This window comes from Castellaniella sp. WN (assembly GCF_054457555.1).
Window position 1 is genome coordinate 1,708,479 of record NZ_JBTKZC010000001.1, and the last position, 455,099, is coordinate 2,163,577.

General features: G+C 66.6%; 402 protein-coding genes, 8 tRNA genes, 3 rRNA genes, 3 other RNA genes and 16 pseudogenes (1 of these 432 only partly in view). 190 read left to right on the top strand and 242 right to left on the bottom strand.

Annotated features, from left to right (window positions below; genetic code table 11):
* A pseudogene (locus ACTPOE_RS07950) lies at positions 1-1,417 on the bottom strand (OPT family oligopeptide transporter); it reaches 620 nt to the left of the window's first position.
* 276 nt (positions 1,418-1,693) lie between these two features.
* On the opposite strand from ACTPOE_RS07950, the gene mutS reads away from it, so the two are divergent.
* The 5 genes from mutS (at position 1,694) to cysG (ending at position 10,867) form a co-directional block, all read left to right on the top strand.
* Entirely contained in the window at positions 1,694-4,291 is a 2,598-nt protein-coding gene (mutS, locus tag ACTPOE_RS07955; RefSeq protein ID WP_458871672.1) for a DNA mismatch repair protein MutS, read from the top strand.
* 44 nt (positions 4,292-4,335) lie between these two features.
* Positions 4,336-5,532, top strand: a complete 1,197-nt coding sequence (locus ACTPOE_RS07960; RefSeq protein WP_458871673.1) for a cupin domain-containing protein — start codon at positions 4,336-4,338, stop codon at positions 5,530-5,532.
* Positions 5,533-5,749: 217 nt separating this feature from the next.
* The gene (locus tag ACTPOE_RS07965) at positions 5,750-7,555 is read left to right on the top strand and encodes an assimilatory sulfite reductase (NADPH) flavoprotein subunit (RefSeq protein WP_458871674.1); all 1,806 of its coding nucleotides are present in this window, start codon (positions 5,750-5,752) and stop codon (positions 7,553-7,555) included.
* 151 nt (positions 7,556-7,706) lie between these two features.
* Positions 7,707-9,425 (top strand): assimilatory sulfite reductase (NADPH) hemoprotein subunit, encoded by a 1,719-nt coding sequence (gene cysI, locus ACTPOE_RS07970; protein WP_458871675.1) that lies wholly within the window; start codon positions 7,707-7,709, stop codon positions 9,423-9,425.
* Positions 9,422-10,867 carry a siroheme synthase CysG gene (cysG, locus tag ACTPOE_RS07975; protein ID WP_458871676.1) on the top strand — a complete coding sequence of 482 codons (1,446 nt, stop codon included), beginning with the start codon at positions 9,422-9,424 and terminating at the stop codon, positions 10,865-10,867. The genes cysI and cysG overlap by 4 nt, the downstream gene beginning before the upstream one ends.
* Here the strand turns inward: cysG and ACTPOE_RS07980 are convergent.
* Positions 10,826-12,115, bottom strand: a complete 1,290-nt coding sequence (locus ACTPOE_RS07980; protein ID WP_458871677.1) for a methyl-accepting chemotaxis protein — start codon at positions 12,113-12,115, stop codon at positions 10,826-10,828. The two genes, cysG and ACTPOE_RS07980, sit on opposite strands and share 42 nt — an antisense overlap.
* A 144-nt stretch (positions 12,116-12,259) precedes the next feature.
* On the opposite strand from ACTPOE_RS07980, the gene ACTPOE_RS07985 reads away from it, so the two are divergent.
* Positions 12,260-20,323 (top strand): autotransporter-associated beta strand repeat-containing protein, encoded by an 8,064-nt coding sequence (locus tag ACTPOE_RS07985; RefSeq protein WP_458871678.1) that lies wholly within the window; start codon positions 12,260-12,262, stop codon positions 20,321-20,323.
* A 148-nt stretch (positions 20,324-20,471) separates the two neighbouring features.
* Here ACTPOE_RS07985 and bamC read toward each other — a convergent pair whose 3' ends face one another.
* The 4 genes from bamC to ACTPOE_RS08005 form a co-directional block, all read right to left on the bottom strand.
* The gene (gene bamC, locus ACTPOE_RS07990; RefSeq protein ID WP_458871679.1) at positions 20,472-21,587 is read right to left on the bottom strand and encodes an outer membrane protein assembly factor BamC; all 1,116 of its coding nucleotides are present in this window, start codon (positions 21,585-21,587) and stop codon (positions 20,472-20,474) included.
* An 11-nt stretch (positions 21,588-21,598) separates the two neighbouring features.
* On the bottom strand, positions 21,599-22,501 hold the full coding sequence (gene dapA, locus ACTPOE_RS07995) for a 4-hydroxy-tetrahydrodipicolinate synthase (protein WP_458871680.1): 903 nt from the start codon (positions 22,499-22,501) through the stop codon (positions 21,599-21,601).
* An 82-nt stretch (positions 22,502-22,583) separates the two neighbouring features.
* Positions 22,584-23,237, bottom strand: a complete 654-nt coding sequence (locus tag ACTPOE_RS08000; protein ID WP_458871682.1) for a site-2 protease family protein — start codon at positions 23,235-23,237, stop codon at positions 22,584-22,586.
* 120 nt (positions 23,238-23,357) lie between these two features.
* Positions 23,358-23,984 carry an L-threonylcarbamoyladenylate synthase gene (locus ACTPOE_RS08005; RefSeq protein ID WP_458871683.1) on the bottom strand — a complete coding sequence of 209 codons (627 nt, stop codon included), beginning with the start codon at positions 23,982-23,984 and terminating at the stop codon, positions 23,358-23,360.
* A gap of 115 nt (positions 23,985-24,099) precedes the next feature.
* On the opposite strand from ACTPOE_RS08005, the gene ACTPOE_RS08010 reads away from it, so the two are divergent.
* The 5 genes from ACTPOE_RS08010 to ACTPOE_RS08030 all read left to right on the top strand — a co-directional run bounded on the left by ACTPOE_RS08010 (position 24,100) and on the right by ACTPOE_RS08030 (position 27,931).
* Positions 24,100-24,175: transfer RNA gene (locus ACTPOE_RS08010), tRNA-His, on the top strand.
* Between the two features lie 249 nt (positions 24,176-24,424).
* Complete coding sequence (locus tag ACTPOE_RS08015; protein ID WP_458871684.1) at positions 24,425-24,853, top strand: multidrug/biocide efflux PACE transporter; 429 nt, start codon at positions 24,425-24,427, stop codon at positions 24,851-24,853.
* Between the two features lie 40 nt (positions 24,854-24,893).
* Complete coding sequence (locus ACTPOE_RS08020) at positions 24,894-25,187, top strand: hypothetical protein (RefSeq protein ID WP_458871686.1); 294 nt, start codon at positions 24,894-24,896, stop codon at positions 25,185-25,187.
* Positions 25,184-26,638 (top strand): phospholipase D-like domain-containing protein, encoded by a 1,455-nt coding sequence (locus ACTPOE_RS08025; RefSeq protein ID WP_458871688.1) that lies wholly within the window; start codon positions 25,184-25,186, stop codon positions 26,636-26,638. Before ACTPOE_RS08020 ends, ACTPOE_RS08025 begins: the two co-directional genes overlap by 4 nt.
* Before the next feature lie 84 nt (positions 26,639-26,722).
* On the top strand, positions 26,723-27,931 hold the full coding sequence (locus ACTPOE_RS08030) for a trans-sulfuration enzyme family protein (RefSeq protein WP_458871689.1): 1,209 nt from the start codon (positions 26,723-26,725) through the stop codon (positions 27,929-27,931).
* A 13-nt stretch (positions 27,932-27,944) separates the two neighbouring features.
* Here ACTPOE_RS08030 and ACTPOE_RS08035 read toward each other — a convergent pair whose 3' ends face one another.
* Positions 27,945-28,424 carry a carboxymuconolactone decarboxylase family protein gene (locus ACTPOE_RS08035; RefSeq protein WP_458871691.1) on the bottom strand — a complete coding sequence of 160 codons (480 nt, stop codon included), beginning with the start codon at positions 28,422-28,424 and terminating at the stop codon, positions 27,945-27,947.
* 57 nt (positions 28,425-28,481) lie between these two features.
* Entirely contained in the window at positions 28,482-29,246 is a 765-nt protein-coding gene (locus ACTPOE_RS08040) for an ArsR/SmtB family transcription factor (protein WP_458871693.1), read from the bottom strand.
* Positions 29,247-29,427: 181 nt separating this feature from the next.
* Between ACTPOE_RS08040 and ACTPOE_RS08045 the strand changes: the two genes are divergently transcribed.
* Positions 29,428-30,807 carry an MFS transporter gene (locus tag ACTPOE_RS08045; protein WP_458871694.1) on the top strand — a complete coding sequence of 460 codons (1,380 nt, stop codon included), beginning with the start codon at positions 29,428-29,430 and terminating at the stop codon, positions 30,805-30,807.
* A pseudogene (locus ACTPOE_RS08050) lies at positions 30,780-30,890 on the top strand (LysR family transcriptional regulator); the annotation flags it as partial. The gene ACTPOE_RS08045 and the pseudogene ACTPOE_RS08050, both read left to right, overlap by 28 nt.
* Before the next feature lie 186 nt (positions 30,891-31,076).
* On the opposite strand, the gene ACTPOE_RS08055 reads toward ACTPOE_RS08050, so the two are convergent.
* Both ACTPOE_RS08055 and ACTPOE_RS08060 read right to left on the bottom strand, forming a co-directional pair.
* Positions 31,077-32,786: a cation acetate symporter gene (locus ACTPOE_RS08055; protein WP_458872788.1), complete on the bottom strand. Its 1,710-nt coding sequence runs from the start codon at positions 32,784-32,786 to the stop codon at positions 31,077-31,079.
* A 5-nt stretch (positions 32,787-32,791) separates the two neighbouring features.
* The gene (locus ACTPOE_RS08060) at positions 32,792-33,100 is read right to left on the bottom strand and encodes a DUF485 domain-containing protein (RefSeq protein ID WP_458871695.1); all 309 of its coding nucleotides are present in this window, start codon (positions 33,098-33,100) and stop codon (positions 32,792-32,794) included.
* 158 nt (positions 33,101-33,258) lie between these two features.
* Between ACTPOE_RS08060 and ACTPOE_RS08065 the strand changes: the two genes are divergently transcribed.
* The 12 genes and pseudogenes from ACTPOE_RS08065 to ACTPOE_RS08120 all read left to right on the top strand — a co-directional run bounded on the left by ACTPOE_RS08065 (position 33,259) and on the right by ACTPOE_RS08120 (position 40,679).
* Positions 33,259-33,335 (top strand) — tRNA-Arg (locus tag ACTPOE_RS08065).
* A 107-nt stretch (positions 33,336-33,442) separates the two neighbouring features.
* The gene (locus ACTPOE_RS08070; protein WP_458871697.1) at positions 33,443-33,688 is read left to right on the top strand and encodes an AbrB/MazE/SpoVT family DNA-binding domain-containing protein; all 246 of its coding nucleotides are present in this window, start codon (positions 33,443-33,445) and stop codon (positions 33,686-33,688) included.
* Complete coding sequence (locus ACTPOE_RS08075; RefSeq protein WP_458871698.1) at positions 33,688-34,035, top strand: type II toxin-antitoxin system PemK/MazF family toxin; 348 nt, start codon at positions 33,688-33,690, stop codon at positions 34,033-34,035. Before ACTPOE_RS08070 ends, ACTPOE_RS08075 begins: the two co-directional genes overlap by 1 nt.
* Positions 34,036-34,069: 34 nt before the next feature.
* Complete coding sequence (locus ACTPOE_RS08080; protein ID WP_458871699.1) at positions 34,070-34,231, top strand: hypothetical protein; 162 nt, start codon at positions 34,070-34,072, stop codon at positions 34,229-34,231.
* Between the two features lie 131 nt (positions 34,232-34,362).
* Complete coding sequence (locus ACTPOE_RS08085; protein WP_458871701.1) at positions 34,363-34,707, top strand: type II toxin-antitoxin system RelE/ParE family toxin; 345 nt, start codon at positions 34,363-34,365, stop codon at positions 34,705-34,707.
* Positions 34,704-35,036: a helix-turn-helix domain-containing protein gene (locus ACTPOE_RS08090; RefSeq protein ID WP_146914029.1), complete on the top strand. Its 333-nt coding sequence runs from the start codon at positions 34,704-34,706 to the stop codon at positions 35,034-35,036. Before ACTPOE_RS08085 ends, ACTPOE_RS08090 begins: the two co-directional genes overlap by 4 nt.
* A gap of 100 nt (positions 35,037-35,136) precedes the next feature.
* Positions 35,137-36,000, top strand: a pseudogene (locus tag ACTPOE_RS08095) (IS630 family transposase); the annotation flags it as partial.
* Positions 36,001-36,086: 86 nt separating this feature from the next.
* A complete protein-coding gene (gene tam / locus ACTPOE_RS08100; protein WP_458871702.1) occupies positions 36,087-36,857 on the top strand; it encodes a trans-aconitate 2-methyltransferase in 771 nt (256 codons plus the stop codon).
* A 124-nt stretch (positions 36,858-36,981) separates the two neighbouring features.
* Complete coding sequence (locus ACTPOE_RS08105; RefSeq protein WP_458871703.1) at positions 36,982-38,238, top strand: phospholipase A; 1,257 nt, start codon at positions 36,982-36,984, stop codon at positions 38,236-38,238.
* Between the two features lie 12 nt (positions 38,239-38,250).
* Positions 38,251-40,143, top strand: coding sequence for an LTA synthase family protein (locus ACTPOE_RS08110; RefSeq protein WP_458871704.1), 1,893 nt, complete (start codon positions 38,251-38,253; stop codon positions 40,141-40,143).
* Between the two features lie 28 nt (positions 40,144-40,171).
* A tRNA-Pro gene (locus ACTPOE_RS08115) sits at positions 40,172-40,248 on the top strand.
* 20 nt (positions 40,249-40,268) lie between these two features.
* A complete protein-coding gene (locus tag ACTPOE_RS08120; RefSeq protein WP_458871706.1) occupies positions 40,269-40,679 on the top strand; it encodes a DoxX family protein in 411 nt (136 codons plus the stop codon).
* A 50-nt stretch (positions 40,680-40,729) separates the two neighbouring features.
* Here the strand turns inward: ACTPOE_RS08120 and ACTPOE_RS08125 are convergent, their stop codons facing one another.
* The 3 genes from ACTPOE_RS08125 to ACTPOE_RS08135 are packed head-to-tail and all read right to left on the bottom strand — an operon-like array spanning position 40,730 to position 43,109.
* Positions 40,730-42,094, bottom strand: a complete 1,365-nt coding sequence (locus ACTPOE_RS08125; RefSeq protein ID WP_458871707.1) for an ATP-binding protein — start codon at positions 42,092-42,094, stop codon at positions 40,730-40,732.
* Positions 42,091-42,756: a response regulator transcription factor gene (locus ACTPOE_RS08130; RefSeq protein ID WP_458871708.1), complete on the bottom strand. Its 666-nt coding sequence runs from the start codon at positions 42,754-42,756 to the stop codon at positions 42,091-42,093. The genes ACTPOE_RS08125 and ACTPOE_RS08130 overlap by 4 nt, the downstream gene beginning before the upstream one ends.
* Positions 42,753-43,109: a PepSY domain-containing protein gene (locus ACTPOE_RS08135; protein ID WP_458871709.1), complete on the bottom strand. Its 357-nt coding sequence runs from the start codon at positions 43,107-43,109 to the stop codon at positions 42,753-42,755. Before ACTPOE_RS08135 ends, ACTPOE_RS08130 begins: the two co-directional genes overlap by 4 nt.
* Positions 43,110-43,277: 168 nt before the next feature.
* On the opposite strand from ACTPOE_RS08135, the gene ACTPOE_RS08140 reads away from it, so the two are divergent.
* The gene (locus ACTPOE_RS08140; RefSeq protein WP_458871710.1) at positions 43,278-44,900 is read left to right on the top strand and encodes an acyl-CoA synthetase; all 1,623 of its coding nucleotides are present in this window, start codon (positions 43,278-43,280) and stop codon (positions 44,898-44,900) included.
* A gap of 35 nt (positions 44,901-44,935) precedes the next feature.
* On the opposite strand, the gene pstB is transcribed toward ACTPOE_RS08140, so the two are convergent.
* The 5 genes from pstB to ppk1 form a co-directional block, all read right to left on the bottom strand.
* Entirely contained in the window at positions 44,936-45,724 is a 789-nt protein-coding gene (gene pstB, locus ACTPOE_RS08145; RefSeq protein ID WP_458871711.1) for a phosphate ABC transporter ATP-binding protein PstB, read from the bottom strand.
* A gap of 13 nt (positions 45,725-45,737) precedes the next feature.
* Positions 45,738-46,598, bottom strand: coding sequence for a phosphate ABC transporter permease PstA (gene pstA, locus ACTPOE_RS08150; protein WP_458871712.1), 861 nt, complete (start codon positions 46,596-46,598; stop codon positions 45,738-45,740).
* The gene (pstC, locus tag ACTPOE_RS08155; protein ID WP_458871713.1) at positions 46,598-47,539 is read right to left on the bottom strand and encodes a phosphate ABC transporter permease subunit PstC; all 942 of its coding nucleotides are present in this window, start codon (positions 47,537-47,539) and stop codon (positions 46,598-46,600) included. Before pstC ends, pstA begins: the two co-directional genes overlap by 1 nt.
* A gap of 126 nt (positions 47,540-47,665) precedes the next feature.
* Positions 47,666-48,712, bottom strand: coding sequence for a phosphate ABC transporter substrate-binding protein PstS (pstS, locus tag ACTPOE_RS08160; RefSeq protein WP_458871714.1), 1,047 nt, complete (start codon positions 48,710-48,712; stop codon positions 47,666-47,668).
* Between the two features lie 160 nt (positions 48,713-48,872).
* A complete protein-coding gene (ppk1, locus tag ACTPOE_RS08165; protein WP_458871715.1) occupies positions 48,873-50,942 on the bottom strand; it encodes a polyphosphate kinase 1 in 2,070 nt (689 codons plus the stop codon).
* Positions 50,943-51,022: 80 nt separating this feature from the next.
* On the opposite strand from ppk1, the gene ACTPOE_RS08170 reads away from it, so the two are divergent.
* Positions 51,023-52,513 (top strand): Ppx/GppA phosphatase family protein, encoded by a 1,491-nt coding sequence (locus tag ACTPOE_RS08170; RefSeq protein ID WP_458871717.1) that lies wholly within the window; start codon positions 51,023-51,025, stop codon positions 52,511-52,513.
* Positions 52,514-52,535: 22 nt separating this feature from the next.
* Here ACTPOE_RS08170 and ACTPOE_RS08175 read toward each other — a convergent pair whose 3' ends face one another.
* The 7 genes from ACTPOE_RS08175 to ACTPOE_RS08205 are packed head-to-tail and all read right to left on the bottom strand — an operon-like array spanning position 52,536 to position 60,330.
* Complete coding sequence (locus ACTPOE_RS08175) at positions 52,536-53,948, bottom strand: amidase (protein WP_458871718.1); 1,413 nt, start codon at positions 53,946-53,948, stop codon at positions 52,536-52,538.
* A 21-nt stretch (positions 53,949-53,969) separates the two neighbouring features.
* Positions 53,970-54,689, bottom strand: a complete 720-nt coding sequence (locus ACTPOE_RS08180; protein ID WP_458871719.1) for an ABC transporter ATP-binding protein — start codon at positions 54,687-54,689, stop codon at positions 53,970-53,972.
* The gene (locus ACTPOE_RS08185; protein ID WP_458871720.1) at positions 54,661-55,533 is read right to left on the bottom strand and encodes an ABC transporter ATP-binding protein; all 873 of its coding nucleotides are present in this window, start codon (positions 55,531-55,533) and stop codon (positions 54,661-54,663) included. Before ACTPOE_RS08185 ends, ACTPOE_RS08180 begins: the two co-directional genes overlap by 29 nt.
* Positions 55,534-55,541: 8 nt before the next feature.
* Positions 55,542-56,507, bottom strand: coding sequence for a branched-chain amino acid ABC transporter permease (locus ACTPOE_RS08190; protein WP_458871721.1), 966 nt, complete (start codon positions 56,505-56,507; stop codon positions 55,542-55,544).
* A gap of 7 nt (positions 56,508-56,514) precedes the next feature.
* Entirely contained in the window at positions 56,515-57,372 is an 858-nt protein-coding gene (locus ACTPOE_RS08195; RefSeq protein ID WP_458871722.1) for a branched-chain amino acid ABC transporter permease, read from the bottom strand.
* Between the two features lie 35 nt (positions 57,373-57,407).
* Positions 57,408-58,550, bottom strand: coding sequence for an ABC transporter substrate-binding protein (locus ACTPOE_RS08200; RefSeq protein WP_458871723.1), 1,143 nt, complete (start codon positions 58,548-58,550; stop codon positions 57,408-57,410).
* 49 nt (positions 58,551-58,599) lie between these two features.
* Positions 58,600-60,330 (bottom strand): thiamine pyrophosphate-binding protein, encoded by a 1,731-nt coding sequence (locus ACTPOE_RS08205; RefSeq protein ID WP_458871724.1) that lies wholly within the window; start codon positions 60,328-60,330, stop codon positions 58,600-58,602.
* A 114-nt stretch (positions 60,331-60,444) separates the two neighbouring features.
* On the opposite strand from ACTPOE_RS08205, the gene ACTPOE_RS08210 reads away from it, so the two are divergent.
* From ACTPOE_RS08210 to ACTPOE_RS08220, 3 genes are read left to right on the top strand one after another with little or no spacing between them, the layout of a single operon-like run.
* On the top strand, positions 60,445-61,287 hold the full coding sequence (locus ACTPOE_RS08210; RefSeq protein WP_458871725.1) for an IclR family transcriptional regulator: 843 nt from the start codon (positions 60,445-60,447) through the stop codon (positions 61,285-61,287).
* Positions 61,284-61,985, top strand: coding sequence for an HpcH/HpaI aldolase family protein (locus ACTPOE_RS08215; RefSeq protein ID WP_458871726.1), 702 nt, complete (start codon positions 61,284-61,286; stop codon positions 61,983-61,985). Before ACTPOE_RS08210 ends, ACTPOE_RS08215 begins: the two co-directional genes overlap by 4 nt.
* Before the next feature lie 4 nt (positions 61,986-61,989).
* A complete protein-coding gene (locus ACTPOE_RS08220; RefSeq protein ID WP_458871728.1) occupies positions 61,990-62,805 on the top strand; it encodes a hypothetical protein in 816 nt (271 codons plus the stop codon).
* A gap of 42 nt (positions 62,806-62,847) precedes the next feature.
* Here ACTPOE_RS08220 and ACTPOE_RS08225 read toward each other — a convergent pair whose 3' ends face one another.
* The 5 genes from ACTPOE_RS08225 to ACTPOE_RS08245 form a co-directional block, all read right to left on the bottom strand.
* Complete coding sequence (locus tag ACTPOE_RS08225) at positions 62,848-63,633, bottom strand: GNAT family N-acetyltransferase (RefSeq protein ID WP_458871729.1); 786 nt, start codon at positions 63,631-63,633, stop codon at positions 62,848-62,850.
* A gap of 72 nt (positions 63,634-63,705) precedes the next feature.
* Positions 63,706-65,046: a phosphoglucosamine mutase gene (gene glmM, locus ACTPOE_RS08230; RefSeq protein WP_458871730.1), complete on the bottom strand. Its 1,341-nt coding sequence runs from the start codon at positions 65,044-65,046 to the stop codon at positions 63,706-63,708.
* Complete coding sequence (folP, locus tag ACTPOE_RS08235; RefSeq protein WP_458871731.1) at positions 65,043-65,906, bottom strand: dihydropteroate synthase; 864 nt, start codon at positions 65,904-65,906, stop codon at positions 65,043-65,045. The genes glmM and folP overlap by 4 nt, the downstream gene beginning before the upstream one ends.
* A 119-nt stretch (positions 65,907-66,025) precedes the next feature.
* Positions 66,026-67,930: an ATP-dependent zinc metalloprotease FtsH gene (ftsH, locus tag ACTPOE_RS08240; RefSeq protein WP_458871732.1), complete on the bottom strand. Its 1,905-nt coding sequence runs from the start codon at positions 67,928-67,930 to the stop codon at positions 66,026-66,028.
* A 96-nt stretch (positions 67,931-68,026) separates the two neighbouring features.
* Complete coding sequence (locus ACTPOE_RS08245) at positions 68,027-68,740, bottom strand: RlmE family RNA methyltransferase (RefSeq protein ID WP_458871733.1); 714 nt, start codon at positions 68,738-68,740, stop codon at positions 68,027-68,029.
* 17 nt (positions 68,741-68,757) lie between these two features.
* On the opposite strand from ACTPOE_RS08245, the gene ACTPOE_RS08250 reads away from it, so the two are divergent.
* Positions 68,758-69,357: a YhbY family RNA-binding protein gene (locus ACTPOE_RS08250; protein ID WP_458871734.1), complete on the top strand. Its 600-nt coding sequence runs from the start codon at positions 68,758-68,760 to the stop codon at positions 69,355-69,357.
* Positions 69,358-69,539: 182 nt separating this feature from the next.
* Here ACTPOE_RS08250 and greA read toward each other — a convergent pair whose 3' ends face one another.
* On the bottom strand, positions 69,540-70,016 hold the full coding sequence (gene greA / locus ACTPOE_RS08255; protein ID WP_376815845.1) for a transcription elongation factor GreA: 477 nt from the start codon (positions 70,014-70,016) through the stop codon (positions 69,540-69,542).
* Positions 70,017-70,796: 780 nt separating this feature from the next.
* On the opposite strand from greA, the gene ACTPOE_RS08260 reads away from it, so the two are divergent.
* The 9 genes and pseudogenes from ACTPOE_RS08260 (at position 70,797) to ACTPOE_RS08300 (ending at position 78,122) form a co-directional block, all read left to right on the top strand.
* Positions 70,797-71,777 (top strand): Bug family tripartite tricarboxylate transporter substrate binding protein, encoded by a 981-nt coding sequence (locus tag ACTPOE_RS08260; protein WP_458871735.1) that lies wholly within the window; start codon positions 70,797-70,799, stop codon positions 71,775-71,777.
* A gap of 43 nt (positions 71,778-71,820) precedes the next feature.
* Complete coding sequence (locus ACTPOE_RS08265; protein WP_458871736.1) at positions 71,821-72,528, top strand: fumarylacetoacetate hydrolase family protein; 708 nt, start codon at positions 71,821-71,823, stop codon at positions 72,526-72,528.
* Positions 72,529-72,676: 148 nt separating this feature from the next.
* On the top strand, positions 72,677-73,450 hold the full coding sequence (locus ACTPOE_RS08270) for a sulfite exporter TauE/SafE family protein (protein WP_458871738.1): 774 nt from the start codon (positions 72,677-72,679) through the stop codon (positions 73,448-73,450).
* Between the two features lie 168 nt (positions 73,451-73,618).
* Positions 73,619-74,083, top strand: a complete 465-nt coding sequence (locus tag ACTPOE_RS08275) for a tripartite tricarboxylate transporter TctB family protein (RefSeq protein WP_458872789.1) — start codon at positions 73,619-73,621, stop codon at positions 74,081-74,083.
* 15 nt (positions 74,084-74,098) lie between these two features.
* Positions 74,099-75,424 (top strand): annotated as a pseudogene (locus tag ACTPOE_RS08280) (tripartite tricarboxylate transporter permease); the annotation flags it as partial.
* A gap of 55 nt (positions 75,425-75,479) precedes the next feature.
* Positions 75,480-76,562 (top strand): IS630 family transposase, encoded by a 1,083-nt coding sequence (locus ACTPOE_RS08285; protein WP_458872790.1) that lies wholly within the window; start codon positions 75,480-75,482, stop codon positions 76,560-76,562.
* Positions 76,563-76,573: 11 nt separating this feature from the next.
* Positions 76,574-76,873 carry a hypothetical protein gene (locus ACTPOE_RS08290; RefSeq protein ID WP_458870379.1) on the top strand — a complete coding sequence of 100 codons (300 nt, stop codon included), beginning with the start codon at positions 76,574-76,576 and terminating at the stop codon, positions 76,871-76,873.
* An 18-nt stretch (positions 76,874-76,891) separates the two neighbouring features.
* Positions 76,892-77,077, top strand: a pseudogene (locus ACTPOE_RS08295) (tripartite tricarboxylate transporter permease); the annotation flags it as partial.
* 79 nt (positions 77,078-77,156) lie between these two features.
* Positions 77,157-78,122, top strand: a complete 966-nt coding sequence (locus ACTPOE_RS08300) for a LysR family transcriptional regulator (RefSeq protein WP_458871739.1) — start codon at positions 77,157-77,159, stop codon at positions 78,120-78,122.
* Between the two features lie 33 nt (positions 78,123-78,155).
* Here ACTPOE_RS08300 and ACTPOE_RS08305 read toward each other — a convergent pair.
* The 7 genes and pseudogenes from ACTPOE_RS08305 to ACTPOE_RS08335 form a co-directional block, all read right to left on the bottom strand.
* Positions 78,156-78,510, bottom strand: a pseudogene (locus ACTPOE_RS08305) (carboxymuconolactone decarboxylase family protein); the annotation flags it as partial.
* 68 nt (positions 78,511-78,578) lie between these two features.
* Complete coding sequence (locus tag ACTPOE_RS08310; RefSeq protein WP_458871740.1) at positions 78,579-79,904, bottom strand: solute carrier family 23 protein; 1,326 nt, start codon at positions 79,902-79,904, stop codon at positions 78,579-78,581.
* A 196-nt stretch (positions 79,905-80,100) separates the two neighbouring features.
* Positions 80,101-80,523, bottom strand: coding sequence for an autotransporter domain-containing protein (locus ACTPOE_RS08315; protein ID WP_458872791.1), 423 nt, complete (start codon positions 80,521-80,523; stop codon positions 80,101-80,103).
* A 12-nt stretch (positions 80,524-80,535) separates the two neighbouring features.
* A complete protein-coding gene (locus tag ACTPOE_RS08320) occupies positions 80,536-80,946 on the bottom strand; it encodes a hemerythrin domain-containing protein (RefSeq protein WP_458871741.1) in 411 nt (136 codons plus the stop codon).
* Positions 80,936-81,433 (bottom strand): hypothetical protein, encoded by a 498-nt coding sequence (locus ACTPOE_RS08325; protein WP_458871742.1) that lies wholly within the window; start codon positions 81,431-81,433, stop codon positions 80,936-80,938. Before ACTPOE_RS08325 ends, ACTPOE_RS08320 begins: the two co-directional genes overlap by 11 nt.
* 214 nt (positions 81,434-81,647) lie before the next feature.
* On the bottom strand, positions 81,648-82,811 hold the full coding sequence (locus tag ACTPOE_RS08330; protein ID WP_458871744.1) for a hypothetical protein: 1,164 nt from the start codon (positions 82,809-82,811) through the stop codon (positions 81,648-81,650).
* Positions 82,812-82,933: 122 nt separating this feature from the next.
* Entirely contained in the window at positions 82,934-85,513 is a 2,580-nt protein-coding gene (locus ACTPOE_RS08335) for a hypothetical protein (RefSeq protein WP_458871745.1), read from the bottom strand.
* Between the two features lie 525 nt (positions 85,514-86,038).
* Between ACTPOE_RS08335 and ACTPOE_RS08340 the strand changes: the two genes are divergently transcribed.
* A complete protein-coding gene (locus ACTPOE_RS08340; RefSeq protein ID WP_458871746.1) occupies positions 86,039-87,295 on the top strand; it encodes a hypothetical protein in 1,257 nt (418 codons plus the stop codon).
* Between the two features lie 9 nt (positions 87,296-87,304).
* On the opposite strand, the gene ACTPOE_RS08345 is transcribed toward ACTPOE_RS08340, so the two are convergent.
* The 3 genes from ACTPOE_RS08345 to carA are packed head-to-tail and all read right to left on the bottom strand — an operon-like array spanning position 87,305 to position 92,583.
* On the bottom strand, positions 87,305-88,102 hold the full coding sequence (locus tag ACTPOE_RS08345) for an SDR family oxidoreductase (protein WP_458871748.1): 798 nt from the start codon (positions 88,100-88,102) through the stop codon (positions 87,305-87,307).
* A 55-nt stretch (positions 88,103-88,157) separates the two neighbouring features.
* The gene (carB, locus tag ACTPOE_RS08350; protein ID WP_458871749.1) at positions 88,158-91,397 is read right to left on the bottom strand and encodes a carbamoyl-phosphate synthase large subunit; all 3,240 of its coding nucleotides are present in this window, start codon (positions 91,395-91,397) and stop codon (positions 88,158-88,160) included.
* A 16-nt stretch (positions 91,398-91,413) separates the two neighbouring features.
* Complete coding sequence (carA, locus tag ACTPOE_RS08355; RefSeq protein ID WP_458871750.1) at positions 91,414-92,583, bottom strand: glutamine-hydrolyzing carbamoyl-phosphate synthase small subunit; 1,170 nt, start codon at positions 92,581-92,583, stop codon at positions 91,414-91,416.
* Between the two features lie 283 nt (positions 92,584-92,866).
* Here carA and ACTPOE_RS08360 point away from each other — a divergent pair, with 283 nt between their 5' ends.
* From ACTPOE_RS08360 to ACTPOE_RS08375, 4 genes are all read left to right on the top strand, one after another.
* A complete protein-coding gene (locus ACTPOE_RS08360; RefSeq protein WP_458871752.1) occupies positions 92,867-95,365 on the top strand; it encodes a hypothetical protein in 2,499 nt (832 codons plus the stop codon).
* 64 nt (positions 95,366-95,429) lie between these two features.
* Positions 95,430-97,031: a hypothetical protein gene (locus ACTPOE_RS08365; RefSeq protein WP_458871753.1), complete on the top strand. Its 1,602-nt coding sequence runs from the start codon at positions 95,430-95,432 to the stop codon at positions 97,029-97,031.
* 486 nt (positions 97,032-97,517) lie between these two features.
* Entirely contained in the window at positions 97,518-99,320 is a 1,803-nt protein-coding gene (locus ACTPOE_RS08370; RefSeq protein ID WP_458871754.1) for a hypothetical protein, read from the top strand.
* Positions 99,256-100,101, top strand: coding sequence for a hypothetical protein (locus ACTPOE_RS08375; RefSeq protein ID WP_458872842.1), 846 nt, complete (start codon positions 99,256-99,258; stop codon positions 100,099-100,101). The genes ACTPOE_RS08370 and ACTPOE_RS08375 overlap by 65 nt, the downstream gene beginning before the upstream one ends.
* A 14-nt stretch (positions 100,102-100,115) precedes the next feature.
* Here ACTPOE_RS08375 and ACTPOE_RS08380 read toward each other — a convergent pair.
* Positions 100,116-100,703: pseudogene (locus ACTPOE_RS08380) on the bottom strand (IS630 family transposase); the annotation flags it as partial.
* Here ACTPOE_RS08380 and ACTPOE_RS08385 point away from each other — a divergent pair.
* Positions 100,659-103,265 (top strand): hypothetical protein, encoded by a 2,607-nt coding sequence (locus ACTPOE_RS08385; protein WP_458871755.1) that lies wholly within the window; start codon positions 100,659-100,661, stop codon positions 103,263-103,265. The pseudogene ACTPOE_RS08380 and the gene ACTPOE_RS08385 sit on opposite strands and share 45 nt — an antisense overlap.
* A gap of 38 nt (positions 103,266-103,303) precedes the next feature.
* Complete coding sequence (gene tal / locus ACTPOE_RS08390) at positions 103,304-104,254, top strand: transaldolase (RefSeq protein ID WP_458871756.1); 951 nt, start codon at positions 103,304-103,306, stop codon at positions 104,252-104,254.
* A gap of 33 nt (positions 104,255-104,287) precedes the next feature.
* Here tal and ACTPOE_RS08395 read toward each other — a convergent pair whose 3' ends face one another.
* The 8 genes from ACTPOE_RS08395 to yfcF all read right to left on the bottom strand — a co-directional run bounded on the left by ACTPOE_RS08395 (position 104,288) and on the right by yfcF (position 110,900).
* Positions 104,288-105,076, bottom strand: coding sequence for an ABC transporter permease (locus ACTPOE_RS08395; protein WP_458871757.1), 789 nt, complete (start codon positions 105,074-105,076; stop codon positions 104,288-104,290).
* 72 nt (positions 105,077-105,148) lie between these two features.
* Entirely contained in the window at positions 105,149-105,985 is an 837-nt protein-coding gene (locus ACTPOE_RS08400; protein WP_458871758.1) for an ABC transporter ATP-binding protein, read from the bottom strand.
* Positions 105,978-107,030, bottom strand: coding sequence for an ABC transporter substrate-binding protein (locus ACTPOE_RS08405; protein ID WP_458871759.1), 1,053 nt, complete (start codon positions 107,028-107,030; stop codon positions 105,978-105,980). Before ACTPOE_RS08405 ends, ACTPOE_RS08400 begins: the two co-directional genes overlap by 8 nt.
* A gap of 135 nt (positions 107,031-107,165) precedes the next feature.
* Positions 107,166-107,774: a recombination mediator RecR gene (gene recR / locus ACTPOE_RS08410; RefSeq protein WP_458871761.1), complete on the bottom strand. Its 609-nt coding sequence runs from the start codon at positions 107,772-107,774 to the stop codon at positions 107,166-107,168.
* 15 nt (positions 107,775-107,789) lie between these two features.
* The gene (locus ACTPOE_RS08415; protein WP_458871762.1) at positions 107,790-108,116 is read right to left on the bottom strand and encodes a YbaB/EbfC family nucleoid-associated protein; all 327 of its coding nucleotides are present in this window, start codon (positions 108,114-108,116) and stop codon (positions 107,790-107,792) included.
* Between the two features lie 40 nt (positions 108,117-108,156).
* Positions 108,157-110,070, bottom strand: coding sequence for a DNA polymerase III subunit gamma/tau (gene dnaX, locus ACTPOE_RS08420; protein WP_458871763.1), 1,914 nt, complete (start codon positions 110,068-110,070; stop codon positions 108,157-108,159).
* A 24-nt stretch (positions 110,071-110,094) separates the two neighbouring features.
* An RNA gene (gene ffs, locus ACTPOE_RS08425) (signal recognition particle sRNA small type) lies at positions 110,095-110,192 on the bottom strand.
* A 75-nt stretch (positions 110,193-110,267) separates the two neighbouring features.
* The gene (yfcF, locus tag ACTPOE_RS08430; RefSeq protein WP_458871764.1) at positions 110,268-110,900 is read right to left on the bottom strand and encodes a glutathione transferase; all 633 of its coding nucleotides are present in this window, start codon (positions 110,898-110,900) and stop codon (positions 110,268-110,270) included.
* On the opposite strand from yfcF, the gene ACTPOE_RS08435 reads away from it, so the two are divergent.
* The gene (locus ACTPOE_RS08435) at positions 110,888-111,043 is read left to right on the top strand and encodes a hypothetical protein (protein ID WP_458871765.1); all 156 of its coding nucleotides are present in this window, start codon (positions 110,888-110,890) and stop codon (positions 111,041-111,043) included. The genes yfcF and ACTPOE_RS08435 overlap by 13 nt on opposite strands.
* Positions 111,044-111,247: 204 nt before the next feature.
* Here ACTPOE_RS08435 and ACTPOE_RS08440 read toward each other — a convergent pair whose 3' ends face one another.
* From ACTPOE_RS08440 to ACTPOE_RS08450, 3 genes are all read right to left on the bottom strand, one after another.
* Complete coding sequence (locus tag ACTPOE_RS08440) at positions 111,248-112,210, bottom strand: alpha/beta hydrolase family protein (RefSeq protein WP_458871766.1); 963 nt, start codon at positions 112,208-112,210, stop codon at positions 111,248-111,250.
* A gap of 77 nt (positions 112,211-112,287) precedes the next feature.
* Positions 112,288-113,529 carry an MFS transporter gene (locus tag ACTPOE_RS08445; protein WP_458871767.1) on the bottom strand — a complete coding sequence of 414 codons (1,242 nt, stop codon included), beginning with the start codon at positions 113,527-113,529 and terminating at the stop codon, positions 112,288-112,290.
* Between the two features lie 30 nt (positions 113,530-113,559).
* The gene (locus ACTPOE_RS08450; protein ID WP_458871768.1) at positions 113,560-114,384 is read right to left on the bottom strand and encodes an amidohydrolase family protein; all 825 of its coding nucleotides are present in this window, start codon (positions 114,382-114,384) and stop codon (positions 113,560-113,562) included.
* 97 nt (positions 114,385-114,481) lie between these two features.
* Here ACTPOE_RS08450 and ACTPOE_RS08455 point away from each other — a divergent pair, with 97 nt between their 5' ends.
* Entirely contained in the window at positions 114,482-115,366 is an 885-nt protein-coding gene (locus tag ACTPOE_RS08455; protein ID WP_458871769.1) for a LysR family transcriptional regulator, read from the top strand.
* A gap of 97 nt (positions 115,367-115,463) precedes the next feature.
* Here the strand turns inward: ACTPOE_RS08455 and ACTPOE_RS08460 are convergent.
* The 4 genes and pseudogenes from ACTPOE_RS08460 to ACTPOE_RS08475 form a co-directional block, all read right to left on the bottom strand.
* Positions 115,464-115,721, bottom strand: a pseudogene (locus ACTPOE_RS08460) (IS3 family transposase); the annotation flags it as partial.
* A 133-nt stretch (positions 115,722-115,854) separates the two neighbouring features.
* Positions 115,855-116,349, bottom strand: a complete 495-nt coding sequence (locus ACTPOE_RS08465; protein ID WP_458871770.1) for a GNAT family N-acetyltransferase — start codon at positions 116,347-116,349, stop codon at positions 115,855-115,857.
* A complete protein-coding gene (locus ACTPOE_RS08470) occupies positions 116,349-116,648 on the bottom strand; it encodes a type II toxin-antitoxin system TacA family antitoxin (protein ID WP_458871771.1) in 300 nt (99 codons plus the stop codon). Before ACTPOE_RS08470 ends, ACTPOE_RS08465 begins: the two co-directional genes overlap by 1 nt.
* A gap of 216 nt (positions 116,649-116,864) precedes the next feature.
* Positions 116,865-116,949 (bottom strand) — tRNA-Leu (locus ACTPOE_RS08475).
* Positions 116,950-117,354: 405 nt separating this feature from the next.
* Here ACTPOE_RS08475 and bioB point away from each other — a divergent pair.
* Positions 117,355-118,341: a biotin synthase BioB gene (gene bioB / locus ACTPOE_RS08480; protein ID WP_458871772.1), complete on the top strand. Its 987-nt coding sequence runs from the start codon at positions 117,355-117,357 to the stop codon at positions 118,339-118,341.
* Positions 118,329-119,240 carry an EamA/RhaT family transporter gene (locus ACTPOE_RS08485; RefSeq protein ID WP_458871773.1) on the top strand — a complete coding sequence of 304 codons (912 nt, stop codon included), beginning with the start codon at positions 118,329-118,331 and terminating at the stop codon, positions 119,238-119,240. Before bioB ends, ACTPOE_RS08485 begins: the two co-directional genes overlap by 13 nt.
* Here ACTPOE_RS08485 and ACTPOE_RS08490 read toward each other — a convergent pair.
* Entirely contained in the window at positions 119,187-120,569 is a 1,383-nt protein-coding gene (locus ACTPOE_RS08490) for an MFS transporter (protein ID WP_458871774.1), read from the bottom strand. The genes ACTPOE_RS08485 and ACTPOE_RS08490 overlap by 54 nt on opposite strands.
* Positions 120,570-120,678: 109 nt before the next feature.
* On the opposite strand from ACTPOE_RS08490, the gene moaC reads away from it, so the two are divergent.
* The 5 genes from moaC (at position 120,679) to ACTPOE_RS08515 (ending at position 123,899) form a co-directional block, all read left to right on the top strand.
* Positions 120,679-121,173: a cyclic pyranopterin monophosphate synthase MoaC gene (gene moaC / locus ACTPOE_RS08495; protein WP_458871775.1), complete on the top strand. Its 495-nt coding sequence runs from the start codon at positions 120,679-120,681 to the stop codon at positions 121,171-121,173.
* Positions 121,151-121,405 (top strand): MoaD/ThiS family protein, encoded by a 255-nt coding sequence (locus tag ACTPOE_RS08500; protein WP_458871776.1) that lies wholly within the window; start codon positions 121,151-121,153, stop codon positions 121,403-121,405. Before moaC ends, ACTPOE_RS08500 begins: the two co-directional genes overlap by 23 nt.
* Positions 121,406-121,423: 18 nt before the next feature.
* The gene (locus tag ACTPOE_RS08505; protein WP_458871777.1) at positions 121,424-121,876 is read left to right on the top strand and encodes a molybdenum cofactor biosynthesis protein MoaE; all 453 of its coding nucleotides are present in this window, start codon (positions 121,424-121,426) and stop codon (positions 121,874-121,876) included.
* Between the two features lie 282 nt (positions 121,877-122,158).
* A complete protein-coding gene (gene moaB, locus ACTPOE_RS08510) occupies positions 122,159-122,689 on the top strand; it encodes a molybdenum cofactor biosynthesis protein B (RefSeq protein ID WP_458871778.1) in 531 nt (176 codons plus the stop codon).
* 1 nt (position 122,690) lies between these two features.
* Positions 122,691-123,899 carry a molybdopterin molybdotransferase MoeA gene (locus tag ACTPOE_RS08515; protein ID WP_458871779.1) on the top strand — a complete coding sequence of 403 codons (1,209 nt, stop codon included), beginning with the start codon at positions 122,691-122,693 and terminating at the stop codon, positions 123,897-123,899.
* 3 nt (positions 123,900-123,902) lie between these two features.
* Here the strand turns inward: ACTPOE_RS08515 and mobA are convergent, their stop codons facing one another.
* The 5 genes from mobA to ACTPOE_RS08540 form a co-directional block, all read right to left on the bottom strand.
* On the bottom strand, positions 123,903-124,478 hold the full coding sequence (gene mobA / locus ACTPOE_RS08520) for a molybdenum cofactor guanylyltransferase MobA (protein ID WP_458871780.1): 576 nt from the start codon (positions 124,476-124,478) through the stop codon (positions 123,903-123,905).
* Between the two features lie 154 nt (positions 124,479-124,632).
* On the bottom strand, positions 124,633-125,718 hold the full coding sequence (gene moaA / locus ACTPOE_RS08525) for a GTP 3',8-cyclase MoaA (RefSeq protein WP_458871781.1): 1,086 nt from the start codon (positions 125,716-125,718) through the stop codon (positions 124,633-124,635).
* Positions 125,719-125,722: 4 nt separating this feature from the next.
* Positions 125,723-126,184 (bottom strand): universal stress protein, encoded by a 462-nt coding sequence (locus tag ACTPOE_RS08530; protein ID WP_458871782.1) that lies wholly within the window; start codon positions 126,182-126,184, stop codon positions 125,723-125,725.
* A 70-nt stretch (positions 126,185-126,254) separates the two neighbouring features.
* A complete protein-coding gene (locus tag ACTPOE_RS08535) occupies positions 126,255-126,617 on the bottom strand; it encodes a protein tyrosine phosphatase family protein (protein WP_458871783.1) in 363 nt (120 codons plus the stop codon).
* Positions 126,614-127,369, bottom strand: coding sequence for a ChbG/HpnK family deacetylase (locus ACTPOE_RS08540; protein WP_458871784.1), 756 nt, complete (start codon positions 127,367-127,369; stop codon positions 126,614-126,616). Before ACTPOE_RS08540 ends, ACTPOE_RS08535 begins: the two co-directional genes overlap by 4 nt.
* Positions 127,370-127,436: 67 nt before the next feature.
* Between ACTPOE_RS08540 and ACTPOE_RS08545 the strand changes: the two genes are divergently transcribed.
* A complete protein-coding gene (locus ACTPOE_RS08545) occupies positions 127,437-127,829 on the top strand; it encodes a GtrA family protein (RefSeq protein ID WP_458871785.1) in 393 nt (130 codons plus the stop codon).
* On the opposite strand, the gene ACTPOE_RS08550 is transcribed toward ACTPOE_RS08545, so the two are convergent.
* Together ACTPOE_RS08550 and ACTPOE_RS08555 are read right to left on the bottom strand one after the other, a co-directional pair.
* On the bottom strand, positions 127,789-129,435 hold the full coding sequence (locus ACTPOE_RS08550) for an ArnT family glycosyltransferase (RefSeq protein WP_458871786.1): 1,647 nt from the start codon (positions 129,433-129,435) through the stop codon (positions 127,789-127,791). The genes ACTPOE_RS08545 and ACTPOE_RS08550 overlap by 41 nt on opposite strands.
* Positions 129,432-130,526, bottom strand: coding sequence for a glycosyltransferase family 2 protein (locus tag ACTPOE_RS08555; protein ID WP_458871787.1), 1,095 nt, complete (start codon positions 130,524-130,526; stop codon positions 129,432-129,434). Before ACTPOE_RS08555 ends, ACTPOE_RS08550 begins: the two co-directional genes overlap by 4 nt.
* 169 nt (positions 130,527-130,695) lie before the next feature.
* Here ACTPOE_RS08555 and ACTPOE_RS08560 point away from each other — a divergent pair, with 169 nt between their 5' ends.
* Genes ACTPOE_RS08560 through ACTPOE_RS08570 form a run of 3 tightly spaced genes read left to right on the top strand, consistent with a single transcriptional unit; the run spans position 130,696 to position 132,839 of the window.
* Positions 130,696-131,118 carry a group III truncated hemoglobin gene (locus ACTPOE_RS08560; protein ID WP_458871788.1) on the top strand — a complete coding sequence of 141 codons (423 nt, stop codon included), beginning with the start codon at positions 130,696-130,698 and terminating at the stop codon, positions 131,116-131,118.
* Entirely contained in the window at positions 131,096-132,349 is a 1,254-nt protein-coding gene (locus ACTPOE_RS08565) for an NnrS family protein (RefSeq protein WP_458871789.1), read from the top strand. The genes ACTPOE_RS08560 and ACTPOE_RS08565 overlap by 23 nt, the downstream gene beginning before the upstream one ends.
* 25 nt (positions 132,350-132,374) lie before the next feature.
* Positions 132,375-132,839, top strand: coding sequence for an RrF2 family transcriptional regulator (locus ACTPOE_RS08570; RefSeq protein WP_458871790.1), 465 nt, complete (start codon positions 132,375-132,377; stop codon positions 132,837-132,839).
* Between the two features lie 107 nt (positions 132,840-132,946).
* On the opposite strand, the gene ACTPOE_RS08575 is transcribed toward ACTPOE_RS08570, so the two are convergent.
* The 12 genes from ACTPOE_RS08575 to ACTPOE_RS08630 all read right to left on the bottom strand — a co-directional run bounded on the left by ACTPOE_RS08575 (position 132,947) and on the right by ACTPOE_RS08630 (position 147,800).
* The gene (locus ACTPOE_RS08575) at positions 132,947-133,693 is read right to left on the bottom strand and encodes a peptidylprolyl isomerase (protein WP_458871791.1); all 747 of its coding nucleotides are present in this window, start codon (positions 133,691-133,693) and stop codon (positions 132,947-132,949) included.
* A gap of 18 nt (positions 133,694-133,711) precedes the next feature.
* Complete coding sequence (gene narI, locus ACTPOE_RS08580) at positions 133,712-134,398, bottom strand: respiratory nitrate reductase subunit gamma (RefSeq protein WP_458871792.1); 687 nt, start codon at positions 134,396-134,398, stop codon at positions 133,712-133,714.
* 10 nt (positions 134,399-134,408) lie between these two features.
* On the bottom strand, positions 134,409-135,107 hold the full coding sequence (gene narJ, locus ACTPOE_RS08585; RefSeq protein ID WP_458871793.1) for a nitrate reductase molybdenum cofactor assembly chaperone: 699 nt from the start codon (positions 135,105-135,107) through the stop codon (positions 134,409-134,411).
* Positions 135,108-135,121: 14 nt separating this feature from the next.
* The gene (narH, locus tag ACTPOE_RS08590) at positions 135,122-136,663 is read right to left on the bottom strand and encodes a nitrate reductase subunit beta (protein ID WP_458871794.1); all 1,542 of its coding nucleotides are present in this window, start codon (positions 136,661-136,663) and stop codon (positions 135,122-135,124) included.
* A gap of 12 nt (positions 136,664-136,675) precedes the next feature.
* Positions 136,676-140,431 carry a nitrate reductase subunit alpha gene (locus tag ACTPOE_RS08595; RefSeq protein WP_458871795.1) on the bottom strand — a complete coding sequence of 1,252 codons (3,756 nt, stop codon included), beginning with the start codon at positions 140,429-140,431 and terminating at the stop codon, positions 136,676-136,678.
* 55 nt (positions 140,432-140,486) lie between these two features.
* On the bottom strand, positions 140,487-141,914 hold the full coding sequence (locus ACTPOE_RS08600) for a NarK family nitrate/nitrite MFS transporter (protein WP_458871796.1): 1,428 nt from the start codon (positions 141,912-141,914) through the stop codon (positions 140,487-140,489).
* Positions 141,915-142,123: 209 nt separating this feature from the next.
* Positions 142,124-142,951 carry an ABC transporter permease gene (locus ACTPOE_RS08605; protein WP_458871797.1) on the bottom strand — a complete coding sequence of 276 codons (828 nt, stop codon included), beginning with the start codon at positions 142,949-142,951 and terminating at the stop codon, positions 142,124-142,126.
* Between the two features lie 16 nt (positions 142,952-142,967).
* On the bottom strand, positions 142,968-144,044 hold the full coding sequence (locus tag ACTPOE_RS08610; RefSeq protein WP_458871798.1) for an extracellular solute-binding protein: 1,077 nt from the start codon (positions 144,042-144,044) through the stop codon (positions 142,968-142,970).
* Positions 144,045-144,079: 35 nt separating this feature from the next.
* Positions 144,080-145,117 carry an IS630 family transposase gene (locus tag ACTPOE_RS08615; RefSeq protein WP_458870376.1) on the bottom strand — a complete coding sequence of 346 codons (1,038 nt, stop codon included), beginning with the start codon at positions 145,115-145,117 and terminating at the stop codon, positions 144,080-144,082.
* Between the two features lie 40 nt (positions 145,118-145,157).
* Entirely contained in the window at positions 145,158-146,234 is a 1,077-nt protein-coding gene (locus tag ACTPOE_RS08620) for an ABC transporter ATP-binding protein (RefSeq protein WP_458871799.1), read from the bottom strand.
* Positions 146,235-146,253: 19 nt separating this feature from the next.
* Complete coding sequence (locus ACTPOE_RS08625; protein ID WP_458871800.1) at positions 146,254-147,033, bottom strand: ABC transporter permease; 780 nt, start codon at positions 147,031-147,033, stop codon at positions 146,254-146,256.
* A gap of 107 nt (positions 147,034-147,140) precedes the next feature.
* Entirely contained in the window at positions 147,141-147,800 is a 660-nt protein-coding gene (locus tag ACTPOE_RS08630; RefSeq protein WP_458871801.1) for an SLOG cluster 4 domain-containing protein, read from the bottom strand.
* A gap of 71 nt (positions 147,801-147,871) precedes the next feature.
* On the opposite strand from ACTPOE_RS08630, the gene ACTPOE_RS08635 reads away from it, so the two are divergent.
* The gene (locus ACTPOE_RS08635; RefSeq protein ID WP_458871802.1) at positions 147,872-148,693 is read left to right on the top strand and encodes a DeoR/GlpR family DNA-binding transcription regulator; all 822 of its coding nucleotides are present in this window, start codon (positions 147,872-147,874) and stop codon (positions 148,691-148,693) included.
* 42 nt (positions 148,694-148,735) lie between these two features.
* Here ACTPOE_RS08635 and serA read toward each other — a convergent pair whose 3' ends face one another.
* Positions 148,736-149,935 (bottom strand): phosphoglycerate dehydrogenase, encoded by a 1,200-nt coding sequence (serA, locus tag ACTPOE_RS08640; RefSeq protein ID WP_458871803.1) that lies wholly within the window; start codon positions 149,933-149,935, stop codon positions 148,736-148,738.
* 186 nt (positions 149,936-150,121) lie between these two features.
* Between serA and ACTPOE_RS08645 the strand changes: the two genes are divergently transcribed.
* From ACTPOE_RS08645 to ACTPOE_RS08665, 5 genes are all read left to right on the top strand, one after another.
* The gene (locus ACTPOE_RS08645) at positions 150,122-151,132 is read left to right on the top strand and encodes a helix-turn-helix domain-containing protein (protein ID WP_458871804.1); all 1,011 of its coding nucleotides are present in this window, start codon (positions 150,122-150,124) and stop codon (positions 151,130-151,132) included.
* 206 nt (positions 151,133-151,338) lie between these two features.
* Complete coding sequence (locus tag ACTPOE_RS08650; RefSeq protein ID WP_458871805.1) at positions 151,339-152,721, top strand: glutamine synthetase family protein; 1,383 nt, start codon at positions 151,339-151,341, stop codon at positions 152,719-152,721.
* A gap of 39 nt (positions 152,722-152,760) precedes the next feature.
* Positions 152,761-154,146, top strand: coding sequence for an aldehyde dehydrogenase family protein (locus tag ACTPOE_RS08655; RefSeq protein ID WP_458871806.1), 1,386 nt, complete (start codon positions 152,761-152,763; stop codon positions 154,144-154,146).
* A gap of 12 nt (positions 154,147-154,158) precedes the next feature.
* A complete protein-coding gene (locus ACTPOE_RS08660; protein ID WP_458871807.1) occupies positions 154,159-155,334 on the top strand; it encodes an iron-containing alcohol dehydrogenase in 1,176 nt (391 codons plus the stop codon).
* 12 nt (positions 155,335-155,346) lie between these two features.
* The gene (locus ACTPOE_RS08665; protein WP_458871808.1) at positions 155,347-156,807 is read left to right on the top strand and encodes a M81 family metallopeptidase; all 1,461 of its coding nucleotides are present in this window, start codon (positions 155,347-155,349) and stop codon (positions 156,805-156,807) included.
* A 29-nt stretch (positions 156,808-156,836) separates the two neighbouring features.
* Here the strand turns inward: ACTPOE_RS08665 and hisN are convergent, their stop codons facing one another.
* Complete coding sequence (gene hisN / locus ACTPOE_RS08670) at positions 156,837-157,637, bottom strand: histidinol-phosphatase (RefSeq protein WP_458871809.1); 801 nt, start codon at positions 157,635-157,637, stop codon at positions 156,837-156,839.
* A 208-nt stretch (positions 157,638-157,845) separates the two neighbouring features.
* Here hisN and ACTPOE_RS08675 point away from each other — a divergent pair, with 208 nt between their 5' ends.
* The 4 genes from ACTPOE_RS08675 to ACTPOE_RS08690 all read left to right on the top strand — a co-directional run bounded on the left by ACTPOE_RS08675 (position 157,846) and on the right by ACTPOE_RS08690 (position 162,414).
* On the top strand, positions 157,846-158,865 hold the full coding sequence (locus tag ACTPOE_RS08675) for an ABC transporter substrate-binding protein (RefSeq protein WP_458871810.1): 1,020 nt from the start codon (positions 157,846-157,848) through the stop codon (positions 158,863-158,865).
* 62 nt (positions 158,866-158,927) lie between these two features.
* Positions 158,928-159,938 (top strand): ABC transporter ATP-binding protein, encoded by a 1,011-nt coding sequence (locus ACTPOE_RS08680; protein ID WP_458871811.1) that lies wholly within the window; start codon positions 158,928-158,930, stop codon positions 159,936-159,938.
* Between the two features lie 9 nt (positions 159,939-159,947).
* On the top strand, positions 159,948-161,645 hold the full coding sequence (locus ACTPOE_RS08685) for an ABC transporter permease subunit (RefSeq protein WP_458871812.1): 1,698 nt from the start codon (positions 159,948-159,950) through the stop codon (positions 161,643-161,645).
* Between the two features lies 1 nt (position 161,646).
* Positions 161,647-162,414, top strand: a complete 768-nt coding sequence (locus ACTPOE_RS08690) for a DeoR/GlpR family DNA-binding transcription regulator (protein ID WP_458871813.1) — start codon at positions 161,647-161,649, stop codon at positions 162,412-162,414.
* Positions 162,415-162,436: 22 nt separating this feature from the next.
* Here ACTPOE_RS08690 and ACTPOE_RS08695 read toward each other — a convergent pair whose 3' ends face one another.
* The gene (locus ACTPOE_RS08695) at positions 162,437-164,323 is read right to left on the bottom strand and encodes a sensor domain-containing diguanylate cyclase (RefSeq protein ID WP_458871814.1); all 1,887 of its coding nucleotides are present in this window, start codon (positions 164,321-164,323) and stop codon (positions 162,437-162,439) included.
* A 175-nt stretch (positions 164,324-164,498) separates the two neighbouring features.
* On the opposite strand from ACTPOE_RS08695, the gene ACTPOE_RS08700 reads away from it, so the two are divergent.
* Entirely contained in the window at positions 164,499-165,212 is a 714-nt protein-coding gene (locus ACTPOE_RS08700; protein ID WP_458871815.1) for a ferredoxin--NADP reductase, read from the top strand.
* A gap of 113 nt (positions 165,213-165,325) precedes the next feature.
* Positions 165,326-167,581 (top strand): 5-histidylcysteine sulfoxide synthase, encoded by a 2,256-nt coding sequence (gene ovoA / locus ACTPOE_RS08705; RefSeq protein ID WP_458871816.1) that lies wholly within the window; start codon positions 165,326-165,328, stop codon positions 167,579-167,581.
* A gap of 18 nt (positions 167,582-167,599) precedes the next feature.
* Here the strand turns inward: ovoA and ACTPOE_RS08710 are convergent, their stop codons facing one another.
* Positions 167,600-168,637 carry an IS630 family transposase gene (locus ACTPOE_RS08710; protein ID WP_458870376.1) on the bottom strand — a complete coding sequence of 346 codons (1,038 nt, stop codon included), beginning with the start codon at positions 168,635-168,637 and terminating at the stop codon, positions 167,600-167,602.
* A gap of 118 nt (positions 168,638-168,755) precedes the next feature.
* Between ACTPOE_RS08710 and ACTPOE_RS08715 the strand changes: the two genes are divergently transcribed.
* Positions 168,756-169,004 carry a hypothetical protein gene (locus tag ACTPOE_RS08715; protein WP_458871817.1) on the top strand — a complete coding sequence of 83 codons (249 nt, stop codon included), beginning with the start codon at positions 168,756-168,758 and terminating at the stop codon, positions 169,002-169,004.
* Positions 169,005-169,085: 81 nt separating this feature from the next.
* On the opposite strand, the gene ACTPOE_RS08720 is transcribed toward ACTPOE_RS08715, so the two are convergent.
* The 5 genes from ACTPOE_RS08720 to ACTPOE_RS08740 all read right to left on the bottom strand — a co-directional run bounded on the left by ACTPOE_RS08720 (position 169,086) and on the right by ACTPOE_RS08740 (position 173,022).
* Entirely contained in the window at positions 169,086-169,886 is an 801-nt protein-coding gene (locus ACTPOE_RS08720; RefSeq protein ID WP_458871818.1) for a transporter substrate-binding domain-containing protein, read from the bottom strand.
* A gap of 129 nt (positions 169,887-170,015) precedes the next feature.
* Entirely contained in the window at positions 170,016-170,744 is a 729-nt protein-coding gene (locus tag ACTPOE_RS08725) for an amino acid ABC transporter ATP-binding protein (protein WP_458871819.1), read from the bottom strand.
* Positions 170,728-171,378: an amino acid ABC transporter permease gene (locus ACTPOE_RS08730; RefSeq protein WP_458871820.1), complete on the bottom strand. Its 651-nt coding sequence runs from the start codon at positions 171,376-171,378 to the stop codon at positions 170,728-170,730. The genes ACTPOE_RS08725 and ACTPOE_RS08730 overlap by 17 nt, the downstream gene beginning before the upstream one ends.
* A complete protein-coding gene (locus tag ACTPOE_RS08735) occupies positions 171,371-172,144 on the bottom strand; it encodes an amino acid ABC transporter permease (protein ID WP_458871821.1) in 774 nt (257 codons plus the stop codon). The genes ACTPOE_RS08730 and ACTPOE_RS08735 overlap by 8 nt, the downstream gene beginning before the upstream one ends.
* A 44-nt stretch (positions 172,145-172,188) precedes the next feature.
* Entirely contained in the window at positions 172,189-173,022 is an 834-nt protein-coding gene (locus ACTPOE_RS08740; protein ID WP_458871822.1) for an NAD-dependent epimerase/dehydratase family protein, read from the bottom strand.
* 224 nt (positions 173,023-173,246) lie between these two features.
* On the opposite strand from ACTPOE_RS08740, the gene ACTPOE_RS08745 reads away from it, so the two are divergent.
* Positions 173,247-173,471 (top strand): helix-turn-helix domain-containing protein, encoded by a 225-nt coding sequence (locus ACTPOE_RS08745; protein WP_458871823.1) that lies wholly within the window; start codon positions 173,247-173,249, stop codon positions 173,469-173,471.
* A gap of 48 nt (positions 173,472-173,519) precedes the next feature.
* Here ACTPOE_RS08745 and ilvD read toward each other — a convergent pair whose 3' ends face one another.
* Positions 173,520-175,376 (bottom strand): dihydroxy-acid dehydratase, encoded by a 1,857-nt coding sequence (gene ilvD / locus ACTPOE_RS08750; protein ID WP_458871824.1) that lies wholly within the window; start codon positions 175,374-175,376, stop codon positions 173,520-173,522.
* Positions 175,377-175,449: 73 nt separating this feature from the next.
* On the opposite strand from ilvD, the gene ppc reads away from it, so the two are divergent.
* On the top strand, positions 175,450-178,506 hold the full coding sequence (ppc, locus tag ACTPOE_RS08755; RefSeq protein WP_458871825.1) for a phosphoenolpyruvate carboxylase: 3,057 nt from the start codon (positions 175,450-175,452) through the stop codon (positions 178,504-178,506).
* A gap of 78 nt (positions 178,507-178,584) precedes the next feature.
* On the opposite strand, the gene ACTPOE_RS08760 is transcribed toward ppc, so the two are convergent.
* From ACTPOE_RS08760 to ACTPOE_RS08770, 3 genes are all read right to left on the bottom strand, one after another.
* Positions 178,585-179,487 carry an SMP-30/gluconolactonase/LRE family protein gene (locus ACTPOE_RS08760; protein ID WP_458871826.1) on the bottom strand — a complete coding sequence of 301 codons (903 nt, stop codon included), beginning with the start codon at positions 179,485-179,487 and terminating at the stop codon, positions 178,585-178,587.
* Between the two features lie 13 nt (positions 179,488-179,500).
* Complete coding sequence (gene kdgD / locus ACTPOE_RS08765) at positions 179,501-180,406, bottom strand: 5-dehydro-4-deoxyglucarate dehydratase (RefSeq protein ID WP_458871827.1); 906 nt, start codon at positions 180,404-180,406, stop codon at positions 179,501-179,503.
* Positions 180,407-180,624: 218 nt separating this feature from the next.
* Positions 180,625-181,359 carry a FadR/GntR family transcriptional regulator gene (locus ACTPOE_RS08770; protein WP_458871828.1) on the bottom strand — a complete coding sequence of 245 codons (735 nt, stop codon included), beginning with the start codon at positions 181,357-181,359 and terminating at the stop codon, positions 180,625-180,627.
* A 240-nt stretch (positions 181,360-181,599) separates the two neighbouring features.
* Here ACTPOE_RS08770 and garD point away from each other — a divergent pair.
* From garD to ACTPOE_RS08800, 6 genes and pseudogenes are all read left to right on the top strand, one after another.
* Positions 181,600-181,864 (top strand): annotated as a pseudogene (garD, locus tag ACTPOE_RS08775) (galactarate dehydratase); the annotation flags it as partial.
* A pseudogene (locus ACTPOE_RS08780) lies at positions 181,854-182,291 on the top strand (ABC transporter permease); the annotation flags it as partial. The pseudogenes garD and ACTPOE_RS08780, both read left to right, overlap by 11 nt.
* Positions 182,288-183,247: an aldose epimerase family protein gene (locus ACTPOE_RS08785; RefSeq protein ID WP_458872792.1), complete on the top strand. Its 960-nt coding sequence runs from the start codon at positions 182,288-182,290 to the stop codon at positions 183,245-183,247. The pseudogene ACTPOE_RS08780 and the gene ACTPOE_RS08785, both read left to right, overlap by 4 nt.
* A gap of 16 nt (positions 183,248-183,263) precedes the next feature.
* Positions 183,264-184,832 (top strand): aldehyde dehydrogenase (NADP(+)), encoded by a 1,569-nt coding sequence (locus tag ACTPOE_RS08790; protein ID WP_458871829.1) that lies wholly within the window; start codon positions 183,264-183,266, stop codon positions 184,830-184,832.
* A gap of 151 nt (positions 184,833-184,983) precedes the next feature.
* Positions 184,984-185,940, top strand: a complete 957-nt coding sequence (locus tag ACTPOE_RS08795; protein WP_458871830.1) for a LysR family transcriptional regulator — start codon at positions 184,984-184,986, stop codon at positions 185,938-185,940.
* Positions 185,922-186,560 (top strand): carbonic anhydrase, encoded by a 639-nt coding sequence (locus ACTPOE_RS08800; protein ID WP_458871831.1) that lies wholly within the window; start codon positions 185,922-185,924, stop codon positions 186,558-186,560. Before ACTPOE_RS08795 ends, ACTPOE_RS08800 begins: the two co-directional genes overlap by 19 nt.
* A 160-nt stretch (positions 186,561-186,720) precedes the next feature.
* On the opposite strand, the gene ACTPOE_RS08805 is transcribed toward ACTPOE_RS08800, so the two are convergent.
* The 7 genes from ACTPOE_RS08805 to ACTPOE_RS08835 all read right to left on the bottom strand — a co-directional run bounded on the left by ACTPOE_RS08805 (position 186,721) and on the right by ACTPOE_RS08835 (position 195,219).
* Positions 186,721-187,329 (bottom strand): NUDIX domain-containing protein, encoded by a 609-nt coding sequence (locus ACTPOE_RS08805; protein ID WP_458871832.1) that lies wholly within the window; start codon positions 187,327-187,329, stop codon positions 186,721-186,723.
* Between the two features lie 121 nt (positions 187,330-187,450).
* A complete protein-coding gene (locus ACTPOE_RS08810; protein WP_458871833.1) occupies positions 187,451-188,098 on the bottom strand; it encodes a 3'-5' exonuclease in 648 nt (215 codons plus the stop codon).
* A gap of 58 nt (positions 188,099-188,156) precedes the next feature.
* A complete protein-coding gene (locus ACTPOE_RS08815; RefSeq protein WP_458871834.1) occupies positions 188,157-190,118 on the bottom strand; it encodes a DUF294 nucleotidyltransferase-like domain-containing protein in 1,962 nt (653 codons plus the stop codon).
* 91 nt (positions 190,119-190,209) lie between these two features.
* Positions 190,210-193,341, bottom strand: a complete 3,132-nt coding sequence (locus ACTPOE_RS08820) for a bifunctional diguanylate cyclase/phosphodiesterase (RefSeq protein ID WP_458871836.1) — start codon at positions 193,339-193,341, stop codon at positions 190,210-190,212.
* Between the two features lie 102 nt (positions 193,342-193,443).
* The gene (locus ACTPOE_RS08825; RefSeq protein WP_458871837.1) at positions 193,444-193,869 is read right to left on the bottom strand and encodes a TOBE domain-containing protein; all 426 of its coding nucleotides are present in this window, start codon (positions 193,867-193,869) and stop codon (positions 193,444-193,446) included.
* Positions 193,866-194,678 (bottom strand): class I SAM-dependent methyltransferase, encoded by an 813-nt coding sequence (locus ACTPOE_RS08830; protein WP_458871838.1) that lies wholly within the window; start codon positions 194,676-194,678, stop codon positions 193,866-193,868. Before ACTPOE_RS08830 ends, ACTPOE_RS08825 begins: the two co-directional genes overlap by 4 nt.
* A 7-nt stretch (positions 194,679-194,685) precedes the next feature.
* The gene (locus tag ACTPOE_RS08835) at positions 194,686-195,219 is read right to left on the bottom strand and encodes a DUF2478 domain-containing protein (protein ID WP_458871839.1); all 534 of its coding nucleotides are present in this window, start codon (positions 195,217-195,219) and stop codon (positions 194,686-194,688) included.
* 237 nt (positions 195,220-195,456) lie between these two features.
* Between ACTPOE_RS08835 and ACTPOE_RS08840 the strand changes: the two genes are divergently transcribed.
* On the top strand, positions 195,457-195,945 hold the full coding sequence (locus ACTPOE_RS08840) for a GAF domain-containing protein (protein ID WP_458871840.1): 489 nt from the start codon (positions 195,457-195,459) through the stop codon (positions 195,943-195,945).
* Here ACTPOE_RS08840 and ACTPOE_RS08845 read toward each other — a convergent pair.
* Positions 195,942-197,021 carry a tartrate dehydrogenase gene (locus ACTPOE_RS08845; protein WP_458871841.1) on the bottom strand — a complete coding sequence of 360 codons (1,080 nt, stop codon included), beginning with the start codon at positions 197,019-197,021 and terminating at the stop codon, positions 195,942-195,944. The genes ACTPOE_RS08840 and ACTPOE_RS08845 overlap by 4 nt on opposite strands.
* A 126-nt stretch (positions 197,022-197,147) precedes the next feature.
* Between ACTPOE_RS08845 and ACTPOE_RS08850 the strand changes: the two genes are divergently transcribed.
* Positions 197,148-198,056 carry a LysR substrate-binding domain-containing protein gene (locus ACTPOE_RS08850; protein WP_458871842.1) on the top strand — a complete coding sequence of 303 codons (909 nt, stop codon included), beginning with the start codon at positions 197,148-197,150 and terminating at the stop codon, positions 198,054-198,056.
* 15 nt (positions 198,057-198,071) lie between these two features.
* On the opposite strand, the gene ACTPOE_RS08855 is transcribed toward ACTPOE_RS08850, so the two are convergent.
* Positions 198,072-199,214: a hypothetical protein gene (locus ACTPOE_RS08855; protein WP_458871844.1), complete on the bottom strand. Its 1,143-nt coding sequence runs from the start codon at positions 199,212-199,214 to the stop codon at positions 198,072-198,074.
* A gap of 182 nt (positions 199,215-199,396) precedes the next feature.
* Here ACTPOE_RS08855 and ACTPOE_RS08860 point away from each other — a divergent pair, with 182 nt between their 5' ends.
* From ACTPOE_RS08860 to ACTPOE_RS08870, 3 genes are all read left to right on the top strand, one after another.
* The gene (locus tag ACTPOE_RS08860) at positions 199,397-201,862 is read left to right on the top strand and encodes a ribonucleoside-diphosphate reductase subunit alpha (protein WP_458871845.1); all 2,466 of its coding nucleotides are present in this window, start codon (positions 199,397-199,399) and stop codon (positions 201,860-201,862) included.
* A 94-nt stretch (positions 201,863-201,956) separates the two neighbouring features.
* Positions 201,957-203,075, top strand: a complete 1,119-nt coding sequence (locus tag ACTPOE_RS08865) for a ribonucleotide-diphosphate reductase subunit beta (RefSeq protein ID WP_458871847.1) — start codon at positions 201,957-201,959, stop codon at positions 203,073-203,075.
* Between the two features lie 61 nt (positions 203,076-203,136).
* Positions 203,137-203,367: a glutaredoxin family protein gene (locus tag ACTPOE_RS08870; protein ID WP_458871848.1), complete on the top strand. Its 231-nt coding sequence runs from the start codon at positions 203,137-203,139 to the stop codon at positions 203,365-203,367.
* Between the two features lie 33 nt (positions 203,368-203,400).
* Here the strand turns inward: ACTPOE_RS08870 and ACTPOE_RS08875 are convergent, their stop codons facing one another.
* The 3 genes and pseudogenes from ACTPOE_RS08875 to ACTPOE_RS08885 form a co-directional block, all read right to left on the bottom strand.
* The gene (locus tag ACTPOE_RS08875) at positions 203,401-203,712 is read right to left on the bottom strand and encodes a helix-turn-helix domain-containing protein (RefSeq protein ID WP_458871849.1); all 312 of its coding nucleotides are present in this window, start codon (positions 203,710-203,712) and stop codon (positions 203,401-203,403) included.
* Positions 203,709-203,855, bottom strand: a complete 147-nt coding sequence (locus ACTPOE_RS08880; RefSeq protein ID WP_458871850.1) for a type II toxin-antitoxin system HigB family toxin — start codon at positions 203,853-203,855, stop codon at positions 203,709-203,711. The genes ACTPOE_RS08875 and ACTPOE_RS08880 overlap by 4 nt, the downstream gene beginning before the upstream one ends.
* A gap of 74 nt (positions 203,856-203,929) precedes the next feature.
* A pseudogene (locus ACTPOE_RS08885) lies at positions 203,930-204,118 on the bottom strand (phosphonoacetaldehyde hydrolase); the annotation flags it as partial.
* Positions 204,119-204,197: 79 nt separating this feature from the next.
* On the opposite strand from ACTPOE_RS08885, the gene ACTPOE_RS08890 reads away from it, so the two are divergent.
* Positions 204,198-205,361: a fumarylacetoacetate hydrolase family protein gene (locus tag ACTPOE_RS08890; RefSeq protein WP_458871851.1), complete on the top strand. Its 1,164-nt coding sequence runs from the start codon at positions 204,198-204,200 to the stop codon at positions 205,359-205,361.
* Between the two features lie 87 nt (positions 205,362-205,448).
* Here the strand turns inward: ACTPOE_RS08890 and ACTPOE_RS08895 are convergent, their stop codons facing one another.
* Entirely contained in the window at positions 205,449-206,969 is a 1,521-nt protein-coding gene (locus ACTPOE_RS08895; protein WP_458871852.1) for a UxaA family hydrolase, read from the bottom strand.
* A gap of 144 nt (positions 206,970-207,113) precedes the next feature.
* On the bottom strand, positions 207,114-207,872 hold the full coding sequence (locus tag ACTPOE_RS08900; protein WP_458871853.1) for a FadR/GntR family transcriptional regulator: 759 nt from the start codon (positions 207,870-207,872) through the stop codon (positions 207,114-207,116).
* A gap of 173 nt (positions 207,873-208,045) precedes the next feature.
* On the opposite strand from ACTPOE_RS08900, the gene ACTPOE_RS08905 reads away from it, so the two are divergent.
* Genes ACTPOE_RS08905 through ACTPOE_RS08925 form a run of 5 tightly spaced genes read left to right on the top strand, consistent with a single transcriptional unit; the run spans position 208,046 to position 212,358 of the window.
* Positions 208,046-208,729, top strand: a complete 684-nt coding sequence (locus ACTPOE_RS08905) for an amino acid ABC transporter permease (protein ID WP_458871854.1) — start codon at positions 208,046-208,048, stop codon at positions 208,727-208,729.
* A 9-nt stretch (positions 208,730-208,738) separates the two neighbouring features.
* Positions 208,739-209,386 carry an amino acid ABC transporter permease gene (locus ACTPOE_RS08910; protein WP_458871856.1) on the top strand — a complete coding sequence of 216 codons (648 nt, stop codon included), beginning with the start codon at positions 208,739-208,741 and terminating at the stop codon, positions 209,384-209,386.
* Between the two features lie 27 nt (positions 209,387-209,413).
* The gene (locus tag ACTPOE_RS08915; RefSeq protein WP_458871857.1) at positions 209,414-210,148 is read left to right on the top strand and encodes an amino acid ABC transporter ATP-binding protein; all 735 of its coding nucleotides are present in this window, start codon (positions 209,414-209,416) and stop codon (positions 210,146-210,148) included.
* Between the two features lie 47 nt (positions 210,149-210,195).
* A complete protein-coding gene (locus tag ACTPOE_RS08920) occupies positions 210,196-211,020 on the top strand; it encodes a transporter substrate-binding domain-containing protein (protein ID WP_458871858.1) in 825 nt (274 codons plus the stop codon).
* A gap of 51 nt (positions 211,021-211,071) precedes the next feature.
* Positions 211,072-212,358 (top strand): L-fuconate dehydratase, encoded by a 1,287-nt coding sequence (locus tag ACTPOE_RS08925; RefSeq protein WP_458871859.1) that lies wholly within the window; start codon positions 211,072-211,074, stop codon positions 212,356-212,358.
* Here the strand turns inward: ACTPOE_RS08925 and ACTPOE_RS08930 are convergent.
* The 6 genes from ACTPOE_RS08930 to ACTPOE_RS08955 are packed head-to-tail and all read right to left on the bottom strand — an operon-like array spanning position 212,352 to position 216,971.
* Positions 212,352-213,098, bottom strand: coding sequence for an amino acid ABC transporter ATP-binding protein (locus tag ACTPOE_RS08930; protein ID WP_458871860.1), 747 nt, complete (start codon positions 213,096-213,098; stop codon positions 212,352-212,354). The two genes, ACTPOE_RS08925 and ACTPOE_RS08930, sit on opposite strands and share 7 nt — an antisense overlap.
* Positions 213,099-213,129: 31 nt before the next feature.
* Complete coding sequence (locus tag ACTPOE_RS08935; protein WP_458871861.1) at positions 213,130-213,972, bottom strand: transporter substrate-binding domain-containing protein; 843 nt, start codon at positions 213,970-213,972, stop codon at positions 213,130-213,132.
* A 40-nt stretch (positions 213,973-214,012) separates the two neighbouring features.
* Entirely contained in the window at positions 214,013-214,663 is a 651-nt protein-coding gene (locus ACTPOE_RS08940) for an amino acid ABC transporter permease (protein ID WP_458871862.1), read from the bottom strand.
* 1 nt (position 214,664) lies between these two features.
* Positions 214,665-215,336, bottom strand: coding sequence for an amino acid ABC transporter permease (locus ACTPOE_RS08945; protein WP_458871863.1), 672 nt, complete (start codon positions 215,334-215,336; stop codon positions 214,665-214,667).
* 5 nt (positions 215,337-215,341) lie between these two features.
* On the bottom strand, positions 215,342-216,199 hold the full coding sequence (locus ACTPOE_RS08950; protein WP_458871864.1) for a fumarylacetoacetate hydrolase family protein: 858 nt from the start codon (positions 216,197-216,199) through the stop codon (positions 215,342-215,344).
* Positions 216,200-216,224: 25 nt separating this feature from the next.
* Positions 216,225-216,971, bottom strand: a complete 747-nt coding sequence (locus ACTPOE_RS08955) for an SDR family oxidoreductase (RefSeq protein WP_458871865.1) — start codon at positions 216,969-216,971, stop codon at positions 216,225-216,227.
* Positions 216,972-217,300: 329 nt separating this feature from the next.
* Here ACTPOE_RS08955 and ACTPOE_RS08960 point away from each other — a divergent pair, with 329 nt between their 5' ends.
* Entirely contained in the window at positions 217,301-218,119 is an 819-nt protein-coding gene (locus tag ACTPOE_RS08960) for an IclR family transcriptional regulator (RefSeq protein ID WP_458871866.1), read from the top strand.
* Between the two features lie 22 nt (positions 218,120-218,141).
* Here the strand turns inward: ACTPOE_RS08960 and ACTPOE_RS08965 are convergent, their stop codons facing one another.
* Complete coding sequence (locus ACTPOE_RS08965; protein WP_458871867.1) at positions 218,142-219,590, bottom strand: NAD-dependent succinate-semialdehyde dehydrogenase; 1,449 nt, start codon at positions 219,588-219,590, stop codon at positions 218,142-218,144.
* 166 nt (positions 219,591-219,756) lie between these two features.
* Here ACTPOE_RS08965 and ACTPOE_RS08970 point away from each other — a divergent pair, with 166 nt between their 5' ends.
* Entirely contained in the window at positions 219,757-220,920 is a 1,164-nt protein-coding gene (locus ACTPOE_RS08970; protein ID WP_458871868.1) for a PQQ-dependent sugar dehydrogenase, read from the top strand.
* A 34-nt stretch (positions 220,921-220,954) separates the two neighbouring features.
* On the opposite strand, the gene ACTPOE_RS08975 is transcribed toward ACTPOE_RS08970, so the two are convergent.
* From ACTPOE_RS08975 to ACTPOE_RS08990, 4 genes are all read right to left on the bottom strand, one after another.
* Positions 220,955-221,377 carry a hypothetical protein gene (locus ACTPOE_RS08975; protein ID WP_458871869.1) on the bottom strand — a complete coding sequence of 141 codons (423 nt, stop codon included), beginning with the start codon at positions 221,375-221,377 and terminating at the stop codon, positions 220,955-220,957.
* Positions 221,361-221,975 carry a nucleotidyltransferase domain-containing protein gene (locus tag ACTPOE_RS08980; RefSeq protein ID WP_458871870.1) on the bottom strand — a complete coding sequence of 205 codons (615 nt, stop codon included), beginning with the start codon at positions 221,973-221,975 and terminating at the stop codon, positions 221,361-221,363. The genes ACTPOE_RS08975 and ACTPOE_RS08980 overlap by 17 nt, the downstream gene beginning before the upstream one ends.
* Before the next feature lie 103 nt (positions 221,976-222,078).
* Positions 222,079-222,155: transfer RNA gene (locus ACTPOE_RS08985), tRNA-Pro, on the bottom strand.
* A gap of 67 nt (positions 222,156-222,222) precedes the next feature.
* Positions 222,223-223,149, bottom strand: coding sequence for a polyprenyl synthetase family protein (locus ACTPOE_RS08990; protein ID WP_458872793.1), 927 nt, complete (start codon positions 223,147-223,149; stop codon positions 222,223-222,225).
* A gap of 152 nt (positions 223,150-223,301) precedes the next feature.
* Here ACTPOE_RS08990 and ACTPOE_RS08995 point away from each other — a divergent pair, with 152 nt between their 5' ends.
* Positions 223,302-224,141, top strand: a complete 840-nt coding sequence (locus tag ACTPOE_RS08995; RefSeq protein WP_458872794.1) for an ATP-binding protein — start codon at positions 223,302-223,304, stop codon at positions 224,139-224,141.
* Positions 224,142-224,182: 41 nt separating this feature from the next.
* Positions 224,183-225,178 (top strand): Nudix family hydrolase, encoded by a 996-nt coding sequence (locus tag ACTPOE_RS09000; RefSeq protein ID WP_458871871.1) that lies wholly within the window; start codon positions 224,183-224,185, stop codon positions 225,176-225,178.
* On the opposite strand, the gene ACTPOE_RS09005 is transcribed toward ACTPOE_RS09000, so the two are convergent.
* The 8 genes from ACTPOE_RS09005 to ACTPOE_RS09040 are packed head-to-tail and all read right to left on the bottom strand — an operon-like array spanning position 225,171 to position 236,517.
* Positions 225,171-226,589 (bottom strand): efflux transporter outer membrane subunit, encoded by a 1,419-nt coding sequence (locus tag ACTPOE_RS09005; RefSeq protein ID WP_458871872.1) that lies wholly within the window; start codon positions 226,587-226,589, stop codon positions 225,171-225,173. The genes ACTPOE_RS09000 and ACTPOE_RS09005 overlap by 8 nt on opposite strands.
* On the bottom strand, positions 226,582-229,692 hold the full coding sequence (locus ACTPOE_RS09010) for an efflux RND transporter permease subunit (protein ID WP_458871873.1): 3,111 nt from the start codon (positions 229,690-229,692) through the stop codon (positions 226,582-226,584). Before ACTPOE_RS09010 ends, ACTPOE_RS09005 begins: the two co-directional genes overlap by 8 nt.
* Position 229,693: 1 nt before the next feature.
* Complete coding sequence (locus ACTPOE_RS09015; protein ID WP_458871874.1) at positions 229,694-232,774, bottom strand: multidrug efflux RND transporter permease subunit; 3,081 nt, start codon at positions 232,772-232,774, stop codon at positions 229,694-229,696.
* Entirely contained in the window at positions 232,771-233,013 is a 243-nt protein-coding gene (locus tag ACTPOE_RS09020; protein ID WP_458871876.1) for a hypothetical protein, read from the bottom strand. The genes ACTPOE_RS09015 and ACTPOE_RS09020 overlap by 4 nt, the downstream gene beginning before the upstream one ends.
* A 34-nt stretch (positions 233,014-233,047) precedes the next feature.
* A complete protein-coding gene (locus tag ACTPOE_RS09025) occupies positions 233,048-234,343 on the bottom strand; it encodes an efflux RND transporter periplasmic adaptor subunit (protein WP_458871877.1) in 1,296 nt (431 codons plus the stop codon).
* A 9-nt stretch (positions 234,344-234,352) separates the two neighbouring features.
* The gene (zapD, locus tag ACTPOE_RS09030; protein ID WP_458872795.1) at positions 234,353-235,105 is read right to left on the bottom strand and encodes a cell division protein ZapD; all 753 of its coding nucleotides are present in this window, start codon (positions 235,103-235,105) and stop codon (positions 234,353-234,355) included.
* Positions 235,106-235,117: 12 nt separating this feature from the next.
* Complete coding sequence (gene coaE, locus ACTPOE_RS09035) at positions 235,118-235,750, bottom strand: dephospho-CoA kinase (RefSeq protein ID WP_458872796.1); 633 nt, start codon at positions 235,748-235,750, stop codon at positions 235,118-235,120.
* A gap of 20 nt (positions 235,751-235,770) precedes the next feature.
* Positions 235,771-236,517, bottom strand: a complete 747-nt coding sequence (locus tag ACTPOE_RS09040) for a prepilin peptidase (RefSeq protein ID WP_458871878.1) — start codon at positions 236,515-236,517, stop codon at positions 235,771-235,773.
* 52 nt (positions 236,518-236,569) lie between these two features.
* Between ACTPOE_RS09040 and ACTPOE_RS09045 the strand changes: the two genes are divergently transcribed.
* The gene (locus ACTPOE_RS09045) at positions 236,570-237,253 is read left to right on the top strand and encodes a hypothetical protein (RefSeq protein ID WP_458871879.1); all 684 of its coding nucleotides are present in this window, start codon (positions 236,570-236,572) and stop codon (positions 237,251-237,253) included.
* Between the two features lie 85 nt (positions 237,254-237,338).
* Here the strand turns inward: ACTPOE_RS09045 and ACTPOE_RS09050 are convergent.
* The 4 genes and pseudogenes from ACTPOE_RS09050 to ACTPOE_RS09065 all read right to left on the bottom strand — a co-directional run.
* Positions 237,339-237,581, bottom strand: a pseudogene (locus ACTPOE_RS09050) (LuxR C-terminal-related transcriptional regulator); the annotation flags it as partial.
* Between the two features lie 181 nt (positions 237,582-237,762).
* Positions 237,763-238,605, bottom strand: a complete 843-nt coding sequence (gene panC, locus ACTPOE_RS09055; RefSeq protein ID WP_458871880.1) for a pantoate--beta-alanine ligase — start codon at positions 238,603-238,605, stop codon at positions 237,763-237,765.
* Positions 238,606-238,627: 22 nt separating this feature from the next.
* Positions 238,628-239,500 carry a segregation and condensation protein A gene (locus ACTPOE_RS09060; RefSeq protein ID WP_458871881.1) on the bottom strand — a complete coding sequence of 291 codons (873 nt, stop codon included), beginning with the start codon at positions 239,498-239,500 and terminating at the stop codon, positions 238,628-238,630.
* 16 nt (positions 239,501-239,516) lie between these two features.
* Positions 239,517-239,708, bottom strand: coding sequence for a DUF3460 family protein (locus tag ACTPOE_RS09065; protein WP_458872797.1), 192 nt, complete (start codon positions 239,706-239,708; stop codon positions 239,517-239,519).
* A 73-nt stretch (positions 239,709-239,781) separates the two neighbouring features.
* Between ACTPOE_RS09065 and ACTPOE_RS09070 the strand changes: the two genes are divergently transcribed.
* Positions 239,782-241,209, top strand: a complete 1,428-nt coding sequence (locus ACTPOE_RS09070) for a DHA2 family efflux MFS transporter permease subunit (protein WP_458871882.1) — start codon at positions 239,782-239,784, stop codon at positions 241,207-241,209.
* On the opposite strand, the gene ACTPOE_RS09075 is transcribed toward ACTPOE_RS09070, so the two are convergent.
* The 4 genes and pseudogenes from ACTPOE_RS09075 to ACTPOE_RS09090 all read right to left on the bottom strand — a co-directional run.
* Positions 241,206-241,985 (bottom strand): helix-turn-helix transcriptional regulator, encoded by a 780-nt coding sequence (locus tag ACTPOE_RS09075; RefSeq protein ID WP_458871883.1) that lies wholly within the window; start codon positions 241,983-241,985, stop codon positions 241,206-241,208. The two genes, ACTPOE_RS09070 and ACTPOE_RS09075, sit on opposite strands and share 4 nt — an antisense overlap.
* Before the next feature lie 75 nt (positions 241,986-242,060).
* A complete protein-coding gene (gene metH / locus ACTPOE_RS09080; RefSeq protein WP_458871884.1) occupies positions 242,061-245,834 on the bottom strand; it encodes a methionine synthase in 3,774 nt (1,257 codons plus the stop codon).
* Between the two features lie 95 nt (positions 245,835-245,929).
* Positions 245,930-246,148, bottom strand: coding sequence for a histidine phosphatase family protein (locus ACTPOE_RS09085; RefSeq protein WP_458871885.1), 219 nt, complete (start codon positions 246,146-246,148; stop codon positions 245,930-245,932).
* A gap of 308 nt (positions 246,149-246,456) precedes the next feature.
* Positions 246,457-246,660: pseudogene (locus ACTPOE_RS09090) on the bottom strand (nicotinate-nucleotide--dimethylbenzimidazole phosphoribosyltransferase); the annotation flags it as partial.
* A 352-nt stretch (positions 246,661-247,012) separates the two neighbouring features.
* Here ACTPOE_RS09090 and ACTPOE_RS09095 point away from each other — a divergent pair.
* Positions 247,013-248,923 carry a TonB-dependent receptor plug domain-containing protein gene (locus tag ACTPOE_RS09095; protein WP_458871886.1) on the top strand — a complete coding sequence of 637 codons (1,911 nt, stop codon included), beginning with the start codon at positions 247,013-247,015 and terminating at the stop codon, positions 248,921-248,923.
* Positions 248,924-248,925: 2 nt separating this feature from the next.
* Entirely contained in the window at positions 248,926-249,882 is a 957-nt protein-coding gene (locus ACTPOE_RS09100) for a cobalamin-binding protein (protein WP_458871887.1), read from the top strand.
* A gap of 286 nt (positions 249,883-250,168) precedes the next feature.
* On the opposite strand, the gene ACTPOE_RS09105 is transcribed toward ACTPOE_RS09100, so the two are convergent.
* From ACTPOE_RS09105 to ACTPOE_RS09130, 6 genes are all read right to left on the bottom strand, one after another.
* Entirely contained in the window at positions 250,169-250,420 is a 252-nt protein-coding gene (locus tag ACTPOE_RS09105; protein WP_458871888.1) for an Abi family protein, read from the bottom strand.
* Between the two features lie 37 nt (positions 250,421-250,457).
* Complete coding sequence (locus tag ACTPOE_RS09110; protein WP_458871889.1) at positions 250,458-251,705, bottom strand: hypothetical protein; 1,248 nt, start codon at positions 251,703-251,705, stop codon at positions 250,458-250,460.
* A gap of 337 nt (positions 251,706-252,042) precedes the next feature.
* Positions 252,043-253,476: a DUF6844 domain-containing protein gene (locus ACTPOE_RS09115; protein WP_458871890.1), complete on the bottom strand. Its 1,434-nt coding sequence runs from the start codon at positions 253,474-253,476 to the stop codon at positions 252,043-252,045.
* Positions 253,477-253,487: 11 nt separating this feature from the next.
* Complete coding sequence (locus tag ACTPOE_RS09120; protein WP_458871891.1) at positions 253,488-254,108, bottom strand: penicillin-binding protein activator LpoB; 621 nt, start codon at positions 254,106-254,108, stop codon at positions 253,488-253,490.
* A 16-nt stretch (positions 254,109-254,124) separates the two neighbouring features.
* On the bottom strand, positions 254,125-254,565 hold the full coding sequence (locus ACTPOE_RS09125; RefSeq protein WP_458871892.1) for a putative periplasmic lipoprotein: 441 nt from the start codon (positions 254,563-254,565) through the stop codon (positions 254,125-254,127).
* A 1-nt stretch (position 254,566) separates the two neighbouring features.
* Positions 254,567-256,102, bottom strand: coding sequence for a COG3014 family protein (locus tag ACTPOE_RS09130; protein WP_458871893.1), 1,536 nt, complete (start codon positions 256,100-256,102; stop codon positions 254,567-254,569).
* 183 nt (positions 256,103-256,285) lie between these two features.
* On the opposite strand from ACTPOE_RS09130, the gene ACTPOE_RS09135 reads away from it, so the two are divergent.
* The 3 genes from ACTPOE_RS09135 (at position 256,286) to ACTPOE_RS09145 (ending at position 258,728) form a co-directional block, all read left to right on the top strand.
* Complete coding sequence (locus tag ACTPOE_RS09135; RefSeq protein WP_458871894.1) at positions 256,286-257,089, top strand: thiazole synthase; 804 nt, start codon at positions 256,286-256,288, stop codon at positions 257,087-257,089.
* A gap of 61 nt (positions 257,090-257,150) precedes the next feature.
* Positions 257,151-257,975, top strand: coding sequence for a bifunctional hydroxymethylpyrimidine kinase/phosphomethylpyrimidine kinase (gene thiD, locus ACTPOE_RS09140; protein ID WP_458871895.1), 825 nt, complete (start codon positions 257,151-257,153; stop codon positions 257,973-257,975).
* 72 nt (positions 257,976-258,047) lie between these two features.
* On the top strand, positions 258,048-258,728 hold the full coding sequence (locus ACTPOE_RS09145) for a protein-L-isoaspartate O-methyltransferase family protein (protein WP_458871896.1): 681 nt from the start codon (positions 258,048-258,050) through the stop codon (positions 258,726-258,728).
* Positions 258,729-258,795: 67 nt separating this feature from the next.
* On the opposite strand, the gene rfaE2 is transcribed toward ACTPOE_RS09145, so the two are convergent.
* The 5 genes from rfaE2 to ubiE all read right to left on the bottom strand — a co-directional run bounded on the left by rfaE2 (position 258,796) and on the right by ubiE (position 263,582).
* On the bottom strand, positions 258,796-259,284 hold the full coding sequence (gene rfaE2, locus ACTPOE_RS09150; protein ID WP_458871897.1) for a D-glycero-beta-D-manno-heptose 1-phosphate adenylyltransferase: 489 nt from the start codon (positions 259,282-259,284) through the stop codon (positions 258,796-258,798).
* Positions 259,284-260,852: a ubiquinone biosynthesis regulatory protein kinase UbiB gene (gene ubiB, locus ACTPOE_RS09155; RefSeq protein ID WP_458871898.1), complete on the bottom strand. Its 1,569-nt coding sequence runs from the start codon at positions 260,850-260,852 to the stop codon at positions 259,284-259,286. The genes rfaE2 and ubiB overlap by 1 nt, the downstream gene beginning before the upstream one ends.
* Positions 260,846-261,472, bottom strand: a complete 627-nt coding sequence (locus tag ACTPOE_RS09160; protein WP_458871899.1) for a ubiquinone biosynthesis accessory factor UbiJ — start codon at positions 261,470-261,472, stop codon at positions 260,846-260,848. Before ACTPOE_RS09160 ends, ubiB begins: the two co-directional genes overlap by 7 nt.
* Before the next feature lie 186 nt (positions 261,473-261,658).
* On the bottom strand, positions 261,659-262,627 hold the full coding sequence (locus tag ACTPOE_RS09165) for a Tim44 domain-containing protein (protein WP_458871900.1): 969 nt from the start codon (positions 262,625-262,627) through the stop codon (positions 261,659-261,661).
* Between the two features lie 190 nt (positions 262,628-262,817).
* Entirely contained in the window at positions 262,818-263,582 is a 765-nt protein-coding gene (gene ubiE / locus ACTPOE_RS09170; protein WP_458871901.1) for a bifunctional demethylmenaquinone methyltransferase/2-methoxy-6-polyprenyl-1,4-benzoquinol methylase UbiE, read from the bottom strand.
* A gap of 408 nt (positions 263,583-263,990) precedes the next feature.
* Here ubiE and phoB point away from each other — a divergent pair, with 408 nt between their 5' ends.
* Together phoB and phoR are read left to right on the top strand one after the other, a co-directional pair.
* The gene (gene phoB, locus ACTPOE_RS09175) at positions 263,991-264,686 is read left to right on the top strand and encodes a phosphate regulon transcriptional regulator PhoB (RefSeq protein WP_458871902.1); all 696 of its coding nucleotides are present in this window, start codon (positions 263,991-263,993) and stop codon (positions 264,684-264,686) included.
* Entirely contained in the window at positions 264,683-266,023 is a 1,341-nt protein-coding gene (gene phoR / locus ACTPOE_RS09180) for a phosphate regulon sensor histidine kinase PhoR (protein WP_458871903.1), read from the top strand. The genes phoB and phoR overlap by 4 nt, the downstream gene beginning before the upstream one ends.
* A gap of 19 nt (positions 266,024-266,042) precedes the next feature.
* Here phoR and ilvA read toward each other — a convergent pair whose 3' ends face one another.
* Positions 266,043-267,551 carry a threonine ammonia-lyase, biosynthetic gene (gene ilvA, locus ACTPOE_RS09185; protein ID WP_458871905.1) on the bottom strand — a complete coding sequence of 503 codons (1,509 nt, stop codon included), beginning with the start codon at positions 267,549-267,551 and terminating at the stop codon, positions 266,043-266,045.
* A 275-nt stretch (positions 267,552-267,826) separates the two neighbouring features.
* On the opposite strand from ilvA, the gene ACTPOE_RS09190 reads away from it, so the two are divergent.
* From ACTPOE_RS09190 to cydC, 9 genes are all read left to right on the top strand, one after another.
* Positions 267,827-269,776, top strand: a complete 1,950-nt coding sequence (locus tag ACTPOE_RS09190) for a sensor domain-containing diguanylate cyclase (protein ID WP_458871906.1) — start codon at positions 267,827-267,829, stop codon at positions 269,774-269,776.
* 29 nt (positions 269,777-269,805) lie between these two features.
* A complete protein-coding gene (locus ACTPOE_RS09195) occupies positions 269,806-270,426 on the top strand; it encodes a YqaA family protein (RefSeq protein WP_458871907.1) in 621 nt (206 codons plus the stop codon).
* Positions 270,427-270,548: 122 nt separating this feature from the next.
* Positions 270,549-274,481, top strand: coding sequence for a DUF3683 domain-containing protein (locus ACTPOE_RS09200; protein WP_458871908.1), 3,933 nt, complete (start codon positions 270,549-270,551; stop codon positions 274,479-274,481).
* A gap of 151 nt (positions 274,482-274,632) precedes the next feature.
* A complete protein-coding gene (locus ACTPOE_RS09205) occupies positions 274,633-275,196 on the top strand; it encodes a GbsR/MarR family transcriptional regulator (protein ID WP_458871909.1) in 564 nt (187 codons plus the stop codon).
* Positions 275,193-276,770 (top strand): cytochrome ubiquinol oxidase subunit I, encoded by a 1,578-nt coding sequence (locus ACTPOE_RS09210; RefSeq protein WP_458871910.1) that lies wholly within the window; start codon positions 275,193-275,195, stop codon positions 276,768-276,770. Before ACTPOE_RS09205 ends, ACTPOE_RS09210 begins: the two co-directional genes overlap by 4 nt.
* Before the next feature lie 13 nt (positions 276,771-276,783).
* On the top strand, positions 276,784-277,941 hold the full coding sequence (cydB, locus tag ACTPOE_RS09215) for a cytochrome d ubiquinol oxidase subunit II (RefSeq protein ID WP_458871911.1): 1,158 nt from the start codon (positions 276,784-276,786) through the stop codon (positions 277,939-277,941).
* Positions 277,942-277,951: 10 nt separating this feature from the next.
* Complete coding sequence (gene cydX / locus ACTPOE_RS09220) at positions 277,952-278,080, top strand: cytochrome bd-I oxidase subunit CydX (protein WP_458871912.1); 129 nt, start codon at positions 277,952-277,954, stop codon at positions 278,078-278,080.
* On the top strand, positions 278,077-279,840 hold the full coding sequence (gene cydD, locus ACTPOE_RS09225; protein WP_458871913.1) for a thiol reductant ABC exporter subunit CydD: 1,764 nt from the start codon (positions 278,077-278,079) through the stop codon (positions 279,838-279,840). Before cydX ends, cydD begins: the two co-directional genes overlap by 4 nt.
* A gap of 56 nt (positions 279,841-279,896) precedes the next feature.
* On the top strand, positions 279,897-281,669 hold the full coding sequence (cydC, locus tag ACTPOE_RS09230) for a thiol reductant ABC exporter subunit CydC (RefSeq protein WP_458871914.1): 1,773 nt from the start codon (positions 279,897-279,899) through the stop codon (positions 281,667-281,669).
* On the opposite strand, the gene ACTPOE_RS09235 is transcribed toward cydC, so the two are convergent.
* Positions 281,581-282,126 carry an adenine phosphoribosyltransferase gene (locus ACTPOE_RS09235; protein ID WP_458871915.1) on the bottom strand — a complete coding sequence of 182 codons (546 nt, stop codon included), beginning with the start codon at positions 282,124-282,126 and terminating at the stop codon, positions 281,581-281,583. The genes cydC and ACTPOE_RS09235 overlap by 89 nt on opposite strands.
* Positions 282,127-282,216: 90 nt before the next feature.
* Between ACTPOE_RS09235 and ACTPOE_RS09240 the strand changes: the two genes are divergently transcribed.
* The 10 genes from ACTPOE_RS09240 (at position 282,217) to ACTPOE_RS09285 (ending at position 290,068) form a co-directional block, all read left to right on the top strand.
* Positions 282,217-283,203 (top strand): KpsF/GutQ family sugar-phosphate isomerase, encoded by a 987-nt coding sequence (locus tag ACTPOE_RS09240; protein WP_458871916.1) that lies wholly within the window; start codon positions 282,217-282,219, stop codon positions 283,201-283,203.
* Positions 283,203-283,805: a KdsC family phosphatase gene (locus ACTPOE_RS09245; protein ID WP_458871917.1), complete on the top strand. Its 603-nt coding sequence runs from the start codon at positions 283,203-283,205 to the stop codon at positions 283,803-283,805. The genes ACTPOE_RS09240 and ACTPOE_RS09245 overlap by 1 nt, the downstream gene beginning before the upstream one ends.
* Positions 283,802-284,419, top strand: coding sequence for an LPS export ABC transporter periplasmic protein LptC (gene lptC / locus ACTPOE_RS09250; protein WP_458871918.1), 618 nt, complete (start codon positions 283,802-283,804; stop codon positions 284,417-284,419). The genes ACTPOE_RS09245 and lptC overlap by 4 nt, the downstream gene beginning before the upstream one ends.
* Positions 284,416-285,021 (top strand): lipopolysaccharide transport periplasmic protein LptA, encoded by a 606-nt coding sequence (gene lptA, locus ACTPOE_RS09255; RefSeq protein WP_458871920.1) that lies wholly within the window; start codon positions 284,416-284,418, stop codon positions 285,019-285,021. Before lptC ends, lptA begins: the two co-directional genes overlap by 4 nt.
* 5 nt (positions 285,022-285,026) lie before the next feature.
* On the top strand, positions 285,027-285,812 hold the full coding sequence (gene lptB, locus ACTPOE_RS09260) for an LPS export ABC transporter ATP-binding protein (protein ID WP_458871921.1): 786 nt from the start codon (positions 285,027-285,029) through the stop codon (positions 285,810-285,812).
* Between the two features lie 358 nt (positions 285,813-286,170).
* The gene (gene hpf, locus ACTPOE_RS09265; protein ID WP_323024944.1) at positions 286,171-286,494 is read left to right on the top strand and encodes a ribosome hibernation-promoting factor, HPF/YfiA family; all 324 of its coding nucleotides are present in this window, start codon (positions 286,171-286,173) and stop codon (positions 286,492-286,494) included.
* A 132-nt stretch (positions 286,495-286,626) separates the two neighbouring features.
* Positions 286,627-287,124, top strand: coding sequence for a PTS sugar transporter subunit IIA (locus ACTPOE_RS09270; protein ID WP_458871923.1), 498 nt, complete (start codon positions 286,627-286,629; stop codon positions 287,122-287,124).
* Positions 287,096-288,034: an HPr(Ser) kinase/phosphatase gene (gene hprK, locus ACTPOE_RS09275; RefSeq protein WP_458871924.1), complete on the top strand. Its 939-nt coding sequence runs from the start codon at positions 287,096-287,098 to the stop codon at positions 288,032-288,034. Before ACTPOE_RS09270 ends, hprK begins: the two co-directional genes overlap by 29 nt.
* A gap of 91 nt (positions 288,035-288,125) precedes the next feature.
* Positions 288,126-289,001 (top strand): RNase adapter RapZ, encoded by an 876-nt coding sequence (gene rapZ, locus ACTPOE_RS09280; RefSeq protein WP_458871925.1) that lies wholly within the window; start codon positions 288,126-288,128, stop codon positions 288,999-289,001.
* The gene (locus tag ACTPOE_RS09285) at positions 288,998-290,068 is read left to right on the top strand and encodes a septal ring lytic transglycosylase RlpA family protein (RefSeq protein ID WP_458871927.1); all 1,071 of its coding nucleotides are present in this window, start codon (positions 288,998-289,000) and stop codon (positions 290,066-290,068) included. The genes rapZ and ACTPOE_RS09285 overlap by 4 nt, the downstream gene beginning before the upstream one ends.
* A 126-nt stretch (positions 290,069-290,194) precedes the next feature.
* Here ACTPOE_RS09285 and rsmI read toward each other — a convergent pair whose 3' ends face one another.
* Entirely contained in the window at positions 290,195-291,121 is a 927-nt protein-coding gene (gene rsmI / locus ACTPOE_RS09290) for a 16S rRNA (cytidine(1402)-2'-O)-methyltransferase (RefSeq protein ID WP_458871928.1), read from the bottom strand.
* A 33-nt stretch (positions 291,122-291,154) separates the two neighbouring features.
* Between rsmI and ACTPOE_RS09295 the strand changes: the two genes are divergently transcribed.
* From ACTPOE_RS09295 to ACTPOE_RS09320, 6 genes are all read left to right on the top strand, one after another.
* Positions 291,155-291,649 carry a YraN family protein gene (locus ACTPOE_RS09295; protein WP_458871929.1) on the top strand — a complete coding sequence of 165 codons (495 nt, stop codon included), beginning with the start codon at positions 291,155-291,157 and terminating at the stop codon, positions 291,647-291,649.
* A 62-nt stretch (positions 291,650-291,711) separates the two neighbouring features.
* Positions 291,712-292,305 carry a phosphoheptose isomerase gene (locus tag ACTPOE_RS09300; protein ID WP_458871930.1) on the top strand — a complete coding sequence of 198 codons (594 nt, stop codon included), beginning with the start codon at positions 291,712-291,714 and terminating at the stop codon, positions 292,303-292,305.
* On the top strand, positions 292,305-293,015 hold the full coding sequence (locus ACTPOE_RS09305) for a BON domain-containing protein (RefSeq protein ID WP_458871931.1): 711 nt from the start codon (positions 292,305-292,307) through the stop codon (positions 293,013-293,015). Before ACTPOE_RS09300 ends, ACTPOE_RS09305 begins: the two co-directional genes overlap by 1 nt.
* Positions 293,016-293,091: 76 nt before the next feature.
* On the top strand, positions 293,092-293,586 hold the full coding sequence (locus ACTPOE_RS09310) for a peroxiredoxin family protein (protein ID WP_458871932.1): 495 nt from the start codon (positions 293,092-293,094) through the stop codon (positions 293,584-293,586).
* A 1-nt stretch (position 293,587) separates the two neighbouring features.
* A complete protein-coding gene (argB, locus tag ACTPOE_RS09315; RefSeq protein ID WP_458871933.1) occupies positions 293,588-294,493 on the top strand; it encodes an acetylglutamate kinase in 906 nt (301 codons plus the stop codon).
* A 76-nt stretch (positions 294,494-294,569) separates the two neighbouring features.
* Positions 294,570-295,310, top strand: a complete 741-nt coding sequence (locus ACTPOE_RS09320; protein WP_458871934.1) for a pyrimidine 5'-nucleotidase — start codon at positions 294,570-294,572, stop codon at positions 295,308-295,310.
* Here the strand turns inward: ACTPOE_RS09320 and ACTPOE_RS09325 are convergent.
* The 4 genes from ACTPOE_RS09325 to gpmA form a co-directional block, all read right to left on the bottom strand.
* Positions 295,240-296,019, bottom strand: coding sequence for a HesA/MoeB/ThiF family protein (locus ACTPOE_RS09325; RefSeq protein ID WP_458872798.1), 780 nt, complete (start codon positions 296,017-296,019; stop codon positions 295,240-295,242). The two genes, ACTPOE_RS09320 and ACTPOE_RS09325, sit on opposite strands and share 71 nt — an antisense overlap.
* Before the next feature lie 17 nt (positions 296,020-296,036).
* Positions 296,037-297,563 carry a S41 family peptidase gene (locus ACTPOE_RS09330; protein ID WP_458871936.1) on the bottom strand — a complete coding sequence of 509 codons (1,527 nt, stop codon included), beginning with the start codon at positions 297,561-297,563 and terminating at the stop codon, positions 296,037-296,039.
* A gap of 111 nt (positions 297,564-297,674) precedes the next feature.
* Positions 297,675-299,159, bottom strand: coding sequence for a murein hydrolase activator EnvC family protein (locus ACTPOE_RS09335; protein WP_458871937.1), 1,485 nt, complete (start codon positions 299,157-299,159; stop codon positions 297,675-297,677).
* A gap of 26 nt (positions 299,160-299,185) precedes the next feature.
* Positions 299,186-299,938: a 2,3-diphosphoglycerate-dependent phosphoglycerate mutase gene (gene gpmA / locus ACTPOE_RS09340; protein WP_458871938.1), complete on the bottom strand. Its 753-nt coding sequence runs from the start codon at positions 299,936-299,938 to the stop codon at positions 299,186-299,188.
* 91 nt (positions 299,939-300,029) lie between these two features.
* On the opposite strand from gpmA, the gene ACTPOE_RS09345 reads away from it, so the two are divergent.
* From ACTPOE_RS09345 to ACTPOE_RS09360, 4 genes are read left to right on the top strand one after another with little or no spacing between them, the layout of a single operon-like run.
* The gene (locus ACTPOE_RS09345; RefSeq protein WP_458871939.1) at positions 300,030-300,440 is read left to right on the top strand and encodes a rhodanese-like domain-containing protein; all 411 of its coding nucleotides are present in this window, start codon (positions 300,030-300,032) and stop codon (positions 300,438-300,440) included.
* A 16-nt stretch (positions 300,441-300,456) separates the two neighbouring features.
* Positions 300,457-300,714, top strand: coding sequence for a glutaredoxin 3 (grxC, locus tag ACTPOE_RS09350; RefSeq protein WP_458871940.1), 258 nt, complete (start codon positions 300,457-300,459; stop codon positions 300,712-300,714).
* A gap of 50 nt (positions 300,715-300,764) precedes the next feature.
* Positions 300,765-301,271, top strand: a complete 507-nt coding sequence (gene secB / locus ACTPOE_RS09355; protein ID WP_458871941.1) for a protein-export chaperone SecB — start codon at positions 300,765-300,767, stop codon at positions 301,269-301,271.
* A gap of 19 nt (positions 301,272-301,290) precedes the next feature.
* Positions 301,291-302,331, top strand: a complete 1,041-nt coding sequence (locus ACTPOE_RS09360; RefSeq protein WP_458871942.1) for an NAD(P)H-dependent glycerol-3-phosphate dehydrogenase — start codon at positions 301,291-301,293, stop codon at positions 302,329-302,331.
* 82 nt (positions 302,332-302,413) lie between these two features.
* Here the strand turns inward: ACTPOE_RS09360 and ACTPOE_RS09365 are convergent.
* Positions 302,414-302,488, bottom strand: a pseudogene (locus ACTPOE_RS09365) (IS3 family transposase); the annotation flags it as partial.
* On the opposite strand from ACTPOE_RS09365, the gene ACTPOE_RS09370 reads away from it, so the two are divergent.
* Positions 302,483-302,887, top strand: a complete 405-nt coding sequence (locus ACTPOE_RS09370) for an MFS transporter (protein WP_458871943.1) — start codon at positions 302,483-302,485, stop codon at positions 302,885-302,887. The pseudogene ACTPOE_RS09365 and the gene ACTPOE_RS09370 overlap by 6 nt on opposite strands.
* 71 nt (positions 302,888-302,958) lie before the next feature.
* On the opposite strand, the gene ACTPOE_RS09375 is transcribed toward ACTPOE_RS09370, so the two are convergent.
* Genes ACTPOE_RS09375 through ACTPOE_RS09390 form a run of 4 tightly spaced genes read right to left on the bottom strand, consistent with a single transcriptional unit; the run spans position 302,959 to position 304,843 of the window.
* Positions 302,959-303,429 (bottom strand): tRNA (cytidine(34)-2'-O)-methyltransferase, encoded by a 471-nt coding sequence (locus ACTPOE_RS09375; protein ID WP_458871944.1) that lies wholly within the window; start codon positions 303,427-303,429, stop codon positions 302,959-302,961.
* A 24-nt stretch (positions 303,430-303,453) separates the two neighbouring features.
* Positions 303,454-303,762 carry a HigA family addiction module antitoxin gene (locus ACTPOE_RS09380; protein WP_458871946.1) on the bottom strand — a complete coding sequence of 103 codons (309 nt, stop codon included), beginning with the start codon at positions 303,760-303,762 and terminating at the stop codon, positions 303,454-303,456.
* 12 nt (positions 303,763-303,774) lie between these two features.
* Complete coding sequence (locus ACTPOE_RS09385) at positions 303,775-304,056, bottom strand: type II toxin-antitoxin system RelE/ParE family toxin (RefSeq protein ID WP_458871947.1); 282 nt, start codon at positions 304,054-304,056, stop codon at positions 303,775-303,777.
* Positions 304,057-304,102: 46 nt separating this feature from the next.
* A complete protein-coding gene (locus tag ACTPOE_RS09390) occupies positions 304,103-304,843 on the bottom strand; it encodes a phosphoribosyltransferase family protein (RefSeq protein WP_458871948.1) in 741 nt (246 codons plus the stop codon).
* 74 nt (positions 304,844-304,917) lie between these two features.
* Between ACTPOE_RS09390 and ACTPOE_RS09395 the strand changes: the two genes are divergently transcribed.
* The gene (locus ACTPOE_RS09395; protein WP_458871949.1) at positions 304,918-305,874 is read left to right on the top strand and encodes a methyltransferase domain-containing protein; all 957 of its coding nucleotides are present in this window, start codon (positions 304,918-304,920) and stop codon (positions 305,872-305,874) included.
* A 12-nt stretch (positions 305,875-305,886) separates the two neighbouring features.
* On the opposite strand, the gene ACTPOE_RS09400 is transcribed toward ACTPOE_RS09395, so the two are convergent.
* Entirely contained in the window at positions 305,887-306,306 is a 420-nt protein-coding gene (locus ACTPOE_RS09400; RefSeq protein ID WP_458871950.1) for a type II toxin-antitoxin system RelE/ParE family toxin, read from the bottom strand.
* On the opposite strand from ACTPOE_RS09400, the gene ACTPOE_RS09405 reads away from it, so the two are divergent.
* Positions 306,262-307,403 (top strand): IS3 family transposase gene (locus tag ACTPOE_RS09405; protein WP_458871239.1). Its coding sequence is split into 2 segments (ribosomal slippage): positions 306,262-306,529 and positions 306,529-307,403, totalling 1,143 coding nucleotides; the frame shifts between segments, so codons are not numbered across the junction. The two genes, ACTPOE_RS09400 and ACTPOE_RS09405, sit on opposite strands and share 45 nt — an antisense overlap.
* A 52-nt stretch (positions 307,404-307,455) precedes the next feature.
* On the opposite strand, the gene ACTPOE_RS09410 is transcribed toward ACTPOE_RS09405, so the two are convergent.
* On the bottom strand, positions 307,456-307,734 hold the full coding sequence (locus ACTPOE_RS09410; RefSeq protein ID WP_458871951.1) for a type II toxin-antitoxin system Phd/YefM family antitoxin: 279 nt from the start codon (positions 307,732-307,734) through the stop codon (positions 307,456-307,458).
* A gap of 79 nt (positions 307,735-307,813) precedes the next feature.
* Complete coding sequence (rimO, locus tag ACTPOE_RS09415; RefSeq protein ID WP_458871953.1) at positions 307,814-309,136, bottom strand: 30S ribosomal protein S12 methylthiotransferase RimO; 1,323 nt, start codon at positions 309,134-309,136, stop codon at positions 307,814-307,816.
* Between the two features lie 267 nt (positions 309,137-309,403).
* Here rimO and rsmB point away from each other — a divergent pair, with 267 nt between their 5' ends.
* The 4 genes from rsmB (at position 309,404) to ACTPOE_RS09435 (ending at position 314,605) form a co-directional block, all read left to right on the top strand.
* The gene (gene rsmB / locus ACTPOE_RS09420) at positions 309,404-310,756 is read left to right on the top strand and encodes a 16S rRNA (cytosine(967)-C(5))-methyltransferase RsmB (RefSeq protein WP_458871955.1); all 1,353 of its coding nucleotides are present in this window, start codon (positions 309,404-309,406) and stop codon (positions 310,754-310,756) included.
* 194 nt (positions 310,757-310,950) lie between these two features.
* Complete coding sequence (locus tag ACTPOE_RS09425) at positions 310,951-311,520, top strand: DUF4390 domain-containing protein (protein ID WP_458871956.1); 570 nt, start codon at positions 310,951-310,953, stop codon at positions 311,518-311,520.
* Complete coding sequence (locus ACTPOE_RS09430) at positions 311,520-313,820, top strand: sensor histidine kinase (protein WP_458872799.1); 2,301 nt, start codon at positions 311,520-311,522, stop codon at positions 313,818-313,820. The genes ACTPOE_RS09425 and ACTPOE_RS09430 overlap by 1 nt, the downstream gene beginning before the upstream one ends.
* Positions 313,821-313,894: 74 nt before the next feature.
* Complete coding sequence (locus ACTPOE_RS09435; protein WP_458871957.1) at positions 313,895-314,605, top strand: response regulator; 711 nt, start codon at positions 313,895-313,897, stop codon at positions 314,603-314,605.
* Positions 314,606-314,612: 7 nt separating this feature from the next.
* On the opposite strand, the gene fmt is transcribed toward ACTPOE_RS09435, so the two are convergent.
* Together fmt and def are read right to left on the bottom strand one after the other, a co-directional pair.
* Positions 314,613-315,569 (bottom strand): methionyl-tRNA formyltransferase, encoded by a 957-nt coding sequence (fmt, locus tag ACTPOE_RS09440; protein WP_458871958.1) that lies wholly within the window; start codon positions 315,567-315,569, stop codon positions 314,613-314,615.
* Positions 315,570-315,854: 285 nt separating this feature from the next.
* A complete protein-coding gene (def, locus tag ACTPOE_RS09445) occupies positions 315,855-316,379 on the bottom strand; it encodes a peptide deformylase (protein ID WP_458871959.1) in 525 nt (174 codons plus the stop codon).
* A gap of 145 nt (positions 316,380-316,524) precedes the next feature.
* Here def and dprA point away from each other — a divergent pair, with 145 nt between their 5' ends.
* From dprA to ACTPOE_RS09470, 5 genes are read left to right on the top strand one after another with little or no spacing between them, the layout of a single operon-like run.
* Positions 316,525-317,790: a DNA-processing protein DprA gene (dprA, locus tag ACTPOE_RS09450; protein WP_458871960.1), complete on the top strand. Its 1,266-nt coding sequence runs from the start codon at positions 316,525-316,527 to the stop codon at positions 317,788-317,790.
* A 42-nt stretch (positions 317,791-317,832) separates the two neighbouring features.
* Entirely contained in the window at positions 317,833-318,735 is a 903-nt protein-coding gene (locus ACTPOE_RS09455; protein WP_458871961.1) for a hydroxymethylglutaryl-CoA lyase, read from the top strand.
* Between the two features lie 2 nt (positions 318,736-318,737).
* Positions 318,738-319,211 carry a hypothetical protein gene (locus ACTPOE_RS09460; RefSeq protein ID WP_458871962.1) on the top strand — a complete coding sequence of 158 codons (474 nt, stop codon included), beginning with the start codon at positions 318,738-318,740 and terminating at the stop codon, positions 319,209-319,211.
* Positions 319,212-319,221: 10 nt separating this feature from the next.
* Positions 319,222-319,890 (top strand): hypothetical protein, encoded by a 669-nt coding sequence (locus ACTPOE_RS09465; protein ID WP_458871964.1) that lies wholly within the window; start codon positions 319,222-319,224, stop codon positions 319,888-319,890.
* Complete coding sequence (locus ACTPOE_RS09470) at positions 319,833-320,333, top strand: M48 family metallopeptidase (protein WP_458871966.1); 501 nt, start codon at positions 319,833-319,835, stop codon at positions 320,331-320,333. The genes ACTPOE_RS09465 and ACTPOE_RS09470 overlap by 58 nt, the downstream gene beginning before the upstream one ends.
* 60 nt (positions 320,334-320,393) lie before the next feature.
* Here the strand turns inward: ACTPOE_RS09470 and ACTPOE_RS09475 are convergent, their stop codons facing one another.
* From ACTPOE_RS09475 to ACTPOE_RS09510, 8 genes are all read right to left on the bottom strand, one after another.
* Positions 320,394-321,416: an amino acid ABC transporter substrate-binding protein gene (locus ACTPOE_RS09475; RefSeq protein ID WP_458871967.1), complete on the bottom strand. Its 1,023-nt coding sequence runs from the start codon at positions 321,414-321,416 to the stop codon at positions 320,394-320,396.
* Between the two features lie 230 nt (positions 321,417-321,646).
* Complete coding sequence (locus tag ACTPOE_RS09480; protein ID WP_458871968.1) at positions 321,647-322,918, bottom strand: phenylacetate--CoA ligase family protein; 1,272 nt, start codon at positions 322,916-322,918, stop codon at positions 321,647-321,649.
* Positions 322,919-322,932: 14 nt separating this feature from the next.
* A complete protein-coding gene (locus ACTPOE_RS09485) occupies positions 322,933-323,760 on the bottom strand; it encodes an ABC transporter ATP-binding protein (RefSeq protein WP_458871969.1) in 828 nt (275 codons plus the stop codon).
* A 55-nt stretch (positions 323,761-323,815) separates the two neighbouring features.
* Positions 323,816-325,147 carry an ABC transporter substrate-binding protein gene (locus tag ACTPOE_RS09490; protein WP_458871970.1) on the bottom strand — a complete coding sequence of 444 codons (1,332 nt, stop codon included), beginning with the start codon at positions 325,145-325,147 and terminating at the stop codon, positions 323,816-323,818.
* Between the two features lie 87 nt (positions 325,148-325,234).
* Entirely contained in the window at positions 325,235-326,296 is a 1,062-nt protein-coding gene (locus tag ACTPOE_RS09495; protein WP_458871971.1) for a branched-chain amino acid ABC transporter permease, read from the bottom strand.
* 12 nt (positions 326,297-326,308) lie between these two features.
* Positions 326,309-327,238: a branched-chain amino acid ABC transporter permease gene (locus ACTPOE_RS09500; RefSeq protein ID WP_458871972.1), complete on the bottom strand. Its 930-nt coding sequence runs from the start codon at positions 327,236-327,238 to the stop codon at positions 326,309-326,311.
* A gap of 29 nt (positions 327,239-327,267) precedes the next feature.
* Complete coding sequence (locus tag ACTPOE_RS09505) at positions 327,268-328,107, bottom strand: ABC transporter ATP-binding protein (RefSeq protein WP_458871973.1); 840 nt, start codon at positions 328,105-328,107, stop codon at positions 327,268-327,270.
* A complete protein-coding gene (locus ACTPOE_RS09510) occupies positions 328,108-330,069 on the bottom strand; it encodes an AMP-dependent synthetase/ligase (RefSeq protein WP_458871974.1) in 1,962 nt (653 codons plus the stop codon). It lies immediately after the preceding gene.
* A 146-nt stretch (positions 330,070-330,215) separates the two neighbouring features.
* Here ACTPOE_RS09510 and ACTPOE_RS09515 point away from each other — a divergent pair, with 146 nt between their 5' ends.
* The 3 genes and pseudogenes from ACTPOE_RS09515 to ACTPOE_RS09525 all read left to right on the top strand — a co-directional run bounded on the left by ACTPOE_RS09515 (position 330,216) and on the right by ACTPOE_RS09525 (position 334,114).
* Positions 330,216-330,890, top strand: a complete 675-nt coding sequence (locus tag ACTPOE_RS09515) for a Crp/Fnr family transcriptional regulator (RefSeq protein WP_458871975.1) — start codon at positions 330,216-330,218, stop codon at positions 330,888-330,890.
* A 266-nt stretch (positions 330,891-331,156) separates the two neighbouring features.
* Complete coding sequence (locus ACTPOE_RS09520) at positions 331,157-332,380, top strand: IS110 family RNA-guided transposase (RefSeq protein ID WP_458870713.1); 1,224 nt, start codon at positions 331,157-331,159, stop codon at positions 332,378-332,380.
* 175 nt (positions 332,381-332,555) lie between these two features.
* Positions 332,556-334,114, top strand: a pseudogene (locus ACTPOE_RS09525) (IS3 family transposase).
* A gap of 692 nt (positions 334,115-334,806) precedes the next feature.
* Here ACTPOE_RS09525 and coq7 read toward each other — a convergent pair.
* From coq7 to ACTPOE_RS09555, 6 genes are read right to left on the bottom strand one after another with little or no spacing between them, the layout of a single operon-like run.
* Positions 334,807-335,496 (bottom strand): 2-polyprenyl-3-methyl-6-methoxy-1,4-benzoquinone monooxygenase, encoded by a 690-nt coding sequence (coq7, locus tag ACTPOE_RS09530; RefSeq protein ID WP_458872800.1) that lies wholly within the window; start codon positions 335,494-335,496, stop codon positions 334,807-334,809.
* A gap of 42 nt (positions 335,497-335,538) precedes the next feature.
* Positions 335,539-336,138, bottom strand: a complete 600-nt coding sequence (locus ACTPOE_RS09535) for a hypothetical protein (RefSeq protein WP_458871976.1) — start codon at positions 336,136-336,138, stop codon at positions 335,539-335,541.
* The gene (locus tag ACTPOE_RS09540; protein ID WP_458871977.1) at positions 336,135-336,767 is read right to left on the bottom strand and encodes an SCO family protein; all 633 of its coding nucleotides are present in this window, start codon (positions 336,765-336,767) and stop codon (positions 336,135-336,137) included. The genes ACTPOE_RS09535 and ACTPOE_RS09540 overlap by 4 nt, the downstream gene beginning before the upstream one ends.
* An 18-nt stretch (positions 336,768-336,785) precedes the next feature.
* Positions 336,786-337,370, bottom strand: coding sequence for a c-type cytochrome (locus ACTPOE_RS09545; protein ID WP_458871978.1), 585 nt, complete (start codon positions 337,368-337,370; stop codon positions 336,786-336,788).
* The gene (locus ACTPOE_RS09550; protein WP_458871979.1) at positions 337,367-337,996 is read right to left on the bottom strand and encodes a cbb3-type cytochrome c oxidase subunit II; all 630 of its coding nucleotides are present in this window, start codon (positions 337,994-337,996) and stop codon (positions 337,367-337,369) included. Before ACTPOE_RS09550 ends, ACTPOE_RS09545 begins: the two co-directional genes overlap by 4 nt.
* A gap of 2 nt (positions 337,997-337,998) precedes the next feature.
* Positions 337,999-339,672 carry a cbb3-type cytochrome c oxidase subunit I gene (locus ACTPOE_RS09555; protein ID WP_458871980.1) on the bottom strand — a complete coding sequence of 558 codons (1,674 nt, stop codon included), beginning with the start codon at positions 339,670-339,672 and terminating at the stop codon, positions 337,999-338,001.
* A gap of 218 nt (positions 339,673-339,890) precedes the next feature.
* Here ACTPOE_RS09555 and ACTPOE_RS09560 point away from each other — a divergent pair, with 218 nt between their 5' ends.
* Positions 339,891-340,313, top strand: a complete 423-nt coding sequence (locus tag ACTPOE_RS09560) for an OsmC family protein (protein ID WP_458871982.1) — start codon at positions 339,891-339,893, stop codon at positions 340,311-340,313.
* Positions 340,314-340,332: 19 nt separating this feature from the next.
* On the opposite strand, the gene ACTPOE_RS09565 is transcribed toward ACTPOE_RS09560, so the two are convergent.
* The 5 genes from ACTPOE_RS09565 to ACTPOE_RS09585 are packed head-to-tail and all read right to left on the bottom strand — an operon-like array spanning position 340,333 to position 344,704.
* Entirely contained in the window at positions 340,333-341,304 is a 972-nt protein-coding gene (locus tag ACTPOE_RS09565; RefSeq protein WP_458871983.1) for a thymidylate synthase, read from the bottom strand.
* Positions 341,301-342,119 carry an HpcH/HpaI aldolase/citrate lyase family protein gene (locus ACTPOE_RS09570; RefSeq protein WP_458871984.1) on the bottom strand — a complete coding sequence of 273 codons (819 nt, stop codon included), beginning with the start codon at positions 342,117-342,119 and terminating at the stop codon, positions 341,301-341,303. Before ACTPOE_RS09570 ends, ACTPOE_RS09565 begins: the two co-directional genes overlap by 4 nt.
* Before the next feature lie 26 nt (positions 342,120-342,145).
* On the bottom strand, positions 342,146-343,669 hold the full coding sequence (locus tag ACTPOE_RS09575) for a fumarate hydratase (protein ID WP_458871985.1): 1,524 nt from the start codon (positions 343,667-343,669) through the stop codon (positions 342,146-342,148).
* Complete coding sequence (locus tag ACTPOE_RS09580) at positions 343,666-343,902, bottom strand: hypothetical protein (RefSeq protein ID WP_458871987.1); 237 nt, start codon at positions 343,900-343,902, stop codon at positions 343,666-343,668. Before ACTPOE_RS09580 ends, ACTPOE_RS09575 begins: the two co-directional genes overlap by 4 nt.
* A gap of 34 nt (positions 343,903-343,936) precedes the next feature.
* Positions 343,937-344,704, bottom strand: a complete 768-nt coding sequence (locus ACTPOE_RS09585; RefSeq protein WP_458871988.1) for a crotonase/enoyl-CoA hydratase family protein — start codon at positions 344,702-344,704, stop codon at positions 343,937-343,939.
* 104 nt (positions 344,705-344,808) lie between these two features.
* Here ACTPOE_RS09585 and glyQ point away from each other — a divergent pair, with 104 nt between their 5' ends.
* The 7 genes from glyQ to ACTPOE_RS09620 all read left to right on the top strand — a co-directional run bounded on the left by glyQ (position 344,809) and on the right by ACTPOE_RS09620 (position 351,909).
* Positions 344,809-345,702 (top strand): glycine--tRNA ligase subunit alpha, encoded by an 894-nt coding sequence (gene glyQ, locus ACTPOE_RS09590; RefSeq protein ID WP_458871989.1) that lies wholly within the window; start codon positions 344,809-344,811, stop codon positions 345,700-345,702.
* A gap of 2 nt (positions 345,703-345,704) precedes the next feature.
* On the top strand, positions 345,705-347,849 hold the full coding sequence (glyS, locus tag ACTPOE_RS09595) for a glycine--tRNA ligase subunit beta (RefSeq protein ID WP_458871990.1): 2,145 nt from the start codon (positions 345,705-345,707) through the stop codon (positions 347,847-347,849).
* Complete coding sequence (gene gmhB, locus ACTPOE_RS09600; RefSeq protein ID WP_458871991.1) at positions 347,846-348,400, top strand: D-glycero-beta-D-manno-heptose 1,7-bisphosphate 7-phosphatase; 555 nt, start codon at positions 347,846-347,848, stop codon at positions 348,398-348,400. The genes glyS and gmhB overlap by 4 nt, the downstream gene beginning before the upstream one ends.
* Positions 348,397-349,128, top strand: coding sequence for a lysophospholipid acyltransferase family protein (locus ACTPOE_RS09605; RefSeq protein WP_458871992.1), 732 nt, complete (start codon positions 348,397-348,399; stop codon positions 349,126-349,128). The genes gmhB and ACTPOE_RS09605 overlap by 4 nt, the downstream gene beginning before the upstream one ends.
* A 4-nt stretch (positions 349,129-349,132) precedes the next feature.
* A complete protein-coding gene (locus ACTPOE_RS09610; protein ID WP_458871993.1) occupies positions 349,133-350,185 on the top strand; it encodes a M48 family metallopeptidase in 1,053 nt (350 codons plus the stop codon).
* Positions 350,186-350,328: 143 nt separating this feature from the next.
* Positions 350,329-350,721, top strand: coding sequence for a lactoylglutathione lyase (gloA, locus tag ACTPOE_RS09615; RefSeq protein ID WP_458871994.1), 393 nt, complete (start codon positions 350,329-350,331; stop codon positions 350,719-350,721).
* A gap of 612 nt (positions 350,722-351,333) precedes the next feature.
* Positions 351,334-351,909: a hypothetical protein gene (locus ACTPOE_RS09620; RefSeq protein WP_458871995.1), complete on the top strand. Its 576-nt coding sequence runs from the start codon at positions 351,334-351,336 to the stop codon at positions 351,907-351,909.
* Between the two features lie 204 nt (positions 351,910-352,113).
* Here ACTPOE_RS09620 and rsmA read toward each other — a convergent pair whose 3' ends face one another.
* Genes rsmA through ACTPOE_RS09635 form a run of 3 tightly spaced genes read right to left on the bottom strand, consistent with a single transcriptional unit; the run spans position 352,114 to position 356,922 of the window.
* Positions 352,114-353,028, bottom strand: coding sequence for a 16S rRNA (adenine(1518)-N(6)/adenine(1519)-N(6))-dimethyltransferase RsmA (gene rsmA / locus ACTPOE_RS09625; protein WP_458871996.1), 915 nt, complete (start codon positions 353,026-353,028; stop codon positions 352,114-352,116).
* A gap of 1 nt (position 353,029) precedes the next feature.
* Positions 353,030-354,556, bottom strand: coding sequence for a peptidylprolyl isomerase (locus ACTPOE_RS09630; RefSeq protein ID WP_458872801.1), 1,527 nt, complete (start codon positions 354,554-354,556; stop codon positions 353,030-353,032).
* Positions 354,556-356,922 carry an LPS-assembly protein LptD gene (locus ACTPOE_RS09635; protein ID WP_458871997.1) on the bottom strand — a complete coding sequence of 789 codons (2,367 nt, stop codon included), beginning with the start codon at positions 356,920-356,922 and terminating at the stop codon, positions 354,556-354,558. The genes ACTPOE_RS09630 and ACTPOE_RS09635 overlap by 1 nt, the downstream gene beginning before the upstream one ends.
* Before the next feature lie 154 nt (positions 356,923-357,076).
* Between ACTPOE_RS09635 and ACTPOE_RS09640 the strand changes: the two genes are divergently transcribed.
* The 3 genes from ACTPOE_RS09640 (at position 357,077) to ACTPOE_RS09650 (ending at position 359,770) form a co-directional block, all read left to right on the top strand.
* Positions 357,077-358,126 carry an aminoglycoside phosphotransferase family protein gene (locus ACTPOE_RS09640; protein ID WP_458871998.1) on the top strand — a complete coding sequence of 350 codons (1,050 nt, stop codon included), beginning with the start codon at positions 357,077-357,079 and terminating at the stop codon, positions 358,124-358,126.
* Entirely contained in the window at positions 358,126-358,908 is a 783-nt protein-coding gene (locus ACTPOE_RS09645) for a nucleotidyltransferase family protein (RefSeq protein WP_458871999.1), read from the top strand. The genes ACTPOE_RS09640 and ACTPOE_RS09645 overlap by 1 nt, the downstream gene beginning before the upstream one ends.
* 139 nt (positions 358,909-359,047) lie before the next feature.
* Complete coding sequence (locus ACTPOE_RS09650) at positions 359,048-359,770, top strand: hypothetical protein (RefSeq protein ID WP_458872000.1); 723 nt, start codon at positions 359,048-359,050, stop codon at positions 359,768-359,770.
* A gap of 138 nt (positions 359,771-359,908) precedes the next feature.
* Here the strand turns inward: ACTPOE_RS09650 and glnQ are convergent, their stop codons facing one another.
* From glnQ to ACTPOE_RS09680, 6 genes are all read right to left on the bottom strand, one after another.
* Positions 359,909-360,637 carry a glutamine ABC transporter ATP-binding protein GlnQ gene (glnQ, locus tag ACTPOE_RS09655; RefSeq protein ID WP_458872001.1) on the bottom strand — a complete coding sequence of 243 codons (729 nt, stop codon included), beginning with the start codon at positions 360,635-360,637 and terminating at the stop codon, positions 359,909-359,911.
* Positions 360,634-361,473, bottom strand: coding sequence for an ABC transporter permease subunit (locus ACTPOE_RS09660; protein WP_458872002.1), 840 nt, complete (start codon positions 361,471-361,473; stop codon positions 360,634-360,636). Before ACTPOE_RS09660 ends, glnQ begins: the two co-directional genes overlap by 4 nt.
* Before the next feature lie 106 nt (positions 361,474-361,579).
* Positions 361,580-362,335 carry a glutamine ABC transporter substrate-binding protein GlnH gene (glnH, locus tag ACTPOE_RS09665; protein WP_458872802.1) on the bottom strand — a complete coding sequence of 252 codons (756 nt, stop codon included), beginning with the start codon at positions 362,333-362,335 and terminating at the stop codon, positions 361,580-361,582.
* Between the two features lie 315 nt (positions 362,336-362,650).
* Positions 362,651-363,436, bottom strand: coding sequence for a MetQ/NlpA family ABC transporter substrate-binding protein (locus ACTPOE_RS09670; protein WP_458872003.1), 786 nt, complete (start codon positions 363,434-363,436; stop codon positions 362,651-362,653).
* A gap of 23 nt (positions 363,437-363,459) precedes the next feature.
* The gene (locus ACTPOE_RS09675; protein WP_458872004.1) at positions 363,460-364,116 is read right to left on the bottom strand and encodes a methionine ABC transporter permease; all 657 of its coding nucleotides are present in this window, start codon (positions 364,114-364,116) and stop codon (positions 363,460-363,462) included.
* On the bottom strand, positions 364,113-365,126 hold the full coding sequence (locus tag ACTPOE_RS09680) for a methionine ABC transporter ATP-binding protein (protein WP_458872006.1): 1,014 nt from the start codon (positions 365,124-365,126) through the stop codon (positions 364,113-364,115). The genes ACTPOE_RS09675 and ACTPOE_RS09680 overlap by 4 nt, the downstream gene beginning before the upstream one ends.
* Before the next feature lie 179 nt (positions 365,127-365,305).
* Here ACTPOE_RS09680 and ACTPOE_RS09685 point away from each other — a divergent pair, with 179 nt between their 5' ends.
* On the top strand, positions 365,306-366,847 hold the full coding sequence (locus tag ACTPOE_RS09685) for a bifunctional aminoglycoside phosphotransferase/ATP-binding protein (protein ID WP_458872007.1): 1,542 nt from the start codon (positions 365,306-365,308) through the stop codon (positions 366,845-366,847).
* A gap of 212 nt (positions 366,848-367,059) precedes the next feature.
* Here the strand turns inward: ACTPOE_RS09685 and ACTPOE_RS09690 are convergent.
* Positions 367,060-367,135: transfer RNA gene (locus tag ACTPOE_RS09690), tRNA-Lys, on the bottom strand.
* A gap of 69 nt (positions 367,136-367,204) precedes the next feature.
* Here ACTPOE_RS09690 and ACTPOE_RS09695 point away from each other — a divergent pair.
* A complete protein-coding gene (locus tag ACTPOE_RS09695; protein ID WP_458872008.1) occupies positions 367,205-368,011 on the top strand; it encodes a metallophosphoesterase in 807 nt (268 codons plus the stop codon).
* Here the strand turns inward: ACTPOE_RS09695 and ACTPOE_RS09700 are convergent.
* Together ACTPOE_RS09700 and mnmC are read right to left on the bottom strand one after the other, a co-directional pair.
* The gene (locus ACTPOE_RS09700) at positions 367,968-370,046 is read right to left on the bottom strand and encodes a glycoside hydrolase family 31 protein (RefSeq protein ID WP_458872803.1); all 2,079 of its coding nucleotides are present in this window, start codon (positions 370,044-370,046) and stop codon (positions 367,968-367,970) included. The genes ACTPOE_RS09695 and ACTPOE_RS09700 overlap by 44 nt on opposite strands.
* A gap of 320 nt (positions 370,047-370,366) precedes the next feature.
* Positions 370,367-372,226, bottom strand: coding sequence for an FAD-dependent 5-carboxymethylaminomethyl-2-thiouridine(34) oxidoreductase MnmC (mnmC, locus tag ACTPOE_RS09705; protein WP_458872009.1), 1,860 nt, complete (start codon positions 372,224-372,226; stop codon positions 370,367-370,369).
* A 156-nt stretch (positions 372,227-372,382) separates the two neighbouring features.
* Here mnmC and ACTPOE_RS09710 point away from each other — a divergent pair, with 156 nt between their 5' ends.
* The 4 genes from ACTPOE_RS09710 to mgtE all read left to right on the top strand — a co-directional run bounded on the left by ACTPOE_RS09710 (position 372,383) and on the right by mgtE (position 376,473).
* Entirely contained in the window at positions 372,383-373,222 is an 840-nt protein-coding gene (locus ACTPOE_RS09710) for an inositol monophosphatase family protein (protein WP_458872010.1), read from the top strand.
* Entirely contained in the window at positions 373,219-374,421 is a 1,203-nt protein-coding gene (locus tag ACTPOE_RS09715) for a M20 aminoacylase family protein (RefSeq protein WP_458872011.1), read from the top strand. Before ACTPOE_RS09710 ends, ACTPOE_RS09715 begins: the two co-directional genes overlap by 4 nt.
* Positions 374,422-374,585: 164 nt before the next feature.
* Positions 374,586-374,978 carry an acyl-CoA thioesterase gene (locus tag ACTPOE_RS09720; RefSeq protein ID WP_458872012.1) on the top strand — a complete coding sequence of 131 codons (393 nt, stop codon included), beginning with the start codon at positions 374,586-374,588 and terminating at the stop codon, positions 374,976-374,978.
* Between the two features lie 13 nt (positions 374,979-374,991).
* The gene (gene mgtE / locus ACTPOE_RS09725) at positions 374,992-376,473 is read left to right on the top strand and encodes a magnesium transporter (protein WP_458872013.1); all 1,482 of its coding nucleotides are present in this window, start codon (positions 374,992-374,994) and stop codon (positions 376,471-376,473) included.
* Positions 376,474-376,734: 261 nt separating this feature from the next.
* On the opposite strand, the gene mazF is transcribed toward mgtE, so the two are convergent.
* The 3 genes from mazF to ACTPOE_RS09740 all read right to left on the bottom strand — a co-directional run bounded on the left by mazF (position 376,735) and on the right by ACTPOE_RS09740 (position 377,673).
* Positions 376,735-377,076, bottom strand: coding sequence for an endoribonuclease MazF (gene mazF / locus ACTPOE_RS09730; RefSeq protein WP_458872014.1), 342 nt, complete (start codon positions 377,074-377,076; stop codon positions 376,735-376,737).
* On the bottom strand, positions 377,073-377,315 hold the full coding sequence (locus ACTPOE_RS09735) for an AbrB/MazE/SpoVT family DNA-binding domain-containing protein (protein ID WP_458872015.1): 243 nt from the start codon (positions 377,313-377,315) through the stop codon (positions 377,073-377,075). Before ACTPOE_RS09735 ends, mazF begins: the two co-directional genes overlap by 4 nt.
* A 148-nt stretch (positions 377,316-377,463) precedes the next feature.
* A complete protein-coding gene (locus ACTPOE_RS09740) occupies positions 377,464-377,673 on the bottom strand; it encodes a helix-turn-helix domain-containing protein (protein WP_458872016.1) in 210 nt (69 codons plus the stop codon).
* Between the two features lie 186 nt (positions 377,674-377,859).
* On the opposite strand from ACTPOE_RS09740, the gene ACTPOE_RS09745 reads away from it, so the two are divergent.
* The 4 genes from ACTPOE_RS09745 to ACTPOE_RS09760 all read left to right on the top strand — a co-directional run bounded on the left by ACTPOE_RS09745 (position 377,860) and on the right by ACTPOE_RS09760 (position 381,142).
* A complete protein-coding gene (locus ACTPOE_RS09745; RefSeq protein ID WP_458872017.1) occupies positions 377,860-378,246 on the top strand; it encodes a hypothetical protein in 387 nt (128 codons plus the stop codon).
* Between the two features lie 197 nt (positions 378,247-378,443).
* Positions 378,444-380,147 carry an IS1634 family transposase gene (locus ACTPOE_RS09750; RefSeq protein ID WP_458870344.1) on the top strand — a complete coding sequence of 568 codons (1,704 nt, stop codon included), beginning with the start codon at positions 378,444-378,446 and terminating at the stop codon, positions 380,145-380,147.
* Positions 380,148-380,216: 69 nt separating this feature from the next.
* The gene (locus ACTPOE_RS09755) at positions 380,217-380,750 is read left to right on the top strand and encodes a hypothetical protein (protein ID WP_458872018.1); all 534 of its coding nucleotides are present in this window, start codon (positions 380,217-380,219) and stop codon (positions 380,748-380,750) included.
* Between the two features lie 41 nt (positions 380,751-380,791).
* A complete protein-coding gene (locus tag ACTPOE_RS09760) occupies positions 380,792-381,142 on the top strand; it encodes a hypothetical protein (protein WP_458872019.1) in 351 nt (116 codons plus the stop codon).
* A 387-nt stretch (positions 381,143-381,529) separates the two neighbouring features.
* Here the strand turns inward: ACTPOE_RS09760 and secA are convergent, their stop codons facing one another.
* On the bottom strand, positions 381,530-384,289 hold the full coding sequence (gene secA, locus ACTPOE_RS09765; protein ID WP_458872020.1) for a preprotein translocase subunit SecA: 2,760 nt from the start codon (positions 384,287-384,289) through the stop codon (positions 381,530-381,532).
* A gap of 93 nt (positions 384,290-384,382) precedes the next feature.
* On the bottom strand, positions 384,383-385,420 hold the full coding sequence (locus ACTPOE_RS09770; RefSeq protein WP_458872021.1) for a M23 family metallopeptidase: 1,038 nt from the start codon (positions 385,418-385,420) through the stop codon (positions 384,383-384,385).
* Between the two features lie 12 nt (positions 385,421-385,432).
* Here ACTPOE_RS09770 and ACTPOE_RS09775 point away from each other — a divergent pair, with 12 nt between their 5' ends.
* Positions 385,433-385,903, top strand: a complete 471-nt coding sequence (locus ACTPOE_RS09775) for a DciA family protein (protein ID WP_458872022.1) — start codon at positions 385,433-385,435, stop codon at positions 385,901-385,903.
* A 33-nt stretch (positions 385,904-385,936) separates the two neighbouring features.
* Here the strand turns inward: ACTPOE_RS09775 and lpxC are convergent, their stop codons facing one another.
* From lpxC to mraZ, 15 genes are all read right to left on the bottom strand, one after another.
* On the bottom strand, positions 385,937-386,860 hold the full coding sequence (gene lpxC / locus ACTPOE_RS09780; protein WP_458872023.1) for a UDP-3-O-acyl-N-acetylglucosamine deacetylase: 924 nt from the start codon (positions 386,858-386,860) through the stop codon (positions 385,937-385,939).
* Positions 386,861-387,114: 254 nt separating this feature from the next.
* The gene (gene ftsZ / locus ACTPOE_RS09785) at positions 387,115-388,287 is read right to left on the bottom strand and encodes a cell division protein FtsZ (RefSeq protein WP_458872024.1); all 1,173 of its coding nucleotides are present in this window, start codon (positions 388,285-388,287) and stop codon (positions 387,115-387,117) included.
* Between the two features lie 76 nt (positions 388,288-388,363).
* Positions 388,364-389,590, bottom strand: coding sequence for a cell division protein FtsA (gene ftsA / locus ACTPOE_RS09790; protein ID WP_458872025.1), 1,227 nt, complete (start codon positions 389,588-389,590; stop codon positions 388,364-388,366).
* Positions 389,587-390,390 (bottom strand): cell division protein FtsQ/DivIB, encoded by an 804-nt coding sequence (locus ACTPOE_RS09795; protein WP_458872026.1) that lies wholly within the window; start codon positions 390,388-390,390, stop codon positions 389,587-389,589. Before ACTPOE_RS09795 ends, ftsA begins: the two co-directional genes overlap by 4 nt.
* A 14-nt stretch (positions 390,391-390,404) precedes the next feature.
* Entirely contained in the window at positions 390,405-391,352 is a 948-nt protein-coding gene (locus tag ACTPOE_RS09800) for a D-alanine--D-alanine ligase (protein ID WP_458872027.1), read from the bottom strand.
* Entirely contained in the window at positions 391,349-392,755 is a 1,407-nt protein-coding gene (gene murC / locus ACTPOE_RS09805; RefSeq protein WP_458872028.1) for a UDP-N-acetylmuramate--L-alanine ligase, read from the bottom strand. Before murC ends, ACTPOE_RS09800 begins: the two co-directional genes overlap by 4 nt.
* The gene (gene murG, locus ACTPOE_RS09810) at positions 392,752-393,825 is read right to left on the bottom strand and encodes an undecaprenyldiphospho-muramoylpentapeptide beta-N-acetylglucosaminyltransferase (RefSeq protein ID WP_458872029.1); all 1,074 of its coding nucleotides are present in this window, start codon (positions 393,823-393,825) and stop codon (positions 392,752-392,754) included. The genes murC and murG overlap by 4 nt, the downstream gene beginning before the upstream one ends.
* Complete coding sequence (gene ftsW / locus ACTPOE_RS09815; protein WP_458872030.1) at positions 393,822-395,027, bottom strand: putative lipid II flippase FtsW; 1,206 nt, start codon at positions 395,025-395,027, stop codon at positions 393,822-393,824. The genes murG and ftsW overlap by 4 nt, the downstream gene beginning before the upstream one ends.
* A gap of 148 nt (positions 395,028-395,175) precedes the next feature.
* A complete protein-coding gene (murD, locus tag ACTPOE_RS09820; RefSeq protein ID WP_458872031.1) occupies positions 395,176-396,714 on the bottom strand; it encodes a UDP-N-acetylmuramoyl-L-alanine--D-glutamate ligase in 1,539 nt (512 codons plus the stop codon).
* Positions 396,711-397,883, bottom strand: a complete 1,173-nt coding sequence (gene mraY, locus ACTPOE_RS09825) for a phospho-N-acetylmuramoyl-pentapeptide-transferase (protein ID WP_376816869.1) — start codon at positions 397,881-397,883, stop codon at positions 396,711-396,713. Before mraY ends, murD begins: the two co-directional genes overlap by 4 nt.
* Positions 397,873-400,659 (bottom strand): bifunctional UDP-N-acetylmuramoyl-L-alanyl-D-glutamate--2,6-diaminopimelate ligase MurE/UDP-N-acetylmuramoyl-tripeptide--D-alanyl-D-alanine ligase MurF, encoded by a 2,787-nt coding sequence (gene murF, locus ACTPOE_RS09830; protein WP_458872032.1) that lies wholly within the window; start codon positions 400,657-400,659, stop codon positions 397,873-397,875. Before murF ends, mraY begins: the two co-directional genes overlap by 11 nt.
* Positions 400,656-402,392 carry a peptidoglycan D,D-transpeptidase FtsI family protein gene (locus ACTPOE_RS09835; protein ID WP_458872033.1) on the bottom strand — a complete coding sequence of 579 codons (1,737 nt, stop codon included), beginning with the start codon at positions 402,390-402,392 and terminating at the stop codon, positions 400,656-400,658. The genes murF and ACTPOE_RS09835 overlap by 4 nt, the downstream gene beginning before the upstream one ends.
* Complete coding sequence (ftsL, locus tag ACTPOE_RS09840; RefSeq protein ID WP_458872034.1) at positions 402,389-402,679, bottom strand: cell division protein FtsL; 291 nt, start codon at positions 402,677-402,679, stop codon at positions 402,389-402,391. Before ftsL ends, ACTPOE_RS09835 begins: the two co-directional genes overlap by 4 nt.
* Positions 402,676-403,734: a 16S rRNA (cytosine(1402)-N(4))-methyltransferase RsmH gene (rsmH, locus tag ACTPOE_RS09845; RefSeq protein WP_458872035.1), complete on the bottom strand. Its 1,059-nt coding sequence runs from the start codon at positions 403,732-403,734 to the stop codon at positions 402,676-402,678. Before rsmH ends, ftsL begins: the two co-directional genes overlap by 4 nt.
* Before the next feature lie 8 nt (positions 403,735-403,742).
* Entirely contained in the window at positions 403,743-404,171 is a 429-nt protein-coding gene (gene mraZ / locus ACTPOE_RS09850) for a division/cell wall cluster transcriptional repressor MraZ (RefSeq protein WP_458872036.1), read from the bottom strand.
* A gap of 559 nt (positions 404,172-404,730) precedes the next feature.
* Here mraZ and ACTPOE_RS09855 point away from each other — a divergent pair.
* Positions 404,731-406,080: an ABC transporter substrate-binding protein gene (locus ACTPOE_RS09855; RefSeq protein ID WP_458872037.1), complete on the top strand. Its 1,350-nt coding sequence runs from the start codon at positions 404,731-404,733 to the stop codon at positions 406,078-406,080.
* Between the two features lie 101 nt (positions 406,081-406,181).
* Here ACTPOE_RS09855 and ACTPOE_RS09860 read toward each other — a convergent pair whose 3' ends face one another.
* The 5 genes from ACTPOE_RS09860 to rnpB all read right to left on the bottom strand — a co-directional run bounded on the left by ACTPOE_RS09860 (position 406,182) and on the right by rnpB (position 410,696).
* Positions 406,182-407,387, bottom strand: a complete 1,206-nt coding sequence (locus tag ACTPOE_RS09860; RefSeq protein WP_458872038.1) for a branched-chain amino acid ABC transporter permease — start codon at positions 407,385-407,387, stop codon at positions 406,182-406,184.
* Positions 407,388-407,418: 31 nt separating this feature from the next.
* Positions 407,419-408,477 (bottom strand): branched-chain amino acid ABC transporter permease, encoded by a 1,059-nt coding sequence (locus ACTPOE_RS09865; RefSeq protein WP_458872039.1) that lies wholly within the window; start codon positions 408,475-408,477, stop codon positions 407,419-407,421.
* A gap of 40 nt (positions 408,478-408,517) precedes the next feature.
* On the bottom strand, positions 408,518-409,225 hold the full coding sequence (locus tag ACTPOE_RS09870; RefSeq protein WP_458872040.1) for an ABC transporter ATP-binding protein: 708 nt from the start codon (positions 409,223-409,225) through the stop codon (positions 408,518-408,520).
* On the bottom strand, positions 409,206-410,060 hold the full coding sequence (locus tag ACTPOE_RS09875; protein ID WP_458872041.1) for an ABC transporter ATP-binding protein: 855 nt from the start codon (positions 410,058-410,060) through the stop codon (positions 409,206-409,208). Before ACTPOE_RS09875 ends, ACTPOE_RS09870 begins: the two co-directional genes overlap by 20 nt.
* A gap of 232 nt (positions 410,061-410,292) precedes the next feature.
* Positions 410,293-410,696, bottom strand: an RNA gene (gene rnpB, locus ACTPOE_RS09880) — RNase P RNA component class A.
* Between the two features lie 167 nt (positions 410,697-410,863).
* Here rnpB and ACTPOE_RS09885 point away from each other — a divergent pair.
* Positions 410,864-412,720, top strand: a complete 1,857-nt coding sequence (locus tag ACTPOE_RS09885) for an ATP-binding cassette domain-containing protein (protein WP_458872042.1) — start codon at positions 410,864-410,866, stop codon at positions 412,718-412,720.
* 373 nt (positions 412,721-413,093) lie between these two features.
* Here ACTPOE_RS09885 and pyrC read toward each other — a convergent pair whose 3' ends face one another.
* Complete coding sequence (gene pyrC, locus ACTPOE_RS09890; protein ID WP_458872804.1) at positions 413,094-414,155, bottom strand: dihydroorotase; 1,062 nt, start codon at positions 414,153-414,155, stop codon at positions 413,094-413,096.
* Positions 414,156-414,315: 160 nt separating this feature from the next.
* On the opposite strand from pyrC, the gene ACTPOE_RS09895 reads away from it, so the two are divergent.
* The gene (locus ACTPOE_RS09895; RefSeq protein ID WP_320347135.1) at positions 414,316-414,588 is read left to right on the top strand and encodes an SWIB/MDM2 domain-containing protein; all 273 of its coding nucleotides are present in this window, start codon (positions 414,316-414,318) and stop codon (positions 414,586-414,588) included.
* 165 nt (positions 414,589-414,753) lie between these two features.
* On the opposite strand, the gene ACTPOE_RS09900 is transcribed toward ACTPOE_RS09895, so the two are convergent.
* The 8 genes from ACTPOE_RS09900 to ACTPOE_RS09935 all read right to left on the bottom strand — a co-directional run bounded on the left by ACTPOE_RS09900 (position 414,754) and on the right by ACTPOE_RS09935 (position 423,535).
* Positions 414,754-415,122 (bottom strand): DUF4870 family protein, encoded by a 369-nt coding sequence (locus tag ACTPOE_RS09900; RefSeq protein ID WP_458872043.1) that lies wholly within the window; start codon positions 415,120-415,122, stop codon positions 414,754-414,756.
* Positions 415,123-415,307: 185 nt separating this feature from the next.
* Positions 415,308-415,420: ribosomal RNA gene (gene rrf / locus ACTPOE_RS09905) — 5S ribosomal RNA — on the bottom strand.
* 201 nt (positions 415,421-415,621) lie between these two features.
* Positions 415,622-418,508: ribosomal RNA gene (locus tag ACTPOE_RS09910) — 23S ribosomal RNA — on the bottom strand.
* A 357-nt stretch (positions 418,509-418,865) separates the two neighbouring features.
* Positions 418,866-418,941 (bottom strand) — tRNA-Ala (locus tag ACTPOE_RS09915).
* A gap of 37 nt (positions 418,942-418,978) precedes the next feature.
* Positions 418,979-419,055, bottom strand: a tRNA-Ile gene (locus ACTPOE_RS09920).
* Between the two features lie 97 nt (positions 419,056-419,152).
* Positions 419,153-420,691, bottom strand: a 16S ribosomal RNA gene (locus ACTPOE_RS09925).
* The 16S, 23S and 5S rRNA genes sit together here with 2 tRNA genes alongside, the layout of an rRNA operon.
* A gap of 731 nt (positions 420,692-421,422) precedes the next feature.
* Positions 421,423-422,859: a catalase gene (locus ACTPOE_RS09930; RefSeq protein WP_458872044.1), complete on the bottom strand. Its 1,437-nt coding sequence runs from the start codon at positions 422,857-422,859 to the stop codon at positions 421,423-421,425.
* A gap of 199 nt (positions 422,860-423,058) precedes the next feature.
* A complete protein-coding gene (locus ACTPOE_RS09935; RefSeq protein ID WP_458872805.1) occupies positions 423,059-423,535 on the bottom strand; it encodes an Lrp/AsnC family transcriptional regulator in 477 nt (158 codons plus the stop codon).
* A gap of 144 nt (positions 423,536-423,679) precedes the next feature.
* On the opposite strand from ACTPOE_RS09935, the gene hppD reads away from it, so the two are divergent.
* A complete protein-coding gene (gene hppD / locus ACTPOE_RS09940; RefSeq protein WP_458872045.1) occupies positions 423,680-424,783 on the top strand; it encodes a 4-hydroxyphenylpyruvate dioxygenase in 1,104 nt (367 codons plus the stop codon).
* Positions 424,784-424,891: 108 nt separating this feature from the next.
* Entirely contained in the window at positions 424,892-425,854 is a 963-nt protein-coding gene (locus ACTPOE_RS09945; protein ID WP_458872046.1) for a nucleoside recognition domain-containing protein, read from the top strand.
* Positions 425,855-425,899: 45 nt separating this feature from the next.
* Here ACTPOE_RS09945 and msrA read toward each other — a convergent pair whose 3' ends face one another.
* Complete coding sequence (gene msrA / locus ACTPOE_RS09950) at positions 425,900-426,445, bottom strand: peptide-methionine (S)-S-oxide reductase MsrA (RefSeq protein ID WP_458872047.1); 546 nt, start codon at positions 426,443-426,445, stop codon at positions 425,900-425,902.
* A 35-nt stretch (positions 426,446-426,480) separates the two neighbouring features.
* On the bottom strand, positions 426,481-426,936 hold the full coding sequence (locus ACTPOE_RS09955) for a c-type cytochrome (protein ID WP_458872049.1): 456 nt from the start codon (positions 426,934-426,936) through the stop codon (positions 426,481-426,483).
* A 26-nt stretch (positions 426,937-426,962) separates the two neighbouring features.
* Here ACTPOE_RS09955 and lgt point away from each other — a divergent pair, with 26 nt between their 5' ends.
* Entirely contained in the window at positions 426,963-427,763 is an 801-nt protein-coding gene (gene lgt / locus ACTPOE_RS09960; protein WP_458872050.1) for a prolipoprotein diacylglyceryl transferase, read from the top strand.
* Here the strand turns inward: lgt and ACTPOE_RS09965 are convergent.
* From ACTPOE_RS09965 to ACTPOE_RS09985, 5 genes are all read right to left on the bottom strand, one after another.
* Positions 427,720-428,439, bottom strand: a complete 720-nt coding sequence (locus ACTPOE_RS09965; RefSeq protein ID WP_458872051.1) for an SIMPL domain-containing protein — start codon at positions 428,437-428,439, stop codon at positions 427,720-427,722. The genes lgt and ACTPOE_RS09965 overlap by 44 nt on opposite strands.
* Before the next feature lie 135 nt (positions 428,440-428,574).
* A non-coding RNA gene (gene ssrS / locus ACTPOE_RS09970) (6S RNA) lies at positions 428,575-428,754 on the bottom strand.
* Between the two features lie 39 nt (positions 428,755-428,793).
* Positions 428,794-429,096 carry a cell division protein ZapA gene (locus ACTPOE_RS09975; protein ID WP_458872052.1) on the bottom strand — a complete coding sequence of 101 codons (303 nt, stop codon included), beginning with the start codon at positions 429,094-429,096 and terminating at the stop codon, positions 428,794-428,796.
* A gap of 33 nt (positions 429,097-429,129) precedes the next feature.
* Positions 429,130-429,534: a hypothetical protein gene (locus ACTPOE_RS09980; RefSeq protein ID WP_458872053.1), complete on the bottom strand. Its 405-nt coding sequence runs from the start codon at positions 429,532-429,534 to the stop codon at positions 429,130-429,132.
* Positions 429,535-429,585: 51 nt separating this feature from the next.
* Positions 429,586-430,179 carry an RNA pyrophosphohydrolase gene (locus ACTPOE_RS09985; protein ID WP_458872054.1) on the bottom strand — a complete coding sequence of 198 codons (594 nt, stop codon included), beginning with the start codon at positions 430,177-430,179 and terminating at the stop codon, positions 429,586-429,588.
* A gap of 67 nt (positions 430,180-430,246) precedes the next feature.
* Here ACTPOE_RS09985 and ACTPOE_RS09990 point away from each other — a divergent pair, with 67 nt between their 5' ends.
* The 9 genes from ACTPOE_RS09990 (at position 430,247) to ACTPOE_RS10030 (ending at position 438,274) form a co-directional block, all read left to right on the top strand.
* Positions 430,247-431,980, top strand: a complete 1,734-nt coding sequence (locus ACTPOE_RS09990) for a proline--tRNA ligase (RefSeq protein ID WP_458872055.1) — start codon at positions 430,247-430,249, stop codon at positions 431,978-431,980.
* A 94-nt stretch (positions 431,981-432,074) separates the two neighbouring features.
* Complete coding sequence (ybgC, locus tag ACTPOE_RS09995) at positions 432,075-432,500, top strand: tol-pal system-associated acyl-CoA thioesterase (RefSeq protein ID WP_458872056.1); 426 nt, start codon at positions 432,075-432,077, stop codon at positions 432,498-432,500.
* Positions 432,501-432,502: 2 nt separating this feature from the next.
* Complete coding sequence (tolQ, locus tag ACTPOE_RS10000; RefSeq protein WP_269360113.1) at positions 432,503-433,177, top strand: protein TolQ; 675 nt, start codon at positions 432,503-432,505, stop codon at positions 433,175-433,177.
* A 1-nt stretch (position 433,178) separates the two neighbouring features.
* Complete coding sequence (locus ACTPOE_RS10005; protein WP_458872057.1) at positions 433,179-433,610, top strand: ExbD/TolR family protein; 432 nt, start codon at positions 433,179-433,181, stop codon at positions 433,608-433,610.
* Positions 433,611-433,620: 10 nt separating this feature from the next.
* On the top strand, positions 433,621-434,769 hold the full coding sequence (tolA, locus tag ACTPOE_RS10010; RefSeq protein ID WP_458872058.1) for a cell envelope integrity protein TolA: 1,149 nt from the start codon (positions 433,621-433,623) through the stop codon (positions 434,767-434,769).
* 13 nt (positions 434,770-434,782) lie between these two features.
* Positions 434,783-436,090 (top strand): Tol-Pal system beta propeller repeat protein TolB, encoded by a 1,308-nt coding sequence (gene tolB, locus ACTPOE_RS10015; protein WP_458872059.1) that lies wholly within the window; start codon positions 434,783-434,785, stop codon positions 436,088-436,090.
* A gap of 39 nt (positions 436,091-436,129) precedes the next feature.
* On the top strand, positions 436,130-436,621 hold the full coding sequence (gene pal, locus ACTPOE_RS10020) for a peptidoglycan-associated lipoprotein Pal (protein ID WP_458872060.1): 492 nt from the start codon (positions 436,130-436,132) through the stop codon (positions 436,619-436,621).
* 149 nt (positions 436,622-436,770) lie between these two features.
* Complete coding sequence (ybgF, locus tag ACTPOE_RS10025) at positions 436,771-437,439, top strand: tol-pal system protein YbgF (protein WP_458872061.1); 669 nt, start codon at positions 436,771-436,773, stop codon at positions 437,437-437,439.
* Positions 437,440-437,452: 13 nt separating this feature from the next.
* Positions 437,453-438,274: an alpha/beta fold hydrolase gene (locus ACTPOE_RS10030; protein WP_458872062.1), complete on the top strand. Its 822-nt coding sequence runs from the start codon at positions 437,453-437,455 to the stop codon at positions 438,272-438,274.
* A 78-nt stretch (positions 438,275-438,352) separates the two neighbouring features.
* Here the strand turns inward: ACTPOE_RS10030 and ACTPOE_RS10035 are convergent, their stop codons facing one another.
* On the bottom strand, positions 438,353-438,877 hold the full coding sequence (locus ACTPOE_RS10035; RefSeq protein WP_458872063.1) for a copper chaperone PCu(A)C: 525 nt from the start codon (positions 438,875-438,877) through the stop codon (positions 438,353-438,355).
* 142 nt (positions 438,878-439,019) lie between these two features.
* Here ACTPOE_RS10035 and ACTPOE_RS10040 point away from each other — a divergent pair, with 142 nt between their 5' ends.
* Positions 439,020-439,493 carry a PaaI family thioesterase gene (locus ACTPOE_RS10040; protein WP_458872064.1) on the top strand — a complete coding sequence of 158 codons (474 nt, stop codon included), beginning with the start codon at positions 439,020-439,022 and terminating at the stop codon, positions 439,491-439,493.
* 147 nt (positions 439,494-439,640) lie between these two features.
* Here ACTPOE_RS10040 and ACTPOE_RS10045 read toward each other — a convergent pair whose 3' ends face one another.
* The 6 genes from ACTPOE_RS10045 to ACTPOE_RS10070 form a co-directional block, all read right to left on the bottom strand.
* On the bottom strand, positions 439,641-440,726 hold the full coding sequence (locus ACTPOE_RS10045; protein ID WP_458872065.1) for a BMP family ABC transporter substrate-binding protein: 1,086 nt from the start codon (positions 440,724-440,726) through the stop codon (positions 439,641-439,643).
* Positions 440,727-440,753: 27 nt separating this feature from the next.
* Positions 440,754-441,671: an ABC transporter permease gene (locus ACTPOE_RS10050; protein WP_458872067.1), complete on the bottom strand. Its 918-nt coding sequence runs from the start codon at positions 441,669-441,671 to the stop codon at positions 440,754-440,756.
* A 4-nt stretch (positions 441,672-441,675) separates the two neighbouring features.
* Entirely contained in the window at positions 441,676-442,740 is a 1,065-nt protein-coding gene (locus ACTPOE_RS10055) for an ABC transporter permease (RefSeq protein ID WP_458872068.1), read from the bottom strand.
* Positions 442,733-444,304: an ABC transporter ATP-binding protein gene (locus ACTPOE_RS10060; protein WP_458872069.1), complete on the bottom strand. Its 1,572-nt coding sequence runs from the start codon at positions 444,302-444,304 to the stop codon at positions 442,733-442,735. The genes ACTPOE_RS10055 and ACTPOE_RS10060 overlap by 8 nt, the downstream gene beginning before the upstream one ends.
* Positions 444,305-444,701: 397 nt before the next feature.
* Positions 444,702-445,337: a leucine efflux protein LeuE gene (gene leuE, locus ACTPOE_RS10065; protein WP_458872070.1), complete on the bottom strand. Its 636-nt coding sequence runs from the start codon at positions 445,335-445,337 to the stop codon at positions 444,702-444,704.
* Between the two features lie 91 nt (positions 445,338-445,428).
* Positions 445,429-446,937 (bottom strand): acetyl-CoA hydrolase/transferase family protein, encoded by a 1,509-nt coding sequence (locus ACTPOE_RS10070; protein ID WP_458872071.1) that lies wholly within the window; start codon positions 446,935-446,937, stop codon positions 445,429-445,431.
* Between the two features lie 110 nt (positions 446,938-447,047).
* Here ACTPOE_RS10070 and ACTPOE_RS10075 point away from each other — a divergent pair, with 110 nt between their 5' ends.
* The gene (locus ACTPOE_RS10075; protein ID WP_458872072.1) at positions 447,048-447,965 is read left to right on the top strand and encodes a LysR family transcriptional regulator; all 918 of its coding nucleotides are present in this window, start codon (positions 447,048-447,050) and stop codon (positions 447,963-447,965) included.
* 33 nt (positions 447,966-447,998) lie between these two features.
* Here the strand turns inward: ACTPOE_RS10075 and ahpF are convergent, their stop codons facing one another.
* Complete coding sequence (ahpF, locus tag ACTPOE_RS10080; RefSeq protein WP_458872074.1) at positions 447,999-449,573, bottom strand: alkyl hydroperoxide reductase subunit F; 1,575 nt, start codon at positions 449,571-449,573, stop codon at positions 447,999-448,001.
* Positions 449,574-449,735: 162 nt separating this feature from the next.
* Positions 449,736-450,299 carry an alkyl hydroperoxide reductase subunit C gene (gene ahpC, locus ACTPOE_RS10085; RefSeq protein ID WP_458872075.1) on the bottom strand — a complete coding sequence of 188 codons (564 nt, stop codon included), beginning with the start codon at positions 450,297-450,299 and terminating at the stop codon, positions 449,736-449,738.
* Positions 450,300-450,691: 392 nt separating this feature from the next.
* Here ahpC and ACTPOE_RS10090 point away from each other — a divergent pair, with 392 nt between their 5' ends.
* Together ACTPOE_RS10090 and ACTPOE_RS10095 are read left to right on the top strand one after the other, a co-directional pair.
* Positions 450,692-452,299: a methyl-accepting chemotaxis protein gene (locus ACTPOE_RS10090; protein ID WP_458872076.1), complete on the top strand. Its 1,608-nt coding sequence runs from the start codon at positions 450,692-450,694 to the stop codon at positions 452,297-452,299.
* 74 nt (positions 452,300-452,373) lie between these two features.
* Positions 452,374-453,096: an N-acetylmuramoyl-L-alanine amidase family protein gene (locus ACTPOE_RS10095; protein ID WP_458872077.1), complete on the top strand. Its 723-nt coding sequence runs from the start codon at positions 452,374-452,376 to the stop codon at positions 453,094-453,096.
* Positions 453,097-453,283: 187 nt separating this feature from the next.
* Here ACTPOE_RS10095 and ACTPOE_RS10100 read toward each other — a convergent pair.
* Both ACTPOE_RS10100 and ACTPOE_RS10105 read right to left on the bottom strand, forming a co-directional pair.
* Positions 453,284-453,736: pseudogene (locus ACTPOE_RS10100) on the bottom strand (LA2681 family HEPN domain-containing protein); the annotation flags it as partial.
* Positions 453,737-454,098: 362 nt separating this feature from the next.
* Positions 454,099-455,013, bottom strand: a complete 915-nt coding sequence (locus tag ACTPOE_RS10105; RefSeq protein WP_458872078.1) for an IS3 family transposase — start codon at positions 455,011-455,013, stop codon at positions 454,099-454,101.
* Between the last annotated feature and the right edge of the window lie 86 nt (positions 455,014-455,099).

Genomic DNA, 455,099 nt, shown 5'->3' on the forward strand with positions numbered 1-455,099 from the left:
CCGGCGGGATCGTCACCGCGCCGATCACGCAGCCGATGATCAGCGCCACCTGCTGTCGCCACGGGGTCGCCCGCACCAGCCAGCCCGTCTTCAGGTCCTGCAGATTATCGTTGGAAATCGCCGCCACAGCCACGACGACCGAGGTGCAGAACAGCGCCAGCGCCGTCATGAAACGCACGGATTCGGGCCTGCCCAACAGGTCCTGCGCCTGACCGATGCCAATGAAGATCATGGATGAGGCCAGGATGGCGATCACGGCGATACCGGATATCGGGCTGGCCGACGAGCCCACCAGACCCGCCATGTAGCCGCACGCGGCCGCCACCAGGAAACCGAAGACGAAGGCCAGCACGACGCCAGCCGCCACCAGGGTCCAGGCGGCCAACGCGGGCAAGCCGGAGTCCGCTACAAAGGACTGGAACGTCGCGCCCAGCAGCAGGATCATCAACAGCGTCAGCTTCAGCAGCAGCCCGGGCGGCAGGTCGGCATCGGTGCGGTCCTGTCCCGATTCGCCCGATCCGCGCTTCAGCACCGACAGAGAAATCCGCATGCCCTCGATCATGGGCCTGATCAGCGTCAGCAGGGTCCAGACTGCCGCCACGGCGATCATGCCGGCGCCGATCAGGCGCACTTTGGAAACCCAGATGCCGGTGGCGAAGCTTGCCAGACTGGCGCCGTCGGGCATGGGCACGAGCGACGTCAGCCAGGGAACAGCGACGCCCCAGGACAACACCACGCCCAGCAGCATCGCCACGCCGCCGACAATGCCGACCAGATACCCCGCGCCGACCAGGGCGAAGGACAGGCCCAGGGGCAGCTGGAACACGGCGCGTCCGATGCTGAACCAGTAGCCTACGCTATCGCCGGCCACACGCAGGCCGCTGGTCATCAGGCTGAAGCCGCCCGCCAGCGCCCCGCCCAGCAAGATGTCGCGCAATCCGCCGGCCCGCCGGGTTTCCGCACCATCGCCCTGCCTCTGCCCGACCTTCAGGATCTCGGCGGCGGCCACACCTTCCGGATACGGCAGGTCGCTGTTGACGACCAGCGCGCGCCGCAGCGGGACGGTAAACACCACACCCAGGATCCCGCCGCAGGCGCAGATCATGGCGGTCTGCAGCAGAGGGAATCCCGTCTAGTATCCCATCATCAGCAACGCCGGCAGCACAAAAATGACGGCGGACAAGGTGCCCGCCGCGGACGCCTGGGTCTGGACAATATTGTTTTCCAGCACATTGGAGTCCCTGAACGCTCGCAGGACCGCCATGGAGATCACCGCCGCCGGGATCGAGGATGCGAAGGTCAGACCCACCTTCAAGCCCAGGTAGACGTTGGACGCGGTGAATACCAGGGTGATCAAGGCGCCCAGAACCACACCTCGCAGGGTGAGTTCCTTGAGCGATGCGTGCGACTCGGGCATGGTGGAGGTCGATCCTTGCAATGATTCGAAAAACGGGCGGTACGCGCCGCGCATTGTGATCCATTCGCTGCGATTAGTCACGGCACGGCCTTCCGGGTTCCCCGATGATGCAGGCAATGTGAAGATAGCGCCATGCAAGCCTAAAGACGCCATCATACGGGCCGGGAAGTGCTTGGCCCCACAAGATCGCGGCGACAAGCCGCATGACGTCCTGCATCATCCAGATTGACCGATAATACGTATCTCCCCGTTCCACCCCCTGCCAGCGCCTCGCCCATGTCCACTTCCGACCTCTCCGGCCACACCCCCATGATGCAGCAGTACCTCCAGCTCAAGGCCCAGGCCGGGTCGCATCTGCTGTTCTACCGCATGGGCGACTTCTACGAGATGTTCTACGACGACGCGGAACGCGGGGCGCGGCTGCTGAACCTGACGCTGACCAAGCGCGGCACGTCCAACGGCGCACCGATCCCGATGGCGGGCGTGCCGCACCACGCCATGGAAGGCTATCTGGCGCGGCTGGTGGCGCTGGGCGAATCCATCGCCATCTGCGAGCAGATCGGCGATCCGTCCGCCAGCAAGGGGCCGGTGGAACGCAGGATCGTGCGCGTGGTGACGCCCGGCACGCTGACCGACGACGCGCTGCTGCCGGCCGACGACGACCGCCGGATCGCGGCCTGGGTCGCGGGCCGCGGCCACGGGCGCGAGGCCGTGGGGCTGGCCTGGATGAACCTGGCCAACGGCGACTTCAAGGCCTGCGAATCGACGCCGGAACTGCTGGACGCGGAACTGGGCCGCATCGCGCCCGCCGAGCTGGTCTGCGCGGAACAGGCGGACCTGCAGGCGCTGGAAGCCTCCGGACCGGACGCCGCGATCAGCCGGGTGCCGGACTGGCACTTCGAGGCCGACGGCGCGCGCGACACGCTGCTGCGCCATTTCGGCGTGAACGACGTCGGCGCCTTCGGGCTGGACCATCTGCCGCTGGCGATGCGGGCGGCGGGCGCGCTGCTGCGCTACGTCGGCACGACGCAGGCCCAGGCGCTCAGCCACGTGCACAGCCTGTCGGTGGACGCGGGCGGCGACTACGTGGTGCTGGACCCGGCCACGCGGCGCAATCTGGAAATCACGGACACGCTGAACGGCGGCGACGGCCCGACGCTGTTCAGCACGCTGGACCACGCCCGCACGCCGATGGGCAGCCGCCAGCTGCGCCGCTGGCTGCAGGCGCCGCTGCGCGACAATCCGCAGGCCCGCGCCCGCCAGGACGTGATCACGCAATTGCTGCGGGCGGCGGACGCCGACGGCGCGCTGCGCGCCCTGCGCGACGCGCTGCGGCCGCTGCCCGACCTGGAACGCATGGCGACCCGCCTGGCCCTGGGCACGATCCGCCCGCGCGAACTGGCCAGCCTGCGCGATGCGCTGGGCGGACTGGACGCGCTGGCGCAGACGACCACATCCGCCTTCGGCGCGCAAAACTTGCTGGCCGACTGCCTGCGCGACGTGCCCGTGGACCCGTCGCTGCACGCGCTGCTGGATCATGGCATCGCCGCCGAACCCGCCCTGATGGTGCGCGACGGCGGGGTGATCGCCCCGGGCTACGACGCGGAACTGGACGAGCTGCGCCAGCTGGCGGGCGACAACGGCGCCTTCTTGCTGGAGGTCGAGTCCCGAGAACGGGAACGCACCGGCATCGCCAACCTGCGCGTGGAATACAACCGCGTCCACGGCTTCTTCATCGAGGTCTCTCGCGGCCAGGCCGACAAGGTGCCCGACGACTACCGCCGCCGCCAGACGCTGAAGAACGTGGAACGCTACATCACGCCCGAACTGAAGGCCTGGGAGGACAAGGTCCTGTCGGCCCGGGATCGCGGCCTGGCGCGCGAGAAGCTGCTGTACGAACAGATCCTGGCGCAGGCGGCGGAGCACGCGGCGGCCCTGGCGCGCAGCGCCGCCGCCCTGGCGCAGATCGACGCGCTGGCCGGGCTGGCGCACCACGCGCGCGCCCACGGCTGGGTGGCGCCGGAACTGACCGACGACATCTGCCTGGACATCGAGGCCGGCCGCCACCCGGTGGTGGAGCACAGCATCGAGTCCTTCACCCCGAACGACTGCCGCATGGGCGAGGAACGCCGCATGCTGCTGATCACGGGCCCGAACATGGGCGGCAAATCGACCTACATGCGCCAGGTGGCGCTGATCGCGCTGCTGGCGCGCGCCGGCAGCTACGTGCCCGCCACGCGGGCGCGCATCGGTCCGGTGGACCGCATCTTCACGCGCATCGGCGCGGCCGACGACCTGGCGGGCGGGCGCTCGACCTTCATGATGGAGATGATGGAAGCGGGCGTGATCCTGGGGGCCGCCACGCCGTGCAGCCTGGTGCTGATGGACGAGATCGGCCGGGGCACGTCCACCTACGACGGCCTGGCGCTGGCCTGGGCCATCGCTCACCGGCTGCTGACGCACAACCGCGCGCTGACGCTGTTCGCGACGCACTATTTCGAAATGACGCGCCTGCCGGAAAAGACCCACGGCGTGGCCAACGTCCACCTGGCGGCGGCCGACGCGCCCGACGGCGTGGTCTTCCTGCACGAAGTCCGTCCGGGTCCGGCCAGCCAGAGCTACGGCCTGCACGTGGCCCAGCGCGCGGGCATCCCGCCGGTGGTGATCCGCCACGCGCGCAAGGAACTGGCCGAACTGGAAGCCCGCAACCGGGCGGAATCCCAGCTGGCGCTGTTCGTGCGGCAGACCGAGGAAGAATCCGGCGGCGATCCGGACGCGCCGCTGCGCGCCGCCCTGCAGGCGCTGGAACCCGACAGCCTCAGCCCGCGCGAGGCGCTGGAACTGATCTACCAGCTGCGCCGCGACTTTCTCTGACCGCCGCGCGCAAGGCGCCCGGTCCCACATCACAGGACTCCTCCATGCATCCTCCGACCCCCGACATCGACCAGCCCACGCCCTTGCTGGGCGGGCTGACCCCGCAGGAATTCATGCGCGACTACTGGCAGAAGAAGCCTCTGCTGGTGCGCCAGGCCATCCCCGGTTTCCAGCCGCCGGTCACGATCCGCGACGTGCAGACGCTGGCCCGCCGCGAGGAGGTCGAGTCCCGCCTGATCACCCACGGCGAACGCGGCTGGTCGCTGAAGCATGGCCCGTTTCGCCGGCTGCCGTCCGCCGCGCAGCCGAACTGGACGCTGCTGGTGCAGAGCGTGGACCTGCACGACGACGCCTCGGCCGCGCTGATGCGGCGGTTCCGCTTCATTTCCGACGCCCGGCTGGACGATCTGATGATCAGCATCGCCACCGACGGCGGCGGCGTCGGACCTCACTTCGACAGCTACGACGTGTTCCTGCTGCAGGGCCATGGGCGGCGCCGTTGGCGTACCAGCCGGCAGGCCGACCGCGCCCTGGTGCCGGGGCTGCCGTTGAAGATCCTGGCTGATTTCCAGCCGGATGCGGATGACATCCTGGAGCCGGGCGACCTGCTGTACCTGCCTCCGCACGTCTGCCACGATGGCGTGGCGATCGGCAACGACTGCATGACGCTGTCCATCGGCTTCCGCGTCCCAAGCCAGGCTACCCTGGCCCGGGGCCTGCTGGAAGCGGCCGCCGATCAGGTCTCGGCGCAGCACCTGGGCGACCCGGGGCTGTACGGACATCCCTGCCTGCCCGGCCCGGACCTGGCCACGTTGTACACCGACGCCGGGGAACCCGCCACACGCACCCCGGCGGCCCTGCCCGATTCGCTGGTGCAGGCTACGCTGGACACCCTGTCCAGGGTTCGCCTGGATCACGCGGTGGCGGCCCGGTTCCTGGGCCAATGGCTGACGTCCCTGCCCGACAGCGCCCTGTTCGATCCGGCCGACGAGCCGCTCTCGCTGAGCGCCGGGGTGCCCGCATCGGGCCGTCTGGCGCTGGACCGCTGCACGCGGCTGATGTACTGCGGCCCGCAGGTCTTCATCAACGGCGAGGTCGCGCCCCTGGCGGCCGTGCCCGCCCTGGAAGTGCTCGCCGACCGGCGCGCGCTGGAAGCCGACGCGGTCCGCCGCCTGCCCCTCGAGACCCTGGCCCTGCTCGACGAATGGCTGGCGGAAGGCTGGCTTCACTGGGAAGACTGAGGCCGGTCCACCCACCTCTCCGCTTGCAAGCAATTCGGATTCGTCAGGCCAGGGCCACTCTCAAATTGTGGCATCTCCCCACGTCGCGGCCTGAATGCCGCTTCGATTCGTCAGGCAATTTGCTTATATCCGCATAAAAACATAAGCATCGGTTCGTTCACGACATCAAGGAAGCGTCCCAGAATGGACGCTTCCTTCGTTTCCACAAGACCGTGCCATGCTCGCGCCGAACTACCTGCCCGAAGCCCATCATTCCCTGATCGCCGAACTGGCCGACACCTTGGAATCTTCCAGCCTGCACTGGCTCTCGGGCTATTTCGCGGGCGTCGCCCAGGCGCGCCAGCCCGCGCGGGAAGCCGCGCCCCCGCTGACGGTGGCCGCCGTCGCCGCGCCCGGCGCGGCCCAGCGCCTGACCATCCTCTACGGCAGCCAGACGGGCAATGCCAAACGCATCGCGACCGGCCTGCACGAACAGGCGCGGACTCAGGGACTGGAGACGCGCCTGGTACGCGCCGACCAGTACAAGACCAAGGAACTGAAGGACGAGCAACTGCTCTACGTGGTCATGAGCACCCAGGGCGACGGCGATCCGCCGGACGATTCCATCGCCTGGGTCGAATTCCTGCTGGGCAAGCGCGCGCCGAAACTGCCCCGGCTGAAATACGCCGTACTGGGCCTGGGGGATTCCAGCTATCCCTCATTCTGTGGCATCTCGCAGAAGATCGACGCCCGCCTGGCCGAACTGGGCGCGCAGCGCCTGCAGGATGCGGGCGCCGCCGACCTGGATATCGAGACGGTCGCCGCCCCCTGGCAGGCCCTTGCCCTGGAACAGGCGCGCAACGCCCTGCAGTCCGCCGCACCCATCCCCCCCCAGGCTACCGTGACGCCGCTGCGCCCCCAGGCCGGGAAGTTCACCCGCGACCACCCGTTCCAGGCTGAAGTCCTGCTGAACCAGGCCATCACGGGCCGCGACAGCGACAAGGACATCCGCCACCTGGAGTTGTCCCTGGAAGGCAGCAGGCTGCAGTACGAACCGGGCGACGCCCTGGGCGTCTGGCCCGTACAGGACGACACCCTGGTGGCCCGCATCCTGGAAGCCACCGGCCTGAATGCCGCCGATACCGTCGAACACCAGGATACCCGCCGCCCCCTGGGAGAATGGCTGGGCCGCCACCGCGAATTGACGGTGCTGACCCGCCCCTTCCTGGCGGCCCTGGCGGAACGCGCGCGGCAAGGAGACCTGGCCGCCCTGCTGGCGCCGGACGCCCGCGATCGGCTGGCCGCCTACCTGGGCACGCACCAGCTGATCGACGCGCTGCGCCAGTGGCCGGCGCGCTGGACAGGACCGGAACTGGTGGCGGCCCTGCGTCCGCTGACGCCGCGCCTGTACTCCATCGCCTCCTGCGCGACGGTGGCGGAGGACGAAGTCCACCTGACGCTGGGGCATCTCGCCTTCGAGCTCGAGGGCGAATCCCGCTGGGGCGTGGCCTCGCATTTCCTGGCCGAACGGTCCGAGGGCGACACGGTGCCGGTCTTCATCGAGGAAAACACGCGCTTCCGCCTGCCGGCCGATGCTTCCCGCGACATCATCATGATCGGCGCCGGGACCGGGGTGGCGCCGTTCCGCGCCTTCGTCCAGGCGCGCGCCGAGGCGGACGCCCCGGGCCGCAACTGGCTGTTCTTCGGCAATCCGCACTTCACCAGCGACTTCCTCTACCAGGTCGAATGGCAGCAGGCGCTGAAGGACGGTCACCTGGACCGCATCGACCTGGCATTCTCCCGCGACCAGGAGGAAAAGGTCTACGTCCAGCACAGGCTGCTGGCCCAGGGCGCCGACGTGTACGACTGGGTCCAGGCGGGCGCCCACGTCTACGTCTGCGGGGACGCCGACCGCATGGCCCGCGATGTGCACGCCGCCCTGCTGGAGATCGCCCGCGACCACGGTGGCCTGGACGAGGAAGGCGCCCGCCAGTGGCTGGACGACCTCGCCGCGCAAGGCCGCTACGCGCGCGACGTCTATTGATCCGGCTTCGCATTCAGCCGCATCACGTCGTTGGTTCGCCTCGCCGTGCAAGCGCACCGCCTTCGGCTTCCCGCCTCGTGCCCCGGCCGAATGCAAACCCGGCGCCCGCCCGTTCAAACACCGATTCTCTTTTCGATCCCGATACTCCGACATGAGCGTTTCCCCCCTGTCCCCCCTGGAAGAAATCAAGACCGCAAGCCGGTTCCTGCGCGGCACCATCGCCCGGGAACTGGAAAACCCGGTCACCGGCGCCATCCCCGAAGCCGACACCAAACTGCTGAAATTCCACGGCAGCTACATGCAGGACGACCGCGACATCCGCGACGAGCGGCGCAAGCAGAAGCTGGAGCCGGCCTACGCCTTCATGGTGCGCGCGCGCCTGCCGGGCGGCGTGATCAGCCCCGAGCAATGGCTGGCGCTGGACGAACTGGCACAAAAATACGCCACGCGCGGCCTGCGCATCACCACGCGCCAGACCTTCCAATGGCACGGCATCCTGAAGCGCAACCTGCGCGCCTTCATGCAGGGCATCCACGACGCCCGCGCCACCACGATCGCCGCCTGCGGCGACGTGAACCGCCAGGTGATCAGCTCGGTCAACCCCCACCTGTCCAGCCAGCACGCGCTGACGCAAGCCTGGGTGCAACGCCTGTCCGACCATTTCCTGCCGCGCACCAGCGCCTACGCCGAAATCTGGCTGGGCGGCGAACAGGTCGGCGAGGCGGTCGACGAGGAACCCATCTACGGCAACGACTCCGCCTACCTGCCGCGCAAGTTCAAGATCGGCATCGCCATCCCGCCGACCAACGACTGCGACGTCTTCGCCAATGATCTGGGGCTGGTCGCCATCATCGAGAACGGCGAACTGCAGGGCTTCAACGTAGCCGTGGGCGGCGGCATGGGCGCGACGGCGGGCGATCCGAGCACCTACCCCCGCCTAGGCACGCTGATCGGCTTCACCCGGCCGGAGCACGTGGTCGCCGTGGCCGAGGCCGTGGTCACCCTGCAGCGCGACCATGGCGACCGCAAGGAACGCCAGCACGCGCGTCTGAAATACACCGTGGACCGCCTGGGCGTGGACTGGTTCCGCGAACAGGTCGGCCTGCGCGGCGGCACGCCCCTGGAGCCCCTGCGCCCCTACCGCTTCGAGCGCAACGGCGACCGCTACGGCTGGTCGCGCGGCGAGGACGGCCGTTGGCACCTGGGGCTGTACATCGCCTCCGGCCGCCTGTGGGACCAGGACGGCCCGCGCCTGCAGACCGGCATGCGCGAGATCGCCAGGATCCTGAAGGGCGAGTTCCGCCTGACCTGCAACCAGAACCTGGTGATCGCCAACGTGGACGAGGCCGACCGCGCCGCCATCGACGCCCTGGTCACGGAATACGGGCTGGACGGCCACAAGGAACAGAGCGGCATCCGCCGCCATCACATCGCCTGCGTCGCGCTGCCCACCTGCGGCCTGGCCATGGCCGAGAGCGAGCGCTACGCCCCCGTCCTGCTGCCCAGGCTGGAAGCCCTGCTGGACGCGCACGGCCTGCGCGACGCGCCGATCCTGCTGCGCTTGTCGGGCTGCCCGAACGGCTGTTCGCGCCCCTACCTGGGCGAGATCGCCCTGGTGGGCCGCGCCCTGGGGCGCTACGACCTGCGCCTGGGCGCCGACTTCATCGGCGAGCGCCTGAACGTCGTCTACCGCGAGAACATCACCGAAGCGGAAATCCTGTCCAGCCTGGACGCCCTGTTCGGCCAGTATGCCCGCGAGCGCGTCGCGGACGAAGGCTTCGGCGACTTCCTGGTGCGCGCCGGCGTGATCCAGGCGGACGCGCGCGACCCGCATATCGCCACCCCCGGCCGCAAGGCGAGCGCGGCATGAACCACTTCCCGCTGTTCGCCGACCTGAAAGGCCGCACCGCCGTCGTCGTGGGGGCGGGTCTGGTGGCCGAGCGCAAGATCGCGCTGCTGCGCGCGGCGGGCGCCCGGGTCATCGTCAGCGCCCATGCGGCTCATCCCCGGGTGCTGGCGCGCGCCCGGGCCGGCGAGATCGAACTGCGCCTGGGAGAATTCGACCCCGCCCTGCTGGACGAGGCCTGGCTGGCCGTCGCGGCCACCAGCGACCGCGCGCAGAACCAGCGCGTCGCGGACATCGCCGGGGCCCGCCGCCTGTTCTGCAATGTCGTGGACGATCCGGAACTGTCCAGCGTCCAGGTACCGGCCATCGTGGACCGCGCCCCCCTCACCATCGCCATTTCCTCGGGCGGCGCCGCACCCGTGATCGCCCGGCGCCTGCGCGAGCGCATCGAGTCGCTGTTCGATCCGGCCTTGGGCGCCCTGGCCGCGCTGGCGCAACGCAAACGGCTGCGGATCCGCCAGGCCCGGCCGCTGCTGCGCCAGCGCCGGGATTTCTACGACTGGCTGCTGGACGGCCCCGTCCTGGGCGCCCTGCGGCGCGGCCACGCCAACGAGGCGGAAATCCTGCTGGACCAGACGCTGGCCGCCACCAACCCGCCCCCGGCGGGCAAAGTGCTGCTGGTCGGCGCCGGCCCCGGCGATCCGGGTCTGCTGACCCTGCGCGGCTTGCGCGCCCTGAACGAGGCCGACGTGATCCTGGCCGACCGCCTGGTCAGCCCCGCGATCCTGGCCCTGGCGCGGCGCGACGCGCAGGTGATCGACGTCGGCAAGGCCCCCGGCGGCCCGCACGAATCCACCCAGGCCCGCATCCACGCCCTGATGGTGTCGCACGCCCGCCAGGGGCGTTGCGTGGTGCGCCTGAAGGGCGGCGACCCCATGGTCTTCGGACGCGGCGGCGAAGAACTGCAGCACCTGAAACGCCACGGCATCGCCTACGAAGTCGTGCCCGGCATCACCGCCGCCCTGGCCTGCGGCGCCTATGCCGGTATTCCGCTGACGCACCGCGACCACGCCCAGTCCCTGACCCTGGCCACGGCGCATTTGAAGGCAAATGAGCAGGCGGACGCGGCCGAGCCGCACGGCCCGGCCCAGGGTGACGGCCGGACCCGGGTGTACTACATGGGGGTGGAGCGCCTGCCGGCGCTCAGCGCCCGGCTGCTGGCCGAGGGCCATGCCCCCGGTCTGCCCTGCGCGCTGGTGGAAAACGGTTCACGGCCGGAGCAGCGCGCCTTGCACGCCACCCTGGGCTCGCTCGCGGAGGCCGCGCACCGCCACGCCATCCAGTCCCCCGCCCTGGTCATCGTCGGCGCAGTCGCCGCGCTGGGCATGGACCTGGCATGGTTCGGCGAGACCCTGCGGCCGGCGTCAGCCGGAGACCCCGCCACGCATCGGCAAGCCGCGGCCTGAGCGTTTCGCGCGCCCGTTCCCGACCTCGAGGCCCGTCAGGGCCTGCTTGATTGCGCCATAGGCGGGGCGCCCCTGCGTGCCGATCTTGTCCCGCACCGCCTCGAACCGGCCTTGCCGGGCCAGGTCGAGGATTTCGCCACGGATGGCGCGATAGGCCCGCACGGCGGCGGAGAACCGCTCCTGGGCCGCACGATCCTGCGCGCGGCGCTGGTAGCGGACCCAGGTCTCGTCCATGACCCGGTCGATCTCGCCGATCCGCTCGATCACCGGCCTGATCTCATCATAGTCGTCGGCATTCTTGATCAGGATGTTGCAGGCCCGCATTTCCTCGGCGCAGGCCGACAGCACTTCGAGTTCCGGCCGCCCCGGCAGCAGCTGCGCGGTGCCGCGCTTGAGCAGGCCGATCTGCCCCTGGACCAGGCGCAGGTCGATGTTGCTCTTGCCCACCCATTCGACGGACTGCCTGGCCGACGCCGAGAGGGATTCGATGTCCTGGCCGATCCGATGGCTCAGCCCGCTTTGCGTCCGTGCGGCTTCGGTCATCCGGCCCGAAGCCTCCAGCGTGCGGCTGGAATGCTGGCTGATGTCGTTCAGGGCCTGCCCGGCCTCGCGGGCATGCCCGACCCCCGCCTGGATGTCGGCCAGCACGGTTTCGAGGAAGCCGCCGGCCTCGGCCGTACTGGCCGAGATCGCCGCGATCATCTCGCGGATCCGCACGGTGGCCTCGTCGGTGCGGGCCGCCAGCTTGCGAACCTCGTCGGCCACGACGCCGAAGCCGCGTCCCTGCTCGCCCGCCCGGGCCGCCTCGACAGCCGCGTTCAGCGACAGCAGATTGGTCTGCATGGCGACATGCCGGATCAGCCCCAGGATGCTCTCGATCTCCTGGGTCCGGCGCACGACCTCGCGGAACCGGTCGCTGAGGCCGTCCGCCGACCGGGCCAGCGCCCCGAGCCGCGCCGTAGTCTCGCCCAGCAGCTCGTCCCCCCGACGCGCCAGGGCGTGCATATTGTCGACCCCGTCGCGCGTGACCTCGGCCGATTGCACGACGGTCGCTACGCTGTCCGCCAGGGTATCCATGCTGTCCCTCAGGGCGGCCAGGATGCCCGTCTGCTCGCGCGACAGGGCGATCACGTTGGTGAACGAGGACATCATGCTGGCATTGTTGACAGTGATGTCGAGCGCCTGCCGGTCCAGGCTCTGGATGTCCTGAGCCACCCGCCCGCTCATCCAGCGTATCCGCATGCTCATGATTGTCTCCTGTGGCTTTGCTAACATATTAGTCTGATACACAAAAAGTAACAAGATGACTCGACTTCGCGTTTTCCCGGAGAGGTGGAACCTCGGCCTTGAATCCAGTCACTACTCGGAGCACATGGATGTCCAGGAACCGATATGCGCCTCAAGAAACGTCACCCCACAGGATCCGGAGTTCTCCTCAAGAAGGCTCTTTCTTGTATCCAGGATGACGAGTCGAGGACGCCAGGCCGACCGCTTGGCCCGCGTCAGGCTACGGCCGCGCTGGCCGCGACGACGCTGTCCATGATGCTCCTCGCCGCCACGCCCGCGTTTGCCGACACGATTACCGGTGGAGAGGGTGGCCATGGTGGCGACGGCAATAGCGCTGACGGCAGCGGCGGCGGGGGCGGGGGAGGAGGGGGGGGGGGGGGCAACGGAATCACCGGCAACATACTCGGCAGCGGAGGCGTGGGCGGCACCGGCGGCAAAAGCGATCTGAACTCCCGCAACGGCGGCAGCGGCGGCAGCGGCGGATGGAATATGGGAGGCACCGGAGGCACCGGTGTCACCGGCGGTGGGGGCGGTGGGGGCGGCGGCGCCGGCGGCGGCGCCGGCGCCAAAGGTAGTGACGGGGGCTCTAGTGCCGTCGGTGGCGGTGGTGGCGGTGGCGGTGGCGGTGGCGGCACGCAAATCACTGATGACAGCATCGCCGTCGACAATGGCGACAGCGTTTCCGGCGGAAACGGCGGAAACGGCGGAAACGGCGGCCCTGACGCCAACGGAGGCAACGGAGGCAACGGAGGCAACGGCAGCATAGTCTTCAACCAAACGCTCACCAATAACGGCACAATCCAGGGCGGCAAAGGTGGCGACGGCGGCGACGGCGGCAAAAGTGGCGACGGAGGCTTCGGCGGCTATGGCATCTCAGGCGACCGCTCCACGATCACCAATAACGGCACAATCCAGGGCGGCGCCGGAGGCATCGGCAGCAAGTTCGGCGTTGGCAGCGCCGGCATCTCCGGCCACGACCTCACTATCACCAATAACGGCACAATCCGGGGCGGCGACGGCGGCACTGGCGCCACGTATGACATCGGCGGCTACGGTATCACAGCCTATGACACCGAGATCATCAATAACGGCGTAATCAGCGGCGGCGCCGCCGGCAGCGGCGGCTTCATCAACGCCGGCGGCGGTATCCAAGGCGGTAATCTCACGATAACAATCGGCACCGGCGGCAACGTGGTTGGCAATAATGGCCGCGCGCTGGACTTCTTAAGCGGAGCAAATGTGCTCACGCTAAAAAACGGCGCTCAACTGAGCGGCAGCATCGTTCTCTCCAACGACACCAGTCTGACCTTTGACCAGCCGGAGGACTTCACCCTCACCACCAAGATCGGTTGTTCCCTCTGCAACGGCATCACCAAAAGCGGCGAGGGGATCCTGACACTGACCGCCAACAATGAATTCTTCGACACGACGATCAATGCCGGCACACTGCAAATCGGCAACGGCGGCTCCTCCGGCTCGATCGCTGGCAACGTGACGAACGACAGCATCCTTGCCTTCAACCGCAGCGATACCGTCACCTTTGGCAATGTGATCTCCGGTACCGGCACCGTCGCCCAGAACGGCACGGGCACCCTGACCCTGACCGGTACCAACACCTACGCCGGCGGCACGACGATCAGCGACGGCACGCTGCAAATCGGCAACGGCGGCACCTCCGGCTCGATCGCTGGCAACGTGACGAACAACGGCACCCTCGCTTTCGACCGCGGCGACGCCACGAGCTTTGGTGGCGTAATCTCGGGCTCCGGCACCGTCGCCCAGAACGGCACGGGCACCCTGACCCTGACCGGTACCAACACCTACGCCGGTGGCACGACGATCAGCGACGGCACGCTGCAAATCGGCAATGGCGGCTCCTCCGGCTCGATCACCGGCAACGTGACGAACGACAGCATCCTTGCCTTCAACCGCGGCGACGCCACGAGCTTTGGTGGCGTAATCTCGGGCTCCGGCACCGTCGCCCAGAACGGCGCGGGCACCCTGACCCTGACCGGCACCAACACCTACACCGGCGGCACGACGATCAGCGACGGCACGCTGCAAATCGGCAATGGCGGCGCCTCCGGCTCGATCGCTGGCAACGTGACGAACAACGGCACCCTCGCCTTCAACCGCGGCGATGCCGCGGTCTTCAACGGCGACATCGCCGGCTCCGGCGATGTCATCAAATACGGCGCGGACACCCTGACCCTGACCGGCGCCAACACCTACACCGGCGAGACGACGATCAACGCCGGCACACTGCAAATCGGCAACGGCGGCGCAGCCAGCCTCGACACCAGCAAAATCACCTTCGCCGACGCAAGCGGCGCCCTCGCCTTCAACCACAGCAACACGACCACATTCGGCGGCGAGATCGTCGGCGACGGCTCGCTCACCAAGGCGGGCGCGGGCACCCTGACCCTGACCGGTACCAACACCTACGCCGGCGGCACGACGATCAGCGACGGCACGCTGCAAATCGGCAATGGCGGCGCCTCCGGCTCGATCACCGGCAACGTGACGAACGACAGCATCCTTGCCTTCAACCGCAGCGATACCGTCACCTTTGGCAATGTGATCTCCGGTACCGGCACCGTCGCCCAGAACGGCGCGGGCACTCTGACCCTGACCGGCACCAACACCTACACCGGCGGCACGACGATCAGCGACGGCACGCTGCAAATCGGCAACGGCGGCACCTCCGGCTCGATCACCGGCAACGTGACGAACAACGGCACCCTCGCTTTCGACCGCGGCGATGCCGCGGTCTTCAACGGCGACATCGCCGGCTCCGGCGATGTCATCAAATACGGCGCGGACACCCTGACCCTGACCGGCGCCAACACCTACACCGGCGAGACGACGATCAACGCCGGCACACTGCAAATCGGCAACGGCGGCGCAGCCAGCCTCGACACCAGCAAAATCACCTTCGCCGACGCAAGCGGCGCCCTCGCCTTCAACCACAGCAACACGACCACATTCGGCGGCGAGATCGTCGGCGACGGCTCGCTCACCAAGGCGGGCGCGGGCACCCTGACCCTGACCGGTACCAACACCTACGCCGGCGGCACGACGATCAGCGACGGCACGCTGCAAATCGGCAATGGCGGCGCCTCCGGCTCGATCACCGGCAACGTGACGAACGACAGCATCCTTGCCTTCAACCGCAGCGATGCTGTGACCTTCGGCAATGTGATCTCCGGCACCGGCACCGTCGCCCAGAACGGCGCGGGCACTCTGACCCTGACCGGCGCCAACACCTACGCCGGCGGCACGACGATCAGCGACGGCACGCTGCAAATCGGCAATGGCGGCTCCTCCGGCTCGATCACCGGCAACGTGACGAACGACAGCATCCTTGCCTTCAACCGCAGCGATACCGTCACCTTTGGCAATGTGATCTCCGGTACCGGCACCGTCGCCCAGAACGGCGCGGGCACTCTGACCCTGACCGGCACCAACACCTACGCCGGCGGCACGACGATCAGCGACGGCACGCTGCAAATCGGCAACGGCGGCACGGCCGGCAAGATCACCGGCAATGTGACGAACAACGGCACCCTCGCTTTCGACCGCAGCGATGCCGTGGTCTTCAACGGCGACATCGCCGGCTCCGGCGATGTCATCAAATACGGCGCGGACACCCTGACCCTGACCGGCGCCAACACCTACACCGGCGAGACGACGATCAGCGACGGCACACTGCAAATCGGCAACGGCGGCGCAGCCAGCCTCGACACCAGCAAAGTCACCTTCGCCGACGCAAGCGGCGCCCTCGCCTTCAACCACAGCAACACGACCACATTCGGCGGCGAGATCGTCGGCGAAGGCTCGCTCACCAAGGCGGGCGCGGGCACCCTGACCCTGACCGGTACCAACACCTACGCCGGCGGCACGACGATCAACGACGGCACGCTGCAAATCGGCAATGGCGGCGCCTCCGGCTCGATCGCTGGCAACGTGACGAACAACGGCATCCTTGCCTTCAACCGCAGCGATACCGTCACCTTTGGCAATGTGATCTCCGGTACCGGCACCGTCGCCCAGAACGGCACGGGCACCCTGACCCTGACCGGTACCAACACCTACGCCGGCGGCACGACGATCAGCGACGGCACGCTGCAAATCGGCAACGGCGGCACCTCCGGCTCGATCACCGGCAACGTGACGAACAACGGCACCCTCGCCTTCAACCGCGGCGATGCCGCGGTCTTCAACGGCGACATCGCCGGCTCCGGCGATGTCATCAAATACGGCGCGGACACCCTGACCCTGACCGGCGCCAACACCTACACCGGCGAGACGACGATCAACGCCGGCACACTGCAAATCGGCAACGGCGGCGCAGCCAGCCTCGACACCAGCAAAATCACCTTCGCCGACGCAAGCGGCGCCCTCGCCTTCAACCACAGCAACACGACCACATTCGGCGGCGAGATCGTCGGCGAAGGCTCGCTCACCAAGGCGGGCGCGGGCACCCTGACCCTGACCGGTACCAACACCTACGCCGGCGGCACGACGATCAGCGACGGCACGCTGCAAATCGGCAATGGCGGCACCTCCGGCTCGATCACCGGCAACGTGACGAACAACGGCATCCTCGCCTTCAACCGCGGCGATGCCGTGGTCTTCAACGGCGACATCGCCGGCTCCGGCGATGTCATCAAATACGGCGCGGACACCCTGACCCTGACCGGCGCCAACACCTACACCGGCGAGACGACGATCAACGCCGGCACACTGCAAATCGGCAACGGCGGCGCAGCCAGCCTCGACACCAGCAAAGTCACCTTCGCCGACGCAAGCGGCGCCCTCGCCTTCAACCACAGCAACACGACCACATTCGGCGGCGAGATCGTCGGCGACGGCTCGCTCACCAAGGCGGGCGCGGGCACCCTGACCCTGACCGGTACCAACACCTACGCCGGCGGCACGACGATCAACGACGGCACGCTGCAAATCGGCAATGGCGGCGCCTCCGGCTCGATCGCTGGCAACGTGACGAACAACGGCATCCTTGCCTTCAACCGCAGCGATACCGTCACCTTTGGCAATGTGATCTCCGGTACCGGCACCGTCGCCCAGAACGGCACGGGCACCCTGACCCTGACCGGTACCAACACCTACGCCGGCGGCACGACGATCAGCGACGGCACGCTGCAAATCGGCAACGGCGGCACCTCCGGCTCGATCACCGGCAACGTGACGAACAACGGCACCCTCGCCTTCAACCGCGGCGATGCCGCGGTCTTCAACGGCGACATCGCCGGCTCCGGCGATGTCATCAAATACGGCGCGGACACCCTGACCCTGACCGGCGCCAACACCTACACCGGCGAGACGACGATCAACGCCGGCACACTGCAAATCGGCAACGGCGGCGCAGCCAGCCTCGACACCAGCAAAGTCACCTTCGCCGACGCAAGCGGCGCCCTCGCCTTCAACCACAGCAACACGACCACATTCGGCGGCGAGATCGTCGGCGACGGCTCGCTCACCAAGGCGGGCGCGGGCACCCTGACCCTGACCGGTACCAACACCTACGCCGGCGGCACGACGATCAACGACGGCACGCTGCAAATCGGCAATGGCGGCTCCTCCGGCTCGATCACCGGCAACGTGACGAACAACGGCACCCTCGCTTTCGACCGCGGCGACGCCACGAACTTTGGTGGCGTAATCTCGGGCTCCGGCACCGTCGCCCAGAACGGCACGGGCACTCTGACCCTGACCGGCACCAACACCTACGCCGGCGGCACGACGATCAACGACGGCACGCTGCAAATCGGCAATGGCGGCGCCTCCGGCTCGATCGCTGGCAACGTGACGAACAACGGCACCCTCGCCTTCAACCGCAGCGATGCCGCGGTCTTCAACGGCGACATCGCCGGCTCCGGCGATGTCATCAAATACGGCGCGGACACTCTGACCCTGACCGGCACCAACACCTACACCGGCGGCACGACGATCAGCGACGGCACGCTGCAAATCGGCAATGGCGGCACCGCCGGCTCGATCGCTGGCAACGTGACGAACAACGGCACCCTCGCCTTCAACCGCAGCGATGCTGTGACCTTCGGCAATGTGATCTCCGGCATCGGCACCGTCACTCAGAACGGCGCGGGCACCCTGACCCTGACCGGCACCAACACCTACACCGGCGGCACGACGATCAGCGACGGCACGCTGCAAATCGGCAACGGCGGCACCGCCGGCTCGATCGCTGGCAACGTGACGAACAACGGCACCCTCGCTTTCGACCGCAGCGATGCCGTGGTCTTCAACGGCGACATCGCCGGCTCCGGCGATGTCATCAAATACGGCGCGGGCACCCTGACCCTGACTGGCGCCAACACCTACACCGGCGGCACGACGATCAGCGACGGCACGCTGCAAATCGGCAATGGCGGCACGGCCGGCAAGATCACCGGCAATGTGACGAACAACGGCACCCTCGCCTTCAACCGCAGCGACGCCGTGATCTTCGGCGGCGACATCTCGGGCGCCGGCATAATCGTCCAGAATGGCACGGGCACCCTGTCCCTGACGGGCAACAACACCGCCTACACCGGCATCACCGAAGTCGGGCACGGCATCCTGACGGTCAACAGCCAGCTCGGCGGCACGCTGCTCGTCCAGGCGGCGGGCCGCCTGCAGGGCAGCGGCACCGTGGGCGACACCATCGTCCACGGCACCATCGCGCCCGGCAATTCGATCGGCACGCTGCACGTGGCCGGCGACTTCGCCTTCGAGCCAGGCTCGGTCTACGAAGTGGAAGTGGATGCCGCCGGAAACAGCGACCGGATCATCGCCACCGGCACGGCCACCATCGACCACGGCGCCTCGGTGCGCGTCCTGGCCGGCGCGGGCCACTATGCAGCGCACACTCAATACACCATCCTGAGCGCCGCGGGCGGGCTCAACGGAACGTTCTCCGGCGCAACCTCCAACCTCGCCTTCCTCGACCCCTCGCTCGGCTACGGCGCCAATCAGGTCCTGCTGACGATGACCCGCAACGACGCCTCCTTCGCCAGCGTCGGCCTCACCCGGAACCAGATCGCCACCGGCGGGGGCGTGGAAAGCCTCGGAACGGGCCCGATATTCGACGCGGTACTGAATCTGTCGGCCGATCAGGCGCGCGCCGCCTTCGATCGGCTGTCGGGTGAAATCCATGCGTCGATGCGCACGGCGCTGCTCGAGGACAGCCATTTCATCCGCGATGCGGCCAATCATCGCCTGCGCGCCGCGCAAGCGGCGCCCGGCTCGGCCTCCGGCGGCGTGCTGCTGGCCGCCCAGGGCGACGTCCCGGGCCTCCTGCCGCCCGTGGCCGCCAACCCCGCCGGCCCGGCCTTCTGGACGCAAGGCTTTGGCTCATGGGGGGCGACACACGGCAACGGCAACGCCGCGCGCCTGGAGCGCGACAGCGACGGCCTGATCGCCGGCGTCGACTGGCCGCTCGGCCGCGGACGCGTGGGCGTGATGGCCGGCTACAGCGACTCGAATGCGAAGGCCGCGGAGCGTGCCTCGTCGGGCTCGAGCCACAACTACCACCTGGGCGTCTACGGCGGCGCCGCCTGGGGCGGGCTCGCCCTGCGCACGGGCGCGGCCTACACCCGGCACTATGTGAAAACCCGACGCGATGCGTCCTTTCCCGGCTTGACCGACCACCTCTCGGGCGCCTACCAGGCCGAAGCCTGGCAGGCGTTCGGCGAACTGGGCTACGACATGGCGGTGGGCGGCTCGCGCATCGAGCCCTTCATCAACCTGGCCCACACGCGCCTGCGCTCCGACCGCTACACCGAACAAGGAGACGCGGCGGCATTGATCATCGGCCAGAAAAAATCGAATGTCTCCTTCGCCACGCTCGGCGTGCGCGCCGCCACGGGCATCACGCTCGGCGGCGCCGAGCTCACCGTCAAGGGCCTGCTCGGCTGGCGTCACGCCTTCGGCGATGTCGAACCGCATTCGACGCAGCGATTCGCCGGCGGCGGCGATGCCTTCCTGATCGGCGGCACACCCATCGCGCGCAACGCGGCGCTGATCGAGGCCGGCCTGGACTATGTCGCGAAGTCCAATACCACGCTGAGCCTCTCCTATGGCGGGCAATTCGGCTCCGGCGTCGCCGATCATGCCATCAAGGCCAGTCTCAACGTCAGGTTTTGAGCGAGTCGCGCCCCCTGTCCAGCATCATTCCGCATGCTCCAGGCGCATCAAACGGAAGAGCCCCTCCGATCGCACCGGCGGGGCTCTTCTCCCTGAGGGCTCTGGTGGAAACCGGGCCCTCGTCCCAAAGGCTCGACCCTGACTGACGTTACTGCGTTTCCTTCAGGTTCTTCGCCAGCACCGACAGGATGCGCTGCGCCGTGGCGTCGGTCTTGGGCTGGCCGGTCTCGTCGCGCACGCTGACCTGGGTGCCACCGCCCTGCTGGGCCAGGTGGATACGCAACTTCTGGGGTTCAGCGGTGTTGCGAGTGCCGAACAGGCGGCCGAAGGCGGTCTGCTGCTCGATCTTCTCGCCCGTGTCGGTGTCCAGGTAGCGGATGTAGTAGTCGCCCTGCTCGCGATTGCGATCCTCGACCGTGAAGCGGGCCGAATCGATGGCCACGCCCACATGGCGCCAGGCCCGGTCGAAGGGTTCGCTCAAAGTCAGGGAATCCTGGTCCTGGGAGAGTTGCGCGGCGACGACCGCGCCGGCGCCGGTCTCGGCGGCCTTGACCTTCTGCGCGGCCTGCTGCTGATCGGCGCCCAGGTAGACCATCAGGCGGGCCAGCATGGCGGCGTTCAGGCCCGGGTCTTCCTTGCCGAAGACCCACTTGAACGCGGTACCGTCGCCCGTGGGGGTTTCTTCCATGTGCTGGTGGCTGATGTAGACCTCGGTCTTGCCGTTCACACGCTCCAGGCGCGTAGTGAAGCGGTCGCGCTCGCCGCTGTCGAAGACCTGGTCCAGCACACTGCCCAGGGCGCTGCGCAGCCAGCCTTCGGGGATCTTGGCGCGATTTTCCGCCCAGTCGGTCTCGATCAGGCCGGCCTGCGCGTTCTGGGAATGGATGGTAAAGCCCTGCTCGCCCCAGAATTCGATGATCTTCGGGTACAGATTCTCGGCCGCTTCGCTGACGACCAGCCAGCGCAGCGTGCCATCGCGCATGACCTCGATGCCCGGCGCCTTGGGCAGCACGCGGTCGGCCGGGTTCGTGCTCTGCGTGCCCTGGCTGGCCTGATAGTCGCTCAGGCGGGCGACACCCTCGGGCGCCACGTAGTGCGTGTTCTTGTTGGCCTGGGTCAGATCGGGTGGAATCGAGAGCGGATCACCCGTGACGGTGCTCTTGTATTCGACGGATTCGGTCTGGCCGGTCAGCTGACCGATGGTCGAGCAGGCGGACAAGGACAGCAGACCCGCCAGCACCAGGCTGGTCCGGGCGAGCGGCATGCGTTTAATCATCACAGGGAACCTGCCTCAATCAGGGCTTGGCGCACAACGGTGCGTAACGAATCGGACAAGGGTGTCAGCGGCAGGCGGCAGCCCAGCTGGGTCAGGCCCATTTCGGCCACGGCCCACTTGACAGGGATAGGGTTGGCTTCCAGGAACAGCACGCGGTTCAGGGTCGCCAGCCGATCGTTCAGGCGGCGGGTCTCGGGCACATCGCCCCGCAGCGCGGCGGCGCACAGTTCGTGCATCAGGCGCGGCGCGACGTTGGCGGTGACGGAGATGTTGCCCCGGCCGCCCAGCAGGATCAGCGCCGCGGCGGTGGGATCGTCGCCGCTGAAGATCTGGAAGCCTTCCGGCGCCGCCGCGATCAGTTGGGCGCCCCGGGCGATGTTGCCGGTGGCGTCCTTGACGCCGATGATGCCGGGCACCTGGGCCAGGCGCAGGAGGGTCTCGTTGGACAGGTCCGCCACAGTACGGCCCGGCACGTTATACAGGATGCTGGGCAGGTCGCCGGATTCGGCGATGGCGCGGAAGTGCTGGTAGAGGCCTTCCTGGGTGGGCTTGTTGTAGTAGGGCACGACGGTCAGGCCGGCGGCCGCGCCGGCGGCATAGGCGTGGCGCTGCAGTTCGATGGCCTCGGCCGTGGAATTGCCGCCGGTGCCGGCGATCACGGGGATGCGCCCGTCGGCGTGGCGCACCGCCAGCTCGATGAGTTCGGCCTGTTCCTGGACGGTGACCGTGGGGGATTCGCCGGACGTGCCGACCACCACCAGGGCGTCGGTGCCCTGCTCGACATGCCAGTCGATCAGTTTCCGGAAGGCCTCCAGGTCCAGTTGCCCGTCGGGATGCATGGGCGTGACCAGGGCAACCATGCTGCCCTGAAAGACTGGGGTCGATGAATCCGAGCCGGCCATGATGAGGAATGCCTCCGCAAGACGCCCGGAAAAGTCCCCGGGCGAAACAAAAAGCCAAGTTTACCGGATTCGGACCGCCGATCTACAAAAATCCGCCGACGACCCATTGCCCCAGCTTCAGGAGCGGCAACATCAGGGGCCAGAGCCAGCCGAGCATCATCAGCACGATCAGGATCACCAGCCCGTAGGGCTCGATGCGGCCATAGCGCCAGGCCAGGCGCGGGGGCAGCAGGCTGAAGACGATCCGCCCCCCGTCCAGCGGCGGCAGCGGCAGCAGGTTCAGCGCCATCAGGATCAGGTTGACCTGGACCCCGGCGTTGACCATCAGCGCCCAGAAGTCCCGCGGGCCATCGATCAGGCCCAGCATCAGCAGGGCGCGCAGGAGCAGCACCCAGCCGATGGCCATCAGCAGGTTGGAGGCAGGCCCCGCCAGCGCCACCCACAGCATGTCGCGCTTGGGCCGACGCAGGCGGCTCCAGTCGACCGGCACGGGCTTGGCCCAGCCGAACAGCAGTCCACCCCCCATGAGCTTGGTGGCGAACAGCAGCACCAGCGGCACGACGATGGTGCCCATCGGGTCGATGTGCCGCAAGGGATTGAGGCTGATGCGGCCGGCCTGCTCGGCCGTGGGATCGCCGAAATGGCGCGCCACGTAGCCGTGCGCGGCCTCGTGCAGCGTGACGGCGAACAGGACCGGCAGGGCGTAGACCGCGATGGTCTGGATCAGATTGTCCACGGGAACTCTGGCGAACGAAGCGCCGGCCGGCGGCCGGCAGACTCCGTAAGCATAACCGCTCGGGGATCTCTGAAATAAGTCACGCGGTATTTCAGTGGTTCACTTGCGCCGTGCAACCGGTCACGACAGCCCCAGCGCGGCCGGATCGCCGCGCCCCACCCGCACGACCCTGGGCGCTTCTTCCGTCAGATCGATGACGGTGGTGGGCTCGAAAGGGCAGGATCCTCCGTCGACGATGGCGGCCAGGTCGTGCTGGTAGCGGCCGACGATTTCCTGGGCGTTGTTCAAGGGCAGGGTTTCGTCCTGGGGAATCAGGGTGGTCGACAACAGCGGCGAACCGGCCGCGTCGATCAGGGCAAGCGCCACCCGATGGTCGGGCACGCGGATGCCGATGGTCTTGCGCGAGGGATGCGAAACGCGCCGGGGGACTTCCTTGGTGGCTTCGAGAATGAAGGTCCAGGGGCCCGGTGTGGCCAGCTTCAGCAGCCGGTACTGCGGGTTGTCTACCTTGGCGAAATGGCTGATTTCCGCCAGATCGCGACACAGCAGTGTCAGATGGTGGCGTTCGTCCAGCCCGCGCAGCCGGCGCAGGCGTTCGGCGGCGTCCTTGTCGTCCAGGCGCGCCACGACGGCATAGCTGGAATCCGTGGGGACGGCCACCAGCCCTCCCTGGGCCAGCAGGTCGCCGGCCTGCTGGAGCAGCCTGGATTGCGGGTTTTCGGGATGGACGACGAAGATCTGTGCCATGAGGGGGCTCCTTATCCGTAGCCGATAACATGACCTAAAACGCAGTGGCGATCAAGGGCCGGAACGCCGTCTGCAAAAGGATTCCAGTCATGCTAGAATTTCTGTTCTTTGAGTGGTGACCGTAGCTCAGTTGGTAGAGTCCCGGATTGTGATTCCGGTTGTCGTGGGTTCGAGCCCCATCGGTCACCCCACTTTTACCGCCGGGCCGCCCCAAGGTAAAAAGCGCCCCCTCGGGAGGATGAGCCAGGACACGAAAAAGTCCCTTCGGACTATTTCGCGCCTGACGAATCCGGGCAGCTTGCAAGCTGCGAGGTGGACGCAAACCGAAGGCGCGGCTTGGGGGTGTTTATCTTCCATTCCCGGTTTCCCGGGCGGCGGGGACGGCCCCGTCCGATCGCATTCACGCGGTGACGACACCGCCGCAGCGAACCGTTTTCCTCATGCAGATCCACGACCGCCCGTTGTCCGAACGTGTCTTCCACGCGCTGGCGTTCGAAATCCTCGCCATCGGCGTCTCCGCCCCCCTGGCCGCCTGGATCACCGGGCACGGCATCTTCGACATGGGTGTGCTCACCGCCGTCGTCGCCACGATCGCGGTGCTCTGGAACATGCTCTACAACTGGCTGTTCGACCGCCTGCAGACGCGCATCGGCTTCGACCGCACCTATGGCGTCCGGGTGGCGCACGCCTTCGGCTTCGAGGGAGGCCTGATCGTGATCGCCATTCCCTTCGTCGCCTGGTGGCTGGACATCTCCATCTGGCACGCCCTGCTGCTGGACATCGGCTTCGTGCTGTTCTACCTGCCCTACGGCTTTCTTTTCAATCTGGGGTATGACAAGATTCGGCAGAATCTGATTACAGCCGACTGACGGCCCGGCACCGCGTCCGGGCCAACCCCCGGAACGCAACATGGACACGCCTCCCGACACGCCTCCCGCGCCCCAGCCTCCCGACTGGTCCCTGGCCCCCGAGGGCTGGGACTGGTCCGCGCAGGACGCGGACGGGCGCTGGTACTGGTACCGCGCCGAACCCGTGCCCGGCATCGGCGGCGGCGTCTGGCGCTCGAATTCCCGCAACCAGCAATACGCCGCCACCGGCCGGCCCAACCAGGACTGGCTCGAATCCCTGCGCCGCCGGCCGGGCGCGGCGGATACGCCGGGCGTCCCGCCGCCGGCCGGCTCCGGCGCCCCGTCCCTCCCATGAACGTCCTCTCCGACTTCCTGCGCGAATACTGGCCGCACCTGGCCGCCCTGCTGTCGCTCGCCTTCAGCCTGGTCGTCGCGGCCCAGGCGGCCATGCAGAAGGACGACGTGCGCGCGGCGATCGCCTGGGTCGGCGTCATCCTGATGTCGCCATTCGTGGGCGCGTTCCTTTATCTGATCGCGGGCATCAACCGCATCCGCCACGATCAGATGTCCACCCAGCGCAGCCGCCTGATCAAGGACTACGTCAACAGCGCGCACCCCGCCTTTGGCGACGTCGGCCCGGTGTCCGGCCCGCAATTCTCCTCGCTGCGGGTCCTGTGCGACCAGGTCAGCCGGTTTCCGCTGCAGGACGGCAACCACATCACCCTGCTCGACAGCGGCGACCAGGCCTACCCTGCCATGCTGCAGGCCATCGACGAGGCGCACCACTGCGTCGCGCTGCAAAGCTACATCTTCGACCACGACCGCATCGGCCTGCGATTCGTCGAAGCCCTGCGGCGCGCCCGGGAACGCGGCGTCGAGATCCGCGTCCTGATCGACGCCATCGGCGCGCGCTATTCCCACCCTCCCATCCTGCGCCTGCTGGAGCGCAACGGCATCCGCGCCGACCGCTTCATGACCAACCCGCTGGGCCTGCGCTCGGCCTACGCCAACCTGCGCAGCCACCGCAAGATTCTGTTCGTCGACGGCCACCTGGGCTTCATGGGCGGCATGAACATCCGCGAGAGCTTCATGGCGTCCCTGGCGGGGCGGCGGGCGGATCACGACACGCATTTCCGCATCGAAGGCCCGCTGGCGACCCAGCTGTTCGCCGTCTTCGCCAACGACTGGGAATTCGCCACCAGCGAGCGCCTGCGCACCGAGGACTGGGTCCGGATCACTCCTCTGTCCCCGGCGCCCCGAGTTCCGGCGCGCTGCATCCGGACAAGCCCCGACCGCTTCATGGCGGCCACGCACCGCGTGCTGCTGGGCGCCCTGGCCGTGGCCCGGCGCCACGTGCGCATCCAGTCGCCCTACTTCCTGCCCGACCAGATCCTGATAGCCGCGCTGAACACGGCGGCGCGACGCGGCATCCAGGTGGACATCGTGATCCCCGGACGCAATAACCTGCGCCTGGTGAACTACGCCATGACCGCCCAGTTGGGCCAGGTCCTGGAAGGCGGCTGCCGCGTCTGGCGCTGCCGCGGGAATTTCGACCATTCCAAGCTGCTCACCATCGACGACGCCTGGTCCTACGTGGGCTCGTCGAACCTGGATCCCCGCAGCCTGCGGCTGAACTTCGAGCTGGACATGGAAATCTACGACCGCGACCTGGCCCGCCGGCTCGGACGGCGCATCGACGCGGCCATCGAGCAGTCCGAGCGCGTGACCCTGGAATCCCTGAACGCTCTGCCCTACCTGAAACGGCTGCGCAACCGGATCATCTGGCTGGCCAGCCCGTATCTCTGAAGACCCCGGACCACCGCGCACCGCGCGGGGACGCCCCGGGCGTATGATGGCGCCTGTCCCCATTCTTGCGCAGGAGCCCGCTCCATGACCCCCTCCCGGCCCGATTCCCCCGACGCGTCCTGGCACGAACAGACCCTGGTGCTGCATGGAGACGCCGCCTGCGGCCACGGGGCCGACGTGGTCTCGCCGATCCACTACAGCGCCACCTTCCGCGCCGAGACCGCCGAGCAGTTCTCGGCAATGGCCACCACCGTGCGGCCCGCGACCTTCTACACGCGCCACGGCAACCCGGTGAACAAGCGCGTCGAGGCCATCCTCGCCGGCCTGGAAGGCACCGAAAGCGCCCTGCTGACGGGATCGGGCATGGGCGCCATCTGCACCACCATCCTGGCGCTGCTGAAGGCCGGCGACCACGTCGTGGCCCAACAGCGCCACTACATGAGCACTTCCAAACTGTTCTCGGAAGTCCTCACCCGCTACGGCGTGCGGGTCAGCTTCTTCGATCAGACGGACCTGGACAGCCTGCGCGCCGCGCTGCGTCCGGACACGAAGCTGATCATGGTGGAAACACCGGTGAATCCCAGCCTGTCCATCACGGACCTGGCGGCGGTGGCCGGGATCGCCCGGGCGCGCGGCATCCTGACCGTGGCCGACAATACCTTCGCCTCGCCGCTGAACCAGCGCCCGCACGACCTGGGCATCGACATCGTGGTGCACAGCGCCACCAAGTACCTGGGTGGCCACCACGACCTGATGGCGGGCGCCATCTGCTGCAGCGACGCGCTGGCCGAGACCATCTGGAAGATGCACGTCACCCTGGGCGCGGTGCTCTCGCCCATGGACGCCTGGCTGCTGCTGCGCGGTCTGCGCACGCTGTCGCTGCGCATGGAGCGCATCAACGCCAACGCCCTGGCGCTGGCGCAATGGCTGGAGACCCGTCCGGAAGTCGAGCGGGTCTTCTACCCCGGCCTGGAAAGCCACCCGCAGCACGCCCTGGCGGCCCGCCAGATGCGCGGCTTCGGCGCCGTGGTGGCCTATTCGATCAAGGGTGGCTATGCCGCCACCCAGCGCTTCGTGACCGCGCTGAGGCTGGCCACCCAGGCGGTCAGCCTGGGCGGGGTCGAGACGCTGGCGGTGCACACCGCGTCCATGTGGGCCAGTTCCATGACCGAGGACGACATGCGGATCGCCGGCATCGAGCCGAACTTCGTCCGCATGTCGGTGGGTGTGGAGCACGTCGACGACCTGAAGGCCGACCTGGCCCAGGCGCTGGACAAAGCGGCGCGGGGATGAACCCCCGCACCGCCTAGTTCAGCCCGGCCTTGTCCAGTCCGAACAAGGCGTCGGACGAGCCGGGCACCGACCGGAAGGCCACCCCCAGACGGTTCCAGCCGTTGATGCCCACGACCAGGAAGCTCAGGTCGGCCAGCTCCTTTTCGGACAGCTGCGCGCGCACGCGCTGGAACAGTTCGTCGGACACGCCCTCGGGCGCCAGCCGCGTCAGGGCCTCGGTCCATTCCAGGATGGCCTTTTCCTTGTCCGTGAACAGGGGCGACTCGCGCCACACCGCGACGTGATGCAGGCGCAGCTCGCGCTCGCCGGCGATCTTGGCCTCCTTGACGTGCATGTCCACGCAAAAGGCGCAGCCGTTGATCTGAGAGGCCCGCAGGGTGACCAGGTGGCCGATTCCCGCCAAAAAGGGATTGGCGTGCAGCAACTGGCTGAATTCGCTGTATTTACGGGCGGCTTCTGGCGAAGCCTGGAAGTAATTCAGGCGTTGAGTCATGATGAGCAGAGTCCAGGAAGAAAGCGCAAGGAAAAGTGCCTTCCATTGTGCACCGTTTCAGTCCTGATTGCGTGCCTCCGCCGACGAGGATGCGCTCGCGTCGCAACGACGAGTGCCGGTTCGCATCAGAGTCTCTTCGGTCAAGCCTAAAGTCCGCTTGAATTCACTCCAGCCTTTCGGCGTCACCGCCACGGCTCGCGATCCGGCGGAACGTCGAAGCCATCCGTTCTCGCACAGAACCGCCAGGAGCCGGACGCCCAAGGGGCCCGCGAGATGGTGCATGCGCTCCGTCCAGTCCAGACATTGGCGTGCAATGCCCCGGCGGGTCGGCCTGACGGACCTCATATCCACGCCGATGCTGCCGAACCACTCGGCCCCGGACGCCGTCACGATGAACTGTTTGTCGGTCGAAGCCCGGATGTAATCGCGGTCTTGCAAAGCATGCGCCAATGCCACGCCGACCTGTCCGGCCAAGTGGTCATAGCAGGTCCTGCACCAGCAAAGCCGCCGGAGTTGCGGGCTACGCGCTTTCGGCCGCGTCGCGGTCTCGGGCCGAATGGCGGCCAGATGTTCGAGGGTCTCCGCGACGTGACGATTGGCAAGCCGGTAATAACGATGCCGCCCTTCCGTCTCCACCGAAATCAAGCCTCCTTCGAGAAGTTTGGCGAGATGAGAACTGGCGGTCTGAGCGGTCACCCCCGACGCGCGGGCAAGCTCGCCGGCCGGCAGCGCGCGCCCATCCATCAACGTCATGAGCATGGCGGCACGGGAATGGTCGGCAATCAGGAACGCCGCGACCGAGACACCGGAAAAGTTGGACATTTTTGCTCCCCGACGAGTGCCGGACATCAGTGCATTGTAGTTCCTGACGATTCGATACGCATCGAATCATCAGGAACTGGCTGTCGATAGACTGATGGCTCGAACAGATCGCATGCCGCTCCGGGCGCCAGCGGAGCTTTGGCCCGGAGCGGCATGCGGTCGGGATTGCACGGAAAAGACGATGACCGAACCTCGCTCAACCTCCACCGGCGCAGGCATGACGCCTCGACGCTCATGGCTCACTCTGACGACGCTTTGCCTGGCTGTACTCGTCGCTCAGATCGACACCGCCGTCATCAATCTCGCAATGCGCCCCATCGGCGATGACCTCGGCGTTGGAGTCGGCACATTGCAATGGATCATTGACAGCTACAACCTAGCATACGCCGTACTGCTGCTGACAGGCGGCCTGCTTGCCGATCTCTACGGCCGGCGTTGTATTTTCATGATCGGCGCAGGCATTTTTACCGCCGCCTCCTTTCTGTGCGCAGCGGCTCCATTTGCATCGGTCCTGATCGGTGGGAGAGTGCTGGCGGGACTTGGAGCGGCGTTCCTCATCCCGGCATCGCTGGCAATCATCCGCGTGGCCTGGACCCATCCGACTGAACGCGGCCGGGCGCTGGGCGTCTGGGCGGCATGCAACGGTCTGGCCATGGCCATAGGTCCGACCCTGGGAGGCTTGCTCATTGGTCATTTCGGATGGCGGAGCATCTTTCTCGTCGTGATCCCGATCAGCGTGGCCGCGCTTGTATTGGCCATGCCATCCATCTCGGAATCTTCCGATCCGCAAGGACGGCATTTCGACGGTCCCGCCCAGATCCTCGGAACCATATCCCTGGGCGGCCTGGCGTTCTCCGCCATCCAATTCCACGAATCACCGGCCACGGCGGCCATCTCTTTCACTATTGCGCTTGTCGCGCTCGTCGGATTCATTCGAGTGGAGAGAGGCAAGGGAGCGGCTGCCCTGGTGCCCTTGGACCTGTTCAAGTCCCGCGTATTTTGCGGAGCGGCAATGGCCACGGCGGGGATGACTTTCGGGATGTATGGCGCGCTGTTCCTATTGCCGCTGACGTGGCAAGGCTCAGGCCGGTTCGACGCGGCGGAAGCCGGACTCGCCTTGATGCCGATGGCCCTGGTGTTCGTTGCCGTCTCGCCATTCTCGGGGGCGCTGACAGGTCGATACGGCGTGCGCTCCTTGGCTGCCGGCGGCGTCCTCATCATAGGCACGGGCCTTTTGCTGATTGGCGTCGGCGCCCGCCGCGCTTCCATCGCTCCCGCCGAGATCGGTTTGATTCTGGCCGGGCTTGGCATGGGTTTCGCCACCGGACCGTTGATGGGCGCGGCCATTGGCGCGGTTGCGCCGGAAAGGTCCGGGACCGCCAGTGCGCTGATCAATGTGGCCCGCATGGCGGGGGCTACGACCGGAGTCGCCATTTTAGGTGCCGTTTTTGCAGTGACGCGCGGCGGCGAGGACGGTTTGCGAGCGGCAATGCTGCTTGGTGGAGCCATCCAAGCCGCCTGCGCGGTCATTGCATGGACCGCGATGCGACCCTCGTCGTAAAGCTCCACTTCACCCGGGCCGCGGAACGGCTGCATATCGATCAGTCGCCACTGCCGCGAACCATCGAAGCATTGGAAGAAAAAACATTGGCTCGCGGTTGTCGGCGCAGTCCGGCCAGACTCGATATCGAGGTCATCGTGAAAACACGGAAACACCCCGGCGGCCGGATCACGGCCGTCGGGGTGCGAGAGCCCCTGGAACTGCATCAGGCGGGGCCTGCCCGGGGAAGCGGAGGGAATGGCGGCCCGAACCGGCCGCCATCCACAGGATCAGTGCGCGCTGGCGGCGGCGGCCCCGATCCCGGTTTCGCTGCGCACGGTCTGGGCCTCGAAGCCGGCCCGGTCGATGCGGGCGCGTTCGCTATGGTCCGTCACCGAGAACAGCCAGATCGACACGAAACCGATCGTCATGGAGAACAGTGCCGGGGACGCGTAGGGGAACAGGGCCGAACCCGCCGGATTGCCCAGCGTGGCCTCCCAGACGGACGGCGACACCACCGTCAGGCCCACGGCGCTGACCAGGCCGGCGAAGCCGCCGATCATCGCGCCGCGCGTGGTGCAGCCCTTCCACAGCACCGACATGAACAGCACCGGGAAATTCGCCGAGGCCGCCACCGCGAAGGCCAGCGACACCATGAAGGCGATGTTCTGCTTTTCGAAGGCGATGCCCAGCGCCACGGCGACGATCCCGAGGATCACCGTGGTGATCTTGGCGACCTTCATTTCCTGTTCGCGGGTGGCATGGCCATCCTTGACCAGGGTCGCATAGATGTCGTGCGACACGGCGGAAGTGCCCGACAAGGTCAGTCCGGCCACTACCGCCAGAATCGTGGCGAAGGCCACGGCCGACATGAAGCCCAGGAACACGTTGCCGCCCACGGCGTCGGCCAGGTGCACCGCCGCCATGTTGCCGCCGCCGATCAGGGCGCCGGCCGCGTCCAGGAACTGCGGATTGGTGGACACCAGCACGATGGCGCCGAAGCCGATGATGAAGGTCAGGATATAGAAATAGCCGATCCAGGACGTGGCCCAGAACACGGACTTGCGGGCCTCGCGCGCGTCGGGCACGGTGAAGAAGCGCATCAGGATGTGCGGCAGGCCGGCGGTGCCGAACATCAGCGCCATGCCGAAGGAGATCGCGCTGATCGGATCCTTGATGAAGTTGCCCGGCCCCATGATGGACTGCCCCAGCGCACCGGCCTGGGCGGCGTCCTTGCCGGCGTTCAAGGCGGCCAGCGTCTTGACCTCCACCGCGGCGGCGAACAGGCGTTCCGGCGAAAAGCCGTAGTGTGCCAATACCATCAGGGCCATGAAGGTCGCACCGCCCAGCAGCAGAGCCGCCTTGATGATCTGCACCCAGGTGGTGGCCGTCATGCCGCCGAACAGCACGTAGACCATCATCAGCACGCCGACCACGACCACGGCGATCCAGTATTCCAGACCGAACAGCAGCTTGATCAACTGACCGGCGCCGACCATCTGGGCGATCAGGTAGAACGCCACCACCACCAGAGTGCCCGAGGCCGCGAAGGCGCGGATCGGCCCCTGCTTGAAACGATAGGCCGCCACGTCGGCGAAGGTGAACTTGCCCAGGTTGCGCAGGCGCTCGGCCATCAGGAAGGTCAGGATGGGCCAGCCCACCAGGAAACCGATGGAATAGATCAGGCCGTCGTAGCCGTTGATCATCACCGCGGCGGAAATGCCCAGGAACGAGGCGGCCGACATATAGTCGCCTGCGATCGCCAGGCCGTTCTGGAAGCCGGTAATACCTCCGCCGGCGGTGTAGAAGTCGGCGGTGGAACGTGTCCGGGCCGCGGCCCATTTCGTGATCCACAGGGTCAGGAGCACGAACAGGCCGAACATCGCGATGGCGGTCCAGTTGGTGGGCTGCCGCTGCAGCTCGCCCAGGTCGCCGCCCGCGGCCTGCGCTGTCGAGGCCAGGGCCGCCAGGGCCGGCGCGCCCAGCGCGCGTATGATCATGCGGTTCATTGTTCTGCCTCCTGGACGATCTCGCGGGTCAGGCGGTCGAATTCGCTATTGGCGCGGCGCACATACAGGCCGGTGATCAGCACGCTGAACACGATGACGCCGAAGCCGACCGGGATCCCCCAGGTCATGACGCCTTCGCCCAGTTTCAGCGCGAACAATTCCTTGTCGAACGCGATCACGCCGATGAAGCTGTAATACACCAGCAGCATGATCACGGCCAGAGTCCAGCCGTAGCGCAGCCGCGTGCGCCGCAGCTGCTGATACTTCGGGTTCGACACGATTGCTTGTGTCTGCTTGTCTCCCATGTCGGTCTCCTGCGTGGGATGGGTCGTATGATGCAATGCAAGATAAAAACCCGACCTTACGAGGGCCTTACAGGCGACCCAAACCTTTGAGTCATCAGGGAAAACACCGAGACCCGGAATGCACGTTAGAATCCAGAATTCGCGGACGCGCCACCCGACCGCCCTTAGCTCAGTTGGATAGAGCAACGGCCTTCTAAGCCGTAGGTCACTGGTTCGAATCCAGTAGGGCGGGCCAAAAACCCTCAGACCAGGTGGCCACACGATCACTGCAGCATAAATATCCTACTTGAATAAAATATAAAATCATACTAAAGTAGAACTCAAGACGGATAGGAGGCTGATATGCTTCAAACCTTGCGCAAGGCGGGTGGCTCGCTCGTGATGACGGTGCCCAAGACGTTTACCGACCAGAACGGACTGAGCGAAGGCTCCCAGGTGGAGCTTCATCTCCAGGGGAAGAAAATGACCGTGGAAGCGCCCACCCGCCCACGGTACAAGCTGGCCGATCTGATGGCGGAAATGCCCCAGGGGCTGCCTCGCGTCGAAGGCTGGGATGAAATGCCTTCGGCCGGACTGGAGAACGGCTGATGGCGTACATCCCCAACCGGGGCGACATCGTGCATCTCGACTTCGACCCGTCGTCTGGCCGGGAGATGAAAGGCCCGCACTTTGGTCTTGTGCTGAGTGGCAAGGTATTCAACCAGCAAGGACTGGCGATGATTTGCCCGATTTCGCAGGGAGCCGCTGCCGCCGCCCGCACCTATGGGACGGTAGTTACGCTGACGGGAACAGGCACCGACACCCAAGGCGCGATTCACTGCCATCAACTGAAGTCACTGGACTGGCGAGCACGAAATGCGCACATCAAAGAAGCGGTGCCGCAATACCTCGTCGATGAAGTGCTGGCCCGACTCGAAGCTATTCTGTTCGATTAGGGCCTGTTCACACTAATCAAGGAGTCGCGAAGCCATGAAAAATCTGGCTGAACAAGGCGCCTGGCGCCGCGCGTATGTCCATACGCGCAAGACGGGCAACGCAGGGCAGGCGGATTTTTCATTTCACCATGACTCCAGTACCGCGTTTCGCTGGACTACGCCCAAGCCCGATACAGCAGGTTTATCAATAACTTAGGCGAGTTCAACATATGCCGGTGCTTTCCGAAACCTGGCCCGGCTTCCCCTCTACTGGCCCCTATGAGGCTCCTGGAACAGGAGCTTTCCCATCCGCACCATCTGGTATAAAATTTTATACAGGAGTGGCTCATGGAGCACGAAAAAGAGATTCGCTGGGTCGGCTCCGCTTACGACGACTTGGTGAACTTCCCCGACGAGCCACGCCGGGATGCCGGCTTCCAGTTGAACAAGGTCCAGGCGGGCCTGGAACCGGAGGACTGGAAGCCTTTTGATGGCGTGGGTTCCGGGACGCGGGAAATCCGCATCCGTGACGCCAGCGGCATCTTCCGGGTGATGTACGTCGCCAAGTTCGAGGAAGCTGTCTACGTCCTGCACTGCTTCCAGAAGAAGACACAGGCGACCAGCCAACGGGACAAGGACATTGCCACGGCGCGCTACCGCGCCGTGGTCAACGCGAGAAAGGCCAAGCCATGAAGATCGACACCGAAATCCGTCATGTCACGAAGCCGGGCGCGAACCTGTTCCTGGAGTTGGGTTTCCCGGCTGACGAAGCCAGACGGCTACAGGAGGCGTCGCGCCAGCAGATCAACGACACGCGGTTGCTCAAGGAACAACTGATGTCGGAGCTGGCCGAGTGGATCGCGCAGCATCACCTGAAGCAGGCCGAGGCTGCGGAAATCCTGATGGTTTCGCGTCCACGCGTGTCCGATGTGGTGAACAAGAAGACGGCGAAGTTCACCATCGACACGCTGGTGGAAATGCTCAGTCGGGTCGGCAAGACGGTTCGACTGGCGGTTGGCTGACACAAGTGGGCAATGCGCTGGAAGCAGGCATCCGTAACTTCCAGCCGAACTACGCCCTCAGGACTCCACGATCTGTGCAGCCTTGAGGTTACCCATGCTGTCGCTGGCACCCCGTCGGCGTGGCCGTCGCCGTGGCGAGGATCGCGCACTGACCGCCGAGCAGGAACAGACGGTGTGCCGCATCATCTGCGACAAACGCCCCGAGCAGCTGAAGATGGACTTTGCGCTGTGGAGCCGTGCGGCGGTTATGCAGCTGATCGAGCGCGAGTGTGGTGTGACGCTGCATGTGCGCTCGGTGGGCAAGTATCTGGCCCGCTGGGGCTTCACCCCGCAGAAGCCGATCAAGCGTGCTTACGAGCAATCGCCCGCCGCGGTGCAAACCTGGTTGGAGGACACGTATCCGGCCATCGCCGAACGTGCCAAGGCCGAGGGCGGCGAGGTCCACTGGGGTGACGAGACGGCGCTGGTGAACACCGACGTGCGCGGTCGCAGCTATGCGCCCAAGGGCAAGACTCCGGTGGCGATGGCCATTGGCGGGACGCGGCAGAAGCTGTCGATGATCGCCAGCGTCACCAACCAGGGCAAGGCACGCTGGATGATCATTGATGGCGCGTTCAATCACGAAAAGTTGATCGAGTTCTTCGAGTCGCTGGTCCAGGATGCCGGGCGCAAGGTGTTTCTGATCCTGGACAACCTGGGCGTGCATCACTGCAAGCCGGTGAAGGCGTGGTTGGCCGCACACTCCGATCAGATGGAAGTGTTCTATCTGCCCAGTTACAGCCCCGAACTCAATCCCGAAGAACGCTTGAATGCCGATCTCAAACACGTCATCGGGCGCAAGGTTCCGATACGCACGAAGGCCAAACTACGCGCCGCTGCAGAAGAGCACATGCAAGTCGTCGCCAGCGAGCCGGCACGTGTCAAAGCCTACTTCCAAGACTTCCACGTCAAATACGCTGCGTAAAACTGTTTGAGGGCCGGATCAATAGGTACTCAACACGCAAACGCAGCCGCGTTTACACTGCTTCGGATTCCACGGGAGAACGGCTCATGGCCTGGTCGGCGACTCAATACACGATCTTCGAATCCGAACGCACCCGCCCCGTCCGGGACCTGCTGTCGGCCGTGCCGCCGCGCGAGGTCGCCTGGGCGGCGGACCTGGGCTGCGGCCCGGGAAATTCCACGGAAATCCTGCTCCACCGGCACCCGGACGCCGCCATCACCGGCATCGACACCTCGGCCGACATGCTGGCGGCCGCCCGCGAACGGCTGCCCGGACTGCGATTCCAACAGGTGGACATCGACCTCTGGCGGCCGGACGAGCCCTACGACCTGATTCTGGCCAACGCCTCGCTGCAATGGATCCCGGACCACGCCGCCCTGTTCCCCAGGCTGGCCGACTTTCTCGCACCCGGCGGCAGCCTGGCCGTGCAGATGCCCGACAACCAGGACGACCCCGTCAAGATCCTGATGCGCAAGACGGCCTCGGACCCCCGCTGGTCGGACCGCATCGGCGACGAGCGCAGCACCCGCTTTCCCAGCCACCCCGTCCCCTGGTACTACGATCTGCTCAAGCCGCATTGCGGCCGGGTGGACATCTGGCGCACGCGATACTGGCACGTGCTGCCCGACGGCGTGGACGGCATCGTCGAATGGTTCAAGGGCAGCGCCCTGCGCCCCTTCCTGGCGCCGCTGGACGAGGCCGAACAGGCGTTGTTCCTGACGCAATACCGCGACGAACTGGCCCGGGCCTATCCGACGCAGGTGGACGGATCGGTGCTGCTGCCCGTGCCCCGGCTGTTTATCGTCGCCACGCGGTAGGGCCGCGAACCGGCGCAGGCCGGACAAAGCGCAGCCCGCCCCCGCCACGGACACACCACGAAACGTGCGGTCCGGCCGCAAATGCTAAAGTTCCGGGCACGACCCTGCCTTTGGTTCCAACATCATGCCTTGTCTCCGACACACAGGCTTGCGCCACGCCTTTTCCCTCGCCATCGGCTGCCTCTGTCTGGCGACCGGCACCGCCCACGCAGGCCTGTCGTACCACCTGACCAGTTCTCGGGCCAGCCCAGGCGGTCCGATCGAACTGGAAGGCCTGCTGGCGAACGACACCGGCACGGCACTCTCCAGTCCGGTCGCCCGCGAACTGACCGGACAGTGGATGGACGCCCAGGGGCGCGTCACGCCCGCTCATTTCCAGCTGCGGACCTCGCCCGACGCCACCGATCTGCCCGCCAACACCTTCACCCGCATGGCCTGGAGCGGCCGGGTGCCAGCCGACGCGCACGGCCTGCTGGCCCTGCGCCTGGACGGCGCGCCCGACACCCTGCTGGCGCTGCAGGTAGACGCCGCCGGTCTGTCCGGCACGCGGGTCGCGGCAAACGCGGAAACGGGCACGGCCTTCGTCCCGCCCCCCGCCGCGGCCCTCGAAGCCGCCCCGACGACGGCGGCGCCCTCCGCGCCCGCCAACGGCCTGTCTCCCTTCGACACGTTCCGCAACGCGATTTCCTCCTACGAGCCGATCTACTTCGCGGTGGGCAACCGCGACGGCGCCGACGCCCGCTTCCAGGTCAGCTTCAAGTACCGCCTGTTCAGTCCGGACGATCCCGCCCGGCCGGGCTTCATGGACGGCTGGTATTTCGGCTACACCCAGACCGCCCTGTGGGACCTGCACTCGGATTCCATCCCCTTCGTGGACACCACCTACAATCCCAGCCTGTTCTGGGCGCGCGATTCGATATGGGCCACCGGCGACAAGCGCTGGTCCCTGGGACTGAACACGGGCTTCGAGCACAAATCCAACGGCAAGGACGACGAGGATTCCCGGTCGCTGAACGACCTCTACGTCCAACCGGAAGTCAACTACCGCTTCGACAGCGGCAGCACGCTCAGCTTCCAGCCGCGCTTCAAGTACTACGTCTGGACCGACCGCGACATGGGCTACCGGGATTCCCTGGGCTACGTGGACTGGAAACTGCGCTGGGCGCAGGACGACGGCCTGGTCCTGTCGGGCCTGTACCGCCAGGGCTCGAGCGGGCGCAACGCCACCCAGCTGGAAGCCGCCTGGCCCCTGAAGCGTACCTTCCTGCACATGAACGGCCATCTGTACGTGCAGTACTTCCGGGGCTATGGTGAAACGCTGCTGGGCTACGACCAGAAATACGACCCGCAATTGCGCATCGGCATCGCGCTGGTGCCCTGAGGAACCCATTCCATGCTCACCCAGATCGGGGTTTTCGTCCTCGCGTCCCTGGCGCTGCTGACCCTCAGCCGCGTGCTGCTGACCGCCTGGTTGTGGCCCCGGGTCCGGGCGGCCGGCGGCCCCTGGCCGATCTTCCGCTGGGGCCTGCGCATCGACCTGAACCAGATCGCCATGTGGATCGGAATTCCGCTGCTGCTGGCGCCCTGGCTGGGCGACAGTCCCGCCGCGATCTTCCTGACCGGACTGTGGCTGCAGGCCGTATGGCTGCTGTTCGTGCTGCTGGAGGTTTCCACGCCCCAGTTCATCCAGGAATACGACAGCCGCCCCAACCGCCTGTACGTCGAATACTTGAAATACCCCAAGGAAGTCTTCGGCATGTTGTGGAAAGGCTACAAGCCGGTCCTGCTGGCCGCCGCCCTGGGCCTGGGCCTGGCCGCCTGGCTGGGCCATGCGCTGTTCGCCCGGGCGCAGCCCGATCCCTTGCCCGCCTGGCCCTGGCGCATCCTGGTCACGCTGATCTTCGCCGCCGCCATCGCGCTGGCCATCCGGGGCACGCTGGGCCATCGCCCGATCAATCCGGCCTCGGTGGCCTGGTGCGGCGACAGCCTGCTCAACACCCTGCCCCTGAATTCTCTGTACAGCGTGCTGTTCGCCCTGTACGCCATCAAGAACGAACGCTCTGCGGCCGACGTCTACGGCGACCTTCCCGCCCCCGAATTGCACGCGATCATCCAGAAACAGGCCGGCATCCCGCCCGGCCCGGCCGAGATCCCCTCCCTGCATCCTCAGCTCTCCCGCCGGCGGCATGCGCGGCCACGCAACCTGGTGCTGATCATCGAGGAAAGCCTGGGCGCCCAGTACGTGGGCAACCTGGGCGGCGCGGGCCTGACGCCCTGCCTGGATGCGCTGGCGGCCGAGGGCTGGAATTTCACCCGCGCCTACGCCACCGGCACCCGCTCGGTGCGCGGCCTGGAGGCCGTCACGGCGGGCTTTCCCCCCACCCTGTCCGACGCCGCCCTGCGCCTGGGCGACGCCCAGAGCCGCTTCTTCACCCTGGCCCAGCTGCTGAAACGGCACGACTACCGTTCGCGCTTCATCTACGGCGGCGAGGCCCACTTCGACAACATGAAGAGCTTCTTCCTGGGCAACGGTTTCGACGAGCTGCACGATCTGCCGACCTTCGACTCACCGGCCTTCGTCGGCACCTGGGGCGCCAGCGACGAGGACATGTTCAACAAGCTGCATGCGCTGCTGTCGCAGGATCGTGGACAGCCCGCCCTGCACCTGGCCTTCTCCGTCAGCAATCACACGCCTTGGGAATACCCGGCCGGCCGCATCGCGGTCGACGGCGACCCCGCCACAGTACGGAACACCGTGCGCTACGCGGACTGGGCCATCGGCCGCTTCTTCGATCAGGCCCGCGCCAGCGCCTATTGGGACGACACGGTGTTCCTGATCGTCGCCGATCACGACGCACGCGTCGGCGGCGCCCAGCACATCCCCCTGCGCCATTTCCACATCCCCGCCCTGATCCTGGGCGCGGGCGTCGAGCCGCGTCGCGACGAGCGCATCGTCAGCCAGATCGATCTGCCGCCGACTCTGCTGTCGCTGATCGGCATCGACGACGCCCACCCCATGATCGGCCACGATCTGACGCGCGAGGATGCGGGTGGCCGCGCCATGATGCAGTATGAGGAGCATTACGGCTACCTGCGGGGCGACACCCTGGCGGTGCTGGGACCCCACCAGCCCGCGCGCTTCTACCGCTACGCCGCGCCGGACGGCTACACACCGCTGGACCCGGACCCGGAACTCGGCCGCATCGCCCTGGCCCACGCCCTCTGGCCCACCTGGGCCTACCGCCACCGCGCCCACACGCTGCCCGAGCTGAGGCTGCCGGGATAAACCCGCATGGTAGAATTTGCGGTCCAGTCGGGGCGTAGCGCAGCCTGGTAGCGCATCTGCTTTGGGAGCAGAGGGTCGCATGTTCGAATCATGTCGCCCCGACCAACCACGATCGAGGAAACTTCATGTCTTCTTCCGCGTATGACGATCTGGGCAAGCTGATCCTGCGCCTGGGCCTGGGCATCCTGCTGCTGCTGCACGGCCTGTCCAAGCTGGACGGCGGCGTGGGCTGGATCGTGGACATGCTCGGCCAGCGCGGCCTGCCCGGCTTCGTGGCCTACGGCGTCTACATCGGCGAAGTGGTCGCCCCGGTCCTGATCATCCTGGGCGTGTTCACCCGCCTCGGCGGCCTGATCTCCGTGATCAACATGCTGTTCGTCTTCGGCCTGGTCCACATGCACCAGCTCTTCGAGCTGGGCAAGAGCGGCGGCTGGGCGCTGGAACTGCAAGGCATGTTCCTGGTCGCCGGCATCGCCGTCACTCTGTTCGGCGCGGGCGCCTACAGTCTGGGCGGCCGCAACGGCCGCTGGAACTGATTCCGCCCCATCCACGGGTAATTCACAAAGCCCGGCCGCCGGCGCCTCGGTCAGGCAGCCGGCAGGATGATCACCACCCGGGCGCCGCCCAGGTCCCCGGCTTCGATCCGCGCCCAGCCGCCGTACAGGTCGGCCAGGTCGCGCACGATCCCCAATCCCAACCCCGAGCCGGGGGTGCGCTCGTCCGCCCGCCGCCCGCGCTCGAAGACCATTTCGGCCCGCTCGGGACTCAGGCCAGGGCCGTCGTCCTCCACCCAGACCGACAGCTCGCCGTCCTCGCGGCGGGCGCTGATGCGCACCTGCCGGCGCGCCCACTTTCCGGCATTGTCCAGCACGTTGCCCAGCATTTCCTGGAAATCCTGTGCTTCGCCGCGAAAAGCCAGCTCGCCGGATACGTCGCTCAGGTCGTAGGCCAGCCCGCGCTCGGCATGAACGCGCTCCATGACCCGCACCAGGCCTTGCAGCAGGGGCAGGATCGGACTGCGCAGGCCGGTCACGCGCACCGCCGCCGCGGCCCGGGCGCGGGCCAGGTGATAATCCACCTGCCGGCGGGCCGCCTCGACCTGTTCGGCCACCAGGCGCGGCAGCGCCGGATCCCCCGCCTGGGCGGCGTTGGCCATGACCGCCAGCGGCGTCTTCAGAGCGTGCGCCAGGTTGCCGGCCTGCATGCGCGCCCGCTCCAGGCTTTCCGCGTTGCGTCCCAGGACCAGATTGAAATCCTCGACCAGCGGCTGGACTTCCATGGGAAATTCGCCTTCGATCCGGTCCGCGCGGCCCTCGCGCAGGGCCGCCAGCCGTTCGCGCAGCCGCGCCAGGGGCCGCAGCCCGAAGCCGACCTGCATCCAGGCGGCGGCCGACATGCCCAGCGCCAGGATGCCCAGCGCCACGGCCAGCACGCGGTCGAAGCGGCTGACGGGCTCGGCCCACAGGGCCTCGTCCGCGGCCACCGACAGGACCAGCGTATCGATCGGGCCTTCGGCGGGGTGGACTTCGCGCAGCCGCATCCGCAGCGGCTTGCCGCCCGGCCCGGGTGCCTGCGTCGCCACGTCGCGCCCCGGCTCCAGGTCGCCGGCCATGTCCGGCAGATGGGTGTCCCACAGGGAACGGGAACGCAGCAACTGGGCAAAACGCGTCCCGGCGGACGGCACGGAAATCTGCCAATACAGACCGGAAAACGGATGGCCGAAGCGCGGATCGGTCGGCTGGGCGGCCAGGGACACCCGCCCCTGGTCATCGACCTGCAGCGAGGCGGTCAACTGGTCCAGGTGAATGTTCAGTTCGGACTGCAACTGGGCCTGGATGTGCTGGCGGAACAGGCGCTGGATGCCCCAGCCGGCCAGCGCCACGCTCAATAGCGTCCAGGCCAGGGTGACGGCCAGCAGGCGCAGGCGCAGCGACGGATGTGGCGTCGTCACCGCGGGTCGGCCGACAGGCGGTAGCCCAGGCCGCGCACCGTCTGGATCAGGCCCGGGGGAATCTTGCGCCGCAGGCGGGCGACGAAGACCTCGATGGTATTCGAGTCACGGTCGAAATCCTGGGCATAGATATGCTCCACCAGCTGGCTGCGGGACACGACTTCGTCCTGGTGCATCAACAGGTAGGCCAGCACCCGGTATTCGTGGCTGGTCAGGTCCAGCGGCGCGGCGTCCAGCAGGACGCGGGATTGGCGCGTGTCCAGCAGCAACGGCCCGCAGCGGATATCGGGCGTGGCGTGCCCGCCGGCGCGGCGCAGCAACGCGCGCACGCGCGCCTCGAGTTCTTCCTGGTGAAAGGGCTTGGTCAGGTAGTCATCCGCGCCGGCGTCGATGCCGGCCACCTTGTCGTGCCAGTTGTCGCGCGCCGTCAGGATCAGCACGGGCATCGTCCGCCCCGCCTCGCGCCAAGTCCGCAGCACCGACAGTCCGTCGCGTCCGGGCAGGCCCAGGTCCAGCACCACCAGGTCGTAGGGCTCGCCCAGTCCCTGATGCTCGCCGTCCAGGCCGTCGGCCGCCACGTCGACCACATAGCCCGATTTCTCCAGCGCCGCCTTCAGTTGCGAAGCCAGCAGCGGCTCGTCCTCGACGACCAGTAGTCTCATGGATATCCTCCTTCGCGGCGCAGCGGCCTCGTGCCCACCCATAGCGTCTCGCCCGTGCGGGCGTCGATCTTCAGCTTGGTCAGCCGACCCCGATCCTGCATCAGTTTCAGTTCATAGATCCAGCGGCCACGGCACACGCCGCAGTCGTCATCGTCGTCCGCCTGTTCGAACTCGACCTTCAGGATCTGGCCCGGATAGTCGCGCGCCACTCGCGCCAGGACGTCCTGCAGAGGCAGGACTTCTCCCAGGGCCTGCAGCCGTTCGGCCATGTCCCGGTCATGATTGTGCGCCCCCGCGCCCCCGGCCCAAAGCCCCAGCGCCAGGACGCCCGCCAGCATTCCTCGGCGACGCATGGCAGACTCCTCGTTCGATCAACGGGCACTACGATATCAGGAAGCGCATGAATCGGGAATGAATGAATGGCGCGGCCCGCGCTGGCGGGCGGAATGGCACCGCTGTACCATGATTCTCATGCCCCCGCCGGCGCCGCGGGACGAGCGACGAGAAGACGAGGAGACATCATGCTGCACGCGCAAGGCGACTATCGGCGGACCCGGGACGCATTCACCTGGATCGTGCCGGAGCGCTACAACATCGGAGTGGACGTCTGCGACCGCTGGGCCGACGGCAGCGGCCGCCTGGCCCTGATCGTGGATCGCGGCGACGCTCCGGCGCGGCACTACACCTTCGACCAGCTCAAGCACTGGTCCGACCGGCTGGCGCTGGCCCTGCGCGCCCGGGGCGTGTCCCGGGGGGACCGGGTGGGCATCCTGCTGCCACAATCGCTGGAAACGGCGCTGGCCCACCTGGCGGCATACAAGCTCGGCGCCATCGCCGTGCCCCTGTTCACGCTGTTCGGCACCGACGCCCTGCAATACCGCCTGGGCAATTCGGGCGCCCGCGCGCTGGTCACCCACACGGAGGGTGCGGACAAGATCGCCGCGATCCGCCCCCATCTGCCCGAACTGGGCTGCGTGCTGGACGTGGACACGGACACCGGCGACACCTCGTTCTGGGCGGCGATCGAAGCGCAGGACGGCACGGGCTTCGCGCCCGTGGACACCGCCGCCGACGATCCGGCGATCATCATCTATACGTCCGGCACCACCGGCAAGCCCAAGGGCGCGCTGCACGCCCACCGGGTGCTGCCCGGCCACCTGCCGGGGGTGGAGATGTCCCACAACTTCTTCCCCGACCGCGCCACCCTGATGTGGACCCCGGCGGACTGGGCCTGGATCGGCGGGCTGCTGGACGTCCTGATGCCGTCCTGGCACCACGGCGTGGCCGTGCTGGCCTGCCGCTTCACGAAGTTCGACGCCGCCGTCGCCTGGCGGCTGATGTCCAGGCACCGGGTCAGCCACACCTTCCTGCCCCCCACGGCCCTGAAGATGCTGCGCACGCTGCGGGACCCCGAACGCCACGGCCGCCTGAGCCTGGTCTCGGTGGCCAGCGGCGGCGAATCCCTGGGACCGCGGCTGATCGACTGGGGCCGCGAGACGCTGGGCGTGACCATCAACGAGTTCTATGGCCAGACCGAATGCAACATGATCGTGTCGTCCTGCGCCGCTTTGTTCGAGCCCCGCATCGGCGCCATGGGCCGCCCGGTGCCGGGCCACGAGGTGCGCATCATCGACGAGTCCGGCCAGGTCCAGCCGTCCGGGACCGAGGGCCACATCGCCGTGCGTCGGCCCGATCCGGTGATGTTCCTGCAATACTGGCGAAACCCGGAGGCCACCGCCCGCGCCTTCATCGGCGACTGGCTGGTGACGGGCGATCGCGGCCTGTGCGACGAGGACGGCTATCTCTGGTTCAAGGGCCGGGGCGACGACGTGATCACCAGCGCCGGCTACCGCATCGGCCCGGGACCGATCGAGGATTGCCTGCTGGGCCATCCGGCCGTGCGCCTGGCGGCGGTGATCGGGGTGCCCGACCCGCAGCGCACGGAAATCGTCAAGGCCTGCATCGTGCTGAACGAGGGCTACGCGGGCGACGCCGCGCTGGTCGCGGAAATCCAGGACCACGTGCGCCGCAAGGTCGCCGCGCACGAATATCCCCGGCTGATCGAATTCATGGACAGCCTGCCCATGACGACCACGGGCAAGGTGCAGCGCGGACGGCTACGGGCGCAACATCAGGAAAAATAAGGATCGGCCGGGATTCGGTTGATTCCGGCACGGAATCAACCGAATCTTCCCGTGATGTAGTCCTCGGTTTCCTTGCGGGAGGGCTTGATGAAGACCTGGTCGGTGGGGCCGAATTCCATCAGCTCGCCCAGGTACATGTAGGCGGTGTAGTCGGAGCAGCGCGCCGCCTGCTGCATGTTGTGGGTGACGATGACCACGGTGTAGTCGGACTTCAGCTCCGCGATCAGTTCCTCGATCTTGGCCGTGGAGATCGGGTCCAGGGCGGAACACGGCTCGTCCAGCAGCAGGACCTCGGGCTTGATCGCGACGCCGCGCGCGATGCACAGGCGCTGCTGCTGGCCGCCGGACAGGCCATTGCCGCTCTGTCCGAGTTTGTCTTTGACCTCGTTCCACAGGGCCGCCTTGGTCAGGGCCCATTCCACGCGCTCGTCCATCTCGCCCTTGCTCAGGCGCTCGAACAGCCGCACGCCGAAAGCGATGTTGTCGTAGATGCTCATGGGAAACGGCGTGGGCTTCTGGAACACCATGCCGACCTTGGCGCGGATCAGGGAAATATCCAGCCGCGAGTTGAGCAGGTCCTCGCCATCCAGTTCGATGACGCCCTCGGCCCGCTGGCCGGGATAGAGCTCGAACATGCGGTTGAAGGTGCGCAGCAGCGTGGATTTCCCGCAGCCCGACGGACCGATGAAGGCCGTGACCTTGTTTTCCGCGATATCCATGTTGATGTCGCGCAGGGCGTGAAAGCCGCCGTAGTAGAAGTTCAGGTCGCGCACGGCCAGCTTCGTGCGTTCTCGAGGGGCGGACGGAGACGGATTCAGGATCATGGGTCGGAATCGTTTATTTGCGGAACAGGCTGCGCGCGGCGATATTGATCCCCAGCACCAGCAGGGTGATCAGCGCGGCGCCCGCCCAGGCCAGCCGGTTCCAGTCCTCGAAGGGACTGGCGGCATACTGGAAGATCACCACCGGCAGGTTGGCGATGGGGGCGTTCATGTTCAGCGACATGAACTGGTTGTTCAGCGCGGTGAAGAGCAGCGGCGCGGTTTCCCCGGCGATGCGGGCCACGGCCAGCAGGACGCCGGTGACGATGCCCGAGCGCGCGGCCCGGTAGCAGATGAAGACGACGACGCGCCACTGCGGGCAGCCCAGGGCGGCGGCGGCTTCGCGCAGGCTGTTGGGCACCAGGGACAGCATGTTGTCCGTGGCCCGGACCACCACCGGAATGACCAGGATGGCCAGCGCGAACGCCCCCGCCCAGCCGGAATAATGGCCGACCTGCGCCACGTAGATGGCATAGATGAACAGACCGATGATGATGGACGGCGCCGACAGCAGCACGTCGTTCAGGAAGCGCGTGGCCGGCGCCAGCCAGCCCCGGCGGCCGTATTCGGCCAGGTAGGTGCCCGCCAGCACGCCGATGGGCGTACCGATCAGCGTGCCCACGGCCGACATCAGCACACTGCCGATGATGGCGTTCAGCAGGCCGCCGTCGGCGCCGGGCGGCGGCGTGCTTTCCCAGAACAGTGCCAGGGACAGGGCGGAGCCGCCCTTGAGCAGCAGCGTGAGGATGATCCAGGCGAGCCAGAACAGGCCCGAACCCAGCGTCAGGCCCGAAAGCGCCAGCATCACGCGGTTGAACAGGCGCCGGCGCCTGTAGACCGGATTGCCAAGGGCGATGGAGGAATCGGAGATGGCCATCAGTGTTTCGTGCCTTCTTTGCGCGCCAGTTTCAGCAGCATGAACTTCGACAGGGCCAGCACCACAGTCGTGATCAGGAACAGGATCAGGCCCAGTTCCAGCAGGGCCGACTTCTGCAGGCCGCCGGCCTCGTTGAATTCGTTGGCCAGGGCCGAGGCGATGGAGTTGGACGGCGAGAAGATCGAGGAAGGCAGGTTGAAGGCGTTGCCGATCACGAAGGTGACCGCCATGGTCTCGCCCAGCGCGCGGCCCAGGCCCAGCATGATGCCGCCGATGACACCGTGCCTGGTGTACGGCAGCATGATCTTCCAGACGACTTCCCAGGTAGTGCCGCCCAGGCCGTAGGCGGATTCCTTCAGCATGGGCGGGACCTGCTCGAACACATCGCGCATCACCGCCGCGATGAAGGGGATGATCATGATGGACAGGATCAGGCCCGCCGTGAACAGACCGATGCCCATCGGCGGTCCGCCGAACAGATGCTCCAGCACCGGAATGCCCTCGAAAAAATCCACCAGATGCGGCTGGACGTATTCCTGGAACAGGGGCACGAACACGAACAGGCCCCACATGCCGTAGATGATGGACGGGATCGCGGCCAGCATCTCGATCGCCACGCCCAGCGGGCGGCGCAGCCAGACGGGGGCGAGTTCGGTCAGGAACATGGCGATGCCGAAGGACACCGGCACCGCGATCAGCAACGCGAGAAAGGCGCTGATCACCGTGCCCAGCACCGGCACCAGCGCGCCGTAGCTGTGCCGCACGGGATCCCAGTCGTTGGTCCACAGGAATGGCAGGCCGTATGCGGTCAGGGACTCCCGGCTGCCATAGACCAGGGACGCCAGGATCCCGGCCAGCAGAATGAAGACGAAGAACGCAAACAGGCGGGTCAGGTGCCGGAAGCCGGCATCCACCAGGAGGCTGCGCTGCGTATTGGCCATGAGGGAATCATCCGTGGCGACAGGATCCCCGGCGCGCCGGGGATCCGCATCGTAATTCGAAAAACGTCATTTTCCCACAGGCGGCGCGGGGGGCGCGCCGCCCGGCGGGGAGGATGACCGCCGGGCTTACTTCCAGACCGCCGAGCCGTCCTCGCCGCGCACCTGTCCGGCCCAGACGCCGCGGATCTTGGCGGTCACATCGTCGGGCAGCGGCACATAATCCAGTTCGCTGGCCATCGCGCCGCCTTCGCGCCAGGCCCAGTCGAAGAAGGCCAGGACTTCACGGGCGCGCTTGGGATCGGCCTGCTTGCCATGCACCAGGATGAAGGTCGCCGCCGTGACCGGCCACGAGTCCGCGCCCGGCTCATTGTTCAGGACCAGGCCCATGCCCGGCGCCGAATTCCAGTCGGCGTGCGAAGCCGCCGCGGCGAACGCCTTTTGCGAGGGCTGCACGAACCGGCCTTCGCGGTTCCGCAACTGCGCCCAGGCCAGACCGTTCTGGTGCGCGTAGGCATATTCCACGTAGCCGATGGAGTTCGCCAGTTGGCGCACGTAGGCGGCGACGCCTTCATTGCCCTTGCCGCCCTGGCCGGCGGGCCATTTGACCGCCTTGCCCTGGCCGACCCGCTCTTTCCAGGCGGGGGACACCTGGGACAGGTAGTTGGTCCAGCCGAAGGTCGTGCCCGAGCCGTCCGAGCGGTGCACCACCACGATGCCCTTGGCGGGCAGCTTCAGATCCTTGTTCAGGTCGGCGATCGCCGGGTCGTTCCATTTCTGGATCTTGCCCAGGAAGATGTCCGCCAGCACCGGGCCGGTCAGCTTGAGCTGGCCTTCCTTGATGCCCTCGATGTTGACGACCGGCACGGTGCCGCCGATGACGGCGGGGAACTGGATCAGCCCGTTCTTTTCCAGGTCTTCCGGCTTCATCGGATCGTCCGACGCGCCGAAATCGACCGTTTTGGCGATGATCTGCTGCTGGCCGCCGCCCGAGCCGATGGACTGGTAGTTCACGCGGTTGCCGGTGACTTCCTGGTACTTGGCCGCCCACTTGGCATAGATCGGGTAGGGGAAGGAAGCGCCCGCCCCCGTCAGGTCGGCGGCATGCGCCGCGACGCCCGCGGCGGCCATCATCGCCAGGCCGGCGGCGCACTGCGTCAGAATCCGTTTGAACATGTCTTGAACCCTTTGTGGTTTGCAATGATCGGCGATCTCGGGGATTCCCGGAACCGTCGGAAAGACATGGTAGAGACTGGAGGTGACAGTTTAATGACAGATCACCCCATGTCGCGGCCCGCGGGCCGCTCCGATTCGTCCGGCTTGTGGCAGTCCGATCTCATCCCAACCTTGCCATCAGGTGCTGGTGCAGGTTGAAAGCGGCGCGGCGGTTGCGCACGCGCAGGTAGCGGCCGTCGGGCTGGGCCGCCCAGGCAAGCTGGTTGTCCCGCCAGGCGAAGGTGAAGGCCTCGTCGATGACGCGGCGGCGCAGAGTCTTGTCGAGCACCGGGAAGGCGAGCTCCACCCGCCGCAGGAAATTGCGATCCATCCAGTCGGCGGAGGACAGGTACAGGGGCTCGGCGCCGTCCTGGTAGAAATAGAACACCCGCGAATGCTCCAGGAAGCGGCCGATGACGGAACGCACCCGGATGCGGTCGGACAGCCCGGGCACGCCGGCCTGCAGCGCACAGGCCCCGCGCACGATCAGGTCGATGCGCACCCCCGCCTGGCTGGCCTCGTACAGGGCCTGGATCACGGTGGGTTCCAGCAGGGAATTCATCTTGGCGCGGATCCGCGCCCGCTTGCCCGCGCGGGCGAATTCAGTCTCCGAGCGGATCAGGTCGAGCACGGTCTCGTGCAGGGTGAAGGGCGACTGCAGCAGCAGCTTGAGTTCGCGGCGCGCTCCCAGGCCGGTCAGCAGAGAGAACACCTGGTCCATGTCCTCGCACATCTGCTGGTTGGCCGTCAGCAGGCCGAAATCGGTGTAGAGCCGCGCCGTGCGCGGGTGGTAGTTGCCCGTGCCCAGGTGCCCGTAGCGGCGGATGCGGCCGTCCTCGCGGCGCAGCACCAGGGCCATCTTGGCGTGGGTCTTGTGCCCCACCACCCCATAGCTGACGTGGGCGCCGACCTCTTCCAGGCGCGCGGCCCAGTTGATGTTGGTCTGCTCGTCGAAGCGCGCCATCAGTTCGACCACCACCGTGACTTCCTTGCCCGCGCGGGCCGCCGACAGCAACAGCCCCATCAGCTCGGAATCCTCGCCGGTGCGGTAGATGGTCTGCTTGATGGCCACGACCTGGGGGTCCAGCGCCGCGCTGCGCAGGAACATCAGCACGGGCTGGAAGGACTGGTAAGGATGATGCAGCAGGTGGTCGCGCGCCGCGATGGCCGCGAACAGCTCGTCGGGCCGCTCCAGGCCGCCATCGAACGGCGCCGGCATGCGCGGCCGGAAGGCCGGATATTCCAGGTCGGAGCGGCTGACCCGGTTGCACAGCTGCATCAGCCGGCCCAGGTTGACCGGGCCGTTGACGCGGTAGGTGTCGGCCGCCCCGAGGCCGAATTCGCGCTGCAGGAACAGTTCCAGGTCGGGCGGCATGGCGTGCGCGATCTCCAGGCGCACCGAGGCCCCGAAATTGCGCTGCGAGAGCTCGCCCTGGAGGGCCTGGCGCAGGTTGGTGATTTCCTCCTCGTCCACGAACAGGTCGCTGTTGCGCGTCACCCGCCACTGGTAGCAGCCCTGGACGTTCATCCCCGGGAACAGGTCGCCGACGAAAGCGTTGATCAGAGTGGTGAGCAGCATGAAGCCGTCCGGAATGCCGGCGATCTCGTCGGGCACCTTGATCATGCGCGGCAGCGCGCGCGGTGCCTGGACGATGGCGATGTGCCCCTCTCGGCCGAAGGCGTCCTCGCCGCTGAGCGAGACGATGAAATTCAGGCTCTTGTTGTAGACGCGCGGAAAGGGATGCGCCGGATCCAGGCCGATGGGGGTCAGCAGCGGCATCACGTCGCGGCGGAATATCCCGTAGGCCCATTCCCGCTGCAGGTCGGTCCAGCCCGTCGAATAGATCAGGCCCACCCCGTGCTCCATCAGCTTGGGCATGACCTCGCCGGTCAGCAGGCGGTTCTGGCGATCCACCAGGGCGTGCGCGGCGCGCTGAACCCGGTCGAATGCTTCGTCGGGCGTCATGCCGTCCACGCCCCGGAGTTCCGGCGTCTGGCGCTGCTGTTCCTTGAGGCTGGCCATGCGGATCTCGAAGAACTCGTCCAGGTTCGAGCCGACGATGCACAGATAGCGCAGGCGTTCCAGCACCGGCACGTCCGTGCGCTCGGCCATGGAGAGCACCCGCTCATTGAATTTCAGCACCGACAACTCACGGTTCAAGAGAACCGGCATTTCCTCGACGGCCCGCATGCGCGCCTCACAATCCTGTCATGAATCGGCCACTATAATCGCACAGTGTGACATTCTCTGGTAAGGACAGGTCCCAAGCCATGGACAACCGGCTCGCCTCGATCGACCTGGGTTCGAACACCTTCCGGCTGTCGATCGGGCGCGTCGTGCGCCGTGACGGCGCGGTTCATATCTACGCCGAAGACAAGCTGCGCGAGCTGGTCGCCCTGGCCAACGGCCTGGACGAGCACAAGCGCATCGATGCGGCCACCGTGGACCAGGCCCTGGCGGCGCTGAGGCGCTTCGGCGAGCGGCTGCGCGGATTCTCCCCGGCCAACGTCCGCGCCGTGGCCACCAATACCTTCCGCGTGGCGCGCAACGCGGCCGAGATCCTGCCCGCGGCGGAACGCGCCCTGGGCTTCCCGATCGAAATCATTTCCGGCCAGGAAGAAGCCCGCCTGATCTACCTGGGCGTGATCCAGGACCTGCCGCCATCGGACCAGCGCAGGCTGGTGATCGACATTGGCGGCGGTTCCACCGAATTCATCATCGGCCAGCGCGACCAGCCCCTGGAACTGGCTTCACTGGATCTGGGCTGCACCACCTGGACGCGGCAGTTCTTCCCCCAGGGCCGCGTCACCGAGGCCCGCATGCGCCAGGCTGTCCTGGCGGCGCGCGGCGCCATTGAAACCATCGCCAGCCGCTACCGCGGCACGGGCTGGCAGAAAGCCTACGGTTCGTCGGGCACCGCCAAGGGCCTGCTGGCCATCCTGACCGAAAACGGCCTCAGCCCGCGCGGCATCACCCTGGACGGCATGGAGCGGCTGAGCACCGCCCTGACGCGCGCCGGCGAGGTCCGCCTGCAGGACTGGGCCGGCCTGAAACCGGAACGCGTGCCGGTCCTGCCCGGCGGCCTGGCCATCATGATCGCCGCCTTCCGGGAACTGGGCATCGACGGGATGCGGGCGGGCGACGGCGCGCTGCGCATCGGCGTGCTGCACGACCTGCTGGGCCGCGACTCGCATCAGGATCGGCGCGACGAGACCGTGCGCCAGATGCGCGGTCGCTACCAGCTCGACACGACCCAGGCCGGCTTCGTGCGCAACCTGGCGCTGCGGTTCTTCGATCAGCTCGGCCTGGAGGCCGACCCCGACACGCACGAACTGCGGCGGGCGCTGGCCTGGACGGCCGAGCTGCACGAGATCGGCCTGGCGATCGCCCGCAACGACTACCACAAGCACAGCGCCTACATCCTGGAACACGCCGACATGCCGGGCTTTTCGCACGACGACCAGCGGCTGCTGGCCTTCCTGGCCCTGGGTCATCAGGGGCGCCTCGCCAAGGTCCGCTGCTATGCGCCCGACCGCGCGCGCTGGTTGGCCCTGTGCTGCCTGCGCCTGGCGGTCCTGCTGCTGCGCCGCAGGGAGCCCCTGGGCGCCCTGCCCCTGCGCCTGCGGGCGCAGGACTACGACATCGCCCTGAGCGTGCCGCCGGACTGGCTGGCGGCACGCCCCCTGAGCGGCTTCCAGCTGAAAAAGGAAGCGGCGATCTGGCGCAAGGCCGGCTTCGCGCTGGAAGTCGTCGAGGCCTGAGAACCCGGGCCGCCTTGCCGGCTCAGAGCAGCGGAGACAGGTCCGGCACGCGCCGGTGCCAATCGGTCGCGCGCTGGAATGCGCCGCCCAGCCGCACCAGGCTGGCTTCGTCCAGGGGCTTGGCCATCAGCTGCACGCCGATCGGCAAGCCTTCGGCCGAAAAACCCGCCGGCAGCGACAACGCGCTGCTTCCCAGGTAATTGCCGCCGCGCGTGAAGGCCGACAGCGGCGTGGCATTTTCATCGATCTCGTCGAGCCGGCAGGCGGCCATGGGCAAGGTCGGCGTCAGCAGCGCGTCCGTCTCGGCCATCCAGGCGCGCCAGGCCGCGCAGGCCCGTCGATGATGCGCCAGGGCTTCGATGTAGTCGGCCGCGCCGATCGCGGCGCCGGCGGTCACGCGCGCACGCACGGCCGACCCCATCGGCACGGCGGCGTCCTGCGCCAGCTTGCCGTACAGACTCCAGGCCTCGGCGCAGATGATCTGGCCGTTGCGGCGCATCAGGTCGTCGAAATCGAAGGGAAACGGCCGCTCCGACACGGACGCGCCCAGCTCGCGAAACACCTCGGCCGCGCGCCGCAGGACCCGGAACACGTCTTCCCGCATGAAATCCGGAAAGCGATCCTCGGGCAGCAGCGCGATGCGCAGGCCGGACAAATCCGGCGGCGCCTGCATGGCCATGCGGTAGTCGGCCGGCGGCACGCCCAGCGTCGAAGGATCGTCGCGGTCGGGTCCGGACAGAATTTCGGCCAGCAAGGCGGCATCGCCCACGGTGCGGGTCATGGGGCCGACGGTGTCGAGCGTGTCCGACAAAGGAACGGCGCCATGGCGGCTGATCAGGCCGCGGGAGGTTTTCAGACCGGTGATGCCCGCCAGCGAGGCCGGGATGCGCACCGATCCGCCAGTGTCCGAGCCGATGGCCGCCGGCGCCAGCCCGGCCGCCACCGCCACGCCCGAGCCGCTGGACGAACCGCCCGGCACGCGGTGGACCTGCAGATCCCAGGGATTGCGCGGCGTGCCCAGGCCGGGATTGGTGCCCCAGCCGCCAAAGGCCAGCTCGACCATGTGGGTCTTGCCCAGGATCACCAGGCCGGCCGCGCGCAGCCGCCGCACGACCGTGCTGGTCGTCTTGCCCTTGCGCGTCTTCCAGACGGCCGATCCGCAACTGCCGGGCCGCCCTTCGATGTCGAACAGGTCCTTGACGGCGATCGGCAGACCTTCCAGCGGCCCCAGGGCGTGTCCCGCCGCGCGGCGCAGATCGGAAGCGCGGGCTTGCAGCCGCACGGATTCGGGATCCACATCCACGAACGCGTGCAGCGCGCCGTCGGCGCGCGCGATGCGGTCGAGATACAGTTCGGCCAGGTCCTGCGACGTGCAGGCGCCGTCCGCCAACAGGCGGCCCAGTTCTTCCAGGCTGGCAAAGGGATCGATCGTCATGGAAAACCTCGTGCGGCGGACTCAGGAACCGAGATAGGCCGCCGCCACCGCGTCGTTGGCCTTGATCTCCTGTGCCGTGCCCGAGAGCACGGTGCGGCCGCCGTCCAGCACATAGGCGCGGTCGGCGACTTCCAGCGCCAGGCTGGCGTTCTGCTCGACCATCAGGATAGTCGTTCCCTGCTGGTTCAGCTCGACGATCAGCTCGAAGATCTGCATGACGACGATCGGCGCCAGTCCCATGGAAGGCTCGTCGAGCAGCAGGAGGGCCGGACGCGAGGCCAGCGCGCGCCCGATCGCCAGCATCTGCTGCTCGCCGCCGGACAGCGAGCCGGCCAGTTGGCGCCGCCGGTCCTTCAGGCGCGGGAACAGGGTGTAAATGCGTTCGAAGGTCTCGCGCACCTCCGCCTGCGAGGGGCGCGAGATCGCGCCCAATTCCAGATTTTCCTGGACCGTCGAATGGGCGAACACGCGCCGGCCCTCGGGCACCAGGGCGATGCCGCGGCGCACCAGGTCGTAGGTGGTCACGCCGTCGACGCGCTCGCCGCGATAGCGGATCGAGCCCGATACCGGCCGCATGAGCCCGACCACCGTCTTGAGCGTGGTGGACTTGCCCGCGCCGTTGGTGCCCAGCAGCGCGATCAGCTCACCCTCGCCGACCTGAAAATCGACGTCATGCAGCGCGGGCAGCCGGCCGTAGCCGACCACCAGGTGCTCAACCTCGAGCAGGTTTGGAGATGCCATGATTCTCACCCAGATAGGCGCGGATGACCTCGGGATCCGCGCGGACTTCGTCCGGACGGCCGCTGGCGATCCGGCGGCCGAAGTTCAGCACGGTGATGCGGTCGCAGACCGACATCACCACCCGTATCTTGTGCTCGACCAGCAACATGGTGAGCCCGTCGGCGCGCATGCGCCGCAGCAGGCCGACCACGCGATCGACCTCGACCGGATTCATGCCGACCAGGGGTTCGTCCAGCAGCAGCATGCGCGGCGACAGCGCCAGGGCGCGGGCGATCTCGACCAGGCGCTGCTCGCCATAGGACAGGCTGGTGACGGGCGATCCGGCCTTGGCCGACAGACCCACGAAATCCAGCAGTGCCAATGCGCGCTCGCGCAGCCGCCGCTCGGCCGGGCCGGCGCGCAGAGTGAGCACGTCCAGCAGCCGGTAGCCCAGCGAGCGGCTGAAACCCACCAGCACATTTTCCAGCGCCGTCATGCGGCCGAAAACGCGGATGTTCTGGAAAGTGCGGGCCAGCCCGGCGCCAGCCACCACGTGAGTGGGCGAACGCGCGATCTGCGTGCCCTGGAGCAGCACGCTGCCCGCATCCGGCCGCAGCACGCCTGAAATCAGGTTGATGCAGGTCGTCTTGCCCGAGCCGTTGGGGCCGATCAAGCCGTGGATCTGGCCGGGCGCGACCCGCAGGTCCACGCCGTCGACGGCCACCAGGCCCCCGAAACGGCGGGTCAGACCCGAGACTTCGAGCACGGCGGCGGCCGGTTGCGCGCCGTCGGTCATTGGAATGCTCTCCTGTCGTCGCGCCTCGTCCTTCCCAAGGGAGGGGGCGTGCTCTTCGAATGGTCGCATGGGCGCGCTCATGGCCTGGCCTCCCGTCCCATGCTGGCGCCGCCCGCGACCCGGCTCGCGCCGGGGATCAGGGATATCAGCCCGCCCGGCAGGAAAAGCATGAGGGCGATGATGACCGCGCCAAACACCAGGTAGTAATAGTCGTTCAGGAAGCGCAAGGCCTCAGGCAGCACGTAGACCACCGCCGCGCCGACGATGGAGCCGGGAATGCTGCCGATGCCGCCGACCACGATCATGATCAGGATGCGGATGGAAATGTCGATGGTGAAGCTTTCCGGATTGATGTAGCGCACGTAGTGCGCGTACAGGCAGCCCGCGAGTCCGGCGATGCCCGCCGAAATCACGAAGGCATGGATCTTGGCCGCATTGATGTTGATGCCCATGCAGCCGGCGGCCGTTTCGTCGTCGCGCAGCGCGGCCAGCGCGCGCCCGTAGCCGGAACGGATATAGGCCGCCGACAGCAGCGAAACCACCGCCAGCACGCCGAGCACCAGGAAGTAATAGCTCAGGTCGGTCTTCATGACCCAGCCGTCGAGCGCCGGCCGCGGAATGCCGGAGATGCCGGACACCCCCCGCGTCAATCCTTCCAGGTTGATGGCCAGCAAGTGCAGGATCAGGCCGAAGGCGATCGTGATCACCGCCAGGAAATGGCCCGACAGCTTCATGGCCGGCACCGCCAGCAGCAGGCCGCTGAGCGCGGTCACCACCGTGGCCGCCAGCAGCGATACCGGGAACGGCACGCCGTAACGCGTGGACAGGATTGCCGAAGTGTAGGAACCGATCAGGAAGAAGCCGGCATGCCCAAGGGAGATCATGCCGGCATAGCCGCTGAGCAGGTTCAGGCTCAGCGCGAGCAGCGCGAAGATGCCGACCATCACCCCGACCTGCAGGTGATAGTTGGACAGCGCGAAGGGCAGCACCACGGCGGCGATCGCGCTCGCCGAAATGATCATGGCCAGAGGAGTCGTCTTCATGGCGAACCTAGCGATGTTTCGGAAAAAGCCCCTGGGGGCGCAACAACAGGATGACGATCAGCACGCCGAACAGAACGACGTCGCGGTAGTCGGTGGAGATGTAGAACCCGACCATGTTGTCCAGCACGCCGATCAGCAGGCCGCCGATGAGCGCGCCCGGATAACTGCCGAAGCCCCCGATCACCGCGGCGATGAAGGACTTGATCAGCAGTGGCAGGCCGACGTCGGCCGCCACGAACACCAGCGGCGCCATCAAGACCCCGGCCACCGCGGCCAGGGCCGCGCTCAACGCGAAGCCGGCCGCGACCGTGCGCTCGATGCGTATGCCCATGAGCGCGGAGGCCTCGCGATCCTGGGCGATGGCGCGCAGCGATTTGCCCAGTCTGGTATGCTGCGCGACCCAGTGCAGCACCACCGCCAGCACGAGCACCACGCCGATCACGGCCAGCGATTGCGGCGAGGCCGTCACGCCCAGGAACCGCACATTGCCGTCGCCCAGGTAGGCCGGGAAGGCCTTGGGCTCGGTACCCCAGACGAACTTCGCGCCGTTGGACAGGAAGATCTGCAGGCCGATGGTCATCATGATGACCGTCAGCGGGTCGGCGCGCACCAGCGGGCGCACCAGGCCCCGCTCGAACAGGTAGCCCAGCGCGGCCGTGGCCGCCACCGCCAGCGCGATTGCCATCCATACGTCCAGGCCCCACAAAGCATGCAGGGTGTACAGGAAGAACATCGACAGCATCGCGAACTCGCCCTGGGCGAAGTTCACGACCGCGGCGGTATTCCAGATCATGACGAAGCCCAGCGCGATCAGGCTGTAGAGCGCGCCCATCGCCAGGCCGGAAATGGCTAGCTGAAAAAACATGGTCGGACCACCGCGGCTCGCGCCGCGCTCCCTTTTCAGTTTGTCGAGAACACCACCCGCGGATCGATGTTCTCGTCATAGCGGATGATGACCGTAACCGTACTGATGTCGCCTTCTTTCTGCGACGGATGGTACATGCCTTGCACGCCCCGCCATTGCGGAATGGATTTGAGCGCGGCCAGCACCTTGGCGCGGTCGGCGCCGGCCTTGGCGATACCCTCGGCGAACAGCTTGACGCCATCGTAGTACACGATCGAATGCGGCGACGGCTTCTTGCCGTACTTGGCTTCGTAGTCGGAGACGAACTTGCGGGTGCCATCATCGGGCTTGGACCAGACCCAGTTCTGCGGGCCGATCACGCCGGCGGCGGCCTCCTTGGCCAGGCCGGTGAAGATGTCGTCGGCCGCGTTGAAGGCGAAGGTGCCCTTCCAGCCCAGCTTGCGCAGCTCGCGCAGCAGCAGCGCGGCTTCGATCTGGGTGCCCCAGTTGATCAGCACTTCCGGGTTGGCCTGGGCGATGCGGGCGGCCGACGCGGTCAGGTCGCGGTCGCCGAAACCATGGGAGACCTCGACCACCGGCTTGGTCTTGTACTTCTCGGCCAGCAGTTTGACCGCCACGTCGCGGCCGCTGCGGCCCAGTTCGATGTTGGTGAACGACATGCCCACCGATTTGGCATGCATCGTGTTGACGATGTAGTCCACCAGCGCCGTCATCCACATGACGTCGTTGGAACGGCCGCGCAGGATGTGCTTGTCACCCTGGGCGGTAATTTGCGCGCCGATCGACGACGTGATCTGCGCCATTTCGGCCTCTTCGCCCACGAAGAGCGAAGGCAGCGTGATCCCGGTGAAGTCCGGCCCCATGAAGGCCACCACGTCCTGGTCCGAGGCCAGCCGGCGGATGGCGTTCAGGCCGACGTCCGGCTTGCCCTGATCGTCCACGACTTCCAGTTCGAGCTTATAGGTCTTGCCGTCAGCGGCTTTCACGCCGCCGGCGGCATTGACTTCGTCGATGGCCAGGGTGGCTCCGTTGCGACAGAACTCGCCGTTCTGGGCGTTGGGCCCGGTCATGATCCCGACCAGGCCGATCTTCACGGTCTGGGCGCCGGCCGCCGGCACGGCGGTCCAGGCGCAAGCCGCGGCCATGGCGGCGAACAGCAGGCGGTGCATCAGTTTCATGGCATTCCCCTATTTTGCGTTGCGTTGAAGTTGGGCGAAATGGAGTGCGTCAGACCGGCCGGTCGCCCTTCTCGACCTTGAGGGTGCGGCTGTCGGCCGCGGGCAGCATCCTGGCCGGGTCGCGGGTGACGACCACGTCGATCACGGTGGGCCGGTCGCGGTTCAGGATGGCGGTACGGTAGGCCGCGGCCAGTTGTTCCGGGTCTTCGACGCGTATGCCGTGGCAACCCATGGAGCGGGCGATCGCCGCGTAGTCCATCTCGACCAGGTCGGAGGACTGGTAGGTGCCGTACATGGAATGCTGCAGCGCCTTGACGTAGCCCGAGGCCGCGTTGTTGACCACCACCAGGATAAAGTTTGCGCCCACGCGAAGCGCCGTTTCCAGTTCGCCGATGGTCATGTTCAGGCCGCCGTCGCCGGTGATGCCCACCACGATCTTGTCCGGCGCGGCCAGTTGCGCGCCCAGGCAGCCCGGCAGGCCGTAGCCGATCGAGGCCAGGCCACGATCGGCCAGGTAGGTGCGGCCGGCTTCGTGGGTATCGAACAGCAGGCCGGTCCAGTGCGCGGCGAAACCGCCGTCGGCGATCAGGATGCCGTCGGCCGGCAGTTCCTTGCGCAGTTCGCCGATCAGGCGGCCCATGTTGATCGGCACCTCGGTCGAGGTGTAGCGCTCTCTGGCCTGCTCGCGCCAGGCTTCCAGGCGCTGGTGCATGTCCTTGACGGCCCGCTCGCGCGAGGCGCGGACGTCCGTGGCCGGCGCCGGCAGAGTTTCGTTCAGCGCGGCCAGCGTCTCGCGCGCGTCGCCCCACAGGCCGACTTCGATCCGCGTAGTGCGGCCGATTTCCTCGGCCACGCTGTCGATCTGAATGATGCGCGCGCCCGGCGCGAACAGCGCATAGCGGCGGGTGGCGACTTCGCCCAGCTTGCAGCCGACCACGATGACGCAGTCGGACCGGGTGATCAGGTCATTGGCCACGCGGTAGTAGCGGCCGAAGATGCCGGCCGACAGGCGGTGGTTGCAGGCCACCGCGCCCTTGCCGCTCATGGTGTGGGCGACGGGGATTTCATGGCGCTCGGCGAAGGCCAGGAGTTCGGGGCTGGCCCCGGACAGGTGCAGGCCGCCGCCCACCAGCAGGATCGGGCGCCTGGCCGTGTCGATCATTTCGGCCGCGCGCGCCAAATCGACGGCGCCCGGCCGGATCCGGCGCGCGGGAATGCGCGTGGTGGCCGGGTCCAGGTAGAAATCGGCCTCGTCGAAGGCATGCTCGGCGTGCGTGATGTCTTCGGGGATGTCCAGCACCACCGGGCCGGGGCGGCCCGAAGTGGCGACGGCATATGCGCGGCGCACCAGCTCGGGAATGCGCTCGACCAGTTCGACGCGCAGGATGTCCTTGGACGCGGAGCGCAGGATATCGAGCTGGCGGCATTCCTGCGTCATGTTCTTCCAGGAATGGGCGCGGTGTGTGTCGCCGGTAATGGCGATGATGGGCACGCCCGCGTTGTAGGACTCGACCAGGGCCGTGACCAGGTTGGTCGCGCCCGGGCCCAGCGTGGCGTCGCACAGACCGGGACGGCCCGAGATCCGCGCATAGGCGTCGGCGGCGAAGGCGCCGCAGCGCTCGTCGTTGATCAGGAAATGACGCAAGCCTTCGGCCCGCATGCCTTCATAGAAAGGCAGCAGCTGGAAACCGCCCATGCCGAAGCAGGGCGCCGGGGATGCCAGTCCCAGCATTTTCGCCAAGGCCCTGCCGCCGCTCATCACACTCTTTTTCTGCGCCATCTGCATACCCATAACGTTACGAAAGTTCTATCTAATGGAAATCGATTTCTATTTAGTGGTAATATATGCAAAGTATAGGCAGACCGCGCCGCGGAATGCAAGCACCCCTACGCCATGTCCTCCTCTCCCAAAGACGCCGCGCCGAAGGCGCACAAGAAGACTTCCGCCGCCGACAAGCCCGCGGTCAGCAACCTGCAATCACTGGAGCGCGCCATTTCGCTGCTGCGGGCCACCGCCTATAGCGAATCGGGGCTGCGCCTGACCGAGCTGGCCGACCAGGCGGGACTGAGCAAATCCACCACGCACCGCATCCTTTCCTGGCTGGTCGAACACGGACTGCTGCGGCTGTCCGCGCAAACCCGGATCTACACACCCGGCAGCGATCTCTACCGGCTCGGACTGGCCGCCGCCCGCCACTTTTCTCTGGTCGATATCGCGCGCCCCTGCATGCAGCGCCTGGCCGAGTCGACCGAAGACACGGTCTACCTGTCGGTGATCGACGGCGACGAGGCCGTCTGCGCCGAGCGCGTGATCGGCGCCTATCCGATCAAGACGCTTACGCTGGCGCAGGGCGACCGCCGCCCGCTGGGCGTGGGCGCGGGCGCCATGGCGCTGCTGGCCGCCCTGCCGCCGGCGGAAGCCCAGTCCATCATCGAAGACGAATCGCGCCGCACGCCCCGCTATTCGGGATTCGGCGCGGAATGGCTGCGCCGGGCGGTGGCCGAGGCGCGTCGCAAGGGCTACGCCTTCAACCCCGAGCGCGTCCTCAAGGGCATGAGCGCCATCGGCGTGGCTGTGCCGGGGCACGACGGCCGGCCCATCTGCGCCATCAGCGTCGCGGCCATTTCGTCGCGCATGAATCCCGCCCGGCGGACCGCCATCGTCGCGCAGCTCCAGCAAGAGAGCGCCGCGCTGGCCCGCCAGGCCTCAAACCTCCGTTCCGGAGACTCCCTGTGACCCAACCGCATCCCGTCCACGCGCTGCGCGCCCGGCTTCGCCGCCACGAGCCTTCGCTGATCATCAACGTCGATCACCCCTCCGCCGGCCTGGTGGAAGCCCTGGCGCGCACCGACATCCAGGCCGTCATGTTCGATACCGAACAGGGCAGTCCGGACATCGAATCGCTGGAGAACATGGCGCGGGCAGCGCGCCTGCACGGCACGTGCAGCCTGATCCGCACGTTCAACGCCGAACCCTGGGCGATCGAGCGTCTGGCGCTGCGCGGGGCCGACGGGCTGATCGTGCCACGCGCCGAGTCCATGGACGACGTGCGACGTATCGTGGATGCCTTCGACTATTGCGTGCCCACGCGCCGCGAAGACCGCATGCTGGTGGTGCAGCTCGAGCATGCCAACCTGCTGCCGCACCTGGACGAACTGGCCCGCATCGACGCCATCGATTGCATCTTCATCGGGCCGGTCGACCTGTCTAAGAGCATGGGTCACCGGGGACGCTACGACGTGCCGCGGGTGGCCGACGCCATCGGCCAGGCCATCAGGGCGCTGCGCGGCGGCGGCATGCCCGTGGGCACGCTGGTCAAGCCCGGCGACGTGCAGCCCTGGGTCCGCCTGGGCGTGTCCTTCCTGTACGCCCACGCCAACGACTTCATCAGCCTGGGCGCCGCGGCGCTGCGCACCCAGGCCGGAACGACCTGAGCCCATGGACACGCCTCTCAGTGCCCGCCCCTACGCCGTGCTCGACAGCATTACCCAGGCCACCCGCGCCCATCGCGGCAAGGTGCTCGTCGCCGGCTCGCACGGCGGCGACTATTGCGGCTGGTATGCGGTGCACGCCGGCCTGCGGGCGGTCATCCTGCACGATGCCGGCGTGGGACTGGAGCAGGCCGGCATCCGCTGCCTGGACCGGCTCGAACGCGCCGGCATGCCCGCCGCCACCGTGAGCTACCTGAGCGCGCGCATCGGCGACGGGCGGGACATGGCCGCGCGCGGCGTGGTCAGCTTCTGCAACGGCCCCGCCCGCGCGCTGGGCGTGATTTCCGACATGCCGGCGGCCATGGCGGCCCGGTTCATGGCGTCCGCCGGCGAATTCCGCGGCACGACGCCTCCTCGCCGGGAAGCGCGCCGCCTGCTGGCGCGCGACAACGGCCGCGGACTGGAAATCGTGGGGCTGGATTCCAATTCGCTGGTGGAACCCGGCGATGCGGGACGCATCGTGATCACCGGCTCGCACGGCGGCCTGCTGGGCGGACGCCCCGCCTCCGCGGTCGGCTCGCCGGTGCGGGCGGCGGCCTACAACGACGCGGGCGGCGGGATCGACGACGCCGGCTATTCGCGGCTGCCGGCGCTGGACGCGCGAGGCATACCGGCCATGACCGTGCGCCACGACAGCGCCCGGATCGGCGACGCCCTGTCCAGCTGGGAAACCGGAGTGGTGTCGCGCGCCAACGCGACGGCCGGCATGCTCGGCGTGCGAACCGGCATGACGCTGCAGGACGCGATGGCGCGCATCAGTTGAGCGGCCCGTTTCGCGGCGGCTGGTGCCGGTGGTATTGAAACTTCACATCCCGAAATGCCGCCGGTAGCGGGCGTCCAGCCGTGCCAGATCCAGCAGGATCGGGAAATCGGCGGTGTGGAAATCGGGATCCCAGGCCGGCGCGCCGCAGATCGTCGCGCCCAGGGCCAGATAACCCTTGATCAGGGGCGGCACCCGCGCCGGCAAGACGCTGTCCAGGCGATCCACCGGATAGGGATGCAGGGGCCGGATGCGCGGCACGTCGGGATTGCGCGCCATCAGGGCGCGCGCCCTGCGCCAGACTTCCGAGGCCGTGGCCCCGCCGTCGCGCAGGCTGACGCTGGCGCAACCCAGCATGTAGCGGTAGCCGCCCTGCCTCATGACCTGTGCGAGTCCCGACCACAGCAGCATGATGGCCGTGCCGTGCCGGAATCCGGCGTCGATGCAGGAACGGCCAACCTCGACCAGCGATGGGCGCAGCGCCGCCAGCGGCTCCAGGTCGAACTCGGACTCGGAATAGTAGCCGCCCGCCTGGAGCGCGGCTTCGGGCGTCAGCAACCGGTAGGTGCCCACCACCCGGCCGGCGCCCGTGTCGCGCACCATGAAATGCACGCACCAGGGATCGAAGCGATCGACGTCCCGGTCGCCCACCGCCTGCGGGAACACCGCGCCCATGTCCTCCGTGAACACCCGGAATCGCAGGCGCTGCAGGGCTTCCAGGTCCGCCTGGCTGCGGGCGACAGTCAGGGCCAGCCCACCGGCTTCTGCCCCGGGCCAGTCTATGCGTTTCATCGATCCCGCGTGCAGGGGAGGAACGTGGGTGGTGAGCATGGCGGACTCCCGAAAGTCACGATATCGGGAACATTCTGCCGATGCTCTGTGTGAATCATGTGACAGCGGCTCTCAGGCCAGCCTGACCGCCACGAGCCGGCGCACGCCTTCCTCGGCCAACGCCTCGTCGTCGGCTTCGACCATGAGGCGCAACTTGGGCTCGGTACCCGAGGCCCGGATCAACACCCGGCCACGATCGCCCAGCGACGCGCGCACCTCGTCCGACGCCTCTTTCAAGCCGGCGTGCGTCTGCCAGTCCAGTCCGGGCGCAAGCGGCACATTGACCATTTTCTGGGCATACATGGACAAGTCGGCCACCAGGTCCGCCAGAGACGCGTCCGCATGCCGCATGGCCGCCAGTACCTGCAGGGCGGCCACGATGCCGTCGCCCGTGGTGTGGCGATCCAGGCACAGCAGGTGACCGGAACTCTCGCCGCCGTACAGCCAGCCGCGCTGTCGCAGGACTTCCAGCACGTAGCGGTCGCCGACCTTGGCCCGCTCGAACGGGATGCCCAGTTCACGCATGCGGCGCTCGAAGCCGAAGTTCGTCATCAGCGTGCCGACCACCCCCTGGATGGGTTGCGCGCGGGCGCGGTCGCGCACGATGGCGTAGAGCAGTTCGTCGCCGTTGAACAGGCGGCCGGAGGCGTCCACCATCTGCAGGCGGTCGGCGTCCCCGTCCAGCGCGATGCCCAGGTCCGCCCCCTGGGCCGCCACGGCGGCGACCAGGGTCTCGGGGTGAGTGGCGCCGACCTTTTCATTGATGTTGAAGCCGTCGGGCTCGCAGCCGATCACGGAGACATCGGCCCCCAGTTCACGGAACACGTGCGGCGCGATGTGGTAAGCGGCGCCATTGGCCGCGTCCACCACGATCTTCAGACCCTGCAGGTCCAGTTCGTTGGGGAAAGTGCTCTTGCAGAATTCGATGTAACGGCCCGCGGCATCGCTGATGCGCCGCGCGCGGCCCAGTCCGGCTGAATCGGCGCAGCCCAGCGGTTCGTCCAGCAGGGCCTCGATGGCGGCCTCGGTCTCGTCGGGCAGCTTGGTGCCGGCCCCGGAAAAGAACTTGATGCCGTTGTCGTAGTGCGGATTGTGGGACGCGCTGATGACGATCCCGGCCGCCAGGCGCCAGGCGCGGGTCAGGTAGGCGACCGCCGGCGTGGGGATCGGACCGGCCAGCATCACGTCCACTCCGGCGGCCGACAAGCCGGCCTCGAGCGCGGATTCCAGCATGTAGCCGGAAATGCGGGTGTCCTTGCCGATGACCACGGTCGGCCGGCCGGCGGACACGACGCCGCGCGCCAGCACGCGGCCCGCCGCATAGCCCAGCCGCAGGGCGAATTCCGCGTTGATCCGATCACCGCCGACGATGCCGCGCACCCCGTCGGTCCCAAAATACTTGCGTGCGCTCATGCGCGGACTCCTCGTTCGATGGCCGACCAGACCCGCAGGGCATCCACGGTGTCGGCCACATCATGGACGCGCAGGATGCGCGCGCCCCGCACCGCGCCGGCCAGGGCCGCGGCCACGCTGCCGCCCAGGCGCCGGGACGCGGGGCGTCCCGTGACGGCACCGATCATGGACTTGCGCGACACGCCCAGCAGGCTGGGGTAATCCTGCCCCACGACCTGCGGCAGCTGCCGCAGCAAGGTGTAATTGTGCTCCGCGGTCTTGCCGAATCCAAATCCCGGATCGAGCACGATGCGGTCGGCCGCGATCCCCGCCCGACGCAGGCGCAGGGCGCCCTGATCGAGGTAATCGCGGACTTCCGCGACCACATCCCCGTAGACCGGCGCGTCCTGCATGGTGCGCGGTTCGCCGCGCATGTGCATCAGGCACAGCGCGCAGCCGGAATCGGCCACGGCCTCGACCGCCCCCGGCGCCGAAAAGCCGCGGATGTCGTTGATCATGTCGGCGCCCGCCTCCAGGGCGGCCCGCATCACGGGCGGCTTGCAGGTATCCACGGACAGCGGCACGCCGCAGTCGCGCAGGGCCTCGATCACGGGCAGGATGCGGCGCAGTTCCTCGTCGGCGGGGACCGCCTGCGCGCCGGGGCGGGTGGACTCGCCGCCGATGTCGAGCAGGTCGGCGCCTTCCTCGACCAGCAGGCGCGCATGGGCGACAGCCTCATCGGCCCGGAAATGGGCGTTGCCGTCGGAAAACGAATCCGGCGTAACGTTCACGATCCCCATGACCAGGGGGCGCTCCAAGGACAAGCGGAAACGCCCGCACTGAAGATGTTGCAGAACTCCGGCCTGAGGGCCGGAGCTCATCCGCCACCCGATAGGGGTGCCTTCGGCACCGGATGGCAATAGCCTCGCTCGACCTCGCCCCGAAGGGCGAGGCGTGCGCTTTGGCGCGTGGTCGGGCATAGGAAAAGCCGGCGGTCGGATCAGACCGGCGTCGCGGCGGGGCCCTTGTCGTTGCTGGCGGCAGGCTGGCCGGCCGACGGCGTCTGCGGGGGCGTGTCGCCTCCGGAGGACGGCGGCTGCGGCGCGCGCGGCGGACGGCCGGCCATGATGTCGTCGATCTGCTCGGCGTCGATGGTTTCCCATTCGAGCAGGGCCTTGGCCATGGCGTGCATCTTGTCCTGGTTGGACTCGATCAGGTTGCGCGCCACGCTGTACTGCTCGTCGATGATGCTGCGAATCTCGGAATCGACCTTCTGCATGGTGGCCTCGGACACGTGCGTGGTCTTGGTCACGCTGCGGCCCAGGAAGACCTCGCCCTCGTTCTCGGCGTACACCACAGGGCCCAGGGAATCGGTCATGCCGTAGCGCGTGACGATGTCGCGGGCGATGGCGGTGGCGCGTTCGAAGTCGTTGGAGGCGCCGGTGGTCATCTGGCCCATGAAGACTTCTTCCGCGATGCGACCTCCGAACAGCACCGCGATGGTGTTCAGCAGGCGTTCCTTGTCCATGCTGTAGCGGTCGCCCTCGGGCAGCTGCATCGTCACCCCCAGCGCGCGGCCGCGCGGGATGATGGTGACCTTGTGCACCGGATCGGTCTTGGGCAGCAGACGCGCCACCAACGCATGGCCGGATTCGTGGTAGGCCGTGTTGCGGCGTTCTTCTTCCGGCATGATCAGGGAGCGGCGCTCCGCGCCCATGATGATCTTGTCCTTGGCCTTTTCCAGGTCGGACATGTCCACGGTGCGACCATTGCGGCGCGCGGCGAACAGCGCGGCCTCGTTGATCAGGTTGGCCAGGTCGGCACCGGAGAAGCCCGGGGTGCCGCGCGCCAGCACGTTCGGATCGACGTTCTGGGCGATGGGGACCTTGCGCATGTGGACCTTCAGGATCTGCTCGCGGCCACGGATGTCGGGCAGCGACACGACCACCTGGCGGTCGAAGCGGCCCGGGCGCAGCAGCGCCGGGTCCAGCACGTCGGGCCGGTTGGTGGCGGCGATCACCAGCACGCCCTGGCCGGTCTCGAACCCGTCCATTTCGACCAGCAGCTGATTCAGGGTCTGTTCGCGCTCGTCGTTGCCCCCGCCCAGGCCGGCGCCGCGCTGGCGGCCCACGGCGTCGATTTCATCGATGAAGATGATGCAGGGGGACTGCTTCTTCGCGTTCTCGAACATGTCGCGCACGCGGGCCGCGCCCACGCCGACGAACATTTCGACGAAATCCGAACCGGAGATGCTGAAGAACGGGACCTTGGCCTCGCCGGCGATGGCCTTGGCGAGCAGGGTCTTGCCCGTGCCCGGAGGGCCGACCATCAGCACGCCGCGCGGGATGCGACCGCCCAGGCGCTGGAATTTGGTGGGGTCGCGCAGGAAATCGACCAGTTCCTGGACGTCTTCCTTGGCCTCGTCGCAGCCGGCGACGTCGGCGAAGGTGACGTTGTTGTTGTTTTCGTCCAGCATGCGCGCGCGCGACTTGCCGAAGCTGAAGGCTCCGCCCTTGCCGCCGCCCTGCATCTGACGCATGAAGAAAATCCAGACCCCGATCAGCAGCAGCATCGGAAACCAGGAGATGAACAGGCTGGTCAGGAAGGAGGGTTCCTCGCGGGCCTTGCCGGAAACCTGGACGCCATTCTTGACCAGTTCGGGCACCATCCACAGGTCGCCCGGCGAGGTCAGGCTGTAAGAACGGCCGGATTCCGGCGACACGTAGATCGTGTCGCCCTGAATATCGACCTTGTTGATGCGGCCGGCCCGCGCGTCGTTCATGAATTGCGTGTAGCTGACCGAATCCCCGCTCGCGACCGGATGTCCGTCGAACTGCTTGAACACCGTGAAGAGCACGAGCGCGATCACCAGCCAGACCGCAACCTTGGAAAACGAGTTGTTCAAAGCCAACCTCCTGGGTGTATACCGCTGCCCGCCCGCCGCCCGCGCGCCGCATCCGGCGACGCGCAATTACAACAAGCTGACAAATACGTCAATGCTTCATTCTACCTGAATCCGCCGCGCGGACGCAGCGCCGTCCGTGATGCCCTGGACGCCGTCCGAACCCTGAGCGGCGGACGGTTTTTTCAACCCGCGGCCGACCAGGAAAGTCTCGGAGGACTCGTCCCGGGACGCCTTGGGCTTGCGCTCGACCACCCGGACGAAATGCTGTTTGAACATCCGCACGATCTGGGAAAACCCGCTGCCGTGAAAGGCCTTGACGACCAAAGCGCCATCCGGCTTCAGGTGACCGCAGGCGAATTCCAGCGCCAGTTCGCAGACGTGGGCGATACGAGCGGAATCCGCCGAGGCCACACCCGATAGATTGGGGGCCATGTCGGAAATCACAAGGTCCACGGCCCGCCCTTCCAGCCGTTCGTGCAACTGCGCCAGGATGTCGTCCTCGCGGAAGTCGCCCTGGATGAACTCGACCCCGGCGATGGGTTCCATGGGCAGCAGATCGAGCGCCAGCACGCGGCCGTCGATCGCGCCGCCCGGCGCCAGCAGGCGCTCGCGCACGATCTGGGACCAGCTGCCCGGGGCCGAGCCCAGGTCCACGACCACGTCGCCGCGCCGCAGCAGCTTCTCCGTGTCCAGGATCTCGGTCAGCTTGAAGGCGGCGCGGGCGCGATAGCCCTTCTGTTGCGCCATTTTGACGTAAGGGTCGTGAATATGCCGCTGGACCCAGGCTTTGGAGAATTTTTTCTTGGCCATTCTCGTACAATTCCATTATGCCGAAACTCGAACTGACCTCTCAGCAGCGCAGCGCCTTGCGCGCCGCCGCGCATCCCCTGCATCCCGTCGTCCTGATCGGCGACCGCGGCCTGACCGCCGCCGTGCTGGAAGAAATCGACCGCACCCTGGCGGCCCACGAACTGATCAAGATCCGCGTCGCCGGCGCCGAGCGCGATGAACGCGATGCGATGCTGGCGAAAATCTGCGAAACGCTGTCCTGCGCCGCAGTGCATCATCTCGGCAAAACGCTGATTATCTATCGGCCCGATCCGCTTGCGCAACAAGCCGCCCAGGCGGCCGAAAACGCCACCCGGGCCGTGCGCCGGAAATCCGAGCCCTACGTACCCAAGAAACAGGCGGCGCAGCCGCGCGCCACCCGCCCCGCCTCGAAGCGAGCCGCCGGCGCGGACCAGGGCGGCGCGGAAAAACGGCCGGTGCGGGACACGGCCCGGAAACCCCGCGCGGCCGACGACCGGGGTTCCGGCAAGCCGGCGCGAGGCGTTCGTGCGGACGCGGGCCATGGCATCCCGCGCCGTGGCGGCAGTGCGCTGTCGCTGCGCGCCGGAGCCCGCCGCGGCCGCGCGAGCCGGGGATGAGGCCGGACACGGAATAGTCCCTGCGGACTATTCCGTGCCTGCCGAATCCGAGCCGCTTGCAAGCGGCGAGGTGGAGAAGCTGCCACGGCTGGAGATGCCCCGTGCCTGCCGAATCCGAGCCGCTTGCAAGCGGCGAGGTGGACAAGGCGAACCAACGACCTGATTCGGCTGACCGCCATCCGTCATTCGTAACTGACGGAACAGACTTCGTATTCGCGCACGCCGGCAGGCGCGCGCACTTCGACCACATCGCCTTCGCTCTTGCCGATCAGCGCCCGGGCCACGGGGCTGGACACTGAAATCATGTTGGCGCGGATATCGGCTTCCAGGTCGCCGACGATCTGGTAGGTCAGGCGCTCGCCCGATTCCAGGTCCTCGATCTCGACGGTCGCGCCGAACACGGCCTGGCCGGACACGTCCAGGTCGGCCGGATTGATGATCTGGGCGTTGGACAGGGTGCCCTCCAGTTCCTGGATGCGGCCCTCGATGAAGCCCTGGCGCTCGCGCGCGGCATCGTATTCGGCGTTTTCGGACAGATCGCCCTGCGCGCGCGCCTCGGCGATGGCATTGATGACTTCGGGGCGTTCGACCGTCTTCAGACGATGCAATTCAGCTTGTAAACGCTCTGCCCCGCGAGCTGTCAAAGGGATCGCAGCCATAGTTCCTGACTCAAAAGTAAAAGACGCCCCATGCGCGGGGCGCCTGACAACGAAAGAAGGTGGGCGAAATGTGGTGGTTCCGGCCCGCTGGGGGCTGCCTGGCCATGCGCGCCCGCGTATGGGCCTATGAGATGCGGCCATGGCATGGCGCCATCCGCATCCCGACCAGGTGGCCTGCCGGCTCGCCCGTGAAAAACCCCGGCCGAAACCGGGGTGCTTGAGAGGTATTGTGGGCAATCCGGAGGGAAAAAGCAAGCCCCTGCGCCAGGATGGACGCAACGTGAGAATGTCCGGTTCAACGGTATGAGTCACATCATCGAGATCATTGAGGCGGGCGGGGACGATGATCACGATGAGCCGGAAGGAAGCCGGCAGGCTGCGGATACTTCGGCAGGTATGCCACGGGACACTTTCACAGGCCGCGGCTGCGTCGGTGCTGCAGCGTGAGCACCGCCCCAGACGGCGTGCGCTCTCCACTCTCTCCACGCTCGCCACACCCGCAGCGCCATCGCCTGCGTCCCAGCCATGACCGGGACGCATGCATCTGGGCGTATTAATCGCTTGTCCGCCCACGGGGGCCTCACTAACATGGTTCAGGGATCCCCCTGGTGTCCCATTTGGCTGACTCGGATGCTCATCTTCGGTCCCCGGACGCGCAAAGCCGCGCCGAGGGCTCCGCGTCTCCGCGTCAAACAGAACCGCCCATGCGCCCGAAATCGGCCCGCGAACCAACCAAACGGAACACCAGCCCTCTTTATAACGACTATGGGAGACAAGCAAGTGAAAAATGTCACTGTTCTGATGGCGACCCTTTCCGCGGCAACGCTGCTCATTGCACTTCCCGCATCCGCCGAGTCGCAATACCCAGCCAAGACGATCGAAATGGTGGTGCCGTTTCCCCCCGGCGGCGGCGCCGACACGACCGGGCGCATCATCGCCAGCGCACTTTCGGACAAGCTCGGCCAGCAGGTGGTCGTCATCAACAAGCCAGGCGCCGCGGGCACGCTGGGCACGACGTATGTCGCCCGGGCCAAGTCCGACGGATATACGGTGCTGCTGGGCCAGGTCAATTCCAATGCCATCGCGCCAGCTGTGTACAACTCGCTGTCCTATGACATGAGCAAGGACTTCGAGCCGGTGGGCTACATCGGCTACTCACCAACGGTTCTGGTGGCAAAACCGGACATCCATGTATCCAGCGTCAAGGAGCTCGTGGCCCTGGCGAAGAAGGAACCCGCCACCCTGTTCTACGCATCGGACGGCAAGGGCGCTGCGGCAAACTTGGCAGGGGAACTCTTCAAACAGATCACCGGGACGGACATCACACACGTCCCCTATAAGGGCAGCAGCCCGGCTGTCGTCGACATCATGGCCGGGAACGTTGACATAGGGTTCTTCACGCTGCCGGCCACGTTGCCGAACATCAAAACGGGCAAGCTCAAGGCACTGGCCATCGTAAGGCCCAGCCGCCAGGCGGAACTGCCGGACGTTCCTACATTCAGCGAAGCGGGATACCCCAAATTTCAGGTTCAAAACTGGTACGGACTGCTTGCGCCCGCAGGTACGCCCGACGAAGCGATCGGCAAGCTGAACACTGCGCTACAACAGACGCTCGCTGAAAAGGACGTAGTGGACAAGCTCGCGCGCCTGGGCATCGAAGCCGGCGAGGCGGGCACGCCCCCGACATTCGCGACATTCATAAAAAACGAGATCGACAAGTATTCCCAGGTCGTCGAAGCCAGCCACATGAAGCTCGATTGAACCCGCAGGACTTTCCCACAAATAATCACTTTGGAGTCATGAGATGCAGACAGCTTCCGCCCCGAATTACCCGTTTCCGGGAGTCTTCACGAACACGCTGCCCATCGCCGGCAGCGAGCAGAGATTCCCCGTGCGCAGGGTGTATTGCGTCGGCAAGAACTACATGGAACACATAAAGGAAATGAATGGCGACGTGAGCCGGCCACCCTTCTTCTTCCAAAAGCCGGCCGACGCAATCATGCAAAATGGCAGCGAAGTCCCCTACCCGCCCGCCACGGCCGAGTTCCACTACGAAGGCGAACTGGTGGTGGCCATCGGCAAGAGCGGGCGCAAGATCGCTCCGGGGAACGCCCTGACGCACGTCTTCGGCTACGCCGCGGGCCTGGATCTTACCCGCAGGGATCTGCAGAATGACTGCATGGACAAGGGGCTGCCCTGGGAGCCAGGAAAATCTTTCGACCACTCCGCGCCGATCGGCACGATTCAGCGCTCCAACGGCGGCGCGCCAGAGGGCCGCATCGTCGTGAAGGTGAACGGCCAGGAACGCCAGAATGCAACGCTGGCGGACATGATCTGGGATGTGCCGCGCATCATTGCGGAGCTCTCCGGATTGTACGAGCTGCAGCCGGGCGACCTCATCTACACCGGCACGCCCAAGGGCGTCGGCGCCACACGCGTGGGTGACACGCTGGAAGTCCGGATCGACACACTCCCTCCCCTGAGCGTGAAGATCGCCTCCATGCTGGCCTAGTCGCGATGTTTAAATTCGGCGCCTGCGCCACCCGAATTCAAGTACACAAACCAACCAAACGGGACACTAGACGCCCGGCCACCCGAGACGGCCGGCGGCCAGCGGCCGGCGGGCGACACGGCCCGTCGCAACCCGCCGGAACAAGCACATGAGCCTCTTCGAGATCTCCTTCCTCATCACGACCGCATTCATCGCAGGTGCGGTCAACGCGGTCGCGGGGGGAGGAACCTTCTTCTCCTTCCCCGCGCTGCTGGCGGTGGGTGTCCCTCCGGTGATCGCAAACGCGAGCAACGCGGTGGCGCTATGGCCGGCGAGCCTGTCGAGCGCCTGGGAATACCGCCGGGAACTTGCCCTGCACAAGGGCAATCTCGCCTGGCTGTCGGGCGTGTCGTTCATCGGGGGGATCGGTGGAGGGCTGCTGCTGCTCGCCATCCAGGAGGCGGTGTTCACCAGCCTGATCCCGTGGCTGCTGCTCTTCGCGACGCTTCTGTTCGCCTGCAGCCAGCCGCTGAAAGCCCTGCGAACGCGCGCCAGGGGCCATTTCAAACTCACCTCGCGCGGCACGCGCGCGCTTTCCACTCTGGCCTATCTGCTGGTAGCGATATACGGCGGATTCTTCGGGGCCGGCATGGGCATATTGCTGCTGGCGGCATTATCAATCAGCGGGCACGACGATATCCTGGTGCTGAATGCCTTCAAGAATCTACTGAGTGCCATTATCTATAGTGTCGCGGTGGCGACCTTCATCCTCGCCAACAAAGTGGCGTGGACACAGACGCTCATCATGCTGATCGCGGCCACGCTGGGCGGTTATATTGGCGCCGTCGCGGCCCGGCGCATCCCCCAGGGCTGGCTGCGCATCGGCATAATATTCATAGGATTCGCATTATCCGCGATCTATTTCATCAAGACCTACGCATAGCTGGCGCATGCACGCACGTCCGCCCACAGACGCGTGCCGTGCGACAGTCCACGCAGGGCGTCACCGACACGCGACAGCCCGGCCACGCTGAATCACTGTCTTGATCATTTGTATCGACACCGCCTTGAGAGGGTGACGAACGATCCATCTGGATTGGGAGGAATGTCGGTGAAAGTTAGAAACAAGCAGGATTTCTGGTCGGGCGTCATGTTCCTGGCAATCGGCTTGGGGCTCGCCGCCACATCGAGCCACTACGCCATGGGTTCGGCGGCCCGCATGGGACCAGGGTATTTCCCGTTCTGGCTCGGACTGCTGCTCGCGGCACTTGGGCTGGCCATCAGCGCAAAGAGCCTGGACCCGCACGCTGAAAAGACCGAGGTCGAAGGATTCGACCTGTTCATCCTGGGCATCATCATCGGATCCGTCGTCCTCTTCGGCATCCTGCTCGACTTCCTGGGTGTCTACCTCTCTGTCTTCTTGCTCGTAGTGGTCAGCAGCCTCGCCAGCCATGTATTCAGCTGGAAGATCTCCGTCCTGAACGGCGTGTGCATGACACTCTTCGTCTGGCTGGCCTTCGTCAAGGGGCTCGGCATCATCTTCCCGCTGTGGCCGGGCTTTCTCAATCTAAGCTAAGGAGGGCGCGACGACATGGAGATCATCAATCACCTGGCGCTGGGGTTCGACGTGGCCTTCACGATGCAGAACCTCCTGTACTGCCTCATCGGCTGCCTTCTCGGAACCATGATCGGCGTGCTGCCCGGGATAGGCCCCGTGCCGACAATTGCCATGCTGCTGCCCATCACCTATGTCCTGCCATCCGTGGCCGGGCTGATCATGCTGGCCGGCATATTCTACGGCGCCTCCTACGGAGGCTCGACAACCGCCATCCTGATGGCCCTGCCCGGTGAGACATCATCCGTCGTGACGGTGCTCGACGGGCACCAGATGGCCCTGAAGGGCCGGGCCGGCGCGGCGCTGGCGATCGCTGCGCTGGGGTCCTTCTTCGCTGGTTGCGTGGCGACCGTCGTGATCGCCGGTTTCGCACCGCTGCTCGCACAGGTCGCCTTCGCGTTCGGCCCCGCCGAATATTTCTCGCTGATGGTGCTGGGCCTGATCGGTGCCGTCGTCCTCGCCTCGGGGTCGATCCTGAAGGCGATCGGCATGGTCGTCCTGGGGCTGCTGCTGGGACTCGTGGGAATCGACGTGAATTCCGGGATCTCCCGCTTCACCTTCGGGCTCCCGCAGCTCCAGGACGGCATAGACTTCGCCGCAGTCGCAATGGGCGTCTTCGGTTTCGCCGAGATCATCACCAACCTGGAGCTGCGGGACAAGCGCGTCAAACTGACCAGCAAGGTGGGAACCCTGTATCCCAACAAGCAGGAATTCAAGGAGGCCTGGCCCGCCGTCCTCCGCGGCACGGCTATCGGAAGTGCGCTGGGCATCCTGCCGGGGGGCGGCACCACCCTGTCATCCTTCGCCTCGTATACGCTGGAGAAGAAGATCTCGCGCCAGCCGGGACGTTTCGGCAAGGGCCACCCGGCGGGCGTGGCCGGCCCCGAATCAGCCAACAACGCGGGGGCTCAGACGTCTTTCATCCCGCTCCTGACACTGGGCATCCCCGGCAACGCCGTGACGGCCCTCATGCTGGGCGCCATGATGATCCACAATATCCAGCCAGGCCCCCAGGTGATGACAAATCACCCAGATCTATTCTGGGGCCTGATCGTATCGATGTGGATAGGCAACCTCATCCTCATCATCCTGAACCTGCCACTCATCGGCATCTGGGTGAAGCTGCTCGATATCCCGTATCACATCCTCTTCCCGGCGATACTGGTGTTCTGCGCGGTCGGCGTCTACACGCTCAACAATGACGTCTTCGAGGTCTATGTGACGGCGGCCTTCGGGTTGCTGGGCTACATCTGGTACAAGTTGCGGTGTGAGGGTGCGCCCCTATTGCTGGGCCTGATACTAGTACAACATCCCTTAAATACTTTGAATAATTAATCGCCTCGGCTATCATGTCGTGATGAACCGAGGCCGCCCTGCAACGCCAGTGAAGCTGGCAAAGAAGGACAGACAGGAACTGCTGTCGCTGATCGCGCGCAAGACCGCTACGCAGCGCGATGTCATGCGTGCACGAATCGCCTTGGAGGCGCATGAGGGCCATAGCAGCACGGTCATTGCGCGCAAACTGGGAGTATCGGTGCAAACAGTCTGCCTGTGGCGCAAGCGCATTGCTCAGCAAGGCGCCCAGGGTATTCGTGAAGGCGAACGCAGCGGTCGCCCGGCGCGCATCACGCACGAAGAGCGGCTGCAACTGATCGCACTGGCGTGCGAAGCGCAGGAGCCTGAGGGGCGGGTCACTCCCACGCTCGACGAGATCGTGGCGCGCGCGTTGGAACGCGGTGTCGTTGAGCAGATCAGCCGCAGCCACGTGCAGCGCATCTTGCAGGCCGGCGATGTGCGTCCGCACCGGGTCCAGCAATGGCTGCATAGTCCGGATCCGGCCTTTCGCGAGAGGGTCAACGAGATTTGCAAGTTGTACCGCAGAGCGCCTCGAGATGCGGTGGTGCTTAGCATCGACGAGAAGACCGGCATCCAGGCGATTGAGCGCAAGCACCGGGGCCGCGATCCCGCGCCGGGGCGGCTGCGTCGGCGCGAGTTTGAGTATGTCCGCCATGGCACCCAGTCGTTGATCGCCGCGCTGGATGTGCATACCGGGCAGGTGACGGCGGACTGTGGCGATCGGCGCACCCAGGCCGATTTGCTGGCCTTCATGGAACGCCTGGCCGCTGCGTACCCTGACCAGCAGGTGCATGTCGTCTGGGATAATTTGAACACGCATCGCGCCCAGGCCGTCTGGCAGGCGTTCAATGCGCGGCATGCCGGACGGTTTCACTTTCACTTCACGCCATTGCACGCGAGCTGGGTCAATCAGATCGAACTCTGGTTTGCCCGGTATACACGCCGAGTGCTGCGCCATGCCAGTCACACCAGCACTGCGCACCTGCGCGAGCGCACGGCACAATTTGTCCGCACGCATAATCAGGCGGCACGCCCGTTCAAATGGAGTTTCCGGGGCTATCCGCTACAAACCGGCGAATCATAACGAGGAGCGACATGCCAGCCTTATCCGCCAAAGAACACGCCACCCACTTGCAACGACAACTGCGCCATCTGCTCGGCCATGAGCAGATCGCTACGCAAACCTACGGGCATCATCTGCTGATCAAACGTGTGGACGATGAACAGTTGACCGTGGTGGCGCGGCTGACCGAGTTGGACCGTAATCATTATGGCGCGGCTTTTCGAAGCCATAGTGGGCGTTGGGAACCGTTGCCAGGCACAGGCTCGCTCGACGAGATGGCACAGGTGGTCGCCACACTCTTGCAGCCGTATTTGCAGCCCGATAATTATTAAACCTATTTACAGGATGCTGTACTAGGCCCGATGATGGAGGAGAGCTTCCGGCGGGCAGTGCTGCTGTCGCGGGGGGATTTCACAACCTTCGTCACACGCCCCCTCTCACTGTGGCTTCTGGTGGCGGCCGCCGTGCTGCTCCTGCTGGTGACGCTGCCGTCCATCCGCAAGCGACGCGAGGACGCATTCGCGGAGGACGACTGAGACCCGGCGGTGGCGGCCTACGGAAACCGGCGCCGCCGGCAAACCACGCTCCCCACCCCCAGCCCCCCGAGAGGCCCAGATGCAGTTTTCCAACCACCGCAGAAAGCTGCCCCCATTGCAGGGGCTGGTGGTATTAGACGCAGTCAGCCGGCATCGCAGCTTCACCGACGCGGCCGACGAACTATCGGTCACGCAAAGCGCCGTGAGCCGGCAGATCAGGCTGCTCGAGCAGTACCTGGGGCGCCGCCTGTTCAGCCGGCAGCATCGCGGAGTATCGCTCACGCCCTTCGGCGAGCGATACCAGACCAAGATCACCCAGGCCCTGGATCTCATCGAGCAGGCTCAGCCGCACCACACGGCGGAGCCGGTGACCCGCATCGTGACGCTGAACATCATGCAGTCCCTTGCGGTGCTGTGGCTCCTGCCCTATCTGTCGGAATTCAGGCGCGCGCATCCGAGCATCGAATTGCGCCTCATCACGTCAATGAGTCCGGTGAACCTCGAAGATGGTGAAACCGACATCGCGATCCGCCTCGGGCAGCTGCCCGGGCAAAAATACCCGGAACACGCACCGCAGGTCGACTTCAAGATGGTGGAGAACTGGCATCTGGTCCACGCCGAGGCGCTGGCGCCCGACATCCTGACACCGATCTGTGCGCCATCCTTGCTGACCCATGGCGGACAGTCCCGGCCAGATGCGGGCCGGGACTACTGCCTGCTGCACAACATCAACCGCCCCAACTGCTGGCCAGACTGGTTCCGCGCCCAGGGACATCCCATGCCGCGCGGCGGGCGCAACCAGTATTACGGCCATTTCTTCACCGCCATTGAAGCGGCACAGGAAGGCCACGGTTTCGCGATCGTGCCGGACATCCTGCTCACGCAAGCTACGATGGACGGGCTTACAGCGCCGTTTCGGCCATGTGTCGAAAGTGCCGGCGGATACTACCTGCTGTGCGCGAATTCAAAGAAAGACGAGCCTTACATAAAAGCCATATTCCGGTGGCTCAAGACACGGGCACAGGACACGCCGGAGACGCTGTGAGCGCGCCTCGAGCGCCAGCAGGGCCTACGGGCGTTACTTCAGCCCTGCCTTGTCCAGCCCAAACAGGGCGTCCTTGGAGCCCGGCGCGGTCTGGAAGCCTACCACCAGGCGGTTCCAGCCGTTGATACCGACGATGAGGAACGGCAGGCTGGCCAGCTCTTCCCCTGACAGCCGCGCACGCTGGTGGACCTCACCCGGACACCCCCGCAGGCAGCTTCGCCGGGACCTCCGTCCACTCCAGAACCGCCCGCTCATTGTCCGTGAGCGGCGGCGACTCACGCCAGACCGCCACATGGTGCAGGCGCAGTTCGCGCCCACCCTTGAGCCTGGCTTCCTTGACGTGCATGTCCACGCAGAACACGCAGCCATTGAGCCGCGAAGCCCGCATCCTGAACCGGACCTTTCTACATTTTTTCGCCGTGACAGCCCCGGCGCCAGGACCCGAGGCGTACCCGATCAGATCACGGCCGGCCGCTTCCTTCCACGCAGCAGCGCGTGCAGCAGGATGGCGCCGAAGGTCGCGGTGCCGATGCCATCGAGCTTGAAGCCGCCGAGGGCGATGGAGAAATTGCCCGACCCCAGGATCAGCGTGACGGCCGCCACGATCAGGTTGCGGTTGTCGCTGAAATCGACCTGGTTGACCACCCAGATGCGGGCTCCCGCGATGGCGATCAGACCGAACACCACCACCGACATGCCGCCCAGCACTGGCGCCGGAATGGCCTGGATCACCGCGCCGAACTTGGGCGAGAAGCCCAGGACCAGGGCCACCAGTGCGGCCACCACGAACACCAGGGTGGAATAGATCTTCGTCGCGGTCATCACGCCGATGTTTTCCGCGTAGGTGGTCACGCCCGTGCCGCCCATGGCGCCGGAAATCATCGTCGCCACCCCGTCGCCCATGAAAGCGCGGCCCAGGTAGCGGTCCAGATTCTGGCCGGTCATGGCGCCGACGGCCTTGATATGGCCCAGGTTCTCGGCCACCAGGATGATGGCCACCGGAGCGATCACGCTGATGGCGTGGGCCTCGAACACCGGCGCCGTCAGCCTGGGCAGCCCCAGCCAGGGCGCGGCGGCGATGGCGGCGAAGTCGATCGGCTTGCCCAGCCCCAGGCCGTTGGCCAGAATTAGGTAGAGCACACAGGCGATGAACAGCCCCACCAGAATCAACAGGCGCTGCACCAGGCCGCGGGTATAGACGGCCACGCCACCGACGCACAACACGGTCACGAGCGCCATGACGGATTCGAACAGGGAACCGCCCATGGCCCCCTTGGCCGCGATCGGCGCGAGGTTCAGGCCGATCACGGCCACGATCGCGCCGGTGACGACCGGCGGCATCCAGCGGTCGATCCAGTCGGCCGCCCCGCCCTGGCGGGCGTTGATCAGCGCGGTCAGCAGGCCGATCCCGGTGTAGATCAGGCCGCAGACGATGATGGCGCCCAGCGCGACGCCCATGTTCAGGTTCGGCCCGCTGCCCGAATAGCCGCTGACGGCGATCACGCCACCGATGAAGGCGAAGCTGGACCCCAGGTAGCTGGGCACCCTGCCGCCGACGAACAGGAAGAAAATCAGCGTGCCCACCCCCGACATCAGGATGGCCATGTTGGGATCGAAGCCCATGATGAGCGGCGCCAGAATGGTGGAGCCGAACATGGCCACGACGTGCTGCGCACCCATGGCCACGGTCTGGGGCCAGGGCATGGTTTCATCGGGCTGGACCACGGCGCCGTCGGCGGTGCCGGACACGCGGCGCCACCGCGGGAAATAGGAAGTCGTCATGAAGGAGTCGCGGCCGGAAGGCCGTCCGGAAGAGGAAAGTGGAGGGTTGAAATTTCGTCGCAAGTTTACGGCGGCCGTCCACGCCCCCGCAAGATGGCGGAACACGAATGGCGGCTGGCCGCGTGAAGCCGGCCATTGCGTCCACGACGAATCCCCCCTTTCCCGAGTCACCCCTCCCGGCGAGCCGAACGGCTTCTCAATTGAACGCGTGGCGCAACGCCAGGCCGCCGGCGACGCCCCGCCGCCGGCCGGCCTGCCCTTCCAGACCGAGTTCGGCGCTCAGCCCCCGGACGCCCGGCGCACGGAACGCCAGACCGGCCTCGACCAGCGTCGTGCCGCCGCGCAGCGACGGCGCCGGAACGGCGTAACCATAGACAGTGGCGCGCGCACGGCCGTCGAATTCATACTCCCAGGCCGCGCCCGCGTAGGCCGACAGCGGCGCCGCCTCGTTCCAGCGCGCCCGCGCGCCCAGGCGCGCGCGGTGTGAATCGGCGTCCTTGAATTCGAAGCGATCGCCCAGCACCGTGACCCCGGCGCCGGCGACGCGCGTCCAGAAATAGCGCCCGTACACGTCCAGCTCCAGCGTCTCGCCCAGGCCGAGGACACGGCCCAGGCCCAGGTGCGCGCCATGCTAGAGCGCTTCGATCCGAGGGTAGAACTCGGTATTTTCGCGCTGGATTCTCTGGTGCAGCGCCTTGAGCACGATATTGCAGTCGGAACGGAAGCCTTCAGGATCGCCCGCCACCGTCGATTCCTGGCTCCAGCGCTCGATGAACCGTCCAAACCCCTCGACCAGAGGTTTCATTTCTTCCTGATATTTCCGTGCCAAATTGGCGATCTGCGGCTCCGCCTGCTTTTCCAGCCGCGGATACAGGATGTCGTCCTCGATCGAAAGATGCAGGGCGATCTTGGATTTCATCAGTCGGATCTCATATACGATGTCTGACGCATTTTCCTGGATTCCAGTTGCCACCAACGCACGTATCCGACTGATGGCCTGGAGAATCTGGACATGCTGCTGTTTGAATCGTTCAATATCCATAAAATATTTCCTCCGGTACGAAACGGGGACTTGATTCCCCCAACATGCCCTCGCAAGAAGTCTCCGAACAATCCCGCCGATCGGAGAATCGATCGGCATCGGACGGCCCGGCACCAAGGTCTTCTTGTACTTCCAGGCAATCAAATCTGCTGAATCTGAACTCGACACGTCCGAAGCCTTCGCTGGTCATGTCCAGACACCCGGATACGGCGCTACGGTCGAACTCGAAGCGATTCCGATAATCTGGGTGGGCAAGATCATGCAGCGCGGCGAAGGCCGCTCCTTTTTGATATGGCGCGAAGCCTCCTGGCTCATTGTTTTTATCGAACAGCGTGCACAGATGTGAAACCACCACGCGTTCTTGCGAGCCGCAGAACCAGCCCTGGATTTTAGTGTAGACATTCTGCGCCACTTCCTCGGCCGGAGTATCCGGCTTGAGCGGATGCCCCGTCCAATCGGCCCCCTGAGAGGCATTGCCCTCGTGCAAACAGAGCATCCTCATCGCTGGATACGAACTCATTATCATCTGATCGTTTCACCATGAGAGATTGATTCAAACCAGCGCATCATGCCCTGGCTCCAGGCTCTATGTGACCGATGCGAACCCGAAGTTCCATCGCCCCCCCCCCCCGCGCCGCGCACATCGCACGCGCCGCCTCGAAGCAACCCGCGATGCCACGGCAACTGAACACCAGCCCCCCCTACCGCCCCGGATTGGCCGGCAACGAAAACCTGGGCCGTTGCTGGCTGGCGAGATAATGGAAGCGCATGCCATATTCTTTCGCGATCAGCGGGTAGTACCCCAGTAGTATCCGCTTGCTCACGGGGGCGAACTTCAGGGGGCCCTCCGTATGAAGCTCTGCGATATGCACGAACGCTTTGAGCAGGTCACCGACCATACGGATCTTTTCTATGATCCCGTCCTTTCCTCGATCCGCGAGATCATCCTCAATCAATCGAATGGATGTTCCAAATGCGGCCCTCAAATCGCCGACCTGATCCACGAATACCAACTGCTGCGAACGATCCAGATGGCCATAATTCCTCTGTATATCAAAATCCATCGCCGTTTTGACCGTCCTATGGCCTTCTTCTCTGGTAGCACCGACCTCGATCAAGCGCTCCACATACCTCTGGCGCAAGATGGACAGTTTGTCCAGGCCCCTCACCAGACACTGCGCGTTCTCCCGCCTGAACCCCTTGTCCATCAGGGTATCGACCTCTTCCCGCATTTCCTGATGCACATCCTCGGCACGCCTCCGGACTTTGAGACGCCACTGAACTTCGGGACGATAGGCGCCGGGATCCTTCAATTTCAGGCCGCCAGGCTCGGGGCTGCCGCCCGTGGCGGCGACACGGCTTCCAGCCGCGGCGGCGGGGCCTGTATCCGCATCGGCAACACGCCCCTTGTCCGATTCGCCATCGGAGAGGGTCTCATGCGCATCGAAAAAGCGGTCATCGTCCGCATCGGCGGCAGGGCTATTGTCCGATTCGCCATCGGAGAGAACCTCATGCGCAACGGCAACGCGATCCTCGTTCACATCGACAAAATCATCCTCGTCGATTCGATGCTCCGGATGATCGATTCCCAGCGCCGGAGGCTTGCTCGATCCGGACGGCTCCCGCACAACCTGACAGCCGATACAGCTGGCGGCCGGCGGCCGGACGCCGCACGCGCTGTTCAGGGGCTGCCGCGGCCTCCCGGACCGGGCAAGGGGGATGCCGCCGTCCACCTGGAACGCCTGATCGCCGACGTGCCCCCGCGGGGCCTCCTCCGAATGCTTCACTTGCCCATCCGAATGCGCGTCCGGATGGTGATTGATGCTGCTGGTGTCGGACTGCTGGATCTTTAGAAACACGGTCACACCTCTCAATCAATGAAAAATGACAGTCAACATTGACGGTGTGTAACGCAGCAGCGGCCAAAGTTCCTGCGCGGAGAACCGCGACAGTCCTCGCGCCATGGCGTCTGTCGCCGGCCATCCCCTCAGGATCGCCCGGAAATCCTGAACGGACTGTGGCTATACAACGGCGGTCTGGAAATACCGATCTTCCTTTCCCCCGAGGCCGAGGCGGGAGAGATACTCAGTTCCGCATAGATCCGCAGGGAAGCGCCTTCCTGCAGCATCTGCACCTCGGACAGCAAGGGCCGGTCGCCCTTCAGGAACAGGAATCTGTTTTTGACGGCGACATCCATGTTCAATCCGACGAGAAAGCCGCCATTCCTGGCACGCCTGATGTCGCAGTGCATGCTCCCTTCGCCCCGCGGGACGACCGGCGCGCCATCCTCGGACTCCAGTATCGACAAATCATGTCGCTCCACCAGGGTGCGCAATCCCGACACGAAGACCGCTGTCAGCCCCTGATGCATCAGCATCGTCAAAAAGGTCAGGGCATCGGGGTCGGCTTTCTTCAGCGTGCTCAAGGCTTCGAGCATGAGCCGATTCTGGGCTTGCGACGCATAGTCCTTGTCCAGGCCTTCAGGCCAGTCGAACCGCACGCCCTCTCCATTCACTGCCACGCCCCGAACCGACAGGGAAACGGAGGGCTTGTTTCTCAGCGCGTCGATTTCAAATCTTTCGGAGACATCAAAATCCTCTCCATTCAAGGAATATTTCCTCAGTCCGCCGGCCGAGGCGAGCTGCGCGCCCTCCCTCAGGACCATCGGCAGTTCCTTCTCTATCAGACTGAGCAGCATATGCCTCGCCTCGTCGGGCGGCAGGAAAAAAACAGGCCACCCATGCCCCGCGTCGTGGCGGTGATTCATGCTGTACAGCGCCGCGATGGACCGGTGGAAATCCCCGGGGATTTCCTGTTTGCTCAGGAGTCCATCCGCTCGTCCGGCATTTCCGGCTTCCCCCTTTTTCCCGGCCCGATCCAGGACCGACCTGATGCATCTCAACTGATTCCTGGTCATGTGGATCCGCCGACCCGCTTCCGTTTCGCCATGCTGGACCAGCAAATCCATATTGATCCGGTCGAATTCATCTTCCAGGCTATTCAGCAATTTCCAATCGACATCCCCGGGCTCATGACCGGGAAACGCCCGAGCCACATCCCGAGCGATCAACTCGTCACACTCGTTCTTCAGCCAGCCCATCTCCATCAATTGCTGTTCGCGCCGCAGCCCCAGTTCAGCCAGATCGCGCAGCCACCGCGCCAGACTCGCCGCGTCCACGGGATTTTGATCGAGACCGGACACCAGATTCCTGACGGCTCCGACCATCCGGCCGCTCAGCGCCCCGACACGCGACAGCGTTTCTTCTTCGTAGGCCTTGCGGTTCAGCCTCAGGCCGAAGGGCTCCGGATCGTGGCGGCGCAACGAATTCAGCGCATCGTCATTCAGCCGCCTGAGAGAAGACGCCGCCAGTTGTCCGGAGGGATCGTCCGGATGACGCAACAGGCCAAGGGCCCGCCGCACCTCCGGAGACGACATCAGGAGCCCGCCCATTGAACATGCGATGGGAACGCCCTGGGTTTTCTCGACGGCACGGACATTCCAGCTCAAATCGGATAGCGCCCGCACGACCTGAATACGGTCCGCGCCGGCCCGCATCAGCGCATCGCGCAGGACATCGATCAGTCTGGAGCAGACCGTGTCCGCCCGCCTCCCGATTTCCCTGTCCAGGGACTCGCCCAGGCGGCTCAAAACATCCGTCACGGCCTTCCCCGGGGCATCGGGTCCGTCGCGCTTCTTGATCAAATCGATCAGACCGTCCCTGGCGGCATTCAACGCGCCGATATCCTGCGACAGGATCTTCAATTCCTCGCCGGACAAGTCACTCAGATAGGCATCGAGCGTCCGGTCCTCCTCAAAGGACGACTTGAGCCTGATGGACAGCAGAAAGAGATTTCGCTCCAGCCCTTCAAGGTCGGCGGGTTTCCTGGACAGCAACGAGCTGACGCTCGACAGGGATCGCTGGAGTTTTCGGCGGGCATCCTCGCGATCGATGGCCTCGACGATCTCATCCAGCAACCGGGCGGCCGGGTCGCGCAACAAGGGGGGACGCACCCCGTCGAGCACCTTCCCGCGGAATTCTCCGTTCCGGCGACTCAGCATGCGAACGGTCACGCGCAGCGCCAGCAGGTCCGTGCCGCTCAGTTCATTTTTCAAATAGTGATCCAGAGACTCCCTGCCATGCGGCAGTCCGGACAACCCCCGCGGCGTCCCCGCATCGCCGCCGGTCTGTTCCACCCGTTTAGCCAGCTCTCCCAGTTCCCGGGATATCTTCGCCCGTGCTTCTTCCTGAAGACGCGGGTCATCGGCCCTGCTCGTCAGACTGCCCAGCAGATTGCTGATGCGGCGGCTGTCATCATGCCTTTCGAGGCGCGCATTTCGAGCCGTCCGCTCCTCGGGCCCGGCGAAGAGGAGGAACGCCGCGTCGGCCAGGACCCGGCGGAAGCTCCGCAGCGGATCGGGGTCGGGGACGAACCGGGTAGCGCCGCGCTCCCCTTTGTAGCGCACATTGCCGTGCCGCCCCAGGGCGCCACGCGAATAATTCTCCGGCCAGGCGGTCAAGCCGCTTCGCGCGCCGGCGAAGCTGTGATTCTGGATGATGGGCATCATTGTCAATAGTCGGGGGAGGGGCGGAATCGCCACGACTCGCGCCGATGAGTAACACTCCGCCGCCCGGCGTTCCTGACAAGATGATCCGCGGCGTTGAACGCTCTCTCGGTGGCGGGAAGGAAGGTCGCCAGGCCGGCCGGCGGCCGGCGGGACGCGGCACCGGCCCATGCATCATGTGAACCATTCCCGTCAAATTGCCACCAAGCTCCCACCGTATCCAGTTTCGCGCGGTCCACATCGGCATCGATCCGATGGCGTATCCGCTCCATTCAGGCACAACGCGGTTCTTCTCCAGGTCAACGCCCATGTCAGTCACATTCAATCGTCATGTCTTCAGCGATTCCCGATTCAACGCGATCATGCAGGCCACATCACCCGAGAAAGCCTTGTCGCACATGAGTTTTTTTGAAAAGATCAAGGACTGGTTCAGGGGGGGGGGTCGAAAAGGCCGCCATCCTGGGTGCCTACACCGAGCTGCATCATTTTTCCAGTATTGGAGAACCTCATGGCTGCTATACGCAGATAATGAGCGAAGCGACCCTCGCGCAACATGAATCCTTATTGGGGCATTTCTCCTTCCTCCGATCCAGCGCCAAATCGGAATACGCCGATCGCTTTGAATTGATCATCGGCATGGATCAGAACCAGGGCATCTGGGCCTATAGGATGAATATCGCAGTCTCCGAATCGGAAAACTTGACCATAGAGCAACAGAATCTGCCCATCGGGACAGGCGAAACGCTTCAGGCATTCAGAAATGCCCTGATGATGGCGGAACTTGACGTGGCCCTGCGGCAGGAGGATAAGCGTCCGCCGAAGAAGGATGACAATCCCCGGCCCTTGCTGTTCAAAAACCCCCAGCCCTTGCTGAACAAACTTGGCACACACATCAGGAATATCGACCAATGTAATGGCGCCAACCGGAATAGCGCCAGCGAGCGCTTGGCCAAGCTGGCCATGATCGCCGACACGACCCTGGATGAATATGGCCCCGAGTCCGAATGCTCCCTGGATATTGATGTCGCCCATGGCTGCCTGAGGGCCTCACTCAGCATCGGCTCTCGGAAGAATATCGGCGCCACGACGTTGGACAGCCGCGAAGCCTTGGAAGAAGCGCTGTACCTGAACCAGCGCCTGATCCTGGAGTTGCAAAACCGGAGGTTGGCCTCTCAGACACAGGACGAGTCCGCTTTTTTCAAAAGTATCTTAACAGGCATGATCGACGATAGTGACGCACGGCAAGCCCTGGAGGAACGGATCAGAGACACCGGATTCAGCAGTGAAAATTTCGAAGACATCCGTATGGTACAGACCAATCCCGATATTTTCCAAGCCAGATTTCGCGCCCCGAACCCTCTGAATAAGTACTGCATCCTGGAATTCTCGAACCGCAAGGCCTCGGCCGGGGAATTGCGCGGCGCAAGACTCCAGACCTTGCTATCCGAAACAAGCTACGACAGCATGGCTGACTTCATCAACTCGATCCGAGGAAGTGTGAATGATGATTTAGTTATTATGGCCGCCAACAGCGCTCGCCAGACCCTGAATTTCATCATCCCAAGAATACGCCGCCACTGTTTAACAGAGCCCAAAGCCCTGTTCAAGACCTCATCAGAATTCGACGCCTTCATCCTCCAATTGAATACTAAACGCTTGGGTGCCCTACAGGTTGGCAAAACTAGATACCGCGATGTGGCGGCACTCTACCAATGGTGGTCACCAGGGAAAAACGACGCCCCCTCCCCCACCGACATGAGCAATCTGATCAGCCACGGAGTCTAGCGCCGGAGTTTACGGTCGTTCGCCCATCCTGGGCTTGCGCTTGCGCCGGGAGGCGACCCGATCGTACAGTGCGTCGGGCACCAGGCGCAGCAGGCGTGCCACCCAGGCCATGGGCCGGGGGATGACGCGATAGGACACGCCGGCGTCGATCGCGCGCACGGCCTGCTCGGCGAAGCGCTCGACCGGCATCAGGAAGGGCATGCGATAGGGATTGCGCGCCGTCATGGGCGTGGCGATGAAGCCCGGCGCCAGCGTCACGACGCGCACGCCGCTGCCGCGCAGCTCGACCCGCAGGCTTTCGCAGTACGCGCGCACGGCCGCCTTCGAGGCGCTGTAGGCGCCCGCGCCCGGCAGGCCGCGCACCCCCGCCACGCTGCCGATGCCCACCAGCGTGCCCCGTCCCCGCGCCCGCATCGACGCGACGAAGGGCTCGAAGGTCGCCACCATGGCCAGGACATTGGTGTCGAGGATGGCCTCGAAGACCGTGTGATCCTCGGGCGCGTCGGTCAGGGTGCCGGCGCTGATGCCGGCGCCGGCGACGACCCGGTCCACCGGACCGCCCGCCAGGAAATCCCGCGCCGCCGCGTGCAGCGCCGCGCGGTCGCGCACGTCCAGCGCATAGATCCGGTGCCCCTGTCCCGGCAGGCCGTCGCACAAGGCCCGCAAGGCGCCGTGACGGCGGCCGACCAATCCCAGCACGGCGCCCCGCGCCGCGTACCGGCGCGCCAGGGCGGCGCCGATGCCGCTGCTGGCACCCGTGATGAACACGCGCTCGGGATGCCCGGCGGGTTCGGATTCGTCAGGCACCGCGCAGTCCGCTGGGACTGCTCGGTGTCCGGACTCACCCCCCGCCATGAGGACGTCAGGCCGCCGTGGCGGCGTGCATGGACTGCAGCGAGTAGACTTTCAGCCCGCCGCCTCGGCGCAGGTACTGCAGGCCCTCGACGGCGGCGCGCGCGCCCGCGATGGTGGTGAAGAAAGTCACCCGGTTGGCCAGCGACTGCGTGCGGATCGCGCGCGAATCGGCGATGGCATTGCGGCGTTCCTCGACCGTGTTGATGACCATGGCGATCTCGCCGTTCTTGATCATATCGACGATGTTCGGGCGGCCCTCGGTGACCTTGTTGACGACCTGGACCGCCAGACCGGCGGCCTCGATCACGGCGGCCGTGCCGCGCGTGGCGATCAACTGGAAGCCCAGCGCGGCCAGGCCGCGGGCGACTTCCACGGCGCGCGGCTTGTCCTGGTCGCGCACGCTGATGAACACGCGGCCGGACTCGGGCAGCCAGGCGCCGGCGGCGATCTGTGACTTGACGAAGGCCTCGCCGAAGGTCTCGCCCACACCCATCACCTCGCCGGTGGACTTCATCTCGGGTCCCAGGATGGTGTCCACGCCGGGGAACTTGACGAAGGGGAACACGGCCTCCTTGACGCAATAGCGCGCCGGCGCCGGGATCGAGGAAATCCCCTGAGCGGCCAGGGAGCGGCCGGCCATGATGCGCGCGGCGATCTTGGCCAGCTGCCGGCCGGTGGCCTTGGACACGTAGGGCACGGTGCGCGAGGCACGGGGATTGACTTCGAGCACGTAGACGTCGCCGTCCTGAATGGCGAACTGCACGTTCATCAGGCCCTTGACGTTCAGGGCGCGGGCCATCAGGGCCGTCTGGCGCTCGATTTCGGCGACGATTTCGGGCGAGAGCGAGTACGGCGGCAGGCTGCAGGCGGAATCGCCCGAGTGCACGCCGGCCTGCTCGATGTGTTCCATCACGCCGCCGATGATGACCTGTTCGCCGTCGGCCAGGCAGTCCACGTCGACTTCGGTGGCGTTGTTCAGGAAGTGGTCCAGCAGCACCGGGGAATCGTTGCTGACTTTGACGGCTTCGCGCATGTAGCGCTCCAGGTCCTGGGGCTCGTGCACGATTTCCATGGCGCGCCCGCCCAGCACGTAGCTGGGGCGCACCACCAGGGGGTAGCCGATCTCGCTGGCCAGGGCCAGGGCCTCGCTTTCGGCGCGGGCGGTGCGGTTGGCCGGCTGGCGCAGGCCCAGCTTGGTCAGCAATTTCTGGAAGCGCTCGCGGTCCTCGGCCACATCGATGGAGTCGGGGCTGGTGCCGATGATGGGCACGCCGTTGGCCTCCAGGGCGCGTGCGAGCTTCAGCGGCGTCTGGCCGCCGTACTGGACGATGACGCCGGCCGGATTTTCCTTGTGGACGATCTCCAGCACGTCCTCGAGCGTCAGCGGCTCGAAGTACAGGCGGTCGGAGGTGTCGTAGTCGGTGGACACGGTCTCCGGATTGCAGTTGACCATGATGGTCTCGAAGCCGTCCTCGCGCAGGGCCAGGGCCGCGTGCACGCAGCAGTAATCGAATTCGATGCCCTGGCCGATGCGGTTGGGCCCGCCGCCCAGGACGACGATCTTCTTGCGGTCGGTCGGCGCGGCCTCGTCCTCGTCCTCGTAGGTCGAATACATGTAGGCCGTGGTGGTGGCGAATTCGGCTGCGCAGGTGTCGACGCGCTTGTACACCGGGCGCACGTTCATCTGGTGGCGCAGCTTGCGGACCTCGGCCTCGGTGGTGTCCAGCAGGAACGCCAGGCGCCGGTCGGAGAAGCCGCGCCGCTTGAGTTCGCGCATGGTGCCGTCGTCCAGTTCGGACAGGGTGCGCTGTTCCAGCGCCAGTTCGATGTCGACGATTTCCTTGATCTGCGCCAGGAACCAGGGATCGATCTTCGTCAGGTTGTGGACCTCTTCCAGGGAAAAGCCCTGGGCGAAGGCGTCACCCACGTACCAGATGCGTTCCGGGCCGGGCTCGCCGAGTTCGATCTGCAGGCGTTCGCGGTCGGTGGTCTTCTGGTTCAGGCCGTCGACGCCGACCTCCAGGCTGCGCAGGGCTTTCTGGAAGGACTCCTGGAAGGTGCGGCCGATGGCCATGACCTCGCCCACGGCCTTCATCTGGGTCGTCAGGCGCGAATCGGCCTGGGGGAATTTCTCGAAGGCGAAGCGCGGGACCTTGGTGACGACGTAGTCCAGGGTCGGCTCGAACGAGGCGGGCGTGGCGCCGCCGGTGATCTCGTTGCGCAGTTCGTCCAGCGAGTAGCCCACGGCCAGGCGGGCCGCGACCTTGGCGATGGGAAAGCCCGTGGCCTTGGACGCCAGCGCAGAGGAGCGCGACACGCGCGGATTCATCTCGATGACGATCATGCGGCCGTTGGCCGGGTTGACCGCGAACTGGACGTTGGAGCCGCCCGTGTCCACGCCGATCTCGCGCAGCACCGCGATCGACGCGTCGCGCATGATCTGGTATTCCTTGTCGGTCAGCGTCTGCGCGGGCGCGACGGTGATCGAATCGCCGGTATGCACGCCCATGGGATCGAGATTTTCGATGGCGCACACGATGATGCAGTTGTCGGCGCTGTCGCGCACGACTTCCATCTCGAATTCCTTCCAGCCCAGCAGGGATTCCTCGATCAGTAATTCATTGGTCGGCGAGGCCTCCAGGCCGCGGCGGCAGATGGTCTCGAATTCCTCGGCGTTGTAGGCGATGCCGCCGCCCGTGCCGCCCAGCGTGAAGCTGGGGCGGATGACCGCCGGGAAGCCGGACGTGCCCAGTTCGGACGCGATGCGCTTCTGCACGGCCCAGGCCTCGTCCATGCTGTGGGCGATGCCGGACTTGGCCGATTCCAGGCCGATCGCGGTCATCGCGTCCTTGAATTTCAGGCGGTCCTCGGCCTTCTCGATGGCATGGGCGTTGGCGCCGATCAGTTCCACGCCGTGCCGGGCCAGCACGCCGTGGCGATCCAGATCCAGCGCGCAGTTCAGCGCCGTCTGGCCGCCCATGGTGGGCAGGACGGCGTCGGGCTTTTCGATCTCGATGATCTTTTCCAGGGCCTGCCAGGTGACGGGTTCGATGTAGGTGACGTCGGCCGTTTCCGGGTCCGTCATGATGGTGGCCGGATTGCTGTTGACCAGGATGGTGCGGAACCCGTCGGCCTTCAGGGCCTTGCAGGCCTGGGCGCCGGAATAGTCGAATTCGCAGGCCTGGCCGATGATGATCGGGCCGGCCCCGATGATGAGGATGCTTTTGATGTCTGAACGCTTGGGCATGGGAGGCGGGCTCTTTTTATTTGGACGACCGGGCTTTGTGCTGCGCCATCAGGTCGATGAATTTGTCGAACAGCACCAGGATGTCGTGCGGGCCGGGACTGGCTTCGGGGTGGCCCTGGAAGCAGAAGGCCGGACGGTCGGTCAGTTCGAAGCCCTGCAGGGTGCCGTCGAACAGCGACACGTGCGTGACGCGGGCGTTGGCCGGCAGGCTGTCGCCATCCACGGTGAAGCCGTGGTTCTGGCTGGTGATGAATACCCGGCCGGTGTCCAGGTCCTGGACCGGGTGGTTGGCGCCGTGGTGGCCGGTCTTCATCTTGACTGTGCGCCCGCCCAGCGTCAGGCCCAGGACCTGCTGGCCCAGGCAGATGCCGAACAGGGGAATGCCGCGGTCCAGCACGGCGCGGCAGGTTTCGGCGGCGTAGTCGCAGGCCGCCGGGTCGCCGGGGCCGTTGGACAGGAAGATCCCGTCGGGCGCCTGCGCCAGGACGTCGGCCACGGGTGTGAGGGCCGGCACCAGGGTGATGCGGCAGCCACGGTCGGCCAGCAGGCGCAGGATGTTGGACTTGATGCCATAGTCGTAGGCGACGACGTGGTATTGCGACTGTTCCTGGCGGCTGTAGCCACGCCCCAGCCGCCAGGTGCCCTGCACCCAGCCGCCGGGCTGCTTGGTGGAGACCTCGACGGCCAGATCCTGGCCTTCTATGCCGCCGAAGCCGCGCGCCAGTTCGACGGCGCGGTCGGCGTCCTCGCCCACCAGGATGCAGGCGCCCTGGGCGCCGCGCTCGCGCAGGATGCGAGTGAGCTTGCGGGTATCCACGCCCGAGATCGCCACGATGCCCTGGGACTTCAAGTAGTCGGGCAGCGACTGGGTGGCCCGGAAGTTGGACATCAGCGCCGGGCAGTCGCGCACCACCAGACCGGCGGCGTGCACGCGGCCGGACTCGACGTCCTCGGGGTTGACGCCGGTATTGCCGATGTGGGGATAGGTCAGGGTGACGATCTGGCCGCTGTAGCTGGGATCCGTGAGGATCTCCTGGTAGCCGGTCATGGAGGTATTGAAGACGATTTCGGCCACGCTGGTCCCGTCGGCGCCAATCGAGACGCCCCTGAATACGGTACCGTCAGCCAAGGCGAGAATTGCTGGTGCGAGTCCTGCGGACCCCTCGGGAAAGATTGACGGCAGCAAAATGGAACCCCGGTTATAAAGTCGATATTCAAACCTTTCTATTATACAGCGAGGCGGGAGTCGATCCCCTCCGCCGCACCCGGCGCGCCGCATCCGGGGCACCGCGCTCGACCCGCAGGGCAGATCCGTCCGACAAGAGCCGAACTGGAACTCGCCGCATGCGAACCGTTACCCATTGCTGCAGGGGTTGCCGATAGCCCCACCCGATCCCCCCTGAAGCAAGCACGGCATGTTACCTACCAGCCCTTCCCCGAGTGCAAGTGGAAAACATCGTACGGACGACGTGCTGGGGACATACGGCAACCGGGGAGGCTTCAAAAAAGGGGATGACATCACCCGGCGCGTGGCCGGCCCCGATCCGTTGCGGAAACTCGGCCGGTCCCTGTCCAATGCGATATTGCGCGTCGTCCTTGACCCCGAACGATGGGCATCACGAGATCAGCGCGATCAGGTGCGCGGCAATGGCCAACGGGTCCGCAACCTGCTGGGGGGCCTGACGTTCAAGCCCGGGAGGGCGTCCGCGAGCGAGCTGAACAGGATCGCCCGCAACCTGACCCACATCGCCAGAAACTCCGAGGGAGACCTGTCGCGACTGCCCGGCGGCGAGGCATCGCTGGCCTCGTCTCTGGCGGCGCTGAAGAATCTGGACATCCAGGCTCTGCGCGAGGGCCTGCTGGGCGACCCCACCAGAATCCACAAACTGAACGATCCCGAGACAACCCATGGCCTGGGCAATGCCGCCACATCCCCCCGCCGGGCTGTGCTCGACAAGATGCTCCCCGCCGACCGCGACAAGGCCGAACGGGTGCTTGATCAAATCACCCGGACCATCGACCGGGAGATTGCCCGCAGGATATGCGAGAAACCGTTGCAAGGTATCTTCAGCCCGCCATTCGTCTCGTCGCCGATCAAGGATCTGGACGTGGCCGATCATCTCAAACGGCTGTCCAGCGACCTGGCGAAAATAGGCGGGCTCGAAAAACTCGATGTCTACTTGAACACCCTGTCAGACGCCGACCTGATGTCCTGGGGTCTGGATGCGGAGATGCGGCAAACGGCCGACGAGATGCTCAAGTCGGGTATGGAGGGGCGGGCCACCTATTCCACCCATTGTCCCGAATACAGGGCACTGGCCCGCCTGTTCGATGCATATGACAGGGAAATCCGAGCGCGGAAAATGGATTTCTCCGACCTGAGCCTCAAGCTGAAGGTTGCGCTCGACCACGATAAAGACGACCACTACGACATTGCCCAAACGCTGTCCGACCTGAACCAAAGGGTCCGCGCTGTGGCACGCATGCATGGCCCCGACGCGCGATCGACGAGCATGAACGAGGCACTACAACTAGTCCCGCCCGCGGCCGCCAAGCTGGAGTTGAGCGATCCGGCCGATCAGGCACGGGCAGCGCGCGCGCTCAAGCAATTGGATGACGATTCGCTGCGCCTGCTGCGCCACTGCGACGGTCTGAAACAGTTCGGACTGACCTTGAGCTTCGATGATTACAAACAAGTCACGCTTTCACGCACCGAGGCACTGAACATCCAAATGGACGACGCGATACAAGCGCTGATTCCGTGCTTGACCTCGCATTCCGTCGATGCGTCAGCGTTGGTGCAATCATTGCGCAACCTGTCCGAACTGGGACTGCGGCGCGAACAGCAGTTGACGGAAATGGGCTGGTCCAAGGAAGAGTGCGATGAACTGACCGGTTCGACCGCGAAGCGGGCGCTTTCCAACCAGAATGCCAAAATCAATTGGAAATTGCTGAACAGCCTGGAAGAAGAATTCGGCTGGATCAACAGGGACTTGGCTGCTCGCCATGGAGAAACGGAAGCCGGCAGGCGGCTGCTCTTGACGGAAAACCAACTGAGAAACATCAGAGCTGTCTTGGGCGGAACCCAATCGGGTCGGACAGATTACCTTCGCAAATGGAAAATGCCAAAGGATTTCCACAAGTCCATGGCGGAAATGTATGGCACCCTCCTGCGCCACTCCGGGGACAAGCAGCACGGACGTCCTGTCTTTTTGTTGCCACCTCCTCAGGTGACAAGCACATACATCAGTCTGGTAGAGGATAATTTATCAAGCACTATCGAAGCGCCTCCCAGAGCGGAGATATTGAAGCGTCATTCTCATTATGCAAGCGACGAAGAATTCGTCGTCACCCGAATATTTGAAAGTGATGCCTTACATGAAGGCTCCGTCGTTTCACTCTCAATTCGGGGAGCCGGCATGGATGGGAAACCCGTACGTTTCGATTGGTCCGATCCCCACAATGCATCGAAAAACCAGAATCAACGCATGCTCGACGCGCTAAGCATGCTGAAGAGGGTTGATCCCGAAGCATTGACATTCCTGACGCGCCTAATGAACCAGGGCACAATAACGGCATTCATGTCCGGTCTTCAAGTGCTGGCGATGAAAAACAATCTGGCGTTCATGGAACTGGACGGCACCAGAATCATTCCAAAAGGCAGCGGAAAATTGATTTGCGACATCAAGCGGGTCAAGGATGGCAGCATACTGCTCAATATGATTTTTGATCTGAACAGCAATGGCAAGAGATTCATAATGCCGGACGCTCAGAAGAAATCCGCCCTCATAGTTCAGGAGAATGAGAAAAAAATTTCCATGCCCCTAAAAATATACACGGAATTGAGCATATTACCCATATCCGGGACAGGGAAAAGACAGATCCATATCACCAAGCCTCCTGTGTTCAGCAGTCATGGCTACTATACGCATCAATTCCGAGATTCAGATTACTCAATCAATTGGTAAAGCGGGGCAGCGGACAGGAAAGCCATAGGTTTTGATCAGGATTCCAGGCATTCATAGACCCGACATGACAAAGGTCCGCGTCATCATGCACGATATTCAGCCCACCCATCCAAACCCAACCCGGAACGTTCCGGCCGTTCCGTCGGCAAACTTACAGCGCACCAGCCAGGCAGCCGTCCCGGGAACGATCGGCGATCTGCGCTTTCATGGAACCTCCGGCGCGGCCACGCGGGTTCCCGCCTCCATCCCTGCGCAACGGAGCAACTGGCCACCGCGCGGGGCAACACCCGGCGCCGAGAATGACGCCAGGGCGCAGCCTCCGAACACCCACGCACTGAATCCGCAGGATGGCGGCCTGTGCGGACTGGCCGCCTTGTCCCTGGAACCGCGGATGGACAGAACACCGGAGGAACATGCGGAAGAGATTTTCCGCGGCCTCATCAACGATCTGAAAAACATACGGTGGAATAACGACCCTGGCCGCATCCTGGAGAGCCTGGTCCATCTGGGCCGGATGGCCCACCTCCACGGAAACTTGCTGCCGTTACGCACGACCTTGGCGATGCACGTCCAGGTATCCGAAGCCGTGAAGCAGCTGCGTCATCTAAAAGACACCATGAAAAGCCTGCGTCACGCACAACTGACAAGCTGGCAAACGCAAGTGGAAAGGCTATATGCCGAACCGGCCACGCAGACGGCCCTGACAGCGCTCCATCCGGCCTCCGATCTGACTTGGGACGAAATAGAAGCCCTATATTCACTACTGAGCGATGAAATCCGGAACCGGGCGGAGGAAATCATCCAGAATTTTTCCGGCTTGGCCGGTGAACTGAAGGCCGGTTTGGAGAGCGGAAGCCACATCGAGATCCTGAACCCCCTGATCAATCTGGGCCAACAGATTGCCATCGTGCGAAGCGCCAACAGAGCATGGGCGACGCACATGGTTTCGGCACTGCATGCGCACGTTCGCCAGGCCGAAGACAGGCTGGGTGATCCGGAATATTTCCATGCCTGTTCCGAATTGAATCTGATACGCCTGAAAATGAAAGTCGGGCCACTGGATACCGAGACCAACCGACAAGCCCTTCACCAGCTTCATGATGCGGGCACACCGATCACCCAGACCGCGCTATGGGCCATCCACCCCCTCTACGCCGAAGGCATGCTGAGGATCCAACCCACCACGCGCCCGAACCCGGACAAAAACATACTGTCCAGCCTGAACCTGCTGCTGGATCAGACGATGCACACTCGATTGACTCAATGCTACCCCCATCTGGCTCAAAACCTGGATGACGCCGTGGCTCGCAACGACTCCAAACGCGTTCTGATGGCACTGTCCGTTCTGAGCGCAACGGCCCATCTCGTGTCCATAACCTACGAAAGACCGCCGACCCGCAAGAGTTCGTCACTGCCCAAACAGAGTTCCCGGATCATCGCCTGGCTGTGCGATCCGGTCCGCCTGAACACCTTATCCGATCAGCAACTGCAGGACCTGCACATAGCGGCACAGACGCTCGATTCCGACGAGTACGGCCCCATGCGGGTTCTCAACAGGTCCTTGCCCGAAGCAACTCAGGAACGGGGCATCCTGAGCACACTGAAACAGACACTGGAAACAATCATCCAGGCGCGGAGAGCAGGCCCCTCTGACGAGATGCCATAAAGGCGCCCACCAGCGCGCCCCGCCGGCAGGGAATTCCAGACGGCCAAGTGTTGCTCAAGGCATGCAGCCTGCGGTGTCCGGCAACGCGGGAGGCAAATCTACGTCCCCTGCGAAGTCCACAGGATTTCGGCCTACGCAACCAACCGTCCGATAGAAAGAGCATCTTATGCCTACTGAAATCCCCCCCCCCGAACTTCCTCGCTGCCAAACACCGCGAATGCCGAGGGTCGATCCGTCAGACAAGCACCCGGAGGCAGCCGACGAAGCGTCACGTCACTCAGCATCACCGGCCCCACGCGATGGCAAAAAGCGGGCCGCGGCCTGTTCGATCTGGTATTTCGCATCACCCCCCATAGCTCCACGACCAGGGCCAATCGGCGCGAGGTCAACCAGAGACGCGATCACGGCGAGCACATCCACGCGCTGCTGAGCAGCCTGGCCACAACGGAGGCCCCCGAGAAGGCGCAGGCACGCATCGCAAAAGCCTTGGCCCAACTCATCAAGCCATCCGACATGGAGGACGTGCTGACCAGTCGCGGCGGGGAGGCGGCGCTGAAAAATCTCCTGGGCCGTCTGAACCCAAAAGACATGAAGGCTCTGTTCACAGGCATCGAAAAGCTGCGATCCGAGCCCGAATTCCGCGAAAACATGCTGCACGGATTGAACTCCGAAGAGCGTGACCGGGCTGACCGAGCGCTAGACCAGATCATGCGGAACATAGACTTGGAATACAATCGCCTGATATTCGACGCGCCCCTATCAAACATTCGTTCGGCATTGCAGAAGAATTCGTCGGCTGAGATCAAGGGAGAACTTAATGCCTTGCATACCAGCATCTCCGCCTTACCGGAAGCGGACAAAAAAAGGTTTCCTGATTATATAAACAGCCTGCCCGACGATGAACTGAAAACCTGGTGGTCCTCCTTGCCCCGTCTGAAAGAGGCAGAGGCGGGCGGCCCACAGAACCGTCTGTATCAGGCGCTGAACCTGAAGCTCCAAGCGTACTATTTCAATCCGGAAGAACTGGAACGTGCAATCCAAAACATGGATTGTGACTGCATCATGACGGCGCTGGCCAATCTGGCTGAAAAAGCCAAAATTGCGCACGAAACCCACGGATTCATGCCGGAAATGGATGCGAAGCTACAGAACCTGGTTTCCCAAGCGATAGATGCTTTAAAAAAAATGCCGGACGACACTTTGTACACGAAGAATGAAAGTCTGGCACAGCAACAGGAACGTATGTGGCAATTATTGAATCCAAAATCCGCCATCCACCCATTCCTCTTGACGCATGAGAAGCATGAAGCGATTATTTCCGGTCTGCAACGCGAGTTAAAAATCGTCACCACATCTCGGTATTTTCTTGATGCCACTAAGCTAAGCAAAGAACTGCATGACCTCATGACCGACCATGAATACATACAGGAAAATGAGCGGATGCTTTCTGGAGAAATGGCGCATCAAAATCACGTCCAGAGCATTGTGCAGAAACTATCCGAATTGAGCACAGCAACAAGAACCGCAAAAACAGATCCAGAAGCCACATTATCCATAAAATCACTACTAGCGAATGAGATCCAAACAGCCAGAGGCAGATTACAGGTCTCCGCCGATCCCGCCAACACGCTCTCCACGCATTTTTTCAAATCGCTGAACGACAACACGCTGCTTCTTCTGCGTCATTGCAACGTACTTAATTCACCTTCTCTAGAGTTGGGGCTAGGGTTGAACGTTGAAGCTCTCGAACGGGAAATACAATTCCGCATCTCCGAACAGGGCGTCGAGGCGTTGAACCGCCGGATCACCCAAGGCATGACGGACTTGCTGCATACGCTGGCCGGCAAACCCGTGGACATGCCGACACTCATGGAAAGACTATGCGATCTGTCCGAGTCGGTCTGGCCGGACGGCAATTACAAGGATATGGCCGACCGCGACAGCGCCATGATAGGGTCAGCCTTTAAGGAGGCGCTGCTCGCCAATCCGCACAATGGCGCCCCATGGGAAGTAGCCTATGAGCGAATCTCCACGGCGAACCTACTCGTGAAGCTGATGAACGAATTCTCCAGGATAGAGAACAACCTGGTTGAACCGCAGCCAACGAGTAGTTTCACCAAGAGCATCCCTGTCGTACTCAATCAGATCCAGATGACCCGGCACCTGCTGGCCGGTATCACTCAGGCTTGGCCCCGTACCATTCTTGATCGCGCCGGGGGGGGACATGTCAACCAGTCTACCCGAGACATTCTATACAAGCCTAAAGGAACAGTATGGCGTCAGCTATGATCCCGCCACGTCCCAGGCCGCCGTTCTGTGTTCTGATGCCACGCGTCATGGGGTGTTATCTGGCATCACCACAGAAAATCCCAATTTCGCTGCGAAAGCAAAGACAATCAGCCTTCCCGTTCAAGAGGGCCATACAGAATTCGTCATCAGCGATCAATTCTATAATGATGCCATTTGCCGGCACACCACTACACTATCAATCCAGGGAGTCGGTACGGACGGCAGCATCGTCAATTTCACCTGGCCTCATCACGCAATACCTGAAACAGACACGCCCGAGGCAAAGAAGCTGCGGTACGAAAAGACCATGGGTGCTGCCCTGAATGCGCTCCGGACAGTCGCCGGGCCTTCTTGCACCGAATACTTGACGCGTTTGACCACTCAGGAAATATTAGGCGACATCACGGTCAAGATAAATTTTGGGCAGATCGATTCCCCCTTCATGCTGGAGGATGGCCGCAAAACCAAGATAACAGGAGGTATCGGCGTTGAAGATCTCCAATGCTTCATCAAGCAAACCGGGAACAGTAGTTTTGATGTTGCACTCCATATACATGTGGCTCCCGAACTCAGAAGCAGTGGGAATCTATATCTCCAGGCCGAGAATTTAATGGAAAATCCAATGGACAGTCCGTTTATCTCTATAAATCCCGCATCTAGCTGGCAGCACATACATATGTTGTTACATGTTTCGTTCGACCAGCAGGACGAAGGTCCCCCGACCATGAACATCAAGTCCGAACTGCCACACTTCCGGTACCACTTCACAGAACTTGAATAACTCAATCCGGCCAGAGTCTTGCCCTTGGGCGCATAGCTGCGACCGCGCACGTCGGTGTTCACCAGCGCCGTCTCGTCACCCCAGTGGACCTCGCCGCCCTCGGCCTTGGCACGTTCGGCGATGGCCGGATACGTGTCCTCCAACCAGGTTTGCACCGCGGCGGGCGATTGCTCGTAAGCACGCTTGATCGGCTTCTGCGGGGTGAAGCCCCAGCGGGCCAGATACTTGCCCACCGAGCGCACATGCAGCGTCACACCACACTCGCGCTCGATCAGCTGCATAACCGCCGCACGGCTCCACAGCGCAAAGTCCATCTTCAGCTGCTCGGGGCGCTTGTCGCAGATGATGCGGCACACCGTCTGTTCCTGCTCGGCGGTCAGTGCGCGATCCTCGCCACGGCGACGGCCACGCCGACGGGGTGCCAGCGACAGCATCCCCCCCGCCTCATAGCGTGCGATCACCTTGCTCACCGCCGTGTGACTCAGCCCAACGTCAACGGCGATCTGAGGTTTGCTTCGTCCGCGTTTGTACGCACGAATCACCTGCCGACGCCTCTCATGCTGCTCGGCCGGACTGAGCTTTCTTGCATCATCTTTTTCCATCCGCAAAGCATCGCATCAGATCGACAGAATTTCAATCTATTTATGGGCCTGATCTATAAAACGCTCCGCGCGCCCTCGACACGCCCCCCTTTCGACCGGCGCCAGGCTCAAAATGTATTGATCGCCCTGACACAGACGCTGGACTCGGCCATTACGCCGCCACAAGCGCCCGGGAAGACCGCGTCAGCGCCGGCCGCCATGTCCCGCCACGCAGGGAACTTCAGACGGACGGATGTTACTACGTTCATAGACAGGTTGTGTACGGAGTATGCCATCATGCTGACTAGACTTCAAAATTCCATCTACGCCAATATCGATAGCACTTTGAAGCAGCGTGAAGATTCCATGCGCTCCGCGACTGAGGGGCGCATAAACAATCAAAAATTCTCAACCAAGGCAAACGACGGCATCCTCGTCCGCATCAAGAAGCATGCTCAAAGAGACCACGAAAAACTATCCATGGGTGTGCTCTACGTCTTAAGCCGCGAAAAATGGGCCACACTGGATAAACGATATAGAACGCTCGAGAATCAAGCCCGCATCGTACACCTGCTAACCTGCCTGGCGGCGGTCAACGCCAATGATTTGACATCTGAAAAGGCCGCTAAAGCAGCCGCAGCTCACCTGACAAGCCTCCCTCAAGAATACCTATCCGCCAATCAGCTCAATGATGTGAATTCGCTAGAGAAACAATCATTGCAAGCTTATTTGCGGAACCTAAGCAACGATAGCATAAAGGATCTTTGCTTCCTCCACACCGCGAACCAGGATAAAAAAGAAAAACCACAAAATGCAAATAAGGTGATACTTGACAAGATAGGTACCGATAAAAGACCGCAAGCTAAGCGCATATTGACCGAGATCCTCAGCGCCATACGCACAGAACACATGCGCAGGTTACAACTAGATGTCCATACTAATTTGACATACTTGTCCCAACCAACCATCCAGGAAGATATTACTAACTACAAAGACAACTACACTAGCGTCCACGCACTCACCCTCGAAGCTGATGTCTACCAAGGGCTCCTCAATTGGTCCGAAAATATTTCAAATTATTTCGGAACAGAAGATTTGATCGACATCTTTCTACAAGGCCTATCCCATGAGGAAGTTATAAGCCTGATGGAAGACATGACCACACTGAAGTCCAATTACAAAGCAGATACAGAAAAAGGCCCCAATTATCAAAAAATCGTTGAAAATCTAGACCGAATGAACGTAGCGGCAGAAAAAGAAATACTACGCCGAAAAGACCTCTCCACAGATCAAACATTATGGGCGGATGCTGCACAACCCTTGATTCAGAAAAAAGCCGTATCAGAACTTGCCAATATCGTCAAAAGCCTGGAAGAAGCGGTAAAAAGAAGCGATGCAAGCCCCGGCGATATCCTGAAACAATTGATCGACCTGGAAAAAGCGTATGGAGATATGCAACTGCGGCGCTTAAATCTGCAAACGCCCGACATCGGCGCGCTGAAGGAGCGTGCTTTCTCGGCTTATAACCAGTTCCGCACACGCCCCCCCCTCGATCTCAATTCCCCAACAAAATTACGCCTCGGTCGCCCCCTATCAAACGGCAGAAATTTAAACAAAATCCAGCAGGCCCTGCTGAATTTCCGCAGCCAACTGGCAAGTTTCCAAGCACAAGTCATGCGGCTGAATGACAATCAACCAATCCAATCGGGTCCACAGCGTTTCCTCGATGAACCATTCACAGATATACAGGATGAGTTGCAACAAAATCTATTGAATGAACTGGCGACGAACACAGCGATATCCACTGCCGCCCAGCCACTGAAAGATGCAATAACCACCCTCTCAGAAAAAACCAGAACACAGGAGATCATAAAAGCCTCAAAAAAGCTGGGAGAGATTATTAATGAACAGTATGATCTCCTCAGCGACGATCTGAGGAACAGCCTCAGCGACGACCTGATGACGAAAACAGTCTATGAGTTACTACGCCTGAATATATCTAGAAGTCTAGAATCCCTGGAAAATGGCGATCTCCCCCCGGATATAAATAAGCATAATTTACGCACGGAAATAAATAGAGCACTGGCTAACGACCCGGAGCAAAAAAACATACTGAGCGCCATGAACCAGTTGTTGGATGAGGAATTTGAAAAGCGACTGAATAGGCTTGGTCCGTGCTACCCTGGCCTGCGAACCGGACTGTCCGTAGCAATGTATGGAGAAGCGGATGAAATTACCTGGACCGACGGCGGAAAGAACGTCACGGTACGGCAAGGGGCTGGCAATGGCGAACTCACCGAATCAGGCCGCGACAGGCTGATAGAACTCAAAACCATTTACGAACAACGCAATACAAGCACTGCATGTCATTTGAAATGGCGTAGCAGTATAGATCAAGAGTCCATGAGGTTAGTACAAATCAAAAATAAATTCATAGACCACCACGCCATCATTAAATCCGAAAGTCTCACCCACGGAATGCCGCAATCACTGAAACAGCAACGGGCCAAGATATTCCAATTGACCTCCGACCAGATCCAATCCAGCCAGAAACGTCCCCTGCCGGGAAATGGTCTACAGTAGGGTTTTCGCAACCCCGCTTTCACTGGATGACCGCCCTCATGAGCAATCAACTGGACGCCCTGCGCGCGCTGACGACCGTCGTGGCCGACACGGGGGATTTCGAAACCATGCGGGCCTACCGGCCGACCGACGCCACCACCAACCCCTCGCTGATCCTCAAGGCCGTGGGCCAGCCGGCCTACCGCCCTCTGCTGGACCGGGTGCTGCGCGACCACCCCAAGACCCCGCTGGCCGAACAGGTCGACCGCCTGCTGGTGGCCTTCGGCCGCGAGATCCTCTCCATCGTCCCCGGCCGCGTCTCGACCGAAGTCGACGCCCGGCTGTCCTTCGACACCCAGGCCAGCATCGAGCGCGCCCGGCAGATCATCGCCCTGTACGAAGCCGAAAGCATCCCGCGCGAGCGCGTGCTGATCAAGCTGGCCTCGACCTGGGAAGGCATCCAGGCCGCCCGCGCGCTGCAGGCCGAGGGCATCGGCTGCAACCTGACGCTGCTGTTCTCCCTGACCCAGGCGATCGCCTGCGCCCAGGCGGGCGTCACGCTGATCTCGCCCTTCGTGGGCCGCATCTACGACTGGCACAAGAAGGCGGCCGGCACCGGGTGGGACGAGGCGGCGAACGCCGGACCCCATGATCCGGGCGTGCGGTCCGTGGAACGGATCTACCGCTATTTCAAAGCCTACGACATCCCCACCCAGGTGATGGGGGCCAGCTTCCGCAACATCGGCCAGATCCGCGCGCTGGCGGGCTGCGACCTGCTGACGATCAGCCCCGCCCTGCTGGGCGAGCTGGCGGCCTCGGACGCGCCCCTGGAACTCCGCCTGTCGGCGGCCACCGCCAAGGCGGACGCGCCGGAATGGGTCGCCAGCAACGAGGTCGCCTTCCGCACGCACCTGAACGAGGACGCCATGGCGACGGAAAAGCTGGCCGAGGGCATCCGGATTTTCACGGCCGACGCGATCAAGCTGGACGCGCTGCTGACGCGCGCCTGACGGGCGGCCGGCGGGCCGTCCGGACACCGGATTTCAGGCCTTGCCCGATTCTCCCGGCCCGGGCTGCCAGACCAGCAGGCGGCGTTCCACCAGGGACACGATCCCGTCCAGCAGCAGGGCGAACACCGTCAGCACGACGATGCCGGCGAACACGGTGTTGACGTCCAGCGTGCCTTCGGCCTGCAGGATCAGGTAGCCGACCCCGGCCGCCGAGCCCAGGTATTCACCCACCACCGCCCCGACGAAGGCTAGGCCCACGGACGTGTGCAGGCTGGAGAACACCCAGCTGGTGGCCGAGGGAATGTAGACGTGGCGCAAGAGCTGGCGGCGGCTGGCGCCCAGCATGCGGGCGTTGTCCAGCAGCGTCGGACTGACTTCGCGCACGCCCCGGTAGACGTTGAAGAAGACGATGAAGAACACCAGCGTCACGGCCAGGGCGACCTTGGACCAGATGCCCAGGCCGAACCACATGCCGAAGATCGGCGCCAGGATGACGCGGGGCATGGAGTTGGCCGCCGTGACGTAGGGTTCGAGCAGGGCGCTGGCGCTGCGCGACAGGCCCAGCCACAGGCCGAAGCCCAGCCCGCCGACCGTCCCGATGAAGAACGCCAGTACGGTTTCGGACAGGGTGATCCACAGATGGCGGTAGATCCCGGCGTCGGTGACGAACCAGGCCCAGACGACCTGGGCGACCTCCAGCGGCCGGCCGAAGAAAAACGCCACGTTGCGGTTCAGCGAGGCCCAATACCAGACCAGCAGGACGGCGGCCAGCAACGCCAGTTGCAGCGCGCGCAGCACGGGTTTGGAGAGTTCGGATTTCATCGTGGCGGGCGCTCCGGTGAATGGCTCGGATCGGAGGACGGGAAGGATTGCGGGCCGGTCATGGTCATGAAATCAGGCGCGCCGCTGCCGTTCATAGCCCTTCAGGACTTCGTCGCGCAGCACCGCCCAGATGGCTTGGTGCAGTTCGACGAAACGCGGCTGCATGCGGACTTCGGCCACGTCGCGCGGACGCGGGATGTCGATGACGAATTCCCCGATCGGATGGGTCTCGGGGCCGGCCGACAGCACCACCACGCGGTCGCTCATGGCGATGGCCTCGTCCAGGTCGTGGGTGATGAACAGCACGGCCTTGCGCCGGGCCATCCACAGGTCCAGGACCTCGTTTTCCATCAGTTGGCGGGTCTGGATGTCCAGGGCCGAGAACGGCTCGTCCATCAGGATGATGTCGGGGTCGCGGATCAGGGTCTGGGCCAGCATGACGCGCTTGCGCATGCCGCCCGACATCTGGTGCGGATAGCGGTTCTCGAAGCCGCCCAGGCCGACCCGGCGCAGCCATTCCCGGCTGCGTTCGGCGGTCTCGGCGGCGGACACCCCGGCGAACTCCAGCCCCGCGGACACGTTGGCCTGAGCGTTACGCCAGGGCATCAGGGCCTCGCCCTGGAACATGTAGCCCGCCCGCGCGTTGACGCCGCGCAGCGCCTGGCCGAACACCCGGACCTCGCCGGACGTGGGACGCAGCAGCCCGGCCGCCATGTTCAACAGGGTGGACTTGCCGCAGCCCGTGGGCCCCACGACCGAGACGAACTCGCCGGGCGCCACCGCCAGGGTGGCGTCGCGCATGGCCGTGTAGGGCGTGCCGTCGGGCGAGTTGAACGTGCAGGTGACCCCGTCCAGCAGCAAGGCGGGATGGTCCGCCCCGGCCGCGGGCTGGTTCGCGCGCTCAGGCATGAGGGTATTTCTGATTGGCCTTGGCGGCGAACTGGTTGGTCCAGATGCGGGAAATGTCGATCGCCGTGCGGTCGAAGTTCGGCACGAATTCGGCCAGCGCGTTGAGCGCCGTCTGCGGGCCATCCTCCGGCACCAGGCCATCGGGCGACAGCCCCTCGCGGTTGCCCTTGAGCGCCAGCTTGTACAGGTCCGGGTCGCCCAGCAGATAGGATTCCGGCACCAGCCTGGCGATGTCGTCCACGGACGAGGCCTGGATCCATTTGTCGGCCCGCACCATGGCGTTGGCCAGCGCCTGGGTGGTGTTGGGATTCGCGTCGATGAAGGCCTGGGCCGTGTACAGGCAGCCCGACGGCATGTTGCCGCCGAAGATCTTCTGCGCGTCGCCCAGGGCGCGGGTGTCGGCGATGATGCGGATGGCGTCTTCCTTGACCAGGGTGCTGATCACCGGATCCAGGTTGGCAATGGCGTCGATCTGGCCGGAGCGCAGGGCCGTGACCGCCCCGGCGCCCGCGCCCACGCCGATGAAAGACACGTCGGCGGGCTTGAGCCCGTGCTGCGCCAGGAAGAAGCTGACCATCATGTTGGTCGAGGACCCCGGCGCCGTAACGCCGATCTTCTTGCCCTTCAGGTCGGCGGGCGTCTTGTAATCGGCCAGGGTCTTCTTCGAGACGCCCAGCACGATCATCGGCGCCCGGCCCTGCAGGACGAAGCAGCGGTAGAACTGGCCCTTGGCCTGCAGATTGATGGTGTGCTCGAAGGCGCCGGACACCACGTCGGCGCTGCCGCCCACCACGGCCTGCAGGGCCTTCGATCCGCCCGCGAAATCGGCGATGGTGACATCAAGCCCTTCGTCCTTGAAGTAGCCCTTCAGGTGCGCCACCGACAGCGGCAGGTAATAGATCAGCGGCTGGCCGCCGACCGCGATGGTCAAGGCCTTTTTTTCGGGCGCGGCGACCGCGTCCTGCGCGAAGGACAGGCCGGGCACGGCGCCCAGCAGCCCCGCGGCGCCAGCGGTCTTGAGCAGTTCACGACGTGAAATCGACATGATGGCTTGTCTCCCTGATGGTCATGCTTGGTGGTCATGCTGCGTTCGAAGTTTCGATGATAGCGCAGTGGAGAGCCCGGGGAACCACGCGCCGAATGGGGGATCATGTCCCGTCGAACGGTTCTCGCGCGCAATTCAGCCGGGCCGACGCTCCATCAGGGCCCAGGCGATCGTGCCGGCATCGACGTATTCCAGTTCGCTGCCGCTGGGCACGCCGCGCGCCAGACGGGTCACCTTGACGCCGCATTCGCGCAGCATCTCGGCCAGATAATAGGCCGTGGTCTCGCCCTCGGCGGTGAAATTGGTGGCCAGGATGACCTCACGGACCTGGCCGTCGCGGATCCGGTCCCGCAAGGGGGCGAACCGGACCTGGTCCGGACCCACGCCTTCCAGCGGCGCCAGCCGGCCCATCAACACGTAGTACAGGCCCTGGTAGCCGTGGCTGGCCTCGATCATGTTCTGGTCGGCCGGCGTCTCGACGACGCACAGCACGGACGGATCGCGGTCCGGGTTCTCGCAGGTGGCGCACACGGGCGCCTGGGAAAAAGAATTGCAGCGTTCGCAGTGACGCACCCCTCCGACTGCGTCGCGCAGCGCGTCGCCCAGACGCAGCGCGCCGTCCGGATCGTGCTGCAGCAGATGATAGGCCATGCGCCGGGCGGTGCGCACACCCACGCCGGGCAGCCCCCGCAAGGCGTCGATCAGAACGCGCAGAGGTTCCGGTTCGGGCAGGCCGGTGGCCATCAGGTCCTGTTCCTGTCAGAACGGCAGTTTCATGCCCGGCGGCAGGGACAGGCCGGCCGTCACGGCGGACATCTTTTCCTGCGCGGTGGCCTCGGCCTTGCGCTGGGCGTCATTGAAGGCCGCCGCGACCAGATCCTCGATCATGTCGCGATCATCGTCGAACAGCGAAGGGTCGATGACCACGCGCTTGACGTCGTACTTGCAGCTCATGGTGACCTTGACCAGCCCGCCGCCCGCGGCGCCCTCGACCGTCAGGTCGGCCAGGGCGTCCTGGGCCTTCTTCATGTTTTCCTGCATCTGCTGGGCCTGGCGCATCAGCCCGGCGATCTGACCTTTCATCATGACGGTGTCCTGGTTCGGTGGTTTCAAGCAAAAGCTGGGACTATAACGCAGGCGGGCGCACCGAGCCCGGCACCACGCGGGCGGAGAAGCGCCGCGCCAGCGTCCGGACCAGTTCGTCCTGCTCGACCGCCTGCTCGGCGGCCTGCTGGCGACGGCCGCGTTCGGCCTGGTCGACGGCATGGGCAGTGTCATCGCCCGTCGCGCCGTATTCGACCTCCAGCCGCAGGACCCTGCCGAAATATTCGGACAGGACCGTGCGCAGCCGGTCGTGGCCGCCGCCGTCCGCATAGGTATGGATGGCCACCCGCAGGCGGATCTGATGGTCGTCGCCGGACAGCCATTCGCTGTTCAGCGCCAGCGCCCGGGCCGCGCCGCCGACCGGCAGGCCCGCGGCCACCGTCGGCCAATCCCGGGCCGTCATCCGGCCGGGTTCCGGGGTCTCGGGCCGAGGGGCGGGCGGCTCGGCGGACAGGCCCGCGATGACCACCGGCGCGTCGGAGTCCATTTCCAGATCGCCCAGGGAGGCGGCGACGTCGAAAGACCCGGTGAGGTCGTCGGGCACGGCATCCGTCCAGTCATCCGAGGCGGACGCGGCCTCGTCGGGGGGCGCGGGCGGGGCCGGGTCGGGGTCCGGAATCGGATCGCGGTCCGGCGCGGGATCGGGGTCGGGCGCCGGGACCGGCGGCCGGGGAGACGCGACCGCCCGGGGGACGGGCCCGGCGGCAGCCGGCATGGCGGCGGACAGGACGGGCGCCTCGATGGCCCGGGCCGGTTCGGACGCGGCCGCCGGCGCGGTGGCCCCGGATGTCGCGGCCGGCCGGGCTTCGGCCCCGGCCGTCGGCGGTGATCCCATCGTCACAGGCGGCACGCGGCCTTCCGGCAGCAGGGCCAGCATGCGCAGGCAGGCCATCACGAAACCCGCCTGCTCGTCGGGCGCCAGGGCGAGTTCCTGGCGGCTGTGCACCGCCACGGCGTAGAACAGCTGCGCCTCGTCCGGCGTCAGGATGCCCGCCAGGGCGGTGACGTCCTCCGCCAACGGGTCGTCGGCCTGGGCATGACCCAGACGCTGGGCGATGGCCACCCGCGACAGCAGCACGGCCAGATCCCCCAGCGCCGCCTGGAACGACAGGCCGCGCGCCGCCAGGTCGTCGGCCACGGCCAGGATGCCGGGCGCGTCGGCGACCGCCAGTGCCCGCAGCAGATCCAGCAGGTGATGCTGGTCCAGGGTGCCCAGCATCTCGCCCACGGCGGCGGCGGTCAGGTTGCCCGCCGAAAAGGAGATGGCCTGGTCCGTCAGTGAAAGGGCGTCGCGCATCGAACCGGCCGCCGCCTGGGCGATCAGGCGCAGCCCCTGGGGATCCGCCGGCACGGATTCCTGCGCCAGGATGTCCTGGAGGTGACCGACGATGGCGGGCACCGTCATCTGCTTCAGATTGAACTGCAGGCAGCGCGACAGCACCGTGACCGGGATCTTCTGCGGGTCGGTGGTCGCCAGAATGAACTTGACGTGTTCGGGCGGCTCTTCGAGTGTCTTGAGCATGGCGTTGAACGCATGCCCGGTCAGCATGTGGACTTCGTCGATCATGTAGACCTTGAAGCGGCCCGACGACGGCGCGTAGACCGCCTGTTCCAGCAACTGGGTCATTTCGTCGACACCGCGGTTCGAGGCGGCGTCGAGCTCGATGTAGTCCACGTAGCGGCCCGCGTCGATTTCCGTGCAGGCCTGACAATGGCCGCAGGGGGTGGCGGTGACGCCCTGGGCGCAATTCAGGGATTTGGCGAGGATGCGCGACAGGGTGGTCTTGCCCACGCCGCGTGTACCGGTGAACAGCCAGGCATGGTGCAGCCGGCCGGACGACAGCGCATGGGTCAAGGCACGCACCACGTGATCCTGGCCAATCAGCGTATCGAATGAACGGGGGCGCCATTTGCGCGCCAAGACGAGATAGCTCATAGGCCGCCCTGAAGGGGGAAAAGGAAAGGCGAGCCTGACTTCGGCACTGGTTCCGCGCGGCTGTGGCTGCTTCGTTCCCGACCTGACCAGGTTCACCGCCGAACCATGCGAAGGGGCCCGCCTCTGGAATTCTAACAGGGTTTCGGCACCGGAGCGCCGGCCGCCCGACGCGCAGCGCCGGGACCATGGTGGCTGGCTCAGAGCCCGGGGCGCGGCAGCACGACCCAACGCTGAACCGAGGACCGGTGCCACTGGCGGTCCGCATACTCCGCCAGCCGGCGGGGCACGGCATCGCCGCACAACACCAGCCGGTTGAGCATGAACGCCAGCTCGAAATCCGCGATGCTCCAGGCCCCGAACAGATCGCCGGCGCCTTCGGGCAGCAGGCGATCGGCCACAGAGAACAGCTTGTCGGCCGCCTGCCGCGCCGCCTCGGACAGGGGCGCGAGCGGCTGCGGACGACGGAACAGGTTTTCCGACGAACGCTCCTGCCGGATCGGCATCAGGTCGGTGCGCAGCCAGGCCTGGATCTGGCGCGCACGCGCGCGCTGCGGGGCGGCGGCCGGATAGAGCGCAACGCCCGGGAAGACCTCGTCCACGTATTCCGTGATCGCCGACGATTCAGTCAAGGCGAACGCCCCATGCGCCAGCATGGGGACTTTCCCCGTCAGGGACTGAGAGACGTAGCCGGATTCACGCTGCGCCCCCCGGTCAAGGTCGACCGGCGACAGTTCGAAGGGTACGCCCTTTTCCTCCAGTGCGACGAAGACCGACATCGCATACGGACTGATGAAATTCGCGTCGGTGTACAGGGTGAGTGGATTCGACATTCCAGGGGCCTCCTTTTGCCACGAGCACGGCCCGGGCCTACGTCCTGGACCGAGGGCAGATCACCCACGCCGGGTCGGCCACCGAATTCGGCCAGGACGAGCAACGCGGGCAGGAATTGGCCGGGGCCAGCGCCCAGAAATAGGCATTCACGGATTGAGTGCTTCGCCCACGCACGCCCGCACGAACTGCCGGAGCAGGTCCCGGGCCGCCGCGGTGTCACGCAGGCCGCCCAGGATCGCATCGGGGCCGCGGCCTTCGGCGCCTGGTGCATATTGAATTGAACAAAAGCACATCAATGCGCACCGCCCGGCCGGCACAGTGCCATGTCGCCAAGGGCTTACCGTGATCAGGGCCGCTTTGTCTGCCGCAACCAGCTTGCCAAGACATCGGCAACGACATGGTTATTCCTGTCCATCATCATGAAGTGGCTATTGCCACGAATACCCATCGATGGCAAATCAACGATCGCCGCACGCCCCCGCCCCTCGAGAATCGGGTCCAGGTGGACTTGTGCCCGGTGTCGGATATCCGGCCATTGAGGATGCTTGTCTAAACAATCTCCATAAACCACCAGGATCGGCAGATCTTTCATCCGATCAGCGTCGCACGGATTGGGCCCGAAACCAGCCGGTTCGATCAGTATGAGCATATCGAATAATTCCGGCCTTTCCTGGGCCAGTTCCAGAGCTTGCGTGGCACCTGAGGAAAATGCCAGGATGATACTTGGCCCAAGCATGTCCAGCAATTTTACATAGGCGGCTTTAGCCATATCGGCATTGCAGGTCCAACGGGGAACGATCTGTTTGATGAATTGTTCGTATGCCGCAGTCGGAAACTCCGTCCCATCAATCACCTGATGATGATCAGGATCAATATGATAGCCGGACACTCGCCCGAAACGAAAGGATTCGAAGCCCCGTTCCGCAGTCATGAACGTGGGTTCCGTCTGATATATCTCAGGATAGGGGCACCAACCTGAACGACCCCGTTCAACCGGGTCTGTATTATAGACGGGGTAGCCCAGCCGAAGAAAATAATCCAGCCACCCCGGGCGTCCATCAGGCGTTGTTTCAAAATTCACTCCTGTCAATCCACCCCCAGGCCAAAATACCAGAGGCTTGCATGGATGATCGCTGGTCGGGATGAAATACTGGACATACATCTGCCCAACCATATATGTGCCATCCTGCTCGTAACGCTCGATCCAATTCGGAGAGTAGTGGATTTCCTTCGCCGGTCGACCTTTGAGAACCACATGATGCCCGCCAACATGGAATGAACCGAAATCCACAAGAGAAATATCTTCCATTGGCAGCTTCTTCGATATGGGTCTTATTGCCATGATGTTGCGCCTTGGGAGGGGAAGGAAGGGGGGTCTGAGAAATGCTAGCTCACATTCGCTGCCTCCGCATCGAGTTTCTCATGGCTGGTTTCTCGAAGTAGCGAAGCGGAAATCAGGAGTAGGCCGTAGCAGCTGCAGGTGATGATCGCAATAGCAGTACCCAAAGGCATGAATTCGCTGATCTTTCCAACCAAAGCGGGAAACCACGAGGCGATCACCCCGCCGATGCAATAGCAAAATCCGACTCCCGCCCCACGGGCATGCTGCGGGTAAAGTTCACTGAACCAAGCTCCCATTGACGCGGGAACGCCAGCGGCAAAGAACCCAAGCGGAAAGCCCAATACCAGCATGCTGCTAGTGCTGAGCGGAGCATACATATATAAATAAACCGAAATCAAGCAGCACAGAGAAAACCCGATCACAGTATTCCTGCGGCCGAACCTGTCCAACAAATAAGCGCATACGGCACAACCGCACCAGAATGCCACGATAATGACGGCCAGATAGGCGCTGGAACTCTCGACCGAGAGATGACGATCCGTCTGCAAATATGCCGGCAACCACGTCATGAGTGCATAATAACCCCCTCGCGCACCCACACTGAACACAGCGCCAACCAAGGTGAGGGCAAGCAGCTCACGAGAAAATATGATGAACGCGGAATAGCGGCCCGACTTATTTTCTGCCGCTATTGCGCGCGGCGGCTCTGGCACGTGCCGACGCAGGAACAGGACGAAGATGGCGGGTATCGTGCCAACTACAAACATGATGCGCCAGGCAATCTCCGGTTGAAAGAAGGAGAAAACGATCGCATAGATCAGAACGGAAGCCCCCCAACCAACGGCCCAAGCGCTTTGCACCAATCCCATCGCTCGTCCTCGAACCTTGGTGGGCAGGGATTCGGACAACAACGCGGCGCCAGCCGCCCACTCGCCGCCGAACCCGATCCCTTGCAATGCCTTGAGCACGACCAGCTGTTCGAAACTTTGAGCGGCCGCAGTAAACAGGGTGAAAATGGAAAACCACAGGATCGTTACCTGGAGGATGCGGACTCGTCCGAACTTATCGGCAAGCGCACCAGCCAGCCAGCCTCCTAATGCCAAGGAAAAGAGAGATATGCCGCCGGCAAAGCCTGCCTGAGCTTTACTGATATTCCATGTTGCCATCAGGGATGGAATGGCTTGAGCATAAACCTGGATATCCAGGGCATCCAGCGCCCAACCGCCAAAACAGGCCCAGAATGTCAATTTTTGGGATCGTGATAGATTTCTAAACCAATCGAACATGGCTTGCCTCCTCAAATATTGGCTCACGCCTTATATTGCTTGACGTTGAAAATGGAAAAGACTCAACGGAGTGGAAGACAACACTTGATAGATGATGTCTTCCGAATCAAAGAGCTCCCGAAACTGCGCCAGTTGCGCAGGTTTTTGCAAAACTGACGAATGTTCGGAGTGAGGCCAATCGGAGCCCCACACCAGGCGCCCCGGAGAAAATGCGCCCAGCAACTCCCTACTCAGCCGCCGCGCAAGATCGCTGCAATCTTCCGACGAGGGAAGGCGATAGGGGGCCGAGAGCTTTACCCAGACCAATCCCGTCTCACTCGTCTTCAACAGATACTGAAATCCAGGATCGCTGACGCCCAAGGAGGCATCCGGGCGACCAAAATGATCGACCACGATCTTGCAGCCTCTGGCCAATAACGGCGCAACGAGTTCCGGCAAATACCGAGCGGTAGCATGCAACTCAATGTGCCAATCGTGCTTGTGCACGAAATCCAGCAACCGGCTCCAATCTTCGGATGCCAGATCCGGAATGGACCTGCCGATCAAGTTGAGTCGAATCCCAACAATACCGGCCGCATGAAAGGCAAGAAGATCTTCTGTGCCAATGTTCGGATCGACAACGGCAACCCCTCGGAGTCGGGTCGGATGGCCTAACAAGGCAGACAGCATGTATTGGTTATCCGTACCCAGAAAACTCGGCTGGACTAGAACTCCGTACTCAACTGCATTCCGTCGCAGCATTTCCAGGTAATCAGTAATCGTCGCGTCTCGATCTGGTGTGTAACGGCGTGCTTGCACCATGCGAAGTTTCGTGGTGAAGATATGAGCATGACTGTCAACGACCGGGTAAACCATGAGAGCTCTGGCGATGCATAAAATGACACCAGTGCATTCTAGCGATAAAACATATATAATTTTATATGATTATGTATTTTTTTCATATTAATTTGATATGGAATCTCCTGCACTTCGCCACTTTCTTGCGGTTGCGGAATCCGGGTCTGTCACTCAAGCGGCAGCATCTCTGGGTATCGCCCAGCCCGCCTTAAGCCAGTCCATTTCCCGTCTCGAGAAGCACCTAGGCGCCAAATTATTCTTCCGAACTCGCCGAGGAGCGAGCCTAACCCCTGCTGGTCAGGCTATCTTGGAAGACATCCGCAATGCATTATTTATGATCGACAAAGCGGAGCGAGTGGTGCATGACGTCACTCGTGGCAGTGCCGGTCAGCTGACGATCGGAGTCGTTTCCTCGTCACTGGTACATGTCCTGCCCACCGCATTGCGCCGCCTGCGAGAATCAACCCCCGGCGTGAGTATCATCCTGTCTGAAATGAACAACGCCCAGCAGATTCAGGCCCTGCAATCCGGCCACATCGATGTCGGTCTATTACACCCACCAGTCATCGTAGGAGAACGCTTTCGTGAAAGATTGCTGACTCGCGAGCCCCTGATCGCCGCCCTGCCAGCCAATCTGCACACTAGCGGCAAGGACCAGATATCACTTGCAGAAATTGCCCGTCATGGCCTAGTCATGTTCCCGCAATCGCATCTGCCCGCTTTTAATGCGCGCATCCTGGAGGCTTTCCGGGTACAGTCCCTCCATGTCCATGTCTCTCAGGAAGCCAATCGAACACTAACAGTACTGGCATGCGTTGCAGCGGGTCTGGGCATTGCCCTGCTGCCGTCCTGGATACAGGACCTTGCATTTGACGGTGTGCGCTATTGCCGTATCGAAAACGGGGACTGTTTGCCATCGTTCGATCTGAGCGTCGTCTGGCGAGGGAGTTCAACCCCAAGCCTGGCCCAACGGTTCGTCGAAGCGATTCACCCCATCTAGATTCACCCCATCTACAACACCACCACCCCTGACGCATGGCAGCGGCCAAGCCAAGACGGTGGACTTTCTCCGAAACGGTGGACAGTGCAGAGCCTCGCGCGGCGGCGCGTTCAAGCGCCTCAGGACTGACGCCGCCCAGATGACTGTGGCGACGCTGTCGATTGTGGAAGACCTCGATGTAGTCGAAGATATCGACACGGGCCAGGTCACGGGTTTTGTAGATGCGTTTGCAGATGCGTTCCTTTTTCAGACTGCTGAAGAAGGGCTTGGTCACAGCGTTGCCCCAACAATTTCCTCTTCTGCTCATGCCGGGCGGCAATCTGTTGGCACGGCAGAACCGCACCCAGTTATCTGCAGTTCAAAAACAGGGGATTTATCAACACTCTGAGGGGTGCCTCCTATTGGAAGCACCCCTTTTTTTACATGCGTGATGGTGCGGCGGGCCTCGCCGCGAGACGCCTGTGCCTTTAAGCAGTCGTTCATGCTGCCTAAACGTACTTTCGAGCATCCTTCAGAAGCAGTATTAACTGACTCTCCTGTTCTGGTGTGGGCTCGAACCCGAATTTGCGATAGAACGTGTCGGCTTGTGTGTCGATAGGATGGGTCAGCAAAGCGCGTATCCCTGCCTGTTCGGAAATGAGCAGGGTACGTCGGATGGCATCTTGCAGCATGCCCATCCCGACGCCTTTCCCTTGGTAGTCGGTATCAACAGCTAAGCGGGCCAACAGCACGACAGGAATGGGATACTGACCCATGCCACGTCGAACCCGCTCCGGGACTTCGGTCGTGTCGACCTGGCCAACTGTCAGGCTGAAATACCCCGCCACGCGCTGACCATCACAACCGACAAAGGTTCTGGCTGAGCCGCTGCCCTGGGCTTGTCTGGCGTGGCGTAGCAGCCAATCGGTCAACGCCGGCTTGCCGCAGTCGAATCCTTCAAGATTGTGATGAGCTGCAAGTGCTACAGGCGCCGACAGTCTCATCAAGCCTCCCAGGGGGCCTTCCTGGCGAAGAGGTCAGCCAATCCTGGATTGTGTTGTTCAGGGCGGTCGAGCAATTCCAGTAAGGCTTGATATTGGGAGCCCGACACCATGAATAGCCGCTGGTCGAGCAAGGTCTGCTCCGCAGCGCGTGTTGCAGCGTCGAGAATGAATTCGGTCAAGGATTTATGCGCGACATTCGCAGCACGGCGTAATACGGCTTCCTGTTCCGATGTGGTGCGCAACCCCAGGCGAGAAGACTTTGGGGCAGGGACGGATGTGGATATGGCTCGCGCAGGCATGATGTTAGCCCAAAGTTTGCTTTGTACGCTTAATGTTAGCACATTCCGCCATGAAATTCGTGTAGGCCAAACGCGCCAGGAAGCTGCTGCCCAAGTTCCTGGCCTTGATCGCTCAGTTTGAGCAAAGCCCGGCCAAGGCGCTGGCCGCTACATTACGATCATGGCTGGAGCCGATCGTTTATTGGGTAGAGCCTTGATTTCTCAGAAGTTTTTGAATGGTGCCCGAGGCCGGAATCGAACCGGCACGCCTTGCGGCGGGGGATTTTGAGTCCCCTGCGTCTACCAATTTCACCACTCGGGCGGGACCGACGCGACAGAACATCGCGCCGGAAAGAGGGAGCATCATTATACGGCGTTTTCTTCCTTCCCTCGTCTCCAGGCGCCGGGCTGCCGGCGCAACGCGAGAATGTCCGGCCTGGAGATGGAGGCACGGACATTTCTGCTTCGCATCAGCAGCGAGGCAAAACCCTTTTGTTCCAATCAGGACGAAGCAGCCCCGCGCGAGCTGAAAATCACAACTCTTTACATATCGACCCGCCGGGAAAGATCGCGACCGAAACCCGGGGCGACTGCGTGGCTATCCCGGAATAGACGACAAGATCATCAAATTACCTGTGATTTGCAAACCGATAGACCAATTTTCCAGCTTGCGGCACGGGGCCGGCAGCGCCTACGATCCGTGCTGTTTCCCCTCCCGGAGCCTGTCATGCACGCCCGCACCCGCCACGAGTTCCTGGCCCCCGCCTGGTCGACCCGGACGATCCTGGACCTGTTTGCCCTGCCCTTCAACGATCTGCTGCTGCGGGCACAAACCGTGCACCAGGCGCATCACCCAGCCAACGCCGTCCAGCAGTCCAGCCTGCTGTCGATCAAGACCGGGGCCTGTCCCGAGGACTGCGCCTACTGCCCGCAGTCCTCTCGCTATCACACCGAGGTGGAACCGGCGCCGCTGATGCCGCTGGACCAGGTGCTGGAAGCGGCGCGCAAGGCGCGGGACGCGGGCGCGCAGCGCTTCTGCATGGGGGCCGCCTGGCGCTCGCCGACCGAGCGCCAGCTGGATCAGGTGATCGGACACGTGCGGGCCGTCAAGGCTCTGGGCCTGGAGACCTGCGTCACCCTGGGCATGCTGAAGGACGGTCAGGCCGAGCGCCTGAAGGCCGCCGGCCTGGACTATTACAATCACAACCTGGACACCGCCCCTGAATACTACGGGGAAATCATCCGTACCCGGGGCTTCCAGGACCGGCTGGACACGCTGCGGCGCGTGCGCGACGCCGGCCTGAAGGTCTGCTGCGGCGGCATCGTCGGCATGGGGGAATCGCGCGACATCCGCGCCGGTCTGATCGCCGCCCTGGCCAACCTGGACCCCTACCCCGAATCCGTACCCATCAATCAACTGGTGAAGGTGCCGGGCACCCCGCTGGCCGACGCGCCCGACCTGGATCCCATCGAGTTCGTGCGCACGATCGCGGTCGCCCGCATCGCCATGCCCCACGCCGTGGTGCGGCTGTCGGCGGGCCGCGAAGACATGCACGACAGCACCCAGGCGCTGTGCTTCATGGCCGGCGCCAACTCGATCTTCCACGGCGAGCGGCTGCTGACCACGCCGAACCCGCAGGCGCAGGCCGACGCCCGGCTGTTCGAGCGCCTGGGACTGGTGCCGATGCCGGAGGCCGAACCATGCACACCCTGATCCTCAGTATTTCCTTCAGCGTCGCCGTCTCGATCTTCCTGAAGCTGGCCCGCAGCGGCGGCATCCGCGTCGACCAGGCCATCGCCGTCAACTACGCGACGGCCGTGGCGCTCAGCCTGTGGCTGCTGCGTCCGCCCCTGAACACGCTGTTCGAGCAGCCTCCCGCAGTCTGGCTGATCCTGGGCCTGCTGGGGGTACTGCTGCCCAGCGTGTTCCTGGTCATGGCGGCCGCCGTGCGCCGGACGGGGATCGTTCGCAGCGACACGGCCCAGCGCCTGTCGCTGATCCTGCCGCTCCTGGCCGCCTTCCTGGTGTTCCACGAGGCCGCGTCGGGCCGCAAGCTGATCGGCATCGTCCTGGCGCTATGCGCCCTGGCCTGCTTGCTGGCGCGCCCCGGGCCTGCGGCACCCGAGGCGCCCCCGCGCCCGGTGCCGCAGGCGGATGCAGCCTCCGCGCCCGATGACGAGGCGCGAGGCACCGCATCGCGCGGCTGGCTGACGTTGCTGGGCGTCTGGGCGGGCTATGGCTGCATCGACATCCTGTTCAAGCAGATGGCGCGGATCGGTGCGGGCTTCGCCGGCAGCCTGCTGCTGAGCTTCACCCTGGCCGGCCTGCTGATGGGCCTGTGGCTGCTGGCCCGGCGTACCCGCTGGCACACCCGCAGCCTGGCGTCGGGGATCCTGCTGGGCGGACTGAACTTCGGCAACATCTACTTCTACATCCGCGCGCACCAGACCTTCCCGGACAATCCCACCCTGGTGTTCGCCGCCATGAACATCGGCGTGATCTCGGTCGGGACACTGGTGGGCGCCGGCCTGTTCCGCGAACGTCTGAGCGCGGTGAACCTACTGGGGATCGGCCTGGCCCTGGGCGCTATCGTGCTGCTGTTCCCCCGCTGAGGCCGTCCGGGCCGGAGCCGGTTCCGGCTCCTGGTCCGGCGCGGCGGACACCGCCAGGGGATCGTCGATCACCGGATCGTGCGAGATGTCGCGCTGCGGATCGATGCGCGGATCCAGCACCGCCATCACGTTGGAATTCTGCAGTGTGTCGGCCATGGGCACGAACTGGGTGGGCGCGTCCTCGCTGCGGTGCGTGCCCTTGACCTTCCGCTCGCGGATGAACACCACCAGCAGGGCGGCGCACGCCGACACGAAGACGAAATACACGTCCGATCCCCAGGCCCGCATGAGGCCGCCGGCCGCCAGCGGCCCCAGACAGGCCCCCAGGCCGTAGACCATGTACAGCAGGGCGCTCAGGCCTACCCGCCGTTCGGGATCGACGTTGTCGTTGGCAAAGGCCGCCCCCATGGGATAGAGCGTGAACTGGACGATCCCCAGCACGCCGGAAAAGGCTACCAGGGCCGGGTAGGGAAATTCGAACCAGCCCCACAGGGGCACCCCCAGGCACAGCAGGAGCAGCGCGCCCAGGCGGATCAGCCGCACCCGGCTCATGTGATCGGCCAGCCAGCCCAACGGCCACTGGCACACCAGGCCGGCCGCCACGGACACCGCCAGGAACACCCCCACCTGGTGATTGTCCATGCCGTGCTGCAGTCCGTAGACGGGCGCCAGGCCATAGAACGCGCCCGTCAGCATGCCGGCGAGGAACAGCACCGTCAGGGACAGGGGCACACGCGCCACGTAGTAGCGCAGGGCCAGGGGCGCCGGCACCTGCAGGGCCGGGTGCAGGCGCCGCGTCAGCGTCACCGGGATCAGGCTGAGCACGCTGCAGATCGCCACGAACACCAGTGGCTCGGCATCCAGTTTCGGAAACAGCCCCACCGCCAGCTGGCCCAGCACCGTGCCCAGACAGGACGCGACCATGTAGAAGCCGAACACGGTCCCCCGCGAGGCGTTCTCGGTCTGCTCGTTGAGCCAGCTTTCGATGGCGATGAACAGGCTGACCATGGCGATGCCCGCGACGAAGCGCAGCGCCAGCCAGACCCACAGGTTCTCGATCAGGATCAGCGCCAGCACGGTGACGGTGACCAGCGCCGCGCAGGCCGCGTAGGCGCGGATGTGGCCCACGCCGATGATCAGCCGGTGTCCGATCCGGGCACCCAGCACCAGGCCCAGGTAATACGCGGCGATCATCGCCCCGACCCAGACCTCGGACACGGACAGCGCCGTCAGGCGCAAGCTCAGGTAGGTATTGAACAGCCCGGAACTGAGCAACAGGATCAAGGTCGCCAGATACAGGGAAAAGAATGCGCCGATTGTCTTGGCCATGCGGGATTCCGGTCGGGAGCGCCGCCGGCATCCGACCGGCATTGCTCTCAAGCGAGCATCATAGCAGCGGCGCATGCCGCCCGGCGGCATCCTCGTTTATCATAGGACCATGAGCGAAACAGACCTCTCTCCCACTCTCAGCCACCTGGATGAAAACGGCCAAGTCCGCATGGTCGACGTCGGCGCCAAGGCCCCGACCGACCGCACCGCCGTGGCCGAGGGCCGCGTGCGCCTGAACGCGCACGCCTGGGGCCTGCTGTCGGCCCAGGCCAACGCCAAGGGCGAGGTCCTGAACACGGCCCGCATCGCCGGCATTCTGGCGGCCAAGCGCTGCGCCGAACTCATCCCCCTGTGCCACAGCCTGCCGCTCAGCTTCGTCGGGGTGGACTTCTCGGCCGACGAATCCAGCCGCACGCTGACCATCCGCGCCACCAGCCGCACCCGTCACCAGACAGGCGTCGAAATGGAGGCGATGATGGCCTGCTCGGTCGCCGCCCTGACGGTCTATGACATGTGCAAGGCCGCCGACAAGGGCATCGTCGTCGAGCAGATCCGCCTGCTCAGCAAAACCGGAGGCAAGAGTGGCGACTGGCGCAACGATTGATGTCCTGTATTTCGCCCAGGTCGCGGAACACATGGGCATGCGGCGCGAAACCCTGCCGCTGGACGCGCCCGTCCGGGCGGGCGACTGGCTGGACGCGCTGGCGATGCGCTGTCCCGCGCTGGGATCCTCGACCCGCCTGAAACTCGCCATCAACCAGGAACACGCCGGACGCGCCGCCACGATCCGCCCGGGCGACGAGGTCGCCGTGTTCGAACCCGTCACCGGCGGCTAGGGCCGGTTCGCGCGCATCATGATCCGCATCCAGACCGAACGCTTCGAGGTCGCCGAACTGACCGACCTGCTGCAGGCCCGCGCGGCTGGTCGGGCCGGCGCCCTGGTGCACTTCCTGGGCATGGTGCGCGACTACAGCCCCGACGCCGACTCCCGCAGCCTGTTCCTGGAACACTACCCGGGCATGTGCGAACGCGAGATCCAGGCGCTGTGCGATCATGCGAAACAGCGCTGGGACATCCTCGACACTGTGGTGGTCCACCGGGTCGGAGAACTGCCGCTGGGCGATCCCATCGTCTTCGTCGGCGTGGCCGCCGCCCACCGGGGCCAGGCCTTCCAGGCCTGCGAATACATCATCGACGCCCTGAAGACCCGCGCCCCCTTCTGGAAGCGCGAGACCCTGGCCGACGGCCGCGCCTTCTGGGTCGAACAACAGACTGCCGACGCGGAGAAAACCGCCCGGTGGGACTAGGGCCTGTTCACACTAATCAAGGAGTCGCGAAGGCATGAAAAATCTGGCTGAACAAGGCGCCTGGCGCCGCGCGTATGTCCATACGCGCAAGACGGGCAACGCAGGGCAGGCGGATTTTTCATGCCTTCCCGCAGGGTTGGGCCTGAGCGCCGCCGCCCGCTGCGTTGTCCATCCTCGCAAGACATTGAGTCTTGCTGCGGTGCACGCCTTGCGCTCGACAGCGCTCAGGCCCAACGCGATCCCCTTGATTAGTGTGAACAGGCCCTCGCCCCAGGACACGCCATGAAAGCCAACCCCGCCCTGCCGCCCGTCAGCCTGCGCTGCGCGGTGCTGACGATCTCCAGCCGCCGCACGGCCGCCGAGGACACGACCGGCGACTATCTGGCCACCGCCCTGGGCGAGGCGGGCCACGCCCTGCGGGCCCGCGCGCTGTGCCCGGACGACCGCTACCGGATCCGCAAGGTCGTCAGCGACTGGATCGCGGATCCGGATATCCAGGTGATCCTGTGCAATGGCGGCACGGGCTTCACCCACGGCAAGTCCACCATCCCCGCCGTCACGCCGCTGCTGGACCAGGTCGTGCCCGGCTTCGGCGAACTGTTCCGCCACCTGTCCTGGCTGGACATCGGCGCTTCCTCGCTGCAGTCCGACGCCCTGGGCGGCATGGCCAACGACACCCTGGTGTTCTGCCTGCCCGGTTCGACGGGCGCCTGCCGGCTGGCCTGGGAAAAGATCCTCCTGCCCCAGCTCGACAGCCGCCAGCGCCCCTGCAATTTCGCCAGCGTCTACCGCGCGGCGCATATGGACATCTGACATGCTCGATTTCGATACCGCCCAGGCACGGCTGGCGGCGCGCGGGCGCGCGCCCACCGGGCACGAAACCATCCCTCTCGACGCGCTCTCCGGCCGCGTGCTGGCCCAGGACATCGTCGCCGTCCTGGACCTGCCGCCCGCCGACAACAGCGCCATGGACGGCTACGCGCTGCGCGCCGCCGACGCGGCGGTCCCCGGCGCCACGCTGCCGGTCCAGCAGCGCTGCTTCGCCGGTCAGGCCCCCGATCCCCTGCTGCCTGGCCAGGCCATCCGGCTGTTCACCGGCAGCGTGATCCCGGCCGGCGCCGACACCGTCGTCATGCAGGAAGACTGTCGCGAAGACAATGGCCGGGTCGCCATCCTGACGCCGCCCCCGCCCGGACGGCACATCCGCCGCCGGGGGGAAGACATGCGGACGGGGCAGATTGTCCTCGTCCGCGGCACCCGCCTGGAAGCCGGCCAGCTGGCTGTCCTGGCGGCCCAGGGCTACGACCGGGCATCCGTCTTTCCCCGCCTGAAGGTCGGCATTCTGACCACCGGCGACGAACTCGTCCCCCCCGGCCAGCCCCTGCCCCCGGCCGCGATCCACAATTCCAACGCGCCGATGCTCGCCAGCCTGTGCGGCGGCCTGGGCACGGCCGCGCCGGTGTTGCGCCACGCCCGCGACGACGCGGACGCCACTCGCCGTGCGCTGGCCGAACTGAACGAGGCCTGCGACCTGGTGCTCAGCGTGGGCGGCGCCTCGGTCGGGGAGAAGGATCTGGTCAAACCCGCCATCGAGGCCCTGGGCGGCACGCTGGATCTGTGGCGGGTGCGCATGAAGCCGGGCAAGCCGGTCGCGCTGGCCGAACTGAACGGCCACCCGGTGGCCTGCCTGCCCGGCAACCCGGTCTCGGCCTTCGCCGTGTTCACGCTGCTGGTCAGCCCCCTGATCCGTGGCCTGCAGGGCCGCCGGGACGTGCTGCCCCCCGTGAGGCGCGGCATCCTGGACACGCCTCGTCCCGTCGGCGGCGAACGCGACGATTTCCTGCGCATCCAGGCCGTGCGGGGCGCCGCCGGACTGCCCCGCCTGACGCCGCACACCCAGCAAAGCTCGGGGGCGCTCGGCAGCCTGGCCTGGGCGCACGGCCTGGCCCGCATTCCGGCGGGTTCGCGGCTGGAATCCGGCGCGGAAGTCGACTGGATGGCGCTGTCCGACTGGCTGTCCTGACTTCTACCGCCAGCGCGCCCAATCGTCGGGAGTATTCAGATTGACCAGCGCGTCCGCGTCGATGAAATCGACGGCGATCGCGCCGCAGGACCGCAACCAGCCCTGGACTTGACGACTGCCCGCGTCCAGGAACGCCCGCAACCCGTCCGCCAGATCACGGTGCGCCATCAGGCAGAGCGGATGCGGACCTTCGGACGTGCGCGCATAGGCTGGACGGTCGGGCCGGGCCGCCTCGCCCAGCCGCGCACCCAGATCGCCGGGCCAGCGCAGCACATCCACAGGCAGCACGAACAGCCAGGGCGATCGCGCCCGCCGCAGCCCCGCCAGCACTCCGGCCAGGGGACCGCAATCCGCATATTCGGGGTCGTCGCGCACGACCGTGCCATAGGCGGCGTAGTCGTCGAAATGACGGTTGGCACTGATCCACAGGACGTCCGCCCCCTGGGCGCGCAGATGTCGGCAGACGTGGGCCACCAGGGGTTCGCCACGCCAGGGCATCAGCCCCTTGTCGGCCTGGGGATCCCGGGCGGTCCGCATGCGCCGTGACTGCCCGCCCGCCAGAATCAGGCCATCGAACACTTCAGCTTGCCTCCACCGCGCGACTTGCTCCCACGCTGCTGCTTTCGTCCACCTCCCGGCCCGCATGCCGCTCGGATTCTCCACCTCCCGGCCTGCATGCCGCTCGGATTCGTCAGGCTTGGCGCAGCCCGCAGGGGCTGCGCCAAGTCCTGCCTCATCCACCGATGTAGCTCATCTCGACCTTGTGGTCGCGATGGGCCTCGCCGCGCGATTCGGAATAGCGGTCGTCACGCGCCTGCCAGACGCCCGCCAGACGCCGCGCCAGCGCCGCGTCGTCGGCCCCGGCGCGCAGCAGGCCGCGGATGTCGTGGCCCTGTTCGGCGAACAGGCAGGTGAACAGCCGCCCTTCGGGCGACAGGCGCAACCGCGTACAGTCCCCGCAGAAGGGTTGGGACACGCTGGTGATCAGGCCGATCTCGCCCGCGCCATCGGCATAGGCCCAGCGGGTGGCGACTTCGCCCCGGTAGCGGGCCTGGATCGGCCGCAGCGGAAATTCGGCGCCGACGATCCGCACGATCTCCGCCCCGGTAACGACTTCGTCCATGCGCCAGCCGTTGGTGTTGCCGACGTCCATGTATTCGATGAAGCGCAGCGTATGGCCGGTACCCCTGAAATGGCGCGCCATCGGCAGGATCTGGCCGTCGTTCATGCCCCGACGCACGACCATGTTGACCTTCACGGGCGCCAGCCCGGCCGCGGCGGCGGCCTCGATCCCTTCGAGGATCGTGGCGACCGGGACGCCACTGTCGCTCATGCGCTCGAACAGGGCGTCGTCCAGCGCGTCGAGGCTGACCGTCACCCGTGTCAGGCCGGCGTCTGCCAGCGCGCGGGCCTTGCGGGCCAGCAGCGTGCCGTTGGTGGTCAGGGTCAATTCGGGCGGCTCGCCGTCCGGCGCGCGCAGATCGGCCAGCATCCCGACCAGGGTCTCGATCTGCTTGCGCAGCAAGGGTTCGCCGCCGGTCAGACGGATCTTGCGCACCCCGCCCGCCAGGGCGATCCGGGCGACCCGGGTGATTTCCTCGAAGGTCAGCAGGGCGCCATGCGGCAGGAAGGCATGATCCGCGCCGAACAGTTCGCGCGGCATGCAGTAGGTGCAGCGGAAATTGCAACGATCCGTGACGGAAATCCGCAGGTCGCGCAGGGGACGCCCGAGCGCGTCACGCACCGACCCGCCCGGCGCCGGGGCCGCGTCGCGGCCTTCCGGCGCCGGGTCTGGCCGGCGAGGGATCACGCTGGGCATGGAATCAGTCGTTTTCCTTGACCCGGTAGACCAGGGTGGCGACCTTGGCCAGGCCCAGGACCTTGACCGTGACGCTTCCCAGCAGCAGACGCGACAGGCCGCTGCGGCCATGGCTGCCGATGAAGATCAGGTCGCAGCCTTCGGTCTGGGCGGCCTGCACGATGCCGTCGGCGACGTTGAAGTTGGACACCGCCAGGGACTTGGCCTTGACACCGGCCGTCTCGGCCCGGTCGAGCACGGCCTGGAGGTATTTCTGGGCCTGCTCGGCGGCGGTGCGATCGTAGTCTTCATCCGTGATGGCATAGGCGGCGGCCATGCCGTCGAAGCCGACCGTGGCGGCGAAAGGCTGGCTCACGTGCAGCGCGACGATCTCCGCGCCAATGGTGCGGGCAAAGCAGACGCCCTTGTTGGCCGCCTGGGCGGAAAGCTTGGAGCCATCCGTGGGGATCAGGATTTTCTTGAACATACGCGGATCATCCAAAACGCTGACTAGGGGACATCAGCATAACCGCTGGCCCCCCGAAATGACAGTCGGATCAGCCCTGAGTTTGATCTGCGCCATACTCCCGGGCCGCCAGGAACAGATTCGTGCAGCGCGCGCCCGAGCGGCAGAAGGCCAGCACCGGAGCGGGCAGCTCCTGCAACAGGCCGACGAACTCGGCCACGTCGGCGGCGGTGATTGCGCCGCTGACCACAGGCTGGTAGCGCGCCTGCAGCCCTGCGTCCCGGGCCGCCCGCAGCACATCGTCCGACAAGGGCTGCCCGGGGCCGCCCTCGCCGTCCGGGCGGTTGATGATGACAGACTTGAACCCCGCGTCCGCCAGGGCCTGCATGTCATCGGGCCGCAACTGGGGCGCGACGGAGAAATCGGGGGTCAGGGTCTGGTAGGTCGGGGTCATGTTGTCTCGATCGTCAGGTGATGTTCCGCCAGCAGCCGTCCCATCAATGGACCCGCCAGCACCTCGTGCTCGGCCTGGCGCTGCGCCGACAGGCCGTCGGTGCCATCCACACCGAGCGCGGGATGGCACATCAGCACGTCGCCGTCGCGGCACGACGCCAGCCAGCGGCGCATCCAGCCCTCGTAGGCCGGAACGCCGCCCTGAAAATCATACACGCCCAGGAAGCCGGGATTGAGCGCATGGCCGCGCGCGGCCGCCCGCCGCCGCAAGCCGGCGGCGCCCAGCCCGGCGATGACGGCGGCCTTGAAGCGCAGGCGCGGCGGCAGGCCCGCCATGCGGGGCCGTCCGACGTCGCGGATCCAGGGCCGGCCGTCCCGAGGCTCGGGCAGCGATTCCAGCAGTGCCTCGCGGATGCCGGGCAACTGGTGCACGTGCTGGTGACCGTCGATGTAATCGGGCGCGCGGCCCGTGATGTCCTGGAACAGCGCCAGCTGCCGCTGAACGGCGGCGCGCACGGCGTCGCCGGGCAGCCGCCCCAGCCAGGCCGTCCGGATCAGCGTCCCCAGAGGCAGACACGGACCGGGCTGGCCGAAGGATTCGGTGAAGTTCAGGTGCAGGCCGAGCTGGAGCCCGGAAGCCAGCAGGGCCTGTGTGTCCCGGCGCGCGGCCGGGCCGTCGACCAGCAGGCTGGTGGCCGACAAGCGCCCCAGCCCGGCCAGCGACAGGATGCCGGCGTTGACCGCCGGATTCATTCCGAAATCATCGGCGCACAATACAATGCGCCGGTATCGATGCCCTGCTGCTTGTGAATCCGGATCCATGTTCAAGAAACTCGCTGCCCAGATCGGCTGGTTCGTCATTGTAGGCTGCGCGGCGGCGGCCACCCACTGGGCGGTCGCCGTGGCCTGCGTGGCCCTGGGGGGGCTGGCGCCGCTGGCCGCCAACATCGTCGGCTGGCTGGTGGCGTTCGGCGTGTCCTTCACGGGCCATTACCGCCTGACCTTCCGCCGCCATCGCGCGCCGCTGCGCCGCGCCGCCGCGCGGTTCTTCCTGGTGTCGGCGCTGGGCTTCGCCGTCAACGAGGCCGCCTACGCCGCGCTGCTGCGCCTGACGACGATCCGCTACGACGTCCTGCTGGCCCTGGTGCTGGTCGGCATCGCCGGGATGACCTTCATTCTGGGGCGCTACTGGGCGTTTCGCCGCAGCCATTGACGGTTTCGGCGGCCGGGACACGCCACAAGCCCATCTTGCGCGTCCGCGCCTGGGGCTCGCGGCCCGACAGCGCCGGATAGCGGTCGGCCTCGTCCAGCCAGGCCAGCAGCCAGGTCGTCGCATGGCCCGGATCGCATAGGTAGGCCTGCAGCCGCTCCGGCGACCACAACCTGTCGGCGCCCCGATCGGGCGCGAAGCCGGCCGCATCGGCCAGTTCGCGGCGCCAGTCGTCGCCCTGCATGACATGCGGATCGTCCCAACGCGTGACGGCGATGACCGGATCGCGCCAGCCGGCATACATGGGCACGTCGTAGGCGTACTGACCGAGCATCACCAGACGGTCGCCGGGCGCCGCCGACGCGGCCAGCGCCTGGGCCAGGCTCCTGGTGCTGCGCTGCGGGAACAGCACCAGCGCCACCACCGCCAGCAGGCACAGGCCGGCCGCCACCAGGGCATGGCGCACCAGGCCGCGGCCCGCCCCCGGGGCGTTGGATTCTTCCCGCTGCTCGAAAGTTTCCTGGATGAACCAGGCCAGCGGCGGCAGCGCGGCGATCACATAGCCGACCAGTTTCGAGGCGGGAATCGAGAAGAACACCAGCACCACGACCAGCCAGGACAGCATCAGGCCGCGCAACACCCGGCGGTCGACCTGTTCGATCCGGTGGGCGGGCGGCACGAACGCCGTCTGCAGCGGCCCCCGGGGCTGGAACCAGCGCCACAGCTGGATCGACCAGGGCAGCGTCAGGCCCAGCACCACCGGTACGTAAAACCAGAAAGGGTACGGATTGTTGAAGCTGGATTCGAGGAAGCGCCGGAAATGCTGGTAGACGATGAAATAGTCGAAGAAGCCTGAATGGCGCATCTCCATGATCGCCACCCAGGGCAGGGCCAGCGCCAGGAACAGCAGGATGCCCGGCCACCACAGCAGGCGCCCCAGAGCGCGGTACCGGCGCCGGCCCAGGAGCCAGAAGAACAGCACCCCGCCCGGCAGCACGACGCCGATCAGGCCCTTGGCCAGGAATCCGGCCGCCGCCGCGGCATACATGGCCGTCAGCGACCAGGCGTCCGGACGCAGCTGCTCGCGGCGGAACACCGCGTCGGCGCCCGCCATCACGGTCAGGCCCATCAGGGCGGCCACCAGCATGTCCAGATTGGCGTAGTGCGCCGCGCCGAACAGGAAAGGCTGCACCGCCAGGATCAGGACCGTCCGGCTCGCGGAGCGACCGCTGGCGTAGCGGCGCAGGAAGACGTAGGTCACCGTCACCAGCGCCGTGGCGGCCAGCACCGAGCACAGTCGCCCGGCCCAGGCATTGTCGCCGAACACCGCCAGGGACGCCGCCGTCAGCCAGTAGAACAACGGCGGCTTGTGAAAGAAGGGCAAGCCGTCCAGGCGCGGCGTCAGGTAATCCCCCGAAGCCAGCATGTGCCAGGCCACCCCGACGTAGCGGCCCTCGTCGGGCAGCAGCAGGGGATACGCCCAGGTCGTGGCCGCCAGCCAGAGAAAGGTGAACAGCGCCACCCAGGGCCAGGCACGCCGGGCCTGCAGGCGCCGCCAGAGGGATTCTCCGGCATCCACCAGCCGCGTGCCGAAGACGGGGAATCTCATGCTTGCCGTTCTCCCGGGGAAAGAGGATCATCGGTCGCCGGAGCGGGATCCGCGCCCGCCGCGTCGGACCGCGCATAGCGCGGCGGCGGAACTTCCAGACCGGGGCGGGAACCGGATCCGGCGCCCGGGCCACGGCCCGGGCCGACGCCGTCCAGCCCCGCGCCCGCACGTTCCCGCAGCAGGTAGACGGGCCGTCCCTTGACCTCGGTGAAAATGCGGGCGACATATTCGCCCACCACCCCCAGCGACATCAGGTTGACCCCGGCGAAGAACAGGATCACGGTGATCAGGGTGGCCCAGCCGCGCACCGCGTCGCCGTAGAGCAGATGGGACACGATGATGAACAGGCCATACAGGAAGGCCAGCAGCGACACGCAGGCTCCCAGCAGGCTGAGCAGGCGCAGCGGCCAGGTGGTGAAGGCCGTCAGCCCGTCCACGGCGAAGCGCAGCAGCTTCAGGGGCCGGAAACGGCTGGTGCCGTGCAGCCGCTGGGGCGGCGTGTAGGCCATGGCCTCGGACTGGAAGCCGACCCAGGCGAACAGGCCCTTCATGAAGCGGTCGCGCTCCGGCAGCCGCTTCAGGGCTTCGACCACGGCTCGATCCATCAAGCGGAAATCCCCGGCGTTGGGCGGCACGCCCAGGCCGTTCGAGGTGCGCATCAGGGCGTAGAACAGCCGGGTGCCGACGCGCTTGAACCAGGTCTCGTCGTCGCGCGTGGCGCGCACGGCGTAGACCATGTGCACCCCGGCGCGCCAGCGCGCCAGCATCGCGGGAATCATGTCCGGGGGATGCTGCATGTCGGCATCCAGGCAGACCACGGCGTCGCCGCGCGCCACGTCCAGTCCGGCGGTCAGGGCGGCTTCCTTGCCGAAATTGCGCGACAGGCGCAGATAGACGATTTCCGGATGCAGGCTGGTCCAGTGGCGCATCAGTTCCGGAGTGCCGTCGGTGCTGCCGTCGTCGACGACGATGATTTCCGGCGTGCAGTCCTGGCGCGCCAGCATGGCCAGCAACTCCGGCAGCAGCACGCCCAGGTTGGCCTGCTCGTTCAGGCAGGGAATGACGCAGGACAGGGCGGCGGTTTCGGGCATGATGGGGAACGCCAGCATGGCTGGGCGACACGCAATATGGGGGACGAGTGAAGTCTTCGATCATAACTGAACGCCGGACCCGGCGGGCCTCGCCGGCGCCGATGAGACTTTGCGGTTCTCCATTAAGATAACTATAATATGAATCTTTGAAATCCCTACCCGCAGCCGCATGGAAGACACTCCGGTCTGTACCGAGGACGAGATCACCTCCCTCGTCCACCGCTTCTACCGCCGCGTCCGCCAGGATCCGGTCCTGGGGCCGGTCTTCGACGCCCACATCGACGACTGGGACGAACACCTGGAACGCATGGTGCGCTTCTGGTCGTCGCTGCTGCGGCGCACCGGCACCTACAGCGGCGCGCCCATGCCGCGCCACATCGCCCTGCGGGGCCTGGAAGGCCCGATGTTCGTGCGCTGGCTGGATCTGTTCCGCGACACGCTGGATGAATTCGATAATCCCGCCTTCACCGCCCAGGCCGAGGACTTCGCCCGACGCATCGCCCGCAGCCTGTGGTATGGCTACCAGATCAGCCACCAACCCGACCAACCCGTGACGGAGTTCGACGCCCATGTCCCGCCTGCTCGATATTGAGGAACCAGCCGCCGCCGCGCCGCGGCCGTCCATGGCGGCCTTCCTGGCCCTGGGATTCAGGCCGCTGTACATGGCCGGCGCCGCCTGGGCGCTGATCTCGATCGCCCTGTGGATTTTCGCCCCGCAGGTACTGGACGGTCCCCTGCCGCAGGTCTACTGGCACGCCCACGAAATGCTGTGGGGCTTCATCATCACCATCGCGGTCGGCTTCCTGCTGACCGCCAGCGCCACCTGGACCGGATTCAATCCCCTTTCCGGCCGCCCCCTGGGCCTGCTGTGCCTGCTGTGGCTCATCGCCCGCGTCGGCTTCCTGGCGGGCGGACTGCCGGGCTTCTGGATCGCCACGGCGGCCGAACTGCTGTTCTTCCTGACCGCCGCGACCAGCCTGATGCGCGTGATGGTCAAGGGCCGCAGCCGCCGCAACTACGGTCTGCCGGTGGTGATGCTGGCGCTCGGCGCGGCCGATCTGCTGTACCTGCTGGCGGCGCGGCGCGGCGACTATGCGCTGCTGATGCAGCGCTTCGACCTGGGCCTGATCGGCATGGCCGTGATCGCTCTGCTGATCGCCCGGCGCGTCATTCCCTTCTTTTCCATGCGCATGGTCCAGGGCCTGCAGATCCCCATGCTGACCCGCTCCGGCCACGTCCAGATGGTCTTCAGCGCCCTGGCGCTGGCGGCCGGCGTACTGATGCAGATCGCGCCGCCCGCCGCCGGCGGGCCGGCGTTCCTGCCGCTGCTCATGGCCTTCAGCCTGGCGCTGACCGGCCTGATCAGCCTGGGCCAACTGCTGGCCTGGCGGCCTCTGGCCGTGCTGCGCAAGCCCATGTTGTGGATCCTGTACCTGGGCTACGCGTTCATCGGCGTCGGTCTGCTGGTCGCGGCGGTCCAGGTCAGCGGCCTGTTCGACCCGACGCTGCTGCGCGGCCTGCTGGCCCGCAGCGCCACGCACGTCCACCTGATCGGCATGGCGGGCTTCTGCATCCTCATCATCGGCATGCTGACCCGCACTGCCCTGGGCCATCTGGGGCGCCCGCTGGCCCTGGACGGCAGCATGCTGGCCAGCTACTGGCTGATGATCGCCGCCGTCGTCTTCCGGCTGGCCGCGCTGTGGCCCTCGGCCGCCAGCCAGCACCTGCTGCACCTGGCCGCCGCCGCCTGGATCCTGTGCCTGGGGCTGTACCTGTGGCGCTTCGCGCCGATGCTGATCCGTCCCCGGCCGGACAGGCCCTGATGCCCGTCCCGACCCAGAGCCCGACATGCGTCTGACCAACATGAGCGACTACGCGGTGCGGCTGCTGATCTATCTCGGCAGCCACCGCGACCGCCTCTGCACGATCGCCGAGATCGCCCAGGTCTACGGCATTTCCGAGCCGCATCTGATGAAGATCACGCACCGCCTGGCCCAACGCGGCTGGATCCGCACCGTGCGCGGCAAGAACGGCGGCATGGAACTGGCCCACGAGCCCTGCGAGATCCGCCTGGGGGCGCTGATACGCGACATGGAGAACGACCTGGCGCTGGTCGAGTGCATGGGAGCCGACAATCACTGCATCCTGAGCGGCTGCTGCGGCCTGAAGCCCATCGTCGCGGGCGCGATGAAGGCCTTCATGGATCACCTGGACGCCCATACCCTGGCCGACGTCATCCCCCCCATCTCGCCGGCCGCGATCCGCATCGCGCCCGAGCGCGTGGCGGCGGGCGATTTCCCGACAACCGCGTGAGGCGCCGCCCCGCTCGGACGAGGAAGGGCCGAACAGCCCGACCACGGGGAGGACCGTCGCACAGGGCGCAGGGCCTCCGCCACCGCGCGTACAGCGGGGCAACCCCGCTATTGCACGAGCGGAGAATCCGCGCCCTGCATGGGGATGCCCTCGATGCGGGCGGTCCCGACCAACTGCCGCAGGTACTGATGCACGGCCCGCCGCCGGCTGGACGCCTCGAGCCAGCCGGCCAGCCGTTCATGCACGGCCTCGAACGGCAGGGCGCGCCCTTCGATCCGGAAGCCGGTGCGCACGATGTGGAACCCGAAGCGGGTCTCGACCAGTTCGCCGCCCAGGGTGTATTCCGGCAGCGCGAAGATCGCCCGCTCGAATTCCGGCACCATCTCGCCGCGCCCCAGTTCGCCCAGGGCGCCGCCCTTGGCTCCGGAAGGACAATTGGAATAGGCCCGGGCGGTGGTCGCGAACGAGCCCAGGCCCTCGCGGTGCAGCTCGGCCAGGATGCCGTTGGCCCGGGCGCGCAATTTCTGCACGTCCAACCCGGAGGTGGCCTGAAACAGGATGTGCCAGGCCTCGACCCGGTCGCCTTCGCGGAACTCGTCGGGATGCTGCTCGTAGTAGCGCCGGCAACTGGCCTCGTCCGCCTCGGGCGTGCGCACGTCGTGGGCCAGCACGGCTTCCAGCAGGGCATCGTCGCCCTCGGCCGACAGGTCCAGCTCGGCGGCACGCTGGCGGCACAGGGCGCGCAGCACCAGTTCCTGGCCGGCGGCCAGGCGGGGATTGGCTTCCCGCTGGTGGCGCGGGACCTCGGCCAGGATTTCGGCTTCGGTGATAAGGGTGTCGTTGACGGTGATCATCCTGCGTCCCGGATTCGCTCAGCGCGGCCGCACGAGCTGCCAGGCCCGCGTCAGGTAGGCGACCGAGGCGAAACCCGACCACACGTGCACCAGGCGGGTGAAGGGGAAGATCACGAACAGCGTCATGCCCAGCACCATATGCAGGCGGTAGACGGCGGGCACGCCCTCCAGGGCGCCGACCGCGCCGCCGCGGAAGGTGACGATGCGCTGTGCCCATTCACCCAGCTGGATCATCACCGCGCCGTCGGTGTGGTGCACGGAGGTGAAGATCGAGGCGATGCCCACCACCAGCACCAGCAGGATCCACAGCAGCGTCACCCAGTCGGACAGGCTGGAATTGTGGGCCAGGCGGATTTCCGCCCAGCGGCGGTGGATCAGCAACAGCAGGCCGATCAGGCATACGACCCCCAGGATCGCACCGACCACGATGGCCATCAACTGCTTGAACTGCGTCGTCACGCCGAAGGCGTGGTAGACGGCCGGCGGCGTCAGCAGCCCCACCATGTGGGTGAAGAACAGGGAAATGATCCCGATGTGGAACAGGTTGCTGCCCCAGCGCAGCGATCCCCGGCGCAGCAGCTGGCTGGAGTCGCTCTTCCAGGTGTACTGCTCGCGCTCGAAGCGTAGCAGGCTGCCCACGAAGAACACGGTCAGCGCGATATAGGGATACACCCCGAAGAAAAAGAGTTCGAGCGTAGCTTGCATAGGAGTCTCCTCAGGCCTGGCCGCCGGCGGGACCGGCCTGGCGGGAACGGGGCGGGTGGAACACGAGGGGCTGCGCGCCGTCCCCGCGGCCCGGGCGGCGCATCAGCAGGGGTTCGGTGCCGTCGGCCTCGGGGCCGAAAGTGATCAAGGTTTCCTCCATGTCCCCTTCGGGGGGATCGGGCAGGACCTCGGGTTGCACGTCGGTCATGGTCCGCAACTGGGCGAACAGGCAGGCATAGGGACTGTCCGCTTCCGCCAGCTTGTCGCCCAGCCGGGCCAGCACATGGATGGCATCGCCCAGCAGGTCCTCGGCCGCCTCGGCCGGGATCTGGCCGAGGAATTCCAGGAACAGCGGCACGTAATCCGGCAGTTCCGTGGTGGCGGGCTCCAGCCCGTGCTTCAGGTATTCGTTGCGCAGGTCCACCATGGCCTGGCCCCGATCGCGGGACTCGCCGTGGACGTGCTCGAACAGGTGCAGGGAATGGGCCGCGCGGCGATCGAAGGTGGCGACGTACCGCTCCTGGAGGTCGATCAGGTCCTCACCCCGGTCCAGGAAGTCGAACAGGGGCGCCAGCCGGGTGCGCACATCGGCCGGCAGAGCCGCGTGCAGTTCCGGCAAGGCGTCCAGCCAGTCCTGCTCGGGATAGCCGAGCAGCACGGACAGGATGGAGAACACCGGCGCCTGGCGGGAAGGATGGATGGAATCCATGGCTTCTCTCCCGCTCAGGCCGTGCGGGCCGGGTCGAGGAACACCACGCTCGGCTTGCGCTTGTTGCGCGGCTTGCCGAACAGCGAGCCCTCGGACGTCCCGCCAGAGCAGCCATTGCCGAAGGTGAAGCCGCAGCCGCCCCGGATCTCGAAGGCGTTCTCGGCGCTTTCCCGGTGGGCGGTCGGCACCACGAAGCGGTCCTCGTAGTTGGCGATGGCCAGGTAGCGATGCATGTCCTCGACCTGGTGCAGGGTCAGGCCGACCTGATCGAGGATGTCATGGCGTTCCTGGCGGTCCACCGAACGCGCCCGCATGAAGGCGCGCATGCCCAGCAGGCGCTCCAGCGCCGTGGCGATCGGGGCCTCGTCTCCGGCCGTCAGCAGGTTGGCCAGGTAGCGCAGGGGGATGCGCAGCGACTGCACATCGGGGATCTCGCCGAACGCGCCGATCTGGCCGCTGTTGGCGGCGGACTGGATCGGCGAGAGCGGCGGCACGTACCACACCATGGGCAGGGTGCGGTATTCCGGGTGCAGGGGGAAGGCGATCTTCCATTCGACGGCCATCTTGTAGACCGGGGAATTGCAGGCCGCATCCAGCCAGTTTTCCGGGATGCCGTCGGCCAGGGCCTGGCGGCGGACTTCCGGATCGTTCGGATCCAGGAACAGGTCCAGCTGCGCCTGGTACAGGTCCTTCTCATGGATCGTGCTGGCGGCGGCCTCGATGCCGTCGGCATCGTAGAGCAGCACGCCCAGGTAGCGGATCCGGCCCACGCAGGTCTCGGAACAGACCGTGGGCATGCCGGCCTCGATGCGCGGATAGCAGAAGATGCACTTTTCCGCCTTGCCGGACTTCCAGTTGTAGTAGATTTTTTTATAGGGGCAACCCGAGATGCACATGCGCCAGCCGCGGCACTTGTCCTGGTCGATCAGGACGATGCCGTCCTCGGCGCGCTTGTAGATCGAACCGGACGGGCAGCTGGCCACGCAGGTGGGGTTCAGGCAATGCTCGCACAGGCGCGGCAGATACATCATGAAGGTGTTCTCGAACTGCCCGTAGATGTCCTTCTGCACCGCCTCGAAGTTGTAGTCCTGCGAACGCTTGGCGAACTCGCCTCCCAGGATTTCCTCCCAGTTGGGGCCCCACTCGATCTTTTCCATGCGCCGGCCGGTGATCAGGGAGCGCGGTCGCGCCACGGGCGGCGTGGTGCGCTCCGGAGCCTTCTGCAGGTAGTCGTAATCGTAGGTGAAAGGCTCGTAATAGTCGTCGATCTCGGGCAGGTTCGGGTTCGAGAAGATGCGCGACAGCAGGCGCAGCTTGCCCCCCTGGCGCGGCTCGATGCGGCCGTTGTCGCGGCGGCGCCAGCCGCCGTTCCAGCGGTCCTGGTTCTCCCAGTCCTTGGGGTAGCCCACGCCGGGCTTGGTCTCGACGTTGTTGAACCAGGCGTATTCCATGCCCTCGCGGGACGTCCAGACGTTCTTGCAGGTGATCGAACAGGTATGACAGCCGATGCATTTGTCCAGGTTCAGGACCATGGCGACTTGCGCGCGGATTTTCATGTGCCGGACTCCTCAGGCCTGCGTCTGGGCGGAAACCTCATGGGTTTCGTCCATCCAGTCGACATTTTTCATTTTGCGGACGACCACGAACTCGTCGCGGTTCGAGCCGACCGTGCCGTAGTAATTGAAGCCGTAGGATAACTGGGCGTAGCCGCCGATCATGTGCGTAGGCTTGAGCACGGTACGGGTCACGGAATTGTGGATCCCGCCACGCTTGCCGGTGACCTCGGACCCCGGCACGTTCACGATCTTTTCCTGGGCGTGGTACATCATGGTCATGCCCTCGGGCACGCGCTGGCTGACCACGGCGCGCGCGACCAGCGCCCCGTTGACGTTGAAGACCTCGATCCAGTCGTTGTCCACGATGCCGGCCTTGGCCGCGTCGATCTCGGACATCCAGACGATCGGGCCGCCGCGCGAGAGCGTCAGCATGATCAGGTTGTCGGAATAGGTGGAGTGGATCCCCCATTTCTGGTGCGGCGTGATGAAGTTCAGCACCACGTGCGGTTCGCCGTTGCTGAACCGCTTGTCCAGCATGGGCTCGATGGTCTTGGTGTCCACCGGCGGCCGATACACGCACAGGGATTCGCCGAAATCGCGCATCCAGGGGTGGTCCTGGTAGAGTTCCTGACGGCCGGTCAGCGTGCGCCAGGGGATGAGCTCGTGCACGTTGGTGTAGCCGGCGCTGTAGCTGACCTTGTCGGACTCGATCCCCGACCAGGTGGGCGAAGTCAGGATCTTGCGCGGCTGGGCCTGGATGTCGCGGAAGCGGATTTTCTCGTGCTCGCTGGACTTGACCAGGTGGGAATGGTCCCGCCCGGTGAATTTCGACAGGGCCTCCCAGGCCTTGAGGGCCACGTGGCCGTTGGTTTCCGGCGCCAGGGTCAGGACGGTCTCGCAGGCGTCGATGTCGGTGAAGATGCGCGGCTGGCCCTGGCCGACGCCCGGCTCGCGCTCGCGGCCGTTCAGCTTGCCGAGGAACTCGACTTCTTCCTTGGTGTCCCAGGAAATGCCCTTGCCGCCGTTACCGAGCTTTTCCGCCAGCGGCCCGAGCGTGGTGAAACGCTCGTAGACGTGCTTGTAGTCCCGGTTCACGACCATCATGTTCGGCAGCGTCTTGCCCGGGATCAGGTCGCACTCGCCCTTGCGCCATTCGCGCACGTCGTAGGGGTCGCTCAGTTCGCCCGGAGAATCGTGCTGCAGGGGCTGCAGCACCAGGTCCTCGTCCGGCAGGTCGGCGCCGGCCGCGAGTTCGGAGAATTTCTTCGCCAGACCCTTGTAGATTTCCCAGTCGCTGCGCGATTCCCAGATCGGATCCACGGCCGCCGACAGCGGGTGGATGAAGGGATGCATGTCGGACGTGTTCAGGTCGTTCTTCTCGTACCAGGTGGCGGTGGGCAGCACCACGTCCGAATACAGGCAGGTCGTGGACATGCGGAAGTCCAGGGTCACCAGCAGGTCGAGCTTGCCCTGGGGGGCTTCGTCGTGCCAGGCGACTTCCAGGGGCTTGACCCCGCCCGCCTCGCCCAGGTCCTTGCCTTGCACGCCGTGCTGGGTGCCCAGCAGGTGCTTGAGGAAATATTCATGCCCCTTGCCCGACGACCCCAGGATGTTGGAGCGCCAGACGAACAGGTTGCGCGGGAAGTTGTCGGGATGGTCGGGATCCTCGCAGGAGAACTTCAGCGAGCCGTTCCGCAAGGCGTTGACGGCGTATTCCTTGGGATCCTGTCCGGCCGCCTTGGCGTCGCGCACGACCTTCAGCGGATTGGTCCGCAGCTGCGGCGCCGTGGGCAGCCAGCCCATGCGCTCGGCGCGCACGTTCATGTCGATCAGGCTGCCCTGGTATTTCGAGGCGTCCGCCAGGGGCGAGAGCAGTTCCGGCACCTGGAGCTTTTCGTAGCGCCACTGGTCGGTGTGCGCGTAGAAGAACGAGGTCCCGTTCATGTGGCGCGGCGGGCGCAGCCAGTCCAGCGCGAAGGTCAGCATGGTCCAGCCGGTCTGCGGGCGCAGTTTTTCCTGGCCCACGTAGTGGCACCAGCCGCCGCCGGACTGGCCGACGCAGCCGCACATGGACACCAGATTGATGATGCCGCGGTACGACATGTCCATGTGATACCAGTGATTCAGGCCGGCACCCAGGATGACCATGGACTTGCCTTCGGTCTTGTCGGCGTTGTCGGCGAACTGGCGGGCCACGGTGATGACCTTCTCGCGATCCACGCCGGTGATGCGCTCCTGCCAGGCGGGCGTGTAGGGCACGTCATCGTCATAGGAAGCGGCCGCGTTATCGCCGCCCAGGCCCCGGTCGATGCCGTAGTTGGCCACGAACAGGTCGAACACCGTGGCGACCAGGACGTCGCCCTCGGCGGTCCGGACGCGCTTGACGGGCAGGTTGCGCACCAGCACCTCGTCGTGGTCCGTACCCTGGAAATGATCGTGATGGACGCCGCCGAAATACGGGAAGGCCACCGGCGCGACCTCGTCGTAGGCGTCGATCAGGGAGAGGCGCGGTCGCACTTCATGGCCCCGGGCGTCCTTGAGCTCCAGATTCCACTTGCCGGCGTCCCCGCCTTCTTGCTGGCCCCACCGGAAACCGATGGATCCCTGGGGCACGATCAGCTCGCCAGTGTCCTGGTCGCAGGCGACGGTCTTCCATTCGGGATTGCTGTCCTGGCCCAGCCGATCGGCGAAATCGGCCGCCCGCAACTTGCGGTCGGGCACGTAGCGGTCGCCCTGGCGCACCAGGCGCACCAGGAAGGGCATGTCGGTGTACTGGCGGCAATAGCGGTCGAAATAGGCACTCTTGCCCGCGAGGTGGAATTCCTTGAGGATGACGTGGCCCATCGCCAGGGCCAGGGCCGCGTCGGTGCCCTGCTTGGGGTGCAGCCAGATGTCGCCGAACTTGGCGCCCTCGGCGTAGTCCGGGAACACGGAAACGACCTTGGCGCCCCGATAGCGGGCCTCGACCATGAAGTGGGCGTCGGGCGTGCGGGTCTGGGGCACGTTCGAACCCCACAGCATGATGAAGGTCGAGTTGTACCAGTCGGCCGATTCGCTGACGTCGGTCTGCTCGCCCCAGGTCTGCGGGCTGGAAGGCGGCAGGTCGCAATACCAGTCATAGAAGCTCAGCAGCGACCCGCCCAGCAGCGACAGATAGCGGCTGCCGGACGCGTAGGACACCATGGACATGGCCGGAATCGGCGAGAAGCCGGCGATGCGGTCCGGGCCGTGGCGCTTGATGGTATGGATGTTGGCCGCCGCGATGATCTCGTTGACCTCTTCCCAGTTGGAGCGCACGAAGCCGCCCAGGCCGCGCACGGACTTGTAGCTCGCGGCCTTGTCCGGGTCGGACACGATGGCCTCCCAGGCCTGGACGGCGCCCATCGTCTTGCGCTGCTCGCGCCACAACCGGGCCAGCCGGCCGCGCAGCATCGGGTACTTGACGCGGTTGGCGCTGTACAGGTACCAGGAGAACGTGGCCCCGCGCGGACAGCCGCGCGGTTCGTGGTTGGGCATGTCCGGCCGGGTGCGCGGATAGTCGGTCTGCTGCGTTTCCCAGGTGACCAGGCCGCCCTTGACGTAGATTTTCCAGGAACAGGAGCCGGTGCAGTTCACCCCGTGCGTGGAACGCACGATCTTGTCGTGCTGCCAGCGGTTGCGGTAGGCGTCCTCCCAGGTGCGGTCTTCGCGGACCACGGCACCGTGCCCGTCGGAAAAGGATTCCTTGGGGCGGGAAAAGTATTTCAGGCGGTCGATGAAATGGCTCACGGTGGATGCTCCATTGGAAAGGGGTTCGGCCGCGGACGGGCGGCGGGGCCGCGTCTCAGCAGGGGATTTCGGCGCGACGGCGCGAGTAGTACCACCAGGTCACGGCGATCGACGCGGCATAGAACACGACGAAGAACACCAGGGCGGCATACGGGGTGCCAGTGAGTTCGAAAGACGTGCCGAAGCTCTTGGGGATGAAGAAACCGCCATAGGCACCTATGGCGCCGCTGAATCCCAGCACGGCCGCGGATTCCTTGGCGCCCTCGGAGTCGATCCGCGCCTGGCCGTCCGGTCCGCCGGCGGCGTGGCGGCGCTGGGCCAGCGTGTTGAAGATCACCGGAATCATGGCGAAAGTGGAACCGTTGCCGATGCCGGTCAGGAAGAACAGGAACAGGAAGGACAGCAGGAAGCCGTAGAAGTTCCCCGGAGACTGGCCGCCCGGCAGCGAGGCCATGACCCCCAGCACCCCCAGAATCATCCAGAAGAAGGTCCAGAAAGTGACCCGCGCGCCGCCCAGACGGTCCGACAGCCAGCCGCCGAAAGGCCGCGCCATGGCCCCGACCAGCGGCCCCAACCAGGCGTACTGCAACGGACGGATGTCGGGATACAGGTATTTGATCAGCAGCGGAAAGCCGGCGGAAAAGCCGATGAAGGAGCCGAACGTGCCCAGGTAGAGGAAGCACATGATCCAGTTGTGCTTGCGCTTGAAGATCACCGACTGCTCGCGGAAGGACGCCTTGGCGTCGGCGATGTCATGCATGCCCACCCAGGCCAGCATCGACACGATGATGATGAACGGCACCCAGATGAAGGCGGCGTTCTGGGCCCAGATCTCGACCGGGCCGCCATGGGCGCCGGACAGCTTCGCCATCTGCGGCCCGCCCGCCCAGGGGCCGAGGATGCCCATGGTGATGACCAGCGGCGCCAGGAACTGCACCGACGAGACGCCCAGGTTGCCCAGGCCGGCGTTCAGGCCCAGGGCGGAGCCCTTGCGTTCCTTGGGGAAGAAGAAGCTGATGTTGGACATCGACGAGGAGAAGTTCCCGCCCCCCAGGCCGCACAGCAGGGCCAGGAGCAGCATGGTGGAATACGGCGTAGTCGGGTCCTGGACCGCCAGCCCCACCCCGATGGTGGGCAGCAACAGGCTGGCCGTGGTCAGCGCCGTCCAGCGCCGTCCGCCGAACACGGGCACCATGAAGGAATAGAAGATGCGCAGCGTGGCGCCGGACAGGGCGGGCAGCGCCGCCAGCCAGAAGAGCTCGTTTTCGGTGTACTGGAAGCCCAGGTTGGGCAGGTTGACGGCCACCACGCTCCACATCTGCCAGACGGCGAAGGCCAGGAACAGGGCCGGGATCGAGATCCAGAGATTGACGTTGGCGATTGCATTGCCTTCGCGGACCCAGAACGCCTGGTCCTCAGGCGTCCAGACGGTGAGCAGGCGACCGCGACGGGCCTTGGGCGAAGCGTCGGAGGAGAGGCTCATGCAAAGGCTCCAGATTTTTAGGGACCCTCAACCATAAACCCCCACGCGAGATAGGGGCGCTGATCTGGATCAAACCAAGCCCGATTTCCACCCGGGGAGGAAATCGGCGCCAGCGGGCTCAGTATAAGAGCCTGAAGCTTAAATAACCATGACAACCTGACGGAATGACCGCGGACGGGCGAGCGCGGCCGGGGCCCGGGAAGCCGTCCTCACCGCGTCGCGCGAGGATCCCGGGAAGCCACGAACCACTCGCCCAAGGCGATGACGATGCAGCAAAGCGCCATGAGCACGAGAGAGATCGCCGCGGCGGCGGGCAGATCGGAGCCCGCCTCCGAAATCTTGCTGTACAGCAGCAGGGGCAGGATGTTCAACTGGGTGCCGACCAGCGCCAGCGCGGTGCCGTAAGCCCCCATCGCCACCGCCGCCGTCAGGCAGAACGAGGCCACCAGGCTGGGGAATATCTGGGGCAGCATGATGCCCGCGAGAGTCCGCAGGCGCCCCGCCCCGAGCGACCGGGCGACCGACAACTGCACCATGTCGAAATTACGCACGGCGGGCAGCAGGATCATGATGACGCGCGGGATCAGGTAGTAGGAGTAGGCGAACCCCAGGCCGGCGGGCGTATAGATCAGGGCACCGACCTCGGCGGGATCGAATCCCGCCTGGGCCAGCAGTTGCGTGACGAACCCCGCCCGGCCAAAACCGAGGATGAAGCCATACGCGACGATCAGGCCCGAGAAAGTCAGCGGCAGGGAAATGGCGAACAGCGTCGCGGTCCGGGTGCCGGAACGCATCCGGTTCAGGCCCATCGTCACGCAGAACCCGACGATCACGGAGAACAGCGGCGTCAGGATGCCCAGGACCGCGGTTCCCCACAGGCCGCGCCGAAAGAGCGGATCGGACAGCACCCTGGGAAAAGCGGTGCGGTCGGACAGGGCTTCGCCCAGGATCAGGACGACCGGCAGCACGAAAAACAGGCCGAACAGCGCCAGGGCCGGCAACGTGAACAGGGCGAAGCGGGAGCGCGAAAGCTGCATGGCGGCGGGGTCCGTCCTACTGGTTCAGCACGGCGCGCGCCCAGCCCTGGTCGATCTCGGCCTTCCTGGCCGTCGCCTTGGTGATATCGATGGGATGGATCTGCGGCGCATCGGGCAGCTTTTCGGCAACGTCCGCGGGCAGATCGACGCCGGGCACGGAAGGCCGCACGAAACCTTTGGCGAACGTCACTTGCCCGGGCGCGGTCATGATGTAGTTCAGCCACAGCCTGCCCGCATTCGGGTTGGGGCTGTTCTTGACCAGGCTGATGGCATAGGGCGCGGCCGCCGAACCATCCTTGGGAATGACCACGGCCACGTCATCGCCCATGCCATCCAGGTACTTGGCCTTCAGACCGTCGTTCTCATAACCGATCCAGATCGGGATCTCGCCCTTCAGGAACTGGGCGTAGGGCGTGGTCCCCACCACGCGCAGGATGTTGCCGGCGGACTGCAGCCGGCCCAGGTAGTCGATCCCGGGCTTGACGTCGTCCATCGATCCCTCGTTGGCGAAATTCGCGGCGAAAACGATGACCTGCCCCTGTCCTGTCGAGCGGGGGTCGAGATAGACGATCGACCCTTTGTACTCGGGCTTGAGCAGATCCTGCCAGGTCCGCGGCACGTCCTTGATCAGCTTCTTGTTCACCAGGAACGCCACGTTCAGCGTGTGGATGGTGAACCAGCGGCCCTCCGGATCCCGCAGCGTCCCGGGCAGTTTGTCGAAATTGACCGGCTTGAACCCTTCCACCACGCCCTTTTCCATGGCATCGAGCGCGGAAGCGGCAAAGTAATAGGCGGTGTCCGCCTGGGGACGGTTGCGCGCCTTGTCCAGCGCCACGACGGTCGCCGCGGAACCCAGGTCGTTGTAGACCAGCTCGACGCCCGGATAGCGGGCTTTGAAGGCGTTGAACTGCGCGCCCCAGTTCGCCCAGGTCGGACCAGTGTCGAAGGACACGACCATGCCTTCCTTCCGGGCGGCCTGGTACAGGGCCTGCTCGCCCTGGTACAGCTCGGGGCCATCAAAAGCGTGCGCCGTGCCGGCGGTCATGGTCAAGGCGGCGGCCGCGAAAATACCCGCGATCTTGAATGTTCTCATGTTCAATCTCCTATTGATCCGGCCCTCAAACAGTTTTACGCAGCGTATTTGACGTGGAAGTCTTGGAAGTAGGCTTTGACACGTGCCGGCTCGCTGGCGACGACTTGCATGTGCTCTTCTGCAGCGGCGCGTAGTTTGGCCTTCGTGCGTATCGGAACCTTGCGCCCGATGACGTGTTTGAGATCGGCATTCAAGCGTTCTTCGGGATTGAGTTCGGGGCTGTAACTGGGCAGATAGAACACTTCCATCTGATCGGAGTGTGCGGCCAACCACGCCTTCACCGGCTTGCAGTGATGCACGCCCAGGTTGTCCAGGATCAGAAACACCTTGCGCCCGGCATCCTGGACCAGCGACTCGAAGAACTCGATCAACTTTTCGTGATTGAACGCGCCATCAATGATCATCCAGCGTGCCTTGCCCTGGTTGGTGACGCTGGCGATCATCGACAGCTTCTGCCGCGTCCCGCCAATGGCCATCGCCACCGGAGTCTTGCCCTTGGGCGCATAGCTGCGACCGCGCACGTCGGTGTTCACCAGCGCCGTCTCGTCACCCCAGTGGACCTCGCCGCCCTCGGCCTTGGCACGTTCGGCGATGGCCGGATACGTGTCCTCCAACCAGGTTTGCACCGCGGCGGGCGATTGCTCGTAAGCACGCTTGATCGGCTTCTGCGGGGTGAAGCCCCAGCGGGCCAGATACTTGCCCACCGAGCGCACATGCAGCGTCACACCACACTCGCGCTCGATCAGCTGCATAACCGCCGCACGGCTCCACAGCGCAAAGTCCATCTTCAGCTGCTCGGGGCGTTTGTCGCAGATGATGCGGCACACCGTCTGTTCCTGCTCGGCGGTCAGTGCGCGATCCTCGCCACGGCGACGGCCACGCCGACGGGGTGCCAGCGACAGCATCCCCCCCGCCTCATAGCGTGCGATCACCTTGCTCACCGCCGTGTGACTCAGCCCAACGTCAACGGCGATCTGAGGTTTGCTTCGTCCGCGTTTGTACGCACGAATCACCTGCCGACGCCTCTCATGCTGCTCGGCCGGACTGAGCTTTCTTGCATCATCTTTTTCCATCCGCAAAGCATCGCATCAGATCGACAGAATTTCAATCTATTTATGGGCCTGATCTATAGGTGGTGGGGGCGGATTCCGAGCGGGGCTCGGCGGGAAGCAGATGTATCGATTCGGGGGGCACCACGATGGTGTCGAAAGACGCTCTGGAGTGGGTGTCGATGCGGACCCGGCCCTGGCCGATCGCCAAGTCGATGCGGCGCGCGGACCCCAGGAACCGGTCCGAGTCGACCGTTCCGGTCAGCACGTTGGGGCCCGATTGCGCGGACCCGCCCGGCTGGATGGACTCAGGGCGGACGAGGACCGTCACCGGCGCGCCCGCCGGATGCGGTCGGGTGTCGCACGCCAGCGATCCGATGGGAGTCCGCACCCCCAGGCCGTCCGGCGCCACCCGGCCGTCCCAGAGGTTGGCCTGGCCAATGAAGGAAGCCACCCAGCGATTGACGGGGCGGTCATACAAGTCCCTGGGCGCGCCGATCTGCACGATCCGCCCCGCGCGCATGATGGCGATGCGATCGGCAATGGAGAGCGCCTCCTCCTGGTCATGCGTGATGTGCAGCGTGGCGATGTTGGCCGTCCGCTGCACCCGCAGGATTTCTTCCCGCATCTCGACCCGCAGGGCGGCGTCGAGCGCGGACAAGGGCTCGTCGAGCAACAACGCGCTGGGCGAGAAGACCAGGGCGCGCGCAAGAGCCACACGCTGTTGCTGACCGCCCGACATGGCGGCCGGCATGCTGTGCGCCCACTGCCCCAGGCCGACCCGATCCAGCGCCTGCGCGGCGCGCGCCTCCCGCTCGGCGCGCGGCAGGCCGCGGATCTTGAGCGGGTAAGCGACATTGCCCAGGGCGGACATATGGGGGAACAGGCCATAGGACTGGAAGACCACGCCCAGCTGGCGTTTCTCCGGCGGCAGGCGGGTGACGTCGCGGCCATCGACGATGACGCGTCCCCCGGTGGGCTGCGCAAAGCCCGAAAGCAGTTTCAGCAGCGTCGTCTTGCCGGAGCCGGACGGCCCGATGACCGCCAGGAACTCTCCGTCCTCGATCGTCAGGTCGATATCGAACACTCCGTTGGAGCTGGCGGGATAGTGATAGTGGACGGACTGGAACTGTATGGACATGGGCGTGTTCCGGAAAGGCTCAACCGGACCGGCGCGCGGCCGAGGCCGAAGCGGTCAGGGAACTGGCGCAGGAGGCAAGGATGGCCAGCAGCAGCAGGATCACGGTCGCCGCGCAGGCGAAGCCCGTGGCGCCGTAAAAGGCCTGGAGCAGCACGACAGGGTAGGTACGGGTCAGGAAACCCGAGATCAGATTGGAAATCTGGAACTCGCCGATGGACAAGGCCGCGACGGTCAGCAGGGACGACAGCACGCTGGTGCTCAACAAGGGCAGCACGATGTCCTTGAGGCGCGTCCAGAAGGACGCGCTCAGCGTGGCCGCGACCTGCTCGTAATCCCGCAGACGCAACTGCTGCATGTCCGCCAGCACGGTATTGACGGTATAGGGCAGTGTCAGGACCAAATGGGCTGCAATCAGCAGGCCGATGCTGCCGAGCCAGGGCGCCTCGTTCGAGGAAAACACCAGGATGAAACCGAAGCCCAGCACCAGGTCGGGCACCGCGATCGGCATCAGGACCATGATCTTGGCGGCCAGCCTGACTCCGCGGCGCGCACTGGAATAGATGGCATAGGCCAGCGGCAACCCGATCAGCACGTTCAGCACGCACGTGGCCGCCACGACCTTGAGGCTGGACATGAACGCCCGCTGGAAGGACGGATCGGCCGCGACGTCCAGGTACCACCGGACAGTGAACCCGTGGGGCAATATCGTGTTGCTCCAGGACTCGCCGAACGAGCCGACGAACAGCAGCACGATCGGGGTGGCCAGGAACAGAAGGTAGGCGGAAGTGATCAGCAGCATGGCTCGAATCCGATCGGCCCATTTCCCGGACCTTTGTCATACATCTTACATTATGACTGTATATCAGGCATAGAAGTCAATTTAATGACATCATGGCCGCCGTGGATTCAGACCACGGTCCGCAGCAGATGCCCGGCCGTGTGATGAATGGCTTCTTCGACCGAACCGCAGAGGACCATCCCGGGCACGAAAGGCGCCCCTTCGAGCCCCAGCACCAGATGACCCAGGCGCAGGCCGAGGGCGATCTCGGATACCGTACCGTAGGAGATCCCCGGCGCCGCCTCCTGACCGCCCCCCACCGCGATCAGCACCGTGCAGGACTGGGCGATGATGGCGTTGCGCGCCTCGCCGATGCCGGTCGCGATGGGAATGCGGATATAGGGATTGGCCGTTCGCCAGTCGCCGTCGGGCAACAGGCCGATGGGCGCCCCGCCCTCGCCGGCATGCCCTTTGGCCCCGGCTTCCATGACGCCCTGGCGCCCGCCGCACACCAGTTGCAGGCCATGGCGCGCGAGAGCGGCGCCCAGGGCCTCGGCGGTCCGGTATTCGGCCGCCGAAGCCTCGCGCGGGCCGATGACGCCCACAGGCACCTGACGCAGCCGCCCCGCCAGCTTGAGCAAGGCCGAACAGGCGTCCACGGGCCGCAGGTCGTCCGGCGCGGCCCGCGGGGCCCGCTCCCATTGCCGGGACCACGGATCGAAGCGCAGGTCATCCCGCGCATACAGGGCCTGGGCCCGCTCCGACCAGAAAAGAGGAGAAATGCTCATGATGCGACAGACCGGGTAGGGTAGGATAGAAGGCACGCCATGGAGAACCGCCATAGTGTAAATTATCTTACATGACTATGTCATCCTCGTCCCTTCCACCGGCCCTCGCACCCTCGGAGCCGGCCTGTCTGAACAAGCGCCAGCACGAAATACTCGACATCGTCTCGCGCGAAGGCTATGCCACCATCGACGATCTGGCGGGCCGATTCAATATCTCGCACCAGACCATCCGGCGCGACATCATCCTGCTGGACCGCAATGGAATCCTGAAGCGGTTCCATGGCGGGGTGGGGATCATCGATGGCCGCACGCGGCCGGAATATGACGACAAGCGCCTGCTCGCCATCGAGCCCAAGCGCAGGATCGCGGCCCGGGCCGCGGGTCTGGTCGAGGACAGGATGACCCTGTTCATCGACGTCGGCACGACCGCGGAAGCCTTCGCCCATGGCCTGATGCAAAGCAGGGCCCGATGCCGCATCGTCACCCCCAGCCTCGCCATCGGGCAGGCCCTGGCCGAACACCCGACCCTGGAAGCCATCGTGACCGGGGGCGTGGCGAAGACCCGGGACGGCGCCGTGGTCGGCCCGCTGGCCATCGCACTGATCGAGCAATTCAGCTTCGACTATGCCTTCATCGGCTTCTCAGGCTTCGATGGAGATGGCGCGCCGATGGACTTCGATCTGGACAAGGTGCTGGTCAAGCGCGCCGCCATGCGGCGAGCCGCCATTTCCGTCGGCCTGGCCGATTCGAGCAAGTACCGGCGCAGGGCCAGCATCCGCCTCGCGGAGGCCGGCGACCTGGACCAGCTGATCTCGGACGCCCGCCCCCCTGGTCCCCTGGCCCACGTGCTGCATGCCGCGGGCGTGGACATAGTGCTGGCGACGGACGCCTGAACGCGCCCGCGGACCGGGTCCGCCCGCGGGCGCGGCCATGCGTCAGACCCGGTCGCAGCGGATCGTGATGGGATGGCGTCGCAGGCCCTCGATGACCTGATCGGTGGCCTCGCCATCGACGTCGGTGATGGCATAGCCGATCTTGCCGCGCGTCTGCAACTGCTGGCTGACGATGTTCAGGCCGTATTCGCCCATCAGGTTGCTGAGCGCGCCCATGGCGCCCGGCACGTTCTGGTGGATGTGGATGATGCGCGCGGCGCCCGCCTGCTCATGGTAGGAGATTTCGGGGAAATTGACGGCGCCCTTGGTCGTGCCGCTGCTGATGAAGCGCTTGAGCTTTTCCGCGACTTCCCGGCCGATGTTTTCCTGGGATTCCTGGGTGCTGCCGCCGATGTGCGGCGTGAGGATCACGTTGTGCATGCCGCGCAGGGGGCTGTCCAGCGCCTCGTCGCGGCTCTTGGGTTCGGAGGGGAAGACGTCGATGGCGGCGCCCGACAGGTGGCCGGATTTCAGCGCGCGCTGCAAGGCGGGGATGTCCACCACCGTGCCGCGCGAGGCGTTGATCAGGATGCCGCCCGGACGCATCGCGGCGATGGCGTCGGCGTCGATCAGATTGACCGTGTCCTTGCCGCCGGGCACGTGCAGGGTGACCACGTCGGCCTGGCCGAGAAATTTCTTCAGCGAGGACGTGGCATGGGCGTTGCCCAGGGGCAGCTTGGCCTCGATGTCGTGGTAGATCACGCGCATGCCGAAGGATTCGGCCAGGATGCCGACCTGGGAGCCGATGTTGCCATAGCCGACGATGCCCAGCGTCTTGCCGCGCGCCTCGTAGGCGCCGTCGGCGGTCTTGTCCCAGAAGCCCTCATGGACGCGGGCGTTCTTTTCGGGGATGCGGCGCAGCAGCAGGATGGCCTCGCCCAGCACCAGCTCGGCCACCGAGCGGGTGTTCGAGAACGGCGCGTTGAACACCGGGATCCCCCGCAGGGCGGCGGTTTCCAGGTCCACCTGGTTGGTGCCGATGCAGAAGCAGCCGATGGCCCGCAGGTCCGGCAGGTCGGCCAGCACGGCCTGATCGAGATGGGTCCGGGAGCGGATGCCGACCGCGTGCGCGCCCTGAAGGGCCTCGCGCAGGGCGTCGCCCGCGAGCGCCCCCGCGTGCGTGATCACATCGTCGAACCCCGCCGCGACGAAGACTTCCCGGGCGCTGGCGTGTATGTTTTCGAACAGGACTATGCGTGGCATCTCGACCCTTTTCCGGCGAATGAAAAACATTCATTGTGCGATATTTCAAGCATCTCGTCAGGGTCATCCCTAATGGAAGCAGGGTCAACCTCCGATATTTTCCGGGTATCCTTTTCGGAATCACCCGCCGGACGACCTCGTCGGCGGCCAGTTCCCGTTCCGTTCCTCCCCCAGTCACCGACAGCCATGCCCTTCAAGGAGAATCCGGCGGCGGCCCTGCTCCACGAGCCGACCACCACGTCCAGGAAGCCGCGCCTGCTCCGGCGGGAGCTCGTCGCGCACGACGCCGAGGACCATGCCCACAACCTGAGCCAGTGGGAACAGAGCTACAGCCAGTTCTCGCCCGGGCGCTTCGAGGGGCGCCTGACCGAGCTGTGGTTGCCGGGCATGCAGATCTTCCAGGAATCGGCCAATCAGGCCCTGCGCCAGTCCTGCGCCGCCTGGCCGGACGCCCTGTGGTTCGGCCTTCCCGCCCCGGGCGCGGCGGCCTCGCGCCTGGACGCCCAGCCGATCGAGAACGACACCCTGCTGTTTCGTCAAGGCGGACGCGAATTCGAACTGAGCACGCCCGAACACTACGGGATCTACGGCATCGTCGTGGGCAAGGCCTTGCTCGACGAACATTTCCCATACGCCGACGCCCTCCGGCTGCCCGACCACGGCGGCACCCTGCGTGTGCCGCCCGAACTCTTCCAGGCCATCTTCGGCACGCTGCGCCAGGCTCTGTTTCCGACCGACCCACGGCCCGCCGCCACGCCCAGGCAGATACTCGACCTGCGGGAAACCGTGCTCGACCAGCTCGGCGCCGCCCTGGCGCACGGCACGCCCCCGCCCCGGGACGCCCATCACTCCCGCATCCGGCACAGCCATCAGGTGGTCGAGCAGGCCTGCGAACTGGTGCTGGCGCAGCCCGACCAGCGTCTGTCCATCGCCGACCTCTGCCGCCAGATGCACGTCAGCCGCCGCACGCTGCAGTACTGTTTCCAGGCGGTGGCGGGGATGTCCCCACTCACCTACCTGCGCATCCTCAAGCTGAATCAGGTCCGCCGCAAGCTGCGCAGCGCCGACGACCCGGCCGGCCGGGTCACCCGGATCGCCATGACCTGGGGATTCGAGCACCTCGGCCAGTTCTCCCGGGACTACCGCCGCCTGTTCGGCGAGTTGCCTTCCAATACCCTGCGCCATCCTGCCGGCTGAGCCCGGGTCCGCCGCCGGATACGGCCCCCGCCCACCCCGCGCCTCCCCTTCCTCGCCGCCTGGCGCCTAGGGATGTCCCTGGTTTTGCCGAAATCCGATAAAGCGATGCCGAATCCAGATGTCCGGCTGCCGTTTTGCGATAGGCGCGCGGCTCAGCGCGGCGCACCATGGCCCCGATACCCATCCATGGCCCCCAGAGGTGCATCATGCAAGAACGATCCATCCAGACAGTCGACGAAGCCATCGCCCTGGTCGAGCAAAGCAGTCTGACCCACATCAAACTGGGACTGTCCGACATCGACGGCATCATCCGCGGCAAGTACATGCGCAAGGACAAGTTCATCAGCTCGCTGAAGCACGGCTTCGCCTTCTGCGACGTCGTGATGGGCTGGGACTCCAACGACGAGCTCTACGACAACACGACCTTTACCGGCTGGCACACCGCCTACCCCGACGCGCAGGTCCGCATCGACCCCACGTCCTGCCGACGCCTGCCGCTGGAGCGCAACGCCCAGGGCGAGGACATGCTGTTCTTCATCGCCGATCTGGACGGCCCGGCGGCCGAGGTCTGCCCGCGCCGCCTGCTGCATCGCATGATCGACCGCGCCGCCACGATGGGTTTCGACGCCCACGCCGCGCTGGAATATGAATTCTTCATGTTCGACGAGACGCCCGATACCGTCCGCGAAAAGCAGTACCGCAACCTGAAGAACTGGACGCCCGGCAATTGCGGCTATTCGGTGCTGCGCAGCACCGTGCATTCGGACTTCTACCAGGAACTGCTGGATCTGTGCGAACGCATGGACATGCCCATCGAAAGCCTGCACAACGAAACCGGCCCCGGTGTGATGGAGGCCGCTCTGGCGGTGGACGGCATCAGCCAGGCCGCCGACAAAGCCTTTCTGTTCAAGACCTTCACCAAAACCCTGGCCGAGCAGCAAGGTCTGATGGCGACCTTCATGGCCAAGTGGTCACACCACCATTCCGGTCAGAGCGGCCACATCCACCTGTCCCTGACGGACAAGAAAACCGGCGCCAACGTCTTCCACGACCCCAAGGCCGAGCACACCATGAGCGCGACCCTGCGCCATTTCGCCGCCGGCCAGCAGCGCTACATGCCTGAATTCATGGCGATGTACGCGCAAACCGTCAACAGCTACACGCGTCTGGTGCCGGGCTACTGGGCGCCGCTGGAAGCCAGCCTGGGCATCGAGAACCGCACCACGGCGCTGCGCATCATTCCGGGCGGCCCGAAGTCCCAGCGTGTCGAGGTCCGCATCGGCTCGGCCGACGCCAATCCCTACATCGCGCTGGCGGCGGCGCTGGGCTCGGGGCTGCTGGGCATCGAACAGAAACTGGAACCGACCTTTACCTCGGGCAACGCCTACACGCAGGAATTCCCGGACGACATCAAATTCCCCTCCACACTATGGGATTCCGCCCAGCGTCTGCGCCGTTCGCAAGCCGCGCGCGGGCTGTTCGGCGACGCTTTCGTGAACCATATGGCGGCCACCCGTGAATGGGAAGAGCGCAAGTTCCGCGAATACGTCACCGACTGGGAACTCCAGCGGTATTTCGAACTCATCTGAACCTGGACATCATCCGAACCGCAGCAGCGAGCGATCACCATGAGCGAACTCACCACCATCAGTCCCATCGACGGCCGGGAACTCCTGCGCCGCCCCCACGCCACTCGTGCGGACGCCGAACGCATCGCGCAGGACGCGCGGCAAGCCCAGCAGGCCTGGTCGCAGCGCCCACTGAGCGAGCGCATCACCATTCTGTCCGCCGCCATCGACGTCGTGCTGTCGCGCACGGACGCCTTTGCCGACGCCATCACGCGCCAGATGGGCCGCCCCATCAGCCAGACGCCGGGCGAATTGCGCGGCTTTGCCGAGCGCGGCCGCTACATGCTGTCGATCGCCGAAGAAGCCCTGGCACCCATCGTGCCGCCCGCCAAGGAATCGTTCGAGCGCTCGATCGAGCGCGAACCGGTCGGCGTCGTCCTGACCGTCGCCCCCTGGAACTATCCTCTGCTGACGGCGGTCAACAGCATCATCCCCGCCCTGGCGGCGGGCAACGCCATGATCCTGAAGCACTCCGATCAGACGCCGCTATGCGCCGAGCAACTGGTGGCGGCCTTCACGGACGCGGGTGTGCCGGCCGGCGTGTTCCAGTACATCCACGCCACCCATGACATCATCCACGACCTGATCCAGTCACCCGCCATCGACCACGTGGTCTTCACGGGTTCGGTGCGCGGCGGCGGCGCCATGGAAGAAGCCACCGTCGGGCGCTTCATCGGACGCGGCCTGGAACTGGGCGGCAGCGATCCGGCCTATGTGCGCGCCGACGCCGACCTGGCCCACGCCGTGGAAACACTGGTGGACGGCGCCTTCTTCAATTCCGGACAATCCTGCTGCGGCATCCAGCGCATCTACGTGCACGAATCGCTGTACCAGGCATTCGTGGAGCAGGCGGTCGAGCTGACCCGGCAGTACCGCCTGGGCGATCCCCTGGACCCCGAGACCAATCTGGGGCCGGTCGTGCGTGCCCGGGCCGCTGACGAAGTCCGCGCCGTCATCGCCGAATCCGTCCGCATGGGCGCGCGCAACCGCATCGACCCGGCGCACTTCCCCCAGGCGCGCGCCGAAGGCACCTACCTGGCGCCCGCGATCCTGACGAACGTCGACCACACCATGCCCGTCATGAACGAGGAATGTTTCGGTCCCGTCGTCGGCATCATGCCCGTCGCCTCGGACGAAGAAGCCGTGGCGCTGATGAACGATTCCAACTACGGTCTGACGGCCTCGGTCTTCACGCGCGACCTGGAGACCGCACGGGCACTGGGCCGCCGGCTCCAGACCGGCACCTTCTTCATGAACCGCTGCGACTACCTGGACCCGGCCCTGGCCTGGACCGGCGTCAAGAACACCGGACACGGCATTTCCCTGTCCATCCTGGGTTACCACTCGCTGACCCGGGTCAAGTCCTATCACCTCCGTCTTCTGTAGGAACTCTGTGCCATGAATGCACCTATCTCCTCGCTCACCGCCAACTGGAACTACCCGACCGCCGTCAAGGCCGGCCCCGGGCGCATCCGCGAATTGCCGAAGCATTGCCAGGACATGGGCATGCAGCGCCCGCTGCTGGTGACCGATCCCGGACTGGCGCCGCTGCCCATCGTCACCGGCGCAGTCCAGGCCTGCCGGGACGCCGGTCTGGACTGCGGCCTGTTTTCCGGCATCAAGGGCAATCCGACCGGCCGCAACGTCGAGGACGGCGTGGCCGCCTTCCGCGCGGGCGGCCACGACGGCGTCATCGCCTTCGGCGGCGGCTCGGCGCTGGACGCGGCCAAGGCCATCGCCCTGATGGCCGGCCAGTCGCGCCCGCTCTGGGACTTCGAGGACATCGGCGACAATTATCTGCGCGTCAACGTCCAGGGCATGGCGCCGGTGATCGCGGTACCGACCACGGCCGGCACCGGCTCCGAAGTCGGCCGCGCCTCGGTCATCACCGACGAGGACGCCCACGTCAAGCGCATCATCTTCCACGCCCGCATGCTGCCCGCCCTGGTGATCCTGGACGCCGAACTGACCGCCGCCCTGCCGGCCCGCCTGACGGCCGCGACCGGCATGGACGCCCTGTCGCACAATCTGGAAGCCCTGTGCTCGCCCTTCCATCACCCGATGGCCACCGGCATCGGCATGGAAGGCAGCCGCCTGGTGCATCAATACCTGCGCCGCGCCGTCGAGGACGGCCAGGATATCGAAGCGCGCCACCAGATGCTGGTCGCCTCCAGCATGGGCGCCACGGCCTTCCAGAAGGGCCTGGGCGCCATGCACGCTCTGGCCCACCCCCTGGGCGCGCTCTATGACGCGCACCACGGCATGCTGAACGCCATTCTCATGCCCTATGTGCTGAAGGCCAATGAATCCGCGGTCTCCGACACGATGACGCGTCTGGCGCGCTATCTGGACCTGCCCAAGCCCGGCTTCGGCGCGGTGCTGGACTGGGTGCTGGCGCTGCGCGAGTCCATCGGCATTCCGCACACCCTGGCCGCCATCGACATCCCGGAAGCCGCCGTAGGCGCCGTCGGGGCGCTGGCCGTGCAGGATGGATCGGCGGCCACCAACCCGATCCCCTTCACGCCGCGGGAATACGACCGCATTCTGGGTCACGCGATCAGCGGCACACTGTAAAGGAGAAACGTCATGGCCCGGATCGGCGTGCTCGGCTTCCTGCACGAAACCAATACCTTCGCCCCGGACGTCACCGGGCTGGACCGTTTCGAGGAGGCCGACGCCTGGCCGGGCCTGACCGAGGGCGAGGCGATCTTCGAGGCCACCCGGGACATGAACCTGGCGGTCAGCGGCTTCATCTCCGCCATGCAGGCCGCCGGGCATGAAATCGTCCCGCTGCTCTGGTGCTCGGCCAATCCGTCCGGCCCGGTCGCGGACGCGGCCTTCGAGACCATCACCGCCCGCATCGAGGCGCACCTGCGGGGCCTGACCCTGGACGGCCTGTTCCTGGACCTGCACGGCTCGATGGTCACCCAGAGCCTGGACGACGCCGAGGGTGAGCTGCTGCGCCGCCTGCGCGCGATCACCGGCCCGGACCTGCCCTACGTCGCCGCCCTGGACTTCCACGCCATCCTCACCCAGGCCATGGTGGACCGGACCCAGGCCATGGTCGCCTACCACAGCTACCCGCACGTGGACATGGCCGACACCGGCGCGCGGGCGGCGCGAATGATGCGGCGCCTGCTGGCCGGCGAGACCTTCTTCGCCGCCTGGCGCAAGCTGGATTTCCTGGTGTCGATGCCCTGGCAGAGCACGCTGGGCGACGAGCCGGCCGGCGCGTTGATGGCCGCCGCACGCGCCCTCGAGACCGAAGACTGTCCCGAGGTGCAGTTCATCCCCGGCTTCCCCCTGTCGGACACGCCCGAATCCGGGCCCGGCGTCCTGGCCTACGCCCGCGTCCCGGCGCGGGCGACCCACGCCGTCCAGACGCTCGTCCGGGCGATCGAGGCGCGGCGGCGATCATTCACGGGCCGACTGTACGCCCCGGGCGAAGCCCTGGACGCCCTGGCGGACCGGGGCGCGGAGCGATTCATCCTGGCCGACACCCAGGACAACCCGGGCGGCGGCGGGTCCGGCGACACCACCGGCGTGCTGCGCGCACTGCTGGACCGGGGTATCGAACGGACCTGCGTGGCCGTCCTGTGCGACGCGGCCTTCGCCCGCGAGGCCCACGCCCGGGGTGTGGGCGCCCGCATCGACCGCCCCTTGGGGGGACGAGGCTTCCCAGGGGACGAACCGGCGGCAGGACCATTCGAAGTCCTGGCCCTGGGCGACGGCCGCTTCGTCGGCACCGGCCCCTTCTACCTGGGCTGCCGCATGGATCTGGGCCTCATGGCGCGCGTGCGCCGGAACGGCGTGGACATCCTGATATCCAGCCGCAAGCAACAGGCCGCCGACCAGGCGATGTTCCGCCACTTGGGCGCCGATCCCCGGGACTACCGGATCCTGGCGCTGAAAAGCTCGGTCCATTTCCGGGCGGACTTCGCGGCGCTGGCCGACGAGATCCTGATGGTCAAGGCGCCCGGCGCGAATACGGCCGATCTGCGCGACCTGACGTTCCGTCGCCTGCGCCCCGGCGTGGAGATCCGGTGACCCGCGCCGGCGACCGCCCGCGCCCGCCCTCAGGCATCGGCCGCCAGGATCTCCAGGGCCTGCCGGTGCAGGTCGGCGTTGGCCGCCGCCAGCACCCGACCGTCGGAACTCGGACTCAGCGCCCTACCCTGCCAATCGGTGATGACGCCACCCGCCTCCTCGATCACCGGCGCCAGCGCCAGGTAGTCGTAAGGCATGAGTCCGGCTTCGGCCACCAGGTCGACCATGCCGCTCGCCAGCAGGGCATAGGCATAGCAATCGCCGCCGAAGCGCCGCAGGTGGACCGCCGCGCCGAGCCGCTCGAACGCGCGGGCGTCTTCGCCCGTGAACAGGTCCGGCGAGGTGGCCTGGAGGATGGCGTCCCCCAGCCCGGACACCGCACGCGTGCGGCAGCGTTCGCCATTGAGCCAGCAGCCGCGCCCGCGCACTCCCACCCAGCGTTCCCCCGTGCAGGGGACATCGATGATGCCGAACAGGGGGCGCTGTTCGTGCAGGACGGCCAGCAGGCAGCCCCACAGGGGATTGCCGGTGATGAAGCTGCGGGTGCCGTCGATCGGGTCGATCGACCACACGACGGGCGCCTCGCCGGCCTGGACGCCGAATTCCTCGCCGAGCAGGCCGTGATCCGGATAACGGCGGCCGATTTCCGCCCGCAGAAACTCCTCCACCCCGCGATCGGCCACGGTGACGGGGCTCGCGTCCGCCTTGGTCTCGACCGGCGGCCGGTGGCGGAACCATCGCAAGGAGATCGAGCGGGCCTGGCCCACCAGGTCCTGGGCGAAATCGAGGACCTCGTCGGTCCAGGGCGGTACGGTTTGTGGAATCGACATCGCGCGCTCCCTTGGCGGTTGACTGATGGCCTGAGTCTGATGAAAAAGTATTCTGATGGCTCTTGCATGATTTTGCAAATTTCCACAAAATAACAACTCGAGGCGCCTCGGCCAGGTGGCACGACCACAACACACCATCCCCGCAACCGCCACGAACCCATCTCATCCGGCACCAGACCGGCTTCCACTACGACAGCAGGAGACACGCATGCAACATTCCACACAAAAGGCCTTTGTCGCGGCGCTCGCGCTCGCGGGGGTCGGCCTGATCCACACCACCGTCCAGGCCAAATCCCTGACGATCTACACCGCCCTGGAGGACGACGAGGTCACCGAATACATGGCCGCCGCCAAGACCGCCATGCCCGACATCGACTTCCACGTGCTGCGCCTGTCCACCGGCGACATGGCGGCCCGACTGCTGGCCGAGGCCAAGAACCCGCGCACCGACGTGATCTGGGGCTTCGCCGTCACCAACATGCTCGACCCCCGCATCCACGACACCCTGATGAAGTACGAACCCGCCGCGGCCGGGAAGCTGGCGCCGATCTATCGCGGCAAGGATGGCACCTGGTTCGCGGCCACCGGCTACATGGCGGCGTTCTGCGTCAACACCGACCGCCTCAAGGCCAGGAACCTGCCGATGCCGGCGTCCTGGGAAGACCTGACCAAGCCGGTCTACAAGGGCGAACTCGTCATGCCCAACCCGGCCGCCTCGGGCACGGGCTGGCTGCAGATCGCCGCCATCCTGCAGGGGCTGGGCCAGGACAAGGGCTGGGATCTGCTCAAGCGCCTGAACGTCAACATGGCCCAGTACACCAGCTCGGGCTCCAAGCCCTGCAAGATGGCGCGCACCGGCGAATACGCCATCGGCATCTCCTTCGCCTTCCCCGCCATGCAATCCATCGAAGCCGGCTTCCCGGTCAAAATGGTGATCCCGTCCGACTGGGAAGGCTACGAGCTGGAGGCCTCCGGCATCCTGTCGAGCACGAAGAACCAGGACGACGCCAAGCGCTTCCTGGACTGGACGCTCTCACCCGAGGCCGCCGCCCTGTACAAGAAATACAAGGAGATCGTCACCATCCCCGGAGTCGAGCCTTCCGAACAGCTGATGAAGGCCGGCCTGCCCCGGGACGTGGGCAAGGTCCTGTTCCCGATCGACTTCGAGAAGTCGGCCGCCGGCCGCGCGGAAACGCTCAAGACCTGGCAGCAAGTCACCGCACGCTAACCCCTACCGGGCCGGGCCGCGTCGTTCGCGGCCGGTCCCGCCCCCCCACACCCGGAGGCCGCATGAGTCTGGAACTCTCCCACGTCCGCAAGTCGTTCGACGGCTTCCAGGCGCTCAAGGACATCAACCTGAGCGTCGGGCCGCACGATTTCGTTTGTCTGCTCGGCCCCAGCGGCTGCGGCAAGACGACCCTGCTGAGGATCATTGCGGGACTCCTGCAGGCCGACGGGGGCGAAATGCTGTTCTCGGGACAGGATCTGAGCCGGATGCCGCCGCGCAGCCGCAACTTCGGCATCGTCTTCCAGTCCTACTCGCTGTTCCCGAACATGACGGTGCGCGAGAACATCGGCTACGGGCTGCGCATCCACCGCGAGCCCCCGGCGCGGATCGCGGCGCGCGTCGACGAACTGCTCAAGCTGATCCGCATCCCCGACATGGCCGAACGCTTCCCGTGGCAGCTCTCGGGGGGCCAGCAGCAGCGTGTGGCGCTTGCCCGCGCGCTGGCCGTCAACCCGCGCCTGATCCTGCTGGACGAACCGCTTTCGGCGCTGGACGCCCGGGTGCGCAATGAAATGCGCCACGAGATCCGCGAGGTCCAGCGCCGCCTGAAGATCCCGACCATCATGGTGACGCACGACCAGGAAGAGGCCCTGATGCTGGCCGACACCATCGTCTGCATGAACAACGGCGCCATCGAGCAGGTGGGGTCCCCGCAGGCGCTGTATCACGAGCCCAGGACCCGTTTCGTGGCCGATTTCATCGGCCTGAGCAACCTGCTGCCGCCGGACTGGGCGCGCCGGCACGCGCCCGAAATCCTGGATGTCCGTCCGCCCCCCGAAAACGAATCGCAATGGCTGCTGTGCGTGCGGCCGGAGCACATCCGCCTCGCACCCGACGCCGACGGCCCGGCCACGGTCGGCTCCGTGACCTTCCTGGGCAACCTGTGCCGCATGATGCTGCGCTGGGGCGACCTGGACCTGCGGGTCGAACAGCACGCCGCAGCCACGTATCGCGAAGGCGACCGGGTCCGGCCATGCATCGATCCCGAACGCGGCTGCTGGGTCGCGGCTTAGGAGACCGCCATGTCCCGGACTTCCACCGCGATTTCGCCCCCCGGCACGCGCCTCCCGCGCCTGTCCGGCACCCCCGAGCAATGGCTGACCCGAGTCTGCGTCGCCATCCCGACCCTGGCGCTGATCCTGTTCTTCGGCTATCCCCTGCTGACGATCTTCTGGCAGAGCTTCGTCCAGTGGGACGGCACGCTGGGCCTGGGCAACTACGCGGCCATCCCCTCCACGCCCGGGCTGGTGACGGCCGGGATCAACAGCCTGTCCATCAGCCTGAGCACCACTCTGGTCTGCATCCTGCTGGGCTTTCCCATCGCCTACGCGCTGGAACGCAGCCGGATCCGGTTCAAGTCCTGGATCCGGCTGAGCCTGCTGCTGCCGCTGCTGGCGCCCTCGCTGGTGCAGGGCCTGGGGCTGCTGTTCCTGCTGGGGCGCAACGGCCTGCTCTACCAGTGGACGGGCATCGAGCAGAATATCTACGGCTACTGGGGGCTGCTGCTCTCGGACGTGTTCTACGCCCTGCCGCAGGCCATCATGATCATCCAGGCGGCCCTGCGCAACGCCGACGCCCGCTACTACGACGCCGCGACCGTGATGGGCGCCACCCCGCGGCAGCAGTTCTTCCACATCACCCTGCCCAACTGCAAGTTCGGCCTGCTGAGCGCGGCCTTCGTGGTCTTCACCATCACGATCACCGACTTCGGCAACGCCGCCGTGATCGCCGGTGACTACCGCGTCCTGGCCACGGAAATCTTCAGCCAGGTGTCCGGGCAGCAGAACTTCGGCATGGGTTCGGTCGTGGGCATCATCCTGCTGCTGCCCGCCCTGCTGTCGGTCTACATCGAACGGGTGGCGTCCCAGAAACAGTTCGGCGGCAGTTCCGAAAGCCGGATTCCGCTGAACCCGGTCCCGTCGCGCTGGCGCGATGCCTTGCTGGGCCTGATCACCCACGCGACGGCGCTGGCCATCTGGGCGATCATCGTCGTGGTCGTGTTCGCCAGCTTCGTCAAGCTGTGGCCCTACGACATGAGCCTGACGCTGGCGAACTTCAACGTCAATATCGCCAGCGGCTACCAGCCCATCTGGACCACCCTGTATGTGTCCGTGGCCGCCGCCCTGATCGGCATCGTGCTGCTGTTCCTGCTGGCCTACGGCGTGCGCAACCTGCAGGGCCGCCTGGCCAAAGCCATCTACCTGATGGCCGTCCTGCCGGTCGGCGTGCCGGGGCTGGTCCTGGGCCTGTCATACATCTTCACTTTCAACGATCCCCTCTATCCGCTGCACTGGCTGTACGGCAGCGCGCTGCTGATCGCCCTGTGCAATTTCTACCACTACCACACCCAGGGCTTCCTGACGATGACCACCGGCATGCGCATGGTGCCCCAGGCCCTGGAGGAAGCCGCCGCCTGCCTGGGCGGCAAGGTCCGCCACATCATGGGGGACGCCATCCTGCCCGTGATCGCGCCCACCGTGCTGGCGGTGTTCTTCTTCCTGTTCATGCGCTCGATGGTGACTCTGTCGGCCGTGATCTTCCTGGTCACGCCCGAGCTCAACGTCGCCGCCGTCTCCGTGATGCACCTGAACGAAGCGGGCTTCGTATCCCAGGCGGCGGCCTTCTCGACCATCATCATCCTGGTCGTGGCGGCCGCCATGCTCATGATGCGGGCGCTGGTTTATTATTTCCGCCCCAACCTTTCTCCCGAGGCAGCCTGACATGTGGTCCGAAGCGCGCCACCAGAAAATCCGCACGCTGCTGCAGCGCCACGGGCGCATCACGACCGAGGACGCCATCCGGGAACTGGGCGTCTCCCGGGAAACCGTCCGCCGGGACTTCCTGGAACTGGAGGCGCTGGGCCTGCTGCAGCGCGTGCACGGCGGGGCTGTCTACCTGAGCGACGAGCCTCCCATCGACAAGCGCAACACCATCCACATCGCGGCCAAGCAGGCTATCGCGCGCGCCGCCGCCCAGCGCCTGCGCACCCCGGTCACCCTGTTCATGGACGCCGGCAGCACCACGACTCTGCTGGCCCGCGAACTGGCGCGGCTGAGCGGCCTGACCCTGATCACGAACTCGCTGAGCGCGGCCGCCTGCTTCACCGAACCGCCCGGCGACACGGACAACCAGATCATCATCCTGCCGGGCATGCTGAACACGGCCTTGTCCTCGACCTCGGGCGCCTCGACCATCCTGCAGATCCAGACCTTCCATGCCGACATCGCACTGCTGTCGCCGGTCGCGGTCAACGCCCGCCAGGGCGCCGCGAGCTTCCTGCACGACGAGGCGCTGATCGCCCGCGCCATGTCCGAGGGCGCCACCGAGACCTGGATCCTGGCCGACCACAGCAAGATCGGCGCCGCCAGCCGCGAAACCTACTGCCCCGCCGAGCGCATCGACCGGCTGTTCTGCAACCATCAGGCGCGGCAGACCGAAGGCTTCGAGGCCCTGCGGGCGAAAGTCGGCGAAGTCGTGCTGGTATCGTGAAACGAACGCCCGGCTCGCGGCGCTAGCCCGCGACGGCATCCGCCACCAGCCGATCCCGCCCGGAAGTCTTGGCGCGGTACAGATTCTCATCGGCGCGGCGGAACAGGGACTGGGGGGTTTCGCCTTCCCTCCATTCGGCCACGCCCGCGCTCAGGGTCAGATCGATCGCCACGCCGCCCTCGAGATCAACGGGATTCCGGCGCACGTGATCCAGTACGCCCGAGGCCAGGATGACGGCGTCTTCCAGAGAAGTGGCCGGAAGCAGCGCCACGAATTCCTCGCCACCGAAGCGCGCCAGCACGTCCGAACGGCGCCGCAACAGGTTGAGCAGGACCTCGGCGACCCATCGCAGGGCGACGTCGCCCGCGTCATGTCCATGGACGTCGTTGACCCGCTTGAAGTGATCCAGGTCGAAGATGACCAGCACGCCGCGCACGGTCGAGCCCTCGGCCTCGGCGAACCGGGCCAGCGCTTCGTCCAGGCCGCGCCGGTTGAGCAGGCCCGTCAGGGGGTCGCGCAGGGTCAACTCGCGCAACTGCCGGTTGGCCCGCTCCAGCGCCCCCATGGTGACGCGCAGGTCTTCCGTGCGCGCCTGAACCTCGTGCTGCAGGGAACTGCGGGCTCCGGCCTCGATGCCCAGCGCCCGGTCCATCAGGTCATGCAGCTGCATGACTTCGGCGTAGGTCAGCAGGAACATCTGGCTGCCCAGACCGACCTGCATCCAGCGCTCCTGGGCCATGAACCCGGGGATGTAGCCGAAGGCAGCCAACCCGTAGGCCAGGTAGCCGGCGAAGAACACCAGCCAGGACAGCACGTACCAGCGGGCGGCGCGTTCGCCCCGCCGCAGGTGGCGCAGGCCCAGGATGAACATCGCCACCATGCAGGCCAGAGCGTAGACCGTGTCGATCTTGATGATGAGTTCGTAGGGCACGACCAGACTGGCCGCGAGCAGCGCCGCGCCGATCCTGGCCAGAAGGCGGACCAGCCGGGACTGGCGCGGCCACCGGACGGAATCGATGCCGAGGAAATGCCGCGTGAACCAGAGCAGGCTGAGGATGGCCAGGACTTCGGTCAGGGGCACTGAACGGTTCGCCAGCCAGGGCCAGCCGGGCCACAGGTACTGGAACGACAGGCCGGACATGGACGTCAGGAACAGGCCGGCGCAGACGATGTAGGCTGTGTTGTAGAGGGACTGGCGGATCCGCAGCCGCAGGTAGAGGGCGGCGTTGAACAGGGCCAGCATGACCAGGGCGCCCAGGAACATGCCCTGGCTCAGGCCGTGATCCTGGGCCCGGCCGATGGCCGAGGCGCCCGAATGCAGCGACAGGGGCACGTTGATCGCGCCGCTGCTGCGCACCCGGAGAATGATCGCGAGCGACTGCTCCGGCCCGAATTCGAGGGGCAGCAGGAACAGGCGGTGGCGCACCGGCCGCGCGTCGAAGGGCCGGGAATCTCCCATGCGTTCCGTGTCCAGGAGCCCGGGCGCCGCCCGGGGAGCGGCGCCGGTCCCCAGTTCGTAGATCCAGGCATCGACTGCGTCGAGCAGCGGGTAGTCCAGCTGCAGATACCAGGTGCGCCCGGCATGTTCCAGGTTGCGCAAGGGCACATAGACCCAGTAGGCGGACCGGTTGTGCCGGAACACGAGCTGATCCGCGTCCCGGCGGGTCATCGGCAGCCGGCCGTCGAGGATGTCCTCCGGACCGAGAACGCGACCCTCGTCCCGCAGGAAGCACAACCGCGGCAGGGAAGGGATGTCCCCATGGCTGGAGGACAGCCCGAGCGTCGGACAGGCGGCCTCGGGGACGGCCGCGGGCGCGCGCGCCGCCCCGAACAACAGGCACAGCGCCAGGCCGATCATCGCGGCGACGCGCGCCCGCCACCGGGCATGCCCGCCCGACGACATCGCCATGCCGCGCACTCCCCGGGCAATCCGGTCGCGATCCGACAGATCAGCCTCCCCTATGACACAGACGTGAAACGTATTATCGTTTTTCCGCATCCAAGGAATGCCCGGCCAGCGCAGGGCATCCCGAAAAGATTATGGATCAAAACCCGCCCGCGAGGGGCGGTTCAAGGAGAACGCCATGGCCACCTGGCCCAGCGCATTGCTGCGCATCGACGACATCGCGCGCGACACCGTCGCGGTCCATTTCCGCAAGCCCGAAGACTTCCAGTTTCAACCCGGGCAGACGCTCGCACTGACGCTGCCGTCCGATGCGCCGGACGCCCCGGTGCCGCGACACACCTTTTCGCTGGTCAGCGCTCCGCACGAGGGCGAGCTGTGCATCGCCACCCGCGTCCGCGCCACCCCGTTCAAGCAGGCCCTGGCACAGCTGCGCCCCGGCGCCGAACTGCGGTTCAGCGGCCCATACGGCAAGCTCACTCCGCCGGCCGCCGGGGACCGGCCCCTGGTCCTGATCGCGGGCGGCATCGGCATCACGCCCTGCGTCAGCATGCTGCGCGACGCCGCGCACCGGGGTTCGGACCGGCAATTCCTGCTGCTCTATTCCAACCGGACCCGGGAGCAGGCCGCCTTCCTGGAAGAACTGCGCGAACTCGCGCGGCTCAACCCGCGCCTGCGCCTGCTGGCCACCCTGACCGGCCCGGCCGACGGCGCCTGGGACGGGCTGCGCGGCCGGATCGACGCGGCCATGCTGCGGCAGGCCCTCCAGGGGCTGGACGCTCCCCTGTGCTATGTGACAGGCACACCCGCCATGGTGGAGGAGATCCGCTCGCGCCTGGCCGAAGCCGGCGTCCCGGACGACGCCATCCTCGACGAGGGCTTCCACGGCTATTGACGCCCCGGCACCCGCGCCCCGGACCTCGCGCGCCGCGAGGCCGTGGTAGTCTAAATAGCCTCTCCGCACACATGCCGCAAGACAGGGACCATACATACTCCGCCGGGACTCCGATGATGCACACCTCCGCCGCGCCACAGCCCTCCTCCCCCGACGCCCGCACTGCGCCCGACGTCCTGTTCACGCGCACGCCCGATCTGGCCGAGCCGGACACGGCCCACCTGCGCGCCGCCGTCCGGCGCTATTTCCTGGACACCTTCGACCGCTACGAGTCCCTGTTCCAGTGCCTGGCCAGCGACGAGGCCTATTTCGTCAAGCCGATCCCCCTGCGCCATCCGCTGATTTTCTACTTCGGCCACACCGCGACCTTCTTCGTCAACAAGCTGATGCTCACGCGCCTGATCGACCGGCGCCTGGACCACCGGCTGGAATCGGTCTTCGCCGTCGGCGTGGACGAGATGAGCTGGGACGACCTGGACGACGCCCACTATGACTGGCCCTCCGTGGCCGAGGTCCGCGCCTACCGCGGGCGTGTACGCGCCCTGGTCCTGGACCTGATCGACCATGCCCCGCTGCAATCCCCGATCAATTGGCAGAACCCCTGGTGGGCCATCGTCATGGGCATCGAGCACGAGCGCATCCACCTGGAGACATCCTCGGTCCTGATCCGCCAGCACGCGCTGAAATACGTGCGCTCCGTGCCCGAATGGGCACCCATCCCCGACGCCGGCGGCGAGCCGCCCGAAAATGATCTCGCGCGCGTGCCCGCCGGCACGGTGCGCGTGGGCAAGGACTTCGACGATCCGCAATACGGCTGGGACAACGAATACGGCACCCACGTCGTCGAGGTCGAGTCCTTCGAAGCCGGGCGCCACCTGGTCAGCAACCGGGAGTTCCTGGCCTTCGTCGAGGCGGGCGGCTACCGCAACCACCGCGACTGGACCGAGGAAGGTCGCCAGTGGCTGGCCTACAGCCAAGCTGAGCACCCGACCTTCTGGGTCAAGAGGGAAGACCCCCACGCTGCGCCTTGCGGCTTGCCGCCCCCCGAGGGGGCGCTTTTTACCTTGGGACGGCCCGGCGGTAAAAAGACCCAGGGCTGGTTCCTGCGCCTGATGACCGAGGAAGTCCCCATGCCCTGGTCCTGGCCGGTCGAGGTCAACTACCTCGAAGCCAAGGCCTTCTGCAACTGGAAGGCGGCCGAGACCGGCCGGCCCGTGCGCCTGCCCACCGAGGACGAATGGTACCGCCTGTACGACGCCGCCGGCCTGCGCGATCCTGGCGACCGGCCCTGCGCCGCCAACCTGCATCTGGACCACGGCGCCTCGTCCTGCCCGGTGAACACCTGGCGCCACGGCGACTGGTACGACGTGGCGGGCAACGTCTGGCAATGGACCGAAACGCCCACCTATCCGTTCGACGGCTTCGACGTCCACCCGATCTACGACGACTTCACGACGCCGACCTTCGACGGACGCCACAATCTGATCAAGGGCGGCTCCTGGATCTCCTGCGGAAACGAGGCCGTGCGCGCCTCGCGCTACGCCTTCCGGCGGCATTTCTTCCAGCATGCCGGCTTCCGCACCGTGGTGTCCCACGCGCCCGCCGAGGCCCCGGCAGCCTATTATGAAACCGACAAGCTGATGTCCGAATACGCCGAATTCCACTACGGCGATTCGTATTTCGGCGTGCCCAATTTCCCGCAGGCCCTGGCGCGACGAGCCATCGAGGCCATGGGCGAACGCCCGCGCCGCCGCGCGCTGGACCTGGGCTGCGCCTCCGGACGGGCCACGTTCGAACTGGCCCGGGCCTTCGAGCAAGTCACGGGAGTGGATTTCTCGGCCCGGTTCATCAACCAGGGGGTGCAGCTGATCCAGACGGGCCAGCTGCGCTACACCCTGGCCGACGAGGGCGAACTGGTGTCCTACAAGACCCGCACGCTGGCCGAACTGGGCCTGCGGGACACGATCGGGCGGGTGGAATTCTTCCAGGGCGACGCCTGCAACCTGAAACCGCAGTACACGGACTACGACCTGGTCCTGGCCGCCAACCTGATCGACCGCCTGTACGATCCGGCGCGCTTCCTGGACCAGATCCACGAACGCATCGTCCCGGGCGGCCTGCTGGTGATCGCCTCGCCCTACACCTGGCTCGAGGAACACACGCCGCGTACCTCCTGGCTGGGCGGCTTCAAGAAGGACGCGGAGAACCACACCACGCTGGACGGCCTGAAGGACCGCCTGGCCCCTCATTTCCGGCTGCTGGCCGATCCCGCGGACGTGCCCTTCGTCATCCGCGAGACGCGGCGCAAATTCCAGCACACCCTGTCCGAACTGACGATCTGGGAACGGCGCCGGGAACAGCCCTATTGATCCGGCCCTCAAACAGTTTTACGCAGCGTATTTGACGTGGAAGTCTTGGAAGTAGGCTTTGACACGTGCCGGCTCGCTGGCGACGACTTGCATGTGCTCTTCTGCAGCGGCGCGTAGTTTGGCCTTCGTGCGTATCGGAACCTTGCGCCCGATGACGTGTTTGAGATCGGCATTCAAGCGTTCTTCGGGATTGAGTTCGGGGCTGTAACTGGGCAGATAGAACACTTCCATCTGATCGGAGTGTGCGGCCAACCACGCCTTCACCGGCTTGCAGTGATGCACGCCCAGGTTGTCCAGGATCAGAAACACCTTGCGCCCGGCATCCTGGACCAGCGACTCGAAGAACTCGATCAACTTTTCGTGATTGAACGCGCCATCAATGATCATCCAGCGTGCCTTGCCCTGGTTGGTGACGCTGGCGATCATCGACAGCTTCTGCCGCGTCCCGCCAATGGCCATCGCCACCGGAGTCTTGCCCTTGGGCGCATAGCTGCGACCGCGCACGTCGGTGTTCACCAGCGCCGTCTCGTCACCCCAGTGGACCTCGCCGCCCTCGGCCTTGGCACGTTCGGCGATGGCCGGATACGTGTCCTCCAACCAGGTTTGCACCGCGGCGGGCGATTGCTCGTAAGCACGCTTGATCGGCTTCTGCGGGGTGAAGCCCCAGCGGGCCAGATACTTGCCCACCGAGCGCACATGCAGCGTCACACCACACTCGCGCTCGATCAGCTGCATAACCGCCGCACGGCTCCACAGCGCAAAGTCCATCTTCAGCTGCTCGGGGCGTTTGTCGCAGATGATGCGGCACACCGTCTGTTCCTGCTCGGCGGTCAGTGCGCGATCCTCGCCACGGCGACGGCCACGCCGACGGGGTGCCAGCGACAGCATCCCCCCCGCCTCATAGCGTGCGATCACCTTGCTCACCGCCGTGTGACTCAGCCCAACGTCAACGGCGATCTGAGGTTTGCTTCGTCCGCGTTTGTACGCACGAATCACCTGCCGACGCCTCTCATGCTGCTCGGCCGGACTGAGCTTTCTTGCATCATCTTTTTCCATCCGCAAAGCATCGCATCAGATCGACAGAATTTCAATCTATTTATGGGCCTGATCTATAGTCAGCGCCGAGGTCCTGTACCGCGTCGGCGGCCTGCGCTTCGGCCCGAACGTGCGCTGGATGCCGTCCTCCACGGAGACCAACCACGCCAACACGCCGGACACTCAACAGGACAGCTACGCCCTGCTCGGCTTCAAGGTGGACTACCGGATCGACAAGCACTGGCAGGCCTACGTGCAGGGCGACAACCTGACCGACGAGACCTACGCCAGCGCCTTCGTCATCCGCAACACCGGCACGACCGCGATGCCCACCTTCCTGCCCGGCAACGGCCGCAGCGTGACGGCGGGGGTCACCTACAAGTTCTGATCCCGGAAACGCCCGCGCCCGGAAGTCCCGGGCGCGAGGCGGGCGCCGCGCCCTTGCGGGGCGGCGCCGAAAGCGGGAGCGTCAGTTCCCGTTGGCCAGGACCTTGGGGCTCAGGTCGCTGCCGTGGTATTTCTTGTAGGCTTCGTTCAGGCGGCCGTTCTTCAGGTTCGTCCGGACCCAGCCATCCACCCATTCTTTCAGTTGCGGCGTCTGCTTGGGCATGGCGATGCCCAGCATGAATTCGTGCTGCACGAACTTGGTCTCGTAGGGGTCGGCCTTCAGCTTCTTGTTGACCTCGGCCACGTTGGGCCACTGCGACGAGATCGCCTGCACCTGCCTGGACGCCGCCGCCGTCACCAGCGTCGCATCATCCTCGAAGCGGCGGATATTGGCATCCGGCGCATTCTTGCTGATGTCGGTGTCGTTCACCGTGGCGCGGGTCACGCCGATCTTCACGCCCTTCAAATCCTTGTAGTCGGCGATCTTCACGTCCTTGGGCGCCGCGACGATGATCTGCAGCGACGCGTAGGGCACCGAGAAATCAATGACCTTGGCGCGTTCTTCCGTGATCGACAGATTGGCCACGGCCAGGTCCGCCTTGCCGGTCTGGATCGTCGGCACGCGGGCGGCGTTGGTGATGGGCACCAGTTCCAGCTTCACGCCCAGGTCCTTGGCCAGCATTTCGGCCGTGGTCACGTCCGAGCCTTCGGGCTGCATCTGCGCGTTGGCGTAGCTGAACATGGGCACGCCCATGGCGATGGCCACGCGGATCACGCCGTCCTTCTTGATCTGGTCCAGATCGCCCGCCTGGGCGACCGCGCCGAAGGCGCACAATCCGAATCCGACGGCGGCGGCGGCCAGCATGCTCTTTTTGAATATCATTGAAGTCTCCATCAGGTTGTCGTCCCGGGACCGCTCGGCCCCGGTTTTTTTGCCGCCGGTCCGCCCCAAGGCAAAAAGCACCCCTGGGGCGGCAAGCGGGCGAAGCCCGCGCAGCGCGAGGGCAGGATTTCATAGGCCGTTGCCTATGAAATCCTGCAATTCCCGCGTCTGCGGATCGACGAGGATCCCGGGCCCGCCGGTTTCCCAGACCTGGCCCTGGTGCATGAATACGATCCGGTCGGCCACGCGCCGGGCGAAGGCCATCTCGTGCGTCACCAGGACCATCGTCATGCCCCCCTCGGCCAGATTCTCGATGACCTTCAGGACCTCGCCCGTCAGCTGCGGGTCCAGGGCCGAGGTCACCTCGTCGAACAGCATCACCTGGGGCTCCATCGCCAGCGAGCGCGCGATCGCCACGCGCTGCTGCTGGCCGCCCGAGAGCTGCTCGGGATAGCTGTCGTACTTTTCCAGCAGGCCGACGGTTTCCAGCACCCGGCGGGCGCGTTCCTCGCAGGTCTTGCGCGGCAGCTTGCGCACGTGGCGCAGGGCCAGGGTGATGTTGCGCCCCACCGTCAGGTGGGGAAACAGGTTATAGCTCTGGAAGACGATGCCCACGTCCTTGCGCAACTGCTCCAGATCGACCTTGCCGCCGTCCAGCTGGTGGCCGCACACCTGGATGCTGCCCTCGTCGATCGACTCGAGGTGGTCGATGCAGCGCAGCGCCGTGCTCTTGCCTGACCCGCTCTGGCCGATGATGGCGACCACCTCGCCCCGGGCGATGTCGAAGGACACCCCTTTGAGGACCTGGTTCGGTCCAAAGGATTTGTGGACGTTCCGCAGACTAACGACGGCCGACATTGAGCTTCTTCTCCATGGTTCGGCTCCACTTGGACAAGGGGAAGCACAGCAGGAAATAGAACCCGCCCACCAGTGCGAACACCAGGAAGGGCTGGAACAGGGAGTTGTTGATGATCTGCCCGGCACGGGTCAGTTCCACGAAGCCCACCACCGAGGCCAGGGACGTGGACTTGATGACCTGCACCAGGAAGCCCACGGTGGCGGGCAGGGACAGTCGCACCGCCTGGGGGATCACGACCAGGATCAGCGACTGCCAGCGGGAGAACCCCAGGCACTCCGCGGCTTCCCACTGGGTCTTCTCGATGGACTCCACGCTGCCGCGCCAGATTTCCCCCAGGAAGGCGCTGACGTACACCATCAGGGCGATCCCGGCGGCGAACAGCGGCGGCACGTCGATACCGAAGATGCCGACGCCGAAATACACGACGAACAGCAGCACCAGCAGCGGGATCCCCTGGACCGCCTGGATGAACAGGGCCGCCACGGCCCGGACCGCCGCCAGCCGCGACACGCGCGCCAGCATCACCCCGAACCCGGCGAGCGAGCCCAGGACGAAGGACAGGGCCGACAACACCAGAGTCCAGCCCAGGCCCTTGAGCAGATAGACGAACTGCACCCAGTTGAATTCATCCATGGCGGATCTCCCGGGCGACCCCGCGCGGCGCGGCGGCCTGACGGCGCGCCGCGGCCCCGGAACGCGCGCCGGCCGTCCGGGCGGCCCGGGCAACGGCCCGGCGGCGGCGGAACAGCAGCGCCCCGCCCAGCCAGAACAGCGCCTTGAGCAGTACGGCCAGGCACAGGTACAGGTACAGGCAAGCGACGACGATATAAGTTTCCAGCGATAGAAAGGTGATGGACTGCACGTTGTTGGCCACGCCGGTCAGTTCCTCGGTCGAGATCTGCGAAGTCACGGAGGACATCAGCATCATCAGGACGAACTGGCTGGTGATGGACGGGTAGACCTTCTCGAAGGCCGGCAACATGACGACGTGCCAGTAAATACGGGCGCGCGACAGGCCCAGGCATTCGGCCGCCTCGATCTGGCCCGGCGGCACCGCGTCCATGCCGGCGCGGATGATCTCGGCGGAATAGGCGCCCACGTTGATGACCATGGCGATCACCGCCGCCACCGCGGCGGGCATGGTGTAGCCCAGGCTGGACAGGCCGAAGTAAAAGATGAAGATCTGCACCAGGAACGGCGTGTTGCGCACGGTCTCGATGTACGCCCCGCACAGCCCCGACAGCCGGCGGTCGCTGCCGCGCCGGCCGATGGCGCACAGGACGCCCAGGATCAGGCCGAACACGGTCGAGACCAGGGTCAGTTCCAGGGTGGTCAGCGCGCCGTCCAGGAACATTGCCCAATACGGCGCCAGGCCGGAGAAATTGAAGGTGTAGCGCACGCCTGGCCTCCCGATTCACGATTTAAAGATAAGACATCGTACATTCAGGAGGGTGCATCCAGCGGGTCGAATGGCCCCTGGACCGTGAAGACCCCGCCCTGCCAGACCATCGTCGGATCGTCGGCCGCCGGCATGGGCTGGCGCTCGATCCGTTCACGGAAGACCTCGGACGTATCCCGGGCCTCGTAGCCCAGGTGCGCCGCCAGGCGGTTGTCCCACCAGGTCTCCTTGTTGCCGGACAGGCCGAAGGCGATGGTGTGGCCGATGCCGGGCGTGAACAGGCCCCGGCGGATCAGTTCGGTCAGGTCCCGGTAGCTGAGCCAGATGTGCATCATGCGGCGGTCCCGGGGTTCGGGGAACGACGAGCCGATGCGGATGGACAGCGTCTCGATGCCGTAGCGGTCGTGATAGAAGCTGGCCATGCCCTCGCCGTACATCTTGGACAGGCCGTAATAGCCGTCGGGGCGCGTGGGCATGGCGGCGTCGATCCGCTCGGATTGGCGGTAGAAACCCACCGCATGATTCGAGCTGGCGAAGATCACGCGGCGCACGCCGTGGCGGCGCGCGGCCTCGTAGATGTGGAAGACGCCCTTGATGTTGGCTTCGAGGATTTCCTCGAAAGGCCGCTCGACCGACACGCCGCCCATGTGAACGATGGCGTCGCAACCGCGCACCAGTTCGTCCACGGCCTGACGGTCGGCCAGGTCGCAGGGATGCAGTTCCTCGCCTTCTCCGGCTTCGCCCAGCGGCTGGACGTCGGACAGGCGCAGGATGCGCGCCATCGGCTTGAGCGTTTCGCGCAGCACGCGCCCCAAGCCGCCGGCCGCGCCCGTCAGCAGCACGCGTTCAAACCTGTTTTCAGCCACACACTTCTCCATCCAATGCACGATCGAACCGATTGATTGGATGCATTGTGATACGTCATCGTATGACTTGGAATCAGGAATTACCCTGAACACACGGCCAGCCCTGCCCGCCTTCAGCATGAAACGCCGGCACAGCGCGGCCGGGCAGCGTGGTCCGCCCGGCCGCGTGTGCCAGGCGCTGCTGGACGATCCCGGCGACGCCTCCACCGCCGCCGAATGGGCGGACCAGACTGGCGATGGGCGGCAAGACCTTCCACCGGCGCTTTCTCCGGGCGCCGGGCGTGACCTTCGGCAAATGGCGGCAGCAACTGCGCTTGATGTCGTCGCTGACCCCGCTGATGCGGGGGATGCCGATCACGCAAGTGGCGCTGGCCAGCGGCTACGACAGCCACAGCGCCTACACCACGGCATTCGGCAAGCAATTCGGACAGCCGCCTTCCGCATTCGCGGCAAGCACATAGCCGGGCAGCCGTCCGATCACCCGGGGCGTCCTGCCGCCCCGAATCGAATCACTTCAACTGACCCACATCGCGCACCGCGCCTCGGTCGGCCGAGGTCGCCAGCGCCGCATAGGCCAGCAGCGCCTGGGAGACTTCCCGCTGGCGGTCCACGGGTTTCCAGGCCTTCGGACCGCGCGCCTCCATGGCCGCGCGGCGCGCCGCCAGGGTTTCGTCGTCGATCGCCAGGTTGATGCGGCGGTTGGGGATGTCGATCTCGATGGTGTCGCCGTCCTCGACCAGGGCGATGTTGCCGCCCTCGGCCGCCTCGGGCGAGGCATGGCCGATCACCAGGCCCGACGAGCCGCCGGAGAAGCGGCCGTCCGTCAGCAGGGCCGCGCATTTGCCCAGGCCCATGGACTTCAGGTAGGACGTGGGGTACAGCATTTCCTGCATGCCGGGGCCGCCCTTGGGCCCCTCGTAGCGGATGATGACCACGTCGCCGGCCACGACCTCGCCGCCCAGGATGCCCTCGACCGAGGTTTCCTGGCTTTCGTAGACGCGCGCGCGGCCGGTGAAGGTCAGGATGCTCTCGTCCACCCCGGCCGTCTTGACGATGCAGCCCTTGGGCGCCAGATTGCCGTACAGCACGGCCAGGCCGCCGTCCTGCGAATAGGCGTGCGCGCGGTCGCGGATGCAGCCGGCCTCGCGGTCCAGGTCCAGGGTCTCGTAATAGCGGTCCTGGCTGAAGGCGGTCTGGCTGGGCACGCCGCCGGGCGCCGCGCGGTAGAAGTCCGCCACGCCGGCGCCGTGTTCGCCCCTCACGTCCCAGCGGCGGATGGCCTCGCCCAGCGTGCCCGCATGCACATTGCCCGCGGACAGATCCAGCAGATCGGCGCGGGCCAGTTCCGCCAGGATGCCCAGGATGCCGCCCGCGCGGTGGACGTCCTCGACGTGATAGTCGGGCGTGGCCGGCGCGACCTTGCACAGGCAGGGCACGCGGCGGGAAATCCGGTCGATGTCGGCCATGGTGAAGGCCACGCCGGCCTCCTGTGCGGCCGCCAGCAGGTGCAGCACGGTGTTGGTGGACCCGCCCATCGCCACGTCCAGCGTCATGGCGTTGCCGAAGGCCTCGGACGTCGCGATGCTGCGCGGCAGGACGGAGGCGTCGTCCTGCTCGTACCAGCGCTTGCACAACTGCACGATCAGGCTGCCCGCCAGTTCGAACAGGCCCTTGCGCCGGGCGTGCGTGGCCACCACCGTGCCGTTGCCCGGCAGCGCCAGGCCCAGAGCCTCGGTCAGGCAGTTCATGGAATTGGCCGTGAACATGCCCGAACAGGATCCGCAGGTCGGGCAGGCGCTGCGCTCGACGGTCTCGGCCTGCTCGTCGGTGATGTCGGGATCGGCGGCCTCGATCATGGCGTCGACCAGATCGAGCTTGCGCACCACGGTCTTGCCGTCCTTGGCGATGACCTTGCCGGCCTCCATCGGCCCGCCGGACACGAACACGGTGGGGATGTTCAGGCGCATGGCGGCCATCAGCATGCCCGGGGTGATCTTGTCGCAGTTGGAGATGCAGACCATGGCGTCGGCGCAGTGCGCGTTGACCATGTATTCGACCGAATCGGCGATCAGTTCGCGCGAGGGCAGCGAATACAGCATCCCGCCGTGCCCCATGGCAATGCCGTCGTCGACCGCGATGGTGTTGAATTCCTTGGCCACGCCGCCGGCCGCCTCGATCTGGCGCGCGACCAGCTGACCCATGTCCTTCAGGTGCACGTGGCCCGGCACGAACTGGGTGAAGGAATTCACCACGGCGATGATGGGCTTGCTGAAGTCCCCGTCCTTCATGCCGGTGGCGCGCCAGAGGGCGCGGGCGCCGGCCATGTTGCGGCCGTGGGTCGAGGTGCGGGAACGATAATGCGGCATGGCGACTGTCCTGGAAGCGGAAGGGGCAAAAACGCTTATGATAAAGGATCCTCTGAACCAGTCCTCGCGTCGCATGCATCCGCGGCTTCGGGCCGTCTGCGGCGTTGCTCATCCTCGCGACAGCTCCGGCTATCGCTGCGGTTCGCGCCCTGCAGCCAAGCCGAATCCACAGCGCCCGCTTTCCGCTCGACTGATTCAGAGCATCCTGGTTCCTCCCGCCCGGCGATCCGGAGCGGACAGGACGCGCAGCCCCGATTCCGACGATGGAGACCCCGTGAAGCCCCAGACCCCGAAAGAAGCCATTTCCCCCCTGCGGCAAGACATCCGGCTGCTGGGCCGGACCCTGGGGGAAGTCATCCGGGACTGCGAGGGCCGCGCCGTCTACGACGTGATCGAAAAACTGCGCCGCGCCGCCGTGAAATTCCGCCGCGAGGGCCTGGACCGCGACGGCCGCATGCTGGAGCGCCAGATCCGCCGCCTGGCCGCCGGCGAGGCCAATTCCGTGGCGCGCGCCTTCAGCTATTTCCTGCACCTGTCCAACATCGCCGAGGACCGCGACCAGACCCGCCGCCAGCGCCTGCAATGGCAGGCCGAAGGCCCCGCCGTCCCGGGCAGCCTGCAGCACGCCGTCGAACTGCTGCAGGGCACCGGCCTGTCCGGCGCCCGCATCCGCCAGCACCTGGCCTCCGCCTGCATCGTGCCCGTGCTGACGGCGCACCCCACCGAAGTCCAGCGCAAGAGCACGCTGGACCTGCATCAGGCCATCGCCCGGCACCTGCGCCAGCTGGACACGCCGCACGCGCCGCTGGAAGCCGCCCGGCTGCGGGAACGCCTGACCGGGCTGATCGCCGCCCTGTGGCAGACCCGCATGCTGCGCCAGAGCAAGCTCACCGTGCTCGACGAGATCGACAATGCCCTGTCCTACTACACCAGCACCTTCTTCAGCACCCTGCCCCAGCTCCACCTGGACATGGGGGCGCTGCTGCGCAAGCCGGCGCGCACTGTGTTCGACGTGGACAACACGCCGCTGCCGCCCTTCGTCCACATGGGCAGCTGGATCGGCGGCGACCGCGACGGCAACCCGAACGTGGACGCCGGCACGCTGGAGCAGGCGCTGCTGCGCCAGTGCGCGCACGTCCTGCGCCACTACCTGACCGAGGTCCACGCCCTGGGCGCCGAACTGTCGGTTTCGCAATCCCTGATGCGCGTCACCCCCGCCCTGGCGGAACTGGCCGCCGCCAGCCAGGATCCCTCTCCCCACCGCCAGGACGAGCCCTACCGGCGCGCCTGCATCCATATCTATGCCCGGCTCGCCGCCACCGCGCTGGCCCTGACCGGCCGGCGACTGGCCCGGCGCAACATCTACGACGCCCCGGCCTACGGCACGGCCACCGAACTGGCCGAGGACCTGCGCATCGTGGCCGAATCGCTGGACACGCACCACGGGGCCCTGGTCGCGCGGCTGCGCCTGACGCACCTGCGCCAGGCGGTCGGAATCTTCGGCCTGCACCTGGCCACGGTGGACCTGCGGCAGAGCTCCGACGTCCATGAGCGCGTGCTCGACGAACTGATGCGCCAGGCCCACGCGACCCTGGACGGCAAGCCCGTGCGCTACGCCCGACTGACCGAGGCCGACCGTGTCCGCGTGCTGCGCCAGGAACTGCGCGAACCGCGCCCGCTGGCATCGCCCTGGATCGAATATTCGGCCGAGACGACCAAGGAACTGGCGATTCTGCGCATGGCCGCCGACTGCCGCCGCCGCTTCGGCGAGGCCGCCCTGCGCCAGACCATCGTGTCCCATACCGAAACCCTCAGCGATCTGCTGGAAGTCCTGGTGCTGCAGCAGGAAACCGGCCTGATCGCCCCGGCCTCGACGAACGACGCCGCACCCGACAGCGGGCTGATGGTGGTGCCGCTGTTCGAGACCATCCCCGACCTGGAGCGCGGCCCGGACATCATGGACGCCTGGCTGTCGCTGCCCGAGGTCGCCGCGCGCGTGCGCCACGCCCAGCACGGTATCCAGGAAGTCATGCTGGGCTACTCCGACAGCAACAAGGACGGCGGCTACCTGACCTCGAACTGGTCGCTCTACCAGACCGAACGGCGCCTGGTCGAAGTCTTCCGCAGGCACCGCACCCGGCTGCGCCTGTTCCACGGCCGCGGCGGCTCCGTGGGCCGGGGCGGCGGCCCCAGCTACGATTCCATCCTGTCGCAGCCTCCGGGCACCGTGAACAACCAGATCCGCCTCACCGAGCAGGGCGAGATCATCCAGGGCCGCTACAAGGACGCCGAAGTCGGCCGCTCGCACCTGGAACTGTTCGTCGCCGCCACCCTGGAAGCCAGCCTGTCATCCGGCTCCCCGGCCAGCCGGGCCGAGGACGACCACGCCGCCCGCTACGGCGCGGCCATGGTCTGGATGTCGGAAACCGCCCGGCACGCCTACCGCGACCTGGTCTACGGCACGGAAGGCTTCACGGATTATTTCTTCGCCTCGACGCCGATCCGCGAGATCGCCGGCCTGAACATCGGCTCGCGCCCGTCCTCGCGCAAGACTCTGCAGCGCATCGAGGATCTGCGCGCCATTCCCTGGTCGTTCTCCTGGGCCCAGTGCCGCCTGCCTTTGCCCGGCTGGTACGGCATGGGCACGGCGCTCCAGCATTACCTGTCCGAAGGCGGGCCCGACCAGGCCCTGTCGCGCGAGGAGCGCCTGGAACGCCTGCGGGCCATGGCGCGGGACTGGCCGTTCTTCCGTACCCTGCTGTCCAACATGGAACAGGTGCTGGCCAAGACCGACCTCGCCATCGGCCAGGCCTACGCCGAACTGGTGCCGGACAAGCCCCTGCGCAAGCGGATCTTCGAGCGCATCGCCGCCGAATACCAGGCCACGCTGGACGCCTTCCGCACCGTCACCGGCCACGATCTGCTGGCGCACGACGAGCCCCTGCGCGGCGCTCTGGCCGAGCGCTTCGCCTACATCGACCCGCTGAACCACCTGCAGGTCGAACTGCTGCGCCGCATGCGCTCCGGCCACCCCGCCGCGCGCCGCGCCGACGAGCAGGAATCGCGCGACCAGCGCGCGATCCACATGACCATCAACGGCATCGCCGCAGGATTGAGGAATTCAGGATGAGGCAGGACACGGAATAGTCCCTTGCGGACTATTCCGTGCCTGCCGAATCGGAGCGCCTTGCAAGGCGCGACGTGGGAATCAGTTTGCGAACACCGGCTCCTCGATCCCGCGCACCCCCGGGCGCAAGGCGAACAGCGCCCCGTCCAGGGCCAGCGGACCGGCGCCGGCCGGGCGGATCGAAGTCACGAACAAAGTGTCCAGATCCCGGCCGCCGAACGCGCACATGGACGGCTTGGCCACCGGCACGCTCAGGCTGCGGTCCAGCCGGCCGTCCGGCGTGTAGCGATGGACCAGGCCGGCGTCGTTGCCGCAGATCCAGTAGCAGCCTTCGGCGTCGATGGCGGCGCCGTCGGGGCGTCCCCCCGGCAGTTTTTCGATGAACACGCGGCGCCCGCCGGGCGCCCCTTCGTCGGTATCGTAGTCGAAGGCCCAGACGCGCTGCCGGTCGGGATGCGAGTCGGACAGGTACATGGTGCGTCCGTCGGGGCTGAAGGCCAGCCCGTTGGGCGTCAGCATGCCCTCCTCGAAGCGATCCAGGCGCGGCGCACCGTCCCGAACCGACAGGCGGTACAGGACGCCGACTGGCTCGGCCGGCCCGCCATCGTCCAGCATCGATCCGACCCAGAACCGGCCCTGCCGGTCGCAGCGCCCGTCGTTGAAGCGCATGCCGGGGCGTTCGTGGGCGACGCCGACCCGCAGCGCCATCCTCAGCCGCTGGTCGTCCTGGGGCGACAGGCGGTAGACACCGTCCTCCATGGCACCCAGCCAGCCCCCGTCGGCCAGTCGGGCGATGCACGCCAGCCGCTGCGCGGCGCGCCAACTGGTGTGCTGCCCGTCCCCGGCGCGCCAGCGATGCAGCGTCCCGGCGTGGATGTCCACCCAGTACAGGGCCTGCTCGCCCGGATGCCAGACCGGGCTTTCCCCGGTCAGGTTGCGCGGGTGTAGGACCAGTTCGGCGCTTGGGGCGGATGCGGCGGGCATGGGCGCCGGCGAATCAGAGCGCCTCGATCAGTTCACGCAGCGCGGCTTCTTCCTGGGGATCCAGGTCCACCAGGGGCGGACGCACCGGGCCGGAAGGACGGCCGATGATGCGCGTGCCGGCCTTGACGATGCTGACGGCATAGCCAGGCTTGCGGTTGCGGATTTCCAGCATGGGCAGGAAAAAGGTGTCCAGCAGCCGGCCGACCGTGGCGTCGTCTCCGCTCTTCACGGCCTGGTAGAACTTCATGGCCATTTCGGGAACGAAGTTGAACACCGCCGAAGAATACACCGGCACGCCCATCGCCCGATACGCCTGGGCGAAGACTTCCGCCGTGGGCAGACCGCCCAGGTAAGCGAAGCGGTCGCCCAGGCGACGGCGCACCCGCACCATGTGCTCGACGTTGCCCACGCCGTCCTTGAAGCCGATCAGGTTCGGGCATTGCCCGGCCAGCTGCTCCAGCAGCGGGGCCGACAGACGGCACTGGCCGCGATGGTAGATCAGCACGCCGATGTCCACTGAATCGCAGACCTCGCGCACGTGGCGGGCGATGCCCTCCTGGGGCGCGTCGGTCAGATAGTGCGGCATCAGCAGGATGCCGGCCGCGCCCTGGCGCTGGGCTTCCTGGGCGAAGGCGATCGCCGTGCGGGTCGGGCCGCCCGCCCCCGCCAGGATCGGCGTGTGCCCCCGGCAAGTGCGCACGGCCGTGTCCACCACTCGTGAGAACTCGTCCAGTGTCAGGGAGAAATACTCGCCCGTGCCGCCGGCGGCGAACAGGGCGCGCGCACCGTAGGGCATCAGCCATTCCAGCCTGGCCTGGTAGCCCTTGGGGTCGAAATTTCCCCGGGCGTCGAAATCCGTGACGGGGAACGACAGGAGTCCGTCCCTCAGGATGTCCTTCAATTCCTGGCAAGTCGTCATATGCGTGGTGTCCTCTGATCCGGGAAGACGTGTGCCACGCCCTCCTCATCCGTTCATGTCATACGTTATCATATGACATCAGATGACAAGCAACAAGCAGAATTCGGCCTGACTAGCGTATACCCTTATCAAGGGCTGGATTTCGTCCCTATTTCACCAAGAATGAAGAGAGTGGCCCGATAGGTCATTCTTATACGATGACATACCTATGGAAGGAGTCAGGCACCCTGCTCGGCGGCTTCCTGGGCGCGGCGCAGGCGTTCCCGGCTGTTGGTGAGGTGCGTGCGCATCGCGGCGCGAGCGGCGTCCGGATCCTTGCGGACGATGGCGTTGTAGATGTCCTCGTGCTCGACGTGGACGCGGCCGAGGTAGCTGGCGCGATCGTCTTCCGCCAGGGCCGCCGAATCGATGCGCGTCCGGGGAATGATGGCCTTGCCCAACTGCTTGAGGATATCGTGGAAATAGCGGTTGCCGGTCGCCGTCGCCACCGTCAGGTGGAAGGCGACGTCGGAGACCACCGCGTTGCCGGTCTTCTTGCGCACGTGCTCGGCGAATTCATCCAGGATGCCTCGCAGCTGCTGGGCCTGGGCGTCCGTGCGCCGCATCGCGGCCAGTCCCGCCGCCTCGGTTTCCAGGCTGATCCGCAACTCCAGGATCGCCAGGACGTCCAGCATGGTCAGGATGTTTTCCGTGCGGATGCGCAACTGTTGCTCGTTGCGGGGTTCGAGCAGGAAGGTCCCGATGCCGTGCCGGGTCTCGACCAGGCCGGCGGCCTGCAGGCGCGAGATCGCTTCGCGGATGACGGTCCGGCTGACCCCGAAGGATTCCATCAGCGCGGACTCGGTCGGCAGTTTCTCGCCGACGTGGAACTCTCCGTGGCGGATGCGCTCGGACAGCGCGGCCACGACATTCTGAGTGAGATTGCGCGAACGGCGGGCGGGGACGGAGACCATGGGGCGAAGTCGGTGGATTCGGACGATTCATGATACTGCATTCCTGAAGAGATAACTCATACGACGACATATTATTGATCCTGTCGATCAACTGAGATCTGACATCAGCCTGCGCTGGTCAATGTTCTGGATGTCCTCGCGCCACCAGGATTGTCAGTGAAAATCTCCAGTTGTATGATGAGATGATCAAAAGGAGGCTCCCCCGTGCATTCCCCCAGACCGACCGTCCAGATTCCCCGCATGATCCGCATGCGCGCGGGCGACAATGTCGCCATCGTCGCCAACGACCGGGGCTTGCCCGCGGGCGCCCGCATCGCCGACGGCCCGACCCTGCTCGAAGCCATTCCACAAGGCCACAAGGTCGCCCTGTGCGACATCCCCGAAGGCGAGGCCATCGTGCGCTACGGCGTCGTCCCTGGACGACCTGCCCATCTGCACCGCGCCCGCGCCCGACCTGGAACCCCTGGCCGGCCGCACCTTCCAGGGCTACCGCAACGCTGACGGGCGTCATCCTGTCCAACCTGGTGCCCGCCCTGCCCTTCGTGATCCTGGTGATGACGCCCTTCATCGAACAGATCGACCCGGGCCTGGAATCCGCCGCGCGCATCTTCGGCGCCAACACCTTCCAGTATTTCCGCCACGTGCTGCTGCCCCTGCTGGTCCCGGGCATGCTGGCGGCGGGCCTGCTGGTGCTGGTGCGCACCATCGGCATGTTCGAGCTGACCTTCTTTACGGCGGGACCGGATTCCCAGACGCTGGTGGTGGCGCTGTACTATGCGGTGTTCTCCACCGGCGTGCGCGCGCCGCAGGCGATCGACGCAATGGCGATGATCTACATGGCCATCACCCTGCTGTGGGTCCTGATCGCCCTGCGCTTCGTCAGCCCGACGCAGCTGGTCAGCCGCGTCAAGGAAGCGCCCCGCGAGGCATGAACTTGCCGGCCGGACCTTCTTCCCTGTACGCCGCCTGGATGGACGCGGCCGGTCCGGCTTGCCTGGCCCTGTGCCACGGCCCCCACCGGGCCGTGATCGCGCCGGCGGCCGGCGGGCGCATCCTGCGCTGGTCCACGGACCTGCCCGAGGGGCCGCGCGACTGGCTGGAGCCGGTCGGGATCGACGGCTGGCCCGCCCACGCCTGGCCCAAGGGCGGCATCTTCCCGCTGGCACCGTTCTCCAACCGCGTGCGCGACGCCCGGCTGCGCTGGGGATCCGGCACGCTGGCGCTGGAAGCCCTGCCCGGCCACCTCCATGCCCTGCACGGCCAGGCCCAGGCAATGCCCTGGACGATCCTGGACGCCCGCGCCGATCGCGCGGAACTGGCCCTGGACCACCCGGCCGGCGTCGGCGGCTGGCCCTGGACCTGGCGGCTGCGCCAGACGATCCGGCTGGAAACCGCCGGCCTGCGCATCCGCCTGTCGTTGCGCAACCAGTCGGACGCCCCCATGCCCGCCGGCCTGGGACTGCACCCCTACTTCACCGCGTCCGGCGTCCGGCTGACTGCCGCGACCGAGTGGACCCACGAAGACGAGCTGGCGCGCTTCCCCCGGCCCAACCGCCGCACGGACTGGCGACGCGGCACACGGACCTGGACCGCATTCCTGGGCGGCTGGGACGGCCACGCCCAGGTAAACTGGGATGCGGGACCGGGCCTGGACCTGCATGCCGAGGGCCCGCTGGAACACCTGGTGCTGCACGCCAACGCCGGACGCTACCTGTGCGTCGAGCCCGCCACCCACGTCTGCGATGCCGTCAACCTGAGCGCGGACGGCCAGACCGGCACCGGACTGCGCGTCCTGGCGCCCGGCGCATCCCTGGACATCGGCCTGCGGCTCGATGTCCGCACGACCCCGGCCCGCCGCCCGGACGGCGCGGCTCCGACAGACGACTGACACGAAGGACCCCATCATGCAACTCACCGGCACCCAACTGATCGGCGGCCAGGACATCCCCGGCACCGGCGCCGAATTCCACGCCTGCGACCCCGCCACGGGCGAAGCGCTGGCCCCCGCCTGGCGCGGCGCCGACGCGAGCCAGGTGGACCGGGCGGCGCGACTGGCCGAGGCCGCCTTCGCCTCTTACCGCGAGACCGGCCTGGAAGCGCGCGCCGCGTTCCTGGAAACCATCGCTCAATCGATCCTGGACCTGGGCGATACGCTGATCGAGCGGGCCATGCGCGAGACCGGCCTGCCGCGCCCGCGCCTGGAAGGCGAGCGCGGACGCACCGTCAACCAACTGCGCCTGTTCGCCCGCGTCGTGCGCGACGGCGACTGGGTCGGCGCCCGCATCGACCATGCCCTGCCCGAACGCGCGCCGCTGCCGCGCGGCGACATCCGCCTGCGCCACATCCCCGTGGGGCCGGTGGCCGTGTTCGGCGCCAGCAATTTCCCCCTGGCCTTTTCGGTGGCGGGCGGCGATACCGCGTCGGCGCTGGCCGCCGGCGCCCCGGTCGTCGTCAAGGCGCATCCCGCGCACCCCGGCACCTCGGAACTGGTAGGCCGCGCCATCCGCCGGGCTGTCCAGCGATGCGGCCTGCACGAGGGCGTCTTTTCCCTGCTGGCCGGCTCGGACCACGGCCTGAGCCTGGCGCTGGTCGGGCACCCCGCGATCCAGGCGGTGGGCTTCACCGGCTCCCGCCAGGGCGGCCTGGCCCTGATGCGGGCCGCCGCCGCGCGCGCCGTACCCATCCCCGTCTACGCCGAAATGAGCAGCACCAATCCGGTGTTCCTCCTGCCCGGCGCCCTGGCCGCGCGCGCCGAAGACATCGCCCGGGGCTTCGTCGCCTCGCTGACGGGCAGCGCGGGCCAGCTCTGCACCAACCCGGGCCTGGTCATCGGCCTGGACGGTCCGGACCTGGACCGCTTCATCCGCCTGGCCGCGGAAGGCGTGGGCGCCGCGCCGGCCGCCACCATGCTGACGGCCGGCATCGCCCGGTCCTACCGGGAAGGCGTCGAGCGCCTGCACGGCCACGCGGGCGTCGAACCCCTGGCGCGCGGCGCGGCGGGCGACGGCCCCGCGCCCTGCCAGGCCGGCCTGGCGACAACCACGGCCAAGGCATTCCTGGCGGACCCGGTCGGGCTGGGCGCCGAGGTGTTCGGCGCCAGCGCCCTGGTCGTGCGCTGCGCGTCGCCCGAGGACATGGCGGCCATCGCCCATTCGCTGGAAGGCCAGCTGACGGCCACCCTGCACCTGCGGGCCGGCACCGACGATGCTCTGGCGGCCGGACTGCTGCCGACCCTGGAACTGAAGGCCGGCCGAATCCTGGCCAACGGCTTTCCGACCGGCGTCGAAGTATGCGACGCGATGGTTCACGGCGGGCCTTTCCCCGCCACGTCCGACCCGCGCACGACCTCGGTGGGCACGCTGGCGATCACGCGCTTCCTGCGTCCCGTGTGCTACCAGGATCTGCCCGACGGCCTGCTGCCCCCCGCATTGCGGGCGGACAATCCCTGGGATATCCCCCGCGCCGAGCGGTAAACCGCGCGCCGGATCACGGCGCCGGCACAAACACCCACCATGGCCCAATGGCCCCGGCACGCCCTCCCGAAAACGGAGGGCGTGTTTTTTCCTTCCGCATATGTTCTTTAATATGGATATATAATTAGTCATAGTTCTATAAAACAGAACAATGGACATCGACCAACTCAACTTCAAGCACCTGTTCTACTTCTGGCGCGTAGCCAGACAGGGCTCGCTCACGCACGCGGCCGAACAGGTCCGGACCTCCCAGTCCGCCCTCTCCACTCAGATCCGGCAGCTGGAGACCCGACTGGGCACGCCCTTGTTCGACCGCCAGGGCCGCCAGTTGACACTCACCGCGACGGGCCAGCAGGTCTTCGCCTACGCCGAAAGCATTTTCGGGCTGGGCGAACAGATGCTCGGGTGGCTCGAAGGCCGCGACGAGGACACAGCGCCCATCCGTGTAGGCAGCGTCTCGACCATGTCGCGCAATTTCCAGGTCAACTGGCTGCGTCCGCTGCTCCACGACCCCAGCGTCGTACTATCCGTGGAATCCGGTCTTCTGCAGACGCTGGTGGAACGCCTGCTGCGCCACCAGCTGGACGTGGTGCTCGCCAATCAGCCCGTCCCCTCCGATCCCACCCGCCCGATGTCCTCGCGGTTCCTGGGCAGCCAGGACATCTCGCTGGTCGGTCGGGCCGACCGCTGGTCGGGCACCACCCTGCGCGTCCCCGAAGACCTGAACACGATCGAAATGGCCATGCCCAGCGCGCGCCACGGCGTGCGCCTGCAGTTCGACGCCCTGTGCTTTTCGGCCGGCGTGCAGCCGAGGCTGCGCGCCGAGATCGACGACATGACAATGCTGCGGCTGATCGCGCGCGACAGCGGCTGGATCACGATGCTGCCGGAAGTGGTCGTGCAGGACGAACTGCATACGGGCGAACTGGTGCGCGTCGGCCAGTCCTCGCAACTGACCGAGCGTTTCTACGCCATCACAGTCCGGACCGGCCGCCTGGCGGGCCCGCTCGACCGGCTGCTGTCGCGCGAGGCGGCCGGGGACATCTTCGCCGACGCATCCGACCCCACTCAACCCGAAAGGACCTCATCGTGTTCCCTCGACGACTGACCGACGGCTACCGTTCCTTCCTGCACGGGCGCCTCGCCACCGAACGCGCGCGCTACCTCGAACTGGCCGAAAAGGGCCAGCACCCGGACATCATGGTGATCAGTTGCGGCGATTCTCGCGTGGCGCCCGAAACCATCTTCGACGCGGGCCCGGGCGAGATGTTCGTGGTGCGCAACATCGCCGGCATCGTCCCGCCCTGCGACGAGGATCCGGAAGCCGCCTTCCACGGCACCAGCGCCTGCGTCGAGTTCGGCGTCAACGCCCTGGAAGTCGGCCACATCGTCATCATGGGGCACGCCAGCTGCGGCGGCGTGTCCGCCTACGCCAACCAGGCCGCCCCCCTGTCCAAACGCGACTTCATCGGCAAGTGGATGTCCCAGATCAAGCCCGTGGCCGACACGGTCGGCCCCCGCACGGGCGACTACGCCGACTGGATCCGCCGGATGGAATGGGGCGTGGTGGAATACAGCATGCGCAACCTGATGACCTTCCCCGCCGTGCGCGAGCGCGTCGAGGCCGGGAAGCTCGCCATCCACGGCGCGTATTTCGGCGTCGCCACGGGGGTGCTGTTCGTGCGCGACCCCCGAACCGGCCGCTTCGAGCCCTACGCCGAACCCTGATCCCCCCGGATCGGCAGTCAGCCGGATGACGAGGATGTGACTGGACATGGAATAGTCCCTTGCGGACTATTCCATGCCTGTCGAATCCGAGCCGCTTGCGGGCGGCGAGGTGGACAACGCCGAAGACAGTGCTATTGCACGGCGAGGCGAACCCACGACGTCAGGCGGTTGAATGCCGGTCCGGGTCCGGATCGGGGCGCCAGTCCGGCGTCCAACGGCCGCTGCGCACGTTCTGCAGCCACAGCAGGCAGGTCAGGGTCTTGGCGTCGGTCGCCGCGCCGTCGCGGGCGGCATCGAGCAGGGCCTCGTCGGACAGGATGCGGACGTCCAGAAATTCGTCCGCGTCCAGATGCCGTTCGCCGGCCGTCAGGCCCCGGGCGAAGAACACGTGGATGATCTCGGTGGAATAGGCGATGGCCAGATGCATGCCTCCGGCATGGGCCCACTCCTTCGCCGTGTAGCCGGTTTCCTCTCGCAGTTCGCGTCGGGCGCAGGCCCGGGGATCTTCGCCCGGATCGAGCTTGCCGGCCGGGAACTCCATCATGACGCGGCCCACGGGATAGCGGAACTGGCGCTCGACCAGCACGTGGCGGTCGTCCAGCAGGGGGATCACCACCACCGCGCCGGGGTGCACGATGTACTCGCGCGTCGAGACACCGCCGTCGGGCATGCGCACCGTATCGCGGCGCGCCTTCAGGAAATCGCCCTCGCAGAGGGGCTCGCTACGAAGCAGGGTCTCGGTCAGATGCGTGTCGGAAGTGTCGGTCATGGTGGAGGTCGGGGAGCGGAAGCGCGGACGGCGGATTCGCCGGTCGCAAGTCATGCGGCCTTCATCATACGGCGCGGCGCGCACGGACGCCGGATCAAAAGCGCGGGCACCGAACCAGGAATCAGAAGACGGGCCCGCCCGTTCCCATCCGGCCGGCTCGCCAGTCCCGCGCCGCCACGGCCAGCTCGCCCCAGGTGCGCAGGCCCTGCCGCTGCGCGCGCCGCAGCACCACCAGTGCAAGCTCCGCCGTCAGCATGGCGTCGGCGACCGCGGCGTGCCGGGCCGGCGCGGCCAGCCCGAACGCCGCGGCCCATTCGTCCAGCCCGGCATGCGGGCCGACCCGGTCGGGAAACAGCATCGGCGCCAGCACCGCCAGGTCCAGCACCTCGCCGTCCCAGCGCCGCCCCAAGTGCGTCTTCAAGGCCCGGACCAGCAACGCGCGGTCGAAACCGGCATGGAAGGCCAGCCATACCGCATCGCCCGCGAAATCCAGCAGGCCCGCCAGGGCTTCCTCCGGCGCCGTCCCGCGATCGAGGTCGGCCCGCGTCAGGCCATGGAACAGCCGGCTGGCGAGCCCCAGCGGCCCCGGCGCACGCAGGACCCGGTCGTACTGGCCGCCCAGGGGGATCGCCAGGTCCTCGATGCGGACCGCGCCGATGGACAGGATGCGGTCCCGCCCGGGATCCAGGCCACTGGCCTCCAGGTCGAAGACGACGGCCGGGTGGCTGCGGAAAGCCCGGTCGCGCCAGACCTCCCGCCTCATCCACATCGCCGCCTCCGCATGCCGTCGGTAGCCGCGCGGATCCTCCGTTCCGGGCGCGCGCAGTTCATAGGCGATAGCTGTAGCGCAACAGCTTCTGCAGATCGACGGCCTGGCGCAGGGCCTCGCGCAGGATGCGCCGGTCCAGGGCGTTGAGCGAGCCTGGCAGGATCCGGTTGGACGCGGACTCGCCCGCGAGGACCTGCGCCTGGTGCTGCCGCAGGCGCAGCAGCTGCAGATAGCGGTAGGACTCGACATAGGCGTCGACGTCGTGCACGCTCAGCACGCCACGCTCGGCCAATGCCCGCAGACGGCCCGCCGTGGAGGTTTCGGCGATGCCGTTGGACAGGGCGAGCACCCGGGCCGCATCCACGAAAGGCGTCAGGGCCTGCGTCTTCAGGTCGAAGCCCGCCGCGCCCGCCCGCCAGGCGCCGCCCGCGATCTCGAACAGACCACCGGACGGCGGCTGGTTGCGCAGGGCCGTCTCGGCCAACATCCGCTGGAACTGCGGGCAATCGGCCACCTGGTCCAGCAGGAACCGGCTCAGGGCCTCGAAGCCGTTGTCCTCGCCCCACAGCAGCCGCAGGTCGAAACAGATCACCGCCTGGAGGATGTGCTCGGGCGTGGGCCGCCGGATGATCTCGGCGAACCAGCGTTCCCATTCGCTCGCCGACAGCCGCAAGGCCGGATTGCCGGCCATGACGTTGCCCCGGCACAGCGGCAGGCCGCAGCGGTCCAGCCCCCGATTGATCTCCTCGGCCAGCGGCCTCAGCGCCTCGCGGCGGTCCCGCGCCACGGCGTCGGACGCCGCCTGGAACAACATGCCGTTGTCCTGGTCCGTCAGCAGCGTCTGCTCGCGCCGGCCCTCGCTGCCGAAGGCCAGCCAGGAAAACGGCACACCGGGATCGCCCAGGTCCCGCAAGGCCAGTTCGATCACGCGATGCGTGGCATGGTCGTTCATCTGCGCGATCAGACGCAGCACCTGCAGGGCGTCGACGCCATGCGCCAGCATGCCCGCGACCGTGCGCGACAGGTCCGCGCGCAGCGCCCCCAGGGCCTCGGCGTCCTCGGCCTGGCGCATCGCCCTGGCCAGGTGCACGATACTGATCCGCTGCAGGGCGAACAGATCCCGCTCGGACACCACGCCGGCCAGGACGCCGGCCTGCGCGACGCACAGGTGGCCGATGCGATGGCGCGCCATCAGCAGGATCGCCTCGAACGCCGTGGCGTCGGGCGGCAGGCACACGGGATCCCGCGTCATGACCGTCCCGATCGGAGCGTCCAGCCCGACCGCCGCGCCCGCCACCTCGCGGCGCAGATCGCGCAGGGTGAAGATCCCCATGGGACGGCGACTCCCGTCCGCGACGACGATGCTGCCCACCCGGCGCTCGTGCATCCGCCGCACGGCCTGGGACAGCGGCAGGCCCGGCGCGCAGACCACCGGATCACGCGCCATGATCGACACCAGCGCCTGGTCGAAGACGTAGCCTTCGCCCTGGACCGCCGCGGCTTCCTCCCGCGTGCGCTGGTGCAGCCGCCCGAGCAGGCTGCCCGCCCCGCGCAGGGCGAAGGCGCGGAAGGGCTCGGACCGCTCCAGGGCCTCGATGAAATCCGGCCGATCCACCTGCAGGCAGAACGTATCCTGCAGGGCGCGGTAGCGCGTGCGGGTGGGCCGGTCCTCCAGCAGCGCGGCCATCGGAAAAGCGTCGGCCGGTCCCAGGACGAAGCTGTCGCCCGCGTCCGGAACGGAGGCGGCTTCGCCCGCCGCCCCGGGGCCGGCTTCCGCACGCGGCCGGCGCCCCTCCACCGCGCCCTGGCGGATCAGATACCACGAACCGGCGGGCCCGTCGCCGGGGGATGCGATCTCTTGCCCCGCCTCGAAGAACCGCAGCCGCATCCGCTCGACCAGCCGGCGCACATGCAACGGCTCCATCAGGTCGAAAGGCGGATATTCCCGCAGGAATCCCATCAATCCCTGCATATTCTGGTTCACGGCATCCCTGCCCGCCGCATCCGGTCTCTCTGTCATGGCACCGCTCCCGCGCCTCTCATGGATATCCGATTCATACCACGTTTCCCGGCCGCGCCGGCCGACCCGCGTCAACGGACCGCGCGGACCGTCAACGGCCGCGCAGCCAGGCCCCGGCGCTGGACTCGGGCTCGGGATGCCCGATGAAGTAGCCCTGGCCGACATCGCAGTCCATGTCCTGCAGCAAGCCCAGCGTTTCCCGCGTCTCGATGCCTTCGGCGATCACCATCAGACCCAGGGCGTGGCTCATCTCGATGATGGAATGCACGATGGCGCGCATATCGGGGTCGGCGGCCATGCCCGCCACGAAGGACCGGTCGATCTTCAACGCATCGACAGGCAGCCGGTTCAGGTAGGCGAACGAGGAATAGCCGGTGCCGAAATCGTCGATCGACAACCGCACCCCCAGAGCCTTCAGGGCATGCAGGGTGTCCAGCGCCCGGGCGGGATCGGCCATGATGGCGCTTTCCGTGACTTCGAGCTCCAGCAGCGCGGGCGCCAGCCCGTGGCACAGCAAAGCATCCCGGACCTGGATGGGGAAATGGTCGTCCAGCAGATTGCGGGCGGATACGTTCACGGCCATGCCGATCCCGGGATGGATGGCCTGCAGCCGGGAACAGCAGGCCACCGCCTGGTCCACGACCCAGAGGGTGAAAGGATGGATCAGGTCGCTGACTTCGATGATGGGGATGAACCGCCCCGGCGGAATCAGGCCTCTTTCGGGGTGCATCCAGCGGGTCAGGGACTCGAATCCCATCGGCGAGCCCGGAGCCCGCGCGCCGTCGTTCAGGAAGATCTTGGGCTGCAGATGCAGCAGGAACTGGCCCTGCGCCAGCGCCGCGCGCAGTTCGCCGCGCAGCAACAGATGGTCGTGGACGCTGGCGCGGTCCTGGGGATTGAACACCGCGATCCCCAGGCCGTCGCGCTTGGCCCGGCGCATCGCGGTGTCGGCGCAGCGGATCAGTTCGTCCGGTTCGCGGGCGTGCCCGGGATGCACGGCCAGGCCGAAGCTGCAGCTGATGCGGATCTGCAGTTCGTTCAACGTGAACGGGTCGCGCAGCGCGGCCAGCAGGACACGAACCTGTTCCTGGGCCAGATTCTCATCGCCCGTATCCAGCAGGAAGGCGAATTCATCGCTGCCCAGCCGGGCCAGCATGCACGTCGCGCCCAGCAGCCCCTGCAGCCGCCGCGCGACCGCCTGGAGCAGCCGGTCGCCGGCATCGTGCCCCAACGCCTCGTTGACCTCCTTGAAGCCGTCCAGATTGGACATGACCAGGGTCCAGGGCGCCTCGGGAGCCTGTTCCGACCGCGCCTGCAGGCGCCGCAGGATGTCGCCCCGGTTCAGCAGCCCCGTCAGGGGATCGTGGGCTGCCTGGTAAGCCAGCGCCCGCTGCTGCGCGCGGCGCTCGCTGATGTCCAGGAAAGTCACCAGGCAGAACTCCAGCCGGCCGTCCCGCCAGATCGGATAGGACCAGTATTCGGCGGGGAAACAGGTGCCATCGCGGCGCCACAGGACCTCGTCGTCCACGTGGACTCCCTTGCCCTCCGCCAGGGCCAGGTGCATGCGGCATTCCTCGAGGGGATAGGGGCGGCCGTCCTCGCGCCGGTAGTGGATCAGGCTGTGGAAGTTCCGCCCCACCAGCTGGTCGGGATGGTCGTATCCCAGCAGATGCGCGCAGGCCTGGTTGGCGAAGATGCAGCAGCCCGTCGCATCCAGACCGTAGATGGCTTCCGCCGTGACGTCCATCAGCTGGCTGAGCAGGCGCTCACGCTCCTGGAGTCCGCGGCTCAGCGTCTCGCGCTCGGTCAAGTCGCGCACGACCAGCACGTGGGCCATCTGGCCGGTGAACATCAGGGACAGGCTGCGGACCTCGACGAACAGGGTCTGGCCGTCTCCCCGGCGGTGGCGCTCGTAGGAAAAAGCGGTGTCCGGCTGATGATCGAGCACCTCGATGCGCAGATCGTCGAGGGTCAGGCGCAGGAACCGGTCCCGCTCATAGCCATAGCGGCGCATCGCCTCGTCGTTGACGGCCAGGAAGCGCCCACTGTCCAGGCTCAGCACCATCATGGGATTGGGACTGCCCTCGAACAGCAGCCGGTAACTCTGTTCGGACTGAGCCAGGGAACGCTGGTACGACTGCAGGGCATCGGCCATGTCGTCGAACTGCTGGCCGATCTCCCGCAGGTCCCGCCCCTGCAACCGGTCGGCCACGCGTCCGGAAAAATCCTGGGACGCCAGCCGCCGCACGGCCTCGCGCAGGTGCTCCAGGCTGCGCCCGGCCGCCAGCTGCATCAGGTTCCAGGCCGCCAGCGCCGCCACGCACAGGAGCAGCGCAATGATGAGCATCCCGATCCACAGGGCGTGGCGCGCCTCGGCATAGAGCGCCGGCTCCGGCACCTCGTAGCGCACGGACAGACCGTACGGATCCCCCCGGGGCCCCGCCGTCATGGACATCACGGCCCAGCGGCGGCCGTCCGCGTCCAGACGCGTGTCGCGCATCAAGCCGGTCACGCCGGCCGGATGCGGGTCCAGCCGTTCGCCCAGATGACTGGCATCGCCCGGAATGCGCTGCAGCACGTGCCCCTCGCGGTCCAGTATCCACAGGCGTCCGCCGGGCAGCAGATCGGGAATGGCCGCGCCGGCCCGCAGGTAGCCCAGGTTCATGCCCCCGAAGACCACACCGCCTGAGACCCCCGAATCCCCCGGCACGCGCACCGCCAGGACCAGCGTGGGGAGATTGGACATCCGCCCGATGATGAAGCCGCCCAGCGTGACCTCGGCCTGTCCGATGGCCTTGCGGAAATAGGATCGATCGCCGAGATAGACGCCCTCCGGGTCCGGATCGGGCAGGCCCGAGCAGACCTGGTAGCCGCGGGCGTCGATCACGCCCAGGTTCAGATAGCGCGGCAGGCGCGCCAGCAGGGATGCCAGATACCCGCGGCATTCGCCCCATCGCCCATAGCGCAGGACGGGAGAATTCGCCAGGACGTGGAGCACGTCGCTGGCGTCGTTGATCAGTGCCCGGTCGTAGGCCGCCGTCACGCTGACAAGGCTCTCGGCCGAGCGTTCGCTGTTGGTCATCAAGCTCCGGTACTGATGCCAGACGTAGTAGCCCAGGCCGCAGAAGATCGGCACGATGACCGCCAGCACCGCCAGGAACAGGCGCGCCCGAAGGCTGTCGAGCAATCCTGCGCGCGGACCCGTGCCGCGAGAATCGGACAATCCGTGCCTCCCCTGCGTGTCATGTCCGGCGCCGGGAATGACGCCGCCAGAAGAAAATATACACGGAACCGGCGGGAATCAATCCACCGAAAATCAGCCGGCTCAGCCGGCCACGCCGACGATGACGCTGGAGGCCTTGAAAATCGCCCGCACCTGGCTGCCCACGGTCAGACCCAGCCCGCGCGCGCTTTCGTTGGTGATGATCGCGGCCAGGGCCAGGCCGTCGGAATCGAGCACGACCTCGGTGTTGACCGCCCCGGTTTCCAGACGCGTGATTCTGCCCTGCAGACAATTGCGCGCCGAAAAGCGGGCCGCGCCTTCTTCGACGACCAGGATGACCGACGAAGATTTCACCAGCGCGAAAACCTCGCAGCCGACCCGCAGGTCCAGCGCCTTCGCGCTGCCGGAGGTGATGATGGCATGGATCGAGCGCCCGCCCGCGAGGGCGATGCCGATCTCGTCGTTGACGGCGCCTGGCCGGATGTTCGAGACCGTGCCGGTGAAAGTATTGCGCGCGCTCGTTTTCATATCGCTTTCTCCCAATGAATGAAGGCCCACCGCATCGGCGCGCCGCCCAGGGCCGCGCGCCCCGGATCAGCATCATACCAAGCGCGCAGGCGGGCCAGTTCCCGGTTCCCGAGATCCGGATAGGTCCAGGATACCCGCACGGCGAATGCCTCGAACGAGGCCGTCCCCGCCAGGCGGCTGGGAACCTCGATATAGTCCACGCGGGGGTGGATCCCCTTGCGGTGCAGCAGATTGACGACGTAAATATAGTCAGGAAACCCCTGGTGTCGGCGCCCCAGGATGTCGGCAATGGCGGGATCCATGAAATGGCCGCCCACCAGGTGCGTCATGTAGACGCGCAGCCGGGCATGGGCCGACAGCTTGTCCAGCGCGGCATCCAGGTCGGCCACATTGGACGCCCGCGAGGCCACGGCGATGTCGCAGACCGGCACGTCGGACCAGTCGTCCTCCCAGGCGCGATGGATCGCCACGGCATTTCCGACGCCCAGCCGCGCCGCCTCCCCGCGCAGGGAATCCAGCATGGCTACGCTGTAATCCAGACCGTAGACGCGCTCCAGGCGTCCGGCCAGGGGCAGACAGATGGTGCCGGGGCCGCAACCCACGTCCAGCAGCGTGCGCGCGCCGCGCAGGTCCATGCGCGAGAGGAAGTCGCCGGCATAGCCGCTGGCGCCCACCCGGGACATGCCGCCCGCCCGCACCCGGGCATCCCACTCGCCCGCCTGTTTCGGCGGGCGGCCGCTGCGGGCCATGTGGTTGCGATACAGCCGGGCAAAATCCAGGTCTTCGATCGTGGGGGCTCCGTCTTTCATGCCGCCCTCACCGACCGGACGCCGGAGCCGCGCACACCCGCGCGCTCCATGCGTGCAGCAGACCCGCGTCCACGGGCAGCTCGACGCCCAGGCCACCGGTGAAGCGCCGCCAGTCTTCCAGGAATTCGCCGGCAACGATGGTCAGCACCGGAATGCCCTCGGTCATCAAGGCGAGGAATTCCGCGGCGAAACCGCCGCCGCCCGCTTCCTGGCGGCCATAGCGGCTGATCACCACGAGGTCCGGGCGGGCGTCCCCGGCCACGCGCAGCGCCGCACTGGCAGCCGCCAGCCGGAAGACGTCCAGGCAACAGGCCTGAGATCCCACGCCCAAGTCCTGGAAAATCTCGAAGGACTCGCCGGTCCGGATGTCCCGCAGGCGCCGCCGCGACCGGTTCCGGCCTTCGACGCCCGGCTCCATCACGAGGCCGCGCACGTCCAGCCCCGCACGGGACTGACGCTCGACGAAGGCCCGCACCAAGGCGTCGGCCCCATCCTCATGATCGTGCACGATGGCGGCGATCGGCAGCGCGTCGGTATTCATGGGCTGATCTCCTGGCGTCGGGCCGGACGGGGACATGGGCCAAGCCATGCCCCGCCATTGTCATGCGAGGTCGCCGGCCCGGCCTTGACGCCACGCAAACGCCTCCGGATACAGGATAAGCCAGACGTGCACACATACGCTATATATTAATGGCTATAACGATCATCACGCGATCCCGGACTGGCGGACAGCCCGCCCTACAATGAAGTTTCCTCCTTTCATCCTCCTGGAATCCAGATGTTCACATTCGCCCCCCGGACCTACGCCAGCAAGGCGGAACACTACGCCGACCTGGCCGCCCAGGCGCGCGGCCTGATCGCGGGGGAACCCGACCTCATCGCCAACGCGGCCAACTTCAGCGCCCTGGTGTTCGACGGCTTGCCGCAACTGAACTGGGCGGGCTTCTACCTGTACGACGGCACGGAACTGGTGGTCGGTCCCTTCCAGGGCAAGCCGGCCTGCATCCGCATCGCCCTCGGCGCGGGCGTCTGCGGCACGGCCGCGCAAACCCGCCGGACCCAGGTCGTCCGCGACGTCGACGCGTTCGCGGGGCATATTCCCTGCGATTCCGCCTCGCAATCGGAAATCGTCGTGCCGCTGGTGCGCGCGGACGGATCGCTGCTGGGCGTCTGGGACGTCGACAGTCCCGTCACGGACCGCTTCGACGAGGACGACCGGCGCGGAATGGAGGCCCTGTGCCGGGTCTTCATGGACCGCTTGCGCTAGCCCAAACGCTCCGCAATCGCGCGGCCCATCCCGGTCGTGTCCGCCGAACCGCCCAGGTCGCGGGTGCGCGGCCCCTGCTCCAGCGTCCGTTCGATGGCCGCCATCAGCTCGCCGGCGGCGGCCCGGCAGCCGGCGTCCCGCTCGCCGAGGAATTCCAGCATCATCTGGGCCGACCAGATCATGCCCACCGGATTGGCGATGTTCCGCCCATAGATGTCGGGCGCCGACCCGTGCACCGGCTCGAACAGCGAAGGATAGCGGCGCTCGGGATTGAGATTGGCGGACGGGGCGATGCCGATCGTGCCGGTGCAGGCCGGCCCCAGGTCGGACAGGATGTCGCCGAACAGGTTCGAGGCCACCACCACGTCGAAACGCTGCGGCTGCAGCACGAACCGCGCGCACAGGATGTCGATGTGGTGCTTGTCCCAGGCCACGTCCGGATAACGCGCCGCCATCTCCTGGAGCCGCTCGTCCCAGTACGGCATGCTGATCGCCACCCCGTTGGACTTCGTCGCTGAAGTCAGCGTGCGCCGGGGCCGCTGCCGCGCGAGTTCGAAGGCGTATTTCAGGACACGGTCGATCCCGTGGCGGGAAAAGACCGACTCCTGGATCACGATCTCGCGCTCGGTGCCCGCGTACATCCGGCCGCCCAGGTCGGTGTATTCGCCCTCGGTGTTCTCGCGCACCACCAGGAAATCGATCTCGCCCGGCCGGCGGCCCGCCAGGGGCGCCGGCACGCCGGGCATCTGCCGCACGGGCCGCAGGTTGATGTACTGGTCGAACTCTCGCCGGAACTTCAACAGCGAACCCCACAGGGACACGTGATCGGGCACCACGTCGGGCCAGCCCACCGCCCCGAACAGGATCGCGTCGAACCCCTTCAGGCGGTCGAACCAGTCGGCGGGCAGCATGTCGCCGTGCCGCTGCCAATATTCGGCGCAGGCCCAGTCCAGGTGCTCGAAACGCAGGTCCAGGCCGTGCCGGCGCCGCAAGACGTCCAGCGCGCGCAGCGCTTCGGGCATGACTTCCTTGCCGATCCCGTCCCCGGGAATCACGGCGATGTTGAATGTGTGCATGATGTCGTGTGAGTCAAAGGTCATCGGAAGGCGGCGGATGCCGCGCCGTTTTGGCTTCCGGGAGGACTATATAAAGAAGCTTTCCAGCCTACAATTCCCATACTGTCAAAACAGTTTTTACGGATCATGAAAGAAACCCTGACCATCGACGCCCTGCGGGTGTTCTGCGAGGCGGCCCGGTACCAGAGCTTTTCCCAGGCGGCGCGAATGATCGGCAGTTCGCCCGCCTACGTCACGAAACACATCAAACTGCTGGAATCCGAACTGGACACGCTCCTGTTCCACCGCACCACCCGCCAGGTGACGCTCACCGAACAGGGCGAACAGGCCCACGCCATGGCCTTGCGGATCCTGCAAGACGTGGAACAGCTGCATGACCGGATCGCCCGGTTCAAGAGCGAGCCCCGGGGCACGCTGCGGATCTCGACCAGCATGGGATTCGGCCGCCAGGTGGTGGCGCCCGCCCTGGCCGGCTTTTCCCTGCGCTATCCCGCCATCCAGATCAAGCTGGACATCCTCGACCAGCTGGTCAACATGACCAAGGAGCAATACGACCTGGACATCCGCATCGGGGACATGATCGATCCGAACTACATCGCGCGCCACTTGGCGGACAACCACCGCATCCTGTGCGCGGCGCCGTCCTACCTGGAACGGCACGGCCGGCCCCGCAGGCTGCAGGACCTCCCCCGCCACAACTGCCTGATCGTGCGCGAGCGCGACCATCCGGTGGGCATCTGGGCCCTGTCGCACAAGGATGCCATCACCAACGTCAAGGTCGGCGGCTCCCTGGTCACCAACAACGGCGAGATCGCCCTGGCCTGGGCCCTGGCGGGCCACGGCATCGTCCTGCGTTCGCTCTGGGACACCCGCGGGCACCTGGAAACGGGCGCGCTCGTCCACCTCCTGCCGAACTACCGGCAGAACGCCGGCATCTGGGCGGTCTATCCGCAGCGGCTGGACAACTCCGCCAAGGTCAAGGCCTGCATCGAGCACCTGCAGGCATATTTCTCGCCCCGGATGGAGACCTCCTGAAACCGGCGACCCGCCCTACCAGTCCAGCGGCAGCGAGAGCCGCGCGCCCAGGCCGTAGTCCCCGGACGTCAGGTTGCGGTTCGTCTCCAGGCGCACCCTCAGGTGCGGGCCGTAACGGAAGCCGTGAACCAGGCCGACCCGTTCGTCCCGGCCGCCCGCCGCGTCCACCCGCCGTTCGAACGAACCGCTGAACGAACCCCAACGGCCCGCCGCCAGGTCCAGCTGCCACTGGTTGCTGACGCAATCGCAGCCGGCGTCGCCGCCGACCGTGGCCAGGTCGGCATAGCCGGGCCCCTGCCGCGCATTCACCCAGGACAGGTCCCAGCCCGGCACCAGGCCCAGGGTATAGCCCAGCTGGCGGCGCCAGCCCTCGGCCAGCGGCTGGCGCGACCCGGACACCCCGAACCGCCAGGCGCCCGCGTCGCCCATGGCGTAGTCGCCGCCCAGCCCCAGCGCCGTCAGGCCCCGGGTGCCCTGCAATCGCGAGGCCAGGACCAGGTCGCGGTCCAGTGCATAGCGCGTGGTCGCGTCGACCGCGACCGGTCCATACGCCAGGTCGCCCTCGGCGGCCACGCGGCCGGCCGCACCGTCCAGGGCGCCGGCCGCCACGGCGTAGTCCCACGAGCCGGCGCGCAGGCGTCCCGAAGGGAGGGATCGGGACAGGCCCACCCCCGCCAGGCGCACGGATCGCCCCCAGGCAGACCCGCCCGTCGACGTGTTGCCCAGGGTCACGCCATACCCGGCGGAACTGCGGTAGCGCCAATTCCGCGCACCCAGCGACCAGGCATCCAGGCCTCCGGACGTCACCGGACCGAGCCGATCCGGCGGCGCCGCCGGATCGGCGGCCGTGCCAAACCAGCGCAGGCCGGCCCCTCCCGGCCGGTATCCGTAGCCATCCACGGATCCGTCCAGGAAGAGCAGGTCATAGCGGATCCCCGGGCCGGTGTCCGATGCCGATTCCGATGCCGTATCGGACGCGTCCGCGTCCGGCGCCACGTCGGACGGGACATCGCGGGGCACGTCGGGAACGGCGTAACGCTGGGGAGCCAGTTCGATGAGCGCCGGATCCGGGTCGGCCGCCTGCCAGGCCCGGGCCGGCGCGAGGCCGGTGCCGCACAGCAGGACCGACGCGGCCAGCAGCCGGACGATTCCATTCATGGGACGAAGCGCAAAACCCCCGAAGCAGACCAGGGTACCACGATGCCCGGGGCCGCCGAAACCCCGAAAATGTTTCAGAGGAAGAAATTGAAACCGCACTTGCTCATACCATATATTGTGTTTATTATTTCCAGCCGCACTACATGTAGAATATAAAGCACTACCACCAAGGACTGTCGGCCGTGATCAAGAACATCGTCAAGCGTGATGGACGCATCGAACCCTATATCCCCAGCAAGCTCAACGGCTGGGGCCGATGGGCCGCCGCCAACCTGGGCCAGAAAGTCGACTGGAGCAGCATCGTACTGCAAGCCGTCAGCACCATGCCCGAAACGGTCTCCACCGCCGACCTGCAGGAAAAGCTGATCCAGAACTGCCTGGACAAGGGCACCTGGTCCTACTACCTGATGGCGGGCCGGCTCTATGCGTCCCACCTGCACAAGATCATCCACGGCCCCTCCATCCCCAGCGTCAAGGCACTGCACGACCGGATGGTGGCCGACGGGGTGATGGTGCGCATGAACTACACCGACGCCGAATACGCCGAGATCGAGTCCTTCATCGATCATGAACAGGACTACGACACGCCGCACTTCTCGCTGCACTACATCCGCAAGAAGTACAGCCTGCAGAACCGCGTCACCCGGCAGGAATACGAGACCCAGCAGTTCGTCTACATGCGCATGGCCATGGCCCTGTCGGAAAACGAGCCCGCCGAGCGCCGGATCGACCTGGTGCGGCGCTTCTACACCGAATTCTCCGCCAAGCGGATCTCGGCGCCCACGCCCAACTACGTGAACCTGGGCACAAAGCTGCGCGGCTTCGCCTCGTGCTGCCTGTACGTGGTGGACGACAACGAATCGTCCCTGGCCATCGGCGACCACATCGCCTACCGCATGACGGCGGCCTCGGCCGGGATCGGCAGCCACCTGATCACCCGCAGCAAGGGCGACCCGGTGCGCGGCGGCCTGATCCAGCACCAGGGCAAGCTGCCCTACCTGGCGTCCCTGGGCAAGGCCGTCCACGCCAACATGCAGGCCGGACGCGGCGGCGCCTGCACCACCTACTATTCCGGCTTCGATCCCGAGGCCGAGGTCATCGCCTACCTGCGCAACCCGCGCAGCACCGAGGACCGCAAGAACCGCGACCTGCACTACGCGCTGGTCACCAACAAGCTCTTCGCCGAAAAGGCCGCCCGCAACGAGGAAGCCTTCTCGTTCAACGTGCGCACCGCCCCCGAGCTCACCCGGCTGTTCTTCGGCCCCGACTCGGCCGCCTTCAAGCGCGAATACGAGCGCCTGGAACGCGACCCGGCCTTCAAGAAGGAAACCTTCAAGCCGCGCGACCTGATCCTGACCTCGCTGAACGAAGCGCTGGAGACCGGCGTGGCCTACCTGGCCAACATCGACGAGATGAACCGCCACACGCCCTTCAAGGAACCCATCCACTCCAGCAATCTGTGCCTGGAGATCAGCGAGCCCAACCGTCCCTACCAGGAAATGCAGGACCTGTATTCCGACCGGGAAGTGGGTTTCGTCACGGTCGAGCTGGCCGACGGGACGATGCGGACCTTCAATTTCAACGCCGCGCTGACCGTCGCGGTCGCCGACTCCACCCTGCCGCGCGTCATCTTCGCCGGCGAGCTGAAGGCGGGCGACGACATCCTGTCCGACGAAACGGGCAAGGGCGGCCGGGTCGCCCGCGTGGCCGAGATCCATGAAGAACCCGAGATCGCCCTGTGCTCGCTGGGGGCCATCGCCTACGACGCCATCGGCGAGGACGACGACGAGACCTACCAGGAAGCGATGTACCTGACGTTGAAGATGATCGATTACTGCATCCTCAACTCCCACTACGTGCTGCCCCACGTGGCCGTGACCGCCAAGGCCCGCATGAACGCCGGCGTGGGCCTGATGGGGGTGGCCACCCACATGGCCCGCAAAGGCCTGCGCTACGATACCGACGAGGGCCGCGAAGAACTGCACCGCATCGCCGAGCGCCACATGTACCATGCCATCCGGGCTTCGCTGCGCATCAGCAAGGAGCGCGGCGTCGCGCCCTGGATGCACAAGACCCGCTGGCCCGACGGCTGGCTGCCGATCGACACCTACAACCGCAACGTCGACGAACTGGGCGACTTCCGCAACCGCTACGACTGGGAAGCCCTGCGCGCCGAAATCATGCAGAACGGCGGCATCGCCCATTCCTGCCTGGTGGCGTACATGCCGGGCGAATCGTCCTCCAAGGCGCTGGGCAAGCCCAATTCGCTCTATCCCGTGCGCGACGTCACGCTGAACAAGACCGACGGCTCGGTCACGATCCGCTGGGCCGCGCCCGACAGCGACAACCCGGCCTATTTCTACCAGTCGGCCTGGGACATCTCCGAAGTCGACATGATCAAGGCCTACGCGGTGTTCCAGAAATTCACCGATCAGGGGATTTCCGCCGACCTGTGGCGCCGGATCAAGGACGACGACAAGGTCTCCAGCCGGGAACTGCTCACCCACTACTTCACCATGGTGAAGTACGGCATGAAAACCCGTTATTACTACAACTCGAACGTGGCCTCGGACAAGACGCTGGACAACGCCGGCAGCATCCACGACGGCGTGGAAGAAAAAATCGTCTGCGAAAGCTGCACGATGTAAGGCTTGTCCGCGCCGCAAGGCCCGCTCGCACGCTCCCGGCCCCGGACGACCGTTCCGGGATCCCGACCGCCCTCATCCCTGGCACGACCCGAAAATGACCCAAAAAGCCCTGCCCACCAAGATCTTCAACACCGAAAAGTCCGACTACGCCTTCCCGGAAATCATCCTGGGCCAGGACCTGGGCCTGTTCGACACGATCAACAAGTTCTATCCCGAGATCTGGAAGCTCTACAAGACGCTGAAGAACCAGGATTGGGACGAGAACGAGTTCGACTATTCCACCTGCAACGTGCAGTTCAAGACCTGCGACCGCCATACCTACGACATGATGGTCAAGACCCTGGCGTGGCAATGGGAGGCCGACAGCGTCGCCTCGCGCTCCATCGCCGCCGTGCTGGCCCCGGTCTGCACCAGCAGCGAGGCCTGGTCCGGCTGGGTGGAGATCACCAAGAACGAGATCGTCCACGCCGCGACGTATTCCGAAATCGTCCGCAACAGCTTCGACAACCCGGACGACATCCTCAACGAGATCCTGTCGGTCAAGGAAGCCATCAGCCGCCTGCGCGTCGTCAGCGAGGTCTTCAACCGGGCCTTCGAAGTCAGCTACGACTACGCCCGGGGCCAGCGCGAGAACGACCAGGAAACCTACAACGCCATCTATCTGTTCATCGTCGCCGTGCTGTGCATGGAGCGCATCCAGTTCCTGGCCTCGTTCGCCGTGACCTTCGGCATCTGCGACGGCACGGGCCTGTTCCAGCCCATCGGCAAAGCGGTCCAGAAGATCGCGCAGGACGAGTTCGAGGTCCACGTCCAGTACGGCAAGGAAGTCTTGCGCGCCATGTTCAAGACCGAGCGCGGTCGTACCGCCTTCGAGCAATGCCGGGACAAGATCGTCCAGATGATCGACGAGGTCACCGCCAGCGAGTCCGAATGGACCGACTACGCCTTCTCCGAAGGCCGCGAACTCACCGGCGTGACCTGCCAGATGATGAAGGACTGGGTCCATTTCAGCGCCACCGACGTGGCCCGCTTCTTCAACGTCGAGGACCGGGTGTCCTTCCCGATCATCACCGAGAACCCCCTGAAATACATGGAAAGCTGGCTCAACATGAGCAAGGTCCAGGCCTCCAACCAGGAGGAGGACACCGCCCAGTACAAGGTCGGCGTGATGAAGCGCGACGACGAGAACGAAGTGTTCGACGTGGATTTCTGAGTCCGCCGAATCCGCGCCCCCTCCCCAATCCGATCAACCCGACGACCACAAAGGATCCGACATGGCCATCACCGTCTATTCGAAGCCCAACTGCCCGCAATGCGAACTCACCAAGCGCGACATGGACATCCTGGGCATCGAGTACGAAACCGTGGACCTGACCCAGCGCCAGGACCAGCTCGAACGCCTGATCGACCTGGGCCACCGCAGCGCCCCCGTGGTGGAAACCGACCGCGGCACCTGGTCGGGCTACGACCAGGAGAAGATCAAGGGACTGGTGTCCTACGCCTGAACGTCACGCGCCTGAGCGAACCTCGGCGCGCGATCACAGAAAGGTCGCCGCCGACACGCCGAACCGTTCACTCAACGCCCTGACCTGCCGGATATTCAGTTCCCGCTTGCCAGCCAGGATCTCCGACACCACACCCTGGCTGCCGATTTCCGGCAGATCCCCCACGATATCCGCCAACTCCATCGCCGGGTGAGCGGGATCGCCCGCCGCTGCCTCAAGCAAGGACTCGAGCACCTCGGTCATCCAGACATAATGGGCTTCATCCCGGATGGGCGCGATATCGGTGGCGGCACGGAATCGTTCCCAGGCCGGCAACAGCCGCTTCATATCGATCGGCGCGTTCATGATTTCCAGGTCCCCTGATCATAGTCCCGGTGGGTCAGCACCGCTTTGACATACACGATCTGTTGCTCGAACCGGACATAGGCGACAAGGCGATACTTGTTCCCGCCGATATCGAACACCACCCACGGGCCGACCTTGTCCACCGCGTTGAAAGCAGCCTTGAGGCGGCCCAGTTGGCGAACGCATTCTTTTCGATGACCCGTCGCCAGCCCTGCAGATCCCGTTTCGCCAGCCCCATGGGGCCGCGCGCCTCGTCCAGGACGATCGCCACGCCCGCCTCGGCGAAGACATCGACCAGGACCTGGGTCGGGGCGAAGGAGCCGAAATCGACGATGGTGCCGGCCCAGTCGAAGATGTCGGTGTCGATGGCGCCGGCGGCCCGGCGGGGCAGGGAGGATTCGTTCATGGACGGGGTCGGAGTCATGTATGATCGGACGATACCCTCTTTTTATCATCGCTCCGGGTCTTTCCATCCCGCGCCTCTCATGCATGACACAAGCTCGATTCTTCCGTCCGACGCAGAACAGGCCTTGCTGATCGGGCGCATCCATGATCCACACGATCAAGGCCCCAGCGTCGTCGCCCTCCGGGGCCGCGACCTGGTCGATCTGACCGACCGATTCCCAACCGTCTCCGAGCTGCTGAACCAGGACGACCCCGCCGCGATCGTGGCCCAGGCGACGCCCGCCCGCTGGCGGTTCGACGCGGTGGCGCGCGCCACGCTCGCCGGCGATCCGGCGGCGCCGCGTTTCGTGGCCCCCTGCGATCTCCAGGTCATCAAGGCGTGCGGCGTCACATTCGCCGGCAGCATGCTCGAGCGCGTCATCGAGGAAAAAGCGGGCGGCAACCCCCAGGACGCCGTCCGCATCCGTCACGAGATCGGCCAGGCGATCGGCACGGCCATTTCCAGCATTCGCCCCGGGTCGAAGGAAGCCGAAGAGGCGCGCCGCTACCTGATTCAGGAAGGCCTGTGGTCGCAATACCTGGAGGTCGGTATCGGCCCGGACGCCGAGGTCTTCACCAAGGCTCCGGTGCTGTCGGCGGTGGGGACCGGCGCGGCCATCGGCATCCTGAAGGCTTCGCAGTGGAACAACCCGGAACCGGAACTGGTCCTGGCGGTGGACGCCGGCGGCCGGATCCGCGGCGTCACGCTGGGCAACGACGTGAACCTGCGCGACATCGAAGGCCGCAGCGCCCTGCTGCTGGGCAAGGCCAAGGACAACAATGCCTCGTGCGCCATCGGTCCCTTCATCCGGCTGTTCGACGCGCATTTCACCCTGGAGGACGCCCGCGCGCTCGAAATCCGCCTGAACGTGACCGGCGAGGACGGCTTCGCCCTGGACGGCCACAGTTCGATCAGCCGGATCAGCCGCGACCTGACCGATCTGGCGGCCCAGACCTGCGGCCTCCATCACCAGTATCCGGATGGTTTCATGCTGTTCACCGGCACCTTGTTCGCGCCCACGGAAGACCGCGACGCCCCCGGCCAGGGCTTCACTCACAAGCCGGGCGACGTGGTGCGGATCAGTTCGCCCCGCCTGGGGACGCTGGTCAACCGCGTGACCTACAGCGAAGAAGCGCCTCCCTGGACGGGCGGCATCGCCTGGCTGATGCGCAACCTGGCACGGCGCGGCCTGCTCTCCGCCTGACGTCAGCCCCTCCGCGCGGTCCGGCGCCCGCCGCCCGCGCCACACCGAGGCACCGCGCTGCTCGGCATCCCCGGACCGCCCGGAGCGTCAGACCGTGGCCCCGATCTGCCAGGGAGCGAACTCGTTCTGGCCGTAGCCGTAGAGCTCGCTCTTGGTCCGCGTGCCCGAGGCGGTCTCCAAAATCAGGCGGTAGATCTTCTCGCCCAACCCGTCGATCGTGTCCTGTCCGGTGACGATCGTCCCGCAATTCAGATCGATGTCCTCGCTCTGCCGCTCCCAACAGGCATTGTTGGTGCTGAACTTGAGCGAAGGCGCCGGCATGCAGCCGTAGGCCGATCCCCGGCCGGTCGTGAAACAGATCATGTTGGCGCCCGAAGCCACCTGCCCGGTGGCCGAGACCGGGTCGAAACCCGGCGAATCCATGAAGACGAGCCCGCGCGCGCGCACCGGCTCGGCATAGCACAGCACGTCGTTCAGGTTCGTGGTGCCGGCCTTGGCCACTGCGCCCAGCGACTTTTCCAGGATGGTCGTCAGGCCGCCCGCCTTGTTGCCGGCCGATGGATTGTTGTTCATCTCGGCGTGGTTGCGCGCGCAATAGTCTTTCCACCAGGCGATTCGGGCAACCAGCTTCTCGCCGACCTCGGGGCTGACCGCCCGCTGGGTCAGCAGGTGTTCGGCGCCATAGATTTCCGGGGTCTCGGACAGAATCGCGGTGCCGCCCGCCGCCACCAGCCGGTCCACCGCCGCGCCCAGGGCGGGATTGGCGGTGATGCCCGAATAGCCGTCCGAGCCGCCGCACTGCAACCCGATCACCAGATGAGAGGCGGACACGGGCTCGCGCCGCACGTCATTGGCCGCCGGCAGCATTTCGCGCACCTTGGCAACGCCCCGGGCCACGGCCTTGCCCGTGCCGCCGGCGTCCTGGATGGAATACGTATGCAGTCGCGGGCCTTCATGCAGATCGCCCGCGGCCATCACGCCGGCGATCTGATTCGTCTCGCACCCCAGGCCGATCAGCAGGATCGAATGGAAATTGGCGTGTCGCGCGTAGCCAGCCAGCGTCCGGCGCAAGGTGTCGATGGCCTCGCCCCGCGCGGCCATGCCGCATCCCGTGGTGTGCGTCAATGCCACGATCCCGTCCACCTGGGGATAATCCCGCAGGGCCGCCGGATTGATGTCGCGGCGGAAATGATCGGCGACGGCGCGCGCCACCGTGGCCGAACAGTTGACCGTGGTCAGGATGCCGATGTAGTTGCGCGTCGCCACCCGCCCGTCGGGGCGGCGCAGGCCCATGAACGTGTCCCGCCGCGGATCGACCGCCACATCCTTTTTCCGCTGGCAGAAATCGTATTCACGATGCAGGTCGGCCATGTGCAGATTATGGACGTGCACATGCTGCCCGGCCTCGATGGCGCAGCTGGCCGCACCGATGACCTGGCCGTAGCGGTAGACGGGCTCGCCGGCCGCTATCGCCCGGGCGGCCAGCTTGTGCCCGGCGGGCACCAGCCCCCGGACGTCGCCCCCGTCGACCCGGTCCCCGGGCATGAGCTGCTCGGTGGCGATCAGGACATTGTCCGCCTCATGCAGGCGGATGACGTTTTTCTGCATGTGAGCCTCGCTGAATCAATGAGCCGGACACAATGGGTCCGGCCGGAGCGCTAGTGTCCTGTCTGGCTAATTCCGATCCTTACCTTCGGCGCCCGGGCTGGCCATGCATCCGAATTCAAGTGACCAAACCAACCAGACAGGGCACTAGCCGATCACGGCCATCAGGCGGGCATGAGCCCGCATCAGATGCCGGTACATGGCCGCCTGGGCCTGCAGCGGGTCGCGGGCCGCGACGGCATCGTAGATTTCCTGATGTTCCCGCACCGCTTCCAGCCAGACCGATTCGGTATCGAACAGGCGATGCATGGAGTCGCCGATCGGCGTGTAGCGCTGGTCGAACAGTTCTTCAAGCGTCTGGATCAGCAGGCGATTATGGGTCGTGGAGGACAGGGTGACGTGGAACAGGCGGTCGGCGTCGGCCAGAGGCTTGTCTCCGGCGCGATCGCGCGTTCCGACCGCCCGGTGCATGGCCTCGACGCTGGCGCCCAGCGTCTTGAGCTGCTCGCGGGTGATGAATCGCGCCGCATGCGCGGCCACCCCGCCCTCCAGGAAATACCGGGTCTGGCTCACATCCTGCGGACTATGGCCCATCAGCGAAACATCATGGTCGGAGGCCAGGGACGGCGCGTCAGTGTCGGCATCCTCCGTTGAGGAGTCCCGCTTCAGGTAGATGCCCGACCCAACCCGGATTTCGATCTCGCCTTGCAGTTCCAGCACGATCAGGGCCTCGCGCAGACTGGGCCGGGAAATTCTGAGCTGCTGCGCGAGCTCCCGCTCGGAAGGCAACCGCGCACCTGCCGGAATCGCCATCCGGCGGATTTCCCGTCGCAGCGCATCCGCGACCTGCATGTACCCCCGCGTGCGGTCCACGACATGAATCGAAACGTCCGCTGCCTTTTCCATGAAGAATCTCCACTTCCCCGACGCAATCCGCCGACAGCTCCATTCTATCTGGTATGACCGGTAATACAAAAATCAGGGAAATCCATAACTGGTTTTACCGGTCAGTCCTTTTAGACTATCACCAGCCATCGAAACCCTACACCGGCCGCCAGCCGGCCAGCGAGGCTCCAAGCATGACTTATCAATTCGATTTCGGCGCGGTGCTGCGGTACTGGCCCCTGTTCCTCCAGGGGGTAGAAACCACGCTGGTGATGTCGTTCTGGTCCACCCTGGCCGGGTTCGTCATGGGCGTGGGCTGCGCCATCGCCCGCAGTTCGGGCAGCCCGCTCCTGAGGCGAATCGTGGGCGCCTACGTCGAAGTCATCCGCAACACCCCCCTCATCATCCAGAGCTATTTCCTGATCTTCGGCCTGTCCAGCATCGGCCTCACCCTGTCGATCCTGACCGGCGCCATCCTCGCCCTGGTGATCAACATCACGGCCTATACCTGCGAGATCGTGCGCGCCGGGATCGAAGCCGTACCCCGCAGCCAGCGCGAGGCCGGCGAGTGCCTGGGCTTGTCTCCCCTGCAGGTCTACTGGCACATCATCCTCGTGCCAGCGCTGGAGCGCGTCTACCCCGCCCTGACCAGCCAGTTCGTGCTGCTGATGCTGGTGACCAGCCTGCTGTCGGCCGTGGGCACGGAAGACCTGTTCGGTATTTCGGGCAACATCCAGGCCCTCACCTTCCGCAACTTCGAGGTCTTCATCGTGCTGTGGGTGGTGTACCTGGCCATGTCGGCGCTGGTGCGCGGCACCTTCGCGCTGGCCGGCAAATTCTTGTTCGTGCGCAAGCGCAAGCTCGGCACCCCGCTCTGAGGCATCGCCATGAACCAGGAACAAGCACTGTATCTGCTGGCCGGTGCATGGGGCACCGTACTGCTCTCCGCCCTGACCTTCGCCTGCTCGGCCCTGCTGGGCCTGGCCATCGCCCTGATGCGCGTATCCGGCAACCGGGCTGTCAGGAGCACCGCCTTCGGCTACATCAACATCATCCAGGGCACGCCGCTGCTGGTGATCATGGGTATCTGCTTCTACGGACCGTCGATCTTCGGTGCCGCCGAGACATCGCCGCTGTTCGCGGCCGTCCTGGCCCTGACGGTCCACGCCGCCGCGTTCCTCGGAGAAATCTGGCGCGGCTGCATCGAGTCCGTGCCCCGCAACCAATGGGAAGCCGCAGAATGCCTGGGGTTGAACCGCGTCCAGCGCATGTTCAAGGTCATCCTGCCGCAAGCCTTCAAGATCGCCGTGCCGCCCACCGTGGGCTTCATGGTCCAGATCGTCAAGAACACCTCGTTCGCGTCCCTGGTCATCGGTTTCGCCGAGCTGTCCTACAACGCCAAGATCCTCAACAACTCGACCTTCAAGCCCTTCCTCTATTTCGGCGCGGCGGCGGTCCTGTATTTCCTCATCTGCTACCCCCTGTCCTGGTTCAGCCTCCGGCTCGAACGCAAGCTCACGATCGTGCGCAGCTAAGACACGGATCCCCGAAGGAGTCTCCCCATGACGGAAGTCGTACGCCTCAGCAACGTCCACAAGCGGTTCGGCGACAACCATGTCCTCAAGGGCATCGACCTCAGCATCCGCAAGGGCGAGATCGTGGCCATCATCGGCCAGAGCGGGTCCGGAAAGAGCACGGTCCTGCGCTGCATGGATCACCTGGAAACCATCGACCAGGGGGAAATCACGGTCTGCGGCCACACCTTCGGCACGGGAATCTCCAGCACGGACCTGAAAAAGCTGCGCCAGGACGTCGGAATCGTCTTCCAGAGCTACAACCTGTTCCCCCACCTGACCGTCGAGCGGAACATTACGCTGGCCCCCAGGTCCGTGCGCAAGCTGCCCGCCGAACACGCCAGGAAGATCGCCGTCGACGTGCTCGACCAGGTCGGGCTGGGCGACAAGGCGGCCGCCTACCCGGAACAGCTGTCGGGCGGGCAGCAGCAGCGCGTGGCCATCGCCCGGTCCCTCGCCATGGATCCCCAGCTCATGCTGTTCGACGAAGTGACTTCGGCGCTGGATCCGCAGCTGACCGGCGAGGTGCTCCGGGTCATCGAGAAACTCGCCGCGGGCGGGATGACCATGGTGCTGGTCACCCACGAAATGGCTTTCGCCATGAAGGTCGCCCACCGGGTGGTCTTCATGCACCAGGGAAGGATCCACGAACAGGGCGGCGCGGACATCCTGCGCAACCCCCAGACCGCCGAACTGCGGCAATTCATCAGCAACGGACTCTGACCGGCCTCGCCGGCCGGAAAGCGCCGACATTCCAAAGGAGACACACCATGACCACCTCATTCCCACTGAACCGCGGCCTGGCCGCCCTGGCCGTGAGCGCCGCCACGCTGCTGGCCGCCCTGACGCCGGCGCACGCCAACACGCTGGAACAGGTCCAGCAGCAGAAGACCCTGCGCGTCGCCATCGACCTCAACGCGCCGCCCTACGGCATGAAGGACGCCAGCCTGAAGGAAACGGGCTCGGACGTGGAGACTGCGCAGCTGCTGGCCAAGGACCTGGGCGTCCGGCTCGAGATCGTGCCCACCACACAGGCCAACCGCATCCCGTTCCTGCTGACGAACAAGGCCGACGTGGTGATCTCCAGCCTGACGATCACGCCGCAACGCCAGGAAGTCGTCGATTTCACCATCCCCTACGCGGCCATCCAGTCGATCATCGCCGCGCCGGAAAGCGAGCCCATCTCGTCGATGAACGACCTGGCCGGAAAGACCGTGGTGACCGCGCGCGGCACGACCAACGACGCCAACGTGACCAAGCTCGCGCCCGCGGGCACGAACATCGTGCGCTTCGAGAATGACGCCACCGCCATGACCGCTGTCACCAGCGGCCGGGGCAGCATCTATTCCGGCGCACCGGCCATCATCGCGTCGCTGAACAAGCAATTGGCGGAAAACGGCAAACCGCCGCTGGTCACCAAAGTCGTCATGGCCACGTCCATGCTGGGCATCGGCGTAGCGAAGAACAACCCGCAGCTCCTCGAGAAAATGAACGAGCTGATCCGCAAGACCCTGAAGAGCGGCGAACTGAATGTCATCTACAAGAAATACCACGGCGCCGATCTGCCGACCGAAATCGTGGCCGAAGGCAAATAGGCGCTCAGGCCCGACGCAATCTCCTTGAATAATGTGAACAGGCTTCAGACCATGACTCTCATCCAATCCATCGAAGTACTGGACGTCCGCTTCCCGACATCCGCTCATCTGGACGGCTCGGATGCCATGAACCCGGATCCGGACTACTCGGCTGCCTACGCCATCCTGCGCACGGACGTCGACGGGCTCGAGGGCCATGGCCTGACCTTCACCATCGGACGCGGCACGGAAATCTGCTGCGCCGCGATCGAGGCCCTGAAACCCCGGCTCATCGGCCTGGACCTGCAATGGATCGCCGAGGACATGGGACGCTTCTGGCGCCACATGACCTCGGACAGCCAGCTGCGCTGGATCGGTCCCGACAAGGGCGCCATCCACCTGGCCACCGCGACACTGGTCAACGCCGTCTGGGACCTCTGGGCCAAAGCCGAAGGCAAGCCGGTCTGGCGGCTGGTGGCCGACATGACGCCGGAGCAGATCGTCCGGCTGATCGACTTCCGCTACATCACCGACTGCATCACGCCGGACGAGGCGCTCGAACTGCTGACGCAGCGGGCCGCCGGCAAGGCCGGGCGCCTGGAAGCGCTGGAACGCGACGGCTACCCCTGCTACACGACCTCCGCCGGATGGCTGGGCTACGATGACGACAAGCTGCGGCACCTGGCCACGCAGGCCGTGCAGGCCGGCTTCTCGCACATCAAGCTCAAGGTGGGACGCGATCTGGAGGACGACATCCGCCGGGTGCGGATCGCCCGTGAGGTCCTGGGAGACGACCGCCATCTGATGATCGACGCCAACCAGGTCTGGGAAGTCGATCAGGCCATCCCCTGGCTGGAGCGGCTGGCTTTCGCCAAGCCCTGGTTCATCGAGGAACCCACCAGCCCGGACGATGTCGCGGGACACCGGCGCATCCGCCAGGCCATGCAGGGCCGCATGCAGGTCGCCACCGGCGAAATGTGCCAGAACCGCGTACTGTTCAAGCAGTTCATCATGGGGTCAGCGGTGGACGTGGTGCAGATCGACGCCTGCCGGCTCGGCGGCGTCAACGAGGCGCTGGCCGTCATGCTGATGGCCGCCAGGCACGGCCTGAAAGTCTGCCCCCATGCCGGCGGCGTGGGCCTGTGCGAATACGTCCAGCACCTGTCGATGATCGACTATCTGTGCTTCGCCGCCACCAAGGAAGGCCGCGTCATCGAGTACGTCGATCACCTGCACGAGCACTTCGTCGACCCTTGCCGGATCCAGCGGGCCGCCTACATGCCGCCGACCCGGCCCGGCTACTCGATCGAGATGAAGCGGGAATCGCTGGAGCGCTACCGCTTCCGTCCGGCTCAGTGACTCAGGATCTGCCCGAGGAACGCCTGGGCCTTGGGGTGCCGGGGCGCGCCGAAGAACTGATCCGGCGCCGCCTGTTCAAGGATCTCGCCATCCGCCATGAAGACGACCCGATCCGCCACGCTGCGCGCGAAGCCCATTTCATGGGTGACGCACAGCATGGTGATGCCGTCCGAGGCCAGCTCGATCATGGTGTCCAGCACTTCCTTGACCATTTCGGGATCCAGGGCCGAGGTCGGCTCGTCGAACAGCATGATCTCGGGCTTCATGCACAGCGCCCGCGCGATGGCCACGCGCTGCTGCTGTCCCCCGGACAGCTGGCTGGGATACTTGCCGGCCTGGTCGGGAATGCGCACGCGCGACAGGTAGTGCATGGCGATCTCGCGCGCCGCGGCCTTGTCCAGGCCCTGGGACTTCATGGGCGAAAGCATGCAGTTCTCCAGCACGGTCAGGTGCGGGAACAGATTGAACTGCTGGAACACCATGCCGACGTGGCGCCGGATCTTCTCGGCGTTGTGGCGGTTCTCGGTGATGTCGATGCCGGCCACGACGATGCGCCCCCGCTGGATCGTCTCCAGACCATTGATGCAGCGGATCAGCGTCGATTTGCCGGAACCCGACGGCCCGCAGATGACGATGCGCTCGCCGGCCGCGACATCGAGATCGATGTCCTTGAGCACCTTGAACTGGCCGTACCACTTCTCGACCCCGGCGAACCGGACGATGGGCTGATTGTCTTTCATGGGCAGCGGTCCTGGGGCGGCGCGTGAAGGATCACGCGCCGCGACAAGCGGTTATTGAGCGGGTTGGGTGACCTGATGCGGGCAACGGCGTGTGCAGCCACTGCTCGAACAGCGCGTTCAGCTTGCCGCTGGCCAGATCGGCGGCGATGAAATCGTTCATCGCCTTCAGCAATTCGGGCCGGTCCTTGCGCATGGCGATCGCCATGCGCTGTTCGTTGATCACGTACAGGACCTTGTACTTCCCTGGAAAGCGCTTCTGCACGTCGGCGGCGATCACCGACGACGTGCCGACCGCGTCGATCTGTCCGACGAGCATGGCCTGCAGCGCCGAGGCGTCGTCGTCGAAGCGATGCAGCTTCGTGCCCTCGGGCGCGACCTTGGTCACGCCGATGTCCGTGGTGCTGGCGCGGGGCACGCCGATCTTGTATTTGGGGAAATCCGCCGGAGAGGAAATGCCCACGTCCGCGGGGCCCAGCAGGACCATGCTGGCCGCCGAATAGGGCCGGGAGAACTGAACCTGCTTTTCACGCTCGGGCGTGATCGCCAGCGAAGCCACCAGCACGTCGGCCTTGTCGGTCAGCAGGAACGGAATACGGTTGGGCCCCGTCATGACCACGTATTCCAGCTTGAGTCCATAGTGATCGGCCAGCAGCTTCGCCACCCCGCCGTCGTAGCCGCTGGGCCGGTTGTTGGCGTCCGCGGCCGCGTAGGGGGGCCAGTCGACCAGGACGCCGACCTTGATCGTGCCGCGGTCCTTCACCTGCTGCCAATAGCTGTCGGCCGCGACGGCGGAACCCGCCGAAGCCGCCAGCAGCGTACCCAGGACCGGGACCAGCAGCCTCTTCAGGATTTTCGATAGAACCAGACCTTGCATGATTGTCTCCTTTGATGATTCATTGTGTGAAATGCGGCGATCAGCGCAGGGAAGCCGACAGCCGATACTCCAGGCGCCGCGACAGCCGGGACAACGGCCAGCACAGGCAGAAGTACAGGAAAGCCACGAACGAGAACACGGCGACCGGGGCGAACGTGGCGTTGTTGATGATCTGACCGGTGCGGGTCAGTTCGGTGAAGCCGATGATGGCCGTCAGGGACGTGCCCTTGATGATCTGCACCATGAAGCCCACGGTGGGCGGCACGGCGATCTTGAAAGCCTGCGGCAGCACCACATGCCGCAACCGGTCGAAGCCGCTCAGGTTCAGGGCGCAGGCGGCCTCGGTCTGCCCCCGGGGCACGGCTTCGATACAGCCGCGCCAGATGTCGCCCAGGAAGGCGCTGGTGTTCAGGATCAGCGCCACCCCGGCGGCCAGCCAGGGATCGACGTCCAGCCCCAGGATCGGAAAGCCGAAGAAGATCAGGAACAGCTGCATCAGCAGAGGCGTGCCCTGGAACAGGATGATGAATGCGCGCGCCGGGTGGACGAACCAGCGGCTGCGCGCCGTCCTGGCCAGCGCGACCGCCAGACCCCCCAGGCTGCCGCCGATCAGCGCGATCGCCGCCAGGGCCAGCGTCCAGCGCGCCGACATCAGGATCGACTCGAAATCCAGCGCGGACAGTTCACGCATTTCAGCGGCCCTCCGGGTAATAGAGGCAATTGCGCCAGATCAGCCGGAACAGGCCCATGAACATCAGGGACAGCGCGAAGTAGATGATGGTGACCGTGATGTAGATCTCGAAACTGCGGAAGGTCTCGGACTGGATGTTGGCCGCCACGGAGGCCAGGTCGTCCGCCGAGACCGCCGACACGATGCTGGAGGTCAGCATCAGCAGGATGAACTGGCTGGACAGCGCCGGGAAGATCGTCTTCAGCGCGGGCCGCAGCACGACGTGCAGGAAGACCTGGTAGCGCTTCAGGTTCAGCGCCATGCCGGCCTCGACCTGGCCCTTGGGAACGGCCTCGATGCCCGCGCGCAGGATCTCGGTCGCGAACGCGCCGAGATTCACGAACATGGTCACCAGGGCGGCCGTCGTCGCGGTCATCCGCACCCCCAGGGACGGCAGGGCGAAAAAGAAGAAGAACAGCTGGACCAGGAACGGCGTGTTGCGGATGACCTCGATGTAGGCGTCGATCGCCAGGCGCAGCGGGCGGCCGCCATGGCTCTTGCCCCAGGAGCAGAAAATGGCGATCAGCAGGCCGATCACCATGGCCCCCAGGGAGAGCTGGATGGTGTTCAGCGTCCCCCGCAGCAGCAGGGGCCACGACTCGAGGACGGCGTCGAACTGGAACTGATAATGCATGACAGTCAGTCGAGCAGTGAAGCGTCCCAGGCCAGCACCCGCTGGCATTGTTCGCCCAGGCCCTCGATGCCGAGCCGGACCGTGTCGCCCTGCTTGAGATAGACCGGCGGCTTCTGCCCGAGCCCGACGCCCGGAGGCGTGCCCGTGGAAATGATGTCCCCCGGGTACAGGGTCGTGAAGCGGCTGATGTAATGCACCAGCGTGGCCACATCGAAGATCATGGTCTTGCTGTTGCCGTCCTGGTAGCGCCTGCCATTGACCTCCAGCCACATGGCCAGATTCTGCGGATCGGCGATTTCATCGGTGGTCACCAGCCAGGGACCGATGGGGCCGAAGGTGTCGCAGCCCTTGCCCTTGTCCCAGGTGCCGCCGCGTTCGATCTGGTACTCGCGCTCGGACACGTCGTTGATGACGCAATAGCCGGCCACGTGGGACAGCGCGGCTTCCTTGGACACATACCGGGCCTTGCTGCCGATGACGACGCCCAGCTCGACCTCCCAGTCGGTCTTGACCGAGCCCTGGGGCATGACGATGGGGTCATGGGCACCCGACGGGCGCGACCACTTGTTGAACAGGATCGGTTCCGCGGGGACCTCGGCCCCGGTCTCGGCCGCGTGGTCGCTGTAGTTCAGTCCCACGCACAGGAACTTGCCCGGATCGCGGAACGGCACGCCGATCCGGCCCGGCGCCGCGATCAGCGGCAGCGTGTGCGGATCGATCGCCCGCAGGGCGGCCAGCGCGGCGGGCCGCAGGGACTCGGCCGTGATGTCGTCGATGACGGCGGACAGATCGCGGATACCGCCCTGGGCATCGACCAGAGCCGGTTTTTCCTGGCCCACCGGGCCGTGTCGCAGCAATTTCATTGGGTTTCTCCTGGAGGGCCGCGGATCAGTTGACCCAGCCGCCGTCGATGATGTTGATGGTGCCGGTCGTATAGCCGGATTCGTCGCCGGCCAGATAGACGGCCAACGAAGCGATTTCCTCGGGGGTGCCCAGGCGGCCGATGGGCTGGCGCGCCACGAAGGCGTCGCGCACCTGGTCAAGGGAGGCGACCTGCGCCTGCGCCTGGGCCCGCATGCGGTCGCGCAGTGACGGCGATTCGACCGTTCCCGGGCAGATGGCGTTGCAGCGGATGCCCCGGCCCACGAAGTCGGCCGCGATGGCCTTGCTCAGGCCGATGACCGCCGCCTTGGTCGTGCCATACACGAAACGGTTGGGCACCCCCTTGATGCTGGAGGCGACCGACGACACGTTGACGATGGACCCCGCCCCCTTGTCGAGCATGCCCGGCAGCACGGCGCGGCACATTTCATACATGGACGTGACGTTCAGCCCGAACGAAAAATCCCAGGCCTCGCGGCTGCATTCGAGAATGGACCCGCTGTCCACGTAGCCGGCGCAGTTGAAGAGCACATCGACCGAGCCGATCCCGGCCACCAGCGCCGCGATGGCGGCGGGATCCGTGACGTCGAGCACGCGGGCCTCGCAGCCCGACAGCGCGCGCAGTGCCTCTTCGTTGATGTCGGTGGCGATGACCCGGGCGCCCTCGCTCTGGAAGCGCTGCGCCGTGGCCTTGCCGATGCCATTGCCCGCCGCGGTGACGAGCGCGGTTTTTCCGGAAAGACGACCTGCCATTTGTTCATGCTCCTTGTCTTGCGAGCCGGAGAATCGATCCATGAACGCCTGTGGATCGGGTCGCCGGTTCAGTGAGTAGCGGAAATCATTTCCTCATATGAAAATTGATTTCTTATTTGAATTAAAGGCTATGTTATCCATAATTCATTCCTGAACAAGGAGATAGATTATTTTATTGCTTAGTGCTTACCCTATAAATTGTAAATTTTCAGAAAAAACCCTATTTTTTATTTTTTATATGAATTTATAATTTTTCTGATGAAAATTTATCCGCCGCATGGGCATCTCGACAGCCCCATGCCCAACCGGGAATGATGTTTCGAATGGACATGACCGACCCGCCGGCCGATACCGGTCCGGCCCAGGCCCCCGCCGGGGAAACCGTGCGCTACAGCGCCCCCGCCCTGGACAAGGGGCTGGACATCCTGGAAGCCCTCAGCAGGACGGCCGAAGGCTGCACGCTGAAGGAACTGGCCGACGCCCTGAACCGCAACGTCAGCCAGATTTTCCGCATGGTGGTGGCGCTGCACCGGCGAGGCTACATCCAGTCCGACGCCAACGACCGCTACACACTCACGCTGAAGATGTTCTGCCTGGCGCACCGCCAGCCGCCCCTCAAGCGCATGATCCAGACGGCGCTGCCGCTGCTCGACGAACTGGCGGAACGGGCGCGCCAGTCCTGCCACCTGGCCGTGTACGAACAGGGACGCAGCGTGGTCATCGCTCAGGTCGACGGCCCCGACCGCTGGTCCTTCGGGCTGAAGACCGGCTCGTTCATGGGGCTGACGGACACGTCCTCCGGGCACATCCTGCTGGCCTACCAGGACGAGATCGGCCGGGCGCGCATGCTGCGCAACCACAGCAAGGTCGAAGGCGAGATCGACATGGACCCCGGCCACCTGCTTTCCCTGCTCGCCGACGCGCGGCGCGCGGGCTGCTCGGTGATGCCCAGCAAGCAGATACAGGGCGTCACCAACATCGCCTTCCCCGTGCACGGCCTGAACCACAAGGTGGTGGCCGCCGTCAACGTGCCGTACATCGCACGCATCGACGCGGCCGCCACCCCTTCCATCGAAGAGGTCAAACGCATCCAGGCCGATATCTGCGCGCGCCTGTCGCGAAATCTGGGGGCCGACGAAAGCGACTGACCGCCGTCCCCCCGGCGGGGCATCAAATAATCCCCACAGCCGACACCGTCTTGGTGTTCAGATAGGCTTCCAGCGCCTCGGGACCGCCTTCCGAACCGTAGCCCGAATCCTTGACCCCGCCGAACGGCAGCTCGGCCGAAGGCGTGGCCGGCTGATTGACCCACAACATGCCGGCCTCGACCCGGCCCATCAGTTGCTGCACATTGCGCAGCGAGCGGGTGAAGGCGTAGGCGGACAGGCCGTAGGGCAGGCGGTTGGCCTCGGCGATGGCCTCGTCCAGGAGGTCGAAGGCGCGGATGCCCGCCACCGGACCGAAAGGTTCGTTGTTGAACAGATCGGCCTCGGTGGAGAGCCCGGCGATGATGGTCGGCGCGAAGAAATTGCCCGCATCGCCGACGCGCGCACCGCCCGTCAGGATCTCGGCGCCACGCTGGCGGGCGTCCTCGACCACTTTGGTCATGGCGGTGATGCGGCGCGCATTGGCCAGCGGCCCCAGGGTGGTGCCCTCGGCCAGGCCGTCGCCCAGTTTCAGGGATTCGGCGTGGCGCACGAATGCGCGGGTGAATTCATTGACCAGGCTGCTGTGCACCAGAAAGCGCGTGGGCGAGATGCAGACCTGCCCGGCATTGCGGAACTTGCTGGAGGCGGAGACCTTGATCGCCAGCTCGACGTCGGCGTCCTCGGCCACGATCACCGGCGCATGGCCGCCCAGTTCCATGGACACCCGCTTCATGTGGGCGCCCGCCAGCGCGGCCAGTTGCTTGCCGACCGGCGTGGAACCGGTGAACGTGACTTTGCGGATGACGGGATGCGGAATCAGGTAGCCGGAGATTTCCGCCGGATTGCCGTACACCAGGCCCACCACGCCGGGCGGCAGGCCGGCATCCACAAAGACCTGCAGCAGCGCCGCCGGCGAGGCCGGGGTTTCTTCCGGCGCCTTGCACAGGAAGGAGCAGCCGGTCGCCAGCGCGGCGGCCAGCTTGCGCACCACCTGATTGATGGGAAAATTCCAGGGCGTGAAGGCCGCAACCGGTCCCACAGGTTCCTTGAGGGCCAGTTGCAGCGCGGCGGGATTGCGCGGCGGGACGACGCGGCCGTAGACGCGCAGCCCCTCGTCGGCGAACCATTCGATGATCGTGGCGCCCGCCAGGGTTTCGATCCGCGCTTCGGCCAGCGGCTTGCCCTGTTCCCGGGTCATCAGGCGGGCGATGTCCTCTGCGCGTTCGCGCAGCAGGCCCGCCGCACGGCGCATGAGGGCGGCGCGGTCATACGCCGTGGTGTTGCGCCAGGTTTCGAAGCCCCGCCGGGCGGCGGCCAGCGCGCGGTCCAGGTCAGGGATGCCGGCATGGGCCACCCGGCCGATCACCTTGCCGGTTGCAGGGTTGAGCACGTCCAGTGTCCGGCCATCGGCCGCATCGACCCATTGGTTGTCGATCAAGAGCCGGGTGTCGGGGTAGACGGTAGAGGTCATCGTGGAAATCGTCATCGTTCGGAACCGGAAGATTGGAGGGAATGGGACGAGATGCCGTCCGATCCGATGAGTATAGATCTCGACGGACACCTTGATGACCCCACGTCCGCCGACTATAAATCGAGATGGAACCCTGATCGGACGATCTCCGGAAGGCATGCCCACGATGACGAACCGCCCCGCCCTCTCCGCCCTGCTGGCGCTGGCCGCGCTGCTGGTCCTGGCGCCAGCCGGCGCCCACTGCGCGTCTCCGGAAAATGCCTCTCCGGCAAACGCCGGTCCGCTCCCGCCGGACACGGCCGTTCCGTTTACCATACAGCGGATCGCCGCCTTCGACCATCCCTGGGCGATCGCCTTCCTGCCCGACGGGCGCCTGATCCTCACTGAAAAGGCCGGCCGCATGCTCCTCGTCACGCGGGCCGGCGCCAGCACCGTCGTCGACGGTGTGCCAGCGGTCTACGACCGGGGCCAGAACGGCCTGCTGGACGCGGTCCCCTCGCCGGACTTCGCCCGGGACCGCCTGCTGTATTTCACCCGCGTGGCGCCCGGGGACGGCGGCGGCGCGCTGGTCCTGGCCCGCGCCCGGCTGGACGAGTCCGGCGGCCGGGTGCGCCTGCGGAACCCGGAGACCCTGTGGCGCCAGCGGCCCGCCAGCCGCGGCGGCCAGCCCGGCGGCATCATCGCCTTTTCGCCCGACGGACGGCATCTGTTCCTGACGGTCGGCGACCGGATGGAGCCTGAGACGGCCCAGGATCCCGATGCCGCCCGAGGCAAGATCCTGCGCCTGAACCCGGACGGCTCGGCACCGCCGGACAACCCCATGGCCGGACAGGCCGGCATCCGCGCCCTGACCTGGAGCACGGGCCACCGCAATCCCTACGGCCTGGCCTTCGCGCCGGACGGCACGCTGTGGGAACATGAGATGGGGCCGCGCGGCGGCGACGAGCTGAACCGGATCCGGCACGGCGGCAACTACGGCTGGCCGGAAGTCTCGAACGGGGACCAGTACAGCGGCCGGCCCATTCCCCGGCACGCCACCCGGCCGGAGTTCGACGCGCCCGCGCTCTACTGGACACCGGTGATCGCGCCAGCCGGACTGGTCTTCTACCAGGGCGCGGAATTCCCCGCCTGGCGGGGCTCGGCCCTGATCGGCGGCCTGCGCGCCGAGGGTCTGGTACGCGTGACGTTCAATGCGGACGGCAATACCCGTCAGGCGGACCGTTGGCCGCTGGGCCGGCGCATCCGCGACGTGGCGGTGGCGCCCGACGGCGCGGTCTGGGTGATCGAGGACGGCGCCGACGCGGGATTGCTGCGGCTCACGAGAAAGTGAGCCAGACACCGACACAGCCCCGATCCAGGCTGCTTCATCGAATAGGCGACAGCGCAGTCACTCTGTCCAACACGGCCTGACACGCTGTAATCAAGTCCGCCACGATCCGGTCATCCACATTCAGATCCCCTTCATACTCGCCCAGGTTCCGAATGTTGTGACATTTCGCCAGCACACGCCAGACCTCCGGACCAAGACCCAGCGTATCCGACAAGAGTTGAAACACGACATACCGATTCGCGGCGCGATAGCCATGCCAACGTAATGCGGCAAGACACAAGGCGTGAGCCGCGTTATAGGCCAGGTCAAATCGGCTTTCAACCGCAAGGGCGGGATTCAGCGCGTCGCGAAGCCTGGCACCCGCCGAACGCTTCAGACCCTCGAACTCATTGGCATCGGGCCGCTCCTCCCGCAAGGGTCTGCCTGGCCCCACCAGACTTTCAAATGCCGAGGTCATCCGCCCCTCCTACGATCCAGGTCTTGGGCTGCGCCAGGACACGAGTCAGGAAGGATTCTACGCGTGCCAGACGCTGATGAAACTCGGACGTGGACAGAATGGTCGGGTTCACTTCCCGGCCCAGGACCATGCCGACATTGCCCAACACGGCAAACACCGTGGCATAGTCGATATCGTCACCGATCACCATCAGGTCGATATCACTGGCCGACGTATCGGTCCCCTTGGCAACCGACCCATACACAAAGGCCGCCTTGATGCGCTGCCCCAGGGGCGCGAGCGCCTGACGCAACGGTTCCGCAAGACCCACCGTCTTGCGCGTGATCGCACACAACTCGGTAAAAATCGGCGAATGCGGATTCGCCTGATAGTGCTTCTGATGCCCAATACGCCGTACCGTCAGCAAGCCGCTGGCGACAAAGGCGGCCAATTCCCGCTGTACGGCGCCAGACCCGCTATTCGCCAGACTGATGACCTCGTTGGCATAAAAGCTGCGATCTGGATGGCCGAACAGGATCGCCAACACGCGCTGCCGGGTGCGGGCAAACAAGGCGTCGGCAAGGCTGACGTGCTGAGGATCGGCGGTCTTTGTACCCATTTCAGGTACAAATATACCCTATATGGGTTTTTCATACGATCCCATGGGTACTGCCCAAAACAAAGACGCACGACCGGAAGCCGTGCGTCTTTGCCAGAATGAATGGTCGGGGTGACATGATTCGAACATGCGACTCCTACGTCCCGAACGTAGTACTCTACCAGGCTGAGCTACACCCCGACGGTGCTGCTTGAGGCGGATGTCCGGCCCGGCGAAAACCAGGCAAACACACGCTAACGGGAAGATTTCAACGGTCTCGCTCGACCGCGAAAGCACAGAATTTTAGCAGAGTTTCCCGATAAACGGAATCCGGGAAGGCGTACAGCGCCTCGCGGGCCAGATCGGCCTCGGCACGGGCCGCCTGACGGGTGTAGTCCAGCGCATCGGTGGCGTGGATGGCGCGCGCCACCGCCTCGAAGTCGGCGTCGCCGGTCTCGATGGCGCCGCGGATCAGGGCGCGCTGTTCGGGCGTACCGGTTTCCAGGACCCGGATCAGCGGCAGGGTGGGCTTGCCTTCGCGCAGGTCGTCGCCCACGTTCTTGCCCAGGGCCTGGACATCGCCGCTGTAGTCCAGCACGTCGTCGATCAGCTGGAAGGCCGTGCCGATGTGCCGGCCGTAAGCGGCCGCGGCGGCCTCCTGTTCCGGCGCGGCGCCGGAAATGATGGCCCCCACCTGGGCGGCGGCCTCGAACAGCTTCGCGGTCTTGTAGCGCACGACCTGCAGGTAGCGGTCCAGGGACACGTCCGGGTCATGCACGTTCAGCAGCTGCAGGACCTCGCCCTCGGCGATGATGGTGGTGGCCGCCGACAGCACCGCCATGGCGGCCATGGAATCGGACTCGACCATCATCTCGAACGAGCGCGAATACAGGTAGTCGCCCACCAGCACGCTGGCCGCATTGCCGAACACGGCGTTGGCCGTCTCGCGGCCGCGGCGCATGTCGGACTCGTCCACCACGTCGTCGTGCAGCAGGGTGGCGGTGTGGATGAACTCCACCACGGCGGCGAGACGGTGGTGGTTGTCGCCCCGGTAGCCCAGCGCCCCCGCCACCAGCAGCACCATGGCCGGGCGCATGCGTTTGCCGCCGGCGCCGACGATGTAATCGCCGATGGTGCGAATCAGGACGACTTCGGAATCCAGGCGGGCGCGGATGACGGCGTCGACCGCCCGCATGTCGGACACGATGGGAGCGAACAGTTCTGAGAATTTCAAGACGGACCCGGATGCTGATGGGCGCCCGCCAGAGGCGGCCGCAAAGAGCCAGATTATACTTTCCGCATCACATTCAGGAGAACTCCGTGGCAGACGATCGATTGCAGGCGCTGATGGACCGGGCGATGGGCGTGCTGGCCCAGATCGAGGCCTGGCTGCCGCCCGCGCCGCCCGCCATCGACTGGGCGGCCCATGCCTACCGCTGGCAGCGCCGGGGCGCGCGCGGCTGGCTCGAAGCCGTCCGCCGCATCGCCCCCATCCACCTGGACGACCTGCGGCACATCGACCGACAGAAGGCGGTCCTCGAACGCAACACGCGGGCCTTTCTGGACGGCAAGCCGGCCAACAACGTCCTGATGACCGGCGCGCGCGGCACGGGCAAGAGTTCCCTGGTGCGGGCGCTGCTCGACGCGCACGCGGAGCGGGGCCTGCGTCTGATCGAAATCGACAAGTCCGATCTGGGGGACCTGGGCCACATCATCGAGCTCATCCACGACCGCCCGGAACGCTACATCGTATTCTGCGACGACCTGTCCTTCGAAGAAGGCGAGGCCGGCTACAAGGCGCTGAAATCCGCGCTGGACGGCTCGGTCGCTTCGCCGGGAGACAACCTGCTGATCTACGCCACCTCGAACCGGCGCCACCTGATGCCGGAATACATGCACGAGAACCTGGAAGCCCGGCACCAGCCCGACGGCGAAATTCATCCCGGGGAAACCGTCGAGGAAAAGATCTCCCTGTCGGAACGCTTCGGCCTGTGGCTGTCGTTCTACCCCTTCGCCCAGGACGACTACCTGGACATCGTGGGCCACTGGCTGCGGGTCCACGGCTGCGACGAGGCCCAGATCCGGGACGCGCGCACCGAGGCCCTGCAATGGACGCTGGAACGCGGCTCCCGGTCCGGACGGGTGGCGCGCCAGTTTGCGCGCGACTGGGCGGCCCGCCATGTCTGACGCCGTCCCATCCGCCTCCACGACCCTGTTTCCGATCCGCCATGACTGACTCCAAACCCTACATCCGCGTGGCCGCCGGCCTGATCATCGACCCCCGGGGCCGATTGCTGCTGGGCCAGCGTCCGGAAGGCAAGGCCTGGCCCGGCTGGTGGGAATTCCCGGGCGGCAAGATCGAGGCCGGCGAGACCGTCGAGCAGGCGCTGGTGCGCGAACTGGACGAGGAACTGGGCATCCAGGCCACCTGCGTCTACCCCTGGGTCGTGCACGTGCACGAATACCCCAAGACCATCGTCGAACTGGCCTTCTGCCAGGTGACCGCCTGGGAAGGCGAGCCTCACGGCCGCGAGAACCAGGCGCTGGACTGGGTGGATCCCTGGGAGATCCGTCTGGACGAATCCGAACACCCCATCGGCCCGGGTGGCGGTTCGCTGCTGCCGGCCGCCGCCCCGCCGCTGCGTTGGCTGCGCCTGCCCACGCGCTACCGCGTCAGCCGGATCGGCCAGCCCGACCGGCTGGCCGACTGGCTGGCTGGACTGCGCCGGGAATTGCTGCGCGGGCTGCGGCTGGTACAGTTCCGCGAGCCGGACTGGCAAGGCGATCCGGCCTCGCTGCGCGAGGCCTTCCTGGCCGTGCTGGCCCTGTGCCGCCAGCATGGGGCGCGCTGCCTGGTCAACAGCGCCCACCCGTCCGCTTGGTGGTCCGAGGCCGACGGCGTACAGCTGCGAGCCGCCGACGCCGCGCGCATCCTGCGGGACGATACGAGGCCGCCGGGCTGGCTGGGGGTCTCCGCCCATACGGCGGAGGACATCGAATGCGCGCGCCAGCTCCAGGCCGATTTCGTGGTGCTGGGGCACGCGCTGGACACGGACAGCCACTCCGGCCTCCCGGCCCTGGGCTGGGACCGGTTCCGCGTCCTGGCGGACGCCGCCGGCCGGCCGGTCTTCGCCATCGGCGGCCAGTCGCTGGACACGCTGGACACCGCGCGCCGGCACGGCGCGCACGGGATCGCGGCGATCCGGGGTCTGCTGGTCAGTTGAACGAATAACCGCCGCCCAGGGCGGCGATCAGTTGCGTCGAGACCGTCAGACGCTCGGCGCGCACGTCCAGCGCGGTCTGCTCGGCGCTCAGGGCGCTGGTCTGCGCCTGGACCACACTCAGGTAGTCCACCAGGCCGGCCCGGTATTGGTTGGTGACCTGGCGCAGGGTCTCGCGGGCCGCCGCCAGCGCGCGATCCCGGGCGGCCTGTTCCTCGGCCAGCGCCTGCGACTGGATCAGCGCATCCTCGACCTCGCGCAAGGCGTCCAGGACGGTCTTGCGGTAGGCGGCCGCCTGGGCGTCGTAGGCCGCGCGGGCGGAAGCCACGGCGGCGGCGCGCGCGCCGCCGTCGAACAGGCTCGCCGCCAGGGCCGGCCCCAGAGTCCAGAAACGGGCGGGCGCCATGATCCACGAGGCGAACTCCGCCGCCCGGTAGCCGCCCTGGGCGCTCAGAGTCAGATCGGGGAACCAGGCGGCCTGCGCCACGCCGATGCGCGCGTTGGCCTGCGCCGCCCGCCGTTCGGCGCCCGCCACGTCGGGGCGCCGCAGCAGCAGGGCCGAGGGCACGCCCACCGGCACGTCGGGCACCGCCGGCAGGCCGGCGCCGCCGGACAGGCGGAAACTCGCCGGCACCTGGCCCAGCAGCACCGCAATGGCATGGATCTGCTGCTCGCGCTGCCAGCCCAGGCGGATGCGCTGGGCGCGGGCCTGGTCCAGCTGCGCGGACGCCGCCGCCACGTCGGCCGGGGACGCCACGCCCGCCGCCAGGCGATTGCGCGTCATTTCCAGCGCGCGCGTATATTCGTCCAGCGTGCGGGCCAGCAGGGCGTCCTGCAGCTGACTGGCACGCACGCCGAAATAGGCCTGCGCCAGGGCGGACCGCAGGCTCAGGCGCATAGCGTCCAGGTCCGCGGCGCCGGCCTGCTCGCCGGCCCGTGCCGCCTCCACGTCGCGCCGCACGCGGCCCCACAGGTCGACTTCCCAGCTGGCGGTGGCCGACAGGCTGTAGGTGTTGGCGGGATTGCCCGGCCCGGACACGCCCTGCCCCGCCCGGTTCACGGAACCCGATACGCCCAGCGTCGGGAACAGGCCGGCGCGCGCCGAATCCAGCGCGGCACGGGCTTCCCGGAACTGGGCCTCGGCCTGGGCCAGGTCCAGGTTCCCCCGGGGCATGCGGTCCATCAAGTCGTCCAGGACCGCGTCGCCGAACAGGGCCCACCAGTCGGCGGGCAATGCGCGCGGCGGAGTGTCGGCCGGCATCCAGCGGCCTTCCGGCGCATGGGCGTAAGCCGCCCCGACGTCCTGGACGGGACGCCGGTAGTCGGGACCGACGGCGCAGGCCGACAAGGCCAGGGCCGCCGCGGCGGCCAGCAACGTCCGCGCGGCGCGGCGCGGAAACACGCGATCAGCCATGGGGGGCAGGTTCCTGTTGCGGCGGAAGGGAGGCACGGCGGCGGGATCCACGCAGGCGATCCAGGCTCAGGTAGACGACGGGCGTAGTGTAGAGCGTGAGCACCTGGCTGACCAACAGGCCGCCGAAGATCGTCAGCCCCAGGGGCTGACGCATTTCGACCCCCGCCCCCGTGGCCAGCAGCAGCGGCAGCGCGCCCAGCATGGCCGACAGGGTGGTCATCAGGATCGGACGCAGGCGCGCCAGGCAGGCGCGGTAGATCGCCTCGCGCGGGTCCAGGCCCTCACGCCGCTGCGCCTGCAGGGCGAAGTCCACCATCATGATGGCGTTCTTCTTGACGATGCCGATCAGCAGGAACACGCCGATCAGCGCGATCAGGGTGAACTCCATGCCCACCAGCCGCAGAGCCAGCAGGGCGCCGACGCCGGCCGAGGGCAGCGTGGACAGGATGGTGATCGGGTGGATGGTGCTCTCGTACAGCATGCCCAGCACCAGGTACATGGCCACCAGCGCCGCCGCCAGCATCCAGGGCTGCCGCGCCACCGCGTCGCGCATCATGCCGGCGCTCTGGTCCAGCCCCCCCTGCAGCTCCTGCGTCGGCAGGCCGATGCGCGCCACGGCCCGGTCGATGGCCGTCAGCGCCTGGTCCAGGGACACGCCGGGCGCCAGGCCGAAGGACACCGAATCGGCCGCCAGCAGGCCCTCGTGGTTGACCGCGCGCGGCGCGGTGCCCTCGGTGATCCGGGTGAAGGCCGTCAGGGGGACGCGCTCGCCGGCGGCGTTGATCACCTGCAGGGCCTGCAGCGAATGCAGGTCCCGGGCGTACTGGGGCTGCACCGCCATGACGACGTGATACTGGTTCAGGGTGCCGTACAGCACGGCCGCCTGGCGCTGGCTGAAGGCATTGTTCAGCACTCCCGCCAGGTCCGCCATCTGCACGCCCATGCGTCGGGCGGCGTCCCGATCGACGACCAGTTCCACCCGGCGCCCCTTGTCCTCGACATCGTCGTCCACGTCCACCAACTCGGGCAGGGCGGCCAGGACGTTGCGCACGCGCGGCAGCCACTGACTCAACAGGGCCAGGTCACTGCCCATCAGCACGTAGGAATAGGAACCCGACCGCGAGGAGTGGCCCACGAAAATATCCTGCTGCGGCACCAGGAACATGCGCGCCCCGGGCGTGTGCTCGAAGCGGGGCCGCAGACGATTGACGACATCGTTGGCGCTGGCCGCGCGCTCGCCCAGGGGCTTGAGCTGCACCTGGATGAAGCTGGAATTGCTGCCGCCCCGCCCGCCGGCGTAGGCGGTGACGGTATCCACCGCCGGATCGGCCAGGAGCACGCGGCGGAACGCGTCCAGCCGGGCCTGGGTCTCGACGAAGGATGTGCCGGTGTCGACGCGGAAGAAGCCCATCAGCTGGCCCGTGTCCTGCTGCGGAAAGAAGCCCTTGGGAATGCTGGCGTACAGATACACGTTCAGGCCCACCGTGGCCAGGAGCAGCAGCAGCACGATGCGCCCGTGGTCCAGCGACCAGCGCAGCGACCGCCGGTAGGCGGCCTCGCCCGCCTGGCCGCAACGCCGCAGCCACCGCCGCGGCAGACTCCGGGGCGGCGGCTCGTGCGCGGCCGGCGCGCGCAGCAGGCGCGCCGCCATGACCGGCGTCAGCGTCACCGACACCAGCAGCGACACGCCGATGGCCACCGACAGGGTGACGGCGAATTCCTTGAACAACCGCCCCACCAGGCCGCCCACCAGCCACAGGGGAATGAAGACAGCGATCAGCGACAGGCTCATGGCCAGCACGGTGAAACCGACCTCGGTCACGCCGCGCAGGGCGGCGCGCGCCGGGCGCATGCCGCGCTCCACGTGGCGCATGATGTTCTCCAGCACCACGATGGCGTCGTCCACGACGAAGCCGGTGGCCACGATCAAGGCCATCAGGGAAATCGTGTTCAGGGTGAAGCCGAACCACCACATCAGGCTGAAGGCGCTGACCAGCGAAGCCGGCACGGCGACGGCCGGGATCAGGGCGGCGCGCCAGTTGCCCAGGAAGGCCAGCACCACGGCCACCACCAGCGCGACCGACAGCACCAGGGTCAGCTCGGCCTCGAACAGCGAGGCCCGGATGCTGGGCGTGCGGTCCTGGGCCACGGTCAGGCGCACCCGCTCCGGCAGCAGCGCCTGGAATTCCGGCAGCAGCGCGCGGATGGCGTCGACGGTCTCGATGATATTGGCATCGGCCTGGCGGCGGACGATCATCAGCACGGCGGGGCGATCGTTGAAATAGCCGACCTGGTTGGTGTCCTCGACCGAGTCCTCGATCCGCGCCACATCGCTCAGCCGCACCGGGCGGCCGTCGCGCCATTCCACGATCAGGGGAGCGTAGTCGGCGGCCTTGCGCAGCTGTCCGTTGGAATGGATCTGCCACTGGATGTCGCCGCGTCGCGCCCGCCCGCCGGGACGCAGCGAGTTCACGTCCTGCAGGACCTGGCGCACGCGGTCCAGCGGGATCCGCATGGATTCCAGCGCGCGCGGGTCCACCAGCACCCGCACGGCCGGCAGCGAACTGCCCCCCAGCGTCACCTGCCCCACGCCGTTGACCTGCGCCAGCTTCTGCGCCAGCACGGTGGACGCCAGGTCGTAGAGCTCGCCGCGCGTGGCGGTGTCCGAGGTCAGCGCCAGCGTCATGATGGGCGAGGACGAGGAGTTCACCTTGCGGTAGGTGGGATTGTTGCGCATGCCCGAGGGCAGCATGGGCCGCGCGGCGTTGATGGCGGCCTGGACGTCGCGCGCGGCGCTGTTGATGTCGCGGTCCAGTTCGAACATCAGGGAAATGTCGGTCTGGCCCTCGCTGCTGCGCGAGCTCATGCTGTCCAGTCCGGCGATCGCGCCCAGCGACTGCTCCAGCGGCATGGCCACGCTGGAGGCCATGGTCTCCGGGCTGGCCCCCGGCAGCGAGGCCGAGACCGAGATCATCGGAAAGTCCACTTGCGGCAGCGGCGCCACCGGCAGAAAGCGCAGCGCCAGCGCCCCGGCCAGGACCAGCGCCAGGCAGAGCAGGGACGTGCCCACCGGCCGGCGCAGGAACAGGGCGAAGAACCGCATGTCAGCCGCCGCCCGCCGCCCGCCGGCGGCTCAGGCGTTCGAACAGCAGGTAGATCACGGGGGTGGTGAACAGCGTCAGCACCTGGCTGCACAACAGTCCCCCCACCATGGCCAGGCCCAAGGGCTGGCGCAGCTCCGCCCCCGAGCCGGACGCCAGCATCAGCGGAATGGCGCTGAAGAAGGCCGCCAGGGTCGTCATCAGAATGGGCCGGAAGCGCAGCAGGGCGGCCTCGTGGATCGCGGCCTGCGGCCCCAGGCCGCGCTCGCGCTGAGCGTCCAGCGCGAAATCGATCATCAGGATGGCGTTCTTCTTCACGATGCCGATCAGCAGGATGATGCCGATGACGCCGATCATGTCCAGCTCCGCCCCGCCCAGCCACAGCGCCAGCAGGGCCCCGATGGCCGCCGAAGGCAGCGTGGACAGGATGGTGACCGGATGGATCAGGCTTTCGTACAGCACCCCCAGCACGATGTACATGGTCACCACGGCCGCCAGCAGCAGCCACAGCGTGCTCGACAGCGAGGACTGGAAGGCCTGGGCCGCACCCTGGAAGCGGACCTCGATGGAGCCCGGCACGCCCAGCTCGGCGCGCGTCGATTCGATGGCCCGCACGGCGTCCGACAGAGCGGTACCCGGCGCCAGGCTGAACGACACGGTGGCGGCCGGGAACTGGTCCAGGCGCTGCACGGCCAGGCGCGCCAGCCCGGGCTCGAAGCGCGCCACGCTGGACAGCGGCGTGACCCCGCCCGAGGCCGTCGGCACGTGCAGGTGCTCCAGCGCCGCGGGGCCACCGTCGAGCAGGGTCGCATCGGCCTCCAGCACCACCCGGTACTGGGCCGACTGCGTGTAGATCGTGGAGATCAGCCGCTGGCCGAAGGCGTCGTACAGGGCGTCATCGATCGACGCCTGGGTAACGCCCATCCGAGCCGCCGCGTCGCGGTCCACCGACACGGCCAGCGCCAGGCCCCGGTCCTGCAGGTCTCCGGCCACGTCGCGCAGTCCCGGCAGCGCGCGCAGGGCGTCCACCAGCCGGGGGGTCCAGGACGCCAGCGCGGCCTCATCCGGGCCGGACAGCGTCATCTGGAACTGGGCGCGGCTGACCTGATCCTCGACGGACAGTTCCTGCACCGGCTGCATCCAGGCCTCCAGGCCCACGACCGGCCGCAGGGCCGTCCGCAGGCGTTCGATCACGGCGCCCGCCCTGTCCCGGCGCTCGGCCAGCGGCTTGAGCGTGATCTGCAGGCGCCCGGTGTTCAGCGTGGTATTGTCGCCGTCGATACCGATGAAAGACGCCACCGAGGCCACCGCCGGATCGTCCAGCACCCGCTCGGCGGCCTGCCGCTGCAGGCGGCTCATGACCTGGAACGAGGCCGACTGCGGCCCCTGGGTGATGGCCTGCAACGCCCCCGTATCCTGCTGCGGGAAGAAGCCCTTGGGGATGGCGACATACAGGCCCGCCGTGACGAGCAGCGTCGCCACGACCGCCCACAGGGTCGCCCGCTGATGCGCCAGGACCCAGGTCAGCCCCCGGTCGTAGGCGGCGATCAGGTCATCCAGCCGTGAGCCGGCATACCTCAGGAAGCGCCCATGCTTTTCTTCCGATTCCGGCCGCAGCATGCGCGCGCACATCATGGGCGTGAGCGTCAGGGAAATCAGCAGCGACAGCAGGATGGCCACGGCCAGGGTGACGGCGAACTCGCGGAACAGCCGCCCGACCACGTCGGCCATGAACAGCAGCGGGATCAGCACCGCGATCAGCGACAAGGTCAGCGACACCAGCGTGAAGCCGATCTGCCTGGACCCGCGCAGCGCGGCCGCCATCGCGGTCTCGCCTTCCTCGATGTGCCGGGCGATGTTCTCGATCATGACGATGGCGTCGTCCACCACAAAGCCGGTGGCGATGGTCAGGGCCATCAGGGTCAGGTTGTTGACGCTGAAGCCCAGCAGCGCCATCAGCGCGAAGGTCCCGACCAGGGACAGCGGCACGACCACGCCGGGGATCAGGGTGGCCCGCCAGGTGCGCAGGAACACGAAGGTCACCGCCACCACCAGGGCGATGGCCAGCAGCATCTCGATCTGCACGTGGGCCACGGAATCGCGGATCGTGTGCGTGCGGTCGGCAGCCACCTGCAGATCCACGCCGGTGGGCAGGGTGGCCCGCAAGCCGGGCAACAGGGCCCGCACACGGTCCACCACCTCGATCACGTTGGCGCCAGGCTGGCGCTGGATGTTCAGCAGGATGGCGGGCGTCTGACCGAACCAGGCGGCCTGGTCGAGGTTTTCCGCCGCGCGGCGCACCCGCGCCACGTCGCCCAGGCGCAGCGGCGCGCCGTTCTCGTAGGCCAGGATGAGGCGCTCGTATTCGGCGGGGTCCTTGAGCTGGTCATTGACGCTGATGGTGATCGAGCGCTGCGGGCCGTCCAGGTTGCCCTTGGGCTGGTTGACGTTGGACTGGGTCACGGCCTTGCGCACGTCGGCCAGCGTCAGCTTGTGCGCGGCCAGAGCCTGGGGATCGACCTGGATGCGCACGGCCGGCCGCTGGCCCCCGGCCACGCTGACCAGCCCGACGCCGCTGATCTGGGACAGCTTCTGCGCCACGCGCACCTCGATCAGGTCGCGCACCTGGGGCAGCGGCAGCGTGGGGGAAGTCACCGCCAGGGTCATCACCGGAGCGTCGGCCGGATTGATCTTGCTGTAGATCGGCGGCGAGGGCATGTCCGAGGGCAGCAGGTTCGAGGCCGCGTTGATCGCCGCCTGTACTTCCTGTTCGGCCACGTCCAGCGGCAGACCCAGGTCGAAGCGCAGTGTGATGCGAGACGACCCCCCCGAGCTGGTGGACAGCATCTGCGACAGGCCCGGCATCTGGCCGAATTGGCGCTCCAGCGGTGAAGTCACCAGCGCGGTCATGACGTCCGGGCCGGCGCCCGGATACAGGGTGGTGACCTGGATAGTGGGGAAATCGACCTGAGGCAGCGCCGACACCGGCAATTCGCGATAGGCCAGCAGGCCCGCCAGCGCCAGCGCAACCATCGCCAGGGTCGTGGCGACCGGCCGCAGGATGAACAGGCGCGACAGGTTCACGAAGCCCAGGGCCTGTTCACACTAATCAAGGGGATCGCGTTGGGACTGGGCGCTGTCGAGCGCAAGGCGTCCACCGCAGCAAGACTCAATGTCTTGCGAGGATGGACAATGCAGCGGGCGGCGGCGCCCAGGCCCAACCCTTCGGGAAGGCATGAAAAATCCGCCTGCCCTGCGTTGCCCGTCTTGCGCGTATGGACATACGCGCTGCGCCAGGCGCCTTGTTCAGCCAAATTTTTCATGCCTTCGCGACTCCTTGATTAGTGTGAACAGGCCCTAGCCCCGGCGCGGCTTCGCCGACCCGGCCGGCGCCTTGGCGGCGCCGTCACTGGTCCGCGCCCCTTCCGGGCCGGCGGTCTCCGCGCCGGGCTTGACGCCGGATCGGGCACCGGCACCAGCGTCCGCGGCCTCTGGCGCGACGATCTCCACCTCGCTGCCGTCGCGCAGCCGGTCCGTGCCTTCGACCACCACCGTGTCTCCCGCCCGCAGGCCGGACTCGATCACCACCCGCTCGCCGTCGTCCACCCCGGTCGTGACCGGCACGACCCGGGCCTTGCCTCCGGCGTCGAGCCGATAGACGTATTCGCCTTGAGAACCGCGCTGCACCGCGCGCAGGGGCAGCGTCGCGCCTTCCTGCGTCCCCAGGCGCAAGCGGACCTGGACGAACTGGTTGGGAAACAGGGATTCGTCGGCATTGTCGAAGCGGGCCTTGAGCTGGACGGTCCCGGTCGTCACGTCGATCTGGTTGTCCACCGCCACCAGGGTCCCGGTGGCCAGCGCCGTCCCGGCGGCGTCGCTGAACAGGCGCGTCCGCAAGCCGGGTTCAGCGCGGCGCGCCTCCAGCAGGGCCGGCAGGCGGGTCTGGGGAATGGAGAAGACCACGTCGATCGGCCGGCTCTGCGTCAACACCACCAGACCGTCGGCGTCGGAAGCGCGGACCATGTTGCCCGCATCGACCTTGCGCAGGCCCAGGCGCCCATCCACGGGGGCGCGGATTTCCGTGTAGCCCAGTTGCAGGCGGGCGTCGTCCACCGCCGCCTGGTCCGACTTCGCCTGCCCCTGGAACTCGCGCACCTGGGCGCGGGCGGAATCCAGCTGCTGGCGGGCCACCGAATCCTGCTTGAACAATTGCTCGTACCGGGCCAGGTCGCGGCGCGCCTGCTCCAGTTGGGCGGCATGCTGCATCTGCTGACCCAGGGCCTGGTCCAGCTGGACGCGGAAGGGCCGGGGATCGATCACCGCCAGGACGTCGCCGGCCCGCACGGCCTGGCCATCGGCGAAATTCACCGATTGCAGCGGGCCGTCCACGCGCGCGCGGATGGTGACGGTCGCCAGCGGTGTCACGGTGCCCAGCGCCCGCAGGGTGCGGTCGATCCGTCCCGATTCGACCCGCGCGACGGAAACCGGCGTTGCCTGCGTGCCCATCCGGAACCCTCGCCCGCCGCCCCCACCCGGACCGCCGGCACCACCCGGCCAGAAATACCACAGGGCGAACGCTGTCAGCCCGCAGGCTGCCGCCCACGCCAGGATCCTGCGGCGCGCGCCTCGAGGCCGCGTCGTTACATGGGCCATGATGGGGTCCTACAGATTGCAGCGAGCCAGGCGGAAGGCGACGTCGCGGCCGACCGGCTGGGGCTTGAGTTCATTGTCCTGTGCGGAGAAGCGCACCCAGATGACGTATTTGTTGGCGCTGACTTCCGGGAAGACGCCCAGGGCCGGATCGACCCAGACGCGCAGCAGCTGGAAGGACTTGCCGCCCAGCATCTCCTGGTAGGCGCCCTGGCCCGCCAGCTGGTCCCGGGCATCCCCGGCATCGCGCAGCAACTGCAGGATCAGGGCCATGGCCCGGTGCAGCGGCATCAGCGGCTCGATCCAGCCGCGCAGGTCGGCGGCCCGCGTGTCGGCCGGCTTCAGCTGCCAGGAATAGTAGGAAGGCATGTCGACCGGCGAGGATCCACCCGGCACCGTGATCCGCCCGCGCAGACTGGCGAGCCACTCGTTTTCGCGCAGGCATTGGCCGATGCGGCCCTGGCCCGCCAGCGCCGCGGACACCGCCTGGATTTCCGCCAGGAGCCTGTCCAGCGTGACGCTGTCGACGCCGGGGTGCTCGCGCAAGGCCGACAAGGCGGAACGATGGCGGTCCATGTCCTGGAGGACCGCCGTCCGGACATCGGCGCGTTCGCAAACGTCCAGCAGATCGAACAGCGTGCCCATGGCGATCTGGTGGCAATGGGCGTCTTCGCCCCGGGCGAAAAAGAACAGGCGGTCGAACAGGTATTCGACCCTCAGCAGGGTACGTACACGTTCATTGCAGGGATACTCGTACAGAATCACGCGCAAAAGACCCTATCCATGAGTAGTGCGCCCGGCCGCCAGCCGGGAGGCATGGCCGCTCCAGGCCCGATGAAGCTGGAGCACGCGCCGACGCAGCGCATCCAGGTCGGTCGATTCATCATTGACGATGACGTCGTCGGCCGCCGCCAGGCGGTCCGCCCTGGACGCCTGAGCGGACATGATACGCTCAATGGTGCCGCGCGTCAGCCCGCTGCGCGCCTGTACCCGGCGCACCTGGGTCTCCGGATCGCAATCGACCACGCAAATACGATCCACCCGGTCGCGCCAGCGACCGGACTCGACCAGCAAAGGCACGACGAGCACGAGGTAGAGCCCCCGGGCTTCCTCCGCCTGGTCCAGCACGGCCTGGCCGATCAGGGGATGCAGCACGGATTCCAGCCGCCGCCGCGCCGCGGGATCGGCGAAGGCGCGCGCGCGCATCCAGTCGCGGTCCATGGCCCCGTCCGGACCGATCGCATCCGCGCCGAACGCCGCCCGCAGCGGTCCGATCGCGGCGCCGCCCGGCGCCGTCAGGTCGTGGGAGATCCGGTCTGTGTCGATGACCGCCGCGCCCCATTCGGCCAGCCAGTCGGCCACCTTGGACTTACCCGAGCCGATACCCCCGGTCAGGCCGATGGAAAACATGGCATCCCCGTGCGACGAATTCAGAACCATGAATGTACCGCAAGCGGAGCCGCCATCCACGCGCCAGCCGCCAGGGCGATGCAGGGCCCGAAGGGATACGGCCGCCGCCAGCCGCCACGCCGGCCCAGGCAGCCGGGCAGTCCCAGCACGCAAGCCAGCCAGAGGATGCCGGCGGCGGCTTCCAGCCCGAGCCAACCCGCCAGTGCCGCCAGACACTTCACGTCGCCGCCGCCGAAACCATCCCGCCCGCGCACTCGACGGTACAGCCAGGCCATGCCGGCCAGGCCCGCCCAGGCCAGGGCGGACGCGCCGGCCGCGGACCCGGGACCCCCGGCACCCAGCAGCCAGCCTGCCACCATCAGCGGCAAGGTGAGCGCGTCCGGCAGGAGGCCGCTGCGCGCATCGATCCAGGCCAGCGCGGCCAGGACCAGGGCCAGCAGCACGAACCCGGAATCGCCGATGGTCGCCAGCAGTCCCGCCATCAATCCCAGCGACGACGCCATTGCGACGTCCCGGAGCGGCCTCCAGGGCCGCGACGGGGCGGCCGCCGCCGCGGCCCACAGCGTGCGCGCCGTGGCCGGCGCGCCAGCATCCAGGCGATCCGCATAGGCCTGGGCCCAGCGCCCAAGCAAGGCGCCCAGGTATCCGCCCGCCGCCACAGGCAGCCCCGGCACGCCCCAGCCGGCCGCGCACTGCGCGGCCGCGACCAGAGGCGCCAGCCCCTCGAGCACACCGCCCGTCCCCCCGGCCATCGTCCCGAATCCCATCGCCAAGCCTCCTGCAAATGCGTAGAATGGCGGCTTCACGATCCTGTCCGTCATGACCATGCCGCGCGCCCTCACCCACATGATCCCCCGCCTGCTCAGCCTGGCCCTGCTGGCCCTGCTGACCGCCTGCGCCCAGCCGCGCGGGCCCGGCTTCTACGACGTCCCGCGCGGCGACACGGCATCCGATGCCCGGCATCGCGCCCAGGGCGACGCCGACACGGTCGCCCCCGCGCAGCTGCAATTCGGATTCGGCGCCGACAGCCAGAAGAAACCGGCGCCGGAGCGCGGCGACACCGGGGCCGGCACGGCGGACACGGCCGTTCAAGCCACCCGCCCGGCCGGCCCCGGAGCAATCCCGCAGGAACTGGCCGAGACCCGGACTTACCTGGGCACCGTCGCATGCCCCGCCGGACAGCAAGCCTGCCCGGCGCGCCGCATGACCCTGACCCTGGCGCCGGACGGCCAGTGGCGCGCCCGCAGCGCGCCGCTGGACGGCACCGCCGCCACCACCGCCCTGGGTTGCTGGCACCTGGTGTCCACCGACCCGGCCCGCATCGTCCTGCAGACCGGGGACCAGGCCTACGCCACGCTGGAATTCATCCAGTCGAACGTCCTGCGCCTGACCCGGCTGAACGGCCAGGCGCCCCTGCTGGAATCCCGGCTGACCCGCCAGGCGGATATCGACCCCATCCAGGAACTGGCCGGGAAGCCGGCCGAAACCTGCACCGCGCGATAAGCCCGGTTCCCCGGGCGGACGCTCCGGCGTCGCCCGCGCCGGGCCCGGACTCGCCCAAGCCCCCGGACAGGCAATACCGGGTCAGTTCGACTGCGTTGCGCACGTGCAGTTTCTGGAATATCCGTGCCCGATGGGCTTCAACCGTGCGCTGCGTGACCCCGAGTTCGACGGCGATGTATTTATTGGATCGCCCCCGCGTGAGATGGTCCGTCACTTCCCGCTCGCGGATCGTCAGGCGGCCCAGCGGCGTTTCCCGGCTGTCCGGGCATTCCTGGACCGAATCGCTTTCCTCCAGCATGGATGCTCCCCCCTGTATATGTTGTCGCATGCAGAAGGATTCTGCACGACCCACGTGGGGAGCGCACCTGTCAGTTCTGACAGCTTGCCGCGCCTAGGGAACCTCTAAACAAGTCCTCGCGCCGCGCGCATCCGCAGGCTCGGGCGGTTCGCGCCTTGCAGCCCATCCCGATCCGCGGCGCCCGCTTTCCGCTCGACCTGTTCGGAGGTTCCTAAAACTCCAGATTGTCGATCAGCCGCGTCGCGCCCAGGCGGGCGGCCGTCAGCACGACCAGGGGTTCGCCTTCGTGGATCTCCCCGGACGTGGGGGGCTGCAGGTCGCGCTGGCGGCGCACGGCGACGTAGTCGGGATCCCAGCCGCGCTCGCGCAGGACCTGCATGGCCCGACCTTCCGCCGTGGCGGCATCCACGCCGTCGCTCTGGACCTGGTCGCGCACCCGCTGCAACAGGCCGTACAGATTGGGAGCCTCGGCCCGTTCCCGCGGACTGAGATAGCGGTTGCGCGAGGACAGCGCCAGACCATCGGCATCGCGCACGGTCTCGTGGGCGAGGATCTCCACCGGCAGCTGGAACTGGCGGCACATGGCGCGCACCACCATCAACTGCTGGTAGTCCTTCTTGCCGAACACGGCCACGCGCGGCTGGACACAGGAAAACAGCTTCAGCACCACGGTGCTGACGCCCATGAAGAAGTCGGGCCGGAACTCGCCCTCCAGGATCTTGCCCAGGGCTTCGCCGGGCTGGATGCGGAAATTCTGCGGCTCGGGATACAGTTCCCGCTCGTCGGGCGCGAACAGCACGTAGACGTCGCGCTCGGCTTCGAGCTTCTCGATATCCTCGGCCAGGGTGCGGGGGTAGCGGTCGAAGTCCTCGTTCGGGCCGAATTGCAGCCGGTTGACGAAGATGCTGGCCACCACGGGATCGCCATGCTGGCGCGCCAGCCGCATCAGCGACAGATGCGCGGCATGCAGATTGCCCATGGTGGGCACGAAGGCCACGCGCAGCTGGCCACGCAGCTGATCGCGCAATGCCTCGACAGAATGGACGACTTTCACAGGGGATCTCCGGTGCGCGGCCTCATGCCGAGCGCGTGTAGGACAGTCTGACGTACAGCGGCGCGTAAGGCGCCGCCTGGGTGATTTCCAATAGGGATTCGCGGGCCAGCTCCAGCAGCGCCAGGAAATGGACCACGATGACGGCGGCCGGTTCTCCCATGCGGATGCGCTCCAGGAACAATTCGGTGAATTCCATGAAGCGCACGTCCGACAGGCGGCGCAGGATGTGGCTCATGTGGTCGCGCACGGACAGTTGTTCGCGGGTGATGCGGTGACTGGCGTTCAGGCGCGCCCGGTGCATGATCGCGGCCCAGGCCTCGCGCAGATCGTCCGGCGAGACTTCCGGCAGCAGCCGCGCGACCTCGAAATCGGCTGCGGCGTGCGCCACCAGGAAATCGCGTCCCACCCGCGGCATTTCATCCAGTTGCCGGGCCGCCAGCTTCATGCGCTCATATTCCAGCAGGCGGCGCACCAGTTCGGCGCGCGGATCCTCGGCTTCCTCGCCACTGTCGGACTGGCGCACCGGCAGCAGCATGCGCGACTTGATCTCGATGAGCAGCGCCGCCATCAGCAGGTATTCGCCCGCCAGTTCCAGATTGGAGCGCCGCACCTGCTCGACATAGGCCAGGTACTGGGCGGTGACCTCGGCCATGGGGATGTCGAGCACGTTGAAGTTCTGTTTCCGGATCAGGTAGAGCAGCAGGTCCAGCGGACCCTCGAAGGCTTCCAGAAAGACTTCGAGCGCGTCGGGCGGGATATAAAGATCCTGGGGAATGGCGAACAGCGGCTCGCCATACAGGCGCGCCAAGGCGACGTGATCGACCACGTCCGGAGTGCTGTCTTCCGTGGGCGCCATCAGGGCGTCCAGCCCGGGATCGGGCGGCCGGGGCGGCATGAGGCCCGGGGCCTGTTCAGGCCTTCTGGTAGTAGACGTAGGGATCCTGGGGCACACGGGCCGTCCGGAAGCCTTCCTGCAACTCCGGATCCAGATCCTTGTCCCAGAGGCGGGCGCGGCCGGCGCGCTGGCGCGTTTCAGTGTCGGGATGCCCCGATTTGTACTGGTTCAGGAATTGGGTCAGTTCCGAGGTGTAGTTGTTTGCCATAATAGTGCCGTAGACGATCTCCATGACCGATTGCGCCCAAGTTTACTGCACTCGGCCGCCCTTCAGCCCGCCCATGCCAGAATCCTCACCCCGCGGTTCCACCCCGCCAGCCGCCTCATCCCGAGAAATCCGGATGATCCCCTTCATCGTGGGCTGCGCGCTGTTCATGCAGATGCTGGATTCGACCGTCGTCGCCACCGCCCTGCCCGCCATGGCGGCGGATTTCGGTACCACGGTGGTGCACATGAACGTCACCATCACGTCCTATCTCCTGGCGACGGCGGTATTCGTGCCCGTCAGCGGCTGGGCGGCGGACCGGTTCGGCGCGCGCGCCGTGTTCCTGGCGGCCATCGCGCTGTTCACCCTGAGTTCCGTCGCCTGCGCAGCCAGCGGCACCCTGGGCCAGCTGGTCGCCGCCCGGGTCGTCCAGGGAGCCGCCGGCGCCATGATGGTGCCGGTCGGACGCATCATCCTGTTGCGCCGCATCCCGAAGGCCGAGCTGCTCAAGGCCATGGCCTTCCTGACCATCCCCGCCCTGCTGGGGCCGGTCATCGGCCCGCCGGTCGGCGGTTTCCTGGTCACCTACGCGTCCTGGCACTGGATCTTCCTGATCAACATCCCCGTGGGCGCCCTGGGCATCACCATGGTGCGGCGCTGGATCACCCGCGACGTGCCCGATGGCCGACCCCGGCTGGACACCGCCGGCTTCCTGCTCAGCGGCGTCGCCATGGCGGCCCTGATGACCTGCCTGGAAGCCGCCGGCCACGGCAGCCTGGGCATCCGGCCGGCCCTGGGGCTGCTGGCCCTGGGCCTGGGCTGCGGCGCACTGTACGTCCGCCATGCCCGCCACGCCGACTATCCCATCATCGACCTGAGCCTGCTGCGCACCCAGACCTTCGCCGTGTCGGTGCTGGGAGGCAATCTGTGCCGCTTCTCCGTCGGCGCCTCGCCCTTCCTGCTGGCCATCCTGCTGCAGGTGGGCTTCGGCCTGTCGGCGTTTTCGGCCGGGATGATCACCTTCACCTCGGCTGCGGGGGCGATGCTCATGAAACTGGTGGCCACGCCCATCGTGCGCCGCTTCGGCTTCCGCCGCGTGCTGGTCGCCAACGCCCTGATCGCGGCGGTCTTCATCGCCGCCTGCGCCCTGTTCAAGGCCGACACGCCGATCTGGACCATGGTGGCGGTCCTGCTGGTCGGAGGCTTCTTCCGTTCGCTGCAGTTCACCGCCATCAACGCCCTGACCTACGCCGACCTGGACGCCGCCCAGATGAGCCGCGCCAGCAGCTTCGCCGCCACGGCTCAGCAGATGGGCATCAGCCTGGGAGTGGCCTGCGCGGCGGTGACGCTGAACTTCAGCATGACGCTGCGCGGCGGCGTCGAGGCCGACCGCGTCGACGTGATGTGGGGGTTCGCCGTCATCGCCCTGATCGTGGCCGCCTCGGCCCTGTCCTTCCGGCGCCTGCCGGCGCACGCGGGCAACCAGTTGCGGGCGCGGAGTTAGTCCAGCAGCATCACCAGCTTGCAGTCCTGCCTGATCGCCAGCCGGAAGGTGAACTGCCGGAAGCGCAGCCGGCCGTCCGCCGGGTGCTGGAATTCGCGCAAACCGCCTTCCCGGTCCACCACGATCTGCCGCGTCCAGGCCCGGGCGAACAGGGGGCTGCCGGTCTGCAGCTCGGCCACCAGCGCTCCGATGCCCGGTTCGCCCGCCAGCGCCGCCACGTCGGCGCGGAATTCGGCCACCACGCGGCTGGCGCGCTCTTCCCAGTCCACCACCAGCGTGCGCGCGGCCGGATCCAGGAAGATGTAGCGCAGCAGGTTGGGCTGCCCGCGCGCGGGCCAGCCGTCGAATACCCGCAACAGGGCGGCGTTGCAGGCCAGCACATTCCAGGACTGGTCCAGCACGTAGGCCGGGCAGCGGATGCTGTCGACACAATCCTGCAGACCGTCGGGCAGGGCGATCGCGTCCAGGCGGCCGGCCTCGGGGTCGGCGCATTCGGCCAGGCTGAACAGATAGTGCCGCTCGGCGCGCGCCAGCCGCAGGGCCTCGGCCAGGCGGCACCAGACGTCCACGGACACGGATACCTCGCGCCCCTGCTCGATCCAGGTGTACCAGGTGGTGCTGATGCCACACAGATGGGCGATTTCCTCACGCCTCAGGCCCGGCGTGCGGCGCCGGACCCCGGGCGGCAAGCCGTGGTCGGCCGGGACGACCCGCGCCCGGGCGCTGCGCAGGAAGGCGCCCAGTTCCCGGCGGCGGGCCGCATCATCGCGCGGCACGATCGTCTCCGGAACCGCCGTCGGGCGGGCATGCCGCCGCCCCTCCCGGCCCGACGCGACGCCCTGTGCCCATCATCAGCGCAGCACGCTGGCCAGGGTACGGCGCACGTCGTCCTCGTCGCGCCCCGTGCGGCGGACGTAATCGGCCACCTGGTCGGCGCCGATGTTGCCAACGTTGAAATACGTGGCCCGCGGATGGCTGAGGTAGAAGCCGCAGACGCTGGAGGCGGGCATCATGGCGAACCCTTCGGTCAGTTGCATGCCGATCTCGCCGCAATCCAGCAGGTCGAACATCTCCCGCTTGACGATGTGCTCCGGGCAGGCCGGGTAGCCGGGCGCGGGGCGGATGCCCTGGTATTGCTCGTCGATAATGGCCTCGTTGGACAGGGATTCGTCGGGCACGTAGCCCCACAGGTCGCGGCGCACCCGGGCATGCAGGGTCTCGGCGAAGCCCTCGGCCAGGCGGTCGGCCAGGGCCTTGAGCATGATGACGGAATAATCGTCCCCGGCGTCCTGGAACTGCTTTTCGTATTTCTCGATGCCGATGCCGCCCGTGACCGCGAACATGCCGATGTAGTCGGTCACGCCCGAATCCCGGGGCGCGATATAGTCGGCCAGGCACTTGTTGTCCACTCCGTCGCGCTTGGCCGTCTGCTGGCGCACGCCGCGCCAGGTCAGCAGCACCTCGCGGCGGGTCTCGTCGCGGTAGATTTCGATGTCGTCGTCGTTGACGCTGTTGGCGGGGTAGAAGGCGACGATGCCGTTGGCCGTCAGCCAGCGGCCTTCGACGATGCGCTTCATCATGGCCTGGCCCTCCGCATAGAGCTTGCCGGCCTCCTCGCCCACGACCGTGTCGGTCAGGATGGCCGGGAACTGCGCCATCAGGCCCCAGGACTGGAAGAACGGGGTCCAGTCCAGGAATTTCAGGATCTCGTGCAGGTCGTAGTGCTTGAACACCCGCCGGCCAACGAACTTCGGCCGGGGCGGCGCATAGTTCGCCCAGTCGATCGCAGGCCTGGCCGCGCGCGCCTGCCCGATGGTCAGCATCGGCGTGGCCTGGCGGTTGGCGTGGCGATGGCGCACCAGCTCATACTCGTCGGCGACTTCCTTCAGATACGTATCGACCTGATCGGACATCAGGCTGGTGGCCACGCCCACCGACCGGCTGGCGTCGGGCACATAGATCACCGGGCCGTCGTAGTTGGGGGCGATCTTCACGGCCGTGTGCACCTTGCTGGTGGTGGCGCCGCCCACCAGCAAGGGGATGTTGCGCTCGCGGAAATACGGGTCGCGCTGCATTTCGGAAGCGACGTAGGCCATTTCCTCCAGGCTGGGCGTGATCAGGCCCGACAGGCCCACCATGTCCGCCCCGACTTCCTTGGCCATGTCCAGGATCTTGGCGCACGGCACCATGACCCCCATGTTGACGACCTCGAAGTTGTTGCATTGCAGGACCACGGTGACGATGTTCTTGCCGATGTCGTGCACATCGCCCTTGACCGTGGCGATGACCATCTTGCCCTTGGACCGCACGTCGCCGCCGGCCTCCTCCAGCAGGCGCTTTTCCTCTTCGATGAACGGCAGCAGATGCGCCACGGCCTGTTTCATCACGCGCGCGGACTTGACCACCTGGGGCAGGAACATCTTGCCCGCGCCGAACAGGTCGCCCACGACGTTCATGCCGTCCATCAGCGGCCCTTCGATGACCTCGATGGTGCGCCCGCCGGCCGCGTCGATTTCGACGCGGACCTCTTCCGTGTCCTCGACGATGAAGGTCGTGATGCCATGCACCAGGGAATGGGTCAGGCGCTCGCGCACCGCGCCCTGGCGCCACGTCAGGTCTTCTTCCTTTTTCTTGCCCGCGCCGCGCAGCGTATCCGCCAGTTCGACCAGGCGCTCGGTGGAGGTGCGCTCGTCGGCCGGGTCGGTCTTGCCCAGCGGCTCTTCGCGGTTGAAGACGACGTCCTCGATCAGATCCCGCACCTTGGGATCGAGCTCGGAATAGACACCCAACTGACCGGCGTTGACGATGCCCATGGTCAGCCCGCGCCGGGTGGCGTAATACAGCACGACGGCGTGAATGGCCTCGCGCATGGCCTCGTTGCCCCGGAACGAGAAGCTGACGTTCGAGATGCCGCCGGAAGTGCGGGCATGCGGCAGATTGTCCGTGATCCAGCCCACGCCTTCGATGAAATCCAGGCCGTAGCGGTTGTGTTCCTCCAGTCCCGTGGCAATGGCGAAGACATTGGGATCGAAAATGATGTCTTCGGGCGGGAAGCCCACCTGGTTGACGAGGATGTCGTAGGCCTTGGAGCAGATGTCGATGCGCCGCTGCAGGTTGTCGGCCTGGCCGTCGGTGTCGAACGCCATGACCACCACGGCGGCCCCGTATTTGCGGCACAGCTTCGCCTGCTCGATGAAGGGCTCGACACCTTCCTTCATGGAGATCGAGTTGACCACGCACTTGCCCTGCACGCAGCGCAGGCCGGCCTCGATCACCGGCCACTTCGAACTGTCGATCATCACCGGCACGCGCGAAATATCCGGCTCGGACGCCAGCAGGTTCAGGAAACGCGGCATGAGGGCCAGCGCATCGAGCATGCCCTCGTCCATGTTCACGTCGATGATCTGGGCGCCGTTCTCGACCTGCTGGCGGGCCACGGACAAGGCCTCGTCGAATTTTTCCTCGCGGATCAGGCGCAGGAACATCTTGCTGCCCGTCACGTTGGTGCGCTCGCCCACGTTGATGAACAGCGTCTCGCGATCGAAGTTCAGCGGTTCCAGGCCCGACAGGCGGGTCTTGACGGGGATGACGGGCGGCTGGCGGCGCGGCAGGGCGCGCACCTTGCGGGCGATTTCACGGATGTGATCCGGCGTGGTGCCGCAGCAGCCGCCCACCACGTTCACCAGCCCGGCCCGGGCGAATTCCTCCAGCAGGCCGGAGGTGTCCGAGGGCGTCTCGTCGAAGCCCGTTTCCGCCATCGGGTTGGGCAGGCCGGCGTTGGGGTAGACGCAGACGTAGGTATCGCAGAGCTTGGACAGCTCCGCCACATAGGGGCGCATCAGCGCCGCGCCCAGGGCGCAGTTCAGGCCGATGGTGACGGGGCGCGCGTGACGCACGGAATTCCAGAAGGCTTCGACTGTCTGGCCCGACAGGATGCGCCCGGACGCGTCGGTCACCGTGCCGGAGATCATCACCGGCAGGCGGATGCCGCGTTCCTCGAAAACGGTTTCGATGGCGAAGATGGCCGCCTTGGCGTTCAGCGTGTCGAAGATGGTTTCGACCAGCAGGATATCCACCCCGCCATCGATCAGGCCGTTGATCTGTTCCGTATAGGCCGCGCGCAGTTCTTCGAAGGTGACGTTGCGCGCGCCCGGATCGTTGACGTCGGGCGACAGGGACGCGGTCTTGGGCTGCGGCCCCAGCGACCCCGCCACGAAGCGCGGATGATCCGGCGTGGATGCCGCGTCACAGGCTTCGCGCGCCAGCCGGGCCGCCGCCACGTTGAGGTCGTAGGCGATGTCCAGCAAGCCGTAATCGCCCTGCGCCACCCGGGTGGCGCCGAAAGTATTGGTTTCCACCACATCGGCGCCGGACTCCAGATAGGCCTGGTGGATTTCCCGGATCACGTCGGGCCGGGTCAGGGACAGCAAGTCGTTATTGCCCTTCACATCCCGCTCGTGATCGGCGAAGCGCTCGCCCCGGAAATCGGCCTCGGTCAATTTGTAGCGCTGGATCATGGTGCCCATGGCTCCGTCCAGCACCACGATGCGCCGGCCCAGCAAACGCACGAACTCGGCCCCACGCGTATAGGATTCGATGGGATGGGGCAAGGCGGGATAGGTCACGGGACGATCCAGGCGAGAGAGACGAGGGAAGACCTCATTGTATCGTCGCGTGTCGCGCCAAGGCGCGGACACCGGGGCGATCGGCACCTGAAACTTTATAGCTTAAGCATCACGATCGCGCCGCCGCCCGGCGCATGGTGCGCGGAACCCGCTGCCCAGGCATCGACCGCCGCGCGGCCGATGGCGTCCCAGGACCGCCCTTCCCAGGTGCCGAAGTCCATTTCACGACAATCCTCATCCGTCTCGACGGCCAGACCCAGGCGGCCGGACAGGGCATGGGCCAGCACGGCGCAGCGCAGGGCCGGACTGCTCAACAAGCGCCCATATCCGCGCCACGGCTGGCCTGGCTGGCGGCCCGCGTCCCAGTCCGCCAGCCGGGCGGCCAATTCAGGCGCCCGTGCGGGCACATCCAGCCGACCGTAGCAATGGCCGACCGGCCGTCAGCGCCCAGCCGATCCCGACCACGGACAGCGGCCCCGCCACCGCCATGACCAGGGCGGGCAGCAGACCGCCGCGATCATGAATTCCTCGTCCCGGATCCGGCGCCCCAGCGGCTTGGCCTTCCCCTCTGCCCGCGCGTAGCGCATGCGCCAGATCAGCAACGTCGGCCCCAGTCGCAAGGCCGGGCGGCCACCAGCAGCGCGGACGTGGCGATGAAGCCATCGATCAGCAGGATCCGGCGGCGGGACGCCGCGCCCAGCATGGCGCCCATCATCATGGCGATTTCCAGGCCCCCGACAGCCGCCAACACGTCCAGCGGGGCGCGCGCCCCGGCATGCAGCCACGCAGCCCGCTCGATCACCTCGGCCTTGCGCGCCAGGCCGGCGGCGGCACGCCTGTGGATCGCGTCCTGTCCGCCGAGTGGCGGCGGACCGCGAGCCCGGCAAGGTCATCACTCTTGTCCCGGAAGACCGCGTGCTATATTTCGAAACGAAACAGGTATGCGCCGCGCCACCCGCGCAGGCGCATTCAAACGGGAAACAGACGGCTCGTCCGCGAGCCCTGCTGTGCTGCCCCCGCAACGGTGCGCATGCCCCCATGCCAGCCCGATACCGGCCTGCTTCGACACCTGATCCCGCCCAGCGCGGCCATCGGCATCCCCCTCCAGCGGCGGATCCAGGCCCTCGGGCGTTTTTCGATACCGGCGTGCGGGGACGCGCGCCACACAGGGCCTCGTCATGTCTGCTTCCTTCCCGCGCCGCCTCGCTGCCGCCTGCTGTCTGCTTCCCCTGGCCTCCACGGCCCAAACCACCGCCCCCGACGCCGCCGTGCCGACGCTGCGGGACATCGTCGTCACCGCCAGCCGCAGCCCCGAGCCCCTGGCCGACGCGGTGGGCGACGTCACCGTCATCGGCCAGGATCAACTGGCCGATGCGCGCGGCGACAGCATCGCCGAGATCATCGGGCGCGCGCCGGGCGTGCAGTTCGTGACCTATGGCGGCCCGCAAACGCAAACCGGTCTGTTCCTGCGCGGGACGAACTCCACCCACGCACTGATCCTGATCGATGGCATGCGGATCAATGGCGCCACCAGCGGCGGCACGGCATTTCCAGCCATCGACCCCGCCGTGATCGAACGGGTCGAAATCCTGCGCGGATCAGCCAGCAGCCTGTATGGATCGGACGCCATCGGTGGCGTAGTCAACATCATTACGAAAAAAGGCGAGCAGGATCAGCCCCTGTCCGCCTGGGCAAATGTCGGCTACGGCACCTACGAAACTGCCAAATCCAGTCTGGGCCTGTCAGGCGCCGGCGATGGCTGGGACTACAGTTTTTCGTCCAGCGCGGCCACCAGCAAGGGATTCGACGCGCTCCGGCGCCACAAGGCCAACAACAGCGTCATCGCGGGCCATTACCCGGACAAGGACAGCTATCGCAGCCACTCTGTCTCCGGCACGCTGGGCTACCGCTGGGCCGAGGGCCACCGCATCGGACTGACCGCCTACAACGGATACCTGAACGGCGACTATGACAATGAATTCACGCGCTATCCGGATACCTACGCCATCTACCGCCAACAAGCCTACAGCCTGAGCAGCACCGACAGGATCGCGGATTGGTGGGAAAGCGACCTACGCTTCGGTTTCACCAAGGACAGCAACGATAATCGCAGCGACACGTCCAGCGTGTTCACTACGCTCAAGCGCCATTACAGCTGGACCAATACCTTCAAGCCGCACGCCGATCACCGGATTTCCGTCCTGTTGGAACGTCAGGAAGAACGCGTCCAGAGCACGACGACCCAATATGATCGAGACGCACGCAACACCAACGCGGCGGCATTGATCTACAAAGGCCGCATTGACCGCCTGCACGCACAGGCCAGTGTACGCAACGACAATATCTCAGGCTACGGCAACCAGACGACGGGGAGTCTGGGCCTGGATTTCGACCTGGCGGACACCTGGCAGATCGGGATCGCAGGCAACACGGGCTTTCATGCGCCGACTTTCAACGACCTGTACTGGCCCCTCGAAATCTCGGCATGGGGCTCCTATGGCGGAAATCCCGACCTGAAGCCTGAAAAATCCAGGAACGTCGAGGCTCACCTTCAATACCGCTCAGAACACAGCCACGTCAGAATGACGGTCTTCACGAACAGAATCCGCAATCTGATCGCCACCAACACAGTGGAGACTGCCCCCTGGTTCTACGAAACGACTATCCAGAACGTCAACCAGGCCACCATCCGCGGCCTGACCCTGGCCGGCGCGCACGACTTCGGCGACACGACCCTGCGCGCCAGCGCCGATTTTCTGGATCCGCGCAACGACGACCCCAGGCCGGGGGAAGGCACGCAACTCAGCCGCCGCGCCCGCCAGGTGTTTCACGCCAGCGTCGAGCACCGCATCCAGGCCTGGACCCTGGGCGCGGAATACCAGTACACCGGGAACCGCTATGACGATCTTGCCAACAAGACCCGCCTGGGCGGCTATTCCCTGGTCAACCTGACCGCCGCCTACGACTTCAGCAAATCGCTGGGCGTGCAGGTGCGCTGGAACAACGTGCTGGACAAGGACTACGTGCTGGTGGACGGCTACAACACGCCGGGCTCCAATGTGTTCGTGAACCTGTCCTGGCGGATGTAGGCATGAAACGGCGAGCGGCGGATGGCTTCGGCGGGATGCGGCAATGCCTGCCACGCTTGGCCGCCGCCGTCTGCCTTGGCCTGTGCGCCGCCTGGACGGGCATCACCGGCGCGGCCGGCGGCGCGCAGGCGGACGCCGACGCGGCACACACCGCGGCCGACCGCGAGGCCGCCGCGCCGGCCCGGCCCCGCACCCCGCCGCGCATCATCACCCTGGCGCCCAGCGTCACGGAACTGGTCTACGCCGCCGGCGCCGGCAACGACATCGTCGGCACCGTCCTGCGCAGCGATTACCCGCCCGAGGCGCGCGCCATCCCGCGCATCGGCGACGGCATCCAGTTCAGCGAGGAAACCATCCTGACCCTGCGCCCGACCCTGGTGGTCGGCTGGCAGCCTTCCGATGGCACGCGCTCCCTGGCGCGGCGTCTGGCTCCGCTGGGCGTGCCCTTGATCTATGCCGACCCGAAATCGCTGGACGACATCCCGGCCCTGATTCGCGACCTGGGCGAACACCTGGACACCCGGGCCGCCGCCGACGCCGCCGCGCACGGCCTGGAGCGCCGCATCCAGGCCCTGCGGCCGGCGCCGCCCCCGCCGCAGACCGTCTTCATCGAAATCAGCGCCGATCCGCTGTACACGCTGGGCCGGGATCCCTTGATCAACGACCTGCTGGCACGCTGCGGCGGCGTCAATCCCTACGCCGCGCATGCGATTCCCGCGCCACAGATCAGCGTGGAATCGGTGCTGCACCTGAATCCCCAGGTCCTGATCCTGTCTCCCTACGGCCGCGAAACCCTGGCCAGCCGGCGGGCCTGGTGGGCGCAGCACGGCCTGACGGCCGCCCACGCGGGCCGCATCTATGCCATCGACCCCGACCAGTTGCACCGGCCGGGCCCGCGCCTGGTGGACGCGGCCGAGGCGATCTGCGCGGATTTGAGGGACAGCCGCGCACGGCCCTGAGGCACTGACACACAGCCCCGCGACACGCGCTGGAATAAAGCGCGCATGCCCTCAGCGACGATCAGGTTTAAAATTCATGCCAATGCGACCGGCGCCTCTGCACACTGTGTACGCGTCGGTTTTCACTTTCCCGCCGCTGGCTGCGGCCATAATGCCCACCGTTCCCACTCGGGAAAAAGGCCGAACTCCGCCAAGGAAAAGACTGGGGGAAACTCGTTTCCCAGTAGATCCTTGAATCGCTGCGCCCAACTGGAGTTCGGGCAGATCACCCCCAGCAATTGACGCATCAGGCAAAGCAAGGCTCCGTCTCTTCGAAGCGGCTGCCAGACGCAAACGTATCCAGGCGTATCGCCTTGCACTGTGCTTGAGAAGCGGCCCGATCGATGGACCGGAGCGGATACCAATAACCGCTCAAGCGGTAGCAACCAAGGCGTTCCAGATAATCCAACGCGGCGGCCTGGTCATCCACCACCAAGCCGCGCGCTTGCAATTGTCGCAATTGATCAGAAAAGGAGCGCCAGGGCTTGAGGGGCTTCAATTCGCGGATGCCTCATCGCTCGGGATAGCCAGACCATTCAATTCCCCAGGAACACGTCCGCGCGGTCCGGGGCCTTGGGCTTGGCGGGGGCCGAGCGCGCTTTCTTCGGCGCGGCCTTGCCGGCCGGCTTCTTGTCGGTCTTGCGCACGACGTAGTCCGTGCCCGCCGCGAGCGTGCCCGAGGCCATCTTCAGGAAGGCGAACTTGGGCTTGACCTCGGCCACCGTGCCCAGGCCGACTTCGGTTTCCATCGAACCCAGGGACTCACCGCTCTGGGGATCGGTCAGTTCCTCGCCCACCTGGAAGACGGCGTAGGTCTCGCCCGTCGAGACGCCGCCCTCGCCCCGGTTGATGATGGCGGTGTCCCCCACGACCTTGATAACCTGGATCGGGTAGATGGCCGCGACCATGCGGTCGATCAGCCGGTCGGCCGCGCCGCTGACCAGCTTGCCCAGGGAGGCGCCGCCGACGCTGGTGGCGCCGGGATAGGTGCCACCGAATTTCTGCGACCCGGACCATTTGATCTTGCGGGACGCGAACTCGATCACCTGCAATTGCAGCGTGCCGCTGGCCGAGCTCTTGACCAGGACCTCGCCGGTCATGGCGATCGTTTCACGCTGATTGTTGCTGACCCCCAGGCTTTGCAACTGGGCCACGATCAGGTAGTCCGCGCCGCTCGCCTGCGAAAGGCGGGCCATTTCCACATTCGCCGCGTCGCCGCCCAGGATGAATTCCTTTTCGTCCTGGAACAGTGCGTCGTTTTCACGATTGAGCACGTCGAAACGCCGGGAACCCACCAGCGATTCGCCCACCGTCTGGATCAGCAGAGAACGGTACTGCTTGCTGTTGCTGACCACCACGGCGCTGCGGCGGTTGCTGTCGGCGCCAAGCCGCTCGAACTTGGCGTAGCGCAGGGTGACGGTGGCTTCCCAGCCATTGCCCGGCGCCTCGGACACATGGTTGACGTCATACCCTAGAATGGGCGCATTCTGCGGGGTATTGAGGACCTGCCGGATGTTCTTGTTCAGGGTGCTCAGCACCGCCGAGTGCTCCTCGTTGTCGACCGACGCATCGACAGCCATCCCCTGCACCATCGACTGCGACGACAGCCGCACGCCGAAGGCTTGGCTGGCCGCATTGACCAGCGCCGACTGGATGGCCTCGTCGCGGCTCAGGCCATTGCCATCGGCGGTGACAGTGGCCTCGGCGACCTGCGCGGCCGCGGTGGGCGGCAGGCCCAGGCCGATCGCCAGGGCCAAAGCCAGAAACGAAAGAAAGGCTTTCATGAAAGATCCTGTGTCATTCAGACCCGGTACGGGAGGCCCCCGGACGGTACGGCCGGCTTCGACGCGGCGCGTGCCCGGGGGTTCCTGACCATTATGTCTAGTGTCCTGTCTGGCTAATTCCGATCCTTACCTTCGGCGCCTGGGCTCGCCATGCTGCGTTGCTTGTCCACCTCACCGCTTGCAAGCGGTTCGGATTCGTCAGGCACGGAGCAGTCCGCAGGGACTGCTCCGTGTCCAGACTCATCCTCGCGATAGCACCGGCTATCGCTGCGGGTTGCGCCTTGCCTGACAAGCCCATGCATCCGAATTCAAGTGACCAAACTCACCAGACAGGACACTAGAAGTCGCTCTTGCTGTTGATCACCTTCGATGTGCGCGACCGGTCGCTGGCCGCGCTCCGGGCGCCGGACGGCTGCGCGTCGGTCTTGCCGCGCGCCTGGGCGTCGATGGCATTGGCATTGTCGAGCTGATCGTAGGTCCAGCCGACGACCACGCCCACGTGCGTCACACCATTGGCATCCTGGGCATCCCAGCGCTTGAGGATGGAAGTCCCGCGCAATTCGCCCACAGCCTGCGCCCTGCCCGACTTGACGATCGTCTGGGTGGTTTCGCGGATCTGCTCTTTGATCTGCTGAACCTCGCCCGGCTTGCCGTTGTCGATCTGGGTGATCTGCCTGGTCCACTCCTCATCGATGTCGCCCACATTCGCCGTTTCGGATACCTGAATGTTGGTATTCATGAATTCGATGATGTTGGCCTCGGCCAGGGCCTGCGCGATGCTCTGGGCGTTTTGCTGAGCCCGAATGGCGCGCGACGCGCTCCAGCCAGGATCCATGGGCACCGAAGTACGGCCGTAGGCCAGCAGCATAGGCCGCCCCGCCGTGTCATAGGTGTACCGCAGGCCGATCTCGTCCAGATAGCCTTTCTTGTCGGCGGGCAGGAGATCCCGGATGGCCTTGGGCGTGCCTTTGACCAGCGTGGGGCGCTTGCGGGCGATGTCCTTGGCGAACTGCCGGGTATTGTCCGACTGCACGGCGATGACGGAGACCTCCATGGTGGTCTTGCCATTTGCCGAAACCGGGGCGATGCGCGTCTGCACCGGCACCAGGCCTTGCATGTTCTGGTAGGCGGACTTGATGATTTGTTTATTCAGATTGTCCTTGTACAGATTTTTCTTCTGCTCCACCGACATCTTCTGGATTTCATCGGGCGGCACGCCTTCTTCGGCCAACGCACTGTCGAGTTTCTTGTCGATCAGCACCAGGGCCTTGTCGAACAAAGCCTCCAGACGTCCGCCCCCATCGGCGAAAGCGTTCTGGATTTCCACAGGATCAAAGGCGTCCTTATTGCTCGACAGATCATCAAACACACTACGAATGGTTTTTGTCTTCAGACGGCCATAGTTCTGCATAACGTAGGAGGCCTGCATGTCGAACATCGCTCGTTCATAGGCCAGCGCCAACTGGGTGCCGTAATGCGGGTCGGCCGCGCTATCACTGGAAATCGTCGCCCGGCCGTCATAGAAAACACGCCCATCGACACTGGCTCCGATACTCTGCTGAAAGCGCTTTTCAAATTCCGCGACCCAGTCATCGTGACTTTGGGAGTTGGCCGGCATAGCCTCGGCCGGCGTGGCGGCCTCGACCAAGGCTTCGGAGGCCTGCGCCACCGGCACGGCCTGGGCCACCTGCGCATCGGCGGCCTGTTGCGCATGCGCGCCGCTCGCGGCCAGCAAGGCGACGGCGACCACGATGGGGGTGAGTTTCCACATGATGCTCGCCTTTACCACGCAAAATTCTGATTGGACCCCAGCTTCTCGATGGGGATGAAGGACTGGAAGATTTCCAGCCCGGTGTCGCGTTCCACGACGCGGAAATCGAATTCGTATTCCATCTGCTGCTGTTTCTGCGCGCCATCGACCACGGTGCGCTGGCGGATTCCGCCCAGCATCTCCAGATCGGGCGCGACCACCGTGCCATTGCGGGCGACGGTCTTCTGGTTGAACATCTTCGATTTGCTCAGCTGGCGGGAATCCTGGACGAACTGGGTGCGCTCGGCGCCCGTCGCCCCGGTGAAGATGAACTGCCCGGTCTTGGTCATGGCGATCTTCATGCGCGAAGTCATGCTGGCCGTGTCGATGCGGAAGGTCGTATCGTTGACGACCTCGCCCATCTGCACCACCCAGCGACCGCCGCCCGGCTTCCTGGCGTACGGCGACTCCAGGAATTCCTGCACCGCCTTCTTGGCGGCATACTCGAAATCCGTGCTTTGCAGGCCGAAGGACACCAGGCCCGGCTTGCCGGTGCGGCTGAGCTCGGCGTTGGGGTTGCTGGATACGACCGCCATGTTCTGACAGCCGGTCAATGCCAGGGCCACCGTCGCGGCGAAAGCGATTTTCTTCATGGAATCTCCGTGGGAATCAGTTCGAGACATAAATACGCAGGAAAGCATGGGTGGCATGAGGATCCATCGCGGTCGACTGGATGAGCTGCTGCCGCTGCGGATCCAGCGCCAGGCCATCGACGGCCTGGGTGCCGTTGGCGATGCGGCGGCCGCAATCGTCCGTCCACTGGACGGTGTAGCGGACCCGCAGGATCGTGCCGAAGGGATTGGGCTCCCGGGCGTTACGCACGGAAAACTGCACCGACCGCATGCCGTTGGGCAGGGTGATCAGCGCCACGTCCTCGACCACGGCGCCCTTGCCGCTGGCCTCGTCCTGGACGCGCAGGGCCGACCGGGGCGCCACCGTGGTGTCGCAGGTGACGATCCGCGGCGCCCCGGTCTGCGCCGATGCGGTCGCCGACGCCATGGCCAGGCTCAGCGGCAGGAGAGGGATGCACAGCCATTGCCGGATGTTCATGTCAGCCCGCCTTCGTGGACGTGGCGGGCGGCGCGCCCGAAACGGCGGAGTCGCCGGCCGCCGGGGAGGCCGCCGGGCCCAAAGCCTCGACCGGCGCATCGGCGGGCAGCGCCTGGACGTAGACGGCGGGCTTGCCCAAGGTGCCGGACGCCTTGACCAGGACCAGGGTATTCGTGTCTTCCCGCAGCGGGACTTCTGCGATCGGCTGGCCAAGGGACCCGGCCAGCGCCAGAACGCCGCTCTTGGGACGATCGACCACCACCATCTGGATGGTGTTGGGCAGGTTCGCCCAGGCCCGCACGTCGGCCTTGGTCAGGGCGTACTGCGCCGCGCCGGTACCCAGTTTCAACAGGGCGCCCACCAGCGGATCGGGCTTCTGCTGATCGATCTGATGGTTGATCACGGCCTGAGCGGTGGTCTTGATGACGGTGGAGATCACCGCCTTGGCGACGATGCCCTTGTAGGCGGCGTCGAATTCCAGGGCCGCCAGTTCGTTCACGTCGGTCAGGACGGCGGTTTCCTGCCGAGTCTTGCCCGAGCCGACCTTCAGCCCCCCGAAAGCGGGCTGCCCCGGCTGGAACTGCGGCAGGGCGATGCCGGCATACGTGACCTTGCCCGTGACGATGAACAGCGGCAGGTCAATGCGAAATTCCCTCAGGCCCGGTCCCACGCCGTCCTCATACAGGATGACGGCCTTGTTCTTGAGCTCCCCCTTGCCGCGTCTAATTTCGCGGCCCAGATAGGCAATCACGGCATCGCCTCCGCGCGTCGCGCTGGCCGCGCCGGCGCGCTTGAGCATGTCACGCGACAGGTTCGAGCGCTTGTCGGACTCGGCCGACGAGGTGGCCCGGAACACGGCGCTCATCACATCGCCGGCGGCCATCCGGATCTTGGACTGTGCCAGACCGCCGGGCAGATCCTTGACCCCGTCGGCGATCTTCGGACCGACTTCGCCCAGACTCTGCTTCGCGCTCTCGCTTTTCTCGTCGGCGAGGCCCTCCTTGACCGACTTGTTCACCGTCGAAGCGAAGGCCTTCAACTGCGTGACCGAATTATCCTGACGCACCTGCAGGCGGTTGAAATCGACCCGCGCATCGGCCTCGTTGCCCAGCATCAGATGATTGATGGCCTGGTAATAATCGATCAGGGATCCCTGGTGGATCTTGCCCTGGTAGGCGCCGAAGGCGTCGCTGGTCAGGGTCGTGCCCAGCAGGTTGGCGACTTCCGCGGGGGTATCGACCGTGTCTTCCTTCCAGTTGAGCTTGCGGGCGGCCGCGTCGAAGGCGTCGCGGCTGAACGCCCACAGGCCGGCGTCGTTGAAGGCCTTGCCGGCCTCCAGCGCGTCGAGCAGGCTTTCGGGATCGTATTTGGGTTGCCCCTTGTCATCCAGGTACAGAGCCGCGTAGGCCCGGTAATCGGAGCCGGCCAGCAAGGCCGAGGCATCCTGCTGCCCGACCGTGCGCGTACCCGCGCAACCCGCCAGGATCATTGCACACAGGCACAGCAGAACCCGCCGCATCCAGAGCGTAAGGATCATCGAGTTTCCCTCCCATGGGATATGTTTTCTTACGTTTGATGCAGTTTATACGATAAAAGCATATTTATTTACATTGGCTTTCATGACGACGGGTTTTACAAAACGGGGGCCTTCAAATGGATTATCCTTGTACGGAACCGCCACCTCCGGCGACCGTTTCGCACCCCGTTCGTCCACGCTTACATGACCACCCCAGACACCCTCACCATCGCCGGCCGCGCCTTCCATTCCCGCCTGCTGGTCGGCACCGGCAAATACCGCGATTTCGAACAGACCCGCGAAGCCATCGAGGCCAGCGGCGCCGAAATCGTCACCGTCGCCATCCGCCGCACCAACATCGGCCAGAACCCGGGCGAACCCAACCTGCTGGATTTCCTGTCCCCGGACCGCTACACCATCCTGCCGAACACCGCCGGCTGCTACACCGCCGACGACGCCGTGCGCACGCTGCGCCTGGCGCGCGAACTGCTGGACGGCCACAACTTGGTCAAGCTCGAAGTCCTGGGCGATTCCGGCAACCTGTTCCCCAACATGCCGGAGACCCTGGCCGCCGCGCGCACGCTGGTGGCCGACGGCTTCCAGGTCATGGTGTACTGCAGCGACGATCCGATCCAATGCCGCATGCTGGAAGACATCGGCGTGGCGGCGGTGATGCCGCTGGCCTCGCTGATCGGTTCCGGCATGGGCATCGTCAACCCCTGGAACCTGCGCCTGATCATCGACCAGACCCGCGTTCCGGTGCTGGTGGACGCCGGCGTGGGCACGGCGTCGGACGCCGCCATCGCCATGGAACTGGGCTGCGACGCGATCCTGATGAACACCGCCATCGCCGGCGCGCGCGACCCGATCCGCATGGCACGCGCCATGCGCCTGGGCGTGGAAGCCGGGCGCGAGGCCTACCTGGCCGGCCGCATCAAACGCAAGTACTACGACGCCGACCCCAGTTCGCCCGTCGAAGGCCTGCTGCCCTCGACCCGGGCAGCCTGATCCCCTCCCGCGCCTGCCGGGGCGCGCAAGCCCCGGCGCCCCTATCCGCACGGAGCCTGCGATGATCCCCAATATCCTGTCGATTGCCGGTGTGGACCCCTCTGGCGGGGCCGGCGTCCTGGCCGACGTCAAGACCATGAGCGCCCTGGGCGCCTACGGCATGGCCGTGATCGCCGCACTGACCGCGCAGAATACGCGGGCGGTCACCGGCATTTCTCCCGTGCCGCCGGAATTCGTCGCCGCCCAGATCGACACGCTGTTCGCCGACGTGCGCGTGGACGCCGTGAAGATCGGCATGCTGGGCCAGGCCGGCGTCACCCGCGTCGTGGCCGACCGCCTGGAACATTGGAAGCCGGCGCATCTGGTGCTGGACCCGGTGATGGTGGCCAAGAGCGGCGACCACCTGCTGGAACGCCAGGCGGTGGACGCCCTGCGCGAAGGCCTGATCCCCCTGGCCACCGTCATCACCCCCAACCTGCCGGAAGCCGGCGTGCTGCTGGGGCAAAGCCCCGCCGACAACCTGAAGGACATGCGCCGCGTCGCCGAGCGCCTGCGCCGGCTGCTGGCCGACGACGGCGAGCGCTGGGTCTTCCTGAAGGGTGGCCACTTGCCCGGCGACGACACCATCGACCTGCTGCACGACGGCGACCGGCTGATCGAACTGCCGGGCCGGCGCATCGACACGCCCAACACCCACGGCACCGGCTGCACGCTGTCGGCGGCGATGGCCGCCCTGCTGCCGCGCGCTCCGGACGTGCCCGAGGCCGCCCGGCACGCCAAGGCCTGGCTGGAGCGCGCGATTGCAACCTCGGGCCAGCTCCAGGTCGGCTCCGGCCACGGGCCGGTGCATCATTTCCACGCCCTGTGGCCCGCCACCCGGCCCTGATCCCGCGCAAGTCCGCGCACTGGACGGCTGGCCTATAATCGGACTCGAATCAACCTCAGGTATCCCCACGACATGAACGTCAACGACATCACCGACGCCGATCGTGCCCGCTTCAACATGGTCGAACAGCAGATCCGCCCCTGGAACGTCCAGGACGAACGAGTGCTGCAGGCTGTCTTCGACATGCCCCGCGAACGCTTCGTTCCGCCGCAGCTGCGCGCCCTGGCCTTCACGGACACGGAACTGCCGCTGGTGATCGACGGCGTCGACACCCGCGAAACCATGCTGTCCCCAAAGGTCGAGGCCAAGCTGGCCGAGGAACTGCGGCTCCAGCCCACCGACTGCGTACTGGAAATCGGCACGGGCTCGGGCTACCAGGCCGCCCTGCTGTCGCGTCTGTGCCAGCAGGTCACCAGCATCGAACTCGAAAGCCGCCTGTCGGCCTTCGCCCAGGCCAACCTCGCGCGCAGCCAGGTCGCCAACGTCGCCCTGGAAACGGGCGACGCGCACGCCGGCTGGGGCACGGCCGAATTCGACGCCATCCTGATCACCGGCTCCGTCCCCTCGGTGCCCGACGCGCTGAAATACCAGCTGGCCGTGGGCGGCCGCCTGGTGGCCATCGTCGGCCACAGCCCGATCATGACGGTGTGCCGCGTCACGCGCACCAGCGCCGCGAACTTCGACACCGCGTACCTGTTCGACACCTACGTGAAGCCCTTGCGCGGCACGGCGCGGTCGCGGTTCAAGTTCTGAAAGGCCCCTTCCGGCACCCTCCTTCTCCAGCCCCGATCGGCCCCGCCCTGAAGGGCGAGGCACGCGCTCAGGCCCGGATTTTCTTCAACAGCGCCGTGGTCGAGCGCTGGTGCTCGAACGGAATGGCCACGGCCCGCCCGCCCCAGCCGCGCACCACGGCGGTTTCCGGCAGCGCGTCCATGTCGTAGTCGCCGCCTTTGACGATCACGTCGGGCCGCAGGGCCTGGATGAGTTCCAGCGGCGTGTCCTCGGGAAACAGCACCACCCCATCCACGCAAGCCAGCGCGGCCAACAGGGCCGCCCGATCAGCCTGACCGTTCAGGGGCCGGTCGCCGCCCTTGCCCAGGCGGCGCACGGAATCGTCCGTGTTCACCCCCACGATCAGCGAGGCCCCCAATCGGGCGGCCTGATCCAGGTAGGTGACATGCCCACGATGCAGGATGTCGAACACGCCGTTGGTGAAGACCAGCGGACGCGGGAAACGACCGTTGCGCACGGCCCGCTCGCAGGCCGCGCGATCGAGGATCTTGGATTCGAAGCGGGCGGGCGCCGTCATCAGAAACCGCCCCCGCCACGCGTCAGCGCCCAGATCGCCACGCCCAGGCCGGCCGCCAGAATGCCGCACAGCACGGCCAGCAAGGCGTTGGAACGGTCCTGGGCGCGACGCAGCCGTTCGAGCTCGGCCCGCATCGCCGGCCCCGGATCGGGGTGGTTCAGGCGGGTGTAGACCAGGCGGGGGATCTGCGGCAGGATCTGCGCCCACTGGCTGGCCTCCTGGTCCAGGCGCTGGCGCAGGCCGCGCAGGCCGACGCGCTGGTGCATCCATTTTTCCAGGAAGGGTTTGGCCGTCTGCCACAGGTCCAGTTTCGGATCCAGTTCGCGTCCCATGCCCTCGACGTTCAGCAAGGTCTTCTGCAGCAGCACCAGCTGGGGCTGGATCTCGACGTTGAAGCGCCGCGAGGTCTGGAACAGGCGCAGCAGCACCTGGCCCAGGGAGATTTCCGCCAGCGGCCGGTCGAAATAGGGTTCGCAGACGGCGCGCACGGCGCCTTCGAGTTCCTCTTCACGGGTGGTGGGCGGCACCCACCCGGACTCGATGTGCAACTGGGCGACCCGGCGGTAGTCGCGCCGGAAGAAGGCGAGGAAATTCTGCGCCAGATAGTTCTTGTCGAATTCGGACAGCGAGCCGACGATGCCGAAATCCAGGGCGATGTAGCGCCCCAGGGTGTCCGGGTCGTCGGACACGTAGATATTGCCCGGATGCATGTCGGCGTGGAAGAAGCCGTCCGTGAACACCTGCATGAAGAAGATCTCGACCCCCTGGCGCGCCAGCAGCGGGATGTCCACGCCCAGCGCGCGCAGGCGTTCGACCTGGCTGACCGGCACACCGCGCATGCGTTCCATGGTGAAGACCTGGCTGGCGCAGTATTCCCAGACGACCTCGGGCACCCGCAGCAGATGGGCGCGGCCGGTATCGGGGCCGAAATTGCGCCGCAGCTGGCTGCAGTTCGCAGCCTCGCGAATCAGGTCCAGCTCGTCGTGCAGGTACTTGTCGAATTCGGACACGACCTCGCGAGGCTTCAGGCGCCGCCCATCGGGCGCCAGCCGCTCGACCAGTCCGGCCAGCGCGCGCAGCAGCGTCAGGTCGCGCTCGATGGCCTCGCGCATCCCCGGGCGCAGGACCTTGACGGCGACCTCGCGGCCGTCGTGCAGCTCGGCGAAGTGCACCTGGGCGATGGACGCCGAGGCCACGGGATCGCGCTCGAACCGGGCGAACAGGTTCTGAGGCATATCGCCCAGGGATTCGCGGATGATGTCGGCCGCCCGATCGGACGGGAACGGCGGCACGCGGTCCTGGAGCCGGGCCAGTTCGTCGGCGATGTCCTGGGGCACCAGGTCGCGGCGCGTGGACAGGACCTGGCCGAACTTGACATAGATCGGCCCCAGGGTTTCCAGGGCCAGCCGCAGGCGTTCGCCGCGCGGACGGCGCGGCCGGCGGCCCAGGCAGACGATCTTCAGCAGCGCATGCGCCCAGGGATGCTGGATGCCGGACAGGACCAGCTCGTCGAGCCGGTAGCGCAGGCCGATCCACAGGATGTAGGCCAGGCGCAGGAACGTCAGCATGCCCCGCCCTCCAGCCGGCGCAAGCGGACGTCGAGGCGATCCAGCCGGGATTCGAGCGCCTGACGGTCCGACGCCCAGGCCCGGAAGTCCGCCCCCCGGACGCTCAGTCCGGATTCTTCGCCCAGGTATTCAGCCAGATTGTCCTGGGCCCGCCGCGCGGCCTGCCGCAGGCCGCCGGCCAGTTCGCGCGCTCCCCGGGTCAGGCGCACCGCCGCCACGTCGCCCACGACGCGCGACAGATCGTCTTCCACGTCCCAGCGCAGGCCGCGCGACAGATCGGACACCAGGTGGGCCAGGCCGGCGTCTCCCTGAATGCGTGCCAGGCCCGTCACCCCGGCCAGACCCTCGTCGCGCCAGGCGCCGGGCAGGTCGCGGCGGCGTTCAGGCGGGATGGACAGCACCACGTCGGGCACCACGGCCCGGTCGCAGGCCCGCAGCGCGCCGTCGGAAGCGATTGTGCATTGCAGCGTCCAGGGCTCGCCCGCCGTCAGGCGCAGTGACTTGCCAGCCTGGGCCACGAGCCGTTCGCGCGCCCAGGGCTCGCGGCGCAACAGCGCGTTCAGCCCCCGGAGCAGGACATCGGAGGGGGCGGGGAAGGGAAAGGGAAGAGGCATGATCATGGACGACGGGGCCGGGCGCGCCGGGTCGGGCGCAGGCCCCAAGTTTACCGGTTTTGCACGCGGCGCACGCGAACCGGGGAGACGCGTCCGAGCCTCCTCCGCGGTCCTTTCGCACAGGCCGGAATGCAAGCGGCCGCCCTCCCCTCGTCCGGGGGCGGGCGGCCGAAACCGGGCCGGCGCTGCGGATCAGCGCGCGTTGGTCTGCTGGATGCCGGCGAGCAGCCAGCCAGCGCCATCGGCCTTGTACAGGTTCCAGACTTCTTCGAAGTGGAAAGCCTCGGACCCGGCCGATTCGCGCAGCATGCCGGAATAGCGCACGCTGGCCAGATGGCCGCCGGCCACGGCCTCGATCCCCAGCAGTTCGGCATTCAGCAGCACGACGTCGGTGCGGTTGCCTTCCTCGGGGCTGGGCAGGCGGGGGGAGATCTCCGCCAGCAGGTCGTCGGTCAGGAATTCACGCAAGCTGTCGCGGTTGCCCGCGTCCCACAGGGACTGCACACGAGCGAACTGCTGCTTGGCCTGGTCCAGGAAGGCCGGCACGTCGAAACCGGCCGGGATGAACCAGGACGGGTCCTGCGCCTGGACGGACGGCGCGGCCTCGATCACCGGTGCGCCGGACGTCGCCGGCCCGGACGCCGGACGGTTGGGCATGTCGAGGCCCCGGTCCCGGGGCGCCGACTGCCGGTAGCTGTTGCCCGGCGCGGCGCCGGCGGCGGCCAGCGGCCGCTGGGCCCCGCGCAGGCGACGCACCAGGAACATGACGGCGAAGACCACCAGGCCGATCAGCAGGGCGCTGGAGAGGAATTCCAGGAAAGCGCCGGACAGCCCCAGGCTGGACAGCAGGGCGGCGATGCCCAGGCCGGCGGCGATGCCGGCGATGGGGCCTAGCCAGCGGGACATGCCCGACTTGGCGGCGGCGCCCGCGGCAGCCGTGCCAGCCGCCGCGCCGGCCGCTGGCGTGGCGGCGCGCTGAGTGGTCTGGGCGGCGGGCGGCGTCACCGCCTGGCGCTGCTTGACAACATTGGTGGACTGACGGCCGAAGCTCATGCCGCCGCCCAGGCGGCGGGCGTGCGCGTCCTGGGTCACGGCCAGCAGGGTCAGGGCCGCCATCAACAGCACGGAGGCGGCAGCCCGGCGGGGTAGACGAAGGTTCATGAAGTCTCCTGGGGTGACAGGGCTGGAATGGATGCCAGCAACCTGACAAAAAGCTGAATGAACGTGAAAGTTACCACAGATCGGGCCGAACCGCGGCGCGGAAACATCCTCTTGCAACAGAATGGCCAAAGGCCGCCCGGAGGCGGCCTTGTGGAGTGCGAGGAAACCGCGCCGGACGGCCGGACGCGGATCAACCGAGCCGGATGCCTTCGTGCAGGGCGACTACGCCAGCCGTCATGTTGAAGTACTGCACCCGATCCAGCCCGGCCTCGCGCATCATGGCGGCCAGGGTCTCCTGGTCCGGATGCATGCGGATGGATTCCGCCAGGTAGCGGTAGCTGGCCTCGTCGCCGGCCACCAACTGGCCCATTTTCGGCAGGACGTTGAAGGAATACCAGTCGTATGCGGGCGCCAGGGCCGGCGCCACGCGGGAGAATTCCAGCACGAGCAGCTTGCCGCCCGGTTTCAGCACACGACTCATTTCCGCCAGGGCACGGTCCTTGTGCGTCATGTTGCGCAGGCCGAACGCCACCGACACCCGGTCGAAATACCGGTTCGGGAACGGCAGGCATTCGGCGTCGCACACCGCCACCGGAGCGACCACGCCGCGATCCAGCAGGCGGTCGCGGCCCACGCGCAGCATGGAATCGTTGATGTCGGTCAGCCAGACTTCACCTTCGGGGCCGGCGCGGCGGGCGAAGGCGCGCGCCAGGTCGCCGGTGCCCCCGGCGATGTCCAGCACGCGCATGCCCGGCCGCACCTGCGCGCGGCCGATGGTGAAGGCCTTCCAGACGCGATGCAGCCCGGCCGACATCAGGTCGTTCATCAGGTCGTAGCGCGAGGCCACTGAATGGAAGACCTCGGCCACGCGACGGGCCTTCTCCGATTCCCGGACGGTCTCGAAACCGAAATGTGTCTGCGGCCCCTGGCCGGCGTCTGGTGCGGGTGTGCTCATGATCCGCGTATCGTACCAGTAAAGGCCCCCACGCCGCGCAGGCTGCGCCCGCTTGCTGCCCCCCAAGGGGGCGCTTCTTGCCTTGGGACGGCCCGGCGGCAAGAAAGGCCCCCACGCCGCGCAGGCTGCGCCCGCTTGCTGCCCCCCAAGGGGGCGCTTCTTGCCTTGGGACGGCCCGGCGGCAAGAAAGGCCCCCACGCCGCGCAGGCTGCGCCCGCTTGCTGCCCTCCAAGGGGGCGCTTCTTGCCTTGGGACGGCCCGGCGGCAAGAAAGGCGTATCAAAACGCCATATATGACAGCGTCACATCAATGAAATAATGCGACCGTATGATGACGTCCGTGCCGGAACGCGATCCCTGCGTCCGGAACGGCGCGGTCCGCACCGGGCCGTCTCGCGAGACTTTTCCCATGCCCGCCACCATCCTGATCATCGAAGACGAACCCGCCATTCAGGAACTGCTGTCCATCAACCTGCGGCATGCCGGCTACAGCGTGCGCAGCGCGCCGGACGCGCGACAAGCCCGGGAGCAGATCCAGCAGATCCTGCCCGACCTGATCCTGCTGGACTGGATGCTGCCCGACCAGCCCGGCATCCGCCTGGCCCGCCAGTTGCGCGGCGACGCCCGCACCCGCGACATCCCGCTGATCATGCTGACCGCCCGAGGCGCCGAACAGGACAAGGTGGACGGGCTGGAAGCCGGGGCCGACGACTACATCACCAAGCCCTTCTCACCGCGCGAACTGCTGGCGCGCATCAAATCCCTGCTGCGCCGCCGCGCGCCGCAGCTCACTCCCGATCCGATCGAGGCCGGCGGGCTGCGGCTGGAGCCGGACTCCCGGCGCGTGTCGGGCAACGGCCAGCCGCTGCCGATGGGTCCCACGGAATTCCGCCTGCTACACTTCCTCATGACGCATGCGGAGCGCGTGTACAGCCGAAGCCAGCTGCTGGACCAAGTCTGGGGCGACCACGTCTTCGTCGAAGAACGCACGGTGGACGTCCATATCCGCCGCCTGCGCAAGGCCCTGTCGCCCGCCGGCCTGGAAAGCGCCATCCAGACCTCGCGCGGGGCGGGCTACCGTTTCAGCATCACACACCCGCAATGAGCAAGACTCTCGTTTCCATCGCGCTCTGGGCGCTGGGCGGCTGGCTGCTGGGCGCCTGGCTGGGGGCCGCCACCGGCTGGGCCTTCTTCGCCCTGGGCCTGCTGCTGATGATCCTCGTCAGCGGCCTGCAGCTGTCGCGCATCGCCCGCTGGGTGCGCGCGATCGACGAGCCGCCGCCGCCCTCGGTCGGCCCGTGGGACGAGATCCTGGCGCCCATCTACCGCAAGCTGAAGCAGAACCGCCTGGACCTGCAGGACCGCGCGCGCAGCTTCCATCGCGCCCTGCTGGCCGCCGAGGCCCTGCCCGACGGCGCCCTGACACTGGACCACGGAAAATCCCTGCAATGGTGCAACCAGACCGCGGCCAGCCACCTGGGGCTGGACCTGGAACGGGATCGCGGACACAGCATCCTCAACATCGTGCGCGCGCCGGAATTCGCCCGCTACGCCAGCCAGGAAACCTGGGATCGCCCTCTGGTCCTGCACCTGGGGCACGGCAGCCAGGCCCGCACCCTGTCGCTGCACCTGGCCCCCTACGGGGTCGGCCAGTTCCTGATGGTCACGCGCGACATCACCCAGATCGAGCGGCTGGAGAATACCCGCAAGGACTTCGTCGCCAACGTGTCCCACGAACTGCGCACGCCCCTGACCGTGCTGTCGGGTTTCATCGAGACCCTGCAGGACCTGCCGGGCGACGCCCTGACCGACGAGCAGCGCCGCCACTACCTGGACCTGATGGCGCAGCAGGCCCGCAACATGCAGGCCCTGGTGTCCGACCTGCTGACCCTGTCCTCGCTGGAATCGACTCCGAACCGGGATGGCGGCCCCGTCGCCGTCACTGCCCTGGCGCGCACCGCCCTGGCCCAGGCCCAGGCCTTGTCCGGGGGACGACACACCTTCGACGTCCGGCTGGACGAAGCCCTGCGCATCCGCGGCCAGGATACCGAGCTGGCCTCCGCGATCGGCAACCTGCTGACCAACGCCGTGCGCTACACCCCGGCGGGCGGCGCCATCACGGTCCTGTGGGAATCGACCCCGGACGGAGGCGCCGCCTACCGGGTCCAGGATACCGGCATCGGCATCGACCCGGCCGACATCCCACGCCTGACGGAACGCTTCTTCCGGGTCGACCGGGGCCGTTCGCGCGCCACCGGCGGCACCGGCCTGGGCCTGGCCATCGCCAAGCACGTCGCCCTGCGCCACGAGGCCGTGCTCGACATCCGGAGCACGCCGGGCAAAGGCAGCCTCTTCAGCCTCCTGTTCCCGGCGGCACGCGTCTGTCCACCAGCCAACGCCCCGGCATCGGCCCAACCGCCCTCGTCCGCCCGGGCCGCCTGACCCCGAACGGCCCGCCTCCTTACAGGAACAGGCGGTAGGCCGGGTTCTCGGTTTCGTTCCAGCACGGATAACCCAGCGTGGACAGGAATTCCTTGAAGGCCTTCTTGTCGGCGGGCGGCACCTGGATGCCAACCAGGATGCGCCCGTAGTCGTCGCCCTGGTTGCGGTAATGGAACAGGCTGATGTTCCAGTCCGGATTCATGGCCCCCAGGAACTTCACCAGGGCACCGGGCCGCTCGGGGAATTCGAAGCGGTACAGGACCTCGTTCTCGGCCAGGCCCGAACGCCCCCCCACCATGTAGCGCAGGTGGGTCTTGGCCATTTCGTTGCCGGTCAGGTCCAGGGTGGGGAAGTCCAGCTTGCGGAAATGCGCCGCCAGCTTTTCGATTTCGGGTTCCGAGCGGATCTGCAGGCCCACGTAGACATGCGCCTGCTCGGCATCCGAAATCCGGTAGTTGAATTCGGTCACGGCCCGCTGGCCCACGGCTTCGCACAGCCGCAGGAAGCTGCCGCGCTTTTCCGGCAGGGTGATGGCGAACAGGGCCTCGCGCGCCTCGCCGACGTCGGCGCGTTCGGCCACGAAGCGCAAGCGATCGAAGTTCATGTTCGCGCCGCAAGTGATGGCCACCAGGGTCTTGCCCTTCCACTTGTTCTGGGCGGCATAGCGCTTGGCTCCGGCGAGCGCCAGCGCGCCGGCGGGTTCCAGCACGCTGCGCGTGTCCTGGAACACATCCTTGATCCCCGCGCAGACGGCGTCGGTATCGACGGTGACGAAGTCGTCCACGTATTCGCGCACCAGGCGAAAGGTCTCCTGGCCCACCTGCTTGACCGCCGTCCCGTCGGAGAACAGCCCCACGTCGGCGAGCCGGACCCTGCGCCCGGCCTGCACGCTGCGCACCATGGCGTCCGAGTCCACGGTCTGCACACCGATGATCTTGATTTCCGGGCGCAGTTGCTTGATGTAGGCCGCCACCCCCGAAATCAGGCCGCCGCCGCCGATGGCGACGAAGATCGCATCGATGGGGCCGGGGTGCTGGCGCAGGATCTCCATGCCCACGGTGCCCTGGCCGGCGATCACATCCGGATCGTCGAAGGGGTGCACGAACGTCAGACCGTCACGGGCCTGCAGCTCGGCGGCGTGCTCGGCCGCGTCGGTGAAACTGTCGCCGAACAGCACGACTTCGCCGCCCAGGGCACGCACGGCGTCGATCTTGACCTGGGGTGTGGTCACCGGCATGACGATCACCGCCCGGCATTTCAGGCGGCTGGCCGACAGCGCGACCCCCTGGGCATGATTGCCGGCCGATGCGGCGATGACGCCGCGCCGCAGTTCATCCTCGCTCAGGTGAGCCATCTTGTTGTAGGCCCCGCGCAACTTGAAGCTGAACACGGGCTGGGTGTCCTCGCGCTTGAGCAGCACGGTGTTGCCGATCCGCTTGGAAATCCGGGGCGCCAGGTCCAATGAAGTCTCGTGGGCGACGTCATAGACTTTGGACGTCAGGATGCGTTTCAGATAATCGACGGACATGGCGCGGGCGGCAATTGGACACGGAATCAAAAAGAATATCATAGGGATGAGACCGGACACAGGATGGTCCCTGCGGACCATCCTGCGCCTGCCGAATCCGAGCGGCCCGCAGGCTGCGAGGTGGAGAGATGTCCCGGCTCGAGATATCCGGAGCCTGGCGAAGCCACAGAGTGCGCAAGCTCGACAAACCGGGTGGCGCGCCGTAAAGTTCTGTCACTCATGACAGGCGGATTTCAGGCGCGGACCGCGCCGGACACAGACGGGAGACCTCTTCGATGATACTGTCCGCCAAGCCGGGCAGCCCCCGCAAGCCTCCGGTTTCCGACAAGACCGGATTCCGGCTGCCCAGCCTGTCGCTCCTGCAACTGCTGATCCTCCTGGCCGGCATCGCCGCCATCGTCCTGATCTGGCTCACCACCTTGCAGCGCACCACCTTCGAACGCGCCCAGGCCGTGGCCTCCGCCATGCGCTCCAACGCCAACCTGGCGATCGCCCTGGAGCAGCAAGTGGCCCGCACCCTGAAGGAAGCCGAGCAGATCGCCGCCTTCGCCCGCCAGGAATACCTGCACAATGGCCCCGGCCTGGACCTGACGCGCTGGGCCGAGCAGCGCATCATCAGGGACAAGGCTTTCACCATCCTCAGCATTGTCGACGAGACCGGCGCCATCGTCACCAGCACCCAAGGCCCCAGCCGCGTCAACTACGCCGACCGCGACTTCTTCACGCGGCAGCGCGACAGCCGGGAAGACACGCTCTACCTGGACCGTCCCGTCCTGGGACGGATCTCGGGCCAGTGGCGCATCCCCATGTCCCTGCGCATCCGGAAGCCGGACGGCGGCTTCGGCGGCGTGGTCGTCCTGTCGGTGGATCCCGCCAACCTCGCCACGCTCTATGGCGGAATCCGTCCGGGCCCCTCCGACATGCTGGAAATCGCCGGCCTGGACGGCGTCCTGCGCAGTCGCCTGATCGGCGAACGCCCCACATATGGCCTGGATCCCGGCAAGCACCCCTGGAACCTGCGCCAAGCCACCCAGCCGGAAGGCTCGTTCGTGGACGACGGCGACTCCATCGACGGCGTCACCCGCATCATCAGCTACCGCACGATGAGCAGCTACCCGCTGATGATCGCCGTCGGATCGGACTACGCCGAAGTCCTGCGCCCCGCCCAGCAGCGCCGCACGACCTATCTGCTCCTCGCGGGCGGCGCGACGGCTGCCCTGCTCGCGCTCGCCGCCCTGTTCCTCTTCGTGTCGCTGCGCCAGCGCGCGGCCACGGAGGCCCTGGAGGCCAACGAGACCCTGTTCCGGGCCACCTTCCACCAGGCGGCCATGGGCATCGCCCGCGTCGCGCCCGACGGCCGCTTCCTGGAAGTCAACGAGAAATTCTGCCGCATGCTGGGCTACGACGCATCCGAACTGCTGGAACGGACCCTGTTCGACCTGGTCGCTCCGGACGATCGGGACAACGCCCGCGTCTTCCTGAAAGGCCGGCTGACGGCGCACTTCCTGGGCCCCCCGCCCGAGGTCGAGAAGCCCTATCGGCGCCGCGACGGCAGCCCGCTCTGGGTCTGCGAAGCCCTCAGCGTCGTGCGCAATGCAGCCGGTCTGCCGGATTTCCTGGTGGCCGTCGTGCAGGACATCACGGCCCGCAAGAACCTGGAGACCCGCCTGTCGCACGACGCCCTGCACGACTCGCTGACCGGCCTGCCCAACCGCGTCATGTTCCAGGACCGTTGCGCCCGCGCCCTGGAGGCGGCGAGCCGCCACAACGGCCTGGCGGCGGTGCTGTACCTGGATCTGGACGGCTTCAAGAAGGTCAACGACAGCTACGGCCACGCGATGGGCGACATCCTGCTGCAGCAGGTGGCCCGCCGCCTGGAGCATTGCGTCCGCGCCGGCTCCGAGGACACCGTGTCCCGCTTCGGCGGCGACGAATTCGGCATCGTCCTGTCGGGCCTGGACAGCCTCGAAGGCTGCGAGCGGGTCGCCCGCACGATCCTGGACGCCCTGGCCCGGCCCTTCGACCTGGCCGACGATATCCGGGTACGGATCTCGGCCAGCATCGGCGCGGCGATCCATCCCCGGCACGGCCAGGACCCCGATGCCCTGGTGGCCCACGCCGACGCCGCGATGTACGCGGCCAAGCATTCCGGCAAGAACCGGTTCCGCTGGGAACCCCTGCCCAACGCGCCCGCGGACCAGGACGCCACGATGGCCCGGTCGTAGCCGGTCCGGCCGGGCTACACTTCCCCCCCATGGAAACCTGGCTGCAATCCTCGATCCACACTCTGTTGGCCCTGTTCGCGCTGCCCAAGGTCGGCCTGCCCGCGATTTTCCTCATCAGCCTGGTGTCGGCCACGCTGCTCCCCATGGGGTCGGAGCCGGCCGTCTTCGCCTACGTGCAGATGACGCCTTCCATGTTCTGGCCCGCCGTCCTGGTCGCCACCGCGGGCAACACGCTCGGCGGCGCCATCAGCTACGCCATGGGCGCCGGAGCGGAAGCCGCCTGGCACCGCTGGCGGGCGCGGCAGGCCGCCGGCCACGACGATCCGCTCCTGGCCGGAGACGGCACCCGGTCCGGCGAGGCGGCGGAGGCCGGAATGCCGTCCCGCCCGGCGTCGGACCCGATGGACACCGCATCGCCCGGCGGCCGCTGGCACGCCCTGACCACCCGCTGGTTCCACCGCTTCGGACCGCCCGCGCTGCTGTTGTCCTGGCTGCCCGGCGTCGGCGACCCGCTGTGCGCCGTGGCCGGCTGGCTGCGCCTGCCCTTCTGGTCCTGCGTCTCCTACATGGCCATCGGCAAATTCCTGCGCTACATCGTCATGACGGCCGCCCTGCTGCACGCCTGGCCGTGGCTGAGCGGGTGGCTTTGAGCGGCGGCCTTCCTCCCTCTCATCACCTCCCGATATAAGCTCATCCCGAATCAGGGGCATTTTGCCCTTAAACTAAGTAATTGCCCCTTCGGATCCCAGGGGCACCGACCCTCGACGCCCTCATGAACGCCCCTGTCGCCCGCGAACTGCTCGCATCCCCCCAGGCGCCGCGCCTGCGCGAAATTCCCTACAACTACACCTCCTGGTCGGACCGCGAAATCGTCCGCCGGCTGCTGGGCGAAGAATCCTGGCGGGTACTGTCGGAACTGCGCTCGCAGCGGCGCACCGGCCGCTCGGCCCGGATGCTGTTCGAGGTGCTGGGCGACATCTGGGTCGTGCTGCGCAACCCCTACCTGCAAGACGACCTGCTGGACGACCCGAAACGCCGCCACCTGCTGATCGAGGCCCTGAACCACCGGCTGGCCGAGATCGATCACCGCCGCGACGACGATCACGGCCCGCGCGACGCCCAGGTCCAGAAGCTGCTGGCAGCCGCCCGGACCGCCGTCGCCGACTTCGAGGCCCGCTTCGTGGAAACGGCCGAGCTGCGCCACGCGGCCCTGAAGAAGCTGTCCCGCCTGACCCGCCGCGACAACATCCGTTTCGATGGCCTGTCGCGCGTCTCGCACGTCACCGACGCCACCGACTGGCGCGTGGAATACCCCTTCGTCGTGCTGATGCCCGATACCGAGGACGAGATCGCCGCCCTGGTGCGCGCCTGCATCCGCCTGGGCCTGACCATCATCCCGCGCGGGGGCGGCACCGGCTACACCGGCGGCGCCATCCCGCTGTCCTGGCGCTCGGTGGTCATCAACACCGAAAAACTCGACGCCATCGGGCCGGTCGAGGCCATCGCCCTGCCGGGGGTCGAAGCCCCTGTCCACACCGTCCTGACCGGCGCCGGCGTGGTGACGCGCCGCGTGGCCGAGGCCGCCGAGGCCGCCGGCCGCGTCTTCGCCGTGGATCCGACCTCGGCCGACGCCTCCTGCGTGGGCGGCAACGTCGCCATGAACGCCGGGGGCAAGAAGGCCGTGCTCTGGGGCACGGCGCTGGACAACCTGGCCTGGTGGCGCATGGTGGACCCCCAGGGCAACTGGCTGGAGGTCACCCGCCTGGACCACAACCTGGGCAAGATCCACGAGGTCGACGAGGCCCGCTTCGAACTCAAATGGTTCGACGGTGCGAAGCGCCCCGGACAGACCCCGCTGAAGACCGAGATCCTGGTCATCGAGGGCCGGCGCTTCCGCAAGGCGGGCCTGGGCAAGGACGTCACCGACAAGTTCCTCGCCGGCCTGCCCGGCGTGCAGAAGGAAGGCTGCGACGGCCTGATCACGGCCGCGCGCTGGATCCTGCACCGCATGCCCGCCCACACGCGAACGGTCTGCATGGAGTTCTTCGGCCAGGCGCGGCAGGCCGTGCCGTCCATCGTCGAGGTCAAGGACTATCTGGACACCCGGGGCCGCGCGCAGGGTGTGCTGCTGGCCGGCCTGGAGCACCTGGACGAGCGCTACCTGCGCGCCGTCGGCTACGCCACCAAGAGCAAGCGCGGCACCCTGCCCAAGATGGTCCTGATCGGCGACATCGTCGGCGACGACGAGCACGCCGTGGCCCTGGCCGCCAGCGAGGTCGTGCGCATCGCCAATTCACGCCACGGCGAAGGCTTCATCGCCGCCAGTCCCGAGGCCCGCAAGAAGTTCTGGCTGGACCGCGCCCGCACCGCCGCCATCGCCCGCCACACCAACGCCTTCAAGATCAACGAGGACGTGGTGATCCCGCTGGCGCGCATGGGCGAATACACCGACGCCATCGAGCGCATCAACATCGAACTGTCCACCCGCAACAAGCTGCGCCTGGCGGACGCCCTGGAAACCTACCTGGACGGCGATCTGCCGATCGGCAAGGCCGAGGACCCCGACGACGCCGAGCACACGCGCGACACCATCCTGGCCGCCCGCCGCCGCGATGCCCTGGACACCCTGACCGCGGTACGCCGCCGCTGGGCCTGGCTGCTGGACCACCTGGACGCCCCGCTGGCCGACAGCCTGGATACTCTGTCCGCCCTGGGCCTGGACGAGCGCCGGCCCGAACTGGAAGAACGCCTGTCCGCCCAGCCCGACGCGCGCATCGTCGACCTGGTCCAGGACCACTCCTTGCGGATTTCCTGGAAGACCGATATCCGCGGCGCCATGGAGCGCCATTTCGCGGGCGCCGAATGCGCCGCGGTCCTGGCCGGCCTGCAGGCCACCCACGACCGTGTCCTGAAGAGCCGGGTCTTCGTCGCCCTGCACATGCACGCGGGCGACGGCAACGTCCACACCAACATCCCCGTCAACTCCGACGACTACGAGATGCTGCGCGAGGCCAACGACGCCGTGGCCCGCATCATGGGCATCGCCCGCGACCTGGACGGCGTGATCTCGGGCGAGCACGGTATCGGCCTGACGAAATACGAATTCCTCAGCGAGGCCGAACTGGCGCCCTTCCAGGACTACAAGCGCCGCATCGACCCGGAGGGCCGCTTCAACGCCGGCAAGCTGATGCCCGGCGCCGACCTGACGCACGCCTGGACGCCCAGCTTCAACCTGCTGGGCTACGAATCGCTGATCATGCAGCGCACCGAGATCGGCGCCATCTCCAACGCCATCAAGGACTGCCTGCGCTGCGGCAAGTGCAAGCCCGTCTGCGCCACCCACGTGCCGCGCGCCAACCTGCTCTATTCTCCGCGCAACAAGATTCTGGCGACCTCCCTGCTGATCGAGGCCTTCCTGTACGAAGAGCAGACCCGGCGCGGCGTCAGCATCCGCCACTGGGAGGAATTCGAGGACGTCGGCGACCACTGCACGCTGTGCCACAAGTGCTTCAACCCCTGTCCGGTGGACATCGACTTCGGCAACGTGTCCATGGACATGCGCGCACTGCTGCGCCGCATGGGCAAGAAGTCCTTCAATCCCGGCACGGCGGCCTCGATGTTTTTCCTCAACGCGAAGGATCCGCGCGTCATCAAGGCCACCCGCGCCGCCATGATCGGCATGGGCTACAAGGCCCAGCGCCTGGCCCACGACCTGCTGGCGCCCGTGGCGAAGCGGCAGGTGGCCCACCCCCCGGCCACCGTGGGCAAGGCCCCGGTCCGCGAGCAGGTGATCCACTTCGTCAACAAGAAGATGCCGGGCGGCCTGCCCAAGCAGACCGCCCGCAAACTGCTGGACATCGAGGATCCGCACATCATCCCGATCATCCGCGACCCGGCCGCCACCGCCCCCGACAGCGAGGCCGTATTCTATTTCCCGGGCTGCGGATCCGAACGCCTGTTTTCCCAGGTGGGCCTGGCGACCCAGGCCATGCTGTGGCATGTGGGCGTGCAGACGGTGCTGCCGCCGGGCTACCTGTGCTGCGGCTATCCGCAGCGCGGCAACGGCCTGGCCGACAAGGCCGAGCAGATGGTCACGGACAACCGCGTGCTGTTCCACCGCATGGCCACGACGCTGAACTACCTGGACATCAAGACGGTGGTGGTCAGTTGCGGCACCTGCTACGACCAGCTCGAAAGCTACCAGTTCGACAAGATATTCCCCGGCTGCCGTCTGATCGACATCCACGAGTACCTGCTGGAAAAGGGCGTGGACATCGCCGGCGTGCGGGGCGTGCGCTACATCTACCACGATCCCTGCCACACGCCCATGAAACAGCAGGACCCGATGAAAACGGTCAAGTCCCTGCTGGGCGCGGGCAATGCCATCAAGACCGACCGCTGCTGCGGCGAGTCCGGCACGCTGGCGGTCTCGCGGCCCGACGTCTCCACCCAGATCCGCTTCCGCAAACAGGAGGAACTGGCGAAGAACACCGCCGCCATCCGCGCCGACGGCTTCCAGGGCGAAGTGAAGATGGTGACGTCCTGTCCGTCCTGCCTGCAGGGCCTGGCGCGCTACGAGCAGGACACGGGACTGTCGGCCGATTACATCGTGGTGGAAATGGCCAAGCACCTGCTGGGCGAGAACTGGATGCCGGACTACGTGAAGGCCGCCAACGCGGGCGGCATCGAGCGGGTGCTGGTATAGCGAAACGGGCGGCTCCGCCGCCGCGCGGGGCAAAGTGTTGCCTGATATCCCCCATTTTCATAAGGGTATTGGCAAGCCACGAATATTGATCTACATTTGTTTTATTCAGAAATTTCAGTAAAAACTGAAATTAATGTAACAAACCAGGATCATGCCTCTCTCGCCTCAATCCGAACGGTTCATCCTGCACTTCGGCGAAATGGGCAGCCGTTGGGGCGTGAATCGTACCGTCGGCCAGATTTACGCCCTGCTGTTCATTGCTCCGCAACCCCTGCATGCGGACGAAATCGCCGAGACATTGAAATTCTCGCGGTCCAACGTCAGCATGGGCCTCAAGGAGCTGCAATCATGGCGCCTGGTCCGCCAGGCGCGCCAGGTCGGCGATCGGCGCGACTACTACGAATCGCTAGGCGATGTCTGGGAAATCTTTCGCGTCCTCATGGAGGAAAAACGCAAGCGGGAGATCGATCCGACCCTCAGCCTGTTGCGCGACATCCTCCTGGAAACGCCCAAGAACGAGGCCGAGACACACGCCCGCCAACGCATGCAGGCCATGCTGGAGTTGATCGAGCTGTCCACCGGCTGGTTCGATGAAATCCAGCGTCTGCCGCCGGAAACCCTGCAAAGCCTGATGCGGCTCGGCGCCCGGATCCAGAAAGTGCTCGGTTTCGCCGGCAAGCTTCGCAGTCCCAAACCCTCGGGGGATCCATCATGATCGACTTCGACGTCGTCAACCTGTCGCGGTTCCAGTTCGCCGCCACCGCCCTGTACCATTTCCTGTTCGTGCCGCTCACGCTGGGGCTGTCCTTCCTGCTGGCGATCATGGAAAGCGTCTATGTCATGACCGGCCGCGCGATCTGGAAGCGCATGACGATATTCTGGGGCTCGCTGTTCGGCATCAATTTCGCGCTCGGCGTGGCCACGGGCATCGTGATGGAATTCCAGTTCGGCATGAACTGGTCCTACTACAGCCACTACGTCGGCGACATCTTCGGCGCGCCGCTGGCCATCGAAGGTCTCATGGCCTTCTTCCTCGAGGCCACCTTCGTCGGCCTGTTCTTCTTCGGCTGGGACAGGCTGTCCAGGCTCGGCCATCTCATCGTGACCTGGCTGGTCGCGCTGGGCACGAACCTCTCCGCCCTGTGGATCCTGATCGCCAACGGCTGGATGCAGAACCCCGTCGGCGCGGTGTTCAATCCCGACACCATGCGCATGGAAATGACCGACTTCGCCGCCGTGCTGTTCAACCCCGTGGCCCAGGCCAAGTTCGTGCACACCGTCAGCGCCGGCTATACCGCGGGCGCCATGTTCGTCATGGCGATCAGCGCCTGGTACCTGCTGCGCAAGCGGCACATCGATCTGGCCAAGCGTTCGATGGTCGTGGCCGCCAGCTTCGGCCTGGCCGCCTCGCTGTCCGTGGTGGTGCTGGGCGACGAGAGCGGCTACCTGACCACCGAACACCAGAAGATGAAGATCGCGGCCATGGAATCCATGTGGCAAACCGAACCGCCGCCGGCCAACTTCAACCTGATCGCCGTGCCCAACCAAGCGGAACGCAAGAACGATTTCGCCCTGGAGATCCCCTACGTGATGGGCATCATCGGCACGCGTTCGCTCACGACGCCCATGCCGGGCATCAACGACCTGGTCGCGCGTGCCGAAACGCGCGTGCGCAACGGCATCGCCGCCTACGAGACCCTGCGTCACATCCGCGCCCACCCGGGCGACCAGGCCGCCCGCAAGCGCTTCGATGAAATCTGGCCCGATCTCGGCTATGGGCTGCTGCTCAAGCGCTACACGCAGGACCTCTCCAAGGCGACGGACGCGCAGATCCACCAGGCCGCGCTCGATACCGTCCCGAGCGTGACGCCCCTGTTCTGGACGTTCCGCATCATGGTGGCCGTCGGTTTCTATCTGATCCTGTTCTTCGCCGTCGCCTTCCTGCTCGCCTCGCGCGGGCGCCTGGACGGCAACCCCCGCCTGCTGAAAATCGCCCTCTGGAGCCTGCCTCTGCCCTGGGTGGCCATCGAATGCGGCTGGTTCGTGGCCGAATACGGCCGCCAGCCCTGGGTCATCGAAGGCGTGCTGCCGACCTACTACGCGGCCTCCGGCCTGACACTCACGGATCTGGCCATCAGCCTGGCGGTCTTCCTGACGCTGTACACCGCATTGCTGGTGATCGGTGTGAAAGTCATGCTGCATGCCGTCCGGAAGGGCCCCACGGAGGCGCGCGCCCCTCAGGATCCGATGATATCCGGCATGGCCGGACGGATCCCCCTGCAGACCTGAACGGGAGACGGCAATGGAAACCTTGATTCCTCTGGACTACGGCACGCTGCGCGTGATCTGGTGGGGCCTGCTGGGCGCCCTGCTGATCGGCTTCGCGATCATGGACGGCTTCGACCTGGGCGTGGCGGCGCTGCTGCCCCTCGTCGCGCGGACCGACGCTGAACGGCGCGTGGCGCTGAATCTCGTCGGTCCGGTCTGGGAAGGCAACCAGGTCTGGCTGATCACGGCGGGCGGGGCCATCTTCGCCGCCTGGCCGCTCCTGTACGCGGCGTCCTTCTCGGGCTTCTACCTCGCCATGATGCTGGCCCTGCTGGCGCTGATCCTGCGACCGGTCGGCTTCAAGTACCGCAGCAAGTTCGAAAGCCCGCGCTGGCGCGGCAATTGGGATGCCGCGCTATGCTTTTCAGGCACCGTCGCCGCACTGGTATTCGGCGTAGCCATGGGCAACGTGATCCTGGGCGTCCCCGCAAGCTTCGATCCGGACACCATGCGCCCCGTCTACACGGGCCATTTCTTCCAGCTGTTTTCCCCCTTTGCCCTGCTGTCGGGCATCCTCAGCGTCGCGCTGGTGGCCATGCACGGCGCCGTGCTGCTGGCCTGGCGCACGGAAGGCATGGTGGCGGCCCGGGCGCGCCGATGGGGGGCGATGGCGGCCCTGTTGTCGATCGTGCTGTTCGTGATCGGAGGATTCTGGGTGGCCTACGGCATCCAGGGCCACGCCATCACGAGCTTCACGGATCCCGCCGCGCCCTCCAACCCGCTTGCCAAGAGCGTCGCCCTCCAGACCGGCGGCTGGATGTGCAATTTCACGATCTGGCCCGCGATGTGGCTCGCCCCGGCCGCCGGCGTGGGCGGGGCGCTGCTCACGTCCATCCTGATGTCCATTGGCCGGGTCGGCCCCCTGGCGTTCCTGGCCTCGTCCGCCGCGTTCGCCGGCGTGATCCTGACGGCAGGCTTCGCGCTGTTCCCCTTCATCCTGCCTTCATCGAGCCTCCCGGCGGCGGGACTGACCGTCTGGGATGCGTCATCCAGCCACCTGACCTTGTGGATCATGCTGCTCGTGACCCTGATCCTTCTGCCCATCGTCACCGCCTATACCGCCTGGGTCTACCGCGTGATGCGCGGCAAGGTCACGGCGGAGTCCGTCGGCGCTTCCCACAACGCCTACTGAGGAGTCCGGCATGTGGTATTTTTCATGGATTCTCGGCCTGGGCCTGGCCTGCGCGTTCGGCATCCTGAACGCCATGTGGTTCGAATTGCGCGAGGGCCATGCGCACGCGCCGCCACCGGATCCCGCGGACACTGAGTGAACGGCCGCTCCAGCCTGGAATACGATCCGGCCATCCTCCAGCCCGCGACGCCGGACCAGGCCCGATGGCTGCGGGATCTGGCGCGCCTGGCCCGCGTCCCGCTGGCCCTGGCCACGGCCGCCCCTCTGCTGGCTGGCGGTCTGCTGATCCTCCAGGCCTGGCTGCTGGCGCATGTCCTGGAAGCCGGCTTCGTCCTGGGGATCGCCCGCGCCTCCCTGCTGGAGCCGCTCGTCGGGATCGCCGCGCTGATCCTGGCCCGCGCGGCGCTGGCCTGGATGGCGGAGCGGGCGGGCTCTTTTGCCGCGGAACGCATCAAGCATGCCGTCCGCCGGACACTGTTGCGCGCCCTGCTGGCGGCGGGTCCCGCGTGGACACGACGCCAGGCATCCGGCGAACTGTCGGGCGTGGTGGTCGAGCAGACCGAAGCCCTGGACGGCTATTTTTCCCGCTACCTGCCTTCCGTGGCGGCCGCCGTCGCGCTGCCGATCGCGTTCTCGCTCATCATCCTGCCTGTCGATCTCGTCGCCGGCCTCCTGCTGCTGACGACCGCCCCGCTGATTCCGCTCTTCATGGCCCTGGTCGGTTGGGGCGCCGAGGCCGCCAGCCGGCGCCATCTGAAGACTTTCGCCCGCCTGTCGGGCTTCTTTGCCGACCGGTTGCGCGGCCTGTCCACTCTGAAACTGCATGGCCGCGCCGAGGCCGAGGCCGAAGCGGTCGCCGAGGCCAGCGACATTCTGCGCGCCCGCACTCTGGCCGTCCTGCGCATCGCGTTCCTGTCCTCCGCCGTGCTGGAGTTCTTCGCCGCGCTCGGTGTGGCGGGTGTCGCCGTCTACATCGGCCTGAGCTACCTGGGCTACCTGGATCTGCGAGGACAGGCCCTGTCTCTCCAGGCGGGATTCTTCTGCCTGCTGATGGCGCCCGAAGTCTATGCGCCCCTGCGGCAATTCGCCGCTCACTACCACGACCGCGCGGCCGCACGGGCCGCCGTCGCCCAGATCGAAGAGACCTTCGAATCCCTGCCCGCCATCGACACGGCCCCGCTGGAGCGGCCGGCCGGCCCACCCGATGCGCGGCGCCGGCCCGGACAAGCGGCCGGCATCGCCGTGCACGCCGGCCCATTGCGGCTGAGCCTGCCGGAACGGACCCGGCCGATCCTGGACGGCCTGTCGCTGTCGATCCGGGCGGGCGAGCATGTCGCCCTGCTGGGCGGCAGCGGCGCCGGCAAGACCACCCTGCTCGAAATCCTGGCGCGGCTCCAGGCGGCCGAAGGTCCCGTGATGCTCGACGAGCGTCCCCTGGAGGAATGGCCGGAGGCAAGCCTGCGCGACCGGGTCGTCCTGATTGGCCAACGCCCCTTCCTGCTCCAGGGGACGATCGCCGACAACATCCGGCTCGGATGCCCCGATGCAAGTCCCGCGGAGATCGCCGAGGCGGCGCGAAGAGCCTGCGTGACCCCATTCGCCGACCGCTTGCCGCGAGGCCTGGACAGCAGGATCGATCCTCGCGGGCATGGCCTGTCCGGCGGACAGGCACAGCGCGTCGCCCTGGCGCGGCTGTACCTGCGCGACCCCGGCCTGATCCTGCTCGACGAGCCCACGGCGCATCTGGACGACGACACGCGCGAGGCCGTCCTGGACAACCTCCTGTCCTTCGCGCGCGGACGCACTTTGCTGCTGGTCACGCACTCTCTCCCAGTCGCCCGAAGACTGCCTCGCCGCATCCTGCTTGCCAACGGCCGCATCGAGGAGGCGGCGGCATGAATCCGCCACGGCAATCCGGGCACCCGTCCCCGGGCGCACAGTCAGGCGGCCGCCCGATGAGCCGCCGGCACCTCCTGCTCCAGCTCTACCGGCGCCATTGGCCAAGCCTGGCCGCCACCATCGCCCTGGCCCTGCTGACCGCGGCGGCCGGAGCGGGCCTGCTGGGCGTCGCCGGCTGGTTCCTGACCGGCGCAGCCCTGGCCGGAGCCGCCTCGGCGAGCGCGGCCCAGGCCTTCAACCTGTTCGTGCCATCGGCGCTGGTGCGCGGATTCTCGTTCATCCGTATCGGCGCCCGCTATGCGGAACGCCTGGCCGGCCATACGGCGACATTGCACCTGCTCGCGGAACTGCGCGGCACGCTCTTTCGAGCCCTGGCCCGTCTGTCGCCACGCCAGCTCGCGCGCTACCGCTCAGGCGACCTGGTGGCACGCCTGACATCGGACGTCGACGCGCTGGACACGCTGTTCCTGTCCCTGATGGCCCCGCTGCTGAGCGCCCTGATGGCGGGTCTGGCCATGACGGCATGTCTGGCCTGGCAGCTGCCGGCCGCCGCCTGGGTCGTCGCCGCGGCTTTCCTGGCCGCCTGCCTGCTGGGCCCGGCCATCCTGCTATACCAGGCCAAGGCGCCGGGCCGGGCCGTGCAGGACAGCGCCGCCCAATTGCGGGCGGCAATACAGGAAGCGGTCGAAGGCCATGCGGACATCCTCGCCCTGGCGCTCTCCGCCCCCGTCCGCCGGCATTTCGATGCCGCCTGCCGCCAGGCGTCCCATGCCCGCGACACCCAGGCCGGCCTGGGCGCCGGCGGCCAGGGTCTGATTCACGCCGCCACCGGCGCCGCCCTGCTCGCCATCCTGTGGGCCGGCCTGGATGCCGTCGAACGCGGCCTGATGCAGCCTCCCCTGCTGGCGGGGCTGCTGCTGGCCGCGCTGGGCCTGTTCGAAACCACGGGTCCCGTCGTCCGGGGCGCGGCCCGGATGGGCGCGACGCTTGCGGCGCTGACACGTATCGAGGCGATCACGGGCGCGGAGCCCGACCTGCACGATCCTCCGGTGCCCGGCAAGCTGCCGCGGACAGGCGCGCTGCAAGTCCGGGGCGTGCGCTATGCCTATCCGGAGGCTCCGGACAGACCGGTCCTCGATGGCGTCGATCTCGATCTCCCCCCCGGCAGCCGCACCGCCCTGACCGGGGCCAGCGGCTCGGGCAAGTCCACCCTGCTTCACCTGATGCTGCGCCTGGACGACCCCCAGGCGGGCTGCATCCGCTTCGGCGGAGTCGATGTGCGCGACTGCGCCCAGAGCGAACTGTATCAGCGTATCGCCCTGCTGGCCCAGGACGCGCCGCTGTTCATCGGCACGATACGGACCAACCTGCTGATCGGCGATCCGCAAGCCGATGACGGGGCCCTGTGGCATGCTCTCGAAGCCGCTCGCCTGGGCGACTTCGTCCGCGGCCTGCCGCACGGACTGGATACCTGGATCGGGGAAACGGGGGCCGGTCTTTCGGTCGGCCAGGCACGCAGGCTGGCCCTGGCCCGGACGTTATTGTCGCCCGCGGACATTCTGCTGCTGGACGAGCCGACCGCGGGCCTGGACGCCGGCACGGAGGCGGAATTCCTGGCCGACCTGTCCCGGGCAACCCAGGGCCGCACCGTCGTGCTGGCCACGCATGCGGCCCTGCCGCCCGGCGCCGTCGAACGGTCCATTTCCCTGGACGCCCCGCACCGGAACGCGCAGGACGGGCTCATCCAATCTCGAACTCGCAGACCGTGTACACCGGCAGGCCAGAGTCCCGGACGGCCTGCGAGCCGCCCAGGCCGGGCAGGTCGATAATGGCGGCGGCCTCGGCCACATTGGCCCCCAGGCGCTGCAGCAGGCGGGACGCCGCCAGCATCGTGCCACCGGTGGCGATCAGGTCGTCGATCAGCAGCACGCGCTGGCCGGGCCGCACCGAATCCGTATGCATTTCCACCGTCGCGTTGCCGTATTCCAGGGCGTATTCCTCGGCCACCGTGCGAAACGGCAATTTGCCCTGCTTGCGCACCGGCACGAAGCCCAGGTTCAGCTCGTAGGCCAGCACCGAACCCACGATGAAGCCGCGCGCGTCGATGCCCGCCACCAGGTCCAGGCGCTGGCGCATGTAGCGGTAGACGAACAGGTCGATCAGCACCCGGAACGAGCGCGGATCCTGCAGGACCGGCGTGATGTCCCGGAACTGCACGCCCTGTTTCGGCCAATCGGGCACGGTGCGGATCGTGTCGCGGATGTACTGGGCCGGATCGGTTTGCATGGCTGGGTCCTGTGGCGGGGGCATGGGGGCGGGCACAGTTTAACAAGCCGTCCCCCTCACCGAGAGGGCGGTTCCGCTTAAAATCGCGAGATGCATGCCCACCCCCAACCCAGCCCGGCGACGATCCGCGCCAGCGCCGACCGCACCTTCGGCATCGAAATCCAGGCCCTGCAGGCCCTGCGGAGCCGCATCGACGCGCGTTTCGCCCGGGCGGTCGGCCTGATCCTGGACTGTCCGGGTCGCGTCGTCGTCACCGGCATCGGCAAGTCCGGTCACATCGCCCGCAAGATCGCCGCCACGCTGGCGTCCACCGGCACGCCGGCCTTCTTCATGCATGCGGCCGAGGCCATCCACGGCGACCTGGGCATGCTCACCGGCCAGGACATCCTGCTGGCGATCTCCTATTCCGGCTCGGCCCAGGAACTGATCACCATCATTTCCGTGGCCAAGCGCATGGGCACGCGCATCATCGCCCTGACCGGCCATCCGGACTCCGAACTGGCCCTCAGCGCCGACCTGGCACTCGACGCCGCCGTGGACCAGGAGGCCTGCCCCCTGAACCTGGCACCCACCGCCAGCACCACGGCCGCCCTGGTGCTGGGCGACGCCATCGCCGTCGCCTGCCTGGAGGCGCGCGGCTTCGACCGCGAGGACTTCGCCCGCTCGCATCCTGGCGGCGCCCTGGGCCGAAGGCTGCTGACCTCCGTGGCCGACGTCATGCGCAGCGGCGCGGCCCTGCCGCGCGTCGCCCCGGACACCCTGATCCCCGACGCCCTGACCGAAATGTCCTCCAAAGGCATGGGCATGGCCATCGTCCTGGAAGGCGAGCGCCCCGTGGGCCTGTTCACCGATGGCGACCTGCGCCGCATGATCGCCCAGCACGGCGACATCCGCGCCCTGCCGGTCTCGGCCGGCATGAGCCGCCACCCGCGTTCGATCCCGGCCGACGCCCCCGCCATCGAGGCCGCCTCGACCATGGACGCGCACAAACTCAACCAGATGCTGGTCCTGGACGGCGACGGGCTATTATTGGGGGCTCTGCACATGCACGACCTCCTCGCCGCAAAGGTCATCTGATGAACGAACTGCCCGGTTTTTCCCACCCCGCCGAAGCCCAGATCCTGGCCCGCGTCCCGGAAGCGGTCCGCGACCGCGCCCGCGCCGTGCGCATGATGGTGTTCGACGTCGACGGCATCCTGACCGATGGCAGTCTCTGGTACGGCGAACACGGCGAGGCCGTCAAGCCCTTCAACGCACTGGATGGTCACGGTCTGCGGCTGCTTCGCGAACAGGGCATCCGCGTGGCCTGGGTCAGCGGCCGAAAGAGCGCCATCACGGCCCGCCGGGCGGCCGAACTGGGCATCTCCCCGGCCCTCCAGGGCGTCCGCGACAAAATCGCCACGGTCGAGGACCTGGCCCGCGAGGCCGGCCTACCCCTGCAGGCCGTGGGCTACATGGGCGACGACATCATCGACCTGCCCGTGCTGCAGCGGGTCGGCTTCGCCGCCAGCGTGCCCAATGCGCCCTTCTACGTCGGTCAGACGGCCCACTGGACCAGCACCTTGCGCGGCGGCGCGGGCGCCGTGCGTGAATGCTGCGACCTGATCCTGGCGGCCCAGGGCCGCCTGGGCGCCTGCTTCACCGCGTCCCTGTCCGCACTGGGAGGAGCCATCCAGTGAAGGATCGGCTGCCCAGTCTCGTGGCCGTACTGCTGCTCGGCCTGCTGGTGCTGGGCACCTGGTGGGCGTCCGACTACGCCCTGCGCTCGATCGAAGTCGATCCGCCCCGGCGCGTGACCCACGAACGCGACTCCTGGTCGGACCGGTTCACCATGGTGCGCACCGATTCCGCCGGGCGCGCCATCAACCGTCTGGAAGGCACCGCCATGGAGCACTTCCCGGACACCGGCGCCTATGAAATCACCTCGCCGCACGCGGTCGGCCACCAGCCAGACTCCCCCATCACCGAAGGCACCGCCGACCATGGCACGCTCGACGAACACGGCGACCGCATCGTGCTGAACGGCAACGCACACCTGAAACGCCTGCCCGACGCCGACCACCAGTTGCTGGACGTGCGCAGCACCCAGTTGATCATCGAGCCCAACCGGGACCTGGTCCACACGGACCGCCCGGCGCTGGTCGTCAACGGCAACTCCACGCTGCGGGGCAAGGGCATGCGCTACGATAACCGCACCCGACAGCTGACCGTCACGGCGGCCAGCGATGTCAAGATCTCGGGCGAAGACCAGGCCGCCCGCAACGCCGGACCCAGAAAGAACGCACGACCATGAAAATCCCGTCCCCCGCCCTGATCGCATCGATCGCCGCCTGCGCCCTGCTGTCCCTGGCCGCCCAGACAGCCGCCGCGCAGGGCAAACCCGCGCCGGCCAAGGACGAGCCCGACACGGTGATCCTGTCCGACACCCTGCACTACGATGACGTCAACAAGACCAGCACCTTTACCGGCAACGTGGTCCTGACCCGGGGCGCGATGACCCTGCGCGGCGACAAGCTCGTCACCCATGAGGACGCCCAGGGCAATCAGTTCGGCACCGCCACGGCCGCCAAGGGCGGGGTCGTCACGATCCGCCAGGAAAACCCCGAAAAGTTCGAGACGATCATCGCCACCGGCCTGCAGGCCGACTATGCGGGCTCGTCGGGCGACATCACCCTGACGGGACAGGCCACCGTGACCCGCCAGATCTGCGGCCAGGCGTTCGACAACGTCCGGGGCGCCCGCATCATCTATCACGAAAAGTCCGGCACCTACGAGGCGTTCGGCGGGCAGAACTCGGCCGCCGCCGGCGGTCGCGTCCGGTCCCTGGCCCAGCCTCAGTCCCGCATCGACCAGGCCATCGCCCGGTGCAAGGCCAAGAAAGCGGACCGCTCGTAATCCCCATGCCCGCACACGATTCCCACTCCGCCGCCAATGCCACCCGCGCGTCCGGCAGCCTCCAGGCCATCGGTCTGGGCAAGACCTTCGGCCGCCGGGCCGTCGTCCAGGACGTTTCCCTGTCGGTGGACAGCGGCGAGGTCGTCGGCCTGCTCGGCCCCAACGGGGCCGGCAAGACCACCAGTTTCTACATGATCGTGGGACTGATCCCGGCCGACACGGGCCGCATCATGATCGACGAGCACGAGGTCACCGGCATCCCCATGCATCGGCGAGCCCGGCTGGGCCTGTCCTATCTGCCCCAGGACGCCTCGGTCTTCCGCCGCCTGACGGTGGAGCAGAATATCCGCGCGGTGCTGGAACTGCAGCGCGACACCCAGGGCCGTTCCCTGTCGGCCGCCGCCCTGGAAGAACGCCTGGAATCCCTGATCGACGAACTGCAGATCGAACACATCCGCCACAACATGGCGATTTCATTGTCGGGAGGCGAACGCCGCCGGGTGGAGATCGCCCGCGCCCTGGCCACCCATCCACGATTCATCCTGCTGGACGAACCCTTCGCCGGGGTGGATCCGATCGCGGTGATCGAGATCCAGCGCATCGTGCAGTTCCTGAAGGGGCGCAACATCGGCGTGCTGATCACCGACCACAACGTGCGGGAAACCCTGGGGATCTGCGACCGCGCCTACATCATCAGCGAGGGCCGCGTCCTGACCAGCGGCCACCCCAACGAGATCGTGGACAACGAGGCCGTGCGCCAGGTGTATCTGGGGAAGAATTTCCGGATGTGAGTGCCCCCGCGCCGCGCAGCCCGCGGCCGCTTGCTGTCCACCTCGCGGCCTGCATGCCGCCCGGATTCGCCAGGCACAGGCCAGTCCGCAGGGACTGCCCTGCGTCCGGGCTCATCCCCGAGGGGGCGCTTTTCGCCTTGGGGCGGCGCCCGGCGGCGAAAAGGCCGCAGCAAGGTGCGCATCCCGGATCAGTCTCTGCGGACTGATCCGGGTATCTTACACCGGAAGCGGGCCCTTGATGTGGCCGGGGCAATGGGTACACTGGACCTGTCATCGAACTGTCAGAAAAGGAGGCCGATCCCGTCCGTACCCGGTTTTCTCCGGAACTCTCCCCGTCTTTCCGCAAGGAGTCTGCACTATGAGCCTGACAATCACCGGTCGCAATCTGGAAATCACCCCGGCCATCCGCGAATACGTCCACACCAAGACGGCGCGTGTCCTGCGGCACTTCGATCAGGTCATCGACACCCAGGTCATGCTCTCGATCGAGCCTTTGAAGCACACCGCCGAGATCACCATGCGCCTGCGTGGCAAGGACCTGCACTGCGAAGCCTCGGACGACAACCTGTATGCGGCCATCGATCTGCTGGTCGACAAGGCCGACCGCCAGGTCATCAAATACAAGACCAAGGCTCAGAACCACGTCCACGAACCTCCCAAGCGCCAGGAGATCCCTGCCTGACGACGCACGGGCGGGCCGGCTCCTCCGGCCCGGAACGACACATGGCCTCGAGACGATCGTCCGGGGCCGCATTGTTTTCGGCCGTCCGGCGGAGGCGTTCCCTCGATGGCCCATTTACCTATAATGGACGCCATGAATCTCACACCTCGCATCCTGCCGCCCGAAAACATCGTCCTGGACCTGGCCGCCACCAGCAAGAAGCGAGCCTTCGAGCACGCCGGGCTGCTGTTCGAGAATCATCAGGGCGTCGCGCGCACGGCGGTCTTCCACAGTCTTCTGGCCCGCGAGCGGCTGGGTTCGACCGCACTGGGCCACGAGGTCGCCATCCCGCACGGACGGCTCAAGGACCTGCGGGAGCCCCACGCCGCCTTCATCCGGCTGGCCGAACCCGTCCGCTTCGACGCCAACGATGGCCGCACCGCCCGCCTGCTGTTCTTCCTGCTGATTCCGGAAACCGCCACCCAGACCCACCTGGACCTGCTGGCCGGCATCGCCCGCCTGATGTCCGACGCCGGCATACGCCAGGCCTTGACGCAGTCCGCGGACCCTCGGGAAATCCACCATCTCATCCTGACTGGCGCGAGCGCCCCGGCCCCTGAACATGCTGACCATCCAAGAGCTGATTCGTGACAACGCCGAGAAGATCCCCTTCTCCTGGATCGCAGGCAAGGACGCCGCCGGCCAGCGCCTGATTTCCGACGGCGGCGGCGCCGCCGCCGATCTGGTCGGCCACCTGAACCTGATCCACCCGGGCCGCATCCAGGTCTTCGGCGCCGAGGAAATGTCCTACTACCTGCGGCTCGAACAGCGCCGTCGCCGGCACCACCTGGACGAACTGGTGGCCGGGGGCGTGCCGGCCATCTTCCTGGCGGCCGGCACCCAGGCGCCCGACGATCTCCGGACCTACTGCCTGGAACACGACATCCCGCTGCTGGCGACGCCCACCGACGCCGCCCTGCTGATCGACCTGCTGCGCATTTACCTGGGCAAGCGGATGGCGCCCAAGACCACGGTGCACGGCGTCTTCATGGACGTGCTAGGCCTGGGAGTCCTGATCACCGGGGAATCCGGGCTGGGCAAGAGCGAGCTGGCCCTGGAACTGATTTCCCGGGGCCACGGGCTGGTGGCCGACGACGCCGTCGAACTCTCGCGCACCGCGCCGAATTTCGTCGAGGGCCAGTGCCCGCCCCTGCTGCAGAATCTGCTGGAGGTCCGCGGCCTGGGATTGCTGGACATCCGCACGATCTTCGGCGAGACTTCGGTGCGGCGCAAGATGAAGATCAAGCTGATCGTCCATCTGGTGCGCCTGACGCCCGACACCTTCGAGCGCCTGCCGACCCAGGACGAATACCAGGATGTCCTGGGCATTCCGATCCGCCGGGTGATGCTGCAGGTCGCGGCGGGCCGCAACCTGGCCGTGCTGGTCGAGGCCGCCGTGCGCAACACCATCCTCAGCCTGCGCGGCATCGACACCATGAGCGACTTCATCGAACGCCAGGCCCTGGCCATCATGGAAAGCTCCCGGGAGACCCGGCCGTGACCGCACGCCACAGCGCGGGCCTCGCCGTTCATGACGGATCCAGGCGAGGCTTCTTTCATCCAGAGCCGAATACGTCCTCGCCGCGCACGCCATGCTGAACATCGTCCTCATCACCGGCATCTCCGGCTCCGGCAAGTCCGTGGCCCTGCGCATGCTGGAAGACACCGGTTACACCTGCATCGACAACCTGCCGGTGCGGTTCCTGCACGAATTCATCGCCAGCACCCAGGACAGCGGACTGGAACGGGTGGCGGTCGCCATCGACGTGCGCACGCCGGGCGACCTGGACGACCTGCCCGGCATCCTGACCAGTCTGCGCGCCATGGGCACGGCGCTGCACGTGATCTTCCTGGACGCGGACGACAACACCCTGATGCAGCGCTATTCCGAATCCCGGCGCCGCCACCCCCTGACCGACCGCCTGCGGCACGAGGGCCTGGACCCCTCGCTGCAGGATTGCATCACCCGCGAACGGGAACTCCTGGCCCCCCTGCGCAACCAGGAGCATGTCATCGACACCTCGGACCTGGCGCCGGGGCAGCTGCGCGCCTGGGTGCGCGACCTGGTCCAGACGGATCGTCCCTCGGTGATCCTGACCTTCGAGTCCTTCGCCTACAAACGGGGGGTACCGCACGACGCCGACCTGGTCTTCGACGTGCGCTGCCTGCCCAACCCCCACTACGACTCGCAACTGCGCCCCCTGACGGGGCGCGACGCCCCGGTCGCCGCCTGGCTGGCCCAGTTCGGCAGCGTCGAGGCCATGATCGACGACATCGCCACCTTCATCCGGAAATGGCTGCCCCTGTACATGCAGGACACGCGCAACTACCTGACAGTGGCCATCGGCTGCACCGGCGGCCAGCATCGCTCGGTCTACGTCACCGAGCAGCTCGCCCGGCGCTTCGCGGATCATTCGCCCCTGCTGGTGCGCCACCGCAACCCCAATCTGCAGGAGAGCCGGCCATGAGCGCGCCGGGCCGCCCCAAGCGCGAATTCTCTCTGAGTGGGGGAAGTCCGGACGCGGGACAGGCCCTGCGGGCCGGTACGCACCTGACGGGCCCGGGCGGCACGCAAGCCGCGAGAAGGATGATGCGCCGCCTGATTCCGTGCCTGCTGGGCGCTGCGCTGGTCGTCCTGGCGGGCTGCGCCTCGCGCTCGGGCGGCTATTACAAGGACGACGGTCCCGGCCGGGACATCCCGGCCGACATCGCTTCCATTCCCGACGCCGTCCCGCGCATCGAACAGCATGCCCCCGCCAATTTCCGCCCCTACGAAGTCTTCGGCGTGCGTTATGTCCCGATCGCCGAGGACCAGCCCTACCGCCAGGAAGGCCTGGCCTCGTGGTATGGACGCAAGTTCCACGGCGAGAAGACCGCCAATGGCGAGACCTACGACATGTACGCCATGACGGCGGCGCATCCGACCCTCCCGATCCCCAGCTATGCGCGTGTGACCCGGGTGGGCACCAGCCGCTCGGTGGTCGTGCGCATCAATGACCGGGGGCCCTTCCATCCGGGACGCATCATTGATCTGTCCTACGTGGCCGCCGCCAAGCTGGGGCTGATCGGCCCCGGCAGCGGCCGCGTGGTGGTGCAGGCCATCACCAACGCCGACATCCGCGCCGGCCGCTATCCGGCCGCGCCCCTGATGGCCTCGGCTCCGGCGGCCTCGACGCCCTCGCTACCCGGCACAGCCCGGACGCAGCAGGTCGGCCTGCCCGCCGATCCGCCCGCCCCTCAGGCGCCGTCGCCTCCATCGGAGCCCGCGCCCTCGATGCCCGAAACGCGGCAACCAGGCGGTATCTACCTGCAGTTCGGCGCCTTCTCCTCGGCCCAGAACGCCCAGGCGCTGGCCCGGCGCGTCAATATCGAAGCCGCGGGCCAGGCCGAGCCCGCCACCGTCACGCACCAGCCACCGCTCTACAAGGTCCGCATGGGTCCCTATCTGTCGCGCGACGAGGCCGCCCATACCGCTTCGCGGCTGGCGGAGTCCGCCGGACTGAACCCCGTGATCGCGCTGGACCAAGGGCTTTAGCGCCAAGGAACCTCTGAGTCGGACGGGGCCATTTTCAAATTGTGGCATCTCTCCACGTCGCGGCCTGCATGCCGCTCCGATTCGATAGGCATGAAATGGTCCGCAGGGACCATTTCATGTCCGATCTCATCCCCGTGCCAGCGCCCAGGCGTACAGCCGGTCGCGCGCCAACCCCGTTGCCCGGGCGCCGATCCGCGCCGCATCGCGCACGGACAGGTCCTCCAGCAACGCCTCCATGACCCTGCGCTGCTCGGGCGACAGATCCTCGTCCGGAGCCTCCGCCCGCTCCTCCGCATGCACCACCAGCACGAACTCGCCCCGCTCCCGATGGGCGTCTCCATCCAGCCAGGCGATGGCCTCTCCCGCCGGCAGAGTCCGGATCTCCTCGAAGCGCTTGCTCAGTTCGCGCGCCACGGTCAGCCTCCGGTCCGGGCCGGCCACCGCCGACAGATCCCCGAGGGCCGCGCGCAGTCGGTGCGGCGTCTCGAACATCACCACCGGCACCGGCCAGGCAAGCCACCGCTCCAGCCACTTGCGACGCGCCTGGGCCTTGGACGGCATGAAGCCGGCGAAGGCGAAACCGGGTTCCTCATCGCGGGTGGCGCCGCTCGCCATGAGGGCGGCGACCACGGCGCTGGGCCCCGGCAGGGGCACGACCCTGTGGCCGGCCGCCTGAACCTCGCGCACCACCCGCGCGCCCGGATCGCTCACCGCGGGCGCGCCGGCGTCGGACACCAGAGCGATGCGCTCGCCACGGGCCAGCCGCCGGATCACGGCCTCGGCCGCCTCGCGCTCGTTGTGGCGGTGAGCCGCCAGCAACGGCGTATCGATCCCCCAGGCGTCCAGCAGCGCCCGGGTGGTGCGGGTGTCCTCGGCCGCGATCGCGTCGCAGCGGCGCAGGGCCTCCCAGGCGCGCAGGCTCAGATCCTCCAGATTGCCGATCGGCGTCGCCACCACGTACAGGCAACCCTCCGGCCAGGACTGACCCGCCGCCAACTCCGCGTGACGTTTCCACGTCGGCCCGGCCTTTTCCCAGTCTGCACTGTCCGTCATACTCGCTCTTTCCTCATGCCGATTGGATTTCCCATGCCCGCGGACCCCTATGAAACCGCCAGACAGGCCCAGCGCCGGGCGGTGGAGCGCCGCAAGCGGCGACTGCGGCGCTCCGGGCAGGTGGCCGCCGGCACCGCCGACAGAGCCGCCGCCGAGCCGCCGGCCGGGTCCCCGGCCCAACGCCGTGGCCGCGAAACCGAGGCGCGGGCGGCACGCCACCTGGAAGCGCGCGGTGTGCGCATCCTGGCGGCCAACCTGCGCTGCCGCGCCGGGGAAATCGACCTGGTGGCCCGCGAAGGCGCCCTGCTGCTGTTCATCGAAGTGCGTGAACGCCGCAATCCGGCCTTCGGCGGCGCCGCCGCCAGTGTAAACCGCTCCAAGCAGGCCCGGCTGATCCGGGCCGCGCGCCACTTCCTGCCCCGACTCGTCCGGCTGCATTTCGGCGGCGCCGCCCCGGCCTGCCGCTTCGACGTGGTGGCCTTCGACACGGACCGGCCCCTCTGGATCCGCGACGCCTTCCGTGCCTGAGCGGTCCGTAAACTGTTACGTTCAGGGGCGCCGGGGCGGCGCGCTCATGCGATAATCGGCGCATGGACATGACCTCCCGCATGACGTCGCACTTCGACGACGCCGTCGACGCGTTCCGCTCCAGCACCCGCGATCTGGCCCCCGCCCTGGCCGCCGCAGTCGATCTGCTGTTCGGCGCCCTGACCAACAATGCCCGCATCCTCGCCTGCGGCAACGGCGGCTCCGCCGCGGACGCCCAGCACTTCGTGGCCGAACTCGTCGGCCGCTTCGAGCGCGACCGCCTGCCGCTGGCCGGCATCGCCCTGAACACCGACACCTCGATCATGACCGCCGTGGGCAACGACTACGGCTTCAATTCCGTGTTCGAACGCCAGGTGGCCGCCCTGGGCCAGCCCGGCGACATCCTGGTGGCCATCACCACCAGCGGCAATTCGCCCAACGTCCTGCGCGCCATCGAAGCCGCGCACGAACGCGACATGCAGATCATCGCCCTGACCGGCAAGGGCGGCGGACAGCTCAATTCCCTGCTCTACGAGACCGACATCCACCTCTGCGTCCCGCACGACCGCACCATGCGCATCCAGGAAGTCCACATCCTGCTGCTGCACGCCATGTGCGACGGCATCGACGCCCTGCTCCTGGGAGACCCTCTCTGATGACCGTTTCCGTCCGCACGCTCGCCCGCCTCCTGATCGGCCTCGCCGGCCTGTCCCTCCTGTCGGGCTGCGGCCTGTTCGTCGTGGGCGGCGCGGCCGCCACCTCCGCCGCCGTGGCCACCGACCGGCGCACCGCCGGCGAACAGGTCGACGACCAGACGATCGAGTTGCGCGTCTCCAGCGAGATGAACAAAGCCTTCGACGACAAGGCCCGCGTCCTGGGAACGTCCTATGCGGGCCGGCTGCTGCTGGTGGGCGACGTCCCCACCGAAGCCGACCGTCAGCGGGCCGAGACCATCGCCCGGGACATCACCAAGGTCCGTTCGGTGGACAACTACATCCGGGTCGGGGACATCACCCCGCTCAGCGTGCGCACCAACGACACCTGGCTGACCTCCAAGGTCAAGAGCCAGCTTGTCGCCACCGAGAACGTGCCCTTCCGCACCATCAAGGTCACGACCGAGCGCGGAGTCGTCTATCTGATGGGCAAGGTCACCGACGAGGAAGGCCGCCGCGCCGCTTCCGCCGCTTCGGGGATTTCAGGAATCAATAAAGTCGTAAAATTGTTCACGATCGTGGCGCGCGAAACCCTGCTCACCGAACCCGGCAGGCAGGGCGCCGCGCCCGTCAGCGATTCCAGTTCATCCGGCGCATCCGCTCCGCCGCCCGCGGGCGGCGACGGCGGCGCCCAAGCCATGCCCGTGCAATGAAAAACATGACCCCCACGCTGCGCCCTTCGGGCTTGCCGCCCCCAAAGAGGGCTTTTCATCTTGGGGCGGCCCTGCGATGAAAAGACTATTCCTTGGCCTGGCGGCCATCGTGGCGATCGGCGCCGCCGCCCTCTGGCAGTTCCAGGGATCCGCCCAGGCGGCGCCCGACATCGCCTTCACCGACCTGAACGGCCATACCGTCACCACCCAGGACCTGCGCGGCAAAGTCGTGCTGGTCAAGTTCTGGGCCACCAGTTGCACCACCTGCGTGGCGCAGATGCCCGACACCGTCCGCCACTACCAGGAACTGAAATCCCGGGGCTTCGATACCATCGGCGTGGCCATGCAGTACGATCCGCCCAACTACGTCAAGAACTTCACCGAAACGCGCCGGTTGCCCTTCCCGGTGGTCATCGACGCCCAGGGCAGGATCGCCCAGGCCTTCGGCGACGTGCGCCTGACGCCCACGGCCTTCCTGATCGACAAGCAGGGCCGCATCATCAAACGCTATCTCGGCAACTACGACGAAAAGGCCTTCATGGCCACGGTCGAACAGGCGCTGGCTTCCTGACATGACGAATACCGCCCAGGACATCTCTTCCCAAACGCCGGCCGCCCTCAAGGCCGAAGTCCTCTCCGAGGCCCTGCCCTACATCCGCCGCTTTCACGGCAAGACCGTCGTCATCAAGTACGGCGGCAACGCCATGACCGACGAACACCTGCAGCGCAGCTTCGCCCACGACGTGGTGCTGCTCAAGCTGGTCGGTCTGAACCCGGTGGTGGTGCACGGCGGCGGCCCGCAGATCAACAGCGCGCTCAAGCGCATCGGCAAGGAAGGCACTTTCATCCAGGGCATGCGCGTCACCGACGCCGAAACCATGGAAGTCGTCGAATGGGTGCTGGGCGGCCAGGTCCAGCAGGACATCGTCATGATGGTCAACGAGGCCGGCGGCAAGGCAGTGGGACTGACCGGAAAGGACGGCTGTCTGATCCAGGCGCGCAAGAAGCTCATGCCCGACCCCGACCACCCCGGCCAGATGCTGGACATCGGCTTCGTGGGCGACATCGAGCGCGTCGAGCCGGCCGTCGTCAAGGCGCTCCAGGACGACCAGTTCATCCCCATCATTTCGTCCATCGGCTACGGCGAGGACGGCCAGGCCTACAACATCAACGCCGACGTCGTCGCCGGCAAGATGGCCGAGGTCCTGGGCGCCGAAAAGCTCGTCATGCTGACCAACACCCCGGGGGTGCTGGACAAGAACGGCCAACTGTTGCGCAGCCTGTCGGCCCAGACGATCGACACGCTGTTCCAGGACGGCACCCTGTCGGGCGGCATGCTGCCGAAGATCTCCTCGGCGCTGGACGCCGCCCGCCACGGCGTGAATTCGGTGCACATCATCGACGGCCGCGTGCCGCACTGCCTGCTGCTGGAAATCCTGACGGATCGCGGCGTGGGCACCATGATCAGTTCGCATTGATGCCTCGCCCGGCGCCGACGAATCAGGGCGGCCCGCAGGCCGCGAGGCGGCCAGCGCGAAGCGCCAAGAGTGCCCTATGAAAGCGCCCAGCCCCTTGCGGCGCCGGCGGGCCGTCCGGCCCGACGATCCGGTCTGGCTGTTCGACCTGGACAATACCCTGCACGACGCCTCGCGCGGCATCTTCCGCGCCATCGACCGGCGCATGGGCGCCGCCGTGGCCCAGGCCTTGAGCCTGCCCCCGGACCAGGCCAATGCCCTGCGCCTGCGTTACTGGGAACGCTACGGCGCCACCGCCATCGGCCTGGCGCGCCACCACGGGGTGAACCTGCGCCAGTTCCTCGCGATCTGCCACGATTTCGACATCGCCCCGCTGGTGCACTCCGAAACCGGCCTGGCCGCCCGCCTGCGCGGCCTGCCGGGCACGCGCATCGTGCTGACCAACGCACCCGCCCATTACGCCCGCCGCGTGCTGGACGCGCTGGGGATCCTGCAGGAATTCGATGGCCTCTGGGCCATCGACCACATGATGCCCATGGGGCTGGCGCGGCCCAAGCCGTCGCCCGGCCTGATGCGCATGGTGGCCGCCCGGCTGGGCGTGCCGCCCCGCCGGATCATCCTGGTCGAAGACACCGAGCGCAACCTGAAATCCGCCCGCCAGGCCGGCATGCGCACCGTCTGGCTGTACCATCCCGGCACGCCGTTTTCCCGCCAGAGGAATGGCCGCGACCTGTACGTGGATGCGCGGATCAACCGCCTGGGGACACTGCTGCTGCGTGCCCGCGCCGGGCGCATACCGGGCAGTCCGGATCGCGCCTGAAGCGGATCGTGTGCCACTGCATGCGCAGGGCGTCGACCGACAGCAGCCGCCCGACCAGGGGCTCGCCCATGCCGGTGATCACCTTGATGGCCTCGGTCGCCTGAACGCTGCCCACCATGCCCACCAGGGGCCCCAGCACCCCCGTGGTGGCGCAGCGCAGTTCCTCGACATCGTCGGCCTCGGGGAACAGACAGTGATAGCAGGGCGCGTCCGCATCCCGCAGATCGTAGACGCTGATCTGCCCCGAGAACTTGATCGCCGCCCCCGAGACCAGGGGCTTGCGGACCATCACACAGGCGCGATTGATGGCGTGTCGGGTGGCGAAATTATCGCAGCAGTCCAGGACCACGTCGACGTCGCGGACCAGCTCCCGCAGACGGACATCGTCCAGGCGCTCGACCAGCGCCCGCACCTGGACGTCGGGATTCAGTGCGAGCAGGGCGTCCCGGCCCGATTCGGCCTTGGGCCGCCCCAGGCCGGACATGACATGCAGGATCTGGCGCTGCAAGTTGCTGAGCTCGACGACATCGTCGTCCACCAGCGTGATCCGTCCCACGCCCGCGGCGGCCAGGTACAGCGCCGCCGGAGATCCCAGGCCGCCCGCGCCGACGATGAGCGCCCGGGCCGCCAGCAGACGCTCCTGGCCCTCGATACCCAGCTCATCGAGCAGGATGTGCCGGGCATAGCGCGTCAGCCGCGCATCATCCAGGGCGGATTCGTCGCCCATCACGGGATCCTGATCAGGCCTTCCGGAGTGACGCGGTAGCGTTCGACCCCGTCGCCGGCGTCATTCAGGGTTTTTTTTTCCGCCGGGGCGGGTTTCCCGGCCGCGCCGGCCGCGGACTTGGCCGCCGCGCCGGCCGGGCTTTCCGCCTTGGCCTCGGCGCGCGCCTGCCGCACTTGATCGGGGTCGGATTTCTGGATCGGACGGCCCTGCAGGGCATTGATGGCCTGCCGCAGCTGCCAGTCGTCCGCGCCGCCGAATTCGAACATCTTGATCTCGCCCTGGACGAAGTCGCCGTCGTCCGCATCATCCGTGCCCTGGGCACCGGACTGGGTTTCCAGGTGGTGCTGCAGGTCAACCTCGCGCTGCATGCGGAACAGGTTGCCCGCGGCGCTGTCGTCCACCACATGGTCGGGGGAGACTCCCGTGTTCTGAATCGAGCGACCGCTGGGCGTATAGTAGCGCGCCGTGGTGAGCTTGATGCCCGTGTCTTTGTCCAGTTGCAGAACGGACTGCACCGAACCCTTGCCGAACGTGCGGTTGCCGATGATGCGGGCGCGCTTGTAGTCCTGCAGCGCGCCGGCCACGATTTCCGAGGCCGAGGCCGAGCCGACGTTCACCAGCACCACCAGCGGCACCGTGCGCGTCCAGGCGGGCAACTGCCCGCCGTCCTCGACGCCGTGATTGCCGTTCAGGGAACGGGCATAGAATTCCTCGTTCGAGGATGGAATGCGGCCTTTGGTGGACACGACCAGCTTGCCGGGTTCCAGGAAGGCCGATGCCACGCCGATGGCCCCGTCCAGCAGGCCGCCCGGATCGTTGCGCAGATCCAGCACCAGGCCCTTGGGCGCCTGCTTCTTCGACAGGCTGGCCAGCATCCGCACGAGATCGGAGGTGGTGCGGTCCTGGAACTGGCTGATGCGCACGTAGGCGATGTCGCCGTCGAGCATCTTGCCGCGCACGCTGCGGGTTTTGATCATTTCCCGCACGATGCGGAATTTCAGGGGCTTGGGGCTGCCGGCGCGCTGGATCGTCAGGTTGATCGGGGTGCCGGGATCGCCGCGCATTTTCTTCACGGCATCGTTCAGGCTCATGCCCTTGGTGGGCTCGCCGTCGATCTGAGTGATCAGATCGCCCGTCAGGATGCCGGCGCGCGCCGCCGGCGTGTCTTCGATCGGAGCGATGACCTTGGGCATGCCGTCCTGGGTGCCGATCTCGATGCCCAGCCCCCCGAAGCCGCCGCGCGTGATGTCCTGCATCTGCTTGTAGCCTTCCTCGTCCAGGTACACCGAGTGCGGGTCCAGGTCGGAGAACAGGCCCTTGATCGCGTCGTCGATCAGCGTCTGGTCGGGCACGGACTCGACATAGCTGGACTTGATCGCGCCGTAGACATTGGCGAACTGCTGCAATGCCTTGAGCGGAAGAGGCTCGCCCTTCTGGGCGGCCGCCGAAATGCCGAGGCTGACCAGGATCCCTCCCAGGAAACCCACCAGAATCCAGCTCAACGATCGATTGTTTCGAGTGCTCATGCACGTTCCTAAGCGATGACCGGGCCGCCGCGGTGGCGCCAGGCGCGCATCGGACGACGAATGGTACATAGTACAGAAATTAAGCGCGAAATAGTCCGCGGCGCTTTCATCCTATTTCATCCAGAGTTCCGGATTGATCGGGGCTCCGTTGTGCCGCAATTCGAAGTACAAGCCGGGCTCGACCTGGCCGCCCGTGGCCCCGACCCGCGCCACCTCGTCGCCGCGCGCCACCACGTCGCCGACCTGGCGCATCAGGGACTGGTTGTAGGCGTAGATGCTGAGGTATTGCTTGCCGTGATCGATGATCAGCAGGTTGCCGAAACCGCTCAGCCAATGGGCGAACACCACGCGACCGGCGGCCACGGCGCGCACCGGCGTGCCCGCCGCCGCGCGCAGCACGATGCCGCGCCACAGTCCGCCGTCGGGCCGCTGCGTGCCGAAACGCCCCTGGATCTCGCCCGCCACGGGACGGGGCAAGCCCTTGCCCAAGCCGGCGAAGCCTCCATCGGGCTCGGCCCGCGCGGACGTCTCGCTCCCGGATGCGGCCTCCTTGGGCGCCTCGTCCCCCGACGGCTCCACCCGGGCCGGGGGCCGCTCCGGCGCGGCCTCGTCCGGTTGCGACGCTCGGGCCTCGTCTTCCCGCATGTGACGCTCGGCCTGCTCGCGCACATGGCGCGCCTGCTCGGCGGCGCGGGCGCGCTCCTGCTCACGGCGGGCCTTCTCGGCCCTGGCGCGCTCGGCCTGCTCGCGCGCACGGCGCTCGGCCTCGGCCTTCAGGGCCGCCTGGCGCCGGGCCTCGGCCCGGGCGATCTCGGCATCCAGGTCCTTGATCAGGCTGCCCAGGCGCGCATCGCGCGCCTGGAGCTGCCTGGCCTGGCCACGCTCGTCGTCCAGCCGGGCCCTGATCTTTTCCAGCACTTCGCGGCGCTGCGCCTGCCGGGTCTGCAGTTCCTCGCGGCGCTTCCGGACGTCGGCCCGCACCGCGTCGAGTTCCCGGCGACTGTCGCCGGCCTGTCGCCGCAGGTCGGCCAGCCGGTCCAGCGTGGCCCGCAAGGCGTCGAGCGCCTGGGTGCGGGACCGGGTGACGTAGGCCAGCCAGGCCAGCTCGCGACCGATCTCCTGGGGATCGCGCCCCGACAGAAGCGCGGTCCAGGGCGACAGTCCACTGGCGTACTGGGCGCGCAACTGGTCTGCCAGGGCTTTCTGCTGACGCTCGAGTTCCTCGGACTGCTGACCGCTGGTCGTGTCCAGCCGGCGCAGGGTGTCCCGCAGCACGGTCTCGCGCCGGTCCAGTTCAGCCAGTTCGCGACTGATGTCCGAAATCGCCTGTTCGGAGACCTGCAGCGCGCGGCTGGCGTCCTCGCGCGAGGATTCCGAGGATTCGATGCGCTTCTGCAGCGCATCGATCTGCTCGCGCAAAGCGGCCCGGTCCTCGCGGGCGCGCGCCTGCCGGGATTCCAGGCCGGACTGCGCCCCGGCCGCCTGGCAGGCCAGGACAGCCGCCAGGCACAGGACGGACACCGGCCACCCGAGCGCGCGCATCCGGCGCAGGCCGCGCGAGCGCGGGCGCCCGCCCGTCCGGACGATGATGTTCATGATCGGATGCCTGGGACCGGTGGACGCTAGACCGCCTTCGCCTTGCCCTGGTTGGCGACCGCCTGCATGGCGGCTCGGATCTGCTCCTCGTCGCCCAGGTAATAGTGGCGCAGGGGACGCAGCTCGTCGTCCAGCTCATAGACCAGTGGCTGGCCGGTCGGGATGTTCAGGCCGATGATGTCCTCGTCCGAGATCCCGTCCAGGTGCTTGATCAGGGCACGCAGGCTGTTGCCGTGAGCCGAGACCAGCACCCGACGCCCGGAACGGATGGCGGGCGCGATGGATTCGCTCCAGAAGGGCACCACGCGGGCCACCGTGTCGCGCAGGCATTCCGTGGCCGGCAGCTCGCCTGCCGGCACCCGGCGGTAGCGGGCGTCGAAGCGCGGGTGGCGCGGATCGTCCTCGGCCAGGGGTTCGGGAGCGATCGCGTAGGCGCGGCGCCATTGCAGCACCTGGGCCTCGCCGTAGCGGGCGGCCGTCTCGGCCTTGTTCAGGCCCTGCAGCGCGCCGTAGTGGCGCTCGTTCAGCCGCCAGTGCAGGCCGATAGGCGTATACATGGCGTCCATGGCGTCCAGCGCGATCCACAAGGTGCGGATGGCGCGCTTGAGCACCGACGCGTAGGCCAGGTCGAATTCATAGCCCTGCGCGCGCAGCAGTTCCCCCGCCTGGCGCGCCTGCTCGCGGCCGGTGTCGGTGAGGTCCACATCGGTCCAGCCCGTGAAGCGATTTTCGAGATTCCATTGGCTTTCGCCATGGCGCATGAGTACCAGTTTGTGCATGTTCGCAAGCTCGCAAAGTCCAAAACTGCCGACCATTTTATAATCCCCGGGCATTTGTTTTTTTTACCGCCGTTACAGGACAGGAATCGCCGTGGACTTCTTACTCAGCCAGAACAACCTCTGGATTCTGCTCATCGCCCTGGCTTCCGGGGCTCTGCTGCTGTGGCCCAGCCTGTCCAGGGGCCGCTCGACGGGGCGCGTGGCCCTGGCCGAGGCCATCCGCCTGGTCAACCAGGAACACGGCCAGTTCGTGGACGTGCGACCCGCCGATCAGTTCAAGACCGGCGCCATTCCCCAGGCCCGCAACATCCCCCTGGACACGCTGGAATCGCACGTCAACAGCCTGCCCAAGGACAAGCCCATCGTCCTCGTGGACGCCCATGGGCGCGACGGCGCCAAGGCCGTGGCCCAATTGCGCAAGCACGGCTTCGATCGGGTATCCTGCCTCGACGGCGGACTGAGCGCCTGGACCGAAGGCAGTCTGCCCCTGAAAAAATCCTGACCGGAATCTTCTTCCCATGGCCCAAGTCACCATGTACTGCACCTCCGTGTGCCCCTATTGCGTCCGCGCCGAAATGCTGCTCAAGCAACGCGGCATCAGCGAGATCCACAAGATCTTCATCGACCGCGATCCATCCCAGCGCGCCATCATGATGGAACGCACCGGCCGGCGCACCGTGCCCCAGATCTACATCGACGAGCGCCACATCGGCGGCTTCGACGATCTCTCGGCCCTGGACCGCGCCGGCGGCCTGCTGCCCCTGCTGCAGGCCTGATCCCGGGCGGCCCCGACCGTCTCCCCACCCCTCACCCCGGAATCCCTTCCATGTCCGACGAAAACCACACCCAGAACGGCCAGGCCCCCAGCTTCGGTCTGCAGCGCACCTACGTCAAAGACCTGTCGCTGGAAATGCCCAACGCCCCGGAAATCTTCCTCGAGCAGGAAGGCCCGACCGTCGAGGTCTCCATCCAGGTCGGCGGCCAGCAGCTGGCGGAATCCGTATTCGAATCCACCGTGACCGCCACGGTGACCACGCGCATCGGCGACAAGGTCCTGTACCTGGTCGAACTCTGCCAGGCCGGCATCTTCGAGGCCGCCAACATCCCGGCCGAACAGCTCGATCCGCTGCTGGGCATCGTCTGCCCGACCATGCTCTACCCCTACCTGCGCGCCAACGTCGCCGACGCGATCACGCGCACTTCGATGCCGCCGCTGCACCTGAGCGAAATGAACTTCCAGGCCCTGTACGAACAGCGCCTGGCGCAGCAGCCGGACGCGCGAGCCCAGGACGAGGACTCCGGTCTGATCCTGCCCCCCGGCGCGCGCAACTGATCGGCGAGGCTCGCACGTCATGGCGCCGGTCCGGCTTTGCGTCCTGGGAGCGGGCAACTGGGGCACCGCCCTGGCGGCCCTCGCCAGCGCCCGGTCCGACACCCTGATCTGGGCCCGCGATCCGGATCAGGCGCAAGCCATCGACCAGCGGCACATCAATCCGCGCCACCTGCCCGACATCGTCCTGCCGCCCGCCCTGCGGGCGACCGGCGACTTCGACGCCGCGCTGGCGCATGTGCTGGACGGCCCCGATCCGGCCGACCGCCTGATCGTGCTGGGCGTGCCCATGTCAGGCCTGGCCGACGTCTGCCGGCGCATCGCGCGGGCGCTGCCGGCCCGCGCCCCCGACGCTCCGCCGGTCCACCTCCTGTGGACCTGCAAGGGCATCAGCCCCGACACGCGTCAATGGCCGCATCAGATCATCGCCGAGGCGCTGCCCGGCATCGCCTGGCTGCGCACGGGCGTGCTGTCCGGCCCGTCCTTCGCCCGCGAAGTGGCCCAGGGCCTGCCGGTCGCCCTGACGGTCGCCAGCCGCGATCCGGACACCGGCCGCGCCGCCCAGGCGGCCTTCCACGGCACCCAGGCGCGCATCTACAGCACCCGCGACATCATGGGGGTGGAAGTCGGCGGCGCATTGAAGAACGTCATGGCCATCGCCTGCGGCATCGGCGACGGCCTGCGGCTGGGCACCAACGCGCGGGCCGCCCTGATCACGCGCGGGCTGGCGGAAATCCAGCGCCTGGGCGTGGCGCTGGGGGGCCAGGCGGATACCTTCATCGGCCTGACGGGGCTGGGCGACCTGGTCCTGACCGCCACCGGAGAGTTGTCCCGCAATCGCCAGGTGGGCGTCGCCATCGGCCAGGGCCGGTCGCTGGACGACATCCTGGCGGGCGGCATGACCGCCGAAGGGGTGCGCTGCGCGCGCGCCGCTCAGGCCCTGGGCCGGGAACACGGGCTGGACCTGCCCATCACCGACGCCGTCTGCGGCGTGCTGTTCGACGGCATCGCCCCGCCCCAGGCCGTGGCGGCGTTGCTCGCGCGCGATCCGCGCGACGAATAACGCAGGCCCCCTGCCTTGGGCGAAACCGCGTCGTGGATTCGCCTGACCCTGAACTGACCCCCAGAAGTTGGACGGTCACAGATTAGGCGGCCAAGGCCTGAGCTCGGTATTGCACCGGACTCAGGCCTTTTAGCTTGGTTCTGATGCGGTCATGATTGCATCATTGATATTGACGTTATCCCTGATTCCATACGGATTGGGATCACCCATATTTGGCCAGTTATCGGACCTCTTGAAGACACGGAAGCGCTTTATTTGGATTTCCTCCCTTGTCAACATGGCCGCATGGCTCTGGCTGCTATTGGTACCGACCAGTGGATTCACGGAAAGCCTCATTTGCTTTCTGGCGTTGGGTATTTCCAGCGGCGCCCAGGTGGCTGTCGCATTTGCGGCTGTGAAGGAAACCGTTCATGCGGATACTTTGGGATCCGCAATCGCTTTCGTCAACATGGGGGTATTTCTGGTGACAGCCATCATTCAGACCGCATATGGCTGGATGATTTCACTGGATGGCGCCAACGCCATTTCCGGGACCATATACCGATCGTCTCTCTGACTCCCTGCTTGCCTGAGCGCGATAGGTTTCTTTACAGCCATGTGGATTAAGGAGACATACCCTTCTGTACATCAAATACCGCCGGCGTAGCCGGCCTGCCGCCAGGCCTCGAAGACCGTCACCGCCACGGCGTTCGACAGGTTCAGGCTGCGCTGTTCCGGCTGCATGGGCAGGCGGATCCGCTGCGCCGGGGGAAAGACGGCCAGTTGCCCGGCCGACAGGCCGGCGGTTTCCCGGCCGAACACAAATACGTCTCCCGGCTGGAACGCACGGCCGCCGATCAAGGATGAGCCGCGCGTGGTCAGCGCAAAGCGCCGCGACGGATCGCCGCCGATCGCCGCCAGCGCCTCGTCCAGGCCGTCATGCACCCGCATGCGCGCCCACTCGTGGTAATCCAGCCCCGCCCGCCGCATGCGCGCGTCATCCAGGGTGAAGCCCAGCGGCCGCACCAGATGCAAAAAGGCGCCGGTATTGGCCGCCAGGCGGATCACATTACCGGTGTTGGGGGGGATTTCGGGTTCGACGAGGACGATGTGGAACATGAATCTTGCTGTTGAAAAGAAAACTCAGGCATGAACTTCCAGCCTCTGCCAAGGCACGATTTTCGCCAATTGCACCGCAAGCGCATCCTTGGCTTTTTCCGTGTCGAAACGCGCTTGCCCCTGCAGCCAATAGCCGTCAGACAGGCCAAAAAAACGGCACAGACGCAAATCGGTATCCGCCGTGATGGCACGGCGACCTGCCACGATTTCGCCGATGCGCTGCGGCGGCACACCAATTTCCTTGGCCAGCCGGTAGTTGCTGATGCCGAGCGGCAGCAGAAATTCCTCGCGCAAAATTTCACCAGGATGAACGGGTGCGAGTTTATTGAGCATGATCGTTCTCCATCAATGGTAATCCACGATCTCGACACCTTCCGCACCCGCCGCTGTCCAGGAAAAACACACGCGCCATTGATCGTTGATGCGGATGCTCCATCCTCCACCCCGATCGCCGTCGAGCTTTTCCAACCGGTTTCCCGGCGGGATGCGAAGATCGTCCAGCCGTCCGGCCATGTGCAATTGTTCAAGCTTGCGCCGCGCCACAGCCTGAATATTGGCAAAGCGGGCAACAGGCCGCCGCGCAAACAGATCCTGCGTGTCCCGGCAGCGGAAGGATTGAATGGGCATGACCTGAGAGTATATTAACGCCGCACGTTATTCACGGCAAACGTTATTAATTCATCATGAACGCATCGATCCGGGCGCGGTGGTCCACGGCCCGGGCCAGCACCCAGCCCTCGACGTGCACGGCGCCGGCGTCCTTCAGCGCCGCCGCCACCGCGCGCAGCGTCGCGCCCGTGGTCAGCACGTCGTCCACCACCGCGATCCGCCGGCCCTGCGCGCCGTCCGGCACGCCGCAGACGAAGGCCCCGGTCTGGGCCCGCAGGCGCAACGCGCGGTCCCGGCCCACCTGCCGGGATCCCTCGCGCACCCGCCGCACTCCGTCCAGACGGCAGCGCAAGCCCAGCCGCCGGGCCAGCAGGCGGGCCACTTCGGCCGGCGGGCTGAAGCCGCGCCGCAGCAGCGCCTCGCGCCGGGCCGGCACCGGCACGACCCAGTCCGGCATTTCCGCCCGCGTCCCGGCGGCGCACACCGCCTGTTCCAGCCGATCCGCCAGCAGGCCCGCCAGGGACAGGCGGCAGCGGATCTTGTAGTCATGAATCAGATCCCGGCCCAGGTCGGCGTAGTCGAACGCCGCCACGACGCGGTCGTAGGCGGGCAGGTCCGGGCCGCAGTCGGGACAGCGCCCCCCGGCCAGCGGATGCGCGCAGCGCCGGCAGCGCGGCCGCGCGGCATCCGGCCGCAGGCGCGCCAGGCAGCCGGGGCACAACCCCTGTCCGCCCATGCGCCGGCCACAGCCCGGGCAGTCGGCCGGGATCCAGTCGCGCCAGCGGTCGATCGGCAGATGCAGCATAATGGCGTGTCCTTCCGCAGGAAACCTCCATCACAGCATGCTTCGGGCCGCCCCGGAGCCGGCCTTGATCGTTTATGCCACAGCTTCCCCGTCTGCCCATCGACCCCCAGGCCGTGACGCGCCAGTTCGCCCGGCGCGCGCCCCTGGACGCCCCGCAGTTCCTGTATGGGGAAATCGCCCAGCGCATGCTGCGCCGCCTGAGCTACATCCGCATCGCCCCGCACGACATCCTGGACGCGGGCTGCGGCGCCGCCCATGCGCTGGATCCGCTGCGCGCCCGCTACCCCGACCAGCGCTACCTCGGCCTGGACGCCTGCGGCGCGCTGCTGGACACGGCGCGCGAACGCTATGCCGCCAAGCCCGGCTTCTGGCACCGGCTGCGCAACAAGCCCACGCCGGCCGCCGATTTCCGGCAGGCCGACCTGGCCGAGACCGGCCTGCCCGACGAAAGCCTGGACCTGGTCTGGTCGAACCTGGCCCTGCACTGGCACCCGGAACCCCATCTGGTGCTGCAGGAATGGCGCCGCGTCCTGCGCAACGACGCGCTGGCGATGTATTCCAGCCTGGGGCCCGGCACCTTCCGAGAACTGCGCGACGCCCTGGCCGAGGCCGATCCGGACACGCGGCCCATGGAATTCGTGGACATGCACGACTTCGGCGACCTGATGCTGCAGGTCGGCTTCGCCGATCCCGTCATGGACCAGGAAATCATCACCCTGACCTACAAGACCGCCGACAAGCTGCTGGAAGACGTGCGCGCCCTGGGCGGCAACCCTCATCCCGAACGCCGCCGCGGCCTGCCCGGCCGCGCCTGGCGCGAACGCCTGATCCACGCCCTGGAGCGCCGCCGCCATGCCGACGGCACGATCCACCTGAGCCTCGAAGTCGCCTACGGCCACGCCTGGCGCGTCGCCGCGCGGCGCGGCGTGTTCGGCGACCTGCCCGTGACCACCTTCAAGCGCGCCCGGCCGCTGGAAGCCGGCAAGCCGCCCCCGCGCGTGGTGCCGCGCAAGCCGGACGGGGAAGGCTAGCACGAGCGGGTCTCAAGGTCTGTTCAGCCGCCTGTGCAGCAGGCTTCGCAGATCCCGACGGACATCGCAGACGATATGAATGTAGAACCCGTCATCCGCGATCTCGTAGACGATGCGGTTCATGCCGGCAATGATCTGCCGGTACTGGGGCAGACCCAATTCGGCCAGTTCGTCCGGCAGGCCGCCGACGAAAGGAAACGCTTCGGCGGCTCGCACCGCCACCCGGATATCATCAAGGGCTTCCCGCCAGGTTTTCGCTCCGAATTTGCGCGACAGGTAACGGCGCAGTTCCCGCAGGTCGGCTTCGGCACCGGACAAAATGTTCTGGTCTAATTCTGGTGGACACCTCGATAGGGGATAATCCTTCCCAACGAGAGCCAGCAAGATATGACCCGTATTCGTAGAAGTTTTGACGCCGCCTTCAAGCTCCAAGTGGCGCAGATGATCCGAGAGCAAGGCCTGAGCGTGGGCCAGGTTTGTCGCGATCTGGACCTGATTGACAGCGCAGTGCGCCGCTGGCTGGCCCAGTACGACGCCGAACAATCAGGCCAGGTCGGGATCGGCAAGCCGCTGACGCCCGAGCAGCAGCGCATCCGCGAGTTGGAGCGTGAGAACCTGCGACTGCGCGAGGACGTATCACTGCTAAAAAAAGCATCGGCCTTCTTCGCCCGGGAACTGAAGTGATCCAGAAACTGATCGATCAGTGGCAGAAGAAGGCCAGCACTGCCCGTCTGTGCCGGTTGTTGGGTGTCAGCCGCTCTGGCCTGTATGCTGCCCGCCACCGGCAGCAAGCGCCGCGAGCCTGTGCATTGAGTACGCCCCTGCAAGCCGCCTTCCTGGCCAGCGGTGGCAACTACGGCAGCCGTCGGCTGTCTGCGGCGTTGAAGGCTCAGGGTCTGGACGTCGGCCGTTACCGTGTCCGTGGGTTGATGAAACAGCACGGCCTGCGGGCGCGCTGGAGGCGTAAGTTCGTCCACACCACCGACAGCCGACATGATCTGCCGGTGGCCGCCAACATCCTGGATCGGCGCTTCAATCCCAGGGCGCCTGACCAAGCCTGGGTGGCTGACATCACCTACATCCGCACTGGGCGCGGCTGGCTGTATCTGGCTGCTGTGCTGGACTTGTACTCGCGCAAGGTCGTCGGCTGGGCGATGGCGCCCAGCATGCCTGCTGAGCTCGTATGTGCGGCCTTGCGCATGGCCATCGCACTGCGCCAGCCCGCGCCCGGCCTGATTGTGCATACCGACCGTGGCAGTCAGTACGCCAGCCAGGCCCACCGGGATCTGTTGGATCGTCACGGCTTGATTGCCAGCATGAGCCGCAAGGGAAACTGTTGGGATAACGCCGTGATGGAACGCTTCTTCCTGAATTTGAAGATGGAGCGAGTCTGGCAACGAAACTACGCCAACCCCGCTGAGGCAGTCACTGACATCAACCACTACATCGTCGGCTTTTACAACACCCATCGGCTGCACTCCACTCTCGGATACCGATCACCAACCGACTACGAGAAAGCCACTACCTGAAACGCCCTATCGCGGTGTCCACAAAAACTTGACCACGACAAAAAGACGGCTTTCACACGCCAGCCTCGTCTTCCCGATCCAGGTCGGCGAAGACGTCTTCGGCGGTGCGCCAGCGGCCCTCGTCGATATCCCGACGGCCCATGGCCAGCAGCTTCAGCAACGCCAGGGCCTGCTCATTCTGCTCGTAGACCGCCACATCCATCAAGACCAGCCTGGCCTCTCCATTCTGAGTGATCAGCATGGGCTCGCCGGTCTCGGCCACGTCCCGGGCGATCTCGGCAGCATGGGATTTCAGGTAACTGATCGGTCGGACGTGCGTGGCAAGCTTCATGGGCACCTCCTGATAAAAAACGCCCCATCAGGGAAGAATATAGACTGAATTCAGTCCCACGAGAAGCTTGCCATCAGGCTCAGACCGGCACGCCGTACAGATCGTATTCGTCCGCGTCCTCGATGCGCACCTGGACCAGGTCGCCCGGCGCGCGGCCGGCGGCGTCGCGCAGCAGCACGCTGCCGTCGATTTCCGGGGCGTCGGCCATGGACCGCGCGGTGGCGCCGCCTTCGGTGTCGACCTCGTCCACCAGCACCGTCAGGGTGCGGCCGACCTTCGCCGCCAGACGCTGCGTGGAAATCGCCTGCTGGTGCGCCATGAAGCGCTCCCAGCGTTCGGCCTTGACCTCGTCGGGCACCGGATCGGCCAGCTCGTTGGCGCGCGCGCCTTCGACCGGGGAATACTGGAAACAACCGACGCGGTCGAGCCGGGCTTCCGTCATCCAGTCCAGCAGGTACTGGAAGTCTTCCTCCGTCTCGCCCGGAAAGCCGACGATGAAGGTGGAGCGCAGGGTCAGGTCCGGACAGGCTTCGCGCCACTGGCGGATGCGGGCCAGGGTGCGGTCCTCGAAGGCGGGACGCTTCATGGCCCGCAGGATGCGCGGGCTGGCGTGCTGGAAGGGAATGTCCAGGTAGGGCAGGATGCGGCCTTCCGCCATCAGAGGGATCAGTTCGTCCACATGCGGGTAGGGATAGACGTAATGCATGCGCACCCACACGCCGAACTCTCCCAGGGCGCGTGCCAGCGCGGTCAACTGCGTCTTGACCGGGCGCCCGTCCCAGAAGCCGGTGCGGTACTTGACGTCCACCCCGTAGGCGCTGGTGTCCTGGGAAATCACCAGCAGTTCCCTCACGCCGGCGTCCACCAGGCGGCGAGCCTCGCCCAGTACGTCGCCGATCGAGCGGCTGACCAGGCGGCCACGCATGGACGGGATGATGCAGAAGCTGCAGTTGTGGTTGCAGCCTTCGGAAATCTTCAGATATGCGTAGTGACGCGGCGTCAGGCGGACGCCCTGGGGCGGCACCAGGTCCACATAAGGATCGTGCGGGCGCTCGTGCGGGGCGGCCTCGTGCACGGCGCGCACCACCTGCTCGTACTGCTGGGGACCGGTGACCGCCAGCACCGCCGGATGCACGGTGCGGATCATGTCGGCCTCCACGCCCAGGCACCCGGTGACGATGACCTTGCCGTTCTCGACGATGGCCTCGCCGATGGCGTCCAGGGATTCGGCCTTGGCGCTGTCGATGAAGCCACAAGTGTTGACCACGACGACGTCGGCCCCCTCGTAGTCCGGGCTGATGGTGTAGCCGTCGGTGCGCAGCTGGGTCAGGATGCGCTCGGAATCGACCAGGGCTTTGGGACAGCCCAGGCTGACGAAACCGACGCGGGGGGATTGGCTCATGGGGGATACTCGGTGGAATGCGGCAGGTAAGGAACCTCTGAATAAGTCGAGCGGAAAGCGGGCGCTGTGGGTCGGGATGGGAGGCAAGGCGCGAACCGCAGCCATAGCCGTCGCTATGGCGAGGATGAGCAACGCAGCAGACCGCCCGAATCCACAGATGCACGCGGCGCGAGGACTTGTTCAGAGGTTCCGTGACCCTCGATTTTAGCCAATCGGTGCTAAAGTCCCCGGAATCCGCCTTCCAATCCCTCATTCTGGGTCCCTTCCGTGCCGGAATCGCCACAAACCCCCGCCCTGTCCGACCAGTTGCTGGCTACCGCCCGCGCCATCCGGGCGGTGCTGGGCGGCCAGTCCCTGTCGGATGCGCTGGAATCGGCCCCCGCCGCGCTGCGCCCCGCCGTTCAGGCCCTGTCCTTCCACGCCATGCGCCGGCTGGGCCATGCCCGCGCCGCGTGCGGACGGCTGGTGCCGCGCCGCCCGCCGGAACCGCTGGCCGGGGCCCTGATCCTGCTGGGCCTGAGCCTGCTGGAAGCCAGCCTGTGCCAGGCCGAAGGCGCCGAACAGCCGCCCGGCACGCCGATCTACCACGAGCACACCCTGGTCCATCAACTGGTCGAGGCGGCCGCCGCTGACCGCCGCACCCGGCCGGCCAAGGGTCTGATCAACGCCGTGCTGCGCCGCTACGGACGCGAACGCGCGGCGCTGCGGACCGCGCTGGCCGACCAGCCCGAGGCCGTCTGGAACCATCCCGACTGGTGGATCGCCGCCGTGCGCGACGCCTGGCCGGACGACTGGCGGACGATCCTGGCGGCCGCCGACCAGCCGCCGCCCCTGGCCCTGCGCGCCAACATCCGGCGCATCTCCCGGGACGCGCTGCGAGCGCGCCTGGACGAAGCGGGACTGGCCACCCGGCTCGCGGGCGAGGACGGACTGATCCTGGACACGCCCCGCCCCGTGCGCGACATTCCCGGCTACGCCGAGGGCTGGTGGTCGGTGCAGGACCCGTCGGCCCAACTGGCCGCGCGGCTGCTGCCGCTGCAAGACGGCATGCGGGTGCTGGATGCCTGCGCGGCGCCCGGCGGCAAGACGGCCCACCTGCTGGAACGCCACACGCTGCGCCTGACGGCGCTGGACAGCGACGCCCGGCGCCTGGAACGCGTGGGCGACAACCTGCGGCGGCTGGGCCTGGAATCCCCCGCCGTCGCCCTGCGCCGCGCCGACGCGTCCCGGACCGCGGACTGGTGGGACGGACTGCCCTACGACGCCATCCTGGCCGACGTGCCCTGCACCGCGTCGGGCGTGGTGCGCCGCCACCCCGACATCCGCTGGCTGCGCCGCGCGGACGACCTCGCGCGCACGGCGGCGCTGCAGGCCCGCATCGTGGACGCGCTGTGGCCGCTGCTGGCCCCGGGCGGCCACCTGCTGTACGCCACCTGCTCGGTCTTCCCCCAGGAAGGCGAGTCGCAGATCCGCGCCTTCCTGGACCGGCACCCCGAAGCGCAGCGGCTGCCGGCTCCCGGCCATATCCTGCCCGGCGGTCCCGGCCAGGGCGATGGATTCTTCTACGCCCTGCTGCGCAAGCTGGATGAGTCGGGACACAGGTCAGTCCCCGCGGACTGACCTGTGCCTGACGAATCCGAGCCGCTTGCAAGCGGCGAGGTGGAGAGATGTCCCGGCTGAAGACCAGCAGAGCCTGACGAATCCGAGCAACGTACAGGCCGCGAGGTGGACGGCGCCCACTACGGCTTGCGCTTTGGCGCGGGCTCAACAATACTGCGACTGTCCATGACTTTCCGTTCCGCCGCCGCCTGCGCATGCCACGCTTCCTGATCCTCCTGGCCTTCAGCCTCCTGTTCCTGGCGTCCCCGGCCGCCCGGGCCGAGAACGGCCAGGTCGTGCGCATCGAGCCGGTGCTGAGCCAGGGCCAGATCCTGCTGGATGCCGACATCGACTTCACGCTGAGCGACGAACTGCACGACGCCGCCCGCAAAGGTGTCCCGCTGTACTTCACGGCGGACCTGATCATCGAACACCCGCGCTGGTGGTGGTTCGACGAGACAGTCCTGTCGCTCAGCCATACCTGGCGCGTCCAGTACAACGCCCTGACGCGCCAATGGCGGGTCGGCACCGGCGACTTGTCCCTGCCGGCCACGGCCCTGGACGAAGCCCTGGACCTGGTACGCCACATCCGCGACTGGCCCCTCGGGGAAGCCGACCGCTTCAGCCCCGGCCAGACCTACCAGGGGCGGTTGCGGCTGCGGCTGGACACGTCCCGCCTGGCCCGCCCCTTCCAGGTCGACGCCCTCAACAGCGCGGCCTGGTCCCTGACGACTCCATGGAAAACATTCACCTTTTCGATCTCCGCCGAAACGCCCCGCGACTGATCCGCTGGGCGCTGCGCTCCGCGCTGGGGGTCGCCGCCGCCAGCGCGATCGCGCTGCTGGGCCTGCTGGTCTGGTCCACCGGCAACGCCTCGCGCTACGCGCAGCAGTACGACGTGCTGCTATTGCTCAACGGCGTGCTGGCGATCGCCCTGATGTCCTGGGTGGCCATGCTCGCCGTCCGGCTGCTGCGCCAGATCCGGCGGCGCCAGTTCGGCGCCCGGATGACCGCCCGCTTCACGCTGTACTTCACCCTGATCGGCATCCTGCCCGGCGTGCTGATCTACGTGCTGTCGGTGCAGTTCATGTCGCGCTCGATCGAATCCTGGTTCAACGTGCGTGTGGACACCGCGCTGGAGGCCGGCCTGAACCTGGGACGCGCCGCCCTGGACGCCCAGCTCGCCGAACTCAACGGCCGGGCACGCAACATGGCCCTGCGGCTGAACACCGCCAGCGACGCCGAGACCGCCCTGCTCATCACTTCGCTGCGCGCCGCCAACGAAATCGACGAGGCGATGGTCTTCACCGGCAACAGCCGCCTGATCGCCTTTTCCTCTTCGGCCTTCAGCCAGTTGCTGCCGGACCTGCCCCCCAGCAGCGTCATGAACCAGCTGCGGGTCGCCCAGGGCTATGCGGCGGCTGAAGCCGATGTGGCGGCCGGGGACGGGCCGACGAGCGACAGCCTGCACCTGCGCGTCATCATCCCGCTGGGCTCGACCGCCTCGGACCGGCTGGGCAACCCCATGAGCCTGGGCGGCGACTCTCGCTGGCTGCAGGTGATCCAGGTCGTGCCCGAGCGCATCGCCCACAACGCCAGCCAGGTCCAGCAGGGTTTCCGCGACTACCAGGAGCTGGCCCTGTCGCGCCTGGGACTGCGCAAGCTCTACGGCATCACCCTGACCCTGGCCCTGATTCTGGCCGTCTTCGCCGCCGTGGTCGTGGCGCTGGCCGTCTCGCGGCGCCTGGTGCGGCCTCTGCTGACCCTGGCCTCGGGCACCCAGGCCGTCGGAGTCGGCGACTACCGCCCCCTGCCCGAACCGCCCGCGCGCGATGAAGTCGGCCAGCTGACGCGATCCTTCAACGCCATGACGCGCCAGCTGGACGAGGCCCGCCAGATGGTCGACCGTCACCGCCGCCAACTGGAGCAAAGCAACCTGTACCTGGAGTCGGTGCTCAGCAACCTGTCCTCGGGGGTGCTGGTATTCGACCGCGCCTTCCGCCTGACACTGTTCAACCAGGGTGCCCAGACCATCCTGCACATCGACCTTCGCACCGTCCAGGGCCGCCCGCTGGAAACCGCCGACGGCGCCCTGCCGTTCGCCAGCCTGATCCGCCAGGCGTTCTCCGCCCACGACGCGGTCGAATCCACGCGCCCCTACTGGCAGCAGCAGTTCGAAGTCGAACTCCAGGCCGCGCCGGACAACGAACGCAAGAAGCACGTCGTCACCCTGCTGGCCCGGGGCACCCGGCTGCTCATGGACGGTCACGAGGACGGCTATCTGGTGGTATTCGACGACATCAGCGAAGTAATCTCCGCCAACCGCACGGTCGCCTGGGGCGAGGTCGCCCGTCGCCTGGCCCACGAGATCAAGAACCCGCTCACCCCCATCCAGCTGTCGGCCGAGCGGCTGGCCATGAAACTGGCCGACCGGCTAGCGCCGGACGACGCCGCCATGCTGCAGCGGTCCACCCAGACCATCGTCAACCAGGTCGCGTCCCTGAAGCGCATGGTGGACGATTTCCGCGAATACGCCCGCACGCCCCCGGCGCAGATGCAGGACATCGACCTGAACGCCCTGCTGATCGAAGTCCTGACCCTGTACGGCTGGGATCCCGCCGAGCCGGCCCCGCCTCAGGCCACCCCGGGCTCGGCCCGCTTCGACGCCCAGCTCGCGGCCGATCTGCCGCCGATCCAGGGGGACCCGGCCCAGCTGCGCCAGGTGATCCACAACCTGCTGGCCAACGCCCGCGACGCCGCCTGCCAGCACGCCGCGCCCGGCACGGCCGAGATCCACGTGCAGACCCGCCTGATCCGTCCGGACGACGAGACCGGACATGACCGCGTCCGGCTGACCGTTTCGGACAACGGCCCGGGCTTCGCGCCCGAGGTCCTGCACCGCGTCTTCGAGCCTTACGTGACGACCAAGTCCACCGGCACCGGACTGGGGCTGGCCATCGTCAAGAAGATCGTCGAAGAACACGCCGCCCAGGTGGACATTTCCAACCGGACCGAAGGCGGCGCGCGCGTTTCCATCCTGTTTTCCCGGCTGGCGGCCGAACCCGCCCGGCCAGGGCCCCTCTGAGCAAGTCATTCAGAGGGTCCCTAGACGCGCCCAGGCAAGCACACGATAATACGCAGAACACAAGGTGAGGTGATATGGCCAGAATTCTGGTGGTGGACGACGAAATAGGCATCCGCGAACTGCTGTCCGAAATTCTCTACGACGAAGGCCACACGGTCGAACTCGCGGAAAATGCGGCACAGGCCCGCGAATCCCGTCTCCGCCAGCGCCCCGACCTGGTGTTGCTGGACATCTGGATGCCCGACATCGACGGCGTCACCCTGCTCAAGGAATGGTCCGGCCAGGGGCTGCTGAACATGCCCGTCATCATGATGAGCGGCCACGCCACTGTGGATACCGCCGTCGAGGCCACCCGCATCGGCGCCGTGGATTTCCTGGAAAAACCCATCACCCTGCAGAAGCTGCTCAAGGCCGTCGCCGCCGGCCTGGCGCGCCCGGTCATCCCGGCCTCCATGCGCAGCCGCACCGAACGCCCGGCGACGCCCGATCCTGTCTTCACCCAGCCGCCCGCGCTGGCGGGCGGTCCCGCCGCCACGCAACCCATGGGCGCGGCACCCGCCGCCCCCGTCCACGACGATTCATACCTGGGCCGGATTTCACTCGACCAGCCCCTGCGCGAGGCCCGCGACGAATTCGAGCGGATCTACTTCGAATACCATCTGCTGCACGAGAATCACAGCATGACGCGGGTGTCCGAGCGCACCGGTCTGGAACGCACCCACCTGTACCGCAAGCTGAAACAGCTCGGCATCGATACCTCGCGCAAGAAATCGTCCGGCGGCTGAACAGCCACTACCCGCGATACGATCGCATGAACTCGGCCACCGTCTGGCGTCGCCCGCCGGGCTTCTGCAGCACCGTCACGCGCAGTACGCCGTCGGTGGTCGCCACGTCGATGCCGTCCGGCCCCATGCCCACGATCGCGCCAGGGGTCGGCGCATCGCGGCCAGCCGTACCGGCGGCCGGCAGGGCACGCGCCCCCCAGACCTTCACCGGCTGATCGAATCCAGGCAGCGCCATCGTCGTGCCGGGAAACGGATCGAAGGCCCGCACCCGGCGCGCCAGTTCCGCCGCCGGGCGGGAAAAATCCAGCGCCGACTCGGATTTCAACAGCTTGTCGGCGTAGCAAGCGCCGGCTGCCGGCTGGGGAACCGGCAACAGCACGTCTCCGGCCTCCAGCCGCGCAAGCACGTCCACGATGGCGCGCGCGCCATCGGCCGCCAGCCCGTCGTGCAGGCTGGCGCCGGTCTCGCCGGGCGCCAGAGGACGTTCCACCCGGTGCAGCATGTCCCCCGTGTCCAGGCCCGCGTCCATCTGCATGATGGTCACGCCGCTGGCGGCGTCTCCAGCCTCGATCGCGCGCTGAATGGGCGCCGCCCCGCGCCAGCGCGGCAGCAGGCTGGCATGGATGTTCAGGCAGCCATGACGCGGCAGATCCAGCACCCATTGGGGCAGGATCAGGCCATAAGCCGCCACCACCATGACCTCGGGCGCCAGATCCCGCAACGCGACCCGGGCCGCCTCGGCGTCCTCCGGATATTTGCCGTCCAGCCGCAGACTACGCGGCTGCAGCACGGGGAGGCCGGCGGACAGGGCGGCCTGCTTGACAGGACTGGGCACGAGTTTCATCCCGCGCCCCGAAGGGCGGTCCGGCTGGGTCAGCACGCAGGCGACCCGATGCCCCGCCACGATCAGGGCGTCCAGGGCCTGCCGGGCGAATTCCGGTGTTCCGGCGAAGGCGATGCGCATTCAGTGTCCTGTCTGATTGGTTTGGATGCTCAAATTGGTCAAACGCTAGTGTCCTGTCTGATTGGTTTGGTCACTTGAATTCGGATGCATGGGCTTGTCAGGCAAGGCGCAAACCGCAGCGATAGCCGGTGCTATCGCGAGGATGAGTCTGGACACGGAGCAGTCCCTGCGGACTGCTCCGTGCCTGACGAATCCGAACCGCTTGCAAGCGGTGAGGTGGACAAGCAACGCGGCATGGCCAGCCCAGGCACCGAAGGTAAGGATCGGAATTAGCCAGACAGGACACTAGACTCCGGCGGCTTCGCGCTGGGCCTCGCGCTGCTGCTTGCGCAAGCGCGTGCGGATGCGGTTCTGCTTGAGCACGGACAGGTACTCGACGAAGACCTTGCCCAGCAGATGATCCAGTTCGTGCTGCACGCACACGGCCAGCAGGCCCTCGGCGTCGAACTCGTAGGATTCGCCGCGCTCGTCCAGGGCGCGCACGTGGATGCGCGCGGCGCGCTCGACCTCGTCGTAGATGCCGGGCACCGACAGGCAGCCCTCTTCATAAACCTGGAGCTCTTCGCTCTTCCAGGTGATTTCGGGATTGATCAGCACGTGCAGATCGTTGCCGTCTTCCGAGACGTCGATGACCACGACCCGCTCATGGACGTCCACCTGGGTCGCGGCCAGGCCGACGCCGGGCGCGGCGTACATGGTTTCCGCCATGTCGCGCACCAGTTGACGAATGCGGTCGTCCACTTGCCGCACCGGCGCGGCGACCGTGTGCAGCCGGGGGTCCGGGTATTTGATAATGGGAAGCAGAGCCATGTCGAAAACCGTGACGATGATGCCAAAGCTCCATGATAAATCAGGACCATGGCGCAGGACAGGAACATCCCGCCCGCAGCGAACCCCGCCGGCTTTCGTGGCACACTGGCACGATCCCCGATCAGAGCGAACGAGTCCCGACGCGATGCCCCCGAACGCCCCCGAAACCGAACTGCGCGCCTGGATCCGCCTGAGCCTCGAACCCGAACTGGGCGCGGCCCGGATCCGCCTGCTCCTGTCGGTCTTCGGCATGCCGCAGAACATCGCCGCGGCCGCCACCGGCAGCCTGGCCCGCTATCTGGACCCGGCGCTGGCGGCCCGCCTGCGCCGGCCGCCCGAACCGGACCTCCAGGCCGGGATCGAACAGGCGCTGGACTGGCTGCGGACCGCGGATCACCACCTGCTGACCCTGGCCGACCCCCACTACCCGCGCGCGCTGTATGCGCTGACCGACCCGCCGCCGATCCTGTACGCCCACGGCCGGCTCGACATCCTGGACCACCCCATGCTGGCCATCGTCGGCGCGCGCCACGCCACGGCGGACGGCGAACGCAACGCCCACGCCTTCGCGCGCCACCTGGCCCTGCAGGGCTGGTGCGTGGTCAGCGGCCTGGCCAGCGGCATCGACGGCGCGGCCCACGCCGGCGCCCTGGACGCCGGCGAAGCCGGCGGCGGCACTCTGGCCGTCCTGGGCACGGGCATCGACCGGGTCTATCCGCCCGCCCATCACGCCCTGGCCCACCGCATCGCCACCCACGGCCTGCTGCTATCGGAATTCCCCCTGGGGACACCGGGGCTGCCCTTCCATTTCCCGCAACGCAACCGCCTCGTCGCCGCCCTGAGCCAGGGCGTGCTGGTGGTCGAGGCCGCCGCGCGCAGCGGTTCGCTGATCACCGCCCGACTGGCGGGCGAACTGGGGCGAGAGGTCTTCGCCATCCCCGGCTCCATCCACTCCCCCCTGTCGCGCGGCTGCCACGCCCTGATCCGCCAGGGCGCCAAGCTGGTCGAATCCGGACAGGACATCATCGAGGAGCTCCGGCAGGGTGCGCTGCCGGGCCTGCGAGCCATGCCGGCGCCGGGCGCGGAGTCCGGCTCCGCGACGCCCGATTCCGCACTTCCGGCCGCGCCGGACACTCCGGCCGATCCCGGCACGGTCGCGTCGGACCCTGCCGATCCCGCCACCGGCCCCGATGCGAACACCGCCCCGGAAGCCGACATGGATCCCGACGCCGACGCCCTGCTGCCGCGAATCGGCTTCGACCCGATCGATCTGGATACCCTGCAGGCGGACCTGGGCTGGTCCATCGACCGCCTGATGGGCCAGCTGACCTTGCTGGAAGTCGCCGGCCGGATCGGCCGGACCGGCGACGGCCGCTACCGGCGCGGGCCCCGGCCTCCGGCTGCGCTATGATGGACGCCTCTCCCGATCGGGGATCCCCACTGGACGAAATCCATGGCCGAACACATCAAGATCGTTGAAGTCGGGCCGCGCGACGGCCTGCAAAATGAAAAACAGTTCGTCGAGACCGCCATCAAGATCGAACTCGTCGACCGCCTGACCGCCGCCGGCTTCGCCAACGTCGAGGCCGCGTCCTTCGTCTCCCCGAAATGGGTGCCGCAGATGGCCGACGGCGCGGAAGTCATGGCCGGCATCGCCCGCCGGCCCGGCACGATCTATTCCGTCCTGGTGCCCAACCTGCGCGGCTTCGAGGGCGCACTGGCGGCCCGCGCCGACGAAATCGTGATCTTCGGCGCCGCCAGCGAAGCCTTTTCCCAGCGCAACATCAACTGCTCCATCGCCGAATCCATCGCCCGTTTCGAGCCCGTGGCCGCCGCCGCGAAAGAGGCCGGGATGCGCCTGCGCGGCAGCATCAGCTGCTCCCTGGGCTGCCCCTACCAGGGCGAAACTCCGGTGGCCGCCGTGGTCGACGTGGCCGAACGTCTGCTGCGCCTGGGCTGCGACGAAATCGACGTGGCGGACACCATCGGCGTGGGCACCGCCGCCCAGGTCGGACGCGTGATGCGCGCCGTCGGCCAGGTCGCCGACCTGGGCACCCGGGTCTCGGGTCATTTCCACGACACCTACGGCCAGGCCCTGGCCAACATCCTGGCGGCGCTGGACTGCGGCGTGCGCATCTTCCACAGCTCGGTCGCCGGGCTGGGCGGCTGCCCCTACGCCAAGGGCGCCACCGGCAACGTCGCGACGGAGGACGTGCTGTACCTGCTGCGCGGCCAGGGACTGCATACGGGCGTGGATCTGGACGCCGTCGTGGATATCGGCCAGTGGATCTCCGAACGCATCGGCCGCCCCACGTCCAGCCGCGCGGGCCGCGCCCTGGCCCTGAAGAAGGCCTGACGATGTCCCCCTTCGGCCGCCCCGCCCCCGAAGAACACGACGCCCTCATGGCCCGGATCGCCCCGCTGCCGCTGCGCGGCCGGGCCTGGCCGCGCTGGATCGCGGTCATCGCCTGGCTCATCATGGCCCTGATCGCCGTGCGCCTGGCCATCGTGCTGCAGCTCTCGCCCGAACAGGCGCTGCCCATGCCGGTCATCGCCAGCATCGTAGTGTGCTTCGGCGCCCTGCTCTGGATGAGCGTCCATATGTGGACCTCGGTCACGGAGGTCTCCGACTGGGGCATCCGCCAATCCTGGATCACGCGCCGCGAGGTGCCCTGGACCGAGATCCAGTCCACCAAGTTCATCCCGCTGTTCGCCTCGAAGAAGCTGGTGTGCTTCGTCCAGAAGGGCCGGCCCGTGACCTTCCAAGCCGGCACGCCGGAACTGCAGGCGGCCTTCGCCCGCATCAGCCTGGTGTACCGCAAGCGTACATGAACAACTAGACATGATCCGCACCCGACTGCGCAAGACCATCGGGCAGGAGCTGGCTGACGACCCCTATGCGCAAAAGGTATTTGGCGAACTGCTGCGGCAAGCCATCGCCGAGGCGGAGGCCATGTTCGACCATCCGTTGAAGCAGTACGCCCTGTTCAAGTCCTTCGAGAATCAGCTGGAAGCCCGTGCAACCCCGGATATGCCGGATGTGCTGGCAGACAAGCCGCACGCCAAGGCCTACTTTGGCGCGATGCGTCTGGTCCTGGGGGACGATCCTTTTGCCGCACTGAGCGGCGACACGATGGACAGGCTCGTGCAACAGGCGATCGCGATGGACACCGTGGTGCGTGATGCCGTGGCGAAGCACTCGCTGAACCCACAGAACATCGAGGCGGCCATCCGCAAGGGCTTGCTGCCCCTGCTGTTCGACACGCTCGGCCTGGACAACGCCAAGCGGGTGGTGGAGCAAGTCATCCAGATCACCCGTGTCGGACTGAACAGGTCTTGCGCATGCCGGCCACTGCGCGCCCCTCCCGGCACCGCATCGTCTATGGCGATGAAATCATTGCCTTCAGCCTGCGCCGTCAACCGTCGCGCACCGCGACACGCGTTGCCATTCATGTGGAACCGGATGCGAGCGGTGAATCACTGCACTACCTGGGCCGACGTTATCGTCTAAAGGTCATCACCGCCGCAGGGGCCAAGGCAGAGGCCCGGATGCGCGGCGCATTCATCACCGTGACGGCGCCCGATCATATTCCGGCCACGATCAGAGCGGCCTTGGATGCCTGGTATCGGCAGCGGGCACGGGCGGTATTCGCCGATCGACTGGCCGCGGTTGCGGCGCCCCTCCGATGGGTCAAACAGCTTCCATCCACGCGCCTGCGGTTCATGACCGTGCAATGGGGAAGCTGTTCCCCGTCCGGCCGCATCACGCTGAACCCGTTGCTGGTGAAGGCGCCACGCGAGTGCATCGACTACGTGTTGCTCCATGAGCTGTGCCATCTGCTTCACCACAACCACAGCCCCGGGTTTTACCGAACGCTGGATCGACACATGCCGAACTGGAAGGCGGTGAAGGAGAAGCTCGACAACATGGCGGAAGAGGTATTCCGCACCTAGAAAACGTCGAACGCAGTTCACCCTTCCGGAAACGGATGTCGATCGCAGGGCGCGGGTGGATCAGCGAATCGGGAGCGGATACAGCAGGCCGCCGTCCTTCCAGAGGGCGTTCAGGCCGCGCTGGATCTGCAGCGGGCTGCCCATGCCTACGTTGCGGTCGAACGATTCGCCATAGTTGCCGACCTGCTTGATGATGTTGTAGGCCCATTTTTCGTCCAGGCCCAGGTTCTCGCCCGCGCTGCCGGTCACGCCCAGCAGGCGCTGCACGTTGGGATCGGTGCTGCTTTTCGCCTGTTCATCGACGTTGGCCGAGGTCAGGCCGAGTTCCTCGGCGCCGGCCATGGCGTGGAAGCTCCATTTGACGATGTTCAGCCAGGCGTCGTCGCCCTGGCGCACGAAGGGCCCGAGGGGTTCCTTGGAGATGATTTCCGGCAGGATCACGTAGTCGGCGGGCTTGGACAGCTTGGAGATGCGGATCGAGGCCAGGCCCGAGGCATCGGTGGTGAATACGTCGCAACGGCCGGCCGCGAAAGCGTTGACGACTTCGTTGAACTGCTCGATCACCACGGGCTTGTACTGTACCTTGTGCGCACGCGCCCAGTCGGCCATGTTCTGCTCGTTGGACGTGCCGGTCTGCATGCAGACCGTGGCCCCGCTCAGGCCGCGGGCCGAGGTGATGCCCAGGGACTTGGGCACCATGAAGCCCTGGCCGTCATAGAAATTGATGGCGGCATGGATGGCCCCCAGCGCGGTGTCGCGCGACTGCGTCACGGTGGTGTTGCGGGCCAGCAGGTCGATCTCGCCCGACTGCAGGGCGGTGAAGCGCTGTTGCGCGTTCAGGGGCACGACCTTGACCTTGGTCGCGTCGCCCAGCACGGCGGCGGCGACGGCGCGGCACATGTCCACGTCCAGGCCTTTCCATTCGCCCTGGGTGTCGGGCGCCGAGAACCCGGCGAAACCGGTGGTGACGCCGCATTGCACGGCGCCGCGCTCCTTGACCACGGACAAGGTATCGGCCTGGGCCAGGGGCATGCCGGCGCCCAGCAGGACGGCCAGGCCGGCGATCATCTTGAGTCCACGCATGAAAAGTCTCCCTCGGGCTGCTTCACGGATTCGTACATAGTAACCGAGGCCCCCACGCTGCGCAGCCCTCGGCCGCTCGCATCCACCTCGCGGCCTGCATGCCGCCCGGATTCGCCAGACGCCGACCAGTCCGCAGGACTGTCCAGCGTCCGGGCTCATCCCCCCCAAGGGGGCGCTTTTCGCCTTGGGACGGCCCGGCGGCGAAAAGACATACTGAGCCACACCATCGCTCAATCGTAGCGCCGGACGTCCTCGATCACCTTGCCGTCGTTGGGCAGGCTGCCGGCCGCCACGATCTCGACGACGGCCCGCAGCTTGGTCTGCTCGCGCACCGTGGCGGCCACGGCCTCGACGTCGAGCATGTCGCCTGCCTCGACCCGCAGGGTCATGACGTCATGGCCCGCCTCGCCGGACACCACCAGGCGCGCACGCCCCACCTGCGGATGCCGGTCCAGCACACGGGCGATCTGCTCCGGATGCACGAACATGCCGCGCACCTTGGTCGTCTGGTCGGCGCGCCCCAGCCAGCCGCGAATGCGCAGATTGGTCCGGCCGCAGGGCGAGGCCCCCGGCATCAGGGCGGACAGGTCGCCGGTGCCGAAGCGCAGCAGCGGATAATCCGGGTTCAGGGTCGTGACCACCAGTTCGCCGACCTCGCCCTCGGGCACGGGCTGGCCGGTGCCGGGCCGGACGATTTCCAGGATCAGGTCCTCGTTGGCGACCAGGCCTTCACGCGCGGAGGTCTCGAAGGCCACCATGCCCAGGTCGGCGCTGCCGTAGGCCTGGAAGCCCTGGACACCGCGGTCCCGGAACCAGGCCTGCAGCGACGGCGGGTAGGCCTCGCCCGAGAACAGCGCCAGGCGCAGCGAAGGCAGCGCCACCCCCATCTCGTCGGCTTTTTCCAGGATGATGCGCAGGAAACTGGGCGTGCCGGTGTAGGCGTGCGGCGCCAGATCCGCCATGGCGCGCACCTGCTGCTCGGTCTGCCCGACCCCGCCGGGAAACACCGTGCAGCCCAGCGCGTGGGCTGCGGTCTCCATCATGGAGCCGGCCGGGGTGAAATGATAGGAAAAACAATTATGCACCAGCATGCCGGGGCGTACTCCCGCCGCATGCAGGGCGCGGGCGAACCCCCAGTAGTCCGGCCGCGACCCCTCGGGCTCGTAGATGGGGCCCGGTGAGGCGTACACCCGCCGCGCCTCGCCCCAGCCGACGGTGGAAAACCCGCCGAACACGCGCCGGCGCTCCGCATCGACGGTGGCACCCGGCGGCGCGATGCGGGCCGCGTGCTGGACCTGCAGCAATTCGCTCTTGCGCAGCACCGGCACGCGGGCCAGGGCCTGGCGGGAAGCCAGCGCCACCGGATCGATCCCCCGGAGCTGCCGCGCGATGGCCGGCGCCCGATCCCGAGCCCGCTCCAGGGCGGCGGGCAGGCGCTCGAACAGCAATCGCTCGCGCTCGCCGGCAGGTTGGGTTTCGCGCGCATCGTAGTATGCCTGCATGCCATTCCCCCGTGTCAGGCCAGCCAGCGCTTGCGCCGGCGATAGAACTTGGTGTCCCGGAAGCTGGTTCGACCCGCCCCCGAGACGCCCAGATAGAATTCCTTCACATCCTCGTTTTCGGCCAGCGCGCGGGCGGCGCCATCCATCATCACACGGCCGTTCTCCAGGATGTAGCCGTAGTCCGCGTAGCGCAGGGCCACGTTGGTGTTCTGCTCCGCCAACAGGAAGCTGACACCCTCGCGCTGGTTCAGGTCGCGCACGATCTCGAAGATTTCCTCGACGATCTGCGGCGCCAGGCCCATCGAAGGCTCGTCCAGCAGGATCATGCGCGGATCGGCCATCAGCGCCCGGCCGATGGCGGCCATCTGCTGCTCACCGCCGGACGTATAGCCCGCCTGGCTCTTGCGGCGCTGCTTCAGGCGCGGGAAGTAGCGGTAGACCCGTTCCAGGGCCGCGTCCAGGTCGGACCGCCCCAGGCGCCGCGTATAGGCGCCGGTGAGCAGGTTTTCCTCGATGCTCAGATGGGCGAAGCAGTGGCGGCCTTCCATGACCTGGACCACCCCGCGCTGTACCAGGTCGGCCGGCGACAGGGACTCGATGCGTTCCCCGCGATATTCGATCCCGCCCTTGGTGACCTCGCCGCGCTCGCCGCGCAACAGGTTGGAGATCGCCCGCAGGGTGGTGGTCTTGCCGGCGCCGTTGGCGCCCAGCAGCGCGACGATCCTTCCTTCCGGCACGGTCAGGGATACGCCCTTGAGCACCAGAATGACGTGGTTGTAGATGACCTCGATGCCGTTGACGTTCAACAGTACCGCGGGTTCGGACGCCTGTACGCTATCCATCGATTCCTCTCCCAGGGACCGCCCGGGGTCGGGCACGGCCCGGCCCCGGCGCGGCTTACTCGGCGGCGCAGTCGCGCGTCGGCAGTTTCTTCTCGGCGGCATACTTGTCGCCCAGAGACTTCACCAGCGGCTGCACATACTTCGGATTGGACTGGTACCAGTCGGACACGACGTCGAATTTCTTGCCGTCCCACTGGATGATGCGCGCCCAGTCGTCGCCCATATGGTTCTCGCACGAGGTCTTCACCGGCCGCATCAACTTGGCAAATCCAAGTTCTTCCAGGCGGGCCTGGTCCAGGTTCAGGTTTTCATACCCCCAGCGCACCTGCTCGGGCGTCATGTGCTTGCCCTTGCCGAACTTTTCCTGGGCGGTGCGGATGGCCTCGACCTGCAGCATGGAAATCATCATGCCGCGCGTGTAGGCCAGCGAGCCGAAGGTGCCGCCATCCTTGTCGGCGCCCTCGCCCTTGTCGTAGACGTATTTCTTCACGTCCTCGTGCACCCGGCCGTGCTCCGCGCTGTTCTGGATGGTAATGCCGTGGTAGCCCTTGGCGACGTCGCCCAGATCCTTGACGTCGGTCTCGGAGCTGGCCCACCAGATGCCGTACATCTTGTCCCGCGGGTAGCCCACGCCCTGGGCCTCGCGGATGGCGGTCGGAGTCATGATCCCGGCGCTCCAGAGGATCACGTAGTCGGGGCGGTTCTTGCGGATCTGCAGCCAGGTGGATTTCTGCTCGACCCCGGGAGCGGCCACCGGATAGAGCTGCAGGTCGAAACCATTGGCCTTGGCGCGTTCCTGGAGCAGCGGGATGGGCTCCTTGCCGAAGGGCGAGTCATGGTAGATCAGGGCGATCTTCTTGCCCTTGAGCTTGTCCTCGCCGCCCAGCTTCCTGGCAATGTCCTGGATCATGACGTCGGCCGCCGTCCAGTACGTGCCCAGCAACGGGAAGTTCCACTTGAACACCCGGCCGTCGGCCGACTGCGACAGGCCATAGCCCACCGTGACCACGACCTGGCCGTCGACGATCGCCTTGTCGGTCACGGCGAAGGTGATGCCCGTGGACTGGGTGTCGAAGCCGGACGCCCCGCCGTTCTTGTTCTTCAGGCGTTCATAGCATTCCACGCCCTTGTCGGTGGAATAGGCGGTCTCGCATTCCTCGTAGGAGATCTTGACGCCGTTGACGCCCCCGTCGCGCTCGTTGACGAGCTTCAGGTAGTCGATCTTGCCGTTGGCCCAGGGAATGCCCAGCGGGGCGAACGAGCCGGTCCGGTAGACCAGCAGGGGAACGAACTGCTCCTCGGCGGCCTGGGCCGGGCCGGCGATGCCCGCCAGTCCGGCGGCGGCCAGCAGGGCGGCGGCGGCGGTCTTCGTCAGTGCATGCTTCATCTGTAGCTCCTCCTGGTGCGTGTGGCACCTATCGTGTCAACAAAGAACGGGTCCGATCGAACGCCGCCCCAAAGCCCCCTTGATTCCTCAGTGGGGGAACGGCCAGATCCTGAGTTTTTCCTTGGCGATGCTCCACAGCCTGGCCAGACCATGCGGCTCCGCGATCAGGAAGAAGACGATCAGGAAGCCGAAAACCATGTGTTCGATATGCGAGGCCACGTCCACCGGCAGGTCCAGGCCCAGCCAGTGCGGCACGTTGGTCAGCAGCACCGGCACCAGCACCATGAAGGCCGCGCCGAAGAAACTGCCGATGATCGAGCCCAGGCCACCGATGATGATGATGAACAGCAGCTGCAGCGAGCGGTTCAGATCGAAGGCCAGGGGCTCCCAGGAGCCCAGGTGGACGTAGGCCCAGAGCGCGCCCGCCACGCCGATGATGAAGGAACTGACGGCGAAGGCGGTCAGCTTGGCGTACACCGGGCGGATGCCGATGACTGCGGCTGCCACGTCCATGTCGCGGATCGCCATCCACTGCCGGCCGATGGCGCCGCGCACCAGGTTCTTGGCCAGCAGGCCGATGACCGCCACGAAGCACAGCACGAACAGGTATTTCTGCGCAGGTGTCGTCACGGGCAGGCCGAAGGCCTCGAGCGCCGGGACGGACACGTTGCCCGAGGACGAATAGTTGGTGAAATAGGGAATGCGCAGGAAGGCCCAGTCCATGAAGAACTGCGCCGCCAGCGTCGTCACCGCCAGGTACAGGCCGCGGATGCGCAGGCTGGGCACGCCGAACACCACGCCCGCCAGGGTGGCGAACACGCCGCCCAGCAGGATCTGGACCACCAGCGGCAGGTCGAGCCGCACGCCGAAGTTCCAGGCTGCATAGGCGCCCACCGCCATGAAGGCCCCCGAGCCGATGGAGATCTGGCCGCAATAGCCGACCAGGACGTTCAGGCCGATGGCCGCCAGCGACAGGATCAGGAAGGGAATGAAGATCGCCTGCAGGAAGTAATCCGACGCCCCCAGAGGGATGGCGACGAAGGCGACCAGCAGCAGGCCGGCGATGAACCAGCGGTCCTGCCGGATCGGAAAGATCTGCTGGTCCGAGCGGTAGGAGCTCTTGAACTGGCCGTTTTCACGATAGAACATGGGCGGGGCTTCCTAGACGCGATCGATGATTTTTTCGCCGAACAGGCCCTGGGGCCGGAACAGCAGGAACACCAGGGACAGCACGTAGGCGAACCAGATTTCGATGCCGCCGCCCACGAAGGGCCCCAGATAGACCTCGGACAGCTTTTCGCCCACGCCGATGATGAGGCCGCCGACGATGGCGCCGGGCACCGAGGTCAGGCCGCCCAGGATCACCACCGGCAGCGCCCGCAGGGCGGCCGTGGACAGGGTGAACTGCACGCCGAATTTCGAGCCCCAGACGATGCCCGTGACCAGGGCGACCAGGCCGGCCACCGTCCAGACCACCACCCAGATGCGGTTCAGCGGGATGCCCACCGACTGCGCCGCCTGGTGGTCGTCGGCCACGGCGCGCAACGCCCGGCCCACGGTGGTGTACTGGAAGAAGAAGGCCAGCACCGCCACCAGCACGGCGGCGACGACGGCGGCCGTCAAGTCTTCCAGGCTGACCAGCACGCCGCCGTCGAACAGCGTGTCCAGGATGATCACGGGGTCCTTGGGCATGCCGACGTCGATCGAATACACCGAGCTGCCGAACAGGATCTGGCCGATGCCATCCAGGAAATAGCTGATGCCGATGGTGGCCATCAGCAGCGTGGTGGCCTCCTGGTTGACCAGGTGGCGCAGCACCAGGCGCTCGACCAGCACAGCCACCAGCCACATGAACAGGGCGCTGAGGACGAAGGCCAGCAGGTTGGCCAGCACGGGCGATCCGCCGCCCAGCCAGGCGTCGATCCAGCCCGACAGGCGGGCCATGGCGAGCGCCGCGATCAGCACCATGGCGCCCTGGGCGAAATTGAACACCCCCGACGCCTTGAAGATCAGCACGAAGCCCAGGGCCACCAGGGCGTAGAGCATGCCGCTCATCAGGCCGCCGATCACCGTTTCCAGAAAGAATCCCATTGCGACTCCTCGAGTAGCGTGAATAGACCCTAGTGGCTGGCGCCCAGGTAGGCCCGAATGACCTCGGGGTTGCCGCGCACCTCGTCCGGCGTGCCGTCGCCGATCTTGCGGCCGTAGTCCAGCACCACGACCCGGTCGGAGATGTCCATGACCACGCCCATGTCGTGCTCGATCAACACGATCGTGGTGCCGTATTCGTCGTTCACGTCGAGGATGTAGCGGCTCATGTCCTGCTTTTCCTCGATGTTCATGCCCGCCATGGGTTCGTCGAGCAGCAGGATGCGCGGTTCCATGGCCAATGCGCGGCCCAGGTCCACGCGCTTCTGCAGGCCATAGGGCAGACGGCCGACCGGGGTCTTGCGCCAGGCCTGGATTTCCAGGAAATCGATGATGTTTTCCACGACCTCGCGGTGGGCGATTTCCTCGCGCTCGGCCGACCCCAGCCGCAGCGCCTGCGCCAGCACGCCGCTCTTCATGCGCAGGTTGCGGCCCGTCATGATGTTGTCCAGCACGCTCATGCCCTTGAACAGGGCCAGGTTCTGGAACGTGCGGGCGATGCCCATTTCGGCGGCGCGGCGCGGATTCATCCGGGCGAACTGCCGGCCCTGCAGCAGAATGCGGCCTTCCTGGGGCGTGTAGACGCCGTTGATGACGTTCAGCATCGAGCTTTTGCCCGCGCCGTTGGGGCCGATGATGGCGCGGATCTCATGTTCGCGCACGTCGAAGGAAATGTCCGTCAGCGCCTTGACCCCGCCGAAGGACAGGGAAATGTTCTGCAGGTCCAGGATGACTTCGCCGATCCGTCCGGCCCGGCCGGCGGCGCCGTCCCGGGCCGTTTCCCGGGTCTGTTCCATCGCCAGTTCAGTCATTCAGGCCACCTTCTTCAGCGGTTCGGGCCGCGCCACGGCCGCAGGTTCGATGCGCAGGTCCGCGGAGATCCGGCCCGTGCGGCCGTCCTCGAACTTGACCTCGGTCTCGATGAACTGGCTCGGGCGACCCTCGAACAGGGCCTCGACCAGCACGGCGTATTTCTGCGCGATGAAGGCCCGGCGAACCTTGCGGGTACGGGTCAGCTCGTCATCGTCGGGGTCCAGTTCCTTGTGCAGGATCAGGAAGCGGCTGACCTGCGAAGCCGCCAGTTTCGGGTCCTGGGCCAGATCGGCGTTGATCTGCTCGACGCAATCGCGGATCAGGGCGTAGACCTCGTCCTTGCCGGCCAGGTCGGTATAGCCGGCGTAGGGCAGGCCGCGGCGCTCGGCCCAGTTGCCGACCGCCTCCAGGTCGATGTTGATGAAGGCGCAGACCTCGGGGCGGTCCGCCCCGAAGGCTACGGCTTCCTTGATGAAGGGGAAGAACTTCAGCTTGTTCTCGATGTACTTGGGCGCGAACAGGCTGCCATCGGCCAGATGGCCGACATCCTTGGCGCGGTCAATGATCTTGAGCTGGCCGTCGTTATCCAGGTAGCCCGCGTCGCCGGTGTGGTACCAGCCGTCCTCCGTGTAGGACTCGGCCGTCGCCTCGGGATTGCGGTAGTAGCCGGAAAACAGGCCCGGACTGCGCAGCTGGATCTCGCCGTTGTCGGCCACGCGGATGTCCACGCCCTCGCAGGGCGGACCGACCGTGTCGTCGCGCACCCGGCCGTTGGCCTGGACGCAGACGAAGACCGAGGTCTCTGTGGAGCCGTAGAGCTGCTTCAGGTTGATGCCGATGGAGCGGTAGAAGACGAACAGATCGGGGCCGATGGCTTCACCCGCCGTATAGGCCACGCGCACCCGGCTCATGCCCAGGGTGTTGCGCAGGGGGCCATAGATCAGCAGATCGCCCAGGGCGTACTTCAGGCGGTCGAGCGGGCCCACGCCCGCGCCGCCGTCCAGGATCCGGTCTCCCACCCGCCGCGCCAGGCCCATCGCCCGGCGATACAGCCAGCGCTTGAAGCGGCCGGCGTCCTCCATGCGAATCGTGACGTGGGTCAGCAGTCCTTCCAGCACGCGCGGCGGCGCGAAATAATAGGTGGGACCGATGTCGCGCATGTCGATCGACACGGTCTCGGGCGATTCCGGATGGTTCACGGTGAAGCCCGTGGTCAGGAACTGAGTGTAGGAGAACATGTTCTGTCCGATCCAGGCGGGCGGAAGGTAGGCCAGTACGTCTTCCCGATCGGTCAGCCCCTCGAAGCGCTCGATGGCCCGCGCCCGGTCGATGAGCGCGTGGTGGCTGAGCACCACGCCCTTGGGCTTGCCCGTGGTCCCGGAGGTATAGAACATCGCGGCCGTGCCCTCGGGGCGGATCGCGGCGATACGGCCGCCGATCTCGTCGGGCCGGCCATGGGCGCGCTCGTCGCCGCGCGCCAGCAGGGACTCCCAGGCCAGCAGGCGCGGATCGTCGTAATGGCGCAGGCCGCGCGGGTCGTCGTAGACGACGTGGCGCAGCGCCGGACAGCGGCCGGAGATTTCCAGCATCTTGTCGACCTGCTCCTGGTCCTCGGCCACCACCACGCCGACCTCGGCGTCCTGGAGCACGAAGGCCATTTCCTCTGCCACGGCATCCTGGTAGAGCGGCACGGGAATGGCGCCCAGGCACTGGGCCGCCATCATCGCCATGTACAGCCGGGGACGGTTCTCGCCAACGACGGCGACGTGCTCGCCGGCCTCGACCCCCAGGGCGGCCAGTCCCGAAGCCACGCGCCGGACTTCGGCGGCCACCTGGGCCCAAGTCAGCGTCTGCCAGATACCCAGGTCCTTTTCCCGGATGGCGGGCCGCGCGCCACGCGCCCGCGCATGGTGCATCAGCAGAGCGGGGAACGTCGTCGCGGCGGTGGTTTCCTGTACCATGATGTCTCCTGGCCTCGTCCGGATCATGTGGCCCGCGGGGCCTTCAGTGCGCATCTGACGGGCGATGTCGCGGACTAAGGTACAGGCTGCGACGCCCCCCGACTGTCGCACATATGACATTCGATCTCGATCTAGGGTAAGTCCCCATGAACCTGACTCAGGCTTTGCCGGCGCACGCCGCCTGGTTCGACCTGCTCGACGACGAACAGCAGGCGCGCGTCCTGCAGGACACCGCCGTGGCGCACGTCGAGGCCGGCACCATCGTCGAGCACAAGGGCGTGATCGCCTGTTCCTGGATCGGCGTGCTCGAAGGACTGGTGAAGGTTTCGGTGGGAAACGCCGACGGCAAGCTGGCCTCCCTGACCGGGGTGCCGGCCGGCGGCTGGATCGGCGAGGGCTCGCTGCTGAAGCGGGAAGCCCGCAAATACGACATCATCGCGCTGCGCCGCAGCACCATCGCCCGCCTGCGCGGCGACACGTTCTACTGGCTGCTGGACGCCAGCATCCCCTTCAACCGCTACCTGCTGCACCAGTTGAACGAGCGGGTGGCGCAGTTCATCGGCAAGGCCGAATACGACCGCCTGCTGGCCCCCGACGCCCGCGTGGCGCGCTGCCTGGCGGAGCTGTTCAATCCGCTGCTGTACCCCGGCAATTCCATGCGCCTGGAAATCACGCAGGAAGAAATCGGTTTCCTGGCGCGTATTTCCCGCCAGCGCACCAACCAGGCCCTGCGCACGCTGGAAGCCGCGCAACTGCTGAGGGTCGAATATGGCGCCGTCCAGGTGCTGGACCTGGACGGACTGAAAGGCTACGGGCTCTAGTGTCCTGTCTGGCTAACGATCATGGTGGTAGGCACCACCCCTGAAGATGAAAGAGACTTTGGGGTGGAAGGTGTTGGGTGAAGGTCGTAAAAGTTTTTGGCGGCTCGACCCCGCGGCTAACGTGACCGGCCGGACTGACTCGCACCCCGGATTGCTTCCCTAGAGAGCGCACGCTAAACAGGCCGTTGGCGACATGTCGCCTTCAGGCACGTTCAGTCCCGGCACCCGCCACCTTCCACCCTTAAGTCTAATCGACAGGAGGTGGTATGGAACTGGGAGCGTTATACAAACGGGTGATCGGTCTGGACATTCATCAGGCGCAGATCACGGCCTGTGCGCTGATCGAGGAAGCAGACGGCTGCGCACGCATCGAGCAACGTCAATTCGGCGCGTTCAAGCGAGACCGTCGGGAACTGGCCGACTGGGTGGCGTCACTACGCCCCGACGAAGTCGTGATGGAGAGCACCGGCATTTACTGGAAGAGCCCGTATGCGGCACTGGAAGCGCGTGGCATCTGCGCCAAGGTGGTCAATGCGCGACATGTGAAGAACGTGCCGGGCCGCAAGACCGATGTGGGTGATGCCCACTGGTTAGCGACGCTGGCGCGAGCGGGATTACTGCGCGGCTCGTTTGTACCGCCGGCCAAGCTGCGGGAACTGCGCCTGATCGCCCGCCAACGACAGAAACTTGTCGGGCAACTGGCCAGCGAGAAGAACCGTCTGCACAAGGTGCTCACCGATAGCGGCGTGCGCCTGGGGGTGGTGGTCAGTGATCTGCACGGCCAGTCGGCACGCGCCATGGTCAAGGCGATCATCGCCGGACAAGCGCCGCAGGAGGTGCTCAAGCTTGCCAGTCGCCGCCTGAAGGCCAGCCGCGAGGAAATCTTCGACGCCCTGCAAGGCGACCTGACGGCCAGCCATCACTTCGTCCTGGATGAACTGATGCAGCATGTCGAGGAAATCGAGGCCCGTATCGTTCGCTTCGATACCCGGCTGCTCGCCGAACTGAAATCCGAACACAACGCCTTGGCCCTGCTGCAAACCATTCCCGGCGTCGATCAGATCGGGGCTGCCATGCTGTTGGTCGAAATCGGCTCCGACATGGATGTCTTTGGTAGTGCCGATCGTCTTGCCTCCTGGGTCGGCATCTGCCCCGGCAACAACGAATCAGCCGGCAAGCGTAAATCCGGTCGTGTTCGCAAGGGCAATCTGTATGTCCGGCGCCTGTTGTGCGAGTTCGCTCACGCCGCTAGCCGTACTCAATCCGTCTTCAAATCGAAATTCCAGGCCTTGATGGTGCGCCGTGGCTATAAACGGGCCATCATCGCCATCGGCCACAAAATACTGCGAACGATCTTCTTCATACTCCAGCGTGGCGAACACTACCGGGACAGCGCCACCGACTATGAGGCCCTATCCGTTCAACGCAACGCTCCACGCTGGATCAAGGCTCTGACCAAGTTCGGATTTATCCAACCTGCCAGCGCCTGAGCCGCACCGCCCTAGCCCTTACAGCCTTCGATGGCTGGGGGGGCGCTCGGTCAGAAATGCCTGTCTTTCACGCTAATTCTGATCCTTACCTTCGGCGCCTCGTCTCCCGGCCTCATCGGCCACGCTACTACCCCCTGTGTCAGACTAGTTGTCGCATCGGATTTGGAACGATTAGATGAATTTGACGACCTACAGCACGGCCTTCAAAGAGGAGGCGATCCGCAAGACCCTGCAGCGCGGCACGCGCACGGTGGCTGACATGGCCCAGGAGTTGAACATGTCGGTCCATACGCTGAAGAACTGGATTCGCAATCCGAAGATGGCTCATTTGCGCAGGCAATCCTCAGAAGAGGCCCCCGCCAGTCGGTGGACATCCGCACAGCGGCTGCAGGCCCTGCTTGAGACCCATTCTCTGGCCGAAGAGGCGCGCAACGCCTGGTGCCGGGAACGGGGCATCTTCGCCCATCAGCTCACGGCCTGGAAGCATGAGCTCGAACAGTCGGGGAACAAGCCCGCAGCCGATATCCAGGAGCTGCGTCGGCTCAAAGAGGAACTGGTTGGCGTGCGCCGTGATTTGGCCCGCAAGGACAAGGCGTTATCGGAGGCGGCAGCCCTGCTGGTACTGCAAAAAAAATACCAGGCGCTGTGGGAGGACGAGGACAAATGACCTCACTGACACAGCGCCGACAGATCATGGCATTGATTACTGAGGCGGTCACGGCTGGTGCTCGACAGGCACGCGCCTGTGAAGCAATCAATCTGAGCGCACGCACACTGCAACGTTGGCGGCGGGCCCCGGAGCAAGGCGATGGGCGCCCCACGCGGGTACAGCGGCCCTGCAACCGCCTGAGCGATGCCGAGCGTGATCGCATCCTGCGGGTGGTCAACAGCAGCGAGTACGGCCACCTGCCCGCTTCTCAGATCGTGCCACGCCTGGCGGATACGGGGGTCTATCTGGCCAGTGAATCGACGATCTACAGGCTGATGCGTACCGCCGGGCAACTGGTGCATCGCACGCCTGATCGCACGCCTGGCCCGGTGCATCGGCCTCGGGCGCTGACGGCTACTGCGCCAGGGCAGCTCTTCAGCTGGGACATCACCTATCTGCCCGCCACCGTGCGGGGCCAGTACTACTACCTGTACCTGTTTCTTGACCTGTTCAGCCGTCACATCGTGGGCTGGCAGGTCTATGACACCGAGGACAGCGCCCGTGCCAGTGAGCTGATGCGCGATATCTGCCGCCGCGAGGGCATCCTCCCAGGGCAGGTGGTGTTACACAGCGACAATGGCTCCCCGATGAAGGGCGCCACCATGCTGGCGACACTACGGGAGCTGGGTGTGGCGCCATCGTTCAGCAGGCCAGCGGTGAGCAATGACAACCCGTACTCAGAGTCCTTGTTCAGGACTCTGAAGTACCGCCCCCGCTACCCTCGCAAGCCCTTCACCGGTCTGCTGGCTGCCCGGGCCTGGGTCGGTGAGTTCGTGCGCTGGTACAACACCGAGCACCGGCACAGCGCTATCGGCTTCGTGACGCCTGAGCAGCGTCACTGTGGGCGCGATCGCGGCCTGCTCGAACGGCGCCATGCCCTCTATCGGGCGGCCCGCGAAAAGCACCCGGAGCGCTGGAGCGGCAGGACCCGCAACTGGACAAGAGTCGACGAGGTCTTCCTCAACCCGCAGAAGGGTCACGCGTCCTGTGCCAAGCGAAATTCAGACCTCAAGCGGGCGGCTTGAGTCACTCAGAAAATGCGACAGATAGGTTGACAATCACCGACTACGACTACTATGACCTCTGCTGAGACCTCGCCCCGGCTCGACGCCGTTACCCTTTCAGGATCAAGGCGAGGCGTCCCCATACATGGACGCCCCCGGTTTGCCAAGCTTTCAATTCGGGTATTGCGCACCCACTTTCACGCTTATGCCTGTCGGATGTACGCCGCATCGTTCCGGACAAGTATCGGGCTTTGACGAGTTTGGCCGCCTTACCCCAATACAGCGCCTCATCCGCTTCCTGCGCGTCAGGCCAGCGCTTTGCCATCCGGCTTCCTTCAGACTCGCAGTCACCCGCGAAACCCTTGCCGTAGGCTCACTCTTCCCCTTGTCGGGCGAGTAAGGGACTTGCACCCTCCAGTGGGTGCGCCCTGCCGGGCGCACAAAAAAAAGCCCAAGATCCGAAGATCCTGGGCTAAATCCACCAAAGGAGGAGGGTGGAGGAGACAACCGGGGCATGTCGGGCTGCGAGGAACCTGGGTTCCGAGCCACCGTGATTAGGGGTTTTCCCGCTGCAATCACGTCTCGACATCCGATAAGCAAATTATATAAGAAAAACTTGCTGCGATGCAAGATCAATTTGTTGTCAATAGACAATACCCAGAGTTTTGTTGTGTTTTGATCACAAAACAGGGTAAATCCCTAGCTCCCCAGGCTCAGATTCGATAGGCCGTGGTTGTCATGAGCCTGGACATCAGACGCATGGCGCCCCGCACCGGAGCGGGCAATGGCGCCGCGCCGTGGTCTTCGGCGGTGGTGCGGTGGCCGATCTCATCGTCGCGCATCCGTGTGACGATCCGCCGCGAGCGCCGGTCCTGGCCCGGCAAAGCGTCCAGGTGACCGTCCAGGTGTTCCTCGACCTGGCGCTCGGTTTCAGCCATGAAGCCCAGGTTATAGGGGATCCCGGCGCGACTGGCCACCAGTCCGAGACCGAAGGAGCCGGCATACCACAGAGGATTCAGCAGGCTCGGACGGCTATGGAGTTCGTCCAGGCGCTGCCGGCACCAGGCCAGGTGATCGACCTCTTCTTCGGCCGCCCGCAGCAGCACCCGGCGGATGCCCTCGTCCCGACACAGCAGCGCCTGTCCCCGGTACAGGGCCTGGGCGCAGATCTCGCCCACGTGGTTGACCCGCATCAGACCGGCGGCGTGACGGGATTCGGCATCGGACAGCGCCGGATCGTCGGCGGCGGCCGGCCCCGCCGGATTCGCCCGTTCGTGGGAGACCGTGCCGTCCAGGACCCGCAGCGCGCGTCCGGCCTCGGCCAGGATCGCGTCCAACCGGCCGGTCCGGCGCCTCCAGGCCGGCGCGGCATTCCGATCGTCCGCTCCGGCGGCCAGCCCCATGCCCACCGTCCCGTGCATCGCCTGTTCCATGAGAAATCCTTTTCAACGATTGAGAAAGCGCCAGACCGGCTTGAGCTCGACCAGCAGCCAGCACAACGGCAGGACGATGGCCAGGGCGATCAGGCCCCGGCCCGACCAGTCCTGGTCGTCCTGCAGATAAGCGTTGCACAGGCGGATGGGCTGGTCCAGGTAGATCATGCCCACGATCGCGCTCATCCAACAGAAATTGCCCAGGAAGAAGAGCTTGATGACCGCATTGGAGCGTCGCAACGCGGCCCGCAGCACCCAGCCGCAGACCGGCAGGCCCAGATACTTGAACGCCGCCACGCGCCAGTCCACCAGAGCGTCGTCCAGCGCCTTGGGAATCATCCAGCCCGCCCCGATCAGGCTGACCAGCAGCAGGCCGGGAACGCCGTATTCATTATAGGACCAGGCCGTGCGAGGCCGCGCGGCGGCGGCCGGCCTCCGGCCGGCGCGCCAGGCCTGCTCGGCGAACAAACCCGCCAGCACCAGCAGGGGGATCTGGACCAACATGTGCAGGCTCATCAGTGCCGTCAGCGGGGCGCGCAGCCCCACGGCCGTGCCCAGGCAGGCCAGGGCCGCGATCCACCAGAACCATGCCAGGCGGCCCGGCGCGCTCATTGTCCCCCCTGGGTCGGCGGCGCGGACAGCGACTCGGCGGTGGACAGCGCCAGACCCGGATCGTCCAGGTCGAAAATCCGCGCCAGGCGGCCGTCGGGCGTCACGACGTGGAAGGCGGCGTTGTGCTCGAATTCGCCCAGCGGGGCCGGCACGACCGTGATGCCGAAAAGATCCAGCGCGGCATCGCGCTGCGCGGGCCGGGTAAAGGACAGGAATTGCCAGACGCCCGAATCGGCGCCCATGCGCTTCGCGTAGCGGGCCAGGTCAGGTGCCCGGTCGCGGGCGTCGAAGCTGATGCTGATCAGCCGGAGGCGGTCCCGCAGGCCGCGGGCCTCGATCGCCTGCTGCAGACGCTCCATCAGGGATCCCTGGGCCAGACACAGCGCCAGGCAGCGTGTATAGAAGAAATTGACGATGGCGACGCGCCCGTCGCGGCGCAAGTCCTGGTCCAGGGCCAGGACCCGGCCGTCTCCGGCCAGTACCTCGGCGGCGGGAATCGCCCGGGGGTGCCGGGCCACGTCCTGCCGGCGCGCGGCCTCGGCAGTCAGGACGGTGAAGCCGTCGGTCAGACCGTACAGCGACCCGATGCCGGCCGCCAGGGCCAGAGCCAGCGCAAGAATCCAGCGCACGCCGGCCCTCGTCCCAGGCTACTTGCCGCCCAGCAGGGGGCGCAGATCCTCGTCGCCCTTCCAGGGTTCCTGCTGACCCTTGGTTTCCTCGCGGACCTGGGCGACCTTCTTGGCGTCGGTGGCCGAAGCGGTGTTGCCGAAGCTGGAGCGCACGTGGGTCACCAGGGCGGCGATCTCTTCGTCGGAGAACTTGGAGAAGTTCGGCATCTCGCCGTTGTACTTCGCGCCCTCGACCGTCAGCGGACCGTGGATGCCATGCAGCAGAATGCGGATCATGACGCCCGGATCCGCGGCGTCCACCCATTCGGACTTGGACAGCGGCGGGAACACGCCCGGCACCCCGGCGCCGGATGCCTGGTGACAGGCCACGCAATTGGCCGTATAGAGCTGACCGCCGTCGGCCGTCGCCGGCACGGCGAAGTCGGCCGCGACACGGTCGTCCCCCACGGATGCGGGCATCGGGTTGAAACTGGTGTACAGGTGATACACCGCCCACAGCAGCAGCAGGCCGATGACCGTCAGCACGATCCTGGGAACCGGACGGCTGCCCTCGCGGGGCTCTGGCTGCTCGCGGCGCTGCTGGTTGAATCGGGAATCGCTCATTGCTTGGCTCCTTCACCGCCGGCTTGCTTGGGCAGTTCCGGCAACTGCGCGCCGGGCTCGACCGGATAGGTGTGATCCAGACCGATCAGGTAGGCCACCAGGTCCAGGGCCTCCGGCGTGGCGACCACGACCTTGCCGGACGGCGCGAAGCTGGGCGGCAGATTGACGACCTTGTCGCCGGCCTCGGCCTGGTCCTTGAGCTTGAACAGGAAGGGGAAGGACGGCATGTTGCTGCCCGGCGTATAGGCGCGCGGCTCGTACAGGTGTCCCAGATTCCAGTCCACACTGGGCTGGCGGGCGCCGATGTTGAACAGATCAGGCCCGGTGCGCATGGTGCCCAGCAGGTGCGGATGGTCATAGTAGTAATCGCCCGCGACCGGCGCGCGGCCCCAGCCGCGCTGGAAATCCGGCGCCTGGGACTGGCTGCGCGGCTGCTGCGAGTGGCAGTAGACGCAACCCATCTCGATATAGACCTGGCGCCCGCGCAACTGCTGTTCCGTGTAGGGCTTCAGGCCTTCGGAGGGCCGCACGTCGGACAGCTGCATGTAGGGCAACACGACCAGGGTGGCGGTGGCCAGCGCGAGGGTCACCATCGCGCCGCTGAGGAGTTTGTATTCGCTTTCCATGATCAGGCACCTGCGATCGCCTGATGCTCAGGCAAGGATTTACGGTTGTGCAACAGGGCGGGGCCCACGCGGCTCGTGCCGTAGCGCAAGGCCATCAGCACGAAGTGCGCGGCGAACACCAGATGGCCCAGGGTCATCATGGTGCCGCCCAGCGTGCGGCCTTCGAGATAGGGCATCGTGACCCGCACGGATTCCATGAAGGGTCTGGTCGCGTCCAGCATCGCCAGGCCCTGCAGCCAGCCGCCGACGGACAGGCTGACGAAATAGATGCCGATGCCCAGGGTCACCAGCCAGAAGTGCACGATGATGAGCTTCGGATGCGGCCATTCCCAGGACATGACGCGCGGCATCACGAAATAGATGGCGCCGAACATCACGATCGAGAAGAAGGCGTACAGCCCCAGGTGAGCGTGGGCCACGGTGAAGTGGGTGAAGTGCGCCACCGTGCTGACACTGCGCAGGGCCTCGAAGGAACCCTCGACGGAGCTGAGGGTGTACATCATGGCGCCCAGCACGATGAAGCGCAGCGTGGGCGAGTAGTACATGGTCTTGAAGTGGCCGCGCATCGTCAGGTGCTGGTTCACCGAGAAGGCCAGCACGGGGATGATCATCATCATGGACTGGACGATCGACAGCGTGATCAGCCAGTGCGGCACCGGACCGCCGACCAGGTGGTGGCCACCGACCTGGCCGTAGAAGAAGGCCAGCGCCCAGAAGCCGATCAGCGACAGGTTGTAGGACTGGATCGGGCGGCCGATGATCTTGGGCAGGAAGTAGTACACCGAGGCCAGGGCGATCGGGGTGTAGTACAGGCCCAGCACATTGTGGCCGAACCACCAGTTCATGGTGGCCTGTTCAACACCGAAGTGCACGCCGGGCATCTTGCCCACCAGGTACAGCACCGGGAACCAGAACAGCGCCGCGCCCATGTACCAGATCGACACGTACAGGTGCTCGACCTTGCGGTTGCGCAAGGTGAACACCAGCGGCAGCGCGATCAGGGCGCCGCCCAGCACCAGCAGGATGCTGACCTGCCAGGGGATTTCCAGCCACTCCAGGCCGTCGTTGATGCCCACGGCGATGCTGCCCAGCCCGGCGATCAGGCCGGCGTTCCACAGCATGCAGCCCAGCAGGGCGAAGCGCCCGCCGTACAGGCGCGTCTTCAGCAGGCGCGGCAGCATCCAGATCGCCACGCCGAAGGCCGCCATCGGACACCAGCCGTAGGCCACCATATTCAGGTGCAGCGTACGCGTGCGGCCGAAGGTCAGCCAAGCGTATTCCGTCAGGAATTCGGGATTGTGCAGCTTGATCGAACTGATCAGTCCGAAGGCCGAGGCCAGCACCAGCCAGACGATGGCACAGCACAGGAAGGTGAAAGTGGCGTAGGCGGTCGACTGGTCGGCCTCCAGGCGGGCGGCGAGCTCCTGCTTCAGTTCACCGGCCAGGGACGGATCGACGACGGCCTTGTCGCCCTCGGTGACGATCTTCTGCAGACCGGCGCGCTGCTCGGGGGTGGCGGAGGGGTCCTCGACATGGCCGATCTCGCCAGTCGAGAAGATCACCGAGGCGGCTTCGGGGTTGTCGTCGAACATGTTCCGCCTGAGCGACCAGATGAAGACACCCAGTCCGGTGACGGATAATATGAAGGTCAGGAGTAATACGGTGACGGTATCCACGGCGCTTCCGATGAAGGACAAAAGACGCGCAAGGCCCGGAAATCCGGCCCTGGCAACCTGCTATTGTAGGCATAGAATTGATCTATGATAAATCTACGCAGGAAATGCAAGCCTGAATTACCCTGATCACGATACGGACATCGCGCCTGTCCGCGACGACGGCGCGCCATCCCGCGGCACCGTTTTTCCCCAGGCCATCCACAGGAAAAAGACTCATCATGGAATGCACCATCGACTGGCAAGGCCCCGAGGGCATGCTGTTCATTTCCCGCACCGGCAGCGGCCACGTCCTGGCCATGGACGGCGCCCCCGACGGCGGCGGCCGCAACCTGGCCCCCCGTCCGATGGAAACCGTGCTGACCGGCGCCGGCGGCTGCGCCGCCTACGACGTGGTGCTGATCCTGAAACGCGGCCGCCATGCGGTGACGGGCTGCCAGGTCGCCCTGACGGCCGAACGCGCCGACACCGAACCCAAGGTCTTCACGAAGATCCACTATGCGTTCCGGGTGACGGGCCGCGACCTGCCCGCCGCTGCCGTGGAGCGCGCGGTGGAGCTGTCGCACACGAAATACTGCTCGGCCATCGCCATGCTGGAAAAGACGGCCGAGATCACGCACTCGATCGAGATCGTCCCGGCCTGAAGGCCGGGACCGAGGTTCCCTATACCGCCATCGGCGCCGTCAACGGCGCATGATGGCGGTAGTCCTCCAGCGCGAAATCCCCCGGCTCCAGACGCTCCAGCCATTCCGGCTCGTAGCGGCCGGTGTCCGCATAGGCCGGGATGCGGTCCGACAGGCGCAGCCGGGGCGCGGGCAGCGGATCACGGTTCAGCTGTTCGCGCAGCATGTCCACATGCGTCTCGTAGATGTGCGCGTCGCCGATGAAATACGTGAACCAGCGCGGCTCGTAGCCCGTCAGGCGCGCCACCAGATGCGTCAGGGCCGCGCCTTCGGCCAGATTGAACGGCGTGCCCAGACCCACGTCGTTGCTGCGGATGTACAGGCACAACGACAGTTCGCGCGTCACCGGATTCGCCAGGAACTGATACAGCAAGTGACAGGGTGGCAAGGCCATCTCGTCGATCTGCGCCCAGTTCCAGCCATGGAACAGGATGCGCCGGCTGCCCGGATCGCGGATCAGCGTGTCCAGGCAGGTCCGCAACTGATCCACGGCCTTGTAGAGCAGCACATGCGGCCTGCCCCGGTCCAGGACCGGGCCGACCGGGCGGTAGCCCTGCTCCCGCGCGGCCTCGATGCGCGCGGCCGCATCGGCCGGCAGCAGCTTGTAGGCCGGCCATTGGCGCCATTGCACCCCGTAGACCGGCCCCAGATCGTCGGGACCGTCGCGCCAGGGACTGTCCAGCCAGGCACGGTTCTCATTGGCGTTCTGGTCCCAGACCCGGCAGCCCAGCGCGCGGAAATCCGCCGCGCTGTCGGCCGCTCGCAGAAAACCGGCCAGTTCGCCCATGGCCGACTTGAAGGCCAGGCGCTTGGTGGTGACGGCGGGAAAGCCCTGGCGCAGGTCGAAGCGCAGGCAGGCGCCCGGCAGGCTCAGGGTACGCACGCCGGTGCGGTTGTCCTGCCAGGCGCCCTGTTCGAAGATCGAGCGGACCAGGTCCAGATAGGCTTTCATGCGGATCGTTCCAGGATGCGTCGGGCACGCTCGATCAGAGGCAGGTCGACCATGCGGCCGTCCAGGCGGAACGCATACTCGCCGGTCGAATCGGCGTGGTCCACCACCCGGCGCGCCCAGTCGATTTCCTCGGCCAGCGGCTGGAAAACGCGATGCGCCACGGGAACCTGCGCGGGATGGATGCACATCATCCCGCCGAACCCCATGTCCCGGGCCATCGTGCACGACCGCTCCAGCACTTCCAGGTCGGTGAAGTCCGGATGGACGCAGTCCAGGGGATCGGCCAGTCCGTGCATGCGGCTGGCCTTCAGGATGTCGAAGCGGACCTGCCCGAGCACGAACCGGGACGCCTCCGTCATCGGCCGCGTGCCCAGCTCGACCAGCAGGTCCAGGCTGCCGAAGGACAGCCGCGCCACGCCGTGGGCCTCGGCGATCCGGTCCAGCGCCCGCAGCCCGGCCGCGGACTCGATCACCGGCATCAGGGGCTTCCCCGCCCCGGACACGATGTAGACGTGTTCCGCGGTCTGGGCCTTGGGCAGCACGATGCCGACGACCGACGGCAGCGACCGGCACAGGGCCAGATCGTCCTCGAACCAGGGGGTGGTGCCGTCGTTGATGCGCACCCACAGACGGTCTCCGGGGTGCGCCGCCGCATGGCGCGCCAGCGCGTCGCGCGCGGCGACCTTGGCCTCGGGCGCGACGGAGTCCTCCAGGTCGACGATCACGGCGTCCGCGCCGCTGGCGACCGCCTTGGGTATGCGCTCCGGCCGGCTGGCCGGCACGAACAGCGCCGAACGCATCAATGTGTCATGCATGGAAATCCCCTTCTTCAAGTCGGCGTTCAGGCCTGCGCCGGGACGATGCGCGCGGCGATGCGCTCGCGCCATTCGCGCGGCCCGGTCTGGTGGACCGAAGTGCCCTGGGCGTCGACGGCCACCGTCACCGGCATGTCGCGCACTTCGAACTCATAGATGGCCTCCATGCCCAGGTCCTCGAAACCCAGCACCCGCGCGGAGCGGATGGCCTTGGATACCAGGTAGGCGGAGCCGCCCACTGCCATCAGGTAGGCCGAGCCGTGACGGCGGATGGCCTCGATGGCCTCGGGGCCGCGCTCGGCCTTGCCGATCATGGCCAGCAGGCCCGTCTGTCCCAGCATCATATCGGTAAACGCATCCATGCGCGTGGAGGTGGTGGGGCCCGCCGGGCCGACGACCTCGTCGCGCACCGGATCGACCGGGCCAACGTAGTAGATGACGCGCCCGCGGAAATCCACCGGCAGGGATTCGCCGCGCGCCAGCATGTCCTGGATGCGTTTGTGGGCCGCGTCGCGACCCGTCAGGATGCGGCCCGACAGCAGCAGACGCTCGCCCGGCTTCCAGGAGGCGACTTCCTCGCGGGTCAGCGCATCCAGGTTCACCTGGCGCGAGGCCTTGTAGTCGGGTTTCCAGTGGACTTCCGGCCATTCGGACAGGGCGGGCGGCCGCAGGGCCGCGGGGCCGCTGCCGTCCAGCGTGAAATGCACATGGCGCGTGGCGGCGCAGTTCGGGATCATGGCGACCGGCTTGGAGGCGGCATGCGTCGGACAGGTGAGGATCTTGACGTCCAGCACGGTGGTCAGCCCGCCCAGGCCCTGGGCGCCGATACCCAGCGCGTTGACCTCGCGGTACAGGTCGATGCGCAGTTCCTCCAACTTGTTCCGCGGGCCGCGCCGCAGCAGTTCATACATATCGATGTCCTGCATCAGGGACTGTTTGGCCATGAGCATGGCCTTTTCCGCCGTGCCGCCCACGCCGATCCCCAGCATGCCCGGCGGACACCAGCCCGCGCCCATGTGCGGTACGGTCTTGAGCACCCAGTCCACCAGCGACTCGCTGGGATTGAGCATGGCGAACTTGGTCTTGTTTTCCGAACCGCCGCCCTTGGCCGCGACCTGGACGTCCACCGTGTCCCCGGGGACCAGCTCGACGTGCAGCACGCAGGGCGTGTTGTCGCGCGTGTTGCGGCGCGTGAACAAGGGATCGTCCAGCACCGAGGCGCGCAGCGGATTGTCGGGATTGGTGTAGCCCCGGCGCACGCCCTCGTCGCACAGTTCCTGCAGGCTGCGGCGCGTGTCGAAACGCACATCCATGCCGATCTTCAGGAAGACGTTGACGATGCCGGTGTCCTGGCAGATCGGACGGTGGCCCTCGGCGCACAGGCGCGAGTTGGTCAGGATCTGGGCGATGGCGTCGCGCGCCGCCGGGCTTTCCTCGGTCTCGTAGGCGCGCGCCAAGTGCTGGATATAGTCCAGCGGGTGGTAGATGCTGATGAACTGGACGGCGTCCTCGATCGACTGGATCAGGTCGTCTTCGGTGATCGTGGTCATTGGGGCCTGCTCCCTCTCATCAAGGAAATCGCGTTGGGCCTGAGCGCTGTCGAGCGCAAGGCATGCACCGCGGCAAGACTCAATGTCTTGCGAGGATGGACAACGCAGCGGGCGGCGGCGCTCAGGCCCAACCCTTCGGGAAGGCATGAAAAATCCGCCTGCCCTGCGTTGCCCGTCTTGCGCGTATGGACATACGCGCGGCGCCAGGCGCCTTGTTCAACCAAATTTTTCATGTCTTCGCGACTCCTTGATGAGAGGGAACAGGCCCTATTTTCCTTTCCAGACCGGGGGGCGTTTCTCGGCGAACGCGGTCGCGCCCTCGCGGGCGTCCTCCGAGGTGAAGATATGGGCGATCAGGGGCCGCTGGCGCTCGAACATCTCGTCCGGCCGCCAGTTGCGCGATTGCGCGACGATGGACTTGGCCGTGCGCACCGCCAGCGGGCCGTTGGCGGCGATGGTCCGCGCCATCGCCAGGGCCTCGTCCAGCGCCGCGCCAGGCTCGGCCAGACGGTTGACCAGGCCCAGCTGGTGCAGGCGCTCGGCGCCGAAGGCCTCGCCCGTCAGCACGGCCTCCATGGCCACGTGATAGGGAATGCGCGACGGCAGGCGCAGCATGCCGCCCGATCCCGGCACCAGGCCGCGCCGGACCTCGGGCAGGCCGAAGCGGGCATCGCGCGCCGCCACGACCAGGTCGCAGGCCAGGACCAGTTCGCACCCGCCGGCCAGCGCGTAGCCCTCGACGGCGGCGATCAGCGGCTTGGCGGGCGGCTGCTCGCACAGGCCGGCAAAGCCGCGCTTGCCCACATAGGGGCGCTGGCCGGTCGCGGCGAAGGCCTTCAGGTCCATGCCCGAGCAGAAATTTCCCCCGGACCCGGTCAGCACGCCCAGGCGCAGATCCGGATCGCTGTCCAGGGTATCCAGGGCCGCGGCCAGGGCCTGGGCGGTCTCCAGGTTGATCGCATTGCGCGCCTGGGGCCGGTTGAGCTGCATGATCAGCACCCCGTCCAGGCGCTGCACGTCGAGGCAATCGCTCATGTTTTCTCCGAAAAAAGAGAAGTGGATAAAATGGCCGTTCCGGACGAGGCCCAGGCCGTGTCCGTCGGACGACACAAACCATCGCGGGCCTGGCCCGCCACGCCATGCTCACATTCCAACAACTGATTTTATCGCTCCAGCAATATTGGGATCGCCAGGGGTGCGCCCTGCTGCAGCCCTACGACATGGAAGTCGGGGCCGGCACCTCGCACACCGCCACGTTCCTGCGCGCCATCGGCCCGGAACCCTGGCGCGCGGCCTACGTGCAGCCCTCGCGCCGCCCCAAGGACGGGCGCTATGGCGAAAACCCCAACCGGCTGCAGCACTACTACCAGTTCCAGGTCGTCCTCAAGCCGACGCCGCTCGACATCCTGGACCTGTACATCGGTTCCCTGCGCGCGCTGGGCATCGATCCGCGGCAGCACGACATCCGCTTCGTCGAGGACGACTGGGAAAACCCCACCCTGGGCGCCTGGGGCCTGGGCTGGGAGGTCTGGCTCAACGGCATGGAAGTCACCCAGTTCACCTACTTCCAGCAAGTCGGCGGGCTGGACTGCAACCCGACCATGGGCGAAATCACCTACGGCCTGGAACGCCTGGCCATGTACCTGCAGGGCGTGGAATCCGTCTACGACCTGGTCTGGACCCAGGGCCCCGACGGCACGCCCGTGTACTACCGCGACGTGTTCCACCAAAACGAGGTCGAGCAGTCCACCTACAACTTCGAGATCGCCTCCACCGCCATGCTGTTCGCCCACTTCAACGACTACGAGGCCGAGGCCAAACGCCTGATCGAAGTCCCGCTCGCCCTGCCCGCCTACGAGGCCACCCTCAAAGCCGCCCACACCTTCAATCTGCTGGACGCGCGCGGCGCCATCAGCGTCACCGAACGCGCCACCTACATCGGCCGCATCCGCGCCCTGTCCCGCGCCGTGGCGCAGGCCTACTACGACGCGCGCGAACGCCTGGGCTTTCCCATGCTGCGGGAGGTCGCGTGATCATGAGCACGAACCCGAACGCGCGCCCGCTGGTCGTCGAGCTGGTCACCGAGGAGCTCCCCCCCAAGGCACTGGACGCCCTGGGCCAGGCCTTCGCCGAAGGCATCCGCAAGACGCTCGACGCGCTCGGCCTGCTGGCCGAACCCCGCGCCTGCGCCGCCTACGCCACGCCCCGGCGGCTGGCCGTGCGGCTGGACGCGGTCCTGGGACAGGCGCCCGACCAGGCCTACGCGGAAAAGCTCATGCCCGCGGCCATCGGCCTGGACGCCGCGGGCGGACCCACCCCCGCGCTGCTGAAAAAGCTCCAGGCCAAGGGCCTGGGGCACCTGGGCGCCACCGACCTGGTCCGCAAGCATGACGGCAAGCAGGACGTGCTCTACGCCGAGGGCACCGCCCCGGGCGCCCGCCTGGCCGACGGCCTGCAGCAGGCCCTGGACTACGCCGTCACCCACCTGCCCATCCCCAAGGTCATGCAATACCAGCTGGCCGACGGCCGCACCAACGTCAAGTTCGTGCGGCCGGCCCAGCGCCTGCTGGCCCTGTGGGGCGCGGACGTCGTGCCCGTGCGCACGCTGGGCCTGGAGGCCGGCCGGATCACCCTGGGCCACCGCTTCCTCGAAACCGGCCCGCTGCCTATCGAATCGGCCGAAGCCTGGGCGGACCGCCTGGCGGTCGATGGCCGCGTGGTCCCGTCCTTCGCCGAGCGGCGCGCGCTCATCGCCCGGCAGCTGGCCGAATCCTCCGCCTCGCTGGGCGCGACCATCGGCCAGGATCCCGAGGTCGAGGCCCTGCTCGACGAAGTCACCGCCCTGGTCGAATACCCGACGGTCTACGTCGGCGCCTTCGAGGAAGCCTTCCTGGCCGTACCGCCGGAATGCCTGATCCTGACGATGCGGCTGAACCAGAAATACTTCCCCCTGTTCGACCCGGCCACAGGCGCGCTGACCCATCGCTTCCTGATCGTCAGCAACATGCGGCCCGCCGACCCGACCCACATCATCCAGGGCAACCAGCGCGTGGTGCGCCCGCGCCTGGCCGACGCGCAGTTCTTCTACCAGACCGACCTGAAGACGCCGCTGATCGACCGCGTGGCCGAGCTGGCCAACAGCGTCTACCACAATAAACTGGGCACCCAGTTGCAGCGCACCGAGCGCGTGCGCAAGCTGGCCCGCTGGCTGGCGCCGCTGCTGGGCGGCCCCTCCGAGCCCGCCGCCCGTGCCGCCATGCTGGCTCACGCCGACCTGGGCACCCAGATGGTGGGCGAATTTCCCGAACTGCAAGGCATCATGGGAGCCTACTACGCGGCCCACGACGGCGAGGCGCCCGAAGTCGCGCGCGCCCTGCGCGACCAGTACCGCATCCGTCTGGACGAGCCGGTCACCGACGCCACGTTCACGGCCACCGTGCTGTACATGGCGGAACGCGCCGAGACCCTGATCGGGATCTGGGGCATCGGCCTGGCCCCCACGGGCGAACGCGACCCCTATGGCCTGCGCCGCGCGGCCCTGGGCCTGATCAGCGCCTACGAGCAACTCACGGCCGGCGGCCGGCTGCGGGCCAGCCAGGACTCCCCGGCGCGCCTGTCGGCCCTGCTGGCGCAGGCGGCGGCCGGCTTCGCGCCCGGAACCCTGGCCGAGGGTACGGTCGAGTCCGTCCTGGACTTCGTCTACGAACGCTACCGCAACCAACTGGCGGCCGGCTTCGACCGCTCGGCCATCGACGCGGTGCTGGCCCTGCGCCCGCCGCTGCACCAGGTCGCGGCGCGCGTCCAGGCCTGCGAACGATTCGCCGCGCTGCCCGAGGCCGAATCCCTGGCCGCTGCCAACAAGCGCGTCAGCAACCTGCTGAAAAAGGCCGACGACACACAGCCCGGCTTCGACCCGGCGCTGCTGGCCGAACCGGCCGAGCGCCAGCTGGCCGAGACCATCGCCCGCCTGGAACCCCAGGCCACCGCCCAGTTGCAGGCCGGCGACTTCACCGCCAGCCTGGCCACCCTGGCCCAGGCCCGCGCCGCCGTCGACGCGTTCTTCACCGACGTCATGGTCATGGCCGAGGACCCCCGCGTGCGGGCCAACCGCCTGGCCCTGCTGCGCTCCCTGCACGGTCTGATGAACCAGGTGGCCGATCTGTCGAGGCTCGACCGGTGAAACTCGTCATCCTGGATCGCGACGGGGTCATCAACCACGACAGCGACGCGTACATCAAGTCGCCGGACGAATGGGTGCCGATCCCCGGCAGCCCGGAAGCCATCGGCCGGCTCAGCCAGGCCGGCTGGCGCGTGGTGGTGGCCACCAACCAGTCCGGCATCGCCCGTGGCCTGTTCACCATGGAAACCCTGGGCGCGATCCACGCCCGGATGCGCCAGGCGGTGGCCGATGCGGGCGGGCGCATCGACGCGATCTTCTGCTGCCCCCATGGCCCGGACGACGGCTGCGCCTGCCGCAAACCTCTGCCCGGCATGCTGCACGACATCGCCCAGCGCCTGGACGTGCGCCTGGACGGCGTCCCGCTGGTGGGCGACAGCCTGCGGGACCTGCGCGCCGCGGCCGCCGCGCACTGCGCCCCCTGGCTGGTCCTGACCGGCAAGGGCCGCAAGACCTGGGAGACCTCGGGCACCAGCGGCGAACTTCCCGCCGGCACCCAGGTCCGCGACGACCTGGCCGCCGTGGCCGACACCTTGCTGAAAACCGCCCCATGATCCACCTTCGTTCCGCGCTCTACATGGCCTATCTGGTCGTGACGGTGATCCCCTACGCCCTGTGCTGCGTGCTGTGGGCTCCCCTGCCCCTGTCCTGGCGCTACTGGCTGACCCTGGGCTGGCCGCGCATGGCGCTGTGGGGCGCCCGCTGGATCCTCGGCATGCGCTACCAGGCGCGCGGCCTGGAGCACCTGCCCGCCGAAGGGCCGGCCATCATCCTGTCCAAGCACCAGTCCGCCTGGGAAACGCTGTATTTCGCGGTCAAGCTGCCGCGCGACGTAGTCTTCGTCTACAAGAAGGAACTGCACTACGTGCCCTTCTTCGGCTGGAGCCTGGCATTGCTCAGCATGATCCCCATCGACCGCACCAAGGGCAAGGAATCCTTCGACCAGGTCGTGAAGATCGGCAGCCGGCGCCTCGAAGAAGGCCGCTGGCCCGTGCTGTTCCCGGAAGGCACCCGAGTGGCGCCCGGCCAGACCGGCCGCTACAAGCAGGGGGGCGCGCTGCTGGCCTGCCGCACCGGGGCGCCGGTGATCCCGGTCGCCCACAACGCCGGCGAATGCTGGCCGCGCAACGCCTTTCTGAAGACCCCGGGACTGGTGACCGTGTCCTTCGGCCCCGCCATCGATCCGGCCGGGCACACGCCGGCCTCCCTGAACAACGCCGTGCGCGAATGGATCGAGGCCGAGATGCGACGCCTCAATCCCGAGCGTTATGCCAACCGCTGACCACATGTCCAAGCGCAAACCACGCCCTTCAGGGCATGGTCAAGCGGAACCAGGTCCTCCGGGCGATGCCGAAGACACTCCTGTCGAGTGGCGAAGAAGCTCCGGCCCGCAGGCCGGAGTTCTTCGCATCCGCCAGCTCGACCTGTTCGACGCCGGCGATTGCCCGCCCGCCGAATCCGCGGCCGTCCACGGGCGCGCCGCTGGAAAACCCGGCCGTCCCGCGCCCCGTCCTGCGGGCGAACCGCTCGTCGCACCGGCCGTCTCGCCCGCCCCGCGCCGGCCATCCGCGCCGGAACCCCCGTCCGCCCTGCCGCCGGGCGGACGCTGGCTGACCCTGGATCTGGACGGTTGGGCGCTGGGCTATGTACTGCGCCGGGCGCGCCGCAAGACCATCGGGCTGCACATCCGCGACACCGGCCTGGCGATCCAGGCCCCCGCCTGGGCTACACGCGCGCAGATCGAGGACGCGATCCGGCACAAGGCGGGCTGGATCCGGGACAAGCTCCGAGACCGCGACCAGCGGCTGGAACAACTGGCCCTGCAGGCCGGCCAGTGGCGGCCAGGCGGCCGCATCCCCTACCTGGGCACCGCCATCGAGCTGCGGCTGGACGGTGCCCGGCCGGCCCGCTACGAGGGCGATCCGGACAGGCCCGCCGCAGGCGATCGCCTGTTCCTGCCCCTGCCCGACACGGCCGACGCGGGCCGCATCCAGGAACGCGCCCAGGCCTGGCTGCAGGCGCGCGCGCGAACCGATTTCGACGCGCGCCTGCGGCGCTGCCTGGAGCGGGCGGACCGCTCCATCCTCGGCTGGAGCCTGTCCTCCGCCCAGGGCCGCTGGGGCTCGTGCACAAGCCAGAGACGCATCCGGCTGAACTGGCGTCTGATCCATTTCGCGCCGGCCCTGATCGACTACGTGATCGCCCACGAGGTCGCCCACCTGAAGGAAATGAACCACGGCCCCGCCTTCTGGCGCGAGGTCGAGCGCCTGTGCCCGGATTTTCGCACGGCGCGTGACACGCTGCGCCGCCAGCTCCCGGATACCCTGCCGCTGATCTGAGCCCATGCCGCTCCGTCTCGCGGCCCGCATGCCGCCCGGATGAGCCGGGCATGGTACGGTCCCGATGGACCTCCCGGTATCCAGGCTCAACCCCTCAAATATGCGTATGATGGTGTATTGCTGCGCAATCGGAGGACTTCATCATGCGCCTGCTGCACACCATGCTGCGCGTCGGCAATCTGGACCGTTCCCTGATGTTCTACACAGAGACCCTGGGCATGCGGCTGCTGCGCCGCAAGGACTACCCGGAAGGCCGCTTCACCCTGGCCTTCGTCGGTTACCAGGACGAGGCCGACGGCGCCGTCATCGAACTGACCCACAACTGGGACACCGACCACTACGAGATAGGCACCGGCTACGGCCACATCGCCATCGAGGTCGAAGACGCCTACGATACCTGCGCCACCATCAAGGCGCGCGGAGGCCTGGTCGTGCGCGAGGCCGGTCCCATGAAGCACGGCACCACCGTGATCGCCTTCGTCGAGGATCCCGATGGCTACAGGATCGAATTGATACAAGCGAACTCAATGAGTTAAGACAACTGACGCCATCAAACGCCGGATATGCCGATCCACTGCGCAGCGCGTAGCGGATGGGAAAAATACCCCCGCGCCGATCGGACAGCGGCAGGGCCAGGCCGGCGTCGCGACGGCCGTGGCGGTAGTTGTCAGGCCGGTTGCCGGTTGATCACCGGCATGCCTGGATCGGGGATCCCGCCTTGGCTGACGCCATGCAGGATCTCTGGCTTGCGCAGGCGCACCGCATCATCCCGAAAGGGGAATCCAGAGAGCGGCCCGGCGCGGGACCGGGACCGCAAAGGCCGCCGATTGGACCTCGAGTCCCGAGCCCCCCCTGCCTTGCGTAGAGGCCGAAATGACCTCAAAGTACAATTCCCAATGCCGTTGTTGACCACCCCGCCGTCTGGGCGGTCACGACCATCGGAATCACTGTTCACAATGCCGGAACCGCTGGTCACGATCAACCGGAATACCCAATCTCGCCAATCGCTTACTCGAAGCAGAATTTACGATCGAGCCGATGCGGGACTCCATGCATGCAAGCGTTTCATCCTCTCCAGGGCCCTTCTTTGGAAATTCCATCGATTCATGCGCACGCCCATGTGTCACCCATAAAGCCGGCCCAAAACAATGACTGACAAGAACCGCTTCGAAGACGTGATTCCAGAGAGCCACGGGGTCATCGAGATGCACCTGGATGATTTGAACAAACTGTTCGACACCATGGATCCATCGCCGCTTTGCGAAAAGAATCTCCATCCCAATGTGGCGGACCGTATTGTGGATAGCGCCAAGGAGTTTCCGGCCAGGGCCCCTTTAGCGTTGATCCTCCACGTGGACCAATCAGACTCGACGGGCCAGGAGGATCATGTTGTCGGCAATGCCACCCGCGCCTACTTCACCCACCTGTCGAAACAGTCCAAGCGAAAACTGCGACTTCATCTGCGTCGTGGCGCGATCAGCTTGATGATTGGATTGGCCTTCCTGGCCACGACCCTGGCCGGGGCGCAACTTCTCGGTGAAAGTTCCCTGGCGAAGATGTTTCGGGAGAGTCTGATAATCGGCGGCTGGGTCGCCTTGTGGCGGCCGATGGAGATGTTTCTATACGACTGGTGGCCCTTGCTGGGTGAGCGGATTTTTTATAAACGTCTCGGCTGCATGCCCGTAAAAATCAAATACTCGACACCGCCCTGGACATACTGCTGAATTCCCCGTTTGAGCGCAAGGATCTGCGTAAGCGCCGCGAAACCACTGCCCGGCCGCTCCGCCAAGGATGCGCGACAAGCGCACGTCTTCGCCCGGGGATGCCGGCGCGACCCGTTCCGCCGGTGGCGCGATGCCCGCGCTTCATCAGCTTTCACACGGCCCGCGCGCGGGCCGCGAAAACCAGCTGAGACGCCCACGGCGCGTTCACGCGGTCGGCGTCACCCCGGCATCCGACAGGGCGTCGGCCATGTCCATGAACTGCGCCACCGTCAGTTCCTGGGGCCGCGCGGTCGGTACCACTCCCAGGGCGTTCCAGTCCAGCCATTCCGCCCAGGCGCCCAGGCTGCCCCGGATCATCTTGCGGCGCTGCTCGAAGACCCGGGCCACCAGCCGCTCGAACACCCGCGCGTCGCGGGGCTGGCGCAGCGCATCCGACGCCAGCGGGCGCATGCGCACCACGGCCGACATCACCCGGGGCGGCGGATCGAAAGCCTCGGGCGGCACATCGAACAGGTGCGTCATCCGGTAGCGCGCCTGGAGCATGACGGACAGGCGTCCGTACTGGCTGTCTCCGGGGCGGGCCACCATGCGATCAACGACTTCACGCTGCAGCATGAAATGCTGATCGCGGATCCGGCCGGCCCAGCGCAGCAGATGGAAGAGCAACGGACTGGAGATGTTGTAGGGCAGGTTGCCCACCACGCGCAGCCGGGGGATATCCGCCACGACCTGGCCCGATTCCGCGCCGGCGGCGAACGCCGGATCGCCGAAGTCCACGGTCAGGGCATCGGCCTCGACCACCCTCAAGCGGTCCTCTCCCCAGCGGCCGCGCAGCCGCCGGGCCAGATCGCGGTCCAGCTCGACCACGGTCAGCCGGTCCAGCCGCTCCAGCAGCGGTGCCGTCAGCGCCGACAGGCCCGGACCGATCTCGACCATGACATCGCCGGGCTGCGGATCGATGGCGCGCACGATGGCGTCCACCACCGATTCGTCGGCCAGGAAGTGCTGGCCGAAACGTTTGCGCGCCTGATGCGCGCCCCCTGGGCGGGGCTGCGCCCCGCCGTCCCCCCGAGGAGGATCGGAAAACTTGGGGCGGCCCGGCGTTTTCTGGTGCCCCATGTCAGCGGCCGTCGCCGGCCGCCTTTTCCAGGCGGTTGTCAATGTAGGCCTGACCGCGCAACTGGTCGAGCCAATCCTCGTAGGCCGGCCCGATGCGGCGTTCCATCAGCTCGCGGCGCGCCTGCATGCGGCGGAATTCCTGTTCCATGTTCTTGGTCTGGCGGCCCTCGACCTGGATCAGGTGCCAGCCGAACGGCGACTTGACCGGTTCGCTGACCTGACCGTCCTGCAGCGCGTTCATGGCCTGCTCGAAGGCCGGCACGGTCTCGCCGGGATTGAGCCAGCCCAGGTCGCCTCCCTGGGGCGCGGAGGCGTCCTCGGAGTAGCGCTTGGCCAGCTCGGCAAAGGATTCGCCGTGTTCGATGCGGGCGCGCAGGCCTTCGAGGATGGCGCGGGCCTTGTCGTCATCCATGACTTTGGAAATCTTGATCAGGATGTGACGGGCATGGGTCTGCGTGACCATCACGGGACCCGAGGGCGCCGGGGCGCGTGGCGCGGCGGCGGCCGGAGCCTGCGCCGCCTGGGAGGGCGCGGACTTGGCGGCCCTGGGGGCGGGACGCTGAGCGTAGCCCCGGCGCAGGACTTTCAGGATGTGGAAGCCGCGGCCGCTCTGCACGATCCCGCTGATGCCGCCGGGCGGCGTATTCGCGATGGCCCGCGCGAACAGGTCTGGCCAATCGTGCAAGGGCCGGATGCCCATGTTGCCGCCCTCCAGGGCCTGGGGGCCGTTCGACGAGGCGGCGGCGACGCCGGCGAAATCGGCGCCGGACTTGAGCTTGCGCAGGATGGCCTCCGCCTGCTTGCGCTTCTCCTCGACGACGTCGCTAGCGGCGTAGTCTGGAACCTCGATCAGGATCTGCGCCAGCTCGACCAGTTCGGGGCCGGTCGGGACCGGTGCCGGTTCGGGCTCTTCCGCCGGCGCGGGCGCGGCGGCGGGCGGCGCGGCCACCGGCTGGCCGGCGTTCATGGACAGAAAGGCATCGACGTCGCTGTCGCTGATGGTGATACGGTCTTCGACGAAGCGCTGGCGCAGGATGTCGTCCTGGATCTGGGAACGCAGATCGGCGCGGTAGTCATCCCAGTTCATGCCGTTGTTGGCGATTTCACGCCGCAACTGGTCGACCGGGATGCGGTTGCGCTGAGCGATGGCCTGCACCGCGCGATCGACCTGGGCGTCGGACACGCGAATGCCGACGCGCCTGGCCTCATGGTCCTGAAGGGCCGCATTGATCATCTGCTGAAGCACCTGCCGCCGCAGCACGGACGCCTCGGGCACCGGGATGCGTTGCTGCTCCATCTGGCGGCGCACCTGGACCGCCTTGGCATCGACCTGGGCCAGTGTGATGACCTCCTTGTCGATGATGGCGGCGATGCCGTCCACGAATTGTTCGGACGCGGGGGCGGGCGCAGCCTGGGCGGGGGCCGGGCGGTGCGCCGGCTTGCCGGCCGCCAGGGCGGACGCGGACACCCAGGCGCCCAGCACGATGGCCAGCGCCAGGGCGCGGGCGGGATGACGCAAGCCAGACATCATTCGTACCTCTCGAAAACGGTTTTTTCAGGCGTGTGGGGAGTGACGGGCTGATAACCGATGACGCGATCGGTCAGCAGGGACATGGGATCGGTGCCCAGGGAGCCCAGCCCGGTGAGCTCCAGTTGCAGGAACAGCGCCGTGTTGGTCTTCTGGGCCGACACCGCGTAGCGCTGCATCACCACGCGCGCGGCCCAGCCACCGTCGCCCCGGTACTCCAGGCCCATGATGGATTGCGTGTTGCGCTTTTCCGCCAGGGAATAATCATAGCGGCCCACCCCGTACCAGCGCACGGACAGCGGCCACTGAGTGCTCAGGCTGACCTGTTCCCGGGTCGCCGGGACGGTGCCCGAAGGCAGCACCCCGTAGGGGTCGGCATAGCTGTTGACATCGCGCTCGTAGCGGTAGGACAGCGACACCGTCGCCAGACGCTTCGGCGTCCAGCGCACGCCACTGCTGAGCCGGTTGCGCTGCTGGGTCCTGTGGTCGAACAGGCCGTCGAAATACACCGAGAACTTGTCGGTCAGCGCCGCTTTGGCCCCGACCAGGTAATCCGACTGGGTGTCGATACGGGGCGTTTCGCTGGACAGCGTCACCCGCTGATTGTCGAAATAGAAGCGCTGGGCGAGCGACAGGGACAGGCGCTCGAACCCGGTGTCGGCGTCCAGCCAGCGGCTCGTCAGGCCGACGGTCAGCTGGTTCGCGTTGGCGATGCGGTCCCAGCCGCCGCTGAAGATGTTCTCGTCGAAAGCCTGCTGGTAGTTGAACGTCGCCAGCCCCGTGTCGAAGACGGGCAGGTCCGACTGGTCGCGATACGGTACGTACAAGTAGTACACGCGCGGCTCGAGCGTCTGGATGGCGGCGTTGCCGAACAGCGAGGCATTGCGCTCCAGCGTCAGGCCGGTATCCACCGAGGCGATCGGCAGCACCCGCGACTGGCTGGTGGGGCGGCCGGCGAATCGTTCCATGCCCGGCGTGCTGGCGAACCATTCCGTCTCGTACTGGCTCATGTGCAGGCCGACCTTGGGCGTCAGGTAGGCCCCGGGCAGCACGAAAGGCCGCGCGATCGAGGTATAGGAGGTCAGGCGCGTGCCGTTGGGCATCAGGCGCCGGCCGGATTGTTCGGGGAAGGCGTCGCCGCGATAGATTGGCGCGACGAAGCGGGTCGCCGTGTTCGTGGACACCACGTCCAGGCCGTGCCAGCCGTAGCGCTGCGCGGTGAAGCCGAGCTGGGGCAGCATGTCATAGGGCGGCGCCAGGAAGGATCCGGTGCTGTCCTGCAAGGTCTGGTAGCGGTAGAACTGCAGATAGCCGGACAGGTAGCGGCTGTCGGCCCAGGACAGCATCGCCTGGCTGGGCATGTAGGTGATGGCCGCGTCCGTCAGTCCGAAGGACGAGAAATCGCGGAAATAATCGTCGTCGGATACCTTGCGCGCATCCAGATAGGCGCTGAAGCCTTGGCCCAGCGTCCGGGTGTGCTGCACCGAATACATCCAGCGCTTGTCGCCCGTCTGGCGGTCCCGCATGATGTAGGTGCCGAACAGTTCGGAATGGGAATCGGCGTTCAGGTGCCGGAATTCCGTGCCCAACAGCAGACCGCGCTTGCTGAGATAGCGGGGAGACAGCGTGGCGTCGTAGTTCGGCGCCAGGTTCAGATAATACGGGGTCGTGATCTCGATCCCGCCGTTGCTGGACGTGCCGTAGGTCGGCAGCAGGAAGCCGGTCTTGCGGTCCTTGCCGAGCGGAAACGTCAGGTAGGGCGAATACAGGATGGGGGCGCCCTTGAAATACAGCACACCATTGCGCGCCGCGCCCTCGTTTTCATCCAGGTACAGGTCGACGCGGCTGGAATCGATGGTCCAGGCCGGGTCCGGGCCCGTCCAGCCGCTGTAGCGCACATTCTTCAGGCGCATGTGCTGGCGGCTGAGGATTTCCGCTTCGTCGGCCGTGCCGGCGCCGGCCGATCCGCCCAGCCAGAAGCGCGGCTGCTCGATCAGGCCCTTTTCCGTGTCGACGTTGTAGCGCAGGTGCGGCCCGCGCACGAGATTGCCGTCGCGGATCACCAGGCCGTTGCCGCGGACTTCGGCCTCGCCCGTGGACTGCAGGTAATCGATACGGTCGCCCTTGATCACGGAATCCAGCCGACGGACCTGGGCGTCGCCGCGCAGGATCACCCGCCCGTCGGCGTCGCGGCTGATGTCGTCGCCGATCAGGAACGACGGCAGGGCGTCGTCCTTCAGGCCCGGATGCAGCCGCAGGCTGCCGACCATCCGCATACCGTCCGCATCCGGCGAGGGCTGCGCCGCGAGGACCGGCGCCGGCAGGCACAGACCCAGGAAGATGATGCGACCGATCCAATGCGCCAAGACCCGGTTCCCCGAAATGGTTGAAAGAGACGACGGCCGATCGGTCCACCCGCGACGACCAGCGACCCAGTATTATAGAGAAGAAGCCGGACCGCATCGTGTTCCGTCCGATCCGTCTCCTTTCCTTTCTCAGAGCTCTCGCCGAATCCCGCGCATGATCCCTACCTCCACCCCGGACCCCCGCCTGGACGCCCTGCGCCATTGGCTGGACCGGCACGCCGACCGGCTGGGCCTGGTCCAGGACAGCCTCGCCCCCGTCTCCGGCGACGCCAGCTTCCGCCGCTATTTCCGCCTGCGGGCCGCGGACGGCACCCTGATCGCCATGGACGCCCCGCCGCCCCACGAAGACTGCGCGCCCTTCGTCCGCATCGCGGGCCTGCTGGCCCGGGGCGGGCTGCGCGTCCCCGACATCCTGGCCCAGGATCTCGACCAGGGCTTCCTGCTGCTCTCCGACCTGGGGGACCGCACCTTCTACGAAGCGCTGCGCGACGGCCTGGACCGGGACGAGGCCGCCCTGCAGCGGCACTATCGGGGCGCCCTGCGCGCCCTGGTCGCGCTGCAACGCTGCCCGGCCGATGGCCTGCCGCCCTACGACGAGGCCCGCCTGCTCGAAGAGCTGGCCGTCTTTCCGCAATGGTACCTGCGCACCCACCTGGGCCACACGCCCGATGCCGCCGCCGAGGCGGCGCTGGCGGACATCTTCAGCCTGCTGGCGCGGCGGGCGGCGGCACAGCCGCGGGTCCTCGTGCACCGGGACTTCCACTCGCCCAACCTGATGCTCGGTCCGGACGGACCGGACGCCGCGCCCGGCATCATCGACTTCCAGGACGCCCTGGATGGCCCGATCAGCTACGACATCGCTTCGCTGGCCATGGACGCCCGCACCACCTGGGACGAGGCCCGCCAGCTCGACTGGGCCATCCGCTACTGGGAATACGCCCGGGCCGCGGAACTGCCCGTCCCGGACGACTTCGCCCGGTTCCACATCGACTACGAATGGATGGGACTGCAGCGCAACCTGCGCATCCTGGGCGTCTTCGCCCGCCTGTCGCACCGCGACGGCAAGCACCACTACCTGGACCACATGCCGCGCGTGCAGGCTTACGTGCGCCAGGTCGCGGGACGCTATGCCGTCTTCCGCCCGCTGCTGCGCCTGCTGGATCAGGCCGAACGAGTGCCGCATGCCGACGGGTATTCCTTCTGATGCGCGCCATGATCCTGGCCGCCGGGCGCGGCGAACGCATGCGTCCGCTGACGGACGCCTGCCCCAAGCCCCTGCTGCCGGCGGGCGGCCGGCCTCTGATTGCCTGGCACCTGGAACGCCTGGCCCGGGCCGGGATCGCCGACATCCTGGTGAACCACGCCTGGCTGGGCGAACGCATCGAGGCCGCGCTGGGCGATGGCCGGGCATACGGCGTGCGGCTGCGCTACTCCGCCGAATCCCCCGCCCTGGAAACGGCGGGGGGCATCGCGCACGCCCTGCCCTTCTTCCAGGGCCAGCCCTTCCTGGTCATGAACGGCGATGTCTGGTGCGACTGGGACCCGGCACGGGCGGTCCGGCTCGCGGCCGCCTGGCCGGCGGACCGCCTGGCACACCTGGTCCTGGTGGACAATCCCGACCATCACCCCGAAGGCGATTTCATACTGCATGCCGACGGACTCGTCGCACCGCGCCCGGACGTCGGCTCCGACGGCGCGGGCGGGCGCGGGGATACGCCGCCCGGAGCGACGCCGCGCGCCCCGGACTCCGCGCTGACCTTCGCCGGCATCGGCCTGTACCGCCCGGCCCTGTTCGCCGGCACCGATCCGGACCGGCCCGCGCCGCTTGCGCCGCTGCTGCGCCAGGCCATGGCGGCGCGCGCCGTGGACGGCGAACGGCACGCGGGGAAATGGATCGACGTCGGCACGCCCGCGCGCCTGGCGGCGCTGGACGCCGAACTCGCCGGGCGCGCGTCCGGTCCGGATTCCGGAGCCCGTTCGCACTGACCACATCCGTCAAATCGCAACCGGATGTAGGTGCGATCCCAGTGATGCCGCAAAACCGTTTATTCTAATTGGTTTCGCACCCGCGCCCGCGTACAGCGCGGCGCATCATGCAAGCTTCAAGCAATCCAGGAATTTCGTCATGTCGCTCGGCCCCAAACGCCCCACCTTCAAGCCCACGCCCTATGGCTACACCCGGCGCAGCCGCGGGATCCCTCGCTGGCTGCTGCTGCTGATCACCGGCGTGATCCTGGGGGCCGGCGGCGTGCTGTTCCTGCAGCGCAGCTACGGCCCTCAGCGCCTCACGGTCGAACAATCCGAACAGCTGCGCACGGACCTGAACACGGCAAACCTGGAAAACCAGCGCCTGTCCGTCGAATCTGAAAAGCTCCAGACCCAGATCAAACAGGCGCGGCAAGACCAGCAGGAACAGACGGCCCGAGCCGAACGGCTGCGCAAGCAGGCCACCGACATGGAGGCCGGCGTCGCCAGCCTGATCCAGGCCATCCCTCCCGATCCGCGCGGCACCTCGCCTGGGATCCGCGGCGCCGACATGGTCGCGCGCGACGGCGGCGTGGACTACCGCATCCTGCTGATCCAGGATCTGCCGGAGGGTCAGTCCGAAGCCCCCACGCTGCGCGGCCGGATCAAGCTGATCGCCCAGGGCGCCTATCCCAACGGCAACACGGCCTACGTCGAGCTCGCCGAGCAGTCCCTGGACATGGGCCGCTACATCGTCGTCGACGGCCGGGCCGAACTGCCGAACAAGGCCTTCCGCCCGCGCCAGGTCACCATCCAGATCATGCCCGAAGGATCCGACAAGGTCATCGCCACGCGCACCTTCCGCGTCACCGCCGGGCGCTGAAACGGATGCGCCGGATGCCTGGGATGAGGCCGGGCACAGGGCAGTCCCCTGAGGACCGCCCTGTGTCTGACGAATCCGGGCCGCTTGCAAGCGGCGAGGTGGATCGGCAACGCAGTATGGCGAGCCCGGGCGCCGGAGTCAGGCCACGTGCTGCAGGAAATCCTTCAGACGCTGGCTGGGCGGCTGTCTGAGCAGGGTCGCGGGGTCGCCGTCCTCGGCGATCTTGCCGCCGTCCATGAAGATCAACCGGCTGCCGACTTTGCGGGCGAATTCCATTTCATGGGTGACCACGATCATGGTCATGCCCTCCTCGGCCACGTCCTGCATCACCTTCAGGACCTCGTGCCGCAATTCCGGGTCCAGAGCCGAGGTCGGCTCGTCGAACAGCATCAGCAGCGGCTTGATGGCCAGTGCGCGGGCGATCGCCACGCGCTGCTGCTGGCCGCCTGACAACTGGCCAGGATAATGGCCCGCACGCTCGGCCAGCCCCACCTTGGACAGCAGTTCCAGCGCCTGCTCGCGGGCCTGGGCACGGGGCGCTCCCCGGGTGTGGATGGGGCCGAACATGACGTTCTCCAGCGCTGTCAGCTGGGGGAACAGATTGAACTGCTGGAACACCATGCCGGCTTCGCGGCGCAGTTCGCGCACCTGGGCCGGCGGCCCCAGGACGCTGTGACCGTTGACGATGATGTCCCCGCCCTGGATGGTCTCCAGCACGTTGATGCAGCGCAGAAACGTGGACTTGCCCGACCCGGAGGGCCCGACCACGACTACGACCTCGCCCGCGTCGATGCTCAGGTCGATGCCATCGAGCACGACATTGTCGCCGAAGCGCTTGGTGACGTTCTTGAATTCGACGATGCTCATACGATGCGCGTCCTGTGTTCGATGAATTTCAGCGCCAGCGCGATGCAGCCCGTCATGATCAGGTAGATCACCGCCACCGCGCCCCAGATTTCCACGGCGCGAAAGTTGCCGGCGATGATTTCCTGGCCCTGGCGGGTCAGCTCGGCCACCCCGATCACGATGAACAGGGACGAGTCCTTGAGGCTGATGATGCACTGGTTGCCCATGGTCGGGATCATGCGCCGCAGCGCCACCGGACCGATGATGCGGGCCAGGATCTTGTGGAACGGCAGGCCCATGGCCTGGCCGGCCTCGTACAGGCCCTTGGGCACCGACTGCAGGCCGGCGCGCACGATCTCGGCGATATAGGCGCCCGAATTGATCATCAGCGTCACGGTCGCGGCCGTGAAGCCGTCGATGCGCAGGCTCACCAGCAGCGGCAGCGCGAAATAGATGAACATCACCTGGACCACGATCGGCGTGCCCCGGATCACCAGAATGTAGACTTGGGCCAGGAAGGACAGCACCAGCGGAATCCAGGACAGGAAGCGCCAGGCAAGCAAGGCGAGCACCGCCAGCCGCAGGGCCCACCAGGCCCCGTCGGGTACGCCGGCCAGCGGACCGTTATCCAACCAGGACGCCAGCCGCAGCAGGACCACGGCGGCCGCCAGAACCACGACACCCCAGGCCAGGGTGCGGCGCGTCACGGGCACCGGCACATACGTCACCACGACCCCGGACAGGGCGCCGATGATCGTACCGCCGATCAGACCCAACAGGGTGATCTGGATCGTCATCCACGAACCAGCCATCAGGTCGGGCCAGGCGGCCCAGATGGCGGACCATTCAAAAGTCACGGTCTTTCTCCATGAAGATCGGCATCCGCGCGGCGGACACATGAAAAACGGCAACGGCGGCCGGACGCATGCATCCGGCCGCCGCCGTCGGATCGATCACCCGCGTTCAATTCACGGTGCTGGCTTTCTTGCCGAACCAGGTTTCATACAGCTTGTCGTAGGTGCCGTTGGACTTCAGCTCGGACAAGGCCTTGTTGACGACGGGCACCAGCTCGCTGCCCTTGGGGAAGGCGATGCCGTAGAAGTCTCCGCTCTTGAGGGAGCCCACGACCTTGACCTTGCCGTTGCCGGCGGTCTTGGCGTAGTACTGGACGTTGGGCGTGTCGTGCACCACGGCGTCCACGCGGCCCGTGGCCAGTTCCAGGAAGGCATTGTCGATGTTCGGGAAGAGCTTGAGCTTGGCCGAGGGCACGTTGGCCTTCATGTAGTCCACCGTGGCGGTGCCGATCTTCACGGCCACCGTCTTGCCTTCCAGGTCCTTCGCGCTCTGAATGGGGCTGTCGCTGGCGACCAGGATGGCCAGGCCGGACTCGTAGTAGGGCTCGGAGAAATCGATGACCTTGGCGCGGTCCTCCCGGATGGTGATGCCGGCCAGGGCCGCGTCCACGTTGCGCGTCTGCAGGCCCGGGATGATGCCGTTGAAATCCATCGGCTGCAGGCGGTATTTCAGGCCGGCCTGCTTGGCAATGGCTTCCCATAGCTGGATGTCGAAGCCGGTGTACTTGCCGTTCTGCTTGAATTCAAAGGGCACGAAGGCCGTGTCGGTCGCGACGATCAGGTCCTTGGCGGAAGCCTGGGCCATCGGCAGGGCCAGGGTAAGGGCCAGCCCGGCCAGGGCGGCCTTGAGGGTCTTGGACAACATCATGTGTGGGGTCTCCTTGTGGGATTCGTCTGCCGCGGCCGATCCGGACTCGCCGCATCTTCGCCATGTTAACTGAAATGCCCGGAATTCTCGGGGTCCGGACGGCGGAAATCCCGGGCACAGGCCGCTTTTTTCGGGAAATCCCCTAAGGAACCTCTGAACAAGTCGAGCGGTAAGCGGGCGCTGCGGCTTCGGGCTGGACGCAAGGCGCGGACCGCAGCGATAGCCCTTGCTATCGCGAGGACTTGTTCAAAGGTTCCCTAAGCGATCCCGGGGATTTTTCCTCCCCGCCGCGCGGAGAGCGGGCGAACCGCCTCAGAACGCGGGGACGATGGCGCCCTTGTAGTGTTCCAGGATGTAGTCGCGGACCTTGGGAGTGTGCAATGCGTCGACCAGCTTGCGGATCGCGGGATCGTCCTTGCGGTCGGCGCGGGTCACCACCAGATTGGCGTAGGGGGAATCCTTGTCCTCGATGAACAGGGCGTCCTTCACCGGATTCAGGCCGGCTTCCAGCGCGTAGTTGGTGTTGATCAGGGCCACGTCCACGTCGGGCAGCACACGCGGCAGCGTGGCGGCCTCCAGTTCGCGGAACTTCAGGTGCCTGGGGTTTTCCGACACGTCGCGGGCGGTCGCCAGGATGTTGGACGGGTCCTTGAGCTTGATCAGACCCTGCTTCTGCAACAGCAGCAGGGCTCGGGCGCCGTTCGAGGGATCGTTCGGGATGGCGACCTGGGCGCCGTCCTTCAGATCCTTGATGTCCTTGATCTTCTGCGAGTAAGCGCCGAAGGGCTCGACGTGGACCAGACCCACCGGCACCAGCTTCGTGTCGTGTTCCTTGTTGAAGGAATCCAGGTAGGGCTGGTGCTGAAAGAAGTTGGCGTCGATCTGCTTGTCGGAGACCTGCAGGTTCGGCTGGACGTAGTCGGTGAACACCTTGATATCCAGGTCCACGCCTTCCTTGGCCAGGTCGGGCTTGACGAATTCCAGCAGCTCGGCGTGCGGCACGGGGGTGGCCGCCACGGACAGTTTGGCCGCCTGAGCCGGAACGGCGAAGGCCAGGGGCACTGCCAGCGCCAGGACCGGCGCGAATTTCTTGAACATGAAAGATCTCCTCAATCTGGAAATTACCGTCTGTTGAGCCTGGCCACCCAGCGGTCGCCAGACACCTGAAAAACCTGAACCATGAGCACCAGGATCACGACCGTGACCGCCATGACGTCTCCCTGGTAGCGCTGATAGCCGTAGCGCACCGCCAGGTCGCCCAGCCCGCCGCCGCCAATCACGCCGGACATGGCGGAATAGCCGACCAGGGTGATGGCCGTGACCACGACAGCCGCGAGAATGCCGGTGGTCGCCTCCGGCAACAACGCCCACAGCACCGTCTGGCGGGACGTCGCTCCCATGGCGCGGCAGGCCTCGCCGACGCCCGGATCCAGTTCGCGCAGCACGTTCTCCACCAGCCGTGCGAAGAACGGCGCCGCGCTGGCTACCAGCGGCGGGATCGAGCCCTGGACCCCCAGCGCCGTCCCGACCACCAGCCGGGAAAACGGGATCATCACGATCAGCAGGATCAGGAACGGCACCGAGCGCAGCACGTTCACGGTGAAGGCGACCGTCTGGTAGACGGCGCGATTGTCCATGGCCTGCCCCGGGCTGGACAGGAACAGCAGCACGCCCACCGGCAAGCCGATCAGCACGGTGAACAGCAGGGAAAAACCCGTCATCAGCAGAGTGTCGATCGTGGCTTCGCCGATCATCCACCAGTCCACGTTCGCCATCATGGCCGCAACACCTCGTAATCGACGCCCGCCGCGTCCAGCGCGGGAGCGAGCGCATCCAGGCCGGCCCCGGTCCCCTCGGCCGCCACGACCAGCTGGCCGTAGGGCGTATCCTTGATCCGCCCCACGGAACCCTGCAGGATGCTCAGGTCCAGGCCCAGGTCGCGGCTCAGGCGGCTGAGCAACGGAGTGGCCGTGCTGTCGCCCCGGAAGCTCAGGCGCAGCAGGCGGCCCGACACGCCCTGCGCCAGAGTCCGCCAGCCCTCGCCCCCGTCCAGGCCACTTTCGGACAGCAGCGCGCGCGTCGCGTCGTGCCGCGGATGCAGGAAGACCTCCAGCACCTGGCCGGACTCGACGATGCGGCCGCCCTCGATCACCGCCACCCGGTCGCAGACCGCCCGGATCACGTCCATGCCGTGCGTGATCAGCACGATGGTCAGTCCCAGGCGCTGATTGATGTCGCCCAGCAGCCGCAGGATGGACTGGGTGGTTTCCGGATCCAGCGCCGAGGTCGCCTCGTCGCACAGCAGCAGGCGCGGCTTGCTGGCGAGCGCGCGGGCGATGCCCACGCGCTGCTGCTGGCCGCCGGACAGCTGCCCCGGGTATTTGTGCGCCTGATCGGACAGGCCGACCAGGTTCAAGACTTCGCGGGCGCGGGCCTCGCGATCGGCCCGCGGCATGCCCGACAGGCGCAGCGGGAAACACACGTTGTCCATCACCGTGCGCGAGCGCAGCAGGTTGAAGTGCTGGAACACCATGCCCACCGAGCGCCGGTATTCACGCAGTTGCGTGTCGGAAAACGCCGTGATGTCGCGCCCGTCCACTCTCACGCTGCCCTCGGTGGGGCGCTCCAGCAGGTTGAGCATGCGGATCAGGGTGCTCTTGCCAGCGCCCGAACGCCCGATGATGCCGAAGACTTCGCCCTCGCGGATGTTCAGGTTGACGCCGACGAGGGCGTTTACCGCCCGGCCGGCGGATTCGTATGTCTTGCGGATGTTCTCGAGATCGATCAAGATGCGTGGTCAATGAAAAGGTGCCTCCCGGATCAGCGGAAGGCGAAACAGGAATTTACCATGTCGATTTGGGCCATTACGCCGATAACATATTACTTGTAATTATGAAAGCGATCGCCGGCCTGGCGGTGGGCTAGAATCCTCGACATCTCCACCGCATCCCGTTCCAGAGGGGCCGCATGCCACGAGACGAGCTGTCCGAAGTCCTGGCCTTCCTGGCCGAACGCCTGCGCGCCTCAGGCACCGAGGCACCCGAGACCGTCCAGACGCACATTTCCATCCTGCTGCTGGGCCGCGACCGGGTCTACAAGCTCAAACGCGCGATCCGGCTGCCCTATCTGGATTTTTCCACTCCCGGGCTGCGCCTGGACGCCTGCCGCCAGGAAGTGGCGCTCAACCGGCGCACGGCCCCGACGCTGTACCTGGGCGCGCGGCGCATCACCCGCGCAGCCGATGGCGTGCTGGCGTTCGACGGCCAGGGCGAACTGGTGGACGCCGTGGTCGAAATGAGGCGTTTCGCCGAGGATGCCCTGTTCACCCGGCTGGCGCAGGCGGGCCGCCTGGACCACCCGCTGCTGACCGCCCTGGCCCGCGCCATCGCCGCCTTCCACGCCCGGGCGGAATGCATGCCCGGCGAGGACGGCGCGCGGCGCATCTTCGACGTGCTCGAACTCAACGAACAATGTCCGGACATGGCCCCCGCGTTCGGCGCCGAAGCCGTGGACACGTTGCGCGCCGCACTGCGCGCGGCCTGGGCCCGGCACGCGCCGCTGCTCGACGAACGGGCGCGCGCCGGCAAGGTCCGCCGCTGCCACGGCGACCTGCACCTGCGCAACCTCTGCCTCCTGGACGGCCAGCCCACCCTGTTCGACTGCATCGAATTCAACGAGTCGATCGCCACGATCGACATCCTCTACGACCTGGCTTTCCTGCTCATGGACCTGTGGCAGGCCGGCCTGCGTGCCGAGGCGAACTGGGCGATGAACCGCTACATGGACGAAAGCGGCGACGCCGGCGGCCTGCCGCTGCTGCCCTTCTTCATGGCGCTGCGCGCCTCGATCCGGGCTCAGGTCCTGTCCACCCAGGCGGCGATGCCGGGTGCGGCGCGGCAGGACATCGTCCCGCAGGCCCGCGCATACCTGGACCTGGCCATGGCGCTGCTGCGGCCGGTCCCGGCTCGGCTGGTGGCCATCGGCGGCCTGAGCGGGTCGGGGAAATCCACCGTGGCCGCGGCCATCGCGCACCGCGTCGGCGCCGCTCCGGGCGCCCGGATCCTGTCCAGCGACCGCATCCGCAAGCGCATCGCGGGCGTGCCGGCCGAAACGTCCCTGCCACCCGACAGCTACACGCGGGAATCGTCCGATCGCGTCTATGCCGCCCTTGTGTCCGAGGCGGCCCGCACACTCGCCCTGGGCCACGCATGCATCGCCGACGCCGTGTTTTCCCGACAGGAAGAGCGCCGGGACATCGAGCGCTGCGCCGCCGGAGCCGGCGTGCCCTTCCAGGGAATCTGGCTGGAGGCGGATCCCGGCACGCTGATCGCGCGCGTGCGCGGGCGCAGGAACGATCCTTCCGACGCCACCGCGGACGTGGTGCTCGCCCAGGTCCGGCGACATACCCGCCCCCGGGGCTGGCTCACGGTCCAAGCCGGAAAGGACGCCGGGGAAACACAAGCCGCGGTACTGTCGGTGCCGGGTATCGCCCTCGGCGCCGGGCACTGATCCGATCCGGCTGCGAAGGGCTCGCACATCCACGGGCCAATGCGCGGAAATACGTATTCACGGCCCCGCGGCTCCGATCGCACAATGGCACCATCGCGCTTGACACGATACGCATCGGCGGACGCGGCCGGCCCCCGGCCCCCGGCCATGCCCGGAAAACGCAACGCCTCCCCGGAAGGGAGGCGCCAGCGTCCGATGCGCATGAAGAATTCTGGTGGGTCGTGCGCGGCTCGAACGCGCGACCAACGGATTAAAAGTCCGGTGCTCTACCGACTGAGCTAACGACCCACGAAGCCTTTCATTTTGACATCGTACCAATATGGCGTCAAGCGCCCGGAGATTACGAGAGACCGCCCCATGTCCGACCCGACCGACCGCCCGCCCCTGAGGCTGCACATCCTGTCCGACCTGCATCTCAGCCAGCAGGGCCTGGAACTGCCCGACGTCGAGGCGGACGTCACCATCCTCGCCGGCGACATCGCCCGGCCCCGGCCGGCCATGGATTGGGCCGGCCGGATCCCCCGCCCCGTACTGTACGTGCCGGGCAACCATGAGTTCTACGGCGGCATCGTCCCCGCCGTGCGCGCGGAACTGGCCGATCAGGCGCAGGCCCACGGCATCCAGTTGCTGGACCAGCAGGCCGTGGTGATCGGCGGCGTGCGCTTCCTGGGCGCCACCCTGTGGACGGATTTCGAACTGTTCGGGGCCGAACTGCGCGACCTGGCCATGGAGCGCACCGCCGAATTCATGCGCGACTTCCAGGTCATTGGCAATGGCGACGGCTCGCGCTTCGCACCCCGGGATGCCGCCGCGCTGTTCCGCGAACAGTATGACTGGCTGGACGCCCAGCTGGACACGCCCTATCCGGGGCCGACGGTGGTGATCACCCATCATGCGCCCAACATACGCAGCGTGCATCCGCGCTTCGCCGAATCCCTGATCAGTGCGGGTTTCGTGTCCGAATGCGCCAGCCTGCTGGGCCGGGCCGATCTCTGGATCCACGGCCACACGCACGACAGCTTCGACTACGCGGTATACGGCGCCCGCGTCATCTGCAACCCGCGCGGCTACTGCCGCGACGGGGTAAACGAGAACCCGGACTTCGATCCGGGCCTGTGTATCACCGTGCCCGGGAAATCCGCACCTCGGCTCCGCGGCGCTTGACCTCCAGTCCTTCGGAAGGCAGGATGCGCAGGCCTTCCAGGCCCTTGATGTAGCTGGAACCCTGCATCTGCATGACGCGGATCTTGTTGCGCATGACCACCGGATTGTATTCCGGCATGCCGAACATCCAGACTTCTTCCAGGATCCGGGCCGAATTGATTTCCCCGGTGTGCCGGGCCGTCGGCCCCAGACACAACATGTGGCCCTCGCGGCCGAAGACCGGCAGCGTGTCCAGACCCGGACGCACCGTCCAGCGGGTGCCGCCTTCGTAGCGCCAGCCCGTGCCCAGATCCCACCAGGCGTCGCCCCTGGGCAGATAGACCTCGGTCACCCCGCCGGGCCGCATCACGGGAGCCACCAGCAGCGCCGGACCCAGCAGGTACTGCGTATCCCAGGCGTGCGCGTCGGGGTCGGCGGGATAGGCCTGGGCCATCGACCGCTGCACCGGCAGTCCGGTGCGCACGGCATCGTCGATGATGCCGGCCACGTAGGGAAGCAGGCGGTAGCGCCATTGCAGCCAGTGCGCGATCAGGGCGCGCGTGTCGGCGTCGAAAGCGTCCGGCATCAGCGCCGGCAGCCCCTGGAAGCTGAAATTGGCGGAAAACACACCCATCGCCAGCCAGCGCAGATACAGCTCGGGCGTCATGGCGCCGGCCGGGCACCCGGCATCGCCCAGGCGGTGGGTCTGCACCGCCACGCCGCTGTTGCCGACCGACAGGGCCGCCCGCAGCGTCGCGGCGTAGCCCTTCCAGTCATTGTCCACGGAGGGGCCCTGCTGCCAGGCAAAGCGTTGCACCCCCGGGAACAGGTCACGGCTGGGCATGACGCCTTCCTGGGGGGTGCGCGGACCGGCGACGGCGTCGAACAGGGCACGGCGCGCCAGGTGGGGATAGGCCGTGCGCAGCACCGCGCCGGTTTCCCCGCCCCGGGCCTCGACTCCGTCGGGCAGGTCGAACTGCGCCTGGCAGACCGGCGCGCCCAGGCCGTCTTCCACGGCCTGCTGATGGCGCTCGGCCCACAAGCGGGCCGTGTCCCGGTGCGTCAGGTCCAGCAGCCCGAACGGCCGTCCGTCGGACGCCGGCGTGCCGGGACAGACCCAGGGATCGCCTTCGGCATCGCACAGCAGCCAGCCCCGGTCGGCCCATTCCTCGAACAACGGCGTGCCATGCAGGACGCCGGGGATGCAAGAGCCCGCCAGATGGATGTCGAGCGCGGACGCCGCCGCCACCAGGCCCCGCCAGTCGGGAACGCGATCGGACCATTCGAAGACCGGTTTGTCGGCCTGGAAGCCCAGGATGGCCGGTTCGGCCAGCGCCAGCGCATCGAGCGCCATGCCCTGGCCGCGCAGGCTGCGGACTTGCTGCAGGCTGAATTCGGCCGACTGCCCCGGCGCCTGGTCCAGCCAGACTCCCATGGGCCAGAGATTGGGCTGGCCGGCGCGGCCGGTGAGCGCCGTGTACTGATTGAGGATTTCGGACGGGTCCCCGACGAACAGGAACAGGTCCAGGCCGGCGCCCCGCGCCTGGACGGCATAGACGCCATCGGCCCGCAGATCGTGTTCCACCCGGCCCAGCGTATTCAGGTGCGCGCCCCAGCCGCGCGGACTCCAGGCGAGCGGCAGGCAGCGGTCCGCCGGCGCATCGGACACCAGACGGACGCCCCGGCGATCCAGCTCGTTCAGGGATTCGCCCAGGCCGTACAGTCCTTCGTCCGGCTCCAGTGCCCAGACGAGCGGCCAGAAGCCCTCATCGCCGTCGCCGGAGGGCCGGATCGGCAACCGGGCGCGGGCCACGCACTGGCCGCTCCGGAAGAGCCGCAGGCCCGAATCAGGGCCGCCGATCTCCAGACCGGCCTCGCCCTGGGTCAGGCGCCAGCCGCCCGATGCCAGCGCCCGGCATTCCATTTCCCCGACGGGCTCCTGACGGGCCAACAGCATGTCGGCCTGGCGCTGCGCGCGCGGCGTCGGCTTGCCGGGTTCCAGCCAGGCGCGCGGCCCGCAACGCAGCCGGAACACGCCGGGTGCGTGGGCTTCGATCCGGAGACGCCATTCATCGGCATGAAGCGCCCATTCGACGCAGGAGGGCGTCGTAACGACCGGGCCGGTCTCGAAAACTTGGTCCGCCAATTCGATGGTGGGCGACACAGCGTGATCCTCTGGGCACTCTACCCGCATGAGTCTTGCAAAAGACGTTATTCTGACGGATTTGCGCCATAAAATAAAATCCCGGGATGAGGAGGCTCCAGCCCCGAGGCCGGAGTTCCTTCGCCACCGGGCGGGGGCGCCTTCGATACCATCCGGAACAAGGCCCCGCTTGGCCTCGCCCTGACGGGCGAGGCTTGCGCTTGGACACGTGGTCAGCGCGGGCCGATGCGCCGGACCAGTTCGCGCTCGGCGGGCACGGGCTCGCCATCCATCCAGGCGCCGATCAGATCCCCCGCCAGGGCGGACCAGTTCAGGCCGCGCGATCCATACGCGCACGCCAGCCACAGGCCCGGCCGATCAGGCACCGCGCCGATCAGAGGCAGATGGTCGCGCGTGGCGGCCCGCCAGCCCGCCCACCCGACGGCGGGCCCGCTCCCCAGCCAGGGAACGTCCCGCGCCTCGACCCAGCCCCGCACACGCGCCAGGATGTCCTGGTGGCCGGCCTCGTCCGCGACGGCCTCGTCCGCATCGGGCCGATAGGTACTGCCGGCCACGCCCCAGCCGTCCCGGGGCGGCAGGCAATAGCCGCGGCCCGACAGGACGCAGCGCGGCACGCCGGACGCCCCCGCCGGATACAGACTGACCTGGCCGGCGACAGGCGCGAGGCCCGAAAGGACCGGCAGACGCTCGACCGGAATCACCCCGGCCAGCAGCGTGCGCGCATGCAGCGCATTGGCCAGCACGACCTGCTCCGCCCGTCCCAGTTCCCGGTCTTCGGCGTCCCGCAGCGACCAGCCGCCCTCATCGGCCGGGGCCAGTGCCCCGACGGTGGCAGCCCGGCGCGCCACCCCTGGCAGGCACAGCAGGGCGGCGATCAGCTCGCCGGGGCACACCCGCAAGGCGTCGGGAAACCAGAGGCCGCCCCAGGGCACCCCCACCCCGGCCCGCCGAGCCGCCTGCGAGGGATCGAGCCAGCGCACCCAGTCTTCAGGAAAGCCCAGTCGCACCAGCGCCCGGCGCTGCAGACCAGCCTGCGCCTCCGACTGCGCGCAGACCAGCGCGCCGCAGGCCTGCGGCCTCGCCTCCTCGTCCAGCCCCAGCCAGCGAGCGCGCGCCCGGGCCAGGCCGACGCGGCTCAGGCGCGAGCGCGTGTCGTCGTCCGGGCTGAGCGCGGGTACAAGAGCGGCCGCACCCCGACGGCGCAGGGACGGATCGACATCCAGGGCGCACTGCGGATCCCAGACCTCGACCTCGTGGCCCCGCGCCGCCAGGGCCTGAGCCACCCCGGCGCCGGCCAGGCCGCCGCCCACCACCGCCACCCGGCACCGCGCAGGTCCGGACGGCGCGGTGCCCAGGCCGGGGCGCAGGACGGCCACCGTCATGTCGCGCTTGCCGGCGATGCCGGGGACCTTGTCGACCAGGAACCCGGCATCGCGCAAGTCGCGCCGCACCTGCCCGGCCGCGCACCAGGTGGCGGCCGTGGCGCCGGCCACCGCCAGGCGCCGCAACTGGCCGAAGACGGCGAGAGACCACATGTCGGGATTGACCCGGGGCGCGAAGCCGTCCAGGAAAAAAGCGTCGACGCGCGCTTGCGCCTGGCACGCCAGGCGGCGGATGTCGCCGAACAGCAGCGTCAGGACGACCCGCCCGTCCTGCAGTTCCAGACGATGGACGCCCGGCAGCAGGTCGGGCCAGCGCCCGGCCAGTTCGCGGGCCAGCGGCTGGTAGTCGTCCGGCAGCCGGCGCCAGGCCCTCAGCAGATCCTCCACGGCAAAGGGATGCGCCTCGAACGCCAGGTAATGCAGCCGGCCGCCGCGCCCGGGATCATCCAGCCAGGCCCGCCAGGCGGCCAGGAAATTGTGTCCCAGGCCGAAGCCGGTCTCGGCGATCGTGAACGCCGTCCGCCCGCGCCAGCGCCCCGGCAGGCCGTTGCCTTTCAGGAAGACGTGCCGCGCCTGTGTCAGCGCCCCGGCGTCGCCGTGGTAGACATCGCCATATTCCAGGCTGCACGGCACGCCCCGCGCGTCCTCGCGCCACGAGGCGGGCTTCAGGATTTCATGCTTGTCCGACATTGAATGCCCTGTTCGAGTGTTCTTCTGTCCGGCCCATCCACAGACCCGCCGGACAAAGCGCCGGAGACGCCCGTCCGGTGGTCACGTACAATGGGACGAACACGCCACGCGGGCCGGCTGGCGGCCTCGCGGGCGCATCACGGGAATCAGCGCGTCATGTCCAGTTCGCACTTCCTGTCGGCAGATTGCCTGGATGCCGCCGTCACGGCGGCGCACGCCGCAGCCGCCATTCTACAAACCCACGCCCTCCACCGCGCGGACCTCGTGGTCGACCACAAGATGCGCAATGACCTGGTGTCTCAGGCCGACCGCGACGCCGAACAGGCCATCATCGACATCCTGCGCGCCCGCACCCCGGAAATCGGCATCATCGCCGAAGAATCCGGCGGCCAGCCGGGCGACCAGGCGACCTGGTGCATCGACCCGCTGGACGGCACCACCAACTTCATCAGCGGCATTCCCCACTACGCCGTCTCGATCGCCCTGATCGGTCATGCGGGCTGCCGCCCGGACGGACGCGGCCCACTGCCCCAGGACACGCCGCTGATCGGCGTGGTCTACGACCCGAACCGGGAAGAGCTGTTCTCCTCGCTGCACGGCCTGGGCGCCTGGCTCAATGGCCGCCGCATCCAGTGCTCCTCCACACCGACGCTGGACCAGGCGGTCCTGGCCACAGGCTTTCCCTTCCGCGACTTTTCCTTTGAATCCCGCTACATGCCGACCCTGCGCGACGCCATCCACGCCACCCGGGGAATCCGCCGCCAGGGCTCGGCGGCCCTGGACCTGGCCTGGACGGCCTGCGGGCGCTACGATGGCTACTGGGAAATGGGCCTGGCGCCCTGGGACGTGGCCGCCGGCGCGGCGCTGGTCCGCGCGGCGGGCGGGGTCTGCGAGGACATCCGCCACCAGGAACCCTGGCCCGAGGGCGGCTATGTCTATGCCGCCAATCCGCACATTGCCGCCACGCTGGACGGCCTGATCAATCGACGCGCATGACACGACAGCTCCTCGACACTCTGGGCGGCTGGCTGCCCGACCTGACCGATATCCGCCGCGCCATCCACGCCTGGCCCGAACTCGCCTTCCAGGAAGTCCGCACGGCCGACACCGTGGCGCGCCTGCTGGAATCCTGGGGCGTAGAGATCCATCGCGGCCTGGGCGAGACCGGCGTGGTCGGCCGCATCGCCGGGCGCGGACCGGGCCGGTCCGTAGGCCTGCGGGCCGACATGGACGCCCTGCCCATGCCGGAAGCCAACACCTTCCCGCATGCCAGCCGCAACCCTGGCGCCATGCATGCCTGCGGCCATGACGGCCATACCGCCATGCTGCTGGCCGCCGCCCGCTACCTGTCCGGGCACCGCGACTTCGACGGCACCGTGCACGTGATCTTCCAGCCCGCCGAAGAGGCCGGGGGCGGCGCCCGCCGCATGATCGAGGACGGCCTGTTCGAACAGTTCCCCATGGACGCGGTGTTCGGCATGCACAACTGGCCCGGCCTGCCCGCCGGCACGTTCGGCCTGACCGACGGCCCCATCATGGCGTCCAGCAGCACCTTCGAGATCACGCTGCGGGGCCGCGGCGCCCACGGCGCCATGCCCCACCTGGGCGTGGACCCGGTGGTCGCGGCCGCCCAGCTCACCCTGGCTTTCCAGACCGTCCTGACCCGCGACCTGGACCCGCTGGAATCCGGTGTCATCAGCGTGACCCAGATCCATGCCGGCTCGGCCGACAACGTCATCCCCGACCAGGCCATGATGCGCGGTACGGTGCGCACGCTGTCGCAGGACACGCTGGACCTGATCGAGACCCGCATGCATGACCTGGCCGGTCCGCTCGCCCAGGCGCTGCGCTGCGAGGCGGACTTCCGCTTCCACCGCGAATACCCGGCCACCGTCAACCACCCCGAACAGGCCGCTCTCTGCGCCCAGGTCCTGACCGAACTGGTCGGCGCCGACCGGGTCCACGCCCAGGTACGGCCGTCCATGGGAGCGGAGGACTTCGCCTTCATGCTGCAGGCCCGCCCCGGCTGCTATGTCTGGATCGGCAATGGCACGGGCGACCACCGGACGGCGGGCCACGGCCTGGGGCCCTGCACCCTGCACAACGGCAGCTACGACTTCAACGACGCCATCATCCCGCTGGGGGCCGCCTACTGGGTGCTGCTGGCCCGGCGTTTCCTCGATTCCGCCGCCTGAGGCGTTCCCGGCCACGCGCGCCATCGCCGCGCGGCCGGCACGCCGCACGCACGAGCCCCGCACACCGCCACGAACCCCGCATGACGAACGGTTAAAATACGCGTTTTGCCGGAATACGCGCCCGCCGTCCTGGACGCGGCGCCCGGCTCCACTCCGAGACCGCCATGACCACTGCACTGCCCTCCTCCGAACATCCGGTCGTCCTGCGCGTCATGCCCATGCCGGCCGACGCCAACATCCATGGCGACGTATTCGGGGGCTGGATCATGTCCCAGGTCGACATCGCCGGCTCCATCCCGGCCACGCGGCGCGCGGGCGGGCGGGTCGCCACCGTGGCCGTCAACGCCTTCACCTTCACGCAACCCGTCTTCGTCGGCGACCTGCTCAGCTTCTACGCTGAAATCACTCATACAGGCCGGACCTCCATCACCGTTTCTGTCGAAGTCTACGCCGAACGCCAGCGCCTGGAGGCCGAGGTCGTCAAGGTCACCGAGGCCACCCTGACCTACGTCGCCACCGACGAGAACCGTCGCAGCCGCCCCCTGCCCCCGATCTGAGGAACCCGCACCGATGGCCGATCAGCCCGTCGCCGCCGAGACCGCCATCCCGGTCGTCATCCCGCGCCGCCTGGACCCGGAGGACGCCCAGCTGGCGCTGCAGGAACTGCAGGCCATCCTGAAGCGCCAGGAGGTCGTGGACGCGCTCGCCCAGCGCCAGCACGAAGACGAGGACGGCTCGAACCTGCTGGAAGGCATGCTGCAGCGCCAGCACGAGGACGAGATCCGCCAGATCGTCAACGCGCTGCACCCGGCCGACATCGCCTTCATCCTGGAATCCCTGCCGGTGCAGCAGCGCCAGGCGGTCTGGCAACTGGTCAGCCAGGAACACGACGCCGACGTGCTCCTGGAAGTCGAGGACTGGGTCCGCGAATCGCTGATCGAGTCCATGGACCACGAGGACCTGATCGCGGCCACGGGCACCATGGACGCCGACGAGATCGCCGATCTCGCGCCCGACCTGCCCCCCGACGTGATCGCCGAGGTCCAGAAGGGCCTGACCGACGCCGAGCGCGCCCAACTGGTCGCCGCCATGGGCTACCCGGAGGATACCGTCGGTGCCATCATGGACTTCGACATGGTCCGGGTACGCGAAGACGTGACCCTGGAAGTCGTGCTGCGCTACCTGCGCCGGCTGCACGAACTGCCCGACCACACCGACCAGATCTTCGTGGTGGACCGCGCCGACCAGTTGCGCGGCACCCTGTCGCTGTCGCGCCTGCTGCTGAGCGAACCCGACACTCTGGTCAATGCGGTCATGGAGCCCGATGTCCTCAGCCTGAATCCGATGGACCCCGACACCGACGCCGCCAACGCCTTCGAGCGCTACGACCTGGTGTCGGCCCCGGTGGTGGACGAACAGGGCCGCCTGATCGGCCGCGTCACCATCGACGAAGTCGTTGATGTGCTGCAGGAAGACTCCCAGGAACAGGAACTTTCGCGCGCCGGCCTGCAGGAAGAGGACATCTTCGCACCCGTCCTGGCGGCTCTGCGCAACCGCGCGCCCTGGCTGCTGGTGAACCTGTGCACGGCCTCCATCGCGTCCTTCGTGGCGTCCCGTTTCGAGGACACGGTCAGCCACATCGTGATCCTGGCCTTCCTGATGTCCATCGTGGCCGGGATCGGCGGCAATTCCGGCAACCAGACCATGACCATGATCATCCGCGCCATGGCCACGGGCCGCGTCACCGGCGCGAACATCACGCAACTGGTGAAGCGCGAGCTGCAGGTGACGTTCCTGGTGGGGACCTGCGGCAGCCTGGTCGCGGCGACCTTCGCCTGGATGATTTCGGATTCCTACGCGGTCGCCTGCGTGATGATGGCGGCCATGGTCGGCAACATGCTGATCGGCGCGGCGCTGGGGGTGCTGATTCCGCTGCTGCGCGACCGCTTCGGCAAGGACCCCGCCATGGGCTCGTCCGTGCTGCTGACTTTCGCCACGGACTCGCTGGGGTTCTTCCTGTTCCTGGGGCTGGCGACGGTGTTTTTGCTGTAGTTGCCGTGGCGGGTGCTTGTGCGACACCTCGACCGCACGGCCCCCTCCCGGACGCGCAGCTCACCCGGTTCCGGCTGCGCCGGAACTGCCCAGGCTCCGGATCGCTATCCGGGCGCTCGCCAAACGCGCGGGGCGATTCGTCCCCCGGACGAATCGCAAGCGTCCCGCTTGAACGGTGGCTCGCTTGCCTCCCGGCTATCGACCCTCCGCCTGGCGGGCTCGAACAGCGCGCCCGGGAGGGGGCCGTGCGGTCTGACGAAGTCAGGGAAGCTTCAGTAATGCCTTGATCCGGGCCTTGATGTCCGCGAGTTCGGCGGCCGTGGCCTGGCCCTTGCGTTCAGCCTGACGTGATTTCCAGTCCAGGCTCTTGATTTGATCGGCCAGAGCAACCCCCAGGGCGCCGCCGCCATTCAGCGGAACCTCGAAGGGATAGCCTTTGACCTGGCTGGTAATCGGAACACAGACAATCAGACCAGAACGCTGGTTGTAGGCCAAAGGGCTCAGCACCACGGCCGGCCGGCGACCCGCTTGTTCATGTCCGCTTTGCGGCGTGAAATTCAGCCAGACGATATCGCCTTCCTCTGGCGTGTAACAACTCTTCACAACAGTTCCAGCCCCAGGGGATCACCGAAGTCCTGTTCGCCATGCTGGTTTTCAACGGTGATGCCCGCCAGCAAATCGTCCAGTTGGTAGACCGGCGCGGCGGGCTCGATCACGATACGGCCGTTTTCAACACGGACTTCGACGGTTTGCTCAAGTGTCAGTTGCGCCGCTTCCATGATCGCAGCAGGCAGACGGACCGCCGGACTGTTACCCCATTTCTTGAGGATCTGAAGCGCCATGGCGACCTCCGTAGAAACAAATGTAGATACCTATGAAGTATAGGTAATTCCTACGCAAGTATCAACACCCGTATCTACATGCTGGATCGTCGCCCGTCATTCACCTGCGGCACAAGAGACGCCTCATCAAGCATGCTTGAGCCCCGGTTCACCGGCTGGCGGCAGGGCGCGCTGGATGACCATCCCGTGAACTTGCAAGCGCTGCCTCGACATGTCCAACCAGATCAGCGCCTGTGAGTCCAAGCGGCTTGGACAGGGCCAAGACGGTCGCAATAGAGGGCAGGCGCTGACCTCGCTCCAGCATGGAGATGAATGTTCTGTCGAGATCGGCTTCGAAGGCCAGTGTTTCTTGCGACATGCCGCGCGTATTCCGTAGCGATCTCAGCACGTCACCGAACGTTTTCTCGAGCGTTCCTTTTGGAGACGGTCCCATTGCAGGGAAGATGCTAGTTTTGTAGACTATGGTCTACGGACAACTGTCTACAAGGGCACCCTCAGCATGACCTGTCAGAGCCGACACTCACGGCCCTCAAAACTCTCAAAAATGATCGTGGCAATCAATGTGGCGGCACTGCTCAGCGCATGCGCCCACACAACCCCGAATCCCGTGCAGACATCGCAGGTTGGCGATGAAAACATGAGCTGCCGTTCCATCGAAAACGAAATGCAGGATATGGAAACCGAGCGCGCGGACAGCGATGCACAGGGCACCGGCCAGGTCGCGAAGAATGTCGGGCTCGGAATCGCTGGTGCCTTCTTATTGGTTCCATGGTTCTTCATGGACACGGGTAATGCCCACTCAGTCGAGGCCAAGGCGGCACAAGCAAGATACAAGCGGCTACATGCGCTTTACCAGGACAAGGGGTGCATACCCACAGAAAAGCCCGTGGAGAAAATTCCGCCGAGCGAACTGCATGAATCAAAGGAATAATCCGATATGTTGCGGACTAAGCGAGTCGTGGCCACTATAGGCGCTGGTGTAACCTGAGTTCGACAGTTTGACCCCTGCTTTTTGATCGAAACGCAGTAACGACGCGGCTTTCACAGAATTACAACGATAATTTTGTAATGGCACGTTATCATAATTGCGCATTGACTATACTGTGTATATGTGATTATAGTAATGGCATGTTTATCAAAGTCACCAAGTCAGGCCCCCGCCGCTATGTGCAGCTCGTGGAGGCCTACCGCGACGACGCTGGGTGCCCCAAGCAGCGCACTGTGGCGACACTTGGCCGTTTGGACCAGATGGGTGATTCCATCAAGTCCCTGCACGAAGGCCTGGCGCGCATCCTGGGCATAGAGCCTTCACCAGCGCTTGATGATGGCACCGCCCGCTTCGATTCTTCACGAGCCATCGGGGACCTTTGGGCACTGACTCAGATCTGGAAGCAGCTGGGCCTGGATCGCCTGCGTCAGGTGCTGCGCCAGCGCACCCGCCACAAAATCGACCTGGAGGCGCTACTGCGCGTCATGGTCTTTAATCGCCTGAGCGATGCCGATTCAAAGCTTGGGACCCTGCGCTGGCTACAGACCGTCAGCTTTCCCGATACCGATCTGGCATCGGTTGAGCACCAGCAATTGCTGCGCACCATGGACGCGATGGTGGAGCACCAGGCCGTCATCGATCAGGCGCTGGTCGCAGCCGTCAAACCCTTGGTAAGTGAAGAATTGTCGGTGGTCTTCTACGACATGACCACGATTCGTGCCGAAGGGCTCTCTGAGCAAACGGATGACATTCGCCAGTTTGGCAAGTCCAAGGAAGGCATCATTGCCCGTCAGTTCATGCTGGGGCTGGTGCAAACCGCTGAAGGCATCCCGCTCTATCACGAGATCTTTGAAGGCAATACGGCCGAAGTGGGGACGCTGAAGGCCTCGCTGCAAAAGGTCATGGATCGCTTCCCGGTGCGCCGGGTAATCGCCGTCGCCGATCGAGGGCTGCTGTCGATTGACAACCTCGCAGACTTGCAAGCCATGCGCCTGCCCAATGGCCAGCCGTTGGAATTCATTCTGGCGGTCCCCGGCCGACGGTACAACGAGTTTGCCGAGCTGCTCGAACCGATCAACCAAGCGGCTATCGAGAGCGACAGCCCCGAGATCGTGGGCGAACAGGCGTGGCAAGGGCTGCGGTTGGTTGTTGCCCATGATCGGTACCGGGCTGCCGAACAAACGGCCCAGCGCGATCAGAAAATTGCAGCGCTCGAAGCCCAGGCCGCCCAGTGGGTCGGCAAACTGGACGCCCAGGATGCTGGGGTACGCGGCAAAGGCCGCAAGCTCTCCGATGGTGGCGCGCGCGCCCGGTTCTATCACGCGGTCTGCGAAGCGCATCTCGCACGCATCATCCGGGTAGACCTTAAAAGTGAGCTCTTCACCTACCAGGTCAATGAAAAGGCGCTGGCCCTGGCACGCGCCATGGATGGCAAGCTGCTACTGATCACCAACGTCTGCGATCTGGCGCCAGCCGATGTGATTAGCCGCTACAAATCCCTGGCCGACATCGAGCGGGGCTTCAAGGTGCTCAAGTCCGAAATTGAGATCGGACCCGTCTACCACCGACGCCCCGATCGCATCCGGGCACACGCCATGATCTGCTTTATTGCCTTGGTGTTGCAACGGGTCATACGCATGCGGCTGCGCGAACAGCCCGTGGCCGACGTGGTCTCGCCCGAGCGCGCCTTGTCGATTCTGCGTCGCATCCAGACCCACCGGGTCGTGCTGCCGGGCGGCAAATCCATCACGGGCATCTCGACGATCGATGCCGAACAGGCGGCCATCCTGAAGAGCCTGCAGGTTGGAAAGCTCACAGCAACTGAGGCCTTCGTTAATCTGTAATGGAGCGTTTTTAAGGCGCTTCTTTATAAATCAATGAGTTGCGGTTCTAACTGTCGAACTCGGGGTGTAATGTTGTTCGGCATCAGCTCATCAAATGCTGCCAAAACAGATATAGCACAAAAAATGCTAGAGGTTTTCGACTCGACATGCTTTCTTGCCGCACCTGAATTTCAAAGCATTGAAACCACCATTGCCGGATTCGGCGGTAAGGAATTATCGCAAAAACTCGCCCTTACGGATCCAGTCATGGCTGAACATAACGGCAGGGTGTTCACCGTCCCCTACGCTGGAGAAGTATTTCTGCTCGGAATGACTGAAATCGGAACATGTGCAGTTGTGGCTCAAGACAGGATTGCCAACAAGCTACGAGAGTCAATTTTGAAGAACTACCCGGTCCGCAAGGAGATCGAAGCTCCCTCCGGCGTCCAGACCGCCGAGTACTTCATATCAGAAAAAGAAAATCCATACGTCATAGGGATAGTCGAATCGAAGCCCGGCACCACTACAGCAGTAACCATCCTGCAATATGCCCCGCCAGAAATTACCAACCAGCTTATGCAACGACAGCCAATCTCTCAAAACAAATCTAATTTCTTAGAATAGGTTGGTCATATAAACCACAGAACAGGGCCGCGAGGATCATAATGAACTTCATTCAAAAAATCATTCTTGGGCACCATCTAACCAAGATGACCAATATCTTTGAGGCCGTTGTCCGCACAAAGATCGGCGCCTTTGCTGGGGCTGGTGGCGGGTTTGACTCACTGCCGCCGCATCAAATGATGCAATATCTTAGTGAACTGAAATCTCGTTCAGAAAAACTGCGCCGCTATCCTAAGCATGTGATCACTCAAGAATTACTAAAGAACGCGCGCATCTCAGTTCAGCTAAACCGGCCCACCCGGATGGAAGCCCAACAGAAGCTCTTGGATCTACTGATTGGTGAAGGCATTGCGATGGATCTCAAAACCTTCCAACAATCATTCTCAAATTAGCATCTCGTGTGAAGCACCTGCCACCCTCCCTCCTCGTCAGGCGGCGTCCTGTGGTCGCCCCGGGCGCTGTTGGAGTCCGCCGGTCAGAAGCCAGCCAGCGGGGAGGCAAGTGAGCCACTGTTTGAGCGGGACGCTTGTGGTCAGTCCGGGGGACTGACCACCCCGCGAGTTTGGCGAACGCCCCGATGGCTGGCTGGCGGCCGGGCAGTTCCGGCGCAGCCGGAACCGGACGACCTGCGCTCGGGGCGGCCACGGGGCGACGCCGAGGTTTCGCAGAAGAACCAGCAACCCGCGCACTGCCCCGCAAATAAAGCCACAACGACACACCCACCAGAAACAAAAAGGCCGGGACGCGATGCCCGGCCTTTCCACCCACCCAAAGAAGCCTTACTTCAACTGCCCGTGGCAGTGCTTGTATTTCTTCCCGCTACCGCACGGGCAGGGGTCGTTGCGCCCCACGCGCGGCACCGCGCCGGCCGGGGTCGCCGCCTTCTGGCCGGTGGCGCCGGCCGGCGTCTCGTCCAGGCCCAGGTCCTCGCCGCGCAAGGCCGCGTCGTAGTCCGCGTGATGGTAGCGCACATTTTCCAGCGCCGGCGACGCCGGTTCCTCGACCTCCACCTGCTCGCGCGACTGGATGCGCACCGTCATCAGCACCCGGATCGTCTCGTTGCGGATGCGGTCCAGCATGTCCGAGAACAGCGTGAACGCCTCGCGCTTGTAGGCCTGCTTCGGATCCACCTGCGCATAGCCACGCAGATGGATGCCCTGGCGCAGATGATCCAGGGACGCCAGGTGGGCACGCCAGTTCGTGTCCAGCGACTGCAGCAGCACCGAACGCTCGAACGGCCGCCAGCCGGCCTCGGTCACCAGGGCGACTTTCTCGTCATACAATCGCCTGGCTTCGGCCAGCACCCGCTCCAGCAGATCTTCGTCCGTCAGGTTGGGTTCCTTTTCCAGCATCTCGGCCAGCGGCAGCGCGATCGCCCAGTCGGACTCCAGGGACGATTGCAGGCCCGGGATGTCCCACTGCTCCTCCATCGTCTCTTCCGGCACGTAGCGGTGGAATACCGCCGTGATCTCCGCATCGCGCAGGTTGGCGATCGTGTCGGCCACCGATTCCGCTTCCAGGACCTCGTTGCGCTGGGCATAGAGCACCTTGCGCTGGTCATTGGCCACGTCATCGTATTCCAGCAGCTGCTTGCGGATGTCGAAGTTGCGGCCCTCGACCTTGCGCTGCGCGGATTCGATCGAACGCGACACCATGCGCGCCTCGATCGGCTCGCCTTCCGGCAGGCGCAGGCGTTCCATGATGGCGCGCACCCGGTCGCCGGCGAAGATCCGCATCAGCGAATCGTCCAGCGACAGGTAGAAGCGCGAAGAGCCCGGATCGCCCTGGCGGCCGGCGCGGCCCCGCAGCTGGTTGTCGATGCGCCGGGATTCGTGGCGTTCCGTGCCGATGATGCGCAAGCCGCCGGCCTGCTTCACGGCCTCGTTGGCCGGCGCCCATTCGGCGCGGATGGCGGCGATGCGGGCCTCCTTGTCCCCGGGGGACAGGTCGGGATCGGCGCGCACCAGGTCGATCTGCTTGTCCACGCTGCCGCCCAGCACGATGTCCGTGCCCCGGCCGGCCATGTTGGTGGCGATCGTGATGTGGCCGGGCTTCCCGGCCTCGGCGACGATCTCCGCCTCGCGGGCGTGCTGCTTGGCGTTCAGCACCTCATGGGGCAGGCCCTCTTTCCTCAGCGCGTTGGACAGCAGCTCGGAGTTCTCGATGCTGGTGGTACCCACCAGCACCGGCTGGCCGCGCTTGTGACAATCGACGATATCGGCGAGGATCGCGCGGTATTTTTCCGCGTCGGTCTTGAAGACCTGATCGTTCTGGTCCTGACGCGCCATCGGCCGGTTGGTCGGGATGATGACCGTTTCCAGACCGTAGATTTCCTGGAATTCGTAGGCTTCGGTGTCGGCCGTCCCCGTCATGCCCGCCAGCTTGTCGTACATGCGGAAATAGTTCTGGAAGGTGATCGAGGCCAGCGTCTGGTTCTCGTTCTGGATGCGCACGCCTTCCTTGGCCTCGACCGCCTGGTGCAGGCCGTCGGACCAGCGCCGGCCCGCCATCAGGCGGCCCGTGAATTCGTCGACGATGACGACTTCGCCTTCCTGGACCACGTACTGCTGGTCGCGGTGGAACAGATTGTGCGCGCGCAGGGCCACCAGCAGGTGGTGCATCAGCGAGATGTGGCGCGGGTCGTACAGGGATTCGCCTTCGGGCAGAATGCCCTGGCGCGCCATGATCTGCTCGGCCTTGATCTGGCCGGCTTCCGACAGGTGCACCTGCTGGGCTTTCTCGTCCACCCAGAAATCGCCTTCGGGCTCGGGCTCATGGGGTTTGGGCTCTTCCATCATGCGCGTCAGCAGCGGCGGCACCGCGTTCATGCGGATGTAGAGCTCGGTGTTGTCCTCGGCCTGGCCGGAAATGATCAGCGGCGTGCGCGCCTCGTCGATCAGGATCGAGTCCACCTCGTCGACAATGGCGTAGGCCAGGCTGCGCTGGCGGCGGTCTTCCGGACGGAATTCCATGTTGTCGCGCAGGTAATCGAAGCCGTATTCGTTGTTCGTGCCGTAGGTGATGTCGGCCTGGTAGGCGGCGCGTTTTTCCTCGTTGTCCTGCTGCGGCACCACCACGCCGACCGTCATGCCCAGAAAACCGTAGAGCCGGCCCATCCATTCGGCGTCCCGGCGGGCCAGGTAGTCGTTGACCGTCACCACGTGGACCCCGCGCCCGTTCAAGGCGTTCAGGTAGACCGCAAGCGTCGCCATCAGGGTCTTGCCCTCGCCGGTACGCATTTCGGCGATCTTGCCATTGTGCAGGGCGATCGCCCCCAGCATCTGGACGTCGAAATGGCGCATGCCGAACACGCGGCGGCTGGCTTCGCGCACCACGGCGAAGGCTTCGGGCAGCAAGGAATTCAAGGACTTGCCGTCCGCGATCCGCTGACGAAATTCGTCGGTCTTGGCCTTCAGCGCATCGTCGGACAGGGCCTGCATGGAAGGTTCGATCGCATTGATCTGCGCGACCTGCTTGCGATACTGCTTCAACAGCCGGTCGTTGCGGCTGCCGATGATCTTTTTGAGCAGAGAAACCATATCGTGTCGTCGCTGCGGGCCCGAAGGGTGATCGGACGCCGGAAGATTGTGAGGCGCGGTCGCCGAATGGCGGCCGCAGGTAAACGATGCAGTTTAACGCAGGGAGGAAGCCCCCGCATCGGCGGGCTCGACTTGCCCGGAGGTTCCCATCGCCAGGCGCGTGCGGGCATCTTCCTGAATGAACAGGGTCGGGTCCAGGGGGTAGTCCGCCATCCGCACCTCGAAGTGCAGGTGCGAGCCGGTGGACCGGCCGGTGCTGCCCACCCGAGCGATCAACTGGCCCTGGCGGACAATGTCGCCGGCCTTCACCAGCACGCTGGAGGCGTGGGCATAGCGGGTGCGCAGGCCGTTGCCGTGGTCGATTTCCACCATCCGGCCGTAACCGTGCCAGGTGCCCGCCCGCGTCACCAGCCCGCCGGAGGCCGCCCGGATCGGCGTGCCGCGGGGTGCGACGAAGTCCAGGCCCTCGTGCATGGTGTGGCGGCCGCTGACGGGATTGCGGCGCCAGCCGAACGACGAACTGAGGGCGGGATAATCGACCGGCGACAGGGTCGGCAGACTGGCCTGGAAGCCCGCCTGGCGGGACAGGGCCGCGTCCACCAGGGCATAGGCGTCCTCCTGGGTTTCCAGGCGCCGCCCCAGCGCGTCGATATGCCGTCCCAGCAATTCCGCCGAGCCGATCGCGGGTGCCGGCAGCGACAGGGCGGGAATGTCGTCCATCACCTGGGTGTCGCCCGCTGCGACCTCGTCGCCAGCCCCCGGCAGGCCGGCCGGCCGAGCGGCGGACGCGGTGTCGGCGCGAGAAGCGAGTTCCGGCGCCGTGTAGCTCAGGCCGGCCGCCTGGGCGACGCGCTCGCGCACAGACTCCATGGCCAGCACACGGCCCTGCAGTTCGCCCAGTTTGCCCGCCAGGCCCGCGATGCTGCCTTGCAGCGCCGCGGAATCCTGCCGCAGGCGTGAATCGATCGCCTCGCGCTGGCCGGGTTCCAGGACCGGCGTGCGCCAGGCCTGCCACTGGGCGCCGCCCCAGGCCGCCAGCACCAGGGCGCAGGCCCCGCCCAATCCACGCAGGAAACGCGCGTTAGAATGCAGCCAGAGCGCTGCGCGGGCAGTGTGTTTCGATTTCGTCACTCAAAATTCCTCATGTCCATGGCGACGCCGCCTCGGCGGAACCGATCATCCGGCACTCCGGCCCTGGAATGGCTGGACCGCCACCCCCAGGGGGCGCACATGATGCGCACGGCGCGCGAACTGCTGGCCATCCAGGCCGTGCTCGCGGGAACGCTGCCGCCCGCCCTGGCGCGCCGGATCCGGGTCGCCCGCATCGATGGACTGCAAATCACCGTGATGGTTCCCGGCCCCGCGCACGCCGCCCGGCTGCGCCAGCTGACCGAAGCCGCCGCCGGCCGCATCCGGGAAGCCGGCTGGCCCGTCGAACGCATTGTCGTCCGGATCGACGCCGCCATGGACCGGACCTGGACACAAAAGCCCGGGCGGGAAGCCGAACCCCTGGGAGAAAGCGCCCTGCGATCCTTCGAGGATCTGGAGCGCCGGGTAGCGCCCGGCCCGCTGGCTGATGCCATCGGCCGGCTGCTGCGCCATCACCGTTCGTGAAAGGACTTCAGGCCCGGCGACGGAAAACCGCACTCAGGCCAGTTGCCAGTCACGGGTGAAGGCGGCGGGCGCGGTGTCGCGCGATTCGTAGCTGACCAGTTCCCAGCAATCCTGCCGGGCCAGCAGGGCGCGCACCAACTGGTTGTTCAGGCCATGACCGGACTTGCAGGCGACGTAGCGCGCTACCAGCGGCTTGCCGGCCAGGTATAGATCCCCGATGGCGTCGAGGATCTTGTGCTTGACGAATTCATCATCGTAGCGCAGCCCGTCGGCGTTCAGGACGCGGTATTCGTCCATGACGATGGCGTTGTCCAGGCTGCCGCCGCGCGCCAGGCCCATGGAACGCAGGGCCTCGACCTCGCTGGCGAAGCCGAAGGTGCGCGCACGGGCGATGGTCTTGACATAGGAATCCCGGGCGAAGTCGATTTCGGCCGCGTTGGCCGTGGAATCGATGGCGGGATGCCGGAAATCGATCGAGAAGGACAGCGCGAAGCCGTCGTAGGGCTCCAGCCGCGCCCATTTCGCACCCGGCCCCTCGCCTTCGCGCACTTCGACGGGCTTGAGCACCCGCAGGAAGCGCTTCGGAGCGGCCTGTTCCAGCAGGCCGGCGCTGCGCAGCAGGTAGACGAAGGTGCCCGCGCTGCCGTCCATGATGGGAACTTCCTCGGCGTCGAGATCGACGTGCAGGTTGTCCACGCCCAGCCCGGCCAGGGCCGACATCAGGTGCTCGACAGTGGAGACGCGCACGGAGCCCTGCTGCAGAACCGAAGCCATGCGGGTATCGCCCACGGCGTCGGCGCGCGCGGGCAGATCCACGATTTCGGGCAGATCCACACGGTGGAACATGATGCCGGTATTGGGTTCGGCCGGGCGCAGGGTGATTTCCACGCGGCGGCCGGAATGCAGACCGACTCCGGTGGTGGACACGGGCTGTTTGATGGTGCGCTGCAAGAGCATGGGATTCTTCACTGACGTAGAAACAGCCCTGCGAGGCGTGCCTCGCATTGCCTGATCTTTTGTATTGTAATCAATATCCGGGTTTTCCACGATAGCCAGATGCGACATTGCCAGATGCGACATGGCCGGACATGGATGCAAGCAAAACCAAAGCGAAGGCGCGCCCTCCCCCAGGGGCAGGGGAAGACGCGCCAGGCGCCGCGAACTGCTGTACGGCAGCCGCGATGTGAGGTGATGCGCCGAAGCGGGCCGGGTCAGTCGGCCTGCTTGCGCAGGAACGCCGGAATGTCGAAGTGATCCATGCCGGCCGTTTCCAGCGCCCGGACCTGGGCCGAGGCATGGCTGCGCGGGTTGCGGATCACGGACGGCACATCCGTGCCGGAGAAATCATGGCCGACGGCCCCCACCGGCATGTTGTCCGTACCGGTGCGCTGGGCTTCGGCATTGTTCGACACCAGCTGCGGGCGGGCCGCGGCGGCTCCCAGACCGGTGGCGACCACCGTGACGCGCAGGTTCTCGCCCATCGACTCGTCGTAGGCCGTGCCGAAGATCACCGTGGCGTCGGCCGAGGCGTAGCTGCCGATCGTGTCCATGATCTCGCGGGTCTCGCGCATCTTCAACGAGCGGCTGGCGGTGATGTTCACCAGGACGCCACGCGCGCCGTGCAGATCCACGCCTTCCAGCAGCGGGCAGGCGATCGCCTGCTCGGCCGCGATGCGGGCGCGGTCGGCCCCGGAGGCCACGGCGGTGCCCATCATGGCCTGGCCCTGTTCACCCATGATGGTCTTCACGTCTTCGAAGTCGACGTTGACGTTGCCCTCGACGTTGATGATCTCGGCGATCCCGGCGCAGGCATTGTGCAGCACGTCGTCGGCCGCGCGGAAGCAGTCTTCCTGCGTGGCGTCCTCGTCCATCAATTCGTACAGGTTTTCGTTCAGCACGACCACCAGCGAATGGACATGGCGCGACAGCTCGCGAATGCCTTCCTCGGCCATGCGCATGCGCTTGCCGCCCTCGAAGACGAAAGGCTTGGTGACCACGCCCACCGTCAGGATGCCCAGTTCCTTGGCGACCTCGGCCACCACGGGACCAGCCCCCGTCCCGGTGCCCCCGCCCATGCCGGCGGTAATGAACACCATGTGGGCGCCGTTCAGCGCCGCGCGGATTTCCTCGCGGGCGGTCTCGGCGGCGGCGCGCCCCTGCTCGGGCTTGGCGCCCGCGCCCAGGCCGGTGCGGCCCAGACGGATCTGGACCGGCGCCTCGCTGGTGGCCAGTGCCTGGGCATCGGTATTCGCGCAGACGAACTCCACGCCCTGCACGCCCGACCGGATCATGTGGGCCACGGCATTGCCGCCGGCCCCGCCGACACCCACGACCTTGATCATGGTGCCGTTTCTGCTGGTATCCAGCATTTCAAAATTCATCATGGTTGACTCCCTCACATACGGAAAAACGAACAACTTCCCCTGAAAAGCCCATGTCCATGGCGGCCTTGTCGCCGCTTCAGTTCATGAACCACTCCTTCATGCGCGCCAGAATGGATTTGACCGTTCCCTTCTGTTGCGCCACCTTGCGGCCGCGAGCGCGCTGCATGCGCGCCTCGGTCAGCAAGCCCATCACCGTCGAGAAGCGCGGATTGCGCATCACGTCGGCCAGACTGCCTTCGTACATGGGCACGGCGACGCGCACCGGCTTGAGGAACACGTCCTCGGCCAGTTCCACCATGCCCGGCATGAGCGCCGTCCCGCCGGTCAGCACGACCCCGGACGACAGCAATTCCTCGTAGCCGGATTCGCGCACCACCTGCTGCACGAAACCGAACAATTCCTCCATGCGCGGCTCGATCACCGCCCCCAGCGCCTGACGCTTGACGCTGCGATTGGGGCGATCCCCCAGACCCGGCACCTCGATCATTTCCTCCGCGTCGACCAGCGCCTGCTTGGCGATGCCGTGGCGCAGCTTGATTTCCTCGGCGTCCGGGGTCGGGGTACGCAGCATGGCCGCGATGTCGCTGGTGACCTGGTCGCCCGCGATCGGGATCACCGAGGTGTGGCGGATCGCGCCGCCGGTATAGATGGCGATGTCGGTCGTGCCCCCGCCGATGTCCACCAGCACCACGCCCAGTTCCTTCTCGTCGGTCGTCAGGCAGGACAGGCTGGAGGCGAGCGGCTGCAGAATCAGGTCCTGGACCTCCAGGCCGCAGCGGCGCACGCACTTGACGATGTTCTGGGCCGCGCTGACCGCGCCCGTGACGATGTGCACGCGCACTTCCAGGCGCATGCCGCTCATGCCGATCGGCTCGCGGATGTCCTCCTGCGCGTCGACGATGAACTCCTGCGTCAGCACGTGCAGCACCTGCTGATCCGTCGGGATGTTGACCGCCTTGGCCGTCTCGATCACGCGCGCCACGTCGGTGGCGGTGACTTCCTTGTCCTTGACCGCCACCATGCCGCTGGAATTGAAGCTGGTGATGTGGCTGCCCGCGATGCCGGTGTAGACCTCGCGGATCTTGCAGTCGGCCATCAGTTCGGCCTCCTCCAGCGCGCGCTGGATGGAATTCACGGTGGACTCGATGTTGACCACCACGCCCTTGCGCATGCCCTCGGACTCGTGCTGCCCCAGGCCCAGCACCTCGAACCCGCCGTCGGGCAGGATTTCGGCGACGACGGCTGCCACTTTGCTGGTGCCGATATCGAGTGCAACGATCAGGTCTTTGATGTCACGGGTCATGGTCTGGTCGATCGGGTGGATGCGGAGGTTTCGGGGGACAGCGTGATCGCGAATCCATTCGGATAGCGCAGATCGGCGCTGGCGATCATGCGGCCGCCCAGGCGCCGGGTCAGTTCCGGCCAGGCCTGGACGAAGCGTTCGATGCGGGCGGCGAACGGCAGGGCGCCGGAGCGCCCGTGGGGATCGGCGGCGTCGGCGGCCGGATCCCGACCCAGCGTCAAGCGCACGTCGTCGGACAGCGTGACCTCCCAGGCGTAGCGGGGGGTCAGCGTGGCCTCGCGCACGCTCAGGCCCAGCGGGGCGAACCAGCGGGCGATCTCGGCGTAACGCTGCACCACCAGCCGCTCGGAATTCACCGGACCATTCAGCTGAGGCAGGTCCAGGTCGTCGGGCAGTTCGCCCTGGTTGGCCGTGAAAGCCTCGCCCCAGGTGTTGATCATCTGATTCTCGTTCCAGAAGGCCAGCGGCTGCTGCTCCTCGATGCGCACCTGCAGCGTGGCCGGCCACACCCGCCGGACGATGGCGTGCCGCACCCAGGGCGCGGCCTCGATGCGGCGCCGGGCCGCGTTCAGGTCCATCAGGAAAAAATTGCCCCGCACCTGGCCAGCCAGCGCGGTCTGCAGGCTCAACGGCGTGACGTACTGCAGAGCCGAACTGGCCGCCGGGGCCAGCTCGATCCGGGAAATCGAGAAATACGGCCGCCGGATGGTCCAGACCACGGCACCGATCACCATGGCCAACACCGCCAGCAGAGCCAGCAGATTGGCGATCAGATTGGTCAGTCGGGCTTCGGCGAACACGTCCGGATCCTCCCTCAACAGGTCCTGGCCTGGCGCAGCTTGCAGCGCGCCGTCGACAGGATTTCCACGCACAGCCGGCCGTAGCTCATGCCGGCGGCCCGGGCCCCCATGGGCACGAGCGAATGGCTCGTCATGCCCGGCGAAGTGTTCATCTCCAGCAGCCAGGGCCGGTCCTGCCCGTCGAGCATCACGTCGGCCCGGCCCCAGCCCTCGCAGCCCAGCGCCCGGTAGGCCCGCACGGCCAGGTCCTGGATGTGCCGCGTCAGGTCGGCCGACAGATCGGCCGGGCAGTCGTAGCGGGTGTCGTTGGACACGTACTTGTGCTCGTAGTCGTAGTTGCCCTGGGGCGCGATGATCTCGATCACCGGCAGCGCCCGGGCGTCCGCCCCCGAGCCCAGGACCGGGATGGTCAGCTCGCGTCCCTGGATGAACTGTTCGGCCAGGGCCAGGTCATCGAAACGGCAGGCCAGCGCCTGCGCATCGCGCAGCTGGTCGGCCGTTTCGACCCGCGTCAAGCCCAGCGTCGAGCCCTCGTGCGGCGGCTTGACGATCAACGGCAGGCCCAGGGTCCCGGCCAGCGCCGACGGGTCGGCGTCGCATTCCAGCTCGGCGAAGCGCGGGGTGGGCAGACCGTGCTGCAGCCACAGCCGCTTGGTGGCGATCTTGTCCATGGCCAGGCAAGAGGCCAGCGGGCCGCTGCCGGTGTAGGGGATTCGCAGCAGTTCCAGCGCGCCCTGCAGCGTGCCGTCCTCGCCGTAGCGTCCGTGCAGGGCGATGAAGACGCGGTCGAAGCCCGCCGCGGCCAGGTCCGCCAGGCTGCGCTCCCCGGTGTCGAACAGATGGGCGTCGACGCCCTCCTCGCGCAGCGCGGCGCAGACCCCGGCGCCCGACATCAGCGAGACTTCCCGCTCGGCCGAACTGCCGCCGTACAGCACGCCCACGCGGCCGAATGACTGGCTCATAGCGGACTCCCCAGTTGCGCGGGGACGCGGCTGATGGAGCCCGCCCCCATGATGATCACGACGTCTCCGTCGCGGGCGAAATCCCTGATCGCGCCCGCCATGTCGGCCACGTCCTCGACGAACACCGGTTCGACCCTGCCGGCCACCCGCAGGCCGCGCGCCAGCGCGCGGCCGTCGGCGGCGACCAGAGGCGCCTCGCCGGCCGGGTAGACCTCGGTCAGCAGCACCGCGTCGGCCGAGCCCAGCACACGCACGAAATCCTCGAAACAGTCGCGCGTGCGCGTGTAGCGATGCGGCTGGAAGGCAAGCACGATGCGGCGGTCCGGCCAGGCGCCGCGCGCGGCCGCCAGGGTCGCCGCCATCTCGACCGGGTGGTGGCCGTAGTCGTCGATCACGGAATACGTCCCGCCGCCGTTCTTCGCCGTCACGGGGAAGCGGCCGACCTGGGTGAAACGGCGCCCCACGCCCCGGAACTGGGCCAACGCCTCGGCGATGGCCTCGTCGGGCACGCCCAGTTCGGTGGCGACGGCGATAGTGGCCAGCGCGTTGAGCACGTTGTGCCGGCCCGGCAGGTTCAGGCGCACGGACAGGGGCGCCAGATCGCCCTGGGCGTCCTGGCGCTCGACCTCGAAGCACATGACGGTGCCGTCGGCGCGCAAGTCGCGCGCGCGCACCTGGGCCGGCATGTCGATGCCGTAGGTCGTCACGGGTCGCGACACGAAGGGAATGATCTCGCGCACGTTGGCGTCGTCCACGCACAGCACCGCGCTGCCGTAAAACGGCAGGCGCTGGGTGAACTCGACGAAGGCGCTCTTCAGGCGCGCCACGTCGTGCCCGTAGGTGTCCATGTGGTCGAGATCGATGTTGGTGATGATCGCCATCACCGGCAGCAGGTTCAGGAACGAGGCGTCGGACTCGTCGGCCTCGACGACGATGTAGTCGCCCTGGCCCAGCCGCGCGTTGGCATCGGCCGCGTTCAGCCGCCCGCCGATGACGAAGGTGGGGTCCAGTCCGCCCGCCGCCAGCACGCTGGCCACGAGGCTGGTGGTGGTGGTCTTGCCGTGCGTGCCGGCGATGGCGATGCCGCGCTTCAGGCGCATCAGCTCGGCCAGCATCAGGGCGCGGGGCACCACCGGGACGCGCGCGGCGCGGGCCGCCAGGACCTCCGGATTGTCCGCGCCGATCGCGGTGGACGTGACCAGGGCGCCCGCGCCCTGGATGTGCTCGGCGGCATGGCCGATCAGGATGCGCGCGCCCAGCGACGCCAGCCGCCGCGTCACAGCGGTTTCCTGGACATCGGAGCCGCTGATGGAATAGCCCAGATTCAGCAGAACCTCGGCGATGCCGCTCATGCCCGAACCGCCGATGCCGACGAAGTGGATGTTGCGGATGCGATGCTTCATGCCGATTCCTCCAGACTGTGGACGCAGGCATCGGCAATCAGCTGCGCGGCGTTCAGACTTGCGTGTTCGCGGGCATGGGCGGCCACGGCGGCGAGCTCGGGCCGCTGGCGGGCGGCCAGCCAGGCCGACAGCCCCGCCGCGTCCAGATCGGCCTGGCGCATCATCCAGCCGCCCCCGCATTCCGACAGATAACGGGCGTTGGCTGTCTGGTGGTCGTCGATGGCATGCGGCAGCGGGATGAACAGGGCCGCCACGCCCACGGCCGCGACCTCGGCCACGGTCATCGCGCCAGCCCTGCAGACGACCAGGTCGGCCCATCCCAGGGCCGCGGCCATGTCGTCGATGAAAGCCGAGACCTCCCCCTCCACGCCCAGGCGTTCGTAATTCCGGCGCACGCCCTCGGCGTGGCGCTCGCCCGCCTGGTGGCGCACCCGCGGCCGGGACGCCGCCGGCAGCAGGGCCAGGGCCTCGGGCACCAGTTCGTTCAGGCGGGCCGCCCCCAGGCTCCCGCCCACCACCAGCAGGCGCAGCGGCCCCTGGCGGCCGGCGTAGCGTTCGCCCGCGGGGGCGACCGATTCCAGCGCGGCGCGCACTGGATTACCCACCATCAGGGCGTCGGGCAGCGCTCCCGGAAAACCGCACAGCACCCGGCTGGCGAAACGAGCCAGGACGCGGTTGGCGGTGCCCGCCACGGCGTTCTGCTCGTGCACGACCAGGGGGATGCCGGCCAGGCGCGCCATCAGGCCGCCGGGGAAGGCCGCGTAGCCGCCCATGCCCAGCACGACGTCGGGACGGTGCGCGCGCAGCAGCCGGCGCGCCCGCAGGCAGGCCGCGCCCAGGGTGAACGGCAGCTTCAGCAGGGCCGCGGCGCCCTTGCCGCGCACGCCGCCGAAGCGCAACGGCAGCAGCTCGATGCCGCGCGCCGGCACCAGACGGCCTTCCATGCGCTCGGGATCGCCCAGCCACAGCACCCGCCAGCCGGCGGCGAGCAGGGTCTCGGCCACGGCAAGCCCCGGCATGATGTGCCCGCCCGTGCCGCCCGCCATGATGAGGATCGTGCGCGCGCTCATCGCCGTTTTCCCCGCATCATGCAGCGGGTCTCATAATCCACCCGCAGCAGCAGCGCGATGGCCGCCAGATTCATGACGATGCCCGAGCCGCCGTAGCTGACCAGCGGCAGAGTCAGCCCCTTGGTGGGCAGCAGGCCCAGGCAGACGCCGACATTGATGAAAGCCTGCACGCCCATCCACAGGGCCACGCCCTGGGCGACCAGGCCATCGAAGACCCGCTCCAGCACCATGGCCTGACGGGCGATGTCGAAACCACGCATCACGACATAGACGAACACGGCGATCAGGCACAGCACCCCGACCAGGCCGAGCTCCTCGCCGATGACGGCGACGATGAAGTCGGTATGCGCCTCGGGCAGGTAATGCAGTTTCTCGATGCTGGCGCCCAGGCCGACGCCGAACCATTCTCCCCGCCCCAGGGCGATCAGGGAATGGGACAGCTGGTAGGCGCTGCCGTAGGCGTTGTCCGGGTTCCAGGGGTCCAGGTAGACGAACAGGCGTTCGCGGCGCCAGGGCGACAGCCAGATCAGCATCAGGAAGCTGGACATCACCCCGCCCAGCAGCAGGGTGAACAGCTTGAGGTTGATCCCGCCGATGAAGAGGATGCCGACGGCAATGGCGCCGATGACGATGAAGGCACCCAGGTCGGGTTCCAGCAGCAGCAGCACGCCGACCAGCATCAGCGCCAGCGCCATGGGCGCGAAGCCGCGCACGAAACCGCGCACGAAGCCCTGCAGGTGGGCCTGTTTGCGCACCACGTAATCAGCCGCGTACAGCAGGATGGCGGCCTTCATCAGTTCCGAGGGCTGGAAGTTCACCGGCCCCAGGGGCAGCCAGCGCCGGGCGCCGTTGACCTCGCGGCCGATGCCGGGCACCAGCACCACCACCAGCAGGGCCAGCGCCAGCGCGAACAGGGGCAACGAGACCTTCTGCCAGATCCGCATCGGCACGCTGGCGGTGAACAGCGCCGTCAGCAGACCGATGACGATGAAGGCGGCATGACGGCCGACGAAATAGAAGCGGCCATAGCTCTCGTAGCGCGGCCCGTCGGCCAGTGCGATCGAGGCCGAATACACCATGAGCAGGCCGAACAGGACCAGGGCGCTGACCGCCACGATCAGGCCCACGTCCACGCTGGGCATGGCGGTGCGACCGGGCCGCACCGCGTTCACGCCGCCGCTCAGGGTGCCCAGTACGCTCATGATAGTGCCCCCTTGGCGCTACGCGCTATCCACCTCGCGGCCTGCATGCCGCTCGGATTCGCCAGGCACAAGCCAGTCCGCAGGGACTGTCTTGTGTCCGGTCTCATCCCCCCGAGGGGGAATTCGCGCTTGGGGCGGCCCGGCGCGCTCATGCGATTTCTCCGCGTTCGATCGCCAGTTCACGCACGGCCTCGACGAAGCAGGCGCTGCGGTGGGCGTAGTTGCGGAACATGTCCATGCTGGCGCAGGCCGGCGACAACAGTACGGCATCGCCCGGCCGCGCCAGTTCCAGGCCCTGGGCCACGGCATCCTCCAGCGTCGCGCAGGACCGCAGCGGCACCTCGCAGTCCGCCAGCGCCCGGCCGATCAGCGGCCCGTCCTGGCCGATCAGCAGCACGGCGCGCGCATGGGCGCGCACGGCCGACGCCAGGGGCGCGAAATCCTGTCCCTTGCCCAGGCCGCCGGCGATCAGCACCACCGGCCGGCCCAGTCCCTTCAGGGCGGCCAGCGTGGCGCCCACATTGGTCCCCTTGCTGTCGTCGATGAAATCGACTCCCGCGATCGCGCGCACGAATTCCGTGCGGTGCGCCTCGCCCCGGTAGGTCCTCAGGGCGTGCAGCATCGGCGCCCAGTCCAGGCCGATGGCGCGGCCCAGGGCCAGCGCCGCCAGCGCATTGAGCGCGTTGTGGGTACCCTGGATCCGCAGCGCCTCGACCGGCATCAGCGCCTGGGCGGACACGGCGTGCCGCCGGACGGGGCCTTCGTCGCGCACCGGGCGGCGACGGCGAACGGGCGTCTGGGGCACGGGATCGGCTTCGGCCTCGGGCGCGGTCGCCAGCCAGGCCAGGCCCTGCTGCGTCAGCAGGCCGAAGTCCCCCGCCAGGGCCGGAGCGTCGGTCCCGAAACTGCGCACCCGCTCATCGGCCAGATCCCGCACCATGTCGCGGACCAGTGGATCTTCACGATTGACGACGGCGATCCGCGCCATTTCCAGCAGCCGCGCCTTGGCCGCCGCATAGGCTCGCATCGAGCCGTGCCAGTCCAGGTGATCCTGCGTGACGTTGAGCACCGTGGCCGCGTCGGGAGCCAGTGTGGCGGTGGCTTCCAGCTGGAAGCTGGACAACTCCAGCACCCAGACCTCGGGCAGTTCGTCCCGCTCCAGCGCGTCCTTCAGGCCGGCGAGCGCGGCCGGGCCGATATTGCCGGCCGCGCGCACCCGGCGGCCGCTCGCCTCGACCAGATGGCGCGTGAGCGACGTGACCGTGGTCTTGCCGTTGGTGCCCGTCACCGCCAGCAGCGCGGGCGCATAGCCCTGCGCGCGCAGGTCGGCCAGAGCGCGGGCGAACAATTCGATCTCGCCCAGGATCTCGACGCCGCGTTCACGCGCCGCCGACAGCAGGCCGGCCACGGGCGCCTCGTGGGGATTCAGGCCCGGGCTGAGCACCAGCGTGTGGACTCCGTCGAGCGCCTCGACCACCAGGGCGTCGGCCCCCAGGCGCAACTCGGCAGCGACGCCGCCCGCCTTCAGGGCATCCAGCCCGCCCGGCTGCGCGCGCGTATCCAGCACCCGCAAGCGGGCGCCATGCGCGGCGCACCAGCGCGCCGCCGCCACGCCCGTTTCCCCCAATCCCAGGATCAGGGTCAGGCCGTCGCGACGGATGGAGGGGAAATCGCCCAGGCTCGTCATCGCAGTTTCAGACTCGCCAGGCCGATCATGACCAGCATCATGGTGATGATCCAGAAACGGACAACCACCTGGGTTTCCTTCCAGCCGCCCACCTCGAAGTGATGGTGCAGCGGAGCCATGCGGAAGATCCGGCGGCCTTCCCCATAGCGTTTCTTGGTGTACTTGAACCAGGTGACCTGCAGCATGACCGACAGAGTCTCGACCACGAAGACCCCGCCCATGATGAACAGGACGATCTCCTGGCGCACGATGACGGCGATCGTGCCCAACGCGCCGCCCAGCGCCAGGGCGCCGACATCGCCCATGAAGACCTGGGCGGGATAGGTGTTGAACCAGAGGAAGGCCAGACCCGCGCCCGCAATGGCCGCGCACAGCACCATCAGCTCGGACGCGCCTGGAATGTAGGGAAACAGCAGGTACTTGGAATAGTCCACCCGCCCGACCACGTAGGCGAAGATGCCCAGGGCCGTCCCGATCATCACCGTCGGCATGATGGCCAGCCCGTCCAGGCCATCGGTCAGGTTGACGGCGTTGCTGGTGCCCACGATCACCAGCCAGGTCAGCGCGACGAAGCCGAACACGCCCAGCGGATAGCTGACGGTCTTGAAGAACGGCACGATCAAGTCGGCGCGCGCGGGCAGCGGCATGGAAAAACCGCTCAGGACCCACTCGCGGAACAACGGCCAGATTTCGGTGTTGGCCGGGACCGACACGGCGAAGCTGAGATACACGGCGGCCACGGCGCCGATCAGCGCCTGCCAGAAGAACTTCTGCCGAGCCGGCATGCCTTCCGGGTCGTGATGCACGACCTTGCGGTAGTCGTCGGCCCAGCCGATCCAGCCGAAACCGAAGGTCACCAGCAGCACCACCCAGACGAAACGGTTGGTCCAGTCCGCCCACAGCAGCGTGCTGATGCCGATGCCGATCAGGATCAGCGCGCCGCCCATGGTGGGGGTACCGTTCTTCTGCAGGTGCGTCTGCGGACCGTAGCTGCGCACCGCCTGGCCGATCTTCAGCGCCGTCAGGCGGCGGATCAGCCAAGGGCCGGCCAGCAGGCCGATGGCCAGCGCCGTGGCGCAGGCCAGCAGCGCGCGGAAGGTGATGTATTCCACCACGCCGAAGGCACGGAAATGCTCGTCGGACAGCCAGCGCGCCAGCTCAAGCAGCATGATCGCCCTCCTGCGCGGACGCGTCCGCGTCGAGCGCCCGCACCACCCGCTCCATGCGCATGCTGCGCGAACCCTTGACCAGGATGTGGCCCGGGCGCGCCGCCAGCAGGTGTGGCAGCAGTTCGTCGAACGCGTCGAAGGCCTGGGCCTGCGGACCGAAGGCCTGCGCGGCGCCCCGGGCGGCGGGGCCCAGGGTCAGCAGCGCGTCCACGCCGCACTGGCGGGCATAAGCGCCGACCTCGGCGTGCATGGCCGGCCCCTGGTCGCCGACCTCGGCCATGTCGCCCAGCACCAGGATGCGCCGGCCATCCAGCCCCGCCAGCACATCGATGGCGGCGCGGACGGAATCCGGATTGGCGTTGTAGCTGTCGTCGATCAACTGGAAGCCGTCGGCCAGCGGCCGGGGCTGCATCCGGCCACCCACGGGGGCGAAAGCCGCCAGGCCGGCCGCGATGGCCGCCGCGGGCGCGCCGGCCGCCCAGGCGCAGGCGGCCGCCGCCAGGGCATTGCGCAGATTGTGGCGCCCCGGCGCGTGCAGGACGACCGGCAGGGCCTCCGCGCCCAGATGCAGACGGAATTCCGTCTGCGCCGTCCCGGCGCGGATTTGCGAGGCGTGCGCGTCGATCGTGTCGGCGAAGCCGAAGCACCGCGTCCGCCGGTCGCCGGCCAGTTCCCGCCAGAGCCCGGTGTAATCCTCGTCGGCCGGGAACACCGCCACGCCGTCGGCGGGCAGCGCCTGCAGCACGGCACCGTTCTCGCGCGCCACGGCCTCGACCGTGTTCATGAATTCCTGGTGCTCGCGCTGCGCGTTGTTCACCAGCGCGACCATGGGCTGGGCGATGGCGGCCAGCACGGCAATTTCCCCCGGATGGTTCATGCCCAGTTCGAGCACGGCGGCGCGGTGCGCCGGGCGCAGGCGCAGCACCGTCAACGGCAGGCCGATGTCGTTGTTGAGATTGCCACGCGTCGCCAGACGGCCTTCCTCGCCGCACCAGGCCGCCAGGATCGCGGCAATCATTTCCTTGGTCGTGGTCTTGCCGTTGCTGCCGGTCACCGCGATGACCGGCACGCGGAACCGGCGCCGCCAGGCCGTGGCCGCGCGCCGCAGGGCCAGGCGGGTGTCGCCGAGCACGATCTGGGGCAGGCCGGCGCCGGGGACATGATGGGCGACAATCGCCGCGCGCGCGCCGGCCCGGGCGGCCGCGTCGAGGTATTCATGGCCGTCGAAGCGTTCGCCCTCCAGCGCCAGGAACAGGGCGCCGGACGGCAGGTCGCGAGTGTCGGTGGACAGTTCCGCGCCCTGCCGCCAGGTCAGGGCGAAACGCGCCCATTCCCGGTCGTCGAAGGGGCTGCGCACATGGTGGACTTCCTGATAGGTCTCGTGTCCCTTGCCGGCCAGCAGCACCACGTCGCGTTCGTCCGCGCCCCAGATGCCTTCCAGGATGGCGTCGGCCCGGTCGATCCGGACATCGGGACGGCGCGGCATGCCCGCCACGATCTGTTCGATGATGGCCTCGGGCGATTCGGTGCGCGGATTGTCGGTGGTGACCACGACCTCGTCGGCCAGTCGGGCCGCGGCGGCGCCCATCAGGGGCCGCTTGCCGGCATCCCGGTCGCCGCCGCAGCCGAACACGCAGCGCAGGCGGCCACCGCGATCCCGGGCCAGCGGCCGCAGGGCCGTCAGCGCCCGCTCCAGCGCGTCCGGCGTATGCGCGTAATCCACCACGACCAGAGGCTGGGGCCGCGCCGAGCTGGAACCACCCAGCGCCGTGACCACCTGCAGGCGACCCCGCACCGGATGCAGTACGGCCAGCGCGCGGGCGATGCGGCTCAGCCCCCAACCCAGCTCGCGCAGCACGCCGGCCACCAGCAGCAGGTTGGAGATATTGTGTTCCCCGACCAGGTGGGTCAGGATCTGGGCGCTGCCGTCGGGCGCGACCAGGTTGAAGACCAGGCCGTTGGCGCCATGCTGGATGTCCTCGGCCCGGAAGGCCGCCGCGCTCTCGCGCCGCAGACTGTAGCCCGTCCGGCGCCCGGAGGGTGCGTCGCCTTCCAGCAATTCCCGCCCCGCCGCGTCGTCGGCGTTGATGACCGCGCCACGCAGGCCCGGCCGGGCGAACAGGGCGAACTTCGCCTGCTTGTAGCGTTCTTCCGTGCCGTGATAGTCCAGGTGATCGCGGGTCAGGTTGGTAAAACCCGCGACCTGGATGCTGACCCCGTCCAGACGGCCCTGCTCGATCCCGATCGAGGAGGCCTCGATGGCGGCCGCCACGCCCCCCGCGCGCGCGATGGCGGCCAGGCTGCGATGCAGCGTCAACACATCCGGCGTGGTCAGCGCGCCGCCCAGGTTGCCGCCATCGGCCAGCGTCACGCCCAGCGTCCCGACGGTGCCGCAGGGCATGCCCTCGGCGTTCAGCGCCGCCGCGATCCACTGCGTGGCGGACGTCTTGCCGTTGGTGCCGGTGACGGCGATCACAGTCAGCGCGTCCGAAGGCCGGCCGTACCACAGGTGGGCGATCTCGCCCAGCAACGCGGCCAGGCCCCCGATCTCCAGAATCGGCACGGCGGCGGGCGAAGGATGCTCGCCGCCGGTCTCCCGGACGATGGCGGCCGCGCCGGCCGCCACGGCCGCTTCCATGTAGGCACGGCCGTCCGCGACGATCCCGGGGCAGGCGAAGAATACGTCGCCCGGCCGCAGCCGGCGCGAATCGAGGCAGAGGTCCGCCTTGCGATCGACCCGCTCGTCCAGCCAGGCCATGATGTCTAATAGGATCATTGTGTGCGTCCCCCCTGCTCCGCCACGGCCACAAGGGAATCCACGGGCGCGTCCGGCCGCACGCCGAGGCGTCGCAGGGTGCTTGAAACGATGTCGGAAAAGACGGGTGCGGCCACGCGGCCGCCATAATACCCCCCGGCGCCGGGTTCATCGATGGACACAGCCACGACGATGCGCGGATCGGACACCGGAGCCAGGCCGACGAAGGATCCGCGGTATTTGGTCTTGCTGTACTGGCCGTTGACGATCTTGCGCGCGGTGCCGCTTTTGCCCGCCACCCGGTAGCCCTGGACCCGGGCGAGCTTGGCGCCGTCCGGCCCGGCGGCGGCCTCCAGCATGCCGCGCATCAGCCGGGCGATCTCGGGCGTGTAGACCTGGACACTGGTGGGCTGGCCCTCGCGGCGCAGCAGGGACAGCGACACCATGTCACCGTTGCGGGCGAAGACGGTGTAGGCGTGCGCGACCTGAAGCAGAGACACGGACAGCCCGTAGCCATAGGCCATGGTGGCGCGCTCGATCGGCCGCCAGCGCTGCCAGGGCCGCAGGCGCCCCGAGGCCATGCCGGGAAAGTGCGTCTGGGGCACGCGTCCGAATCCCAGCGCCGAAAACTTCTCCCACATCGACTGGGACGTCAGGCGCTCCGAAATCATGGTCATGCCGATGTTGCTGGAGCGCTGGATGATGCCGCCCACGTTCAGCACGCCGTTGCGGCTGACGTCGGAGATCACGGCGCCCTGGTAGCTGTAGCGGCCCTTGCCGGTATCGAACAGCGTGCGGGTCGTGATCTTTCCCTCGTCCAGGGCCAGCGCGGCCGTGAACGGCTTCATGATGGAGCCGGGCTCGAAGGTATCGGTCACGACGCGGTTGCGCAGCGCCTCGCCCGTGCGCTCCGAGTTGTCGTTCGGGTCGTAGGACGGCAGATTGACCATCGCCAGGATCTCGCCCGAGCGGGCGTCCAGCACGATGGCCGCCGCCGCGCGCGCCTGATGCGCCTTCATGGCGGTCTTGAGCGCGGTGTAGGTGTCGAACTGGATGCCGGCGTCGATGGACAGCTGCAGGTTCTGGCCGTCCACCGGCGGCACCACGGCCTGGACGTCCTCGACCACACGGCCCAGCCGGTCCTTGATCACGCGCCGGGATCCCGGCTGGCCAGACAACCGGTCATTGAAGGCCAACTCGATGCCTTCGATGCCACGATCCTCGATGTTGGTGAAGCCGACGATGTGCGCCATGACCTCGCCTTCCGGATAGAAGCGGCGCGTCTCGGCAATCTGCTGGACTCCGGGGATTTTCATCTGCTGGATGGCCTTGGCCTTGTCCGTGGCCACCTGCCGCTGCAGATAGACGAAATTCTTGTCCTCGTCCAGGGTGCGCTGGCGCAGTTCGGCCGGCTTGACGTCCAGCAGGCGCGCCAGGTCGGCGACCTGGGCGTCGGTGGCCTTGTGGAAATCCTCGGGAATCGCCCAGATGGCCTTGGCCGGCACGCTGGAGGCCAGCACCACCGAGCCGCTGCGATCCAGGATCTTGCCGCGCGAGGCCTGCAGGACCAGGGTGCGCTCGTAGCGGCGCTCTCCCTGGCGCTGCAGGAACTCGTTGGACAGAATCTGCAGGTTCAGCGCCTTGGCCGCCAGCGCGGCGAAACCCAGCATCAGCACGATCACCACCAGCCGCGCCCGCCAGAAGGCCGGACGGCTCGCCAGTACAGGGCTTTCGTGGAAGCCGAAGCGTTTCATGGCTGGCCCTCCCGGACGGCGGGGGCCGGCTGCTGCAGGTAGATCGTGCGGTCCGGCGTCACCGACACCAGGTGCAGATCCGTGCGGGCCAGCGAATCGATGCGCGCGTTGCGCGCCAGCTCCGCCCGTTCGAGCTGCAGGCGGCGCCATTCCGCGTCCAGTTCGTGCGCGTGGGACTTCAGTCGCTCGGACGCCACGAACAGTTCACGTGTCTGGAAGCGCACTGTGACCAGCGAAATGGCCGAAGCCATCAGCAGGAACGCCAGGAACAGGTTCAGCCGGATCATCGCGCGGCCCTCCCCGCCCGGCGCCGCGCGGGCGCGCGGCCCGGCAGGCGGATGAAGCCCGCGGCCTCTTCCGGCGGCAGGGGTTCGCCGGTGCGCTCGGCCACCCGCAGCACGGCCGAGCGGGCGCGCACGTTGTCCGCCACCTCGGCCTCGTCCGCCAGGACGCGGCCGAGCAGGGTGACGTAGGGCCGCGGCATGTCCCGCTCGGGGATCGGCAGCCGCGCCCGGTCCCGGCCCGGATGGGCGGCGGCGGCGAAGCACTGCTTGACCATGCGGTCTTCCAGCGAGTGGAAGCTGATCACGGCCAGGCGCCCGCCCGCCCGCAGGCGGGTCAACGCTGCCGGGAGGGCGTGCGCGAGCTGCGTGAGCTCTTCATTGACGTGAATCCGTACAGCTTGAAAGGTGCGGGTGGCCGGGTGTTGACCCTTTTCGCGCGTACGGACGGCACCGGCGACGAGCTGGGCAAGTTCGCCCGTGGTGCGCAGCGGCCCGGATTGGCGGCGCGCAACAATCGCCTTTGCAATCTGGAAAGCAAACCGTTCTTCGCCATAATCTGCGATGACCTCCTTGATCTGTTCCTGGTCGGCTTCGGCCAGCCATTGCGCCGCCGTCTGTCCCCGGCTGGTATCCATGCGCATGTCCAGCGGGCCATCCCGCATGAACGAGAATCCACGTTCCGCCTCGTCGATCTGAGGCGAGGACACGCCCAGATCCAGCAGCACGCCGTCAACCCGCGCGATGCCCAGGCGGTCGAGCTGCGCGTCCAGGGAGGCGAAGCCGTCGTGCACGACCTCGACCCGCCCGTCGGCGGCGCGCAACGCCTGAGCCTCGGCGATGGCGGCCGGGTCCTTGTCGAACACCAGCAACCGCGCCCCCGGGGCCAGCCGGCTCAACAGCAGGCGGCTATGCCCTCCGCGTCCGAAGGTCCCGTCCACGTACACGCCATCCAGAGGCGGAGCATCCGCCGCAGGCACCGCGGACCGACGGCCGAACGCGGGACTCAACAATGCGTCGATGGCCGGTTCCAGCAGAACGGTGCGATGGGAATACGCCATGTGCGGGTTCAGAAAGAAATCTGTTCAAGAATGGCCGGATCGAGATTGCCCACGTCCGCCATGCAGCGCGCCTCCCATTGGGCGCGATCCCACAATTCGAAGTTCGATCCCAATCCCAGCAGCATGACGTCCCGGCTCAGCCCGGCCGCCGTGCGCAGCTCGGGCGCCACCAGGATGCGGCCCGCTCCGTCCATGTCCACGTCCTGGGCATTACCCAGCAGCAGGCGCTGCAGGGGCCGCGCCGAGGCCGGCAGCGCCGCGATCTGCTCGCGCTTGGCCTCCCAGATGGAACGGGGATAGATCATCAGGCAACCGTCCGGGTGCCGCGTCAGGGTCAGGCGCCCCTGCTCCCGGGCCTGCAGGGCGTCACGATGCCGGGCCGGGATGGACATCCGGCCCTTGGCATCCAGCGTGAGCGCGCTGCTTCCTTGAAACACGAGGCGATTTCTCCCACTTCATGACACAAAAATCTACTTTGCCCCACTCTACGGGATGGATCGATGCCGGTCAAGGCAAAAATTGAAATTTATTCAATGACAACAAGCACTTACAACTGTTTTTAAGAATTCTACGCGAAATAAAAACCTGAAAAATCAATGGATTGCAAACTAAACTGAAAGTCCTTTATCAGGTAAGGGCCTTTGCCTCCGCCTGCCGGGCCGCTCCGGACCTGCGCCAATCCCCGATTGACATGCCCGGGGACGGCCGCTGTAATGAACTTTCGCCACCCCGGGCTGAAACACCGGCATTTCCAGGTGCCAGACTCGAAGACATCCGAGCCTTTTTTGTCGCCGGGCCGTCCCAAGACAAAATGCGCCCCCTTGGGGGAATGAGCCAGGGCGCGGAATAGTCCCTTGTATCTGCGGACTATTTCCGCGTCTGACGAATCCGAGCGGCATGCAGGCTGCGAAGTGGGTGCAAGCCCGCAGGGCGAGCGCGGGGGCATTTTTTGCGTTTGCCTGTCGTCTCGTCAGTCACCAGAAAGGAGATCTTCACATGTCGGATCAGATCCATTCCCCCCAATCGCGCCGCCATTTCCTGCAGTCCGCCGGGGCCACGGGCGGCATCCTGATGCTCGGCGGCATCCTGCCGCTGCATCGCGCCCTGGCCGCGGGCGCACCGCCCGCCATCAACCTGGGGCAAGTCCTGCCCATGACAGGTTCCGCGGCCGAGTTCGGCCCCTACTACCGCGACGCGGTGAGGCTGGCCGTCGACCAGATCAACACGGCCGCCAAGGAAGTCTTCGGCGGCCCCCTCATCGCCCGCCACGTCACGGCCGACAGCGCCACCCTGCCCACGGTCGGCGTCCAGGCGGCCCGCCAGATGGTCGATACCCAGCACACGCCGGTCATCATCAACGGCTGGTCCAGCGGCGTCACGGTCGCCGTGGCGACCTCGGTCACCATTCCGTCGGGCGTCCTGCAGATCGGCAACGGCACCACGTCTCCGCTGGTCAGCGTGCTGCCCGCCGATGCCAAGGCCGACCTGCTGTTCCGCACCAGCGCATCCGATGCCATGCAGGGCGTGGTGGCCGCCCAGTTCGTCAACGGCGAGATCGACCCGAACTACAAGTTCAAGCGCGTCGCCACCATCTACATCAACAACCCCTACGGACAAGGCCTGTCCAACGCCTTCGCCGCCGCCTTCAAGAAACGCGGCGGCACCGTCCTGGCGGAAGTCCCGCATCCCGAGGAAGTCCAGCCGACCTACAAGTCCATGCTGTCCCAGGCCCTGAAGGACAAGCCCGACCTCCTGCTCATCGTCAGCTACCCGGCGCACACCATCGCCATCTGCAAGGAATCCCGCGACACCTTCAACTTCACCCGCTGGCAGTTCACCGACGGCAACGCCAGCGTCGACATCATCAAGGAGGTCGGCGCCAAAGACATGGACGGCCGCTACGGCACGGCGCCCGGCGAGGATACCAGCACGCAGTCCTACAGGGACTTCGCCAAGACCTACCTGTCCACCTACAAATACGACCACTTCCCGCCCTTCACCACCTGCTCGTACGACGCGGGGCTGGTCGCGGGACTGGCCATGGCTGCAGTCGTGGCCGGGGGGGCCGCCGACGCCTCGAAGATCACGGGAGCGATGCTGCGCGATGAACTCCGCAAGGTCTCCAACCCGCCGGGCGAAATGATCGACGGCGGTGACCAGGACCGGGTCACGGCCATGCTCAAGGCGCTGAAGGACAAGAAGAAGATCAACTACAACGGGGTCGCCGGCCCGTGCGACTTCGACAAGAACGGCGACGTCATCACGCCCGTCAATATCTGGAAGTATGCCGGCGGCCAGATCGAGACGGTGAAGATGGTCGCCGCGAAGGACATCCCGGCCGGCTGATCCGGGAACACGCTCCCGCAAGAACAGAGGCCGCTCAAGCGGCCTCTGTCACGTGTGCGCCCGGAACCGGCGCCACCCGCCGGCGGCGATGCGGATCACCCTCAGTCCTCCGGCTCCCCGTCCAGGAATCGGGACACGCGCTTCTTCTCGGGCAGGATGCCCTGCGGACGGTACAGCACGATCAGCGCCAGCAACAGCCCCACGAAGGCCCAGCGCAGGAAGGACATGCGGGAGGCCACGTCGGGGGCGACCCCCTGCAGGGCGACCTGCAGGTAATCCGTGACGAAACCCGTGCCGCTCCAGACGGCCCAGATCACGAAGGCCCCCAGGATCGCGCCCTTGTTGTTGCCGCTGCCACCCAGCATCAGCATCACCCAGACCAGGAACGTGGCGAACAGGGGCTTGAAGTGGCTGTAGTCGATCGTGACCATGTACGGCGCGTACAGGGCGCCAGCCACGCCGATGACGACGGCGCCCAGCACGAAAGACTGCACGCGCAGGGACTTGACGTGCTTGCCGCTCATCGCCGCCGAATCCTCCTCGTCCCGCACGGCGCGCAACGCGCGCCCCCAGGGCGAGCGCACCATGGCCTCCAGCACGACGTAGACCAGGGCCAGCGCAAGCGCGACGATCACCAGGTACAGGTAGCCGTAGTCCCTGGGCTGCATGATGGACAGCGCGGACCGCAGGGTCTCTGGTAGCCAGCCACAGCCCTCGCGGTCGAAGACGCAGGACAGGGGCTGGGGAATGCCGGACAGCGGCTGCGGCCCGTTGGCCAGCCAGCGCTCGTTCTGGAAGACGAGCCGGATGATCTCCGCGATCCCCAGCGTGGCGATCGCCAGGAAATCCGCCCGCAGGTGCAGGATGGGCTGGGCGATCAGCCAGGCCACGGCGCCCGCCATGACGCCGGCGGCCGCCATCCCGGCCAGATAGGGAGCATCCAGGCCGAACCACTGCTGGGCATAGGCCGCCATCAAGCCGGAAGGCGGCGACGTGACGAACAGCGCCATGGTGAACGCCCCCACGGCGAAGAACCCGGCCACGCCGAAATTCAGGTGACCGTTGTATCCCCACTGCGCGTTCAGGCCCAACGACAGGATCGAATAGATGATCGCCATGATGCTGAAGGACACCAGGTAATCCATGATGCCGGGCAACCAGCCCGCGATACCGAAGGCCAGGGCGGCACCCAGCGCCAGGGACGCCGGCAGACGCACCCGCCAGCGCAGGCTGGAAAACAGCAGGCAGCCCAGCAGGAAGGCCGGCACCAGCAGGAAGCAGGCTTTGAGCAGATGCAGGGGGTCCATGATCCGGTTCCTCGATGCGTGTGAAACGGCCCTAGCGCCGGGCGAACAGGCCCTGAGGCCGCATCAGCAGCACCAGCACCATCAGGACGAAGGCGACCGCCGGACCGTAGGCCGGGTTCAGGAAAGCGGAGGTCAGCTGCATGGCGATCCCGATGATGACCGATCCGACCAGAGCCCCCCAGGCGCTGCCGATCCCGCCCATGATCACCGCCGCGAACAGGGGCAACAACAGCACGAAGCCCATGTCCGGACGCATCTGCGACGCCAGCCCGTACATGACCCCGCCGATGGCGGCCAGCCCCGCGCCGATGGCCCAGGTCCAGGCGACGACCTGCTCGGTATCGATGCCGCGCACCTGGGCCAGATCGGGATTGTCGGCCGTCGCGCGCATGGCCTTGCCGATGCGCGTGCGGGTCAGCATCCAGTAGAGCAGCGCCACCAGGACGATGGCCAGAGCGAAGACAAAGAGCTGGTCCGCCTGCAGGCGCAGGCCGAAGGGCAGATACAGCGCCGGATTGGAACGCCCCGAATAATAGAAATGAAAGTCCGATCCCCAGATGAGATAGACGATGCCCCGCAGCAGAAATTCCATCCCCAGCGAAGCCATGGCCAGCAGCACGAGCGGCGACTGGTGCCGGCGCAACGGCCGGTACAGCAGCCGGTCGATCACGATCGCCACCCCGGCGGTGACCGCCGCCGCCAGCAGCAGGCCGGCGAGGAGTTCCCAGCCGAAGGAAAACCGCCAGATGGGGTCGGACCGCGGCAGGACGAGCACCATGCCGTAGGTCACGTACGCCCCCAGGGTCAGGAATTCCCCATGGGCGAAATTCGGGAACTTCAGGACGCCGTAGCAGAGCGTAAGGCCGATACCGCCCAGCGCGATGATGCCACCCAGCATCACCCCCCACGCGGTCAGGGACAGCATGTCCTCGGCGCTGGTACCCGAGAGCCAGCCTGCAACCCACATGCCGGCCAGCACCAGGAGCAGCACGCCGCCGACGAAGCGGCTGCCGCGCGCACCGCCCGAATCGCGAGCGTCCACCGCCTCGACATCCGGGGTGTCCGGAGCACCCGGAACGTCCGGAGGCATGCCTTTGTCCGCCGCGGGGCGCGCCATATCGCTCATCGCGTCATCCTCCCAAGTAGAGGCGCCCGACGTTCGGATCGTCGAGCAGGTCCCGGCCCGTGCCCTCGTGGCGATTCTCGCCATTGGCCAGCACATAACCGCGATGGGCCATCCCCAGGGACTGCCGGGCGTTCTGCTCGACCATCAGGATGCCCACGCCGCTGTCGTTGATCCGGGCGATGCGCTCGAAGATCTCGTCCACCAGCTTCGGCGACAGGGCGGCCGTGGGCTCGTCCAGCAGCAGCAGCCTGGGGCTCATCATCAGAGCGCCGCCCATCGCGACCATCTGCCGCTCGCCGCCGGACATCCTGCCCGCCAGCTGACGGCGGCGCTGGCGCAGCTTGGGAAACATCGCGTAGACCCGGTCCTTGTTGTCCGACAGATCGATCTTGCCCATCGGGAAGGCACCCATTTCGAGGTTTTCCTCGACCGTCAGCGAGGTGAAGACATTGGCCACCTGCGGCACGTAGCACATACCCAGCCGCACGATGCGATGCGGCGCCTCGCGCGTGATGTCGCGGCCGTCGAAGGCAATCGAACCCTGGCGCGGATGCAGCAGGCCGAAGATCGTCTTCATCAGGGTGGATTTGCCTGCCCCGTTGGGGCCGATGATGGCGACGATCTCGCCGGCCTCGACCCGGATGGACACCGCGCGCAGGATCTCGGTGTCGCCGTAACCCGCCGTGACGGCGTCAACCCGCAGCAGCGGCATACTGCCCTCCCAGGTAGGCCTCCAGCACCGCCGGGTCGCCGCGCACGTCCTCGGGCGCGCCCTCGGCCAGCTTGCGCCCTTCGCTCATGACAATGACCGGATCGCACAGGCTCATGACCATGTTCATGTCGTGTTCGATCAGCAGGAAGGTGATCCCGCGTTCGCGCGACAGGGCCTGGATGTTGCGGACGATGCTCTGCAGCAGCGTGCGGTTGACCCCGGCCGCCGGCTCGTCCAGCAGGATGATCCGCGGATCCGCCATCAGCATGCGGCCCATTTCCAGCAGCTTCTTCTGCCCGCCCGAAAGATTGGCCGCGTATTCGTGCTGGACATGTCCGAGCTGCAGGTATTCCAGGACTTCCCGCGCCTTGCGCAGGTGCCCGGCCTCCTCGGCGCGGACCCGGCCCGGGCGCAGCAAGGCGTTCCACCAACGCTCACCTGATTGCCCGGACGGCACCAGCATGAGGTTTTCCAGGACGCTCATGGTGCCGTGCTCGCGGGGGATCTGGAAGGTGCGGCACAGGCCGCGGGCGAAGACCTGATCCGGGCGCAGGTGGCCGATATCCTGGCCGTCCAGCAGGATGCGCCCCGAATCAGGGGGGATGAAGCCGGTGATGAGATTGAACACCGTGGTCTTGCCGGCGCCGTTGGGGCCGATCAGGCCGGTGATGGTGCCGCGTTCCACCTGGAACGAGCAATGATCCACGGCCCGCAGGCCGCCGAAGCTCTTCGTCAGGTCACGGACTTCGAGCAGCGGATGCCGCTGGCCGACATCCGTTTCCGACAGGGATGATGCTGTCGAATCCGCCACCGATGCCTCCTGCTGGATTTCCACGACGGGAATCCGGCCGGCGTACCCTCGCGCCTGCGCACGGCGGGCCGTCGGTTGGAAATGAAGTTCAGGGTATCACAGCCACCACCGGGGCCGAATGCGCGGATTCCCTAGCCCACCTCGCGGCCGGCATGCCGCTCGGATTCGTCAGACGCAGGCCAGAGTTCACGGGAATTGCCCTGTGTCCAAGCCCCCCAGGGGCGCTTTTCGCCCTGGACCGGCCTGGCGGAAAAAAAAGCGGAACAGATCTATAGGCCGGATTCTGTACGCCGGGTTGCCCCGGCGGGCGATCATTCCTCTGGGCGGGCCATTGCTGGACCGCTCTAGCCATCTACCCGCATGCTCGGACGGGCCGCCCTGTCGGCACGAAGCCGGCGCATGCCTATTTGATGTTGCTCCCGATAGAGGTTGCCGCGTTTCACCCTGCCGCGTCCCGCCCGGACAGGCCGGACGGACGGTACGGAGATGGCCGTACCGGTGTGCGCCTCACGGCGCACCCCCGCGGCAGACTCGTCTCTGTGGCCCTGTTCCTCGGCTTTCCCCGAAAGGATCGCCGGACGGCCGTTAGCCGCTATCGCGCCCGATGGAGTCCGGACCTTCCTCGATGCCTGACGGCACCGCGATCGCCCGATCTGCCCCGCGTCGGCATTGTACGATAGTGGGGGAGCCGCCGAGCAAACCTACGCGCCGAGCCACATCCATGCATTCGGGCGATCCGCGGCGCATCCCCGTCCAAACTGCGACAATATGCCTTTGGCCCCGGAGCTCCCGGCTCCGGCGATCGCCCCACCGCCTCCCGCCGCATCATGTCCGACACCCTGCTCGCCCTCGCCCAGGCCCAGCTCGCCTACGGCCACCATCCCCTGCTCGACCACGCCGACCTGAACCTGCTGGCCGGCGAACGCATCGGCCTGATCGGCCGCAACGGCGCGGGCAAATCGTCCCTGCTGCGCGTCCTGGACGGCCGCACCCGACTCGACGACGGCGAGATCCGGCGGCGCGGCGGCCTGCGCATCGCCACCGTCGAACAGGAGCCCGCCCTGCCCGAGGACGAGACCGTCCTCGGGCATCTGTCCGGCGACCTGCTGGCGACCGAGGACTGGCAGCGTTCAGCCCGCGCCGGGGCGCTGATCGATGCGCTGGGACTCAGCCCCGACCAGCCCATCCGGGGACTGTCCGGCGGCACGCGCAAGCGTGTGGCCCTGGCTCACGCCCTGGTTCAGGAACCCGACCTGCTGCTGCTCGACGAGCCGACCAACCACCTGGACTTCGCCGGCATCGCCTGGCTGGAGGACCTGCTGCGCGCCACGCGCGCGGCGGTGGTGCTGATCACCCACGACCGCCGCTTCCTGGACGCTGTCGCCACCCGCATCGTCGAGCTCGACCGGGGACGGCTACTGAGCTTCCCGGGCAACTTTTCCGCCTGGCAGGCCCGCAAGGCCCAATGGCTGGACGCCGAGCAGCAGGCCAACGCCCGCTTCGACAAGCTGCTTTCCCAGGAGGAAGTCTGGATCCGCAAGGGTATCGAAGCGCGCCGCACACGCAACGAAGGCCGGGTCCGCCGTCTGGAGACCCTGCGCCGCGAACGCGCCGCGCGGCGCGATCAGCAGGGCCAGGTGCGGTTCTCCCTGGCCGACGGCCAGCGCTCCGGCAAGCTCGTGGCTGAACTGCTGGACGTCACCCACGGTTATGGCGAACACATCCTGATCCGGGACTTCAGCACCCTGATCCAGCGCGGCGACCGCATCGGCCTGATCGGCCCCAATGGCGCCGGCAAGACGACGCTGCTGCGCATCCTGCTGGGCGAACTGCAGCCGCTGAAAGGCAGCGTGCGCCTGGGCACCAACCTGTCGATCGGCTATTTCGACCAGATGCGCGACCGGCTCGATGAATCCGCCACCCTGGCCGACACCATCAGCCCGGGCAGCGAATGGGTGGAGATCGGCGGCCAGCGCAAACACGTCATGAGCTACCTGGAGGACTTCCTGTTCTCCACCGCGCGCGCCCACTCACCCGTGTCCAGCCTGTCCGGGGGCGAGCGCGCCCGCCTGGCGCTGGCGCGCATGTTCGCCCAGCCGCACAACGTGCTGGTGCTGGACGAGCCCACCAACGACCTGGACATCGACACCCTGGAGCTGCTTGAAGGCCTGCTGCAGGACTACCAGGGCACCGTCCTGCTGGTCAGCCACGACCGCAGCTTCCTGGACAACGTGGTCACGCAAACCATCGCCGCCGAGGGCGACGGCCACTGGCGGGAATACGTGGGCGGCTACGACGACTGGGAGGTCCAGCGGCCGCGGCCCGCCACGCAGGATGCCCCAGCGACCCGCGCAGGCCGGCAGCCCGCTCCCGCCGGGGCCGGCGCGTCCAGCGCGCCGAAAGAACAGACCGCTGATCGGCCGACTCCCGCAGAAGCCACCGACAGGCCGCGCAAGAGTCGCCTGGCTCCCTGGGAGGCCGAGGAACTGGCCAGGCTGCCCGATCGGATCTCGGCTCTGGAAACGGAACAGGCCGCCCTGGCGGCACGCCTGTCCGACCCGGATCTGTACAGCCAGGGCCCGGACGAGGCGCAGCGTGTCCAGCAGGCCCTGGGCGAACTGGAGAACCAGTTGGAAGCCCTGTTCGAGCGCTGGGCCCTGCTGGAGGACAAGCGCGGCGACTGAGCCGCGCCGCCGATTCGCCAGGTACGGAATATCTCCAGCCGTAACAGCTCTCCACGTCGCGCCTTGCAAGGCGCTCCGATTCGCCAGGCACGGAATATCTCCAGCCGTAACAGCTCTCCACGTCGCGCCTTGCAAGGCGCTCCGATTCGCCAGGCACGGAATATCTCCAGCCGTCGCAGCTCTCCACGTCGCGCCTTGCAAGGCGCTCCGATTCGCCAGGCACGGAATATCTCCAGCCGTAACAGCTCTCCACGTCGCGCCTTTGCAAGGCGCTCCGATTCGCCAGGCATGGAATATCTCCAGCCGTAACAGCTCTCCACGTCGCGCCTTGCAAGGCGCTCCGATTCGCCAGGCACGGAATAGTCCGCGGGGACTATTCCGTGTCCTGGCTCATCCAGCCCAGGGATTCTCCGGCTGCCAGCGGCACGACCACGTCGTCGCCCAGCGGCAGATCCCGGGGGATGGGATTGGCCACCCGTTCCAGGGTCAGGAAGCCGGGATTGGGCGCCAGCCCGTAGAATGCCGGGCCGTACAGGCTGGCGAAAGCTTCCAGGCGATCCAGGCGGCCGACGGACTCGAACGCCGTCGCGTACAGCGCCATAGCGTGACGGGCCGTGTAGCAGCCCGCACAACCGCAGTCCTGCTCCTTGGCCCCACGCGGATGCGGAGCGCTGTCCGTCCCCAGGAAGAATCGCGGATTGCCGCTGGTCGCCGCCTTCAGCAACGCCTGGCGGTGGCTTTCCCGCTTCAGGACCGGCAGGCAGTACCAATGGGGCCGCAGTCCGCCCTTGAACAGTGCATTGCGGTTGTACAGCAGGTGCTGCGGCGTCAGCGTGGCGCCGATGGGGCCGTCGGCTTCCATGACATAGGCCGCGCCGTCCGCCGTGGTCAGGTGCTCGAAAACCACCTTCAGTTCCGGAAAGGCGCGCCGCAGGGGCTGCATCACTCGTTCGATGAAGACCGCCTCCCGGTCGAACAGGTCGACCGCCGGATCGGTGACCTCGCCATGGATCAGCAGCGGCATGCCGCATTCCTGCATGGCCGCGAGCGTCGCCCTGCACTGACCCAGCAAGTCCGTCACGCCTGCGTCCGAATGGGTCGTCGCCCCGGCCGGGTAGAGCTTCACTCCATGCACGAAGCCGCTGTCGCTCGCCCGGCGGATCTCGTCCGGCGAGGTCCGGTCGGTCAGATACAGCGTCATCAGGGGTTCGAAGGACGGCATATCGCCTCCGCCCGCCTCTTCGCAGGCCTGCCGCAGGGCGGCCAGGATGCGCCCGCGATAGGCGCGCGCATCCTCGGTCGTCAGCACCGGGGGCTTCAAGTTCGGCATGACGATGGCGCGCCCGAACTGCCGCGCGGAATCCATTACCACGCTGCGCAGCACCGCGCCATCGCGCAAATGCAGGTGCCAGTCATCGGGACGGATCAGGCGGATGCGCGCGGGCGCGGGGGAAGCTCCGGCCGCGGTCGCATTGCGATCAGGAGAAACATGAGTAGTAATCTGTGACACGGTCTGACAATCCTGTTTTGTCTTTCAGGGAAACACGCGGTATGCTGCGAGGGCTATTCACTCAACACTGTAGGAGCCTGCATACATGGCAACCACCGAAAAGTCCGGTCGCAAACCCAATGCGGCATTCATGAAGCCTCTGACCCCCAGCGCCACCCTGGCCGCCGTGATCGGAAACGAAGCCGTGCCCCGCACCGAAGTCACCAAGCGCATCTGGGACTATATCAAGAAGCACAATCTCCAGGATCCCGCGAACCGCCGCAACATCAATGCGGATGCCAAGCTGCGCCCCCTGTTCGGCAAGGACCAGGTTTCGATGTTCGAACTGACCAAGCTGGTCAGCCAACACCTGAAATAAGCAGGGCTGCGGCGGGCTGTCGCGGCAGCCCCGCCTGCCAGGAATACGGACCGGCCATTGGCCGGACGATGGCCATCACCCACCGCCACGCGAGCGCCCGGTGCCCGCGAAAAACGTGCGGCATCCTCGAGGCCGATCCCCCCGGATACGGAAATCAGGAAAGGATCACAGGCCCGGAAGCGGCGTTTCCCCGGCCCAATGCGCCAGCCAGCCCTTGGCGATGCGATAGATGATCCAGATCACGGCCACCAGGCCCGTGACGAAGCCGACGAAGATCAGGCTGGCCAGGGCGCTGAGCGCCACCCACAGCAGACCCCACCAGAACGTCCGGATGATCCAGTCGATGTGACCGGCATAGACGGTGCCGACCATGTCGCCGCGCTTCAGGTAGGCCAGCACCACGGCGGCCAGGACGGCCGCGCCGAAAATCCCTGCGGACAGGACGCCCACGGCGAACAGTCCATACATCAGATGGACGAGCTGCCGCTGGTTCAGGCCCTTGTCCATGTCGGGGGTGTCATCGCCTTGAATCATGAGGTCTCCTGCGGAGGGCGCAGGCCATGCGCCGGCTTTGAAAAATTCATTTTATCAGGGATGCGCCCCTTCCACGCCGCTCAGCCCCCGGCTGCCCGCTTGCGTGGTGGCCGGAGCGGTTTTTTCGGGACACCACAAAGACAAAGCCCCCGCAGAGGATTCTGCGGGGGCTTTGCGGTATAAAAGCCTGACGATGACCTACTTTCACAGGTGTCCACCCACTATCATCGGCGCGAAGGCGTTTCACTGTCCTGTTCGGGATGGGAAGGAGTGGGGCCACCTTGCTATGGTCGTCAAGCATAACGGGTTGCGTTCGAGTCTTCGGCCTGGTGGCCTGGGACTGGATCGCCAATCTGGAAGAAGCACCGGGTGCGTGCCGCGACGGGCTGCATTGTAGCAGATCCGTGGCGCGCGCGCCCTGGGTTGCGTTGTTTCGTTCAATTGTGTCGGTCACATACACGATCGCTACAGTGTCCGTTGCGGTACTCCGCAAGGTTATAGGATCAAGCCGCACGGGCAATTAGTACTGGTTAGCTGCACGCGTTACCGCGCTTCCACACCCAGCCTATCAACGTCCTGGTCTCGGACGACCCTTCAGGGGGGTCAAGCCCCCGGGATACCTAATCTTCAGACGAGTTTCCCGCTTAGATGCCTTCAGCGGTTATCTCTTCCGTACATAGCTACTCGGCAATGCCATTGGCATGACAACCGATACACCAGTGGTACGTCCACTCCGGTCCTCTCGTACTAGGAGCAGGCTCCGTCAAGTATCCAACGCCCACGGCAGATAGGGACCAAACTGTCTCACGACGTTTTAAACCCAGCTCACGTACCTCTTTAAATGGCGAACAGCCATACCCTTGGGACCGGCTACAGCCCCAGGATGAGATGAGCCGACATCGAGGTGCCAAACACCGCCGTCGATATGAACTCTTGGGCGGTATCAGCCTGTTATCCCCAGAGTACCTTTTATCCGTTGAGCGATGGCCCTTCCATACAGAACCACCGGATCACTATGACCTGCTTTCGCACCTGTTCGACTTGTCAGTCTCACAGTCAAGCACGCTTATGCCATTGCACTATCAGCACGATTTCCGACCGTACCTAGCGTACCTTCGTACTCCTCCGTTACACTTTAGGAGGAGACCGCCCCAGTCAAACTGCCCACCATGCACTGTCCCCAACCCGGATAACGGGCCAAGGTTAGAACCGCAAACAGACCAGGGTGGTATTTCAAGGTTGGCTCCACCGAATCTAGCGACTCGGTTTCAACGCCTCCCACCTATCCTACACAGGCCGGTTCACAATCCAATGCAAAGCTACAGTAAAGGTTCATGGGGTCTTTCCGTCTAGCCGCGGGTAGATTGCATCATCACAAACATTTCAACTTCGCTGAGTCTCAGGAGGAGACAGTGTGGCCATCGTTACGCCATTCGTGCAGGTCGGAACTTACCCGACAAGGAATTTCGCTACCTTAGGACCGTTATAGTTACGGCCGCCGTTTACCGGGGCTTCGATCAAGAGCTTGCACCCCATCACTTAACCTTCCGGCACCGGGCAGGCGTCACACCCTATACGTCGACTTTCGTCTTGGCAGAGTGCTGTGTTTTTAATAAACAGTCGCAGCCACCGATTCTCTGCGGCCCCTTCAAGCTCTGCGCGCAGGCGCATCACCCTACAAGGGCATACCTTCTCCCGAAGTTACGGTATCAATTTGCCGAGTTCCTTCTCCTGAGTTCTCTCAAGCGCCTTGGAATATTCATCCCGTCCACCTGTGTCGGTTTGCGGTACGGTCTCGTGAGACTGAAGCTTAGAGGCTTTTCCTGGGACAACTTCCAATCAGTCCAGGAACCTAAGTTCCTGTCCAGCCACACCCTTGAATTACGCGCCCGGATTTACCTGAGCGCCTTCTACGATGCAGCAACGGGGACATCCAACACCCCGATGATCTTCTGCCATCCGTCCCCCCATCGCATCTCACGACGGTGCTGGAATATTAACCAGCTTCCCATCAGCTACGCATCTCTGCCTCGCCTTAGGGGCCGACTCACCCTGCGCCGATGAACGTTGCGCAGGAAACCTTGGACTTACGGCGAGGGGGCTTTTCACCCCCTTTATCGCTACTCATGTCAGCATTCGCACTTCTGATACCTCCAGCAGCCTTTACAAGCCACCTTCGCAGGCTTACAGAACGCTCTCCTACCGCGTGCGCTTACGCGCACACCCGCAGCTTCGGTAACTGGCTTAGCCCCGTTACATCTTCCGCGCAGGACGACTCGATCAGTGAGCTATTACGCTTTCTTTAAAGGATGGCTGCTTCTAAGCCAACCTCCTGACTGTCTATGCCTTCCCACTTCGTTTCCCACTTAGCCCGTTTTAGGGACCTTAGCTGGCGGTCTGGGTTGTTTCCCTCTTGAGTCCGGACGTTAGCACCCGGTGCTCTGTCTCCCACACTGTACTTGCCGGTATTCGGAGTTTGCCATAGGTTGGTAAGTCGCCATGACCCCCTAGCTATAACAGTGCTCTACCCCCGGCAGTAATCATGTGAGGCACTACCTAAATAGTTTTCGGAGAGAACCAGCTATCTCCAGGCTTGTTTAGCCTTTCACCCCTATCCACAGTTCATCCCCTAACTTTTCAACGTTAGTGGGTTCGGTCCTCCAGCACGTGTTACCGTGCCTTCAACCTGACCATGGATAGATCGCCTGGTTTCGGGTCTACACCCAGCGACTGAATCGCCCTGTTCGGACTCGCTTTCGCTACGCCTTCCCTATCCGGTTAAGCTTGCCACTGAATGTAAGTCGCTGACCCATTATACAAAAGGTACGCAGTCACCCCACAAGGAGGCTCCTACTGTTTGTATGCATACGGTTTCAGGATCTATTTCACTCCCCTTCCGGGGTTCTTTTCGCCTTTCCCTCACGGTACTGGTTCACTATCGGTCGATCACGAGTATTTAGCCTTGGAGGATGGTCCCCCCATCTTCAGACAGGATTTCACGTGTCCCGCCCTACTTATCTGACGCCTAGTCCCACACATTCGATTTTGTCTACAGGGCTATCACCATGCTGCGGCCGGCCTTTCCAGACCGTTCGACTATCGACTGTGCTAACTCGTCAAGGCTGCTCCGGTTTCGCTCGCCGCTACTGCCGGAATCTCGGTTGATTTCTTTTCCTCGAGCTACTGAGATGTTTCAGTTCACCCGGTTCGCCTCGCTACCCTATGTATTCAGATAACGATACTCCATCGCTGGAGTGGGTTTCCCCATTCGGACATCTGCGGATCAAAGCTTGTTTGCCAGCTCCCCGCAGCTTTTCGCAGGCTACAACGTCCTTCTTCGCCTGTGATCGCCAAGGCATCCACCATATGCACTTATTCGCTTGATCCTATAACTTTGCAGATTACAGGAACACTTGAGTTTGCGTGTTTGTGCCGTTCAATTCCATCAAGGCTCATCAGGCATCCTCCCTCGCGGGACTCTCCTGACTGAATCTTAAGAACTTTTGAACAATTGATTTTGCAATCACAACCCGTAAATTACCCATCACGACATTAAAGTCGATCATGATATTTACATTGTTGTGCTTCTTCCAAATTGTTAAAGAACATGGTACTACACCGAAGGGCTCCTTTCGAAACCCGGTTCAGTCAGCAGCATCCTGGTCTCCCAAGACACTCTTGACTGAAGATCCTCCGCCCCCGCGATTCCCAGCTCCGCGCCAGCCCCATCCCAGCAAAATCACTGGTGGAGGATGACGGGATCGAACCGACGACCCCCTGCTTGCAAAGCAGGTGCTCTCCCAGCTGAGCTAATCCCCCAGAACCCATCGCCAGGGCCTGCCCCGACAACGAACCGTGGTGGGTCAAGATGGATTCGAACCATCGACCCCCGCCTTATCAAGACGGTGCTCTAACCGACTGAGCTACTGACCCCTTGAGTCTGCTTTTCATGCAGGCCTGGACTTCAGACCATGTACCAAACAGCCGATAAGCGTGAGCGCTTCAACAACAAGCCTTGCTGTGAGCTCTTAAAGGAGGTGATCCAGCCGCACCTTCCGATACGGCTACCTTGTTACGACTTCACCCCAGTCATGAATCTCACCGTGGTAAGCGCCCTCCTTGCGGTTAGGCTACCTACTTCTGGTGAAACCCACTCCCATGGTGTGACGGGCGGTGTGTACAAGACCCGGGAACGTATTCACCGCGACATGCTGATCCGCGATTACTAGCGATTCCGACTTCACGCAGTCGAGTTGCAGACTGCGATCCGGACTACGATCGGGTTTCTGAGATTGGCTCCACCTCGCGGCTTGGCAACCCTCTGTCCCGACCATTGTATGACGTGTGAAGCCCTACCCATAAGGGCCATGAGGACTTGACGTCATCCCCACCTTCCTCCGGTTTGTCACCGGCAGTCCCATTAGAGTGCCCAACTGAATGTAGCAACTAATGGCAAGGGTTGCGCTCGTTGCGGGACTTAACCCAACATCTCACGACACGAGCTGACGACAGCCATGCAGCACCTGTGTTCCGGTTCTCTTGCGAGCACTCCCAAATCTCTTCGGGATTCCAGACATGTCAAGGGTAGGTAAGGTTTTTCGCGTTGCATCGAATTAATCCACATCATCCACCGCTTGTGCGGGTCCCCGTCAATTCCTTTGAGTTTTAATCTTGCGACCGTACTCCCCAGGCGGTCAACTTCACGCGTTGGCTGCGCTACTAAGGTTAATAAACCCCAACAGCTAGTTGACATCGTTTAGGGCGTGGACTACCAGGGTATCTAATCCTGTTTGCTCCCCACGCTTTCGTGCATGAGCGTCAGTATCATCCCAGGGGGCTGCCTTCGCCATCGGTATTCCTCCACATCTCTACGCATTTCACTGCTACACGTGGAATTCTACCCCCCTCTGACGTACTCTAGCCCGGTAGTTAAAAGTGCAGTTCCAAGGTTAAGCCCTGGGATTTCACACCTTTCTTTCCGAACCGCCTGCGCACGCTTTACGCCCAGTAATTCCGATTAACGCTTGCACCCTACGTATTACCGCGGCTGCTGGCACGTAGTTAGCCGGTGCTTATTCTGCAGGTACCGTCATTAGCCCGGGGTATTATCCCGGACCGTTTCTTCCCTGCCAAAAGTGCTTTACAACCCGAAGGCCTTCATCGCACACGCGGGATGGCTGGATCAGGGTTGCCCCCATTGTCCAAAATTCCCCACTGCTGCCTCCCGTAGGAGTCTGGGCCGTGTCTCAGTCCCAGTGTGGCTGGTCGTCCTCTCAAACCAGCTACGGATCGTCGCCTTGGTAGGCCTTTACCCCACCAACCAGCTAATCCGATATCGGCCGCTCCAATAGTGAGAGGTCTTGCGATCCCCCCCTTTCCCCCGTAGGGCGTATGCGGTATTAGCCACGCTTTCGCGTAGTTATCCCCCGCTACTGGGCACGTTCCGATACATTACTCACCCGTTCGCCACTCGCCACCAAAGAGCAAGCTCTTCGTGCTGCCGTCCGACTTGCATGTGTAAAGCATCCCGCTAGCGTTCAATCTGAGCCAGGATCAAACTCTTCAGTTCAATTCCTGTAATCGTATTTCCTCAACCATATAGGTCGGTTCATACGTCGCTATGCTCAAAGAAAGACGAAGTCTGGTTAAAAAACCCTACTTCTTCATTTCTGTAGTATGAGCACTTGGTTCAATGCTTTGCTTCTCCGGAAACCGACCAGTTCGTGAGAACCCGTCGATCCGGTCAGCGCCGCTTGTCATCAAGCGCCCACACTTATCGGCTGTTAAGTTTTTAAAGAACGATTCCGCGTAAAGCAGAGAAACGAGATTATGAAGAACTTTTTACGTCGTGTCAAGTGACTGCCTTTCGCTGCTTTCTTCGAATCAACCCGGACTTCGTCCAGATCGTACCCGAATCCACAACATCCACCTGACCGACGAGGACTTCACTTCCTCGCTGTCGAGCCCGAAATTAAAACATATCAACGTCTCAATGTCAAGCCCCTCAAGCCCCGGCAACAGATCGAATCCCCTGCCGCTCCCCGCTGCCGGCTCCCGCCCCCGGATCGGGCCAAACGCCTGCAAACCCGGGAACTTCGGCCCGCCTCCGGTACCTGAATACCATCCGGTAAAACCAGATGATCTAGGGGTTAACCCGGGTGCCTGGCGGCGAAGAAACGAGAATATAGCACGGTTCCCCAACCACGTGCAAACGATACCGTCCGATACCGTCCATACGTCGAAAAAAACGCCGGCCGCCGCGCGATGCGATGGCCGGCGCCTGACTTGCCGCGGAGAAACTCACGCCCGCAGGGCCTTGATGGCCGCGGCCACCCCCGCGCCGTAGGCGGGATCCGCCTGGGCGCAATGCTCGATATGGCGCGCCTGCACGTCGGGCGTGACCCCGGCGATGGCGCGGGCCGTGTTGTCGAACAGCGCCTGTCGCTGCGCGGGCGCCATCAGGCGGAACAGCGCGCCCGGCTGGGAGAAATAGTCCGTGTCCTCGCGGTGGTTCCAGTGGTCGGCCGCGCCTTCCAGGCTGAGCGGCGGCTCGCGGTAGTCGGGCTGCTCGGCCCATTCTCCGGCACGGTTGGGCTCGTTGCCCGTCAGGCCGCCGTGATTGCCATCCACCCGCATCGCGCCATCACGATGGTAACTGTGGAAGGGACAACGCGGCGCGTTGACCGGAATCTGGTGGTGGTTGACCCCCAGGCGGTAGCGCTGGGCGTCGCCATAGGAGAACAGGCGGGCCTGAAGCATGCGGTCCGGCGAGAAGCCGATGCCCGGGACAACGTTGGCCGGAGTGAAGGCGGCCTGTTCGACCTCGGCAAAGAAGTTTTCCGGGTTGCGGTTCAATTCCAGGACGCCGACCTCGATCATGGGGTAGTCGCCGTGCGGCCAGACCTTGGTCAGGTCGAAGGGGTTCAGGTGATAGCTGCCGGCATCCTTCTCGGGCATGACCTGGATGAACAGCGTCCAGCGCGGGAAGTCGCCCTTGGCGATGCTGTCGTACAGGTCGCGCTGGGAGCTTTCACGGTCGCGGCCGATCAGCTCGGCGGCCTGGTCGTCAGTCAGGTTGCGGATGCCCTGCTGCGACTTGAAGTGGAACTTCACCCAGAAGCGCTCATTGGCGGCGTTGATGAGGCTGAATGTGTGGCTGCCGAACAGATGCATGTGGCGATAGTCGGACGGAATGCCGCGATCGCTCATGACGATGGTGATCTGATGCAGGGCCTCGGGCAGGCCGGTCCAGAATTCCCAGTTGTTCTGGGCGCTGCGCATGCCGGTGCCCGGGTCGCGCTTGACCGCGTGGTTCAGATCGGGAAATTTCAGCGGATCGCGAAAGAAGAACACCGGGGTGTTGTTGCCCACCAGATCCCAGTTGCCCTCTTCCGTATAGAACTTCATGGCGATGCCGCGAATGTCGCGTTCGGCGTCGGCCGCGCCGCGTTCGCCGGCGACCGTGGAAAAGCGGGCGAACATCGGGGTCCGCTTGCCGACCTCGGAGAACAGCGCGGCGCGTGTGTAGCGGGTGATGTCGTGGGTGACGGTGAAGGTGCCGTGGGCGCCCGCGCCCTTGGCGTGCATGCGGCGCTCGGGGATCACCTCACGGTCGAAGTGGGCCAGTTTTTCGAGCAGCCAGACGTCCTGCAGCAGGGCCGGGCCGCGCGGGCCGGCCGTCTGGATGTTCTGGTTGTCGACGACGGGCGCGCCGGCGGCAGTGGTCAGTTTCTTCATGAGCATCTCCTGTGCGGAGGCGCCGCCATCAGGACGGCGCCGAGTCGGAAAACCGTGGACCCCGCCTCGGCGGGTTCCTCATGAAAAACAGTCTAGCGAGGCCTGGGGAATAAATAAAATTGAATATTACTTTTGATTTGATAGCGATCGACTATTGAACGCAAATCCACCGCCACCCGGGCATCCTGCAAGGGCCGACTCAGGTCGGCAACTCGGTTGTTTCCTTGATGGACTGCAGCGCAAAGCTGCTGCGGATGTCGACGACGGCCGGATGCCGCATCAGGGTATCCATGGCGAAACGGGAAAAAGCCGCCAGGTCCCGGACCTGGACCCGCAACAGATAGTCCATGTCACCCGACATGGCATAGCATTGGACGACTTCCGACCAGCTCTGGACGTCGCGGGCGAACGCGGACATGGCACCGTGCTCGGCGCGGTGCGACTTGTCCAGCCGCACGAAGACATAGGCCAGCAACCCCAGGCCGAGCTTTTCCGGATCCGTCAGCGCAACGTAACGGCGGATGTAGCCCTGGTCCTCCAGGCGCTTGACGCGCCGCAGACAGGGGCTGGGCGACAGGGCCACCCGCTGGGCCAGGTCCTGATTGCTGATCCGGCCGTCGCGCTGCAGATGCGTCAGGATCAGGCGATCCGTCCTGTCCAGGTCGTCGATAGGCATCATATTGTCTCAACTATGAATTATTAGATGAATGATTGCGTCATGGTAGGGAATCGTACCGCATGTTTGCAATATTCCCCCCGCTATTTTCCCTAGAATTCCAAAAAGAATCCTAAAAAACGCATCATGGACGGAGATGTCTTCATGAGTACATCCTTCACCCCCTGGGACAACCCCCTGGGCACTGCGGGCTTCGAATTCGTGGAATACACGGCGGAAGATCCCGCCGCGCTGGGCCGCGTGTTCGAGGCCCTGGGCTTCCGGGCCATCGCCCGGCACCGCAAGAAGGCCGTGACGCTGTACCGTCAGGGCGCGATCAACTTCCTGGTCAATGCCGAACCCGATTCGTTCGCGCAGCGCTTCGCGCGCCAGCATGGCCCGTCGATCTGCGCCATCGGCCTGCGTGTGCAGGACGCGGCCCGCGCCTACAAGCTGGCCCTGGATCGCGGCGCCTGGGGCTTCGATTCGCACAGCGGCCCGATGGAGCTCAACATCCCCGCCATCAAGGGCATCGGCGACTCGCTGATCTACCTGGTGGATCGCTGGCGCGGCAAGTACGGCCACGGAGGCATCGGCGATATCGGCATCTACGACGTGGACTTCGAACCCCTGGACCACGCCACCGCCCGGGACGACCTGCGCCACGAGGGCGCCGGCCTGCTCGCCATCGACCACCTGACCCACAACGTGCATCGCGGCCGGATGGGGGAATGGGCCGAATTCTACGAGCGCATCTTCAATTTCCGCGAGATCCGCTATTTCGACATCGAGGGCCAGCTGACCGGGGTGAAATCGAAGGCCATGACCTCTCCCTGCGGACTGATCCGCATCCCCATCAACGAGGAAGGCGGCGAGACCCCCGGCCAGATCCAGGAATACCTGGACCAGTACCGGGGCGAGGGCATCCAGCACATCGCCCTGTCCACGGACGACATCCACCGCACGGTGGAGCAGCTGAGCGGCCGGGTGAAATTCCTGGGCACCCCCGACACCTACTACGAACTGCTGGACGGGCGGCTGCCGGGCCACGGCGAGGACGTGGAACGCCTGCGCCGCAACCGCATCCTGCTGGACGGCGCCCCGGGCGGCGGCCTGCTGCTGCAGATATTCACCGCGAACCAGATCGGGCCGATCTTCTTCGAGATCATCCAGCGCAAGGGCAACGACGGCTTCGGAGAAGGCAATTTCAAGGCGCTGTTCGAATCCATCGAACTGGACCAGATCCGCCGGGGCGTGCTGCGGGCCTGAACCGCGGCCGGGCGCCGCCCGCCCGGAGCGCGGCACAGGTATCGGCGCCCTTACAATGCCGGGATGCGGCCCGCCCGGCGGCGGCGCCCCCTTCCGGAACCCGCCCCCATGCTCCACTACCTGAACACCATCCGGCTGCGCAGCACGCGCATGTTCCTGACGATCACGCGCATCATGCTGCCGGTGATGGTGATCGTCTACATCGCCGATCGCCTGGGCCTGGTACGCCTGGCCGGCGAGGCCCTGACGCCAGCCATGGCGCTGCTGGGGTTGCCGCCCGAGGCCGGGATCATCTGGGCGACCACCGCGCTGACCAATATCTACGGCGGCATGGCCTCGATGGCCGCCCTGTCCGACGGCCTGCAGATGACCACGGCCCAGGTCAGCGCCCTGGGGGCGATGATGCTGTTCGCCCACAACATCCCGACCGAGCAGTCCGTCGTGCGCCGCGCCGGCGCCAGCGCGCTGGTCACGGGGGCGCTGCGCATCGTCGTCGCGCTTGCCTATGGCGCCGCGGTCAGCTGGACCTGCCGGGCGCTGGACGTGCTGCAGGACCCTGTTTCCCTGGCCTGGATGCGCCAGGATACGGAGCTGACCCAGGGCCCGCCCGACGTCTGGTCCTGGGGCCTGTCCACACTGCAGTCGCTGGCGCTGGTCCTGGTGATCATCATCGGCCTGGTCGTGCTGCTGGACGTGCTCGAACGCCTCGGGATCACGCGCCTCGTGACCCGGCTGCTGACGCCCGTGCTGCGCCTGTCCGGCCTGGAGGAGCGCGCCGCGCCCCTGACCACGGTCGGCGTGCTGCTGGGCCTGGCCTATGGCGGCGCGCTGATCATCGAGGCCGCCGAGCGCGAGAACTACAGCCCGCGCACGCGGCTGCTGGCCCTGTCGTGGCTGTCGCTGTGCCACGCCCTGATCGAGGACACGCTGCTGATCCTGGCGCTGGGCGCCAATCTGTGGGTGATCCTGGTACTGCGCGGACTGGCGACCCTGGGCGTGCTGGCGGCCCTGGCGGCGCTGACGCGGCCCGGCACCGCCTGGGGCCGCAGGCTGGCGGCATCGGCACCATGAGCGGACCCGGGCCCGCCGCAGGCCGGGAGCGGGGCCTGGCCCGCCTCAGCGCAGCAGGTGCGCGTAACGCTGGCGGAATTTCGCCAGCTTCGGCGCGATGACGAACCGGCAATAGCCCTGTTCGGGATTGCGCCGGTAGTATTCCCCGTGCAGTTCCTCGGCCGGCCAGAACGTGCCGGCCGGCTCGATCCGGGTGACGATCGGATCGTCGAAAGCGGCCTGGATCCCGGCGCGAACGGCCTCGGCCAATGCGCGCCGGGCCTCGTCCCCATAGAAGATCACCGAGGCGTACTGCGGCCCCGCGTCGTTGCCCTGGCGGTCGAGCGTGGTCGGATCGTGCGTGCCGAAGAAGACCTCCAGCAGGACGCGGTAGCCGATCCGTTCGGGATCGAAAGTCACTTGCACGACCTCGACGTGGCCGGTGTCCTGGCGGCAGACCTGTTCGTAGGTCGGATGATCGACGCGGCCGCCGCAATAACCGGGCTGGACGTCCAGCACGCCGTCCAGCGCACGGAACACGGGCTCCAGGCACCAGAAGCAGCCGCCGCCGAAGATCGCGGTCTCGAATGCGGCGTTCCCTTGGTTCTCCATGCGGTTCTCCTCGTCTCTTGCGCGCGGCGGACAGGTCAATCCGCTGCGGGGGGTTGCTTCAACGACAGGATCCACAGCGCCAGGCGCCGCGCATCGACGTCGGACAGGCGGGTCTGGGCCGGCATGGGGATCGCGCCCCACTGGCCGCGGCTGCCTTCGCGCATGGCGCGGGCCAGATGGCCGGCCGCCTCGGACCGGCCCTGGAAGCGCTCGGCGATGGCCCGGAACGGCGGCCCCACCCGACGACCGTCGACCTGATGGCAGCCCAGGCACTGGCGCTGGCCGGCCAGCGCCAGGCTGTCGGCCGCCGAGGCGCCGGCCGCCCGGGCGCCCGTCGCGCACAGCGCCAGCGCCCCCGCCAGGACGATCCCGATCGCCTTGCCGCATCCCGCCATTGCCCGATCCTTCTCTCTCGCAGTCCTTGTCCGGGGTGCCGCCCCGGCATCGATCGTCCGGCCGGCGCCCGCCGGCCCGATCACGGTATTATCCATGATTGTTTTCCCACCCGGCCGCCTCCATGCCCTACCCCCACATCGACCCCATCGCCCTGCAGCTCGGTCCCATCGCGATCCATTGGTACGGACTCATGTACCTGGCCGGCTTCGGCCTGGCCTGGCTGCTGGGGCGCTGGCGCATCCAGCACCACCCCACCCCCGCCGGGCTGACGCTGCGCGACCTGGAAGACATCATCTTCTACGGGGTGCTGGGCGTGGTGCTGGGCGGGCGCCTGGGCTATGTGCTGTTCTACAAGTTCGACGATTACCTGGCGCGCCCGATGTCGATCTTCGAGGTCTGGCAGGGCGGGATGTCCTTCCACGGAGGCCTGATCGGTGTGACGCTGGCAATGCTGTTCTTCGCCCGCCGGCGCGGCCAGCCACTGCTGGCGATCGGGGATTTCATCGCGCCTCTGATCCCCCTGGGCCTGGCGGCCGGGCGATTGGGCAATTTCATCAACGGGGAACTGTGGGGCCGCCCCACGGACCTGCCCTGGGGCATGGTCTTCCCGGGAGCGGGAGACGGCACGCCGCGCCACCCCTCGCAACTCTATGAAATGGGGCTGGAGGGCTTCGCCCTGTTCGCCCTGGTATGGTGGTTCGCCCGCAGGCCCCGCCCGACGGGTCAGGTGAGCGCCGTGTTCCTGATGGGCTACGGGCTGTTCCGGTTCCTGGTGGAATTCACCCGCGAACCGGACGATTTCCTGGGGCTGCTGGCGGGCGGGCTGTCGATGGGCCAGCTTCTGTCGCTGCCCATGATCCTGATCGGGCTGGCCCTGTTCATTTGGGCAGCAAGACGATCGTCCCCCGCACCGATACGCTGACCCGCTCGCGTCCGCCCTCGACGGGCGCGGCGGCCTTGTCGGCGGCCATGGCGCCCATCATCATGCGGGGCATGGGCGCGGGCGGCGCGGCGCCCTGGCCACCCAGATCGACCGTGCGAAAGCGATAGCCGGCAAAGCCCAGGGCCTGGGTCAGCGCCTGGGCACGGGCCTTGAATGCCTCGACGGCCTGGACCAGGAGCTTCCGCTCTTCGGCCGCGCGCCGTTCCCGCGAGACCGAGAACGACAGGCCGGCGATCGGCATGCGGTCCCCCAGGCTGGCCGCCAGTTTCGAGGCGGCGGAGAAATCGCGCGATTCCAGCAGGATTTCGGCCTGACCCCGCCATTCGGCGATCTTGCCGTCGCGGTCGGTGGTCGGCCAGATCCGGTAGGATCCGCTGCGGGCCTCGATGCCCTGATGCCCCTTGGCCTGCTTCATGACCGAGTCCAGACGCTGGTTCAGGGCCTCGGCGACCTCGGTCTGCGACACCCCGGACAGTTCGGCTGCCAGGGTGATTTCCACGGTGTCCTGCGCGACCTCGGACGAGGCCTCGGCCGACAGCGAGGCCCGGGGCTCGGCGGGTTCCCCCTCGTGGGCCAGGACGGGCAAGGCCATGGAGGCCAGGACCAGCGACAGGCCGGCCAGAAGTTGCTTGCGATTGCGCGCGCCTCGATTCATATTTTCCCCTAGAAAAAGCGCCCCGTGCTGCGCGGGCGATGCCCGCTCGCTGCCCCCGAGGGGGCTTTTTTGCATTGGGGCGGCCCGGCTGCAAAAGGACGAAAGCCCGTCGCGATGTCACGACGAGCTTTCTGGTAATGCCCCACCTGTGCCGTCTAGGCCGGCATCCCGGAACCGAGGGTTCACGGTGGTCGCCATCAGTCAGACTTCGGGCCGTCCAGTGAAGGCAGCGCTCCTGTCTGTCAATCCGACAACCTATGCCTATAGCATTGGTTCAAGGAATGTATGGCCAGGTCACGAACACGGCAGGGACTTAAACGACCGGATGACCTGGCGCATCCGGAAAGTGACTGTTCAAACGGCGGTGCCCAGGACTTCGTCGAGCATGTCGTTCATGGACTCAATTTTACCCCTGAAATCACCCAAGGCAATATTCCCGAGTGGACCGTCGGGCGCGCGCATGCTGAGCAGTTCGTTGGCGATCTGGATGGCGGCCATCACGGCGATGCGCTCGTTGCTGGCAATCTTGCCGACGCCCTTGATGGCCAGCATGCGCTGGTCGACCAGCCGAACGGCGGCCAACAAGGCATCCTTTTCTTCGGGGGGGCAGGCCAGCGAATAATCGCGGCCGAGGATGGCGATGTCGATGCGTTCCATGCTGCGCGGCTCCTTGGTCGGTGTGGACGGGCCCTACTGGGCCTGCGCGCCGGGCAGGCGCTCGAGGATGAGTTCTATCTGCTGCTGGGCGCCGGCGGCGGCCTCGCGCAGGCAGTCGCGCTCGGATTCGACCTGGACCAGGCGGCGCTGCAGGGAATCGGAGCGGATCTGGTGATCGCGCACCTCGGATTCCAGGGCCGCCCGGTGCTGCCCGGATTCCTCGCGCGCGGCCTGGAGTTCCTGGTCGTGGCGCGCGAGCCGTTCGGACATGCGGGCGAATTCCTGGCCTTCGCGCAGTTGCTGATCCTTCAGGGACTGGCATTCCTGCTCGAGCTGCCGGACCCTGGCCTGCAGGGCGGCGCGCTCGGATTGCAGGCTTCGCGCGAGTTGGGCGACTTGGCGGATGCGCTGGAACAATGCGTCGAGGTCTTGGAGCATGCGGTCAAACCTTCTGGAGTGCCGGCGCGATGCGCCACGGGAGGAATTGAATCATACTTGTTCAGGCCGCGGGGTTTTCGGGGCTGGCGCGTCCGCCGCCCGTCCGGCGGAGTCCTCGTGCAACCCGGCGCCCCGGGGGCCCCGGTGGCGCAGATAGCGGTTTTCGCGGCTCTTGCGAAACAGCAGGCCCGACAGTTCGTTGAGCGCCAGGGAATAGACCTCGCGCTTGAATTCGATGACGGCGTCCAGCGGCACCCAATAGGCGTTCCAGCGCCAGGCGTCGAATTCGGGCGTATTGGTGGCGCGCAGGCTGACGTCGCTGTCGCGACCCACCATGCGCAACAGGAACCAGATCTGCTTCTGGCCCCGGTAATGGCCGCGCAATTCGCGGCGCACATAATGATCCGGCACGGTATAACGCAACCAGTCCCGGGTCCGTCCCAGAATGCGCACGTGTTCGGCGCGCAAGCCGGTCTCCTCGTGGAGTTCGCGGTACATCGCCTGCACGGGGGTTTCGCCGTGCTTGATGCCCCCCTGGGGAAACTGCCATGCGTGTTCCCTGATGCGCTTGCCCCAGAAAACCTCGTTTTTCTGGTTCACGAGAATGATGCCGACATTCGGACGGTAGCCTTCGCGATCCAACATGGGGCCACCTCGGTTGTGAATTCAATACAATTACCGTCGATTATACGTACCAACCGGAATCCCTACCATGCGCGCCAGCCAGTACCACCTGAACACCCTGAAGGAAGCCCCCGCCGAGGCGGAAGTCGTCAGCCACCAGTTGATGACGCGGGCGGGCATGATCCGGAAGATCGCCGGAGGCATCTACACCTACATGCCGATGGGCCTGAAGGTCCTGCGCAAGATCGAGGCCATCGTGCGCGAGGAAATGAACCGAGCAGGCGCCATCGAGCTGCTGATGCCGGTCGTGCAGCCGGCGGAACTGTGGCAGGAATCGGGACGCTGGGAACAATACGGCGCCGAACTGCTGCGCATCAAGGACCGCCACCAGCGCGATTTCGTGCTGCAGCCGACATCCGAGGAAGTCATCACCGACATCGCCCGCAACGAGATCCACAGCTGGCGCCAGTTGCCGGTGAACTTCTACCACATCCAGACCAAGTTCCGCGACGAGCGCCGGCCGCGCTTCGGTCTGATGCGCGGGCGCGAATTCACCATGAAGGACGCCTATTCCTTCGACCGCGACGAAGCCGCCGCCCAGGCCAGCTACGACGCCATGTACGCCGCCTACCAGCGCATCTTCACGCGCCTGGGCCTGACATTCCGCGCCGTGACGGCCGACACCGGCTCGATCGGCGGCTCGCGCAGCCACGAATTCCAGGTGATCGCGGACACGGGCGAGGATCTGATCGTCTACAACCCCGAGTCGGACTACGCCGCCAACATCGAACTGGCCGAGGCACCCTGCCTGCTGACCGAGCGCGAGCCGGCGCGCGAACCCATGGAAAAGCGCGCCACGCCCGACGCGCCCAAATGCGAGATCGTGGCTGAACAGCTCGGCCTGCCGCTGTCGCGCACGGTCAAGTCCGTGGTGCTGGCCACCGATCCCGCCGAGGGCCCCGCCCGCCTGTGGCTGCTGCTGATCCGGGGCGACCACGAAACCAACGAGGTCAAGGTCGGCAAGCTGCCTGGCTTCGGCGATGGCCACCGCCTGGCGACCGAGGCCGAGATCGACTCGATCTTCCACTGCGCTCCGGGCTACCTGGGCCCCGTCGGCGTGGACACGAACGCCATCACCGTGATCGCCGACCGCACGGTCGCCCGCATGGGTGATTTCGTCTGCGGCGCCAACGAGGCCGGCTACCACCTGAGCGGCGTGAACTGGGGCCGCGACCTGCCCGAGCCGGCCCTGGTCGCCGACCTGCGTAACGTGGTGGCGGGCGATCCCGACCCGCGCGGCGGCACCCTGGCGATCCAGCGCGGCATCGAGGTCGGGCATGTATTCTTCCTGGGTGACAAGTATTCGCGCGCCCTGAACGCCACCTTCCTGGAAACGGACGGCAAGCCGGCCGTGCTGCAAATGGGCTGCTACGGGATCGGCGTCAGCCGGATCTCCGCCGCCGCCATCGAACAGAACCACGACGAGCGAGGCATGATCTGGCCGCGCGCCATCGCGCCGTTCGAAGTCGTGCTATGCCCCATCGGCATCGGCAAGAGCGAAGCCGTGCGCGAGGCCGCCGAATCCCTGTACCAGGCGCTGCAGGCGCAGGGCGTGGACGTGATCCTGGACGATCGCGACGCCCGGCCCGGCATCATGTTCGCCGATTGGGAACTGATCGGCGTGCCGCTGCGCGTGACACTGGGCGAGCGCGGCCTGAAGGACGGCATCGTCGAAATCCAGGGGCGCCGCGACGAACAGGCACAGCGCATTGCCCGGCCCGATGCCCTGGCGCATGTCCTGGAACGGCTAAAATCCCTGTAGGCTCCCGCGGCTGGGCGCCGGCCGCGGGGCGCGGAAAACGCCGGCTCGCGGGCGCCGCCGGCAAGGCGCCCGTGTCACAAGGCCTCACCAAAAAATGAATCCGGATCGAACCAATCCCCCCGGCGAACTGTCCATTCGCGTATATTACGAGGACACCGATGCCGGTGGCGTCGTGTACTACGCGAACTACCTCAAATTCTTCGAACGCGGTCGCACGGAATGGCTGCGCGCGCTCGGGATGGATCAACACACTCTCGCAACACAGGAACGGATGATGTTTGTGGTCAAGCATGCGGACATTGCCTACCGGCAACCGGCCCGCCTGGACGACCGCATCCTCATCCGGACCTCCGTGACCGGACTGGGCGCCTCGACGATCCGGTTCGGGCAGCAGGCCTTGCGCGGCGACACGCTGCTCGCCAGCGCGGACATCCAGGTCTGCACGGTGCACGCCCTCAGCTTCAAACCCATCCGTCTCTCCCCCTCCATCAGGGATCTACTGGAAAAGGCCCTTCATTAACCATGCAAGCCTCTAGCGATTTGTCGCTGCTGTCCCTCATCGGCAACGCCAGCCTGCCCGTGCAGATCGTGATGCTGATCCTGCTCGGCGCCTCGGTCCTGTCCTGGACCTACATTTTCAGCAAGCGCGCGGCCCTGCGGCGCGCCGACGAGCAGACCCGCCGCTTCGAGGACGACTTCTGGGCGGGCGGCGACCTGACGGTCCTGCAGCAGGCGATCGCCAGCCGTCGCAACGAACACGGCGCGCTGGCGCGCATCTTCGACGCCGGCATGACCGAATTCGTCAAGGCGCGCCGCTCCTCCAGCCGGGGCGACACCCTGCTGGACGCTCCCCGGCGCGCCATGAAGGCCGCCCTTCAGCGCGAGATGGATGGCCTGGAGTCGCACCTGAACTTCCTCGCCTCCACAGGCTCGGTCAGCCCCTACATCGGGCTGCTGGGCACGGTCTGGGGGATCATGCACGCCTTCATGGGTCTGTCGACCATGCAGCAGGCCACCCTGGCCGCCGTGGCCCCGGGCATCGCCGAGGCCCTGATCGCGACCGCCATCGGCCTGTTCGCCGCCATCCCGGCCGTGCTGGCGTACAACCGCTACACCAATCAAATCGACCGGCTGTCGATCCGCTTCGAGAGCTTCGTCGAAGAATTCCTGAACATCCTCCAGCGCCAGGTGCATTGACATGAGCTCATTCGGCAGCCGCCGCTCACGCCGCATGAAGAACGACATCAACGTCGTCCCCTACATCGACGTCATGCTGGTCCTGCTGGTGATCTTCATGGTCACCGCGCCCATGATCACGCCGGGCCAGATCGAACTGCCCTCGGTCGGCACGGCCTCCGACGTGCCCGTCCAGCCCATCGAGGTCCAGATCGATGCCCAGGGCGCGCTCGCCCTGCGGGTGCGCGAAGGCGGCACCTCGTTCCGGTCCATAGACAAGGCCAACCTGCTGGCCGAAGTCCGCGCCGTCGCCACGGCCGACACCCCGGTGGTGATTTCCGCCGACGGCAAGGTACCCTACGAGTCCGTCATGCAGGTCATGGATCAATTGCGCAACGGCGGAATCGGCAAGCTGGGCCTGCTGGTCAACCAGAACGCCCCGGCCGTGCGCTGACGCCCGCCCCATGAATCTGTTCGACCGATTCTTCAATACCGCTTCCGACGACGACGCGCCCCTCGGGGGGCGCGACGACCGGCGCGGCCTGATCGTCTCCCTGGCCGCCCACGGGCTGCTGATCCTGCTGATGGTGGTGGGATTCTCCACCGCGCCCGACAACCCCGGCCCCGTCCAGGTCGAGCTCTGGGCACAGGGCACGGTGGCCGACGCCGCCGCGCCGCAGGAGCAGCCCGAGGAACAGCAGCCGGAACCCCGGCCGGAACCCGCCCCCAAGCCGGAACCCGCCCCCAAGCCGGAACCGGAGCCGGAGCCCCGGCCGGACGACAGCGCGCGCCAGGCCGCCGAGCAGGCTGCCCAGGCCGAAGCCGCGCGGCAGGCGCAGTTGGCCGAGGCCCAGGCGAAGGCCGCCGCGGCCGCCCAGGCCAAGGCCGACGCCGAAATCGCCCTGGCCAAGGAACGCAAGGCGCGCGAGGAAATGGAACGCCGCCTGGCCGAGCAGGCCGCCAGGGAAAAAGCCGAGAAGGAAGCCGCCGAACAGGCTGCCCAGGAGAAGGCGGAAAAGGAAAAGGCCGAGAAGGCGAAGGCTGAAAAGGCCGCCAAGGAAAAAGCCGAAAAAGAGGCTGCGGAGAAGGCCGCCAAGGAAAAAACCGAAAAGGAAAAGGCGGAAAAAGAGAAGGCCGCAAAGGCCGCCGCCGAGAAAGCCGCCGCTGAAAAGGCCGCGGCCGAGAAAGCGGCCAAGGAAAAAGCAGCGAAGGAAAAGGCCGCCAAGGAAGCCGAGGCCAAGCGCCAGGCCCTGAAGGCCGCCATGCGCGGCGACGCCCTGGAGGCCGCCGGCATCCCCAATGGCAATGCCGACCGGAACCAGCGCGGAGGCGGCGGCAACGATGGCTACGCGGCCAAAGTACGCGCCTGCGTCCAGCCCGGCGTGGTCTACAACGTGCCTCCACGCAACGGCTCCGCCAATCCCACGGCCAGCTTCCGGACCCGCCTGGGTTCCAATGGACAAGTCCAGGGCGTCGACCTGACCCGATCCTCGGGCAATCCCCGTTTCGACGATGCCGTCCAGAAGGGGATCCTGGCCTGCTCGCCCTTCCCGAAACCGCCTGGCGGCAAGTATCCGTCGTATATTGACGTGGACTACCGCATGTACGACTAAGGAGATCGTCATCATGACCGTATTCACAGCCCCCGGCTTCATCGGCCGCCTCTGGCGGCGCGCCGCCTCGGCCGGCCTGGGCCTCGCGCTGGCCGCCGCGGGCGCCACGGCGGCCCACGCGCAGCTGCGCGTCGACATTTCCGGCGTCGGCGCCACCCAGTACCCGATCGCCATCGCCGATTTCGCGGGCGCGGCCAGCGCCACCTCGGTCCCCGAGGTCATCCGCGCCGACCTGACCCGCTCCGGCCAGTTCCGCTTGATCGGCGCCTCGGGCGCCGGGCTCGACGTCCAGAGCAAGATCGACTACGGCACCTGGCAGGCGCGCGGCGCCGACTACCTGGCCTACGGCACGATCGCACAGAACGGCGGCCAGTACACGATCAGCTACCGGCTGGTGGACAACGTCCGCAAGACCGAGCTGGACCAGGCGTCCTACAGCGGCTCCGAAGCGGAAATGCGCCGGATTTCGCACCGGATCGCCGACCGGATCTACGAAAAGATCACCGGCGTGCGCGGCGTGTTCTCGACCCGGATCGCTTACGTGTTGCAAACAGGCAACGGTTATGAGTTACAAATTGCTGACGCCGACGGTCAGAACCCACAGGTGATGCTGCGCTCGAAACAGTCCATCATCTCGCCCGCCTGGTCGCCGGACGGCTCCCGGCTGGCCTACGTCAGCTTCGAATCGGGCAAATCCGTGATCTATGTGCAGACACTGGCGACCGGCCAGCGCCAGCCGATCTCCAATTACAAGGGCAACAACAGCGCGCCCGCCTGGTCGCCGGATGGCCATCGCATGGCGATCGTGCTCTCAAGAGACGGCATTTCCCAGATTTACACCATCAACGCCGACGGGTCCGACCTGCGCCGGGTGATGCGTTCCCCGCTGATCGACACCGAGCCGCGCTTCACCCCCGACGGCCAGTCCCTGGTGTTCACCAGCGATCGGGGCGGCAGCCCCCAGATCTACAAGGTCCCGGCAGGCGGGGGCGACGCCCAGCGCATGACCTTCTCGGGCAGTTACAATATTTCACCTAGGGTATCGCCGGATGGACAACAACTGGTGTACGTTACTCGCAGAAACGGTGCCTTCAGGATTGCAAGCCTCGCCTTGAACTCGGGCTCCGAGCAGATTCTGACGGACGGCCCGGACGACCAATCCCCCAGCTACGCGCCCAATGGAATGCAGGTGCTCTACAGTGCCATCCAGAACGGTCGCAGCGTGCTGGCGGTGACCTCGATCGACGGGCGCGTGCGTCAGACGCTGTCGGTGCTCAATGGCAAGGTCCGCGAGCCGGCCTGGGGCCCTTTCACAGACTGATTTTTCCGTGTGACTCTTCTTTCTTCTAAAGGACATTAAATGAGCTCGCGCATCACCAGGACCCTGACCATCGCCGCCATCGCCGCCTCGCTGGCCGCCTGCAGCTCCGTGCCGCTGGACCAGAACGGCTCGGGCAACGGCTCCGATTCGGCGTCCGCTGGGCAAATCATGGATCCCTTCAATCCGCAAAGCCCGCTCGCGCAACAACGCTCGGTCTACTTCGATTTCGACAGCTACACGGTGCCCGAGCAGTACCGCGGCGTCGTCGAGATGCATGCCAACTACCTGACCAGCCACCAAGGCCAGAAGGTCCGCGTGGAAGGCAACACCGACGCGCGCGGCAGCACCGAATATAATCTGGCTCTGGGCCAGCGCCGTTCGGACGCCGTGGCACGCATGATGACCCTGCTGGGCGTCAACGCCAACCAGATCGAAGCGATCAGCTTCGGCAAGGAACGTCCCAAGGCCCTGGGCAACACCGACGCCGATTACGCCGAGAACCGCCGCGCCGACATCAACTACCAGCGTTGATCTCGGCCAGGCTGTGCCAGCGCCGTAGCGGCCCCCGCTACGGCGTTTTTTCATTGCCGGGCCGCCCCAGGATGAAACCGTCCCCGCGGGGGCGGCAAGCGGGAGAGCCCGCGCAGCGTGGGGGACTTTTTCATTTGGATCAGAGACTCATGACCGCATCGACCCATCGCCTGCATGCCCTTTCCGCCGCCGCTCTGCTGGCGCTGGCGCTGGCGGCGCCCGCCGCACAGGCCTTCGCCGACGACGAGGCGCGGCGCGCCATCCTGGAACTGCGTACCCAGATCAAGCAGATGAACGAACAGAACCAGCAGGCCAGGCTGCAGCTGGCCGATCAGATGGATCTGCTGCACCAGGAAATCGCCACGCTGCGCGGCCGCGTCGAAGAATTGAGCCAGCGCACCCCCGCGGCGGACGGCAACGCGCCTCAGACCCCGCAAGCCGGCGACCCGCAGGAGCAGGCCGCCTACGAGGCCGCGGCCGATCAGTACCGCAACGGCCGCTACAAGGAAGCCGCCGCCGGCTTCGCCACCTTCATCCAGTCCTATCCCGACAGCGCCCTGGCCGGCGATGCCCTGTTCTACCTGGGCAGCAGCCAGTACGCCTCCAAGGACTTCAAGAATTCCATCCAGACAATGCAGACGCTGGTGAAGAACCACCCCGACGATCCCCGGGCGCCCGACGCCCTGCTGGTCGTGGCGGCCGACCAGATCGAACTCAACGACATGAAAGGCGCCAAAACCAGTCTGCAGCGCATCATCAAGGACTACCCCGGCAGCGCCGCCGCCGAAACGGCCAAGAGCCGCCTGAAGCTGCTGTAACTCCGTCCCAGCGATGCCGGCTCCGCGCACCGACCCGCCGCACCACGTCCTCGCCCTGCCCGACGGCGGCCTGCACTACACCCAGGCCGGCGTCGGCGCGGACGCACCGATCCTGCTGATCCACGGCTCGCTGTGCGACTACCGCTACTGGCGCTGGCAGGTCCCCGCCTTCGCCGAAACGCGCCGCGTCATCGCCCCCAGCCTGCGCGGCTGCTGGCCCGACGCGCAGTCCCACCCCCGGGCGGAATATGCCATCGACCATCACGCCGACGACTTGGCCCACCTGCTCCGGGCGCTGGACGAGCATGGCGGCGCGCACGTGATCGGCCATTCGCGCGGAGCCCAGGTAGCCCTGGCCCTGGCGACCCGCGCTCCGCAGCTGTGCCGGTCGCTGACGCTGGCCGATCCGGGGTTCCGTTTCGCGGACGAGCCTGAAACGGCCATCTTCTACGCCGACGCCGTGCAGCGGCTGCGGGACGGGGACGCGGAAGGTGCGATCGAACGGTTCATCGACACAGTGAACGGCGCCGACACCTGGCGCAGGATGGTCGGCTGGTTCAAAGACATGGTGCGTGACAACGCCGCAACGCTGCTATCGCAGATCCGCGAAGCCAATCTGCCGGTGGACCCGCGCGACGCCGCCGCCCTGCCCTGCCCGGTGCTGCTGGTCGGGGGCGCGCAGAGCCCCGCCAAATACGGCACCCGTCAGGACCGGCTGCAGCGGCTGCTGCCACAAGCCCGACGCGCGCGCATCGCCCTGGCCGCCCACGGCATGAACCTGGCCAACCCCCGGGCCTTCAACCGCACGATCCTGGAGTTTGTCGCGAACGCCTGAGCCCCGCCCGCGCGGCCGCCAGGATGGACGCATGAAGCCGCGGCACGCGCGAGGCATGCCGCGGACGCTCCATGGACCTCAGTGCTTCATGTGCGGCATGTCGTGCCCGCCCATGCCCGACATGGCCTTGGGCGACTTGACCTCGCAGGTCGCGGAGAAGCCTTCGCCATTGGCCAGGGTGAAGTCCACCCGCACGGCATCGCCGACCTTCAGCCCGTCGCGGGGCTGTTCCAGCATCAGATGGTAGCCGCCCGGCTTGAACGCCAGATCCTTGCCCGCTGGAATGGCGACCTGGTGGACCATGGACATCTTGCTCATTCCGCCGGATTCGGTGGTTTCGTGCAGCATGATCATGCCGTAGTCGGGCGAATGGGCGCCCGTCAGCAGCGCGTCTTCCGACCCCGCGTTATGCGCCACGAAGAACCCGCCCGAAGGGGCCGGGGACGGAATCAGGCGAATCCAGCAATCGGACGCCGTCACGGTGGCGGAGGTCTTGGCAGGCGCGCCTTGTGCGGCGCCATGTCCCTGCGCCCAGGCCGAGGCCGACACCGCCAGCAGCAGGCCGGCCGAAATTCCCAGTGTGCGCGTCAAAGATTTCTTCATTTCACTACCCATGATGTGGCCCGCAGTCCGTCTCGGCGTCCCGCGGCGGGACCGGCCGGAACGCCGGCCGGCGCGGCCGGAGGCATCCAGCCTGACCCGGCCGGGCCAGTGTACTATGGGCTTTTCGACTTATCTTTGCGCCATGTCCAAGCCGCTCGAAATCGTCGCCGAATCCGGACCGTCAGATACCGGGACTCCGGAGCCCCGCATCGGCCTCGAGGAATTCCGCGGCCTGCTGGACCGGCTGCACCCCTTCGCCGCCGTGCTGGGCATCGAGATCCTGGACATTCAGTACGGGCAGGCCACCCTGCGCCTGCCGCCCAGCCCGGTCAACCAGCGGCTGGGCGGCATCGTCGCCGGGCCGATGCTGATGGGTCTGGCCGACCTGGCCCTTTACGCGGCCGTGGTCGGCGCCACCGGTGTCGCCGAATCGGTCACCGCCAGCCTGACGATCAATTTCCTGCGGGGCGCGCCGGCCGGCGGGATCATCGCCCAAGCCCGGATACTGAAAACCGGCCGCATGACGGCCGGCGAGGCGCTGCTGCTGCCCGAAGGCGGCGGGGATCCGGTGGCCCAGGTGGTCAGCACCTGGGCTGTTCCTCGCAAGGCGGAGTAAGAAACCTTTTTGCCGCCGAACCGGCCCTCGGAGGATGAGCCCGGACAGGACGGCTTCCGCGGACTGGCCCGCGCCTGGAGAATCCAGGCGGCACGCGGGCCGCGAGGGGGTCGCAAGCGGCCGAAGACCACGCGGCGAGAGAGGCTCTCAATTCCTGGTCAGCTTGCCGACGACGCCTTCGACGTAGTAGTCCATGGCATTCAGGCCCTTGTCGTCCAGCGCGCCCTCGGACAGGACCTCTTTGCCCTCGTTGGTCTTGATCGGCGCGGCGAAGACGTTCAGGGTGCCGTTGGCGATGGCGTCTTCCTTGGCCTTGAGGTCGGCCTTCAGGGCATCGTCCACGGCCGGACCGAAGCCTTCGAGAGCGACCATGCCTTCCTTGAAGCCGCCCCAGACCTGGTCGGACTTCCAGGTCCCGTCCAGCATGGCCCTGGCCTCGCGGGTGAAATACGGGCCCCAATGATGGGTGACGGCGCCCAGCTGGGCGTGGGGACCGAACTTCAGCATGTCGGAATGGTAGGCAATGGCCCACTTGCCGCGCTCCTCGGCCGCCTGGACGGCGGCGGTGGAGTCGGTGTGGTGGGTGACGATGTCGGCGCCCTGGTCCAGCAGGGCCAGCGCGGCGTCGCGTTCCTTGCCCGGATCGAACCAGCTGTTGACCATGATGACGCGCACCGTGGCGTCGGGCTTGACGCTGCGCAGGCCGCGCGTGAAGGCGTTGATGCCCTGCAGGACCTCGGGGATCGGGTAGGCGCCCACATAGCCCACGACGCCGGTCTGGGTCTTGCGCCCGGCCAGGATGCCGGCCACATAGCGCGCCTGGTAGAAGCGGGCGTTGGTGGTGGCGACGTTCGGCGCGGTCTTGTAGCCGGTGGAGTGCACGAACTTCACGTCCGGAAACTGCTTGGCGACCTTGATGGTCGGATTCATGTAGCCGAAGGACGTGGTGAAGATCAGCTTGTTGCCCTGCTGTGCCAGGTCGCGGATGACGCGCTCGGCGTCGGCGCCCTCGGGCACGTCCTCGACGAACTGGGTCTTGACCTTGTCGCCCAGCTGCTGCTCCATGTACTTGCGACCCAGGTCCTGCTGCCAGGACCAGCCGGCCTCGCCCACCGGGCTGACATAGACGAAACCGATCTTCAGGGGCTCCTGGGCGGCGGCGGGGCCGGCGGTCCAGAGGCATGCCGCCGCAGTGGCGGCCACCAGAGTTTGACGAATCAGGCGAGTTTTCATGGGGAGGGTCTCCGTGGACGACAACGATCAGTGATTGGGATTGAACACGCGCCCCAGGGACGCGGGCATGTTGATGCGGATCCAGTTCACGTTGCGCGAGATCAGGACCAGCACCAGGATGGTGGCCAGGTAGGGCAGCATCGACAGCAGCTGGGAGGCGATCGGCACGCCCAGCGCCTGCATGTGGAAAGTCAGGATGGTGATGCCGCCGAACAGATAGGCCCCGGCCAGCACCCGCAGCGGACGCCAGGTGGCGAATGACGTCAGCGCCAGGGCGATCCAGCCGCGTCCGGCAACCATGTTTTCAACCCACATCGGCGTGTAGACCAGCGACATGAAGGCCCCGGCCAGGCCGCAGCAGGCTCCGCCGAACAGCAGAGCCGCCAGGCGGATCCGGCGCACCGGATAGCCCAGGGCGTAGGCGGATTCGGGGGATTCGCCCACGGCGCGCAGGACCAGACCGGCGCGCGTGCGATACAGGAACCAGGCCAGTCCGACGGCCAGCGCCAGGGCGCCGTAGACCAGGGGATGGTGCTGGAACAGGGCCGGACCGATGAAGGGCAGGCCGGACAGCCCCGGCACCGCCCAGGACGACGCCTGAATCGTCGCGCCGACGTAGGGCAGGCCGATGAAGGCGGACAGGCCGACGCCGAACAGGGACAGGGCCAGGCCGCAGGCGACCTGGTTGGCGCCCAGCCAGACCACCAGCCAGGCAAAGAGGCCGGCCAGCAGTGCCCCGACGGCGGCCCCGGCGAGAAAGCCCAGGCCGGAGCTGCCGGTCTGCACGGTCACGGCGAAGCCCAGGGCCGCCGCCACCAGCATCATGCCTTCGGAACCCAGGTTGATGACGCCGGACTTCTCGTTCACGAGCAGGCCCAGCGCCGCCAGCATCAGCGGCGTGCCGGCGTTCATGGCGGCTGCGATCAGGGGAGCCAGTACGTCCATGGCGTCAGCGCCTCCAGCGCAGGCGTTGGTGGATCAGGACATCGCAGGCCAGCAACGAGAACAGCAGGATGCCCTGGAAGATGCCGGTGATGGCGCTGGGCATGCCCAGGCGCGTCTGGGACAGCTCGCCGCCGATGTAGAACAGGGCCATGACGAAACTGGCGAAGATCACACCGATGGGATGCAGCCGCCCCACGAAGGCGACGATGATGGCGGCGAAGCCGTAGCCCGGCGAGACGGAAGGCGTGAGCTGGCCGATCGGCCCCATGATTTCACAGGCGCCGGCCACGCCCGCCAGGGCGCCGGAACCCAGCATGCAGCCCCACAGCGCGCGGCGCGAGGAAAACCCGGCATAGCGCGCGGCCAGCGGCGCCAGGCCGCCCACCGTCAGGCGATAGCCGACGAACAGACGGGACAGCAGCAGCCAGGCCGTCAGCGCCGCCGCCAGCGCCAATCCGAAGCCCAGGTGCAGGCGGGTACCCGGCCACACCGGCAACAGGAAGCCGTCGTCGAACAGCCGCGACTGCGGGAAGCCGAAGCCATCCGGATCGCGCATCACACCATGCACCAGGTAGCTGAGCAGGAGCTGCGCCACGTACACCAGCATCAGCGACACCAGGATTTCATTGGCATGGTAGCGGTCGCGCAGCCAGGCCACCAGTGCCGCCCACGCCGCACCGCCCAGGGCGCCGGCCAGCAGCGCCAGCGCGATCATCACCGGCCCGCCCCCGCCGCCCGTCCCGTCGTCGAACCGGAGGATGAACGCGCCGGCCACGATCGCGCCGACGACCAGTTGGCCTTCAGCCCCGATGTTGAAGATATTGGCGCGGAAGCACAGCGCCAGACCGACTGCGCACAGCAGCAGCGGCGCCATCTTGACGCCGATCTCGGCCCAGCCGTGCCGATTTGCGAGCGGCTCGACGAAAAAGGCGGCCAAGCCTTCCAGGGGCGGCTTGCCCACGGCCATGAACATGAAGACGCCGCACAACGCCGTCAGCGCGACCGCCATCAGGGGCGACAGCCACACCATCCGGCGCGAGGGCTCGGCGCGGGCGATGAGCTCAAGCATGGACGGCCTCCGGCATGGCGCGACCGGCCGGCGGTCCGGCGGCATCGGCCCCGGGCCACAGGCCGCTCATCCACTGGCCGATCCTTTCGCGTGTGGCCTCGGCGCGGTCAATGGAAGGCGACAGGCGTCCCTTGGCCAGGACGACCAGGCGGTCGGACAGTTCGAACAATTCGTCCAGTTCCTCGGAAATCAGCAGGATGGCGCAGCCCGCGTCGCGCAGCGCCAGGAGTTCGCCCCGGATCTGCGCCGCCGCGCCCACGTCCACCCCCCAGGTGGGCTGGGCGATGATCAGCAACCGGGGCTGGCGCGCGATTTCTCGGCCGACGATATATTTCTGCAGGTTGCCCCCCGACAGGCTGCCGGCCAGGGCCTGCGGGCCGGGCGCCTTGACGCGAAAGCGCTCGATGATGCCCGCCGTGACGCGGCGCACGGCCCCGTCGCGGATCCAGCCGTGCCGCACCGTATCCGGCCCCTGGTGCGAAAGCAGCAGGTTGCGCGCCAGGGACAGCTCGGGCACGGCGCCGCGCCCCAGGCGTTCCTCGGGCACGAAGGCCATGCCCCGCATCCGCCGCCACGCCGATGAGCGATGACCGACGGGCAGGCCGTCGAACAGGATGCTGTCGCGGGCCGCGCGCGTGTCCTCGCCCGAAAGCGCCCCCATCAATTCCTGCTGGCCGTTGCCGGACACACCCGCCACGCCCAGGATCTCGCCCGCGCGCAAATCCAGGTCGATGTCCGCCAGCGGCGTGGCGAAGGGATGCGCGGGCGGCAGATCCAGGCCGCGCACCTGGAGCAGCACCGGCCCGGCCGCCCGCGCCCGATGCTCGTGCACCGGCAGGTCGGCGCCGATCATCAGGCGTGACAGACTGGCCTCGGTTTCCTGGCGCGGGTCGCAGACCCCGGTCACCCGGCCGGCGCGCATCACCGTGCAGCGATGGCACAGGGCGCGGATCTCATCGAGCTTGTGGCTGATGTACAGGATGCTGCAGCCTTCGGCCGCCAACTGGCGCAGGACGTCGAACAGGCGCAGGACGTCGAACAGGCGCAGCACGGCCTGCGGCGTGAGCACCGAGGTGGGTTCGTCCAGGATCAGCAGGCGCGGCTTGCCCAGCAGGGCGCGCACGATCTCCACGCGCTGGCGCTCGCCCACCGACAGGGTGTGGACGTGACGGCGCGGCTCGACGTCCAGACCGTACTGCGCCGCCGTGGCGACGATCCGCGTTTCCAGTGCCCGCATGTCCGTGCCCGACGGCAGCCCCAGGGCGATGTTTTCCGCCACCGTCAGAGTGTCGAACAGGGAAAAATGCTGGAACACCATGCCCAGGCCCAGAGCCCGCGCCGCCGCCGGGTTGGCGATCCGGACTTCCTGGCCGTCCCGGTGGACGGTGCCTTCATCGGGGCGGACCACGCCGTAGATGATTTTCATCAGGGTGGACTTGCCGGCGCCGTTTTCACCCAGGATGGCGTGGATCTCGCCCGGCTCGACCGTCAGGTCGACCGCGTCGTTGGCCCGGACCGCCGGGTAGGACTTGCTGATGTTTCGTAAGGCCAGTCGCGGGGGCATGCAGGCATCCAGTGTCCTGTTCGACCAATTCAAATACTCATCTTTGGCGCCTGAGCTCGCCATACTGCGTTGCTTGTCCACCTCACCGCTTGCAAGCGGTTCGGATTCGTCAGGCACGGAGCAGTCCGCAGATACAAGGGACTGCTCCGTGTCCAGACTCATCCTCGCGATAGCACCAGCTGTCGCCTCGGTTTGCGCCTTGCCTGACAAGCCCATGCATCCGAATTCAAGTGACCAAACTCACCAGACAGGACACTAGCCGGGCCGGACATGCGCGATCCCCCCGCCGCCGTACCAGAGGAGCGCCGGGCGATGGCACCGGAATATCACTGTGAATGAATGATCAATATTATTGCACGATGATGATGCGCCGTGCCGGATGCAATACGAGGATCTTTCAAGCTTCGAGGGTCATGCGCCCGGCGAACCACAGAAACAGCATCCCCACCAGACCGCTGCCGGCTCGCGCCAGGCCCTGGCGCCGCCGGAACGCCGCCGCCAGACGCGAGCCCCCGAAGATCAAGGAAGACAGGTACAACAGGCTGCACGCCTGCAGGATCGCGGCCAGGATGAAGAAAGGCAGGGCCGGATGCGGGTAGGCCGGATCGACGAACTGCACGAAGAACGACAGCAGGAACAGAATGGCCTTGGGGTTGAGCAGGCTGAGCAGCAAGGCCTTGCGAAAGGGGCTTCCCGGGCCGCCGGTCACCGCATGGGTCTGCGCCGGCCCCGGCCGCCAGGCCGACATCAGCAGCCGGATCCCGAGGTACGTCAGGTACACCGCCCCGGCGGCCTTCAGGGCCACGAACACCATGGGCAGCAGCCGCAACACCGAGGCCGCGCCAGCCGCCGTCAGGGTCATCAGAATGGAATCGCCGACGAATACGCCGAGGGCGGCCTGGTAGCCGGCCCGTACGCCGCGCCCGGCGCCGGTGGCGAGCACGAACAGGGAGTTCGGTCCCGGCAGCAGGACGATGAAGATCGTCCCGGCAAGATAGGTCCAGACATCCAACACACCATATTGCGCCAGCATGGCAGGCCTCGCTACCGGGGAGAAGCCGGTATTTTATCGCCGCCGGTGGACGACGACGCCCGGAGCGACGGCGACCGGAGCCCCGCCGCGCTCAGGCGCAGGCCATCCGCTCGGCGACACGCATCGATCCGGTGCTGGCGTGGCGCTCGTGCCAGGACAGGGCCTCGCCGATGAGATGCGGCGTATGACCGCCCCTGGCGCAGGCGCGGCGGAAGTAATCCATCAGCTCGTCCCTGTAATCTGGATGCGCACAGCATTCGATGACGCGGGGCGCGCGCTCGCGCGGCGCCAGATTGCGCAGATCGGCCAGACCCCACTCGGTCACCAGGATGTCCACATCGTGCTCGGTATGGTCCACATGGGCCACCATCGGAACGACGCTGGAGATGTCGCCGCCCTTGGCCACCGACTTGCTCACGAAGATCGACAGGTGGGCATGGCGGGCAAAGTCGCCCGAGCCGCCGATGCCGTTCATCATCCGCGTGCCGCCAACGTGCGTGGAATTCACGTTGCCATAGAGGTCGAATTCCAGCGCCGTATTGATGGCGATGATGCCCAGGCGGCGCACGATCTCGCAGTGATTGCTGATTTCCTGGGGGCGCAGCACGATCCGCCGGGCATATTCGTCCAGACGCTCCATGAAGCGCCGGTACACCGGCTCCGACAAGGTGATCGACGAGGCCGAGGCAAAGGACACGCGGCCTGCGTCGATCAGGGCGATGGCGCTATCCTGAAGGACCTCGGAATACATCCGCAGGTCGCGGAACGGCGCGTCCACCAGCCCGTGCACCACCGCGTTGGCGATGGTGCCGATGCCGACCTGCAGCGGCAGCAGCGTGTCGGACAGGCGTCCGGCGGCCACCTCGCCCCGCAGGAAGCCGATGATGTGGCGGGCGATCGCCCGGGTGTCCTCGTCGGGCGGCTGGACGTTGGAGGGGCTGTCGGGATGTCCGGTGACGACAATGGCGGCGATGCGCGACGGGTCGACGGGGATCGCCGGCGTGCCGATGCGCTGGTCCGGCTCGGTCAAAGGAATGGGCTTGCGCCCGGGACGATCCTCGGGCACGTAGATGTCGTGCAGGCCCATCAGACTCATGGGCACGCTGGTGTTCAGTTCGACGATCACCCGGTCGGCCTGGGCGACGAAGCTGGCGGAATTGCCTACGGACATGGAGGGCACGATGCCGCCATCGGGCAGGATGGCGACCGCCTCGACCACGGCGATGTCGATTTTCGGCAAGTGACCCGCGCGCAGCTGCTCCACGGTCTCGGACAGATGCTGGTCGATGAACATGACCTGCCCGTCGTTGATCTTGCGGCGCAGCCGGGCATCGGCCTGGAACGGCAGGCGGCGCGCCAGCAGCCCGGCCTCGGCCATGAGGCCGTCGCTGTCATTGCCCAGCGACGCTCCCGTGACCAGGTTCAGCCGCAAGAACTCATGCCGCGCCCGCTCCGCGAGCGCGGCGGGCAGGGCCTTGCAGTCCCCGGCGCGGGTGAAGCCGCTCATCCCGACCGTCATGCCGTCCCGGAACAGGGCGGCGGCCTCGGGCGCCGTCATGATCCTCGATCTCAGCTCGGCGCATTGCAGGCGCTCCATCATCCTGGTCTCCTCGTCTATTGGTGCGATGACGAGTCGAGATTATCATTGCCAATATTCATGATATTCATAGATATAATTCTATAAATTCATGATACGGAGTGCTTGCCACCATGGACATGCGCGCGCTCAGCTACTTCGTCGAAACCGCCAGGCGGCAAAACTTCACTCACGCCGCCACGGCCCTGGGCGTCACGCAATCGACGGTCAGCAAGATGATCCGCCAGCTCGAGGACGAGATCGGCGCTCCGCTGCTGGACCGGGAGCGGCGTCCGGCGCGGCTCACCGACATGGGCCGCGTGGTTCTGGCGCGCGGGCAGGATGTGCTCGCGGCGCACCGGGCCCTGCTGCGCGACATCGCCCGCACCCAGGCCCTGGAACTGGGCCGGCTGGACCTCGGCCTGCCGCCGATGATCAACCGCCTGTTCACCGCGCCGCTGAAGGAATACCGCCAGCGCCATCCGAAGATCGAGGTCGCGCTGCATGAGGACACAGGGCGTGCCATCGAGCGCCTGGTGGCCGAGGGCCGGCTGGACCTGGGATTCAGTCTGATGCCGGTGGCGCCGGAACTGGGCCTGCACCCGCGGGTCGTCGCCCGCCACAGGATCCTGGCCGTCGGCCAGCCCGGGCTGATGCGGACGCTGCCGCCCTCGCCTCGGGTCCGGGACCTGCGCGGGCGGCCAATGGTCCTGCTGGACGACGACTTCGCGCTGTCGCGCCTGCTGGACCGGCAATTCCAGGCCGCCGGCTTCGAGCCGCTGATCGCCGCCCGCAGCGGTCAATGGGACTGGACCCTGTCCATGGCGCAGGCGGGCATGGGCATCGCGCTGCTGCCCGAGCCCTTTGTCCGGAACCCGGCGGACCTGGGGCTCGACGCCCGTCCCCTGAGCCCCGACGCGCCGAGTTGGGACATCGCCTTGCTGTCGCCGGACTGGCCGATGCTCAGCCACGCGGCCCAGGCCTGGATGGACCTGTGCCGCCAGCACATCGACGGCCCCTGGCCCCGGATGGGGGACGTCGGACCGGACTGAGACGCGGCGCCCGGGCCGGCGACGACCCGGGGATCAGGCCACAGCCTTTTCCTCGGTCGCGACCGAACTGCGGATCAGGTGGTCGAAGGCGGCCAGAGCGGCCTTGGCGCCTTCGCCGGCGGCGATGATGATCTGCTTGTACGGGACCGTCGTCGCATCGCCCGCCGCGAACACGCCAGGTACCGAGGTCTGGCCCCGGGCGTCGACCACGATCTCGCCGTGCTTGCTGAGCTCGACCGTACCCTTGAGCCACTCGGTGTTGGGCACCAGGCCGATCTGGATGAACACGCCTTCCAGTTCGACGCGATGCGCGGTGCCGCTCGCGCGGTCCGTGTAGCTCAAGCCGACCACGCGCTTGCCGTCGCCGTGGATCTCGGTCGTCTGGGCCGAGGTAATGACGGTCACATTGGCCAGGCTGCGCAGCTTGCGCTGCAGCACGTCGTCGGCCCTCAGCGCATCGCCGAACTCGATCAGGGTGACATGGCCCACGATACCGGCCAGATCGATCGCCGCCTCGACGCCGGAATTGCCGCCACCGATGACCGCCACGCGCTTGCCCTTGAACAGCGGACCGTCGCAATGCGGGCAGTAGGCCACCCCGCGGTTGCGGTATTCGTCCTCGCCGGGCACGTTGATCTGGCGCCAGCGCGCGCCGGTGGACAGGATCACGGTGCGGGCCTTGAGCGTCGCGCCGCTGGCCAGTTCGACCTGGATCGACTTGCCCGGCACCAGGCGGCTGGCCCGCTGCAGGTTCATGATGTCGACCTCGTAGGCCTTCACGTGCTGCTCCAGCGCGACGCCGAATTTCGGTCCTTCGGTTTCCAGCACGGAGATGTAGTTCTCGATCGCCATGGTGTCGAGCACCTGGCCGCCGAAACGCTCGGCCACCACGCCCGTGCGAATGCCCTTGCGCGCCGCGTACACGGCAGCCGCGGCGCCCGCCGGGCCACCACCGACCACCAGCACGTCGAACTCTTCGCGGGCGTTCAGGGCCTCGACCCTGGCGGCGTCATCGCCCGCGTCCAGCTTGGCCAGGAATTCCTCGACTCCGGCGCGGCCCTGGTGGAACAGCTCGCCGTTCAGGAATACGGCGGGCACGGACAGGATCTCACGCTTCCGGACTTCATCCTGGAACAAGGCGCCGTCGACCGCCACGTGGCGGATGCGCGGATTGATCACGGACATCGCGTTCAGCGCCTGCACCACGTCCGGGCAGTTCTGGCACGACAGTGAAAAATAGGTCTCGAACCGGTAGTCGCCCGGCAGATTGCGGATCTGCTCGATCACCGCGTCGTCCAGCTTGGGCGGGTGGCCGCCGACCTGCAGCAGCGCCAGCACCAGCGAAGTGAACTCATGCCCCAGGGGGATGCCGGCAAAACGCACGGCCACATCGGTCCCGGCGCGGGCGATTTCGAACGACGGCGTGTGCGCGTCCCGGGGCGCGCCGTCCACCAGGGAAATCTTGTCGGACAGGCCGGCGATCTCCTCCAGCAAGGCACGCAACTCCCGAGAGGATTCGCCATCGTCCAGGGACGGGCGCAGCTCGATGGGCAGCGTCACCCGCTCGAGATAGGTTCCCAGTTGTCCTTTGAGACTCGCATCCAGCATATTCACACCTTTTTGGAGAAAAGCGTCCCCCCGGACGACACCAACATGGTATCGCCCGATCAGAAAGCGCGGGGGAGAAAAATCGGCGGCCCGCGGGCGGGCCGCCGAGGCATCACGGGGCGCGCATCCCGACGGCGCGCGCCGATCCGGCGATGGAAGGGATCAGATCTTGCCGACCAGGTCCAGCGAGGGGGTCAGCGTCTTGGCGCCTTCTTCCCACTTGGCCGGGCAGACTTCGCCCGGGTGGCTGGCGACGTACTGGGCGGCCTTGACCTTGCGCAGCAGTTCGGACGCGTCGCGGCCGATGCCGTTGTCATGGATTTCCAGAACCTTGATTTCGCCGGCCGGGTTCACCACGAAGGTGCCGCGCAGCGCCACGCCTTCTTCTTCGATCAGCACATCGAAGTTGCGGGCCAGCAGGTGGGTGGGATCGCCGATCATCGGATAGTTGACCTTCTTGATGGCGTCGGACGTGTCGTGCCAGGCCTTGTGGGCGAAGTGGGTATCGGTGGACACGGAATAGACCTCCACGCCCAGTTTCTGGAATTCGGCGTAGTGGTCGGCCAGGTCTTCCAGTTCGGTCGGGCACACGAAGGTGAAGTCGGCCGGATAGAACACGAACACGGACCACTTGCCGGCGACGGTCTGGTCGCTGACCTCGACGAACTTGCCGTTGTGATAGGCGGTGGCCTTGAAAGGCTTGATGACGGTGTTGATCAGGGACATGAGAAAAGCTCCTTGTTCAGGGTTCAGTGGAAAGGCCGCTAGTGTCCTGTCCGGCTAATTCCGATCCTTACCTTCGGCGCCTGGGCTGGCCATGCATCCGAATTCAAGTGACCAAACTCACCAGACAGGACACTAGGGCAACGAAGACCAGTGTAGGCGCGCCTGCTCGATAAGTAAAATTGATTGTTTAAATAGAGCCGATTGCCAACAACTATCGAAACCGGTCCTTGTGTTCTGAATTTTCATGATAGCGCGTTGTTTTATGCCGAAAACACATCGTGAAATATGCAAAAAAATTATGACACACAGGTATGATGCACATTCATTGGGTATCAGCTGTAGGCCATTGATAAAAAAGATATTTTAGACCTTAACGATCCTGGGGGATCACCATGCGCAAGAACCTGCCCGTCACTCAAAAAGAATACGATTTCCCCGACGGCGAAACGTTGTTGTCCGCCACCGACCTCAAAGGCCGCATCGCCTACGCCAACGCGGCGTTCGTGCGCGTGAGCGGCTTCGAATACACCGAATTGCTGGGCAAGGCCCACAACATCGTGCGCCACCCCGATGTTCCCCCCGAAGCCTACGAGGACCTGTGGGACACCCTGAAACAGGGCCGTTCCTGGACCGCGGTGGTGAAGAACCGGCGCAAGGACGGGGACCACTACTGGGTGCGCGCCAACGTCGCCCCCATCTACCACAAGGATGTCCTCAGCGGCTACCTGTCGGTCCGCACCAAGCCCAGCCGCGCGGAAATCGACGCGGCCGAGCACGTCTTCGCGACCTTCCAGACCGGCCGCCCGGTCGCGCGCTTCCATCGCGGCCTGCTGCTGGACACAGGCTGGCGGCGCTGGCGCAACGGGCTGCGCATACTGTCGCTGCGCCAGCGGCTGGCGTTGACCCTGGGCGGCCTGATCCCGCTATGGGCCGGCGTGGCCTGGCTGGCCGGGCTGCGGGACACGGCCTGGCTGGGCGCCGCCGGCGGCGGCGGCGCGCTGGTCCTGCTGGCCGGTCTGCTCCTGGACCATCGGCTGGTGCGACCGCTGCGCGCCATCCAGCGCCAGGCCGTCCAGGCCGCCACGGGCCAGCCCGTGGACAACTGGCATCTGCCCCGCCTGGACGAGATCGCCTCGATCCAGAAGGCCATCACGCAATCCAGCCTGAACCTTCGATCTTTCATCGACGACGTGCACGGCCAGTTGGGCGGCCTGCGCCACGCCTCGTCCGAGATCGCCCAGGGTAGCCAGAACCTCAGCGCCGAGACCGAGCTGGCGGCCAGCAGGCTGGCCGAAACCGCGACCGCGATGGACGGGCTGGCCGGACTGATCGAGAACAACGCCGGCAATGCCCGGCAGGCCGTGGACCTGGCCCAGGCATCGGGGGAGGCGGCCACCCGCGCGGCCGACATCGTGCACCAGGCCGCGCGGCAGATCGAGCGCATGGACGCGGCCAGCCAGAAGATCGGCGATATCGTCCAAGTGATCGACAGCATCGCTTTCCAGACCAACATCCTGGCGCTCAACGCCGCGGTCGAGGCCGCCCGCGCAGGGGAGGAAGGCCGCGGCTTCGCCGTGGTGGCCAGCGAAGTCCGGGCGCTGGCCCAGCGATCCGCGGCGGCCGCCCGGGAAATCGGCACCCTGATCCACGAGACCGTGCAGATCGCCCAGGGCGGCGTGGCCCGCACGCGCGAGGCGACCGAAGCCATGGGCGACATCCTCGAACAGAACCGCCAGGTCGGCGAACTGATCGGCCAGATCCACCAGGCGGGCGAGGATCAGGCCCAGGACCTGGCGCGCATCCAGCAGACTTTCGTCCAGCTCGGCGACCTGACCCGGGGCAATGCCGCGATGGCCGAGGAATCCTTCACCGCCGTGCAGACCCTGGACGGCCAGACCCTGAACCTGGCCAGCGCGACTGAAGTGTTCCGCCGGGATGCGGATGCCAGCGCGCCCGCGCTGCCCCAGCCCGTGCCCCTGCGACGCCTGACGGCGGCATAAGGAGGACGCGCGCGGCCACGCTCCGGACACTACACTGTGGATACAGCAGCCACGCCGCCTGAAAAGGTCACCCCTTGGCACCCACACGCTCCGTCCGCAGACGCCCCGCACGCCTGTTGCTCGCCATCCTGCCCGTCCTGTGCTGCGGCTGGCCCGCGCACGCCGCGCACATCCTGGTGGACGCGGGCCATGGGCCGGAGCGGCCGGGCGCGACGGGTGCCAGCGGACGCGCCGAATATCGATACAATCGGGACCTGGCCGCCGCCCTCGCCCGCGCGCTCGCCGCGCTGGGCGACCGGACGACCCGGGCCGAGGGCATCGGAGCGGACATCCCCCCGGCCAGGCGCGCGGCGGGCGCGCCGGACGCCGACCTCCTCGTCTCGATCCACCATGACTCGGCGCAGGCGCGATATCTCCTGGCGGGCCACCAGGCCGAGTTCGCCGGCTATTCGATCTTCGTCTCGGCACTGAACCCGCACCCCGGCCGAAGCCTGCGGTGCGCGCGGGACATCGGCTCACACCTGCGGGCGGCGGGTGAACGGCCGTCGGAATACCACGCCGAACCGGTCGAGGGCGAAAACCACCCGTTCATCGACCGCCGCCTGGGCATCCACCGCTACGACGCGCTGGCGGTGCTGCGGACCGCGCCCATGCCCGCTGTCCTGGTCGAGGCGGGCGTCATCGTCAATCCCCGGGAGGAAGCCCGCCTCGGAACGCCGGAGACAATCGCGCGCCTGGCCCGGGCCATCGCGCGGGGGGCGCATGGGTGCCTGAAGGACCCGCGGGCCGGTGATTGACGCGTGGGCCTCCGCCCGACAGCCGCTGTCGAACGCCACTGAGTTCCAGACCTGGGTCCATTTAAAATCAATACGTTGCATGCAATCCGTCATCGAGCTTTGAACTGTTTGGTCGTTCAATTTTGAACTTTCCGTACTCTCCACCGCTTAGTTTTGAACTTTCCGGATTAATCAATGCGCGCTACGGCTATCGGCCTGAGGCTGATGCCGGCAAACGACGGCTGTCGGGGTAAACGTCTACAGCGATAGGCATCGTCAATCCGGACGCCGCTCCCGAAGTGCACCGCTCCTCCACTTCCATAGAAAACGACAGGTAGATCAAAGCCGCCCGTGCATGCTGCAGCAGCCGCAGGGTCTTCTGTTCCAGGTCTTCCCGGACGATCTGATGCACCAACCTATCGACGAAAGGCTCGGTCGGCGAGCCATATAGCGCCAGCGAATCGACCACCTTCACATTCTTGTGTTCCAGATGGTTGCGCAGCGCGTCTAGATCGCGTGCTTCTGGCAAAGCGACTCCCTTCAGCTTCGCGTCGAACAGATCCTTTGACAGCCAGAGCAACCCGCGCAAGAGATGTCGTTGTTGGTTTTCGCGTCCACTATAATTGCTATGGATAGCGCTGGGTTGTGCGGTTGTTTCATTGTGTCGCCAACAGCATTTCGCAGTGCCGCAGACACGGTCAGATAAATCTACTAATCACGAACCGTACTTGGCTTGAGGGGACTACATGGATGCTATTTCGGGGGCTGTGGATCAAGCGTTCGTTGCCTATTCGTCTCGTGACTCTCATTTGGCGGAGCTCATCTCGCTGGGCGTCTCCAAAGCAAACCGTCGCGTCGGAAAACGCATTCAGTACGCGCCTTGGGAATTTAACGACATAGCCGGAAACCCCCTAATTTCGCCGATTCTCCATGGGATCGAGTCGTCCAAGTATGTGGTTGCCGACATTACATATCTCAATCCCTGTCGTGGTCAAGTTTTTGTGGACACCGCGATAGGGCGTTTCAGGTAGTGGCTTTCTCGTAGTCGGTTGGTGATCGGTATCCGAGAGTGGAGTGCAGCCGATGGGTGTTGTAAAAGCCGACGATGTAGTGGTTGATGTCAGTGACTGCCTCAGCGGGGTTGGCGTAGTTTCGTTGCCAGACTCGCTCCATCTTCAAATTCAGGAAGAAGCGTTCCATCACGGCGTTATCCCAACAGTTTCCCTTGCGGCTCATGCTGGCAATCAAGCCGTGACGATCCAACAGATCCCGGTGGGCCTGGCTGGCGTACTGACTGCCACGGTCGGTATGCACAATCAGGCCGGGCGCGGGCTGGCGCAGTGCGATGGCCATGCGCAAGGCCGCACATACGAGCTCAGCAGGCATGCTGGGCGCCATCGCCCAGCCGACGACCTTGCGCGAGTACAAGTCCAGCACAGCAGCCAGATACAGCCAGCCGCGCCCAGTGCGGATGTAGGTGATGTCAGCCACCCAGGCTTGGTCAGGCGCCCTGGGATTGAAGCGCCGATCCAGGATGTTGGCGGCCACCGGCAGATCATGTCGGCTGTCGGTGGTGTGGACGAACTTACGCCTCCAGCGCGCCCGCAGGCCGTGCTGTTTCATCAACCCACGGACACGGTAACGGCCGACGTCCAGACCCTGAGCCTTCAACGCCGCAGACAGCCGACGGCTGCCGTAGTTGCCACCGCTGGCCAGGAAGGCGGCTTGCAGGGGCGTACTCAATGCACAGGCTCGCGGCGCTTGCTGCCGGTGGCGGGCAGCATACAGGCCAGAGCGGCTGACACCCAACAACCGGCACAGACGGGCAGTGCTGGCCTTCTTCTGCCACTGATCGATCAGTTTCTGGATCACTTCAGTGTTGTGTACGAAATCGGATTTGCAATAGGCAAGTCGCGTAGATGTTTTCTTGTTCGACATTCAGGAACGAAGGGGGATCAGAAGGCTGCCAGAGAGGTGGGTATCTTCGATACGCTGGGGTATGACAACTACGTTGACGATGATGC

Bases quoted from the DNA above. Each gene is read 5' to 3' on its own strand.
- mutS (WP_458871672.1), top strand. From the start codon at position 1,694: ATGTCCACTTCCGACCTCTCCGGCCACACCCCCATGATGCAGCAGTAC.
- ACTPOE_RS07960 (WP_458871673.1), top strand. From the start codon at position 4,336: ATGCATCCTCCGACCCCCGACATCGACCAGCCCACGCCCTTGCTGGGC.
- ACTPOE_RS07965 (WP_458871674.1), top strand. From the start codon at position 5,750: ATGCTCGCGCCGAACTACCTGCCCGAAGCCCATCATTCCCTGATCGCC.
- cysI (WP_458871675.1), top strand. From the start codon at position 7,707: ATGAGCGTTTCCCCCCTGTCCCCCCTGGAAGAAATCAAGACCGCAAGC.
- cysG (WP_458871676.1), top strand. From the start codon at position 9,422: ATGAACCACTTCCCGCTGTTCGCCGACCTGAAAGGCCGCACCGCCGTC.
- ACTPOE_RS07980 (WP_458871677.1), bottom strand. From the start codon at position 12,115: ATGAGCATGCGGATACGCTGGATGAGCGGGCGGGTGGCTCAGGACATC.
- ACTPOE_RS07985 (WP_458871678.1), top strand. From the start codon at position 12,260: ATGCGCCTCAAGAAACGTCACCCCACAGGATCCGGAGTTCTCCTCAAG.
- bamC (WP_458871679.1), bottom strand. From the start codon at position 21,587: ATGCCGCTCGCCCGGACCAGCCTGGTGCTGGCGGGTCTGCTGTCCTTG.
- dapA (WP_458871680.1), bottom strand. From the start codon at position 22,501: ATGGCCGGCTCGGATTCATCGACCCCAGTCTTTCAGGGCAGCATGGTT.
- ACTPOE_RS08005 (WP_458871683.1), bottom strand. From the start codon at position 23,984: ATGGCACAGATCTTCGTCGTCCATCCCGAAAACCCGCAATCCAGGCTG.
- ACTPOE_RS08015 (WP_458871684.1), top strand. From the start codon at position 24,425: ATGCAGATCCACGACCGCCCGTTGTCCGAACGTGTCTTCCACGCGCTG.
- ACTPOE_RS08020 (WP_458871686.1), top strand. From the start codon at position 24,894: ATGGACACGCCTCCCGACACGCCTCCCGCGCCCCAGCCTCCCGACTGG.
- ACTPOE_RS08025 (WP_458871688.1), top strand. From the start codon at position 25,184: ATGAACGTCCTCTCCGACTTCCTGCGCGAATACTGGCCGCACCTGGCC.
- ACTPOE_RS08030 (WP_458871689.1), top strand. From the start codon at position 26,723: ATGACCCCCTCCCGGCCCGATTCCCCCGACGCGTCCTGGCACGAACAG.
- ACTPOE_RS08035 (WP_458871691.1), bottom strand. From the start codon at position 28,424: ATGACTCAACGCCTGAATTACTTCCAGGCTTCGCCAGAAGCCGCCCGT.
- ACTPOE_RS08040 (WP_458871693.1), bottom strand. From the start codon at position 29,246: ATGTCCAACTTTTCCGGTGTCTCGGTCGCGGCGTTCCTGATTGCCGAC.
- ACTPOE_RS08045 (WP_458871694.1), top strand. From the start codon at position 29,428: ATGACCGAACCTCGCTCAACCTCCACCGGCGCAGGCATGACGCCTCGA.
- ACTPOE_RS08055 (WP_458872788.1), bottom strand. From the start codon at position 32,786: ATGATCATACGCGCGCTGGGCGCGCCGGCCCTGGCGGCCCTGGCCTCG.
- ACTPOE_RS08060 (WP_458871695.1), bottom strand. From the start codon at position 33,100: ATGGGAGACAAGCAGACACAAGCAATCGTGTCGAACCCGAAGTATCAG.
- ACTPOE_RS08070 (WP_458871697.1), top strand. From the start codon at position 33,443: ATGCTTCAAACCTTGCGCAAGGCGGGTGGCTCGCTCGTGATGACGGTG.
- ACTPOE_RS08075 (WP_458871698.1), top strand. From the start codon at position 33,688: ATGGCGTACATCCCCAACCGGGGCGACATCGTGCATCTCGACTTCGAC.
- ACTPOE_RS08080 (WP_458871699.1), top strand. From the start codon at position 34,070: ATGAAAAATCTGGCTGAACAAGGCGCCTGGCGCCGCGCGTATGTCCAT.
- ACTPOE_RS08085 (WP_458871701.1), top strand. From the start codon at position 34,363: ATGGAGCACGAAAAAGAGATTCGCTGGGTCGGCTCCGCTTACGACGAC.
- ACTPOE_RS08090 (WP_146914029.1), top strand. From the start codon at position 34,704: ATGAAGATCGACACCGAAATCCGTCATGTCACGAAGCCGGGCGCGAAC.
- tam (WP_458871702.1), top strand. From the start codon at position 36,087: ATGGCCTGGTCGGCGACTCAATACACGATCTTCGAATCCGAACGCACC.
- ACTPOE_RS08105 (WP_458871703.1), top strand. From the start codon at position 36,982: ATGCCTTGTCTCCGACACACAGGCTTGCGCCACGCCTTTTCCCTCGCC.
- ACTPOE_RS08110 (WP_458871704.1), top strand. From the start codon at position 38,251: ATGCTCACCCAGATCGGGGTTTTCGTCCTCGCGTCCCTGGCGCTGCTG.
- ACTPOE_RS08120 (WP_458871706.1), top strand. From the start codon at position 40,269: ATGTCTTCTTCCGCGTATGACGATCTGGGCAAGCTGATCCTGCGCCTG.
- ACTPOE_RS08130 (WP_458871708.1), bottom strand. From the start codon at position 42,756: ATGAGACTACTGGTCGTCGAGGACGAGCCGCTGCTGGCTTCGCAACTG.
- ACTPOE_RS08135 (WP_458871709.1), bottom strand. From the start codon at position 43,109: ATGCGTCGCCGAGGAATGCTGGCGGGCGTCCTGGCGCTGGGGCTTTGG.
- ACTPOE_RS08140 (WP_458871710.1), top strand. From the start codon at position 43,278: ATGCTGCACGCGCAAGGCGACTATCGGCGGACCCGGGACGCATTCACC.
- pstB (WP_458871711.1), bottom strand. From the start codon at position 45,724: ATGATCCTGAATCCGTCTCCGTCCGCCCCTCGAGAACGCACGAAGCTG.
- pstA (WP_458871712.1), bottom strand. From the start codon at position 46,598: ATGGCCATCTCCGATTCCTCCATCGCCCTTGGCAATCCGGTCTACAGG.
- pstC (WP_458871713.1), bottom strand. From the start codon at position 47,539: ATGGCCAATACGCAGCGCAGCCTCCTGGTGGATGCCGGCTTCCGGCAC.
- pstS (WP_458871714.1), bottom strand. From the start codon at position 48,712: ATGTTCAAACGGATTCTGACGCAGTGCGCCGCCGGCCTGGCGATGATG.
- ppk1 (WP_458871715.1), bottom strand. From the start codon at position 50,942: ATGCGGGCCGTCGAGGAAATGCCGGTTCTCTTGAACCGTGAGTTGTCG.
- ACTPOE_RS08170 (WP_458871717.1), top strand. From the start codon at position 51,023: ATGGACAACCGGCTCGCCTCGATCGACCTGGGTTCGAACACCTTCCGG.
- ACTPOE_RS08175 (WP_458871718.1), bottom strand. From the start codon at position 53,948: ATGACGATCGATCCCTTTGCCAGCCTGGAAGAACTGGGCCGCCTGTTG.
- ACTPOE_RS08180 (WP_458871719.1), bottom strand. From the start codon at position 54,689: ATGGCATCTCCAAACCTGCTCGAGGTTGAGCACCTGGTGGTCGGCTAC.
- ACTPOE_RS08185 (WP_458871720.1), bottom strand. From the start codon at position 55,533: ATGCGACCATTCGAAGAGCACGCCCCCTCCCTTGGGAAGGACGAGGCG.
- ACTPOE_RS08190 (WP_458871721.1), bottom strand. From the start codon at position 56,507: ATGAAGACGACTCCTCTGGCCATGATCATTTCGGCGAGCGCGATCGCC.
- ACTPOE_RS08195 (WP_458871722.1), bottom strand. From the start codon at position 57,372: ATGTTTTTTCAGCTAGCCATTTCCGGCCTGGCGATGGGCGCGCTCTAC.
- ACTPOE_RS08200 (WP_458871723.1), bottom strand. From the start codon at position 58,550: ATGAAACTGATGCACCGCCTGCTGTTCGCCGCCATGGCCGCGGCTTGC.
- ACTPOE_RS08205 (WP_458871724.1), bottom strand. From the start codon at position 60,330: ATGGCGCAGAAAAAGAGTGTGATGAGCGGCGGCAGGGCCTTGGCGAAA.
- ACTPOE_RS08210 (WP_458871725.1), top strand. From the start codon at position 60,445: ATGTCCTCCTCTCCCAAAGACGCCGCGCCGAAGGCGCACAAGAAGACT.
- ACTPOE_RS08220 (WP_458871728.1), top strand. From the start codon at position 61,990: ATGGACACGCCTCTCAGTGCCCGCCCCTACGCCGTGCTCGACAGCATT.
- ACTPOE_RS08225 (WP_458871729.1), bottom strand. From the start codon at position 63,633: ATGCTCACCACCCACGTTCCTCCCCTGCACGCGGGATCGATGAAACGC.
- glmM (WP_458871730.1), bottom strand. From the start codon at position 65,046: ATGAGCGCACGCAAGTATTTTGGGACCGACGGGGTGCGCGGCATCGTC.
- folP (WP_458871731.1), bottom strand. From the start codon at position 65,906: ATGAGCTCCGGCCCTCAGGCCGGAGTTCTGCAACATCTTCAGTGCGGG.
- ACTPOE_RS08245 (WP_458871733.1), bottom strand. From the start codon at position 68,740: ATGGCCAAGAAAAAATTCTCCAAAGCCTGGGTCCAGCGGCATATTCAC.
- ACTPOE_RS08250 (WP_458871734.1), top strand. From the start codon at position 68,758: ATGCCGAAACTCGAACTGACCTCTCAGCAGCGCAGCGCCTTGCGCGCC.
- greA (WP_376815845.1), bottom strand. From the start codon at position 70,016: ATGGCTGCGATCCCTTTGACAGCTCGCGGGGCAGAGCGTTTACAAGCT.
- ACTPOE_RS08265 (WP_458871736.1), top strand. From the start codon at position 71,821: ATGCAGACAGCTTCCGCCCCGAATTACCCGTTTCCGGGAGTCTTCACG.
- ACTPOE_RS08270 (WP_458871738.1), top strand. From the start codon at position 72,677: ATGAGCCTCTTCGAGATCTCCTTCCTCATCACGACCGCATTCATCGCA.
- ACTPOE_RS08285 (WP_458872790.1), top strand. From the start codon at position 75,480: ATGAACCGAGGCCGCCCTGCAACGCCAGTGAAGCTGGCAAAGAAGGAC.
- ACTPOE_RS08290 (WP_458870379.1), top strand. From the start codon at position 76,574: ATGCCAGCCTTATCCGCCAAAGAACACGCCACCCACTTGCAACGACAA.
- ACTPOE_RS08300 (WP_458871739.1), top strand. From the start codon at position 77,157: ATGCAGTTTTCCAACCACCGCAGAAAGCTGCCCCCATTGCAGGGGCTG.
- ACTPOE_RS08310 (WP_458871740.1), bottom strand. From the start codon at position 79,904: ATGACGACTTCCTATTTCCCGCGGTGGCGCCGCGTGTCCGGCACCGCC.
- ACTPOE_RS08320 (WP_458871741.1), bottom strand. From the start codon at position 80,946: ATGGATATTGAACGATTCAAACAGCAGCATGTCCAGATTCTCCAGGCC.
- ACTPOE_RS08335 (WP_458871745.1), bottom strand. From the start codon at position 85,513: ATGATGCCCATCATCCAGAATCACAGCTTCGCCGGCGCGCGAAGCGGC.
- ACTPOE_RS08340 (WP_458871746.1), top strand. From the start codon at position 86,039: ATGAGCGAAGCGACCCTCGCGCAACATGAATCCTTATTGGGGCATTTC.
- carB (WP_458871749.1), bottom strand. From the start codon at position 91,397: ATGCCCAAGCGTTCAGACATCAAAAGCATCCTCATCATCGGGGCCGGC.
- ACTPOE_RS08365 (WP_458871753.1), top strand. From the start codon at position 95,430: ATGACAAAGGTCCGCGTCATCATGCACGATATTCAGCCCACCCATCCA.
- ACTPOE_RS08375 (WP_458872842.1), top strand. From the start codon at position 99,256: ATGTCAACCAGTCTACCCGAGACATTCTATACAAGCCTAAAGGAACAG.
- ACTPOE_RS08385 (WP_458871755.1), top strand. From the start codon at position 100,659: ATGCTGCTCGGCCGGACTGAGCTTTCTTGCATCATCTTTTTCCATCCG.
- tal (WP_458871756.1), top strand. From the start codon at position 103,304: ATGAGCAATCAACTGGACGCCCTGCGCGCGCTGACGACCGTCGTGGCC.
- ACTPOE_RS08395 (WP_458871757.1), bottom strand. From the start codon at position 105,076: ATGAAATCCGAACTCTCCAAACCCGTGCTGCGCGCGCTGCAACTGGCG.
- ACTPOE_RS08400 (WP_458871758.1), bottom strand. From the start codon at position 105,985: ATGCCTGAGCGCGCGAACCAGCCCGCGGCCGGGGCGGACCATCCCGCC.
- ACTPOE_RS08405 (WP_458871759.1), bottom strand. From the start codon at position 107,030: ATGTCGATTTCACGTCGTGAACTGCTCAAGACCGCTGGCGCCGCGGGG.
- recR (WP_458871761.1), bottom strand. From the start codon at position 107,774: ATGGCCACCGGCCTGCCCGAACCGGAACCTCTGCGCGTTCTGATCGAC.
- ACTPOE_RS08415 (WP_458871762.1), bottom strand. From the start codon at position 108,116: ATGATGAAAGGTCAGATCGCCGGGCTGATGCGCCAGGCCCAGCAGATG.
- dnaX (WP_458871763.1), bottom strand. From the start codon at position 110,070: ATGAGCTATCTCGTCTTGGCGCGCAAATGGCGCCCCCGTTCATTCGAT.
- yfcF (WP_458871764.1), bottom strand. From the start codon at position 110,900: ATGTCGAATCCACTCACCCTGTACACCGACGCGAATTTCATCAGTCCG.
- ACTPOE_RS08440 (WP_458871766.1), bottom strand. From the start codon at position 112,210: ATGGAAGATATTTCTCTTGTGGATTTCGGTTCATTCCATGTTGGCGGG.
- ACTPOE_RS08445 (WP_458871767.1), bottom strand. From the start codon at position 113,529: ATGTTCGATTGGTTTAGAAATCTATCACGATCCCAAAAATTGACATTC.
- ACTPOE_RS08450 (WP_458871768.1), bottom strand. From the start codon at position 114,384: ATGGTTTACCCGGTCGTTGACAGTCATGCTCATATCTTCACCACGAAA.
- ACTPOE_RS08455 (WP_458871769.1), top strand. From the start codon at position 114,482: ATGGAATCTCCTGCACTTCGCCACTTTCTTGCGGTTGCGGAATCCGGG.
- ACTPOE_RS08465 (WP_458871770.1), bottom strand. From the start codon at position 116,349: ATGAGACTGTCGGCGCCTGTAGCACTTGCAGCTCATCACAATCTTGAA.
- ACTPOE_RS08470 (WP_458871771.1), bottom strand. From the start codon at position 116,648: ATGCCTGCGCGAGCCATATCCACATCCGTCCCTGCCCCAAAGTCTTCT.
- bioB (WP_458871772.1), top strand. From the start codon at position 117,355: ATGCACGCCCGCACCCGCCACGAGTTCCTGGCCCCCGCCTGGTCGACC.
- ACTPOE_RS08485 (WP_458871773.1), top strand. From the start codon at position 118,329: ATGCACACCCTGATCCTCAGTATTTCCTTCAGCGTCGCCGTCTCGATC.
- ACTPOE_RS08490 (WP_458871774.1), bottom strand. From the start codon at position 120,569: ATGGCCAAGACAATCGGCGCATTCTTTTCCCTGTATCTGGCGACCTTG.
- moaC (WP_458871775.1), top strand. From the start codon at position 120,679: ATGAGCGAAACAGACCTCTCTCCCACTCTCAGCCACCTGGATGAAAAC.
- ACTPOE_RS08505 (WP_458871777.1), top strand. From the start codon at position 121,424: ATGATCCGCATCCAGACCGAACGCTTCGAGGTCGCCGAACTGACCGAC.
- moaB (WP_458871778.1), top strand. From the start codon at position 122,159: ATGAAAGCCAACCCCGCCCTGCCGCCCGTCAGCCTGCGCTGCGCGGTG.
- ACTPOE_RS08515 (WP_458871779.1), top strand. From the start codon at position 122,691: ATGCTCGATTTCGATACCGCCCAGGCACGGCTGGCGGCGCGCGGGCGC.
- moaA (WP_458871781.1), bottom strand. From the start codon at position 125,718: ATGCCCAGCGTGATCCCTCGCCGGCCAGACCCGGCGCCGGAAGGCCGC.
- ACTPOE_RS08530 (WP_458871782.1), bottom strand. From the start codon at position 126,184: ATGTTCAAGAAAATCCTGATCCCCACGGATGGCTCCAAGCTTTCCGCC.
- ACTPOE_RS08535 (WP_458871783.1), bottom strand. From the start codon at position 126,617: ATGACCCCGACCTACCAGACCCTGACCCCCGATTTCTCCGTCGCGCCC.
- ACTPOE_RS08540 (WP_458871784.1), bottom strand. From the start codon at position 127,369: ATGAATCCGGCGGTCAACGCCGGCATCCTGTCGCTGGCCGGGCTGGGG.
- ACTPOE_RS08545 (WP_458871785.1), top strand. From the start codon at position 127,437: ATGTTCAAGAAACTCGCTGCCCAGATCGGCTGGTTCGTCATTGTAGGC.
- ACTPOE_RS08550 (WP_458871786.1), bottom strand. From the start codon at position 129,435: ATGAGATTCCCCGTCTTCGGCACGCGGCTGGTGGATGCCGGAGAATCC.
- ACTPOE_RS08555 (WP_458871787.1), bottom strand. From the start codon at position 130,526: ATGCCCGAAACCGCCGCCCTGTCCTGCGTCATTCCCTGCCTGAACGAG.
- ACTPOE_RS08560 (WP_458871788.1), top strand. From the start codon at position 130,696: ATGGAAGACACTCCGGTCTGTACCGAGGACGAGATCACCTCCCTCGTC.
- ACTPOE_RS08565 (WP_458871789.1), top strand. From the start codon at position 131,096: ATGTCCCGCCTGCTCGATATTGAGGAACCAGCCGCCGCCGCGCCGCGG.
- ACTPOE_RS08570 (WP_458871790.1), top strand. From the start codon at position 132,375: ATGCGTCTGACCAACATGAGCGACTACGCGGTGCGGCTGCTGATCTAT.
- ACTPOE_RS08575 (WP_458871791.1), bottom strand. From the start codon at position 133,693: ATGATCACCGTCAACGACACCCTTATCACCGAAGCCGAAATCCTGGCC.
- narI (WP_458871792.1), bottom strand. From the start codon at position 134,398: ATGCAAGCTACGCTCGAACTCTTTTTCTTCGGGGTGTATCCCTATATC.
- narJ (WP_458871793.1), bottom strand. From the start codon at position 135,107: ATGGATTCCATCCATCCTTCCCGCCAGGCGCCGGTGTTCTCCATCCTG.
- narH (WP_458871794.1), bottom strand. From the start codon at position 136,663: ATGAAAATCCGCGCGCAAGTCGCCATGGTCCTGAACCTGGACAAATGC.
- ACTPOE_RS08600 (WP_458871796.1), bottom strand. From the start codon at position 141,914: ATGAGCCTCTCCTCCGACGCTTCGCCCAAGGCCCGTCGCGGTCGCCTG.
- ACTPOE_RS08605 (WP_458871797.1), bottom strand. From the start codon at position 142,951: ATGCAGCTTTCGCGCTCCCGCTTCGCCCTGTTCACGTTGCCGGCCCTG.
- ACTPOE_RS08610 (WP_458871798.1), bottom strand. From the start codon at position 144,044: ATGAGAACATTCAAGATCGCGGGTATTTTCGCGGCCGCCGCCTTGACC.
- ACTPOE_RS08615 (WP_458870376.1), bottom strand. From the start codon at position 145,117: ATGGAAAAAGATGATGCAAGAAAGCTCAGTCCGGCCGAGCAGCATGAG.
- ACTPOE_RS08620 (WP_458871799.1), bottom strand. From the start codon at position 146,234: ATGTCCATACAGTTCCAGTCCGTCCACTATCACTATCCCGCCAGCTCC.
- ACTPOE_RS08625 (WP_458871800.1), bottom strand. From the start codon at position 147,033: ATGCTGCTGATCACTTCCGCCTACCTTCTGTTCCTGGCCACCCCGATC.
- ACTPOE_RS08630 (WP_458871801.1), bottom strand. From the start codon at position 147,800: ATGAGCATTTCTCCTCTTTTCTGGTCGGAGCGGGCCCAGGCCCTGTAT.
- ACTPOE_RS08635 (WP_458871802.1), top strand. From the start codon at position 147,872: ATGACTATGTCATCCTCGTCCCTTCCACCGGCCCTCGCACCCTCGGAG.
- serA (WP_458871803.1), bottom strand. From the start codon at position 149,935: ATGCCACGCATAGTCCTGTTCGAAAACATACACGCCAGCGCCCGGGAA.
- ACTPOE_RS08645 (WP_458871804.1), top strand. From the start codon at position 150,122: ATGCCCTTCAAGGAGAATCCGGCGGCGGCCCTGCTCCACGAGCCGACC.
- ACTPOE_RS08650 (WP_458871805.1), top strand. From the start codon at position 151,339: ATGCAAGAACGATCCATCCAGACAGTCGACGAAGCCATCGCCCTGGTC.
- ACTPOE_RS08655 (WP_458871806.1), top strand. From the start codon at position 152,761: ATGAGCGAACTCACCACCATCAGTCCCATCGACGGCCGGGAACTCCTG.
- ACTPOE_RS08660 (WP_458871807.1), top strand. From the start codon at position 154,159: ATGAATGCACCTATCTCCTCGCTCACCGCCAACTGGAACTACCCGACC.
- ACTPOE_RS08665 (WP_458871808.1), top strand. From the start codon at position 155,347: ATGGCCCGGATCGGCGTGCTCGGCTTCCTGCACGAAACCAATACCTTC.
- hisN (WP_458871809.1), bottom strand. From the start codon at position 157,637: ATGTCGATTCCACAAACCGTACCGCCCTGGACCGACGAGGTCCTCGAT.
- ACTPOE_RS08675 (WP_458871810.1), top strand. From the start codon at position 157,846: ATGCAACATTCCACACAAAAGGCCTTTGTCGCGGCGCTCGCGCTCGCG.
- ACTPOE_RS08680 (WP_458871811.1), top strand. From the start codon at position 158,928: ATGAGTCTGGAACTCTCCCACGTCCGCAAGTCGTTCGACGGCTTCCAG.
- ACTPOE_RS08685 (WP_458871812.1), top strand. From the start codon at position 159,948: ATGTCCCGGACTTCCACCGCGATTTCGCCCCCCGGCACGCGCCTCCCG.
- ACTPOE_RS08690 (WP_458871813.1), top strand. From the start codon at position 161,647: ATGTGGTCCGAAGCGCGCCACCAGAAAATCCGCACGCTGCTGCAGCGC.
- ACTPOE_RS08695 (WP_458871814.1), bottom strand. From the start codon at position 164,323: ATGGCGATGTCGTCGGGCGGGCATGCCCGGTGGCGGGCGCGCGTCGCC.
- ACTPOE_RS08700 (WP_458871815.1), top strand. From the start codon at position 164,499: ATGGCCACCTGGCCCAGCGCATTGCTGCGCATCGACGACATCGCGCGC.
- ovoA (WP_458871816.1), top strand. From the start codon at position 165,326: ATGATGCACACCTCCGCCGCGCCACAGCCCTCCTCCCCCGACGCCCGC.
- ACTPOE_RS08710 (WP_458870376.1), bottom strand. From the start codon at position 168,637: ATGGAAAAAGATGATGCAAGAAAGCTCAGTCCGGCCGAGCAGCATGAG.
- ACTPOE_RS08715 (WP_458871817.1), top strand. From the start codon at position 168,756: ATGCCGTCCTCCACGGAGACCAACCACGCCAACACGCCGGACACTCAA.
- ACTPOE_RS08720 (WP_458871818.1), bottom strand. From the start codon at position 169,886: ATGATATTCAAAAAGAGCATGCTGGCCGCCGCCGCCGTCGGATTCGGA.
- ACTPOE_RS08725 (WP_458871819.1), bottom strand. From the start codon at position 170,744: ATGTCGGCCGTCGTTAGTCTGCGGAACGTCCACAAATCCTTTGGACCG.
- ACTPOE_RS08730 (WP_458871820.1), bottom strand. From the start codon at position 171,378: ATGGATGAATTCAACTGGGTGCAGTTCGTCTATCTGCTCAAGGGCCTG.
- ACTPOE_RS08740 (WP_458871822.1), bottom strand. From the start codon at position 173,022: ATGGAGAAGTGTGTGGCTGAAAACAGGTTTGAACGCGTGCTGCTGACG.
- ACTPOE_RS08745 (WP_458871823.1), top strand. From the start codon at position 173,247: ATGGGCGGCAAGACCTTCCACCGGCGCTTTCTCCGGGCGCCGGGCGTG.
- ilvD (WP_458871824.1), bottom strand. From the start codon at position 175,376: ATGCCGCATTATCGTTCCCGCACCTCGACCCACGGCCGCAACATGGCC.
- ppc (WP_458871825.1), top strand. From the start codon at position 175,450: ATGCATCCGCGGCTTCGGGCCGTCTGCGGCGTTGCTCATCCTCGCGAC.
- ACTPOE_RS08760 (WP_458871826.1), bottom strand. From the start codon at position 179,487: ATGCCCGCCGCATCCGCCCCAAGCGCCGAACTGGTCCTACACCCGCGC.
- kdgD (WP_458871827.1), bottom strand. From the start codon at position 180,406: ATGACGACTTGCCAGGAATTGAAGGACATCCTGAGGGACGGACTCCTG.
- ACTPOE_RS08770 (WP_458871828.1), bottom strand. From the start codon at position 181,359: ATGGTCTCCGTCCCCGCCCGCCGTTCGCGCAATCTCACTCAGAATGTC.
- ACTPOE_RS08785 (WP_458872792.1), top strand. From the start codon at position 182,288: ATGAACTTGCCGGCCGGACCTTCTTCCCTGTACGCCGCCTGGATGGAC.
- ACTPOE_RS08790 (WP_458871829.1), top strand. From the start codon at position 183,264: ATGCAACTCACCGGCACCCAACTGATCGGCGGCCAGGACATCCCCGGC.
- ACTPOE_RS08795 (WP_458871830.1), top strand. From the start codon at position 184,984: ATGGACATCGACCAACTCAACTTCAAGCACCTGTTCTACTTCTGGCGC.
- ACTPOE_RS08805 (WP_458871832.1), bottom strand. From the start codon at position 187,329: ATGACCGACACTTCCGACACGCATCTGACCGAGACCCTGCTTCGTAGC.
- ACTPOE_RS08810 (WP_458871833.1), bottom strand. From the start codon at position 188,098: ATGTGGATGAGGCGGGAGGTCTGGCGCGACCGGGCTTTCCGCAGCCAC.
- ACTPOE_RS08815 (WP_458871834.1), bottom strand. From the start codon at position 190,118: ATGACAGAGAGACCGGATGCGGCGGGCAGGGATGCCGTGAACCAGAAT.
- ACTPOE_RS08825 (WP_458871837.1), bottom strand. From the start codon at position 193,869: ATGAAAACGAGCGCGCGCAATACTTTCACCGGCACGGTCTCGAACATC.
- ACTPOE_RS08830 (WP_458871838.1), bottom strand. From the start codon at position 194,678: ATGAAAGACGGAGCCCCCACGATCGAAGACCTGGATTTTGCCCGGCTG.
- ACTPOE_RS08835 (WP_458871839.1), bottom strand. From the start codon at position 195,219: ATGAATACCGACGCGCTGCCGATCGCCGCCATCGTGCACGATCATGAG.
- ACTPOE_RS08840 (WP_458871840.1), top strand. From the start codon at position 195,457: ATGTTCACATTCGCCCCCCGGACCTACGCCAGCAAGGCGGAACACTAC.
- ACTPOE_RS08845 (WP_458871841.1), bottom strand. From the start codon at position 197,021: ATGCACACATTCAACATCGCCGTGATTCCCGGGGACGGGATCGGCAAG.
- ACTPOE_RS08850 (WP_458871842.1), top strand. From the start codon at position 197,148: ATGAAAGAAACCCTGACCATCGACGCCCTGCGGGTGTTCTGCGAGGCG.
- ACTPOE_RS08855 (WP_458871844.1), bottom strand. From the start codon at position 199,214: ATGAATGGAATCGTCCGGCTGCTGGCCGCGTCGGTCCTGCTGTGCGGC.
- ACTPOE_RS08865 (WP_458871847.1), top strand. From the start codon at position 201,957: ATGACCCAAAAAGCCCTGCCCACCAAGATCTTCAACACCGAAAAGTCC.
- ACTPOE_RS08870 (WP_458871848.1), top strand. From the start codon at position 203,137: ATGGCCATCACCGTCTATTCGAAGCCCAACTGCCCGCAATGCGAACTC.
- ACTPOE_RS08875 (WP_458871849.1), bottom strand. From the start codon at position 203,712: ATGAACGCGCCGATCGATATGAAGCGGCTGTTGCCGGCCTGGGAACGA.
- ACTPOE_RS08890 (WP_458871851.1), top strand. From the start codon at position 204,198: ATGCATGACACAAGCTCGATTCTTCCGTCCGACGCAGAACAGGCCTTG.
- ACTPOE_RS08895 (WP_458871852.1), bottom strand. From the start codon at position 206,969: ATGCAGAAAAACGTCATCCGCCTGCATGAGGCGGACAATGTCCTGATC.
- ACTPOE_RS08900 (WP_458871853.1), bottom strand. From the start codon at position 207,872: ATGGAAAAGGCAGCGGACGTTTCGATTCATGTCGTGGACCGCACGCGG.
- ACTPOE_RS08905 (WP_458871854.1), top strand. From the start codon at position 208,046: ATGACTTATCAATTCGATTTCGGCGCGGTGCTGCGGTACTGGCCCCTG.
- ACTPOE_RS08910 (WP_458871856.1), top strand. From the start codon at position 208,739: ATGAACCAGGAACAAGCACTGTATCTGCTGGCCGGTGCATGGGGCACC.
- ACTPOE_RS08915 (WP_458871857.1), top strand. From the start codon at position 209,414: ATGACGGAAGTCGTACGCCTCAGCAACGTCCACAAGCGGTTCGGCGAC.
- ACTPOE_RS08920 (WP_458871858.1), top strand. From the start codon at position 210,196: ATGACCACCTCATTCCCACTGAACCGCGGCCTGGCCGCCCTGGCCGTG.
- ACTPOE_RS08925 (WP_458871859.1), top strand. From the start codon at position 211,072: ATGACTCTCATCCAATCCATCGAAGTACTGGACGTCCGCTTCCCGACA.
- ACTPOE_RS08930 (WP_458871860.1), bottom strand. From the start codon at position 213,098: ATGAAAGACAATCAGCCCATCGTCCGGTTCGCCGGGGTCGAGAAGTGG.
- ACTPOE_RS08935 (WP_458871861.1), bottom strand. From the start codon at position 213,972: ATGCAAGGTCTGGTTCTATCGAAAATCCTGAAGAGGCTGCTGGTCCCG.
- ACTPOE_RS08940 (WP_458871862.1), bottom strand. From the start codon at position 214,663: ATGCGTGAACTGTCCGCGCTGGATTTCGAGTCGATCCTGATGTCGGCG.
- ACTPOE_RS08945 (WP_458871863.1), bottom strand. From the start codon at position 215,336: ATGCATTATCAGTTCCAGTTCGACGCCGTCCTCGAGTCGTGGCCCCTG.
- ACTPOE_RS08950 (WP_458871864.1), bottom strand. From the start codon at position 216,199: ATGAAATTGCTGCGACACGGCCCGGTGGGCCAGGAAAAACCGGCTCTG.
- ACTPOE_RS08955 (WP_458871865.1), bottom strand. From the start codon at position 216,971: ATGGCAGGTCGTCTTTCCGGAAAAACCGCGCTCGTCACCGCGGCGGGC.
- ACTPOE_RS08960 (WP_458871866.1), top strand. From the start codon at position 217,301: ATGACCGACCCGCCGGCCGATACCGGTCCGGCCCAGGCCCCCGCCGGG.
- ACTPOE_RS08965 (WP_458871867.1), bottom strand. From the start codon at position 219,590: ATGACCTCTACCGTCTACCCCGACACCCGGCTCTTGATCGACAACCAA.
- ACTPOE_RS08970 (WP_458871868.1), top strand. From the start codon at position 219,757: ATGACGAACCGCCCCGCCCTCTCCGCCCTGCTGGCGCTGGCCGCGCTG.
- ACTPOE_RS08975 (WP_458871869.1), bottom strand. From the start codon at position 221,377: ATGACCTCGGCATTTGAAAGTCTGGTGGGGCCAGGCAGACCCTTGCGG.
- ACTPOE_RS08980 (WP_458871870.1), bottom strand. From the start codon at position 221,975: ATGGGTACAAAGACCGCCGATCCTCAGCACGTCAGCCTTGCCGACGCC.
- ACTPOE_RS08990 (WP_458872793.1), bottom strand. From the start codon at position 223,149: ATGCGGGCGGTCGACGCCGTCATCCGCGCCCGCCTGGATTCCGAAGTC.
- ACTPOE_RS08995 (WP_458872794.1), top strand. From the start codon at position 223,302: ATGGACCGGGCGATGGGCGTGCTGGCCCAGATCGAGGCCTGGCTGCCG.
- ACTPOE_RS09000 (WP_458871871.1), top strand. From the start codon at position 224,183: ATGACTGACTCCAAACCCTACATCCGCGTGGCCGCCGGCCTGATCATC.
- ACTPOE_RS09005 (WP_458871872.1), bottom strand. From the start codon at position 226,589: ATGGCTGATCGCGTGTTTCCGCGCCGCGCCGCGCGGACGTTGCTGGCC.
- ACTPOE_RS09010 (WP_458871873.1), bottom strand. From the start codon at position 229,692: ATGCGGTTCTTCGCCCTGTTCCTGCGCCGGCCGGTGGGCACGTCCCTG.
- ACTPOE_RS09020 (WP_458871876.1), bottom strand. From the start codon at position 233,013: ATGAAAAATTTGGCTGAACAAGGCGCCTGGCGCAGCGCGTATGTCCAT.
- ACTPOE_RS09025 (WP_458871877.1), bottom strand. From the start codon at position 234,343: ATGGCCCATGTAACGACGCGGCCTCGAGGCGCGCGCCGCAGGATCCTG.
- coaE (WP_458872796.1), bottom strand. From the start codon at position 235,750: ATGTTTTCCATCGGCCTGACCGGGGGTATCGGCTCGGGTAAGTCCAAG.
- ACTPOE_RS09040 (WP_458871878.1), bottom strand. From the start codon at position 236,517: ATGGGATTCGGGACGATGGCCGGGGGGACGGGCGGTGTGCTCGAGGGG.
- ACTPOE_RS09045 (WP_458871879.1), top strand. From the start codon at position 236,570: ATGACCATGCCGCGCGCCCTCACCCACATGATCCCCCGCCTGCTCAGC.
- ACTPOE_RS09060 (WP_458871881.1), bottom strand. From the start codon at position 239,500: ATGCCGCCCCGGCCGCCCGATCCCGGGCTGGACGCCCTGATGGCGCCC.
- ACTPOE_RS09065 (WP_458872797.1), bottom strand. From the start codon at position 239,708: ATGGCAAACAACTACACCTCGGAACTGACCCAATTCCTGAACCAGTAC.
- ACTPOE_RS09070 (WP_458871882.1), top strand. From the start codon at position 239,782: ATGCCAGAATCCTCACCCCGCGGTTCCACCCCGCCAGCCGCCTCATCC.
- ACTPOE_RS09095 (WP_458871886.1), top strand. From the start codon at position 247,013: ATGTCTGCTTCCTTCCCGCGCCGCCTCGCTGCCGCCTGCTGTCTGCTT.
- ACTPOE_RS09100 (WP_458871887.1), top strand. From the start codon at position 248,926: ATGAAACGGCGAGCGGCGGATGGCTTCGGCGGGATGCGGCAATGCCTG.
- ACTPOE_RS09110 (WP_458871889.1), bottom strand. From the start codon at position 251,705: ATGAAAGCCTTTCTTTCGTTTCTGGCTTTGGCCCTGGCGATCGGCCTG.
- ACTPOE_RS09115 (WP_458871890.1), bottom strand. From the start codon at position 253,476: ATGTGGAAACTCACCCCCATCGTGGTCGCCGTCGCCTTGCTGGCCGCG.
- ACTPOE_RS09120 (WP_458871891.1), bottom strand. From the start codon at position 254,108: ATGAAGAAAATCGCTTTCGCCGCGACGGTGGCCCTGGCATTGACCGGC.
- ACTPOE_RS09125 (WP_458871892.1), bottom strand. From the start codon at position 254,565: ATGAACATCCGGCAATGGCTGTGCATCCCTCTCCTGCCGCTGAGCCTG.
- ACTPOE_RS09130 (WP_458871893.1), bottom strand. From the start codon at position 256,102: ATGATCCTTACGCTCTGGATGCGGCGGGTTCTGCTGTGCCTGTGTGCA.
- ACTPOE_RS09135 (WP_458871894.1), top strand. From the start codon at position 256,286: ATGACCACCCCAGACACCCTCACCATCGCCGGCCGCGCCTTCCATTCC.
- thiD (WP_458871895.1), top strand. From the start codon at position 257,151: ATGATCCCCAATATCCTGTCGATTGCCGGTGTGGACCCCTCTGGCGGG.
- ACTPOE_RS09145 (WP_458871896.1), top strand. From the start codon at position 258,048: ATGAACGTCAACGACATCACCGACGCCGATCGTGCCCGCTTCAACATG.
- rfaE2 (WP_458871897.1), bottom strand. From the start codon at position 259,284: ATGACGGCGCCCGCCCGCTTCGAATCCAAGATCCTCGATCGCGCGGCC.
- ubiB (WP_458871898.1), bottom strand. From the start codon at position 260,852: ATGCTGACGTTCCTGCGCCTGGCCTACATCCTGTGGATCGGCCTGCGC.
- ACTPOE_RS09160 (WP_458871899.1), bottom strand. From the start codon at position 261,472: ATGATCATGCCTCTTCCCTTTCCCTTCCCCGCCCCCTCCGATGTCCTG.
- ACTPOE_RS09165 (WP_458871900.1), bottom strand. From the start codon at position 262,627: ATGAACCTTCGTCTACCCCGCCGGGCTGCCGCCTCCGTGCTGTTGATG.
- ubiE (WP_458871901.1), bottom strand. From the start codon at position 263,582: ATGAGCACACCCGCACCAGACGCCGGCCAGGGGCCGCAGACACATTTC.
- phoB (WP_458871902.1), top strand. From the start codon at position 263,991: ATGCCCGCCACCATCCTGATCATCGAAGACGAACCCGCCATTCAGGAA.
- phoR (WP_458871903.1), top strand. From the start codon at position 264,683: ATGAGCAAGACTCTCGTTTCCATCGCGCTCTGGGCGCTGGGCGGCTGG.
- ilvA (WP_458871905.1), bottom strand. From the start codon at position 267,551: ATGTCCGTCGATTATCTGAAACGCATCCTGACGTCCAAAGTCTATGAC.
- ACTPOE_RS09190 (WP_458871906.1), top strand. From the start codon at position 267,827: ATGATACTGTCCGCCAAGCCGGGCAGCCCCCGCAAGCCTCCGGTTTCC.
- ACTPOE_RS09195 (WP_458871907.1), top strand. From the start codon at position 269,806: ATGGAAACCTGGCTGCAATCCTCGATCCACACTCTGTTGGCCCTGTTC.
- ACTPOE_RS09200 (WP_458871908.1), top strand. From the start codon at position 270,549: ATGAACGCCCCTGTCGCCCGCGAACTGCTCGCATCCCCCCAGGCGCCG.
- ACTPOE_RS09205 (WP_458871909.1), top strand. From the start codon at position 274,633: ATGCCTCTCTCGCCTCAATCCGAACGGTTCATCCTGCACTTCGGCGAA.
- ACTPOE_RS09210 (WP_458871910.1), top strand. From the start codon at position 275,193: ATGATCGACTTCGACGTCGTCAACCTGTCGCGGTTCCAGTTCGCCGCC.
- cydB (WP_458871911.1), top strand. From the start codon at position 276,784: ATGGAAACCTTGATTCCTCTGGACTACGGCACGCTGCGCGTGATCTGG.
- cydX (WP_458871912.1), top strand. From the start codon at position 277,952: ATGTGGTATTTTTCATGGATTCTCGGCCTGGGCCTGGCCTGCGCGTTC.
- cydC (WP_458871914.1), top strand. From the start codon at position 279,897: ATGAGCCGCCGGCACCTCCTGCTCCAGCTCTACCGGCGCCATTGGCCA.
- ACTPOE_RS09235 (WP_458871915.1), bottom strand. From the start codon at position 282,126: ATGCAAACCGATCCGGCCCAGTACATCCGCGACACGATCCGCACCGTG.
- ACTPOE_RS09240 (WP_458871916.1), top strand. From the start codon at position 282,217: ATGCATGCCCACCCCCAACCCAGCCCGGCGACGATCCGCGCCAGCGCC.
- ACTPOE_RS09245 (WP_458871917.1), top strand. From the start codon at position 283,203: ATGAACGAACTGCCCGGTTTTTCCCACCCCGCCGAAGCCCAGATCCTG.
- lptA (WP_458871920.1), top strand. From the start codon at position 284,416: ATGAAAATCCCGTCCCCCGCCCTGATCGCATCGATCGCCGCCTGCGCC.
- lptB (WP_458871921.1), top strand. From the start codon at position 285,027: ATGCCCGCACACGATTCCCACTCCGCCGCCAATGCCACCCGCGCGTCC.
- hpf (WP_323024944.1), top strand. From the start codon at position 286,171: ATGAGCCTGACAATCACCGGTCGCAATCTGGAAATCACCCCGGCCATC.
- ACTPOE_RS09270 (WP_458871923.1), top strand. From the start codon at position 286,627: ATGAATCTCACACCTCGCATCCTGCCGCCCGAAAACATCGTCCTGGAC.
- hprK (WP_458871924.1), top strand. From the start codon at position 287,096: ATGCTGACCATCCAAGAGCTGATTCGTGACAACGCCGAGAAGATCCCC.
- rapZ (WP_458871925.1), top strand. From the start codon at position 288,126: ATGCTGAACATCGTCCTCATCACCGGCATCTCCGGCTCCGGCAAGTCC.
- ACTPOE_RS09285 (WP_458871927.1), top strand. From the start codon at position 288,998: ATGAGCGCGCCGGGCCGCCCCAAGCGCGAATTCTCTCTGAGTGGGGGA.
- rsmI (WP_458871928.1), bottom strand. From the start codon at position 291,121: ATGACGGACAGTGCAGACTGGGAAAAGGCCGGGCCGACGTGGAAACGT.
- ACTPOE_RS09295 (WP_458871929.1), top strand. From the start codon at position 291,155: ATGCCCGCGGACCCCTATGAAACCGCCAGACAGGCCCAGCGCCGGGCG.
- ACTPOE_RS09300 (WP_458871930.1), top strand. From the start codon at position 291,712: ATGGACATGACCTCCCGCATGACGTCGCACTTCGACGACGCCGTCGAC.
- ACTPOE_RS09305 (WP_458871931.1), top strand. From the start codon at position 292,305: ATGACCGTTTCCGTCCGCACGCTCGCCCGCCTCCTGATCGGCCTCGCC.
- ACTPOE_RS09310 (WP_458871932.1), top strand. From the start codon at position 293,092: ATGAAAAGACTATTCCTTGGCCTGGCGGCCATCGTGGCGATCGGCGCC.
- argB (WP_458871933.1), top strand. From the start codon at position 293,588: ATGACGAATACCGCCCAGGACATCTCTTCCCAAACGCCGGCCGCCCTC.
- ACTPOE_RS09320 (WP_458871934.1), top strand. From the start codon at position 294,570: ATGAAAGCGCCCAGCCCCTTGCGGCGCCGGCGGGCCGTCCGGCCCGAC.
- ACTPOE_RS09330 (WP_458871936.1), bottom strand. From the start codon at position 297,563: ATGAGCACTCGAAACAATCGATCGTTGAGCTGGATTCTGGTGGGTTTC.
- ACTPOE_RS09335 (WP_458871937.1), bottom strand. From the start codon at position 299,159: ATGAACATCATCGTCCGGACGGGCGGGCGCCCGCGCTCGCGCGGCCTG.
- gpmA (WP_458871938.1), bottom strand. From the start codon at position 299,938: ATGCACAAACTGGTACTCATGCGCCATGGCGAAAGCCAATGGAATCTC.
- grxC (WP_458871940.1), top strand. From the start codon at position 300,457: ATGGCCCAAGTCACCATGTACTGCACCTCCGTGTGCCCCTATTGCGTC.
- secB (WP_458871941.1), top strand. From the start codon at position 300,765: ATGTCCGACGAAAACCACACCCAGAACGGCCAGGCCCCCAGCTTCGGT.
- ACTPOE_RS09360 (WP_458871942.1), top strand. From the start codon at position 301,291: ATGGCGCCGGTCCGGCTTTGCGTCCTGGGAGCGGGCAACTGGGGCACC.
- ACTPOE_RS09370 (WP_458871943.1), top strand. From the start codon at position 302,483: ATGATTGCATCATTGATATTGACGTTATCCCTGATTCCATACGGATTG.
- ACTPOE_RS09375 (WP_458871944.1), bottom strand. From the start codon at position 303,429: ATGTTCCACATCGTCCTCGTCGAACCCGAAATCCCCCCCAACACCGGT.
- ACTPOE_RS09380 (WP_458871946.1), bottom strand. From the start codon at position 303,762: ATGCTCAATAAACTCGCACCCGTTCATCCTGGTGAAATTTTGCGCGAG.
- ACTPOE_RS09385 (WP_458871947.1), bottom strand. From the start codon at position 304,056: ATGCCCATTCAATCCTTCCGCTGCCGGGACACGCAGGATCTGTTTGCG.
- ACTPOE_RS09390 (WP_458871948.1), bottom strand. From the start codon at position 304,843: ATGCTGCATCTGCCGATCGACCGCTGGCGCGACTGGATCCCGGCCGAC.
- ACTPOE_RS09395 (WP_458871949.1), top strand. From the start codon at position 304,918: ATGCCACAGCTTCCCCGTCTGCCCATCGACCCCCAGGCCGTGACGCGC.
- ACTPOE_RS09410 (WP_458871951.1), bottom strand. From the start codon at position 307,734: ATGAAGCTTGCCACGCACGTCCGACCGATCAGTTACCTGAAATCCCAT.
- rimO (WP_458871953.1), bottom strand. From the start codon at position 309,136: ATGAGCCAATCCCCCCGCGTCGGTTTCGTCAGCCTGGGCTGTCCCAAA.
- ACTPOE_RS09425 (WP_458871956.1), top strand. From the start codon at position 310,951: ATGCCACGCTTCCTGATCCTCCTGGCCTTCAGCCTCCTGTTCCTGGCG.
- ACTPOE_RS09435 (WP_458871957.1), top strand. From the start codon at position 313,895: ATGGCCAGAATTCTGGTGGTGGACGACGAAATAGGCATCCGCGAACTG.
- fmt (WP_458871958.1), bottom strand. From the start codon at position 315,569: ATGCGCATCGCCTTCGCCGGAACACCGGAATTCGCCCGGCAGGCCCTG.
- def (WP_458871959.1), bottom strand. From the start codon at position 316,379: ATGGCTCTGCTTCCCATTATCAAATACCCGGACCCCCGGCTGCACACG.
- dprA (WP_458871960.1), top strand. From the start codon at position 316,525: ATGCCCCCGAACGCCCCCGAAACCGAACTGCGCGCCTGGATCCGCCTG.
- ACTPOE_RS09455 (WP_458871961.1), top strand. From the start codon at position 317,833: ATGGCCGAACACATCAAGATCGTTGAAGTCGGGCCGCGCGACGGCCTG.
- ACTPOE_RS09460 (WP_458871962.1), top strand. From the start codon at position 318,738: ATGTCCCCCTTCGGCCGCCCCGCCCCCGAAGAACACGACGCCCTCATG.
- ACTPOE_RS09465 (WP_458871964.1), top strand. From the start codon at position 319,222: ATGATCCGCACCCGACTGCGCAAGACCATCGGGCAGGAGCTGGCTGAC.
- ACTPOE_RS09475 (WP_458871967.1), bottom strand. From the start codon at position 321,416: ATGCGTGGACTCAAGATGATCGCCGGCCTGGCCGTCCTGCTGGGCGCC.
- ACTPOE_RS09480 (WP_458871968.1), bottom strand. From the start codon at position 322,918: ATGCAGGCATACTACGATGCGCGCGAAACCCAACCTGCCGGCGAGCGC.
- ACTPOE_RS09485 (WP_458871969.1), bottom strand. From the start codon at position 323,760: ATGGATAGCGTACAGGCGTCCGAACCCGCGGTACTGTTGAACGTCAAC.
- ACTPOE_RS09490 (WP_458871970.1), bottom strand. From the start codon at position 325,147: ATGAAGCATGCACTGACGAAGACCGCCGCCGCCGCCCTGCTGGCCGCC.
- ACTPOE_RS09495 (WP_458871971.1), bottom strand. From the start codon at position 326,296: ATGTTCTATCGTGAAAACGGCCAGTTCAAGAGCTCCTACCGCTCGGAC.
- ACTPOE_RS09500 (WP_458871972.1), bottom strand. From the start codon at position 327,238: ATGGGATTCTTTCTGGAAACGGTGATCGGCGGCCTGATGAGCGGCATG.
- ACTPOE_RS09505 (WP_458871973.1), bottom strand. From the start codon at position 328,107: ATGACTGAACTGGCGATGGAACAGACCCGGGAAACGGCCCGGGACGGC.
- ACTPOE_RS09510 (WP_458871974.1), bottom strand. From the start codon at position 330,069: ATGGTACAGGAAACCACCGCCGCGACGACGTTCCCCGCTCTGCTGATG.
- ACTPOE_RS09515 (WP_458871975.1), top strand. From the start codon at position 330,216: ATGAACCTGACTCAGGCTTTGCCGGCGCACGCCGCCTGGTTCGACCTG.
- ACTPOE_RS09520 (WP_458870713.1), top strand. From the start codon at position 331,157: ATGGAACTGGGAGCGTTATACAAACGGGTGATCGGTCTGGACATTCAT.
- coq7 (WP_458872800.1), bottom strand. From the start codon at position 335,496: ATGGGGCTGGCCGCCGGAGCGGACGATCGGAATGCCGCGCCGGCCTGG.
- ACTPOE_RS09535 (WP_458871976.1), bottom strand. From the start codon at position 336,138: ATGAGCGCGCCGGGCCGCCTGGCATGGTTCTGGTGGATCGCGGCCCTG.
- ACTPOE_RS09545 (WP_458871978.1), bottom strand. From the start codon at position 337,370: ATGAGCGATTCCCGATTCAACCAGCAGCGCCGCGAGCAGCCAGAGCCC.
- ACTPOE_RS09550 (WP_458871979.1), bottom strand. From the start codon at position 337,996: ATGGAAAGCGAATACAAACTCCTCAGCGGCGCGATGGTGACCCTCGCG.
- ACTPOE_RS09560 (WP_458871982.1), top strand. From the start codon at position 339,891: ATGGAATGCACCATCGACTGGCAAGGCCCCGAGGGCATGCTGTTCATT.
- ACTPOE_RS09565 (WP_458871983.1), bottom strand. From the start codon at position 341,304: ATGAAAGCCTATCTGGACCTGGTCCGCTCGATCTTCGAACAGGGCGCC.
- ACTPOE_RS09570 (WP_458871984.1), bottom strand. From the start codon at position 342,119: ATGCATGACACATTGATGCGTTCGGCGCTGTTCGTGCCGGCCAGCCGG.
- ACTPOE_RS09575 (WP_458871985.1), bottom strand. From the start codon at position 343,669: ATGACCACGATCACCGAAGACGACCTGATCCAGTCGATCGAGGACGCC.
- ACTPOE_RS09580 (WP_458871987.1), bottom strand. From the start codon at position 343,902: ATGAAAAATTTGGTTGAACAAGGCGCCTGGCGCCGCGCGTATGTCCAT.
- ACTPOE_RS09585 (WP_458871988.1), bottom strand. From the start codon at position 344,704: ATGAGCGATTGCCTCGACGTGCAGCGCCTGGACGGGGTGCTGATCATG.
- glyQ (WP_458871989.1), top strand. From the start codon at position 344,809: ATGCTCACATTCCAACAACTGATTTTATCGCTCCAGCAATATTGGGAT.
- glyS (WP_458871990.1), top strand. From the start codon at position 345,705: ATGAGCACGAACCCGAACGCGCGCCCGCTGGTCGTCGAGCTGGTCACC.
- ACTPOE_RS09605 (WP_458871992.1), top strand. From the start codon at position 348,397: ATGATCCACCTTCGTTCCGCGCTCTACATGGCCTATCTGGTCGTGACG.
- ACTPOE_RS09610 (WP_458871993.1), top strand. From the start codon at position 349,133: ATGTCCAAGCGCAAACCACGCCCTTCAGGGCATGGTCAAGCGGAACCA.
- gloA (WP_458871994.1), top strand. From the start codon at position 350,329: ATGCGCCTGCTGCACACCATGCTGCGCGTCGGCAATCTGGACCGTTCC.
- ACTPOE_RS09620 (WP_458871995.1), top strand. From the start codon at position 351,334: ATGACTGACAAGAACCGCTTCGAAGACGTGATTCCAGAGAGCCACGGG.
- rsmA (WP_458871996.1), bottom strand. From the start codon at position 353,028: ATGGGGCACCAGAAAACGCCGGGCCGCCCCAAGTTTTCCGATCCTCCT.
- ACTPOE_RS09630 (WP_458872801.1), bottom strand. From the start codon at position 354,556: ATGTCTGGCTTGCGTCATCCCGCCCGCGCCCTGGCGCTGGCCATCGTG.
- ACTPOE_RS09640 (WP_458871998.1), top strand. From the start codon at position 357,077: ATGATCCCTACCTCCACCCCGGACCCCCGCCTGGACGCCCTGCGCCAT.
- ACTPOE_RS09645 (WP_458871999.1), top strand. From the start codon at position 358,126: ATGCGCGCCATGATCCTGGCCGCCGGGCGCGGCGAACGCATGCGTCCG.
- ACTPOE_RS09650 (WP_458872000.1), top strand. From the start codon at position 359,048: ATGTCGCTCGGCCCCAAACGCCCCACCTTCAAGCCCACGCCCTATGGC.
- glnQ (WP_458872001.1), bottom strand. From the start codon at position 360,637: ATGAGCATCGTCGAATTCAAGAACGTCACCAAGCGCTTCGGCGACAAT.
- glnH (WP_458872802.1), bottom strand. From the start codon at position 362,335: ATGTTGTCCAAGACCCTCAAGGCCGCCCTGGCCGGGCTGGCCCTTACC.
- ACTPOE_RS09670 (WP_458872003.1), bottom strand. From the start codon at position 363,436: ATGTTCAAGAAATTCGCGCCGGTCCTGGCGCTGGCAGTGCCCCTGGCC.
- ACTPOE_RS09675 (WP_458872004.1), bottom strand. From the start codon at position 364,116: ATGATGGCGAACGTGGACTGGTGGATGATCGGCGAAGCCACGATCGAC.
- ACTPOE_RS09685 (WP_458872007.1), top strand. From the start codon at position 365,306: ATGCCACGAGACGAGCTGTCCGAAGTCCTGGCCTTCCTGGCCGAACGC.
- ACTPOE_RS09695 (WP_458872008.1), top strand. From the start codon at position 367,205: ATGTCCGACCCGACCGACCGCCCGCCCCTGAGGCTGCACATCCTGTCC.
- mnmC (WP_458872009.1), bottom strand. From the start codon at position 372,226: ATGTCGGACAAGCATGAAATCCTGAAGCCCGCCTCGTGGCGCGAGGAC.
- ACTPOE_RS09710 (WP_458872010.1), top strand. From the start codon at position 372,383: ATGTCCAGTTCGCACTTCCTGTCGGCAGATTGCCTGGATGCCGCCGTC.
- ACTPOE_RS09715 (WP_458872011.1), top strand. From the start codon at position 373,219: ATGACACGACAGCTCCTCGACACTCTGGGCGGCTGGCTGCCCGACCTG.
- ACTPOE_RS09720 (WP_458872012.1), top strand. From the start codon at position 374,586: ATGACCACTGCACTGCCCTCCTCCGAACATCCGGTCGTCCTGCGCGTC.
- mgtE (WP_458872013.1), top strand. From the start codon at position 374,992: ATGGCCGATCAGCCCGTCGCCGCCGAGACCGCCATCCCGGTCGTCATC.
- ACTPOE_RS09735 (WP_458872015.1), bottom strand. From the start codon at position 377,315: ATGGCGCTTCAGATCCTCAAGAAATGGGGTAACAGTCCGGCGGTCCGT.
- ACTPOE_RS09740 (WP_458872016.1), bottom strand. From the start codon at position 377,673: ATGTCGCAAGAAACACTGGCCTTCGAAGCCGATCTCGACAGAACATTC.
- ACTPOE_RS09745 (WP_458872017.1), top strand. From the start codon at position 377,860: ATGATCGTGGCAATCAATGTGGCGGCACTGCTCAGCGCATGCGCCCAC.
- ACTPOE_RS09750 (WP_458870344.1), top strand. From the start codon at position 378,444: ATGTTTATCAAAGTCACCAAGTCAGGCCCCCGCCGCTATGTGCAGCTC.
- ACTPOE_RS09755 (WP_458872018.1), top strand. From the start codon at position 380,217: ATGTTGTTCGGCATCAGCTCATCAAATGCTGCCAAAACAGATATAGCA.
- ACTPOE_RS09760 (WP_458872019.1), top strand. From the start codon at position 380,792: ATGAACTTCATTCAAAAAATCATTCTTGGGCACCATCTAACCAAGATG.
- secA (WP_458872020.1), bottom strand. From the start codon at position 384,289: ATGGTTTCTCTGCTCAAAAAGATCATCGGCAGCCGCAACGACCGGCTG.
- ACTPOE_RS09775 (WP_458872022.1), top strand. From the start codon at position 385,433: ATGTCCATGGCGACGCCGCCTCGGCGGAACCGATCATCCGGCACTCCG.
- lpxC (WP_458872023.1), bottom strand. From the start codon at position 386,860: ATGCTCTTGCAGCGCACCATCAAACAGCCCGTGTCCACCACCGGAGTC.
- ftsZ (WP_458872024.1), bottom strand. From the start codon at position 388,287: ATGATGAATTTTGAAATGCTGGATACCAGCAGAAACGGCACCATGATC.
- ftsA (WP_458872025.1), bottom strand. From the start codon at position 389,590: ATGACCCGTGACATCAAAGACCTGATCGTTGCACTCGATATCGGCACC.
- ACTPOE_RS09800 (WP_458872027.1), bottom strand. From the start codon at position 391,352: ATGAGCCAGTCATTCGGCCGCGTGGGCGTGCTGTACGGCGGCAGTTCG.
- murC (WP_458872028.1), bottom strand. From the start codon at position 392,755: ATGAAGCATCGCATCCGCAACATCCACTTCGTCGGCATCGGCGGTTCG.
- murG (WP_458872029.1), bottom strand. From the start codon at position 393,825: ATGAGCGCGCGCACGATCCTCATCATGGCGGGCGGCACGGGCGGGCAC.
- ftsW (WP_458872030.1), bottom strand. From the start codon at position 395,027: ATGAGCGTACTGGGCACCCTGAGCGGCGGCGTGAACGCGGTGCGGCCC.
- murD (WP_458872031.1), bottom strand. From the start codon at position 396,714: ATGACGAGCCTGGGCGATTTCCCCTCCATCCGTCGCGACGGCCTGACC.
- mraY (WP_376816869.1), bottom strand. From the start codon at position 397,883: ATGCTGCTTGAGCTGGCGCGCTGGCTGTCCGACGAGCATTTCCGTGCC.
- murF (WP_458872032.1), bottom strand. From the start codon at position 400,659: ATGATCCTATTAGACATCATGGCCTGGCTGGACGAGCGGGTCGATCGC.
- ACTPOE_RS09835 (WP_458872033.1), bottom strand. From the start codon at position 402,392: ATGAAACGCTTCGGCTTCCACGAAAGCCCTGTACTGGCGAGCCGTCCG.
- ftsL (WP_458872034.1), bottom strand. From the start codon at position 402,679: ATGATCCGGCTGAACCTGTTCCTGGCGTTCCTGCTGATGGCTTCGGCC.
- rsmH (WP_458872035.1), bottom strand. From the start codon at position 403,734: ATGGCGTATTCCCATCGCACCGTTCTGCTGGAACCGGCCATCGACGCA.
- ACTPOE_RS09855 (WP_458872037.1), top strand. From the start codon at position 404,731: ATGTCGGATCAGATCCATTCCCCCCAATCGCGCCGCCATTTCCTGCAG.
- ACTPOE_RS09860 (WP_458872038.1), bottom strand. From the start codon at position 407,387: ATGGACCCCCTGCATCTGCTCAAAGCCTGCTTCCTGCTGGTGCCGGCC.
- ACTPOE_RS09865 (WP_458872039.1), bottom strand. From the start codon at position 408,477: ATGCCTCCGGACGTTCCGGGTGCTCCGGACACCCCGGATGTCGAGGCG.
- ACTPOE_RS09870 (WP_458872040.1), bottom strand. From the start codon at position 409,225: ATGCCGCTGCTGCGGGTTGACGCCGTCACGGCGGGTTACGGCGACACC.
- ACTPOE_RS09885 (WP_458872042.1), top strand. From the start codon at position 410,864: ATGTCCGACACCCTGCTCGCCCTCGCCCAGGCCCAGCTCGCCTACGGC.
- ACTPOE_RS09895 (WP_320347135.1), top strand. From the start codon at position 414,316: ATGGCAACCACCGAAAAGTCCGGTCGCAAACCCAATGCGGCATTCATG.
- ACTPOE_RS09900 (WP_458872043.1), bottom strand. From the start codon at position 415,122: ATGATTCAAGGCGATGACACCCCCGACATGGACAAGGGCCTGAACCAG.
- ACTPOE_RS09930 (WP_458872044.1), bottom strand. From the start codon at position 422,859: ATGAAGAAACTGACCACTGCCGCCGGCGCGCCCGTCGTCGACAACCAG.
- ACTPOE_RS09935 (WP_458872805.1), bottom strand. From the start codon at position 423,535: ATGCCTATCGACGACCTGGACAGGACGGATCGCCTGATCCTGACGCAT.
- hppD (WP_458872045.1), top strand. From the start codon at position 423,680: ATGAGTACATCCTTCACCCCCTGGGACAACCCCCTGGGCACTGCGGGC.
- ACTPOE_RS09945 (WP_458872046.1), top strand. From the start codon at position 424,892: ATGCTCCACTACCTGAACACCATCCGGCTGCGCAGCACGCGCATGTTC.
- msrA (WP_458872047.1), bottom strand. From the start codon at position 426,445: ATGGAGAACCAAGGGAACGCCGCATTCGAGACCGCGATCTTCGGCGGC.
- ACTPOE_RS09955 (WP_458872049.1), bottom strand. From the start codon at position 426,936: ATGGATAATACCGTGATCGGGCCGGCGGGCGCCGGCCGGACGATCGAT.
- lgt (WP_458872050.1), top strand. From the start codon at position 426,963: ATGCCCTACCCCCACATCGACCCCATCGCCCTGCAGCTCGGTCCCATC.
- ACTPOE_RS09965 (WP_458872051.1), bottom strand. From the start codon at position 428,439: ATGAATCGAGGCGCGCGCAATCGCAAGCAACTTCTGGCCGGCCTGTCG.
- ACTPOE_RS09975 (WP_458872052.1), bottom strand. From the start codon at position 429,096: ATGGAACGCATCGACATCGCCATCCTCGGCCGCGATTATTCGCTGGCC.
- ACTPOE_RS09980 (WP_458872053.1), bottom strand. From the start codon at position 429,534: ATGCTCCAAGACCTCGACGCATTGTTCCAGCGCATCCGCCAAGTCGCC.
- ACTPOE_RS09985 (WP_458872054.1), bottom strand. From the start codon at position 430,179: ATGTTGGATCGCGAAGGCTACCGTCCGAATGTCGGCATCATTCTCGTG.
- ACTPOE_RS09990 (WP_458872055.1), top strand. From the start codon at position 430,247: ATGCGCGCCAGCCAGTACCACCTGAACACCCTGAAGGAAGCCCCCGCC.
- ybgC (WP_458872056.1), top strand. From the start codon at position 432,075: ATGAATCCGGATCGAACCAATCCCCCCGGCGAACTGTCCATTCGCGTA.
- tolQ (WP_269360113.1), top strand. From the start codon at position 432,503: ATGCAAGCCTCTAGCGATTTGTCGCTGCTGTCCCTCATCGGCAACGCC.
- ACTPOE_RS10005 (WP_458872057.1), top strand. From the start codon at position 433,179: ATGAGCTCATTCGGCAGCCGCCGCTCACGCCGCATGAAGAACGACATC.
- tolA (WP_458872058.1), top strand. From the start codon at position 433,621: ATGAATCTGTTCGACCGATTCTTCAATACCGCTTCCGACGACGACGCG.
- tolB (WP_458872059.1), top strand. From the start codon at position 434,783: ATGACCGTATTCACAGCCCCCGGCTTCATCGGCCGCCTCTGGCGGCGC.
- pal (WP_458872060.1), top strand. From the start codon at position 436,130: ATGAGCTCGCGCATCACCAGGACCCTGACCATCGCCGCCATCGCCGCC.
- ybgF (WP_458872061.1), top strand. From the start codon at position 436,771: ATGACCGCATCGACCCATCGCCTGCATGCCCTTTCCGCCGCCGCTCTG.
- ACTPOE_RS10030 (WP_458872062.1), top strand. From the start codon at position 437,453: ATGCCGGCTCCGCGCACCGACCCGCCGCACCACGTCCTCGCCCTGCCC.
- ACTPOE_RS10035 (WP_458872063.1), bottom strand. From the start codon at position 438,877: ATGAAGAAATCTTTGACGCGCACACTGGGAATTTCGGCCGGCCTGCTG.
- ACTPOE_RS10040 (WP_458872064.1), top strand. From the start codon at position 439,020: ATGTCCAAGCCGCTCGAAATCGTCGCCGAATCCGGACCGTCAGATACC.
- ACTPOE_RS10045 (WP_458872065.1), bottom strand. From the start codon at position 440,726: ATGAAAACTCGCCTGATTCGTCAAACTCTGGTGGCCGCCACTGCGGCG.
- ACTPOE_RS10050 (WP_458872067.1), bottom strand. From the start codon at position 441,671: ATGGACGTACTGGCTCCCCTGATCGCAGCCGCCATGAACGCCGGCACG.
- ACTPOE_RS10055 (WP_458872068.1), bottom strand. From the start codon at position 442,740: ATGCTTGAGCTCATCGCCCGCGCCGAGCCCTCGCGCCGGATGGTGTGG.
- ACTPOE_RS10060 (WP_458872069.1), bottom strand. From the start codon at position 444,304: ATGCCCCCGCGACTGGCCTTACGAAACATCAGCAAGTCCTACCCGGCG.
- leuE (WP_458872070.1), bottom strand. From the start codon at position 445,337: ATGCTGGCGCAATATGGTGTGTTGGATGTCTGGACCTATCTTGCCGGG.
- ACTPOE_RS10070 (WP_458872071.1), bottom strand. From the start codon at position 446,937: ATGATGGAGCGCCTGCAATGCGCCGAGCTGAGATCGAGGATCATGACG.
- ACTPOE_RS10075 (WP_458872072.1), top strand. From the start codon at position 447,048: ATGGACATGCGCGCGCTCAGCTACTTCGTCGAAACCGCCAGGCGGCAA.
- ahpF (WP_458872074.1), bottom strand. From the start codon at position 449,573: ATGCTGGATGCGAGTCTCAAAGGACAACTGGGAACCTATCTCGAGCGG.
- ahpC (WP_458872075.1), bottom strand. From the start codon at position 450,299: ATGTCCCTGATCAACACCGTCATCAAGCCTTTCAAGGCCACCGCCTAT.
- ACTPOE_RS10090 (WP_458872076.1), top strand. From the start codon at position 450,692: ATGCGCAAGAACCTGCCCGTCACTCAAAAAGAATACGATTTCCCCGAC.
- ACTPOE_RS10105 (WP_458872078.1), bottom strand. From the start codon at position 455,013: ATGTCGAACAAGAAAACATCTACGCGACTTGCCTATTGCAAATCCGAT.